The following is a 458,866-nucleotide window of genomic DNA, read 5'->3' as shown; positions in this document are numbered from 1 at the left end:
GCAACCCCGCAGGCAGAGAACAGCGCGGCACCCATCATCAGTGTTGTATCGCGCATCCGCGCTGTCAGAATATGACCGCCAAGCCTGCCCAGCCCCATCGTCAACCCCAATGTGGCGGGCCCCAGCGCACCCTCCCCCGGCCCGCCGCCCAGTGTCCGTTCCAGATGCAGGGCTGACCAGCCTTCGGTGGCGGCTTCGGTCAGAAACCCGATCAGGACAATCCCACCGGTCAGCAGCACCAGCGGGCGCGACACCGGCGCAACTCCAATTTGCCCGGATGGCTCATCTGCGGGTGCGACATCTCGTGCAGCCCATGCCAGTATCAGCAGCACAATCAGCAGCAAGGTAAAACTGGCTTCTGGTCCAACCCCGGCCTGACGCAATGCACCCGTGCACAGCGCGCCGGCGGCATAGGCAAAGGAATATAAGGCATGGTTGAGGTTCATCAGGGGACGGCGGCTGGTCTCTTCAATTTCAGACACCCGCGCATTGATCAGAACATCGACAACACCTGACCCGGTGGAGGCCAGCAACATTGCCCCAGTTAAAAGAACAAGCGTGTTTGATGTACCCGCCGCCAGCATCCCAATTGCGACAACGACAATCCCAAGCGAAACAGCAAACCCACCGGCAAGGCGACGGCACAAAGGCGCAAGCCACATCGCAGCAACAGCGCCGAAGGCCGCCAGCAACAAGGCCATGCCATATTGCGCGTCTGTGGCACCGACCTGTGCCTTGACCACCGGCATCTGCGCAAAATATGTGGCCCAGGCGGCCCCAATCGCCACGAATCCTGCCAGCGGTTTGCGCGACAGGTGAAGATCCTGTTTGAATGTCATATGCCCCTTTGTCACGGGTATGGGCAATTGCCAAGATCGGGGCGGATTTTTGCCCTTTCCCCGCAGGCAAAACCGTTCTATACGCGCGGCTTCACGCGGGGATACAGCCTTGGAGGATTCCCGCCCTTACATATTGGAGAATACAAATGGCCGGAGAGATTCCAGATCTTATCGCCCAGGAACGGACGGGGACAGGCAAGGGCGCCGCTCGTCAGGCACGCCGTGATGGCTTGGTACCGGGAATTGTTTTTGGTGGCGATGTTGACCCGCTGCCGATCAACCTTGATTTCAACAAGCTGCTGACCATGCTGCGCAAGGGCCGCTTTAAGGCGACATTGTTCAACTTGAAAGTTGAAGGCCACGACGACGTGCGTGTTATCTGCCGCGACGTACAGCGCCATGTTGTTAAAGACCTGCCAACGCACGTCGACTTCATGCGTCTGAAGCGCACAACCAAAATCAACCTGTTCATCAACGTCGAAGTGACCGGCGAAGAAGAATGTGTTGGTCTGAAAAAGGGCGGTACATTGAACGTGCTGCGCCCTGAGATCGAACTGGTTGTGACCGCTGCTGATATCCCAGAAAGCATCGAGATCGACATCAGCGCGCTTGAAATCGGCGACAACCTGACAATTTCCGATGTGAAATTGCCAGAAGGTGCCAAGCCGACAATCGATCGTGATTTCGTTATTGCTCAGGTTTCCGCACCTTCCGGTCTGGCCTCTTCCGACGACGATGAAGATGGTGAAGAAGCCGAAACAGAAGCGGCCGAAGGCGAAACCGCTGAATAAGAATACCTTCCCATCGGGATGGATAGGAACGGGGTCGCATTTGCGGCCCCGTTTTGCGTTTGAAGACAGTTTTATAGCAGGCATTTAGCTTGGCGCGCGGCCCTGCTAGTATCGTGAAAAAGCGAACGGAGCATTCACATGAAACTGATCGTCGGCCTTGGCAATCCGGGCGGGAAATACGCCCGCAATCGCCACAACATCGGCTTTATGGCGCTGGATAGGATTGCATCGGACCACGGGTTTGGCGCATGGAAAGGCAAACATCAGGGCAGCATCAGCGAAGGCCGGTTTGGATCAGCACGCGCCGTCTTGCTGAAACCCGAGACGTTTATGAACCTGTCGGGCCAATCGGTGCAGGCAGCGATGCGGTTTTACAAACTGGAACCGGCTGATGTGATTGTGTTGCACGATGAAATCGATCTGGCCCCGGCGAAGGTGAAGTGCAAAACCGGTGGCGGCCACGCGGGTCACAACGGGTTGCGCTCAATCCATGCTCATATCGGGCCGGATTATGACCGCGTCCGGCTGGGCGTTGGCCACCCCGGACATAAAGACGCCGTGCCGGGGTATGTGCTGCGTGACTTCCCCAAGGCTGATGAGGAATGGCTGGACGATGTGCTGCGCGGCATCAGCGATGGGGCCGCGGATCTGGCGGCAGGTGATACGTCCAAATTTCTGAATGCCGTTGCCATGCGGGTGAACCCGCCCCGTTCTGGCACCGGCACCAAGGGGCCGAAGCCAGCACAGAAACAAGCCACCCCTCCCCCCACCACCACGCAGCCAGAGACCGCCGAACCGGCAAAATCCCCCATGCAAAAATTGATGGAGCGCTTCAGATGAGCCTGCCTGATGCCTTCGCTGCTCAGGCCGATACCTGCACCCGCATGGGGTCGCCCTTCATGGGGCAACTGCTGTCGATCCTTGCTGCCGACTGGCCGACGGACAGCGCTCTGGGGCGCAAATTCGCAGGTTTCACTGGTGATATTGGTCCTGCCGGTCATTCCCTGCCCTTGCGTATTGCTGGTGGGTTGCATGCTCTGGTGCTAAGCGACGGCGCCCCTGAACTGGCAGCAGTTTATCCACCCCATAGCGCGACGGATGAGTCCTTGCGCGCCGAGGTACTGTCCGCATTGGAGAGACATCAGGCATTTCTGCTGGATTGGACTGACAGCCCGCCGCAAACCAATGAGGTGCGCCGATCCGCTGCGCTGATCGCAGGGGCTCATGTGGCCTTGAACCACTTCAACCTGCCGATCCACCTGTCGGAACTGGGGGCCAGTGGTGGGCTGAATCTGATGTGGGACCAATATGCGCTTGAAATAGACGGCGCACGTTTTGGCACCGATATGCCAGCCGTGCTGCTGTCGCCCGAATGGACAGGCGCGATGCCTCCCAAGGCCAATCCGGTCATCGCCGACCGCGCTGGTGTAGACTTGAACCCGCTTGACCCAACACGCGCTGACCACCTGTTGCGACTGACCGCCTATCTTTGGGCAGATCAGCCTGACCGCCTGAGCATGACCCGTGCCGCCGCATCGGTTGCCACCACCCAGCCCCAGCAGGGCGATGCGATCGACTGGCTTGGCCCGCGCCTAGCTGCCGCGCCGCAAGGCCGGTTGCACCTGATTCAGCATACCGTGGCCTGGCAGTACTTCCCGGATGCGGTGCAGGCCCGGGGCAAGGCGCTGATCGAAGCCGCTGGCGCACAGGCCACGGCAAACCGGCCGCTGGCATGGCTGTCGATGGAAACCGATGGCGATACAACCGGCAAGGTAGGTGCCGCACTGACATTGCGACTTTGGCCCGGTGATCTGACCCTTGATCTGGGCCGCGCCGATTTTCACGGACGTTGGGTAAAATGGGCCTATACTGGTTAAACAGCAGCGCCTGTGGTTGAGTGTCCCAAAGCGGTTAGGGAAGAGTAACATATGCGCAGGTTTGGAAAATGGCTGGGGCGGTTCCTGTTGGTTCTGGTGCTGGTCGCTTTGGCCGTTGGCCTGTGGAAACGCGAGGAGATCACCCGCCTGCTGGCGGTGAACTCCCTGTTCTCAGAAGATAAGATCGTTCACAATTTCAGCAATATGGACGCGGCCTTCCTGAACACCCCCGTTAATCGCGGTGCCGGCCCGACCAGTGAACTGACCTACGGGGATGAATACGCCCCCCCTGCCGCCGTTGAGACATGGATCAAGGAACGCAGTGTCACAGCCCTTGTGGTGCTGAAAGACGGCCAGATTGCCTATGAGAATTATTTTCTGGGCACCCAGCCCGATGATCTGCGGATCAGTTGGTCTGTCGCCAAAAGCTACCTCTCCGCCTTGGTGGGCATCCTGCTGGAAGAGGGTGCGATCGCCTCCATCGACGATCCGGTAACAAAATATGCGCCCCGCCTGAAAGGCACCGCCTATGACGGCACAACCCTGCGCAATGTGCTGAACATGGCCAGCGGCGTCACCTTCGACGAGGATTACCTGGACAAGAATTCAGACATCAACCGCATGGGCCGCATTCTGGCCTTGGGTGGCAAGATGGATGATTTCACCGCAGAATTGACCGAGACCTTTGCTGCCCCCGGCGCAGGATGGAAATATGTGTCCATCGACACCCATGTGGTCGGTATGGTGGTGCGCGGGGCAACGGGCAAACCCATCGCCGAATTGCTGAGTGAAAAAGTCGTGGCACCTTTGGGCCTGGAACATTCCCCCTATTATCTGACCGATGGCGTTGGCACCGCCTTTGTGCTGGGCGGGCTGAACCTCACGACCCGCGATTATGCGCGGTTTGGCCAGATGTTCCTGCAAGAGGGGATGTGGCAAGGTCAGCAAATCGTCCCCGCACAATGGGTGCGTGCCTCAACGATACCCAGCGCCCCGACAGCAGACGGAGAAATCGGCTATGGCTATCAATGGTGGATACCCGTGGGGGCCGCCCCCGGCGAATATATGGCCCGCGGAATCTACGGTCAGTACATCTATATCGACACAGCACGAAACGTGGTGATCGCAACCAATGCTGCGGATCGCAAATTCCGCGAGGCTGGCGTGTCACAGCAGAATATCAATATCTTCCGCGAAATTGCACAGGGGCTGTAAACCGCAATGACACCTGACGAAAGCATCAATGTCCTTGGCGGTCCGCTGCTCACCTGTGGCACCGATCCCCTGACCGGCTTCTTCCGTGACGGGCTTTGCAACACCTGCACCGCCGATCAGGGCAGCCATACGGTCTGCGCGGTGATGACCGCAGAATTCCTTGCCTATTCAAAATATGTCGGCAATGACCTCAGCACTCCGCGCCCGGAATTCGGCTTTGCCGGGTTAAAAGCCGGCGACCCTTGGTGCCTCTGCGCGGGGCGCTTCCTGCAAGCCGCTGATGAGGGCTGCGGCCCCGATGTCCATCTTGAAGCAACCCATCAGCGCGCATTGGATATCGTGCCATTGGACGTCCTTAAAAAACACGCCGTCCCCACCCGCTAAACAGAACAAAGGGCGCAGGTTTCCCCCACGCCCCTCCTCTTTTTGGCCTTATATACTGTAGTGCAACGCCCGCCGGAAAACCTGACAGACGTTTTTCACGCAGGCCGCCGTCAAACAGCCCGGCTACGCCTCAGGCAAATTCACCCATCTCGAACCCAAGCGCCTTGGCCACGGTAAAGATGTCCTTGTCACCGCGCCCACACATGTTCATGCAGATGATGTGATCCTTGGGCAGTTCCGGTGCGATCTTCATCACATGGGCCAAGGCGTGAGAAGGTTCCAAGGCTGGAATAATCCCCTCCAACTCACAGGACACCTGAAACGCCGCCAGCGCTTCCTTATCCGTGATCGAAACATATTTAGCACGGCCAATCTCGTGCAACCACGCATGTTCCGGCCCGATGCCCGGATAATCAAGGCCCGCTGAAATGCTGAACCCCTCCAGGATTTGCCCGTCATCATCCTGCAACAAATAGGTCCGGTTACCGTGCAAAACGCCGGGCCGCCCGCCGGTCAGGGAGGCGCAATGCTCCATCTTGGCATTCACACCCTTACCGCCTGCCTCCACACCGATGATGTTCACTTCCTTGTCATCAAGGAAGGGAAAGAAGAGGCCCATCGCGTTGGATCCGCCACCAATCGCGGCAATCACCGTATCAGGCAAACGCCCTTCTGCCGCATCCATCTGTTCGCGCACTTCCTTACCGATGATGCTTTGGAAATCACGCACCATCGCCGGATAGGGATGTGGCCCCGCAACGGTTCCGATGCAGTAAAACGTATCGCGAACATTGGTCACCCAATCGCGCAGCGCGTCGTTCATTGCGTCTTTCAATGTGCCACGGCCCGACGTGACAGGAACCACTTCGGCCCCCAGCAGACGCATGCGGAACACATTGGGGGCCTGCCGCTCCACATCATGTGCGCCCATATAGACCACACATTTCAAACCAAACTTGGCACAAACTGTGGCCGTTGCCACGCCGTGCTGTCCAGCACCGGTTTCTGCAATGATGCGTTTCTTGCCCATGCGCCGCGCCAGAATGATCTGGCCCAGAACATTGTTGATCTTATGCGCGCCTGTGTGGTTCAGCTCGTCGCGCTTCATATAAACCTTAGCACCACCCAGTTTTTCGGTCAGCCGCTCGGCAAAATAAAGCGGGCTGGGACGGCCGACATAATGCGTCCAAAGGTCATGCATTTCCGCCCAGAAACTCTCATCCGTCTTGGCGATCTCATATTGCTGTTCCAGTTCAAGGATCAGCGGCATCAGCGTTTCAGAGACAAAACGCCCCCCGAAGTCGCCAAAGCGGCCGTTTTCATCGGGGCCGGTCATGAAACTGTTGAAAAGATCGTTGGCCATGGGGCGTCTCCTGTCGCGCATTCAGGTGACACGTCTACCGCAGCCTTACCTCCTGCGAAACCCCAAGACTTTTGCAAAAGTCTGCCCCATATCCCTTCAGGGGAATGCCCTACACTATCAGCCGTAGATACTCATGATTGCAGAACACAACATACATCGTCCCATTCTGCACCGTACGAAACCCGCACCGGCGCAGGTCCGTTTCAAACGCCAGTCTCCCGACCATCCTGTACACCTCCGATACCTTGCGCAGTACCTCCCCGCCATTCAGTGCGGATTTGGAATCGGAAAGCTGGCGCAGCCGCAGCTTGGGCGTCATATGGGCGGGCATGAAACTCCTGCTGCAACTCCCAAACCAGCAAGGCAAGATGAATGGGTCCTGAGCTAACGCCTAGTCGAAAATCCTGAACAGCTCTTTCTTCAGCTTATCCTCAAGTTTGTCTTTCACAGCATCCTCAACCGACTGCCCCTCCTGTCGGGTCAGCCCCAGCTCTTCCTCCAGCTTTTGCTCAAGTTTCTGCTTTGCTTTCTGTTCCGCACGACCCACCTCTTCACGGAAATTCAGATCAATCACCGCCTTCACATCTGCGCTGATTTTCGGATCGCTCCATGGGCCGGATATCCGTACCGGCACCGCCAATCCGCGTTCCTTGTTCACCCGCAACGCTTTGGGCGTCACCGTGTAATCCAGTGTTCGCGCCCCAAGGTTCACCACCCCCGCGCCCGTTGCCTCAAAGTTCGGCAGCAGCATCTTGAGGTCCGTGTTGTTCACCACGCCTTTGTCGATCACATATGTCCCCGTCAGCGCATCAAATACCGTCGTGCCGCCTTTGACATCAAAGGACCCCAGCAAATCATCCAGATCAATCCCCTCGATAGAGCCGCGGCCCAGATTCACCGCTCCCTTCCCCGACAGGGACCGCATGATCGCATCCAGGTTTTGCCCCACCCCGAGGAAAGACACCTCTGCGTCGCCTTGCCCTGTGAACCGGGTCAACCCTGCCAGATCACTCAATAATTCACGGATCTGCACACCGCCGGCCCGCAGTTTGCCGCCCACCGACAGCCCGTTGCGGTTGTTCATCACAAATTCGCCGGTGAACAGCCCGCCATAGCCCCGCACTTCGCGTAATTCAAACACCATGCGCGACCGGTCATTGCTCAGTAGGCTGCGGGTTTTGCCCAGCTTCAGCGCGCCCAGATCAATATTGTCGGCGTTCAGCGCAATCGCCCCGTTGAAGGCGGACAAACCAGAGGCATCGATTGGTGCACGAGACCATCCAGTGGTGGCAGCATCGCCGCCCTCTCCGCTACCCGCTGTCAAACTGGCAAGGTTCAAGGCACCCGCTTGTAGCTGTGCGTTGATCTGGGGCGTACCGTTCAACTCAATATCTGCCCCGCCGCGCAGGGTATTCCCGCCCAGATCAGCCACCAGTTCGCGCAGGGACAATCGACGGTCCGGGGTCAAGGTGATGTCAGCACGGGTATGCATGCTTTGCCCCAGGCCTTTGGGCAGGTCTACCCCCCCCGCGCCCAAAGCTGCCAGAAGCGCCCCGGTATCCGAGGTTTTGAGATCAAGCGCCCCCGCAACCGCACCGGCAAGGGAGGCGCGCCCTTTGAGGGTCAAACCGCCACCGCTGGTGTTCACCGCAACATTGACCGGTTGCACCTGCCCGTCGAGAAAGCCGGAGAACTGGTCAATCGTTGCAGCCAGCTCCACCACCTGCCCCGCCGGGCGCAGCGCCGCCGTGATCTCTGCCGGTCCGTCCTGAACCGGCCAGTCCAGCGTCAAGTCAACACCGGCATATGACACCAGATCCGCCCCTTCCGCGTCATAGATCAAGGCAGCATCACGGATCACCAGCCGTTCGATGGTCAGGGGCGTGGCGGGTTTGGAGGGGGCATTCTCTGTCTCGATCTGTGCGGCCCCATCCGCATCGGTAAACACCCAGTTGGCCCGCCCGTCCTTGCGGCTTTGCAAGCGGATTGTCGGACTGGTGGCCTCGACATTGGTGATCCTGATCTCGCCACGCAGCAAGGCGCTGGCGTCCACACCAATCGCCGCCTGAGCGGTAGAGAACATCGCGCCTTCCTTGGCCCAGTCGGCATTGCCCACCTCAAGCCCGCCTGCGCTGACACCCAGCACCGGCCAGAAGGTCATCGAAACATCCCCGCTGATCGTCACCGACCGCCCAGTCAACCGCGTCAACTGGTCCGATGCGATCCGCGCAATCCTGTCTGCGGGCAACATCAACACACCCACCACCGCAATCACGGCGATCAGCAGCAGCACACCCAGCCCCCTGATGATCCATTTCATTGCACATACCTCTTACTACCTTGGGCTTTCCCAGCCGCTTTGCATCGACTATAGGCACATTCATGAGCACAAACCCACCCAATCTGCGCCCTGATCTGGCCCCCAAGGCCAAAATCAGCAATCCCTCCCGCCCCGGCCAGCCGACCATCGGCATGGTCTCCCTGGGCTGTCCCAAAGCATTGGTCGACAGTGAACGGATTTTGACACGCCTGCGCGCCGAAGGGTACGGCGTATCGCCAGACTATTCCGGCGCTGATGCGGTGATTGTGAACACCTGCGGGTTTCTGGACTCCGCCAAAGCCGAAAGCCTTGATGCCATCGGCGAGGCGCTGACTGAAAACGGTCGGGTGATCGTCACGGGATGCCTTGGCGCGGAACCCGATTACATCCGCGAACACCACCCAAAGATCCTCGCCGTGACCGGGCCGCACCAATATGAGCAGGTGCTGGACGCGGTACATGGTGCCGTGCCGCCCAGCCCCGATCCCTTCATCGACCTGCTGCCCGCGCAACAGGTGTCGCTGACCCCACGCCACTACAGCTATCTGAAAATCTCCGAAGGCTGTAATCACAAATGCAAGTTCTGCATCATCCCGGACATGCGCGGTCGGTTGCAATCGCGCCCCGCCCATGCGGTGATGCGCGAGGCCGAGCGTCTGGTGGACAATGGCGTCAAGGAACTGCTGGTGATCTCGCAAGATACCTCTGCCTATGGCGTCGACATCAAACATGCCGAGGATCGCGGGCATCGCGCCCATATCACCGACCTCGCACGTGATCTCGGCTCACTTGGCGCTTGGGTGCGGCTGCACTACGTCTACCCCTACCCGCATGTGCGCCAACTGATCCCGCTGATGGCGGAAGGGCTTGTGCTGCCCTATATGGATATCCCGTTCCAGCACGCCCACCCGGATGTGTTGAAACGCATGGCCCGCCCTGCCGCCGCTGCGAAAACGCTGGACGAAATCGCAGCATGGCGCGACGTCTGCCCCGACCTTACCCTGCGCTCGACCTTTATCGTCGGGTATCCGGGTGAAACAGAGGCGGAGTTTCAGACCCTGCTGGACTGGCTGGACGAGGCGCAATTGGATCGTGTCGGCTGTTTTCAATATGAAAACGTCGATGGTGCGCGCTCAAACGCCCTGCCCGACCATGTGGACGCGGATGTAAAACAAGACCGCTGGGACCGGTTTATGGCCAAAGCGCAGGCCATTTCAGAGGCCAAGCTGGAGGCGAAAGTTGGTCGTCGGATTGATGTGATCGTGGACGAGATCGACGAGGACGCGGCGACGTGCAGGACCAAGGCGGATGCGCCAGAGATCGACGGGAACCTGTTCATTGATGAAGATTTTGCAGGGTTGTCGGTGGGCGATATCGTGACTGTCGAGGTGGAGGAAGCGGGCGAGTATGATTTGTGGGGGCGGGTTGTTTAATCTCTATATTCTTTCAAGTAAGTGTAGCCAGCAGTTGTAATTTCGAAGCTGTCCGCTTGATCTTTAAATTCTGCGGGGTGGAACTCAAAAAGCAATTCATTTTGCATGTCTTTCATAACGTCAAACAGCAGTTTCTTGTCTTCGTGCGAATTTGACCAATCAGTAAGGCCAGTTTTTGACTCGGGATTAATTGCGATCCCACCACTCTCAACGAGCCATATCCTGCCATCTTCAGACTTCGCGGCCATTTCAAGCAGTTCCAATTCCCATATCTGTTGCAAATTAGGAGAAGGCATAGTTCCATTGGTTTTTTGCTCCCTGTCTTCTTTTAATTCTTCTTCTAGCTCGGGCTTTATTTCTCTAGCATCTTCAAGGCGCTTTGCTGCCTCAATCTTGGCACGTTCTGTTGCCTCTTCATAGCGAGCTCTCGCTTCAGCTTCAGCCGCATCTCCGTTTAGCTGATAAATTCGAAATTGCTGTGACTCATCGTGTTGCAGCCTCCGAAGTACACCTGACGGCCTTTTAGCTATCCATGCCCCAAGCAACTTGGACCAAGGCAGTATTAATGCAATTGCTATGCCCAGTACTGCTGGAGCGAAGACAAGGCTTCGAAGAGTTGTCATACCATCGAAAGTTAAAATTCTTAATTCAATAGACCCATTGGAGAAAAGCAGTATCGCCAACGCTTTCCAATTCAAGGTCAGAAATACTATAGCAATTGATCCAATAAACGGGCTGCGAATTCGAGCATTCGCGGCGTCTGTAAGCTCTTTGAAAAATTCAACCATCAGTCATCTCACTTTTGTTGAAAGATTTTGACAATAATTCGCACCGAATAAGATGACCACCGATATTCTATCATCAAGTCTGATTGCCCTAATCGCCCAGAATCCCACCCTGCACGGAATCAAGGCGTAGCCGCCGTGCAGCGCCAGACCGCCCAACCGGTCTGGCGCTTTGGCAACCACAAGCACACCCCCACAAAAGCACAGCGACCCCTCCACCATAAACTGCCATACGGATAGACCAGATGCGCCACCCCGCGGTCTGCCATTGCCCGGCGCGCGTTGTGCTTGGGGAGACGACACCACAAGCACAAATGGCGAACACTTGAATTTGTTCCACTTATGTTCTACATTCTTAATCATCGTTAAGAAAGGAGCATCCAATGTCCTTCCAACCCACATTCCCTGGTCTGTTCTCGCCTTCCCACGGGGCCACACCAGTCCAGCCTGACGCGCCGCAGCCCCTGCCAGCGACAGAGAAACAAATCGCTTATGCCAAGACCTTGGCAGCGAAATCCAAACAGCCGCTGCCGGAAAACATCACGGCGGATCGCGCCGCCCTGTCCAAATGGATCGACGCGCATAAAGCGCCCGCGCCGCAAGGGCGGTTCTCGGACTATCCGTCCTCCAAACAGGTCGGATTTGCCGAACGCATTGCGCGGCTGAAGCGTAGCGAAGTGCCGCCGGAGTGTTTTCGGGATCGCACCCTGATGTCGCGCTGGATCGACAGCAACAAGCCACGCTGACGGCCGGATAGGTCCCGGTTTCGGTTAAAAATTGCCACAGTATCAGCACCCTGACGCCATAAAATCTTTACAGCGCGGTGCTAGCCCTTTGGTATGGCGTATCCTTATTCAAAATACGAGACGCTCGCAGATGGGGCGGTACATGCAGCGGGGCTGCTGTTGGCCATACCGGCCTGTACAAGCCTGATCGGATATGCCGCAGGGAAATCACAGGCCGCACTGACGGCAACCGCACTTTACACCGCTTGCCTGATCCTCGCTTTCGGGGCCTCGGCGCTTTATCACATGTGCCCGCTGGATCGCATTCGTCCGATATTGCACCGCATCGACCACGCGGCGATTTACCTGAAAATTGCGGGGTCTTACACGCCGATTGTTGTCGTGATCGGGTCCAGTTTTGCCTATGGCATCCTGGGTTTGGTCTGGGCATTGGCGGTTCTGGGGGCGCTGGCGAAACTGTCATTCTGGCGCACCGATGCCAAAGGGTCGCTGGCGCTATACCTGATGATGGGATGGCTGTCGGCGCTGTTGATCTGGCCGATGTGGCAGCAGTTGAACGGCACGGTGGTGACGCTGGTGGTGATTGGCGGGCTGACCTATTCGGCAGGTACGCGGATCTATGCACATCCCGGCATGCCCTATCAGAACGCCATCTGGCATGGCTTTGTGCTGGTTGCGTCGACCTGCCTTTTTGGGGCCATCACCCTGAGCCTCTGACACCTTTCCCTGATTTTGCTGGTTTCATATGTGGTGCGTCAAGATAGGCGCTGACGCAGGTTTGCACATGGCGGAACCGGTCCCCGCCCAGATGTTTGCCGCCATACCACCGGGTTACAATGATGACATGCCCCTCCAGCCCTTCACGTTCCAGCATTCGCAGGATCACCATGCCAGCACCGGATTCTCCGTCATCACCTTTCAAAGGCACGCCATCGGGCAGCAAAACACCCCATGTATTATGGGTCGCCTTGGCGTAGGCTTTATCCCGTTTGAGGGATTTCAGGGCGGCATCCACGCCCGCGCGGTCCACAACATCCGCCCCCGACACCGCGTATTTTGAACCGCGGTCGGTCAGAATATTCCCCAGTTTGATCAGCTTGGTCATCAGGTGCAGCCTTCAACCGCAAGAGGCCGTCCGGCATCGCCGCCGGTCAAAGCCCTGCAGCGGTCCGCCGCACCACGTCAATCCGCGAGGCATTCGGCGGGTGTGTGCCAAGGAATTTGTCGCCGGGATCGGGAATGCGGGTAAAGAACTCTGCCCCGCGCAACGGGTCATACCCGGCGCGTTTGGTGATGATGGTGCCCAGCGCATCGGCCTCCAGCTCAAAGTCCTTTGAATAGCTGCGCGCGCCCACTTCAGCCCCCAGTTTCTGCGCACTGCGCACCGCCTCGGCACCGCCGCCGGAAAGGGTCGCAAGGCCCGCGAAAATCACCGCGCCAGCCACTGCGTTTTGCTGTTGTCGCGCGATATGGCCGCTGATGTGATGCGCCGCCTCATGCCCCAAAACAAAGGCCAGTTCGTCCTCGTTACGCGCATCGGCAATCAGCGCCAATGTGAATGCCACCACGGGGCGTCCGTTTTTATCCAATGTCTGAAAGGCATTGGCAGGTTGTCCCGGACGGTCATCCACTACGATGTTGAAGTCGCAATTCACCCCAGACGTACGCGCGCGGCACTCCCGTTCTGCGACAGGTTCAAGGGTTTGCACCACGCGCACAAAACTGCGTGCTGCCTGATTTGCCGACATGGCTGGCGCACTTGGTGCGGCAGGCACCGGGGCTGTCGGAGATTGCACGACCGGGGCGACATCACAAGCCGCAAGTGATCCTGCGGCGATAAGGGCCCAAAGGGTCTGTTTGATCATCGCTATGTCCTTTTCCTGTCGGGCCGTCCTGTATCTTAGCACGGCGTCAGCAGGGAGCCAGCCCGAACATATATCTTTGCAAAGCCACCTTGCAATGATCCGCCGAAAAGCACAGTTTCGCTCCATGTTTACCATTGAACACGAATTTGATGCATCAGTGATCACACTTGTCGACGAGGGCGCAACTGCCCTTCGCGAAGATGTGATCGTGCAGGCATTTGCAAGCCAGATCACCTTTGAACAATGGGATCCGCGCACCGATACAGTGTCCAAGATCACCCTCTCCCCTGAACAATTGCGCGATCTGACTGCGGCATTGAACCTGCCCGAAGGCATCTACCGCAGCGCGCCTGAATAACCAAACAAGGAACCCCCATGGCCACCGGCATCAATATCAAAACCTATTATGACGGCGCGTGGCATGACGGCGACCGTATGGTCATCAATGCGGCGGATCATGGTGCCTGGCTGGGCACCACCGTGTTTGACGGGGCACGGTTGTTTGACGGGCTGTCCCCCGATCTTGAAAAACACTGCGCGCGGGTCAACCGATCGGCCGAGGCACTGATGATCACCCCCACGGTCAGCACTGAAGACATGGTAGCGATGGTGCGTGAGGGGCTGGCCAGCTATGCCCGCAACCAACCGGTTTATATCCGTCCGATGTATTGGGCGCTGGCGGGGGATGAACTGGGCATTGTGCCGCGCGCAGGTGCCACGGGGTTTGCCATTTCACTGGAAGAAATTCCGATGGCCCCACCAGAGGCTGCAACCACCCTGACCCGCACGCGCTTTCGCCGCCCGGTGCTGGAGGACAATGTGGTCAACGCCAAGGCGGGCTGCCTCTATCCCAACAACGCGCGTATGCTGGCAGAGGCGCGGTCCAAGGGCTTTGGTAATGCGCTGGTCGCGGATGCGGTGGGCAATGTGGCGGAAACGGCATCCGCAAATGTCTTTATGGTCAAGGATGGCGAGGTATTCACCCCGGTGCCGAACGGCACGTTTCTGGCCGGCATCACCCGCGAACGCCATTTGATCAACATGCGGGCTGACGGCATCAAGGTCCATGAGGCCGTGTTGTCCTTTGACGATTTCCACGCTGCTGACGAGGTTTTCCTGTCGGGCAACATGATGAAGGTCACCCCGGTCGCTGCGTTTGATGATACCAGGTATGAAACCGGGGCGAATGCCAATCCGGTCACGCGACGGGTACGCGAAATGTATTGGGACTGGGCTGCGTCCGAACGTTAGGACAAGGTGACACAGGCAGCCGCATCAACGGCAGTTTACGATTGCGCGAAACCCGCGCAGCCGCCATGATCCACGTCCAAGGAGAAAGACAATGCGTAAGTTCCTCGTTGTGCTGGATGATAGCACCGAATGTCTGAATGCCATGCGCTTTGCCGCGCTCAGGGCCAATCACACCGGCGGCGGTGTAGAGGTGCTGTCGGTGATCCCGCCGGATGAGTTCAACCACTGGATCGGTGTGGGTGACATCATGCGCGAAGAGGCCCGCGAGCGGATCGAAGTGCATTTCGAAGTATTTGCCAAATGGATGCGCGACAAACAGGGTGTTGACCCGGAATTGGTCATCCGCGAAGGCGAACCGGTGGACGAGATCATCGCACAGATCGCAGAAGATAAGGAAATTGGTGTTCTGGTGCTTGGCGCTTCTTCCGATAAGAAAAAGGGGCCGGGGCCGCTGGTCACGCAATTGACCCGTTCGGCAGGCACCTTGCCGGTGCCGATCACAATTGTGCCCGGCGACCTCAGCAAGGAACGGCTTGAGGCCATTACCTGAGGTCTGGACCTGTCGGCCCAAGCAGTTTAGAATGATTCCAAGACTTGAAAAAGCGCGCTCTGATCCGCATATCAGCCTCAGACATCCAAAGGACGCCCAGCATGTTTATCCAAACCGAATCGACACCAAACCCTGCCACCCTGAAATTTCTGCCGGGACAGGCTGTGCTTGACATGGGGACCGCGGATTTCCCGACAGCTGATGCGGCGGACGGGTCCCCGCTGGCGCAGCGGCTATTTGCCGTTGATGGCGTAACAGGGGTGTTTTTCGGAACCGATTTTGTGACCGTGACCAAAGCGGATGCCATCGAGTGGGATCACATCAAACCCGCGCTGCTGGGCGCCATCATGGAACATTACCAATCCGGCCAGCCGGTGATGGGCGATGATCACAAGGCCACCTCTGGCCATGCGGAACACACCGGCGATGATGGTGAAATTGTCGGCCAGATCAAGGAATTGCTGGACAGCCGCGTGCGCCCTGCGGTGGCACAGGATGGTGGCGACATTACTTTCCACGGGTTTGAGCGCGGCGTGGTCTATCTGCACATGCAGGGCGCATGCGCCGGCTGCCCCTCCTCTACCCTGACGCTGAAAATGGGTATCGAGAACCTGTTGCGCCATTACATTCCGGAAGTGACGGAAGTGCGTCCTGTCGCATAAACGCCGCTTCGATGTCATATCCTGCAATCCTGTCTTTCGATACATCAGCCGCGCATTGCGCGGCTGCCGTTTTTGCACAGGACGCTTTGCAATACTCTGCAACCGAGGCGATGGCGAAAGGGCAAGCAGAACGTATTCTGGTCCTTTGCCAAGACGTGCTTGCGCGTGCCAGTCTGACCTTTGACGATCTCACGGCGATCGGCGTTGGCGTTGGCCCCGGCAATTTCACCGGCATCCGCATCTCCGTTTCTGCGGCCCGTGGTTTGGCCCTGGGGCTAGGCATTCCCGCAATTCCTGTTTCAACTTTCGAGATGCTGCGCGACCCATTTGGCGCGGAGGCGACAGCTTCCGAACTGGTTGTTGTGGCAGCACCACGCGGCGCGGCCTATGTCCAGCCGTTCCGGTATGGCCGCCCCTCCGCTGCGCCCGAACTTATAGACCCGGCCACCCCCCCCGATCACCTGCGCGCTGTGAACCTCTGCGTGACAGGGCATCTGGCGAACGAAATAGCGGGCAATCTGGGTGGCACCCCCAATCCAACAAGCGCCGACGACGATCCGGCAGCCCGCATTGCCCGCATTACGGAATGGAAACTGGCAAACGGCCATGATTTGGCGACCCGACCCGCACCGCTTTATGTACGCGCGCCAGATGCGGCACCGGCACGGGACAAACCACCCGTGATCCTCGCGTGACACCTGCACAGCTCGCAAAAATCCACCGCGCAGCTTTTCAACGTGAACGCCCGTGGTCTGCGGAGGAATTCCAAGGCCTGCTCGACAGTGCTTATGTCACGTTGTTTGATCAACCGCATGGTTTTGCCCTCACCCGCAACATTGCAGGCGAATCCGAAATGTTGACCCTTGCCGTCGATCCGGCACACCACCGCAAGGGCATCGGAAGTGGCCTTGTCGAACGTTGGATCAAGACACTTGAGGGCACCGCCGACACCGCCTTTCTGGAGGTCGCCGCCGATAACACCGCAGCGATCAAGCTTTACCGTGAATTCAGGTTTGTCGAAGTGGGGCGCCGCGCCGCCTATTATGCGCGCAAAAACGCGGCATCGGTAGATGCGATTGTCATGTCTCGCAAGGTTACCCAAGGTCCGACACCTGATTCCACGCGATAATCTTGAGGAATCGGTTGACCCTCCCCCCCCGCTGCGCCCTAAATTAACCCTGATCGTCTGATCTCGGGCAAGGGGCCACTGCTGGCCCTGCCCCAACATTGAAAAACTGGGAGACATAATATGACCCTTATGACCAAATTCATGGGCGCGGCTGCCGCAATGGCGCTGAGCGCCGGTGCAGCACTGGCCGAACCGGCGCTGATCTTTGACCTTGGCGGCAAGTTCGACAAATCCTTCAACGAAGCAGCATTTAACGGTGCCACACGCTGGGCCGAAGAGACCGGCGGCACCTTCCGTGAAATCGAAATGCAATCCGAAGCCCAGCGCGAGCAGGCCCTGCGCCGCTTTGCCGAGACCGGTGCCAATCCGATTATCACCATGGGTTTTGGCATGGCCGATCCGCTGTCCGCTGTGGCACCGGATTATCCCGACACAAAATTCGCTGTGATCGACGTAAGCTGGCTTGATTTCCCGAACGTCCGCCAGGTCGCCTTTGCTGAGCATGAAGGGTCTTACCTTGTTGGTATGATGGCTGCCATGGCCTCCAAAAGCGGCACAGTCGCTTTTGTCGGCGGCATGGACGTCCCGCTGATCCGCCACTTCGGCTGCGGCTTTGCCCAAGGCGTAAAAGCGGCGAACCCCGACGCCAAAGTCATTGCCAACATGACAGGCACCACGCCTGCCGCTTGGAATGACCCGGTGAAAGGTTCTGAAATCACCAAGGCGCAGATCAGCCAAGGCGCGGATGTTGTCTATGCTGCGGCAGGCGGCACCGGTGTGGGTGTTCTGCAAACGGCGGCTGATGAAGGCATTCTGTCCATCGGTGTGGACAGCAACCAGAACCACCTGCATCCGGGCAAGGTCCTGACGTCCATGCTGAAACGCGTGGATGTTGCGGTCTATGAAGCCATGAAAGCTGGCGAAGACCTTGAGACCGGCGTTGTGGTGACGATGGGTCTGGCAGAAGAAGGTGTGGGTGTCGCAATGGATGACAACAACGCCGCTCTGGTCACTGACGAAATGGAAGCCGCAGTAAACGCTGCACGCGATGATATCATCGCTGGCAAAGTCAACGTGGTGTCCTATTACGAGAACGACAGCTGCCCAGCGCTGGACTTCTAAGTGAGCGACGAGACAACAGCGAAGCGGCAGGCAACTGCCGCTTCCACTGCCCCCGCGATCGAGCTGAAAGGCATCTCGAAAGCCTTTGGTCCGGTTCAGGCCAACAAGGACATTTCCATTCGCGTCATGCCCGGCACGATCCACGGGATCATCGGGGAAAACGGCGCGGGAAAATCGACGCTGATGTCGATCCTTTATGGGTTTTACAAAGCCGATAAAGGCGAGGTTTGGATCAACGGGTCCAAGACCGAAATCCCTGACAGTCAGGCGGCCATTGCTGCGGGCATCGGGATGGTGTTCCAGCACTTCAAACTGGTTGAAAATTTCACGGTACTTGAGAATATCATTCTGGGTGCCGAAGACGGGCGGTTATTAAAACCCTCTTTGGCCAAGGCCCGGCGCTCGCTGGTGGAGCTGGCAAATGACTACGGGTTGAACGTTGATCCTGACGCTTTGATCCAAGACATCGGCGTGGGCATGCAGCAACGTGTCGAAATCCTCAAGGCGCTGTACCGGCAGGCCGATATTCTGATTCTGGATGAACCCACCGGCGTGCTGACCCCAGCCGAGGCCGACCAGTTGTTTCGCATTCTTGACCGGCTGAAATCCGAAGGTAAGACGATCATCCTGATCACCCATAAGCTGCGCGAAATCATGGAGACCACCGATACAGTTTCGGTGATGCGGCGCGGTGAAATGACCGCAACGGTCAAGACCGCCGATACCTCTCCGGCAGAGCTGGCCGAATTGATGGTAGGGCGTAAGGTATTGTTACGCGTCGATAAAAATCCACCGACACTGGGAGATGTGGTGCTAGACGTCAAGGGCCTGAAGGTGGTTGATGACAAGGGCGTGGAGCGTCTGCGCGGGATTGATTTGCAGGTGCGCGCCGGTGAGATTCTGGGCATCGCAGGGGTTGCGGGCAACGGGCAGTCCGAACTGCTTGAGGTGCTGGGCGGCTATGCCGATGGCACTGGTGAGGTCCGCCTGAACGGTGCGCCGCTTGATCTGACGGGACGCCTGTCTGATGGCCAGTCGCGCCGCCGCAGGGGCATTGCCCATGTGCCCGAAGATCGCCAGCGCGAGGGGCTGATCATGGAATATCAGGCCTGGGAAAACACGGCCTTCGGCTATCACCATGATCCTGAATACCGCGCCGGGGTGTTGATGAACAACGCCGCGATCCGCGACGATACCGCTGAAAAGATGGAACGGTTTGACGTGCGCCCGCCAAATCCGAAACTCGCTGCTAAGAACTTCTCCGGCGGCAACCAGCAGAAAATCGTGCTGGCCCGCGAGATAGAGCGCAACCCGGATCTGTTGCTGATCGGCCAGCCGACACGTGGTGTGGACATTGGTGCCATCGAATTTATCCACCAGCAAATTGTCGCCCTGCGCGATCAGGGCAAAGCGATTCTTCTGGTCTCGGTCGAGCTGGAGGAAATTCTGGCCCTCAGCGATCGGATTGCCGTGATGTTTGACGGTCAGGTCATGGGTGAGCGCCTGCCGGATCAGACAGATGAGAAAGAACTGGGCCTGCTGATGGCGGGCATCACAGATACGGATGCGGCGGCTGCCGCAAAGGGGACATAACATGGATGTGATGCCAAAATGGGCCGAAGTTGTCCTTGTGCCGCTGATTTCGCTGTTGCTGGCCGGCATTATTTCCGCGCTAGTGGTACTGGCAATCGGTGAAGATCCGGTTGCCGCGGCCAAGCTGATGGTGACAGGCGCGCTCGGCTCTACATACGGCTGGGGCTATACGCTGTATTACGCCACGAACTTTATGTTCACGGGTCTGGCCGTTGCCATCGCCTTCCATGCGCGGCTGTTTAACATTGGTGGCGAAGGTCAGGCGATGCTGGGCGGTTTGGGTGTGGCGTTGGCCTGCCTGTACATCCCTTGGCCACATTGGTCGCTGGCGCTGGTTGGGGCGGCGGTCATGGCGGGGCTGTTTGGTGCGGTCTGGGCCGCGATCCCTGCCTGGCTGCAAGCCAAGCGCGGCAGTCACATTGTGATCACCACCATCATGTTCAACTTTATAGCTGCCGCTTTGCTGAACTATACGCTGGTCAATATGCTGCGCCCCAAGGGCAGCATGGATCCGGCCACCGCACGGTTCCCAGAAGCCACAAACCTGCCCACCCTGCATGATCTTCTGTCCCCTCTGGGCATCGAGTTTTCCAAGGCCGCACCAGCCAATGTGTCACTATTGCTTGCCATCGCGGCCTGTATCGGGCTTTGGGTGCTGATCTGGCGCACGCGTCTGGGCTATGAAATCCGCGCCTATGGCCATTCGGAATCAGCGGCCAAATACGCGGGCATCTCGCCGTTTAAGATCACGATGATCGCGATGATCATTTCCGGCGCTTTGGCCGGGCTGATGGCGACCAATAATGTCATGGGCGAAGCCGAACGGCTGGTTCTGAACTCGACAGAGGGTGCCGGGTTTATCGGCATCGCGGTGGCGCTTATGGGGCGGTCACATCCTCTGGGTGTCTTTATCGCGGCGATTCTGTTTGGCTTCCTGTACCAAGGCGGTGCCGAGCTTGCACTGTGGACCTCAATCCCGCGTGAATTGATCGTGGTGATTCAGGCCCTCGTCATCCTGTTCACCGGTGCACTGGACAATATGGTGCGCATGCCCCTTGAAAAGCTGTTCCTCGCCCTGCGACGCGCACGAACCAGCAAAGCAGCGGGGGCAGCGGACTGATGGATTATCTCACGCTTATCCAATTGCTCGATTCATCCCTGCGCCTTGCCACACCGCTGCTGCTGGCCTGTCTGGCCGGGTTGTTCAGTGAACGCGCTGGCATCTTCGACATTGGGCTTGAGGGCAAAATGCTGGCGGCAGCGTTCTTTTCCGCTGCGGTCGCCTCTCTGACCGGCAGTGTCTGGATTGGCCTTCTAGCCGGTATCGGCGCGTCCCTGGCGCTTGCCGCGCTACATGGCATTGCCTCGATCACCTTTCGCGGCAACCAATTGATTTCCGGCGTGGCGATTAATTTTCTGGCGGCGGGCATGACCGTGTTGATTGCGCAAAGCTGGTTCAAACAAGGGGGGCGCACCCCATCACTGATGGGTGGTGCCCGTTTTGAAGGGATCACCCTGCCCGGTGCAGATGCAATTGCCGATGTGCCCTTCATCGGCCCGCTCTATTCGGAACTGATTTCAGGCCATTCTATCCTTGTCTATATGGCCTTGGCGGCTGTGCCGCTGACATGGTGGCTGCTCTATCGCACCCGCTTTGGACTGCGCTTGCGAGCCGTGGGCGAAAACCCCGCGTCGGTCGATACGGCAGGGGTTTCCGTTGTCGGCTTGCGCTATGCGGCGGTGGCGATTTGCGGCGTGTTGTGCGGCATTGCCGGTGCCTACCTCAGCACCGCCTTGCAAGCGGGCTTTGTCAAAGACATGTCGGCGGGGCGTGGGTTTATCGCACTTGCGGCGCTGATCTTTGCCAAATGGCGGCCTTGGTATGCGCTTTGGGCGACGTTGCTGTTTGGGCTGTTCGGCGCGCTTGAAACCCGTCCCGATGTGATCGAATCCATCATCGGCATGAAGGTTCAGGCCCAATTTTTGGGGGCTTTGCCTTATATCATGACAGTGGTTATTCTGGCCGGCTTTGTCGGCAAGGCCATCCCGCCCAGAGCAGGCGGAGAGCCTTATGTTAAAGAACGCTAGGCTGGCCACGATAAGGCCAGTTTACGCATCCCGTTGGTCCGATGTTGTAGCAGACTGCAAGGACCGTTGATTTGATACAACCATCGCGCTAAGGGACTTTATGCAAATCTACCTTCCTATTGCCGAAGTATCGGTCAATGCCTTCCTCCTGCTGGGGCTTGGTGGGCTGGTGGGCGTCCTTTCGGGGATGTTCGGTGTTGGCGGCGGCTTCTTGATGACGCCGCTGTTGTTCTTTATCGGCATCCCTCCGGCCGTGGCTGTTGCCACCGAAGCGAACCAGATTGTCGCCTCTTCTTTCTCGGGTGTATTGGCCCATTTCAAACGAAAGACGGTGGACCTCAGGATGGGCACCGTACTGCTGATCGGCGGTTTGATCGGGGCGGCGTTGGGTGTTTTGGTCTTTAACTATCTCAAGGCACAGGGTCAGGTCGATCTGCTGGTCAAACTGTGTTACGTGATTTTCCTTGGCGTTATTGGCGGGTTGATGTTTCTGGAATCGCTGAATGCGATCCGCAATACGAAAAAGGGCAAAGCCCCGCCGCGCAAGAAACACAACTGGATCCACGGCCTGCCGTTCAAAATGCGGTTCCGCGTTTCGGGGCTTTATATCTCTGTCATTCCACCGCTGCTTGTCGGTGTTGCCGTCGGCATTCTAGCGGCAATCATGGGTGTTGGCGGCGGGTTCATCATGGTGCCCGCAATGATCTATCTTCTGGGGATGCCGACCAAAGTGGTTGTTGGCACCTCGCTCTTTCAGATCATTTTCGTGACCGCCTTTACCACCATGTTACACGCCACAACCAACTATACCGTCGATATTGTTCTGGCGGTTCTCCTGCTGGTCGGTGGTGTGATTGGTGCGCAAATCGGGGCAAGGATCGGCGTTAAAATGAAGGCCGAACAACTGCGTATTCTGCTGGCGATGATGGTGCTGGGCGTCTGTGGCAAACTGGCGATGGACCTGTTGCTGCAACCTTCCGAGCTTTATTCACTTGGCGCGGCGGGGGGCCACTGATGCGCGCGCTGCTGTTTGCCCTCACCCTGCTTCTGGCCCAGCCCGCCTTGGCCGAAGAAATCGTGCTGGGTCTCAGCAGCGATCAGGTGTCGATCAACACCAATTTCGACGGTTCCGAAATCCTGATTTTCGGTGCCGTCAAACGCGAGGAACCGGCCCCCGATGAGCCACGTTTGCAAGTTATCGTCACCGTGGCGGGTCCGTCAGAGCCGGTGACAGTGCGGCGCAAGGAAAAGCGGTTTGGCATCTGGGTCAATGTCGATGCGGTAGAGGTGGATCATGCCCCCAGTTTCTATGCCGTCTCGACCAGCACCCTTCTGGGCCTGTCGCTGAGCGAAACCGAGGATCAGCGCCACAGCGTTTCAATCCCCCGCGCCATCCGTTCCGTTGGTGCCCCGATGAACATCACTGACAGCGAAAGTTTTTCCCAGGCGCTGATCCGCATCAAATCCGCATCAAACCAGTATCAGCTGAACGAAGGCACGGTCAGCGTCGACGAGCAGACTTTATTTCGCACCGCGATTGAACTGCCCGCCGCCCTGACCGAAGGGGATTATAAAACGCGGATTTTCCTGACGCGCGGCGGTGATGTGGTCGCGAAATACGAAACCAGCATCTTTGTACGCAAGGTCGGGATGGAACGCTGGTTGTTCCGCATGTCGCGCGAAAATGCGTTTTTCTATGGGCTGATGTCATTGGCGATTGCAATCGCTGCAGGTTGGGGCGCCTCAGCCGTGTTCACCGCACTGCGCCGCTGATCGGGCCCTTGTCGCAACCGGGTGGTTTACAGAAACTGATCTGGCTCTGGCGCATCAAGCGTCAGTGTGGCCGCTGGAACTGCCTTCAGATCATCCACCACCAAGGGACCGCTGGGCTTGGACAGACGGTTGCGCACAACCCAGATCAGCCGCTCCTGTGCACGGGTGATGGCAACATAGGCCAGACGCTTCCACAGTGGCTGCCCCGCCTCTACCCGGCCCATACGCGCCGCGGCATATAGATCAGGGGCAAAGACCTGCACATTCTCCCACTGGCTGCCCTGTGCCTTGTGAATCGTCACCGCCGCCCCATGCAAAAAAGTGGCACCCATCCGTGCCGCAAAGGGGATAAAGGGTTCTTCCTCATCCGGCTTTTCGATTTTCACAATAGAGGCGGCACTGACCTGCGGGTCCTCCGCCCCCATCACATGCAGGCGGCTGAACCCCGGTTTACGCCCGTCCCCCAGCCAGATCACCTGAGCGCCTTTGATCAACCCGCGCGCCTCGAGGTCCAGCCGTTTCTTGCGGTGTTTCAACGGCAGCTCTATGCCGTCACAGATCAGCGGTTCCCCCGCGAGCAGCGCATCTTCGGGCGCACCATGCACGGCGCGAAAGGCGTTGATCAGCCGGATGCGCGTGGCATTGCGCCAGACCAACACCGGCGAACGGGCCATCAGATCCACCTCAACCCGCTGGCCCCAGACAACGCGATCATCCTTTTTCGCCGCTTCTTCAATCATCCGTTCGAATTGCTCAAACCCCAGATCAGGATCAGCCAGCGCATGGGCCAGATCAAGGATCGGGTTGCCCGCGTCCTGCCGGAAAATACGGTTCAGGTTCATCACCCGTTTCTCGGGCAGCTTTTCAAACACCATCGTGCCGGATTGGTTGACCGGTGCCAGCTGCGCGGGATCACCGAACAGCAAAAGCGTTGGGAAAATTTCCTTAAGGTCCTCGAATTGCTTGTCATCCAACATGGAGGATTCATCGATAAACCCGATATCCAAAGGTTCTTCGCGTCGTTTCCAGCCGGTGATAAAGTCGGAACCCCGCAGCCCGGCGGCAGCCAAGGCACCGGGGATGGATTTGTTGTTGGCATAAAATGCGGCAGCGCGGTCCAGCGAAATCTCGGTCAGCCCTTCAATCTCCGGGCGCTCCCCGTTGCCCGCCAGCCATTCGGCGATACGTTCATATTCGGGGTCATAAACCGGTGTGTATAGAATGCGGTGAATGGTTGTTGCGGGCACGCCGCGCAGACGCAGAACCGAGGCCGCCTTATTGGTCGGCGCAAGGATCGCCAATGTGCGCTTGTCTTTGCGTTTTTTGCTTTCGTAATCGCCTGAAATTACCTCAACACCAGCGGCTTCCAGCGCTTTGTAGAGCTCGGCCAGCAACAGCGTCTTACCCGACCCCGCCTTGCCCGTCACCGCCATTACCTGATCCGCCCCGCCAGCGGGCGGCATCAGCAGGCTGTCGTCCAGATCAATGCCCGCGTGGCGTAACATCTCTGCCACCGCATCAAATGCGGCGGCCTGATCGTCGGAATAGGTAAGTTCAGTTGTCATGCGCCCTGTCTACGCAAGGCAGGTCAGCGGGACCAGCAAGATTGCAGCATTTCAGCCGTTTTTCCGAGCGTCCAAGCGCCGCGCATCTCGCAGGATCAAATCACAACAGCGCCGCAAACACCTGCGCTACACAACAATCAGTCCCTGACTCAAAACGCGGGCAACAGCATGTGTGGTGTTCGATGCCCCCAGTTTGAAACGGGCGCTTCCGATGTAGAGCCGCAAGGCATGTTCGGAAATCGACAGTGATACGGCAACCTGCACCCGGCTGTATCCGATGGCCAACAAGGTCATCGCATCCACTTCGCGCGGGCTCAGCGGCTGGGCAATCTCGCGGGTAGGCTTAGGCTCCAGCTCAAGCGCTTTTCGTTCAGGAAATGTGCAATCAGGATCAAATCGCGCCGATGCTCACGTGCAAAGGTTGCCCAAGCCGCATCACCACTGCTGGTGTTCCGGTTGGGTTCAGTCTTTGGACATAAAACGGCCGGCGAACCACAAAGGTGATCCGCCGGCCGGTGTTTCCAGATTGGAAGCAATCAGAGGTTATCCGCGTGCGTCCAAAGCGTCTTCCAAGGTGCGCAGGCCCGTTTTGGGGGATTGAACCAGCACCGACATATTGCCAGGCTTATGTTCATTGCGCAGCATTTTCATATGGGCTTCGGGCAGGTCATTCCAAGTAAAGACCTCCGACATGCAAGGGTCAAGTCGGCGTTCCAGCATCAGCTTGTTGGCCGATGACGCCTGTTTCAGATGGGCAAAGTGGCTGCCCTGCAAACGCTTCTGGTGCATCCACATATAGCGCACGTCGAACGTCAGGTTGAAACCCGAGGTGCCCGCACAAATCACAACCATGCCGCCCTTTTTCACAACAAAGGTGGAGACAGGGAAAGTCGCCTCGCCGGGGTGTTCAAACACCATATCGACGTTCACGCCTTTGCCGGTGATGTCCCAGATCGCCTTGCCGAACTTGCGGGCCTCTTTGAACCATTCGGCATATTCCGGTGTGTTCACCTTGGGCAACTGGCCCCAGCAATTGAAATCCTTGCGGTTCAACACGCCCTTGGCACCCAGATCCATAACAAAATCGCGTTTGCTTTCGTCAGAGATCACCCCGATGGCATTCGCGCCCGCAGTATTGATCAGCTGGATCGCATAAGATCCCAGACCGCCCGACGCGCCCCAAACCAGAACATTCTGGCCCGGCTTCAGGTCGTGCGGCTCGTGGCCGAACAACATCCGGTAAGCGGTCGCGAGTGTCAGCGTGTAACAGGCCGCCTCTTCCCATGTCAGGTGCTTGGGGCGTGGCATCAGCTGCTGCGCCTGCACATTGGTGAACTGGGCGAAAGACCCATCCGGTGTTTCATACCCCCAGATGCGCTGTGACGGTGAATACATTGGATCGCCACCGTTGCATTCCTCGTCGTCGCCATCATCCTGGTTACAGTGAATGACAACCTCATCACCGACTTTCCAGCGTTTGACCTTGTCACCAACGGCCCAGACGATGCCAGACGCATCGGAGCCTGCAATATGGAATGGCTGTTTGTGACCGTCAAACGGGCTGATCGGCTCCCCCAATGACGCCCAGACCCCGTTGTAGTTCACGCCCGCTGCCATCACGAGGACCAGCACGTCGTGGCTGTCCAGCTCTGGCACATCGACAACCTCTTGCAGCATCGCCGTGTTGGGTTCCCCGTGACGCTCACGACGGATGGTCCACGCATACATTTGTTTCGGGACATGACCCATCGGGGGCATTTCACCAACCTCATAGAGGTCCTTTTCAGGTGCGTCATACTGCGCAACGTTTGAATCGAGTGCCATGGGCGGCCTCCTATGGGTAAATCGTCTGAATTGCCGCGATGCAGAATCGCGTTGGTGTCCCCATGGAATAAGATTCACCGCGCAACAATGCAACACCAGAAGTCACTCTTTTGTAACTTTATGACCCAGCAGGTGCAGAAAATCCTTTTGCGCGCGCAGCATCCGCCTGAAAATAATGGGCAATCGAATTGGCATAAAAGCGCAGGATCGCCTGTTTGCCCTCGATCACATGCCAGCCGCCATCACGTTCTTCGATCAGTTTGCGATTGACCAACCCTTCAATCGCCCGCGAAATCTCAAGCGGACGGTCAGCGGCGTCTACAACACGGTAGTCTTCGGGCACAGCGTCGAACAATGCCGCTGCTTGCTTGCGCAGAGCGGTGTCCTCGATGCCCTGTTCCCCCAGCAGCACATGACAGACCGCTGGCACAGCGAGGATCGGCATCACGCCGGCAATCCGGCCCATCAAGTCATGAGACAGTGTTTCAACCTGCACCTGCGCCCCCGCCTCCCGCAGCGACAGGGGCGTGCCAAAGGTCACGGCGGCGGTCCCGAAACGGGTTTCCTGAAAGGTAACCTTTTGCCAAAGCTTGCGCAGTACAAAGCCCACAACAACAGAAATCCGCGCCCCGAACCGCCGGTCGCCGCGTTCATGGGCGGCGATTAAAACAATATCCTCCAGCACCCGATCATAGTTGATCGCCACAGGCACAAACACCACATCGCGCCCGCCCTCCGGGTCAAATCCCTCCACCAGATAGGACATCAACCCCATTTTGGGCTTTTGCAGCTTACCGGTCAGGCTCAGCCCGCCTTCCGGGTAAAACGCCTGATTGACCCCGCCGGCGGTTGCCATCTGCACATAACGCGCCAGAACCTTGCGATAGAGCGCGCCGCGCGCACGGCGCCGGATAAAATATGCCCCCAGCGATTTGATCAGCCAGCTAAGCGGCCAGACCTGCGCCCATTCGCCCACAGCGTAAGACAACGCAGAATCGCGTGCCGCCAGATAGGTCACCAGCACGTAATCCATATTGCTGCGGTGGTTCATTACGAAGACAACCGTGGCATCCTTTGGGATCCCGCTCAGAATGCGGTCATTCACATCTGAACGTTCAATCCGGTAGACAAAATTCGCAAGTAGCCGTGTCAGCCGGATGGCAAAGCTGAAATAGGCGAAGGCAGAAAAACTCGGCACGATCTCGCGCGCATAATCACGAGCCTTTTCAAACGCGACATTTTCCGGCACACCATTTTCCCGTGCGTAATTCACAATCTCACGGGTGACGTCAGGATCATAGATCAAACGCTGGATCATGTCATAGCGCCGCGCCAGCTTGAACGGTTCGATGGGGCGTTTCAGCCGCGTGTTCAGCCGTTTAACCGCTTTTTCCAACCGCCGCCGAAAGAACCAACGCACAGAGGGCAACAGAAAATGGCTAAGTGCCGTGACCGCTGCGAAGAGCATGATCAGCACAAAAAGCCACAGGGGAAGTTGCACGGTCTGTGTCATGGGCGCACCCTTGCAGTGTCAGAGGCCAAGAACAATATAGGAAGTGTCGGATAAAGGATGCAGCCAGTGGATTTCACCGTCACAAAAGGATTTTCAGACCATGAGCGTGCGCAGATTGCGGCGCTCTACTGGGAGGCATTTACCCAGAAGCTGCACCATGTCCTTGGGCCGGAAGACAAGGCGCTGCAGTTCATCGCCGCCCATCTGCACCCAGACTTCGCCTTGATCGCCCGTGATACAGAGGGGCAGATCCTTGGCGTCGCGGGTTTCAAGACACAGCAAGGTGCCCTGATCGGTGGCTCCCTGCGCGACATCGCCGAGACCTATGGCTGGTTATCCGCCTGCTGGCGTGCACCACTTCTGGCGCTGGTCGAAAGGGATCTGGCCGAAGGTGTCTTGTTGATGGACGGCATCTGCGTCTCTGCGCAGGCGCGTGGTATGGGGCTTGGCACCGCCCTGCTGGACGCGATCAAACAAGAAGCCGCGACACAGGGGCTGAATGCTGTCCGGCTGGATGTGATCAACACCAATCCACGTGCCCGCGCATTGTACCAGCGCGAGGGGTTCAGGGAGATTGGTCAGGAAAACCTTGGCCCGTTCAAATACGTTTTTGGCTTCGACAGCAGCACCCAAATGCTTTGTCCTATTGCACCGGTGCCTTGAACGACGCCAGCAGATCGGACATCGCACTTCGATCAACAGCGATGATGCCACGGCGCGGCCGGTCAAGATCGACGATGAGAAAGACCAAAAGCACAATCAGCGTCAGCATCAGATACACCGGGGTGGCCGGTTTCGTGCCATTCACGCCCGATGAGAACCCCAGCATCGCACCGGACAGGATAAAGGTCACAAACAACATGATCAGCACAACCTCTGGCACATGCCGGTCAAGAGCCGCATTGCGCGAGGCAAGCGCGTCGATCATATCGTTCAACGCATTGGTCAGGGAAACCGCCGCCGGCCCGCCGGGATCACGGGCATTGGCCGCCGCGATGGACCAGATCTGTGCAAAGGTCTCCTCGGCATTGGCGGTAAAGGCATCGCGCTTACGGTGCTGATCGGCCGAAACATCCCCAGCTTCAACGCGCAGCCGGGTATATTTCAACAGGCTGACCTTGGCTTGGGTTTTTGCCGCGCCTTCAAGAAACTCCAGGCGCAACCAGGCTGTTCCAATCGCATTTGCCTCTGCCACAACTGAGCTTGAGCGCGCATCGTGGCGCGACAGGGACAGCGAGAAGGTGAACCCCAGCAGCAAGGCCAACAGGCCCAGCAGGGACCCCTGAACCGCCGTCGATTGCGCGCGGGTCTGTTCGGTTTCTACGTTTTGCCGGCGGAATCCAATGTGATATCCCAACCAGGTGGCCAGCAGCATTGCAATCAACAGGCCACCGGCAATCAGTGGCGTAGGAATATCATACATCAGCTCTTTCGGTTCCATGAAAGCATCCAAGAACGGAAGTGTTGCAGTCCCCTATGCCGCCGCTTGCCTTGCGTCAATTATCATCGCACCATGCCGCAACGCAGCGAATTGACATTGGCATAAAATGTCCCGTACATAACAAAACACGCAAGATTATTGCCCAACCGATTCAGGGAGCCCCCCATGTCCGCGCAAAACAAAGACCGTCCATGGCTGATCCGCACCTACGCGGGCCACTCCACCGCAGAAGCGTCAAATGCGCTTTACCGATCCAATCTGGCGAAAGGGCAAACCGGTCTGTCGGTCGCTTTCGATTTGCCGACACAGACCGGATATGACAGCGACCACATCCTGTCGCGCGGCGAAGTCGGTAAGGTCGGTGTGCCGGTCAGCCATCTGGGCGATATGCGCATGCTATTCCGCGATATCCCGCTGGAGCAGATGAATACCTCCATGACGATTAATGCCACGGCACCTTGGTTGCTGGCCCTCTATATTGCTGTGGCCGAGGAACAGGGTGCGGATATTTCCGCCCTCAATGGCACCGTGCAAAATGATCTGATCAAGGAATACCTGTCGCGCGGCACCTATATTTGCCCGCCTGCCCCTTCGCTCAAAATGATCGCGGATGTGGCCGAATATTGTTACACGCATGTGCCGAAATGGAACCCGATGAATGTTTGTTCCTATCACCTGCAAGAGGCCGGTGCGACGCCGGAGCAGGAATTGGCTTTCGCCTTGGCAACGGCCACTGCGGTGCTGGACCAATTACGTCCGCGCGTAGATGAAAAGGACTTTCCTGCATTGGTGGGACGTATTTCATTTTTCGTAAATGCCGGTATCCGTTTTGTCACCGAAATGTGCAAAATGCGCGCCTTTGTCGATTTGTGGGATGAAATCTGCCTTGAACGCTACGATGTTGAGGACAGCAAATACCGCCGATTCCGCTACGGGGTGCAGGTCAATTCGCTGGGCCTGACCGAGCAACAGCCAGAAAACAACGTCTACCGTATTCTGATCGAGATGCTGGCCGTGACCCTGTCGAAGAAAGCCCGCGCCCGCGCCGTGCAATTGCCCGCATGGAACGAGGCGCTTGGACTGCCGCGTCCATGGGATCAGCAATGGTCGATGCGGATGCAGCAAATTCTGGCGTATGAAACCGACTTGCTGGAATTTGATGACCTGTTTGATGGCAATCCGGCGGTTGATAAAAAGGTCGAGGAATTAAAAGCCGGGGCGCGTGCCGAATTGGCATTACTGGATGGCATGGGCGGCGCAATTGATGCCATTGACTATATGAAGGGCCGTCTGGTCGAAAGTAATTCCGACCGTCTGGGCCGTATCGAAGCGGGTGAAACCGTGGTTGTCGGTGTGAATAAATGGCAGCAAGGGGAACCCTCCCCGTTGATGACAGGCGATGGCGGCATCATGGTTGTCGACCCGGCAGTCGAAGCGGAGCAGATTGGCCGTCTCAACGCGTGGCGCGCTGAACGCAACGAGGGAGAGGTCAACGCCGCCCTTGCGGACCTGCGCGCCGCTGCTGCGGAAGGGCGCAATGTGATGCCCGCCTCTGTGGCCGCTGCCAAGGCGGGCGTGACCACTGGCGAGTGGGCGGCACAAATGCGAGCTGTGCATGGTGAATACCGTGGGCCAACGGGTGTCGCAAAAGGACAATCCAACAAGACCGAAGGTCTGGACGATCTACGCGCTGCGGTAGATGCGGTGAGCGACAAGCTGGGTCGTCGCTTGAAATTCCTTGTCGGCAAACCAGGACTTGATGGTCATTCAAACGGCGCCGAACAGATTGCTGTGCGCGCGCGTGATTGCGGCATGGACATCGCCTATGAGGGTATTCGCCTGACCCCTTCGGAAATCATTCAGGCGGCCCGTGAGGACGCGGCGCATGTTGTCGGGCTGTCAATCTTATCCGGCTCTCATATCCCTTTGGTGGAAGATCTTATTACCCAGATGCGCAGCGCGGGGTTGGGTCATATTCCGGTTATCGTCGGCGGCATCATTCCTGACGACGATGCAGCGCGGTTGATCTCAATGGGAGTCGCGCGTGTCTATACGCCAAAGGATTTTGAATTGAACATGATAATGCAGGATATCATCACCCTGGCCGACCCTACGGCCGTCGCCGCGGAATAAATTGACACAAATCCTCTCTTTTCTTTGATTATGAATTGGTTAACTCCTTTTCACATAAGTTGTGAAAAAAGGGGTTTACCTGTGCATATCGAACTTAAATCAATGACCCGTAAAGAGCTGGAGAAACATCTTAAAGATGTGCAGAAGGCATTAAAGACCGCAAGGGCCCGCGACCAACGCGAGGCCTTAAAAGCCGCCGAAAAGGCCGCTGCTGAATTTGGTTTCTCGCTTGATCAATTGTCCAGCGACGCACCCAAGGCACGCAAAGCAACTAAAGGCAAAGCCCCGAAAAAAAAGGTTAAATCAAAACCGATGTATGCCAATCCGGCGGATAAAGGCCAGACCTGGACCGGCAAGGGACGCCAGCCCAATTGGTATCGTGAAGCCATGGCAAATGGGGTTTCACCAGAAACCCTGAAAATCTGAGATAAACCTGCCCGATATTGGAACCTTACCGGTGGTTGTTTTCGGTAAGGGGCCAATTCGGCGTTTTTCTCGCAAGGTATTGATTCGTATGATACCTTTTCCTTGAAAAATCACTCAACCTATTGCGCGCATTACTATCGCGCTGCGCACGTATTGCGGGTCGCATTGCATTTCTTATTGATGCCGCCGCGCACAAATGCACTTAGTTGGCAAACAAATTAGGAGCCTCCAATGACCGTCCATATCGGTGCCGCCCCCGGCGAAATTGCCCAGACCGTTCTGATGCCCGGCGATCCCTATCGCGCAAAATGGGCCGCCGAGACGTTTCTGAAAGACGCCAAACTGGTGAATGAAGTGCGTGGAATGCTGGGGTTCACCGGCACATGGAACGGCAATCCAGTGACCATTCAAGGCTCCGGTATGGGCATGCCTTCGCTGTCGATTTACGCCAATGAATTGATCAGCGAATACGATGTGCAGACGCTTATTCGCATCGGGTCCTGCGGTGGGATGCAGCCCCATGTGGGAATTCGCGATGTCATTGTCGCCATGACAGCCAGCACAATCACTTCACCCTCCTCTGGTATTTTCCGCGAACTTAACTTCGCGCCCACGGCGGATTGGTCGCTATTGCGCGCAGCTGTTGCAGCTGCTGAGGCGCGGGGCACTAAAACCCATGTCGGCGGCATCTATTCATCGGATGTATTTTACGCCGAACGCAAAGATCTGGACGAACAGATGGTGCGCCACGGTATTCTGGGCGTCGAAATGGAAGCGGCAGAACTTTACACGCTGGCGGCTCGCTATGGCCGGCGCGCATTGGCGGTGCTTACAGTATCGGACCATTTGCAAACCGGCGAGGCGCTGCCGTCAGAGGATCGCGAAAAGACCTTTGGCGATATGGTTGAAATCGCGCTTGAGGCTGCTTTTTCCTGAGGTTCAAAGCCCGTGCGTGCGATCATAGCCATTCACATGATTGTCTGCGCGGGCTTTTAAGACGTCCAATTCCGGGGCAAATACCTCTACCAGCAGCGGGTAACAGCGGGCCACATCCGATGAATGCTCTGCCGAGCAATCCCCACCGGGACAGGCGCTAAGCGCGCCCAGCAAATCAATCTCAGCAAAGAACTCAAGATAATCACCCGGGCGCACGGGGCTGGCTTTCATAAAGTATTGGCCGGTATCGCGGGTAAAGCCTGTGCACATAAAGACATTTAACACATCGTGCACATGTGGCTCCGCTTCTGCCAATGGCACATCCAGATGTGCCGCCAAGGCGCGGGTCAAATTGGAATGACAGCAATGGTGATATTGTCCGCCTTTCAACAAATGATGCGTATAGGGATCACAGCGGGTGCCGATCACATCATGCACAGAGCCGCCAAATGCGTCGATGCCATACCAATCCAGCGTATCACGGGTAATCGTGGTCATGGGGCGCAGATGCGGGAAGCTCGACCACATCTGCTGGCCCGTAGTGATATGGGTGCCATGCAGCGCACGGGTTTTGCCGGAATAGAACTTTTCGCTCAGATCCTTGGCGTTCCACAAGTTTAAGTCACCCACCTGCGCCGCCTCAACAGAGGATATCCGAAAGAAATGGCCCGCAGGTACGGTGAAGGTACTTGCATCCCGTGGCGGCACCAGCACCTCATCCGTTTTGCGTAATTCGGCGCGGGCTTGGGCATAAAGCGCCATGTCGGGCTGTGGCAATGTCTCTACCGGATAGCAGATCACCGGCTGGATAGCGCGGCGTGCCTCGGCGTCTGACGGGGTGTTTTCTGTCATGCGTTTTGTCCTGCAATGCGGCCCGAGAACAGGCAGCCGCCCAAAAATGTGCCTTCCAGCGCGTTATACCCGTGATACCCGCCACCACCGAAGCCACAGACCTCTCCCGCAGCATAAAGCCCGGGCATCACTGTCCCGTCAGGCGTTAAAACGCGGCCCTCGATATCCGTATGTAGCCCGCCAAGGGATTTGCGCGTCAGGATGTTCAGACGCACGGCAATCAGCGGACCATTTTCACCCTCAAGGATCGCATGCGGTTTGGCCGTGCGGATCAGCTTGTCCCCACGGTATGCACGGGCCCCGCGAATGGCGGTGATCTGGGCGTCTTTACTGAAAGGGTTGGCCAGCTGCGCATCGCGGCTGGCAATCTGTCGCCGCAACCCTTCCAGCTCAAGCGGGTGATCTGGTGTCAGCCGGTTCATCCCCGCGACAAGGGTCTCCAGATCATCAGCAACAACAAAATCCGCACCTTTGTTTTTGAAGGCCTCAACCGCCGGTGTCGCCCCGGCACCAACCCGCGCCTTCAGCACGTCCATCCAGCCGCCATCGGTCAGATCGGGGTTTTGTTCTGACCCGGACAGGGCAAATTCCTTTTCAATGATCTTTTGCGTCAGGATGAACCACGAATGCTCGCCCGCCTGCAGGATACGTTTAAGCGTGCCCAAAGTATCAAAGCCCGGCAGGAACGGGGCTTCCATGCGCTGGCCCTTGGCGTCAAACCACATCGAGGACGGACCGGGCAGGATGCGGATGCCGTGGTTCGGCCAGATCGGGTTCCAGTTCTGCACCCCTTCGCAATAATGCCACATGCGGTCTTCGTTGATCAGCCCCGCACCCGCCGCTTTGGCAATGCCATGCATCTTGCCATCCACGTAATCGGGCACACCGGCCACCATGACCTTGGGCGGTTTGCCCAGTCGGGCCTCTGGCCAGTGTTTGCGGACAAGCGCATGATCACCGCCAACGCCGCCGGTGGTCAGAACCACGGCATCGGCGTGATGTTCAAAACTGCCTGTTACCTCGCGCGAGGTGCTTTGCCCCCGGGCCGCTGTTGAGTTTTCCAATACGTCACCGCGCACACCCGTCACGGCACCATCTGTAGTGATCAATCCTGTGACCCGATGGCGAAAAGCCAGTTTCAGCTTTCCGGCGGCAGCATATTCGGTCATCCGTTTGAGAAAAGGGGCAACAACCCCGGTGCCGGTGCCCCATGTGATGTGAAACCGTGGCACCGAATTGCCGTGCCCATGCGCCTGCGCCCCGCCCCGTTCGGCCCAGCCGACAACGGGAAACCAGCGCATCCCCAAATCAAAACACCATTGACGCATCGGGCCTGCCGCCCATTCAACAAAGCGTTCGGCATAAAGGCGCGGATTGGCATCTTCAGGACGGTCAAACTGCGCCGACCCCATCCAGTCATTCAATGCCAGTTCAGGGCTGTCCTTGATCCCCATGCGCCGTTGTTCGGGGGTGTCGACCATGAACAAACCGCCCAAAGACCAAAACGCTTGTCCGCCAAGGGATTGCGGCGCTTCCTGATCCAGCATCAGAACGCTGCGCCCGCGCAAGATCGCCTCATGGGCCGCAACCATGCCGGCAAGGCCTGCGCCTACAATGATGACGTCCGTTTGAGTATTATCCATGCGCTCTCCCCGCTTTGGTCGAGGATAGTGCCGATCCGCGCCGCTTGTCGAGAAAGACGCGGTGTCACGCCTCGGGTTTGCCGGACTGGGCCAAACACTGACGGGGCACCCCATCACTGCGGGCGGTTTCCTGACCACAGGTGATACAGTTGTAACGGATCAAGCCACCGGAGCTTTCGCGAGTGGTCTGACGCCACCGACAGCGGCGGCGGTCCTTGTTACGGTTGGCGTATATCGCCACCGCAATTACGACAATTATCAGGAATGGAAGGAAAAACACCGGCAGCCTTACTGGCGGTTCCGGCAATCACCGCACAACTGCGGGGCTGCCGGACCCTTTGGTGTGGTCAGGTCAAACGGTGCGTTCAACCATCAGTTTCTTGATCTTGGAAATGGCCAATGCCGGGTTCAACCCCTTTGGACACGTCTTGGCGCAGTTCATGATCGTGTGGCATCGGTAGAGCTTGAACGGATCCTCAAGCTCGTCCAGCCGCTCGCCTGTTGCCTCATCCCGGCTGTCAATGATCCAGCGATAGGCGTGCAGCAACGCCGCTGGCCCAAGGTAGCGGTCGCCGTTCCACCAGTAGCTGGGGCAGGATGTCGAACAGCAGGCACACATGATGCACTCGTAAAGACCGTCCAGTTTGGCGCGGTCATCCACCGACTGCTTCCATTCTTTCACAGGTGCGGGTGTTTCGGTTTCAAGCCACGGCTGGATGCTGGCGTGCTGAGCATAGAAATGTGTCAGGTCGGGGATCAAATCCTTGACCACTGGCATATGCGGCAGCGGGTAAATCTTGACCGCGCCTTTCACTTCTTCAACGCCATAAGTACAGGCCAGCGTGTTGATGCCGTCAATATTCATTGCACAGGATCCGCAAATCCCCTCACGGCAGGAACGACGGAAGGTCAGGGTTGGGTCGATTTCGTTCTTGATCTTGATCAGCGCGTCCAAAATCATCGGGCCGCAGGTGTCCATATCGACGAAATATGTATCAACCGCCGGGTTTTTGCCGTCATCGGGGTTCCAACGATAGATGTGGAATTCCCTGACATTCGTCGCGCCGGACGGTTTGGGCCAAGTCTTGCCACTTGTCATCCGCGAGTTCTTGGGGAGTGTCAGCTGAACCATGTCGCGTCTCCATCTTTCTGGGCAGGCTTGCCCGTTTCATTCGTTTTGCCACCTGCGGCAGCGATTATTCAGGCCGCGTCCTTGCGGACAAACAGCGTATTCTGTTCGGCTTGAAGGGTGGCTTCAAAGCCAAGCCCCTTGATCTGCGCCACCAGATCAACATCCCATTCATCCGCATGGGCCGTCTCAACAAGCATCACATCCGGCAACCATCCGGCCGCATCCAGAAGCGGGCCAAGGGCCGCCACCTCTGCACCTTCAACATCGATCTTCAGCACGGAAACATCATAGTTTTCCGCACCATGGATGAAATCCAGCAAGGGGCGCACCGGCACCAATGTCGCCCCATCCTGCCCCGCCTTGATCGGCATCAGCGATGCCTGCCCAAAGTTGCGTTCGCGAAAGTTCAGCATTGCCTCGCCGTCCTCACTGCCCAGCGCGCAACCTTCAATCCGCACAACCGTGCCTAGGTTGTTCAACCGCACATTATGGCCCAAACGGCCAATCATCGTAGGGTTAGGTTCAAAGGCGATGACACGGCTGTCCGGCCCTGCGGCAAAGGCCAGCGGGATGGTATAAGCCCCAGAGTTCGCACCGATATCCAGCACAAAGGCGTTTCGCCCTTCGACAACTTCGGTCAGTGCCATCAACGATTTCACCTCTGGCGGGTGGCCGTCACGCCAGATCATCCTGTCGGTGAAATTGTCGCGCGGATCCACATACATGCGCATGCCGGCAAATTCGATTTCCTCGGGCGGCAGGATCGGCACCAGTTTTCGACGGGTGGGGCGGTCCGCCGCGCGGAATACAGAACGCAACCGCTCTGACAGCAGGGCCGCCTCTGTCGGGTTGGGGGTGGGATTGTGCTTTGTGCTCATGATCAAATGATACCGCTGCTGAGTGCGGAGGTTTGCAGGCATTGCACCGTTTCAGGGCGTGACAAGACCGTGCGCACCGTTGCAACCGTCTGGTCATCTACGCCCAGCACCGCCGCTCTGGCAAAATCGCGAATTTCCAAGGCAGAGGAATTGTCGATGATGCAATCGGTAAACGGTGTGATCAATTCCTTGGGGACCTGAGGAAAGCGGGTCGCAAGGGTTTCGGTCACCACCCCTTTGGCCCCCTGCCGCGCAGTTGTATCCACCGCCTGCTGCACAGGGGCACAGGCGGTCAGAAACAACAACACTATGGCTGCAAATGCCCTCATGTCACTGCACAACCATCAGTCGATTGGTCTGCCGTCGACACAGTAAAGCGTGCCACGGTACATGCCGTTGAACTTTGGCGGGCAGCCGGGCACGGTATACCGCACGGTGCTGCGCACCCGCTTGGGTTGGCTGCCGTTGCTGCGATCCTTTGGGTAATATTGCTTTGTCGGGCGCACCGCCACTTCGCCAACATAGCCTTTGGCCCCGACATAAGCGTCGCTATGACCGTCGGCCTGCACCGCCATTGGCAAAGCCGAAGCCAGTGCGACAACAGCCGCCAGCGTCTGTGTTTTCAACAGAATCCCCATCAATAGACCCTCGCTTTTGGCGCGATCTTTTTCAGGTCGATCCCGCCCTCTTTTTCCTGCGTCAATGGCTTGAGCTGTACACCGCGATAGCCCAGTGTCGCATCATTGCCGTCGAACCACGTCAGGGAATGCTTGCGCCAGTTCTTATCGTCGCGATCCGGGTAATCCTCATGGGCATGCGCCCCACGGCTTTCCTTACGTGCAGCAGCGGCGGTGATTGTCGCCGTTGCGTTCGGCATTAGATTGGTCAGCTCAAGCGTTTCCATCAGATCAGAATTCCAAACCAACGATTTGTCCGTGACATGCAGGTCGTTCAGCTTGGCTGCGACACCCTTCATCTTCTCTTCACCCTCGGCCAGCGTCTTGTCAGTACGGAAAACAGCGGCGTCGGCCTGCATGGTTTTCTGCATCTCAAGGCGCAGGTCTGCTGTCGGGATCTGACCCTTGGCGTAGCGCAGCCCGTCAAACCGATCAAACGCCGCTTCAACCGAGGCTTTGTTCGGCGTTGGCACCGCGGTTTTCAGGTCGACAATTTCCGCCGCGCGGATCGCAGCGGCACGGCCAAAGACCACAAGGTCGATCAAGCTGTTGGAGCCCAGACGGTTCGCCCCATGTACAGAGGCACAACCGGCCTCGCCCACGGCCATCAGGCCCGGTGACACCTTGTCCGGGTCATCATCCGTCGGGGCCAGAACTTCTCCCCAATAGTTGGTTGGGATGCCGCCCATGTTGTAGTGAACAGTCGGCAGTACAGGAATTGGTTCCTTGGTCAGGTCGACACCCGCAAAGATGCGCGCGCTTTCCGAAATGCCCGGCAGGCGCAGGTCAAGTGTTTCCGGCGGCAAGTGATTCAGGTGCAAGTGGATGTGGTCCTTGTTCTCGCCCACACCGCGCCCTTCGCGGATTTCCATTGTCATACAGCGGCTTACCACATCACGTGACGCCAGATCCTTATATGTCGGCGCATAGCGCTCCATGAACCTCTCACCTTCGGAGTTGGTGAGGTACCCGCCCTCGCCCCGTGCCCCTTCGGTGATCAGACAGCCGGCACCGTAAATCCCGGTAGGGTGGAATTGCACAAATTCCATATCCTGCAATGGCAGCCCCGCCCGTGCGGTCATGCCGCCGCCGTCGCCGGTGCAGGTATGCGCAGAAGTGGCCGAGAAATAAGCGCGACCATAGCCGCCCGTGGCCAGCACAACCATCTTGGCGCTGAACAGGTGCATGGTGCCGTCATCCAGTTTCCAGCACAGAACGCCCTGACAGACGCCATCGTCGGACATGATCAGATCAATGGCGAAATATTCGATGTAGAATTCCGCGTTGTTCTTCAACGACTGGCCGTAAAGCGTGTGCAGAATGGCGTGACCGGTGCGATCCGCCGCGGCACAGGTGCGCTGCACCGGCGGGCCTTCGCCAAATTCGGTGGTGTGACCACCAAAGGGGCGCTGGTAAATCTTGCCCTCCTCGGTGCGCGAAAATGGCACGCCGTAATGCTCAAGCTCGTAAACTGCCTTGGGGGCCTCGCGCGCCAGATACTCCATCGCATCCGTGTCACCCAACCAGTCCGACCCTTTGACCGTGTCATACATATGCCACTGCCAGTTATCGGGGCCCATGTTGGACAGCGAGGCGGCGATGCCACCCTGTGCCGCAACAGTGTGAGAGCGGGTCGGGAATACTTTGGACACACAGGCGGTACGCAACCCCTGCTCTGCCATCCCCAATGTTGCGCGCAGGCCAGCCCCGCCAGCGCCCACAACAACCACGTCATATTCGTGGGTTTCATACTCATATGCGGCCATATCGGTCTTCCTTCGGGAAATAGTTGGTCAGTGCGCCAGAATTACAATGCCAGTCGGGCAATGGCGAAGATGCCAACCGCCGCTGCGCCGTAACTGAGGCAGGTCACCAGAATAAGCGCGACTTTCTGTGCGGTCCCATGCACATAGTCTTCGATCATGGTCTGCGCACCGTCGTTGAAATGCTTGAATCCAACAGCCAGCGTCAGCGCCGCGATGATCGCGGGTGCCGGGCGGCTGTAATAGGCGATGATTTCCTCATAGGTGCCGCCAAGGGCCGCGCCAAAGGTAAAGACAAACAGCGGGATCAGGATCAGCAATGCCACCGCGCTGACCTTCATCGACCAGAAATGTGCGGTGCCGGTCTTTGCAGAACCAAGCCCCTGGGCGCGTTTACGATCTGTCAAATATGCCATGTGAATGCTCCCTTACACGATCAATGCGGTGAGGATGGTCAAGATGACCGATCCACCAAGACAGGCCCAGCCCAGCTTTTCCGCTGTTGGGATATCCATCGCATGACCGTTGTCCCAGATCAGGTGCCGGATCCCGGCCAACGTGTGATACCACAGGCCAAGCAGTGAAAAGAACATCACCAGATCGCCAAACCAGCTGGTCACAAAGCCGTTTGCGATTGCGAAATATTCGGGTGAACTGGCTGCGGCCAGAAACCACCAAACGATCATCAGGGCGGCGACCAGCATCGCGTTGCCCGTGATCCGCGTCAGGATCGACGTCATCGAAGTAAGTTGCGGACGGTAAATCGTCAGATGTGGCGACAGGGGACGATTGCCCCGGTTTACATCGGCCATGGCACAGGTCCTTTAAGGTGGCTACAGAAAGAGTGGCTGTATATTTTCATTCATTGCAATAACTCATAGCGGTTTTTGCGGCAGTGTCACGGGGGTCGATGCATTTGGCCCGGTGTTTCGCTGACAATTCTGCGCAAAATCAGGGCAATATCCGTTGGGAAGCGCGTTTGTGATCACAGCTGAAAGAAGTGTGATCACATTTACCGGGAGGGACCAACCGACTCAGTTGTTTCGTGGTTTCACGTTGCAGCTTGCGCCGAATTTGCGCCGGGTAGTCCATGAACCCATGGGCGCTGACGACAAAGGCCCCTTCACCTTCGATCAGGTTTTCAAAGAAATAGGCGGTCAGATCTCCCCCCTCCTCTTCAATCGCCAAGGCGTTGACGGTGATCCCGGCCCGGCGCAGGGCTAGGCGCATGTCTTGCGGCGGCGGACCTTCGTTTGATCGCCCATCACCGGAAACATCGATGACCCTGCGGTCACATTGCATTTTGGTATCCAGCGTCTCGAAACTGGCAAGCGCCAGCGCCAAAGCCTCACCAATCGCCGTCGAATAATTGCGCCACGGGCGCGGCACCGCCTCGATCACTTCCGCCAAACGGTACACGTCATCCACGGTTTTCACCGGTGTCCAGGGCACCGATTGTTCCTGACGTGATGCGCCTGACCACTGGATCAGACTGATCTGTGCCTGTTGGTCAATCAAGGCGTCCACCACAATGCCATCACGCAGGGCGGCGGCCAACCCATCCATCTGGATACGGTATTCCTGTTGGTCAACCGACCCCGACACATCCACAGCCAGCACCAATGCCAGCCCGCAGGCAAGCACGGGCGCGGGCATCATGGCCAGAAACAGGAACAACAGCAGAGGCATGGCGTAAGCTTAGGTCAGCTCGCCAGCCCGCGCACCTCTCTTTTCCGCGAGCGGGTGACGGGGGCGACCGTTCACAGCGCCCCGCCAAAAGAAAAACGCGCCCCGATGGGACGCGTTTGGCAGTCATACATTTGACTATTGTTTAGCTCAGGCTGTCGTCGATGCCTTTGCAAGCGTCAACCAAGCCTTTGACCGCGTTGACAGAATTGTCGAACATGGACTGTTCGTCCTTGTTCATTTCAATCTCGACCACACGCTCAACACCGCCAGCGCCAATCACCGTCGGCACACCAACATAGAAACCGTCCAGACCATAGGCACCATCCACATAGGCCGCACAAGGCAGGACGCGCTTTTGATCTTTCAAATAGCTTTCCGCCATTTCGATTGCGGATGTTGCAGGTGCATAAAACGCAGAACCGGTTTTCAGCAGGCCAACAATCTCGGCACCGCCATCACGGGTGCGCTGCACGATCGCGTCCAGTTTTTCCTGGCTTGTCCAACCCATTTTCACCAGATCCGGCAATGGGATACCCGCAACCGTGGAATAACGCACCAGCGGCACCATCGTGTCACCATGGCCACCCAGAACAAATGCGGTAACGTCTTTCATCGACACTTTGAATTCATCCGCAAGGAAGTGGCGGAAACGCGCGGAATCCAGAACACCCGCCATGCCGCAGACTTTTTCATGTGGCAGACCGGAGAATTCGCGCAGCGCCCAGACCATCGCGTCCAGCGGGTTGGTGATGCAGATCACAAATGCGTTTGGCGCATGGGCTGCGATGCCTTCACCAACAGATTTCATCACTTTCAGGTTGATGCCCAGCAGGTCGTCGCGGCTCATCCCCGGTTTACGAGCAACACCAGCGGTCACGATGCAAACATCTGCACCGGCGATATCCGCGTAATCCTGTGTGCCCGACATGTTGGCATCAAACTTGGCAGATGGGCCCGATTCGGCGATGTCCAGGGCCTTGCCCTGTGGCACACCGTCGGCGATGTCGAACATCACCACGTCGCCCAGTTCCTTGATGGCTGCAAGATGCGCAAGCGTGCCACCGATTTGCCCGGCGCCGATTAGCGCGATTTTGGCTCTGGCCATGATAAGTCTCCGTGAGGGTTAATTTGCCGCCGAGATAACGAAATGCGCAGCAGCCTGCAAGTTGCGTGGTTTTCCTACCGTGTAGGACAGCAGAGAGTTTACCGGATTTGATCCGCTCTCGAAACACCAAAGGCCACCGAAACCGGTGGCCTTTGACAGTAACTATCAAAATTTTGACGCTTATCCTTGGTATTCAGGCAGCGCTTCCAGTTTTTCCTCTGTGCTGTCGATGTAGAAACGATACTCGTCGCCATCAACACCTTTCAGGATCTGGATTTTCTCAAAGCTTACGGCAACCGGCTTTTCGCCAAGACCAAGGAAGCCACCGACGTTGATCACGGCCTCAGAAATTTTGCCATCGTCGTTCAGCAACAATTCGCCGATTTCACCGACGGTTTCGTCGTTGGCACCATAAACATATGCGCCCTGCAGTTTGTCCGCGGTCAGCTGTTCAACTTCCACCGCTTCGATCTCTGCATACCCTTCACGCTCCATCACCGGACGGACCAGCGCAAGATCACCGTGCATCTCTGGATCTGTGGCAACCTTTGCTTCGTCCATGTTTTTCTCCGCCATGGCTTTCTCATCATCCATGTCTGCTTCGAAAACCGGGGCGTTCTCCAACACTTCCTTGGATGTTGTCACAACCAGAAAACGGTCGTCGGCGTCGTCTTTTTCCTGTACGACCTTGATGGCGTCCATAGAGACGGTCACATCACGTTCGCCAAGTCCCAGGAAACCACCAACGCCAAGGACAACCGCACGGATTTCACCGTCTTTGCTGACGATGATGTCGTTGATCTCGCCGATGTCGTCCCATTCCGTTTCGCCGCCATCGTTGATCATGAAACCATCTTCGATTTGGGTCTCGCTGTTGTAGATGCGCATGCCGATCAGATCGGATGCAAAGAAGTCACCCTGCTCGAATTGTACCGTGCCGAAATTGGCGGCATGTGCGTCGGCAAATGCTGGGGTGGAAAAAGCCAAAAGGGCTGCTGTCGTGCTCAGAAAGCGTTTCATAACTGGTACTCCATTTTATCCTGGATGATTATCATCCGTCTGCCCTAACAACGCGGTGTCGTGGAATTCGTTCCAAGAATTTTCAACAAAATGTGTATGGTTTAATATTTGACATAAGCATCTATAAACTATGACATATCACCCTATAATCTATGACATGTTAGAGCTTGATTTATTCTTCTTCTGCGTCGCTGGCCCGGCTGTGATTTTTGCAGGTGTTTCCAAGGCGGGCTTTGGGTCGGGGGCCGCTTTTGCAGCGGCATCAGTCCTTGCGTTGGTGGTTCCCCCCGAGCTGGCCTTGGGAATCATGTTGCCCTTGCTGATGCTGATCGACGTTAGCTCTTTAAAACCGTACTGGGGCAAGTGGCATGCGCAGGATGCCAGATTGCTGATCCTCGGCGGATTGCCAGGCATTCTGGCCGGAATCCTGCTCTACCGTGTGGCCTCTGCTGATCTGCTGCGGCTGCTGATTGGTGTGGTGTCCGTGGCATTTGTCCTATGGCAGCTGGCGCTTGCGACGGGTGTGGTGCGGCTGGCAAAATCGCGGATGCCGGATGGGGCTGGCCTGTGGTTTGGTGCCATCACAGGGTTCACCACATTTATCAGCCACGCAGGTGGACCACCGGCGGCTTTCTTTCTGCTCAGCCGCGGCCTGAACAAGACGCAATTTCAGGCTACAACAGTGGTGGTTTTCTGGGCGCTGAACATCGTCAAATTTATTCCCTATGCGGTGCTTGGCATGTTCACAGCCCAGACATTTCTGGCCAATCTGCTACTGGCACCCTTTGCCCTTTTGGGCACATGGCTAGGGGTGCGGGCGCATGTTCTGGTCCCGGAACGCCTGTTTTTCGGGGCGACATATGTTTTGCTGCTGCTGACTGGGGGCAAGCTGATCTGGGACGGGCTGACCTGAGGTTGCAAAAAGGCGGGCACATTGGCCCGCCTGATTGATGTTATTTGTCCTGAAAACTCTCACCCTGATAGGGTCGCGTTAGCGGCGTCGCCTAGGCGTCATTGCCATTGGCAGGCAGAACGTCAGCTACTGTTTCAAAAGATTGCCCCGATGCCACCAGGCAGGTCAGCCCCCCGGGCGAGGTTACGGTGATCGTCCAGCTGCCCGTCTCCTGAGAGGCATATACCTCCACCATGGCGTTGTTGGACCCCAGACCAACCGATTGCCGCGTCTCGCCGTAGCCTTCTGCCAACCGGTCCATGACCGCGTCACGTGGTGCGCAATTGCGACCGTTCTGCGCGGCCACATCCGTTGTGGTTGCCAGATACAGGGCTGCCGCAATCGTCAATCCGCCCAGCTTGAGTAGTTTCCCAATTCTATTCATCCTATGTGCCTTCATTCGAAAGGCCGCACCCAAAGGTCCTCGGACCAACTCCGGATTTTTCCGGCGGGACCAGGGTGGCCCAGGTTATGATCTCTCCGCGCCCCCTAGCCGCATATGTCCGACGGTCTTGCCGGAACGGCTCTCCCCAATGGGTGCGATGGCTGTCACCTTGCTGTGGAGGGTTGAAGCATTGGTTAATGCAATGTCCCGCAGCACGAAAAAGATGCGCAAATTTTGATCATTGCTGCATTGCGGCGCGATTTCGGTTGAACTATTCCGAAAAAAATGGCCCCTTGCGCGCAACATTATGACCCAACCGGAGTTCACCCATGTCCAAAATCACCCGCCCGCTACGCTCTGTCCTCTATATACCCGGCTCCAAGGACCGCGCCCTCGAAAAGGCCCGAAGCCTTGCCTGTGATGCGATCATCTTTGATCTGGAAGATGCAGTCACCCCTGAGGAAAAGCCCGCCGCGCGCGCCACATTGGCTGCCGCGCTCACGACCGGTGGCTATGGCAACCGGCTCAAGGTGATCCGCATCAACGGGCTTGATACCCCTTGGGGGGCCGAAGATGCGGCTGCTGCGGCAAAAATGGGTGCGGATGCGATTCTTTTGCCCAAGGTCGGCAGCCCGGCAGATCTGGATGCGCTGGCCAAGATTGTTGGCGATATCCCGCTCTGGGCGATGATGGAAACCCCCGGCGCGATGCTGAACGCTGCGGCGATTGCAGCGCATGGGCAGTTGCAGGCCATGGTGATGGGCACCAATGATCTGGCCAAGGACCTGCAAATCCGGTTCCGCGCCGACCGCTTGCCGATGATGGCGGGGCTTGGCCTGTGTCTGCTGGCAGCCAAGGCGCATGAATGTGCGATCATTGATGGTGTCTATAACGCCTTCAAAGATGATGACGGTCTTAAGGTCGAATGTGATCAGGGCCGCGACATGGGGTTTGACGGTAAAACTCTGATCCATCCCGCACAGCTGGAAGTGGCCAATGCCGCTTTCTCTCCTTCAGACGAAGAGGTCGATCTGGCCCGCCGCCAGATTGCCGCCTTTGACGAAACCGAAGCTGCGGGCCAAGGGGTTGCAGTGGTGGATGGCAAGATCGTGGAGAACCTGCATGTTGCCACCGCACGGGAAACTCTGGCAAAGCTGGAGGCGATTGCAGCCCTGAACGCGGAGTGAATACATGTTATTATTGATCATCGGCCTGGTCCTTTGGATCGGCGCACATTGGTTCAAACGTCTGAAACCCGACGCCCGCAGCGCACTGGGTATGCCCGGTAAAGGGATTATTGCTGTGCTTATCCTGGCAGCATTGGCGCTGATGATCATCGGTTATCGGATGGCCGCCTTTGTGCCTGTATGGCAGCCGCCCCTGTTCCTCACACATATTAACAATCTGATGATGGTGCTGGCGCTTTGGGTCTATGGATCCTCCGCCGCGAAAGGGGCCAAAGCATGGCCCGCCTATAAAACACGCCACCCGCAGCTACTGGCGGTTAAGATCTGGGCCGCGGCCCATCTGCTGGTGAACGGTGATCTTGCCTCGATTATCCTGTTTGGTGGCCTGCTGGCATGGGCCGTGGGCAGTGTGATCCTGATCAACCGCGCCGAACCGGCATGGACCGCGCCCGCACCCGCAGGCCGCGCCACCTATATCCGCCTCGCGGTCATCAGTCTCGTGATGTTCGTCCTCATCACCGCCCTCCACTTCTGGCTCGGCGTTTCGCCGTCCCCCTCCTAAGGAAACCACAATGAAACTCTATCGCTTCCTGTCGGAAGAAGACACATCCGCCTTTTGCCACAAGGTTACAGAGGCATTGAACAAGGGATGGGAGCTTTACGGCTCGCCAACCCAGACATGGGACCACAAGGCCGGCGTCATGCGCTGTGGCCAGTCGGTCGTGAAAGAGGTCGAAGGCACCTATACGCCTGACACCAAACTGGGGGCGCATTGATGGCCAAGACAAATTCAGGTCGCTTTTTCGAAGACTATACCGTTGGCGAAACCCTGCATCATGCGGTACCGCGCACCGTTAAAATGGGCGAGCGCGCACTTTATCATATGCTCTACCCGGCGCGGCATGCGCTCTATTCCTCAGACCAGTTTGCCCAGACCTGTGGCCTGCCGTTCAGCCCGCTGGATGATCTGATCGCCTTTCATATCGTCTTTGGCAAAACCGTGCCGGATGTATCCCTGAACGCGGTGGCCAACCTTGGCTATGCGCAGGGCCGCTGGCTGGCCCCTGTCTGGCCCGGCGATACCCTGCGCAGCCAGTCCGAAGTGATTGGTTTGAAACAAAATTCAAACGGCAAGACCGGTGTGGTTTATGTGCGCACAACTGGATTGAACCAACATGATGAACCGGTGTTGGAATATGTCCGCTGGGTGATGGTGCGCAAACGTAATCTGGATGCGCCCGCGCCCGAAACCGTGGTGCCGGACCTGCCAAAGGCGCTGAGCGCGGATCAGCTGGTGATCCCGAAAGGGTTGGACTTCACCAACTACGATTTCACCCTTGCCGGTGAAACGCACCGCTGGGGCGACTACGAGATCGGTGAACAGATTGATCATGTTGACGGGGTGACCGTCGAAGAGGCCGAACATATGATGGCAACCCGCCTTTGGCAGAATACCGCCAAAGTGCATTTCGACACCTCTGCCCGCCCGGACGGTTCCCGCCTGATCTATGGCGGCCACGTGATTTCCATGGCGCGTGCCCTGTCGTTCAACGGGCTGGCAAATGCGCAGATGATTGTCGGTCTGAATGGCGGTGCCCATGCCAACCCCTGCCTGTCCGGCGACACCATCCGCGCCTGGTCAGAGGTGATTGACAAAGCCGAGACCGATGCACCCGGCGTTGGCGCAATCCGGCTGCGTTTGGTCGCAACCAAGGGCGGTGACGCCTTTGCCCTGCGCGGGGATGATGGCAAATATCTGCCAGAGGTTCTGCTCGATCTCGACTATTGGGCTTTGATGCCGCTTTAACGGCGTATTGTAGCCCGGCGTGGCGCGTTTCCATACCTGAAACGTCAGACGCGTTATTCCAAGGAGACGAGGCCGCGATTCCACTTTGCGGCCTCAACATGACCCAGCTTTCAGGCCATGTGGCGCAGGTATTTCCTTGCCACAATATTAATTTGACCGGTTTTGTGATCACACGTTTTTCCGCTGTGATCACAAATGTCGCTTTCTGCTGGCAATGCGACAAAAACTACACAAGGCTGATCCCGAACCATAAGACTCACCGGCGAGCCTGCCAGTGACTTGAACAAAACGGGACCGTTTTTCATGAACATCCACGAATATCAGGCGAAAGCCCTTCTGCGCAGCTATGGCGCACCTGTCTCTGATGGCCGCGTGGTCCTCAAGGCCGAGGACGCGAAAACCGCCGCTGGCGAAATGGACGGCCCGCTTTGGGTTGTCAAAGCGCAGATCCACGCAGGTGGCCGTGGCAAGGGCAAGTTCAAGGAAGCGGACGCAGGCGAAGCAGGCGGTGTGCGCCTTGCCAAATCGGTTGAAGAAGCGGCGCAGGAAGCCAAGAAAATGCTTGGCCGCACATTGGTTACGCATCAGACCGGCCCTGCCGGCAAGCAAGTGAACCGCATCTATATCGAAGACGGTTCTGGGATTGAAACCGAACTCTACCTCGCCCTGCTGGTGGATCGCCAAACCTCGCGCGTGTCTTTCGTCTGCTCCACCGAGGGCGGCATGGACATCGAAGAAGTCGCTGCCAACACACCTGACAAGATCCTGTCCTTCTCCGTTGATCCCGCCACTGGTTATCAGGCGTTCCACGGCCGCCGCATCGCCTTTGCGCTGGGTCTGGAAGGCAAGCAGGTTAAGCAATGTGTCGGCCTGATGGGTCTGCTGTACAAAGCATTCCTTGAGAAAGACATGGAGATGCTGGAAATCAACCCGCTGATCGTTTCTGACAGCGGTGACCTTAAGGTGCTCGACGCCAAGGTCGCATTTGACGGCAACGCCATCTATCGCCACGCCGACATTAACGAGCTGCGCGACGAGACCGAAGAAGACGCGAAAGAGCTCGAGGCGTCCAAATACGACCTCAACTACATCACCCTCGACGGCGAAATCGGCTGCATGGTGAATGGTGCGGGTCTGGCCATGGCGACCATGGACATTATCAAGCTCTATGGCTCCGAGCCTGCCAACTTCCTTGACGTTGGCGGCGGCGCGACCAAAGAGAAAGTGACCGAAGCCTTCAAGATCATCACCTCCGACCCCAAGGTCAAAGGCATTCTGGTCAACATCTTCGGCGGCATCATGCGCTGCGACGTCATCGCCGAGGGCGTTGTTGCCGCGGTGAAAGAAGTCGGCTTGAAAGTACCATTGGTTGTCCGTCTGGAAGGCACGAACGTGCAACAGGGCAAAGACATCATCAACAATTCCGGCCTCGATGTAATCGCTGCGGAAGACCTGAAAGACGGCGCACAAAAGATTGTGGCGGCGGTAAAGGGTTAGGCCCGAAACAAGGAACGCAGGGATGCCTTCGGCTCTGACAGTCGCTCATGCGCTTAGCCTTACCGCCCTGATCGGGGCGGCGGGCGGCGCTATGGCGGATCAGGCCCAACTGGCGATCACTGCTTTCAATAGCTGGTGTTTCAAGGCCGGCCAGACCGAAGCGGAGGCGCGCAAAAACATGAGCGCCGACACAGCCGCTTTTGATCTGACGTTTTGGGACGACAGCCTTGCACCACGCCCGGCCAGCGCACCACGCGGTGTCGAGCGACGTTGCGAGGTTGCTTTTGACGGGGCACATATTGACCAGGCGATCACGGCATTGCGCATGCAGATGCAAACACCGCCTGTGTTTGGCAGCAAGATACCCCTGCCCGACACGCACCTCCCTCAAGACGGCACAGCGCTGATCGAAGGGCGGGAACTTCTGCGCGGACGGGTTGCTGTGGTGCATGTGGGAACCCGCCAAAGCGCCGGTAAAGAAACAACATTTATGGCAGTGGACCGTCTTTATGACGGCCTAGGCCTTACAAATTAAGCAGACGAAGGGACGACAGAATGAAACCATTGCGCTTAACAGCAGGTGCCGCCCTGATCGCAACTTTGTCCGCCTGTGGCGGCGGTGAAACCGTGGTCCGCAACGGACCGCAAGCGGTACACCCCAGCCCCTCACAGCTGGCCCAGCGGCCCCACAAGCAGGCTGCCCCGCGAATTCAAAGCGTCCATCACATCATCATTGTGAAGACAGCAAATCCCTGCCACGAGACGCAGTCTTGCGGCCATCACACCGCGCGTTCACGCGCGAATGACGGGTCCACACCCATCATCGACTGATCCTAATCCGGCGCATTGCGCCACATTGAAACAAGACCGAATACCCAGCAAGGAAACACCATGGCCGTACTCGTCGACGAAAATACCAAAGTTATCTGTCAGGGCCTTACCGGCTCGCAAGGCACGTTCCACACCGAACAGGCCATTGCATATGGCACAAAAATGGTCGGCGGCGTGACCCCCGGCAAAGGCGGGCAATCCCATCTGGACCTGCCGGTTTTCAACTCGGTTCATGAGGCGATGCATGTCACCGAAGCAAATGCTTCCGTGATCTACGTCCCGCCTCCCTTTGCGGCGGATTCTATCCTTGAAGCCATTGACGCCGAAATGCCACTGATCGTCTGCATCACCGAAGGCATCCCGGTGCTGGACATGATGCGTGTACAACGTGCGCTGGAAGGGTCCAAATCCCGCCTGATCGGCCCCAACTGCCCCGGTGTCATCACGCCGGATGCCTGCAAAATCGGCATCATGCCCGGCCACATCCACAAACGCGGCTCTTGCGGCGTGGTGTCACGCTCCGGCACGCTGACCTATGAGGCGGTGAAACAAACATCTGATCTGGGCTATGGCCAGTCCTCTGCTGTGGGCATCGGTGGCGATCCGATTAAAGGCACAGAGCATATCGACGTGCTAGAAATGTTCCTGGCGGATGATGAGACACAGTCAATCATCATGATTGGTGAAATCGGTGGTTCTGCGGAAGAAGAAGCCGCGCAGTTCCTCGCTGACGAGAAAAAGAAAGGCCGCTGGAAACCCACCGCCGGTTTCATCGCAGGCCGCACAGCCCCTCCAGGGCGCCGCATGGGCCACGCCGGCGCGATTGTCGCAGGCGGCAAAGGTGGTGCAGAAGACAAGATCGAAGCGATGAAATCCGCGGGCATCATTGTGGCCGACAGCCCTGCCACATTGGGTGAAGCGGTTAAGGAAGCGATTGAAAAGGGCTAGATCCCCCGGGTCGGGCAGCCCTCTGTCCGACCCCTCAACATCTGAACGGGAGCGCAAAATGACCATGGACTTTCCCACCGCAGTACGCACCTGCCTGACGCAAAAATATGCGGCCTTTCAGGGGCGCGCGTCCCGATCCGAGTATTGGTGGTTTTTTCTCGCCGTGATGATCGGCTCTTTTCTTGCGCTGCTTCTGGGGCCACTTGCGTTCCTGTTCACGCTTGCCATCCTTTGTCCGGTCCTTGCCGTTGGTTTCCGCCGGCTTCAGGATACCGGACGCCCCGGCTGGTGGATCATCTTTCCCTTTGCCATTGGCGTGATCAACTCCCTGCTCATGCCCGATATGCCAACCGAGGCAGCCTATGCAGCGGGCGAGTTTCCAAGCACCGGACGGATCCTTATTTCCGGTATTCTTGGCCTCGTACAACTGGGCATCAGCCTTGTTTTCCTGTGGTGGCTTACCCGCCCATCACAACCCGAAACAAATGCATACGGCCCGCCGCCCGTTTCTCTGACCTAACCGACCTTTCCCCTGACAGCCCCGACCTTTTAATCGCTAGGTAACGCCATGACCGAACAACCTGCCAACGATCACTTCCATGCCTCCTCATTTATGGAAGGGGATAACGCCGCCTATCTGGAACAGCTTTATGCACGCTATGCGGCAGACCCTGCGTCGGTTGACGAGGCCTGGCATGTGTTTTTCGAAGCCATGGGTGACGAGCGCAAAGCAGTCGAGGCCGAAGCCGCCGGTCCCACATGGGCCCGCAACGACTGGCCGCCTGCCCCTGCCGGCGACACAATGGGCGCGTTGACAGGCATCTGGCCCGAACCCGCAGAGGCACAGGCCGCGGGCGACAAGATCAAGGCAAAGGCCGCAGAACAAGGCGTTGCAGTCAGTGACGATCAGATCAAACAGGCGGTGCTGGATTCCATCCGCGCACTGATGCTGATCCGTGCTTATCGTATCCGTGGACATCTGGCTGCTGACCTTGATCCTTTGAACATGCGCGACATGGGCGAACACCCGGAGCTGGACCCAAAGGCCTACGGCTTTAGCGATGCCGACATGGACCGCCCGATCTTCATCGACAATGTTCTGGGCCTTGAAGTGGCCACCATGAAACAGATCGTGGCCATTGTGAAATCCACCTACTGTGGCACTTTCGCGCTGCAATATATGCATATCTCGAACCCGGAAGAAGCCGGTTGGTTGAAAGAGCGGATCGAGGGTTATGGCAAGGAAATCGCTTTTACCAAAAACGGGCGCAAGGCGATCCTCAGCAAGCTGGTAGAGGCGGAAGGGTTCGAGAAGTTCCTGCATGTCAAATACATGGGCACCAAACGGTTTGGTCTGGACGGCGGCGAAAGCCTTGTTCCTGCGATGGAACAGATCATCAAACGCGGTGGCCAGTTGGGCGTCAAGGAAATCGTTATCGGCATGCCACACCGTGGCCGCCTTTCGGTCCTTGCCAATGTGATGCAAAAACCCTACCGCGCGATTTTCAACGAATTTCAGGGCGGCAGTTTCAAACCCGAGGATGTCGACGGTTCGGGTGACGTGAAGTACCACCTTGGTGCCTCCTCGGACCGCGAATTTGACGACAATACGGTGCATCTGTCACTGACAGCAAACCCATCGCATCTTGAGGCGGTGAACCCTGTGGTCATCGGTAAGGTCCGTGCCAAACAGGACCAGCGCAACGATCCTTCGCGCATCTCGGTGATGCCGGTCCTGCTCCATGGTGATGCCGCGTTCGCCGGTCAGGGCGTAGTGGCCGAATGTTTCGCCCTGTCTGGTCTGCGCGGCCATAAGACCGGCGGGACCATGCATATCGTGGTGAACAACCAGATCGGTTTCACCACTGCACCGCATTTCTCGCGCTCTTCGCCCTACCCCACCGACAATGCACTGGTGGTTGAAGCCCCGATTTTCCACGTCAACGGCGATGATCCAGAAGCGGTGGTGCATGCCGCCCGCGTCGCGACCGAGTTCCGCCAGAAGTTTCACAAGGATGTGGTGATCGACCTGATCTGCTACCGCCGCTTTGGTCACAACGAAGGCGACGAGCCGATGTTCACCAACCCGGTGATGTACAAGAAGATCAAAGGCCACAAGACCACGCTCAGCCTCTATGCTGATCGTCTGGTCAAGGACGGTCTGGTGCCCGAGGGCGAGATCGAGGACATGAAAGCCGACTTCCAGAAATTCATGAATGATGAATTTGAAGCCGGGAAAGAATACCGTCCGAACAAGGCGGATTGGCTGGATGGTAAATGGTCCCATCTGGACAAACGCGGCAAGAAATACCAGCGCGGCAAGACTGCGATCAAAAAGGAAACCCTTGCCGAGGTGGGCAAAGCGATTTGCGCAGCACCTGAGGGTTTCCCCCTGCACAAGACCGTTGGTCGTCTGCTGGACACCAAGGCCGAGATGTTCAAAACCGGCAAGGGGTTTGACTGGGCCACGGCAGAGGCATTGGCCTTCGGCTCACTTCTGACCGAAGGTTACAAGGTCCGCCTGTCGGGACAGGATTCCACCCGCGGCACGTTTAGCCAGCGTCATTCCGGTCTGGTCAATCAGGTGACCGAAGAACGCTACTATCCTTTGAACCACATCCGCGAAGGACAGGCCGATTACGAAGTCATCGACTCGATGTTGTCTGAATATGCGGTGCTGGGTTTTGAATATGGCTATTCGCTGGCCGAACCCAATGCGCTGACCCTGTGGGAGGCCCAGTTTGGCGATTTCGCCAATGGTGCCCAGATCATGTTTGACCAGTTCATCAGTTCCGGCGAAAGCAAATGGCTGCGCATGTCCGGCCTCGTCTGCCTGATGCCACATGGCTATGAGGGGCAAGGACCGGAACACTCCAGCGCGCGTCTGGAACGGTTCCTAACCATGTGTGGCGGCGACAACTGGATCGTTGCGAACTGCACCACCCCGGCCAACTATTTCCATATTCTGCGCCGCCAGTTGCACCGCAGCTATCGCAAGCCACTGATGTTGATGACACCGAAATCGCTTTTGCGGCATAAAACAGCGGTCAGCACGGCGGATGAATTCACCACCGGCTCCTCCTTCCACCGGGTATTGTGGGATGATGCCCAGCAGGGCAACTCCGACACCAAACTGGTGTCGGATGACAAGATCAAACGCGTGGTGATGTGTTCGGGCAAGGTTTACTACGACCTGCTGGAAGAACGCGATGCACGGGGCATCGACGACATCTATCTGCTGCGTTTCGAGCAGTTCTATCCGTTCCCTGCGCAATCTGCGGTCAAGGAGCTGGAACGGTTCAAAAACGCCGATATGGTCTGGTGTCAGGAAGAGCCCAAGAACCAGGGCGCTTGGTCGTTCATCGAACCAAACATTGAATGGGTCCTGACCCGTATCAACGCCAAAAAATCACGCCCGACCTACGCCGGTCGCGCCGCTGCTGCCTCGCCTGCCACAGGTCTGGCCAGCATGCATAAATCACAGCAAGCCGCCCTTATCGACGAGGCGCTGACACTTGAAGGATCAAAGAAATGACCGACGTACGCGTGCCCACATTGGGCGAATCCGTGACCGAAGCCACTGTGGCAACATGGTTCAAGAAACCTGGCGATACGGTTGCTGTTGACGAAATGCTCTGTGAGCTGGAAACCGACAAGGTGACCGTCGAAGTGCCTAGCCCGGTCGCTGGCACCCTGTCTGAAATCGTTGCGGCGGAGGGTGAAACCGTCGGCGTTGATGCGCTTTTGGCCAGTATCTCTGAAGGTGACGCCGGATCAGACGCCGCGCCGAAAGCAAAAGAGGCGGCCAAGGATGACGAAGCGGCCAGCCAGGCACCGCGCAACGAGAGCGGCGCATCTGTTGATGTGATGGTGCCGACCCTTGGCGAAAGCGTGACCGAAGCAACCGTCAGCACATGGTTCAAAAAGGTCGGTGACACGGTTGCACAGGACGAAATGCTCTGCGAGTTGGAAACCGATAAGGTCAGCGTCGAAGTGCCTGCCCCTGCGGCCGGCACGCTGACAGGAATTTTGGCCGAAGAAGGCAGCACCGTTGAAGCCTCCGCAAAACTTGCGGTGATTTCTTCCGGCGCTGGCGCGACAGCCGCTGCCCCGGCACAGGCTACGGCACCTGCTGCATCCGGTGCCGAAATATCCGGCGGCAAGGATGTTGAGGATGCGCCATCCGCCAAGAAAGCCATGGCCGAAGCCGGGTTGAACCGCGATGCGGTCACCGGCACAGGCCGCGATGGCCGGGTGATGAAAGAGGACGTTGCCAAGGCGATTGCCGCCGGTACCACCGCCGCGGCCCCGACGGCTGCTGCAAAGCCACGTGCGCCTTCTGCCCCTGATGATGCCGCGCGCGAGGAGCGCGTGAAGATGACCCGCCTGAAACAGACCATGGCGCGTCGTCTGAAAGAGGCCCAGAACACTGCCGCGATCCTGACCACCTTTAACGAGGTCGACATGACCGAGGTGATGGCGATCCGGAACGCCTATAAGGCAGACTTTGAAAAGAAACACGGCGTGCGCATGGGCTTCATGTCCTTCTTCACCAAGGCCTGCTGCCATGCGCTGAAAGAGATCCCGGAGGTCAACGCAGAGATTGACGGCACCGATGTGATCTACAAAAATTACGTTCACATGGGCGTTGCCGCAGGCACGCCCACGGGCCTTGTGGTGCCGGTGATCCGTGACGTGGATACAATGTCTTTTGCCGGTATCGAAAAGGCGATTGGCGACATGGGCAAGAAAGCCCGTGATGGTAAGCTGACCATGGCGGATATGACCGGCGGGACCTTCACCATCTCGAACGGCGGCGTCTATGGCTCCTTGATGACTGCGCCGATTCTGAACCCGCCGCAGTCCGGTATCCTTGGCATGGCCAAAATTCAGGACCGCCCGATGGTTGTCGGCGGAGAGATTGTGATCCGCCCGATGATGTATATCTCGCTGTCCTATGACCACCGGATCATCGACGGCAAAGGCGCGGTAACCTTCCTTGTGCGGGTTAAAGAGATGTTGGAAGACCCACGTCGCCTGTTGATGGATCTGTAAACCACAAGGCGGGGAGACCCCCGCCCTACGGGCCGACTGTAGGGCGGGGGTCTCCCCGCCGTTGTCGCATTGCCGCGTCACTGATTTCGTCCAAATACCAAAAGGGCATCACATGACAGCCGAACTCACCGTCCTTACCCTCGCCGCGCTTTTGCAAGTTGTGCAATTCGTGGCTTATGCGGTACCTGCCAACAAGGAAATCGGCATGGGCTATACCATGTCGCCGCGCGACCGTGAGCCCAGCCGCCAGATGTCAGAGCAAACCGCCCGTCTGGGACGCGCCTTTGACAATCATTTCCAGGGTCTGATCCTGTTCGCAATTGCCGTGGGTGTGATCCAGATGTCCGGTCAGAATTCCGGCTTTACCGCCCTATGCGCATGGGTCTACCTTGCTGCGCGTATCGCTTATGTACCTGCCTATGCCAAAGGCCTCGTTCCTGCCCGTTCCTACATCTGGTGCGCAGGCTTTCTCGCCACCGCTCTTATGCTGCTTGCAGCACTCATCTAACTCCCAAGGAGAACCCCCATGTCCAGCTATGATGTCATCGTGATCGGCTCCGGCCCCGGCGGCTATGTGGCCGCCATCCGCTGTGCCCAGCTTGGCCTGAAAACCGCCTGTGTCGAGGGCCGCGAAACCTTGGGCGGCACCTGCCTGAACGTCGGCTGCATCCCCTCCAAGGCGCTGCTGCACGCGTCACATATGCTTCATGAGGCGGAACATAACTTTGCTGAAATGGGTCTGAAGGGCAAAAGCCCCTCGGTCGATTGGAAGCAGATGCTTTCCTACAAACAATCCACCATCGACACCAACACAAAGGGCATCGAATTCCTGTTCAAGAAAAACAAGATCGACTGGCTGAAAGGCTGGGGATCAGTGCCGGAGGCAGGCAAGGTCAAGGTGGGTGACGAGGTTCACGAGGCCAAGAACATCATCATTGCCACAGGCTCTGAGCCGGCCTCCCTGCCCGGTGTCGAAGTAGACGAAAAAGTGGTTGTCACCTCTACCGGCGCGCTGGAACTGGGCAAGGTGCCGAAAAAGATGGTGGTCATTGGTGCCGGGGTGATCGGGCTAGAACTGGGCAGCGTCTATGCGCGTCTGGGCAGCGAAGTCACTGTGGTGGAGTTTCTGGATGCGATCACCCCGGGGATGGATCCCGAAGTGCAAAAGGTCTTTCAGCGGATGCTGAAGAAACAGGGGCTGAAGTTCGTCATGGGGGCGGCGGTGCAAAAGACCGAGGCGACCAAGACCAAGGCCAAGGTGCATTACAAGCTGCGTAAGGATGACAGCGAACATGTGCTGGACGCGGATGTTGTGTTGGTCGCCACCGGTCGCAAGCCGGTGCATGACGGGTTGGGCCTTGACGCGCTTGGCGTTGAACTGACCAAGCGCGGCCAGATTGCCGTCGATAAAAACTGGCAGACGGCGGCCAAGGGCATCTATGCCATCGGCGACGTGATCGAGGGGCCGATGCTGGCCCATAAGGCCGAGGACGAAGGCATGGCTGTTGCCGAGGTGATCGCGGGCAAACATGGCCATGTGAACTATGGTGTGATCCCCGGTGTGATTTATACCCATCCCGAGGTTGCTAATGTCGGCGAGACCGAGGCAACTTTGAAAGAAGCAGGGCGTGCCTATAAGGTGGGCAAGTTCAGCTTTATGGGCAATGCGCGGGCCAAGGCAGTGTTTGCCGGTGACGGCTTTGTGAAAATCCTTGCGGATAAGGAAACGGACCGCATTCTGGGTGCCCATATCATTGGCCCCGGTGCAGGTGATCTGATCCATGAGGTCTGTGTTGCAATGGAATTCGGCGCGTCAGCCCAAGACCTTGCCATGACCTGCCATGCGCATCCAACCTATTCCGAAGCCGTGCGCGAGGCTGCATTGGCCTGTGGGGACGGTGCGATCCACATGTAAGCAATGGGGGTGGGCAGAAATGCCCACCTGCCCCCGCAACAAGCATCGGCGGAATATTCCGCCAACCGCCGCTCTACCACATGGTTTCAACGGCCCTTGCGCCCCAAGAATCGTCATAGGGCGCGCCACCCTCTTCGCCGCTGGTCATCTCGGCCAGAATGTCCCCGACAGTCGGCAAGTCACCGCTTTCATCCTTACCCGACCATGTACCGGCCCGCATCAGGGCGCGGGCGCATTGGGTATAGATCTCTGCAATTTCTATGATGATCACCGTGGCCGGCTGGCGTCCCTGTTTTTCAAACCGTGCCCGCAGATCCGCATCATCCGTCAGAAACGCCGCTCCGTTCACCCGCACCACATTGGTTGACCCCGGCACGATGAACATCAGCGACACACGCCCGTCCTCAACGATGTTGCGCAAGGAATCCAATCGGTTGTTGCCACGCCAATCGGGCATCGCAAGCGTATGCACGTCCAGCTCTGTCACCACAGGGCCATCATCGCCCCTTGGGCTGCCGTCCGTGCCTGCCGCACCGACGGAACTCAGCACGCAAAGCCGCGATGCCATGATCCACTTGCGATAGAGAGGCGTCATCTGTGTGGCGACCTTGCGCAGGGAGGGGGCACCCGCTTTGCCATAGAGAGCTTCAAGGGCCGCGATGTCATTGATCTTACGCATTTTCACGCCAGCCTCCCTCGTGCAGCAGCGCATTAGAGGCGGTTTCAACCGTTTCCTCCAACTGCTTCATAAACACATCTTTGCGAAGACCGGGGGCAATGGCGGGCAAAAATTCAACAACAGCCACGCCGGGGCGCCGGTAAAGCCCGCGTCGCGGCCAGAAGTAACCGGCATTTGTCGAAACCGGAATGCAAGGCTGGTTCAGCTGCGTGTATAGAACCGCGGTGCCCACCTTATAGGGCACATGGGCACCGGGGGCGACGCGGGTGCCCTGAGAATAGATCACAATCTGACCGGGCTCGATCCGACCCGCGTTCACATCCTCCATCATTTTGGAAATCGCCTTGCCCCGTTTGCCACGGTCCACTGCGATCATCTCCATGCGTTTGGTGTATTGGCCAATCACCGGCGTCCAGAGAATTTCGCGTTTCATGATGAACTTGGCCCGTGGCAGGGCGTGAAAGATCATCAAGATATCCAGAAACGACTGGTGTTTTGCAGCGATCAGCACCTCACCATCCGGCACCTGCCCGCGTATTTCGCACCGCAAGCCAATCAGCCAACGCGCGGTCCACATGCACCATGCAGCATAGGTTTTGCAGGCGGTATAAGCCCCGGTTTTGGAAAACATCGCCCAGGGTGCAAACAGCAGACCAATCACTGGCATGGCGATGGTGGCCTGAATGATAAACACGAACGACCGGATCCATTGTAGCATCAGGCAAGCTCCCTCAAGGTACGGCGGGCCGCCGCGCGGGTGGCGGCAAAGGCGACAATGCCCGCCAAAATCGGTATGCAGATCGGCCAGAGCCAATGTGCGCCTTTGAACCCCAGCCCGGTCAGAAACCCGCCGGTTTCAGAGGCCGAAGGCAATAACAAAACCGCCAGCATGCCCAGCGCCGCACCGCCCGCAGCACCGGACAGGGCCCGCAGGGTAAAGCGGCGGATAAAGGCCAGCGCGATATATTCATCCGTTGCGCCCACCAGCCGCAGCACCGCGATCACCTGCGCATTCGCCGCAAGGGCAGCATTGGCCGCCAGTGTGATCATCGCCGCCACAGCCGTCGTGATCAGCGCAATCGACACCCACCCCAACAGCCGCAGCCGCGAGGCCGCCTGCACCAAAGGGGCCCGCCACCGGCTGTGATCATCCAGCACCGCCCCCGGCACTTCGGCGGCAAGGCGCAGGCGCAGGCCCGCAGGATCCATGCCGTCACTGTCTTCGATCACCTCGATCAGCCGTGGCACCGGTAAACTGTCCAGCGCCAGATCAGCACCGAACCAAGGGGCCAGCAGCGCCTGTTGTTCCGCATCACTCAGAGCCCGGGCAGAGGCCACACCTTTGGTGGTTTCCAGAATCCGCAGGGCGGCATCGGTTTGTGCAACGCGCTGGTCCAGTGGCGCAACGATGCGGATGGTCGCTGACCGGGCCAGCTCTTCCCCCCAACGCTCTGCCAAACGGCCCGCCGCGAGGGACAAAGCCAGTGCAAACACCGCCAGAAACGCCATCGCTGCGGCGGCAAAGACGGTCAGCTGCGCGGTGAACCCAGAGGGTGGCACCACACGGTCCGCATGATGATCCCCTGCAATAAGGGCGCGCAATGTGGCCAGATCAAACTTCACAGGTCCGCCCCCGCCAATTGGATACGCCGGTTGGCGATGCGCAGCACGCGGGCCTGCACATGGGCCTTGGTGGCGCGGATCAGGCTCAGATCATGGGTGGCGATCAGCACCGTCTTGCCCATCTTGTTCAACTCGATCAGCAGCCGCAGCAGGCGTTGTGACATTTCCCAATCGACGTTGCCGGTCGGCTCATCCGCCAGCACCACATCGGGCGAAACAATGACCGCCCGCGCAAGGGCCGCCCGCTGGCGTTCGCCGCCGGACAACTCCGGAGGCATCGCATCAGCGCGGTTGGTCAGTCCGACCCATGACATCAACTCGTCCAGATCGCCGCCCTTCGCTTCGCTGTGACGTCCTGAAACGGTCAGAGGCAAGGCAATGTTTTCAGTCACGCTCAAATGATTGAGGAATTGTACGTCCTGATGCACCACACCAACACGGCGGCGCACCACGGCGATGTCATCGCGGCTTAGCCCCCGCGCATCCGCCCCGAACAGACGTACATGTCCCGCCGTGGGCAACAACGCCCCGTAGCACAGCCGCATCAGGGTTGTCTTGCCCGCACCCGACGGTCCGGTCAAAAAATGAAACGATCCCGGCGCAAGTTTCAGCGAAATATCAGATAGCAATTCGCCACCACCATAGCTGTACGCCACATTTTCCAGCTCGATCACAGTATTATCCTTGCCACCCTCATCTGTTGTGCCTCAGCACCGCTGGGGATTCAATCCGTCCCTTCTGGACTTTGGGTACAGTTAACGCTTTTACTAAGGATTTGTAGATCTTATGGTGTGTGAAAACGCACAAGTGTAGTTATCAGTGAGTAGCGGAATACCAAATGAGGTTGACCTGTCCAAATTGCGACGCCCAGTATGAGGTGCCTGATGAGGTTATTCCAACCGCAGGCCGTGACGTGCAATGTTCCAATTGCGGCAAGACCTGGTTTCAGCATCACCCGGATCATTTGCCGGAAGAGGAAGATGGCACGGCCCCCCTTGGCGTAGAGGCACCGGCCCCGGATGAGGAGGTCTCACCACCGCCACCTCCCACCCCGCCCCCGTCAAAAGAACCAGTGCGCAAACAGCTTGATCCGGCTGTGGCGGATATTTTGCGCCAAGAGGCTGAAGCCGAATTTGAGGCCCGCAAACAACGCCAGTCGACCAACCTTGAGAGCCAGCCAGAGCTGGGTCTGGACACGGGCACCAATGAGGCACCAGCATCGCCTGCACCGCAGGAAGACAGCGATGAACGCCGTGCACAGGAAGCCAAGCGGCGGATGGCGCGGTTGCGCGGGGAAACCGAACCAGTGGCTGAAGCCGCAGCAACGGCCGCGGCCATTTCATCGCGACGCGGATTGTTACCGGACATCGAAGAGATCAACTCAACCCTGCGCCAAGACCAGACCCCCAGCGGCGTTGATGCGGATGCACGGCAAGAATTGGGGGCTGGCGGCTCGCACAAGCAATCGCGCGGTTTTCGCAATGGTTTCCTGAGCATGGTGGTTCTGTTTGTTCTGCTTGTCCTGCTTTACGTCTATGCAGCGCAGATTGCAGCGGCTGTGCCCTTCCTCGGTGACTTCCTGGCCAGCTATGTGGCAGGCTTGGACCACCTGCGCGTGATGCTGGATGCCCAGATCACCTCACTGCTCAGCTGGCTTGACACAATGGCCACTGAATCCGCCAATTGACCGTCACAGGGGCGAGATGCGCCCCTGTCGCTCAGAAACGTTCCAGCAAACGGTTAAGATAGTCGCGTTCAACATCTGGCCGGGCTGTTTCACCTGATCTGCGGCGGATCTCGTCCAGCAACTCCCGTGCGCGTGCTCCACCATCACCCTGCCCCAGATTGAGCGGCCCGTCCGAACTGCTTTCACCGGAATTGCTTTGATCGCGGCCCAATGGATCGCGGTTGTCTGCGCGGCGGTCGGCCTCGGCCTGCCCCTGCCCGGGCTGCTGGTTCTGCTGTTCCTGCGCCATGGCTTCCCCCAGTGACCGCATGCCCTCGCGCAGGGCTTCCATCGCCTGCGCCTGATTGTCGATGGCGTCAGCCAGATCGCGGTTGCGCAGCGCCTGTTCGGCCTCGTCCATCGCGCGGCCTGCACGGTCCAGCGCCTCGCGGGCCGCATTCCCTTCCGGTGTGCCCTGCCCCGGAAGTCGCCCCTGCTGGCGGTTCAACTCGTCGCGAAGCGCGCGCTGACGTTCGGCCAGCCCTTCTTCACTGCTGCGCGGTCCCTCGGAGCCGCCTTCACCCCGCTCACCGCGCTGTTCTCCACTGCCCTCCCCCTGACCGTTCTGTCCTTCATGGCTTTCTCCGCGGCCCTGACCACCATTGCGCCCCTCATTGCCGTCGCTTTCGCCCACCTGCGCATTTGGATTGAACTGTTCCTGCAGATCGCGGAACGCCTGGTCGCTTAACCCTTGCTGTTCGTTCAGGGTTTCCGCCAACCCCTCCATCGCCTGTTCGCCAGGGGATTTGCCACCCTGCCCGGGCTGGCCTTCGGTGACACGCATATTCTCCATCATCTCTTGCAGCTGCTGCAGCGCCTCAGCGGCTTCTGCCATACGCCCCTGTTCCATCAGCTCCTGAATGCGGTCCATCATGCGTTGCAGATCATCCTGCGTCATCTGCATGGAATCGCCCTGCTGCTGATCGCCGTCCTCTCCCTGCGCCCGCTCCTGGGCCTGTTGGCGTTGCAGCTGCTGCATGTATTCTTCTGTGGCGCGGCGCAGCTCATCCATCAGCTCCGCGATTTCCTCATCCGAGGCCCCGTTTTTCATCGCCTCTTGCAAACGCTCCTGTGCACGCCGCAAACGTTCCAATGCGTCCGCCAGCACCCCCTCTTCCAGCTCAAGCGCCAGCCCCCAAAGGTCTTCGGCCAATTCATCGGTGATGTCTTCATCCAAGCCGTAGCGTGTTCGCAGTTCCAGCTTTTCAATGATCCGCTTCAGGCGCAGCGCAGAGGTTGCGCTGCTGAACACATCTTCGGGACGATAAGATACTGCACGCAGAACCTGCGCAGCCCGTGGCGCATTGGTGGTCGCCCACAACAGATCCCGTCGCATTTCGATCAGCGCCGCCGCCGAGGGATTAAAGAAACGCCGCCCCGGCAGGATCATATCTTGCGGGGCGGTTTCACCCTGCTGTTCAGCTGCATCCAGCACGCTGAGCGTCAATTTCACCGGCAAGTTGGCCCAGGGGTGTTTGGAAAAGTCTTCAATCAGGTTTTCCTCAAAGGCAGCACGGTTGCCTGCTATCGGGGTTGGCAGGGCCACCACGATCTGTGCCCGGTCAGCCGGGTCAGCCTGCAACCCATAACGACGTTCGACCGCCGCAAGATCAAGGATGATCCGCGCCTCACCGGCCTCCACCCCATAGTCATCGCGCGCCGCAAACGGCAGGCGCATTTCCCCCAGCGCCGACACCTTGGCCGGCCCCAGCAGGTCAACCTGTGGCGGGTCATCCGGGCGTACGGTGACATTCCACGCCCGACCACCGGGACCTTCAATCCCGATGCGACCTTCCTGAACAACCGCAAAATCCTGTGCAGGCGCTGTTGCGGTGCTCACCTCTGCCGACCGCCCGGAAACGGTTTCGGCCAAAGCCAAAGCACCAACATCACCGTAAAACCTGAGTGTGATCAACGTACCCTTCGGCAGCTCCAGCTCCGCTTCGGTCAAATCGTTAAGATAGAGCGTCGGACGACCGGTATAGCGCGGTGGCTCTGCCCAGCCTTCCCAAACCGGGCCGTTTGCCAATCCTGCGCTGCTTGGGGCCATCCCAGCCACCGATCCGACACGCAAGATCGAACCGAACAACAGGGCGACGGCAAACGCCAGCACCGCCACATAGCGCAGCGCATAGGGATCACGATCCGCAACCCGCAAGTCTGCGGCCACCGGGTCGGCCGCAGCGGCCTTGGCCGCCATCCGCGCCTTATGGGCCCGCCAGACTGCCAAGGAAGCCGTGTCATCGCCGCCAATTGCAGCATCATCCAGCAATGCCTGAATTGGCCGTCCCGGCAGGCTGGCATCCAGTCGCTCAAGCGCAGCTGACCGTGAGGGGAAACGAAACCGACGCAAGGCGAAGACCAGCTCCCAGAGTGCAGCGAGTGCCGCAAGCACGGCGGCGGCCCAGACGACCTCAACCGCCACTGCATCCTGCAGCCCCAGCATCAGCGCCGCCAAAACCAACAACACCACTGTCATCAGCGGCCAAACCGCGCGCACCAGTGTTTCGGCCAGCATACCGGCCCGGGTCAAACGCAGCGGCCAGCGCAGCTTGGCCATGGCATCGCGCAGATCGTTGGGGGTGAAACTGCTCATTGCATCGGCTCCCTCAGGGCGCAGGGCAGAATTTCCCTACAGCCATTCGGGGATGGTATCGCGATTTATCATTTCGTCAAAGGTCGGACGTGCGCGAATAACCGCAAATTGATCACCATGCACCAAAACCTCCGGGATCAGCGGGCGCGAATTATATTCACTGCTCATCACCGCACCGTAGGCACCGGCAGAACGGAAGGCGACCAGATCACCCGCAGTCAAGGGCGGCATCAGGCGCTGTTTGGCAAAAGTGTCACCGGATTCACAGACTGGTCCAACGATATCAATCGGCTTTGGCTCAACCCCGACCGCCGGTTCAATCACCGGGATAATATCGTGATAGGCCTCATACATGGCAGGGCGGATCAAGTCGTTCATCGCCCCGTCAAGGATCAGGAACTCGCGCCCTTCCCCCTCTTTGACATAGATGACTTCACTGACCATCAGCCCTGCATTGCCAGCAATCAAACGCCCCGGTTCAATCTCGATCTCGCAGCCCAGATGCCCCAGTGTGCGTTTGACCAAAGCACCGTAATCCGAAGGCAAAGGCGGATCGGCATTGCTGCGCTCATAAGGGATACCAAGGCCGCCGCCCAGATCCAGACGGGTGATTTTATGACCATCCGCGCGCAGGGTCTCCGTCAGCTCTGCCACCTTCTGATAGGCCAGCTCGTAAGGGGTCAAATCGGTCAGCTGCGATCCGATATGCACATCAATCCCGATCACATCCAGACCGGGCATCGACGCCGCCATTGCATAGACATCACGGGCCTTGGCAATCGGAATGCCGAACTTGTTCTCGGATTTGCCTGTTGCGATTTTGGCATGGGTCTTGGCGTCCACATCCGGGTTCACCCGTATGGTGATCGGGGCAACCACACCCAACTCCTGGGCCACCGCATCCAGCACAACCATTTCCGGCTCGCTTTCGACATTGAACTGGCGAATGCCACCTTCCAGGGCAACACGGATTTCATCGCGGGTCTTGCCCACACCGGAAAACACAATCTTGTCCCCCGGCACGCCTGCGGCGCGCGCACGTCGGTATTCACCACCAGACACCACATCCATCCCGGCCCCTGCCTGCGCCAATGTTCGCAACACCGCCTGATTGGAATTGGCCTTCATGGCGTAGCACACCAGATGCTCCACCCCCTCCAAGGCTTCGTCAAACAGGCGGAAATGGCGCAACAGGGTTGCGGTTGAATACACATAGAAAGGCGTGCCAACAGCGGCTGCAATCTGTGAAATCGCAACATCCTCTGCGTAAAGCGCGCCGTCACGATATAGGAAATGGTCCATGCTTCATCTTGCCCTTAAACTCAACTCCGCCCTATTTTACAGGCGCAGTCCTCAAAAATAGATAGAGCGGCAAACCACAGCTCACCCCAATACAAAACGTCGCTGGGATGGCAATCAACGCCCCCCAGTTGCGCCGCACGGCCACTTCGGCCAGAATCCAGACGGTCAGAGTGATGGCGGCAATTGTCAGATCCCAGACCAAGCCGCTGGCAGCAGCATTCGCATGCCATGCACTCACCATTCCCATGATGTCAAAACCGTTTTCGCCAAACCATGTGATGAAATAATACATCGGATGCACAGTGCCCCAAAGGGCAAGGCCAAGGTAGATCATGCGCAGTGGCGACATGTTAAATCCCCTTTGTCACACCGATATTCACATGCCCCGACATATGCACGCCCGGGGTGTAATTGCTGTGCTGCTGGCGGGTGTCAGAGAGGTTGTTATGAACGTTGCGTGTGGGCTGCACCGGTTCTCCGTCCGCACCGCAGCCCGCAACCCATGTGCCAACCATCAGGACCAAGATCCATTTCATGACAATAGCTCCTGCCAACGCGCGACCTGTGCGCGCACCTGTGCCGGTGCTGTGCCGCCATAAGACATGCGCGAGTTTACCGAATTTTCCACGGTCAAGACGTCAAACACACCTTCGGTAATGCCCTCATGCACCGATTGCATTTGCGCCAAGGTTAGATCAGGCAGATCGCAGCCCTGTTTTTCCGCCATCCCGACCAGCGCGCCGGTGATGTGATGTGCGTCGCGAAATGGCAGGCCAAGGACGCGCACCAGCCAGTCGGCCAGATCCGTCGCCGTGGAAAATCCGCTGCCCGCCGCAGCCGCCAGTTCAGTCCGGTTGCCGGTCATATCGCGCACCATGCCCTCCATCGCGGCGAGCGCCAGCATCAGATTGTCAGCGGCATCAAAGACCTGTTCCTTATCTTCCTGCATGTCCTTGGAATAGGCCAGCGGTAGCCCTTTCATCACCATCATCAAGGCAGTATTCGCGCCAAAAATGCGGCCCACCTTGGCGCGGATCAATTCCGCCGCATCGGGGTTTTTCTTTTGTGGCATGATCGAGGAACCTGTCGAAAACCGGTCCGACAGGGTGACGAAACGAAACTGCGCCGAGGACCAGATCACCAGTTCTTCGGCAAAGCGGCTGAGATGCATGGCGCAAATGCTGGCCGAGCTCAGAAACTCCAGCGCGAAATCGCGATCAGAAACCGCATCCAGTGAATTTGCCGCCGCACGGTCAAAACCCAGCGCTTTTGCCGTCATATCGCGGTCAATCGGGAAAGAGGTGCCGGCCAATGCCGCCGCCCCCAAGGGGCTTTCGTTCATCCGCGCGCGTGCATCGCGCACGCGGGACAGATCGCGTCCGAACATCTCTACATAGGCCATCATGTGATGGCCCCAGGTCACCGGCTGTGCGGTCTGCAAATGGGTAAAGCCCGGCATCACCCAATCCGCACCGGCCTCTGCCTGTCCGAGAAGCGCTTGGATAAGGGCAACGAGGCCACCCTCAAATGCGTCCAGCTGATCGCGCACCCAGAGTTTGAAATCTGTTGCCACCTGATCATTGCGCGACCGCCCCGTGTGCAGACGCCCTGCCGGTTCGCCGATCACCTCTTTCAGACGTGCCTCCACATTCATGTGAATGTCTTCCAGAGCCGTGGAATATTCAAATGTCCCGCCCTCAATCTCTGACAAGATCGTGAGCAGCCCTTCCCGAATTGCCGCAGCATCGTTATCGGTAATGATACCTGTTGCGGCCAACATCGCGGCATGGGCCCGCGAGCCAGCGATATCCTGCGCCGCCATTCGCTTGTCAAAGCCGATGGAAGCGTTAATTGCCTCCATGATGGCATCGGGACCGGCGGCAAAGCGGCCGCCCCACATTTTGTTGGAGCTGTTATCAGTCATGGCAAAACCCTCGGAGGGACAAATGAGAAAATTAGTGTTCGGCCTCGTGTATACGGCCCTTTTGACAGGTGCAAATGCTGCATTGGCTGCGGGCCCCGACATTTTATCGATGCGCGCCGGTGACATGAAGAAACTGATGGTGCATGAAACCCCGCAGGCAACATCGGATGCGGCGTTTATTCTGGCCGATGACGAGGAGACAGGTTCGCTCTCGGATTACCGCGGTAAATATCTGCTGGTGAATTTCTGGGCCACCTGGTGCGCCCCATGCCGCAAGGAAATGCCGCAGCTGAACGCGCTGCAAAAAGAATTTGGCGGTGATTACTTCGAGGTGTTGACCATCGCGACAGGGCGCAATTCACCCGCAGGTATCACCAAGTTCTTTGAAGAGGCCGGCATCGACAGCCTGCCGCGCCATCAGGACCCGAAACAGGCGCTTGCCTCGCAAATGGGGGTGTTTGGCCTGCCGATCACGGTGCTGATCGATCCCGAGGGCCGCGAGATTGCCCGCCTGCGCGGTGATGCGGAATGGGACAGCGACAGCGCCAAGGAAATCGTCAAGGCGCTGATTGCCTCGCAAACGGAAGAGTAACGCAGATGCCGGGCCTTACAACAGCCCGGCAACTTTCTATTGGAAAACGATCAGGCCGCATGGGCCAGAATGGCCGCTTCAGAGGCTGACAGATTGCGGCGTGCAAAACTGCCGTAGGTATGGGGATCAAACTCCAGCTCCGGGTGGGTCGCCAAAAGCCGCGCCCGATCCCCCTCATCCAGCGTGCTGAGGGCAGCAGAGGCGGGATGAAAGCTTTCGGTTTCCACGCCATTGGCCCACATCACCTGATGACGGTCAAACAGCAGATGCACATAGGTCACTTCACGCAGCTTCAGATCAACGGTGATCGTCTCTCCGTTGATCAGATCCTTGGCCGCAACCAATACCTCGGGTGTATTGAACAGATCCTGCGCCACTGCGCCCTTGACCAAAATCCGGTGTTCCGGTGAGACAATCAAATCCTCATCCGGTACATCATCGCCAAAAACACCGGCGTTGATCCGCACTGGCCGCAGCTTTGGCATGGCAAAAAGCCGCGCCCCTGTCATGCGCCTGCTGCCGATCCAGCGGATGGATTGCGCGCCATTGTCCTTGGTCTGCACCTGATCACCCTCGCGCAGATCCTCAATGCGCATAAGACCTTGCGGGGTGGCAATCTTTGTTCCGAGGGTAAAACAGATGACACCGCCACTGCCCTGCCCGTCGGATTCATTTGGTGCAGAGCCCAGCGTGTGATGTACGATCCACAGCTCACAATCACGCGGCGGGATTTCATCCATGAACATCAGCAAGGGCTGGCTGCCGCCGCCAACTTCGATCAAGGTCACAGTGTAGCTTTTGCCGCCATCGGTCACAACAAAGCTGTTGTCCATCAAAGGCGTCGTTTCCAACGCCTCTTTCTCGCGCTCGGAAAGAGTTGGTACATCCTTTTTCTCAAGCGCTGCACCGACCAAACGATGCACCATGCGTGCAGCTCTTTTTCTTAATTTTTCTGCGCCGTCTGCCTGATCCAGTCGCAATACGTCATTCGGCCCATCCACCCGGATGGCATCCCCCCGCCACGCCCATGCGGCACCCACTGTCAGGGACTGCACCGGTGCGGCATCAAGGCCGTCGATTTCTGTTTGCGACCAGCTGATGACAAACGTGCCACGAAAGCCCGTTTTCATTACTCGTACTACCTGCCTCAGTTTTTTTATTAACAAAAGCTTAACAAAAACCGAATCATCTAGGAAGCTCGTTTTTTGTGTCACCTACAGCGGTGTTGCGAATATACGTTTTGATCGGTGCCCCCCGCCCCGTTCGAAACCTATGTAGTGGCCGAGGCACCGCGACCTACGACATACAGTGATCGCGATGCAGCAAGACTGACCCAACGTCATTAATCCGGGCGTCACTTTGTCTTGATGCATGTGATCAAAGGGGATCAACCAACGGTGAAATACCCTTGTTTAGCCATGAATTGCCCGTCACAAACCTCGCATCACACTTGCAACTTGCAGGTAAATTGTTAGCGTTTATCACCCCCGAACTAGCGAGGCCCCATGTCTGACACGTCCAAACCGCTGCCCCAAAGACGCATAGTTTCCTCACGACATCTTGCAGAGGGGGAAGGCTGGGAGGCGTCCGAACTTGAGTTCGGCATGATCATCGCCTTCAACGCCTTCACCCGCTGGACCACACGCTGCATGGCGGCGGCAGGTAATCCCGATCTGACGACCCTGGAAATTCTGGTGCTGCACAACGTCAACCATCGGGGCCGCGAAAAGCGGCTGACAGACATCTGTTTTCTGCTCAACATCGAAGACACACATACGGTCAATTATGCTCTGCGCAAACTTCTGAAATCAGAGCTGTTGAAAACGGAGAAACGCGGGAAAGAGGTGTTTTACAGCACCTCCGAAGCGGGAACCGCGCTTTGCGAGGCTTATCGCGCAGTCCGCAAAAGCTGTTTTCTTGACGGGTTGTCCCGTCTGGATACCGGTGGCGAAGACCTGCGCCTAATCGCAGCGCAGCTGCGCACTATGTCCGGGCAATATGATCAAGCCAGCCGTGCAGCAGCATCCCTCTGACAAACCAACACGCCCTTTTTGCGAGCCACATAGCGCGGGCTATAGGCATCGCCGCCTTCGGCGCTTTATAGTGAGAAGATGAACATGTCAGAACCCCAAGTTATCGTTGCGGCTGATGGTGGCGGCAGTGGATGCCGTGCGGCAGCGGGCACAGCGGCGCAAGGTATTCTTGGTCAGGCAAGCAATGGCCCCGGGAATATTCACAGCGACTTTGACACCGCCGTTGCCAATCTGACTGGTGCCATCGCACAAGCGCTTGAAAACGCAGGGCTCGCACAGACACCGCTTGATCAGATCACCGCGCATCTGGGTGTTGCAGGGGCGCATTCTGATGTTGAGGTGCAGGCGCTTTTGGCTGCCCTACCCTATGGCCGTTGCGGCGTATCAGGGGACCGCGAAACTTCGGTGCGTGGTGCCCTGGGGACAGCAGACGGTTATGTTGTGGCATTGGGCACCGGTACAATTGTGGCCCGGCAAAAAGATCTGAAAATGAAGACCGTTGGCGGCTGGGGGTTTGACCTGTCCGACCATGCGTCCGGTGCCTGGCTGGGGCGTCGACTGTTGGAAGAACTTGTTCTTGCCGAAGATGAGCTGCGCCCACACAGCGACTTTAGCCGGACAGTCTGTGCCGCGAAAGGCGGGCTGATGGGCATCGTACAATTCAGCAGCACCGCCAACCCCGCCGCATATGCGACGCTGGCCCGTGAGTTGATCAATGCTGCCGCCGCCGGTGACGCCATTGCTCTGACGCTTATGGCCGAAGGTGCGGTTTATCTTGAAACGGCTCTGAATACGCTTGGCTTCAAACCGGGTGACCACTTGGTTTTGACCGGCGGCGTTGGACCTCACTATGCCGCCTACCTGCCTGAGACGCTTGTTCGCAATGTCCACCCGCCCAAAGGATCAGCACTTGAAGGCGCATTTGCGATGGCGGCGCAGCTGTTGCTATAGGCGTCAAAGACCGTGATTGCCCTTTCTTTTGAGGGGGCGTTCCGGAAGCTACGGTGCTTAGAATGATGATACTGCCGCTGAAAAATTAGCGCGACCACTTGTCAGAAACGCTGGCGGGCCTCACTTGAGCTGACAGTATTTCCCGTTCATTCACTGCCTGTCAGCAGATCACACGTGTCAGCTAACGCCCTATTACTGCGTTATAAATCACCCTCATTCACCTCGTTATCACACGAGGCCAGCCACCCCTGCAGCCTTTATATACCTGAAATTTTTATTGACGAATGTGATTCATCTCTATTAGTTCGGTAACTAGACGAATAAAAGGAGTCGCCGTGGAGCATCAGTCAAGAATCTCAAGAAGAATGTCCCAGAGCGCCGTGATTCAAGCGATTGCGAACTACGGGCCCACTTCTCGAGCCAGCGTTGCAAAGCAGACAGGTCTGTCCAAACAAACCGTCTCCGAAATCGTTGCAAATCTGGAAGCTGAGGGCTGGGTTCGGGTGGTCGGGCAAACAGAAGGCAACATCGGGCGACGCGCGGTCGTCTATGAGATTTCACCCTCTGCCGCGACCATCGCCAGCGTCGATCTTGGTGGGACCAAGGTACGTGTCGCGCTCTGCGATCTGACTGGCAAGGTTCTCGCAGAGCGGGTGGAGCCGACAAGCCATGAAGGCGGCATCAGCATCGTTGATCAGATTGTTCGGCTGATCCGGGCGTCGACCGACGCACCGGACAGCAATTTTGGCGAACTTCGTATTGCAGTGGTGGGGGTTCCCGGCGTGCCCGAAGCAGAGACCGGTGCGGTCCTCATGGCACCAAACATCGCAGGCATCGATCAAATTGACCTTGCCGGATCACTGCAAGATCGGCTTGGGGTTGAGGTCTTTGTGGAAAATGACGTCAACCTCGCGGCTCTTGGCGAACATTGGTTGGGCAATCCGGGTGACACTGACGATCTGGTCTTCATCTCGGTCGGAACAGGCATTGGTGCAGGCATTGTTGTTGGCGGAAACCTGCTGCGCGGCAGCACCGGCGGGGCTGGCGAAATCGGCTTTCTGCCCTTCGGTGCCGACCCCTTTGAACAGGAAAGCCTGGAGGTGGGTGCCTTCGAACGGGTAAGCGCGACCAAGGCAATCATCGATCTATATGCCTCCAAGTCAGGACAAACCGCGGATGTGCCCAGCATTTTCGAAGCGGCAAACGCCGGTGACGCGGCGGCCCTGACAACGCTGGATGAGGTTGCCAAACAAATTTCCCGCGGGGCCGCCGCCTTGGTTGCGGTGGTTGACCCTTCTGCAATTGTTCTGGGCGGTTCAATCGGCATTCGCGAGGAGCTTCTCGAACGGGTCAGGCGATATATGGCGATGTGTTGCCCCAAGCCATTCGAGATCGAAAAATCCCGGTTGGGTGATCATGCCGCATTGGCCGGTGGGGCCTCGGTTGCCCTGACGCATCTGCATTTGTCCCTGTTTGCCGAAGGTCAGAAAGGTGCAGAAATTTCAGTTCCGCCACCTGACATTGCCTATTTCAAAGCAGGTGCATCATGAGCCCGCAGGAACTGAAAAGCGAACTTGAAGCAGCACAGGATGCAAGCGCGGACATTGCGCTGCTCAAAAGCGCACTCGCGGTTGAAAGTGTTACCGGAAACGAAACAGGTTTTGCCCGTTTTCTGGATCAAGAGCTAACCAAGCTCGGCCTCACGACAGGGCGGGAGGAATTTCTCGAAGGGCGTGAAAATGTTTGGGCTGAACAAGTAGGTGAGCCCGGTCAAAATCTCATGATTGTCGGCCATACCGATACGGTTCATGTACGCGGCTGGCCCGAACATTGGGGTGAGGATGCGCGCAGCAATCCCTTTGCCGGCACCGAACACGATGGTTTTATCTGGGGGCGTGGGGCCAGTGATCTGAAGGGGGGCATATGTGCCGCGATTGCCGGGCTTCGACTGTTGCAAGCCGCAGGTTACGCGCCAAAGCAAACGCTTACCTTTGCCTTTATCGGGGACGAGGAAAGTGGTGAACCCGGCACTGGCGTCAGCGCCGGGGCAAAGCACCTTGTCCAGCAGGTCACTGCCGGGGAAATCGCAAAACCTGATTTTGCCGTCTATGTCGAACCGACCAATCTTGACGTGTACACAGCGCAAATCGGGTTCTTCATTGCCGAGATTACCATCAAGGGCAAAACCGCCTATTTCGGTACACCTGAACATGGTGTTGACGCGCTAAAGGCCACGCACCAACTGCTTTCGCAGATTTGGCAGCACGAGGCAGACCTTGCTGCCAGCCCGGCGCATGATCTGGTTGGCCCCCCCTCCATTCTGGTAACGCATTTAGGCTGTGGCGGCTTCATTGCCGTCCCCGGTGAAGGCAACCTTTCCCTGATCCGCAAACTACGCCCCGGCGAGGATCTGGATGAAGCTGTGGCCGCTTTCGAGGCGTCACTGGATGTCGAGGCGCTGCCAGAAGGGATCTCGATCTCCATCGACTACCCCGCCGGGCGGGACCATCCCAAAGGTGGATCACCGGTCGAAATCGCGCGAGACAATCCACAGGCACTTCTTCTGCGGGAGTGCGTCCAGCAGTTTCGCCCGGAAGCCGGGAACATTGCCGGTGCGCCCTTCTGGTCGGAAATGCCTTTCCTGACCAATCAGATCGGATGCCCCGCCATCTATTTCGCGCCGGGCGACATTGCCGTGGCACATACCTTCGAAGAACGAATTGACATTGAAGACTACCTCGCCGCCGTACGTAGCTTCGCGCTGTTTATAGCGCGCTATTGCGGCGTGCGATCCAAAAACGAACACCCAACAAGGAGGACATCATGAAACATTTTGTAAGCAATTTTGCGGCCGCAGGGCTGTTCTGCCTCGCTGTATCAACCCTACATGCGCAAACCGTCGGACCCGGTGGCGAAACGGCGACACCAACCTCAGAAGTATTCGTGGCCGACGATCAGGTCGCGGCGGTTCAGGCTGCAAACTACACTGCCGCCCTCTTGTGGCACGACCAATCGGATTTTGTGAACGCTGTGACCGCCGGTGCCAGCGATGAATTTGCCCGGTTGGGCATCGAGGTTGTTGCGGTGACCAGCGCCGGATTTGACGCTGCCAAACAGCGCAGCGATATCGAAACCTCAATGGCAAAGCGGCCAAGCATCATCCTCTCCTTGCCTTTGGACCCGGTCACCTCTGCGGCGGCGTTTGAAGAAGCCAAGGAAGCCGGTGTTGCGCTAAGCTTTTTGTCAAACCTGCCTGCCGGCTACGAACATCCGGCTGACTATGCAGCAATTGTAACGGACGATCTTTTTCAGATGGGCAAGCAGGCGGCAGATGCGCTGGCCGCGGCCATGGACAATACCGGCACGGTTGGCTGGATCTATCACGATGCTTCCTACTATGTGACAAATCAACGCGACAATGCGTTCAAGGCAACGATCGAAAACGATTATCCGAACATCTCGATTGTCGCGGAACAAGGGATCAGCGATCCGGCACGGGCAGAGGAAATCGCCAATGCCATGTTGCTTAAAAATCCTGATCTGGGCGGTATTTACGTCACATGGGCAGGCCCGGCAGAGGGTGTTCTGGCCGCCCTTCGTGCCAATGGCAATGACAGCACAAAAATTGTGACGCTTGACCTGTCAGAGCCTGTCGCACTGGATATGGTCCGCGGCGGCAATGTTGCTGCAATCGTTGCGGACGAAGCCTATGAGCTTGGCCGTGCGATGGCCGCCTCTGCGGTTCTTGATCTGCTGGGCGAAGAGGTGCCGCCCTTTGTCGTGGCCCCCGCCATCACTGTGACGGCCGACAATGTGGCTGAGGCCTGGAACACTTCGTTGCACAGCGAAGCACCCAAAAGCCTGACGGAGAAATAAGTCATTTTCCGGGGGAGCGCGGATTGGTCTCTCCCCCACAGGCCCAGAGCAAAAAAGGAACCAATCAACTTAGGTAACGAGAACGCCCCTAACGGCGCACCCATAAACTTTCCACGTAATCTTCACAAAACAGGGAAAACCAAATGCTACGTACACTGAAATTACTGGCGCTCTCGTCAGCTATCGCAATACCTTCATTTGCCTTTGCGGACAACCACCCGCAGACCATGGGCCCAAATGGCGAGGCCCCGACACCCGTCGCATCCCTACAGCTTTCTGAGGCGGATGTCGCCAAGGTCGCCGAGGGTGGTTACACTGCTGCATTGGTCTGGCACGAACTTTATGACTGGTCCAATGCCGTCGCCCAAGGCGCAAAAGACGAGTTTTCGCGTCTGGGCATCGAGGTCATCGCAGAGACCAATGCGGGTTTTGATACCGCCCGTCAAAAGTCCGATGTCGAAACCGTGATGGCGAACAATCCGACAATCATTGTCTCACTGCCAATCGACCCGCCAACGGCCTCAGGCGTCTATGGCATTGCCCGCGACGCTGGTGTGAAGCTGGTCTTCATCGACAATGCGGTCAAAGGGTTCACCCATGGCACGGATTACGTCACCGTTGTTTCCGCTGATTTGTTCCAGATCGGCAATAAGGCGGCCCATACGCTTGCCACAGCAATGGGGAAGCAAGGGACCGTAGGCTACATGTTCCACGATGCGGATTTTCCCGTCACGAACCAACGTGACAACGCTTTCAAGTGGACCATCGAAAACGACTACCCGGATATGGAAATCGTTGTCGAAAGCGGCATGACGGATCCTGCCAATGCCGAAGATATTGCCCGCGCCATGCTTTCGCGCAACCCCGATTTGGGCGGCATCTATACACCCTGGGCCGAACCCGCCCTTGGGGTGTTATCCGTTCTGCGTCAGGACGGGAATGATCATACGAAGGTTGTCACCATCGACCTGAACGAACCGGTTGCACTTGATATGCTCAAGGGTGGCAACACGGCAGGTATCATTGCTGATGAAGCCTATAGCATCGGTGTCTATGCCGCCCGTTCGGCAGCACTCAGCTTGCTGGAGCGTTCGGTCGATCCGTTTCTGGTCGTCGATGCCTTGGCCATTGGTCGCGATAACATCGTCGAAGGCTGGAACAAATCCCTGAACATGGCCCCGCCCGAAACGGTCGTGAATGCGGCGAACTAAGAACGCGTTCCTGGGTGGGTCTTTATGGCGGCTCACCCGAATTCGAATTGAAGGTTATACCCGATGACACCAGCCCTTGAAAAACTTAAAGCATTCGATCTGCAAAAAAGCGTAATTTACTTTGGCTTTCTCGCAATCTTCCTGTTCTTCGCCATCACATTGCGTGACGATGGTTTTCTCACCTCGCGCAATCTGACTAACATCGTACTGCAAACCGCACCGGCAACAATCATGGCCATCGGGCTGGTCTTTGCCCTTTCCGCTGGTGAAATTGACCTTAGCTTTGGATCAATTGTCGCGGTTTCGGCGCTGGCGGCAGCCCTTGCACTGCAAGATTACCCGCTGATTGTTGGCGTCTTGGTTGGCCTTGGCGTTGGCCTTGCCATCGGGGCATTCAACGGGTTTCTCGTTGCCTATCTGCGCCTGCCTTCCTTTCTTGTAACGCTTGCCACGATGGGGCTTTTCGCGGGCATCGCACGATCGATGACCAACCTGCGTTCCATTCCGGTTCTGAACGATACCTTCACCAGCTTTTTTGGGTCAGGCCGGTTCCTGTCGGTTCACTCACTGGTGATCTGGACAGTCGCTGCAGTTGTCATTGGCCATATCGTCTACCGCAACACAAAGTTCGGGGCACATGTTCTTGCCGTTGGTGACAACGCCCGCGCAGCGCAGGTTTCAGGCATCAAAGTACCGCGCATCCGGCTTTATGTTCTGACCCTTTGCGGCGGGATGGCCGGGCTTGCCGGGCTGCTTTATGCGGGGCGTTTACAGGCCGCCAAATACACTTTGGGCGAAAGTGATTTGATGATTGTGATTGCCGCAGTGATCGTTGGCGGTACCGCGCTGAATGGCGGCAAGGGCTCCATCATTGGTGCGCTTCTCGGCTCGCTTCTGATGGGTATGCTTAACAACGGGTTGATCCTGATGGGGCTCAAAGTCTCTGATCAAATGATCGTCCGAGGTCTCATCATCCTTTTCGCTGTCGCAGTCTCGCTGCGCGACACCAGCCGGTAACCGGAGGTAATCACATGTTTCTTGATCTATTAATGCGGCGCAATCCGCGATTCATTGAAGCTGCCATGGCGCTTCACCAACAGGGCAAACTTCCGTCCAACGCCTATATCCTTGACCTGGATACTGTAGAGCAAAACGTGCGCGTCTTTCAGGCAGAGGCACACAAGCACGGGCTGAAGACATTTGCGATGACAAAGCAGGTCGGCAGGCATTCAGGGTTTTGCGAGGCTGTCCTGAAAGGCGGCATCGAACGCTCTGTGGCTGTTGACATGGCCTGTGCCATTGCCTGTGATCGTGCGGGGCTTAAAACCGGGCATCTGGGCCATTTGGTGCAAGTCCCCTCTGGCGAGGCGGCATTTGCAGCCGCTCAGTTGAAGCCGGACTATTGGACCGTGTTTTCAGACAGCAAAGCAGAAGAGGCCGCCGATGCCAGCGCCAAAGCAGGGCGGGTGCAAAACCTTCTTGCCCGCATTCAAACCGAGGGTGACACCTTCTATCGTGGTCACGAAGGCGGGTTTGATGCGGCGGATATCGTTGCCGTGGCAGATCGGCTTGATGCTTTGGAGGGCGGCAAATTCGCAGGTATCACAACCTTCCCTGCTCTGCTTTTTGATCAGGAAAACCGAAAGGTCACGCCGACCCACAACCTGTCAACGTTGAACAAAGCAGCCGAAGCTCTTGCAGCGGTAGGCAGAAACGACATTGAGATAAACGCGCCCGGTACGAATTCCGCTATCATGCTTGCCGCGCTCGCGGCAGCAGGTGCGACCCAATGTGAACCCGGCAATGCGCTTCATGGCACCACACCGCTTCACGCCGTTGAGGATCTGCCCGAAGACCCGGCGGTCCTCTATCTCTCCGAGGTGTCGCATCACCACGGTGACAAAGCCTATTGCTTTGGTGGTGGGCTTTATATCGATCCGGTTTTTCCGAAGTATCAGGTCAAGGCGCTCTGTGGTTCCTCCCCCACCTCTCGGGCTGAAGACCTGCACAAGGTTGAAATCCCTGACTATTCTGCAATCGACTACTACGCGATGATCGATGCCACCGGTGAAAATGCGCCCAAGCCGCGCGATACTGTGGTCTTTGGCTTTCGCGGGCAGGCCTTTGTGACCCGTGCCCTTGTTGTAGGGATCCGTGGCATTTCATCCGGGAACCCAGAAGTAACCACAATTGAAAACGGCTTTGGCGACCCTGTCGCATGGCCGGGGGCATATCAGTCATGACCGAACAACCGACAGTTTTGGAACTGAAGAACATCCATAAAACCTTTGGCGCGATTACCGCTATTCAGGATTTCTCGCTTGATCTCAAGGCCGGCGAAATCGTTGCGCTTGTGGGGGATAACGGTGCCGGCAAGTCGACGCTAATCAAGATGATCTCTGGCGTCTACAAGCCAACTTCGGGTGAAATACGTCTGGACAATGAACCGGTTGCCTTTGCCGACGCCAGTTCTGCCCGCAGCCGAGGCATTGAGGTGGTGTATCAGGATCTCGCACTTGCCGATGAACAACCTGTTTATATGAACATGTTCCTTGGTCGCGAATTGACAAAGAAACCCTTCGGGCTGCTCGACAAAGAAAAGATGCGCAGGGACAGCCAGGCCCTGGTTGACGAGTTGGACGTGCGCATCCCTTCTGCCAGCTCTACCATCCGCGACCTCAGCGGCGGCCAACGGCAAGGCATCGCCATCGCACGTGCAACCCATTGGGCCAGCAAGCTCATCCTGCTTGATGAACCCACCGCCGCCTTGGGCGTTGCCGAAACGGCTAGAGTAGAAGAGTTGATCGCCTCACTAAAGGCGCGCAACCTTGCCATTTTGATCATCAGCCACAGCCTTGATCAAGTGTTCACCCTGTCTGACCGGATCTGCGTGCTGCGGCGCGGAGAGCAGATCGGCATCAGAAACACTGCCGAGACCGACAAGAATGAGATCGTGTCCATGATCACAGGAGTGCATTAAGCCATGGCGTCGCATAAAACCTTTATGGCACGAGAGATTGCCGAGATTCCGACCATGTTCGAACGTCAGTTGCAGGACGGGCTGGACCAATATTGGGAGGCTGGCGCAAAGCTGGCTGCATCAAACATTCGTGGGTTTGTAACCTGTGCAAGGGGCACATCGGATCATGCCGCGACGTACTTTAAATATCTGATCGAAACGCAAACCGGGCTGCCCACCGCCTCGATTGGACCCTCTGTTGCATCGGTTTATGAGGCACAGCTGAAACTGGATGGCTTCGCCTCTATTGCCTTTTCCCAATCGGGCGGCAGCCCGGATCTGACAAAGCTACAGGCGGCGGCCAAGAAAGGTGGCGCAGAAACCATCTCTGTCCTGAATGTTGTGGATTCTTTGCTTGCCGAGGCATCAGACACCGTGCTGCCGGTATATGCCGGGCCGGAGAAAGCCGTGGCTGCGACGAAATCTTATGTAGGGATGCTGTTTGCCTCGCTTGGGATTCTCGCCGGGTTCACCAATAATAAAGAGTTAAAAACCGCACTTGCAGATCTCCCCCAACTGGCGCAGGCAACATTGCATGTTGATTGGGGCGCGGCCAGCGTGCCTGTCGCCCGCGCTGGCTCGCTTTTCTGCATCGGACGCGGCCCCGGATATGCGGTTGCCGCAGAAGCTGCGCTCAAGTTCAAGGAAACCTGTCGCCTGCACGCAGAAGCTTACTCCGCTGCTGAAATGCTGCACGGTCCTGTCGCCATCGCAGGCGATCAGTTTGCCGCAATGTTGTTTCGCACCAATGACGCCGCCGCTCAGTCGATTGACGCCGCTGCGATGAAACTACGACAACAAGGTGCAACAGTCTTTATGATTGGTGATGCCTCCGACAAACAAAGCCTTCCGGTACCAAGCTCGACCAACCCGCTGCTTGATCCAGTGCTGCAAGCCATCGCCTTTTATCGCTTCGTCGAGGATCTCTCACTTCGTTTGGGTCAAAACCCCGACGCCCCCGCAGGGCTCAAGAAAGTCACAGAGACCGTCTGAACCGCAATCCCAAAACACGGCTCTGTCTCAGATCACAAGGCTGCGCGGTGATCGATTGATAAATGATCACCGGGTTGCACCGCCGCTTCCCCTAGGCGCACCAAGCCGGTCCCCGCCTTCGGAACAAGTGGTTGCACCTTGCACCGCGCGGCGTTCATAGAACGCCAATAATCACAGATGCCAACCCAGATCCGGGAACAAGGTTTTCATGCCTCCAGCTCGCGATGTTTGCAACGCGCCTGACAGGTCAAACCATAGCCACAACATGGGTATGAAATTCGGCAGCGCCTATTTGGCAATCTATTGATCGGCCTTCGGTAGGTCTTTCATAATGTCGCGCAACGTGCCCAGATCTTCGACCTGACGTTCCATCAAATACAGGCGTGTCCTGTCCAGCGGTGTCACATCTCCTGCGATACGCTGCCATTCCTTGCCGTCAAATATGCTGGCCCCAAATCCGCCCGCAACCAGCATCACATTTTCATTTGCATCAAGGATCGGAAAATTGACGGGGGCATTCTCGTCTTCGACAAAAGGTGCAGGTTTCCAGACCAGTTCATTCGCGTCAAACACAAACAAACCCGCTTCGATTGCGCCATAGAGTTTCTCTTTGAACCAGCACAGGTTCATACCGGGCAGTGATCTCTCCTTGCGCGGGATCAGCGGGGCAAAACCTTCGATAGTGCCGACCAGAAGCTCGCCCTTTTTGCCAGACAGATAAACGCTGCCATCCGCAGCGCAGCACATATCCCACAAAAAGATCGGGTCCGGGTCAAGCTCGGAGGTGACAGCGTCGGGCAGCGCAATGGTGGTAAGCTTCTTGCCGTTCCAATGGTGGATCTCTGGTGCTGCGCCCTTTCGATTAAGCGCCAGATAAATGTTCTTATCGGATGTGCCTGCGATCGCGACATATTGGCCTGCGGCGCGCTCTTCTTTCAGGCTGCCGGTCACCCCGGACAGCACCGACCATTCGCCTGCCGCATCGCGCCGCAAAAAGCTGCGGCCCAGACCATAGGCATAAAAATGCTCTCCAATATGCGCCACACCGGTGGTGCCCCGCACCGGCATATCCGGCTCCATACCCCGTTGAGCGGTTTTGAAATCAAAGGTGGTCACATGGCCCGCCGCATCACTGAACAATGCCTGACCATTTCCACCCGCGGTGCGGGCAAAATCATACCCGTTTGAATTTCGCTTACCGCTCCAGCCTTCACTTAACTCGCAGGCCAAAAGCTTGGTCTGGCGGGGCGGATTGGGGCCGGTATAGGTTTCATCCCAATTTGCCCCGAAGACAAAAGTTTCATCATCAACAACCGCCGCTGAGACAATTACCATACCGGTTAGAACCTGATCCCACGTCTTTGCCACGCTCATTCGTCCTCTTGTGTATTGCCAGCCACCGGCCTGCCATTGCGGTCCACGGCGTTCGGTGTGCAGTTCATATCCCCATAGAATCTTTCAAGCTGGGCACGGATACAATCCTCGCGGCAATTGTCGCCCACCCCGCTGTCCTCCATAGAGGCAACCGCATTGTCCATCGCATCGTCCATGCTCATCGGTTCCCCGCCGCCGTGTCGGCGCAGGGTCAATGCATCCATTGCGGAATGAAGCTGGCCGTGACTCCCCATGGAATGGTTTGCACCTTCCGCGCACACTGTTGGGGCCTGATTATGTCTGGCATTGTTGTAACCGGGGCAATGATCCACCATCGCACGCGGTATCAGGTGGTGACCGGTCTGGCCCGGGCAACAGCCACGGCTGTCAGACAAATCCAACGGCCCTGTATCAAATAGACCCGAGGTTCCCCGCCCGCTTTGGTTCATGGATGCCGGGCCTTGCGGGTTATTGGTGCTTGGCGGATCGTAGGGTACCAGAAAACACTTGCGCGCACGCAGACAGTCGTCCGCCTCTGCGGCGGCGGCCATTGCCGCAGAAACATTGCGCTGCGCCTGTGCCAGTTCAGCAGGATTGTCGGCAGCGCGCAGAACCGCTTCTGCATTGCCGCGGATCAAAGTGAGGGATTCAACCATGTCGTTGATTCTGGCGGCGGTGCGACGCGCATCGAACACGCCAGCAAATACATTCCAAATCCCGCTCAGCACATTGACGACTGTTGCAGCCCCTGCACAAACCGCCGCACCCACACCCGCCGCGACCCCGCATAACGCGCTGGCTGCATACCGGCCACCTGACGCCAATGCCCAGCGTTCAAGCCGCTCTCCCGCAATCTGCACCCCCGCATCGATGGCGTATTGCTGAATATCTGCAAACATGTCGTCCGCAAGGCTGTTCAGCTCTTCCATACGCTCGCGCAGGTTACTGCTGTTGACCTGCATAAGCGCCGCGCCGCAATGCTGGTCTTTCCACGTCATGTTGCGTTCTTGAACCGAACGGCGGGTTCTGTTGCGCGGCACGCGGCGGTTGTTATACCGCTCCCGACCCTTTACGAACCGTCTGTTTTCACCGCGAGACGGGCCGCACTCGCGCTCGATGCGATTACGCTCGCGATTACAGTCAGGTGGCAGCTGTCCGGGGCAAGTTTCACAAAACCCAACCGCGGAATCTGCATCAAATCTGCCTCTTGCTGCCATCAGCGCTCACCATCGTTTGAATCTTCAGGCTCAACCCAGTCAATCACGGCCTGCACCACATGAGTTTTGAACTGCATTTCAACCTCGTCCATTACCTCGCTATCTGACTGACCGGATGTACCGCCCAATGCCGGCCACGCCCAGCCATGCAGAGGATCAGCATCAAAAGCATGACCCAGTAAGAAAGCGATGCGGCAGTATCTGACCCGCGCCGCATGGTCCGAGAGGCCCAAATCCGCAGCCCGTTTTCCCGCGCTCAAGACATGCAACCTTAGCGCCTCTTCCCCAATCAAATCGACTTTTTCAGGCCAGAACAGTCTGAAATCTTCGACAATTGGCTGAATGGTTCCATCGTCCGGCATTGGCGGAGGCAAGGCACAGTAAGCCTCAAATGCACGCCGTGGCACATAGGCTTCCTCATCTGGACCCATGACCGCTTCACAATAGTCAATGTAGCAATTCCAGACGTCAGTGATTTTTTCGTTCGCAAGATAGCTGTCGTCGGCCAGACGGTCGGCAGCCCAAGGCAGCGCCGGGTCACTATCGAAATATGCGCCCAATGTTACCGACAGGTTGGCATAAAGGAACAACGCCCGCTCGCTGTCCAAACCATAGCCCTCTGCCCGCTCAACCGCGAGCGAAGCGACCTGAAACAGATCAGAGCGGGATCGCCCTTCCACCAATGCACCGCGATAGCCAGGAAGCTCATCCACCACGCGCCCGATGAAGGTTTGCATGGCCTTATCCTGAAAGGCCAACATCTGTTCTGCCGAAATCCGGATCATTCAGCCACCACCTGAGGACGTGTCAACGTTTGAACATCGCCCCCTGCATTTTCAAAAATGAAGCTTTCGATAGCATCCTGGAATACTTCATCGATTTGATCTTCCATCAATACTTCCGCAATGCGATTAAGGACCCGTGGATCATGAAACCGCAAGATACACAGCTCGCCGCCGGGAACCTCAACGTAGAGGGTTTTGCGCAGATGCAAATGCAGCGTCTGAGGATCAGCACGCGAGGTCAGAATACTTGCAAAGCCGCGCGCCCAGAAACTGTGAAATCGCTCAAGCACCATTTGCGCATCTGAACATGGCACCAAGACTGGCGCGACTTCAAGCAAAGCAGGATCAGAGTCACCGGGGAAAAGCTGCAGGGTCTGAACACCAGCCGCAGCAAAATCGGCCAGCAATGCGCCCCCCAGCGGCGCGTCGATCAGCAAATAGATATTGTCTTTGGTCTGTTGCAGCCGCCACTCTAGCTCGGCAAATGCGCTTGCAAAGCTCTGCGATTTCCGGGGGCATAGGAACACAAGGGGCGTGCCAAGCGCAGAGGCCGCTGCAAGACTTTCCGCGATGGGATGGCCCGCGCCGGGATAAGATCGCCCCTCTGCCTGCGGTTCAGTCATTCTACGTTCCTCAAAGGTGCTTCGGCTTGCCTAGCTGAAGCGGTACGGCCCTGTAGATATGGCCCAGATACACAAAGGGCTCAAGTAGCTTTGAATTCATACTTCGGTTCACCGCAAACCATCGGCTGCGACCCGCTGAAAAGCGCTTGCTTGGACCCGAATTTAGCCCCTTGTCTAAGTGAACAAACCTGATCTACGGCCCCGCCGGTCTTTTCTGCCAGCGCGAGAACCGGCGGCCACTGATCAGGCTCATATCGCTGTCTTTAACAGACGCCCTGCAAAACCAGATGCCAATGGCGCGCCGCTCAATTGCCCCATATGCCATGCCAACACCTGATTGCTGCTAAGTACCGGAATGCCAAGTTCTGCTTCCAGTTCGTCGATGATATCCAATGTGCGCAGATTGGTGCACGATAAAAACACTGCCTGCGCGCCAACTCCGGCCTGTCGTGCTGCGGCTTTGATGGAATCTGGCGCGATGCGCGCAACCTGCGCTTCCACTTTTTCGCCAAAGGTCACACTTTCACCGACCGAAAACCCCGCCGCGATGAAGGCTGAGCGGACCGGGGCGGCAATGTCTTGGACATAGGGCGTTACAAGGCCCAGTTTCGCGATGTTAAGTGCGCGCAACGCTGCCAGCGCCGCCGTCAGCGGGTCCGTCACAGCCGGGGTTTCCACACCTTTCCTGATCATCGAGGCCACAGCCCCTGCGCCGATCAAGGTGGTGCCAGACGTACAGCCGTAGCCCACAACGTCAAAACGCGCAGCCCTTGGGAACAACTGCGCACTGCGCGATAGTTCGGCCTCCATTGCGGCAATCGTTTCGGTCGAAAGCGCCTCTCCCGAAGGGATGCGGCTGATGTAGATTGCACTCTCGCGATCAGGGAAAAGTCGCCGGAAATCCTGCTCGATCGTTTCATCGGCCTGTAAAACCACCAGCCCCAATGTGCCTTTTGATCCGATAGATCCGACCAGATCGAAACCAACTTGTTTCATTCTCTGATCTCCGGCATCTCGGCAGGTGCGCGAGGCGACAACAGCTCTGGCCCATCTGCGCGCAGGACAATATTTTCTTCATGCACCAGAATGCGATTGGGGGTAATTTGTACCCCCGGTTCAAGTGTCAGCACCATGCCTTCGCGCAGCTCGGTTGTGTCAAGCGGAGTCACCGATGGCCATTCCGTCAACGTGATCCCCAACCCATGACCCAACCGTCCGCCGCAGGAAACGGCACCTTGGCGCGTCAACTCATCCGTCATGATGCGGTGCAGATCACAGGCCAGCATACCAGGACGCAAGCTGCTTAACGCTGTGTCAGTGGCCACGTAGAGCGCAGCATGGGCGCGGTGCACATCATCCCCCACCCGCCCAATCGCAAAGTTACGGTCGAAATCGCAAAAATACCCGTCCCGCACAGCGCCTGTGTCCAACATCAACACATCGCCATCGCGCAAAGGGCGCTCATGCGCGGGTGAGATCACATCGCCGTAGCCCCCTTGGTCAGCCCCGCCGGCGACATAGCTGACCCAATCGGCCCCTTCCTGAAGCAAGGCGACCTGGAAATTGCGGAAAACCTGCGACAGGGGCACGCCTTGGCGCGCAAATTCGGGCACATTTGCAAAAGCGGCATCCGCAATCGCGCAAGTCGCGCGGATCTTATCGATCTCCGCCTCGGATTTGACCTCGCGACTGCGGTGGATTGCCGCCGTGCCATCGGTGATCTTGCGCGGGGCGATCCGGTCTTGCAGCCGCGTGAAATCTGCGAGGGGCATGCGCAGCTGGCTTTCCTGTCCCATCGGAACGCCGATCCTGCCTGTATTGGGCACAATCGATATCAGGGTATCCGCCAAAAGGCTGACCCCATCGTCAACAGGATCAGGCGCATCCCATGTGCGGATATCGCTGATCCAACACCGGCCCATCAATTCGGCCCCGATGTTCGGTATGACGGCCACCGGATCGCCATTTGAAGGCACCACCACAAACCAGGGCCGCGCCGGGCTTTCCCAGAAACGTGTCAAAAAACCTGTGGCGTAAAAAACATCCGCAGGTGTGGTCAGAAGAAGCGCATCAAGGTGGTGTTGCGACATCTCGCCCTGCAATGCCCGCACGCGGCGTTGGTATTCCGCCGCTGGAAAAATCAGCGATCCATCAGGCATCCTCTGGCCCTTCGCTCAGAATACATAGAACACGGCTTTGCGCATCAATACCGTTTAACCCGGCCAGCAAGGCAGCTATGCCCGCCGTCCCGGATGGCGTCGAAGGCAATCCCGCCTCCGCCATCGCTGCGGTACCTGCCGCCGCCTCTTCCTCGGTGATGGTCACAAATTGATCCGCGTCATAGGCCAGATCCGCCAGCGCAAGCATTGAAGGGGTCTTGCAATCCAGACGTCCCATTGCGGACACTGGCCCTTGTGTTTCGACCACACGGCCAGCGCGAATGCTCTCCCTCAACGCGGGTGCCGCTTCGGGTTCCACCACGATCATCTGCGGACCCTCCCCCCAGGCCAGCCGCAGCTGGGCCGCCAGTGCCGCCGCGAGACCACCAACACCCGCCTGCAACAGCACATGCGTCGGGACGTCGCTTGACTGGGCTATAATTTCGGTTGCGATCTGACGATAGCCTTCCATGACACGAAACGGCAGATCAACATATCCGGGCCATGATCCGTCCGACAAAAGCGTCCAATTGTTCTGGTCAGCGGCCTCGCTTGCAGCAGCCATGCTGGCCTCATAGTCGGCCCCTGCCCAAACCACCTTTGCCCCCAGACCTTCCAGCTTGGCGGCAAAGGGCTTTGGTACAGTATGCGATAGGTAAACCACCGCCGCCGCGCCGAAAATACGCGCACCGGCCGCGACAGACATCCCGTGATTGCCCGCGCTGGCGGTGACATAGGTACGCCCCTGTAACGCCTGATCCAATACACCACCAACGGCCGCAGCTTCGCGCGCAATAGCATATGCCGCGCCAAGCGCCTTGAAACTTCCAAGCCCCATCCGACCGCGTTCATCCTTGACCATCAGACGTGCAACACCTGCCAAGCTCGCGACCACGGGACATTCGATCAATGCCGTCGCCTGATGGACCGGGCATTGCGCCAAAAGGGCCGCAACCGCGCGCGCATCAGCCCCCTGCATCCGCGCCAGTTCGGGCAGGCCCTTGCCGCGAAATTGATTGTCCAACGCTGTTGCCATCTGATGGCTCCCTTTATGTGTCACGCGAAGTTATGCTGATACTCGCAGGTTTGTCATCTAATGCTTTGCCTTGTTTCGCCCCATTTTCCGCGGTTTCCGGATTTCCTTGTCATGCGACATGCGCGTGGCGGATGAACGGTCAGATCCGAAGGTTCGTCACCGACGCCCCAAAACGCATCTGCCATTCGTTACAAGTCCAAAACCGGTCACCGGTCGAACTCATCACCTGCGGAACAAAACTGGCTGCGCTTTAGCCACTTCGATGTCTGCTTTAAATTGTCGATTGGATGTCACAAAGCACCAGGTCAAATCGTCATATCTCTGAAACCTAAGAATTGGAGATATAATGCACAGATATATTTTGATCGGCGTCGGTGGCGTTTCACTTGGTACCGGGGCCTATATTTGGGGCGCGACGCAACATTGGTACGACAACGTACCGGGCGTTGCGCAGACCGGCCCTCTCAACCTTCATTTCGCGAAAGATGTCGCACTTGCCTATCTGGCAGGCGGCACTGCATTGCTATGGGCTGGTCTCAACTACGATAGATCAGCGGGAATTTTCGGGGCCTCGTGGTTCGTCCTGCATGCACTGTTGCATATCTGGATATGGGTGCATCGTGGGGGGCCAATAGACCTTATTGCCCTGACGAACCTGATCGGCATTCAGATACCTGCCTTTCTGGCACTCTATGCGGCAATCAAACTCCAGGCCGAAAGGGGGCGATCATGATCCGCTATTTCTTGAGAATGGGTATTGAGCAGTTCGCAAAGCGCTACAATTATGACGCGGATTATATGTCTCACGTGGTTGAGACATCGACCATGGCCGGCGTTCGCTTGTCATTGCTTCCCCTGTATAGCCAGTTCAGGGGCCCCAAGGAGGCGCAAGACGTCTGGGCGGGTGCCATGCTGGGATCAACGCAGGAGGGGGATTGTGGGCCCTGTGTGCAACTCATTGTCGATATGGCGCTCGAGGCCGGAGTTCCGGCAGAACAGCTTGCGCTATGCCTTCAAGGCGATGCTTCCGCTGCGGGCGATGTCGGGCTTGGCTTCCGGTTTTCGCAAGCCGCTATCGCGAACACCCCTGCGCTGGAAGAATTCCGCGCTGAAATCGACAAACGGTTCGGTTCGGCAGCTGTCACGGCGGCCTCCTTTGCTGCGTCCAGTGGGCGGATATATCCCGTCTTGAAACGTGGCTTGGGCTTTGGTCAAACCTGTAGCAATGTCCAAGTGAAGCAAAAGACAATACAGGTTCCACAGCACCGATGAACATGGTTGCAAACATATTCGAAGCCGAGCGGACAAAACTGATATCGCTTTGCTATCGCATGCTTGGCGAACGTGCAGAGGCGGAAGACGCTGTGCAGGATACCTGGTTGAAGTGGTCAGCCGCTGACATTGACAAGATCGACAACCCTTCAGCCTGGTTGCGCAGGGTCGCCACCAACATTGCGATCGACACTTTGCGTTCCGCGCACCGGAAGCGCGAAATATATGTCGGCCCTTGGTTGCCCGAACCCTTGATCCAACCGGATGCTCATGAACCTGTGTATCATTTTGAACTGGCTCAAGAATGCGGGCTGGCCCTGTTGTGGGCAATGGAACGCCTTACCGAGAAAGAGCGTGCGGCATTTATTCTTAGGGAGGTTTTCGACGCCAGCTATTCAGAACTCGCGACGACGCTAGGCACAACTGAAGCCGCCTGCCGCCAACTTGTCAGCCGGTCGCAAAAGAAACTGCAAGACACAGGTCCTCGATTTGATGCCACACCAGAACAGGTTGCTGAACTAAGTGCGCGCTTTTTTTCTGCAATCATGGCTGACGATTTTGATACGGCATTGTCACTTCTAACGCCCGACACCATCGCGCTCTCAGACGGGGGGGCCAAAAGACGTGCCGCACGACGACCATTACTTGGTGGCAATGAGATCATGCAGGTGTTCCGTGCATTGTACGAAAAAGCAAAAAGCGAAGAGGGTTGGACAAGCCAGATGTCGATGGTGAATGCCCTCCCTGCAATACTGTACTACCGTTTTGGACAGTTGGACTCCGTCACCACCCTTGTGCCCGATCAAAATGGCACAATTGCGTGGATATACATCATGAGAAATCCAGATAAGCTCGGTGTGTCGAACCAATCGGGTTACTAAGCCGTTGTTGAGTGTGGGACAGATAAGCTGTCCGGGAAGGGTTCAGGAGGTCCAGTGTCATCCGCACCTCCCAATTTATTTAGGCGTTTTCCGATGGGCGCTATTCTTGTGCCCCCAGAAGGTCCTCGACCAAATGATATGTTGTGCGGACCCTAGCTTCGTTTGGATAGTTCCGGTTTGCGAGGACAACGATACCAAGATCCTGAGCGGGTAAGAGGACCACATACCCACCAAAGCCATTGGTCGCCCCTGTCTTGTTTAGGATAACGTCCTGTTGCGGCGGCAAAGGGGGCATGATTGCTTCGGAGGGCTGGGGTGACAGGATGAAGTCATAGCCGTTTCCAGCCTCCATCGCTGCTAGATCGACGGGCCAGGGATATTGCTCCCAGATCATGTTCTGCGTGTAGTAAGCCGTCTTGGCATGGCCTTCGCGGGTCCGGTCGAGGGCGGCAGAGAGCGCTGGAGTCACATCGCCATGACCCAGTTGCAGATCCAGCAGGCGTACCATGTCACGGGCGGTGGATTTTACACCATAGGCCTCGTCAGCCAGCACGCCCGGATTCACGCGGATCGGGGCGTCAGTCTTTCGGTCGTAGCCGTAGGCATAACGATCCATCGCCGTGTCCGGGACATTGATGAAAGTGCTGTTCAGACCCATGGCAGGGAACAGGATTTCCTCTGCCGCTTGCGCATAGGGCATCCCCATGGCGCTCGCAGTGATGTGCCCCAGCAGGCCGATGCTGACATTCGAATAGCTGCGCGTCCTGGGGTGTGGCGGTTGCCAATCGGCCAGCCAGTTGATCAGTTCGGGAACATCCTGCACCTTGCGCGGAACTTGCAGCGGCAGACCACCGGTGACATGCGTGGCAAGATCGATAAGCCTGATGCCGCCAAAGGCGGAACCTTGCAGATCTGTCAGCTTGTCAGACACGGGAGCATTCAGGTCAATCTGGCCCTGTTGCTCGGCGAAGGTGGCGAGAGTTGCGTTGAAAATCTTGCTGATTGATCCCAGTTCAAAAATTGTCTCCGGCGATGCGGCGATTTCGCCTTCTCTGGCGGCAAGCCCGGTCGCATAGAAATGTTGTTTGCCGCGAAGGGTGATACCAACCACCAGCCCTGGGATGTCATATTCCTCTATCACCGGCGTGAAGGCGTCGCGCACCATGTCGGTGACCTGCCTGTCGGACAGGCCTTGAGCGGCCAGTGTTGTGGGGAGGGACAGCAACACAGCGGCTACAAGGGTCCAAGTCTTCATTTCTGCCTCATTATTTTTTGGTTTTTAGGTTTGCAGAACTAGTGTTCTACCGTCGGAGTCTCAAACAGGATATGACCGCTTCTGAGGGCCTGCGCGGAAAGGTGCTGATGTTCAAAACTGACGCCGCATACAGCAGTTCCCTAAAGCAGGCAGAGGCTGCTGGTTCGCCAAGGTTTGCTTTGCCCGGCCCGCTGCTGGATTGCAGCGCTCTGGTTCAAAGACGTAATGGCTGGCCATCGCTTTGAAGCAGGCGTTACCGGGGCAGTTCTCAGTGACTTTCGACAGTCATCGGTCTATACGCTGATTTTCCAGACTTTGCCGTGCCAAAGCGCTGATAAGGTCGGTGCGTGTGACGATGCCTACAAGTTGATCTTGTTCCAAGATGGGCACGGCGTCGACGGCACCGTCTGCCATCTGGGGAAGCAACGCGGATAAAGGCGTATCCGCTGTTGCGCACGGGCCGGCGACACTCATGATGTCAGCGGCTTGCACAGGTATGTCACGGCCGCGGTCAAGCAGCCGGCGCATTGTTTTGCCGAAGCCACGATTTAAGCGAAGACTGTCTTCACGCGCCCGGTCGATGAGGTGGATTTGAAAGATGACGCCCAAAAACCGGTTCACGTCCCCGACAACCGGCAAAGCCGTAAACCGGTGACGCCGGAACAATGCTGCGATCTCTGCTAATGGCGTGTTCGGCTCCACGGTAATCAGGTTGCGCGACATGATATCATCGGCAACTGTAGGTCCCGACCTGGCGGCCACCGCCTGCATTTCCGCCGCCCCGAGCAGTCGCGCCAGATCTTCGACACCAAGGTTAAAAGACTGTTTGTAGCGATCCAGAATATCGGTCAGCTCTGCCTCCGACAGGCCAAGACGTTCGATAGGTTCAGGATCTTGCGTGCCATGACTGTTCGGATCATTGAACTGGCGGAATGGGTAGTGTCGCCCGGTCATGCGCCCATAAACGATGGCGATGAACACCAACACGACAGTACCGATCCCAATCGGCATGAGGGCAAAATAGAACCCCAATTCCTGAACCGCCTCAGGGCTCATGGCGACGGTCATGGCAACGGCGCCTGCCGGTGGATGTAAGGCGCGGCACAGAATAATAGCGGTAATTGCCAGCCCGACAGCTAAGGCAATGCGCAGAACGGGATCCTGCACCACCAGAGATACAGCGACACTGACCAAGGCGGCGACCACATTGCCGACGATCGCCGACCACGGCTGTGCCAGAGGGCTGTTGGGGACAGCAAACAAAAGAACCGAGCTCACCCCGAATGGTGCCACTAAATACAGGCCAAGCGTCAGGTCAACCGCCGGTGCCAGAACAAATGCTCCGGCCAAGGCCAGGCCGATGAAGGCACCAAGCCCCGCACGCAGGGCTTCGATAGGCGAGCTTTTGGCGACGGCGGGACCAAATGAACTTAGATGGGACAGAGCAAGTCCTTCCAGATAACGGCAGGTGTGTTTTTTCAAAGTGCAAGCAAATTGGCAATGCCTGCTAATGTGCAATCTGGATCAACCCCGGCAGGACTTATTCCTGTTGTTTCTGCATCTTTTGGCACTGCCTTTTGACGAGCAGTTCACCAGATCGGGCATTCACGCGCATGCACCGAAAGTTAGAAAAACCCGCACCGCCGACATCCGCGTAAAGTGCTGCCAAGGGCCGCTATGGTCCCTTCTTCGACGTTGGTAACATGAATCTGGCTGCTAATTGAGGAATGGAACGAAAAGTGAATATATGTGCAGGCATAGCTTGGAAAACGATGGAGTTATCCTATCTTTCCTTGACGCTGGCGGTGGTGGCAAACCCTTGTTGGCGCCGCACGGCCATTGGATGGGGGCATCCGATTTCGCAGGGGTTGCAGAGGATCTTTCGCCCGAGTGGCGTGTGATCGCACTTGACCAGCGGGGTTTCGGAGAAACCGATCACGGGGCGACCCATAGTATCGCAGCCTATATTGGCGATGTGGTCGCGCTGTTGGACCGCGGCTTTCTGATCATTGTCATGGAGCTCAATCTGGAGCCCATGTCACCGATGTTTCGTAGTGTAACAAATGCAGTAATCAGACGGGCAAAAGGCCATCGTGGTGAATTCATAGAGCATGCGGAAACCGTCGTTCTGCTCGATGACCCCGGCACCGGCAAAACCGGCAATGACAGCTAACGATTCAAGTCTAAGCAAGAAAACGAGTTGGGGTTCAAACCCTAGTGAAAATCCCGGCTTGGAAATAGCCGCTTGGCCTGATCGCGCGGGTGCATGGCCCGGGCGGGGTAGCGGGATGTTTTGGGCGTATCGTCCGCCCGTGGCCCTTCGGTGGTCAGCGCCTCTGGCATGGGATGCCCCAGCTCAGAAAGCTTATAAGACATATCTTTGATGTCCTGCGCAATCAGATGCACAACGATGCCTTCGCGTTGCAGATACCCCCTGACCTGCAACAGCCGCCCGCCCATCACGATACGCCGGAACCGCTCATAGACTTTGGGCCAGACCACTACATTGCTGACCCCGGTTTCATCTTCAAGCGTCAGAAAAATCACCCCCGATGCGGTGCCCGGGCGTTGGCGGGTGATGACAAGCCCGCAGACCGTGCACCGCCCCAGAGGCACATCAATAAGCGCATTATGGGGTGTAAGACCCACAATACCGGGGCGTAACAATTCCATGGGGTGGGCACGCAGGGACAGGCGGGTTGAGACATAATCCTCAACCACCTCTTCGCCCAGATGCATGGCTGGCAGGGTGACCTGCGGCTCTTGGATGCTTTCCCCGTCGATCGGATCATTAAAGAGCGGCAGGGGCTTTTCGCTGCGGATGGCTTTGACCTGCCACAGCGCATCGCGGCGCGTGAGGCCCATGTTGGAAAATGTATCTGCCTCAGCCAACCGCGTCAGCACATCGGGGCGCAGCCCCGCCCGCAACCAGAGCGCCTCGGGGGTGGGATACCCATTGCCGCGCGCGGCCACGATCCAGCCCGCCTCTTCTTCCTTCAGACCCTTGATCTGGCGGAACCCCAATCGCAGCGCCAAGGCTCCATCCGGGCGGCGTTCCAGCCTGTTGTCCCATTCTGAATGATTCACGCATATGGGGCGCGTTTCAACGCCATGCTCGCGCGCATCGCGCACGATCTGGGCAGGCGCATAAAACCCCATCGGTTGGGAGTTCAACAAGGCGCAGGCAAAGATCGCCGGGTGATGGCATTTCAGCCAAGCAGAGACATAGGCCAGCATGGCAAAGGCGGCGGCGTGGCTTTCAGGAAAGCCGTAATCGGCAAAGCCCTCTATCTGGCCAAAACAGCGTTCGGCAACTTCAGGGCTATAGCCGTTCTTCAACATGCCCGCGATGAATTTGTCCCGATACATGCCGATGGTGCCCATGCGCCGGAACGATGCCAGCGAGCGGCGCAGGTGATCGGCCTCTTCGGCGGAAAACCCGGCACCGACCACAGCGATCTGCATGGCCTGCTCCTGAAACAGCGGCACGCCGAGCGTGCGCCTTGTGACCTCTTGCAGCGCGGGTCCAAAGGGCTCCGGCTGCTCCAGCCCCTGACGGCGCCTGATATAGGGTTGCACCATGCCGCCCTGAATCGGGCCGGGGCGCACAATGGCAACCTCAATCACCAGATCATAGAATGTTCGGGGCTTCATCCGCGGCAGGAAATTCATCTGCGCCCGGCTTTCGACCTGAAATACCCCCACCGCATCGGCGGCGCAAAGCATATCATAGGTGGCTTTGTCCTCTTGCCGGATGCTGGCAATGCTGAGGGTTGCGTGCTCGTGCTGCTGCATCAATGCAAACGCTTTTTGAATGCAGGTGAGCATCCCCAGCCCCAACACATCCACCTTGAGAATATTCAATGCATCGATGTCATCCTTGTCCCATTCGATCACCGTGCGGTCCTCCATCGCGGCGTTTGAAATGGGTGACAGTTCATCCAGACGCCCGCGGGTGATGACAAATCCGCCGACATGTTGCGACAGATGCCGGGGAAAGCCGATGATCTCTCCAATCAGCCGGATCGTCTGCATGAGGCGGCGATCCTCGGGGTTGAGGCCGATCTCGCGGATGCGGTCCAGATCAACGCCGCCATTGCTCATCCCCCAGATCTGACTGGAGAGGCCGGCCGTCACATCCTGACTCAGCCCCATGACCTTGCCCACCTCGCGGATGGCGGCACGGGTGCGGAAATGGATCACGGTGGCACAAAGCCCGGCACGATGGCGGCCGTATTTGCGGTAAATCCACTGGATCACCTCTTCGCGCCGCTCATGTTCGAAATCGACATCGATATCGGGCGGCTCGCACCGATATTTGGAGACGAACCGCTCAAACACCATCGAGATCATATCCGGGCTGACATCGGTGATCCCCAGAAGGTAGCACAGGATTGAATTCGCCGCCGATCCGCGCCCCTGACACAGGATGCCTTGTGACTTTGCAAATTGCACAATGTCATGCACGGTCAGGAAATAGGCTGGAAATTCCAGGTCCCTGACCACGGCCAGTTCCTTTTCCAGCAATCTGATGGCCTTTTCAGGTGGCCCATCAGGATAGCGGCGGGTCAGGCCCTCATGGGCCAGTCGTTCCAGACGCGCTTGCGGGGTTTCGTCTTCCGTCTCCTCATGTGGGTATTCATAAGACAATTCGCCCAGATCAAAGCTGCATTTATCGGCGATTTCCAATGTGCGGCGGATCGCGCCCAGATGATTGCGAAACAGCCGTGCCATATCCACACCTGCCTTGATCCGGCGCTCGGCATTGGGCAAGGCACGGGTGCCGATCTGGTCGATGGTGATGTGTTCGCGCATACAGGTCAGCACATCGGCCAATTGGCGGCGATTGGCCCGGTGCATCAGCACATCCCCCACCGCAACCATAGGGGCGCAGGCCTTTTGTGCAGCCTCAGCGCAGGCCGTCAGATAGGCCTGATCGCTGCCATCATAGCGTGGGGCGGCCCCCAAAAAAATGTTATTTGGAAAATGCCGCCGCAGCCTCTGTATCTCCGGGATGGCTTCTTTCACGCCCCTTTGCGGCAGCGCAATCAGGATCATCCCCTTGCAAGCGGGGATCATGTCTTTGGTGTAAAGAACGCAATCGCCTTTTTCAGCCCGGCGCTTGCCCAATGTCAGCAGACGGGTCAGCCGCTGATAGGCGGCCCGGTCGCAGGGCAAGGCGATCCATTCCACCGTACTGTCGCGCAGGAACAGACGGCAACCAACGATCAGCTTGGGCAATGTCGCGGGGGGTGGTTTTGTGATCCCCTCCCCCGGTCCCGTTTTTTGCCGGGAGGACGCGTCCAGACGTTGCTGAGAACGGATTTCCAAAGCCTCTTGGGTGTCTTGCCGCAACGCCTTGAGCGCCGTCCAGGCCCGCACCACACCGGCCAAGGAATTGCGATCCGTGATGGCAATCGCAGAGAGGCCCAGTTCGGCGGCGCGCACCACCAGTTCTTCGGGGTGTGAGGCCCCGGTCAGAAAGGTGAAATTGCTGGTGACGCAAAGCTCGGCATAGTCTTGCGCCTGCATGCGCGCATCCAGCAGATCCCTTTGAAAGGCCGCGACCGGACGATGCGTGCGGTTGACCTCGATCATGCGAACTCTCCCTGCACGAACCATCCGGGGTTCTGTGGCGTATAAAACAGCCAGAGCCGCCGCCCCTCTAGGGTCTCTATCCGCCAATAATCGCGCAGGCCCGAGCGCCAGTTGTCATCCTCAAGCCACCATTCAGGGGCGATGCGTTCCGGGCCGGTGGCGCGGCCTGTGGTCAGGGACATCCGCCGCCAGCGAAAACGTTCGGGCGGCTGCGGGCCTGTCCCTGCGATGGGTTCGGGGGGAATGAGGCAAAGCGGCCGTGGGTTTGCACTGGCCCAGCCGCTGGCGGGGTCAGAATAGGCCGCGGGTGCCACGATAAAACTGCGTTCCGGGATATGGCTGTCGGCGGGCAGGAACCGCTGGATATTTTCCAACCCGATTCGTGTGCCGATCCGGGTGATAAGATCATCCAGCTGCCCTTTATCCCTGGTTGACACATGGGTAATCTGCCGGGCGGGCAGCGGTTCAACCTGCGTCGCTTCAAGACGTAGCTGATCAATGCCAAATCCCGCATCCACCCCGGCCAGCCCCCGTTCAAACAAAGGCAGAATGCGATGGGGATCACGCAAAGGACGGGCGAGACGCAATTCGACAGTCTGAGTGTCCCGATCCACCCGGCGCAATGTGATTTCAAACACCCGCGCGCCCATTTCCTGCGCTGTCAGCGTGGCGCAAAGCCGCGTCAGCAAACGTTGGGCCCCCGCCATCACATCGCTGACAAGGCCAATGGGCTCGGGCAATGTCATGCGCACCCCGTAATGGGGCGGATCCGCCAGCGGCGTGATCTCTTCGGGGTGCCGCCCCAACGCCTGATCCAGTCGCATCATCACATCAGGCCCGAACCGCCGGGTCAGCGGCGCGCGCGGTGCGATGGCAAGATCACCAATCTGACGCAGCCCCAGCCGTGCCAAAGCCGTCGTCGTTTGTTCACCCAAGCGCAAAGCCGCCACGGGAAGGCTTTGCAGCGCGGGCAGCATCTCACCGGGGGGTGCCACCCCTTCACCATGATGCGCCAGAGCCCAAGCCGCGCCGCGCGTGTCCGCCAAACCGACCTGCGCCGACAGACCCGCACGCATCAGACGCTTGCGCATATCGTTTAGCATGCCCTCTTCCCCGCCAAAAAGATGTGCAGAGCCGCTGATATCCAGCATCAGCCCATCCCTCCCCTCCAGCCCAACCCAAGGACAGTACCGCGTGGCCCAGCGGCGCAGGATCTGCAAAAACCGCTGATCCTGCAAAAGGTCGGCAGGGGCCGTTTGCAAATCGGGACAAAAGGCGCGGGCATCGGAATGCGACATACCTTGGTGCAGCCCCTGATGTGCCGCCTCGGCGTTAAGACAATAAAGCCGGTTGGCATTGCTTTGTTTGAGGGTGAGGGCAAAGGGACCTTCCAGCGGACAGCCCCGTAGAACCCGGTCACTCGCCAGCCGGGGAAACCATAATGAGACGACGCGACGTTGGCTCCCATCGAACATGCCAGACACCCAATGTTCCTGATTTGTTCTTAATAAGCTCCCACTTTTGTAGAGTCGAGTCTTTGGGGGCAAACACAGGCGCACACCGCCACCGGGTTTCAGCGGCATTGCTACCCATGCCTTCGGGAATAATCGCCAGCCCGGTGGATTTTCCATCGCGCGCCGCAAGCTGCAAACGCCGCCCCTCGGTCAGCCCCAAGGGTTTGTTCAGGGTCATCACAACCAGCGGGACAGCCCCATCGCGCAATGCCTCTTCGGCGACAGCCAAGGTTTGCGTCTGGTCTTTGGTTTTACAGACGATCAGCTCCGAAGGGGCCATGAAGCCCGCGACCCCGTTCGGGTTGATTTGAATGGGCTCCCATTCCTCGCGCACCCACATGCATTGCCCTCCAAGCCGCGCGGCAAGCACAAAGGCAAATGTATATGCCCCGGGCCCGCAAACTTCATGCGTGCGGGTTATTGCAGGTGGAAAAAATCGCAGATCGGAAACTCGCATGCACGAACTCTAACAGTCAATGATGGCATTGGAAAACGCTCACGACAGCATAGCCGACGTGATCCAATTGGACGCCGTCGCCTTTATAGGCGAATGTGGAGTGCCAACCTATCACTGATCCCATCCATTCGGTCACTTGATTGCCGCCCATTTGCTCAAGGCAAGAGACAAACTTAAAAATCGTGTTGGGTCCAAGCGTAAAGTGACGATGAAACCAAAAGCCGTTGCGATCAGCCTGCATGCGAAAGATCACCTCGGTCTCGACGTCTTTGCGATGAACAGGAACAAGCGTTTTGGTCAGACGAATGAAAGGGGCGGCCAAGCGCATGGCTGCACTCTGTCGGATGTCCATTTTGTCAGTCACCCGAACCAAGTCATCTTTAGCGGCTGGTCAGGCCGGACTTTCATTGCAGCAGCATTCGGTGAAAAACGAACTCACATTTTGCTTTCTGGACTCAGGAATACCCTGCCGATCATCGCGTCGATTGAAAGAGCTATTCAAGCTCTCTTGCGTGAATGCCCAACACGATCAGCGCAGGCCATAGCAGATAGGCTTCAATCTCGATATTCTCACCAAACGATAGCAAGGTAAGCGTCATCATGATGCCCAGTGGCAAGCGCCCCCGAGGACCCATTGCCGCGTCCTTCAACGCCAGTGCGATCTGCCAGACAAACGGCACGAAAAACGCTAAGAACCCGACCAAGCCTTTGACAAATAACAACCCATACCACGTGTGATGACTGCCGATGGGCATGTATTCTACGGCATGACTGCCCGGTTGCACGGTGGCATGGCCGAACCAATAACCATCATTTTGCCAACGTTCTGTCGCAATGCGTTGCAGAGTTTCGCGCACGCGGGTGCTGTCAGCGCGTGCGCCCTTGAAGGCGGAGACTGCATCAGTTGCAGTGGTAGCCAGCGCCCCTCCCAGAACCGACATCGAGGCGGTAAAAGCGGCCAAGACCTGCCATGCCCATCCGCGCAGGATAAGTGGCAACAGGCGCGGGCCAATGGTGCAAGCGACCAACCCCACCAAACCCATGCGCGACTTGGACGCAAAGATCATTACGACCCCTGCGGCGATCCCGATGCTGCGCCACTTGATGTTCTTTTCTTCCAGCGCGAATAATACCATGACAGTACCAAGCAGTGCTGCGAACGGCGACCATGGTGCGTAAAATTGCCATCTGGGAGTCCAACTGGCAGGATCCCACGTAAAGAAGTAGACCGAGAAATATTCAGGGCCAGGACCGCCAACAGCTTTGAGGGGTGAGGTGAAGATACGTTCCGGCAGGCCGATGTAGGGAGCTGCCAGCAAAACTGGCGCAAGGATCAGCGTCCACAGACCGACGACACATTGTGCCCGGATCAGGGGCTCGCGGCGGATCGGCAGGACAGCTCCGGCCAGAGGGAACAACGCCAAAAGCGCCCAGCCTTTTGCCCAGCCGATGGAGGACTTGATCGTCTTGCCGGTGCCTAAACCCCAGTCAAAATGCCCGGCCCAGAGGGCGACCAGCATAACAAACATGCCGATTAACCAGCCCCAGATAACAGGGGGAATGCTGCCTGTTGCTTGCATGTCTTCACGTACAGCTGGGCCAAGGTAGAGAACCAGCACAACCAATCCGGCCAGCACCCATGCCAACACGGGTCCAACGATATAAAGTGCGCCCACGGCATAGAATGGCCAGGTCAGGACTAGGGTGCGGTAGACCAACCGCTCAATCGGGTTTTGCTCGATCATGAAGGCGCACCGGGTTTGTTCATCAAGCGGGAGATCAGCGCAATTCGGATCCAGCCCATCGCGAGACTCATCAGAAGCATAAACGTGGCAGCAATGCCCGCCATGATTGCCAGTTTGCGGTTAGGCGAAGACGGTTTGGCGGGCAAGGACGGGTTCTCCAACACCTGCACCAGCGGATAGGAGGCATAGACATCGGATTTGCTGGATTGCGCACGGGCTATGGCCGAAGCAAACAAGGCTTCAGCCACCGAAAAATCACGCTCAAGATCCTGCATCTTGGCCGCGGCGGGGGCAAAGCTGTTCAGCGCTTCCTGCCCTTCCGCCTTTTGTGCTTCCAGCGTTGCCAATTGCTCTGTCGCTCCAGACACCTCGACCTGCATGCGCACCAGTTCAGCCAATAAATTGGCCCGCGCCCCATCCGGCGCAAGATCCAGATCCTTCAGTGCGTCTGTATCAAGCCCAGAGAGGGACTGGGCCAGAGCCAAGGCAACCGACGCAGCCTGATCTCGAGCAGCCTGCGCTGCCTCTACTTTGGGGTGGCGCATACCATAACGGGCACTTGTTTCGGCCAGAGCCACCTCTGCACGGCCAATTTCATCCAGCAAGGCGATGTATGCAGCATTGGCAAAAAGTTTAAGCGTCGCGGCGGCAGTCGCAGCATTCAATCCCAATTGCGCCTCCAATGCGGCCGTCGCCGCAGTGCGGTCATTCAGGAATGCCCTTTGGGTCTGTATTTTTTCATCCAATGCCAGATGCCTGTCCAGAAGCACTGAATATTGATCAACCGACAGCAGGCCGGTCGACATTTGCAAGGCTTCAATCTGAGCACGGGTATCTGCAACCGACGCACGATAATCTGCGATGGCCTGAAGGCCGCTGTCTTCGCGGGTGTCGACTTCATCGGCGCGCAGGGCGTCCAATTCGGTGAAAAATGCAGCTAGAATAGCGTCGCCACGCGCTTGCGCAGCCTCCGGTGTTCGGCCTGTGGTTTCAAAATGGATCAGGCTGGTTTGGTCCACCAGACGCACACGCGGCTGACCCAGTTCGGACCGTTCGATACTCAAGGAGGCAGCGGCAGCGTCCACGATCCGGTCGGCCCCCAACAGGCGTTTATAGGTCTCTGTGGGGCTGACTGCATTGCTGGCAAAAGCGGAGTTTGCATAAGATGTCGCCTGACCAATCCCGTTCACATTCATCGAGGCAGATGCGCCGGAACCGGGCATGATCAGCGATGTAGTGGAACGGTAGCTGAGGGGAGCTGTCTTGAGATACCCCAACAGCGGTGCCCAGATCAATGTCGCACCCAGAACCCCCGTTGCCACATAACGCGGTAAACGCTTGAGATCGCTCAGCTTGCCGCCCATCACGACACGGCGCACGACGCCGCCTTTTTCGGGGCGGGCCTTGGGGGCGAATGGCAATGTAAGTGTGATCATCGGTTGGCTCCTTTACCAATGATCTATCTGTTTGCGCTGGATAGATCATTTGGGCAGAGGGCCAGTTGAGGGGCGCATTTGGCGCGTCGCCTATCCTTTTGGATAGATCAGAACAATCCTGCTTCGCGGGCGATCATGGCCGCTTGGGTCCGGTTGGCTGCACCCACTTTCCGGTAGAGCGTCTTAACATGCAGCTTGATCGTGGGCTCGGTGATGTCCAGATCGCGGGCGATCTCTTTGTTTGACTTGCCTTCGGTCAACCCCTTGAGCACTTGCAATTCGCGTGGCGTCAGTTTCTCGGCCAATGCGTTTGTCGGCACTTCTTCCACCGCAGTCATGAAATCAATGGGGGCGTATTGCTCTCCCATCGCCATGAACTTAACCGCGTTGACCAGCGATTTGGCGGGAAGTGATTTGGGTACAAAACCGGCAGCGCCTGCTTCCAGCGCGTCTTCGGCAATCTGGCGCGTCGCCTCCCCCGAAATAAGGGCAACCCGTTGACCGTCCTTCAAAGCGATGGCGGTGCGCAACCCCTCAAGACCATTCATTCCGGGCATGTTGTAGTCGAGCAGGATCAGATCGAAAGGTTCGTCACTCTCTATCCTTGCACAGGCTTCTTGAAACGTACCAGCGCTGGCCGTTTCCATGCGGCCTTCTCCCTCAAGGAACATGACAAGCGTGTCACGCAGCAGGTCGTGGTCGTCGGCTATCAATACTCTCATAACGGGTCCTTTGAACGTTAATACATGCTAACGCCAGATTGTGGTGCTTCAAAGGCGCAAATGGTGGGGAAATCGGGCTATCGCCTCCCCCAATGGGATAGGTTTTGTGCTGATGGGGCGGTGATGCGAAGCCATTATGGGTAGCGCACTGGCCATCCGCCCCGCAAACCTGTCCGCTCGCTCCGTTGCGCCAAGCAGTTGTTTTCGTTGATCACTAGGACAACAAATTTGATCAACGAGGACTGCTGCCATGACATATCTTCCAACCTTCGACGGCCCGCTCACACCTGTAGACACACTGCGCGAAACCTACTTACCCAGCCTGCGCACGACATTGGTTGACGCGACCACATCCGAAACCATCGCCACGCTTTTAGCGCCCGGACGTCGGCGCGTTAATTTTATGAATGCACATTGCTTTAACGTGATGGCACGGAACCGGCAGTATGCGGCGGCGGTTAACAGCTCTGATTTTCTGCTACCTGATGGCATTGGTGTCGCCCTTGCAGCCAAGATGACGTGCCACAACCTGACCGCCAATCTGAACGGCACCGACTTTATTCCCGCACTGCTGAAAGAGGCCGCCAAGATGGGTAAATCAGTCTATCTGTTCGGCGGCACGCCCGGAACGGCGATTAAAGCTGCTGACAACCTGATTCACGAAATCCCGGGTCTGCAAATTGCCGGAACACGCGACGGATTCGCTCAGGCGCAGAACGACGCTGAGATTATTGCTGACATCAATGCCAGCGGCGCGGACATTGTTTTGGTGGCACTTGGTGTGCCGATGCAGGAACTGTGGTTGCACCGCAACGCGCCCTACATTGACGCTGAGCTGACAATGGGTGTTGGCGCTGCTCTCGATTTTTTTGCAGGCAATGTGACGCGCGCACCAGCTTGGGTCCGCAAGGCAAAATGCGAATGGGTCTGGCGTCTGGCGCAAGAGCCACGCCGTCTGGCCAAGCGCTACCTGCAAGGCAACTTCAGCTTTCTGGCCCGCGCCGCCAAGCACACAGCAGGCACTTTGACTGCCGCATCTGTTGCAAACCGTATCCTCGACATAGCCGTATCCACTGCGGCACTTGTCCTGCTTTCACCAATCTTCGCGCTGACCGCCTTGGCGATCAAAGTTGAAAGCAAAGGTCCCGCGATCTTTACCCAAACCCGCGTTGGCAAGAACGGTCGCCCCTTCACGATGATCAAGTTCCGCTCAATGGTTACAAACGCAGAAGCGTTGCGCGATGATGTGCTGGCACAATCAGACCGCGAAGGCATCTGTTTCAAGTCAAAGTCCGACCCTCGCATTACTCGCGTTGGCCGTTTCATCCGGCGTACCTCCATTGATGAACTGCCGCAGATCCTGAATGTTCTGCGCGGACAAATGTCGATCGTTGGACCACGCCCGGCACTGCCATCCGAAGTTGACGTTTATCCCAAGCATGCCTTTGGACGCTTGACCGTCAAGCCCGGCATCACAGGTGTCTGGCAGGTTTCAGGACGTGCTGACGTGGGCTTTGACCAGATGATCGAAATGGATCTGGCCTATGCCTCCAGCCGCACAATTCTTCTCGATCTGATCCTCATCGGCATGACGTTCCGCGCGGTCCTGAGTGGCCGTGGCGCGCACTAACCCCCATTTTATTCAAGGAAACAAAGACATGACACATATTCGCACCGCTGTTTTCCCCGTCGCCGGCATGGGCACTCGTTTTCTCCCAGCAACCAAATCAATTCCCAAAGAGATGCTGCCGCTGGTCGATCGCCCGTTGATCCAATACGCCGTGGATGAGGCCCGCAAGGCCGGGATCGAAGAGTTCATCTTTGTCTCTGCTGCAGGCAAAGGCGCGTTGGAAGATTACTTTGACACTGCGGCCGCTTTGGAAATGCAGCTGAAGGCCAAAGGCAAAACTGAAGCCTTGGAAGCGCTGGTCCCCACACGTATGCCCGAGGGCGCATTAACCATTTTGCGCCAGGCCCAGCCGCTGGGTTTGGGCCATGCGGTACGCCAAGCCAAACGTCTGGTCGGGGACGCGCCCTTTGCCGTCCTGCTGCCAGATGATGTGATCCTGCATGAAGCAGGTGCGTTGGCCCAGATGGTTGAGGCGCATCGAACTGAAGGCGGTCATATGGTTGCCACGATGGAGGTATCCCGCGCCGCCGTTTCATCCTACGGTGCGCTGGACGTAAGCCAACAAAAAGGACGTATCGCGCAAGCCCGCGGTTTGGTTGAAAAGCCACGGCCAGAGGTTGCCCCTTCAACGCAAGCCATTGTGGGCCGCTACATCCTTGAGCCTTCGATCTTTGAACGTCTTGATGCCCTTGGTCCCGGTGCAGGCGGCGAATTGCAACTGACCGATGCGATCAACGCCGATGTGGAGACCGCTGGCGTGACCGGCTACCAGTTCGACGGTGAACGGTTCGATTGCGGGTCGGTTCAAGGATTCGTACAAGCCACAGCAGCCTTTGCAATGGCGCGTGGTGATCTGGGGGAGGATTTTATGGCATTTCTGAAGGCGAGGAAAAATCATTTGAAAATAGCAGCTTAACACCTTCACCTATCCTTAAGGATAGGTGCCTATCCCAATACCCCAATGCGACGAGGGGCGGTTCATGACATGAATAGCTCAACAGATTTTCAGGAGTATCCTCATGTTTACCCGCATCCAGACATTCATCGTCGCATTGGGCTTGGTTCTTGGCCTTGGCACATCCGCCCAAGCAACCGACACAGTTCTGACGCTGACATATAACGGCCAGACACAAACCTTTGACCGCCCTGCCCTTGAGGCGCTTGGCACCGAGACAGTTGAGACGACAACCATCTGGACCGAAGGCACTCAGGTCTTTGAAGGCGTATCACTCGCGCGTTTGGCGCAAGAGATCGGCGCGGAAGACGGCAGATTGCTGGCTACGGCGATCAACGATTATACTGTTGAAATCCCGGTATCGGATGCAGTGGAAAACGGCCCAATCCTGGCCATCACGATGAACGGAGAAGAAATGTCCGTGCGTGACAAAGGCCCACTTTGGGTGATCTACCCTTACGACGCAAATGCGGACTATCGCACGGAAGTCATTTATTCGCGCAGCATTTGGCAGCTGGATAGAATAGAAGTGGTTCAGTAACCCGTCAGGGAACCATCCACAAAGCAGGAGCTGACGTGACAAAACTCCGCTATATGCATAAGAAAGCCGGCCAGATCCTCGTTATCTTGGCCGGTCTTGTGATTGTGACAGCAATTGCGTTTCTCGCATGGAACGTGACCCGAAAAATCGAAGAGCTTAGCTCGGCCAGCTCTGACAATGTGCAATGGTCGCTGTCTCAGACCGAGGTCGAATTTCAGGAGTTTTCAAGCCGGATCAGGGTTGGTGCCGACCTGACCGGCATCCGGCGGCGGTTCGATATTTTCTATAGCAGGATCAACACGGTCTCGCAGGCACAGGTCTTTGAGGAATTGCGTGCGGATGACGATTTCCGCGCCACTTTGCAGAATATACAGGATTGGTTGGAAACAACGGTTCGCTATATAGATTCCACCGATGTGGAGCTAACCAGGAGTCTGCCAAGGGTGGCAGGCCTTGTGCAGGACATCCGCCCGGATGTGCGCAAGCTGTCCCTGTCCGGCCTCAAGATTTTTGCACAAAATGCGGACAGACAACGCGCCGATGTTGCCCTGACGATGACTGAGCTTGCATTGGCTTTGGCAGTACTGATTGGTGCCCTGGGTCTGTCTGTTTTGTATCTGGTACGTCTCAATAAACGAATTCGTCTGCAAGAACGCGCACAACGTCAAACTGGGACACGGATGAACACCGTCATCAATACCTCATTGGATGGTGTGATCGTCAGCGATGATCGTGGCAGGATTGTTGAATTTAGCCCAGCCGCAGAAGATATTTTTGGTCATCGTGCGGCAGACGTCATCGGGCATGAATTGGGAAAGATCATCGTGCCCGACCATCTGCGTGCCGGCCACGATAAGGGCATGGAACGGATGCGCCAAGGTGGTGAGAAACGTGTGGTCGGCAAAGGCCGTGTTCAGCTGGAGGCCAAACGCGCAGACGGGTCGATCTTTCCGGTAGAACTGGCCATTCAATCGGCAGTCACTGAAGATGGTGAAATCTACATTGCCTTCCTGCGCGACATCACCGAGCAAAAGGCAGGCGAGGCCGAACTTGTTGATGCCCGCGACAAAGCCATCGCCGGAGAGAAGAGCCGTTCAGAGTTTCTGGCCACAATGAGCCATGAAATCCGCACCCCTTTGAATGGATTGCTGGGCAACCTCAGCCTGTTGCGCGACACCACGCTGACCGGCAAGCAAGACACCTACATGCGCAATATGGAAACCTCTGGCCGCCTGTTGCTAAGCCATGTCTCTGACGTGCTGGATATTACACGCTACGATTCCGGCAAGGTCAGTGTGAACCTTGAACCGATGAACGTGTCCGACCTGTTGCAAGACATCATCGACAGCCAAAGTGGCATGGCCTCTACTCAGGAAACCACACTCGATTGGGGCTGGGACGGCCCCGCACAACATTGGATCACATCGGACAGTGACCGTTTACAGCATGTCCTGATGAACCTCATCGGCAATGCGGTGAAATTTACCAAACGCGGCCGTGTCTCTGTGACAGTTAGTTGGCATAGCGATGAAATGACGTTCGAAATTGAAGATACGGGCGCGGGTATACCCGAAGATTTACAGGACCGCATTTTCGATGACTTCGTGACCGGCAACGCCGCCTACGACCGCGAGGTCGGCGGTACCGGGCTAGGGCTAAGCATTGCCAGGCGGTTTGTTGATGTTCTGGGCGGTGAGATTTTGGTTGCAAGCGAGCTTGGCCTGGGCAGTACCTTTCGCGTCGTCGTGCCCGCAAAAGCTGCCGAAGCGACACCAAAACTGGACAATCTGGTAGAAAGACGCGCCGTGATCGCCCCCCTGCGCGTGCTGGTTGTCGAGGATAACGAAATCAACAGGTTTGTCGTGCGCGAGATGCTGCAAGCCGACGGGCATGAGGTGAAGGAAGCCCATGATGGTCAGCAAGGTGTCGATATGGCTGCTGCTGAAAGGTTTGATCTGATCTTGATGGATATCAGCATGCCGGTGCTGGATGGGCGCAGTGCCACGCGTCACATCAGACAAGGCAGCGGCGCGTCCCGCAATGCACGTATCGTGGCGCTGACCGCAAATGTGATGCCGTCAGAGCGGGAAGATTTTCTGGCCCAAGGGATGAACGGCGTTTTGACCAAACCGTTGAGAAAATCGGACCTTCGAACAGTGCTTGGGCATCAGGAGGCCACGGCTCCAACAGAAACATCTGTCTTGATCGACCATGCGCATAATGCGGAAACTTACGAAGTCATCGGCGCAGAAAATTATCCGAAGTTGCTGGCCCGTTATAGTGCGGAAGCCGAAACGTTTATTGAATGGCTCCAAGGCGATGCGCGTTTGGATCGTAACGACATTGCAGATGAAGCGCATAAGATCGCAGGCAACGCCGCCTTGTTCGGGGCGACCGCCTTCCGTGACACGCTGGTGTTGATCGAACGTTCCGCGAAAGCCGGGGAGGATGCCGCAGTGATGGCCGCAATTGCCACACTGCCCGACATCTGGAAGCGCAGCAAAAAGGCATTGGCGGAAGTGCCCCCTAAGGAATAAGGGAGACCACCCCCAAAACGCGGCCAATTTCAGCAATGTTTGTAACGGTGCTATCATAACAGGCCATCGCATCGCCTGGCAGCAGATAGGGGTCAAAATCATCGCGGTCTGCACGGCGCAGCAGGTCTTCGATCTCGCGTTCGATGACGACGGAAACGCCCGTCATCGGGTTGCGTGAAAACAGCACCGCCGAACGGTCCGCGCTGGTTGAGCGTGATCCGCCCACGCAGTTGGCGTCAATCACCGCTTGCATATAGCGCGATCCATACGGCACCTGACGGACGGTCTGGCCAACGGCGGAGGCGGCGTTATTTTGGGCTGGTTGTGTGAGGTTGGACAGGAACAGGCTGATACCCGGAGGGCTGATCGGACTGGGCCGCATCAGATCATCCTGAAAGCACTGACGGCTTGGCACACGAACTTCATCGCCCGTTAGCAGCATGATATCAAAGGTATTTTTTCCCTCAAATACTCCGCGCATGTCTAGGCGGTAGATCTTGCCGCCACGGCGAACTTCAACTGCTGAGATATCGGCGTCAGGACGCACACCACCTGCCGCACGCAAAGCTGCCGAAAGGTTGCGGCCTTCGGTAGAAGCACCAGAAGCCACCTGACGCAGGCTGTCCACCGTATCGCCGCGGACGCCGCCAATTTCGACCGCGTGGGGTTCAAACACCGCGCCGGACACACCAACAGAGACAGAAGCGAAATCAGCAGCGCGTACAGATATTCTGGGCGGGTCTTGGTAAAAATCGTTGGCGAGCAGCGCGCTTGCGATGTCCGCCTCAACCTGATCGGTACTGCGCCCTTGAGCGCGGATCGGTGGGAGAAATGGCAGTTTCAGCATCCCGTCCCGCGAGACAACATAACTGCCGTTGAAGGTGTCATCATCAACGATACGCACATCCAGAAGATCGTTGCGCGACAACCGCTCGCCGCGCAAAACACTGGCAGCAATGCTAGCCCCTTTGCCTGCTGTGCCGCCAAGAGGCAGACATTTTTGCGCATTCATGGTTTCAGATCGCAGCAAGTCGGCTTCTGCGCGGGTCACATCAGGTTGGCGGTATTGCGCCTGATATCCGTCTCCTTGCGCCACAGGCTCAAGATTGTCGGGCGAATCAAAGCCGGCGCAGGCGCTTGTCATTAACAAGGCTGCGAACGTGCCACTTAGTGTCGGTTTACCGGACATAACGCCTCCAGGAACGGGTTGTGCGTACCTTACCCGCATGAAGTGCAACGTGCCACGGTGCATACGGTCAGAACACTATCCTGATGGATAGGGTGTGTTCCATTTGCGCATGTGACCTGTCCAGTCACGTCCGAGACGGCAGAGATTGTACTGCGGTAGGGTTGGTTGAAATTAACGAAAGCCCAGCAGATGCCAATCTCGGATACAACCAAATCACTTGCAACCAACCTGATCGCTTATGGTGCGTCAGAAGTGGCGGCCAAGGCATCGCGCCTCTTGGTGGTGGTTGCCGTGGCTCGCACGCTAGATCTGACACAGATCGGCATTGCGGCATCCGCGATGGCAGCAGGCGACCTTCTGAAGGCGCTCACAGAAAACGGTGTGGGCCAACGTATCATAGCAGCCGACGACGACGCACTAGAGGCCACATGTACTGCAGCACATCGCATTTTTTGGGTCTGGTGCTCAGGTCTTTTCATGCTTCAGGCATTGATCGCAGGTGTGTTGTTCCTGTCAGGCGGCAGCGCGCTGCTTGCCGGGTTGATCCTGCTGATGGGCCTGGAATATCTCTTCATGCCAGCGGGTTTGGTGCAGGTCGCGTTGGCCATGCGAGCAGGCAAGCTGCGCCAGACGGCAGCCATTGGCGGTGCGCAAGTGGTCGGCGCAAATCTGCTCTCGATCTTGTTGGTACTGGTATACCCTTCCGCCATTGCCCTGATCCTGCCGCGTGTTTTGTCTGCACCGATCTGGTTGTTTGCTGTGCGGGCCTTGCACCCGTGGTCGCCCAAGGCAGGCACCGCCCCTGCCCCGCTGCGTCCATTCATCGACTATGGCTGGGCCGTTCTGGGCATCGAGGTGGTCAAAGTTCTGCGCTTGCAAGGGGACAAGATTGTGGTCGGCATGACGATGGGGCCGCAAGCACTTGGTCTCTACTTTATGGCATTCAATGCGGGCCTTAGTCTCTCCAACGCATTTGCCGCCGCCTTTTCCACCGTCTTATTCCCACACCTCAGCCGATCCGCCGATCCTGCTGCGGCCATGCGCCAAAGCGTGATTGTCGGGCTCGCCCTGATCGCGCCTGTTGTGATCCTGCAATCCCTACTTGCGCCCCTCTATGTGCCTGTGCTGCTGGGTGATGGCTGGGAGGCTGTGGCACCGCTTGTCTCCACCCTTTGCCTCGTTGCGATCCCCACCACCCTTTGGGCCACCGCCGCAGGCTGGCTGCGGGTGCAGGGCAAACCGCAGGTCGAACTCTGGATGACCGCCGCCATTGCACTTGCTGTCCTTGCCAGCACCGTTCTGCTTGCCCCCCTCGGGCTGTTCGCGATGGCTGTTGGTTACCTTGCTGTCACGGGTGGGCTTATGATCCTCGGTGCTTTTGCGACCCTCCACACTGATCTCTTTCCCTCCTACCAACAGGTGCAGCCATGACCGACTTCTCAATCATCATTCCGTGCTTCAACGCTGTCGAAACCCTCCAGGCGACGCTAAGCAGCATACAGGCCCAGACCTGTGATGATTGGGAAGTCATCTGTGTGGATGACGGATCAACCGACGCCACACTGGACATGCTGCATGCCGCAAGCGCCCAAGACCCCCGCATTCACGTGCATCACAATATCGGCAAAGGTCCGAGCTGCGCGCGTGACTGTGGCGCGTTGCTCTTTTCCAGTGGCGGCATCATCGCGTTTTGTGATGCTGATGACATCTGGGGCCCTGACAAGCTGAGCGAGCTTGCCGCCTGCTTTGCTGATCCAAAGGTTGACGCCGCATTTGGCAAGATTGCGTTCTTTCAAGACGATCCCACTTTGGCCACGACATTTTCAACCGTCCCGCCCGCTCCGCTGAGCATTCCTATGCTGCTGGGTGAGAATCCGGTTTGCACCATGTCCAATATCGCCGTGCGCCGCACCGCATTTATGCGCACCGGCGGATTTAACGAAACCATGGTGCACAACGAAGACCTTGAATGGCTGATCCGTCTGGTGGGCACCGGTGCGCATGTGGTCGGCATTGATACATGTCAGACATGGTACCGCACATCCCACTACGGCCTGTCCGCAGATCTTCGTGCCATGCAAAAGGGCCGAAACTGTGCGATCCAAACTGCCGCGAAATATGGACATACGCCCAGCAAACAATCGGATGCGATTTTCTTGCGATATCTCAGCCGCCGCGCTTTGCGGTTGGGTCAGGGGCGCGTGTTGCCTTTGAGCTTTGCCCTTAAAGGCGTTCTGCACAGTCCCGCCGGTTTCTTTGATGCGCCACGGCGCGGTTTGGCCACGCTTGCCGGTGCGCTTTTGGCCCCAGTTCTTCCCGCGCGCCTCTCCCAACACCTCTTCTCCCGTTAATCCATCATAAAGGAGGCTCTCATGCCCCTCGTTTCCATCATCGTCCCTGCCTTCAATGTAGCCAAAACTCTGCCTGCAACACTGAATGCCCTGCTGGCCCAGACGTTTACCGACTACGAAATCATCGTGGTTGACGATGGCTCTACCGATACAACGGCTGCCTTGTTGGAGGAATACGCTGGCATCCCCAACTTCAAAGTCATCAGCCAGCGCAATCGCGGTTTGGCAGGCGCACGTAACACCGGCATTGCTGCAGCACGTGGACTGTACATCGGTTTTTGCGATGCCGACGATCTGTGGGTGCCTGAAAAGCTGGGATGCCATGTAGCACACCTGCATTCCGCCCCCCATGTTGGCATCAGCTATTCCGGATCAGCGTTGATCGATGACGACGGTGCCCCGCTTGGCATGGCGCAAACCCCCCGCCTCAAAAACATCACGCCTGAGCATATCTTCAAACGCAACCCAATCGGCAACGGGTCCGCCCCTGTCATCCGCAAAGCCGTCTTTGCCGCCATCGCTCACCGCCCTGCATTCGAGAAGACACGCGACTGGTACTTTGACGAGACTTTTCGCCAATCCGAAGACATTGAGTGCTGGTTGCGTATTGCATTGACCACAGAGTGGCAGTTCGAAGGTATCGAGGGCGACCTGACGCAGTACCGTGTCAATGCGGGAGGCCTGTCTGCGGCCACGGATTTGCAACTTGCCGCATGGGAGCGGATGGTCGCCAAGCTCTCTCTGATTGCGCCTGAGTTCTTTGCCAAGACCGCCAAGACCGCACGGGCGTATCAACTGCGTTATCTTGCCCGCCGCGCGATCAGTGACAAAGACACGGGCCGTGCCGTTGATTTGTTGACGCAGTCTTTGGCCCAGTCCTGGAAGCCCCTGTGGGAAGAGCCCCGCAAATCGCTCACCACAATCGCTGCCGCGATGGTTTTGCGTTTGGCCGGCCCGCTGGCGCTGGATGTCATGATGGCACGCACAGGAGCAAAGGCATGAAACAGCTGCCCAAAGTTTTGCACCTGATTGACGACACGACTGCTGGTGGCGTGATGCGGGTTCTTGATTTTCTGCGCTCTGACCGCGATTTGGCGCAGACAGCGGATCACGAGGTGAAAACTGTGAAACGCGGCAAGATCATCGGCAATCTTGGCCATGCGGATGTTATCGTTTCGCATCTTGCCTTGTCGTGGCGCGGCCTGCCGTCGCTTGTCGCCCTGCGCGCCACCTATCCCCGCACGCCCTTGGTACATGTGGAGCACAGCTATACTGAAGGCTTTGTGACACATAACGTCCCCAGCATTCGCCGTTTCAAGGCATTGCTCAAGCTGGCTTTTTCGTTTTTTGACCGCATCGTGTGTGTCAGCGATGGGCAGGCGAACTGGATGGTATCCAGTCGTTTGGTACATACTGATAAGCTGTCCACGATCCAGTCCTGTGTTGATCTAAGCGCATTTCGTGCCTTGCCCGCGCCAACCGGCCCCACCCGTGTTTTTGGTGCCATCGGACGGCTGGATGATCAAAAAGGGTTCGATACATTAATTAGGGCATTTCGCCAGTGCCCTGATCCAGACATCCAGCTGCAAATCATTGGTGAAGGTGCAAAAGAACACGCACTGAAAGCACTGGCTGGAAACGATACGCGCATCGTTTTTCGGGGCTTTCAGTCTAATCCCGTAACAGCATTGGCTGATGTCGATGTGGTGCTGATGCCCTCACGCTGGGAGGCCTACGGTCTGGTTGCAGTTGAGGCCCTTGCCGCTGGCCGCAGGTTGCTGTGTCACAATATTGACGGCCTCAGCGATCATGCACGGCATGGCGGAGTGATGATGGAAACGGCAAACATCAAGGAATTGAGCGCCCTGATCGCAAGAGAAGCCAATGGGTATAGCAAGGTAATGGAGGCATCCATCGTGCGGACCACGCGGCAATTGGAGAACCGGTTTCGCGATTGCTGGCAGTTTATGTTGCGTGAGGTTGGCGTTTAGTGTCCGTCGTCAGAGTTTTGAACCCAAGAGCGGTGTAAGACAATGCGTCCTTTAGCTCGCTTTTGGAACGAGCCTTGAAGAAGACTCTATCTTTCTCCAAATCACAACGATAAGTGCCGTGGCAATGCTCTGCGCGACTGCGAAAACGATCATTGCGCTCAGAAGGCCAAGCCTGTCCGCCAAAACGCCGCTGGCGATAACTGGCATCGAAAATCCTAAGTAGGCATAGACGAGCAGACCTGCCGTTGCACGGGCGCGATCATCCGGCGCACGCGACGAGACTTCAGCGAGCGAAGCAACTCGATACCGATGGGCGCCGCGCGAAACGGTCCCGATGTCCAGTACTTCAATGACAATCTGCGCATTGGGCGTTTTAGTGCGAAATTGCATGTACTTCTTCATCTCATCACGATCGCAGGTCATCGAGAAAAAGAACCTGAGCGCAACGATGCGCGCATTGAATGTTGATGGCGTGACGTTCGTATCCGCCATGTGCAACTGATAGGCGCGCAAATCATCCGGCTCTGCGGTATCAGGTGAACGACCAAGGAACGTCGTGAAATCCTTTGGGGCCCGGATATGGGCCTTTTGCGACGTCTCCTGCATCCCGCGAATGCGCATATCTTCCATCATCCGCTCACGAAGCGGGCTTACTTTCTCCTGTGTCATGGGAACCTCCTGTTTGACGATTGTGAAGGTCTCAATCATCAGCCAAGATCCCAGAAACACGAAAACAACGTCAAATCAGGAAGTAGAACGACCGCAACAAGCGACATTGCCGCGCGAGCGGCTTAGTCCTCGAGCCCAAAAGTACCGGATGCTGCGTTGAGCAAGGACGTCCGGTGTTTAAGAGTTGGTGAGAGAAATCTGTCAAGTCTTATAGGAGCGTCACCAAGCGTTTGTGGCCAAGGATGTTACATGGTTCCGGGCGTCGCGCCTTAAGTGCCAAAAAAGCCCTTGCGGTGTATTTTCCAGACTTGGTGAATGACGGGCTTTGGTCTGAAGGAATAGATACTCTGGAAAAACCAATCAGCAGGCGCAAAGAGTAGCATAATATACACAAGAATATTCTTTCTAGCTTTCGGTGAGTGGTGCAATACTCTAGCGCTTATCGTATGATTTAACATGTACACAATTTCGAAATATGGACAGGTGGCGCATGTCTTTCAGATTATCGCGACGACAGATGCAAGGCCCGCCGATGTCGGATGTCGCCTTTGCGGAATGGTTTGTTGATGAAATTATGCCAGAAATGCATCCGATCCCACGCCGGGAACTGATGCGCGTAGAGTGTCTTCGCAATACAAAATCAGCTCGCGCCTATCTCAAGCATTTCGGTTTTGAGGTGACTTCAGATCAAGGCCAAGTCATGAGCCTTTTTTGGCTGTTGGGCCCCAACCTCTTTGAGATTGAGCCATTCAAGGCGATCTTTGAAGATCGTGAAACCCCTGCTGAAACTCGTGTAAACGCGCTGTGGGACGCCGATGATGCGGCATGGCACCGGGCCGAAGTCAATTGCGACGACCGCTATTGGCACCCCAGATTGGTGTCCGGTAACGTACTGGGTTTAAAGGCGTATTCTGATATGACCAAGGAGGAGCTGGACGCGCCTATCGATGAAGATGAGACCGATCCTTGGAGCCAGTTCCATGACAACGACTAACCCTTCGTGGCGCGGGGCGCGGAGATGACTGATATCCTTAACAACACCCAAGCACCTGACACGCCCGATGTGCGTGCGGCGCAGACACGGTTGGATGCAGCGCAGGCGGAATGGGTCGATGCAGGTGTTGAGGCGGGCCTGCTGGTTGCTTCGCTCAGTCCGGTTGGGGGGCAGGTCGCTGACGGTATCTCTTTGGCGCGCAACGTGGCTGGCGGCAATTACGGCGCAGCGATTGTGGACGGTATCGGCTTTGTTCCGGTGCTTGGCGACGTATTCAAAGGCTGGTTCCGAGGCGGTCGAGTCGCCCGTCGCGTGCAGCAGGCCGAAGAACTCCTGAGTGCCGGACGCCGGCAGTTTCAGCGCGTTTCAGAGATCGCTCGACGAAAGGCCGCGTCTGGTGTCTTGCGCCGAAGGATGCAGCAACGACGCGACAACATCATGCGCAAATACGAAGGCTGCCAAGATGAGGTGTGCCGTGCGGCGCGCGACGCAGAGTTGCGAGATATGTACTCTCAGCATGGACGAAATTTGCCCGCCGAAAGCACGGGGTCGTTTCGAAATCCGGACGGATCGCCTGCACCGCCGGGCGAAGGCACGTTCATCCCCAACCCAAACGACAGAACCGGAGGTGATCTGGCGGATGCGCTCGACGAACATGGGGCGAGCGGCATTCCTTATTCAAACGGCCAGCCTGACTTGTCCGGTTTTCCGCCGAGAGGATCTGCTGGACCGGATGGAAATGCCTGGTCGGTGGAAATCGAACAAAGTCTTACAGGAGAGCGTGGTGCGGATCGCAATGCGTCTTGGGGGACTTGGCGGGATCAGTACGGTGACACCCATCGCGACCCGAGCGGTGGGCATTGGCACCATTCCGGCGACGGGGCGACGATGCAGTACGTGGATGCAGACATTCACGGGGCGCTGTCGCATAGCGGCGACGCTTCGATTAACCAATCACCTGAATTCTAGAGATATTCGAGACGAGGGAACACATGTCTGAACTGGTATGGCGCGAAAACTGGCAGTTGAACGATCCTGCCGAACTTGATCTGAATACGGATGGTTCGTTCACCATCAAAGATCCGGTAGGTGATATCTTTTTGCCGGATGACTACATCGCCTTCATGCGTCGTTCCGAAGGAGCCGCGTTGCGGGATCGTGGGTCGTGTTTTCTCGGGCAATTCCACGACGGTGTCATTATTTTCGAAATCGAATGGCTTGGCAGTTTAAGAAATCTACGGCTTTCGACACGGCGCAACTATTATGACGACGAGGCCGAAGACTTGCTACCACGCTTCTTGGCGTTTATCGGCTACGCTGAACCAGGCCCCTCGGACGTCCTTATCAACGTCTCCAAAGGTGATCCCGACTATGGCAAGGTTTACGTCTGGACCCCGGCTAAAGACCCGTGGATGACGGGCGACAACACGCGTGGGTTAGGATGGGTTGCCGACAGCTTCGCCGACTTCATGAACAACCTTGCGCCCAAAGAGGCGCTATGAACGCAATGACTGGTTTTGGCCCGGTCGTCTGGGCGGCGGATATTGCCGCATATCCCGACGCCGTACGTGCCCTGATGGGGCCGATGGCCCAAGTCGAACTTGAGGAAGATGACTTTGCCTGCTTGACCGGTGAGGCCAAAGCCATCACCCCTGACAGCCAGGACAAATTAGACGAGGCCTTGGCAGATTTCCAGAGCACGGGCGCGTTTCTGCGACTGGGTCTGTGCAGCTTCAAGTTGGGACCTGGGCGGCTTTTGCCTATCTACACCGGGACACAAGCCGCACTGACGCTGGCACAGCGAAATGCGCGGGTGCAAACCGTTGCGAGGGCCATGGTATCAGCCAAGAAAAAACGCCTGTTGTACCTACGCCCGCACCTCAACATTCCGCGTTGGAGCGAGTTTCGCGTTTTCATCAAAAACCGCTCTGTCATTGGTGTAAGCCAGTATCATTGCGACCAACGCTATTTGCAAATTCACCACTATGCGGCTCAGATCGAGAATACCATTCAGGTGCTCTTACAGCACCTGTTGCCCGCCCTTCATGTAGACAACACTGTTGTCGATCTCAGCATCGATCCAGAACAGAAAACAGCGCTCTTGCTAGAATTGAACCCGTTTGTACGTCGCACGGGATCGGGGCTGTTTTCGTGGACTAAACCTGGTGATTTCGATGAACGGATGAGATTTCTTTGAACGCTAATACGCCTCATGGAAACCAGTATCATTGTGTCAAGCTGCAATGATCCGGTCTGGGATATCCTTGGCGACAGCCGCAAATATGATCGTTTTTAAATCTAATGTATTGTTCAGCAGTCATTGGCACAGCCGCAGCGAAAGTCGGTAAGGTTCCGCGTCTTTCGCGTTCAAACAACGCGCAGCGAACGGTCGGGATGCATTATGACACGATTTCGCCCCCAGCCACGCACGATCCAATTTACCGCGCTGGGCTGCTAGATCCGAATAGAACAAGGCTATTCCAAGCATCGAAACCGGTGCAACTACAAGCGGTGGAATTCCCGATTACCCGGCTGACTTCATAGCGGCGAGGCGCACGCTCCAAAGGCTGACGCAGGAGAACTTGGCGGATGCGGCCGGATTAACTGTCCGTACAATTCAGAAGGTAGAGAGTGAGCGGCATTCGCCGGACGTTCAGACTCTGCGCAGTATCGCACGCGCGATTGGCTTTGACGTGGCAGTATTCGATAAGCCGACGCCAGATCAGGAAAAACGGCAACAAGAGGAGATGAAACGTGCATTGAGGCAGACGGCCCTCGTGCCAACGTCACCTATTAGAAAGGCGAACGACTTCTATTCTCGCAACAAGGCGTGGCATGCAATCCTGATCAACACCGAAGCGATTGAGGCGGACGACGCGCTAGCTTTGGCGGCTTCGATATCCGAGTGGATGGACGATCTCGATGGGATATGGGAGATTAGCACGGCGAGCCAACGCTTAGATTATGCAAGTAGCATCGCAGCTTTGTGTCAGGAGCTGGAAGCCCTTGATTATCCCACCCATTTTTGCAGCTTTCGTCAGCAGCATATGCGGGACAAAGGAGCGCTCTGGGACGTGGGTTTGATCAGCTTCTTGCCGAAGGCAGAGCATGATGGAGACCGCTATGGTCTTGTGACCTTGGATGACCCCTGAGAGTTTCCGGAGCAAGATCGCCCGAAGTTGTGATCTCTTCTGGTAAAGTGCTGTGGGTCCATGGCAATGCCAGTATTTTAGGTCCGTTACCGTGATCTCACCCGGCGTTTATTGCAGTTCCTGACGGGTCTGGACGCTGGTTCCATACCAGGACGATGATCCCTGTCACAGTGATCTGGGCGATCGCAAATACCACCATCGCAGATAGAAGGCCGAGCATATCTGCAAGGGCGCCGCTGGCGATTACGGGAAGAGAGAAGCCGAAGTAGGCGTAGACAAATAACCCAGCTGTTGCGCGCGCCCGGTCATCTGGCGCACGCAAGGAAACCTCAGCCAATGAGGCGAGATAGGTGAAACCGTAGCTCGCTGCACTGGTGATGCAGCTGCCAATAAGAACAAATGCCAGTACCTTCAGCCAAACACCGGCCAGAAGAACCAGAAAACCAAGCGGGATCAGAATGAAACCTAGAGCGAGGGCACGCGCATTGGTTATACGTCGTGCAATCGGCTGGCACAGGAACCCCACAAAGATGGCCAGAAAAATGACGAGACCGGTCCACCCTCCGAGATTGTTTTCGGCCAGCTCTAATGGAACGACAGCGATGGTCATGCCGGTTGTAGACCACGCCAGTGCCATCGCCGCTCCGAAGACCCACGTTCCCGCAGAGAACACCGGGAAGCGCAAAAGCGATACTGGCCTTGGCTTGTCAATGCGCGGCAATGTCAGGGCAATCATTGCCAGAACTGGCACAGCTACGAATAGGGCAATGTAGCTGGCTGGTAAGAGCGTGTGGCCTTGCAGGCCGAGACTGATACCAGTTGCCAGTGCGCCGCCGCCAAACCCTAGAGATGTCGCCGAAGTTACAATAAGAGCCGCGTTCCTAGCGCGATCTGCGCCCAGGATTTCAGTCATATAGGCGCTTCCGGCTGTTGTTGCGAGGCCCGTGCCGATCCCGAGCATGAACCGTGCGATAACCAGACTGATCCAGCTTGGGATTTGCACGAGAAGCGCTGTCGCAAGGGCCCCAAGGATCAGCGCCAGTGCAATCGGTATCCGCCGCCCAATCCGGTCTGATAGGCCACCGAGCAGCAAGAGCGTTGGCATGAGCCCCCCGACATAGGCTGCAAATGCGACCGTTACGGCCGTCGCACCCACATTACTTTCCGCCGCGTAGGCTTCATAGAGAGGGGCCTGCAGATTCACGGCAAATGTCACCGTGAACAGACCAAGGGCGAGAATTGAAACCGGGATCACTTTGGGCATGGGTGGACCTCGAAGATTGACTTGAGATCGAAATGCCATGATGAAAGAAGTATGACAATTATTCTATTGTACTAGATACAGTGAGATTATGAAGAAACCCAAATACGTGCGTTTGGCCGACATGCTTTCTACCGCGATTCAGAATGGTAAACTGGCTCCGGGCACGAAGTTGCCAACGCATCGGAACTTTGCAGAACAGGCTGGTGTGGCTCTTGCAACCGCGACAAGCGCCTACAGAGAGCTTGAAAAGAGAGGTTTGATTATCGGTGAGGCCGGTCGTGGTACGTTCGTGCGCGACCTCGGATTGCCTCCAACGCTTGGCGTTCAGCAAACTGCTGCCGACGGCCTTGTCGATCTTATCTTCAACATGCCTGGCGGTGCGGGTGACGCGGAAATGCTGCGTGCAGGATTGCGGCAACTCGCAGTGGCGGGAGATCTGGAGGCCATGCTGCGCTATCAACCCCACGGTGGGCGAGCGCATGAACGCCGGATCATCGCCCGAAGTCTTACTTCAATTCTTGGTCCAATTGATCCGGAACGCCTTCTGATGACATCCGGCGGTCAGCATGGGCTGGCAACCATTGTACTGGGGCTGTTGCGGCGCGGGGAAGCGGTTGCAACGGATACGTTGACCTATCCGGGCTTCAAATCCATCGCTGCCCTACAGGGCCTCGAACTTGTTCCGGTAGAAGGGCAAGCCGGCATAATGGACCCTGACGAACTGGACCGGCAATGTCGCAATAAAAAGATACGTGCGGTCTATTTGATGCCGACAGCCCATAATCCCTTGGGGTCAGTTATAGATGAAATGACGCGCCTGCGTATCATCGTGACCGCACAAAAGCATGACCTTCTGATCATCGAGGATGCGGCATATGCTTTTCTGGAGCCGAACCCGCCACCAAGCCTGTTTTCACTCGCGCCTGAGCGAACGATCTATGTGGGCGGTTTCTCAAAAAGCATCGCGACGGGGTTACGATTGGGCTATGTGGTTTCCCCGGCAACACATATCGACCGATTGCTTGAAGCGATCCGAGCGACGACTTGGAATGTCCCGGCCATAATTTCCGGTTTGGTCGCAGGTTGGGTGGAGGACGGTACACTCGCCAGATTCGAAGAGGCGCGAAAGCAGGGTGGGGCGAAGCGTCAGCAAATTTGCAGGGCTGTTCTGGATGGGTCGGAGGTTCTCGGGCATCGCAACGCTGGTTTCGCCTGGTTGCCATTGGAAAAAGGGATTCGTGCCGAACCAGTGGTCACGCGCCTCAAGGAGCTTGGTGTTTCAGCCTCTGGGGCAGAGCCCTTTGCAACAACGCTTGCTGTACCGCAGGCATTGCGGCTCGCATTTGGCGGTGTTCCAATTGACGAACTTGACGGGGTGCTCCAGAAAGTCCGTGATGCTGTCAAAGAGGTTTCAGGGGCGTAGGTATCGCAATGGACAATATCGGTCCCTTTTGCGAGCGACAAAACCAAGGTCGAATATCTTTTCGTGTGTCGGCTGCAGATCAACGGAAGGAAATTTCGATCACAGATTTTGAAAAGAATATGCCTTTGCAGGCGACATACACGCGCAGTTTCAACTTATAAAAGACGCGTTTTATAGCGGAGATGAGCAAAAATTTTGAGCACGCTTGGCACCGTATGTGACGCGCGAGATAACCTTCGTCGCGGAATTCTCGACCTGGTAATAGACGCAGATTGAAGCGAACCGCCGCATGCGTCAAATAACTTCAGTACCCTCGTTAGCCATGACCTGCTTCCCTGAAAAGTCCGGTGTTTTGAGTTAGCCTTTTCTCCAAGAAGGAGACAGATGATGAAGAGAAGCCGTTTCAGCGAATGACTTGCTCCCTTCAATTGAATTATGAGGAAATGGTTGCGCTTGAGCAATTCTTGACTCGGTAGTCAGGTGTCCATCGTCAGGGTTTCAGGACCATCCAAAATTTCCGGTATTGCAAAGCCCCGATCTAAATTTTCGAGAAACTGGGTAACACGTGATGCGTTGATCTCTTCAAAATCAGAACACAAGACAATGCTCTCTGCTTCCAGAAATGCCGAATTACTTCGAATAGGCATCGGGATTTCTGCTAAGGCAAAACTGGGGGCAAGGCCAATCCAACATGAAGTGATGCAACGAAATATCATGCGCATTACATCGGGCAAAGTCATCCTTGTTTCAAGGGACCCCGTTCAATCGTAGAACGCTAAAAAAATACAGGTTACCCAAACAGCAACTGTCAAAGATCAACGGCATCTCCGTCCGCGATCTGTGAGTTCACCCAATCCCAAATTTTGCGCTTGCAGCGAATTACCGCAAAGCGGGCTACGACCGCAGCATCCGAGCAGGTGTCGAGAGTCCGCTAAGGGCCGGCCCGTCACTGGCTTCGCCGACATGTGATTCAATGCTGCGCCGCATCCGATGGCCGCGAAGAGCCCAACGCGGTCGTCGTGACTTTGTGCGGCGTGCGCACGCAGAGAGAAAATTGCTGCGTCTGCATAAATCTCTTTGCGGCCATGCGGTGGGACAACCAGTCATTCATGCCTCCCGCAGCGGAAACGGTAGGCCCAAGGATCGAGTCGCCCGTCTGTTTGAACATATCAGATGTTAGGCTTGTAGGTTGCCAGCTTCGCACCGAACCCAATAAAAACAACGCCAGTAACGCCTTTTAGCCACCGCTGAAAACTACCGCTTCTGGCGATCGAAGTTAGTCGAGACATCAGAAGAACCATCGCCCCGAACCAAATCGCATTAATCATCGAATGGATGAAGACCAACATGAATGAGGCGGTCGCGGTCGTCTCACCTAGGGTGATGAATTGCGGAAATGCAGCCAGATAAAACATCGACACCTTCGGATTGAGCGCATTGGTCAGTAAACCCTCAACGTATGCCTTCGACCATGTCCGCCTTCTGTCGCCAGGCGTCTCTTCGCCAGTAGTTTCAAAGCCTTGCCAAGCGGATACAAGGGCTTTGACACCGATCCAACAAAGATAGGTCGCGCCAAGGTATTTCACGATGGCAAACGCGGTTGCCGACTGGACTAGTATGATCGAGAGGCCAAGTATCGCCATCGCGCCGTGAAGGTAAAAGCCAGTGACGAACCCTGCAACATTGGCAAACCCTGCCGCTCGCCCAGATGTCGGCACGGTCTTAGCGATCAAAACCCCGTTCGGTCCGGGCGACATCACAAGCAGGCTTGCGACAAATGCAAATGCGATGATTTCGGACAACGCCATGAGTTAACCTCCTAAAATTTTGCCGTTAAGCATCACCGAATTTCTGCGGCCGTGCAATACGTTAATTGGGCTCGGTGCTGCCGAGTGCACATGCAGCACAGGCGCACTTGGTCGACTTCCCAAAGAGGCCCTTGCCAAGGACGATACAATCTTATTGCCAACATGATGCTGGTGACTGGGTTTGGAGGGAGGCATGGAGGGCAAATCATGCCAAGAGGCCAACTTCCCGCAACAACCCCGAAGCGCAGAGGTTGGAACAAGGGGCGGATAATCGGTCAAAACCGGCCTTTGCTGCCTAAGCAGGTGTGGGCGATCCGTGCAAGGCTCGAACTAGCGGGTTACCTGCGCGATCTGGCGTTGTTCAACGTTGCCATCGACAGCAAGCTCCGCGGCTGTGATCTCGTCAGATTGGCTGTGTCTGACCTGGTAAAGGATGATCGTGTGCGCGAACGTGTTTCGGTTGTCCAGAGCAAGACCAAGCGGCCAGTTTAGTTTGAACCGACGGAAAACACGCGTGAAACTGTGCTGGCTTGGGTTAAATCATCCGAGATGTTTGCTTGCCGTTTCATGTTCGTGAGCCGGTTCCACGACCGAACGCACATCTCCACCCGCCAGTATGGTCGGCTTGTCCGCGCTTGTCCTTGAACCAAGTGGTTATGGCAGTCATTTGTTACGCCGGACCAAAGCAGCGGAAATTTATCGAAAGACCGGCAATCTCCGCGCCGTTCAGCTATTGCTTGGTCACACCAAGGTCGACAGCACCGTGCGTTACCTCGGCGTCGAACTCGAAGATGCCTTGAGCATCGCTGAGCGCATCGATATCTGAGCTATTTTGGCGAGCGGTCCTGCCGTTCTCCATTTCAAAGCGGGTGTCCGTCCATCGTGCGGCGTTGGTTGGTACTGAGCCCAGTTCACCAAATGCTGCGCTTTGCACGAATGCCTGCACTTTGACAGGTTAGAAATGAAACGAAATGAAGGCGAGTTTCGCCCGGGAGCTGAGCCAAAGATGAAACGAGCGTTTTCGGCCAACGGCGAACCGCCGACATTTTCTTTCGCTAACCGTTTATTTCGTTTGAAACTTAAATCTGCATTTTCCGCCGCCACGAACGATGCACTCGCTATGATCAACACTGCATCCGGACAGGGAACCAAGGAGCGCGAGATCCATTGAGCAAACCTCCGGATGCTCTTCAGCTACATCATGAAAGATGCAATGGTGCGCAACGATCTGTGGCGGAGTTTCTGGCGTTTCCTGATCAGTTTCCAGGACTGTTTCATACCCCAGAGACTTCATAATTTCAGATATCCTGGAAACCCTGTCTGCGATGGGCATCGACGCGAGATCCTCTTTCACACCTTCGGCCAGAGAGTGGCCCAGATTCTCCAGCAGTGCCGTCAGCTTTCCTTCTCCGAGGTCCTGCTTCACGGCACCTATCAGCAACGTTGCAATGAGCGAGTATGATTGGGTAAAGGTCGCCTGTCCTTCGCGGGTCAGGCGATACGTCTGGCCGGGCCTGCCTTTTGTTTTCTCAACATCATGCCTCGCGATCAGACCATCGCGCTCAAGCGTTTTGACATGCTGGTATGTGGCGTTGCGCGAAATGCCCAACCTCTGAGACATTCCATCAATGTTCACTCCCTCCGGAGCATAAAGCAACGTTTTCAGAATTTCTGTCTGACTTGATCCAAGCATTTTCACCTACCTGTGTTCTTCCAATTGGACATAGGACGAACTTCTAGTTGACGCAACTTTGTAATGTTTATAATTAACAAAGTGTATGATTCGTGAGGTAAGAATGAACAAGCCGACAAACATCGCGCTGCCCCCAAGCAGAGAAGAGGCGATGCACGCCGTCAAAACACTGCTGGACTGGGCCGGTGACGATCACACCCGTCCGGGGCTACAGGATACGCCGCAGAGGGTGGTCGATGCCTATCGCGAATGGTTCTCCGGGTATCTTGAATCCCCGGAAGAATATTTGACCCGGACTTTCGATGATGTGGATGGGTATCAGGACGTCGTCCTGGTCAAAGACATTCCGTTCACAAGTTTTTGCGAACATCACCTGGCACCCATCATCGGCACTGCACATGTGGCTTACCTGCCTTCTGACCGGGTGGTCGGACTGTCCAAACTTGCCCGCCTCGTCAGAACTTTTGCGCGTCGTTTGCAAGTTCAGGAACGCATGACGGCCCAGATTGCATCAACCCTGCAGGATGTACTGAACCCGGAAGGCGTGGCCGTTCTGATCAAGGCGGAGCATCACTGCATGTCAACGCGTGGCGTTCATGTCCACGGTACTGAGACCATCACTACCGAGATGACGGGCGCGTTTCGTGACGATCCCGATACACGAAACCGCTTCTTCGAACTTCTCAAGCACTGACCAACAAGGAGAGACCGATATGAAACCTTTTAACCTGATTTGCTGCCTCGCCGCCGGCACCATCGCCACAAATGCTGCGGCCCAGGACGGCATGAATGACCTTGAAATAGCCCATTCAGCATATGTCGCGGGTGTGATCGACATCCGCTATGCTCATCTCGCGGCGGCGTGGACGGAAAACCCGACGGTGCTTGAATTCGCCACGACCATGTTGCGGGATCATACTGCAGTCAACGAAGCCGCGCTGAATCTGCTTGCCGACCTGGATGTTGCCCCTCAGGACAACGATCTTTCAAAGGCACTTCTTGAAGGTGCGGCCGCCAAACGGGAAGAGTTGGCCGGTTTGTCCGGACATGATTTCGACTGCGCCTATGCAACCAATGAGCTGGCCTACCATCAATTGGTGAATACCACGGTCAAGGACAGCTTTATCCCGGCGGTTACTGTCGAACCGCTCGGTGAATTGCTGAAGGATGCCCTAGCCACCTTCCGGCAGCATGAAAAACATGCCGAGATGATGGTGGAGACGCTGCAATGCGAAAGCTGACTGATACCATCAATCGGCGCGTGTTCGGCGCGTTGCTTGGCGCAAAGCTTGGAGTCCTTGCGACAGGTGCGAGCGCCTACACTCGATCTCTAAATCAACGTTCACAAGCCCATACCGTGACGATCAAGCGATTCAGGTTCGTTCCCGAACATCTTGAAATCAAAGTGGGTGATATCGTGGAATGGGTAAACGAAGACAACGCGCCTCACACCGCGACCGAAGACAACGTGGTTTGGGATACCGGCAATCTGGAAAAGTCCGAATGGGCACAGATAGAGTTCAAAGAGGCAGCCACCTATAACTACATCTGCGCTTATCACCCTCACATGAAGGGGACTTTGACCGTTCTGGCATAGTGTCTGTCGTCACGCTCTTTCAAACCAAACTAGGACTGAAGTCACGGTTAATCGCGGCCCCTAAAGGCCGTCGATCGACTCATTTTGCCAAAAACCAAGGAGACTTAACATGAAAACCGTTTCGCTTACCGCACTTTTCCTCGCCTTCGGGATAGCAACAGGTACAGCTCAGGCAGATGGACACGCCACCGCTCCCGTGTCTGAAGCCAATTGCATTCTCGTCGATAAGAATGACATGAGCCTTTACACATTTGACCCCGACACATCCACATCATCTGCCTGTAACGACGGCTGCGCTGAAGCTTGGCCTCCGCTGATCGCACCGGCAGATTCCGACGAACTGGACAAGTTCACGTCAATCACACGTGATGATGGCACCAGGCAGTGGGTTTATGATGGCAAGCCCCTGTACCTGTGGGTCAACGACCAGCAACCCGGTGATACTACCGGCGATGGCGTAAATGACGTTTGGCACCTCGCTCGCCCATAGTCGGCAGCAGAACAAAATCTTCGAGCCCGACTGCTGTCGGACTAATTCCACCACTCACGAAACCATCCAACAGGAATATCTAGATGACGTATGCACTTGCCACCTTTCTCGTGAGCGCTATTGGCGGTCTCGTTCTGGCCGCCTCTGTGCTTCGAGGAAAGCTCGCACCCTGGGCTCTCTCGTTGGTTCATGCCGCTCTCGGCGCTCTAGGCCTACTTCTGCTTGCCGGAGGCGCGTTGAATGGTGAAGCAAGCTGGCCGCCACGAGTAGCTCTCGCGCTGCTTATCGTCGCGGCCCTCGGCGGCTTCTATCTTGCAAATCTCCATCGCCAGAAAATCGTGGCTCCAGCACCGGCAGTTGTTGTTCACGCCGGTGCTGCGGTTGGCGGGGTTGCGCTCTTGCTGCTGTCAACTCTCGGTCTCTTGTAACGAGTAACACAATGCGAGTCCTTGGCCACCCAATTCACCCGATGCTGGTTCATTTTCCGATTGTGTTCTGGCTGACCGGATCAACATTGGATTTTTTGTTCTGGCTGAATTGGATGGCTGACCCCATCCTCGCGATATGGTGCCTGGGGCTGGGGGCGGCCATGGGAGCAATTGCGGTGGTTCCCGGGTTTGTTGATCTTCTGAAACTCGAAGAGCGGCACGTGAAGGTAGCGAACTGGCATGCCGCACTCATGTGTTCCGCTTGGCTCCTGTTCCTGGCCAGTTTCCTCTTGCGATTTCAAGATGGCACTATTCGAACTGAGTTGCCAATCTGGGTGCTCATATTGGACCTGATCGCAATCATCCTACTGGCCGCTGGCGGCGTGTTGAGTGGTGAACTGGTTCACAAACGCGGCGTAACCTTGACGGCAGACCGAACAGCGCCGAACCCTTCTAGACCAAGTTCTTCTGAAACTTCACGCAAACACAGCCAGAATGCAGGTCTCCGCTAGCGTTCCACCCTCCGCATCCAGATCCTGCTTTGAATCCCTACTGACCACAAACGCAATGCGAAGGTAACACCAATGAAAAATATCATGACAGCCACTGCGATTACTTCTCTTCTGACGCTCGCTTCATACACGAATGCGCACGTTACCTTGGCAGAAGTCGAGGCTGTACAAGGAGAACCCCCCGACTTTTGATTTCTCGGCGGTTTCACGGACATGCTGCTCCAGCAGTTGCCGCGCTTCGAAGACCGCCCCGGTCTCTTGCGCCCGGACGCTTGCGCGCGACCCGGCTGCCGGGATGAAGGCGTAGCCCGTCTTGACCTCGTAGCATTCCGCCGCTGCCTCGCTCATCACCTCGATGGCGCTAACAATCTCGCGCAGCTGCAGAAAGCGCGCCTGCGCCTCCTCAATGGCGGTCTCGGCGATCTCCGATCCGTCGTGAGATTTTGCCAGCGCGCCGATCTTGTCGGCGGTGCGGTCAACCTCCTTGCCGAGCGCCACCTTGCGGCGCTGCAGGATCGTGGCGAGTCCATGGGCCAGCGGCTCGATTTCTGCTTCAAGGCCGGTCCCGCGCAGCTGCCCGAGCAATGCCTCGAAGCTTTCGTGGATGATACGGTCGGTCAGGATGTGATCCTCCGGGATCGGTAGCTGTGCGTCCTTTTCCGTGAGCCCGAAAAGCTCGATAGTCTCGTAGGTGTTTGCGGTGTCGTAAGCCATGTCTGATCTCCAGTATTCGTTTCCAAGGCCACCACGTAGGTGTGGTAGCATGGCCGAATGCCTGGTTTCCATGTCTGACGTCAGCGCCTATGGGACCAAATAGGGCTATTTGCTAAGAGAGGGTTTGTTGCTCATCGTAACCACTGAGGAGTGGACGATGAGAAAGACAACGAAGAGCCCAAGCGAGAAGATCGTCAAAGACATCAAGCGCGCCACGCGCAAGCATTATTCCAGCGAAGAGAAGATCCGCATCGTGCTGGATGGATTGCGCGGTGAGGATAGCATCGCCGGACTGTGCCGCCGTGAAGGCATCTCACAGGGCATCTATTACAAATGTTCGAAGGATTTCATGGAAACCGGGAAGAAGCGGCTGGCTGGGGACACGGCGCGTGCCGCCAACACGGACGAAGTGAAGGAACTACGCCGCGAAGCAAAAGATCTCAAGGAGGTGGTTGCGGAACAGACGCTCGAACTGCGTCTTCTCAAAAAAAGCATGACAGGCGATGGGGGCGACCACGAATGAGATACCCCGCATCAGAGAAGTTGGAGATTATCCGGCTGGTCGAAGAAAGCCATCTGTCAGCGCGTCAGACACTGGCCAAGTTGGGCATTCCATATCGGTGGTACGATCGGTATCTGCAACGCGGTGAGGCTGGCCTTGCTGATCATTCTCCCCAGCCAAAACACGTCTGGAACCGCGTACCCGATGAGGTGAAGCGCAAAGTTGTCGACCTAGCGCTGCAAGAAACAGAGTTGTCGCCACGCGAGCTGGCTGTGACGTTCACGGATCAGGAACGCTACTTTGTGTCGGAATCCACAGTCTATCGCACACTCAAGGCACATGACCTAATCACCAGCCCAGCCTTCATCGTCCTAAAGGCTGCCAATGAGTTCCAGCACAAGACGACGGCCATCAATCAGCTTTGGGAAACAGACTTCACTTACATCAAAGTACTGGGGTGGGGTTGGTTCTACCTCAGTACGGTCCTCGACGATTACAGCCGCTATATTGTCTCTTGGAAGCTCTGCACCAATATGCGGGCTGAAGACGTGACGGACACGCCGGACCTCGCATTGCAGGCATCTGGCTGCGACCAAGTTCACGTCGTTCACAAGCCACGGCTACTCAGCGACAACGGCTCAAGCTACGTCTCCAGCGACTTGGCACAATGGTTGAAAGACAGGGGCATGAAGCACTCACGCGGTGCGCCGTATCATCCGCAAACCCAGGGCAAGATTGAGCGCTGGCACCAAACTCTCAAGAACCGCATCTTGTTGGAAAACTACTTCCTGCCGGGTGATCTTGAAGCCCAGATCGAAGCCTTCGTCGATCACTACAATCACCAGCGGTATCATGAGAGCATCAACAACGTCACACCCGCCGACGTCTACTTCGGACGCAACAAAGCCATTTTAAAGCAACGCGAAAGGATCAAGCAAAAGACACTCGAAGCGCGACGCTTGCATCACCGCCAGCACGCCGCATAACCAAACCAACAAGATGAGCCAAACTCTCTCTTAGTTTAGGCCGCCATTGGTTCCAAAAACCCTGACGATGGACAATCCGCACAATTCATGGTGTGGGCTTGCGGCTGGGAACATGTAAAGCGTGAAGGTTCCAGGCAAATGGCGTCCGTCCTTGGCACAATTGATCGCATCGGTTGTGGCAGTATTGATCATCCTGCCGTTCTTTGCCCTTGTGGCGGCACGGATCACCAGCAATCAGTTTGTCCGCGAGACGGAAGCATCCTTGCACGCGCAGGCCGCAATCTATGCCGCGCAGTTTGCCATTGCAGTTCAGGGCGCATCCGGCGCTGATCTGGATGGAGTGCGGATGAGCGCCCAGCAACGCGAAAGACTGTCGCAAGAGTGGCAGCCCGTTGAGGTAAAACTGACAACGCACAGCCGGTCTATCCTGCCACCGCGCCCTGATACGATGATACCTGAACATACCCCTAATGCGGTTTACCTGGAAGTTGGCACAGCATTGTCGGAACTTGCCGAACAGGCGCGCAAGACCACCTTGGTCGGAGTCATTGCCCTTGACCCCAATGGCACGATCATCGGCAAGTCAGGCAAGGAAACCGGCAGCCTTGGTCATGTCTCGGAAGTCCGGCGCGCCCTGCAGGGCGACATCGTTTCCGTCGCGCGCTGGCGCGAGGAAGAATATCGCAACCATTCGCTCAAATCGCTTAGCCGGGACACGCAGTTTCGGATTTACGTGGCGCATCCGGTTTTTGTTGCTGATCATATTGTGGGTGCCGTTTACCTGTCACGCACGCCCTCAAATTTGAATAAATACCTTTTTCAACAACGCCATACGTTCTTGTGGCTGACGATTGGCGTATTGGGTTCCGCCGCTTTGATTGGTGCGTTTCTCTGGCGGCTTCTGACCCGTCCAATACATCAGTTGCAGGCACAGGCGCATGACATTTCAACAGGAAAGGCCGAAACTCAACTACCTCAATATGGTGTAAGGGAATTGGCTGGATTGGGCCAAAGCCTGATCAACATGGGAGAAACGCTCAGCAAGAATGCCGCAGCGCTGCAAACCTACACCAAACATGCCACACACGAGCTAAAATCCCCCGTGACGTCGATCATGGGTGCGGCCGAGCTGTTAGAAGTTGACACCATCACAGATCAACGTCTGTACCGCGCTCGCCACGACTATCAAGTCCGACGCTGCGCGCATGAACCGGTTGTTGAACCGCATGCGCGAAATGGCCAAAGGGCAGAATGCGCCTGTTTCAACACCGACCACGCTGGAAACTCTGCAGCCCATTTTGGACGGAAAATTTGCGCATCTGACCATCGAGATAAGCGGCGATGTGTCTCAAACGTTGCCGCTCCCTCAAGACGCCGCCCTTATCTGCTTAGGTCACCTGCTAGAAAACGCCGCAGAACGTAACGCCAATCTGGTCAAAATCAATTTTGACGGCACAGGGCGCACGCTCCGTGTCCACGATAACGGCACCGGGATTTCCCCGGCAAATGCCCCCAAGGCCACAGTGCCATTTTTTACGACCAGACGGGAACAAGGGGGCACTGGGATGGGTTTGACAATCTGCACAGAGATCGTTGGGCAACACAGAGGGCACTTGGCAATTAGAGCTTGTGAAAAAGGTACTATGGTTCAGATGACCTTTTAACCGGAATGGAGCTTAGGGCCGAGTTGGTCAGGCCCTTGTTGTCCCATATTTCTGAAGAGAGAGTTTTCTTAAGAGATTGTAAGCAAGACACAAAAAGCACCCGCACTCAGCGTGCAACAACCTTGACCTTTGCGCGCGTTCTACGCAAACGGCCCATAAGAGACATTCATTGCAGTCAACGTCGCTGCGGCGCGGCTTCACCAGACCGGCCATTCGCTGCAAGCGCAAAAAATAGGGCCGTTCGAACTCACAGAATGCGGACGAAGTGTGAATTCGCTGCGATCGCCCCAAAGTCGGCAATCAGGTACACTTATTGGTGTCCTTAACTACACGTTTGAAAGCATTTGTAGTTAAGGTTGAAAACTGAAGACTGGAAGGCGAAAACTCTTAAGTTTTGACCAGCTAATAGGTCAGTCGCCATAAAGATAATCGGGAAGCCAAGTCGCCACGCCCGGTGCCACATACAAAATTGCGACGCCAAGACAGAGCAGAAAGAAAAACGGCATGGCGGCGAGCGCCACTTTGGGTAGGCTGTCTCCGGTTAAGCTTTGTAGCAGGAACAGGTTAAACCCAACAGGCGGCGTGATCTGGCTAAGCTCGATCATGATCACCAAGAAGATGCCAAACCAGATCGGATCTATACCTGCGGCAATGACAATCGGCATGGTGATTGGCAGGCTCATTACTGTAACCGACGTGCCATCCAGAAACAGGCCGAGAAAAATGTAAAACGCCATTAACAACATGATAAGTTGAAGTTCTGACGGGTTAAGCTGAACGATGATCTCGGCGATAGATTGAGGCAGGCGCACGTAGCTCATCGATGACGCAAGCACGGCGGCACAGACGACCAGACTGGTGATCATCGCAGAGACTTTTACAGCGCTGTTTAGCGATGTGTAAAACACATCCCAAGTCAGCTGACGTAGAGCCAGTGTGATAATCAAAGTTGCCGCCAGCCCGATTGCGGCCGCCTCGGATGGCGTTGCCAAACCCGAATAGATTGACCCGAGAATGATAAAGATCAGAACGATAACAGGTAGCAGCTTGAGGAATGCAGCCCCCATGTCACCCGCGGAATAGGTTTCGTGGCGTTTGGGCGCGATGTCCGGGTTAATGAGCGCACGAATGACGATATAGCTGCCGTAAAGAAACGCTATCATCAACCCCGGAAAGACGCCTGCCGCGAACAACCGTATAATCGAAACTTCAGCCATCACACCATAGATGATTAGGATGATTGAAGGCGGGATGAGCAGCCCCAATGTACCGGCACCGGCGAGTGATCCGATGGTTAAGGAACGGTCATAGCCGCGTCCGATTAGCTCGTTAACCGTGATCCGGCCCACTGTCGTTGTCGTCGCGGCGCTAGAGCCGGACACAGCAGCAAACATCGTCGAGCCCAGAACGCTGGTATGAAGCAAGCGGCCGGGAATGCGGTTGACGAATGGTGTCAAACCTTCAAACATCGCCACTGATAGTTTCGTTCTAAACAGCAACTCGCCCATCCAGATAAACAAAGGAATGGCCGAAAGCTCCCAAGACATCGAATTGCGCGCAATGATGGTTGCTGAAATCGTGCCCATTTTAAGCAGGCTAAAGTCGGAGATAACCCACTGGCTGACAAGTCCGACGATCAAAAGTGACGCCATGATCCAGATGCCGGATCCGAGGGTCACGATCACGAGGAACATGACAAATAAGCTGATTTGATAGGGATCCATGTGATGTATTCCTAGTCCAGATCTTCAGGAGCGTGGAGAGCTTTGGCCATCAACCCGGTGAGTTGAATGCAGAAAATCACTAGGCCAAAAACAAGAATGCTTTGCGGGATCCATAATGGTGTTTCCAAGATGGATAGAGATGTCGTTCCCCGCTCAAAGCTGCGAACGGTCTGGCGGATAAGATGAAATGTCAGAAAGCCGAAAACCAACAAAGTCGCCATCGCGTTGATGATCTCGACTGCAACGCGCAGCCAGCCTTTGAGCGGGAGTAACAGCAGGTTCACGCGCAAAAGAACTTTGTCATCAAGCGCGGCCCCAAGGCCAAGAAATGTCATCGCGGCGACTTCGTAGCCGACAAACTCATCAAGAATAAATGTGGAGGTTGACCAGAAGGCCCGCATGATGATTTCGACGAGAATATGCACGGCCATCAAGACGATTGCGACCATGCCTAATTGCGCTGCCAGATAAGAGAGACGGCTTGTAAAGGCGGTGTAGTTTGCTAGAAAACGGGTCAAGTCATGTCCTGTCAGCAAAGGTGGGGGGCGGGCCACATCAAAGACGCGGCCCACCAGATCGAGGGTTACTTGATTGCCGCTGCAAAGCTGTCAAGGATAGCTTCGCTGTTCTCGCCCATTTTGGCTTTCCATTGTTCCAACGCAACTGAGCTGGCTTTTGACAGGGCGTCCATCAGAGCCGGGTCTGCGTCCCGGTTCACGTTCACTTTCAACTCCGCCAGATCATCATATGTGTTGCTCAGGCGTTCTTCGAGCTTGGCCCAGATGAAAGTGGAAGTATCCGACGCGGCTTGCATCACAGCAGCTTGCTCGTCTTCGCTCAGGGCGTCGAATGCATCCTTGTTCATGTGAACGACATTCGCCGGGATCACATAGTCGACAGCTGTGTAATGAGGGAGGAACTCACCAAGTTTGATGTTTGTGCCACCCTCGGCCGATGAAACAACGGCATCAATTGCGCCTGCTGACAATTGCGGAACAACATCGCCCCAGCTGATTTCCAGCGGGTTCGCCCCGGCGTTTTTGAATGTCTGCATTGACGGCACATCGGCGACGCGGATTTTGAGGCCCTTCAAGTCTTCAGGTGAAGTTAGGGGCTCTTTCGTCCAGACGCCTGATGGTGGCCAAGGCGTGGTGAACAGGTAGATCTGGTTTGCCGCGCCGAACGCACGGTCATATTCTGGGCGCAGTACGGCCTCAAGTGTGAGGGCTTTGCTCTTGTCCGTCGCAAGGAACGGCATGGATGGCAAACTGAATACCGGATCAATACCGGCCAAACGGCCGATGAATGTATCGGCGATTTCGATCGCGCCATCTGCTGTAGCGTCAAAGTGATCTGCCGATTTGAACCCGAGCGAGCCGCCGGGGAAATAGTCGATCTTCACCGTGCCGCCGGTCAGCTCTTGAACCTTCTCAATAAAGTATTTGTCCGCAACAGCAGCAAACGTTGTGTCTTGATACTCATTGGCAAGGTTCAGCGTGGTTTCCGCAAAAGCTGGTGTCGTAAAGCTGGTTGCCGCAACAGCGGCAACAGCCGCCAGTTTGGTAAGTCGTACCATTATTTAGCTCCTAATTTCTGTTGGATTTTAGTTTTTGGTAGTGTTCGTAAGCAGCTACGGCGCGGATCTTTAGCAAGCTGGCTACGGTGTTCACACGCTCAGGCGTAAAGTGGCCCTGTTCGTGCAATATATTTATGGTTACCACCAATCTCCCGTTGATCAGGACAGGGTGGTTGACGATAGATGCGCAACCCAAGCTCTGGATTAGCGCGTGGTCGGCGAAGTCTTTTGTTATCGTAGCCATGTCATTGGCGACGTATGTTTGGTGATGGCGTATGACCGTGTCAAACCAATCGTTGTCTTGCAACATCACCCAACCAGACGCCGGATAGCTTTGCAGGTTGCTGGTGAACGAGCGACGGCCTTTCATGTCATCCTGCACGACATCCATGACGGTAAATAAACGCGCGCCAATGGTGTTTTCGACAAGTTCCTGCAAGGCTCCAAAGGCCTGTTCAGGCTTCACCGCTTTGGCCAGTGCCTTGTCAAACTCTGCTATGGCGTCAGGTTCGTTCATGCTTCCATGGCCACTTCGATTGTTTGCATTTCAGCCAGTGTTGCATGACAGCACTCGACAGTTTGTCTCACGATATCGTCCAACCACCTCGGGTCATCCGCGAACAGGGCATCGCGCAGGTTCGCTTTGATCTGACGGCCCTGAGGTGTGTGCAATTCGCCATGGTGACGCAGCCAGTTGTCGGCTCTCAAAGCGTTCAGCACTCGGTCAAAAGCATAGGTTCCAAACTCAAGGATTATCTTGATCGGAGGCAGCGGCGCTTCGGCACGGTCCAGAACATCACACACGAGGTTGCCGATCTTCTCCCATTCCGCCCCGGCAATGGCAGGTCGGTCCATCCGCATCACTTCCCCGAAACCATAGGGGCCGACGCCGGTATGGATATCAACGATGGCCAGTTGACTGGCTCCTTCGGACTGCGCTTTGATAATTCGCGTCAGGTTCTTGATTGTCCAGCTTTCTTCAAGCCCACCGTAAAACAAACCGTCCGGGTGGCTGTATTGTCCGCGCAAGACATCCTGGATCAGTGCCTGATCTCCTTTCTTGGTCACGTAGTCAGCGATGGTTCGCTCGGCTGCTGCTCGGCCACCTTCCCAATCATCAGGGCAAAGGGCGGCGTGCAGCGCGTTGTATTCGGGATTTTCCGGTAGGGTCGCAAAGCTCTTTGGCAGGTTGCGGTTAGGATCGACGTTGTTTTCATCTGTACGTGTCAGCCGAGCGCAGCCAACGGGGTTGACGGCATGTATCAGGACAACAGCAGTGTTCGTCGGCAAGTCTTCGGCGAAGATCTCCATCAGAGGCAGTTGGGCTCCTGATCCGGTTATCAACTCAGTGCCATGAACCCCGGAGGTAACGAAAAGAACTTTCGAGGCGGGCTTTGGCCCGATGCGCACCACATCAACAGCCGCTTCAGGCAAAAGCGGGTCCTGAAGGGGGTGAACGTAGGTTTGAATAGGCAAGCCAGCCGCATCAGCCGCACTGCGAAAGCGCTTACGGGCGATGTCATAAGTCGCGGAAAAGCTCTTAATGGATTCGGACATGGCAGCTCCTACTTTTCATTAAGATAGATAAGGGGAGCGCATATCATCAAATTATTTTATTTAATATAATATACGAAAATGTTATATTGAGATATGAAATTTCGCCAACTCGAAGCCTTCAGCCATATCATGATCACCGGCTCCATGGTGAGCGCCGCCGCCGAAATGAACGTCAGCCAACCTGCGGTGAGTCGACTGATTTCCGATCTTGAGGCCTACCTCAAGTTCAGCCTTTTCGAGCGCAAGCAGGGCGCTCTGATTCCCACTCCGGAAGGAACGCGTTTTTTTGAAAGTGTTGAGGAAAACTTCCTCGGGCTTGGGCGACTCGAAAAGGTTGCCGAGAATATTCGTGGAGACTCTGGTCAAATGTTGCGAGTGGCGGCAACCCATTCGTTGGCGGCAACGCTATTGCCCCCGGTGCTGGAACAGTTCAATCGGCGATTTCCGAAAACCCGGGTTGTGATCCACTCGCACCGCTTGTCACAACTTATCGTTCGGCTGCAAAACTCCTCTGTCGACATTGCTATCGCGGCGCAGTTGCCAAATCTGCGTGGCGCAGAACGAATTTCGCTTGGGAGCGCCCGTCAGGTTTGCGCCTTGCCGGCGGGACACCGTCTAGCGGAGCTGAAAACCATCAGTGCCCATGATCTGGCTGGCGAAACTATTCTCGGGATCATGCCCGACGGCCCGGCACGCTGGAGTGAGGCCTTCTCACAGATGCGTGCCGAGTCCATCGAGATCGTTGACAAATATGAGGTCGATACGGCCCACACGGCCTATTCGATTATCGCGCGCGGGTTGGCCGTCGGGATTCTTGAACCGTTCGGTGCGCGAATGTGGGAACAGTCCAATAAAGTGGTCTGCCGTCCCTATGTCCCCCAAATTGAAATGCAATACTATTACTCCGTAATGAAGCGCCGCCAGTACCGATCGGATCAGGCGAAGTTCCTTGAAATTCTCGAAACATACTGCGGTGCAACGCCCGAGTTCCAGAACGAACGCCACCTAACCTCTAGGTGAATCAGGAACTAACATGCAAAATGTCAAAACCGACAGCCGTCATTCGCCGCATCGCAAAGTATTGGCAAAAATGGGCTCTGAGCGGACATCTGACGCTTTCAATCAGGAGCACCTCACCGCTGATGGGATCAGAGGGCAGCTGTGCGGACATTGCCCCGTTTTTCGAATTTGAATATCCAAGCGGTTAGCCTATGGCTACAACCAAACCACCGAAAGGTAGTATGATCAAATTCTTTAGAGTGAGTGTGCTCCGACTGTCAGTTTTATACGTTGTGTTGGTACTCTTGAGCTTCGTGACATCTCTGTTGTTGCCTTCATTTCACGATGTGGCTCCAATAAGGAATGAGAGCTGTTACTGGACGAGTGCCATGGTAGGATTTGTCAAGTGCGGTCAGGATGTTATTGCTGGGTCGGTCAGAAGTTTCTTTTTTAACTTTTGGCTTTTTTTCATATATCTCCCAATGCTCTTGTCGTGGAAGACGATATTGGTTTATGCGCCTATTGTTGTCATCCTCAGCCGATTGAGATCAATTTTTCGAAATCGTTCAGCAAACGCAAGCTAAGTTGATTTCAAAGATCAGGTACTCGCGATTGTAAATCGGGCAAAATGGGCACCAAACGGTCATCCGACGATTTCAGTCAGGATGGATTGGCGTTCTTGAAACCTGAATGTCAGCTGTGCGGACGAAGTTGCCTTTCGCAATACTACGACGATAAAGTCACAGACTGCCAAAGCACCGTTGCATCTCGCCCCCCAGTTCGACGGCAATTTCTTTGGGTGACTTCCCAAACTCAGATTTAGTTGTCGGATTCGCCCCAGACTTCAAAAGCGCTTCCACAACTTTAATGTTTTCTTGGCTTACGGCGACATGAAGCGGCGTTTCTGACATGTCTCCAACGGCGTTCACGTCAGCGCCTGCCTCGATAAGTAACAGTGCTCCGTAGGTATTTCTCCGCCAAAGCATTACATGCAATGGGGTATCACCATCGCAGTCTCTGCTATCGATGCTAACGGAAGCTTCACCCATTTCGGCAGGGAACAAGGTGTCGGAACATGAAGAAAGGAGTTGATCCAAGGTCTCTCTGGATTTAAATTTTTTTGACATTTTTCTTCCCGAGAATATCTTCTTCTGTGCTCCAATAATACACCAGAATTCCGCATTTCTGACGAGAAACATCAAGTCAATTTGGGCTCGAAGCGGTCATCCGATGATTTTAGTCAGGATGGATTAGCGTTCTTGAAACCTCAATGTCGGCTGTGCGAGACAAAAACGACAATTCGCAGCGCTTACTCCAATGACCGCAATTGACGATTCATCTGTGCTGAGACCATCTTATGCGATGGCCTATTCTAAAGGTTCTTTGCAATAGCGGCAGTTTTGGCTTTCAAGCGTCAATCCGATGACGAAGCTTAGATGTTTCTAACCAATCCCCTCTGCCAGTAGATCAAAAACCACGCGAATTCTCAGATTTGTCTTAAGCTCGCGGTGGGCCACCAGCCATGTCCCGATACTGATCGGCTCAAACGCCGAAGAAGGGTTTTCGAGTTCTGGGTAATCAGCCCCGATTTCGACTGGAAGGATGCCGACCCCAAAACCTTGCCGGACAAGTTCGAGCGTTAGTGTGACACTCGACGTCGAAAAATTGAAATTTGCGGTCGTCAGATTCACGCCACGTGATGCCATCAAGCCAAGTCGCTGTTCTGGTTGGTCGAAACCGACAAACGTCAATTTCTCAAGATCAGCCAGCGACTCGGGGCGGCCAACTTCGTCAAGGTACTCCTTTGACGCAAAAAGATGTGCCTTCGTGTCGCGAAGCCGTTTTGCAAACAGGGTTTCGTCTTTGGGTCGACTGTGACGGATTGCAATGTCCGCTTCTCGACGGCGTAAATCGCTCAACTCATTTGATGCAATAATCTCAATCTGAAGGTCTGGCGCGGTTTTACGCAGTTTCTTGAGGATAGGCGGCAGATAAAACGTCGCCATCCCGTTTGTAGCCGAAATCAACACATGCCCAGTCACAGCTTGCGATTGGCCCGTCGCAGCAAGGGATATGCTGGTTGCTGCATCGCCCATCGTCCTAAAATGCGCCAGCAATTCTAAGCCTGGTTGTGTCAGCAAAAGTGCGCGCGATGTCCGCTCAAAAAGGACCACACCAAGCGCCTCTTCAAGGCTCGAGACCTGTCGGCTCAGCGTTGGTTGTGTCAACCCAAGCGCACGCGCAGCGGCGGACAGCGATCCTTCTTCAGCGGTGACGAGAAACGCCCGCGCTTGGTTCCAGTCGAAGGCTGATCGTTTCCACTCCATTATTCTCGTATACCAAACCAAGAGAGATACGCAATTTCGTATTGGCAAGCCGCGATCTATGTTCTGCCTGTGATGAACCTAAGGCAGCAAAAAATGACGACTCCAGAAAACAATAACCTCATTCCATCGCACACCCGTGCCATGGAAAAGGCAATTCCCATGACGACTCGTCGCATCGGCTCTTGGGAGGTTCTCATAAGCAGACGCCCGCTCTCTACAACGGACCTAGCCAGCCGCTACGACGCGGCTTCGGGTAAATGGGCGCGGACGGAGCGTCGTTTTCGGTTGAATACCGCATATTGCGAACCCCTTTTGACCTCTCAGGTTGTCATAGATCTTATGCAGGTTGCGCCACAGGCGCGGGTCCTTGATTGCGGCGTCGGAAATGGGAGCCTTTCGATTGCGCTTAGTAGCCTGATGAAGGGTCCGGTGGATTTCCATGCAATTGATACCTCTACTGAAATGCTTGCGCAGGCCAAGTCTGTGATGCAGCACGCCGGGCTGGACCCGCACCTTCAACAGGCCGATGTTTTGTCATTGCCCTATAAGGATCAGTCTTTTGACGTTGTTATGGCCGCGCATGTCCTTGAGCATCTACCGGATCCGCAACGTGCCCTCGCAGAGATGGTTCGAGTTCTAAAGCCAGGTGGGACGGTGTTCCTTTGCGTCACACGCCCCTCACTTTTCGGCGCACTCATCCAACTTTTGTGGCGCACTTGGGCGATCACTGAGCAAGAGGGCATCGCGTGGCTGCACGCATCCCAGCTTGTCGATGTCGGATACCAACCGGTTCGGCTCGGCTCAGCGGGCCTTGCGAGCACTGCCTTTTGGGCACGGCGGTCACGATGATTACCGCAAATCGAAAAGCCCAAAGACTTCGCTTAGGAAAATCCGAGTGGGTCGTCTTTGGCGTCATCTTTGTATATTCGTTCATTCCTGGCTTTGGTGGTTTGATCCGAGTTCTGGAACTTGCAGGCGGACCTCAAATTGCACCGGCAAACCCTCGGGCTTTGTTCACCCCAACGCCCATCATTCTCCACACCATGAGCGCTTTTCTGTTCTGTATCGTCGGTGCGGTTCAGTTCTTGCCAAGCATCCGACGCCAGCGTCCGGCCGCGCATCGCAGCATCGGGCGGGTGATCGTGGTAGCAGGATGTATGTCTGCCATCACAGGTTTGTGGATGACGCATTTTTATGTCTTTCCGGAGGCGCTTCAGGGAGCCGCGCTGTACTGGGTGCGGGTGGTTCTGGGCACGGCAATGATCGGGCTCATCATCTGGGCCGTGATCGCAATCAGATCCCGTAACGTTTTCCAACACAGCGCGTCTATCGTGCGGGCCTATGCCATCGGTCAGGGTGCCTCGACGCAAGCCGTTTTGGGCATTGCCTGGCTCATCGCTGTTGGCTCTGAAGCAATGGGACCCCTGCGTGACGGGCTGATGATTTTCGCATGGGTGATCAATCTGGTCGCTGCAGAAATCTTCATACACGCAATGCTGAGGCCGCCAAAGCGTCGGCAAAAGCACTCGCTACAACCTTCTATCCGGCGTTCCACACCAAGAAATGAGACTTGAAATGACGTACCAAAATGGCAATCCCTGTCTTCTTTTTGTCGATCCTTTGGGTCTTCATCATCCTGAATTTCTTTGTACGCGATATTCATGAATTGGGCCGTCCAGGCATGTTGGAACAGATGATGTCCGGTACAATTGACGGGGTCGCGATAACTGAAGTGTTGATGCTGTTAGGCGGGATCATGATTGAGATTCCGATCTTGGTGACGATCCTCGCGTTGCTTCTGCCACATGGGATGAATAGATGGGCGAACATTGGTTTTGGCCTTTTGACGATGGTCATGATCGTGGCGATGAACCTCAAACCCGACCTCGACAACGTCTTTTTCATGAGTGTTCAATTTATCGCCCTAATAGCCGCCGTTGGGATCGCATGGAAGTGGCGGGCGTCTGAAGGGATAGATGCAATACCAACATAAATGCGATTCGTTCGACAACATCTCTAAGAACTCTTAGCTGTCATGAATGCATAGTGCAGCATCAGTCGAAAAGGGCTCTCCCCCGCCATCGGAGGCGTCGCAGCATTCCCGACTAAGGCACCAATTTGCCGATCATGGACGGCCCATAGCCGACCTTTATAAAGGCTTTGGAATGCTGCGATTGCAGCCCGCATTGCCGACGTTCGCTACAATTGCGAGAATGCGCCGCGTGTTCCACTGACATCCGATGTGAGTTGCCTCTTGCCTTGTAGCACCCAATGCATACGATCAAAGCCATTGTATTAACGGCTATGGTAAGAAGTTTTGGAAGTATGGGTTGAGTTCACAGACAACAACCGGCGGATTTCACCGGATTCCGTGGAAGTGCACTCCGGAACTTTAGTTCAATGGCGCTTCAAGGCCGACTCGGTTGCAGCCAAGCACCTGCGTTGGACCGTTTACTTTGAAACCGGTAACCCCTTCAGATTTTCTCGTGATTCCGCACCTGACGCAATCGGACGACTTGAGTTTGCCAGCGAGACACTATCCAGTCCTGACGGGCAACACGTCGGGGTTTCCACTACTGTCACGGCCGACAAACCAGGCCACTATAAGTACGGAGTTCGGCTTGAGGCCGTTGATGACGAAGAAGAGCTTGGTGACGAAGATCCCACACTAATCGTTTTGGCGATAGCCAAATAGATGCCGTACAACATAGAAGTTACGTGCCTTGGGACAGACCAGTATGCACTTTTGGAAAGAGCAGCCGCTGGCTTAAATGGGCGATTGTATACTTGACAAACCCACGTGAGATTCCTATCTATAAGTCATAGAGTTAGAGGAAACCATCATGTCTGTTCTGTCCGCCCCCTACATGCACGACGAAGCCGCTGCATTTGAGCATGTTGAATCCATGCTTTGGTCTGATGGACCAGTCTGCCCTCACTGTGGCGTTGTTGACTGCGCATACAAGCTGGTTGGCGTCCGTACCAAGGCCAGCAAAAAGAACCCCGAAGGCAAAGAGCGCCACGGCCTGTGGAAGTGCCGCGAGTGCCGCAAGCAATTCACCGTGCGCAAAGGTACAATCTTCGAAGAAAGCCACCTGCCTCTGCACCTGTGGCTGCAAGCCATTCACCTGATGGTATCCAGCAAAAAGGGTATCAGCAGCCACCAACTGCACCGCGTTCTGGGCATCACCTACAAAAGCGCGTGGTTCCTGACGCATCGCATTCGCGAATGTATGCGCGGCAACGCTCTTGCTGGCTTTGGCGGCGGTGGCGGCATTGTTGAGGTAGACGAGACATTCATCGGCAACGAACCCGGCGTTAAAAAGCACCCCAAAGCGCGCGGCGGCTCTCACAAGATGAAGCTGCTGACCCTTGTGGACCGCGACACAAAGCAAGCCAAATCTATCGTTGTTGATGATCTGACAAAGGCAACGCTTATCCCGCTCCTGCAAGAGAACATCGCCAAGGAAGCCTACGTAATGACGGACGAAGCGCGCCAGTATCAGGATATCGGCGCTGGCCGCGTGTTTGATGCCCACGGCTGGACCACGCACAGCGAAGGAGAGTACGTGAACCCAGACGACAACGAGATGCACACCAACACGGTAGAGGGCTTCTACAGCGTGTTCAAGCGCGGCATGAAGGGTGACTACCAGCACTGTGGTAAGCAGCACTTGCACCGCTACGCCGCTGAGTTTGACTTCCGTTACAACAATCGCATTGCAAATGGCGTGGATGATGTCCAGCGCGGTCAGGTCGCGTTGAAGTCTGTAGTTGGCAAGCGCCTCACATATCGACGGACTAACGAAGCCATCCAACACTAAATCTTGATGAATTCACTTTTCTAGTGACAGATTCTACAAGATGTGCGAAGATTCATTGCGTGGGATACGTCGGGACCACCTCTTGCGGTTGCCTTAATTGAGCATGTTGCGGGCCATCAAACGGTTGTACAGTGGATTACAGCCTATCGTTGTTAGTCAAAGAGAGGCCGAGGCCCACGCGCCCTACAAATGGGTATATCCAAAATGTTTGAAGATGATCTTCTGATCGGCAGATAAGCTTAACTCGTTTGGATTGGTTGGTTGCAATGCCAGGCCAAAATCAGCAACGACATTTCTCTCCTTCGCCATGATAGGTGCCAGTGCTTTTGCGTGTCGGGTTTCCCACCTTCTGCCGCTGGTTTCTACAGACTGATAGAAAGCGCTGGCGACAATATCTGCCAGCTGTAAGCCCGCGTTCTGCTCATGAGGAACATCGCTGACTAGGTCATATCTGAGTACTTGGTGCCTAATCTCTCGCTTGTTAAGTAAGGTCGTCCCGCCAGCGGCTTGGCGTTTCAATAGCTCCCAATATGCTTTGGTTTGCCCATAACTATGCCTACCCCGTTGACTAAAAACGACCCGAAGTGGTCGAGCCTCATCGAAGTGTTTTAGCGAGTCTTTCAGACACAATTCAGTTGCTCTCTCCATCAGCAATCTGGTGCAGTAGTTGTAAAACCATTGCTTACCGCCCCTAATAGCGGCCCTGCTGTTTTGATGGCCCTTCATGTTGGCTTTGTGCGAACATAGAACGAAAGCTTTTACGGGAAGCCCTGCGAGGTAGGCGCAAGCCACGTCCTTTTTACTGGGGCTAAGCTTTCGATAGTGAAGTGCCGGACCCTGCGTTGCGTCAATGTTCTGGCGTAGCTCTCTAACCCAATCCACCACTTCCGCTTCATAGTTAGATCTTGTTAAAAAGCCGCCTATGCATAGCCACTCACTCGCGCCATTGGGGTCAATGGGCTTGACCTTCGTTAAGCCATCATCGCCAGCTTCATCTATATAGAGTATGTATTCATAAGGTTTTGACAAAATGGACATTCGATATGAAAACACCTGACGCCAAAAAGAGTCAACTAGAACGCTTTAAGGAAGCCGCGACACAACTAGAAGCGGACGACGACGAAGCGAAGTTCAACGAAAAGCTGGGCAAGCTGGTGAAGCAGAAGCCGGAAGATAAGGACAGCAAATGCGAGGACTAGCCCTTATTGCAATGGTTGGTGCGGTCTTTGCCGCATCCCCGTCAGATGCGCAAGAAATTGCCCAAGAGAAGTGCTGGTACAGCAGTTCTAGCTTCTCACCCGGATCGACGTTTCGTGCGTCTGACAAGGTTATGGTATGCACTAAGGAGTTTACCTGGGAACCCGTAGAGGGTGGCAAGTCATCAGGTTGCATCTGGGAGGATAAGATATTCGGCCCCGGCGCTGTTGCGGGCGGCAATCATGAAATTAAGGTTGTCTGCACAGAGGCAGGATCGTGGAAGCGCGTTTCAGACTAACGGGTTTGTCAAATATACAATCGCCTAATTTTGATACGCTTCATGGTCTGTTTCCATATCCGGCAAGGAAGGGAGGGAAACGGCGGCATACGAAGAGGGGCAGGAAAAATGAAATCGCATGTCTCTGGTGCCGCTCCCGATGGGGAGGCAGATCAGGAAGCCCGTATGAGGCGGATATGGCGATGTGTTTTCATGTCCAGAACAGACACCGTTTTTGAAGGTGGGGTCAAGGGTGCCTCCCTACTCGCACTGGTCAAAAAGAAACCGCCAACCCTCTCGGATCGGCGATTCTTGCATCTAGCAATTTCAATGCCTTAGCAGGCAGTGGAAGAAATAGACCTGATAAGTGGCAGACAATTTGGCCAAAGTGGCTCTCAATTGCCTGTCTTTTCACAACAACAGTCACATAAAACACATCACCCACATTTCGAATACCCACACGACCCGCAGGTCATGCAGCCTTCAACCATGCGCAGATCGAACTGGCCGCAGCTAGAACAGGCTTTGCCGCGTGGGGCGTCCATACCGACAACCTTGGCTTGAGGGTCGGCTTTCAACCCCATACCCTCGCCTGCGATGAACCCTGTTGCAATCAGATGCTGTTCGATCACGCCACCGATGGCCGCCAGAATAGAGGGGATATATTTGCCCCCCATCCAGGCCCCGCCGCGCGGATCGAAAACCGCTTTCAACTCTTCCACAACAAAGGACACATCCCCGCCCCGGCGGAAGACGGCGGAAATCATCCGCGTCAGGGCCACGGTCCAGGCGAAATGCTCCATGTTTTTGGAGTTGATGAACACCTCGAAAGGCCGACGGTGACCGTTCAGCACAATATCGTTAATGGTGATGTAAAGCGCATGCTCGCTGTCGGGCCATTTGACCTTATAGGTATTGCCTTCTAGCTCTTCAGGGCGGTCCAGCGGTTCGGACAAAAAGACAACCTCGCCCCCCTCGGGCACCGGCACGGGCTTGTCTGCTTTGGTGTCTTCAGAAACCGACAGAACCGATCCGGTCACATCATTGGGGCGGTAAGTGGTACAGCCTTTGCAGCCAGTATCCCATGCCTCCATATAGACCTCTTTGAAATCATCAAAGCTGATGTCTTCCGGGCAGTTTATTGTCTTGGAAATGCTTGAATCCACCCATTTTTGGGCGGCGGCCTGCATTTTGACATGTTCCAGCGGCGGCAGGGTCTGGGCATTGACGAAATAGTCGGGCAACGGCGCGTCCCCCTTCAATTCCCGCCACAGCTGCACAGCGTAATCCACCACTTCCTCTTCGGTGCGGGTGCCGTCCTTTTGCAGGACCTTGCGGGTGTAGGCATAGGCGAAGACCGGTTCGATGCCCGAGCTGACGTTGCCCGCATAGAGGCTGATCGTGCCGGTAGGCGCGATTGAGGTCAAAAGCGCGTTGCGGATGCCGTGTTCGCGGATGGCATCACGCACATCATCATCCATCTGCGCCATGGTGCCCGAGGCCAGATAGGCCTCTGCATCGAACAACGGGAATGCGCCCTTTTCCTTGGCAAGATCGACGGAGGCAAGATAGGCCGCCCGCGCAATGGCTTTCATCCAGGCTTCGGTTTGTGCCGCCGCCTCGTCTGAACCGTAACGCTGGCCAACCATCAGCAAGGCATCAGCCAGCCCGGTCACACCAAGGCCAATGCGGCGCTTGGCCTGTGCTTCGCGTTCCTGTTCCGGCAGCGGAAACTTTGACACATCCACCACATTATCCATCATCCGCACGGCGGTAGCGACCAGATCTTGCAGGGCCGCCTCATCCAGATGGGCATCAGCCTCAAATGGCTTTGCAACCATCCGCGCCATGTTGATCGACCCCAGCAGACAGGCACCATAGGGCGGCAGGGGCTGTTCCCCGCAGGGGTTCGTTGCAGCGATGGTTTCGCAATAGTTCAGATTGTTCGCCGCGTTGATCCGATCGATAAAAATCACCCCGGGCTCGGCGTAGCTATAGGTGGCCTGCATGATGGTATCCCACAGAACACGCGCCTCAACGGTGCGATAGACCTTGCCATCAAACACCAGATCCCAGGACCCATCCGCCTTGACCGCTTCCATAAACGGATCGGTGATCAGCACGGACATATTGAACATCCGCAACCGGGCCGGATCGGACTTGGCGGCGATAAAATCCTCAACGTCAGGGTGATCACAACGCATGGTCGCCATCATCGCCCCGCGGCGCGAACCGGCAGACATGATGGTGCGGCACATAGCGTCCCAGACATCCATAAACGACAGCGGGCCTGAGGCATCTGCCGACACGCCCAGAACATCCGCCCCCTTGGGCCGGATCGTGCTGAAATCATAGCCGATGCCGCCGCCCTGTTGCATGGTCAATGCCGCCTCTTTCAGCATGTCGAAAATCCCGCCCATGCTGTCGGGCACTGTGCCCATCACAAAACAATTGAACAGGGTCACGCGACGGGCGGTCCCTGCCCCTGCGGTGATGCGACCGGCGGGCAGATATTTGAAATCCTCCAGGGCTTCGAAGAATTTACCTTCCCAATGATCCGGCTTGTCCTCAACCTGTGCCAGGTCACGGGCGATGCGGCGCCATGTATCCTCGACCGTCATATCGCGCGGGGTACCATCGGCCTGTTTGAAACGGTATTTCATGTCCCAAATTTGTTCGGCGATGGGGGCGGCAAAGCGGGTCATGAGGCAGTCTTTCTAAGCTGGGAAGCGTGCTGAGATATTAGCATAGGCACGCGCAAGGGATTCGGAAACGGCAAAAGGGAAGGTCACTGGGGATGATGTTGAAGACGACACGCCCACCATATATTGTGGATGCGAGCCGATCAACAACAACATAGGGGAATTTACGATTTTCTAACACTTGTGGTCCGCTTCAGGAAATGCGACAGAAAGACATGCGTAAAACCGTTAACCTGATCAAACTCTCCGTCGGGACCGAAAGCGTCGAAGGTCTGGCCGATTGGCATGCCACCAAGCAGGCGCAGACCGCTGACGGGTTGCCCCGTCACGTGACACGAATGTGGCCAAAACGCGAGGCCGAAATTCTGAATGGCGGGTCGATTTATTGGGTGATCAAAGGGGCGATCCAATGCCGTCAGGTGATCAAACGGCTGGACGAGGTGATCGGGGATGACGGCATACGCCGCTGCGCCATTGTGCTGGAACCGAAATTGATCCGCACGCAATCCAGCCTGAAACGCCCGTTTCAGGGCTGGCGCTATCTGACACCGGAAGATGCACCAATGGACCTGCCCGACGGGCGTGAGGAAGAAGAAGCCCTGCCCGTCGAATTAAATCAGGCGCTGGCAGAGATTGGTGTGCTGTAAGCGCGACATTGTCCCATCAGGTCAATCGCGCCAGCATCTTCTCCATCACGGCAGCCTCATCATCATCCGTTTCCGCAGTCCGGCTGCGCCATAGCGTCGCTTGCGATTGCAGGACCAAGGCATCGCTAATCACCTTCAAATGATTGGCCCGCAGGGTCTCACCGCTTGACGTGATATCAGCGATCGCCTCTGCCGTTTCATTTGCAACCGTACCTTCGGTGGCACCCTGACTGTCGATCAGCGCATAATCTGCAACGCCATGGGCCTGTAGAAACTCGCGCACCAGTCGGTGATATTTTGTCGCGATCCGCATCCGGTGCCCATGGGTGGCACGAAACGCCGCTGCCGCCGCATCCAGATCGTCCAGTGTATCCACATCAACCCAACAATGCGGCACGGCAATAATCAGATCCGCATGGCCAAAGCCCAAAGGCTCGACCGGTTCGACCAGTTGCTCCCAAAGCGCCAGCTTTTCCTGAATCAAATCGGTACCAGTCACGCCAAGATGAATGCGCCCCGCCGCCAGTTCGCGCGGAATCTCACCCGCGGACAACAGGATCAGGTTCACGCCCTCGATCCCGTCAACACGTCCGGCATATTCACGTTCTGACCCCGTACGTTCCAACGTGATCCCGCGCGCGCCGAACCATTCAAACGTCTTTTCCATCAGCCGCCCCTTGGAGGGCACACCCAGTTTGAGCGTCATGTCGCGCCCTCCAGTTCCAGCATCAAATCGGGACGCATCACGCCACCCACCGCAGGGATTTCGCCACCCTGCCCCAGTTGGCGCGTCAAGGCATCATAGCGCCCGCCGCTGGCGATTGCCGGCAGATCAGGGCGACCATCCGCGCGGAACCCGAAGACGAACCCGTCGTAGTATTCCATCGACGCGCGGCCAAAGCTGGCCTGAAATTGCAGGTTTTGCGTATCGACACCCCGTGCCGCCAGCGCGGTTTCACGGGCAGCAACACGGTCTACCGCATCGGTGATCTGTGGCAAATCAACGCAAAGATCGTAGAGCCGCTCCAATGCGCCAGGCATGGTCCCTTTAAGATCAAGCAGCACCGCGATCAGGTCCACTTCCTGTGCGGAAACCGGGGCGGCTCTTGCATCGGCCCGAAGTGCGGCAATGCGCTGCTGAATCTCGGTTTCTGTGCGTTTGCCAATCGAGGGCGCATCTGTTTCGACCTTGCCTGCCAAAAGGGCCGCACGGCTTGCTGGCATCGGCGAACGCCCGGCGAAACGGTCCAGCAGTTGACGAAACCGCTTGGGCCGCCAGATGTGGCGCATCAGGGCATTCTTGCGCGCCTTGGTGGTTTTCAGCGCAGAGACCGCAGCCATCAGCACCCCGATGTCACCGGTCACCGGGGTCACAGGCAAGCCGCGCAGCGCCTCTGCGATCAGGGCAAACACCTCTGCATCCGCTGCCGCTGGCCCCTCGCGGTCAAACACCTCGTATCCGACCTGCACGAACTCATTGGCGCGGCTGGCATTGCTTTCCTGGCGGCGAAACACCTCACCGGCATAGGTATAGCGCGCCGGTTCCGCCCCATGCGCCATATGCATCTGCACCACAGGTACCGTAAAATCCGGTCGCAGCATCTGTTCGCCGCGCAGCGCATCCGAAGTGACATAAGCGCGTCCACGAATATCCTCGCCGTAAAGGTCCAGCAGGGTATCCGCCGGTTGCAGGATCGGCGGTTCGACCAAAGCGGCACCCTGCGCCTCGAACATGCCGCGCAATTCGGTGGCGCGGGCCAGCGTTTCAGAGCGTGTCGGCATCAGCTTTGCGAGTCCAGAATGTCGCGCACCTTAGCGACCAGTTGATCGCGCGGGACCTCGTATTGGCTGGGCAGTTCCTTGTATTCTTCCAGCGTCGCCCCCTCGGCCATCTGTGCCCCAAGGATCAGATCCTTGATCTGGATCACGCCTTTCTCATATTCATCCCCGCCTTCGATCACCGCCACGGGTGATCCGCGTTTGTCTGCGTATTTCAACTGGTTGCCAAAGTTCTTGGGGTTACCCAGATAGACTTCGGCGCGGATGCCTGCTTGACGCAGCTCCGCAACCATCGCCTGATAATCCGCCATCCGCGCCTTATCCATAACGGTGACGACAACAGGGCCGTCCGCCGTTTTGTCCAAACGTCCCTTGGCATCCAGCGCCGCCAGCAAGCGGTCGACGCCGATGGATACCCCCGTCGCGGGCACTTCCTGTCCGGTGAAGCGTTTGACCAGATCGTCATACCGCCCGCCGCCCGCCACAGAACCGAAGTTGCGGGTGCGGCCCTTGTCGTCCTTGATTTCGAAGGTGAGTTCCGCCTCGAAAACGGGACCGGTGTAATAGCCAAGGCCGCGCACAACGGAGGGATCAATTTCAATCCGGTCCGGCCCGTATCCGCCAGCTGACATCAGGTCTGAAATCAGCTCAAGCTCGTCAACGCCTTCCGCGCCCACCTTGGAGTCTGCAACCAATTCGCGCAGGCGTGCAACCGTTTCGGCACCGCTGTCGCGTTTGGCCTGCATGAACCCCATCACCACATCCGCCTGAGCCCCATTCAACCCGGCACCCTTGGTAAAGTCGCCACTCTCATCCTTACGGCCCTCACCCAGCAAGGCGCGTACACCGTCAGTCCCCAAGCGGTCCAGCTTGTCAATCGCACGCAGCACGATGCCGCGCTCGGCCTCTTTGTCGTCACCTGACAGGCCGGCAACTTCCATCACGCCGTTCAACACTTTGCGATTGTTCACCCGCACAATGTAATCGCCGCGCTCGATCCCGACCTCCTCGAGGCAATCCGCCAGCATCGCACAAATCTCGGCATCTGCCGCCACGCTCGACGCGCCAACCGTATCGGCGTCACACTGATAGAACTGGCGAAACCGCCCCGGGCCGGGCTTTTCATTGCGCCAGACCGGCCCCATCGCATAGCGGCGATAAGGTTTCGGCAGATCGTTCTGGTGCTGCGCATAGACCCGGGCCAAGGGGGCCGTCAGATCATAACGCAGGGCCAGCCAGTCACCGGGTTTGTCGCTGTCTGCATCCTCTTGCCACGCAAACACACCCTCGTTTGGGCGGTCCACATCAGGCAGAAACTTGCCCAGCGCCTGCACGGTTTCCACACCGGAGCTTTCCAGAGCATCAAAACCATAGCGATGATAGACAGCAGCGATTTTGCCCAGCATTTCGGTGCGATGGGTGACCTCTGCGCCGAAATAGTCGCGAAACCCCTTTGGGGTCTCTGCCTTGGGGCGGGGGGACTTTTTTTGCTTGGCCATGGGGCACCTCTGGGGCAATCAGGAGTTGCTGCGCGTCTAGCCGATGGGGCGGCGCGGGGCAAGGTACCCACCCGCCCCTGCCCCCTTCCGACGGCATAAAACCCGTGCTATAGCGCTTTCGGAAAGACCTGAAACACCCAACGCTGCCTGAAATCAGAGATTTCAACGCGTTAGATGATCCCACGTGCCTCAGGTATTTCAAGAAGTGCTTTAAAGGCCCCGATATGGAAAAGCTCGAAGAACAGATTGCCCATCTGACCCGCGCGGTCGACGACCTGAGCGATATCGTGACGCGTCAGGAAGGCGAAATCACGCATCTAAACCGGCGTGTGCATATGCTGATGCAGCGCGAGGGAGAGCGTGAAGCCTCCTCTGGCGGTGCGGTGGTGATGGGGGACGAGCGGCCGCCGCATTATTGAACGAAATACAGGCCAAGGGGTTCGGTTTCTTTAAAAGAAACCAGCCGGAATTTTCAAAAATTCCGGCCCCTTTTCAACCGTTGGATTTTATTTCGCTGGCAACCACTTCGCCGCCATGGATCAACTGCTCTGACCAACGGGTGTTGTCGTTCAGCCGCTCATAGGCGTTCACAAACAGGGTTTCCCGTTCAAGCTTTTTCATTTTTGATCCGCATGGTTTGCCCTTGCGCACGCCGCAGACCCGTCCCTTGACCTTTTCATAGGCTTTGTCAGTCGCCCCAAAGGCCAGATGCTGACCGGCGGGGCCATAATGCAGCTGTTCGTAAAACGACGGCTCCCCCAACAGTACATGTGCGGCGGTGATCTGTCGCGGACAGCCATCGTCAAATCCGGTGATATAGAATGTGCGCATTCCTGCGGCATTGGGTTGGGAATCATATAGGGCATAGCCACTGCTGCGAGCGGCATCCACCTTGCGGCCCAATGGCTGGCGTTTTGCTGCGCAATTGCGCGCAATCACACCGTAGGGCAGCACCGTACCATAATCGACTTCCGGCAGGTTGCTTTCAGCAGCTTGCGCGGATGCGCCACCTGCGGTCAGCCGCGAAAATAATCCGCGCCGTTCGGGGCGGGCAGGAAGTTCCTCTGGCTCTGGCGACAATGCTGCCAGCTCCACCGTCGCTTCTGGCGCGGCGGCTGCGGCTTCGGCAGATTTTGCGTTCTCAAACGCATCTGCCGAAAGGGTGCGCTTTGCGCCCCCCGTTGCGGGTTTTCGAGCAGGCACAGCGCGGCGCAACAGGCCAAACAATCCGCCTTGCGGGGCAGGTTCAGCCCCCACCGCTTCCTCAGCGGCTTGGCTGCTGGCACGTGTTGTATCGGACAGGGCTGCGCCCTCTACAGGCGTTTCGGAAGACGCGGCGGCATCAGTACCGAAAAACCCCTCGCGCGCAATTTCTTCATCACTGGGAAGAGCTTGGGCCGTTGCGTCCGTTTCGGCAAGATCCACATCAGAGATGCGCATGACACCAGCCAACGGATCGCCGCAAGCGGACAAAACCAGCAAAAGACCAAGTGATACACCAAATTTGCGCACGACTACCCCACACCCTGAACCGCTTACATCGTTAACAGATTATTCAGATTTTCCAACCAGTGTCACCCAGGTTTGCGTAACGCGCCAGCCGGATTGCACCTATATTTCCTCGACCTCCATCACGCCGCCCAAAGACCGGATCGCGCTTTTGACTTTGGGTGTGACCGGGAATTCCATGCCAAGATCAACCTCGACCTCACCGGGCAGGCCGGGATCCATCAGACGCAGCTTTACCGGCCCGCGACCTTTGGATTTAGCCGCCTTACGCGCCCCGTCAAGGACATCGGCAACTGCCGAAATCGCCTCTGGCCCGTCGATGAAAACACATAGACCCATACTGCCCACATCCTCAACGGCCAGTTCCACCGATGACACCGAACGCCCCAGCAGCTTCAGCTGGTCGCTTTCCATGGTTGCCTCAACCGTGACCACAACCTTTGATCCGGTTTCCAGATGATCGCGAGCCGCCTCAAGCGTGTCCGAGAACAGCGTCACCTCATATCCGCCGGTCGGATCGGATAGCTGAGCAAAAGCAAAACGGTTGCCGCGCGCAGATTTGCGCTCCTGCCGTCCCGCCACAATCCCGGCCAGCCGCGCGTTCATAGCGCCGCGATCGGTCACTTTCTCGGTCAGCTCGTCCAGCGTCAGGAAGGGCACCCCGGCGTCCTGCCCCCATTTGCGCTTCAGCGCGGTCATGTAATCATCCAGCGGATGACCCGAGAGATAGAAACCCACCGCCTTGAATTCCTCGGTCAGCCGCTCCGCCGCTTCCCAATCATCACAGGGCAGCATGCGTGGCTCTGGCAGGTCATCCCCCGCCTCGCCAAACAAGGACACTTGATTTGACGCCTTTTGTTCATGGATCGCTGCGGAATAGCTGACCAGAGGATCAAGCGAACGGAACACCCGCGCACGGTTATTGTCGAGCTGGTCAAACGCCCCGGAGCGCGCCAGCATTTCCAAGGGTCGTTTGCCGACCCGTTTCAGATCAACCCGCCGCGCCAGATCGAACAGCGTGGCAAAAGGCTTGTCCCCCCCCTCAACCTTGCGCCCCTCGGTGATCAGCTTCATCGCCTCGACGCCGACGTTTTTCAGCGCGCCCAGCGCGTAGACCAACGCCCCGTCCACCACTTTGAACGTCGCATCCGACCGGTTCACACAGGGCGGCACCCATGGCAGTTCCAGCCGCTTGCGCACCTCTTCGAAATATACCGACAGCTTGTCCGTCAGATGAATATCGCAATTCATCACACCGGCCATAAACTCAACCGGATGGTTCGCCTTCAGCCATGCGGTCTGATAGGAAACCACAGCATAGGCCGCCGCGTGGGATTTGTTGAAACCATAGTTGGCGAATTTTTCCAGAAGGTCGAAAACCTCGGCGGCTTTTTTCTTGTCGACCCCGTTTGCCATTGCGCCTTTTTCGAACTTCGGACGCTCCTTGGCCATTTCCTCGGCGATCTTCTTACCCATCGCGCGGCGCAACAGGTCAGCCCCACCAAGGCTGTAGCCCGCCATGACCTGCGCGATCTGCATCACCTGTTCCTGATAAACGATGATGCCCTGGGTTTCCGCCAACAGATAGTCGATCGAGGGGTGGACCGATTCAATCTCGCGCTGGCCGTTCTTGACCTCGCAATAGGTCGGAATATTCTCCATCGGCCCCGGACGATACAGCGCCACAAGGGCGACGATATCTTCGATACAGGTCGGCTTCATCCGCTTCAGCGCATCCATCATACCGCTGGATTCAACCTGAAACACCGCAACCGTCTTGGCGCTGGCATAAAGTTTATACGCCGCCTCATCATCCAGCGGGATGGTCGCAATATCGTCCATCAAGCCTTCGGGTGGCGTGAACAATTCCGTGCCATCCGCCGCAATATGCAGGTGACGGCCCGAGGCTTTGATCTGATCCACCGCGTTCTGGATCACGGTCAGGGTTTTCAGGCCCAGAAAGTCGAATTTCACCAGCCCCGCCTGTTCCACCCATTTCATATTGAACTGGGTGGCAGGCATGTCCGACCGCGGATCCTGATAGAGCGGCACCAGCGCATCCAGTGGCCTATCGCCGATCACCACACCCGCCGCATGGGTCGAGGCGTTGCGCAGCAGCCCTTCAACCTGCTGACCATAGTTCAACAGCCGCGCGACAACTTCTTCGTTCTTGGCCTCGTCGCGCAGGCGCGGTTCATCCGCCAGCGCCTTTTCAATCGATACCGGCTTCACCCCTTCAACAGGGATCATCTTGGACAGGCGATCCACCTGCCCATAGGGCATCTGCAAAACCCGCCCGATGTCGCGCACCGCCGCTTTCGACAATAGCGCACCAAAGGTGATGATCTGCCCAACCCGGTCCCGCCCGTATTTCTGTTGAACGTATTGGATAACTTCCTCGCGCCGGTCCATGCAAAAGTCGATGTCGAAATCGGGCATCGACACACGTTCCGGGTTCAGGAAGCGTTCAAACAGCAGTGAATAGCGCAGCGGATCAAGGTCGGTGATCAACAGCGCGTAGGCCACCAATGACCCCGCACCCGAACCCCGCCCCGGCCCCACCGGAATATTCTGATCCTTCGACCATTTGATAAAATCCGCAACAATCAGGAAGTAACCGGGAAACCCCATACCTTCGATGATGCCCAGCTCGAACTCCAGCCGCGCCTCATATTCCTCAATACTTGCCGCATGAGGGATGATCGCCAGCCGCGCCTTCAACCCCTCCTGCGCCTGACGGCGTAATTCGGCAATCTCGTCATCGGCGAACTTTGGCAGGATCGGATCGCGGCGATAGGTCATGAACGCACAGCGCCGTGCGATTTCGACGGTATTTTCAAGCGCCTCTGGCAAATCCGCAAACAGGGTGACCATCTCGGCCTCGGATTTGAAATAATGCTGCGCGGTCAGGCGCCGCCGGTCGGCCTGCTGATCCACATAGGCCCCTTCGGCAATGCAGATCAGCGCGTCATGCGCCTCATACATTTCGGATTTGGGGAAATAGACATCATTTGTCGCCACCAGGGGGATCTGCATGGCATAGGCCATTTCGACCAAGCCCTGCTCGGTCAGCCGCTCCGCCTCGGGTTGGCCATTTTCACCCGGATGCCGTTGCAATTCCACGTATAGCCGGTCGTTAAACGCCCCCTGCAATCGTGCCATCAGGGCTTCGGCAGCAGGGCGCTGGGCATTTTGCAACAGCCGTCCCACCGGCCCGTCCGGTCCGCCGGTCAGACAGATCAGATCACCCGACAAGGCCTCCAATTCCTCCAGCGTGACCGCAGGCAGCGCCCCCCCCTTGTCCAGATACAGACAGGAATTCAGCTTCATCAGGTTTTCATACCCGGTTTCCGTCTGCGCCAGCAAAACCACCGGTGCGGGGGCTTTCTCGCGCTCGCCGGGTTGCACGGACACATAGGCCAGATCAACCTGACAGCCCATGATCGGTTGCACACCGGCCCCTGCCATCGCCACGGAAAACTCCAGCGCGGCAAACATGTTGTTGGTATCGGTCAGCGCCATGGCCGGCATGCCGGCTGCGCGGCACATGTCAGGCAGTTTTTTCAGCCGCAGCGCCCCTTCAAGCAAAGAATACTCGGAATGGGTGCGCAGGTGAATGAATCGGGGGGACTGTGTCATGCCTAAAGACTAAGCGACCCGCCCCCCCGCTGCCAGTGTCCGCGCGCAGGCCAGCATCATTTTTCTTGCAAGACCCCACCTGACGCGCATAGCCTGCATTTAACAAAGCCTGCGCACCCCACGTTCTACGCCGCATCGAACGTTGCGCTTTTACAGGTAAATGGTACCGCGGCAGGTTGATCCCATGGACATCACGTTTTTCCTGAACGGAAATCCCGTGTCTCTCACAGACGTCTCCCCCACCACAACATTGCTCGACTGGCTGCGCGAGGAACGCCGGCTGACCGGCACCAAGGAAGGCTGCAATGAGGGTGACTGCGGCGCCTGCACCGTCATGGTCACCGAGGGAAATATCTCTCAGGCGCTCAACGGCTGTATATTGTTTCTGCCACAGGTGAATGGCAAACATGTCACCACCGTGGAAGGGCTGGCCGCGCCCGATGGTGCCCTGCACCCGGCCCAAACCGCCATGATCGACCATCACGGCAGCCAATGTGGTTTCTGCACCCCGGGCTTTGTGGTCTCCATGGCGACCGCCCACCTGAACGGGTCAACCGACCACGATACCCAACTGGCCGGCAACCTTTGCCGCTGCACCGGCTATGCCCCGATCATCCGCGCCGCAGAGGCGATCACAGATCAACCTGTCCCCGATCATCTCCTCTTTTTGGCTAAAAATACTGAAGCGCCACAGCCACTTCAAACGCCCGCTCTCGACGATCCGGTGGTCCAACCCCACTCCGCCGATGCGCTCGCCGCTTGGTACGCCGCCAATCCTGACGCGACCCTGATTGCCGGGGCCACGGACGTTGGCCTTTGGGTCACCAAACAATTCCGCGATCTGGGCAAGGTTGCATTCTTGAGCAAATGCGCCGACCTGCGCGGTATCACGCAAACCGCTGATGAAATCCGCATCGGTGCCATGACAACCCTGACCGAGCTTGAAACCGCCATCGCTCCGCATCACCCCAGCTTTGCCGCGATGATCCGCCGCTATGCGTCGGTACAGGTGCGCAATGCCGCAACCATCGGTGGCAATATCGCCAATGGTTCCCCCATTGGGGATGGCCCGCCCGCGCTGATCGCTCTTGGCGCAACATTGCACCTGCGCCACGGGGAGGCCCGCCGCAGCCTTGCGCTTGAAGATTTCTTCATCGATTACGGCAAGCAGGATCGCGCCCCCGGTGAATTTGTCGAGGCCATCACGTTTCCAAAACAGCCCGACACCCTGCGCTGTTACAAACTGTCAAAACGGTTTGATCAGGATATCTCTGCCGTCTGCGGCTGCCTGTCGATTACCCGCGAGGGCGACAGAATTAGCGCTGCACGTCTTGCCTATGGCGGCATGGCCGGCATCCCAAAACGCGCCAGCACTGCCGAGGCTGCGCTGATCGGCAAGCCTTTCACCGAAGCCACCATGCGCGCCGCAATGGCAGCGATGGCGCAGGATTTCCAACCGCTTTCCGACATGCGCGCCTCTGCCGAATACCGCCTGAAAACTGCACAAAACATGCTGCTACGCTATCTGCATGAGGCGCAGGGCAGTGCCACCAATGTGCTAGAGGTCGCGCCATGAGTATCGCCAAGCCCCTGCCCCATGACGCCGCCCGCCTGCATGTCACCGGCACCGCCCGCTATACCGATGACATTCCAACGCCGACTGGCACGCTGCATCTTGCCTTCGGTACCAGCAAAATCGCCGCGGGCACGATCACTGCGATGCAGCTGGAACAGGTGAAAAGCGCCCCCGGTGTGATCCGCGTCCTGACCGCAGCTGATCTGCCCAATGGCTGCGATGTGTCGCCCTCCAATCACGATGAACCGCTGCTCGCTGAAACAACTGTCCACTACGTCGGCCAGCCGTTGTTTCTCGTCATTGCAACCTCCCATCTCGCCGCCCGCCACGCCGCCGCCCTGGGCGAGGTCGAGATCACCCCGACCAAACCCATTCTCACAATTCAAGACGCCCTTGCCGCTAATTCCCGGTTTGAGGGCGGCCCGCGCATCTATCAAAAAGGTGACGCCGAAACCGCGCTTTCTACGGCAAAGAATTCCCTAAGTGGCCAGATCACCATGGGCGGGCAGGAGCATTTTTACCTTGAGGGGCAAGCCGCCCTTGTTCTGCCGCTTGAGGGCGGGGACATGCTGGTGCATTCCTCGACCCAGCATCCCACAGAAATACAGCACAAGGTGGCCCATGCGATTGGCAAACCGATGCATGCTGTCCGTGTCGAAACCCGCCGCATGGGCGGGGGGTTTGGCGGCAAGGAAAGTCAGGGCAACGCACTGGCCGTGGCCTGTGCTGTCGCCGCACAGCTGACGCAGCAGCCGTGTAAAATGCGATACGACCGTGACGACGACATGATCATCACCGGCAAGCGCCATGATTTCCAGATCGACTATACCGTGGGATTTGACCCCGATGGGCGCATCACGGCGCTTGATGTCACCCAGTACACCCGCTGTGGCTGGGCGCAGGATCTATCCCTGCCGGTGGCTGATCGCGCGATGCTGCATGCGGACAACGCCTATCACCTGAACGACATCCGCATCACCTCGCACCGGCTGAAAACCAATATGCAGTCCGCCACCGCCTTTCGTGGCTTTGGCGGGCCGCAGGGCGTGCTGGGCATGGAAAAAATCATCGACCATGTCGCGCAACATCTGGCGCTTGATCCGCTGACCGTGCGCCGCAGGAATTACTATGCCGACCTGATCGCGGATGTCGAAACACCCGCCACGGCCCCTGTCGCCCCCCCCTCAAACACCAATGCCGACAATGCGTCACGCGGTGCAGACAAGCCCCGCCCGACAAGCATTCCGGCGGCCCCCAAGGATGTGCAAACCACCCCTTATGATCAGCCTGTCACCGATTGCATCATCAATGCGCTGACCGACCAACTGGCCGATAGCTGTGATTATGACAGACGCCGCAAGTCCATTGCCGAATGGAACGCGGAAAACCCGATCCTGAAACGCGGTATCGCCATCACGCCGGTGAAATTCGGCATTTCCTTCACGCTGACCCATCTGAACCAGGCCGGTGCCTTGGTGCATGTCTATCAGGACGGATCGATCCACCTGAACCATGGCGGCACTGAGATGGGTCAGGGGTTGTTCCAGAAAATCGCTCAGGTGGCCGCCAGCCGTTTCGGCGTGCCAACGGAAACAGTTAAGATCACCGCCACCGATACCGCAAAAGTGCCCAATACTTCGGCCACTGCCGCCTCTTCCGGCACGGATCTGAACGGCATGGCAGTGCAAAACGCTTGCGATGAAATCCGCACAAGGATCGAGGCGCATCTTGCCGAGAAACATCAAACCGGTAACATCCGTTTTGACGATGGTCTGGTGAAGATCGGCAAGGATGTAATCACCTTTGCGCAAGCCGCCGCATCCGCTTATGAAAACCGCGTATCCCTTTCTGCCACCGGCTTTTACAAAACGCCCGACATCCAATGGGACCGCATCGCGGGCAAAGGCCGCCCGTTTTTCTATTTTGCCTATGGGGCCGCCTGCACGGAAGTTGTCATCGACACGCTGACCGGCGAAAACCGCATCCTGCGCACCGACATCCTGCATGACGCCGGCGCATCACTGAACCCCGCCATCGATATTGGCCAGATTGAAGGGGGCTATGTGCAAGGGGCCGGCTGGCTGACCACCGAGGAACTGGTCTGGGATGATCATGGCCGCCTCAAGACCCACGCGCCTTCGACCTATAAAATCCCCGCCTGTTCGGACCGTCCTGGTATTTTTAATGTCGCTTTGTGGGACAAGCCCAACCCGGCGCAGACGATTTACCGCTCCAAAGCGGTGGGGGAGCCGCCGTTTATGTTGGGCATTTCCGCCTTCATGGCCTTGGCGGATGCGGTTGCCGCCTGCGGTCCCGCTTACGGCGACCTGCAAGCCCCCGCCAATGCCGAGGCGGTGCTGTCAGCCGTGCAAAGGACCCGCGCATGACAGCACTTTGGGTTGAAATCACCGCCACCCGCGGTTCCGTTCCGCGCGATACAGGCACTGCAATGCAAGTTACCGCACAGGGCATCTCCGGCACCATCGGGGGTGGCACGCTGGAACATCAGGCCATTGCAACCGCCCGCAAAATGCTGGGCAAAGGACAGACGCGGCACAGTGAAACCCTGCCGCTGGGCCCCAACCTTGGCCAATGCTGTGGCGGGGTTGTAACCTTGCAATATACCGACGAGCCGCGACAAACGGATCAGATTCTGCCAGTGGCATGGCCGTCGGTTGCCATGCCGGACGAACCGCAGAAACTATGGCTTTGGGGCGCGGGCCATGTCGGGCGCGCCGTGGTGCGCGCCGCGCCGCCACGGGCCTTTGACATTCAATGGATTGACAGCGGGGCAGGCCGTTTTCCCCGACAGATCCCGCAACATGTCACCCCCCTGCCGACCAGCGATATGCCCCGTCTGGCGGCCCATGCGCCACAGGATGCACATCATCTGATCTTTACCTATGCCCATGACATCGACCTTGCGCTTTGCGCGGCCCTGCTCAAACGCGGGACGGCCAGCATTGGGTTAATCGGATCTGCCACAAAATGGGCCCGGTTTCGCAAACGGCTGATCGCAACAGGACTTGACCCCGCGCCTGTCACCTGCCCCATTGGGGACAAAGCCCTTGGCAAATCACCCGACCAGATTGCAAAAGGTGTGATCAAAGCTCTGCTTGTCTCGACCCAACCCAAGGCCCTTACATGACCGATACACCGCTTCTTGACCTTTCCGGCCTGACCAAAGCCTATCCCGGTGTGGTTGCAAATGACGATGTGTCGCTGACCATCGCACCGGGCGAAGTCCACGCGCTGCTTGGTGAAAACGGCGCGGGCAAATCGACATTGGTCAAGATGATTTACGGGCTGGTGAAACCCGATGCCGGCACAATGCAGATGTTCGGCACCCCCTTTGCCCCCAGCGAACCCCGCGCGGCGCGGGCCTCTGGTGTGGGGATGGTGTTTCAACATTTCTCTTTGTTCGATGCTTTGACGGTAGCCGAAAATATCGCTTTGGGGATGGAAAATGCCCCCAAGATGGGCGCGCTTAGCCAGCAGATCCGCGATGTATCCGATACCTATGGCCTGCCCTTGGCCCCTGATCGTGTGGTCGGTGATCTGTCTGCCGGTGAACGCCAGCGGGTCGAGATCATCCGCTGTCTGTTGCAGGAACCCAAGCTGTTGATCATGGATGAACCCACTTCGGTTCTGACCCCGCAAGAGGTTGAAATCCTGTTCAAAACCCTGCGCAAGCTCAGCGCGGAAGGCACCGCGATCCTCTATATCTCGCACAAGCTGGAGGAAATCCGATCGCTGTGTGACAGCGCCACCATCTTGCGACTGGGCAAGGTGGTGGGCCATTGCACGCCTGCCGAAACCTCTGCCCGTGACATGGCGGAAATGATGGTGGGTAAATTACTGCAAACACCGATGCGGGCGGGGAAAACCCCCGGCGAGGTGGTGTTGACCCTCAACAAGCTCTCCGCCAAATCACCCAGCGCCTTTGGCATGCCTCTGCGCGATATTTCAATCGAGGTGCGCCGCGGTGAGGTGCTGGGCATTGGCGGTGTGGCTGGTAACGGACAGGATGAATTGCTGGCCGCCCTATCGGGCGAGATGCTGACCACACCCGGCATGATCCAGTTTGACGGCAAAGAGGTTGGCCTGCTGGGGCCAACGCCCCGCCGCGCAATGGGCATCCTTAGCGCCCCCGAAGAGCGGCTGGGCCATGCCGCCGCCCCCGATATGTCGCTGACCGAAAATGCGATGCTGACCGCCGCCGCACGCGAAGAGCTGGACAGCGGCGGGATGCTGAACTGGGGCAAGGCGCGGGCCTTTGCCGAAAAGATTATCGAAACCTTTGATGTGCGTACCCCCGGTCCCGCAAATGCGGCGCGTTCGCTGTCGGGTGGGAACTTGCAGAAGTTTGTGATTGGCCGCGAGGTTTTGCAACGGCCCGACCTCTTGGTGGTCAACCAGCCGACATGGGGTGTTGATGCCTCTGCCGCAGCAGCGATCCGGCAGGCGCTGCTGGATCTGGCGGAACATGGCACCGCGTTGATTGTGATCTCGCAGGATCTGGATGAATTGATGGAGATATCGGACCGGTTTGCCGCCCTGAACGAGGGGCGGCTGTCAGAGCCGCGCCCGGCACAGGGGCTGAGCGTGGAAGAGATTGGATTGATGATGGGTGGGGCGCACGGCATGGAGGTTGCACATGTTTGATCTGTTGCGCCATGAGTTTAAGGGCAAGATGAAGTTGGGGGATGGCACGTGATCCGGTTGGAAAAGCGCCCGCAGGCCAGCCGCGCCTTTTCGCTTGCAACACCGGTTCTGGCAGTTGTGGCAACGATGTTTTTTGGCGGGCTGTTGTTCATGGCCTTGGGCAAGGAACCCTTGCTGGCCATCAAAACGATTTTCTGGGAGCCGCTGTTTGGTGAGTTTTCATTTTACTACCGTCCTCAGTTGCTGATCAAAGGCGCTCCTTTGGTGTTGATTGCAATTGGTCTTTCGCTGGGTTTCAAGGCGGGGATCTGGAACATCGGGGCGGAAGGACAATACATCATGGGGGCCCTGTTTGGTGCCGGTGTAGGGCTTGCCTTTTATCCGGTTGAAGGGTGGTACATTTTTCCTCTGATGGTTCTGGCAGGCGCATTGGGCGGTTGGCTCTGGGCGATGATCCCGGCGATTTTGAAGGTCCGGTTTGGCACCAATGAAATTCTGGTCTCGCTTATGCTGGTCTATGTGGCAGAGCAGTTTCTGGCCTCCATGTCATTGGGGTTATTGAAAAACCCCGAAGGCTTCGGGTTTCCGGGGTCGCGCAATTTGCAGCAATATGAAAGCGCGTTTAATGCGGATCTGATCGAAGGATCGGGCATGCATTGGGGTGTCGTCGCGGCGATGATTGCGGTGATATTTGCCTATGTGTTATTGACCAAACACCGGCTGGGCTTTGCCATTCGGGTGACGGGCGAGGCCCCGCGCGCCGCGAAATTCTCGGGTGTAAATCCAACGCGGCTGGTGTTGTTCTGTCTGGGCACCTCGGGGCTGTTGGCTGGTTTGGCGGGGATGTTTGAGGTCTCCGGCCCTGCCGGTCAGGTGACGATTGATTTCAACGTGGGCTATGGGTTCACCGCGATTATCGTGGCCTTTCTGGGCCGTTTGCATCCTATTGGCATTCTGCTGGCGGGGCTGTTGATGGCGCTGACCTATATCGGTGGTGACATCGCACAAAGCCAGCTGGGCCTGCCCGCCGCCGCCATTCAGGTGTTTCAGGGGATGCTTTTGTTTTTCCTTCTGGCACTGGATATGTTCACAAATTACCGGCTGCGCTTTGGCCGGACGGAGGTGGCGTGATGGACCTGTCCGCAATCAATCCTTTGCTCTTTGTTGCCGGTTTCCTTGTCGCGGCGACGCCCCTGATCTTTGCCGCCATTGGCGAGCTGGTGGTCGAAAAATCCGGCACGCTGAACCTTGGCGTTGAGGGCATGATGATCATCGGGGCAATCTGTGGTTTCGCCACCGCCGTGGAAACCGGATCCCCCCTGCTGGGCTTTGCTGCCGCAGCTGTCGGGGGCGCATTGCTCAGCCTGCTGTTTGCCTTTCTCACTCAGATTACGCTGGCGAACCAAGTGGCCTCCGGCCTTGCGCTGACGCTGTTTGGTCTGGGGCTCTCGGCGCTGTTGGGGCAATCCTATGTGGGCATCAAGCCGCCACGGCTGAATGACATCAACTTTGGCCCGCTTGCCGATATACCTGTGATCGGACCAATCCTGTTTACCCATGATATCATCCTTTATCTGGGTATCGCCCTTGTCGCGGCAACATGGGCGGTGTTGAAATACACCCGCGCGGGGCTGATCCTGCGGGCGGTGGGGGAAAGCCATGATGCGGCCCATGCGCTTGGCTATAAGGTGGTGCGCATCCGCACATTGGCGATCCTGTTTGGCGGGGCCTGTGCGGGCATCGGCGGGGCTTACATCAGCCTGATCCGGGTGCCGCAATGGACCGAAGGGATGACCGCCGGTGTTGGCTGGATTGCCCTTGCGCTGGTGGTCTTTGCCAGCTGGAAACCCTGGCGTTTGTTGCTGGGAGCCTATCTTTTTGGCGGCATCACGCAATTGCAGCTGAATCTACAGGGCGCAGGCGTTGCCATTCCGGTAGAGTATCTGGCAATGTCGCCCTATGTCATCACGATCATCGTTCTGGTGATCCTGTCACGTGACAAGTCGGCCGCTCCGGCCTGTCTTGGCCGTACTTTCCATGCCTCATCCTAGGGGCCAATCTGCAAACGCCCGACAAGGGCGAAACAACTGGGGAATGCTATGAAACTCACCACACTTTTGACAGGTGCCGCGATGGCACTGGGTCTGGCCACGACCGCAATGGCCGAAGATAAAACCAAAGTTGGCTTTGTCTATGTCGGGCCTATCGGCGACGGCGGCTGGACACATGAACATGACAAGGGCCGTCTGGCCGTTGAAGCGGAATTCGGCGATAAGGTTGAAACCGTTTACGTTGAATCCGTGGCCGAAGGCCCCGATTCAGAGCGGGTGATGACGCAGATGGCGTTGGACGGTGCCGACCTGATCTTCACCACATCCTTTGGCTACATGGACCCGACCATCAACGTGGCCAAGAAATTCCCGAATGTGAAATTCGAACATGCAACTGGCTATAAGCAGGCCGAGAACGTCGCAACCTATTCCGCCCGTTTCTACGAAGGCCGGGCCATTCAGGGCCACATCGCCGGCTCCATGACCAAGAGCAACATCATCGGTTATATCGGGTCCTATCCGATCCCCGAAGTGATCCGTGGCATCAACTCGGCCTTTATCCATGCCCGCAAAGTGAACCCTGATGTGCAGTTCAAAATCGTTTGGGCCTATACATGGTTTGACCCCGCGAAAGAAGCCGACGCCGCCAAGGTTCTGATCGAACAGGGCGCGGATGTTGTGTTGCAGCACACCGATTCCACTGCACCGCAGGCCGCCGCACAGGAAGCGGGCAATGTGATCACCTTTGGTCAGGCCTCTGACATGGCGCAATACGCGCCGATGCCGCGCGTGTCTTCAATCATCGACGATTGGGCCCCTTACTACATCGCCCGTACCAAGGCGGTGATGGACGGCACATGGACCTCCGGCAACACATGGGACGGCATTGGTGCCGGCATGGTTGGCATTGGCGAGATTTCCGACGCGGTGCCTGCCGACGTGAAAGAGCAGGCGCTCGCGTTGAAAGCGTCACTGGCCGACGGTTCCTACCACGCCTTCACCGGCCCGTTGAACAAGCAGGACGGCACGCCATTTCTGGCAGAAGGCGAAACAGCGGATGACGGCACACTGGCAGGCATGAACTTTTATGTTGAGGGTATCGAAGGCGATATCCCACAGTAAGCCTTGCATTGGTTTATACAGGAAAGGGCCAGCAATTTGCTGGCCCTTTTTTTTGCGCGGTTGTTACCCGCTTCCGCTCCCCCTTGCGTAGGCAAGCTGTGGCTTAGGGAAACTTCTTGCGTACGCTATCCGGGATCGGCCAGACCAATCCGGTTTTGTCATCAAAGTGATGGCATTTGATGCCTTCAGAATTGCCGTCTGTCTCGGCCAGATAGCGCATGCACATACCAAGAGCTTTAATGATCTTCTTGTCTGTCGAGGTCGAAATATCCACCGCCTGACCAGTCATATGACGCGAGACAGAACCCCATGGTGCCTTGTCCTTCATACATTTGACAAATCCCGCCTTGTTCTTGGCCGCGTGAAAATCATCCAGTTCCTTCCACAGATCCTGATATTTCGACTGGCGCACAAACCAATAAATATCGCCGTTCTTGCCGTATTTGTTCAGATGCTTGGCCCAGCCATTGTACATCGCACTGGCCTGCCCCGCCTTGTTGCGCAGGCCGGACACAACCTTGATGGTCGTGCCCTCGTAATGTGACGAGACTTCTGTCAGGATATCGATGATCTTTTTGTTGACGCCCGAAACCTTGCCTTCGACACGTCCCGGGTAGACAACCTCCTCCGGTTCGATCTTTTTCAGCTCTTTCTTGACGTCGTTCATCATCTCCTTGGTGCACATGTCGGAAATCTTCGGCGCGGCCTTGCTTGGGGCATCGCCTTTCTTTTCCGCCGAGGCGAGGTAGGTGTCATAGAAGCTATCGGCCTTCTTCTCGATGTCACCCCACAGGCTTTCCCACATGGACGGCGGCACCTTCTGGGCCTTGGCCTGTGCCTCCATTTGTTTCTTCACCGTGGTCTTCATCTTCTGCCGCTGCTCTTCCTTGACCTTCTCTTCCTTCTTTTCCTCGGCTTTCTTTTCCGACTTCGCCTTGGCGACACCGGCGTTCAGTTTCTTGATGGTGTTCTTACCCGGATCAACCCGACCATCCGCACGGAATTTACAGATACAGGTCTGAAACTCACTGATCGCCGCTTCCAGTTTCTTGGTATTTGCACCATCCGTCTTGAGTTTCGCAAAACCCACTTCTCCCGCGAACGGGTTAAGAAGCTTCTGCACAATTGTCACATCTGCTGCGTTGTTTTTTCCGCCTTTACCTACGGAACCACTAAGCTTTTCTGCCATGGCTGAATTCCCTGTGCGTTAAAATGATTTGTATACCGGCGTCAAAATACTCGCCTTCGTTGGATTTTGGCGGTTTTTGGGGATTCTGGCAAGCCAGCGTGGCCATTGCTGCCAGATCCGAACCAAACAACCGGCCACCCCTTTCTCTAAGCCCGCAGGCATTGCCAGCCACGGGCGGCCTTTCCTTTCGTCCGCCGATAGATAGAGTGAAGGTGAAACCCATAGGAAAATCCCCGTCATGATCCGCCTGCACCACCTCAACCGTTCCCGTTCGCATCGCATCTTCTGGTTGCTTGAAGAAATCGGGGAGCGTTATGAAATCATCGCCTACGAACGTGACGCCATCACAAATCTTGCCCCCGCGGAATTGCTCAAGGTGCATCCGCTGGGCAAGTCGCCCATGATCGAACTGGACGGAAGGTTGATCACCGAAAGTGGGGCGATTGTTGAAATCCTGTGCCAGAAATACGCCCCGCAGATGATCCCGCAGGCCGGAAGTGACGCCTATTTCAGCCATCTGGAAATGATGCATTTTGCCGAAGGCTCCGCCATGACGCCGATCCTGCTGAACCTCTACGTCAGTCGCCTGAAAGAGGCGGGTGCCCCGTTGCATCCTAGGATCAACGCAGAACTGGACAGCCATTTCCGCTATATGGCAGGGCTGTTGCGCCCCTCAGGGCATTTTGTGATGGATGAACTCTCTGCCGCTGACATCATGCTCAGCTTTCCGGCAGAGGTTGCCCTGCGGTTGGGGCGTGGGAATGATTTTCCTGCATTGGCTGGATTTGTCGACGGCATTCAGAACCGCCCCGCCTATAAACGCGCCATGGAAAAGGGCAATTCCTGAACAGGTGAAACCCGGCGCGCGCCTCGGATCAGGCTGCACCGGTCACCGGATTTTCCCCACATCCCCAATTGCGCCCTCGCCCCAGCCATGCGACCTGTTGGTTTATGAAACACACGCTCACCTCGCCTGATGGCACCCCCGCCAGCCGCCTTGCCTTTGGCACCATGCAATTTGGTGGCCGCGCGGATGCAACCCAATCGCGGCAGATGTTTGATGCCTGTATTGCGGCGGGCATCACCCATTTCGACACCGCACATGTCTATACGGATGGGGCGTCAGAAACGCTGCTTGGCAGCTTCATTCAGGAGCGGCGCGACAGGCTGATCATCGCAACCAAGGCAGCCTATACCGGGGGTGCCAGCCGCGACAATATCCTCGCCTCTGCGGAAACATCACGCCAGCGTTTACAGCTTGATACGCTGGACGTTCTCTATCTGCACCGTTTCGACCCTGACACCGACCTAAGCGAAAGCTTTGCCGCCTTCGCCGACCTCAAGGCGCGCGGCCATATCCGCCATATAGGCCTGTCCAACTTCGCTGCATGGCAGGTGGTCAAAGCCGCACATATCGCTGCGGGTTTTGACCTTGGCATCGCGGTGATCCAGCCGATGTATAACCTCGTCAAACGGCAGGCCGAAGTTGAGATCCTGCCGATGGCGGATGACCTTGGCATTCTTGTCGCACCCTATTCGCCACTGGGCGGCGGGTTGCTTACCGGGAAATATACAGCAGGCGGGGCGGGGCGTCTGACCGAAGATGACCGATATGCCGCACGCTATGGGCAGGATGTGATGCACAAGGCGGCGCAGGGTCTGAAAGCAATGGCAACCGCCCGCGACCTGCATCCCGCCACGCTGGCCGTGGCATGGGCCGCGCATCACCCCACTGGCCCCAGCCCGATCATATCAGCCCGCGACGTTGAACAATTGCAACCTTCGCTGGATGCCTTGACCTTTGACATGCCCGCCGGGCTTTACGCTGAAATCTCAGCCCTCTCGCCCACACCTCCCCCCGCGACCGACCGACTGGAAGAACAATCATGAGTGATATTATCGTAATCGGCGGCGGCATTGCCGGCCTGTCCGCAGCGGCACGTCTGTCGGCTGACGCCAAGGTGACCGTGCTGGAGCAAGAGACCAGCACCGGCTATCATGCCTCTGGCCGATCTGCGGCCCTCTATGAAGAAAACTACGGGCTGCCAAGCACCGTTGCGCTGAACACCGCAAGCAAATCCTACCACTACGAGGCCAATGGCGGCTACCTCAGCCCGCGCGGCTTTCTGATTGTGGCGCAGGCCGGCGAAAAAGAAGCCTATGAAAAGGACATAGCGACATTGGGACTGGATGCGGTTTCGATTGAGCGTGCCTGCGACTTCATCCCGATCCTGAACCGCGATCATCTGGCCTTTGCCGGATATCACGCTGATGCGCTGGACATCGATACGGACCGTTTGATGCAGGATTTCACCCGCATGCTGAAATCCAACGGCGGGCAGGTTGTAACCAAAGCGCCAGTATCGGCGATCAAACGCAGCAGCGATGGGTGGAGCGTGACGGCGGGCGGTACAGAGTATACCTGCGCCACGCTGGTTAACGCAGCGGGAGCATGGGCTGACCCGGTTGCTGAAATGGCAGGCATCGCACCTTTGGGCATCCTGCCACACCGCCGCTCCATGGCGCGCATCCCCGCCCCGGCCGGGCATGACGTCACACAATGGCCGATGTTCTTTGGCGTGGGCGAAACATGGTATGCCAAGCCTGACGCCGGTGCGCTGATTGTCTCTCCGGCAGAGGAAGATCCGGTTGAACCCCATGATGCCTGGGCTGATGATATGGTGCTCGCCGAAGGCATCGCGCGGTATGAACACATGGTGACGGAACCGGTCACGCGGTTGCTGGCCTCATGGGCAGGCTTGCGCAGTTTCTCGCCCGACCGCGCGCTGGTTCTGGGGCCTGATCCAAGTGATGCAAGTTTTGTCTGGTGCGCCGGTCAGGGCGGTTACGGGTTTCAGACCGCCCCGGCGGCCTCGCAACTGCTGGCTGATCTGGTGATGGGTCGCACGCCCCAACTTGCCCCAGATCTAATCGCCCAGCTTACCCCCAATCGGTTGCGCAGATGAGCCGTGCCCTGCCGCCCAGCGCAAGCATCGCCACACCACAAGAGGGCGCAAAACTGCATGCCCCGTCAGCAGAACGCAACGCGGTGCATATTGCGGCTTTCCTGCGTGAAAACGCCCCCGCCAGCGGGCAAGCGCTGGAGATCGCCAGCGGCACCGGCCAGCATGTCATCAGCTTTGCCGCGGCCCTGCCCGCCCTAACGTGGCAGCCCACCGACATCGCCCCCGACCGGTTGCGCAGCATCGACAGCTATGTGCACGACAATGGCCTCAGCAATGTCAAACCCGCCCAAATGCTGGACGCCACCATGGCCGGATGGTCCACGGTTCATGGCGGTCAGGATCTGATCGTTTTGGTCAATCTGCTGCACCTGATCTCTGTAGCCGAAACCCGCATCATCCTGGACGAAGCGGCACAAGCGCTGGCCCCCGATGGTGCGCTGATGATCTATGGCCCTTTCACGCGCGACGGCACGCTGGTCAGCGCCGCGGATCAGCGGTTTGACGCCGAACTGCGTGCTGCTGATCCGGCGATCGGCTATAAAGACACCCGCGACATGCAGCGCTGGTTCCTGGATGCCGGGCTGACCGCCCTGTCGCAGGAAATGCCTGCAAACAACCTCGGCTTTATCGCCAGAAAGACATCTTCATGATTGCCCGTATCCTGACGTTTCTGACCGTGCTGACCCTCGCCGCCTGTGGCACTGGCACGGCACCACCCGCCCCGCCCGGCGTTTTGTTCGCTCCAAATTTTCGCGATGCAAAACCAGTTGATTTTGCCAATCCTGCGCCCGCGCGTTTCGCCGTTCATGGCATTGATGCGGCGCGATTCCAGACCAGCATCGACTGGAACACTGCCCGCGCCAACGGCGTAAACTTCGCATTTCTCAAGGCTACCGAAGGCGGTGATCTGCTGGATATCGAGTTCAAAAACCACTGGCGCAACGCAGGTCGCGCCGGGGTGGTGCGCGGGGCATATCATTTCTACTATTTCTGCACGACGCCCGAGGTGCAGGCCCAATGGTTCATTCAAAACGTGCCGCGCAGTCGGGGTGCCTTGCCGCCAGTATTGGACATGGAGTGGAACCCGTTTTCCCCCACCTGTGCCAAGGTCCGCCCCCCCGCCGCAGAGGTTCAGCGCCAGATGCGTGTCTGGCTGCGGATCGTCGAGGCGCATTATGGCCAGCGCCCGATCATCTATACCACGCCACGGTTTTACGAAGAAAACAACCTGAAATCATTTCGCGGCTATGAATACTGGCTGCGCACCACCGCCAAAACCCCGCGCGAGGCCTTTCCCGGTCAGAGCTGGAAGTTCTGGCAATACAGCGCCACAGGGATCATTCCCGGCATCAAAGGTGATGTTGACCTGAACGCGTTTTCCGGCAGCCGCGAAGCCTGGAACGCATGGCTGGCCCGGCGCGCGCAATAAGCTGTGATACAATGGGGCAGCTAAAGCCGGATGGCGCGCAGCGTTTCAGTAACGTCACGCACCTCCGGCCAATCCCAAACCACATCGCGCAGGTGGAACAACCGGCTGTTGGTATGGGCCGATATGCGGGTGTTTTGCAGGACCAGATGATGCGGTACAATCGCTGCCCGGAAGACCCGGTAATCACTTGAAAACAGGACACCGGCCAGAAAATCAAAAGGCCGGTCCTTCAGGTTCCTCAGGGCCGATAATTGGCGCGAGCTGTTATGCTCGGTCAACCGGCGCGACTTGATCTGATAGCGGATACCCTGCCCGTCACGCGCGTCATAGCCTTTCACCGAAGGGCCGGCCATCTCCCAGCCAAACGCCTTGCAAAACAAGGTTTCGGCATAATCACCCGCCGGATTATTCGAAGACCGCACCGCCCCGCTGGATTTCAAAAGGCCTGAGACTTCTGCATGCAAAGCCAGCAGTTCGGAAACCGACCTTTCTTTCAGTAGTTCATCCATTGTCGCTCCGATTTTGAAAGGGTTTCTTTACCCTTCCAAAATCAGATTAACAAAATGTGAATCCCTTAGCCGTCGATGCGGATCGTGGTGTTCTTTGGATCATAGGGGCTGTCCTCGACAATCTCAGCGTCCCACAATTGATCAAACATCTTGACCTTCAGCTTGGTCCCCACAATCGCATGTTCTGGCTTTACATACCCCATGCCGATGGATTTTTCGAAGGCCACCGAATAGCCACCTGATGTCAGACGCCCCGTGCGTTCGCCCTCAACATAGAGAACCTCACGGCCCCATGGGTCGGCATCTTCCGGCCCGTCGATCAACAGGGTCACACATTTCGCGTTGATGCCATGGGCCTCCATCGCCGCCTTGCCGTGAAACTCTTTCGACAGGTCGACAAAGCGCGGCAGATCGGCCTCCAGCGGCGTCGCGTCGCGGCCCAACTCGGTGCCAAAGGCGCGATAGGATTTTTCCTGCCGCAACCAGTTCTGCGCCCGTGCGCCCACCAGTTTCATCCCGTGCTTTTCACCGGCTTTCTCAAGCTGATCAAACAGGTAGTTTTGCATTTCAATCGGGTGATGCAGCTCCCAACCCAACTCTCCGGTATAGGCCACGCGGATCGCCCTTACCGGACACATGCCCAGCTCGATATTACGCATGGTCAGCCAGGGGAACCGCTTGTTGGATAATACCGTTTCGGGATCGCCGTCCTTGACGATCTCGTTCAACACATCGCGCGATTTCGGACCAGCGATGGCGAAGACACCCCATTGCGTGGTCACATCATGGCATTCGATATAGCCAAATTCGGGTGCCTTATCCTCAATCGCCTTGCGCAGGTAATCACTGTCATAGGCCGTCCAAGCCCCGGCGCTTACAAGATAATATTCATCCTGTGCAATCCGCACGATGGTATATTCCGTGCGTGTGGTGCCCGCACCGGTCAGCGCATAGGTCAGGTTGATGCGGCCAACCGACGGCAGTTTGTTACAGGTGAACCAGTCAAGGAAAGCCGTGGCACCGGGTCCTTTAACCACATGTTTGGTGAACGCGGTCGCATCAATCAGGCCAACACCTTCGCGCACTGCCTTGGCTTCGTCCACCGCGTACTGCCACCAACCGCCCCGGCGGAAGGAGCGTGCATCGTGGTCGTTGAACCCCTCAGGCGCGAAATAGTTCGGACGTTCCCAGCCGTTGACCCAACCAAACTGTGCACCACGTGCGGCCTGACGGTCATAGGCGGGTGAGGTACGCAGGGGCCGGCAAGCGGGGCGTTCCTCATCCGGGTGGTGCAGGATATAGACGTGTTCGTAGCATTCTTCGTTTTTGCGGGCTGCAAATTCCGTGGTCATCCAATCGCCGTAGCGTTTGGGGTCAAGGGACGCCATGTCGATCTCGGCCTCCCCTTTCACCATCAGCTGCGCAAGGTAATAACCGGTGCCACCCGCCGCAGTGATGCCGAATGAAAACCCTTCGGCCAGCCACATATTGCGCAAACCCGGTGCCGGACCAACCAGCGGGTTGCCATCAGGCGTGTAACAAATCGGGCCGTTGAAATCATCCTTCAGGCCAGAGTCCTCGCAAGACGGAATCCGGTGGATCATCGCGGCGTATTGGTCTTCAATCCGCTCAAGATCCAGTTGGAACAGATCAGCGCGGAAACTGTCAGGCACCCCATATTCAAACCGCGCTGGCGCGTCTTTCTCATAGACACCCAGAATCCAGCCACCGCGTTCCTCGCGCACATAGGATTGCGCATCCGCGTCACGGATGACGGGGTGTTCGACATTGCCCTCACCGCGCCATTTCACCAGATCGGGGTCCTGATCCATCACGATAAACTGGTGTTCCACCGGAATCGCGGGCATCTTGATCCCCAGCATTTTCGCGGTGCGCTGTGCATGGTTGCCCGATGCGGTCACCACATGTTCGGCGGTAATCACCAGCTGTTCATCCGAGGGTACCAGATTGCCACCCTTTTCGACCATCTTGGTCACCGTGACTTCCCAGTGGGTACCGTTCCAGTGAAACGCATCCGCCTGCCATTTGCGCTCGATTGCGACACCACGCTGACGCGCGCCTTTGGCCATCGCCATGGTCACATCCGCAGGGTTAATATAGCCATCTGTCTGATGATACAGTGCGCCTTTCAGATCCTCCGTGCGGATCAGCGGCCATTTCGCTTTTACCTCGTCAGGGGTCATGAATTCATAAGGCACACCACAGGTTTCCGCAGTTGAGGCATAGAGCATGTATTCATCCATGCGTTCATCCGTCTGCGCCATGCGCAGGTTGCCCACCACGGCAAAACCGGCGTTCAATCCGGTCTCTTCCTCCAGCGTTTTGTAAAACCGGATCGAATAGTCATGAATATGTGTCGTGGCATAGGACATGTTGAAATAGGGCAGCAATCCCGCCGCATGCCATGTCGAGCCCGAGGTCAGCTCGTCGCGTTCAAGCAGCATGACATCGTCCCAGCCCGCCGCCGCCAGATGATAGGCAATCGAGGTCCCTACGGCACCACCGCCGACAACCAATGCTTTGACGTTCGTTTTCATAAGCCCCGAATCCTTCTGACAGAGTTGCCCCTGTTTTACGCCGCCTTGGCAAAATCACGGTGCACCAGCCGACCCAACATATCAAAAAACCGACCTTGCGCCTGGCACTGGGACGCTGGTGTTTGAACGACGGCATCCCTGGCGATAAAATCCCGGCAGAGCGTAACAGGGCACAGCCCAAATTGGCCCGAACCCCCATCATGGCCCGGGGCGCAGATTAGTCGCGCTTCTCTTTCCAGGTGATTCCGCTGCCTTGTCCAACATTTTCCTTGCTGCGCAAGGGTTTGATCGAACTGCGGTGGCGGTATTGTTCAAGGGTGCTCATCCGGTCAAATTCCTCCATCGATACATCTCTGACCTTCCCATCCGCCGGTGGCCGATTGTGGATATCACCAAGCCGCCCCTTTGCACCGGCTTTGTCATCAACCTTATGACGTACACGCGCCCATTTCGCATCCCGTTGACGGGCGTCCAAAAGATCAATGTATTCCTTAACATGGGGGTTATGCTTCGCAATCTCACGTAGCTCTTCTTCGCCTGTCATGCTTGAATAGTGCTTTTTGGAAGCCCCCTGCCCTGTTTTTTGCGGCAAGGCAGCGCGGCGCGGGTCTGCATTGTTGGTTTGATCATATGCCGTACGGGCCACCCGGTTTTCCCATCGCAACAACAGGTTCAGGCCCGGATCGTCGCTGGCAGCCCCCGGGGTATCATTCGCGATCGCAACAAGACCGGAACCCGCCATCATCGTCACCCCAAGTGCCAATGTCACATATTTGATCATCGCTTAGTCCTTATCGTTTGACGCGGGATCGCCCGTATCCTGTGGTTGCGGCCTGCCAACTCAGAAATCCTTGGACGTCGCGTTCATATTCTCAGCCGCCATCGCCGAAAAGCTGCGCGAAATCTCACCACGGTTGGCATAGATATCAGCCGCACTCATCCCCGACAGATCCGAGGGCTGCACCGTTGGTTTGTAAGTGCGCGCGGCGGTGCGGGCTTTGATGTCATTCAGACGGGTGCCTGCCGTTTTATCCTTGCCGCTGAATTTTTGGCGGATAGATGCCCAGAACCCTTGCCGCGTTGCTGCCTGCTCTGCGGCCACCATCTGACGCAACTGAGGGCTGTCGGCGGTGAAATTGGCAACTTGTTCAGCGCGGTTCATGTCCGACCAGCTTTTGCCGGTCCAAGTCTCGCGAATTTGTGGGATCACATTTGACGCCTTGGCCGCATTGACCTTTGCCATCGAGGTCAGCCGCGCAGGTAAATGCGCAGCGTAGCTTTCCAGCGTCAAAGCCCCCGGCGCAAATGCAGCGCTTTGTTTGACAAAGTCATATCCCGCGACACCGGAACCGGTTGTCATGATCAGCCCGAAGGTGAGAAAAAAGAAACGCATCTGGCCTGCCCCTGTTTGTTCAAGGGCAGAAAGCCAGAAGATTTTGATGTTTCTATGGCATCGTCCGGTCAATCAAAAGGCGCAGAAGCCCCCGCGCCTACCACCCTATTCAGGTAAAATCTTACCCGGATTCATGATGTTATCCGGGTCCAGAGCTTTCTTGATCATCCCCATCACGGCCAGCGTCTCCGCCCCCAATTCGCGCAGCAGATAGGGCCGCTTGCCCTGCCCGATGCCATGTTCGCCGGTACAGGTGCCCTCCATCCCGATGGCCATGTCATTGAGCCATGAAATAAACTCTTTGGCCTTTGCGACCTCTGCGGCATCTCCCATATCCACCAGCACCGTGGCATGAAAATTGCCATCGCCCGCATGGCTGACCGTGGGTGCCACCAACCCCATTTCGGCGGCTTTTGCCTCTGCCTGTGTCAGGGCCTCTGCCAGTCGCGAAATAGGCACGCAAACATCAGATGCCACCGCATCACAGCCGGGCCGGATCGCCAGCATCGCCCAATAGGCATCATGACGCGCCTGCCAAAGCTTGTTGCGCTCCTCCAGTGTCTTGGTGGCAGCGTACCCGGTCCCGCCTTCTTCCTCAGCCAACATGCCAAAGGTCTCCGCCTGTTCGGCCACCCCCGCATCCGATCCGTGAAATTCCAGCAACAGCATCGGTGACACCGGCAGGTCCAGCTTGGAATAGCTATTCACCGCCTCCACCATCACGCGGTCCAGCAACTCAATCCGCGCCACAGGCACCCCGTATTGGATCACCGCCATCACGGTTTTTGCCGCCGCTTCAACACTGGGGAAGGAACAGCGCGCCGCTGACATCGCCTCGGGAATGCCCTGTAAACGCAGTGTGATTTCCGTGATGATACCCAGCGTCCCTTCGGAGCCGACCATCAGCCGCGTCAGATCATAGCCGGCAGAAGTCTTTTTCGCCCGCCGCGCGGTGCGGATGATCGACCCATCGGCCATCACGGCCTCAACGTTGATCACATTGTCCTTCATCGTGCCATAGCGCACCGCGTTGGTGCCCGACGCCCGCGTCGCCGTCATTCCACCGATAGAGGCATTGGCCCCCGGATCAATCGGAAAGAACAATCCCTGATCGCGCAGATGGGTGTTCAGCGCCTCACGGGTAACGCCGGGTTGCACACGGCAATCCAGATCACCGGTGTTGACCTCCAAGACCTTGTCCATCTGGCTGACATCAACGGAAACCCCGCCAAGCGGCGCATTCACATGCCCCTCCAGCGAGGTGCCCGTGCCAAAGGCAATGATCGGCACATGATGGGCGGCGCAGATCTTTACGATCTGCGACACTTCGGCGGTAGATTGTGCAAAAACCACACCGTCCGGCATCTGGTTCTCAATCCATGTAGTGGTATGCCCATGCTGTTCACGCATCGCTTCACCGGTCTGGAACCGCTCGCCAAACTGCTGTTTCAAGATGCCCAAAGCTGCGGCGATCCCGTCGTCATTGCGCATCTGTGCGTCTCCATCCGCCATGTCGTCTCTCCTTATTGCCCGAAGGCGATCCCTTCGCGGCGCGGATCTGCCCCACCCTGCAAACCATCGCCAATCGCAATCACATGCAGACCACTGGTCAAACCCCGTGCGCCCACCTTATATCCCATTTCCATCAACCCGTCGCTCAGCGCCACCGATGCGGTTGCTTCCTCTAGGTCATAGGCGCCAAACCGGTTCACCGCATGGGGCACGCTGACCGCCTGTTGCACATCCATGCCCCAGTCGATCACCGCGACAATGGTCTGTGCCACATAGCCGATGATCCTTGATCCGCCGGGCGAACCTACAGCCATCACCGGCTTGCCGTCCTGCATCACAATGGTCGGTGCCATGGAGGACCGTGGCCGTTTGCCCGGTTCAATCCGGTTGGCAATCGGTACGCCGTCTTTATGCGAGCGGAACGAGAAATCCGTCAGCTCATTGTTCAACAGAAAGCCTCCGACCATCAGGCGACTGCCGAAACCGTTTTCGATGGTCGTGGTCATGCTGGCCACATTGCCAGCCTTATCGACAATGGAAATATGCGAGGTCGAGGGCAATTCGAGGCTCTCGTCATCCGCCCAGCGCAGCGCATGATCCCAGGCCGGCTCCTCTGCACTCACCTCTTCCAGCGCCATCTCGCTGTCCAGCAGCTTCGCACGCTCTGCCAGATAAGCTGGGTCCAGCAACCCTGTCACCGGCACCGGCACATAATCACTATCCGCCAGATAGCGCCCGCGATCCGCAAAGGCCAGGCGCGCCGCATCCCCCATCAACCGGCGCACGGTCAGATCCTGCGGTCCCGCGCTAAGGTCATGGCCTTCCAAGGCACCCAAAATCTGTCCCACGGCCACCGCACCAGAAGACGGCGGTCCCATGCCACAGACCTCATGAGCACGATAGGGGGCACAGACTGCTGGCCGTTCCTTGACCTGATAAATCGCCAGATCCACCTCGGCCAGAACACCCGGATTGCCCGGTGCGCCCTGTACCGTTGCCACAATATCGCGCCCGATCTGCCCACCGTAAAACGCCCCCGCCCCCTCAGCGGCAAAGCGGCGCAGGGTCTCGGCATAGGCTGCATTCGTCAAGGTATCCCCCGCCGCAATCGCCACACCCTCTGGCATAAAATAGGCTGATGTCACAGCGGAGCTTGCCAGTCTTTCCGCATCACCGGCAACCAGCTTGGCCAATCGGGGTGACACGGTAAATCCGTCCTCGGCCATATCAATGCCCGGCTGCAAAAGCGTGGCCCAATCCTGCGTGCCCCAACGCTGATGCACCTCGGCCAATAGCGCCGGCGTGCCTGGTGTCCCGACCGAACGCCCGCCCACAACCGCATCAAAAAACTTCAACGGCTCACCTGCCTCGTCCTGAAACAGACGTGGCGTGACGGCCAAAGGTGCGGTTTCGCGCCCGTCCAGCGTTGTCACCTCCCCCGTGGCCGCATCATACCAAACCAGAAACGCCCCGCCGCCAAGCCCTGAGGACTGCGGCTCTACCAACCCCAGGACAACCTGCACCGCGACCAAAGCATCCGCCGCCGTGCCTCCCGCGGCCAGAACATCCGCACCGGCCTTTACCGCATGTGGATTGGCCGCGGCCACCATCCAATCCGTTGCCACAACCGGCACACCGGCCTGTTTCGCGGCCAATGCCGCAGCAACCGCTTCGGGCAAGCCTTCAAACGCACCTGCACCGCCCGATTCAGGCTCCACCGCATCAGCGGCCTGCTGTGCCCCTGCCGCGCTCGCAAGAACAACCGATAAAACACTCAGAACTTTCCACATGGTACGTCTCCTTGTTTCTCTTTTTGGCCCTATATCCTGCGGGAGTATGAGGGCAGCGCCCTCATCAAATTTTCCCCTTGAGGAAAATTCATAAAATCAAATGCGGGCTTGCCCGCCCCTTTCAACAGCGGCCGCGCTCACAACATCGACGGCACCACCTGATCCGGTGGCCGGTGACCATCATCAAAAGTCTTGATGTTGATGATCACCTTCTCCCCCATCTCAAGCCGCCCTTCCAGGGTGGCCGAGCCCATATGCGGCAACAACACCACATTTTCCAATTCACGCAGGCGCGGATTAACCGCTGTGCCATGCTCGTAGACATCCAGCCCCGCACCCTTGATCTCACCGGCGCGCAGCATCCGGGTCAGCGCATTCTCGTCAATCACCTCTCCGCGCGAGGTGTTCACAATCACCGCCTCCGGCTTCATCAGCTTCAACCGCCGCGCATTCATCAAATGGAACGTGCTTGGCGTATGAGGGCAGTTCACACTGATCACATCCATCCGCGCCACCATCTGGTCAAGGCTCTCCCAATAGGTCGCCTCCAGACTGTTCTCGATGCTTTCATGCAGCCTGCGCCGGTTGTGATAATGCACCTGCATGCCAAAGGCCGCCGCGCGTTTCGCTACTGCCTGACCGATCCGGCCCATGCCTAAGATGCCCAGACGCCGCCCGCTGACCCGTCCGCCCAGCAATGCTGTCGGGGCCCAACCGGACCATTCACCCTTTTGCATCATCGCCATGCCTTCAGACATGCGCCGCGTCACCCCCAGAATCAGTGCCATGGTCATGTCAGCCGTGTCTTCGGTCAACACACCGGGGGTGTTGCTGACCAGAATACCACGCTGGCGGGCCGTGGCGACGTCAATATGATCCACCCCTGCGCCGTAATTCGCAATCAGCTTCAACTGCTCACCGGCCTGCGCAATCATCGCGGCGTCAATATCATCAGTAACCGTAGGCACCAGGACATCCGCGGTCTTTAAGGCCTGCGTCAGCTCGGCGCGGGTCATTGCCACATCCTCCTCGCGCAATGTTACGTCAAACAACTCTGACAGACGGGTCTCTACCGCATCCGGCAACCGTCGCGTGACTACAACACTCAAACGTTTCTTTGACATGTCTCTCTCCTGGGCCTTGGCGTTCACTGCTCTGATCGCCATGGTGTCCCATGCAAGCGCAAGGCACAAGAACCCCGCGCGGCAAAAGAGCAAACAAATCAAAGTGCAGGCAGCACCCATGTTCCGATCCATGCTGACGCGCGCCGTTCTGGCGCTGTTGCTGACGTTCCCGCTGGTCCCCTCCCTTGCATCCGCAGGCGAGGTTGGTGCCGTGACCAACCTGCCCTTGCCACGCTATGTTTCGATGAAGGCCGCGGAAGGCAATGTGCGCCGCGGCCCCTCCCTGTCCCACCGCATCGACTGGGTGTTCAAACGCCGCGACATGCCATTGTTGATCACCGCAGAGCATGGCCATTGGCGCCGTGTCGAGGATCGGGACGGCATGGGCGGTTGGGTGCATTACTCGCTGCTGTCGGGCACCCGTACCGTGTTGGTGGAACAGGATATGCTGCAGCTGCACGCGCGTCCTGATCCGGGCGCACCGGTTGCCGCCGCCCTTGAATTGGGTGTGGTGGCGCGATTGGGCGATTGCGATCTGGAGTGGTGCGAGCTGCGCTCAGGCGGCTATAAAGGCTGGGCTCCGAAATCACGGGTCTGGGGCGTTGGCGCGCGGGAAGTGCGCGACTAGCGCCTCTGAAATCACCCTAACACACTGTTAATTAATTATAATTCCATGATTCCACTACTTGAATCCTGAATTGCCCTTGGGCAATTGCATGCCTGCGCGCTTTGCGACAGGGTGGCATCAGCACTTCTCAACAGGATCCCCCCATGCGCGCCATCATCTATACCAAACTCGGCCCCGCCAAAGATGTACTGCAGTCGGGCACCCTGGACGACACGCCGCCGCAAGACGGTGAAGTCCGGGTTGCCCTCGCCTTTTCCGGGGTGAACCCTTCGGATGTGAAATCCCGCAATGGCCGTCCCGGCATGACAACGCCCGCCTTTGCACAGATCATCCCCCACAGTGACGGGTCCGGTGTGATCGAGGCGGTTGGCCCCGGTGTCGATCCCGCCCGCATCGGCCAGCGGGTCTGGATCTGGAACGGGCAATGGCAACGCCCTCACGGCACTGCCGCCAGCCATATCACCCTGCCCGCCGCCATGGCGGTGCCCCTGCCCGAGGATGTCAGCCTTGAAACCGGCGCAATCCTTGGCATTCCCGGCTTGACCGCTGCGCTGGCGGTTTTCGGCGGCAGCGACATCAAAGGGCAGACCATCCTAATTCAAGGCGGGGCCGGCACGGTTGGCCTGCTGGCTGTACAACTGGCCAAATGGGGTGGCGCACGGGTGATCACCACCTGCAGCCCCCGTGACAACGCCCGTGTGAAGACGGCCGGTGCTGATGTCATCCTTGATTACAACGCGCCTGATCTCGCCGCACAAATCCTTGCTGCCAATGAGGGTGCGCTGATCCCGACAGTGGTTGAGGTGGAATTCGGCCTGAACATCGCGCTGGACGCCGACGTCATCGCCCCCAATGGCCGCCTTGCCGCCTATGGCTCTGCCAAAAACATGGAACCGACGCTGCCTTTCCTGCCCCTGCTGTTCAAGGCAGTGACCATCGACATTCTGCTGATCTATCTGCTGCCCCTGCCCGAACGGGAAATCATGATCGGCAAGCTGCATGCCGCATTGTCCGCAGGTGCGCTAAACTGCCCGGTTGAGCAGATTTATCCGCTGGAAGAGACCATTGCGGCGCATCAGGCGGTCGAGGCCGGCGGGCGCAGCGGTGCGATTCTAGTTAAATGTGATGTCTGAGCTGAAGCGGGGACAGTTCTGACGCGGGGGGCCTGTCTGAAGCGGCGACAGCCCCCAATTGCCAAACCCCGGACGCCCCTCTAACCTTTTGGCATTCAAACCAATGGATTTGCCATGCGTATTCTTGCCCTGCTGCTTTGCCTGCTTTTGCCTTTTGCCACCCATGCCCAAACCGCCGATCAGCCCACCGGCACCATCACCCTGAATGATGATGCCAGCGCCGATGCCGCCATCGCCAACCGGATCCGCGATATTCTTGGCGAATTGCAAGGTTATGAAGACGTCAGCGTGACCGTTTCTTCCGGCATCGTGACCCTGCGCGGCACCACATTGGACCACGGCAAGGCCACCCGCCTGAACGAACTGGCCAGCCGGGTCGAAGGTGTTGTGGCCATCGAAAACACGGTTCAGGGAAGTTCGGATGTGGTGGAGCGGCTGAACCCCGCGATGGAGCGGTTCCGCGCCCGCACGGTTCAATTGATCGCCTTCCTGCCGCTTGCCCTTGTGGCCCTCTCGGTTTTTGCACTGGTGGTGGTCTTCGGCTTCTGGCTGGCGCGGCGCAAACAGCCCTGGGAACGCCTCTCGCCCAATGCCTTTATCGCGGATATCTACCGCCAGCTTACCCGGCTGGTGTTTGTCATCGGCGGGCTGGTCATTGCCCTTGATATTGTGAACGCCACCGCCCTACTGTCCGGTATTCTGGGGGCGGCGGGCATTGCTGGCCTCGCCATCGGTTTTGCGGTGCGTGACACGGTGGAAAACTTTATCGCCTCGATCATGCTGTCGATCCGCCAGCCCTTCCGCCCCAATGACACCGTTGAAATCGAAGGTGACACCGGCAAGGTGATCCGCCTGACATCACGCGCCACAATTTTGCTGAGCTTTGATGGCAATCACATTCGTATCCCCAATTCGACCGTCTTCAAAAGCCGCATCGTCAATTATTCACGCAACGCCGAACGGCGGTTCACCTTCATGCTCAGCGTGGCTTCCGATGCAGAGCTTGACCACGCCCGCACGCTTGCCCTCAAGGTCTTGAACGATCTGCCCTTTGTCCTGCCCGAACCCGAGGCCTCGGTCTGGGTGGAATCGGTGGATGATTTCTGGGTCACCCTGTCGATGGCGGCATGGATCAACCAGAACGAAACAAATATCACGCTTGCCCGCTCCGAAGCGATCCGCCTGACACAAGCGGCCTATGACGCAGAAGGCATTGCCGCCCCCCTGCCCAGCTACCGGATTGAAAACCTGCCAAGCGTCCTGCAACCCGCTGATAAAAAACCTGTTTCCACAAAACCTGCCGCACCCGCGTGCCCCGCGCCGGTGCAGGAAGTCAGCGCAACACAGGATCAGGAGTTGGAAAAAATCGTTGATCAGGAACGCGCCGAACTGTCACGCCACGACCTGTTGAGCGACACTGCATCAGAAGAATAGAGAATTTTGCAAATTGGGGTCTTGCGCGTCGTTTTCTCTCGGACTATCTAGCGGCACGGATGGGGTGTGGCCTAGTGGTAGGGCAACTGTTTTTGGTACAGGAGATCGTAGGTTCGAATCCTACCACCCCAGCCAAGTCTTTCAGATCATTGAAGTAAGAAGTCAGGACATTCCCGTCGGCGGGAATGCCCCAGTTTCCTAGCATTGGTCTGAGTATAGAAATCAGAGCTAGGGGGATAGGGATAAGTAATGGAAGAAGGGGGAAGAGGCACTAACCAGCTGCACTTCCCCACCCACCAGAATCCACCCTCCCAGAGACCCTAGATACGCTAACCTCTCGTTAAAGACCCGTTCACGCAGCCTGCGACCGGCATAGGGCACTCCTCAGGCCCATTGTCCTCCCTTAACCACTCAGGACCGGTTCAACAGTTTGTTATATTTCTTCACGAACAGGTCTTCGCCCTTCATTTTGCGCGTCAGGAAGTCTCCTACAGTGAATAGGCCGAGAAAAGAGTTGCCGCGCTTGGGGCCAAGCGGCAGGAGTATTGGTGCTTTAGGTCCCCATGGCTTGTAGGGCCTCATTTCCTCAAGTTTCTTGCCGACGATCAGCCCTTTCAGCGTCGCCTTGAGCCACGGCAGCTGTCGGCTTATGGCGACGATGGTCATGCCGTCGCCAGCATCGACCACGTCTCCGGCGGCAAAGACATTGGGCCGTGACGAAGGGCGCAGCCAGCCATCGACCTTGACCCGGTTCGCGGTGCTTTTCTCGGTATCGGACAAAGTCTCTAGCAGTTCTGCACTGGCGCGCGAGCCAAGGACTGGGAAGACGAGGTCAAAATCGTGCTCAGATCCGTCAGAGAGCGTCAGACTTCCGGCGTAAGGCGCGGTCATGCTTTGCAGGTTCTCGGCCCTTTTGCCGAGGATAAGCTTCACGCCAGCATCGCGTAGTTTTTTGGCCAGCCCTTGGCCAAGCTTGTCAGGCATGGTGGGAAATAGACAGTCCGTATCCGAAATCAGCGTGACTTTCTTATCCGGCATGGCGTGCGCAATCTCACCAGCCAGTTCTGTGCCAACGGCCCCTGCGCCGACGATGCCGATGGAGCGGGCAGCTTTCAATTGGTCATGAATACGGTGATTGGCCTGTCGCAGGCCTTCGATGTCGTCACCCACAGGTTTGAACGGCATTGCGTTGGATGATCCGGTGGCCACCACGAAGTAATCCGCCTCGACCCGCTGGCCATTGTCCAGCGTCACGCCGCCCTTGTCGATGCCAGTCGCGCGGGCGCGGACGACCCGACCGTTTCTTAGCAAGCTGTCATAGGGGATGAGGGATCGATCAAGGAGGGAAGGATCGACAACGGCGCGGATCATCGCGGGTGCGTGCACGAAATGGCTGCGTGGCTCGATCAGGGTAATGTCAGCAGTATCGTCAAGCGATTTTGCCAATTCGGCACCGAGGTAGCCACCTCCGATGATAGCGATGCGTTTGGTCATGATGGGCGTTCCTTTCAGGGCGCTTTTGGGCGGATGATCCGCCTCTAACGCCACGGGAGTTTGATAGCGGCGGCGATTATTTGGGTATCAGGCGACCTCTGGTGGATAGGTGATCTGGCCGTAATTGCCTGCACGGTATTCGCGGAAGGCCTCAGTCAATTCGGCCTCGGTGTTCATCACGAAAGGGCCACGGATCGCAACCGGGTCCGCAATCGGTTTGCCGCCAAACAGCAGGACGTCAAGCGGGTCCGCACTTGGGTTGAGGATTTCGATTTCGGTACCCTCTTCAGACAACACAAAAGACCGCTGTGCAGAAATTTGTGTGCCGCTTACAACGGCGTCTTGAACAGGCAGGAAGCCTGCGACGTGCAAGCCTTTTGGCAGGTCCACCTTTGCTGAACCCGTCGATTCAATGCGCACATGCCAGATGAATTCTTCCGCAAAAGTCGAGATTGGCGCGGTGTAGCCATCATATGTGCCCAGAAGTACCTTGAGGTGAGCCCGCCCGCTTGGCAGCGCGACAACGGGCAGGTCTTCCGCCGGGATAGGCAAATATTCTGCCGGTTCCGCCTTATTTTTGGCAGGCAGATTGATCCAGAACTGAAAGCTGTGCAGCGTGCCGCCATTCTTGCGAAGGTCGGCGGGGATCATCTCGTCATGCACGATGCCGTTCCCGGCTTTCATCCATTGCACACCGCCCGCATCGATTATGCCGTGGCCGCCCGTGCTGTCCGCATGGGCAAGAGCGCCTTCAAGAACATAGGTAAAGGTAACGATGCCCCGATGCGGGTGGGCGAAAGACCCGTCAGGATTGGGAATTTCACCCGGCGCTATGTCCCGCGGCGGCAGGTGATCCAGCAACATGATCGGCCCCACGAATTGCACCGCCGCATTTGGCACGGCGCGGGCAATCGTGAAAGGCCCGACCTGATCGGGCTGGACGTCATGTTGTGAAGTGATCTGTTTCATCAGATATTTCCTTTTGTTGATCCAGAATTAGACCTTCAAAAGATGAATTGATATTTATATATTTTGCAGCTCTATATAAGAAACACTAATATATGGACCATCCATGAAACTGGATCATCTGAAGGTGCTGCGTGCCGTGGTCGAAACGGGGACGGTGAAACTGGCAGCCGAGACTCTGAACCGCACGCAGCCTGCGATAAGTCAGGCGCTGAAGGCGCTGGAGTTCCAAACCGGAACCGAACTGTTCGACCGCTCGGGTTATCGGCTCGAACTCACTCCGGTTGGCAGGCGTGTCTATCTGCAATCCTTGCGGGTTCTATCCGAGGCCGACGATTTGGCGCATTTGATCAAGCACTTCGAGAAAGGACAGGAAGAGACGATTACAATCGCCGTCGATGCCGCTGCCAATCCGGACGTCCTGACGCCAGTATTGCTCGATCTGCAATCCCGCTTTCCCGACACGCGCGTGATCCTGCGGGCTGAGGTTCTGTCTGGTGCGATCGAGGCGGTGCAAACGGGGACCGCCGCGCTTGCTGTGGCTCCCGCAATCCAAGTTATGCTTGAGGAGGAAGGTTTCGATTACATTCCGGTGGACAGGTCCTTCATGCGCAATGTCGCGGCTCCTTCACTTATTGGGGCAATGGGCGCGCCCGCCACGCTGGCCGACCTGCGGGGGCTCCACCAGATCATCGCGCGTGACAGCGGACAAGCCACGGGTTTGTTTGACCGCGAGCTTGGCGTCCAAAAGGGACAGCGGCGGTGGTATGTCAGCGATCTGCATATGAAGAAACAATTGCTTGCAACCGGTCTTGGCTGGGGGCGCCTGCCAGAGCACTTGATTGCCGATGAGTTAGCGAAGGGCATATTGCAGGAAATCAAGTTACCCAATACTCATCTCAGCTTTGACATCGAGGTTTTCGCCTTCCGTATGCGCAAGTCGAGTTCTGGACCGGTTGCGTCTTACGTCTGGAACACATTTGAGGCAGCTTCAATGTCACTTGAAGCGCGCGAAAGAGCTGGGTCCTGATACAGGAGCGAGTCACGACCTAACTAGATCAATCGAGGAATGACTTGATGCAGGTCGAACACAAGGTTGGAGAAACCAAAGGCCGATATTCCATTTCCAGTTCATCGGGCGCGTTTCTTGCCGCGCTGTCCTAATCCATCGCAGGCAAGCCGATGATTATCATTCACCACATCAACGTATCAGAAAAATTGAAGGGACAGGTTGTTTACCACCTCCTATTCACGCGAATTGGCGGGAATGCCTCAGGTGTCGGGGGTGTGGTATACGATTGAGACATCAATATTTGCGCGCTCAAGATCAGCGGATCGAACATATGGCCGGATCAAACTACCGCCTTCTGGATCTGACTCTGTTACGGTTCCACCCGGAAATTCGACCTACGTCTCTTCAACTATCAACAGGTCCTGATAAAACTCATTTCCAGCCATGGGCAACGCTGTATTGCAAAGGCTGGGCCTGTGTAGCTGGGATCAGGGTGATGTGAATTACAGAGCACAGCCTGCCTATCTAGCTTCCCAAGTAGCTGAAGTCAGGCAGCCAAATTCCTGTTCCGATCACGTCAATGACGTTGCTTTGGTTTTCAGGGCTCTCTGAAAAATCGACCAAAGTCCTCTCGCGGCTATAGTTTCCGTCATCGAGAACACCTGTCCAAAAGTCATATCCGGCCTGGTCGGGATCTCGATGAAGCACGTTATTATACAGTAACTCGATGAAACGTTCGTCCGAAATTGAGCTTGCTGTGCCATATCGCTGTGCAAATTCTTCTGATTGCATGAAGAACTCGGCCGTTCCTTGCAAATCAACCGAACCTGCATCAAGCACGCCGATCCAGAATATCAGACCCGGAGTATCGGGTTCACGATCAAAGGCTGCTTGGTACAATCTATAGGCTTGCCCTGCGGTTTCATTGACATCGAGTGCAAGCACCCCATCGTCAAATTCAATGCGTTCAATGCTGGAAAGGCGATCAGGTATTCCGGGAAAGAAAGTATCTTCAACATAGACCGTTAAATCATCACTTTCTGTGATAACAAACTCATCGCGATTGCCAACAGCAAAGTAAACGTCCAGTTCGCCTGTTCCAGTTATACATTCAGCGATCAAAAAATCATTTACAAAATTTGAACCCGTAGCTGCCTGCCCATTGTCAAAGACGTTTTGTGGCGCAACACAATCGTAGTCTGCGGGAAGATCTGGAGGAGGTAAGTTGATGAGCCCAGGATCTGGTGCAACAGGAATAGGGGTGGGCTCTGGAGTGGGTGTCGGTTGGGGAGTAGGTGTCGGATCGGGCAGCTCACCTTCCGTTGGAAACAACCGGACACGGTACTCAGCTTCATCGAGAACGACATAGTCGAGATAGGAAATGGAGAGCAATTCGCCGTTTATCGTGTTCCTAGGTAAATCTTCCGGGTTCGCATCTGAAATATCTGTGTCGCCATTGAAGCCAAAGACCGCAAAGGTGACTGGATCACCGGTCAATGTCCAAGTCGCAGTTGCTTCTCCTCCAATTGGGTCAAGTGAGTAATGTTGAACGCGGTCTTCCACACCGTTTAGGTCTTCGCCAATTGAGTAGCCACTGACAAAAAGGTCTTCGCGCGCTTTGAAACTTGGATATGCATCGGGATCAAGCGCGGTCGCCTCATCACTTAGATCGTCCTCTGGAGCCGATGTGTTGTAGACAATTGCGCCTGCAGTATTGGATACCCCAGACACAGGTACGACAACCAAGCTGCTGAACCCATCCTGGTTCTCGAAAATTCGAAAGTTGACTTCCACTTTTTCAACACCATTCGGTGTGAACTGGAAGTAATCTATCGGATCAGCATTTGGGAGTGCCGTACTGCTGCGTTCAGGGCTATAGAAGAACAATGTAGTGTAACCAAAAGAACCGGTATCATCCGCAATATATACGCCCGGATTGCCCCAAACCTCGTCTTCGTCAAAACCAACAGAACCTTGTACATCAAACCCCTCAAAGGCACTTGGGAAGTTCGTATCATCGATGACGAGCTCGCCAAGGTTTTGAGCATCCGTGTATGTATTATCGCTATCGAAATCGGCCATTCAATTTCCTTGCGAGAAACCGTCTCATTGCGTCTAACCTAGACGGAATAATGCCATTAATTGTTAAAATATGCTATATTTTTTTCGTCACCCTCTGGCTGTAGGTGGCTCGCCGCAGCGCCATATTGCTCTAAAGTGTAGCTTTTGAGGTGATCATCTATGAAACCTCTTTCCTGGTGCAATAGTCGATCAATCAATTGAAATAATTACCTTTTTAAATTTCCATTTCATTTTCCAGGAAAGCTGAACGCTTCCGCTTTTGGTCACGCGTCGAATGACCGGAAAGCGGGCCGCAGACGCGACATATTGGACTATGTTTGAGTGACCGCTAGGGCCGAAAGCGAAACCATCACCCCCGACATCCACTGAAAAGCTTGAGGTCAGCTGGTACCCTAGTCCCGCGATACAACGAGCTATTCGCACCAATGCAATCCAGCGCGGCTTGGACCCTGCCGACCTTATGCCGGAAGAGAAAAGCGCACCCTAAAGTTACCAAGGCTGTCCATAAACTCGGAACAGTTCAAAGCACGTCATCTGGGCGTCCATGATACAGACAACGGTTCAATTTTCCAGAACACCAACTGACTTAAGTGAGTGCTGCAATGAAGCCAGTTGAGTCTCGTATCGCTTCCAGCCTTGGTTGCTGTTTGAATAAATCGGTTTGCGAACTTGGTCTGCGCTTGCCGTTAAGACTTGATTTGTAGCGCGTTCAGGTGCCAACCAATGCTCCGTCCACCGCAGATCGGTCGCAAGAGCGATACCTTTGGTTGTGGGCGCGGGGTGCGTGACTAAATCTTCGTATTTCACGTCGATCATCTGGTCGATATTGAGGCTTTTCCAAAAGGACAGATAGTTTGAATGAAGCACCATAAATCGAGATATGTCTTCATTCCTATGGACGAAATCGTTCCCTGCCCCTTGAAAAAAGTGTTTATACAAAGACCAAGCAACGGGCAGCGGATCGCGGGAAATATGTATGATACGCGCCTCTGGCAATGCGCCGCAAATATATCCTATCCACCGAAAGTTCAGAGGCATTTTGTCAATCAGGCGCGTGCCTTCGGTTGAATACCTGGCAAAGGAATTGAGCAACTCACCTCGCAGCTGTGCAATGTCTTCCGCATGCAACGCTTTGTCTGGTCGGTTCATAATGCGGCGCAACAAACGCGATACGGCGCGCGGAACAACCGACAGTTCACCACAAGCCTGTACACCCTGTGCCCGTGATAAAATCCCCTCCATCAACGAAGTGCCGGACCTCGGCAGCCCCGTAATAAAAATTGGTCGAAAGTTACTCTCTGTGGCGGGGGAAAACGCGCTTTTCGTTCCAAAAATCGCTTTTGTAAGCGCAAAAGGTATCATGTGTTTCTGAAAATCAAAATTGGCTTGCGACGCGGCCAGCCGGTTACCCTTCTCAAGGAATTCGAAGGCCTCTGCGCATCTATCTTTTTCATCCAAAGCCTTGAATAGGGCAAAGAAGAGCGGCGCGTTTTTAGGATCTTTCTGATCTACTGAATTCAGTAGACCAAGCATTTCTTCCAGATGGCCGTCCGCGACACTATAGTCGATTACCTGCGACATATTCTGATGCAAAATAACGTTATTTGGTTCGCGATCCAAAGCGCGCCGGTAGCACTTTGCCGCTTCCGTCCGTTTCCCTAGGGAGCGTTCAAGTATGCCCAGATTGTTAAGGGTTGTGGGATCTTCAGGAGAAAGTTCCAATGCCGCCAATAGATACGTTCGTGATTTTTCCGGTTGGCTCATTTCCCGGAGTGCGCGCGCATTGATGTTTAATAGCTTGATATCATTCGGATGCGACTCTAACAGCTTTGACGCGGTGTCCGATGCCGCCGGTGCCTGCCCCATGTCTAACTGACATTGAGCAAGCCGTTGCCCAAGGCTCAAGTCACTGGGTGACAAGAAAAAAGCTGCACCCAGATACCTTTCTGCCTCTGCCAACTGATTGGAAGCAAGATACTTATTGGCTTGGGATAGCAATTCAGGAAAGGCAGTGTTTCGCACCTCTTGGAGTGCTTTCTTAGCCCGGTTATTGCCCGGATATTGTTGCAGAAGTTGTTGTAGAAGCTCGCATGCTTTGGCCCAATCCCGCTCCTTGCTTGCCTTTTTAGCCTTGCCCAAGACTACATCAGCTTTAAGGGGCTTAGACATTTACAGTTATCCTTTTGAAGTTCGGCAAGGTGCTGCCACAAGGTTCCAACAAATTGCCGGCTTTTGGAAGTGCTCTCTGATCTGCATAGGGTTTATGTCGGCCGCTGATGCGCCCACGGAATACGGTCCGCACAAGACGCTTTATAACCGTTGGAAGCACTGGAGTGATAAGGGTATCTTCGCAAAGATGATGATGGGACTGGCAGCCGATCGCGGCGAGGAGAAGACCGTGATGATTGATGCGACATACCCATCGGGGAGATGCCAAAGGGCCGCTCGGCTTGTACTCTAAACAAGGGAATGCTCAGGTCACGGTTTGAAACATCGCGCAATATCCGGGGTTGCAATGTAATGGCATCAAGGGCGGCCCGATTGCGCGCCGCCCCCGTTTCACGTCCAGCCGCACCATCAATATAGTCAAAGACCATCCACGGCAGACGCCGTTTGGCGCGAAGCCGTGCGTCTTCGGCACTATGGATGGCATCGGCTGACGTCAGGCGCGGCTCCGCGCTGCGCCTATCATTCCGCGACGGCCTCCATAAAGCGGTGACGGATCACAACCGGGTCCATCGTGATCACTGGCAGCTTGATGTTACCGCTGTCACATTTGCACACGATGATAGTCATCTGATTGCTGTCCACCGCCTCTTGCAGGACGGGACCGAGATCTTTGTCCTGCACCTCGACGACGTTTTCGCAACCACAGGCCCGCGCCACATCGGTGAGGTTGGTTTTCATGCCGGCATATGTCGGCTGGTCACCGGTCGAGCCATAGGACCCGTTGTCGATGATCAACAGCGTGTAGTTGCCCGTCGCGTTGTTGGCGATGGTGGGCAGCGTGCCGAGGTTGGTCAGAACCGATCCGTCACCGTCGATCGAGATCACTGGCTTGTCTTGCGCCAATGCCAAACCAAAGCCGATTGATGAGCTAAGGCCCATCGTGCCAAGCATGTAGAAGTTGCGCGGGTTGTCATCGATCATATGCAGCTCTTGGCTGGGCAAACCGATATTGCAGACAACGAGATGCGGATTAAGGATCGGGGCGATTTCTTTGAGAATTTCAGAACGGATCATTGGTCGCCATAGCCTCCCCAGAAGTTGGCGTCGGTTAGGATCGCCACAGGTTTATTGCACATGAAGGTGTATTTCAGGATGTTGTCGAACTCTTTGACATCATCTTGCCAGTGGAAATGATAGGTGGGGATGTTTAACTGCGCCAGCAACGCTTTGGTATGCACCGCCATTTCGACCTGACAGGCCACGGGTTCGCGCAGTTCACCACGGTAGGAAATGATCATCGGCAGTGGCATCCGGTAGAATTGGGTGAGTGTCACCAACGTATTTATCGTCACACCGATGGCGGTGTTCTGCATGATGATCGCAGGGCGTTTGCCGCCCATAAATGCACCTGCGCATAGCCCCATGCCTTCGTCTTCCTTGTTCGAAGGGATATGGAAGATGTCGTCACGCGCGTCGACCTCCTTGATCACACCGGCGAGCTGTTTGCACGGCACGGTGGTCACAAAAGAGACGTCGTTTGCGACAAGATCATCTACGATCTTCTTGTCGATGTTCATAAGTGAAAAGCCTTTCTGGTTGGATGTACTGTTGGCGAATGTGCCTGCGTCATGTGCTGCGATAAACGTGCACGATGCCGGGGCGCGTGCCGCACAACACGTGCGGCTGTAGACCCCAGCAAATGGTCGCTGAAACCCGGTTTGTGCGCCCCCATCACGATGCAATCGATACCCTGCGTCGATGCGCAGTCAATGATGGAACGATGAGTATGCCCGATAACCATCTCGGCCTTCACGTCGGCCAAATGTTCGGTTCTTGCGCGCAATTCGGCGCGCGCCCTTGCAAGGCCCTCCTCTTTGGCAGCGTCATCAACATAGTTGCGAACCGCCCCTAGCGGCGCTTCAGAGACATGCAGGGCGCTTATTTCACCCGCGCTACCTGTCAGGGCTTTGGCAATTTCCAAAGTGCCTTTGGACACGCCGTGGTCGAGGGCGATGGGGACAAGAAATTTTTTGTACACAATTGATCTCCGATTGCCCGCCGTCGTTATGACCATGGGGCAAGTATGATTTTCGGGGCCGCAACCTTGCCCGCGCGCAGCTCTGCAAAAGCGGACGCGCCATCCGCCAAAGACCGGGTTTGCGTCCAGTTAAGCGGCCCCAGGCGTCCATCAAAAACGGCGGCGGCCGTATCGCGGAAATCGGTGGCGGTGTAGGTATAGGTGCCGATAAACGTGATCTCTTGTAAGGTGGCACGGCGCACATCAAATCCAGGGCCATCATCACCCAACCCCACATGCGCGATCACGCCGCCCGGCTGGACAAGCTTCGATGCAGAAGCGCGGGTGACACCAAATCCGACAGCATCTATCACAAGAGGAAAAGTCAAATCCGTTGCCGCGACCGCAGTCTGACCTGCGTGGTTAACGAGAAAAGAACATCTGGCGGAATCAGGTTCAACAATGGTCACGTCATTCAGGCCCATAGCCTTGAGTGAAAGGGCGGCAGCAAGACCGATTGCACCACCGCCAATGATCAATGCCCGGCGCGCCATCGCAGGATGCAGCGCCTCAAGCGCCAATCGGGCAGCATGCCAGCTGACAGCCAACGGTTCGGTGAGTGCGGCTTTTTCCAGCGGCACATCATCTGGCACTTCGACCAGATTGGACATGGGCATCGCCACATATTGCGCAAACGCCCCCTCGCGCGGGGCCATCGAGATGATCTGACGGTCTGGGCAGAGATTTTCGCGGCCTGCCACGCAGGCGGGGCAGGTTTTGCAATTCACCAAAGGATTCACGGTGACGCGCATGCCGTCAAATGTGCCACCCACTATTGTGCCAGCGGCCTCGTGCCCCAGAATAAGCGGGGCGGGTCGGCGCGCATCGTGGCCGAGATAGGCATGCATGTCCGACCCGCAAATCCCCACGGCCTCAACCTTGATCAGATGCTCTCCGGCCTGTGGAACAGCATCTGGTACATCGGTAAAATCCAATGTCTCAATTCCCTGATAAACCAGCGCTTTCATTTTGCGGTAAACCCTCCGTCAACCATCAGGACCTGACCTGTGACAAAGGCCGATGCCTCCGAGCATAGAAACAAGATCGGGCCGTCCATATCTTTTAGTGTACCGTTACGGCCCAGACAGGTCTGCGCCGCATTTCGGTCTGCCCGCGCGGGATCATCAAAAACCGCGGCTGTCAGCTCAGTTGGAAAGAACCCCGGTCCGATGGCATTTGCGGTGATCCCGTGAGGGGACCAAGCCTCTGCCATGGCGCGGGTCAATTGGCTGATGGCACCCTTGGTCGCACCATAGGCAATGCCACCTGGAAATGCGCGTGTGCTTTGCAAAGAGGCAAAGTTCACGATCCGTCCCCAGCCTTTTGCCTGCATGGCAGGCACAAATGCCTGTGACAAAAAGAAGGGCGCAGAGAGGTTGAGCGCAACTGTGCGATCCCAACCCTCTGGTGTCACCTCATCCGCCACCTCGCGGGTATTGATGCCTGCCGCGTGAACCAGAATATCTGGTGCCCCAAAGGGTGCGGAAACATCCTTGACCAATTGCGGTAAACGCTCCCGATCTGCCACATCGGCCACCACACGCGCGGCGGCGGGACCGATTTCTGCACAAAGGCTGTCCAAAGCCTCAGCGCGTCGGGCGACCCCCACAACCGATGCGCCTGCTGCAGCAAGCGTGATTGCCGCACGGCGTCCAAGGCCGGAACTTGCACCTGTAATGCAAGCAACCTTGCCGGTCAGATCAAATAGGGGCGCGGTGTCAGCCATGCGTTCAGCCTTCGGCCGTCAGGTCAAAATTCTCGCCGGGGAAATACTTGGCCAGACGCACGTCTGCGGCGCGCGCGTGCCCTTCCATCCCCTCAAGCCGCGAGATGCGGGCCGTTGCGATCGCCACATCTTTGGACGCCTCTTGTGTGGCGCGTTGCCAGGTGACGATCTTCATATACTTGTGCACTGACAAACCACCCGTATAGCCCGCCGCACCAGAGGTCGGAAGCACGTGGTTGGTGCCTGACGCTTTGTCGCCATAAGACACGGTTGTTTCCTCGCCCAAGAACAACGAGCCATAACAGGTCAGATTTTCCAGCCACCAATCCAGATCTTCTGCCATGACTGTCAGATGCTCTGGTGCGTATTCATCGCTGCATTTAGCCATCTCCACCCCGTCCGCGCAGACGATCACTTCGGCATAGTCGCGCCATGCGGCAAAGGCGTTGTCGCGGTTCAACTGCGGCAGATCTTCGATCAGGCTAGGCACACGCGCCATGACGTCTTTGGCCAATGCGTGGTCATCCGTCACCAGCCAGACGGGGGAGTTATAACCGTGCTCGGCTTGGCTGACCAAGTCAGTCGCCACAATGTGCGGATCTGCATTTTTATCCGCAAGGATCAGGCTGTCCGTAGGACCTGCGATCATGTCGATACCAACGCTGCCGAACAGGATCCGCTTGGCTTCGGCAACAAACTGGTTGCCGGGACCGACGAGGATATTGGCCTTTGGCAAGCCAAAGAGACCATAGGTCATGGCTGCAACACCCTGCACGCCGCCCATGGCCAAAATCTTGTCCGCGCCGCAGATGTGCGCGGCATAGATGATGGCCGGGGCCACACCAACCTCGGGACGCGGGGGTGAACAGGCTGTGATGTGCCTGCATCCGGCAACTTTTGCGGTGGTGACCGTCATGATTGCACTTGCGATGTGACTGTAGCGACCACCGGGAACATAGCAGCCAGCTGCATCAACCGGGATCGCCTTTTGGCCCGCCACATACCCCGGCTTAATTTCCATCTCGACGTCGGCAACGGTGCTCTTTTGCAATTCGGCAAAGCGTTTGACGTTGTCATGTGCGAACTGGATGTCGGCCTTGAGCTTGTCCGGGACCAAAGCGCTTGCAGCCTCGATTTCGGCCTGGGTCAATATGATATTGCCGGCGTAATTGTCGAACTTGGCGGCATATTCCATCGCTTTGGCGTCGCCGCCCGCTTTGATGTCATCCAGAATAGTGACCACGGTGTCATGGACGTCAGATGCTCCGGACGCCGAAGTCAGGGTCGCTTTCTTGAGGTATTCGCGTGTCATGTATGTAGTGTCCTACTTGTAGATATCTGGAAGCAAAGTTGTCGAAACGGCTGGCACATAGGCAATGAACAACACCACAACAAACATGCACAGTACAAAGGGCACAGCGCGCGCGACGATTTTCAGGGGCGCTTCACCCGTGATCCCCGAGGCCACAAAGAGACTAAGGCCTAGCGGTGACGTGATAAATCTGACGCCGAGGGCGGTGATCACCATAATGCAGCACCGGGTTTCGTTCATGCCGATGTTTTCGAGCAAGGGCTGAGGGATGGGTGCCAAGATCGCGATGTTGGGGGTGGCCTCCATCACACAGCCTGCGGCGATCAGAATGCCGATCATCAAAAGGATCAGGATCCACGGTTCGTGCGTAAGGCCAGTAGCGGATGCAACAAAGCCTTGAGGCACAGCCATGATCGACAAGGCTGTGGCAAGTGGGGCAGAAAATGCGATAATCGGAAGGATCACGCCGTTAACCTTGGCAGAGCTTGCAAGCATGGCAGGGAAGTCCGCAAAACTAAGCGTTCTGAGGATAGAATGCAGCATCGGCGAAAGCGCCCAGAGCTACGTTCGAAAAGAATATCGCAAACACAAAAACTGCACCGACGAGAAACATGACAAGCCTCCCTGCTGTCTGGTTCTGCAGCTAGTGTAAGCGCTTGCAGTTTATCTTTGCAAGCGCTTACACCTTTAAACTAACCAATTGTTATTTTACGCTGGACAGCATAAGAAATCGCCAAGGATCTGCCTGTAAATGCCAGTATCACCGCACATTCCTACGTTGGATGATGTCGCAAATGCTGCTGGTGTTTCGACGGCTACAGTGTCGCGTTGCCTGAATGAAAAGCAAAAAGTGTCGCCCAAGACGCTCGAAAAGGTGATGGAAGCTGTCGAATCGCTTGGCTACATACCGAACTTCAATGCACGTGCGATGGCGGCCAGGCAGTCCCATACAATTGGCGCGATTATCCCGACAATGGAGAATGCAATCTTCGCGCGTGGGCTGCAGGCTTTTCAGGAAGCACTTCTTGATCAGGGCTACAATTTACTGGTTTCAAGCAGCGCCTATCAGCCCGATCTGGAAGCGCAGCAAATTCGCGAACTTGTGGCACGGGGCGCAGATGGGCTGCTGTTGATCGGCTATGAACGGGACGAAGCGGTTTATGACTATCTTGCCCGCCGCGGCATTCCCACTTTGCTTGCATGGGCATCGCTGCCGGACACACGGCATGCCTCTGTCGGCTTTGATAATCGCGCGGCGATGCGGTGTTTGGCGGACCGTGTCATAGGCTTAGGCCACCGAAAGATAGCTGTCATTTCCGGCATTATTGATGGCAATGACCGTGCCGCAGAAAGATTGTCCGGTGTTAAAGACAGTTGGCAGGCGCATGGTTTTCACCTGGATGACCTTCCCATTATTCAAACGCCATACGAAATAGAAAACGGCGCTGCTGCCTTTGTCGAGCTGATGCAGGCCGATGTGAAACCAACCGTGATCATGTGCGGGAACGATGTTCTTGCGGCCGGGGTCATCTCCAAGGCACGCGATATTGGGATCAATGTCCCAGATGATGTTTCGGTCACCGGGTTCGATGATATTGAACTGGCCAAACATGTCTTCCCCGCCCTCACCACAGTGCATGTGCCGCACCGTGAAATGGGCCGCATCGCAGCCGAAAACCTGATCGCTCTGATCGAAAAACGAGCGGAAAAAGCGACGCATCGGCTTGATGTTTCCATCGTGATGCGTGCCTCCCTCAAGGGGCTGTAAGGAAGCAATCTGTAACGCCCAGAACGGAATGGCATGCAAGCTTATCTGAGCCAATTGTCCTGAGCATTGCGCGTTCAGCAACTACACGATCCAATTCTCGCCTGAACCTGATCTCACCCTGTTGCACCACAAACGAACGGCGCTGCGGCAAGCGAAACCTGAGAACGGGCCGCACGCACCGCTCTACTTGAAGTTCCGAATTTTATTGTCCGCACACAGGACGTCGCAACACTTCGTGTGTTTTGTCCAATCCCCCATAACCGAGTGGCCGGTCCAGATATCCACGTCAAGCATCGCCACAGGTTTCATCACGACCTTACCACCATCATTTTTAATTCTGTTCAGCCGAGCGTGAATATCCATGACATGCAATTTGGGCATTTTGGCAGACTTGACCCACATCTTTAATGGCGCAAACTCATAGGCATAGTCGAAGGGCGTTTCCGGCGGAAGCGGGTTCCTCTTTGATTGTTTGTCGTACTTCTTTGCGTACCAACTAACGACAAATGTTGCCTCATATATGCCTTCCGGTCGCTTGATCTTGATCTTGGGGGTTTGGGACATGCCGACCATACCATCGTAGTTCTTACCGGTAAGAACCTTATTTTTGTGCCTCAACCCTTTAAGTTCAAGTTTCTGAAAGCTGACCCCGAGCTTCATCAGGATAAAGTTCTTCTTTTCTTCTTTCCATGCGGCCATTGCATGTCTCCTCTAATTACTTTGGCTATTCTCGGTCTTGATGTTGAAACGGACTCTTGGTGTGGCTAATTTCATTCGCCGATGGAGTTATCGATGAGCTAGGTCTGTAAACAGTTGGGTGGTAAAATTTGACGCTGCCAGCATAAGCCCAAGACGGCTCAACTAGGATCAAAATAAATCCAATGAGCACGCGACAGCGTCTCTAAAAATTTCTGCTTAGAAAATGTGTTCGCCAACAATCAAAACCGTAAAACTCTGTCTTCAATTTTGCGTGCTCGCTTTCTCAGGTCAAACCCATAGCGCCGCCATGGTCTGCCAAAGGCATCCAATTTCAACTTTTTCCAGAGGTTAGAGCGCGCTATACCTCAAATTGGGTATATGCCCCGAAGAAACGCTTCAACCATAGCGATCAAGGTCTTGTCCAGATGCCCGACAGAGTAACGGAAACACCCATGGAAAATGACGACGAGACGGAAAGAAAGACGCTGGAACTCGTTGAAAGCATTTATAGAATTGCCCTGGAACCGCACACCTATGATTCCTTCATGGGGCGATGGGATGCGTTTGTCCAAGATCGCCTCAGCGCACTTGACCTGTTGCGCAGCGAAGCGGGCACCATGGAAACCTCTGAGATAGCCACGCATTTTGAAATTGCCGAGCGCCTGCTTGAACAGACCCGTACGGTGGGTGAGGCACAAGCGCCGGCACCCGAAACCAAGACCGCATCAGGCCCTGACCCGCAATTTCTGATCGACAGTTCTGGGGTGGTTGTGTGGTCCAATGCAGCCGCGGCCAGAACCTTTCAGTTGAAGCGGACAACCCGCTTTGACGATCTGGGGCTGCCAGACCGCTACCACACGGCGCTTGCACAACGCGTTGCGGCCCTTGGCACGGAAGCAGAACACGGCGATCCGCCACTCATCTTCCAAATGCCGGCTGTAGCTGCCTCTGACGGATTGGTTGTCGGGGATATGGTTCATCTTCAGGCGCAACGGCTCCACGAAAAACTGGGCAGTGATCTGCTGCTGGTCGGGCCATTGGTCGCGCATTGGCCACCCTCCATGCCCGGCCTTCTGATGAAGACCTACGGCCTTAGCCAGTCCGAGTGTGAGATTTGTGAACTGCTCAGCCGTGCACACCGTCCCAAGGATGTGGCTTCCTATCGAAAAAGTTCGATTGCGACGGTGCGTACCCAGATCAAGTCGTTGTTGGTAAAAACCGGATGCGGATCGCAAACCGAACTCGTGCGGTTGTTGCATCTGCTGATGCGCGTCGCAGAAAACCACGGCCCTTCCCGGCCTGCCGCGCCTATTTCCCAAGGGAAAATGACAACGATCCTTCTGGACAGTGGCATTTTGATGCCCGTGGAGGTGCATGGACCTGCCAATGGGAAACCCGTGATATTTCTGCACGGCATGCTGGACGGTGCCAACCTGACTTTGCAACTGCGAGAAACCCTCGCTCTTCGGGGGTTCCGTTTTATCTGCCCAACACGGCCCTGGTTTGGCGATGCAGAGCCTGATTACGGCCCCATGGACACTGCGCCTGCGCGCATTGGAACAGACCTGCGGGAAATGTGCGAAAAATTGGGAATACGAAATGCCATAGTTTTGGGCCATATGGCCGGGTCTGTTTATGCTTTTGCCAGCGCTGCAAAAGCACCGGAACATATCGATGCCATTGTGAGTGTTTCGGGCGGCGTACCCATCGTTTCCAGATCGCAGTTTGCAGATATGTCTCATCGCCAGCGTATCGTGGCTTATACCGCGCGCTATACGCCAAGCTTGCTGCCCTTTGTCGTGCGCGCCGGTATCAATCAGATCAACAGCGGTGGTACAGAGCGTTTTATGCAATCTCTTTATGCCGATGCACCAATTGACATGCAGGTATTGGCCGACCCTGAAGTGTCCCGTATTGTGCTGGAAGGGTACAAATTCGCAACTCGTCAGGGTCATTCCGCGTTTGAGATCGACAGTTATCAGGTAGTACGTGACTGGTCGCATCTGGTGGCCGGATCGGACGTTCCCGTCAAACTGATACATGGCGCACATGACCCTGTTGTAAGCGCGAAATCCGTACGGGATTTTGCAAGGCACTTGGGCAACCGGGCATCGTTGGAGATTTTCGAGGACGCAGGCCAATTGTTGCTGCACCAATTCCCCGAACGCGTTCTGGACGCACTTGCAGAGGTGAGCCCATAGCTATCTATTCTCAACGCGGTAGCGGCAAGTTTGACAAAGACGCCCGCCGCAGGCCGCAATTGACCTATCCGGCCAAAGGGAGCTTGCGCATTGAATTGACGGGCATGCATAAACAAGCAGGACCTGAGATGTGCCTGCCTTGGCGGCAACGCTAACCTGCCCTTCGGTTTCATCAGGCTGCTATTGCCCATGCCGCTTTCGCATGGTTGAGTACGCCCAAAGACGGGGCCGCGTTAATCCAATGGAGAGAAAAATGAGAACATTGAAATCAGCTGTACTCGGAGGCATGCTGAGCCTGACGGCGATGGGTGTATCCGCAGAGACATTTCGCTGGGCTTCGACAACCGATCCACAAACCATGGACCCACATGCGGTAAACTCGGCTCCTGTTCTGTCGTTTCTCAACAACGTGTACGAAGGGCTTGTGCGCCGTGGAAAGGACATGTCCATCGAAGCCTCACTGGCGACATCATGGGAACCGCTGGACGGCGAAAATGGTTGGCGCTTCACCCTGCGCGAAGGTGTGACATTCCAAGACGGCTCTGCATTCACATCTGAAGATGTGATGTTTTCTTACCAACGTGCGTCCAGCGAAGCCGCCGATGTCCGTTCATGGTTCGCGCCGGTCACAGAGGTGCGCGTTGTAGATGACTACACGATTGATTTTGTCACCTCTGCCCCCAACCCGCTGTTTCCCGATTCAATCGCGAACTTCATGATCCTCGACAAAAGCTGGTCCGAGGCAAATGATGCGGCCCTGCCGGCACGGGACGCAGAAAACTTTGCAACGATGAACGTCAACGGCACAGGGCCGTTCACCTTGGCCAGCCGCGATCCTGGCGTACGCACCACCCTGACCCCCAATGCAAACTGGTGGGATGAGGTGGATCACAATATCTCCGAAGCCGTCTTTACCCCTATCGGTAACTCCGCGACGGGTCTTGCGGCGCTCTTGTCAGGTGAGATTGATTTCATCCAGCCGATCCCTTTGCAGGATATCGCTCAGGTTGAAGGTCGTGATGGATTCAAGGTTCTTGAAGGTGAAGAGACACGCGTGATCATGTTTGGCTTTGGCCATGAACACGATGCGTTGCTTTACTCATCCGACGTGACTGACGCCAATCCCTTCACCGACCCGCGCGTACGTCTGGCCGCAGCCCATGCGCTTGACATGGCGTCGATTGACCGGGTGTTGTTCCGTGGCAAAATCGAAGCAGCAAGCCAACTGGTACCCGCCGGGATTTCTGGCTTCTCAGAAAGCAACGCAGATCGCCCGGCCTTTGACCCAGCGCGTGCGAAAGAGCTGCTGTCAGAAGCGGGCTATCCGGATGGGTTCTCCTTTGGTCTGAAGTGTACCAATGACCGCTATATCAACGATGAGGCCCTGTGCCGGGCGGCGGCATCCATGTTTGCGGCCGTTGGCCTGAACGCGGAGCTTAGCACCGGTCCTGTACGCGACTACTGGCCACAGCTGCGCGAAGACGACTTTGATATGTATCTGCTGGGCTGGTCACCGGGCACATTCGATATGGAGCACCCGATCCGGTTCCTGCTGCACAGCCAAGACGATGAGCGCAAATTGGGTTCATGGAACTTCGGGAACTACTCCAACGCGCGCGTTGATGAATTGCTGCCGCAAATCCAGCAAGAAATCGATCTTGCTGCACGTCAGTCCATGATCGATGAGGTTGTCGCGATCACGCAGGATGAGGTTGCCTATATTCCGCTCTATACACAGCCATTGATCTGGGCGGCCAAAGAAAACGTCGACCTGACACAACGTGCAGATAACTTCTTTCTGTTGCGCTGGGTAACAGTGAACTGATCCAAAAACAGGCAAAAAGGTAATGGTTTATTTTATCTTGAAACGGATGGTTCAATCCGTATTCGTGATGCTGGCCGTCGCCTTTTTGGCCTTTTCCCTGTTCCGCTTTGTGGGCGATCCGATCACCCAGATGACGGGGGTGGAAACCTCTGTCACGGATCAGGAGCGGTTGCGCGAAGAGTTGGGATTGAACGATCCTTTTGTTTATCAGTTCGCCCGTTTCACCGGCGATATGCTGAGGGGTGATTTCGGCTTTTCCTACCGCACCCGCCAACCGGTGGCTGAAATGATCGCCAGCCGGATTCCCGCGACCCTGGAATTGGGCTTGGTCGCGTTGATCATATCGCTTCTCGTTGGTGTCCCTACCGGCGTCTATACGGCGCTAAGGCCGCGCGGCGTGCTGACGCAAACCATTTTGATGACCACCCTCGTGGGGGTATCGATCCCGACTTTTGTGATTGGGATCATGCTTATCTTTATCTTTGGGGTGCAATTGGGATGGCTTCCCACTTTCGGGCGCGGTGGCACGGTACAGATCAGCGGTTGGGAAAGCTCTCTGTTCACAATCGACGGGTGGCGTGCATTGTTGCTGCCTGCAATCACGCTTGGTGTTTATCAACTGACCCTGACCATGCGACTGGTCCGCGCAGAGATGATGGAGGTCATGCGCTCCGATTATATACGCTTTGCCATGGCCCGCGGTGTGCCAATGCGCAGCCTTCACTACAAACATGCCCTCGCAAATACCATGGTACCTGTGATCACGATCATCGGGTTGCAGTTTGGTGGTGTCATCGCCTTTTCCATCGTCACGGAAAGCGTGTTCCAATGGCCGGGTATGGGGCTGTTATTCCTTGAATCTATCCGCTTCGTCGATATCCCCGTGATGGGTGTCTACCTTGTGGTGATCGCGTTTTTCTTTGTCTTGGTGAACCTTATCGTTGATCTGCTCTATGTGGCGATTGATCCGCGCCTGAGGATAAGGGACGTTTCATGACCGCCTTTCTGAAAAAATATGAAGGGCTTTGGCTGTTCGTTCACTCGCCCGCAGCCATGATCGCGGCGGTCGTAGCAGCCCTGATCATCATAGGTGCTGTCTTTGCGCCCTGGATTGCGCTGGTGAACCCTTATGATCTGGCGTCCTTCAGCCTGTTCGACGGGTTGTTACCCCCCGTCTGGCTAGAGGGCGCGAACCCCAAATACCTGTTGGGCACCGATGATCAGGGCCGCGACATGATCTCATCAATCTTGTACGGCGCGCGCCTGTCGCTCGTCATCGGCTTGTCTGCCTTGACCATTGCTGCGGTTCTTGGCGTGGGATTGGGTCTTGCTGCGGGATATTACGGCGGGCGCTTTGATGCCGTCGTCATGCGTATTGCTGATGTGCAATTGGCGTTGCCCGCGATCCTGACCGCGTTGCTGATCGACGGTATCGCGCGGGGAATTCTGCCTGCGGCCATTCAACAAGACCTGCGTGTTGCGGTGTTAACATTGGCCATCGCACTATCACTTTGGGTGAACTTTGCGCGCACCGCCCGTGCCTCCACCTTCGTGCAGATGAACAAGGAATATGTGCAGGCCGCGATCATGATGGGTCAACATCCATTGCGTGTCATGTTCATACATATCCTGCCCAATATTCTTGGGCCACTTCTGGTGATTATGACGGTTGATCTGGCTTCGGCCATTCTGCTCGAAGCGACGCTGTCGTTTCTGGGTATCGGCCTGCCCGCTGACAGCCCCAGCCTTGGGACATTGATCCGCATAGGTATGCAATTTCTACTGTCCGGCGAATGGTGGATCCTTTGGATTCCGACTTTGTTCTTGGTGGCCTTGGTGGTCTCGATCAACATCCTTGGCGATTTCCTGCGTGACATCTTTAACCCGAGGTTGCGCTAGATGCTGACGATCAAGGACCTAACCGTAAAATTCCCGTCCCGCTTTGGCGATTTCACTGCCATTCAAGATGTCGATATGACGATTAAGCCCGGTGAAATTCACGGGCTGGTGGGCGAAAGCGGCGCGGGTAAATCGACCGTTGGCGCAGCCGTGATCGGGTTGCTGCAAGCACCGGGCTATGTGGCGAACGGCCAGTTGACGCTGGGTGACACCAATTTGCGCGAATTGACACCAGCACAGGCACATGATCTGCGTGGCGACCGTATTTCGATGATCTTTCAAGATCCTCAAACCAGCCTGAACCCATTGATGACGGTTGAGGATCAATTGATCGAGACCATTCAGGCCCATGCGGATGTAAGCGAAAAGGCGGCACGCAAACGAGCCGTTGATTTGCTTGAAGAGATCGGGATCAAGAACGCAGCCCAACGGATCAAAGCCTACCCACATCAGTTTTCCGGTGGCATGCGGCAGCGCGTGGTCATTGCGCTGGCCATCAGCACAGACCCCGAATTGATCATCGCGGATGAGCCGACCACAGCATTGGACGTCGCTGTGCAATCGCAGGTGCTGGATCTGATCCAACGGCTGGCGAAAGAACGCCAAATCGCATTTATGTTGATCACGCATGATATTGGGGTCATCGCCCAAGTTGCCGACCGTGTTACTGTCATGCGCAAGGGGCAAGTGATAGAAACCGGCGATACGGCTCAGGTACTGGGTGCCCCTCAACATCCCTATACACAAGCCCTGATGGATGCGGTGCCGCCGCTGGATCGTAAGATCGACCGGTTTCGTGTTCCCGCAGAGGATGACACCGCGCCAAGCCAAGGTAACGCCGCAGAGCAATGGCTGCTTGAAGGACAACAACACGACCTGACAGGGCTTTCATTACAGAACCTGACTGTCCGGTTCGCAAGCCCGCGCACATCTCTGTTTCACAAGCCGCCCCCCTATGTGGCTTTGGACGACGTCACATTGAACATCAAACCCGGCTCAATCATGGGGCTGGTCGGTGAAAGCGGGTCGGGAAAATCCACCTTGGCCAAGGCAATCACGGGATTGGTGACCCCCAGCAGTGGCGCGATGATGCTGGGCGACACAGAGCTGCCTTTCGGGAAATCCCGCAGCCGTCATCACCCATCGCGACAGCTGGTTCAAATGGTGTTTCAGGACCCCTATTCAAGCCTGAATTCCCGTCACCGGATCGGGGCGATCCTGACCGAACCATTGTGGTTTTACGGTTTTGTTAAAGACGCGCGTGAACGCGAAAAACTGGCAGCGTCAATGCTGGCCCTTGTCGGCATGCAGCCTGACGCAATCACCAAATACCCACATCAGTTTTCTGGCGGTCAACGCCAACGTATTGCAGTGGCCCGCGCCTTGCTGGCGCGCCCACGGTTCCTGATCTGCGATGAACCTACTTCGGCTTTGGATGTATCCATTCAAGCGGAAATCCTGAATCTGTTGAAAGATCTCCAAGCCAAGTTCGGTCTGACAGTCCTTTTCATCAGCCACAACCTTGCCGTGGTACGCCAAATGGCAGATGAGACTGCGGTGCTACGCAATGGCAAGATTGAAGAAATCGGTGATACGCACACGCTCTACACCGCACCGCAGGCAGCCTATACCAAATCGCTGCTGGAATTGACGCCAGTGATGCCAACCTCCTGGACGCGCTGATCCTGCGATCAAACTCAAGGGGCAGATCGTGTTCCGGCGACTTTGAGGTGCACTACAATGCGCGTAAATGCAAACAAGCGCACCTGAGGACGGATCGTCGTCATCGATGCGCCTTACATCAGCTGCAAAAGCCGCCTGCCGCTCCATTTCGTGAAGTTGTCCTTTAGGCGCTGGGATCCGTTTACGTGAATGCATAAGCGGCTTATACATCGTTAAGAATTCAACAAGGGTTGGAACTGACTTGAACATTGTAAAAAGCAAGGCGCGTTGGGATCTTAAGAATGACAGAGCCATCGCCGAAGCCGTGCGGCACGCCCGTATCCCCCTGTGCGTTTCCGACCCCAATATTGCGGATAATCCGATTGTGTTTGCAAATGACGCATTCATGACACTGACCGGATACACCCCGGAAGAGGTGATCGGAAAAAACTGCCGTATCCTTCAAGGGGCCGGGACAACACCGGAAAGCGTCAACGCCATCCGCCGCGCCATTGAAGGACAGAAGGTCGAGACTGTTGAAATCCTGAACTATCGCAAGGATGGCTCCAGCTTTCTCAATGCGCTGCAACTTGGCCCGATTTTGGATGATGACGGGCGGTTGATTTACTTCTTCGGCTCGCAGCTTGATATCAGCGAGAAACGCGAGGCAGAGAGAAAAGCCAGAGAGCTTGCCGAGGCCGAGTTGATTCACAGGCTTCGCAATATCGTGAATGTGATGGCCGTGGTGATCGAGATGACGGCCCATGAGGAAGAAGACCCTCAGGCCCTGAGTACCACCATGGTTGAACGGCTGCGGGCCTTGAGTGATGCCCATCTGCGCACCATTGGGCAAGCGGATGAAAAGGCAATTGTCCAGACAGCAGAATTGATCACGACAATTGTAAGCGCCTATGCCCCCAAGGGTGCATCACAGTTTAAACTTGCCGGGGATGAAACGGCCATCCCACCGCATCTGCTATCCTGTATCGCGCTGACGTTGCATGAGCTCGCAACCAATTCCGTGAAACATGGTGCCTTGGGCGCGCGGGACGGCGTGATCGAGGTCGCATGGCAGACCACCATGACTGACGGTGATGCCTGTCTCTCACTCCAGTGGCAGGAAAGGAACGGCCCCAGCGTTGTGAAACCTGCCCAACAAAGCGGCTCAAGGATCATCAATGATCTGATTGAAGCAGCAGGTGGTTCGCTTGAACTTGAGTGGCACAAGGAGGGCCTGATCGCCCGCGCAGTCTTGCCGATCTGAGCGGGGGAAATCAGCTGTCAGAAAATCCGCCCCAGCTCCAAATCTATGCCACGCTTTTGCCGTTAGGACCCCGGAATGTCACCCAATAGTTCAAGCCGCCTGGCGGTCATAGGTTTTGGTCCGCGCGGTTTGGGGGCACTTGAGGCGCTTTATGCTGAAACCCGCGACCACGCTACACAAGTCACCGTGGATATCTTTGATCCTTTTGACTGGCCCGCCGCGGGACCGAATTTTGCGCCAGACCAAAGCGCCCATTGCATTCTGAACATTCCCATTCGGGCATTGGACATCGACCCGCCAAGCTATCTGGCGGATCTCATCCCCCCTTTCGCCGATTGGTCATCCACGCCCTATCAGCCAGATGATTTTCCCCCGCGCTCGGATCTGGGGGCATATCTTCATGCACGGTTCAAAGCGCTTTGTGCGGCGGTTGAGGGGCGGTTCGAAATCACCCATACGAAAACCGCGATCAACGGCCTGACCGACACCGCCACCGGTTGGTGGCTGGAAGCGGACGGTCAGCAATACGGACCCTATGATGAGATATTGTTGGCGCAGGGGCAGCCCGCGACCAGCCCGGATCCGCAACGCGCCCGCTGGGCGGCCTATGCAGCGGATCACAAGCTGACGCTGACCTCTGCCTATCCTGCAAATGGTCTGTTGCAAGCCGCCAGGGATTGGCAGGGGAAAACCGTCGCCATACGCGGTCTTGGCCTTTCGACGCTGGATGTGGTGCGCCTGTTGACATGGGGGCTTGGCGGGCAGTTTGAAGACGGCAAATACTCCCCCTCTGGTCGCGAACCACACAGGATCCTGCCCTTTTCGCTTGATGGCATGCCGCCTGCAGCCAAGCCGGCAACGGGGGCGGTTGATGGCCAGTATGACCCTACTGCCGAAGAAACCCGCGCCTTCGTGGCGGCGTTAAACGACACATTGTCCCAACAGCCGGACGCGGCGCTGCAAACGGTTTGCGCGGCGCTGGTCGCCCCTGCGGTCCGTATCCTTACCGCGCTGGGTGCGGCAAAAACCAAAGTGGATGTTCAACGATGGCTGGCGGCTGAACGGGACGCTCCCGGTACCCAGGAAGACCAACCCGCCACCGCCGCCCTGAAGGCGGCAATTGAGATGGCGCATGGTCGGGTGGCCCCGAATGTCGGCTATGTGATCGGGCAACTCTGGCGCAAGTGGCAGAACCCGCTGCGCAGCGGGGTGAACGCTGTTCGGCATACTCCGCTGACCGCTGCGGCTTTGACTGGGTTTGACGAAGGTTTGAAGCGCTACAGTTACGGGCCGCCCGTGTCAGCGGCGGAGGAGCTGCTTACCCTGATAGAATGCGGGCTTGTCAGCCTTTGCACAGCGGATGATCCTGCGGTGCTGCTGGAACCAACGGGTTGGCGGCTGATCGAAGGAGAGGATGGGCTGCTGGCACCGGTGATGATTGACGCGGTTCTGGCAAACCCGGACCTTGAGCAGATCAGCGACCCATTGATCGTGACCTGCATGTCTGAGGGGCGGATCCGGCATATCGCAGATGGATTGGGCGCACATACCCTGCCTGATGGTCAGTTGGCCAACCGCGAGGGCGTGGGGCAAATCGGCATTTCACTGCTGGGCCGGCTGGCTTTGGGCAGTGTCATTGCGCCGGACTCCCTGCATGATTGTTTCGGATCATCCACAATACGATGGGCCAAAGGGTTCGCCGAGAGGCGGTTTTAGGGCCAGCGCTTGCCGGGCGGGAGCGTCCGAATGCCCCCTGCTTCACCGTACCCAACACACCAGCAACACGACGGGACGTGATCACAGGAATGTGTGGAAATTCGCGCCACAGGACAGCGCTTGATCTTGGCACAACACAATCAAGAACATATAGTGAACACTATGGTTCAAAAAACGCTAAATCGAAAACTTGCGATCCTCAGCGACGCGGCAAAATATGACGCCTCCTGCGCCTCTTCCGGTTCCTCCAAACGAGATTCCCGCGATGGCAAAGGGTTGGGATCAAATGACGGTGCCGGCATCTGCCATGCCTATGCCCCGGACGGGCGCTGCATCAGTTTGCTGAAAATCCTGATGACCAATTTTTGCATCTACGATTGCAGCTATTGCATCAATCGGGTGTCCTCCAATGTGGAGCGCGCAAGATTTACGGTGGATGAGGTGGTGAAGCTGACCATCGAATTTTACCGGCGCAATTATATTGAAGGGCTGTTTTTATCCTCGGGTGTGATCCGCTCGCCTGATGACACGATGGCCGAAATGGTGCTGATCGCCAGAAAGCTGCGCGAAGAGGAGAATTTTCGCGGCTATATCCATCTGAAAACCATCCCGGATGCGGCACCGGAACTGATCGCACAGGCAGGGCTGTTGGCGGACCGTCTGTCGATCAATGTGGAACTGCCCACCGATGCCGCCGTGTCGCAATATGCGCCCGAAAAAAAGCCAGAACAGATCCGGCGCGCCATGGCCGATGTGCGGTTGCGCAAGGATGCAGCCAAGGAAAAATCCCATACTGGCAGGCGGCCACCACGTTTTGCCCCCGCCGGGCAGTCGACACAGATGATCATCGGCGCGGATGGGTCCAATGATGCGGCTGTTCTGGGGCAGTCAACGCGGCTTTATTCCAGTTACAAGCTGAAGCGGGTGTATTATTCCGCCTTCTCGCCGATCCCGGACAGTTCGGCCAAGCTGCCGCTGATCCGCCCGCCGCTTGAACGGGAGCATCGGTTGTATCAGGCGGATTGGTTGCTGCGGTTTTATGATTTTCGGCTGGATGAAATCACTTCAGTGACCAAAGACGGGAACCTTGATCTTGAGGTGGATCCGAAACTGGCATGGGCGCTGGTCCATCGCAGTGTTTTTCCGCTTGATGTAAACCGTGCCAGTAAAGAGATGTTGTTGCGCGTGCCCGGTTTCGGGGTCAAGACCGTGAACCGCATTCTGACCACGCGCCGCCACCGCGCGTTGCGTTATGAGGATATTGCCCGCATGGGCGGGTCAATGAAAAGGGCGCGGGCGTTTATCGTGGCGGACGGATGGTCGCCCGGTGCCCTGACCGACAGTGCAGACCTGCGTGCCCGGTTCACCCCGCCGCCAAAGCAGCTGACCCTGTTCTGATGCATCACGTCATCATCCCGGAGATCGACGCCGCCACCGTCTGGCGTGACAAGGCACGCGGGTTTCTGGCGGCCGGTGTTGCGCCAAGCCGGATCATCTGGGGCGACACGACCAGCGCGGCGGATCTTTTTGCCCTGGAACAGGACACCCCGCCGCAATCCGCCATCACCGTGCCACGCAGCTTTGTCGCCATGGCAAACACGGTGGTCTGGCACAATGATCCCGAACGCTTTGCCCGGCTCTATGCGTTCTTGTGGCGGTTGCGCGACGCGCCCCATTTGATGGCAGATCGCGGCGATGCGGATCTGGCGCACCTGCGGCAGATGGAAAAGAATGTGCGCCGCTGTCAGCACAAGATGAAAGCCTTTGTGCGGTTTCGTGAAATCAGCAGAGAGGGCGCAAACCGGCGTTCCTTTGCGGCATGGTTCGAACCGACACATCATACCGTAGAGCCGACCGCAGATTTTTTTGTCCGCCGGTTCGCTGATATGGACTGGCGTATTCTAACACCGCGCATCTCTGCCGTTTTTGAGGGCGGGCAGTTGACGATCCAGGCCGGACAGCCCAAGCCCGATCTGCCCAAAGACGCCAGTGAAGAGCTGTGGATCACCTATTTCCGTAATATCTTCAATCCGGCACGGGTAAAGCTGCAAGCGATGCAATCGGAGATGCCCAAGAAGTATTGGAAGAACATGCCGGAAGCGGCGGCGATCCCGGATATGATTGCCAATGCCCCGGCCCGTGCGCGCGCGATGGCTTTGGCCGCCCCCTCCCTGCCCCCCAGACATATGCCAAATGCGCAGGCACAGCTGGCGCAATGCCCATCGGCATGGGATGGTCCAGAGGCTACATTGCCCGCAGCAATTACCGCCTGCACCCGCTGCCCATTGCATCAAAGGGCCACCCAAGCGGTCCTTGGCGAAGGGCCGCTGGATGCTGATCTGATGATTGTGGGGGAGCAACCCGGCGATCAGGAGGATCTGGCCGGTCGCCCCTTTGTCGGCCCCGCAGGCCAACTGTTTGACAGGCTCGCAGCAGCGGTAGCACTGAACCGCAGTAAGGCCTATGTCACCAATGCAGTGAAACACTTCAAGTTTCAGCCCAAAGGCAGGCGGCGCATCCATCAACGTCCGAACACTGCCGAGATTGACCATTGCAAATGGTGGCTGGAGGCGGAGCTGGCGCAGGTCAAACCCAGACTGGTCGTCGCCATGGGCGCGACGGCGGCGCAGGCGCTGACCGGCAAGGGCACAGAAATCATGGCCCGGCGCGGCAGGATTGAAACCGGTTTGTCCGGCCTGCCCATCCTGATCACACTGCATCCATCCTATGTGCTGCGCCATCCCGATGCCGACGGGCGGATCGCGGCGGAAGCGCTGTTGCAGCAGGATTTGCAGGCGGCTGCGGCCTATCTTGGGTGATATACCTGAAGGGCGACCTGCCGGTTTGTGGCACGGAGGCCATGAGGTTTGCTGACGTCTTTGACCCGCGCCCCAGCACAAGCTGCCCGACTGCGGCGGCACACTTCCCAAGCGCCGCAGACCAATAGAAGCCTCTTACGTGGAAGGTGTAGCCGCATCCAAGAGGCCGGTCACACTACTGGTTCTGGCACGATTGCACGCTGGCTTCTGCGGCCTTCGCCCAGCATCAGCATGGCGGGTGTAACGATCAGCGTCAGAATCGTGGCAATCACCAATCCACCGGCAATGGCAGAGGACAGTTCTGTCCACCACTGGGTAGAGGGCGCGCCATAGACGATCTCACGGGTAAAGAAATTCAGGTTCACCCCAATAACCATCGGCATCAGCCCCAGCGCGGTTGTCACCGATGTCAGGATCACCGGACGCAGGCGTTGGGCACCGGTGCGCAGTGCCGCTTCCAGCGGGGCCTGCCCGGATTTCTTGAGGTCATTATAGGTGTCGATCAGAACAATATTGTTGTTCACCACGATACCCGCCAGGGCAATCACCCCAATCCCGCCCATGACCACACCAAAGGGGCGGCCCGTGATCAGCAGCCCCAGCAAGACACCAGCAATGGAGAACACGATGGCGCTCATCACGATAAAGGCCTGAAAGAAGTTGTTGAACTGGATCACAAGGATCACAAACATCATAAAGACCGCCGCGACAAAGGCGCTGGCAAGAAAGATCATGCTTTCGGCCTGATCCTCTGCCTCGCCCGCGAAGCTAAAGTTCACACCTTCCGGCAGTTCGGCGGCATTCAGCGCGGTGGTCAGCGCGATAACCTGATCATTGACCAGCAAGCCGGGGGCGACATTTGCCTCCACAGTCGTGACGCGTTTTTCGTCGATGCGGCGGATCACGCCGGTGCGCTCGGAAGGGGCGAAGGTCACGAAGTTGGAGATCGGCACCAGACCGGAGGTGGTCGGCACCCGCAGCCCGGCCAGTTCCGCCAGTGAACGCTCTTCACGCGGGAAGCGCACGCGAATATCCAGCGATCCATCAACGTCATCGGGGCGGTAGTCCGCCACCGTGATGCCTTGGGTCAGCAATTGCACCGCCTGCCCGAGAAGGCTGACATCTGCCCCAAAACGCGCCGCCTCTGCGCGGTTCACAAGGATCGACACCTCAACTCCCGGCACAGGGCGGGTATCAGTGATATCGGTGAACCCGCCCACACGGTCCATGATATCGCGGATCTGCTGAACGGCCTGCCCCTGCACCGCCGGATTGCGGGCGGTGATTTCAAGGTTAACCGGCTTGCCCGCGGTTGGCCCGCCACTTTCCGTCTGGACCTGCACGTCAATGCCCGCAATATCCGCGACGCTGGAGCGGATGTCCTCGCCGATTTCGGCGGCGGTGCGGCGGGTGTCCCAGGGGGTCAGCTCCAATTGCAGGGTGCCGATGGTTTCCTCATCCCCCTGCCCCGCGCTCATCATAGAACGGGCGTAGATGCTGGCGATTTCGTCATATCCAAGGATGCGCTCCTCGACCGCGCGCACCAATGCGTCCCGCTCGAAGATCGAAAAATTATCACGCGCCCGCACCTGAACCTGCATAAAGTCAGGCTCAACAGAGGGGAAAAAGCTGACGCCTTTGCCAAAGGCCCCATAGATGCTGAAGCCCCCCAACAGCAGCGCCACCGCCAGCAAAAGGGTGGCCCCGGGACGAAGGATCGCCCATTGCAACAGCCGCACATAGCCGCCGGTAAAACCGGTCATGTCGCGCGGATCACCAAATTCTGCCGCATGCAATTGCGCCTTGGCCTTGGCGGTCTGGGGCTGACGTTTGCCGATCAACCCACCAACAACGGGAATGAATATCAAGGCCATAAACAGCGAGGCAAACAGCGTCAGGATCACAGTGATGGGCAGGAACTTCATAAACTCCCCCACCATGCCGGTCCAGAACAACAACGGGAAAAAGACGCTGAGCGTGGTCGCCGTAGAGGCAATAATAGGCCACGCCATGCGTTTCGCCGCAAAGGCATAGGCCTCTTTCGGGGGCACCCCCTCTTGCAGTTTGCGGTCCGCCAGTTCGGTTGTGACAATGGCCCCGTCCACCAGCATGCCGACCACAAGGATCAGCGAGAACAGGACAACGATGTTCATCGTGTATCCCATGCTCCAGAGTGCGATCACACCAGCAAGAAAGGCACCGGGAATCGACAAACCCACAAGGATCGCAGAGCGGCTGCCAAGCGCGAGAACAATTACGATCATCACAAGGATCACGGCGGCGATCACATTTGCCTCCAGATCATTCAACATGTCTTTGACCTGTTTGCTTTGATCCTGAAGATAGGTGATCTGAACGCTTTCAGGCCAGTCAACACGCATCTCTTCAACCAAGGCTTTGACCTCCGCCACAGTATCAATGATGTTCGCACCGGAGCGTTTGGTAACCTCAAGTGCCAAGGCGGGCTGGCCGTTGATGCGGGCAAATGAATCTGGATCCTCAAAAGTGCGCCGGATCGTGGCCACATCGCCAAAGGTAACCACCGCATTGCCACGCACTTTGACGGGCATTGCCATGACATCCTCAAGATCCTCGATCAGGCCGGGCACCTTCAACACAATCCGCCCCGAGCCGGTCTCAATCGCCCCCGCCGCAATCAGGCGGTTGTTGCGCTGGATCTGGCCGATCAGCTCGTCAAAAGACAGGTTGTAGGTTTGGAACACCGTGGGGTCGATCAACACCTCCAGAAACTCGAACCGCTGACCGCCGATGTCAGCCTCCAGCACCCCCTCAAGGCCTTCGATTTCCTCCTGAAGCCGTTCGGCCAATGTGTTCAGCGTACGCTCTGGCACCGGGCCGGACAGAATGGCCGTGATGATCGGAAACAGGGCAGTGTTGATTTCGGTAATGTTGACGTCATGCGCATCTTCGGGCAGCTCGGATTCCACACGGTCCACCGCCTCGCGCACCTTATCCAGCGCCTCGTCATTGTCGCCACCGGGCATGAATTCAAGCTGGATACTGGCAAACCCTTCGGCAGCATCGGATTTCATACTGTCCAACCCTGCGATAGAGGCAAACTCCGTCTCCATCGGTTCAAGCAGCAATCGTTCTGCATCCGAAGGGCTGATGCCATCAAGCCCGGTTGAGACATAGAACAGCGGCAGCGGCACTTCGGGGTTGGCTTCTTTCGGGATCGATACATAGGCAAAAGCGCCAACGGTCAGCACCATCACAAGAGCCATGACCACAACACGCGAGCGGGAAAAAGCCGCGTTGATAATGGTGTCCATTATTTCTGCTCCTGCGCGGCGGGGGCCACAACTTCGCCCTCACTGACATAGCCCTGCCCCACGGTGATCACATCCACGCTTTCTGGCAGGCCGGTGACCCAGATGCCGTCAATCTGCGCGCGCACCACTTCGATCGGGAAAAATTCAACCTGATTATCGGCATCCACAGTTTTGATCCCCAGCGTGCCTTCAGTGTTCAATGAGACAATCGAAGCCGATAGAAAATGCGCGGTGGTTTCTCCGGTAGGGATCACAACCTCTGCCGAGATGCCCGCAGGGATGGCGCCGTCTTCATTGGGCACTTCAACCTCGGCCAGAAAGGTACGTGTTTCAGATGCCGCCGAGGTGCCGACAAAGGTAACCGCGCCTTCGCGCTCTTCTCCGGTGATGAATTTAACGGTCGCTGACTGACCAACGGCGATGCGCACCAGTGACTGCTGCGGCACCTGAATGGCAACCGTCAGCGGCGTGGTATCAACCAGACGTCCGACTTCTGTACCGGCTGAAACAAACTCCCCCGCATCCAGATCAAGGGTTTCAATCCGCCCCGCAAAAGGTGCGGTGATGGTCAGCGCCTTTGCATCCTGCTCTACCGCAGTGACCTGCGCCTGCGCAGAGGCCAGCGCAGCACGCGCCTGCGTCACGCGATCAACAGTTGCAACACCGCGTTCAAGCAATTGTTCCGCATTGTCGAATTCACGCTGGGCACGTGCCAGTTCCTCAGCCGCACGTCGGCTGTCTGCGACGTTATTCGCCGGATCAAACCGCGCGATCACAGCGCCGGCATCCACGTCTTGCCCTTTTGACACCAGAACCTCGGCAATATCGCCGGAAATCTCTGCACGCATTAAGGTGTCGCGATCCGGCAGGGCTTGCCCCTCCGCCTGATAAAATTGGGTTACCGATTCCGCCACGGATGTGCTTACCGCAACGGCCAAGGGTTCAAGCTCTTGACGCGTCGTTGCCGCAACTTTTTCTTGAGAGGGAAAGATAAAGCCACTGCCCATCCAGCCGACAATCGCAATCACCAATGCACCTGCCATCCAGGTTGAGCGGGACGCGCCCGCGTCATCCGCAAAGGTAAGCGCGCGCCGGGGGGTATCCGTCTGACCATTTTCTTCGGCAAGCTCTTGCACGGGTGCCCCGTTCTGCGCTTCGGCTGGCGTGTCTTGCGCAGTCTCTTTTGCAGTATCTTTTGTCATTGCTCTGATCCTCTGGGGCGTTTTCGGTACTAGCCTGTTTAACGGGTTGGCTTGGCGGTCACTTCATCAAGAGCGACCGCAACAGCCGCGTCCAGAGAGGCATAAAAGTCGGCATAGGCTGCCAACCGATTTACAGCATCTGCCGCCGGTGGCAGATTTTTGATGGTTTGGGCGATCTCGTCTCTGGTCGCCTGCGTGCGCTTCTGAATGCCCGTCAACATGGTTGCATAGGGGTTTTCGGCCAGTTGGAAAAAATCCTGCCGTTCGCCGGGCTTTGCCATACGCTTGACCAATCCGCGCTCTTCCAGAATACGAATGCTCGTGCTGATGCTGGCCCGGCTGACCTGAAGGCGCGTTGCAATCTCGGTGAATGAGACCATTTCGCCATCGAACATCAACATACCAAAGATCCGCCCCGCGATACGCGGCAGGCCCTCGGCCTGGGAAATCAGGCCGGTTTTCTCAATAAAATCGCTTCTGACTGAAGCAAATGTTGGCTCGACCGGCACATGGTACCCCTTTTTCCTTGGCGCCAGTACCTGCTCCGCATGGCACGTGTCAAATATATTCAGTTTTAACTGAACAAAACTCCACCCTGTCTGACGGGGCACGTGTAGCCCGAACCAATGCAGGCCATCCCGCCTTCGTCACAGCTAGATAAAGATTGAAACGAACTGCGCGAATTCAATGCTGTCTGGTGAAAAAACTACGCGTTTTTTGTCAGCGGATTAACAAAGCCAAAACCAATGGGAAATACAGTCGGGCGTTAGTCAATCAGTCTGGGATCAATTATGATGTTACGTTCACTTCTTACTGCGGGCCTTACGGCGACGATATTTTCCGGCACCTCTCTGGCTGCCGAACAAGGGGTCACAGAGACCACCGTCAGCTTTGTTCAGGTAGCGGCCCTTGAAGGTCCAGCGGCGGCACTGGGCCAAGGGATGCGGCAGGGGCTGATGGCAGCATTTGAGGAAGCCAACCGCGCGGGTGGCGTGCATGGGCGTACAATCAGCCTAGAGGCGATGGACGATAGTTATGAACCGAACAAATCAATTGATCAGGTCCGTGCCGCCATCGCCTCGGATGGCTATCTGGCATTGATCGGACCGGTCGGCACACCCACCACCAAAGCGACCCAACCTATAGCGACTGAAGCCGGGATGCCCATGGTTGCACCGTTTACCGGTGCGGGTTTCCTGAGGAATCCACAGTTGCGCAATGTGACAAACCTACGGGCCACCTATGATGCGGAAACCCAGGCTTGGATCGACCATCTGGTGGATGTTGAAGGGATCACAGACATTGCAATCCTGTATCAGGATGACGGGTTTGGCCGGGTTGGGCTGTCCGGTGTGAAAGAGGCTCTGGACGCCCGCGGCATGTCCCTGGTTGCCGAGGGTACCTATACCCGAAACACCGTTGCTGTGAAATCCGCCCTTCTGGAAATTCGCAAGGCCAAACCGCAGGCCGTGGTGATGGTCGGCGCATATAAGCCTTTGGCCGAATTTGTAAAACTGGCAAAGAAGATGAAGATGGATCCGACTTTCATGACGATTTCCTTTGTTGGTTCCAAGGCTTTCGCGGCGGAGCTGGGCGCGGATGGTGACGGCGTGATCGTCAGCCAGGTGGTCCCCCAACCCTGGGATAACTCCCTGCCGATTGTGGCCGAATATCAGGCGGCGCTTTCCGCATTTGATGCAAATGCCGAACCGGGGTTTGTCTCCTTGGAGGGGTATGTTGCCGGCCGTCTTGCCATTGCGGGATTAAATGCAGCCGGTGCAGATTTAACACGACAGGGGTTTATGGATGCGATGAACGGTCTGGGGAAGATCGACCTGGGAGGTATGACCCTGAATTTCGGACCGAATGACAATCAGGGATCAGATGATGTTTTCCTGACCCGTATCCGCTCTGACGGCAGCTTTGATCCCATCAGCGCGGGCAGCTGAGCACCAGAGGGACACCATTACAAGTGCCCCTGTCCTCTGCCGGCAAATCGCGGGTAATCCGTCGCTTAATGTTAAAACGGGCATTAAAATGATATCTCGACTTTCGCATACTTTGGGATCAGTCATCGTCCGGCTTGGACTGATCTTTGGCGCATTGGCCGCAATGACAACCGCCGCTATTGTCGTGGCCTGGATGGTCTTTCAATCCATCGCGAGCAATATGGCGGTTCTGTCCGATACCCACCTGCCGGAATTGCAGGAAAGTGCCAAGGTTGTCGCCACCACGGATGCGGTCAGGAATATTCTGTTGGAGGTTTTAATCGCCGAGTCCACCGCGGAATTGGACCAGCTCTCGGTCAGGATGCAGGCTACCCTCGCCGCACTACGACAGAACATCGGGACCGACGAACCCGCCGCAGATGAAGCGATGGCGACATTGGTGGAAGACGTTGAGAAAAGTCTGGGCGATCTGACCGCAGCCCGCAAAGAAGCATTGCTCAGCCGAACCTCCGTGGCGGAAAAAATCAAAGAGGCGCTGAACCTTGCAACAGGTGCCGCAGATCTTCTTGCCACGGCTTCTGACGAGGCTTTTGCGGAATTGGTCAAAGGCGGGGACAACACCATCGGGTCGGTGGACGCCAGCCTTACACAGCTGATCGAAAGTGACTTTGCGCTTTATCAATCCACCCTTGCCGTCCACTCTAAAATGAACCTGTTGTCCGGTCTTGCTCTCAGCCGGACCCAGACCACCGATGGTTCGATCCGCACGATTCTGGCAGACCTTGCAACCGCTGCGGACAAACACCTGCGGGACTTGCTGGGGCAATTGGCCGGGGCGGAACCAACCCGTAATCTGGCCGAAAGCCTCAAGATCACACAGGCCGAGCTGATGAAAACCTTTCGAAACACCGGTAGGTCCACGCGGCCCACTACCATTCTGGCATTGCGTCAGGCGGCTGATGCCGATCTCACTGCGGCGCTGGACGACATCTATTTTGAATTGGTCATCAAGAGTGAAGACACGAAAGCGGCCAATCAGGACGCGATTAAGGTTTTGCTGGATGAACAGGTCATGGGCATTCGACAGCAGGCTGCGTTGAACGCCTCGACGAAATCGCTTGTCTCAGCGATTTTGCAGGTGGCCCTGTCTCGCGACACCAACGAGCTTGACCTGAACGCCGCTGCATTGAAACGCTCCACCTCCCGGCTGGCAACAGCAATGGATGGCGCGGCACCGAACATCCAGAAAATCCTAAAAGAAATCATGGCGATGTCAGATCCTCAAAAGGGGATCCTGTTCACAAGAGCCGCTGCCATCGCGGCAAACCAACGGGCCTTTCAAGCCACGCAAAGGGCAACCCAAGCTGTTGGCCAGATTGCAACCGCCGTTTCAGATGGTGCCCTTAAGGCCCGTTCCCATATCGAGAGCAGTGCGGCCATCCTCAACAAGCAGGTTCACACCGCGCAGGAGAGGATCAAGATCATCAGCCTGATCAGCGGTATCATCGTGCTGATCGCGCCCTGCATGATCTGGTGGATGATCACTCGCCCGCTGAACCGTGTAACGAAAGTGACGGAACGTCTTGCCCGGGGCGACCTTTCGCAGATTACCGAGTTGCACCAACAACATGGCGAAATCGGCCGCTTGGCGCAGGCCTTGCATATCTTTCGACAAGGCGCGCTGGAGCGGATCCAGTTGCAGACAGATGAAAAACGAAATCAGGAAGAGAGACTGGCCGCAGAACGCAGCGCGGAACAAGCCAAACGCGACGCAGAACAGCAGGCACGTGATCTGGAAGCGGCGCGCGCAAAAGAGGATCGGGATCGCGAAGCCAGAACCTTTGCCCGCGAGGAGGAAGCCCGCCTTAAGGAAGAAAAGGAACGCGACCTGCGGGCGAAAGAACAGGCGCTTGTTGTGTCAGAACTTGCCGATGGTTTGAACCGCTTGTCCAAGGGCGATCTTTCCCTTGTCATCGAGACGGCGTTTCCACCAAGCTATGAAGGGCTGCGCAAGGATTACAACACGGCCATCCTGAGCCTGTCCGAGATTATTGAAAACATCGGTCTTTGCGCAGATACCATTGATCAAAGCAGCGCCGAAATCACCGCCGCCTCCTTGGATCTTGCCACCCGGACCGAAAAGGCCGCAACCACGCTTGAGCAAACCTCAACCGCGCTGAATGCGATTACCACCGGTGTTTCCGCTGCGGCGAAAGGGGCCTCAAGTGCTGCGCGAGATGCCAATGAAGTTAACGAAAAAACAGAGCAAAGCCGCAAGGTAATGACCGATGCCGTTCAGGCGATGCGCGAGATTGAAGGCTCCTCCAGCGAGATTGGCAAGATTGTTGGCGTTATCGATGCGATTGCATTCCAGACCAACCTGCTTGCCCTGAATGCCGGTGTTGAGGCGGCGCGTGCAGGTGAAGCCGGGGCAGGATTTGCGGTCGTGGCCTCTGAGGTACGCCAATTGGCCCATCGCAGTTCCGAGGCTGCGGATCAGATCAAATCACTGGTTTCGCTATCGACCACTCAGGTCGAAACCGGCGTGACCTTGTTGGCGGAGAACAGCAATTGGCTGGACTGGAATCTGAACGAGATATCGAAGATGGCCCAAATCATGACCGAAATCGCCTCGTCTTCCGATCAGCAATCACGCGGCCTGTCAGACATCAACCGCTCTGTCGAAGAGCTGGACGGCAACACGCAGAAAAACGCGGCAATGTTTGAGGAAACCACTGCGGCGAACCAATCACTGACGGAGCAGGCCAGGCAGCTGATCAGCATGGTTTCCGGATTTTCAACAGCAGCGCCGGCGAATGGAGAAAACCAATCTGATCAATCGAGGTTCTCTCCTGAACCGGAGGAAGAACGGGCCGCCTAGGGCCGTGTTTGAACGGCTAGTTGGTCACAGGTCAATGGATCTCCTGCTTTACCCTTCTACTGAAAATACGCTCAGAAGCCCCATTTCGTTCTTGTCCAAACGGGAAGCGATGGCGGCTTGTGGTCGTTGGTTGCCCCCAAGGATATCTGCGGGAACTGGCACGGCACGCAAAAGATCACGCCAAAAAGGAAACCAGAGCAAACTTGACTTGAGAGCGGATGCCGGGCTTAGTTGACCTAGCGGCAAATTACGGTCGCTGTTCAAATCCAGCTAGGAGACCCGGAGTGTCGGAATTTTCCGTTGAGGGCGCCGAATTAAAAAAACTTTTAAAACTTTCACGTGCGGCACCTATTTCATTTGCCTATTGCCCCGGATCCAAGGTCGAAACCGATCTTTTCGGGCTTCATCGTAGAAAACCAGCCGCCGTTATGGCGAAATCGTTGCGTGCATCCGGCGATGGTTCGAAAGTCGCCTTTGGCACCGCGCAGATGGATGGCAAGGTCGTTTCACTGCAATGCGAAAAGGCGATGCCGGCGCTGGCCAAAAAGGTCAAAAAATTCCTGAAGCTGAACAAGCTGTCCAAGAATATTCGTATTCTGGACATGGACGGGAACGTCACTGAAGAAGATATCGAGGATCTGCCGGACGATCCTGATGATGACGATATCGCCGCAACAGCCGCCCCAACGGAAGCCGAGCAGCCAGCGGTTGCCACACCAGACCCCGCACCCGCGGCGGAACCTGCGGCGGTGCCCTCTGATACAGATGACACCGGCGACGCGTTGAAACAACTTGCGGCCCGAGCAAAGGCCCTGCAACCGCGGATCACAGCCGTGCCCAGCCCCACGGGCGACAAGCTGCGGCAGGCTTTTGCAACGGCTGTTGTACACCTCAAGGAGGGAAAGCTCGACGCAGCCGGTAAAACGCTGGATACACTTGATCAAGTGCTTGCCCGCTTGTCCGGAACGGGCGATGCCAGCGCCGCAGCGGCACCGGCCGCCGATGCAGAAGCTGCGCAAAAGCCGAAAGGCGATCCCGCAACCCTGAAAAAGCTACAGGAAGCCGCAGCACAGCTTGCGCCAAAGGTCAAAGCTTTGCCAGCCGGTGAACACAGTGCAGATCTGACCAAGCAGTTGCGTGAGGTGATTGGCCATATTCGCGATGGTGCGGTGGATCCCGCCCTCGCCGGGTTGCGCGCCATCCAACAGGGGCTGAAGGCCGCGCCCGCCGAACCGGAAGGCACAGCGCCCGATGCGGATCCTCTGACCATCTGGAACGCAGCAAAAGAAGCGACGGATGGGGCAATTTCGGCGCTGCAAAGTAAAATCCGTCAAATCCCCGACCCCGATCTGGAACGGATTGCTGAAATGGGTCTGAACGGGATCACGCAAGGCAACCAGACCGCTTTGATGAAACATCTGATGGAGTTCCGGCAGGTTGATGCGGCCGGTCGCCCTAAAGCGGCGGCAGCCTTGCAAGCACAGTGCAAAGAGTATCGCGCCTTCTTGGCCGACAGCGAGCTGATCACCCTTTGCGAACAAAACCCGTTCGGCGTGACCGTCGATCTGCGCACACAACTGGGCAAGGCACTGGATGAAATTGACCGTGCTGCCGCCGCAGTCGCCGCCTGATCGGAGAGAACATCATGACAAAAACACCGAACCTTGTGCTGGACACGCCGGTTGACGACTGGGTTACCGCCTTCAACCGCGCGCGCGGTTGGAAAAGGCTGCGGGGCAGGAACGAGTCGCGTCCCGATGCAAAAAACCTGCGCGCTTCGCCCAAGCGGCAACTGCAAGAAGATCGCGCCTTTGCCCTGAACGGCGATCGCTCTTCCCTGTTGCGCGATGTCATTGCCAATCAGGAAGACAGGCTGCAAGCGCTTGACGCTGCGATTGCCAACCCGCAACCGGATGCCGACATCGACGCATTGACGCTTGAACGCGAGGCATTGGCCCAAGAGCATGGTAGAGACAAAGCCGACCTTGCCATCGTTGATCGGGTCGACGCCCATGTTGCGCAACTGCGCGCGGTGGAGGGGCATCTGCGGGGTGATCTGCGGGACGTTCGCACTGAAATCCGCAGGCTGGAGGAAGCTGCGCCTGTTGATCTGAACGTCCTGGACCAGGATCTGCTGGCCCAGTTCCGCCAACAACATGTCATGGTGCAGGGTAATGTAGAACGGGCGCGTGCAGAGATCATGAAGATCACCTCTGCAAGTGATGGAAAGACGCTTAGCTATGCCATTATCAACGGGACGGAATACAAAATTCTGTTCGGCATGCTGGAACAGGCAATCCTGCTGGCCGGGTCTGGCGATCTGGCCGCCGCAACACAGCGTGTCGCCGAAACCCAAACCCAGTTAATTGCCTTCCGCACAGCCAGAACAGGGGCCAGCACCCTGCCCACGCTGGTCAATGAATATGGGGATCTCGACGGCCCGATGAACGAGGTCGAAGGGCAGATTTCCCTATTGCGTGACAAGGGCATGCCCACGGCGGCAGATCAATTTGGTTTCCGACTGGAAGCCTTGTCGGTCGCCATCAAACAGGCGGTCGCTACCAATGCCCCCGACCTGCGGGATACCTTTTTGAAAGAGGTAACCGACCTGAGCCAAGAAACCATTGAGGCACGCAATATTGCCTTGCAGGTGCTGCAACTCTGGGCCGACATTCGAACCGACATCGCGACATTACGAGCCAACGGACATCGGGTGCGCCCGGAAAGATGTCAACGCAAGCTGGATGAAAGCATACGTTTGGCGGAGGTGCAGGCCCACATGCCGCTGGTGCTGGAAGACGTGCGCGAGGTGGCTGATTACGTTCGGACACGTCTGGATCGCGCAAAGGATCAAGATCTAAGACGGGCCAACCTTGACCCGGAAGAGTTGCAGAGCACGCTGGAAGCGCTTGATACCCGCTATGAAGACTTTTTCAAAAGGACCCGCAGCGGCGAAATCGCCACGCAGAGAGATACGAAATCCGGCCAGCAGAAGGGCAAGAAGAAGAACAGCAAGCTGCCCCGTGGCGCATTGGAGGAGATAGAGCTTCAGATGCTGGCCGCCAGACAGCTGATCGAAAGTGACTCTGTTGACGCGTTGAAAACCGCGGATGAATATCTTGAAGGTGTCGCAAACTTTATCGCAGCCATTGAGCAAGACCCAAACATCTATGTTCATCTGGAAAAGGGTTTCACCGATGTCGAAAAAAGTATCGCCAAGACCAAAAAACTCTATCCGCTGTATGAACCCGGCCGTTTGTTGGATTTTACGGCAGAGTTAGACGCATTGCGCGCCAGCCATCTGACCCGCCTTCAAGAAAAGGTAACGCGGGACACGGAGGAGCTGCATGAACGGGTCATGCAGTTCCGGGCGGAAATGCTTGAATTGCAGACGCTCAAGCGGGCTCTGGTGACGCAAGCCGATGGTGTTGACAAGATTATTAAGAAGATCGGCGAACGGCTGAAGAAAGATGAGACAGGTATCATTCAGTTTGATGGCTACTATGGGCCGGAAATTGCACGCATGGCTACGATCCGCGACCAGATCGCTGAACGTTCGCCCGCGTCTCTGCGACAGGCGGCAGCAGGGTTAGTTGAAATCAATGGCAACCTGGGCTGGCTTCTGTCCCTGCTTGAAAAGCGGAAGGCCGGCAACGATCTGGATGAGACCGAAAGTGAATATGTGCAGGGGCTGATCGGGGTCGCGCGATCCGGTCAGTTGGATCACGACGCGAATGAGGCGAAGAAAAGCGACTTCAATAGTGGTATCTCAGATCTGACGCGCAAGCTGAGTGAAACAAAACAGCTTCTGGAACACCTTAAGGGGGATCCCAGCGAGATCACCAGCCTTGAGGCAGAGCGCGATGGTCTGGAAGCAGAGACCAAGAAATCCGGCAGCTACATCGACGGCTTGGGCAAGTTGGAAGGGCTTAACAGCCGCGCGGCTCAAATTGCCGATGATGCGCGCAAGGCCAGCGAAATACTGGACGGTGATCTGGCGACAGCAGCCAGCAACTGCGCAAATGCAATCCAGTTGTTCACGCTTAAACTTGGAACATTTGTTGAAGATATTATTGAACCCGTAGGTGAAACAGATCAGGGCAACCAGCTTGCGATGCCCCCCTTTGACGCGGCCAGCATCAACGGCTTTTTCACCAAACTGCAAAGCTCACTGCAGAAAGTGAACGTTGCCGAAATGAGCACGCAATCTGGACATGTGGCTGACCGAAGCAGGAGCCTTTCAGATCGCAAGATTGCCCGGAAAACCGCCTTGCAGGAACTGCGTAAACTGATGGCACTGTTTGACAGTTTTGCGCCGATGCAACATTTCCGCAGCCACCCCTTTGCCAAGGCAGAAGCGTCTGAGCGGCTTGTGACAGCCCGCCAAGCCCTGCCCCGATTGGAAATGCGGCTTTTGACTGCAATCAAAGATTAACCGAGCGGAGTTAGACATGGCCTTTTCCAGTGCACAGACCGAATGGCTCGCCAAGACCCAGCAGAGCGCGATTGACTATAACGCGATCACAGCAAGGCAGGACGAGCGCAATCGGGTTCTCGCGTCGGTTACAGACGAAATTTCCGACCTTCAGGAAAACCTGATGGCCGCCTCTGAAGAACTGAAGGTGGAATGGAAGCGGAAGAAATTTCTTGGCCTGATTGAGCGGTCTAACCGCACGATGGATTGGAAGAACGGCGACCGCGATGATGAGGTTGATACCGTACATGATCTTGTTGACGAATATCAGGTCGATGACGAGGCGGTACGGGAACTGACCAAACTGCATGAAAAGCTGTTCGATCTGCAGACCGAAATGGAAGAGGCCAAAGACGCCGATGGCAACCTGCTGTTCACCGTGGCGGATATCACGCGCGAATTATGGACGCCCCTGGTGCGCGCTGAAGTGATCCCCTCCAATGCAGTGGCGGACAAATACAGTCAGGAAGCACAGGTATTTAACGGTGCCTGCGAGATTTATCAGGACAAGCTGGAAAGCTATTCCAAGACAGCGTCAAAATACACCAGCGCAAAACGGGCGATCAAAATCGGCGCTGATGTGGTATCCCTGATGGGGTCGCTGGCCGGTGATGCCATCAAGATCGACAGTTTTGACGCACAGACAATGACGCGTCAGGACACGCTGGATCTGGCAAGGGACAATGCGGCAAAAACTGCGGGGACGGCCACCCCTGAACAGTTGGAAAATATCGAACGGTTAAACGGATTAAAGCAACAGGGCCGCGAAGCCGCGTTGCAGATTGCCGCCGTGACCATGACCACCACGGTGCTGTCCGGCGGGTTAAGCATTCTTGATTCAACTTTGGACAAACCAGAGGATGGCCGGCGCAGAACCTTTGCGGCCGGGGTGGCGAAGGCCGCCTTCAACGCTTTGGGCAATGCAGCGGCGGCATCAATCTCCGTTTACTCTGCAAATGTTGTGGCAACGGATGCCTCAACAGCGTTTTCCTCCTCCTTCCAGACCCAGATGAACATCGCGTCAAAATCGGTGACGGCCTTGATCGCAGGGGGCAACACCGGTTTCAGCCTTTTCACCGCAACGATGAAGTTTGTAGATGGGGATTACGACGGCGGTGTGGGTGCCATCACCGAGGCATTGAATGGGATTGCCGGGGCGGTCGGGGCCAGCTTTGCCGCCGTTGATGTCAAACGCGGCACCGATGATCAGGGCAATATGGTGCTTGGCGATCAGGGCAAATGGCAACAGATCGGGCTTACCGTTCAGGCCGCCATCCTTGCTGGCTCCAACATTCCGGCCATTGCAAAGCATCTTGCGGATGTGGTCGCCAGCGATGGCGGTAAGGTGGATTTGAAGGTGATCCTTGCCAATGTCGGGTTCTCCGCGATCAGCGCCTCTTTGGCGGGAGCCATGCCGCAAATCGCGGGCGGCACCTATACCGTTAAAGGAGGTGAAGATATTGAAATGGGCTCGGCCAACGCCCTGTTTCAAAAGACGCAGGTTGAATACGACATCTTTAACAATGATGCCAATGCTGCCGGTGATGTTGCGGTCACAGCCAAACCCAGCCTTGGAATGGAGACCCCCACTGACAATTCCGAAGCCTTGATGGCGCAAAAGAAGTTTCTGGCCGAGCAGGAGAACGCCCGCAAGGCCCGCGCCATGTCGGATTTCAAGAGAGATCTGCAAGACCCGGCCCGGCGCGACGAGTTTTTCGCGCAGATTGAAGAGGCAAGCGCGCGCGAGTTGGAAGTTTTAAACGCGCTTCTTGATGACGCCGCGCAACCGCCGCAGGATCTCGACTCGGTTGAGAAAGAACAAAAGGCAATGGCGGCGATGGACAAGCTGCTTGCCGAAGCGCGGTCCTGCAACATGAAATGGCAAGCGCTTGAGGTGATCACCGGTGTTGGTGCCGCCGCCCTTGCTGCCGCTTTGCCCGGTGCGGGACTGGCGGTGGCGATCCAGAAACTTTTGATCGATGCCACGACGTTGGTGCGTAAATCCTACCAGTTGAACAAATGGATGGATAATATGGCGCTGACCGTGGGCAATAGCTCTGTTTACGGGCCGGCGATCAATGGGCGTCTTAATTCAGCCCGCGTTCAGGTCAGCCTTCAGGTGCTACGGGTTTTGTATGACAGTCTTGGTGTTGCTGCGGAATCAATCAAACTGGCCGACGCCTCGGGGGTCAGCATGGGCAGCGGGACAGCCGTTGGTGCCGGTATCCAAATCGGGACAAGCATGGCGCGCGCCCTGACCGAATTTGCCTATAAGATGCAGAAAGAAGCGGAAATCGAGGCCGGTTGGCAGCTGTATCTGATTGCCCTCAAATCGCCCGGAGACCGCAAAAGGGCACGCACCGCGATGAAGTGGAATTCCACCTTGTCAAAATGCGTCATCGCCTATGGCATCGTGATTGACGGAGATCCGATTGCCAAAGAGGTCGGGCGCAGCTGTGGCCTGACACCCGAGGTGCTTGCCGACCAAAAGAACGTCTGCCAGAAGGTCGTAAGCTATTTCGAGACGCTCTATACCGATGATCCGCAGATCATGAAGCGGGTTCCGATCAAAAAGGACTGGCACCCCGGCACGCCGGTGCCCACCCTTGTCAGCTGGTTACGCTTCAAGGCTGCAGCGGCGGAACGCGCCACGCCCCCCCTCGCCCCGGAGTCTGTAAAGACACCAGAAATTGACCGCCAACTGTCCCTGTTGGTTGCCTTATTGGGACCGGATGCGGATTATTCCGCCAAGCGCGACACGGATTTCCCGGAGTTTGATATCTCTAACCCAGCCCGCGAGACACCGGCATATGGCACATTTCTGGATGACGTGGACCGTGCAACATCAGGGCTGATCGCAGCCCTGCGTTCTTATGCGCCCAAGAACGCCGAACCGGCAGAGGCTGGCGACTGGACCGGCGGGGCCGCACATGCGGATTTTATTGGCGTTGTGGAAAGTCTGACCGCGCAAGCACAGATGATTGCCGGTGAAGCCGCCAACGACAAGAAGCGTCTGGAAGAATATCTGGAGCAACGTCAGGCCACTTTGAACGCTGCGGCACAGCTCGAAGAAGATGACGCTGAAGATGACGAAGCGGAGGATGATAATCAGGGCAGATAGGGCCACGCTGGCCCGCCCTGCGGCGCATCCGATCGTTGACAGATCCGGCTAGGGCAAACTCCGCTGGCCCGAGTTCCCGCGCGTTCATTGTTCTGTAATCCACACTGCCGTTGTGATCTCCGGGGACCAATCCCAAGGCGTCTTCTCTGCATTTCCTAGGCTGATGATGGCGAGTCCGTCAGTGCGACAAAGAGCTGGCTCCCCAGCTTCGCGACCCTTGGCCCCTGTGCGGCAATCCCCGGTGACATCTGTTTTATGATTCCCGGGCGTGAATGCTTGCCAATTCGGCAGAACCTCGCCAGAACGTCACCGGATACAACGCAGGGTATATTCCACATCGACCAACACGACCACACGCATCCATTGCACGTGATAAAAACGTGACCTGCATTGCTAATTCGTTCCTGCCTAGTCTAAATTTAGGACATCGGGCCGGTTTACACCATGTCAGCCACTCGTGCGGAGATAACCCTTTTCATGACGCGCCCTGCACCGCATATCTCGGAGTTTCTGGCCGGCATCGGCTTGCCTCAACTGCTTGATCTGTTTTCCGCAGAAGACATTGATATGTCGACCCTGATGCTGTTGGATAAGGACGACCTGAAAGAGCTTGGCTTGACCCTGGGCCAACGCAAGAAACTGCTGGCCGCGATGGATGCCTTGCCAGCGGCTGCGGGCGACGCAGCGCCTGCCGATGCCCCCCCCGAAGAGGCCCCGATCCAGCTGCGCCGTATCAGCGTGCTGTTCTGCGATATTGTTGGCTCCACAGAGTTGAGCCAGCAGCACAGTATCGAAGACATGCAGATCATCATGCAGCATTATTATCAGGTCGCTGATGACATCGCCCGACAGCATGATGGCTATCTTGTCGGCTCGCAAGGTGATGGTGTGGTCATCCTGTTCGGCTATCCGCGTGTCCTTGACGGATTTGCCGAACGCTGTGTTCAGGCGGCACAAAATCTACAACGCGCATTGGCGGAAAAGCTGGTGACCTTTGACGGACGGGCGTCGTTTCATATTCCCACACGGATTGGCATTGCCACCGGGCAGGCCGCCGTCGGACAGGCCAGCGGGGCCCTGCGCGGAGATGCGATGCAACTGGTTGGCCCCGTGGTCAATCGCGCCGCGCGGCTTCAGACCGTGGCCAACCCGCAATCCATTGTGGTGGACAGCAAGACCCAGCATCTGACCCGAAGTTCCGTACTTTATTCCGAGGTAGAGGCGCATGACCTCAAGGGGCTGCCCTCTGGCACTGAAGTGTTTCACGTTCTTGGGCTGCGCCGTGAGGTCGAAGGCCCGGTTGCACCCGCCACGCTGATCGGGCGTGACGGCGAGGCTGCCACCCTGCGCCGACTGTGGACGCAGGCACAGGCCGGCACGCCGGTTACCGTCACAATCACCGGCGATGCGGGCATTGGAAAATCGACCCTGATCCAAAGTTTCGTGTCGATGCAGACCAACCCTTCGATGCGCGTCGTGCACCTGCATTGCGCCGCAATGGGCGCCCGTTCGCCCCTGTTGCCGGTGGCCAAAACACTGGATGCGCTGACCGCTTCAGGGGCGACAAACCCATCGCTCGCCAGTCTTCTCGGTGACCCGGCCCCGGAACTGCTGCACCGTGCCGCCCAGTTCCTCGGGCTTGGTGCTACACCTGCGGAAGATGTGACACTTTCGCTGCGGGACCGTGACAGTATCCTTGATTTTCTTGGCCGCTGGATCATCCGGGGGGCATCCGGCCCGACCCTGCTGTTTGTGGAAAACGCCCAATGGGCTGATAACTCCACCCGCGAGCTTTTGAAACGTGCCGCAGAACGTGCCCGCCGCGAGGGGGCTGCGCTGATGATGATCGCCGCAACGCGCGCAGACAGCCCCGACATCTGGATCGAACAGAAAGGCCATGAAACCCTGATCCTGCCGCCGCTGGATCAGCGCCATTGTGAAAAGCTGTTGCAGGGGATTTTTGGGAACAAGCCAATCCCGCACCCCATCCGTAACAACATCCTGAGTCATTCCGGCGGCAATCCCCTGATGCTGGAAACACTGGGCCAGGCGCAGGCCACGCAGCAACAGACAATGGTCGCAGGTTCGGTGGAAATCCCGCATACGATTTATGAATCCGTCTCCAAACGTCTTGACGGGATCCGTATGGGGCGCAGCGTGATCGAAGCCCTTGCAGTCTTGGACAGCCCAGCCAGCCCTTCCCTGTTAGCGGCGGTCCTTGATCGTGATGCCGACAGCATGAAACCGGCGATAGATGCATTGGAGCAGGCCGGTCTGGTCTTGCGTGAGGGGACACAAGGACAGGAGGTGGCGACCATCCGCCATCAGGTGTACCGAGATGTGATCTATGAACAGATCGTCGGACAATCCCGAAGGCGGCTGCACACGGCGGCCTATTCGGCGCTGGGCGGATATTATACAGACACTGAGGCCCAGCGCCCTGATGTTCTGGCAACACATGCTCATGTCGCACGAGATTGGGAAAACACTGCCGCTCATGCGCTGGAGGCGGGTGAAAGCCTGCTGAAACGCTCTGCTCTGATCGAAGCGGGGCATTTCCTGGAAATGGCCAATGGCGCCATGCAACGGCTGCCGGGCAATGCTGCCAACAAGAAAAAACACCTGCGTACGATCACCGGTCTCGCCTCTGTTGAACGGTCACGCTTTGGGATCGCGACGGACGCCAGTGCGGATCTTGGCACACAGGCGGTGCAACTCGCCCGCGAGCTTGGCGACAGCAAGACAGAGCTTTTAGCGCTGAACGGGCTTTATGCGCATTCATTGGTGCGGGCCAACTATCCGCAGGCGCAGGAATACGCCGAAACCCTGTTGGAAACCGCCAGCCACAGTCAGGACAAGACCTTTGTGATGATTGGCACCCGCGCCATTGGGGCCGTGGCGTTTCACCGATCCGACCAGAAAACCGCCCAGCGTAACCTAAGTCTTGCCTTGTCCCAATATGACAAGGACACCCATCTGCCTCTGGCCCATGCCCATGGCTATGACCACGCGGAAATCTGCGCGGCCTTCCTGTGCATGTCAAACTGGCTGACTGGCGATCTACAGCAATCGCGCCATTTTGGTGCCTTCTCCATCAACCATTCCCGTGAAATCGGCCATGCCCATTCACTGGCGCAGGCAATGGCCTTTCGGGTCATGCTGGGGGCACTTGCCCGCCATGGAACCGAACTTTCGGTGATTGCCAGCGAAGCCATTGCATTGGGTGAAAAACACGACATCCGGGTGATGCGCGCCGCTGCCGTCCTGTTCCCTTTTGTCACCCAACTGTGCCTGCGGCCCGAACCGCCAAAACCTGCTGAGATGACCGACCTTGCCCTGCGCGTAAAAGAGTTTCGCGAGGTAAACCCCTTTAACTACGGGCCCTTGGTCGCCTCCTTGATCGCCGAGGCCTCTTTGCGGGCTGATGATGTTGACGGCGCAGAGGCCGCCCTGTCAGAAGGTTCAACGCTTGAGCTGCGCACCGGTGAGACCTGGACCGCGCCGGAGTTGTTGCGCCTGCGGGCCTGCGTTGCCGCAGCGCGGGGGAAGGTCGAGATTGCCGGCCAGCTGCGTCAGGAAGCCTTGAAAAGTGCAACCCGCGCCGGTGCCCTGACGCTGGCGCTGCGGATCCTCTGCGACATTGCCGTGGCGGATCCCGGCCCGACCACAATCCAGCCTCTGCGTGACGCCCTGCAACGAATGGCATCCGATGATCAGGGGTGGGATACGCAACGCGCCACCGCCCTTGTTCAGGCCGTTGGCCTGACCTGAACAAAAGCGCCGCCAAGGGTCAGGCGTTCCAGCAGTTTGAAAACAAGCGGCATGTCATGTTGACGGCCCAGCCGGTTCGCAATCTCTTGCAAGGATGCAGCAGGACGACAGGCCGCCGCAACATCCAGCGCGGTCACCGGCCCCAGCCCGGTCAGAAAATCATCCTGCACGCGAAGTTTAATTGCCGGTGCCCAATAAATGCGATCCTGTGACAGTACCGGGGCGCGGGTCAGTGGCGCGGCCAGCGTTACCGGACCTTGCAATACAAGCGCCGCTGGGGCGGATTGCACTTCGCGCGCGCTGCGGGCGGTCCAGAACGCGGTTTGAAACCGTGATTGATCCGCATAGGCACGATCCGTGGCAAGCTGCGCGGCAACCACCGCTGCCTGATGTTTGTGGCGCAAAAAACTCTGCGCCGCGTGGTCATCGCCAGTAGGATCAAGGATGGTCAAAGCGGCAATCGCCGTTTGAACCCCGCTGCGCAATGCATGGACCAACCCATGTGATGCAATCGGGTCCCGCGCCAATGCGGCATCCCCCACCAGCAAATGCCGCGCTGTGACAACAGGGTCCCCCACCGCAGACAGGCCCGCAGCAGCAGGTTTCCCCACAGTGATTGCAGATAGATAGGGGAAACAATCCGACTCCGCCAAACAAGCCGTCAGGTAAGCCGCGCGCGCCGCCGCCCCTTTTCCCGCAAGCGCTGCTGCGGGTTGGAACACCACACCTTGAACCTGACCTTCGGGCAATGAACAGGCCCAGAACCAGCCATCCGGCAAAGCCTCCAACCCCATCACAAAGGCGGGCGAATCCTCCCGCGCGGTAAATGGCAGGGCTGTGAGATCCGTGGCAGGGCGTTTGTTTGCATGACGTCCCCGGGCGTCAATCACCAGATCACACTGAACCTTGCCCGCATCCGTGTGCAATTGAACACCTTCGCCACACGGCCCAACGTCACGCACCCGCGCTTTTAACGCCCGTGCATATCGCAAGGCCTCCTCGCGCAGGCTTTCATGCAAAGCACCACGGTGCAGCAGCAATGGCCCGGCACCTTCAAACGCGCGTAGCTCCGGGGCCTCACGCCAGACCATCTGCATCGCTTCTGCCGGTCCATCGCTGACGGCGCAGAATGCCTGAAGCAAGCCGAGCTCTTCTGCCAATGGTGCGCCGGATGGTGGAAAGCTCTCGATACCCTGACCCTTGTGAGGCGTGAGCGGATCAATCAGCAGGACGTCGATACCCGCCAGCCCCAGCTGGCGTGCGGCAATTGCCCCCGCCGGTCCTGCCCCCAATACAGCAACCTGCGCCTTATGCCTGCGCATCAAACCAATCCGGCTGCGCAGCACTCAAGCGCCCGTAGGCGCGCAGCCCGTAGTCCAGCCAGCCCCGCACAAAGTCGCAGGCCGGTCGCCCCGCGTGCAGCACCTCCTGATGGCAGCCACCACCGCACAGCCGCCGGGCCCAACAGGTTTGGCACGGGGTTTGGCGTTCTACCGTGCGGGCATCTAGAAAGGCCGCGCGCGCGACATCATCCGGCCCGCTCTCCAGATCCCCCATCGCCCCCAGCGGATCTTTGACAAAGCGATGACAGGCGGAATAATCGCCAGCAGCATCCACTGCCAGATAATCACGCGCCGCACCACAGCCATGGCTGCGCGGGCTGCCGCGATGAAGCTCGCCCAGAACCGTGGCGAGATTGGCAAAAGGATGGCTGCGCCCCGCGAGTGTCGCGCGCATCCAGGCATCACCACAAGCCGTCATCGCCGCAAGCAATTGTGCAAAATCCTGCCCGATCAAGGCACCCTGCCCCGTGGGCGACGAAATCATCGGCGACACCCCAACCGAGGCAAAACCCAGCGCGGCAATATCATCAACCACCTGCAGCAGATCGAGATTTTGCGGCGTCACAGTCACCCGCGCGCCCAGCGAAATCCGGTCGCGATGCGCCAGCAGCGGTGCAAGGCGCTGTGCGACGCGGGCAAAGCTGCCCTTGCCCGCGCGATCAGGACGCAGGCGGTCGTTCACCGCCTTGCCACCATCAAGGCTTACCGTCACGGCAAACCGGTGGCGGGCGAAAAACGCAGCGTCCTCGGGGAAAATCAACGTGCCATTGGTGGTCAGGGAATAGCCCACCTGAATGGCCCGCGCAGCACCACGTTTATTTGCGTAAGTCACGGATTTTCGGATCAAATCCCGCGCCACCATGGGCTCCCCCCCCATAAAGGCAATCTTGACCCCGCCACCCGGAACGGTGGCATCAATCAACTGGTCAATCGCACCTTTGGCGACTGTCCAATCCATGCGCGTATCCGCTCCGCCAAAACTGCCACCCGCCGCGTAGCAATAGCCACAGGCCAGATTACAGGTTTGCGATACCGTCAGGGCCAGCGCCCGTACCGGATGGATTTCTGTATCAGGCGGCGTGCCAAGCGGCACAGCGTCGAGCCCCAAACGGGCCAGCTCAGGCGCGGCAGCTGCATCACCGGCCAGCAAGGCCGCACGCAGTTTCGTAGCCTGCGCATCCGACAGGCCAAAGATTGCAGCAGTTTCCGCCATCAGCACCAGATCATCCGCCACATGGGCCAGACCGCTGACCGGCTTCTGCATCAGATCAGGCAAAACCACCGTCATTTCAGGTTTGCAAAAAATGGTATGCCGATGTTTTTGCGGGCAAGCGCCAAGGCCATGTCGCTGAGGTCATGCATGGCATCACGGGCCTTTTTGATTTCGGTGTTGGCCTGGGGCATATCGCCCAGGTTTGCCTCGATCAGATACCCTTTGCCCAGGGCCTCAAGCGCAAGGTCAATCAAATGTAGCGCCGGTTGTACCTCTGCGGCGTCCGGCTTGGCCTCTTTGACGGGGCGCAGATACAGGGCTTCCTGCGCGGCATAAGGCTGCAGTATCCGCATCACATCGCGGAATTTTTGATAGTGCTGCATCCCGTCGCTGTCGATCCGAACGGCCAGCTGGTACAGGCCCTCGGGAAAGTGATCCATATACTCGCGCAAATAGGCCACCAGCTTGACGTATTCGGTATCCAGATCCCCGCCGGGGCGTTCAATATCAACAAAGTTCTGCAAGACAGCTTGTGTTGCAGGGCGCAATTCACCGGTCCCGCTATGCCCGGTCTTACTGTGCGGGTCCGCTTCGATCTTGGTCGGTGATAGGACGGGTTCATATGTGCCGACTTCCGGATAGGCGGCAAAAATCAACCACAACGTCTGGTTCACCCAGCGCAGATGGGTCATTTCACTCAGCGCTACAGATAGGATCAACTGCCGCGCGGCGCGCAGATCTTCTGTCAGGCCGGGCCATGCGGCCTCTTGATCCGGCGTCACCTCATCCGGTTCGCGCAGGCTGAAATAGGCGTAAAGATACTCCAACGCCAGAGTCAGCTCCATCCCTGCCAATTCGTGCAGGTCGTCGATCAATTCTTCCAGTTTTTCGTAAGGCTCCTGCGGTTGCAACTTTAGCAGATCCGTTGTCCCCTCGGTCTCCTGCCCTTGCAGAACAAAATCCAGCTCCTCCCAATGGAGGTTGATTTCATATGGATCGTACCGATCCGGGCGCGCCTTTTCCAAAGTGGTCTGCGCCGAGACATCCTTGAGCGGCAAATGCCGTCTGCGCATCCAGTCGATAAAGGTAACTGCCTGCGCCGGATCATCCTTATCGGTGCCATCAGGCAGCTGTTGTGGATCATCCACCTCGCCCAAGACAACATCGGGATGGTTTGACGCCCAGTAATGACAGGCGCAATCCCGAAAATCATGGGTCCAGGGGCTGCACATGGAGGAAGTAAGTTCACCGGGGTGATAGACCGGATCAATCATCCCCTCTTCGTTCAGAAACATGCGCCGCCGGCCGGTCAGCACCACAGGCGCGCCACTGGGTGATCCGTCAGGGCCGCGTTGCGTCAGGGCAATGGTCAGAGGTTTCTCTGCTTCAATCAGGCGAATAATCCACCATACAGTTTCACCCTCATAAGGGACCAGACCGACACCGTTCTGATACAGCGAATAGTCATACATCATGATCCGCTTGCCGTCCTGTTCGACAAAATGCAGATACCATGTGCCACTGCCCAGCGCCGTACCGGCGGGACCGGCAAATTGTTTCTTCAGGTCAGTGACCCAATCGGGACCGTCATCGGTATATTTATCCGCAATGATCGGATCACCCTTGGGGAAAGCATAGGTCAGCCGCGCACCCTGTGTGCCATCCGGCCCGGCAGGGGTGATGCCAAGGAATTCAAACACCAGCCCCGGAAAGAACCGCACGTCCAATTGGCGCAGGTCGAATTCCAACCCCGGAAAACAGTTACCGACACCGGATTCCATCAAGGTCGACACCGGATTGCCCAATACCGGTTCGCGGTAGGCCGGATTGCCGTCAGCATCAGCCTTGCGGGCCTTGTTCAATTGTCTGGGTCCGGCTGTCATATTTTTTCCTCCGCGGCGGGCGTTTCGACCTGTGGCTGCACGCTGTGCTTCCATTCTCCCTCCAGTTTTTCGAGGTACTTCATCAGCAGGTCATATTGCCGACGCGTGACTGACAGCGGCACCCCCATCGAATGGCGCATATAGGGCGGCATACGCATGTCGTAGGTTTGGGCAATGGTCACACGCGGATCGCGAAATTCAATATCATCCGGCCCGTTTGCGCCAAAATCAACCGATGGCCCTTTTTGCACACCGGGGATTTTCGCCAGCTCTCCCACGTGGGCAAACGGCGGACGTACGATGCGGCGCACACGGTCAGGATCGCGCAGCAGGAAGGCCCGCAGGATCGGGCTATCGCACATGCGGGCATGCACCTGTTGCACCACTTGGGTATAGGGCAGACGGTCATTCGCGCCGGAGCGTGGTTCGATCGTGTCGCCCTGCCCCGGTGTATATTCCGGCACCAGACTGGCATAGGGCGCATCACTTTCGCGCATGGATTTCGGCCCCAGATGCGGGGTGATACCGGAATCCCAGTTGGGATCGTTTTCATTGGGTTCACTCAGCAATTGGGCATTGCCATCCAGCGCCCAAGAGCGGCGTTGATCCAGATTGATCAGGCTGGCGGTTTCGAAAATTCGGCGGAACAAGTCCAGAATTTCAACCGGTGTTTCGTCAATATCAAGCGTTGCAGGCGGCAGATCGCGGTCTTCCAATTCGTCTTGTATCGAATACATCGGACGTTTGTCCGGTGCGAAATCGGGAGGGCCTGCCATGGCACGGGCCTGTGCCACATGCGCCTTGCCCTCCACTGCCATCTGCGCCGTCAGCACCAGATCGCAGGTATCGTCGATCAAGCCCCAGCCATTTCCCGACCCGACACGCGCGCCATCATAGCTGTCCATCGGGGTGGGCCATTTGGGTGTGTTGTCAGTGCGGAAATTATACCCTGACCACGGGGTGTCGGAACTCAGGATGCGGTTTTCCTTGCGGCTCATTTTGTGGATCGGGCCGTATTCCGTCATCGGTGGTTCAAACCCGCCCGCAGGCAGCGGGGACGCCGGTGCCTTGGCCGCTTCGGGTGGACCAAAGCTGTCGCCCTTGCCGGGAATAAAGCGGATGCGCACCTGATCCAGCCGGGTTTTACAGCTGATGTTTTCAAGGTTCTCCTTGAAGGTCCTGATCTTGCCCAGCGGCAGCGGCGCGTCCTCGCGCACCAGCGGCACCTGCCCTTCGGTATGCGGGCTGATCGCGTCCAGATGATGAGTCTTATAGTGATCCGCAGCAAACACCTTGCGGGCCACCGCCGCACAAGAGGCCAGTTTGGTGCGCGATTCCGCTTTGCGGTTGGCCGCCTCGACGGTGAATTGCAGATGTTTCAGGCTGGTGCCGCGTTTCTCAAGAAAATGACGTGTCACCGGCACCTGCACTACGGTGCCGTCAGGGTCCTGAAGCCGCGCCCAAAGTTCAAAGAAAGGGGCCACCGGTTTGATCTTGCCATGACGGTCCTTGAAAGTGACGCGCATTGGTGTCTGCACCTTCAGGGTAAACGGGTGGTGGCCGTTGCCCTTGACCGAGGTTTCGATCAGGCTGGGGGCGGGTTCGATCATGGTCTGTACCCCGCGTGCCGGATTTTCATCCAGTTTCCAGCGATAGGCGGGCATCGGTTCTTTCGAGCGCCCCACCCGTGCAATTGCCATCGGCGGGTCAAAGAAAATGCCCAACATCCGCCCCTGCGTCGGGTCACGTCCGCACCATGGTTCGCAAGTTTCAGGATCTGCATGGGTGCAGGGTTTTAATCTATCGGTCGTCATGGCGTTCATCCCCTGTCTTATCCTCTGGTGTGTCATGCACCGGTGGTTTCTGGTCGGGTTTCAGCCCCAGACTCTGTTCAAACCAGAACATATTGTGCGGATCAAACTTGGCCTTTGCCTTTTGCAAACGCGGCAGGTTGGTGCCGAAATAGGCCTCCAGAAACCCTTTGGTCCCGCGACGCGGATAATTTTGGTAACGGTGCCCGTTGCCCATGGGGGCAACGATACCGCCCAGCCCGTCAAGCCAGCCAATCGACGCTTCCTTATGGGTGTCGAACGTCCAGAAGGCCCAGCTGAACAGATCAACCGATGGTGTGCGGTGGAAAAAGGCCATCTCGTCTGGTTTCGGTTCAGCGATTGCGCCGCCGTAGAATTCCATCGCGATGAAACAGGTTTTGTCCGGCGCTTCGAGAAAATGATCAACGACATTGCGCCAACGGTCCGCACTGTGATGTTCTTCGATCAGCCACCCTTCGACCAGCGGTTTGGTGTTCATAGACACGGTTGGCATGTCATGTCCTGCCGGATTTGCGGTCTGCAACAACAGCTCGTTCAGGCGGGTGTAATGGTGTTTATGTGTCCAGATTTCCACATCTTTGCGCGGGTCTTCCAATGTGGCCAGCAGGGGGCCAAGGGCAGCCTCAGCTTCGGCGCGGGAACCATCATAAAGACCGCGGAGAGACAGGCAGGGGATTTGCCCGTCAGGGTGATCTGCATCCGGCAGATACATCAGCAAGGCCTGATGCCCCATCTTGGGCGGGCCGGAATTGGAGTATTCCGCCTGCAAGGTTTCCAGCACCCGGCAGATCCGCTGAATATCCGCCTCATGTCTGTGGCGCATGTTCCAGCGCAGGCCAAAACCAAAGAACTTGCGGTCCAGCGGCACAGGGTCATAGGTCACTTCCAGAAGGATACCAAACTGGTTGCCGGTCCCGCCACGGATCGCCCAAAACAGATCGGGGTTTTCTTCCGCATTGGCGCTCAGCACAGACCCATCCGCCAGTGCCACCTTCACACCGATCACACGGTCACAATTCATCCCAAACAGCCGCGAGGTGAAACCGTAGCCTCCGCCCATCATATATCCGGCCACATTCACAGTCTCGCACCCACCGCCGGGCAGATGCAGTTTGTGATGGTCCAGCATGCGGTTCAACTTGCGAAAGGTGACACCGGGCCCACAGCGCACGGTCGGCGTTTGCCTATCTACCTCCAGATGGTTCAAGCCAGAGGTGTCAATCACCACCTGATCGTTTACCGAATAGCCGGCGGTGCAATGCCCACCGGAACGGGCAGTCACCTGCAACCGTGATTTGCGCGCAAATTCCAGCGCGGCAAGCACATCCGTCTCGCATTCGCAAAACACAATGACCTGCGGGTATTGCTGGTAGGTATGCATGAAAATCATGCGGTCGTCATTGTATCCGGGAGCCCCTGCCAATTGAATACGGCCGCTGAGGCGTTGTTGTAATTTGTCTAAATGTTTTTGTTTGTAGTCAGGTAGGCCGGATTCTTTGGTCTTAAATGTTTTCCACTTCGCTTCGTGGCGATGATGGTGGTGGCGATGGTCACCATGCGTCATAAAATGTCTCCCCCAGCCAGAACGTTAACCAAACTTTAACAACCTGTCACCTGTTCTGGCTCTTTGCTTGGGGGCGCTGGATGGCTCCTTATCCTGCAGGGAGAAAAGCATTTCAGTCCAGCCTCCCTTGGCCTTTCAATCAGGGAGGCTGAATCCATCGGGGAAACACAGCTATGAGGAGCCCTTCATTCCGCAAAGTGATCCCTGCTTTTCTCTTGGAACAGGGTTGGCGGTTTTAATGCACGCATGTGATAGGTCTGAAAAGCAGCGCCAGGTCTTGGCCGATTACGCCGCATCAGGCGCTTTGCATAACCTCCAGAACTCTTGCAAAGTCTTAAGCACATCGGAGAGCTCTGACGCGCTGTCCGGTTTTACAATATAACCGTTCGCATTGTTCTGATACGCAAGCTCCACGTCTTTTTTGCTTGCTGATGTTGTAAAGACAAACACACGCGCCAGTTTGATTTCTTCGGTTTTTCTCAACTTCGCAAGAAATTCATGCCCGTTCATGCGCGGCATGTTGATGTCCAGCAAGATGACATAGGGACGGTCAAGCCGCTCGCTGAGCGCCTCGTCACACAGGATTTCAAGTGCTTCCACGCCATCCTTCGCGCGTAACAGGGATCCGGTCGACCCCAGTTTCCTCAACGACCGTCTGAGTATTTCCACGTCTACGTCATTGTCTTCGACCAGTAAGATGTTCATGTCATGTTTCATCTTATGCGGCCCTTTGTGACAGAAGAGATGTGGACTGCGACAGAGTACAAGGCCAGTCGAAATGGAAGGTCGCCCCGCTTCCAAGTTCAGACTGAACCGTGATCTTACCACCATGGCGTTCGACCGCTTTTTTGACAATCGCCAGACCAATACCGGTGCTTTCGGGCATATGAGCCAGTCGAAGCGTCTGAAATACCTTGAAAATTCGATCATGAAACTTCGGATCGATACCCGGACCGTTATCGGATACTGAAAAACAACAACGATCTCCTTCAAGTTTGGCCGATACAACAATCTGCAGCGGATCCGTACCATCGTAGTATTTCACGGCATTCCCGATAAGGTTTTCCAAGACACGGCGCAGATTCACGGTATCTATATCAACGGCTTCGACATCTCCGTTCAGCACCAGTTGGTCTTCCCTCAGGCCCAGATCCAGGATCAGATCAACAAGCGCCCCTTTCAGATCCAGATGCCCAGTTTCACCGGCATGCACATCAACCTTTGCATACTCCATGATGCCTTGCGTCAGTTGATTCATACGAACAACGCGGCTTTGGATCAGATGCAGGTTTTGGCGAACTTCCGGGTTTGCGTCTGCTGATGCAAAATACTCTTCAAGGTCCTCCTCGATCATCTCTGTCAGCCCGTTGATCCCGCGGATCGGCGTTTTCAGGTCATGGGACGCGATATAGGCAAATTCCTCAAGCGCCTCATTCTTCACCGACAATTCCTTGTTCATCGTGTTAAGCCTTGCGGTCTTGGCCTTTAGGGAAACGGTCACCTCATCAGCATAGGAAATCGCCCGTTTGTTCGCCCGCGCCATGAGGAACAGCAGCGCGATAATCAACGCCTCGATCACCAGACCGGCAATCAGAATATATGTTGATTGCGAATAGGTGTTTTGCCCGCGAAACGCGAGGTTGCTCCGAATGTCGACGGTCCAGGTGCGCCCGTAAAGATTGATCGCAACCAGATCCGAATGCATCGGGTCGGCGTCATGTAATTCATCTATTGCAGCATGTTCATCGTAAATCAGGCTGCCGTCATCATGGATGCTAAAACGCACATTACGCAGCTCTGTTGCCAGCAACCCTTGCATCAGCTTGTGAACAACAAATGGGGCATAGACCGCGCCGGCGGGCACACCGTTGTTTTCAAAGGGCGCATAGAACAGAAATCCCGGCGTGCTGCTTTCATCCTGAACAAGGGTGATGGGGCCGGTGATCTGTGACGTGCCTGTATCTCTGCTGGCCAGTGCGGCCGTGCGCCGGTTGGTTTCATGTGCGACGTCCAGCCCGATGGCCGCCGCATTACTGCTTTCCGGCTCGATATAGGTAATCGGCATATAAAATGACTGCTCATGTTCCGGGAAAATCCGGAATTCCGGTCGGCTGCCGCGTTGTTCGGCCAGATAGGCGTCCAATGTCTGTGCAGTTTGGAAATGGATCACACCGATCCCGTTAATACCCGGATATTTTTCATGAATATCCAATGTCTGTGCAAAGGCATGCCAATCCTCATAGGAGATATCCCCGCCATGTGACTCAATGGCGGCCACGCCCGCCCAAAGTGCATCCTCGTATTTTTCCATGCGGTCCACTATCAATGCCAAAGCGCGATCGCGCGCGGCCTCAAAACGCAGGCTGACCCGTGTTTCAATTTGCTGCCGCGAAAACTGCCAGGCGAACAGGGTCAAACACAGGGAAAGAGTAACCACAATAACATGGATCGCTTTGATCCGGCTTTCTGCATTTGCAGGTATTTCATGCATCTGAGTCAAACTTTGATCCTCCTGTTGGAATCTCTGCCTACTCAAAATGTATTGATATTCGATTTATCTTTTTTACCTGTTTGTATGACGCCCGATCGCTTGCCTGTCAGCGGATACCCACGCCAAAATCCATGGTGCGATCAGGGCGACAGTTCACTTTCCGCCAGAAGGGCCGCCCAAGAGGCCCCGTGAATATCGCGATCCATCCGCGCGCCCTGAATAAAGGGGCGCGGCAGGCTGAACTTGACGACGTTCAAATCAGCGATATCAAAACGTTTGATCTCTTGGGTCGCGACATCAAAGACCTGCGCGACCTGACGGGTGGATAGGGTATTAACAACCTGATCATAAACATCTGAATCACCACAGAAAATATCAATGGTCAGCCAAAACGGCCCGGCATTCTTGCTGCGGACTTTCTGTACAATGTCACCCAACCTAGCCAATTTCATGCACCTCCAATGTGAAAGCATCCATCGGATTCTCGAGCTGCAGAACATGGTTCAGCGTAAATTCAAACACCTCTCCGCGTGGCATTTCAGGCGGCGAGAAAAGAAAGGCGAAGGTCGGCACCTCTTCTTCCTGTGTCAAAGGATGATGCAGCAGGTAGGGGTTCAGCAGCTTGGCAATTTCCTGTGACAGGCCTTCGGATTTGGCCGTCACAATACCCATCGCGCAAATCTCTGTCGGGGTGATTTGTTTGGTTTCAAGCATCCCGAAACTTGCAGAGTGCCCAAGCAGCCGGATTTCAATCGAAAAGGCATCGGATTTCAGATGCAGACGGTCCACTACCTTGGCGCTGCATTTCCCGACAATGTCATCTGCCCAGATCTGGGCATTCTGCACATATCTTTCATCCCGCAACAGCGCCATGGTCACGGTTTGAAACCCCGCGCCGCGCGCGCCTTCCAGCTTGACGGTATAGCGCTCTGACGGCACCCATTCCGATCCGGTGACGCGCACGGATGTATCATTCAGCGGTTGATATTTCGCTTTGGAAACATCCAGATACCCGCCCGGTTCATGCAGAATAAAGGGGTCCGAATTTTCATAGAGCATATGTGCCGAAACTGTATGCGGGGTGGCCTTTGCCCCATCTGCAAGCGGCGTCACGGTGAAGCCTTCCGCATCAAAATCGATCAGGATCACACCTGATTGCGGATTGGTCGCACATAGCGCCCCACATTCGCCGATCTTGGCCCCATGCCAAGCGCCACCAGCATGGCAGCCTCTCTGTAGAGGCAGCGCTGCGATGATCGCCGTATCCGTTGTGCGCCCTGCAATGATGATATCCGCCCCGGTGTTAAGCGCCTCGGTAATCTGTTCCGCCCCGGCAAGGGCAACAATATTGCTACAGCTTTCGATCAGCGCGGCATCGACATCCGGCGCGTTTGGCAAGGGCGTCACGCGCCCCTGCGTAAAGGCTTGGGCCATTTCTGCGGGGTGTTGTGAACTGCGCAGAACGGCGACCTTAACCGGGCGGCCTTGCTCGGCTGCGATCTCGCGGGTGATGTCAAGCATCCAGTCCACGGCGCTGTCCGCCCCGCAGGTGCCTGCCGTGCCGATCACCAAGGGACAGCCGGCATCGGCCCGCGCCTGCATCAGCCCAGCCCATTCCACCTTGGTCGAGCTGCGGGCATATTTTGACATGCCCCGCCCCAGATAGGCAGGGCCGCTGTCGGTTGAACCACCGTCAATTGCAATGATATCGGGCTTCGCCGCGATACCCCGCTGCAAAGCCACGGCATCATAGTTCAGACCCAAGGCACCGGAAGGAACAAGCACACGTACCATCAATCCGTTACCGCCTGTGGCTTCTTGAGGATACCGCGCAGGAACATCGGTGCGACAAACCCCGCCACCGCCGCAATCCACAAGCCAATCGCAATCGGGCTGGAAAAGAGATAGGTCACATCACCATCCGACAGGGTCATCGCCCGGCGCAGCGCGTCTTCCATATTCCCGCCCAACAGGATGCCAAGGATCACCGGCACAGTTGGAATATCCAGTTTGCGCAGGAAATACCCAAGCACCCCAAAAGCCACCATCAACAGCAGATCGAAATAGCTGCCGGACAGTGAATAAATCCCGACGAAAGAAATCATCGTGACTCCGGGCAACAGAATCCACGCTGGCACCATCAGAATTTTCACAAAGATCTTCACCATCGGCACGTTCATCAGCAACAGGACCACATTGGCGATCAATAGGGAGGCGATCAGCCCCCAGACAACCTCTGGTCGGTCGGTGAACAAGGTCGGACCGGGCGTGATGTTAAGCGTCATCAATAGCGCCAGCAGCACCGCCGTTGTGCCTGAACCGGGCACACCCAAGGTCAGCATCGGCACCAGCGCCCCGCCTGCCGCCGCATTGTTCCCTGCTTCTGGCGCCGCAATCCCTTTGGGCACGCCGGTGCCAAAACCACCCTTTTCACCAGCAATGGATTTCTCTGTCATATAGGCAAGGAAAGATCCCAATGACGCCCCGGCCCCCGGCAGGATACCTGCAACAAACCCCACACCAGAGGCGCGCAGCATCGTCCATTTGCTATGCCAGATGTCCGTCCATGGGATGCGCACCTTATCAAGGATCACCCCGATCGACGATCCCTTGCCATGGGATTCGATAAAGAAAAACAATTCGGCTACGGCAAACAGCCCGACGATGGCCACTAGGAAATCAATACCGTCAAACAGATGCAGGTTGCCCCCCGTCAGACGCGGCAGTCCCGATGATTGGTCCACGCCAATCATCGCAATACCCAGCCCGATACAGGCAGCAAGTGCGGCCTTGGCCTGATTGTTCGACGCCATGCCACCCAACGTGCAGAAGGCAAGCAGGTAGAGGGCAAAATACTCCGCAGGCCCAAAAAGGAACGCCACACGGGCCAATGAGGGGGCCAGCAGCATCAACCCCACGGTGGCCAGCAAGGCACCGACAAAAGAGGCAACACCGGATAGCACCAAGGCATCCCCTGCCCGTCCCGCCTTGGCCATCGGATAGCCATCCAGCGTAGTCATCAAGGCAGGCTCATCTCCGGGAATGTTCAGCAGAATCGAACTGATCCGCCCGCCATACATCGCGCCGTAGTAGACCGATGTCATCAGCACCAATGCCGATGTGGCATCAAGCCCCAACGTAAAGGTGATTGGGATCAGGATCGCCACACCGTTGGACGGGCCAAGCCCTGGCAGCGCCCCGATGATGGTGCCAAGGAAACATCCACAGACCGCAAGGAATAATGTGTAGGGCGACAAGGCCACGGTAAACCCCAAGGCGAGGTTGGCTAGGATATCCATTTCAGTGCCCCACAAACGGAATAAGAACGGTCAGCGCATTCCACAGTTTTTCAACGGTCGGGATGCGATAGGCCACGATGTTGCCAAGGCCCAGCGCGTATTTGAACAGAACAAACAGCCCCAGGGACAGGCCGATGCCAGAAAACACCGACGGGCCTGGCCGGTCGGAAATCTGATAGCTGAGAATACCGGCGGCAATCATCGTTGGCAGGATGAAACCCAAGGGTGTCAGCATCACCGCGTAAATCGCCAGCACAAGAACCGCGATCCCCATCGAAAGAAAGGTGCGCGCGGCAGGCCAGTCAGGATCAGGGTCGGGTTTGAATACCATCACCAGCGAACTGATGGCCGCAACACAGCCGATCATAATCGGAAAGAGTTTCGGCAGGAATTCACCAGAAAAGAAATTTGTCTGGATCTGAGTGGCAGCCGCGATATACGCGACTGCCGTGATCAGTGTGACCAGACCGAACAGACGGTCTGATGCCATTACTGTGTCACTCCAAGCTCTTTGGACATGGCGGCAATATCGCTTACCAGACCATCAACATAGGATTGGAAATCACCGCCCACTTTGGTGAAAGGTGCCAAACCGTTGTCTGCCATTGCCTTGGCCCACTCCGGGCTGTCTGCAACCTGCTGCAGCTTGCCTGCCCATTCGTCAAACCGCTCATCCGAAATGCCCTTGGGCACATAGAGCCCACGCCAATTAACCGCCACGACATCGTAGCCTTGCTCTTTTGCTGTCGGGATATCGTCAAACCCCGGCACCCGTTCGTCGGTCAGTACGGCAATAACGCGAATGTCACCATTGGACAGAAAGCTGACAACCTCGGACATATCGCCGGTCATCGCTTGCGTGAACCCGCCAACCGTTTGAGTGATCGCATCCGCGCCACCATCAACACCAATGTATTTGACCTTTCTGATGTCGGTGAACCCGGCCTTTTGCAGGATCATCAACGGCTTCATGTGGTCAAAGCCCCCAACAGCCGAACCACCGGCAAAAGCGACAGAGCCGGGGTCGGCCTTGATCGCATCAACCATATCACCCAGCGTCTGGATCGGACTGTCTGCTGCAACCACGATGACACCGGGATCCGCACCAATCGCGCCGACAAAACGTACCTGATCTGCGGTCATACCTGCATAGGCATTCTGCGCCAGACGGGTGGTTGTGGCGGATGACGCCGCAACGATCAGATCCGCGTCGTCATTGCGTTCATTGACAACATTACCATAGGCGAGGCCACCACCCGCACCGGGCATATTGGTGACCTGCACGGGCTTATCCACTGCGCCGATATCAAACATGATCTTGCCGATCTGGCGGCAGGTAAAATCCCAGCCACCACCGGGGTTGGCAGGTGCAATACACTCAGCAGCGGATACAGAAGTCGCGGCAAAGCCGCTCGCTGAGGCGGCGACAACAGCAGTTGTCAAAAGTGCTTTGAAAAAGCGTTTGGTCATTGGTTCCTCCCATTTGGCAACCGCGATTCCATCCGCGGTTGTTGTCACCAAACGCTATCAACCTGTCATGAACCTGTCATTCAAAACTATTTAGGTGGGTATTTGTACTTTTCACCCGTCATGGCCGGCAGGCGAATGCCCTGCCCCGGATAGCGACCATCCCGGACTGCCCCGCTGTCTCGTTCCCGCAACGCCAGAAACAGAACGCCGATATGTAACATCCAGCGGCTCAGTCACGCCTGCGCAAGAACCTGTTTAGGCGCCCTCGCGCCAGCCGAAGGTCACCCCATCACTTGGCTGATGCCGAAGAAGATCGTCGCAGAGAGCACCGCCGCCGCCGGAACGGTGATCACCCAGGCCGCGAGGATCGTCATCACATGTGAACGGCGCACAAGTTTGCGGCGTCTGCGTTCCTCTGGCCCGTATGTGGTTTGGTCTGGCATCGCCAGCCGCGCCTTGCGGATCCGCCGCTCTGCATCCCATTCGCGGAAAAACCCGACACCGAAAACACCGCCCACCGCAATATGGGTGGAGCTGACCGGCAGGCCCAGCCAGCTGGCAAGGATTACCGTGATGGCCGCTGACAAGGCCACACAATAGGCCCGCATCGGGTTCAGCTTGGTAATCTGTCCGCCAACCATTCGGATAAGTTTCGGACCGAAGAGGAACAGACCAAACGAGATGCCCAATGCGCCGATCACCATCACCCAGAAGGGGATGCTGACCGTATTGATAAAGTCACCCGACTGCGACGCCTGCACAATTGCCGCCAGCGGACCAACCGCATTGGCCACATCATTTGCACCATGCGCAAAACACAGCAATGCGGCAGAAACGATCAACGGAATCCCGAAAAGCACCTTGAGTGATTTGTTGCGGTTCTCAAGCCCTTCAGACTGTTTGCGGATCAGCGGGATCATGACCAGCCAGACGGCCACCCCGATGGCAAGCCCGATCAGCAATGCGGATGACATATCAATCTTGATGATCTTTTTCAGCCCCTTCAACGCCAGATAGGACCCAAAGGCCCCCGCCATGATCCCGACCAGCACCGGCACCCATGTGCGCGCTGCCGCGATCTTGTCTTCGCGGTAGATGATGCGCGATTTGATGATCCACAAAAAGAAGGCCGCAATCACACCGCCCAACACCGGTGAGATTACCCAGCTGGCCGCGATCTTGCCCATGGTTGGCCAGTTCACAGCGGCAAACCCCGCTGCGGCGATACCTGCCCCCATAACGCCGCCCACAACAGAATGTGTGGTGGAAACCGGTGCGCCAACCCAGGTCGCCAGATTGACCCAGAGGGCCGCCGACAAAAGTGCTGCCATCATCGCCCAGATGAATACTGACGCCGTGCCCATGCTTTCCGGTGCGATAATGCCCTTGGCGATGGTCGAAACAACATCCCCCCCGGCAATCAACGCCCCGGCGCTTTCAAACACCACCGCGATTGCAATCGCGCCGCCCATCGACAGAGCGTTTGCCCCCACAGCAGGCCCAACATTGTTGGCAACATCATTGGCCCCGATGTTCAGCGCCATATAGGCCCCCAGACAGGCCGCGATCACAACAATGGCTGTATTGCTTTCCTGTCCAAAGAACAGCATCGCGGAAATACCGGCCATAACCACGAACACCAACGAGATGCCGGGGCCAACCAAGGGCCGCGAGGTATAGCTGCTCAGCCGGTCAAGGTTGGAATAGCGTTCAAGATCGCGGTCCAAGGTCTCAAGATGGCGTGGATCACCTAGTTGCTGGGTCATTCAGGTTACCTCATTGATTTCGCGAGTCCTCTAGCGTTGATTGGCCCGCAAAAGCAACTGTGCATCTGCCCAAGCCCGATGTTCGTTGACGGTTGCACGGATTTTACAACAATGTGCAGCAGGCCGAATGCATCGGGTGGCGGTTGTCCGCCCGGTGATTTCGGCACTGCGACTGGAAGCGCTGGCAGCAATGCTTCCCCGCCAAGCATTGCCCATTCCGGGAGTGCAGCCTACACATTGGACCGTGACCTGACGGAACGCATGACCTCTCTGCAAGCGGCGGCAAGGCGTCCTGTCATTCTGACCTGCCGAGCAACCTACTGGATTTCGTTTCATGACCCAAAACTCACCTGTCATCATCGCGGGGGGCGGTATTGGCGGCCTGACACTGGCACTGACCTTGCATCAGATCGGCGTGCCTTGCCTTGTATTGGAAAGCGCAGCGGAAATGCGCCCCATGGGGGTTGGTATCAATATCCAGCCGAATGCCATACGCGAGCTGTTTGACCTTGGCATCGAAGCAGATGCACTGGACCAGATCGGCGTGCCCGCACGGGAATGGGCGCTGGTGGGCCTGAATGGCAAAGAGGTTTATGCCGAACCGCGCGGGCGACTGGCCGGCTATAACTGGCCGCAGTACGCCGCACATCGCGGTGCCTTTCATATGTTACTGTACAAAACCGTATTGGACCGCATGGGCCCAGGTGCCGTGCAACTGGGCAGTCGCATTAAAAGTTACGAAAAATCCGACACGGGTGTCACTGTTTGCGTGTCGCGAAAGGATGGCGTTGAAGATCAGCTTTCCGCCCGCTTGTTGATTGGTTCAGATGGCATTCATTCAACCGTGCGGGCACAGATGCATCCCGACCAGCCACCAATCCACTGGGGCGGCGCGTTGATGTGGCGCGGCACGGTGCGGATGACACCACTGCGCAGCGGCTCCTCCTTTGTGGGTTTGGGCACCCATGAAAAGCGCATGGTGATCTATCCTATTTCGCCGCCAGATGAAGAGGGCAAAGCGCTGGTGAACTGGATTGCCGAAGTGACTGTGGACAACGCAGAGGGCTGGCAGCAGGAAGGATGGTTCCGCCCTGTGGAGGTTGACAGGTTTATCCATCACTTCGAGGATTTCCGCTATGACTGGCTGGATGTGCCGGACATGTTGCGCCGCGCGGATTGTGTGTTTGAAAATCCGATGATTGACCGTGATCCGGTTTCAACATGGGTTGATGGCCCGGTTGCCCTGATGGGGGACGCAGCGCATGCGATGTATCCCACGGGCTCAAACGGTGCCAGTCAGGCAATTGTCGACGCCCGTGTCATCGGTGCCCAGTTGCTGGCCCATGGGGTGGCTCCTTCCGCACTCGCCGCCTATGATGCACAGTTGTGCGACCCTATTTCGGCTCTTGTTCTGCGCAATCGGGGGGCCGGCCCCTTTGGCATGCTGAACCTGATCGATGAACGCTGTGGCGGCGTGTTCGAAGACATCGAAACCGTCTTGCCCGTGGCAGAGCGACAGGAGTTTATGGCCAATTATAAAGCCGCCGCCGGTTTCGCCATCGACAGCTTGAATGCGGCCCCCCCAACCTTGCCGCAGGGTGCGCGGCTGCGCGACGGGTAATCAGATGGATGGTGCGCCTGGACGACAAAATAATAAGCCAAGGAAAAGCGACATGATAATTTACGGATTAAGTACCTGTTCAGACTGCCAAAAGGCGCGCAAGGCCTTGGAAGCAGTGCGCAAGGATGTGACCTTTCGCGATGTGCGCGCCGATCCCTTGAACGAAGAGCAGCTGGAGACCTTGATTGCCGAATTTGGCGACCGTCTGGTGGATCGCAAATCAAACGATTACCGAGGCTTAAACGAGTGGTTGAAAAACTCTGAAGCAGTGGCGCAAATCGCCGCGCAGCCCAAGGTGATGGCCCGCCCGGTCCTGCATGACGGGGACAACTGGTATCTGGGTTGGGACGAGGCGGTGCAAAAAGCCGTACTGCCCGCGTGATCTAGCCAATACGGCGCAGGCCGGTATCCACATCAAACAGATGTGCCTTGCCCGGTTGAATGGAAAAGCGCAGCTCCTTATTGGCCTGCTCCATCAGATGCACACCTTGCAGGCTGGCCGTGAAATTGCCGCTTACCCCATCAACAACACCGTGCAACAACGTGTTTGCGCCAAGTGGCTCGGCCATCCTGACCTGAACACGGATCGCGCCCGCGTCTTGCACCTGCAAATGTTCCGGCCGCACGCCCAGTTTGACCGGCCCGTCCGGTCCGACGCCCTCGGCAACGGCATGCTCTCCCAGATAGACCTGACCATCCTTCATCACTGCATCAAGGATGTTCATCGCTGGGCTGCCGATAAACTGTGCGGCGAACAGGGTACGCGGGGTTTCGTAAACCTCCAAAGGCGTGCCGATCTGTTCCGCCACACCGGCATTCATCACAATCATCCGGTCGGCCATCGTCATCGCTTCGACCTGATCATGGGTGACGTAAAGCGCGGTAATCCCCAACTTTGACTGCAACTCCTTGATCTCAAGGCGCATCTGCACCCGAAGTTTAGCGTCGAGATTCGACAAAGGTTCGTCAAACAAAAACACTGCCGGTTCGCGCACAATCGCACGGCCCATCGCCACCCGCTGACGCTGTCCGCCAGACAGTTGTTTTGGTTTGCGATCCAGCAATGGCTCCAATTGCAACAGCTTGGCTGCGGCGACCACCTTGGCCTCGATCTGGTCCTTGGGCAGCTTTGCAATCTTCAGCCCGTAGCCCATATTCTGGCGCACGGACATATGCGGATAGAGCGCATAATTCTGGAACACCATCGCAATATCGCGATCCATCGGTTCCTTTTCATTGGCGCGCTGACCACCAATCTGCACCTCACCTGCCGAAACTGTTTCCAGCCCCGCAACCATGCGCAGCAAGGTGGATTTCCCACAGCCCGAAGGGCCGACAATGACGATGAATTCGCCATCCGCAATTTCCGCATCAATGCCGTGGATCACATCCGTGGGGCCAAAGCTTTTTTTGATGTCTTTCAGGGTAACGGTTGCCATTACTATTTCTCGCTATCGACGAGGCCGCGGATAAACAGCCGTTGCATACTGACGACGACAATCACCGGGGGGATCATCGCAAGGATTGAGGTGGCCATGATCACCGGCCAGTCCGCCACATCATCACCGGAGGGAAACATCTGTTTAATGCCCATGACGATGGTGTTCATTTCAGGATCGGTGGTGATCAGCAGCGGCCAGAGGTATTGGTTCCAGCCGTAAATAAACAGAATGACAAACAAGGCTGCGACATTTGTACGGCTCATCGGGACAACGATGTCCCAGAAAAACCGCATCGGCCGCGCCCCGTCCACCCGTGCGGCTTCGGCCAGTTCATCAGGGATGGTCAGGAAAAACTGGCGGAACAGAAACGTGGCCGTGGCCGAGGCGACCAGCGGAAAGATCAGCCCGCCATAGCTGTTGAGCATGCCAAAACTGGCCACAACCTCATAGGTCGGCACGATGCGCACCTCGACGGGCAGCATCAGCGTGAGGAAGATCATCCAGAAAAACACGTTGCGAAACGGGAACCGGAAATAGACGATGGCAAATGCCGACAATAGCGAGATCACAATTTTGCCCAAGGCAATGCCAATCGCCATTACCAGACTGTTCAGCAACATCGTCGCCACCGGTACATTCACACCGGAAAACAGCGCCTTAGTATAGTTTTCAACAAATTGATCCCCCGGCCAAAGCGGCATCGGCGGCCTTACAATTTCAGGCTGCGTCACGGTGGAGGCAACAAAAGCCAGCCAGATCGGAAAGAAGATCACCAGAACGCCAAGGATCATCACCACATGCGTCAGCCACAACCCCGCACCGCGTTTTTCCACCATGCCATGCACTTCTTTTGCCATCAGTAGTGCACCCTTTTCTCAACGAATTTGAACTGGATGATGGTCAGCAAACCAACCACAAACAACAAGATCACCGATTGTGCGGAGGAGGAGCCAAGGTCCTGCCCGACAAACCCATCGGCAAAAACCTTGTAGACCAGAATGGTGGTCGATTGCTGCGGCCCGCCGGAAGTAATTGTGTGGATCACGCCGAAGGTTTCAAAGAAGGAATAGACCACGTTCACAACCAGCAGGAAGAATGTGGTGGGCGACAGCAGCGGCAGCACAATTGTCCAGAACCGTTTCCAGAACCGCGCGCCGTCAATCGCCGCCGCTTCGATTACCGAACGCGGCACGGCCTGCAAAGCGGCAAAGAAAAACAGGAAGTTATAACTGATCCGCCCCCAAGCAGAGGCAACAACAACAAGGCCCATCGCCTCGCCCCCGTTCAACACATGGTTCCAGTCATAGCCAAGATTGCCCAGATACCATGACACCACCCCAACGCGGGTGTTGAACATGAACAGCCACAGAACACCGGCAATGGCCGGGGCCACAGCATAGGGCCAGATCAACAAGGTGCGATAAACACCGGAGCCTTTGATCAACCGGTCCGCCATAACAGCCAGAAACAGCGCCGGGATCATCGAACACAGGGTAACGAGGATCGAGAAAACCGCGGTGGTCAGGAAGGACGCGCGGTAAAACTTGTCCCCCAGCAGATATTCAAAATTGCCCAAGCCGACAAATTGCGACGACAGGCCAAAGGGATCGGGAATGAACAGGGATTGATAGACCGCCTGCCCTGCCGGATAGAAAAAGAAGATCGCGGAAATAAGCACCTGTGGTGCAATCAGCAACAGGGGCAATACCCAGCCACGAAATGTGACGCGTTTTTCCATGTCTTTGCCCTCTGCTCAAAAAGAAAGGCGGGCCCGCAAATACACGAACCCGCCTTGGAATGGTTCAGCGGTTGGCCGCTTCGAACCGGCGCAGCAATGCATCACCGCGCTCTTTGGCGCTGTCCATTGCTTCCTGTGCCGTTTTGTCACCGGACCAGATGCCCTCAAGCTCTTCGTCGATGATGCCACGGATCTGATCGAATGATCCCAGACGCAAACCTTTGGAATTGGCCGTCGGCTGATTGGTGGTCATCTGGATCACCGCCACATCGGTGCCGGGGTTTTCGTCATAGAAACCCGCCGTGCGTGTGGCTTCGCCTGCCTCGGTGGTGATTGGCAGATAGCCGGTGTCCTGATGCCACTTGGCCTGAACATCGGAAGACGACAGGTAGCTAAGGAAAGTACCTGCACCTTTGTATTCTTCCGCCTCATGACCTTCCATCACCCATAAGGATGCGCCGCCGATGATAGTATTTTGTGGTGCGTTTCCAACGCCTTCCCAATAGGGCAGCGGACGCACGTCAAAATCAAACTCGGCCTCAGCCTTGATCCCCGCATAGCCAGCGGAGCTTTCGGTGAACAGGGCACATTCACCTGCGCGGAAGTTCGCACCGCCCTCATTGCGACGACCGGTATAGATGAATTTACCATCTTTAGCCCATTGGCCCATCGCGCTCAAATGCGCGACCTGTGCTTCACCGTTCAGCATCAGTTCTGTGTCGACACCGGCGAAACCATTGTCTTTGCTGGCAAAGGGCACGTCGTGATATGCGGACAGGTTCTCAAGATGGATCCAGCTTTGCCATGCGGTGACCAGCGGGCAATCCTCGCCGCCAGCTTTCAGCGCGTCCAGCGTGGTGCCGACGTTCTGCCAGGTGGACAGATCCGTGTCAGGGTCCACACCTGCGGCTTCCATCGCATCGCGGTTCACCCAGAGAACAGGCGTGGAAGAGTTGAACGGCAACGACAGCATGTCACCATCCGTCGACGTATAGTACCCTTTGACCGCGCCGATATAGGCATCGGGATCAAAGGTTGCGCCGCTTTCGCCCATGACCTCATGCACTGGACGGATCGCGCCCTCGGCGGCCATCATCGTGGCTGTACCAACCTCAAACACCATCAGGATGTGCGGTTGCTCACCTGCGCGGAACGCGGCGATACCTGCGTTCAGCGTTTCGGAATAGTTGCCTTTGTGCGTCTGAACAACGGTGTAGTCGTCCTGACTTGCATTGAACTCTTCAACCTGTGCGGCGACCAACTCCCCCAGACGCCCGGTGAAGGCATGCCAGAACTGGATTTCGGTTTGGGCCATTGCTGCCACGGGTGTCAGCATCGTTGAAACGGCGAGTGCGCCGATAAAAGACTTTTTCATTGTTTCTCCCCTGCACCGCAGTGGTGCGTTGTCATTGTGGCCCTTCGGATTTGATCCCGAGCCGGTTGTCAGACCTGCGAACGATACACGCAAACCGATAGACTTCAAGCGAGGTGCGTGCAGATCACCATTCCCGCTCGCCGTGCATGTAGTAGAATTTCACAACATTTTCATGACACAAGAGAAATTTACCAAAACGGCATGGGGGAATCGCCCTAAATCACGCGAAACCCCCTATCCCATTGCTTTTAAATCTCTTAAAATATGTCAGAACATCGCAGAGATTTTGCCCATGATTGGTGCGACCGAAGAGAATCGAATCAAAAACATGCCTGCTGTGCCCCCGGATATCCTGCCCGCGTTTGAAAAGTTCGGTGCAAGGCAACGTGCCGTCTTACTGACCCTGCGCCAGATGATTTTTGACGTTGCGCAGTCAGATCCACGCATCGGCTCGCTGGAAGAGGCGCTGCGTTGGGGCGAACCCGCCTATCTGACCAGCCAGAATAAAACCGGCAGCACAATCCGCCTTGGCGTTGAAAAAACATCCGGCCTGCCCGCGTTATTTTTCAACTGCAACACCTCCCTTGTCGAAGGGTTTCGTCAACAATTTGGCAACGCGCTAAAATACTCAAAAAACCGGGCGGTTCTTGTGGACACAGCCGAGGGTCAGACCAACGACGCATTGCGCCTTTGTATCGCCGCCGCACTGACCTACCATCTGCGCAAAAAGACCTAGGGCACCCGCGCCCAGAACGAAGATTTATGTTTGTGCCGCGTGCGCAGATAGCTTTCGAAATCCGCATGTGCGGGAAAACGGCCATAGTCCGTCAGTTCAAGATCCGCAGCGATGCAATCCATCAGATGATCCGCCGCATGGCCGTATCGGGTCGTTCGCCCCTCTCCCAAAACATGATCAATCGTCGCCCGCCACAACAGCACCGCCGCACGGGGATGCCTGTCGCGCAGGGCCTCGGCGGCGGGGGTTAACAACTGGTAATGGTTGCCGTCCAGTTCCTCGGCACGGTCCTCAACCAGTTTGGCAGCAAAGATCAGGTCAGGCCAGTCGAGGAAAAACCGCAAGGACGTGGCCATGTCGTCAAACTGCAAGGCATGGGCCTTGGCCTCGTCTTCCACTTCGACATCTTCAAAATCAGGCAGCACTTTCAGGTAGTCGCGCAAAACACCGGCATCCAGCGTTGCACAGAACACCGACCATCGGTGCGTCTGCGCCTCCTCCAGTCGCTCCATCCCCAGCAGGCAGGCGATGTACGCAGTATCCCAACGCAAATCATCCTCCCGACGCTGGCTCAGATCGGCACCGGTCAACACCGCAAGCCCCGCCTCGGCCCGGCCTTCGCTCAGGTGCAGCTCTGCCACTTCTGCGGCGATATGCGGGCGGGTCAGTTCCGCCGCAGAATACTGCGCAACATAGGCATCCGTATCACCTTCAGCGGCAGCAATTTCCTGAAGGCTTTGTTTGATCAGGCGTGATTTCTGCTCTGCAGCATAGTTACCACCACTGCTGCGCAGATCGCGTAGAAACTGGATGGCGGCATGACCCTCCGGTTCTTCCACCGGGGTTTGCGCATGTGCCTGCACCAAATGTTTGAGCTGCTCCAGCCCCGCTGCGCCCAGTGTCGGTGCCATCAGGCCAATGATCCCATCAAAGGCACCATATGCGTTGTCACGCTGCGCATCCCAGACCCGCGCCGCAAGGGTTTGAGGGTTCAGACCGGCGCGCGGTGCGATCTCTTCAAGCTGCGCCAATGCCGCGCGAAACACATCACCCACATCTCCCCGGCTGTCGTCAACACGTTCATAAACCGAGGGGGCCAGATCGATAAATTCCCACAATAGATCAAAGGCCACATCAGGTGCCTCCGGCGCGATCTTATCGGTGATCATCTCTGATTGGGTCGCCAGATCCTTGATCAGCGCCTTGCGTCTGCGCCATCCGACAAAACTGGTGGACCGCCGGATTGAGGCCAGACGTTTGCGCACGTCGCGGGCCAATTCGCCGGGGCCAAGGTTATGGCTCAATTCCAGCCGCAAGCGCCGTTTGATCTCGGCGCTGCCGGTGCTGACCTCGATCAGCAGATCAGCCAGAGTTTGCGCGCCTAGGGCCGCCAGATTTTCCGCGTTCAGAGTTTTCTTCGACATGGCGATATCTTCGCATCCATGCAGCGATATAGAAAGGGCACTCAGCGTCTCTTGCGCCGTCCTTGCGGTTTCTTATTGCCGCGTGGCCCTGTGGTTGTGGGAGTATTGTCGCGGTTTTCCTCGGCCAGTTTACGCCAGCGTTCAAGCCGTTCCGGCGCAACATCACCCGCCGCAACCCCTGCCTGTACAGCGCACCCCGGTTCATGGGCATGGGTACAGTCGCGAAATTTACACTCGGGGGCCAGTTCGGTGATCTCGGCAAACAAGATATCCAGACCGACGGCAAGATCGCTGACGTGCAATGTACGGATGCCGGGTGTGTCAATCACACAGCCACCGGCCTGCGTGGTATGCAACGAGCGCGCGGTGGTGGTGTGACGACCCTTTGCATCATCCTCGCGAATGCCGCCCGTGGCCTGAACGTCTTCGCCCGTTTTATTCGCAAGCGTGTTCAGCAAGGTTGATTTACCAACACCGGAGGACCCAACCAGCGCCACCGTTTGCCCCGGACCACACCAGGGGGCCAGCGTATCCGCCGCCTGGGTCGCCTTGGCATTCAAGGTGACCACGGGCAGCCCCCGTTGCAGGGCCGCGGCCTGATCAACAAAGGGCGCGGTATCGTCTGCCTGATCTGCTTTCGTCAGGACGATCACCGGGTCAGTGCCCGCCTCATTTGCAAGCGCCAGATAGCGTTCCAGCCGCGCGGCATTGAAATCATCATTGCAAGAGGTCACGATAAACAGCGTATCAACATTGGCCGCAATCAGCTGCGGCAGATGTGCCCCTTCGGTCTTGCGCTGCAACAGCGCGCGCCGATCCAGACACCGGACAAACATTAGGGTCTTAGGATCGCTCAGCACCCAATCACCGACGGCAAAATCCGTGGTTTTCGACGCAGCAGGCAGGTTCACCTTTACCGGCCCCGAGGCCCCTTCAGCGGTCAGGCGCGAACGATGCACCGTCGCGATGCGCAAAGGGGTAAGCCCTGTTTCATCACGACCTACCTGATCGGCAAAGAAGCTGGACCAGCCAAGGGCGGTCAAGGGAGGGTGAGTATGATCTGATGGTTTTGACACAGGAACCTGAATGCGCATGAAGCGGCCATGATGCAAGTCTTTGATGATATTCCGCCGTTTTGCCCCTGCTGCGGACGACCCATTGTCACCGCGTTACAGCATCACCTCGATCAGATTGGGCCCACCGCTGGCCAGCCCATCCGCCAGTGCATTCTCCAGCCCGTCACACTCTGTGACCCGCACCGCATCCACCCCCATTGAACAGGACATCTGCACCCAATCCAGCGCCGGTCGGTCAAGGCTTAGCATGTCAATGGCGCGTGGACCGGGGTTGCCGACACCCACATTGGTCAACTCGCCCCGCAGGATCTGATAGCTGCGGTTGGCAAAGATCAGTACCGTTACATCAAGGTTTTCCCGCGCCATGGTCCACAGCGATTGCACCGTGTACATGGCCGAGCCATCGCCAGTCAGACATAGCACCTTGCGATCGGGACAGGCGACGGCAGCACCAATTGCCGCTGGAAGGCCATAGCCGATGGAACCGCCGCAGTTGTTCAGCCAAGTGTGTTTCGCAGCGCCCTTGGTAGCAGGTGAAAACGCGCGTCCCGTGGTCACGGATTCATCCACCACAATGGCATTTTCAGGAATGGCACGGGCGATCATCGCGGCCAGATTATCCAGATTAATCGGCCCCTCAGGGCGCTCTGGCGTAAAGGGCTCTGCAACATGGGCGGGCGGCGTTGTGGTTGCATCAGTCGCATCTGCCAGCGCCGCAAGCGCTGCGCTCAGGTCCGCGCCCGCACCGGCCAGGGTCAGTATTTCCGCACCATCACGGGTCAGGATGGCAGGTTTGCCGGGATAGGCGAAAAACCCGATGGGCGCACGCGCCCCGACCAGCACGATGCGTTTGAACGGCTTTAGCACCTCCAGCGCAATGTCGATGGGGTAAGGCACACGGCCCACAAACACACGTCCCGCGCCCCGTTCCAGCCGTGCGTTCGACCATTCCGACAGGATCTTGCAGCCGGTCTTGGCGGCAATGCGCCCTGCGGTTTCCAGATTGCTTTCGGTCAAGGCACCGCCCCCCAGCAGCAGCAGGGTCTCTGGGCCGTCAAGCGCGTCAACCGCCTGTGCAAGCTGGCTTTGATCAAAGGGGGCCGGTGCGAACAGTTCAATTGCATCCTGCGCCACCCCACCGCTGTTCCAGGCCGTGTCACTTGGCAAGATCAACGTGGCAATCTGGCCTGGCGCAATCATCGCGGCCTGTACCGCCTCGGCGGCGTCCGTGCCCACGGTTTCAGATGACGCCGAGCTACGCACCCAATGCGAGACGGGGCGGGCAATTCCTTCGATATCAGACGTCAGCGGCGCATCAAGTTCGATATGGGTCGAGGCATGTTCACCCACGATATTCACCACCCCCGAACCGGCCTTCTTTGCGTTATGCAGATTGGACAAGCCGTTTGCCAGACCGGGACCAAGGTGCAGCAGGGTCGAGGCGGGTTTGCCCACCATCCGGTAATAGCCATCCGCCGCCCCTGTCGCGACCCCCTCTTGCAGGGCCAGCACGGACCGCATGCCCGGAATGTGATCAAGCGCAGCCACAAAATGCATTTCCGAGGTACCAGGATTGGTAAAACAAACATCCACACCATTGGCCAACAGAGTATGCACCAGGCTTTCGGCACCGTTCATTTTTTGCGCTGACAGCGGCTTATCTTTCACAGGGTTTCCTTTTCCCAATAAGGGGCACGCAGATCTTTCTTGAGGATCTTGCCGATGGTACTGCGCGGCAAGGTGTCACGAATTTCGACCTGCGACAATCGTTGGCTTTTGCCCAACCGTGCATTGGCGCTGTCCAGAATATCCGCCGCGCTTCGCCCCGCAGAGGGCCGACAGACCACCAGCCCCAGCGGGGTCTCGCCCCATGCCTCGGAGGGCACACCAATCACGGCCGCATCAATCACATCTTCGTCTTGCAGCAGCACCAATTCCAGATCATTGGCATAGATATTCAGACCGCCCGATATGATCATGTCCTTCTTGCGGTCCGACAGGATCAGAAAACCATCCGCATCAAAATAGCCCATGTCGCCAGAGCGGAAATAAACCTGCCCTTCCGCGTTGCGCCAAATGTAGTCCGCGGTCAGATCGTCACGGCCAAAATACCCCGACATCATTGTCGGTCCGCGACCACAGATCTCACCCACCTCACCCTGTGGCACTTCCTGACCATCCACGTCGATCAGCCGGATGTCATTACCCGGGGTCGGCTTGCCCACTGTATGTAACTTGTCCGGGAACTCATCCGCCGCCAGCACAGTCACGCCGCCCCCTTCGGTCAAGCCGTAATACTCCAGTAGGCGACCCGGAAAGCGGGCCAGCACATCTTGCTTCACATCCGCACGCAAAGGTGCCGAGGTCGAGAATTTGACCCGCATTGAAGACAGATCAAAGCTGTCAAAATCGGGCACATCCATGATCCGTTTATATTGCACCGGCACCAGCATCGTATGGGTTATCCGGTCCCGTTCGACGATTTGCAAATACTCCCGCGCATCGAATTTGGGCATCAGATACACCGTTGATCCGCCAAACAAGGTGGGCAGAAAGGCGACAATGGTGGTGTTGGAATAAAGCGGCGTCGAAATCAGCGTGCGGGCGTTATCGTCATAGCCATTTGGCGAAACCCGCTCCATCTGGGCGGCGCGCATCCAGTGGTTGTGCAAAATCCCCTTGGGCGTGCCGGTGGTGCCAGAGGAATAGATCAGGTTGAACGGATCGGACAGGTCAACCGCGACCATCGGATCAGTGTCGGGGACGCTGTCTAAAGCGGTTTCATAATCGTCGAAACCTGCCTGTTCAAAATCGATTGCAAACCGCGCCAACGGCAGTTCACCGATGAACCCCGCCACCAGCTCCTGATATTGCGCCGCCACAAAAATCGCCTTGGCTCGGCTATCTGTCAGCATCTTGTGCAGCGCATCTGGCGACGCCATGGAGGACAGCGGTGTCACACAGCCCCCCGCCCGCAGAATGCCCATGAACAATTCTGCATAAGCGATGGAATTGGCCGAAATCACCGCCACATTGTCGCCCTTGCACAGCCCCTGTGCCAGCAGCAGGTTGGCAACCCTGTTGATGCGTCTGTCAAATGCCCCCCAGGTGACCGAAGTATCACCACAGACCAGCGCCAGCCGGTCAGGATGCGCCACCGCGTTGCTGCGCAGGCGGGCGACGATGGTTTCGGTGGGCGGTGTTTCGGTGACGGCAGGCGTGATCGGTATCATCTGTCTCAGGCTGGGTTCGGGCCAGCGGCATTGCTGCGCCAGGCGATGAGCATTGGCAGGGCACATAGGGCGACCCCAAGGAGGAAAGACGCGAGATAGCCCAGATTGACCAATGCGGTCTGCGGCATGGCAATCAACACGCCGCCACAGAACAACAGGATGCGCAACGGCATACCTGCACTGCCTTCCAGCGGACCAACAAGGCTGATGTACCCCTGTAACGCAGAAGAAATCATCGCAACGCCAATCAGGGCCGAGGTCAACGCCACAGCCACTTCCCACGCCGGGGCCTGCCCGATCAGCGCGGGGTTCAGCACAAAGAAGAACGGTGCGATATAGATGACGCCGCCAAGGCGCATCGCCTCAAACCCGGTTGCAATAGGGTTGGACCCGGCCATGGTCGACGCCGCAAAGGCCCCCAGTGCAACGGGCGGCGTGATATAGCTGACCATGCCCCAATAGAGAATGAACAGATGCACCGCGAGGGTGTTCAACCCGCCCGCCTCCAGCGCTGGTGCCAGCACCACAGCAAGGAAGATATAGCAGGCCGTCACCGTCATCCCCATGCCAAAGATAAACGCGGTCAGCGCGCCCATTGCCAACAGTACAAGCGTGTTGTCACCGGCCATAAAGACCAGCTCGTTCACCAGCGTTCCGGCAAGGCCGGTGGCGGAAAACGACCCAACGATCAGCCCCACACCCAGCAGGATTGCCGTCAACTCGGCCAGCCCCATGCCAACCCCGACAATCATATTGCCCAGCCGTTGTTTGTTCAGGCGGAACCGGGCGCGGAACTGGTTCACCACCAGCAGCAACGCTGTCGCATAAAATGGCGCGGAGGATTCTTGACGCAGGCCGATCATCATATAGAGCAGCAGGGCAAAGACAAAAATATAGGGCCAGCCCTCTGTCATCACTTCCTTGAGGCGCGGCAGATCTGGGCGCGGCAATCCGCGCAGCCCGCGTTTGGCGGCATAGGCATCGATGCCGGTGAACAGCCCCCAATAAAACAGGATGCTGGGAATGGCCGCGGCAAGGGCGATTTCGACGTAAGGACGCGAGAGGAAGGACGCCATGATGAAAGCGGTGGCCCCCATGATGGGTGGCATCAACACGCCGCCGGTAGAGGCACAGGCCTCTGTCGCAGCGGCGGTTTTTGCACTGAAACCGGTTTTGCGCATGGCGGGGATTGAAACCGCGCCAGTGGTCAGCACGTTCGAAATGACAGAACCGGACATTGATCCCATGAACCCGCTGGCAAAGATCGACACTTTGGCCGCACCACCACGATACCCGCCGACAAGACCAAGTGCCAGATCGTTAAAGAACTGCCCGCCGCCGGTGCGCTGCAACACTGCGCCAAACAGGATAAACCCGATCACCACGCCGCCAAAGGCCTTCATCGGGATGCCAAACGAACTTTCGGCAGAGAAGATGTGATAGGGTACGGTTTGCATGAAGGTGCTTTGAAACCCGGAAAACGGGTCAGGCACATGACCCGCGAATGTGGGGTAGAAGGCAAAGAAACACACGATCAGAAACAGGACCAAACCGCCTGCACGCCGTGTCGCTTCAAGGATCAGAAAGAAGAAAACGACCGAGACATATTGCGCCATTTGCGGCGCCGCATATTCCCAGCCTTGAGACAGATTCGCCTGCGCTGTTTGCGCCAGATATCCGGTGCAGGCCAGGGATAGGGCGAACAGAAGCCAGTCCAACAAGGAAGGCACACCGCCCTTGCCGCCACGCATCTGGAAAATCAGGAAACTCAGCGCCAGAAACAGGCCGCCAAGGATATAGAGGTACCGCCCTTCGATCAGGACAAGTCCCATAATTTGAAGGTTAAACAGCTGGTTAATCACCAAAACCAATGACAGCAACGTGCCGGTTACGACAACCCAGCGGGCGGGTCCGGCCAGACGCTCTGCGGGGGTTTCCCCATCAATGGCAACCTGTTCGGCCCCTGCGGGCAAGGGAGTTGGGGCGTTTGAATCTGACATTGGGGATACTCTTGTCTAAAACAATACAGGGCAAACCGGCCAGCATAAATGCCAGCCGGTTTCCGTTAGCTCTGTGGATCAAAAGACGACTTTAAATCCACCGTCAGCCAGTGCCTTGCGTCGGGCTTCGCTCCAGGCGGCTTCCCAATCTGCAGGTGCCGCTGCTTTGGTTGCTTCCCATGCGGCGGCCAAGGCCGCCTGACGTGCAACCAGATTGTCGTTATGCGCCTGCGCGGAGTCAGACCAGACACCCTGTTCTTTATAATAACGGATCGCCCCCTCATGGTAGGGAACAACCCATTCCATGTTCTGCTTGTCCATCGCCCAACCGCCGATGCCGGGTGAATTGCCATCATATTTCGGGAACAGCTCAACCATCGCTTTGGTCATGTTATAAACCAGGTCAGCTTCTGTTGCTTCCATTGCCGTCAGCACCGGATAGGCATAGCCCGCCCCCTGGTATCCATCTGTGCCATCAATGGTGGCACCCACTTTGGCTTTGTTCAGCTGGAAGAACGGTGCCACGCTCTGAAGTGCGGCAAACCCTTCGGTATTGGCCGGATCAACCGGCGGCCAGAACAGACCGCGCGGGCCCGCTTCTGCCTCATAGGCCTTGCCCGAGTTGGTAGAGGCAAATGCCGCATCTACCTGACCTTCGATCAGCCCGGTCCAGCTTGCGCCGAAACCGCCGAAATCAACACGCTCAACATCATCCCAGGTCAGACCACCATAGGCGAGATAGGCCTCTGTGTTGACGTTAAGCGCTGGTGCGCCAACGATATAGGCCACACGTTTGCCCTTGAGGTCGGCATAGGTTTCGATCCCCAGATCACCTGCAACCCCAACCGAAAGGTTGATCGCACCACCGTTGTTCGCCATCAGGACGCGCACCGGCTGTGGCCCCCAGTTCTCTGTGCCGAAATCAAACACGCCCTCTTGCGCCATAAAGCTGCCGCCAACACCTGTTGCAGAAAACTGCACACGGCCCTGCCGCAATGGCTCTGTCCGGGATACATCGTTTTTGCCCGGCAGCACACGTAGGTTCACACCAGCAGCATCTTGCAGCGCCGCACCAATTGCCACAGCTTGGTTATATCCAGCAGAGCCGGTGCCATAAGCTGTCCAGCTCATTTGCTTTGGCAATTCAAAGTCTGCCGCCATCGCCATCGAGCCTGAAAGACCCAGCACGGCAATCGCCGAAGTAAGATAGTTCATGATCATCCTCCCAAATATTTCCCGACCTGTCTGCGCAAGCATCGGGCATGGCGGCGATGCAATTCTTGAAACATCGTTCCGCTATGTGGATCACGATAGAGAGGTTGGCTTTGCCGAGTCAACACAACTTCGGGCGTGATGCGGGGCGTTTCTTGGTCTCTTCACCCTGTTGTTTTGCACAGAGAAATAAGGGGGATACGCCACGTTCGACCCTTGCAATTTTTGAGGGTCCGCCCTGCCATCCACTCAATTCTTGCGGGAGATTTCGTAAGCCCCCTATGGAATCTGATCCGAGAGGAGAATCTGCAAGTGATCATTAGTCACCACCGCCAGCAAGGGACCAGGCACCTCGCCGGTTCCACGTCAGATACTGCCCTAGCAACTCAACCACCCAAACCCAGCGGCATCTTCAACAGGCAGATTCACTCGGTGTTAATAAAGAATGTTTGAAAAGAAATTGACGCAGCGGGAATTGCGGGGCAGGCTATTTTCCGTAACGCCGGTTCAATAAATGAACCGCATAGGGGAGAGAACATGCATATTTGTAAGAAAGCCCTCACCGCTTTGGCGGTGGTCGCCAGTGGTTTCGCCGGGGCAGCAAACGCCGAGTATCCAGAGAAACCCGTCGAATTCATCGTCCCATGGCCCCCCGGTGATCTGGAGGACGTGTTGACCCGCATGATCGCCGAGGATTTTCAGGTCAAATATGGTGTTGCGGCGGCGGTGGTGAATAAACCCGGTGGCGGCGGGGGCCCTTTTCCCGGTGCTATAGAGGTCGCCAAGGCCCCAGCGGATGGGTACACAGTCGGATCCTTCCTGATTGCCATTCCGGTTGTTGGACCGCAGATCGGCATTCCCGAACTGGCACCAAACCCGTTTGAACCTTTGGGGAACTTCCTGACCTATCCCTTTGTGATCGCGGCCGGGGGCAATGCCCCTTATGAAGATATGGCCGGGCTTGCGGCACATGCCAAAGAGACCGACGTTGTGCTGGGCCATTTCGGTGCCCCGCTGGTACCGACCCGCGTGACATTGGCCTTGGCCAAGGAAATGGGGTTCACCTATGCCTCTGACGCAGCCTTTGACGCGCTGGATTGCAATACGCTGGCCTCCGGCGATGTTGACGTGATCAACACCACCTTGCAATTGATCCTGCCGTGCCTCGATGACGTCAAGGTGCTGGCCTCTATCGGGGCGGAGCGGATTTCGCTCACCCCGGACACGCCAACGGTGGCCGAGCTTGCACCGGATCTGAACGTGGTATTGTGGAACGGGTTATTCGTGCACAAGGACACACCAGAAGACGTGCGCACCAAGATCATTGATGTCGCCAAGGAAACGGTCATGTCAGAGCGCGCCCAGAAACTGGCAGCTGAAACCGGTGCATTGGTCTATTGGCAGAACGCCGACGAGGTCACCGCCCAGATCGAGGCGGACATCAAGACACTGGATCACATCGGCGAGATGCTGTCAGAATAATGCCTGAACACGGTCGGGCTACATCCCGTAGCCCGATCGATGCAGACAATGGGCAATCAGACAGGGGACAATGATGTCGCGAGTGCGGACATTACAGGCGCTGTTCAAACGTTACCGGCGGCCCGGCGATATCGTCTTTGCCTGCGTCATGCTTGCCGTTTCGGTATTTCTGCTGTCGCAGCTGGTTGAACAGACCACTTGGCGTGCCGGTGCAAAGCTGCCCGCGCAACCAAGGTTCTGGCCGGCCGTTTCGCTGATCGGGATGACCATGTTTGCCGCGTTGCATTTGCTGGGCTCTTTCCTGTCCGAGCGGATCGAAGGGCGCTGGCGGGAGGTGCGCGTTTGGTTTGCCTCGTTTGAATATGCCGGCTGGTTTGTCCTTTACGCCCTTGCGGTGCCTTATGGCGGGTATCTTCCAACAACCTTGTTGTTTGCCCTGCTTCTGGTTCTGCGCGCCGGGTATCGCAGCCGGCGCATCCTAATCTGGACCGCGCTTTGCGCCGTCGGAATTGTTTTGGTGTTCAAAACTTTCCTACAGGTCAAACTGCCCGCCGGGGCAGTCTATGAACGCCTGCCCGACGGGCTGCGCCTGATTATGCTGAATTATTTCTAGAGGGTCTTGATGGAAAACCTGATGGCAGGGGCCGAAATGCTGGCGCGCTGGGATGTGATCCTTGCGCTTCTTGTTGGCTCAATCGGTGGGGTGATCATCGGTGCAATTCCTGGGGTGGGCCCTGCGGTGGCCATTGCCATCCTGTTGCCCGCGACCTTTTCATTGGATCCTATTGTCGGGCTGACCATGCTGCTTGGCATCTATGGGTCTTCCATGTACGGCGGGGCCATTCCCGCGATCCTGATCAACACTCCGGGCACGGCGGTGAACGCGCTGACCTCTTATGATGGGTATCCGATGACACAACGCGGTGAAAGCAATCGCGCGCTGTCACTGGCCTATGCCGCGTCCTTCTGGGGTGGGATATTCGGCATCCTGTGCCTGATCCTGCTGTCACCAGTGCTTGCCCTGATTGCCCCGATGTTCGGCAGCCGCGAGATTTTCCTCGCGGCCTTACTGGGGATCATCCTTGTTGTGCTGGCCCATCGCGGCCAGATCTTTGCCGCCGGCATGCTGGCGATGTTCGGGATCTTCCTGAACACGGTTGGGCTGGATGCGGTGACCTATACACAGCGGTACACATTTGAATTGTCCTTCCTCAGTTCCGGCATCAATCTGATCGTTGTCGTCTTGGGGCTGTTCGCGCTTAGCCAAGCGTTCTTTTTGCTGACCGACAAGGACAACAGCCCCGATGCGCAACCGACCAAGGGCCGGTTGACCTCTGGGTTTCGCGAGATCGCACAACATAAGAGAGTGGCGAGCATGGCCTCGGGGTTTGGTGTGATGATGGGGATGATCCCCGGTGTCGGGGAGTTCACCGCACAATTCATGAGCTACACCTATGCGCAAAAAACGTCCAATGACCCTGCCCTATTTGGCAAGGGGTCGCCCGAAGGTCTGGTCGCATCAGAAGCAGCCAATAACGCGGTCCCCGCCGCCGCGATGATCCCGCTTCTTGCCCTAGGTATCCCCGGTGAGGCGCTGACTGCGATGATGCTATCAGTGTTTTATGTTCATAACGTCGTGCCCGGCCCGCAACTGTTCCAGAACAACATTGATCTGGTTTATGGGCTCTATCTGGCGCTGATCCTGCTCAACGTCATTGTGATCTGCTTTTTGATGGTCTCGACCAACCTTCTGACCAAAATCATCCGGGTGCCCACACGTCTGCTGGGGGTGATGATCCTGATACTCAGCTTTGTCGGTGTCTATTCGCTGCGCAACTCCCTGACCGATTGCATTCTGGCCGCAGGATTCGGGGTGCTGGGGCTGATCCTGAAACGGCTGAACCTGCCCTTGGTGCCGATCATCCTTGGAATGGTGCTGGGCGGGATCATGGAGGTGAAACTGCGCTCTGCCATGCCACGTCTCAAGACGCCGTTTGATATGATTGACCGGCCCATCTCCTTCATCCTGTTTGTCATGATCCTTTTGGTGATTGCGCTGCATCTGCGCACTCTGTTGCGCGAGCTTCGCAATCCTTCACCGCAAGTGGATCACGACCTGCACGACACCCAGCAACGTTAACCCGCCGCCACCCCGGTTTCACAAACCGGACAGACGGCCCCAACCCGGAGTCCCCATGCCTGATAAATCCATCCTTGTGATCGGCACCTACGACACCAAAGATGCCGAGCTGAGTTATATGGCAGAGGCGATCCGCAGACAGGGCGGCGCCGTAGTGACAATGGATGTGTCCGTTCTGGGAGACCCCTCACAGCCTGCAGATTACTCCAAACATCAGGTCGCAACGGCAGGGGGCAGTTCGATCGAAACCGCCATCGCCAGCGGCGATGAAAACTCAGCGATGCAGATCATGGCCAAAGCTGCCGCGACCCTGACGGCACAGTTGCATGATCAGGGCCGGTTTGAGGGGGTGATCATTCTGGGCGGCACAATGGGCACGGACCTTGCCCTAGATGTCTGCGCCGCGCTGCCCTTGGGGGTGCCGAAATACATCGTTTCGACCGTGGCGTTTTCGCCGCTGATCCCGGCAGAACGGCTGGCGGCAGACACCCAGATGATCCTTTGGGCTGGCGGGCTTTATGGTTTGAATTCTGTGTGCAAAGCCTCGCTTAGCCAAGCCGCGGGTGCGGTACTGGGCGCGGCGCGGGCAGTGCAATTGCCAGAGCGCAAGGCCCCGTTGATTGGCATGACCTCGCTAGGGAAATCCGCCCTGCGCTATATGGTTGATCTGAAACCGGCGCTGGAAGAGCGCGGTTTCGAGGTTGCGGTTTTCCATGCCACCGGCATGGGCGGGCGAGCGTTTGAAAATCTGGCAGCGCAAGGGGCCTTTGCCTGTGTTTTCGACTTTTGCACGCAAGAACTGGGCAATCATATCCATGGGTCCAACATTTCCGCCGGGGCGGACCGTCTGACCAACGCCGGAAAGAAAGGCACGCCGCAGCTGGTCGCGCCCGGCTGTTACGATCTGGTTGATATCGTAGGCTGGCAACCTGTGCCTGAGAAATGGGCGCAGCATCTGCGCCATGATCACAACCGGTTGCTTACCTCTATTGTCCTGAATCATGAGGAGCGCCGTGCGGTTGCCCGCGCCCATGCCCGCCAGCTTGAGACCGCCACAGCCCCAGTTGCGCTTTTCTTGCCAGAAGACGGCTTGGGCGAATGGGACCGGCGCGGGGCGGACCTTTGTGATCCAGAGGGGTTGCAGGTGTTTTATGATACGCTGGAACAAACCTGCCCCGACCACGTGGCACAACACCGGGTCAAGGGGCATATCAACGACGCCGTTTTCACCCGCAGCGCGCTTGCGGTGTTTGATGACTGGTGTGCAAAAGGCGTGGTCAAACCTGTCGTATGATCACGCCCGTCACTTTTGCATCTGCGTTACATGACACCGCACTACGCCTGCTGAAATCAGCGGGCCAGTTTGCTGGCCGCGCGGGCCAAGGCTTCGATCTCGTCCCATTTACCAGCTGCAACCAGATCATTTGGCGCGACCCAGCTGCCGCCGGCACAGATTACATTTGGCTGTGACAGGTAGCTTTCCGCATTGCCCGGGTTGATCCCGCCAGTCGGGCAGAATGTGATCTGGGGCAAAGGCCCGCCAATCCCTTTCAGGGCTGCAACGCCGCCGGAGGCTTCGGCGGGAAAGAACTTTTGCACATCATAGCCACGCGCCAGCAGCGCCATCGCCTCGGAGGCGGTTGCCGCACCGGGCAGCATCGGCAACCCTGCGGCCTCTGTCGCATCCAGCAGCGCACCGGTGGCCCCCGGTGATACGCCAAATCGCGCACCGGCCTTCACAGCGGCGGCAACATCTTCGGGTGTGACCAAAGTGCCCGCACCGGCATAGCCGCCTTCGACCTTGGCCATCTCTGAAATGACCTCAAGCGCGGCGGGCGTGCGCAGGGTTACCTCAAGAACAGGCAACCCGCCGCGCACCAAAGCTTCGGCCAAGGGGCGGGCGTGAGCCACATCATGCACAACCAACACCGGAATGATCGGGGCCAATGCACAAAGCTTACGGGCTTCTGTTGAACGTGAGTTTTCCATTTTCATATCCTTACCAACCAAAGACGCATGCGCCTGTTTCTGCCGCACCCACGGATGCACGAAACGGCGCAAACAGCTCGCGACCTGTGCCCGTGTGGCCGCCGGTCAGATCCGCTGTTGCGATAGGACGTCCGGCGGCTTCTGTGCTCAGGTTTTCCAATGTCCCGTTCACCGCATCCAGCCGCAGCATATCGCCATCCTGTACCTGCGCAATCGGTCCGCCGTCCACCGCTTCGGGGCAGACGTGGATGGCCGCGGGCACCTTGCCGGATGCACCCGACATGCGCCCGTCCGTCACCAACGCCACCTTTTGGCCGCGCCCCTGAAGGATCGCCAACATGGGTGTCAGGCTGTGCAGTTCCGGCATGCCATTGGCCTTGGGCCCCTGAAAGCGGACAACAACAATCACGTCGCCCGTGAACTCTCCTGCTTTGAATGCCGCCTTTGCATCCTCTTGTGAATGGAACACACGGGCGGGGGCCTCAACAATGTGGAATTCCGGTTTCACGGCAGAGACCTTGATCACGCCGGTGCCCAAAGACCCCTTAAGCCGTTTCAACCCGCCGGTTTCGGCAAAAGGTGTTTCGATTGTACCGACGATCTTGTCGTTCAGGGTGGTTTCTGTGCCCTCCCGCCAGATCAATTCACCATCCTGCAAGAACGGTTCCTCTGTGTAGTGCGCAAGCCCCCTGCCCGCGACTGTCATCGTGTCAGGGTGCAGCAATCCACCCTTGAGCAGTTCGCGGATCACCAGCCCCAGACCGCCAGCCGCGTGGAAGTGGTTCACATCCGCCAGGCCGTTGGGGTAGACCCGCGCCAGCAGCGGCACGATTTCAGATATGTCAGAGAAGTCCTCCGGTGTCAGCACAATGCCACCCGCCCGCGCCATTGCGACCAGATGGATCAGCAGGTTCGTTGACCCGCCTGTCGCCATCAGGCCAACCATACCGTTTACAAACGCCTTTTCGTCCAGAATATCGCAGACCGGCGTATAGTTTTCGCCCAGTGCCGACAGCGACAAGGCACGCCGCGCACCTTCAGCGGTCAGCGCCATGCGCATACCGGTGTTGGGGGTGACAAAACTCGATCCCGGCAGGTGCAGCCCCATGAACTCCATCAACATCTGGTTGGTGTTGGCAGTGCCGTAAAAGGTGCAGGTGCCAGGCCCGTGGTAGGCGGCCATTTCGGCGGCCATCAGCTCTTCGCGGCCGCATTCCCCTGCGGCAAATTTCTGGCGCACCATCGCCTTGTCATCATTGGCCAGACCGCTGGTCATTGGCCCTGCTGGCACAAACACTGCTGGCAGATGACCAAAAGCCTGCGCACCGATCACCAGCCCCGGAACAATCTTGTCGCAGACTCCGAGGAACACCGCAGCGTCAAATACATTATGGCTAAGTGCCACGCCAGTCGCCATGGCAATCACGTCACGCGAAAACAGGCTCAGCTCCATGCCCGCCTCACCTTGGGTCACGCCATCACACATCGCCGGAACGCCACCAGCAACCTGCGCTGTGCCACCGACGCTGCGGGCTGCATCACGCAGGATATCGGGGAAAACCTCAAAAGGCTGATGCGCGGACAGCATATCATTATAGGCTGTGACAATCCCAAGGTTGCCACCAATACCTGTCGCCAACGCGCCCTGATCCTCGCCCGCAGCGGCAAAAGCATGTGCCTGCCCGCTGCACGACAGATGTGCGCGAGAGGGGCCCTTGCTGGCAGCTGCCCGCATGCGGGACAAATAGGCATCACGCGAGGCTGCGCTGCGTTGAATTATCCGATCGGTAATTTCCTGAATCTTTGCATGAACGGCCATGAATCACCCACTGTTAGCGTTAACATCGCCACTCCTACGGGCAAATTGACGTTTAGGCAACCGTTTCCATCCGAATAGATGCGCACAGTCACCTCTTTTAGATATGACAGGCACGCCGCGCTCATCCGTGCTGCTAGGAAGCAACGCAAACGCCAGTGTCGCGGGCAGATGAAATACCCGCGACAGAAATCACAACTGTGATCAATTCAATCTTGTTTTACGTAACTAAAGAGACCGCCATCTAGGTCGCGCACACGCTCTACCTTGCGTCAGCACGATGATTACCCGCCCCTCGCCTAAGTCGCCTGATCTTAGGCCAGGCTGCTGATATGGGCCGCAGTATCCAGCATCCGGTTTGAGAAACCCCATTCATTGTCATACCAGCTGACCACCCGCACCATGCCCGCAGATGTGACACTGGTTTGCGCCGGGGCAAAGATCGATGACATCGGGTTGTGATTGAAATCGGATGAGACCAGCGGCGCTTCCTCATACCCCAAGACACCTTTCAGCGCCCCGTTGGCCGCATTCTGAATCGCGGCGTTTACCGCTTCAACGGTCGCCGTACGCTCGGGCATAAAGCTGAGATCAACCAGTGACACATTTGCCGTCGGCACGCGGATGGCAGATCCTTCAAGACGCCCCTCAAGATGCGGCAGCACCAATGAGATGGCCCGCGCGGCCCCCGTAGATGTCGGGATCATCGACAGTGCACAGGCGCGTGCACGGTACAGATCGGAATGATCGCGGTCATGGGAGGGCTGATCGCCGGTATAGGCATGGATCGTGGTCATATACCCGGTGGACAGGCCAAAGGCATCATCCAGAACCTTGGCCACAGGGGCCAGGCAGTTGGTGGTGCAGGAAGCATTGGAAACGATCACGTCTTCCGCCGTCAGCTCTTGATGGTTCACGCCATAAACCACCGTGCGATCCACCTTGGATGCAGGGGCGGAAACCAATACGCGTTTTGATCCATTTTCAAGATGTGCCGCGGCCTGATCACGGCTGTTGAAGCGCCCGGTACATTCAAGCGCGACATCAACGTCACCCCATGGCAGCTCTGCCGGTTTGGGCGAGGCTGTGAGGCGGATCGCATGACCATCGACGTGCAATGTGTCACCGTCAACAGAAACATCACGCTGGAACGTGCCATGTACCGAGTCGTATTTCAGCAAATGCGCGAGGTGGTCTGCCGGGGCCAGATCGTTGATCGCGACAACTTCGATGTCATCCCGCCCGCTTTCGAAAACGGCCCGCAGGGCGCATCGGCCAATACGCCCAAATCCATTGATTGCAATCTTGGTGGTCATGACAAACGCTCCTATAGGGGTTCCGCATTAATTTGCGGCATGGTTAGCGCTAACAAATGAGATTATCAAGCCTTAGCTTCCAAAGTTGTTTTGTTTGTGCTGACGGGCTGCTGTTCCTTGCGCGTGACCAGTGCGGGCCAATGGTATCGATCAGCGGCGCATTTCTGACTATTTTGATAAAGAATGTTGCAGCCCCTCAACATCTCCGTTAATTGAGTAAATCAGTAAACTACTTGCACCAAGGATTCCCATGTCGTTCTTCAAACATACCGCCACCGCCGTTCTGGCCACCTCAACACTGATGGCCAATGCCGCTTTCGCTGAGGGTGAGCTGAACCTTTATTCCTCACGTCACTATGACACAGACGAGCGGCTTTACTCCGATTTCACCGAAGCTACCGGCATCACCATCAACCGGATTGAAGGCAAGGCGGACGAGCTGCTGGCCCGTATGCAGGCCGAAGGTGCGAACTCTCCTGCTGATGTATTGCTGACCGTTGATACATCACGCCTGTCACGCGCCAAGGAGATGGGCGTTTTGCAATCCATTGACAATGCTGTTCTGGAAGAGCGTATTCCGGCGAACCTGCAAGACAGCGACAACCAGTGGTTTGCTTTCTCGCAGCGTGCGCGCATCATCTTTTACGACAAGGCCGATGTACAAGACCCGCCAATGGATTACGTATCCTTGGCCGATCCAAAGTATAAGGGTATGGTCTGCCACCGTTCCTCTACCAACGTCTACAGCCAGACCCTGCTGGCCTCCATCATCGAAAACCACGGCATCGAAGCGGCAACAGACTGGGCGACCGGCATGGTGGCCAACTTCGCTCGTGATCCAGAAGGCGGTGACACAGACCAGCTGCGCGGTATCGTTTCAGGCCAGTGTGACATCTCCGTTGCCAACACCTATTACTTTGCCCGCGCCCTGCGCAAAGACGTCAAAGGCCTGAGCGCAGATATCGAACAAATCGGCTGGATCTTCCCAGCACAGGACGCAGAAGGCGCGCATATGAACCTGTCCGGTGGTGGTGTTGCGGCGCATGCCCCCAACAAGGCCAACGCCATTGCCTTCCTTGAATACCTCGCCTCCGATCAGGCACAGCAGTATTTCTCTGCGGGTAACGACGAATTCCCTGCCGTCCCAAGTGTGACCCGCAGCGAAAGCGTTGCAAAACTGGGTGAGTTCAAAGCGGACGACGTGAACCTGTCGGATGTAGCGAAAAATCTGCCCGAAGCACAGAAAATCTTTGACGCGGTTGGTTGGAAGTAAGCCCACCCGCAGAAGCAAAGAACGGGGCGTGCCATCTGGCGCGCCCCTTTTTTGTGTCGGCTGATTCAGACCGGGTTTGGCACCGGCTTGCCGTCAAAGAAGGCAATCAGGTTCTCCACCGCCATCAGCCCCATCTGTTCGCGCACCTCTTGGGCCGAAGTGCCCAGATGCGGCAGCAAGGTCACATTTTCCAAGGCAATCAGCGCGGCGGGAACTTTGGGTTCGAATTCATAAACATCCAACCCCGCCCCCGCGATCCGTTTCTCTTGCAAGGCGGTGATCAGGGCCACCTCATCCATCACGTCGCCCCGTGCGATATTGATCAGATAGCTGTCCGGCGTCATCACCGCCAAAGCTGCCGCGTCAATCATGTGATGCGTCTGCGGCGTGGCAGGCACGGCCAGCACCACCACATCCGCGGCCTGCATCACCGCGTGCAGGCTCTCAAGCTGGGTTGCCTCGAATGGCAGATCGTTAACTTCGGAGCGATTGTAAAACACCACCTTCATCCCGAACCCGGCTGCGGCACGTTTGGCAATCGCCTTGCCGATCCGGCCCATGCCCACCACGCCCAGCGTCTTGCCGCTGACATGCATTCCCAACAATTGGGTCGGATGCCAGCCGGGCCAGTTTCCGGCGCGCACCATCCGCTCGCCCTCGCCCGCGCGCCGACAGGTCATCAGCATCAGTGTCATGGCAATATCCGCCGTCGCATCGGTGACAGCACCGGGGGTATTTGTCACCTCCAGCCCTGCTGCACGGGCCGCATCTGCATCAATATGATTAAACCCCACACCAAAGTTGGCCAGAATACGTGCGCGGGGCTTTTCCACAAAAGCCTTTGCGGGAAACTGATCACCCAAGGTTGGCAGCACCGCATCAAAATCGCGCAGCGCGGTGGTGCGTTCTGCAACAGTAAGGGGTGTGGTTTCAGTGCGGACGGTGACGTCAAATGCCCCCTTCGCCGCATCCTGCACCAGTTGTGGCAGCGGGCGGGTGATCAGCAGTTTGGTCATGTCAGTCTCTCTATTTGCAAAAGTCGTCAAGGGTAGGCCACAAGCTTATCCTCACGTTTCAAAGATATCGACCCTGTCCTTTCTGCGGACCCGAGAATTGCAGCCCCACCATTGACGCATCAAGTCGAATAAGCGATGGATTGGGGGTTATATTCAAATGCATGCAACTCGGGGGACGGCGCAAATGACCATTTCAACCGCTACCATTCAAACGGCAGAACTCGTTCTGCCTGTCACCGACCTGAAAACCGAGATGCCGTTCTTTTTGAACACCCTTGGTTTCCGCCTTGATCAGATCTTTCCCGCTGATGACCCTTCGGTTGCGGTGATCTCGGGCCACGGGCTGCGCCTGCGGCTGGAACGCGACGCGGGTGTCGCACCGGGGCTGCTGCGGCTTTATGCGGATGACCCTGCGGCGCTGACGGACAAGGGCGCATCCCTGACCAGCCCCAATGGCAACCGTATCGAGATCCACGACGCCAACCCACCGCTGGTGATCCCGGAAACGCGTCACTCCTTTATGGTGCGCCGCTTGGCTGACAGTGATTCATGGGTGATTGGCCGTGCCGGCATGCGCTATCGTGACCTGATCACCGACCGGCTGGGCGGCTCGATCATCGCCTCCCACATCCGCATCCCCGATGGCGGCCCGGTGCCGGATATGGTGCATTACCACACTGTCGGATTTCAGCTGATCTTTTGTTATCGCGGCTGGGTGCGGCTGGTCTATGAGGATCAGGGGGACCCGTTTATCCTGAATGCCGGTGATTGCGTGATCCAGCCACCGCAGATCCGCCATCGGGTGCTGGAAGCCTCTGACAACGTCGAAGTGCTGGAGCTCGGCGTGCCAGCCGAACATGTCACCACTATCGATCACGAGATGGAATTGCCCAATGGCACCATCAACCCTGACCGTGACTGGGACGGCAGCAAATTTGTGCATCACAAAGAGGCAGAGGCGACATGGGCCCCTTGGCGCATCCCCGGTTGGGACGCTCGCGATACCGGCATTGGCGCAGGCACCGCCGGGGTTGCCGGTGTATGCGTTGCGCGGCCCGACGGATCCGGCGCCGCACCGTGGTGCAGCCATGATACGGATATCCTGTTCACCTTCGTTAAAGAGGGCAACCTGACCCTTGAGGTCGACGCAGAAGACGCAGAGCCGCAAGCATTGGTGGCGGGCGACGCCTTTGTGTTGCCGCCGTTCCTGAAAACCCGCTATGTCAATGCATCTGCAGATTGCGAATTGATTGAGGCGACATTGCCCTCCTCCTTCAACACACAGGTGCACGGGTAACCCTCAGGCGAAATCGATTGCAACCGATCCGAAGGGGCCATAGTCCGCCAAGATCTTGGCCCCTGCCGGGCATTCCACCGGCCGCACGAAGCTGCCGGAAAGGATCACCTGCCCCGCTTCAATCTGTTGTCCATATTGCGCCATACGCCGGGCCAGCCACACCACGCTTTCCACCGGGTCATTCAGCACGCCAGCACCCAGCCCGGTTTCTTCGATCTCGCCGCCCCGAAACACCATGGCACCGACCCAGCGCAGATCAAAGGCATCCACCGCGTGTTTCTCTGCCCCCAGTACAATCCCCGCATTCGCCGCATTGTCGCTGATGGTGTCAAAGACAACCCGCGCCTTGCCGGTCACGGGGTCCGCCCGCAGGATACGCGTGTCAAGGATCTCAATCGCAGGTGCGACGTAATCCGTGGCCGCGATCACCGCATCGCGGGTCACATCAGCACCGCCAATCGCCTGTTTCATCACAAATGCAATCTCCGCCTCGATCCGCGGCTGGATAAATCGCCCCTTAGGCACCACAGCGCCGGTTTGGAAAACCATGTCGTCAAACAGGATGCCACTGTCGGGAATATCAATGCCCAACGCGGATTGCATTGCCTTTGACGTCAACCCGATCTTCCAGCCGATGACCCGACGCCCCTCGGCCAGTTTAGCCTGATAAATCGCGTTCTGAATGGCATAGGCGTCATCCATGTTCATTCCGGGATGGCGCAGGGAGAGCAGGCCGATCTGCTCGCCGGTCTTTTCTGCAATGATCAATTCAGCAGCAGCGGCAGCATGTGCTTCCGGTGTCATGTTTCGTCCTTTACCGGGTTGCGCAGGGTGCCGATGGTGTTCACCTCAACCTCAACCACATCCCCCGGCGCAAGGAATACCGGCGGATCAAACCGCGCACCCGCACCTGTTGGCGTGCCGGTGACGATGATATCGCCGGGCTGTAGGGTCATGAAGGTCGAGATATAGGCGATCTGTTCGCGGATCGGGAACATCATCCGTGACAACACATCATCCTGACGGACCTCCCCGTTCACCCGCGTAATGATACGGGCGTCATCCAGCTGCGCGGCATCTGTAAAAGGGACAATCCATGGTCCCATTGCCCCCGAATTGTCCCAGTTCTTGCCTTGGGTGACATTGAATTTTGCATGGCGCACCCAATCGCGGATCGTGCCCTCGTTACAAATGGTAAGCGCCGCAATGTGGCCATAGGCATCAGCCGCCTGAATGCGCCGGCCTGCTTTGCCGATGACAATCGCCACCTCACCTTCGTAGTCCAGCTGGGGGCTTTCGGGCGGACGGACCAGCGGCTGGTCATGTCCGGTAAAGCCGCTGGCGAAACGTGGGAACAGCGACATATGTTTGGGCAAATCGCTGCCGTCTTTATACTCGGCATTGCGGTCGGGGAAGTTGACGCCGACGCATAGAATGCGCGTCGTGTCGGGCAGCACCATGTCAAAGCTCACATCCCCATGGGCGACCTCGCGCGCTGCTGCTGCATCGCTCAGCGTATCAAGCCCGCCAGCAACCAGTGCATCGCGCAGGCTTGGCCATTGTGGGAACTCCGGCGAAAGGGGGATCATTCCGGTCTCGGTGACAGCACCGTAGTACCCCTGTCCATCGACACTGTAGCTCGCAAATTTCATAAGATTTCCTTAAGGCGCAATGATGGGGGTGGCTTTCAACATGGCCTCAACCGGTTTGGTGCCGACAAATTCCGTACCATGTTCAAACCAGCTTTGAGGTGCCGCCGCCCCCCATAATGTCTGGCGCTGCGGGTCTTTCAGATCCCAGTGGATCGGTTCGTGATCGGGGTCCAGAGTTTGATAATCGGAACAGTAAATTTCGATCCGGTGACCATCAGGGTCCAGAATATACAGGAAAAAGGCATTGGAAATGCCATGCCGCCCGGGACCACGTTCAATGTTGCTGACATAGCCGGTGGTGGACATCAGGTCGAGCAGATCAATGATGTTCAGCGGTGTCGGCACCCAAAAAGCCACATGGTGCATCCGTGGACCCGTGCCATTGGTAAAGGCCATATCGTGCACGCCACCCTTGCGATGCATCCATGCCGCCCAGAGTTTTTTACTGTCGGCATCCTCGGTATATTCGGTCACGCGAAACCCCATGTCGTTGTAAAACGCAACCGAGGCATCAACCTCCGGCGAGAAACAGTTGAAATGGTCGATCCGCAAGGGCTTCACACCGCGATAGAGGGCATATTGCTGATGTATCGGATCAAGGCGGTCCATCTTGTGATGGAACTCCAGCGGGATGCCGATGTTGTCAGAGGTCAGCAAGGTACGCCCTTGATAGGGGCGCTGCACCCATTCCGTCGGGCGGCCTTTGGAGCGAAAGAACGCTTCGGCGCGATCCAGATCCCCTTCGTCATAGGTTTTGAACCCCATCACCTCAACCGTACCGGGCCGATCTGATTTTTGTAAAATGATGCAGTGATGCCCGCGCTCTTCCATCGCTCTTAGATAGATATGCGTGTCTGTTTCATCGGTCACCTGCAGGCCCAGAATTTCAGTATAGAATTTCCGCGAGGCCGTCAGATCGGCAACATTCAGACAGGTATGGCTTAGCCGGATGACATTAAAGTCGGGATATAGATTTGGGTCAGGAACAGGCATCAGGCTCTCCTTTGTTACACGCCAAGGCGCGAAATTTTATGCTGGCCGGTGGCGAACCCCACATGTTTTTGCTCCATGTAGAACTCGAAACTCCAGTCGCCGCCATCGCGGCCAATGCCGCTGGCTTTGACGCCGCCGAACGGGGTTGGCAGGTGGCGCACGTTCTCTGAGTTGACCCAGATCATCCCTGCCTCCAGCTGGTCGGTGAACCTCAAGGCGCGGGTCAGATCATTGGTCCAGACATAGCCCGTCAGACCATAATCCGTGTCATTTGCGATCTCCAGCGCCTCCTCTTCCGTGGCAAAGGGGATAGAGGTGAGGACAGGGCCAAAAATCTCTTCCCGCGCGATGCGCATCTGGTTCGTCGCATTGGTGAAAAGCGTCGGGCGGACGAAGTAGCCCTCCTCGCCAATCGTGACGCCCCCTGCAGCCGTGGTTGCGCCATCCTCCTTCGCAATATCAAAATAGGAGGTCACCTTGGCGAAATGTTCATCCGAGATCAGCGGCCCAATTTCCGTGTCAGGGTCCAGCGGATGACCCACTTTGATCTTGTTCACACGCGCGATCAGTTTTGCCTCGAACTCAGCGCGGATATTTTCCTGTATCAGCAGCCGCGAGGAGGAGGTGCAGCGTTCGCCATTGATTGAATAGATCATGAATATTACCGCATCCAAGGCACGATCCAGATCCGCATCGTCAAAGACGATCACCGGATTCTTGCCGCCCAGTTCCAGATGCACCCGCTTCAGCGTATCCGCCCCCTGTTTGGTGATCAGGCTGCCAGTGCGGCTTTCACCGACAAAAGCGATGGCTTTGATGTCTTTATGCTCTGTCAAGGCTTTGCCCGCATCCTCCCCAAAGCCGTTGACGACATTCAGAACCCCGGGAGGCAGACCCGCCTCCTCTGCTATTTCGACCAACAGACGCGCGGTCAAGGGCGAGGCTTCGGCAGGTTTATGAACCACGGTACAACCGGCAGCGAGGGCGGGGGCGATCTTCCATGTGGACAGCATGAAAGGCGTGTTCCAGGGCGTGATCACCCCGACAGGGCCAATGGGTGTGCGGGTGGTGATGTTCATCAGCGTGGGCGATTGCAGATGTTTGCCGTCGCGCGCCGCACTGACCTGATCCGCGAAATAACGAAAGTTCTCGGCACCGCGCAGGGCGGCCTTTGACATGAACCGCCATGCCTGTCCGGTGTCCCAGCATTCGCACAGGGCAATTTCCTCGGCGCGCGCCTCAATACCCTCCGCAACGCGGATCAGGATTTTCTTGCGCTCCGCCGCCGCCATATCGCGCCAGCCAGGAAAGGCCGCTTTGGCCGCTTTCGCTGCGGCATCAATATCCGCGGCGGTGCCATGTGCCACGTTGCAGATGTGGCTTTTATCGACGGGCGAAGTGGCTTCAAACACGCCCCCACTGCCTGCAACGTCCTGCCCTGCTACACGGTTCAGAACGCCCCCGTTACGGAAGCGGGCCAGATGGGTGTCCAGCTTGGCAATGTTTTCGGTAAGCTTATTCATGGCGTGTCCTTCAGATGGTCGCGGATGGTACCGACCTTGGGAGAAAATGTTGGATCAATGTCGCGCATTTCAAATGACAGGGCGATGGGATGTTTGGCCATCACCGGCGCGATGAAATCCTTGGCGGCAGCGAATAATGCGCTGGTTGCCGCCTCTTTGACCGATTGATCGCGCCCCCCACGCAGGCGCACCGAAATGTCGATATAGCCATGCGCTGGATTGCCGTCGGCAATGCTGTAATGCGGGGCGGGCGTGGCCCGCACGCGCACACCGGCAGCGGGGAAGGCCGCTAGCCCCGTGGCACAAACCCGCAGAGCATCGCAAAGCCCCGCCATATCCACGGCTTCCTCAAGATTGGACGAATAATCGATGATCAAATGGGGCATTTTTAATTACCATGTTAAGTTATTACTTGAAATCACTCCGACCGCCCAAAGTCAAGAATTTTCCTTCACATGTGAACAAACACGCCTATAAACAGGCATGACCAAAGACAGCAAACAGGGGCAATTGCCCGATACAGAACGCTCGCTTCCGATTGCGCTGATCCGTGCGCGGGAGAAGGTGATGGCCCCAATCCGCGAGATGCTGTCAGAGACCGGAATCACCGAACAGCAATGGCGGGTGCTACGGGTGCTATCGGAACACGACAGCCTTGATGCGACAGAGGTGGCGGACCGCGCCAGCCTGCATCAACCCAGCCTGACGCGGATTCTTAAAACCTTGGGTGAAAAGGGGTTTATCACCCGCAGTCAGGACGCGCAGGACAGGCGCAGACAAGTTGTGATGCTGACAAAACAGGGGCATGGGGTGATTGAAAGCAACATGGATCATGCCACCCGGATTGCAGAGGCATTGCGCGCAGCATTGGGAAGTAAATCTTTCGACCAACTACTGAACCTGCTGGCCCAGCTGGATGATTTTAGTTTCGAAGCCCCGGCCAAGGCCAAAGATCAATCACCACCTTCGGTATAGGTCTGGCGCAGGGCACCGCGATAGGTTTGCGTCAATTCTTCCGGCACCTCGCTGCCATCGTATAGGAAGGGCAACACACCTTTGCGACCAGAGGCACCGCGCATGGCAATGATCTCCTGTTCGGAGCGTGTCACCCGCTGTGACATGCGCCTGCCCCATTGCGCCAACATGCCATACATCCACTCCAGCACATCCGCATGAGAATCCGTTTTGGCAAGGTCGTCAAATTCGTCAGGATCGTTTTGCAGATCAAACAGCATCGGGCGAAACCCACCTTCGGCATGCATCATCTTGTAGCGTCCGTCAAAGACCATAAACAGCCGGGCATCTCGGGGGTTCAGCCCGAGTTTGACCGCTTGCGGCGTGGCGGAATAATCGTACTCGCTGATTGCAAACTCCCGCCATTCCGGCCTTTCACCGCGTAGCCATGGCAACAAGGATCGCCCTTCGATGATATGATCCGGCACCACGCCGCCTGCGGCCTCGACAAATGTTGCAGCCAGATCAATGCTTTCCACCAAGGCATCGCAGCTGATGCCACGGGTGCTGTCCGCTGTGTCACGCGGATCAAAGATGATCATCGGCACCTTTACGGATTGCTCGTGAAACAGATCCTTTTCCCCCAACCAGTGATCCCCAAGATAATCTCCGTGATCCGCCGTCAGGACAATCATCGTGTCCTTCAGCGTGTCGGTCTCTTCCATATAAGCCAGCAGGCGCCCCAGTTGATCGTCACATTGTTTGATCAGCCCCATATAGGCAGGGATCACCTTTTCGCGCACCTCGTCGCGTTGAAAGGCCTGTGCGATCCTGTTTTCCATATAGGCCCCGAACACCGGGTGCGGATTGTCGCGTTCAAGATCGTGGCGTTTGGCCTGTGGCACGTGGTTCTTGCCGAACATATCGTGATAGGGGGCCGGCACGATATAGGGCCAATGCGGTTTGATATAGCTGACATGGGCGCACCACGGGCCCTTTGCCTGCTCTATAAACGCGATGGTTTCAGAAGTGAGCCAGGGCGTTTCGCTGTCTTCCTCACAGATATTGGCGGGTTTATCTGCATTGCGAAACATCCACCCCGACGCAATCTGATCATCGCTGATGCCCGCATTGGCATAGTCCGCCCAAGGGTTTTCCCCGTCATACCCTTTGGACTTCAGATATTCGTTATAGGGTGATCGTTTCTCGTCATAATAGCCATCAGGCCCATAGGCCCACAGGCCGTCATCCCTGATCCAGCTGTCAAAACCGCATTCCGCCTGCCGGGCACCGATCATACTGTCAGGCGCAAGGCCCAGCCGCGCCATGCCTGCCGCATCGGCTTTCATATGGGTCTTGCCGATCAACCAACAATCCATGCCAGTGTTGCGCAGATGATCCCCCAGGGTCTGCTCGCCCACGCGCAGGGGAAACCCATTCCACTGCGCCCCGTGGCTGGACGCATAGCGACCTGTATAAAAACACATGCGGCTAGCCCCGCAAATCGGTGACTGCACATAGGCATTGGTAAAGCGCACACCCATTTCCGCCACCCGATCAAAATGCGGTGTCTTGAGATGCGGATGACCCGCACAGCCCAGATAGTCGAACCGCAACTGGTCATACATGATGAATAGAATGTTCAAAACCGCCCCTCCCATCGGTTGCCGCATGTGCCGCCTCTGCGACAATCGTCAGATGCAGGCCACCCCCTGCCTATCCCTGCCATGGCAGCGCTGCACCACCTATTGTGCCCTGCGCGGGACGGATATTGCCAGCCTGTTGTGAATATGACAGGTGTTGCCATCAAAATAGGGCTGAGCAGCTTATGAAAATTGCAGTATTTGGTATCGGATACGTTGGACTTTCCAATGCGGTTCTTTTGGCCCAGCACAATACGGTCGTCGCGGTGGATGTCTCTGCGGAACGGGTTGCGATGATCAACGCGCGCACCTCACCGATTGAGGAAAGCGCCCTGTCGGATTGGCTGGCGCAACGCACATTGCATCTTAGCGCCACAACCGACGGTGCGGCGGCATGTGCTGATGCCGATTACATTCTGGTCGCCACACCCACTGATTACGACCCCAAGACGGATTTCTTTGACACCACTTCCGTCGAACAGGTTCTGGAGATGGCGCATAAGGAAAATCCAAGTGCTGCATTGATCGTAAAATCCACCGTGCCTGTCGGGTTCGTCCGCCGGATGCGCGAGGCTATCGGCAGTGAAAACATCTTTTTCTGCCCCGAGTTCCTGCGCGAGGGACAGGCCCTTCATGACAACCTCAACCCCTCGCGGATCGTTGTTGGCGCGGATACGCCCGCCGCGCAGGGTTTTGCCCAGCTGATGGCAGATGGGGCGCAGGCAAGCAATATTCCGATGCTCTTCACCGGGCCGGAAGAAGCGGAATCGATCAAACTGTTTGCCAATACATACCTTGCCCTGCGGGTTGCGTTTTTCAATGAGTTGGACAGCTATGCGCTGAGTGCCGACATGAATGCCCGCCAGATCATTGAGGGCATCGGCCTCGATCCACGGATCGGCACACATTACAACAACCCATCGTTCGGCTACGGCGGCTATTGCCTGCCCAAAGATACCAAACAGCTGCTGGCCAATTTTTCAGATGTCCCTCAAAACCTGATGCGGGCGGTGGTGCAGGCCAATAAAACCCGCAAGGAATATATCGCCTCCAAAGTCATTGAAATGGGTCCGCAGACCGTTGGCATCCACCGGTTGGTGATGAAAGCAGGCTCTGACAATTTCCGCCAGACCTCGATCAAAGGCGTGATCCGCGACATCCGCGATGCGGGGATCAAGGTGCTGGTCTATGAACCTTCGCTGGGCAAGAAAAAATTCATGGGCTGCGAAGTGGTCAGCGATCTTGAGGCGTTCAAGGGGACCTGTGATGTGATCGTGGCCAACCGCGCCTCGCATGATCTGAGCGATGTGGAAGACAAGGTATTTACCCGCGATATTTTCGGGGTCAGCTGACCCGCAGGAGTTCTGATGAGTGACACGCAGCGCGCGTTTCTAAGCCATTTGTTTGACTGCGCCGTTGCGGCGGCGGATCCGCTCAAGGCGCTGCAAGGGCTGCTGCCTGCCAAACCCAAAGGGCGCACTGTGGTGATTGGTGCGGGCAAAGGTGCCGCGCAATTGGCGCAGGCTTTTGAGGCTTTGTGGGACGGGCCTTTCTCTGGGGTGGTTGTGACCCGCTATGGCTATGCGGCACCCTGCAAGGTGATCAAGGTGATGGAAGCGGCGCATCCCGTGCCCGATGCCGCTGGATTGGAAGCTGCGCAGGCGTTGAAGGCGGCAGTCAGTGATCTTGGACCTGACGATCTGATGATTGCCTTGATCTGCGGTGGTGGTTCGTCGCTTCTGCCGGACCCGCCGACAGGGCTGGGGCTGAACGACCTGCAAGCGTTGAACCAGGCGCTCCTCGCCTCTGGTGCACCGATTTCAGTGATGAATGACATTCGCAAATGTTTCAGCGGGATCAATGGCGGGCGACTGGCCGAACTGGCCTCCCCGGCACGGGTGTGCAGCCTGATCGTGTCGGATGTGCCCGGCGATGCAGCGGGGGAGGTCGCCTCGGGGCCGACGGTGGCGGGACGACCGATGCCAAGTGATGTGGCCGCGATGATCAACGCACGCGGCATCGCCCTGCCCGAAGGTTTGATCGCCCATCTGAAAGCACAGGATGACAGCCCCCTGCCGCCCCCTGATGCCCGCAATGAAACACAGATCGTCGCCTCTGCCGCAATTTCGCTGGAGGCTGCCGCACAGGCTGCCCGTGCGAAAGGCGTCAACGCATGGGTGCTTTCGGATCGGATCGAAGGGGAGGCAGAGGATGTTGCGCTTGTACATGCCGCCCTCGCCCGACAGGTCGCAGACAGCGGATTTCCCCATCCTGCACCCGTGGTCCTTTTGTCAGGCGGCGAAACCACTGTGACCCTGCGCCACAAGGGGCGCGGCGGGCGCAACAGTGCGTTTCAGCTGTCCTTGGCACTGGCCTTGGAAGGAGTGGATGGTATTTACGCCTTGGCTGCCGATACAGACGGGATTGACGGGTCAGAGGATAACGCCGGTGCCTTCGTCGATGGCACCACGGCAGATCGGATGCGCGCGGCAGGTGTCGACCCGCAAACCCATCTGCAACACAATGACTCCTATACCGCCTTTGCCGCTACCAATGATCTGCTTGTCACCGGCCCTACCGGCACCAATGTTAACGACTTCCGCGCCATCCTGATTGGGGATCTGCCCTAGGATTGCGCTGCCACATGGTCGCGGATCAGTTCCTTGTAGAGGGCCTGAATGCGGGCTGTCACCGGACGTTCACCCGTGCCAATCGGTTTGCCGTCAATCTCGGCCACCGGCGTCTGTGCACCAAAGGTTCCGGTCAAAAACGCCTCATCCGCGCCATAGGTTTCATAAAGCGAAAAGTTCTTTTCAAACACCGGAATCCCATTCTCCCGGCACAGATCAATCACCTTTTGCCGCGTTACCCCGTTCATGCAGTAATCCCCGGTCGAGGTCCAAACCTCGCCCCGGCGCACGATGAAAAAGTTGCAGGCGTTGGTGGTGTTCACAAACCCCTGCGGGTCCAGCATCAGCCCCTCATCCGCACCGGCCGCCTCTGCTTGCAGGCAGGCGATGATGCAGTTCAGCTTGGAATGCGAATTCAATTTGGGGTCCTGCGCCATCGGCATCCCGCGCACCTGCGGCACAGTGGCCAGCCGGATGCCCGCAGATTGCAACCGGTCCACCGGCTTGGAATGTTCCATGATGATGACCAATGTCGGCCCCGAGGTACTAAGCTGCGGATGCTGGAACGGCTTGTCCTTGATGCCGCGCGTCAGCATCAGCCGGCAATGCACATCGCCAGTCATGTCATTGGCCGCCGCCGTGTCTTTCATCGCTTGGGCGATGCCCGCCTTGTCCATCCCCACATCCATTGAAATGGTTTTGCAGGAATTGAAAAACCGATCCATATGTTCATCGAAAAACGCCCATACGCCGTCGTACAGGCGCATGCCTTCCCAGATCCCGTCGCCCAGCATAAAACCACTGTCGTAAACCGAAACCTTAGCAGCATCGCGGTGCACAATGTCACCGTTGACATAGATCTTTATGTCGCGATTGCGGATGTCTTCATCTGCCTCATGGGTGGTGCTCATCGGCGGGCCTTTCCTTGCTCTGCTTCTTGATAACAGGTTTGCCTGCGCAGACCAGCACTGGCCGCTCTGGTTTTTTTGCGCGTGATATGGCAGGCCATAATAATGAAGATTTTCTCCTCCAAGAACCGCCCTTTGCATTTGGGGGGTTACCCCCTTGAACGGCTGCACCGGCGCGCCGGGCTGCCCGCACAGATGCCTGATATTCCCTTCGCACAATTGCGGTTCGAGCGCCCCGAAGCGCCGCAGAGCATCGCCAATGCAATGGCCCCCTATCAGGCGATGATGGATGTGCTGCGCGCCGGCAAAGCCAATCCGGTGCGGGCGGAAATCCCCGACAACCCCAGCGAAAGAGTAAATCATATCAAGGCCTTCGGGTACTACAACGATGCCTCGATGATGGGCATCTGCACCCTGCCCGATGCCGCCCGCCTGCGCGAGCCACGGCAAAGCACCGGAACCGAAGCGCTGGCCGAAGACCTGCGCAGCCGCCAGACCAAGACCCTTGCAGCAGGTGTTGACGTGATCATGGCGAACCTGCGCGAGGCGGCGAATACACCGGTGCCGCCCCTGCCCGATCACAGCCATGCGGTGGTGATCCTCTTCGCCTATGGCCGTGATCCGCGTCCAGATGAACCCGGCAGCGATTGGATCCGCGACATTCAGGCCGAACGCGCAGCCCTGCGCGCAACGGAAAACGCAACTGTGATCGCGGATTACATCCGCCAGCTTGGCTTTGACGCGCGGGTGCATTCGGCAACAACCTCGGACATCAATCTCGGTGCCTGTGCGCTGGCCTCCGGGTTGGCCGTCTGGCAGGAGGGTGCGCTGCATAACCCCTGGCTTGGCACCCGCTTCGGCTTGGCCGTGGTGACCACCGAAATGGTACTGACCCCCGATTTGCCGCTTGCCCCTTTGGCCGAACAGCCAAGTGGTATCCTGAACGGGTTGCCCTGGAAGCTCGGCACCCATGGCGGTTTGCGCGCAGGCATCAGCGATCCCTATGCCAAACGCGATTACGTCGATGGTGCACATCCTTTTGAAACACTGAAACGGGTTGCCGATCCGACAACCTATATCGACGCACCCAATGTACCGCGTGTGCCCAAGCGCAGCGATCTGTTCGCCCGTGGCCAATTTGGTGACATGGGGCCGAAGGTGCAAAACGCCATGAAGGGCGGCCATCACGTGGTCAAATCCGCCCCCGCCGCCGCCCAACGCCGTCTGCTGGGCGCACTGATCCTGTTGCAGGATGGTGCGGTTTCGCCGGAACAAGCGGGTATGGACCCTGCCCGCAACGCCGCGAACCTCAAGGCGGCAAGTTATTTTCTGGGCAGCGATGCATCGGGTCTGTCGGCCTGTCCTGACTGGACATGGTACAGCCATGATGCCACTGGCACCCCCATCACCCCGCCCCATGATCAAGCCCTGTCACTGATTATCGATCAGGGGTTTGAAACAACTGATGGTTCCTCCGGCGACGACTGGATCAGCGTGTCGCAAAGCATGCGGGCCTACCTGCGGTTTTCCATCATTGGTGGCATCATCGCGCAGCATATGCGCAACCTTGGCTATGCCTCCAAATCCCATACGGTGATGGATGGTGACGTGTTGCAACCACCGCTTTTACTGCTCGCTGGTCTGGGCGAGGTCAGCCGTATCGGTGAGGTGATCCTGAACCCCTTCCTCGGCCCACGTCTGAAATCCGGCATCGTCACAACGACCATGCCTGTTGAGCATGATCTGCCGATCGACTTTGGTCTGCAAAAGTTCTGCGAGGCCTGCAACAAATGTGCCCGCGAATGCCCCTCAGGGGCAATCACAGCCGGACCGAAAAAGATGTTCAACGGCTACGAAATCTGGAAATCAGACAGCCAGAAATGCGCCACCTACCGGATCACAAATCAGGGCGGTGGCATGTGTGGCCGCTGCATGAAAACCTGCCCGTGGAATCTGGAAGGGCTGTTCGCAGAAGCGCCGTTTCGCTGGGCGGCAATGCACATCCCCAAGGCGGCCCCGATACTGGCCAAGCTGGATGACAAGCTGGGCAACGGTGGCCTGAACCCGGTCAAGAAATGGTGGTGGGACATTGAGGTTAAGGCCGATGGCGGTTTTGCCGCCCCTGAAGCCGAAGTGAACGCTCGTGATTTGCAAAGAGATCTGGACCTGAAATTCGAGGATCAGACACTGGCCGTTTATCCCGCTCCATTGGCGCCGCACCCCTGGCCCTATCCCGATCCAATGAACCGAGAGGCGGGGATCAAAGCACATGCCGCATTGTTAAGTGCCGATGAACATCGCGCCAAGACTGCGGCGGGCGACAGGGATCATCTGCATCTTTATGACGGAGCAGGTGATGCACCGGTGCTGGATCTGCGCGTCACCGGTGTGGAGCCCCTGACCGATGCGGTGACGCTTTATACTTTCACCGATCCGCAGGGACATGATCTGCCGCAATGGACTGCGGGTGGCCACCTTGATCTGGTTGTCGCCCCCGAGTTCCTGCGCCCTTACTCGCTTCTGAGTGATCCTGCGGATCGCTCCAAATACCAGATTGCGGTACTGCGCGAGGAAAAGGGACGCGGCGGTTCGGCGCTGTTGCACCGGGTGTTTACGCCAAACAGGCGGGTGTTTGTCTCCAAACCGGTGAACCATTTTGAACTGGTCGAGGATGCCCCGCATTCCCTGCTGATGGGTGGCGGCATCGGGGTAACCCCAATGATCGCATTTGCCCATCGTTTACATGCGCTTGGCCGACCCTTCGACCTGCATTATTCCGCCAGCACGCGTGAAAGTGCTGCCTTCTGTGATAAGCTTGCGGCGATGCCATGGGCCGCGCATGTTCACCTGCATATGTCGGATGAGGGCAGCCGCGCCGATCTGCCCGCGATCATGTCTGCGTTACCACGGGGCAGCCATGTTTACACCTGCGGGCCCGATACCTACATGCAAGCCGTTATGGACAGTGCAATCGCCTCAGACATCCCCGACGCGCAGCGGCATCTTGAGTATTTCTCGACGCCCGAGTTGCCGGAATATGTGAACCATCCCTTCACTTTGCGCCTGAAGTCAGGCCGTGAAATTCCCGTGCCTGTGGATCAATCCGCCGCGGATGCACTGATTGCGGCGGGGCTGCCCGTTGACATCAAATGCAGCGATGGCATCTGCGGCGTGTGCAAATGCGGTGTCCTGAAGGGTGCCGTTGAACACCGCGATTTTGTGCTTTCGGCGGCGCAACGCGAAGAGGCGATGATCCTGTGCCAGTCCCGCGCTGCCACGCCGAACGCCACCTTGGAGATTGATCTGTGAAAACCGCCCTTGTGACAGGATCTTCCGGCTTTGTCGGCTATTTCACTTCGCTTGCCCTGCTTGATGCCGGTTGGCGCGTGGTCGGCATCGACAGCATGTCAGATTATTACGATGTGACGCTCAAATTACGCCGTCAGGAAATGCTGCTGAAGCACCCGCAATTTCAGGTGGTCAACGATAAAATCGAAACACCCGGCGTGCTGCTGACCCTGTTTGAACAGCACCGCCCGGACATCGTGATTCACCTTGCCGCTCAGGCCGGCGTGCGCCATTCGATCCAGATGCCCCGCGCCTATGTGGAGGCGAACCTGAACGGCACTTTCGAATTGCTTGAGGCCGCGCGCACCTTCCCGCCCACACATATGCTGCTGGCTTCCAGCTCTTCTGTCTATGGTGCCAATACCAAACTGCCCTATGCTGAAGCTGATAAGGTCGACACGCAAATGTCATTCTATGCGGCGACGAAAAAGGCGACTGAAAACCTCGCCCACAGCTATGCGCATCTCTACAAGCTGCCCACCACCATGTATCGTTTCTTTACGGTCTATGGGCCGTGGGGGCGCCCGGACATGGCGCATTTCAAATTCACCCGCGCAATCCTGAACGGCGATCCCATCGATGTGTATAACCACGGTAAGATGCAGCGTGATTTCACCTATGTGGATGATTTGGTCGCCTCGATCCTCGCCCTTGCGGAAGCGGTGCCGGACCCTGAGAACCCCGTTGAAGGCGACAGTATTTCACCCAATGCGCCGTTCCGCGTGGTGAACATTGGCAATGACAGCCCGGTTAAACTGCTTGATTTCATTGCCGCCATCGAAACCGCCTGCGGGCGCGAGGCGATCAAAACCTACCACGACATCCAACCCGGTGATGTCCCTGCCACCTGGGCCGATGCAACGCTGCTGCACACCTTGACCGGTCAACGCCCGGTCACCCCGATTGCCACAGGTATCCAGCATTTTGTCGATTGGTACCGCGACTACTACAATGTGTAAGGTGCGGGCTTCATCTTGCCCTTAAACCCTGCGGCACTTCCCTCGCGCGCCAAGCCCGGCTAAGAAGCGCAAAACAGGAGCCCCCCTTATGACCTTCGACCGCAGCATCAAAATCGCCCCGTCCATCCTTGCCGCCGACTTTGCCAACTTCGGGGCTGAATGCGCCGCCGTAGAGGCACAGGGGGCCGATTGGGTCCACGTCGATGTGATGGACGGGCATTTTGTGCCGAACATTACCTTTGGCCCCGCCACCTGCGCGGCGATCCGCCCGCATATCAAGGGCGTGATGGATGTACATCTGATGATCGCGCCGGTTGACCCTTATATCGACGCCTTTGCCCAGGCCGGTGCCGATTTCATCACCGCCCATATCGAAGCTGGCCCGCATATCCACCGCACCCTGCAAGCGATCCGTGCCAGCGGGGCCAAGGCAGGTGTTGCACTGAACCCCGGCACCCCGGCAGAGAGTGTTGCACATCTGCTGGACTTGACGGATCTGGTTTGCGTAATGACCGTGAACCCCGGTTTCGGCGGGCAAAAGTTCATCGACATGAGTGACAAGATCAAGACCCTGCGCCAGATGATTGGTGACCGTCCGGTTCACATCGAAATCGACGGCGGTGTTGATGTGAACACCGCCCCTGTCGTGGCACAGGCCGGTGCGGATGTATTGGTTGCAGGCTCGGCTGTATTCAAAGGTGGATCAGTTAGCGACCCCGCGCCTTATGGGACCAACATCAAGGCCATCCGCGAAGCGGCCAATGGTGTCTATATTTAACTTGAAGACAGCCAAAGACTGGAGAAGCGGCGCTACTCCAGCTGATCGGCAAAGGCCTCAAGCAATTTATGCTTGAGGATTTTACCGGTTGGTGCCGCAGGCAATGTGCTGGCCAGCACAATCTGTTTTGGCCGCTTGTATCCAGTCAACCGTTCGGCAACAAAACCACGCAGATCCGCCGCTTCCAAAGGGTCACCTTCTGCGATCTGCACAAAGGCCAGCACCTCTTCGTCACCATCCTTCATCCGTCCGATCACGGCAGATTGGATTACCTGCGGATGATCGTTCAACGCCGCCTCTACTTCGGGGGGATAAACGTTGAAACCACCATGAATGATCAACTCTTTCGAGCGACCCAGAATATGGATGTGGCCAATTTCATCAATCTTGCCCAAGTCACCCGTGCGCAACCAGCCGTCAGGGTCCAGTGATTTGGCGGTCTCGACGGGATTGCGGTAATAGCCTTTCATCACATGCGGGCCCCGTACCAGCAATTCGCCGATCCCCTCACCATTACCACCGGGAGCCTGATCATCGATCCTGACCTCGGTTCCCGGCGTCTTGGGCCCAACGGAAATATCTGGTGATCCCAAGGCATTATTCGTCGCCGAGGCCCCCGAACAGGTTTCCGTCATGCCAAACCCGTTCTGCAAGGGCAGCCCGTAAAAGGCTTCCGCCTTGCGTTTCCACGCAGGATCCAGCGGTGCCCCCCCGGAGGAAACATAACGCAGGCTGGGCGAGCCGAGCCGCGTCAGACCCTGCTCCTTGGTATATTGCATCACCAGCGCATGCATCTGCGGGACGGCAGGCAGGATCGTCACACCGTTCATCACCGCTTCATAAAGCCCTTTTGCAGAAAACCGCGCCTCTTGCTGGACTGTCGCCCCCGAATAACACGCCCCAGTGATGACAGAGACCAGCCCAAACACATGGGTCAGGGGCAGCGCCCCATAAACCACATCATCAGCGGTCATATTGCGCAGGTTTGACGACGCGATACCCCCGAAACGCATGTTTTCATGGGTCAGCATCACGCCCTTGGGGTCACCCGTCGTCCCCGTGGTATAAAGCAGCGTTGCCACATCATGCAGATCCGCATCCGGGTTGGAGGGCCGTTTGGCCATATGCAACGTCCCAAATGCACCGGACTGTTCCGTGGCCCCCATGCCCTTGGCGTGGCTCAGTGCATCCTTGGACACGCCTGTGGTCATCAGCACCGCCGCAGGTGTGGCATGATCTATGATGCGTGTAACTTCCGCTTCGGTCTGACGCGCGTTCACGGGGATGATCACCGCGTCCAGTTTCCAGCTTGCAAACAGGGCGGCCACCGCAGCGGTGCAGTTTTCGGACAGCATCAGGACCCGGTCATTGGCCACAACTCCAGCCTCGCGCAGCACATCAGCCAGCGCATCACTGGCCCGGTCCAGATCGCCAAAGCTCCACACAGCGCCGGTGCTGTCGGTCAGCGCCAGCGCCTCTGCGCGCACGGAAACCTGCTCGGCCAAAAATGCCTCTACTCTCGCCATCCCAATTCCTCCCCTATCAAGTGACCGTCAGTAAACAGCCGGACGTTTTTCGAGAAACGCCGCGATCCCCTCGGCGGCCTCATCCCGGCCTGCGGCCGCTGCCATCGCATCACGCTCTGCATCCAGCTGGTCAGCTTCGGAGGTTTCATAAGCCTGCGCAACCAGCCCTCTGATCACCCCCTGTGCCACGCGCGATCCCGCGGCCAGATGATCGGCCAGCACCATAGCTTCTTCCATCACCTTACCCGGTGCCGCCAGCCGGTTCACCGCCCCCAATTCGGCAAAACGTGTGGCCATAACCGGACGGCCCATCAGGCACATCTCCATCGCCAAAGGACGGGGCAACAACCGCGCCATTGCCGAGGTCAGCCCACCATCAGGCACCAGCCCCGCCTTTACATAAGCCGCTGTAAATTTGGCATCTTTCGCCGCAACAATCAGATCACAGGCCAAGGCAAGGCTAAGCCCTGCCCCCGCCGCGCCGCCTTCTACTGCCGCAATCACCGGCACCGGACAGGCACGAATACCACGCAGCAGGTCATGCAGCTCGTCGACTTTTCCACGGCGCTGCGTTTCGGAAAGTTGACGGCGTTCAATCAGCACATTCAAGTTACCACCGGCACAGAAGAACCCACCTTCCGAGGTCAGGATCACCGACCGGATGCGCGGTTCCTGCGCCTGCTCCATGGCTTGATTGATAGCCTCGTATAGTTCCGGCGACAGCGCACCGCGTTTGGCGGTATTACCATTCCAGATGATCAGACGGTCACCTGCATCCTCAATCCGTGCGCTCATGTCAGTCTCTCCTGTGGCACCCGTTTGAACACCCCTGTCGAGGTGGCAATCACCGTGCCATCTTCATGGCTCAGCACAGCGTTGATATAAAGCAGGCTGCGCCCGCCACCGGTCACTGTGCCTGCCGCCTTGACCCAACCCTGACGGCCGGGTGCGATATATTGCGTGGTCATAGAAATGGTCAGAAACGGTGCAGTGCCCGTGGCATCCACGGTCAGTGAACCGGCGGTGCCGCTGGCATTGTCCAACAGACACGCCGCGATGCCACCGTGCAGCACACCATGGCGGTTGGTATGTTGTGGTCCGACGTCAAGCCAACAATGCGCACGCGGCGGGTCGGATATGTCAACGACATATCCGATCAGCGTTTGTGTGCCCGTCTCGTCGCGGATCAGGTAGACCTCATCAGGCAGGGGGCTCACAGCGGACCCTCCGCTCATGCGGCAGCAAGCGCGATAAATCGCTCAAGGTGGTGATCCGTATCCCCGAAGCGATGATCCGCCATGACAATCCGCTTTGCGATATGGGCCAGTTCGTATTCCTGCGTCATGGCGATGCCACCGTGCATCTGGATGCTGTCCTCTGCCACCAGACGGCCCGCACGGCCCATGAGGTTTTTCGTTGCCGAAACATTCACCTCGCGGGTTTTGCGGTCTCCTTCCAGATGCCCTGCGGCATTGATCACCGCGGAACGTGCCTGCTCCATCTCAATCAACAGATCGGACATCCGGTGTGCCAGCGCCTGAAACGTCCCAATCGGGCGGCCAAACTGCTTGCGCGTCATCAGATATTCCTTGGTCAGCGCGGTTGCGGTTTCCATCGCGCCCAATGTTTCAGCACATTGCGCAACTGCGGCAGCTGCGGTGCGCGCCTCAATGGCGGCAAATGCCTCGCCCGCTTTACCAAGCCGTGCAGAGGCGGGAATACTCACATCATCCAGCATGACCTCAGCAGCACGGCCACCGGCCAACAGGGCGTAACCCTGAATGGTGATGCCTTTGGTATCGGCAGGAACAAGGAACAGCGACAGGCCCGCATCATCCCCCGGTTCGCCGCTTTCACGTGCCGAAATGACCAGATGATCCGCCGCCTCGGCATTCACCACAACCGCCTTATGCCCGTTCAGCACAATGTTATCACCATCCGCTTTCGCGCTGGTTTGTACGCGGTTCAGATCATAGCGGCTGGTGGGTTCGCCATGGGCAAAGGCCAATTGGCAGCCACCATCGATGATTTCTTCAACCAATGCAGCTTGGGTGTCATCCCCCAGATCAGCCACCAATCCACCGGCAAGCACCGCCGTATCAAGAAAGGGCTCAACCACACCGGCACGGCCCAACTCCTCAAACACCACCGCGATGTCAAACCCCTTGCCGCCGAATCCGCCCTGTTCTTCGGTAAACAGGGCACCGATGACACCCAGCTCGGCCAGTTCGGTCCAAATCTCGCTCGACATGCCGGTTGCACTGTCGAGGATCGTGTTGCGTGTCGCTGTGTCGTAGCGATCCCGCAGAAAGCGGCGCAACGTGTCTTGCAGCATCTGCCGTTCTTCTGTCAGCTCGAAATTCATGGCTTAGCCTCCCATGCTTACTTTGGCGATGATACCGCGCTGGATTTCATTCGATCCGCCAAAGATCGACAGTTTACGGTTGTTGAAATATTTGGCTGCTACCGGCCCTGCACCCAAGGGATCGGGCAGGCCCGCATTGGACCCTTCGATCGCCTCTGAGGCGAAGGGCATTGCGTAAACCCCCGCTGTACGGCGGGCCAGATCATTGATTTCCTGCCGGATAATCGTGCCTTTCACCTTGAGCATCGAGGCCTCGATCCCCGGTGTGCCACCACCGGCCGCCTTGGCGATAATGCGCATGTTGGTGGTTGCCATCGCTCGCAGGTCAATTTCCACCTGCGCCACACGGGCAGCGAAATGCGGGTTTTGGATCAAAGGCTTGCCGCCTGCCATCTCGGATTTTGCCAGCCGTTTCACCGTGTTCAGGCCTGCCTGAGAGAAGCCGACACCCGCGATATTTGTACGTTCGTGGGTCAGCAAATACTTGGCATAGGTCCAGCCTTTGTTCTCTTCACCCACCAGATTTTCAACCGGCACTTCGACGTCCGTGAACCAAACCTCGTTCACCTCAGGTGCCCCGTCCAACAGAATGATCGGGCGCACTTCGATGCCCGGCGTGTTCATGTCGATCAGCAGAAATGAAATGCCTTCCTGCTGCTTCACATCCTTGTCCGTGCGCACCAGACAGAAGATCATATTCGCGTGCTGGCCCAACGTGGTCCATGTTTTCTGGCCGTTCACGATGTAATGCGTGCCTGCCTCATTCTTCACCGCCGTGGTTTTCAGCGAGGCAAGATCAGAACCGGCCCCCGGTTCGGAATAGCCCTGACACCACCAGTCATCGCCGTTCAACATGCGTGGCAGCCAATAATCATTCTGCTCTTGTGATCCGAATTTATGCAGCACAGGTGCCAGCATGGAAAAACCAAAGGGCACAATGCGTGGCGCATCCGCTGCAGCGGCCTCTTCTTCGAAGATGTGTTTTTGCACTGCGTTCCATTCGGCACCGCCGAATTTCTTGGGCCAGTTCGGCACCAGCCAGCCCTGTTCGTTCAGGATCGCGTGCCAGCGTTCCATATCGGCCTTGGTCAGCCCATCACCGTCACTGCCTGCAACCTTGTCGCGCAGCTCTTTGGGTAATTTTTCTGCCAGAAAACTGCGCACCTCCTCGCGGAATGCCTTTTCCTCGTCTGAATAGCTCAGGTCCATATTGTCACTCCCTTAAAGATGGCCGGTTTCAGGTTCTGATGTCTGGCAAGGCGGTATTTTCCCGAAGGGTGCTTACGCCTTGCCGGATGGGTTTCAGATGGTCCCCAAAACGGCTTAGAAAATTTCGAACAATCCAGCAGCCCCCATGCCGCCGCCGATACACATGGTCACAACACCCAGTTTCGCGCCCCGCCGTTTGCCCTCAAGCAGCAGATGGCCTGTGCAGCGGGCACCGGTCATGCCAAAGGGGTGGCCAATCGCGATAGAGCCGCCGTTGACGTTGTACTTCTCAGGGTCGATACTCAGCGTGTCACGGGAATATAGGCATTGTGAGGCGAAAGCTTCGTTCAGCTCCCACAGGTCAATGTCGTCGATTTTCAACCCATGACGTTCCAGCAAGCGCGGCACCGCATAGATCGGACCGATGCCCATCTCATCAGGTTCACAGCCTGCAACCGCAAAGCCCTTGAACGCGCCCAGCGGCTCAAGCCCTTGCTTTTCGGCCTCTTTACTATCCATGACCACCACAGCCGCGGCACCATCCGACAGCTGGCTGGCGTTGCCCGCGGTCACGAACCCGCCTTCGCGCACCGGGCTTAGCCCGGCCAGCCCTTCCAGCGTTGTGTTCGGGCGATTGCATTCGTCCTTGTCCACCGTGACCTCATGATAGGAGATTTCCTTGGTCTCTTTATCCTGCACACCCATGGTGGTTTTCATCGGCACAATTTCATGATCAAACTTGCCCGCCGCTTGCGCCGCAGCGATCAACTGCTGGCTGCGCAGGCCGAATTCATCCTGATATTCCCGGCTAAGGCCATAACGTTTGGCCACGATATCCGCAGTTTCAATCATGGTCATGTAGATGGCCGGTTTATGTTCTTCCAGCCATGCGTCTTTCACTGATTTGGCATGGGGCTGCACCATTGAAATGCTCTCAACACCGCCTGCCACCATCGGGCCTGCGCCCTCCTGAGTGATGGCGTTGGCTGCCATGGCGATGGTCTGCAAGCCGGAAGAGCAGAAGCGGTTTACCGTGACGCCCGCTGCCGTGATCGGCAGACCGGCACGCAGGGCAATCTGGCGTGCAATATTACCACCGGTCGCCCCTTCGGGTGTAGCGCAGCCCATGACAACATCTTCGATCTGGGAAGGGTCAAGGCCTGCGCGTTCGACCGCGTGTTGTACAACGTGCCCCCCCATTGCGGCCCCGTGTGTCATGTTGAACGAACCGCGAAAGGACTTCGCAAGGCCCGTGCGGGCGGTGGAGACAATAACAGCTTGTTTCATTTTGCGGCGTCCTTATTCAGATCATCAAATGTGCGGCCCTCGGCCACCAGAGTTTTCAATAATGGCGCGGGTTGCCAGAACCACGCATCCTCTGACGCGTAGTGCTCGATATCGGCCAGCACGGTGTCCAGCCCCACAATATCGGCCCATTTCATGGGTCCCCCCCAATAGCGCGGAAATCCGTAGCCAAAGAGCAGCGTCATATCGACGTCCAGCGGACGGCGCGCGATGCCTTCACCCACGACCTTTGCCGCCTCATTCACCATGGCACACATGTAGCGACGCACAATCTCTTCATCGGTGAAGGGACGTGGCGTAATTCCAAGGCTTGCCTGCTCGGCGGCGACCAACTCGGCAATCTTGGGGTTCGGCACGCCCGCACGTTTCCCCGCTTCATAGAGATAATATCCTTCACCGGTTTTCTGGCCAAAATGCCCCTCTTCACACAGGTGGTCGATATAGGTCGGCACACGTTCCGCCGGATGGCGATGTGGCGCTTTGCGTTTGCGGGTCATCCAGCCAATGTCGAGACCGGCAAGGTCAGCCACAGCGAACGGCCCCATGGCAAATCCGAAGTCCACCAGCGCCTTGTCGATCTGATAGGGCGTTGCACCATCCAGCACCATGTGATCTGCCGCCGTGCGGTAGGTGGCCAAGATCCGGTTGCCGATAAACCCGTCACAAACGCCTGCACGGACAGAGATTTTGCCCAGCGCCTTGCCCAACGCAAAACCGGTGGCAACAACATCGGGGGCGGTTTTCTCGGCGACAACCACCTCAAGCAGTTTCATGATATGTGCCGGTGAGAAGAAATGCAGCCCGATCACATCCGCAGGGCGCGCGGTTGAGGCGGCAATTTCGTCGACATCAAGGTAAGAAGTGTTGGAGGCCAGAATGCAGCCCGGTTTGCAGACAGCGTCAAGTTTGCCAAAGACCTCTTTCTTGACGTCCATATTTTCAAATACAGCTTCGACCACCAGATCGACGTCTTTCAATGCGTCATAATCGGTGGAGACCGTAAGCGCCCTTTGCGTCAGCGTATCGAATTTTTCCTGACTGATTTTGCCACGTTTCAACGCACCGGACAGGTTGCCACTGATCCGGCCATGCGCAGCTTCGGCAGCTTCGGCTTTCATCTCGATCAGGACAACATCAAAGCCCGAGAGCAATGCCGCGGTGGCAATACCGGCACCCATCGTGCCGCCCCCGATCACGCCAATGGCCTTGAGTTCACGAGGTGCCACACCTTTCAGCTCTGGCAGATTCCCAACCGCGCGTTCCGAGAAAAACGCATGGATCATGCCTTGGCGTTGATCTGTCTCCATCAATTCCATGAACAGATTACGCTCCTTTGCCATCCCTTCGGCAAAGGGCAGCTCGCTGGCCGCTTGCACCGCGCGCACAGCTTTGGCCGGGCTGATCTGACCACGGCCTTTTTTCAGCACGGCGTCATAAGTGGCATCCCAGTCGATTGCAGGTGCCGCGGGCAGTTCGCTCACCGGACGTGGCTTGGCCCCTTCGGCAAGCAGGTCGCGGGTAAAGGCCAGGCCAACCGCCTCTGGGTCACCTTCGCTGACGCGATCCACCACGCCCATATCCAGTGCCTCGGCGGCTTTGACCTGACGGCCGCTGGTGATCATATCAAGCGATTTCTCCACCCCGGCGAGACGCGGCAAACGCTGGGTGCCGCCAGCACCGGGGATCAGGCCCAGATGCACTTCGGGCAGCCCCACACGGGCGCTGGGTTGCGCAATGCGGTAATGGGCGCTGAGCGCGATTTCCAAACCGCCGCCCAGCGAAACCCCATGCATGGAAGCAACAACCAACAGCGGGGATGCTTCGATCCGCGTACAGAGAACCGGCAGATAGGGTTCCATCGGCGGCTTGCCAAATTCGGTAATGTCAGCCCCGGCGATAAAGGCACGGCCCTCACCGACGATCAGTACAGCGCGCACGCCTTCATCCGCTTCGGCGCGGTCCATCGCACCCCACAAGCCCTGACGCACCGCCTGCGACAGCGCATTCACTGGCGGGTTCTGGATGCGCAGCACAGCAATGTCATCCTGTCGGGTATAGGCGATTTTATCGGTCATCATAGTCTCCTGAAGGTTCATCCACGCCGGGCCAATGCAGGCGCATGGCCGGTTCGGTGTTCTAGGCGGCGCACGGCGTCTCTAAGGGCGGGCCCGACTTCCGCGAACATCCGAGAGTCCGGCAAATCGCGCGGCAGGGCCCCGCAGGTAAAGGCGACGCTTTCGCCAAATTCTGTTGCATAATAGGGCACGCTGACCGCATTCACGGTGCTGGCATAACGGGTGGGCGCAGGTGCCACGGCAAAGCCCTGACCGATCAACTGATCATAGCCTTCCTGCCGGAACTGGGTCATCTCACCACCATCGTCCAGCGGCGCAAACTTGTCCTTGTCCAAAGAGGCCAGCACGGCCAGACCGGAAGAGGATCCATAAACCGGAATGCGCTGCCCCGGATCAAGCCAGATCGTCGCAGCACCGCTGGGCCGCCATGTCTTGACCAACAACATCCGCGCCCCGTCGCGTACCGCGATCAATGCCAGCGTGCCGGTTTCATCTGCCAGCTGTTGCATCGTGTCAGAGGCCAGATCGACAAAGCTGTTGGACAAAGAGGCCACCGACCCCAGCGCAACCGCTGCCGGTCCCAACCTGAAACGTTCATTGCGCCCACCATGTGCCAGATAGCCCAGCTCGCAAAGCGTATAGGTTAAACGCGATATGGTCGGTTTGGGCAGACCGGTACGGGCGGCGATTTCAGCATGGGTCAACCCGTTATCACTTGCGTGGAAAACACGCAGAATCCCAAGGCCCCGCCCCAGCGTATTGGCAAATTTACGATCCGTGGTTTCGGCGCTCATCGCACCGCACCTTCTGCGCAATTTAATCTGGTTTGCCCGGTCTTCTGCAATGGCACGCCCCACTTGTTTCACATAGTAAAACTGAATTTCAGTTCTTACGCCAAGACGTAAAGACCCCTTGCGATTCCTGCAAGGGGCCTTGGCCGATAAGGGAGTTACGTAACGTCGCCGCGGGTGTGTTACCCGTAAATGAAGCAGCTGTTTGCTACAGCATCCGCAGGCAATTCCTGCTCTGTCAGCTTGTCGAAATACATCCGGTCGCTGGCCACCATCAGACCGCCAGCGGCCAGCAGCGGTTCAACCAGAGGAGAGATCGCCCGGGCAAATGCGTCGTTCTTTTCCGGGTTATGCCCACCCAGATCCGCATGGATCAAAGTCGCAGTGGGGCCGAACCGTTCCAGCGCCTGCACAAGCGTGTCATGCACATCGCCAAGGATCAGCATATCATCCGGTGGCGTGCTCTTAGGGTGCGAAGCCACAGCGCGCTCAAATACATAGACAGCGCGCTGTGGCATTTTCTCGACCATATGGTGATAGGTGCGTCCATTGCCCAAACCCAGCTCGAACACCGGCCCTTCCATTGTGGCGGTCAGCGCAATCGCGTGATCAAGACAGGCGCGCTGCGACACCATTCGGTTGATAAAGTGATCAAGGCGGCTCATGGCGTTTTCCTTTTGCTGGGGAGAGGCACAATGTGCACCTTTTCAGCCCTTGTGTAACCTGAATGCACCGTCAGGGGCCAGTGCAGGCCCGGGCACAACCGCGTGAGGTTTCCCTGCTGGACGGGTCGGCCCAAATCGGCTTCACTCCGAATCCAAAGGCTGAAACCATTGTTAGGACCTAAATGACCTCTTTGCTGGACGTAGAAGGGCTTACAATCGGCTTTGGTGACGCGCCTGCGGTGGTACAGGACGTGAGCTTTTCCGTTTCCGCCGGGGAAACGCTGGCACTGGTCGGTGAAAGCGGGTCAGGCAAAACGCTGACTTGCCGCACCGCCTTGCGGATCTTGCCCGGGGCGGCGCAGATCCGGGGCGGGTCGGTAACCTTGGCCGGCAGCGCAGGATCGGTGGACTTGCTGACCTGCCCGGAACGGCAGCTGCGGTCCATTCGCGGCAACCGGATTGCGATGATTTTTCAGGAACCGATGCGCTCCCTGTCACCCCTGCACCGGTTGGGTGATCAGGTGGGCGAGGTGTTGCGTATTCACCGCGACATGGGTGCCCGCGAGGCGAAGCGACGGGTGCTGGAACAATTCGACAAGGTCGGTTTTGTTGATCCCGCGCGGGCCTTTTCCAGCTATCCTTTTGAGATGTCGGGCGGCATGCGTCAACGGGCGATGATTGCCATGGCCATGGTGGCGCAACCGGAATTGCTGATCGCGGATGAACCGACCACGGCGCTGGATGTGACTACACAGGCACAGGTTCTGGGCTTGATCAACACCCTGCAGAAGGACACCGGCATGGCGGTGATCCTTGTGACCCATGATCTGGGCGTGGTCGCCAATATGGCGCAGCAGGTGGTGGTAATGAACAAGGGTCGGGTGATGGAAGCCGGACGTGCCGAACATATTCTTGCCGCACCCGCCCATGGGTATACCGCCAAGCTGTTTGCGGCCGCACCGATGATCCCGACGGTTGCCACCCCGGCGCCTGAACTGGCCTATGATGATGTGATCCTTGATCTGAAGAAGGTAACCAAGACCTATACGATGCGGGCCAGCGGCTGGCGGGCACCTGTTGCGATCACCGCCTGTCGCGATGTGAACCTGCAAGTGCCGCGCGGCAAAACGCTGGCCGTGGTGGGGGAAAGCGGGTCTGGCAAGACCACGTGTGCGCGGGTCGCTTTGGGTGCAGAGCGGCCAGATCCCGGGGGCGAAGTTCTGTTTTGCCCCGTAGCCGATGAACCCGCCCTGCCCGTGCACGATATGAGCGCAGCCCAGCGCACGGCCTTTCAACGTCAGGCGCAGATGGTGTTTCAGGATCCCTATTCCTCGCTTAGTCCGCGCATGCGTGTGCTTGAGGCGCTGGTGGAGCCGATGGAAATCCACGCGATAGGCAACCGCAAGGAACGCGTCGAAAAAGCCGCCGAGATGTTGCGGCTGGTCGGGCTGAACCCCGATATGCTGCGCCGGTACCCGCACGCATTTTCCGGTGGGCAGCGGCAGCGGTTGTCGATTGCGCGCGCACTGACACTGGATCCCAAGCTGTTGATCTGTGATGAGCCGACCAGCGCCCTCGACGTCTCTGTGCAGGACCAGATCCTGACCCTGCTTGAGGATATCCGCGATCAGGCCAAGCTGAGCTATCTGTTCATCAGTCACGATCTGGCGGTGGTGGCGCGTATCGCAGATGAGGTTGCGGTGATGCGGGCCGGTGTCATCGTCGAACAGGCCCCGCCCGACACCCTGTTCTACAACCCGCAACATCCCTATACCAAAGCACTGATCGCCGCCCAACCGGAACCGGATGTGACCCGCCCGATCGACCTTGATCTCGTCGCCAAAGGTGCTGGCGCGCCGACCAGCTGGCCAGAGATGTTCCGCTTTGACGGCACATCTGCGCCGGACTTGCGCGAACTGGAGCCGGGCCATAAGGTGCGCTGCCATGCGTAAGCTTCTTGCCCTTTTTGCGGTTCTTGCCGCCCCGGCCCTTGCCCAAACACCCTTGCAGGAAACCACGTTTTGGGCGCAGGAGGTAGCGGTCGGCAATCTGCCCCCGATTGGAGAGCGCCTGCCCGACACGCCGCTGGTGGTCGATCTGGAGGCGAAGGGCCGTACCTTTGGCACACAAGGCGGCACGTTGCGCACTTTGGTCACCCGCTCGAAAGACGTGCGACAGATGGTTGTTTACGGCTATGCGCGGCTGGTGGGATACGGCCCTGATTACGAACTTTACCCCGACATCCTGCGCGACATCGAAGTGATCGAGGACCGCAAGTACATCCTGCATCTGCGCCCCGGCCATCGTTGGTCTGATGGAGCGCCCTTCACCTCCGGTGATTTTCGCTATTGGTGGGAAAAAGTGGTGAACAACGCCGAGATCACCCCCTCCGGCCCGCCAGAGTTCATGATCGTCGATGACAAGCTGGGCCGTGTCACCTTTCCCGATGATCACACCGTGATCTTTGAATGGGACACGCCGAACTCCAACTTCCTGCCGCTGCTGGCACAGGCCGCACCGCCGTTCATATACCGCCCTGCACATTACCTACGCCAGTTCCATGTAGATTTCGCCGAGACCGAGGCGCTGGCCGAAGAAGTTCGACGCGCACGGGTCAAAAGCTGGGCTGCGTTGCACAACAAACGCGACAGTATGTACAAATACGACAACCCGGACCAGCCGACGTTGCAGCCTTGGATCAATGCCAGCGGACGCAGTTCGCGCAAATTGTTTGTGCGCAATCCCTACTACCACCGGATTGATACGCGTGGCCTGCAATTGCCCTATATCGATGTGGTGAACATGACGATTGTTGGGGGCGGACTGGTCGCGGCCAAGGCCAATGCAGGCGAGGTTGACTTGCAGGCGCGCGGCCTTGATTTCCCGGATGTGTCGATCCTGAAGAAAGGGGAAACCGATGGCGGCAACTATCGCACCTTGTTGTGGGCCAGTGGTGTGGCCAGCCAGATTGCGATCTACCCGAATTTGAATTTCAACGACCCCGTCTGGCGCGAGGTGATGCGCGACGTGCGGTTCCGCCGTGCGCTCAGCATGGGTATCGATCGGCGGATGATCAACCGTGCCTTGTATTTTGGCCTTGGCAATGAGGGCGGGATGACGGCCCTTTCGTCCAGCCCGCTATTCAACTCCGACGACCTGCTGGCATGGTCGGGCATGGATATTGCCGCCGCCAATACCCTGCTGGATGATATGGGGTTGATCAACCGCAATGACGCGGGCATCCGCCTGCTGCCCGATGGCCGCCCGATGGAGTTTGTGATCGAAACCGCGGGCGAACGGCAGGAGGTGGAAAACGCGCTTGCCATTGTCACCGACACATGGCGCGAAATCGGTGTGAAACTGGTGATGCGCCCGCTGGACCGCGACATCCTGCGCAACCGGGTTTATGCTGGCGTCAGCATGGCCGCGATCTGGTTCGGCTGGGACAATGGCCTGCCCACTGCGGCGACCTCTCCCAAATATCTGGCCCCGACCAATCAGGAATTTTTCGCTTGGCCCAAATGGGGACAGCATTACGCCACCGCCGGAAACGCAGGCGAACCACCAGATATGGAAGCTGCCAAACGGCTGATGCAACTGGCTGATGACTGGTCTCACACCACCGTACCTACAGAGCGCAAGACCATCTGGCGCGAGATGCTGGACATCCACGCAGATCAGCAATTCGCCATCGGCATCCTGTCCGAGGCCCCGCAACCTGTTGTGGTCTCCAAACATCTGCGCAATGTGCCGGAAAAGGCGATCTGGGCCTATGATCCGGGCGCGCATTTCGGGGTGCACCGTGTGGATGAATTCTATTTTGACGATGCATTCGAGCAGGTGACGCAATGATCTTGCTGCGCTACGCTGCCTATCGTTTTCTGACGATGTTGCTGACCCTTTGGGTTGTGTCGATCATGGTGTGGATCATCATCAACCTGCCACCCGGTGATTATCTCTCCAACCAGATTGCAGAATTGCGGGCCACTGGCCAGGCCGAAGGTGTGGCCAAGGCCGAATTCCTGCGCACCGAATACGCGCTGGATCGCCCAATTTGGGAGCAATATTTCATCTGGGTCGGCATGATGCCCGGCCCCAACGGATTTTCCGGGCTGATACAGGGTGACTTTGGCTGGTCCTTTGAATTTGACCGTCCTGTCGGAGACATTGTGGGCGACGCCCTGTGGCTGACAGTGCTGGTAAACCTTGCTGCTGTCCTTTTTGTCTATGCCGTGGCCCTGCCCCTTGGGGTATTGGCCGCCGCGAAATCCGAAACATGGGTGGATTACACCGCTGGTTTTGTCGGCTATCTGGGGCTGGCGACCCCGAACTTCCTGTTGGCGCTGATCCTGTTCTACTATGGCAATAAATATTTCGATCTGCCCATCGGCGGGCTGATGCATCCCGCATTCGAGGGGGAGCCGATGACATGGGCCAAGGTCAAATCCATCCTGCTGCACTTAATCGTGCCTACCTTTGTGATCGGCACCTCCGGGGCGGCCGCGATGATGCAACGTTTGCGCGCGAATATGTTGGACGAGCTGAGCAAACCCTATGTGGAAACCGCACAGGCCAAGGGGCTTGGGCCCGCCAAGATGCTTACCAAATACCCTCTGCGGGTGGCGTTTAACCCCTTTGTCGCCGACATTGGCAACCTGTTGCCTGCAATGGTGTCCGGCTCTGTGCTGGTGTCGGTTGTGCTGGGGCTGCAAACCATTGGGCCTTCCCTGCTGACAGCGCTGAAATCACAGGATCAGTTCCTTGCCGCCTTTGTGTTGATGTTCGTGGCATTGCTGACCCTGATCGGCACAATGATCTCTGACCTGCTGCTGGTTCTTCTGGACCCGCGCATCCGCTACGGAGAGCGCGGCAAATGACAGACAATCCCGACAACCGCTACGTCGACCCGGCACCATGGCAGGACGAAACCGACATCAGCGCACCAGAACGCTCGGACATGGATGCGCCTGCATGGCTGCTGGTCTGGCGCAAATTCAAGCGGCACAAGCTGGCGCTGGTCTCGGGCATCTTTCTGCTGACCTGTTATCTGATCCTGCCGATTGCCGGGTTCATCGCCCCCTATACCCCGAACGAGCGCAGCGCGGATTACCTCTATGCCCCGCCTCAAAGCGTGAATCTATGGCACGAGGGCCGTTTTGTCGGGCCGTTTGTCTATCCCACAACGGCAGAGGCCGATCTTGAGCAGTTCCAATGGCACTATACCACAGATGAAACCACACCGATGCAGCTGGAGTATTTCTGCAAAGGTGAGACCTATCGCCTGTTCGGTCTGATCCCCTCTGACACCCATCTGTTCTGCGCCCCTGAAGGGGCCACGGTTTTCCTTTGGGGCTCTGACCGGCTTGGGCGCGATGTCTTCAGTCGCATCCTGTATGGCGCGCAATTGTCCCTGACCGTTGGCCTGATTGGCATCACCGTGTCATTCCTGTTGGGCATCACCTTTGGTGCCATGGCCGGATACTTTGGCGGGAAAACCGACTGGATTGTAAACCGCGCCATTGAAATCCTGCGCTCCCTGCCTGAGTTGCCCCTGTGGCTGGCCCTCTCTGCCGCGGTACCGTCGAACTGGGGGCCGGTTGCGGTGTTCTTTATCATCTCGATCATTCTGGGCATTCTCGACTGGCCTGGTCTTGCCCGCGCAGTGCGCTCTAAATTTCTGTCCCTGCGGGAAGAGGAATACGTCAAGGCGGCTGAAATGATGGGCGCAAAACCGTCGCGCGTGATCCGCCGCCATCTTCTGCCCAACTTCATGTCACATCTGATCGCAAGCGCCACCCTGTCGATCCCCGCGATGATCCTTGGCGAAACCGCGCTCAGCTTTCTGGGCCTCGGCCTGCGCGCCCCCGCGGTCAGCTGGGGTGTCATGTTGAACGATGCCCAAAACCTGGCCAGCATCGAAATCTACTGGTGGACAGCCATTCCCATGCTGCCGATCATCGTTGTCGTGCTGGCGTTCAACTTCCTTGGCGACGGGCTGCGGGCCTCGCTGGATCCCTATAAAAACTAAGGGCGCTGGCAAAACGCCAACGCCCCGTCTTCATCCTGTCCTTAAGCTCTGAAAGCGGAGCCTCCGAAACTGCGCGGGTGCCACAGGACACCCCGAAGCGGTTAGCCGTACCAGTTTCCAAATTTCACTTCTGTTTCCCCGCTTACCATCTTGGCAAAGCTCTGTGGGTCCTGGGTGCCGCCGTCGCGCCCGCGGTAGTGATAGGGGTAGACATATGAAGGTGCAAATTCGGAAACAGCCGAGGCCGCCGCATTGGAATCCATCGTAAACGGCAGGTTCATACAGACAAAGGCCAGATCAATATCTTTCAGGCTGCGCATCTCGGGGATGTCTTCGGTATCACCCGAGATATACATCCGAAAACCTTCGAAGTTTAGAACATAGCCGTTGTCCCGCCCCTCGGGGTGGAAATTTTTGCGCTCTTCCGTGGTATTATAGGCCGGTATCGCCTCTATCACCATATCGGCGAAGTCAGCAGTACCACCATTGGCAACCTCGCTGGCGCGGGCCTTCAGCCCTTCAGATAGTTTACCCATCACCGCAGGGTTGGTGATGAGCTGTGTGTTCTCTGCGACAATCGCCTGCAGAGTCTCTTCCTGATAGTGATCACCATGTTCATGGGTGATCAGGATCAGATCGGGAGCGGGCATGCCCTCATATTGCGCCGCCTCGCCCACGGGATCGACATAGATCGTACCTTTCGGTGTCTCCAATACAATCGAGGCATGTGCCACCGGATGCACCGTGATGTCACCGGCGGGTGTTTCGAAGCGATCCGCGCCATGCCCGTCCGCATGGGCCAGGAAAGGCAAGAAGGTGACGGTTGCAGCGGTGGTAGCAAGGAAATGTCGACGTGTCTGGGTCATGGGACGCTCCTGTGATGGCTTCCCAAAAAGCTAGCGCGGGATCATCACAAGTCAACGTGGGTGCATGCTCAACACTGCGTGATCGGCCAGATCCCGCTATCTGTCATCACCTTTCGCCTCCTCCGCATCTCCCAGCATTTCCTCTTCGATTGAGGATTGTGCGGCAGCGGTGATGGTGTTTTTCTCTTCCTCGCTCAGGTCGTCGACCTTACCATCGGCCAACCGTACCGTAACTTCACGATGGGCAAACTTGATACCTTCGCGCTCGAACAACGCGCGGATGTCCTGGTAAATCCGTTTACGGATCACCCATTGATCGCCGGGTTTGGTCATGAACTTGACGCGGATGATCATCGCGCTGTCCTGCATTTCAATCACCCCTTGGGATTTCAACGGCTGAATGAAATCGGGGCCAATCACCGGATCTTCAAGCAACTCTTGCCCCAGCTTCTTGATCAGTTTGCGCACCCGTTCAACATCCGTGTCATAGGTCACCCGCAGCGGCAGTTTCATGATCACCCAATCACGTGAGTAATTGGTCATCACCTGCAATTCGCCAAACGGGATGGTGTGCAAGGCACCCAGATGGTGACGCAGTTGGAACGAGCGGACAGAGATTTTCTCAACCGTGCCTTTGACACCGCCAACATCGAGATATTCGCCCTTGCGAAAGGCATCATCAAACAGGAAAAACGCGCCTGCAAAGATGTCGCGCACCAGTGCTTGCGAGCCAAAACCAACTGCCACACCAACGATACCGGCACCGGCAAATAGCGGCCCCACATTGATGCCCACCTGCATCAGCACGATCAGCAAAATCGTAACAACAACCACAATCAGTATGAAGTTACGAAACAGGGGCAGCAGAGTTGCCAACCGGCTGGCCGAGGAGCCGCCGCCCTCGTCGCCCAATTCCCCCTCTTCCTGATCACCAGTTTCTTCCTGAATCTTGGTGTCAATCCAGATCCGAAAGGCGTGATAGATGATATAGCCGAAAAACAGGATGACCATGATATCCAGCATCCGGTCGGCAACGCTTTCGACCATCTCGGCACTGTCGTTGTCCCAAATGTAGAAAAACGCATAAATCCCCGCGACAAAAGCCAGAATACCGGCAACGCGGCGGGCCAGCTCTTCGAAGGTATTCATCTGGTGGCGCGGCCCGATGACCGCACAGGCGGCCTTTTCCTCGGCTCGGGTCTCTTCCAATTCACGGGTCAGGCGCGCCTTTTCCGCAGCGCTTGCTGCCTGACTTTCTGCCGTGGCCAAAGCCTGTTCCTGCGCCTCTTCCTCAACCATAATTTCATTCATGCGACGCAGTGCACGGGCGCGCGAAAAGTTACGTTCGATCAGGTAGTTAATCACCCCATAGACCACTACAATCGAGATCAGAATGCCGTAGGCACCGGCAATCAGTGGGACAGGGTTCGGGCTGTTGAGGACAAGGTCATAGGTCAACTGGAACCAGGCGAATAATACGTAGAGGATAACCACCGGGGCCCAGATCTGGCTAAGCAGACGGGTCGCCATACCCACCTCTTCCGGTGCTTTCCCACGACGCAACGCCCCTGAAATCGCGCGGCGGTTGACCAGAACCATTACGATATTGACCAGCACAATGACCGCCGACAGGATCGAGGACAAAAACGCATAAACATCGTAGTTCAGCCCCAGTTCGGCAATCCAGACACCAAACAGGATTGCACAAATGTCAAACACCGCCAGCACCCAAAGCCAACGATGCAGGCGTTTGGCGTCACGATCACTGAGGACGGGAATGCGATATTGCGCAAGAAACGGCGACAAGATCATCCGCCACAGACCAGCAACAAACCGACAGGCGAAATAGCCAATGTTGATCAGCGTGGCGGTGAATTGCAATGCGGTGTCTTCAAGCGGGCCAAAGATCGCGAAGCCGATGAAATAGGCCACGATCATCGACACCAGAATCCCGCTTACACCAGCTGCAAACCGCAGGACAAGAAACGGCATTTTCTCGGCAAAGCCGACGGGGTTGTCCCGCACCCGCGACACAATGACGTTGCGCATGATCCTTTTGCCATAGATTTCCCGTTCAAACAGCACCCCGGCGGCAAAGAACAGCAGGCTGTAACCCAGCACCTTGCCAAATGCCGTCAAACTACCATCAGGACTGGCCGCGCGCAGAATATACAGCACCTCGTTGAAGGCGGTTGGCAGTTGCACCAGACGTTCAATCAACGCGGTGCGAAACCGCACCGTGTTGTCCTGCAAGGCCATCAGCGCAGAACCGTCAAATCCTTCCGATACCGCTGCCGGCGCAGCTTCAGGGACGGATTGAAGCAGATTTCCTTCGCGGTCGATCACCACAACGCCCACGCCGTTTTCCGCCGCCTGACGCATGATGTCTTCGATCTTTGCTTCGGAGTCTGTTTCCGCAACCTGTTTATTGGTCAAAAACGAGATGCCCTGAGCAAAGCTGCTGCTGCCAAACGGGCCCAGTAAAATCCCGATCAGCAGCAAAAAGAAGATGGTCAGACGCATGGCAGCCCCAGTATTCAACGACAGTTGAAACACGCTAGGCCAGTGGCCATATCATTGCAATTCCCGCGATGAAGGGCTGCCGCACGGAACCGTGATCCATGATGTTTTACAAAGCCCTGCAGTTTATGCCATAGCGGAAGGGGGCTGGCGCATGGGCAGCCGAAAATTCACAGACGAATCCTGCGGGGGTCTGTTCACAGGCTAAGCCACAGTACAAATGTGGTGGAAAAGGTGACACTTATGGGGCCAACACCCTCGCACGCCAATCGCGGCACGTCCCGCGCGCGGCGGATCATGTTTTACAGCCACGATACGTTTGGTCTGGGACATCTGCGCCGTTCGCGGGCCTTGGCAACTGCGTTGACGCAGGCAGACCCCGAAGCCTCTGCGATCATCCTGACCGGATCTCCGATGGCGGGCCGGTTCACCTTTCCAGAGCGGGTCGACCATATCCGCCTGCCCGGCGTGACCAAGACACCCGATGGCAGTTACATCAGCCAGACGTTGGGGCTGGATATCGACGATATAACCTCCCTGCGGGCCGGGCTGATCCAAAGTGCGGTTGAACGGTTCGAACCTGATCTGATGATTGTCGACAAGGAACCAACCGGGTTTCGCGGGGAGTTATTACCAACATTGGAATACCTGCGGATGCGCGGCCGGTCACGTGTGGTGCTGGGCCTGCGGGATGTGCTGGACGAACCCGAAGTTCTGGCCGCTGAATGGACCCGCAAGGGGGCTCTGGCCGCGGCAGAGAACCTCTATGATGAAATCTGGGTCTACGGTGTGCGCGCGGTCTATGACCCGACAGAGGGGCTGGCCCTTTCCACCGAGACCCGCGCCAAAATGCATTGGACCGGCTATTTGCGCCGCGCGATTACGGATTCATCTGATGTGCCTGACAGCCCTTATGTCCTGATCACACCGGGTGGTGGTGGTGACGGGGCCGCGATGGTGTCGCTGGTGCTGTCTGCCTATGAGCAAGATCCCGATCTTGGGCCCAATGCGATGTTGATCTATGGCCCTTTCCTGTCAGGGGAAGTGCGCGATGCCTTTGATGCACGTGTGGCGAAGTTGAACGGGCGCGTCACCGCCGTGGGCTTTGACAGCCGGATCGAGGCATTGTTTGCCGGTGCGGTCGGGGTGGTCTGCATGGGCGGCTACAACACCTTTTGCGAGGTGCTGTCGTTCGATCGGCCTGCGGTGATCGTGCCACGCACCAAGCCGCGGCTTGAGCAATGGCTCAGGGCCAGCCGTGCCGAAGAGCTGGGGCTGGTGCGTATGTTGGACGAATTCCGCGACGGCATGACAACGCAGGCCATGATTGGTGCAATCCGTGCCCTGCCTGATCAGGCCAAACCTTCTGCCGCAGGTGCAGACGGGCTGCTGGACGGGCTGGACGTGGTTGTGGGTCGGGCGCAGGCCCTGATGAACAAAGGACCAAACCGATGAGTAAGCCCCCCCGCCTCGCCGTTGTTGTCAAAGGCTGGCCGCGCCTATCCGAAACATTTATCGCGCAAGAGCTGGTGGCGCTGGAAGAGGCCGGTCTGGATTTCGACATCTGGTCACTGCGCCACCCCACCGATACGAAGACCCACCCGCTGCATGACCGCCTGCACGCCCCCGTTCGTTATCTGCCGGAATATCTGCGCGACGATCCTGCGCGTGTCGCACGCGCCATGGGGGCTGCTGCAGAGATGCCGGGGTTTGACGCAGCCGCTGCCGCCTTTGTTGCGGATCTGGAGCGCGACGATACCGCCAACCGACGTCGCCGCTGGGGGCAGGCCTGTGTGATGGCGCATGAATTGCCCGCTGATGTCAGCGGCATTTACGCCCATTTCCTGCATACCCCGTCTTCGGTTGCACGCTACGCCGCGATCCTGCACGGCATGCCGTGGTCATTTTCCGCCCATGCCAAGGACATCTGGACGTCTCCCGAATGGGAGTTGCAGGAAAAGCTTTCAGGCACGACCCATGGCGCGGCATTCGGGGCGACCTGCACAAGGTTCGGGGCAGAGCATTTGCAAGCCATGGCCGACTCGCCGTCACGCGTGGATCTGGTGTATCATGGTCTTGATCTGGGGCGTTTTCCCGCCCCACCGCAGCGTAACCTGCGCCAGCCTGATGCACCTTTTGCCCTAATGTCCGTGGGACGTCTGGTCGAGAAAAAAGGCTATGACAATCTGCTGGATGCGCTGGCCCTGCTGCCCGACAGACTGGACTGGCATTTCACCCATATCGGCGGCGGTGCCCTGGACGCGGATATGCGGGCAAGGGCAGAGCGGCTTGGCATTGCCAGCCGCATCACATGGCGCGGTGCCTGTGACCAGCCAGAGGTGATCGCCGCCATGCGCAAGGCCGATCTGTTTGTGCTGCCCTCGCGCATCGCCGCGGACGGTGACCGGGACGGGCTGCCCAATGTCCTGATGGAAGCGGCCAGCCAGAAACTGCCCATTCTCAGCACCCCTGTTTCGGCCATCCCCGAATTTATCGATACCGGTGTGCATGGCGTTCTAAGCGATGATGCCCCCACTGCACTGGCCCATGCCATGGAAAGCTTCGCCACGGATCCTGCCCGCGCCCATGCGATGGCCGATGCTGCCTTTGACCGCCTTACCGCGCATTTCCTGATGCATCCGGGCATTGAACATCTGACCAAGCGGCTGACCGCGATGTTGACGGCGCAGGGCTGATGCAGCTGGCCTTTTATGCGCCCATGAAATCGCCGGACCATCCGGTGCCTTCTGGTGACCGCAGCATTGCGCGGTCTTTGGTTGCTGCATTGGGCCACATGGGCGCAAAAGTGACAGTCCCCAGCAGATTGCGCTGCCGTGATGGCAAGGGAGACACCAAGGTGCAGGCCGCGTTGCAACTTGCAGCACAGGGCGAGGTTGACCGCCTGATCCCGCTTGGCCAGCGCGCCGGATGGCAGGCATGGATCACCTATCATAACTACTACAAGGCCCCCGACCTGATTGGCCCGACCGTCAGCAGGGCCTTGGGCATTCCTTATCTTCAGGTTGAATCCACCCGCGCCCGCAAACGCCTGAACGGCCCTTGGGCGGAATTTGCCCGGATCGCAGAGGCGGCGACCGATGCCGCGGATTTGGTTTTCTACTTCTCCACCCGCGATGCCATCGGCTTGCAGGAAAACGCCCGCCCCGCGCAGCAGCTGATCCACCTGCGCCCGTTTTTACCCCGTAGTGACATCCCTTCAAACGCGGTGGGCGATGGTCCGATGCTAAGTGTCGGCATGATGCGCCCGGGGGACAAGCTCGCCTCATTTCAGATTATTGCCGATACGCTTTCTTTGTTGGCAGACCCGGAGTGGCAGTTGGATATCGCCGGGGACGGCCCCGCCCGCGCCGAGGTGGAAAACCTGATGTCGCCCTTTGGGTCACGTATAAGGTTCCTTGGACAGCTTGAGACACAGACCCTGCAAGCGGCCTATCGAAACGCCAGCCTGATGTTCTGGCCCGGCGTGAACGAAGCCCTTGGCATGGTCTATCTGGAGGCACAGGCTGCGGGTCTGCCCGTGGTCGCCCAAGACCGCCCCGGCATGCGCGAAGTATTGGTGCCCGCCCCTTATCCTGCGCCAGATCAAGGGCCCGCTGGATTGGCGGCTGTTATCGATGACCTGTTGGCACACCCCTCAACGCGCCGGGAGCTGGGCCAAACTGCGCAGCGCCATGTCACGCTGAACCACCTGATGCCAACCGCCGCTGAAACATTATGCAGCGGGCTGGCCCAAACCGGAGTAACCCTATGATCCGTCTGGCTCTTTTACGTCATGGCCACACCGAGTGGAACCGCGCTGGTCGCATTCAGGGGCGGACCGATATCCCGTTGGAAGACGCGGCGCGGCAGGATCTGTCCAAGCTGATGCTTCCCCCACCGTGGCAAGACGCCGATCTGTTTTCCAGCCCTTTGGCGCGCGCCGCAGACACAGCACGGATTGTCGCGGATCGGGACCCCGTCACTGACCCAGCTCTGATCGAGATGAACTGGGGTGCTTGGGAAGGGAAATTCGGGGTGCAAATGCGGGCAGATCCGAATAGCGGTTATCGGGATATCGAAACTTGGGGTTGGAACTATACGCCACCCGATGGCGAAGCGCCCGCCGCGCTGCGGGACAGGCTGATCCCCTGGGCGGCAGGGTTGCAACGCGACAGTATCGCGGTCTGCCACATTGGTGTCATGCGGGTGCTGATGGCCCATGCAACGGGCTGGCAGTTTGACGGCCCTGCCCCGTTTCGGATCAAACGCAACCGGCTTTTTGTCATCGAGATCGATGGCGATACATGGCACCTGCAAACAGAGCCAGTGCGGCTTTTGGAGCGGCCAAAATGAAGGTGATGATTGTCGTCACCCATCTGCTTGGAACTGGCCATCTGACCCGTGCGGTCACCTTGGCACAGGCGTTTCAAGAGGCGGGGCATCGACCTATCGTGATCTCGGGGGGGGTGCCGGTGGCGCGGCTTTCCGACATCGGGATAGAGGTTGTGCAACTGGACCCCTTGCGCTCTGACGGAGTGGATTTCAGCAGGTTACTGGATGCGGGCGGCGCTGTTGCAACCGACGATCTGATGCGGGGTCGCAGGGTGCAGATCGCTAGGACACTAGATGAATTTCAGCCGGATGTGGTCATCACGGAGCTGTTTCCATTTGGCCGTCGCAATTTGAAAGATGAATTCCTTGATCTGCTGGCAAAGATGCGCACATTGCCCCGCCGTCCGGCAGTATTCGCATCCATTCGTGACATTCTGGCCCCCCCCAGCAAGCCCAAAAAAGTGCAATTCGCCGATGATACCATTGCAGCCCACTACAATGGCGTCCTTGTGCATTCCGATCCGGATGTCGCCCCTCTTGAGCTAAGCTGGCCTGTGTCCGACCAATTGCGGGACAAGTTGCGGTATACCGGATTTGTCGCCATGCCCCCTACCCCGCCGCATCCCGAACAGGCCGGTGCAGGTGAGGTGATTGTCAGTGCGGGCGGCGGATCTGTGGGCGACAATCTGTTTCATTGTGCGCGTAAGGCTGCGGCACTGGACAGCGGACGCATCTGGCGGTTGCTGGTGGGCGGTCAGGCTGCACAGGCGCGGATCACAGATTTGCAAGCCGGGGCCCCTGCCAATCTGACCGTCGAAACCACCCGCCCCGACTTTCGCCAAATGCTGCATCACGCGGCAGTGTCAGTTTCCTTTTGCGGCTATAATACCGCACTTGATCTGCTTCAAACCACATGTCCGTCGGTATTGGTGCCCTTCGACGATGGCGATGAGGTTGAGCAGGGCATTCGCGCCACGGCCCTTGCCCGCACGCCCGGTTTTGAGATGCTCACCTCAAGCAAGCTGACGGCACACACCTTGTTATCAGCAGTCAGTAAGGCGATTGCAGACGGACACCAACGCCAAATACATACGCAGATGTATGGCGCGCAGAACAGCGTTGATATTGTGCTGCAATCGGTGAAGGAACAACGTCTTGGCTGACTGGAGCGCCCTGCAAGACGAGCTGCGCATCTGGCGCAGTGAAGGCCTTACCCTGCCCCTCTGGTGGCGGGATGACGACGCGGTTTCGCATACACCCGCCCTTGACCAGATGCTAGCACGGGCCAGACATTTGAACATGCCGGTCCATATCGCGGTGATCCCGAAACATGCAGACCAAAGCCTTGTTGATCTTGTGTTGAACGAACCAAAACTGGTGCCGCTTGTGCATGGCTGGGCACATGAGAACCACGCGACACAGGGCCGCAAGAAGGCCGAATTTGGTGAACAACGTGCCAGTCTGTTGGGGGACGCCAGCGCCGCCATCGAACAGATGAAAGCCCTGTTCGGCACGGCCTTTGCCGAAGTCTTTGTGCCGCCGTGGAACCGCATTGATCCTGATCTGATCCCGCACCTGCCTGCGCTGGGGTATCATGCACTCTCGACCTTTACGCCTCGCACGACCCGCCTGCCCGTGGCGGGGCTGGCTCAGATCAACACACATGTTGATCCAATCAACTGGCGGGGCGGGGCTGGGTTACTCGCACCTGATACCTTGGTGTTCAGGCTGATCCAGCACTTGCAGGACCGACGGCAAGGGCGTGCCGATGCAGCGGAGCCTTTGGGGATGTTAACCCATCATCTGGTGCAGGATGCGGAGACCTGGGCATTCACACAGGATTGCCTGTCCTGTCTGTTGGACGCGGGGGCGGTGCCGTTGAATTTGTACGGCGCGAAAGACGCCCTTCCCTAGGTCACGACCCGGTCAATTTGCGCGCCACCAGATAGGCAACTGGCATGGCCAGCACCGCACCTGCAGCAGCGGCGGCAAGGATTGGGGTCAGGGAAACATACCCTGCGGTCAGGACGGCAATCACCCCGGCCCCGGCCAAAGCAGTTGCAATGATGGAATAGAGCATTGAGGCAAGGCGAAACATCCGGTGTCCTCTCAAATAGGTTCACATTGCCAGAGGACTAGCATGCACCCGGGCGCATTGTGTTGATTTGGGTCAATCCGCGCAAACCCCTGATCGCCCAGAAACAGAACTGGTTTCGACACGCCTCCCACAGCCCCTACAGGACAAGCCGAGCGACCTGAAAAACCCTGCCCGCACCTAGCCGCGCTTTTTCACAAACTCTGTCAGGATGACAATGCGCTGGCCCTCAACGCGCCCTTCGATATGCGCGGGGTTGTCGGCAACCAGCGAGATCCGATGCACCGCGGTGCCGCGTTTGGCGGTGAATCCGGCTCCTTTGACATTCAGATCCTTGATCAGAACCACGGTATCCCCGGCCGCAAGCGCCACGCCGTTGCTGTCCTTATGCGCCGTTTCCTGTGGGGCGCTGTCCACCCAGAGCTGTGTTTCTTCGTCAAGATAAAGCTGCTCGGAAAGGTCACGCGCCCAATCGACATCAAGACGCTTGAGCGTACGGGCCGCGAGGACTTGCAGAGCTCTATCCTCTGTCCACATGGTTGAGGCTATGGCGCGGAAATGCGCCGGCGCTGTTTCGGGATCTGCGCAGGCCGCACAGATGTGCACAGTGGCTTCCGCCGCCCCCCCGGGAACCGGTGTTTCGATCAGCGGGGTGTCGGCGGTGGTGCAAAGCGGGCAATTCATGTGACGGGTTTAGGAGCAGTGCCTCCTCTGCGCAATCAATTGTTGCAGCGCCGGGTCTTTGGCTGGCAAGTGATTGTCCCCGCAGGCTTCCACAAAAGAAACGGCCCCAATATGCAATCACGCACCGGATATGCGCGGACACCAGCCACCTTCGCGCTCAACAATTGTGCAACATTCGAAATTTGATATACTTTGTAAAGTTTTGGCCGCATTCCCACCTTTTTTGAAACATATTCAGGTGTTGTAAGGCCCAAAAGATAGGATTGCCTGATGCCCACGTACAACCTTACTGAAAACGACGACAATTTCACCGGCAGCAATGAGGCGGATATCATCCGCGGGCTGGGCGGGAATGACATGATCGATGCACTATTCGGCAACGATCTGGTCCGGGGTGGTAACGGCAATGATACCATCTATGGCCGCGACCAAGAGGACACGATTTATGGGGATGCCGGCGATGATTCCCTGATCGGTGGGCTCGGCGATGACACCTTGTTTGGCGGAGAGGGGAATGACCTGTTGGCTGGCAGCCAGGGGGATGACGAGATCCACGCTGGCAATGGGGATGACCTTGTCTTCCTTGGTGTTTTCGAAGGCTCCGACCGGATCTTCATGGACGCGGGCAATGATGTATTGGACGGGGCAGCCGCCGATTCAACCTTTTACGCCGAAGGGGGCAGCGGCGATGATGAAATGCGCAGTGGCCATGCCAACGACACGCTGGACGGCGGCACGGGCGATGACTGGGTCATGCTGAGCAGCTCCATGGAGAGCTACACGCTGACACTACAGGCCGGTGATCTGTCGCTCACGGACCGCAGCGCTGGTGGGACCGCCACCGATACCCTGCGCAGCATCGAAAACCTGGAGTTTGCAACCGGCGGCGACGACACCCCAAACGAGGTGTTTGCCCTTGGGACCTATGGCGGCATGGCAACCTTAAGTGCGGCCCAGATCGAGAGCTTTGTTGAATTCTACATCGCCTATTTCAACCGCGCCCCCGATGCGGTGGGGTTAAACTTCTGGGGCACGGCATTCGCCAATGGCACCACGTTGGAAGAGATGGCAAGCCTGTTCATTGACCAGCCAGAGACCCGCGCGGCCTACCCCGCCTCTATGAGCAATTCCGATTTTGCCACAACGGTTTACAACAATGTGCTGGGCCGGGTTGCGGATCAGGAAGGTTTTGATTTCTGGGTCGGTGTCCTTGATGACGGATCGGTCGGGCGCGACCAGTTCATCCGCGAAATCCTCGCCGGTGTGCGCGCCGACCCGCCACAGGGCGCATCGCCTGCATTCATCGCACAGCAACAAGCGGATGAGGATTATCTGGAAGCCAAGGTCGATATCGGTGCCTATTTTGCCATCCACAAGGGCATATCAGATGTTGGTGAGGCCTCTGCCGCGATGGCGCTGTTTGACGGCAGCGCCGCCAGCCTGAACCGCGCTGTGGATGCGATTGATGATTATCATCAGGACGCATTGAGCGCGGACGGTGGGTTCTTGCTGCCACTGATTGGTGTGCTGGACGATCCGTTTTCGGGGTAGGATCGGGTTTGTGGGGGAAGGTGCGAACAAAGGTTTACTGGGCGTGTTGCGATAGTCGTCGGGAATGGTAGGTTGCTACAACCCTTAAGCGCCTCCAATCCCTTCAAATTTATGAGAGAACCTGTGTATCAAATCTGCACAACCTTCGGCTCGTAACTGCGGGCTGCCTCGTTGTATCTTCCCTTGGTGAGGTGTTTGCCGCATCATACAAGTACTCTTCAGCTTTCCAGCAATGAACTCGCTTCTTTCCTCCGAGACGCCGTATGTCGTACCCAGCAGGCTTGGGATCTCAAATGGGCCCTCGTCAAAAAGAAACTCATCATTGACACTAATGAACCCATAACCAAGAAATACAGCGTTCTCAGCATTCGTAAAAGCCCTACTAATCTTTACCCTTACATCTGATTCCATCCCTTCTGTGAAAGTACGAATATTTCGGGATGCCGATATTAAAAATTGACGATCTTTATGTCTCCCAAAAGTACCATGTTCCCCGTCAATAGGGTTCAAGTCACCTAACGAGCCATAAGGATGAATAATATTCAGTGCATCTGACAGTTTCTCAACATCAAAGGCTTCAACGGGATAAATAAGCGATGCCGCGCCAAAAAGGTATCGTTCAATACAACGGTCATAGTTGAAGCAAACAAAGTCTATTGATGAGATGGCCTCACAGAAAGTGTCGAAATCGCGCCCTGCGGAAAGGGCCTTGGTCAGTAAGCCTATCCACGTGTTGTGTGGCTCAATATCCACCCCACTATGTCGGCGCCCATGAAATCCAGCTCCCTTACCACTATATGCAAGCGAGCTTTCGAATTCAGCCTCTAGAATACATGCTGCGATGGCAAGCTTTCCAATTGCAACGGTTTCAGTGTCGGTACGATGAGCATCCAAATAGTTATCTATTGAAGCGGCGTGCTCCACACCATTTGAAATATGGTTAGCTTTCTTGGCGAGCCTAACCGTGTCATTTACTGTATAGTGGCTTTGCATGGCGACGTCCGGCAAAATATCATGAAAAAACAGATTGCTAGAGAAGGGCCGTATGCCACCACTGCTGACGTCCATCTTCGTAATTTTTCGTATTTCACTTTGAAGGGTAGTCCCGACGGGTAATCCAAACTCGTGACTTGCACCAGCGCCCACTACAATTACAGTACGTAAAGGCTTGTCACCCATCCATCTAAATCCTGTACTCGGCGCTCCAACAAAGGTACGTGGGCCAAGCACTTGGCTATGCCAACCCCCTTCGCCCACCCGCAATCAAACGGGCCATCTTTTACCCATCCATTTTCAGTGCGCTGATGAAAGCTTCCTGCGGAATATCCACTTTACCGAACTGGCGCATCTTCTTCTTACCGGCCTTCTGCTTCTCCAGCAGTTTCTTCTTACGCGTGGCGTCGCCACCGTAACATTTGGCCGTCACGTCTTTGCGCATTGCGGACAGGGTCTCGCGGGCGATCACCTTGCCGCCAATCGCCGCCTGAATTGGAATTTTGAACATGTGGCGGGGGATCAGGTCTTTCAGCTTTTCCACCATCGCCCTGCCCCGCGCCTCGGCACGGTCGCGGTGTACCATGGTTGACAGCGCATCCACGGGTTCATCGTTCACAAGGATCGACATTTTGACCAGAGAATCCGTGCGATACCCAATCATGACATAGTCAAAGGAGGCATAGCCCTTGGTCACCGATTTCAGCCGGTCGTAGAAATCAAACACCACTTCGTTCAGCGGCAGGTCATAGACAACCATGGCGCGGGAACCGGCATAGGTCAAGTCTTCCTGAATGCCACGGCGGTCCTGACAGAGTTTCAGCACATCGCCGAGGTATTCATCCGGCACCAGAATCGTCGCCTTGATGCGCGGCTCTTCGATGTGATCCACAAAGGTCAGGTCGGGCATGTCAGCGGGGTTGTGCAGCTGATCCACCGAACCGTCCTTCATGTGGATGTCATAGATAACCGAAGGTGCGGTGGTGATCAGGTCGATGTTATATTCGCGTTCGATCCGGTCGCGGATCACTTCAAGGTGCAACAGGCCAAGGAAACCACAGCGGAAGCCAAAGCCCAGCGCGGCGGATGTTTCCATCTCGAAACTGAATGACGCATCGTTCAACGCCAGCTTTTCAATACTGTCGCGCAGGTCTTCGAACTCGGCGGCATCAACGGGGAACAATCCACAGAAAACAACTGGTTGCGCGGGTTTGAAACCCGGCAGCGCCTCGGTGGTTCCCTTTTTCTCATGGGTGATCGTGTCCCCCACACGGGTGTCACGGACCTGTTTGATCGACGCGGTGAGAAAGCCCAGCTCGCCCGGTCCCAATTCGTCAATCTCTGTCATCGCGGGGCGGAACACGCCAATGCGGTCCACGTGATGGGTAGAGTTGTTAGAGAGCATGCGGATCCGTTCGCCCTTTTTCAACACACCATCCATGATGCGCACCAGAACGATCACACCGAGATAACTGTCATACCATGAATCCACCAGCATCGCCTTCAGCGGCGCATCACGGGTGCCCTTGGGCGGCGGCAGATGTTCAACAATGGCTTCCAGCGTTTCGGCGATGCCGATGCCGGTCTTGGCGGAAACACGGATGGCGCCCGATGCGTCAATGCCGATCACATCTTCGATCTGTTCGGCAACGCGGTCACAATCTGCCGCCGGCAGATCAATCTTGTTCAACACCGGCACGATTTCATGGTCTGCATCAATGGCATGGTACACATTGGCCAGAGTTTGCGCTTCGACGCCCTGCGTGGAATCGACAACCAGCAACGACCCTTCGACCGCACGCATGGAGCGGGACACCTCATAGGCAAAATCCACATGGCCGGGGGTGTCGATCAGATTGAGGACATACTCCTCACCGTTGTTCGCCGTGTAGTTGATCCGAACGGTCTGCGCCTTGATCGTGATGCCGCGCTCGCGCTCGATGTCCATGCTGTCAAGCATCTGCTCTTTCATATCGCGATCCGCCACGGTGTGCGTGGACTGGATCAAGCGATCAGCCAGAGTGGATTTACCGTGGTCAATATGCGCCACGATGGAGAAATTGCGGATGTGTGAAAGCGGTGTCATAACGTTGATATGTAGGGGTTTGACGGGGCGGTCAAGGTGGATTGAAAGCGGCCAGAGCGTGGTTGGTTTGACCATGGATGATTTTGGGCTGTCTGACGCTTTGAAACGAGGCGATCGCGGCGTTTTCGGCGCTGACCGCAGGTGAGGATCCGGGGATCACGGAGGCCCCGTGGAACCACATGCAATATCCCTCCCCCATTTCGTGATTTGCCCCCTTGCTCCAAATCCGTCATACTTCGTCAAAGGCAAAACAGGACCATCAAGGGGCAAACCCCATCGGTTCAGGGCAAAGGCAAAATTTATGGTACGTATCAGTGTGGCGCTTGTAGCGCTTTTGGCGTTGGTGGCTTGTGGCGGCGGTCGCTCCGCGGGCCAACGGGGATATGCCCCGGCTGTGCAATTCGCCAGCGGACCGATCCAAAAGGCCTGTCAGGCGCAGGGGCGCAAAGCGGCGTCGCGGGCCAGATGTGGCTGTGTTCAGGCGGTGGCGAACCGAGAATTATCCGCCTCGGATCAGCGGCGGGGAGTGAAGTATTTCAAAAACCCGCATGCCTTGCAGCAGGTCCGGCAGAATCAGGATAACAATGCCAGCAACAGACGGTTCTGGGCGGCGTGGAAGGCCTATGGCCAGCGCGCGGCGCAGGTATGTTCAGGTGTTTAGGTCATATTTTCGGAAACAGCCAAGCCGAAAATATCTAAATATTCCGATAGTTTGGCCGGTTACGGCATCTTGATCGGAGGGCCGAAACGGGCAATCAACCGCTCTGCGATCTGATCACGGGCAGCGCGGAATTGTACCAGTTTCGCCTCTCGGGTCTCCCCAAGACCGGTGGGGTCAAGGATCGGCCAATATTCAACCTCAAGATGGAAATACCGCGTCAGTTCCAGCGCACGGCGTTGGCTGGCCGGTGACAATGCGATCACCAGATCAAAGGAGGACAGGTCGTCGCCCCATTGCTCCATTTCGTCAAAACTGCGCGAACGGTGGCGTGATAGCTCTACCTCCAGTTCGGCGCAAACGGCGATGGAAAACCCGTCGATTTCCAGATCGTTCTTCACGCCGACGGACTGCACATAGGTATCGGTGCCGTAGTACTTCTTCATGATCCCCTCTGCCATCGGGGAGCGTACCGCGTTGTGGTCGCAGCAGAATAATACGGACTGGGGGAGTGTTTCTTTCACTCAGCCTCCGAAATGCAGAACACAGATCAGGGTAAAGAGACGGCGCGCTGTGTCGCTGTCGATTTCCGCCTTGCCTTCAAGGCGTTCCTGCAACACGCGGCTGCCCTCGTTGTGAATGCCACGCCGCGCCATGTCGATGGTTTCGATCTGGCTGGGTGGCAGCTTTTTCACCGCGTCAAAGTAGGATTCGCAAATCTGGAAGTAATCCTTGACCACTTGCCGGAACGGCCCCAGCGAAAGGTGAAACTCCGCCGCCTTTTCCTCGGATTCGGTTTCCACATCAAACACCAGCCGCTTGTCGCGGATCGAAAGGCCAAGGTGATACGGCCCCTGGGCCACGGGACGTTCACCCCGTGCGGGCAGGACAAAGGTATTGTCTTCAAGCAGGTCAAAGACAGCAACCTTGCGTTCCTGCTCGATCTCCGGTGTGGGCGGGGGCAAGTTGGCATCATCAAGGTTGATCTGAACGAGACGGGACATGCGCGGGCGCATCCTTTTATAGGCAGGGTTACGCCATGGATACGCCAGCAATTCGCAAGTGGCAATGTCACCCGATCCTTGGTGGTGAATAGCCCGGTTGGGGAGGTCAGCGGTTCAGCTTGTCCAGACGGGCGGTGACGCTCAGACCATGAGCTTCAAGGCTTTCAGATGTGGCAAGCCGTTCGGCGGCGGGGCCGATGGCGCGCAGGGCATCCGGCGTCATCCGGGCCAGCGTTGTACGCTTCATAAAATCAAGCACCGAAAGCCCTGAAGAGAATCGCGCAGAGCGGGCGGTGGGCAAGACGTGATTGGGCCCGCCGATGTAATCGCCAATGGCTTCGGGGGTCCATTGCCCCAGAAATATCGCGCCCGCATGGGTGATCTGCGCGCTTAAGGTGTCGGGATCTGCCACACAAAGCTCAAGGTGTTCCGGCGCAATGCGGTTGGACAGCTTGGCCGCCGTAGCCAGGTCAGGCACGGTGATGATCGCCCCGAAGTCGCGCCAGCTGGCACCGGCAATGGCGCGGCGCTCAAGGGTTTCAAGCCGCTTCTCGACAGCCTGCGCAACAGCTTGGCCAAAGGCCGCATCGGTGCTGATCAGGAGCGATTGCGCACTTTCGTCATGTTCGGCCTGCGACAGCAGATCAAGCGCAATCCAGTCGGGATCATTGTCGCCATCCGCAATCACAAGGATTTCAGACGGACCAGCAATCATATCGATGCCGACCTTGCCAAAAACCCGGCGTTTGGCAGCCGCGACAAAGGCATTGCCGGGACCGGTGATTTTATCAACCGGGGCGATGGTATTGGTACCATAGGCCAGTGCCGCCACGGCCTGCGCCCCGCCAATGCGGTAGATTTCATCAACGCCAGCGATATGCGCCGCCATCAGCACCAAGGGGTTCAGCACTCCATCCGGGGTGGGCACAACCATCGCCAACCGGTTTACCCCTGCCACCTTGGCGGGAATGGCGTTCATCAAGACAGAGCTGGGATAGCTGGCAAGACCACCGGGCACATATAGACCAGCAGCAGATACCGCCGTCCAGCGCCAACCAAGTGTGGCCCCCGCCGCATCGGTCCATTCAGCATCTTCGGGAAGCTGTCGTTCATGATAGGCGCGGATACGGCTGGCCGCGAGATCCAGCGCCGTCTTGTCATCATCGCTGACCTGCTGCATCGCTTGCGCAATCTCATCAGGGGTGATGCGCAGGGTTTCCGGTGTCAGCGTGATGCGGTCAAATCTGGCGGTAAGGTCGATCACCGCTGCGTCACCACGGGCGCGGACATCCGCAATGATGTCAGCCACCACGGCATCCACATCCGGGCTGTCTTCGCGTTTGGCGTTCAGCAGGGTTTGAAAGGCGGCTTCGAATTCGGGTGCCGAGGCATTCAGGAAAACGGGCATTTTGAAATCGCTCCAGAAGAGTTTTGATCTGTCCGCCATTCCATCGGGGAACACCGCGATTTACGGGTAAAGCGGCAGCAGTATTTAGGGCCAAAAAGAGGGGGCTGTCGGAAAAAAATTATTCGGGATGCTCCGGCCGTTTTCTGGAAGGCGCGACATAAGGGCGTGTGACATCCTTAAGCGTTACTTCAATCGTCTCCACGCTGAGGCGGATGGCACCATCCCCAGCAAGGGTCAGCGTCAGATGGCCAGAAGGGGCGTCGGTTTCGTCAAAATCCAGCGAAAGCAGCGACAGGATGGTATCCGCGTCGCCTTTTGGCACGTCCTGACTGGCAACACCCTGCACCGTCTTGAACATCAGCACTGACTGAACACGTTCGGGGGCATGACGGTCTTGCCCGTTATCCTCCCAACGCATGCGGTTCAGCAGAAGGGCAAAGCGCCCCGCCCTGCGTTCCCAGCGCATTTCCGAGGCCGGAAATACGGCGTCCTGCACCAATGACGAAATAACCTTAAGGTCATCCACATCCATCGCGCCAAGATTTAGCGGCGCTTCTGCACCATCCTCAAAACGGGCGTCCTGGGTCATGTTTCCTTGATCCGTTCAATATCGGCACCAACACCGCGGAGTTTGGCAACCACATGTTCATACCCCCGGTCAAGGTGATAGACGCGTGCAACCTTGGTTTCCCCTTCGGCGGCAAGACCGGCAAGGATCAGGGAAACCGATGCACGCAGGTCGGTGGCCATGACAGGCGCGCCTTTCAATTTGCTTACCCCTTTGACCGTTGCAGTACCGCCGTGCACTTCAATATCCGCCCCCATGCGCTCAAGCTCAGGCGCATGCATGAACCGGTTTTCAAAGATCTTCTCTTCCAGCACAGAAGTCCCTTCAGCGGTACACAACAGCGCCATCATCTGGGCTTGCAGGTCGGTTGGAAAGCCGGGGAAGGGCTCGGTTGTGACATCAACCGCACGGATACGGCCGTTTTTACGCGCCACCGTCAGCCCGGTCGCGGTTTCAGTCACGGAAATCCCCGCCGCATCAAGTTTTTCGCAGAAGGCCGACAGCAGGTCGATGCGCCCATCCAGCAGTTCAACCTCACCACCGCAAATTGCCGGGGCCAGCATATAGGTTCCAAGTTCAATTCGGTCGGTCACCACCTTGTGCGTTGCCCCATGCAGGCTATCGACACCCTGAATGGTGATCGATGGGGTGCCGTCGCCGTCGATCTGTGCGCCCATGGCGCGCAGGCAATCAGCCAGATCGACGATTTCAGGTTCTCGCGCGGCGTTGTTGATCACCGTGGTGCCTTTGGCCAAAGTCGCGGCCATCATGATATTTTCGGTCGCCCCGACAGAGGCAAAGGGGAAGTCGATGACCGCCCCTTTCAACCGCCCGCCCTGCGCCTTCGCGTGCAGATATCCATCGCGCAACTCGATATCCGCGCCCATCTGCGTCAGCCCATCGGTGTGAATATCCATTGGCCGCGCCCCGATGGCACAACCGCCGGGCAGCGAGACCTCCGCATGGCCCTCACGCGCCAGCAGCGGCCCCAGCACAAGGTTGGAAGCCCGCATTTTACGCACGATGTCATAATCGGCATGGGTGTTGATCGGCCCCTGACTGGACATCGCCAACACTTTGCCGTCTTGCAGCGCGGAAACTTCGGTGCCCAAGGAGCCCAGCAATTGCGTCATGGTGCGAATGTCACTCAGACGGGGCGCATTGGTCAGCGTCAGCGGTTCTTCGCTCAGCAACGTGGCCGGCATCAAGGTGAGGCAGGCGTTTTTCGCCCCCGCGATCGGTATTGCGCCCTGCAGCTCTTTGCCGCCTCTGACCAGAATCGAATCCATGCTACTCGCTTTCCTCGGTTGCCCCTTTGGGGTCTATGTTTTCCGCGGCCCTGCCACGTGCCTGTGCCTTACGCCGCCCCATATTCGCCTTGAGCGCGGCTTTAAGCCGTTCTTCGCGCGCCTGCGCTTTGGTTTTAGATGTCGGGGGCGTCTTGCCTTGTGTCATGGGGCCTGTCTAACGCAGCGTTGCGCAAGGGTCCAGATTTCGGTTGCAGTGTTTTTGGTTTGCGGCTAATCAGCGCCCACATCAGCGCTGTAGTAGCTCAGTGGTAGAGCGCGTCATTGGTAATGACGAGGTCGGGAGTTCAATCCTCCCCTACAGCACCATTTGTTTTTTCACCCCCTGAAAACATACCTAACACCTTGAATGGTAACGATATTTGGGGAGTTCTATGCCCCTCAATTCGATGGTACGCAAACCCTTCTGTAAACGCCAATCTGAGCAGTGTTCTGCGCAATATGACATCCTCACTTTCCCATAGTTTCCAAGGGTTTGAGAGGAACTTGAGGGAGAGTTCTATTATTTCCTCAAACCTACCCGCTGGCGGGACTTGATTCACAAGATTTTCACTCAATCGCGCCTTGGTTTTTTCGAGTGTACCGATCTTTTCTTCATACGCACTCACAACTCCGTCGTTGGTCGCGTTCATGATACGACCCAACAACGTCTCAATTTGTTTTTCGACGTCAGTGATTTGGCGTTTAACTGACAAAGTCATATCTTTGGCCTGCCCTAAACGAGCAGCCCATGCGTCCTTAATCATCAACTTAGCCAACGCAAACAGCTTAGGGCTGGGTTTCAATGTTTTGACGACCTCGTCAAACGCACTTTCCAGACGATCACGGGGGATCGACTTGCCGTAACTGTCGCAACTCTTCGTATGACACGCATAGTATGGATAGCTCTTGTATTTGCCTTTGGACCAAGAGGACCGCAACGGTGCACTACAATCACCGCAGGTCGCAAATCCACGCAGCGCGAAATCTTCGCCAATGTCTGCGCGTGCTGGCGCATAAGCAGACCCAAGTCGACGCGTTTGAATCTTTTCGTAAGTTTCCATTGAGATAATCGGCGCGTGCTGGCCTTTCAGCCATTTCAGCCCGTAGACCTCGCTACAGATATAACCCGCATAAAGCGGCTGTATCAGCATATCAACAACGCGCTTTGGCCTAACCTTGCCATCCTTGTTGTAGGGAAATTCTGGACGGGTCTCTAAAAATCTATTCACCTCAGACTGAGTTTGAAACCTCCCCATCGCGTAACCTTCCAAAGCCTCCCGCACGATGCTGGCATGTGGTTCATCAATCATCAGTAGCTTACCATGGCCTTTCACGGTCTTGTAGCGATACCCTACAGGCGCGTTATGCACCCAATAGCCTGACTGCATGCGGGCTTTCATTTTCTGCGCCACTTGCCGTCCGTTTTGCTTGCGTTCCAACGCACCTTGAGCGGCCATAATGGTCTCGATAAACTCACCCTCTGGCGTTTCATCAAATTTGAAGTTCAGACATTCAATCGTGGCACCGCGAGCGCGGAAGGCCTCACGTAAATCTAGGTGAAACCGCGTATCCCGAGCAAAGCGCTTGAGATCATCAAAGATCACGACAAAATCTGTATCGGGTTGCGCATCGAGAAAGGATAGCAATGCCACCATGCCGGGGCGTTTCATGAAGTCCCCCCCGCCCGTAATCGTATCAGGAAACACGGCCATGACCTCATGGCCGTTAGCAGTGGCAAACTCACGGCAACGCGTTTCTTGGCTTTGTAGCCCATTGCCATCTGCTTCTTGCGCCCGTGACGAGACGCGGCAATAGATCAATGCCTGTCTTGGTGGTTGTGCAACCATGGCGTCTGCTTGTGTGGATTTACTCTGGTACATGAGGACTCCTTTCGCCCTGCCCGTCTTGTTGTGGGGTTGGCGCTTGTTCAAATCTTGATGTGCTATTCTTCGAGGATATCACATCACCAGCAGGCAATTCAGCCAAAGAAATGTCTTTTCCACAAACTTGCTGGAGGGGATGAACACCAAAGCCAAGATCGACAAAGTTAACCATGATGGACCACAACGCTTCGATCAACTCACGCTTGTCATCTCCCGATATATCCTCATCCTCAAAGAATGGCAGATAGGCATCCCAATCAATACTCAGGCTTGGTGGTGCCGTCTCAGGGTTAAAGTTTGGAGGTACATCAGTCATTGTCTTTTCTTTCCGCCTCTTGGCATTTTATGTTTTGGGGTCTCCTTTTTTGCCTCTCACCAGGAGAGAACATAAATGGAACAATATAGGACATTATTCCCAAAACCCAAAGCAGATTTTTCTAGCTTCGAGACTTGGATATCGTAAAATACTCACACCGTGGCCGTAGGTTGCGGGTAAATTCGGGTAGTTTTGAGGCGGACAATTAGTTGTGGATATAAATTGGAAGGCCGCAACCAAGGCAGATCGCGCCGCGCTTTATCACGTCGCCCGCACTATCGCTGATACCAGCAGTCTTAGCGTGGAAGCCATCATGGAGCACGCCTTCGGGCACACGTTGGTAGCCGGAACGGACTATCTATCCAACTTCAGAAGCGGTGCCATTGGGCGTAACAAAGCCAAACTCATTCATGATTGGATCGCAGAACATCATGTTGAGACGGCGCATACTGTTGATCCCAGAATATTTCCAAAACTACATACAGACGCATGGGGTCGCTATATTGAGGAGCACGGCATTCGCGGACAGCTACAGATCAAGCGCTTTACCAAGGATGAATTGAACCTCATCAAAAAGGTCAAAGATCGTGATCTACCCGATGCGACACTTAAATTGGGTGAGAAATTTTGCTTCTTCTTACGAACCGACGCCAATGTCCACGCAATCAGGTTTGAGCGCTATAAGGGTGAATGGCACGTGATGCCGTTGGGGATCAATGGATCGCCAACCTTCCAGTTACGACACAACGAACCGCACTTCCCAATTGATGCTAGCGGTGCAATTGAACGGCTAACTGAAGAAAGCGATTTGAACATGCATCGCTTTGCCTTCGTTGTCTCACAAGATACAAATGACTTACCCTGCTCACCCGATATCAAGGATATCGGCCAAGCTGCAAACCTGCATTATATCGACGTGTTATTCTCAGCCTGAAATTTATAAACCAACGGCAAAATCTGCTCATTGGCGTCTTTCAGTACCGCCCATTCCTTTGCGCCAACCGTTTGCAACTGATCCCAATTGCCAAGCTTGGCGTGCGCGGTATCGGCAAAGAAGATTTTGGGGTCACCGAGATCATCGATGAAACTTGTGGCCTCGGCAGACTTCGCCATCTCAACCGCGTCAAAATAGGCAGGCAATATCACCTCTTTTGCAAACGCCTGAATACGCCCAGCGTCAGGCAGATCATCAGCGTTCAACGCCGCACCAATCGACCACATATCATTCACATGCCCAAGCAGCTGAAATATCCGCGTCGCGGCCTTGGGGTGGGTCTCACTTGGGTTTGGGTTGCCTGCGTCAGCCCTCTCAATAAACACCATCACAGAAGCGATGCTGGCAATCGTGAGGCGCAATTCGGCCCAATCGACCGCCTCCATAACACCTAGCATTTCTTCCAAGGCCTCATGATCGGCCTGCAACTCCAAACACCGCTCCACCTTGTCCCAAAGATCCCGCGGCAGATCAGTCTCTTGAACTTGAGATTTGCCCGACTTCGAAATTAGATTGAACGTCGGAACGCCTTCAAGGATCGCGAAATGCCCAAGTTCGACGTGCGCACGTTCGTGCAGAGCGACCCATTTTGTTGAGTATTTGGTATTTATCATATAATTCAATTACTTACATTTTCTTAAACCGTGCAACTTTACTGTTGGCATTAGGTTGATTTCTACCAGTAGCTTGGGCTTGGCGCTTTGAATGCAGGTCGCCAGTGGACCTAGCTGTCTCCACCCTATTTGAACGCCTGAAATCACGAAGTGCACTTTAAGTTCGGGTATTTGAGGTTGACCATGGCATGTGTATCTTTTTGCGAAAATTGTTGAACAAACTACAATCACTGGTAGAGTCTCTATATGCAACAAAAAGCCCATTTTCTAGTCAATCCACGCCTTACTCGCATTTTAGGAGAGACTTATCGCTCAAGCGAGGCCGCACTTAAGGAATTGGTGGACAATGCTTGGGACGCCGACGCTCTAAATGTTTGGATTGATATCCCATCACCTCTGATGCCTGCCCCAATTGTAGTAAGAGACGATGGTGTTGGAATGGGTGAAGCACAAATTAGGCAGAACTACTTAGATATTGCTAGTGACAAACGGCAAAGGTCAGGAAAAATTACTGCAAAGTACAAAAGGAAAGTTAAAGGACGCAAAGGTATAGGGAAATTCGCCGGATTAACCTTGGCTTCTTCTATGAAGATGATCTCGATCAACGGAAAAAATAGATGCTCATTGACGATTGATAAACAGGTTCTCCTCGAGGCGAACGATGATTTGGAAAAAATCCCATTGGACTTCATCATTGAAAATTTCCTGAGTGAAGAAACAGGTTCGATTGTCGAGTTAAGTTCTCTGGATCAAAGTTTGAACTTCCCGACACCAGATAAACTAAAAGAGCTTCTATTTCGAGAGTACGGACAAGAGCGGCTTTTTCAAATTCATGTTAACGGTGATGTCTTAGGTATTGCCGACTTACCAGGGCACAATGTTAAAAAACAACATGCTTTGGACGCGGTTGGCCAAGTAGACTTACATTACACAATTTCACATTCGAAATCCAAACCCAAGACAGCTGGAATTAGCTTAAGAGTCGATGGCAAGATTGTTGGGAATCCTTCGTTTTTTGGATTGGAAGATGACGAAGAAATTCCACTCAAACTTCTAAAGAATTTGACAGGCGAAATCTCTGTCCCTGAAACCAGCGGCATGGTTACGGCCGATTGGGGAGGGGTGAATGAAAGTAGCAAGGCATTCGAAAAGTTAGGCGAATTTGTTCGAGAAGAAGTGAAATCTAAACTTCAAACTACTCACAACAAGCAATTAAACCTCCAAAAAGCTCGACTCCAAAAACAGATAAATAGGCGACTCGAAAACCTGCCCGAACACCGAAGAGGGTTTGCCGAAAAAGCTGTGCACAAGATTCTTACAAAATACTACGAAGAAAGCGACGCGCGTGCTCAGGTGATCGCGGACGTCGCCTTGGACGCCATGGAGCTAGATGGCTATTGGGAGGTATTGGACAAGATTAATGAGGCCAGTAAGGGTGAGGTGTTACATTTTGCCGAAGCGTTAGGTGATTTCGGGTTGTTAGAAATCTCCAATATCCATTCACAGGCTAAACGCAGAATTGAATTTTTGGACTATTTGAGTGAATTGGTACTCAAACCCAATACTCGCGAAGACACAATGCATAGAGCGCTAGACACTAATCTGTGGCTGTTTGGAACACGATATTCCTTGATGGCCTCCAACGAGTCATTGAAAACCATAGTTCGTAGATTTTGCGACAAGCGATATTCTGGAAACCGAGCGAGTAATCGACCAGACCTATTGCTCACACAAGGATTTGATGGACGATACCTATTGGTCGAGTTTAAACGACCAAATAAGACGATAGGGCGTGAAGAAGTAGCCCAAGCTGAGGGGTATCGCGATGAATTGGCAAACCAGCTTGATTCATCATCAGCGTTCGAAATTATGGTCATTGGAAAAGGGAAAGCAGCGAATTTATCACCTGACAACTTGGCTAGCAATATTTCGATCCACTCATACGGTAGCATTATTTCAGCTGCTCGAAATGAAATAGAATGGCTTGTTAAAGCATTAAAATAGAAGAGACCCATATGACTGACGACGCGATTGATATTGCAGAACAATTTGAAAAAGCCCTTAATATTCCGAAGCAAACTTGGCTCCTGAGTGCAGGAGCAAGTTTCCAGTCGAATGTTCCATTGATGTATCCCCTCACAAGGCGTGTTTTGAACGTTGCGAGATCAGAACGCTTTATTGGTAACGCAGCTATCCTTCAGGCCATTGATGATATCGTAGCTGATATTGACGAAGGTGCGCATATCGAAGTTTTTCTTACACATTTGGCCGACCTAATTTCAATGTGCAGTCGAGCGCGTGATAACACCACTCAGTTAGGAGGGCAGAAAGTATCAATAGCCACACTAGGTGAGCTTCATTTAGGGATTCTTGAGATCATCTCTAAAACCGTTAGGTGGGGATATAGCGAAGAACAAAAAGACGGGGAAGATGTCATACGTGAAGAAATTATTGGCGACGTGGCAAATCCGAAAGTGACTATAGATGCGCATCTAAAGTTCACGGATGCGGTATTTTCTAGAAGTCAGGCCGGCATGGACGCACTTAGAGGCCCCGTCGAATTTTTCACAACTAACTATGATACACTAATTGAAGATGCACTGTCCTTACGTGGGATCAGCGTGAATGACGGCTTTACAGGTGGTGGTGTTGCTTATTGGGACGGGTACAACCACCCAAGTGGTGAAGGTGCGAAGGCGATAATCATCAAACTTCATGGGTCAATTGACTGGATTTCTCCAAAAGAAGATGCGTCAAAATTGCTGCGTGTAAGGCACAGCGATTTATATCCGACGCCTCAAAACCAAGTCGTGATTTATCCGCAATCTACTAAATACGTGAACACGCAACTGGACCCCTTCGCCCAGCTTTTCTCTCGTTTTAGATCAGTTCTTTCAGATAGCTCTGAGCGAGTATTGCTAGTCTGCGGTTACTCATTCGGTGACGAACATATCAATCAGGATATTGAGGTCGCTATGTCCAATCCAGATAGTCAACTTACATTGATTGCCTTCTCATATGAAGGCGATGCTCTTCCAGAAACACTGCGACATTGGATGGGGTTACCTTGGGGTAATAGAATTTACGTGGCTTCAAACAAGGGCTTGTATAATGGATCGCGTGGACCGCATTGGGGTACACCCAATGATCGTTCTTGGTGGACTTTCGAAGGTGTCACAAACCTGCTCGCCAACGGGTTGCCCAAAGATATTCAAGGAGCGTTTGCATGAACGACTTCGCAGTTGAAAAAGGCTTGGGGATTGGAACCGTATTTGAGGTTTCGGGGAACTCGATCAAGATTGCTCTTGATCGGCGAATTACGGAACTTACGAGAGGATACCAAGGCCGCAGTTACTCAGTGGGTCAACTAGGAAGCGTCATCAAGTTGCATCTAGGACGGAAACTGATTTTTGCTACTGTCAGTTTGTTAAGACTTCAGTCGGATGAAGAGTCTGTAGCAATTGCCGCGTCAACAGGTAATCCACTTTCCACGATGGACAAGAGAGTCATTGAAGCCGATCTTTTGGGGGAAGCATGGTGGGACTCACAAGACAATCAGTTAGACTTCAAACGAGGCATAAGCACCTATCCTCTACCCCTACAATCTGTGTACTTGATGACAAAATCAGAAGTAGAGTTGCTGTATGCCAGTGTCGAAAGTTCGCGCGATGATGATATCGATTGCCATGTCACAATCGGCCATTATGTCGGAGCTACCCGTGTTTCCTGCCGCGCAAACATTGACAAACTTTTCAGCCAGCATAGTGCAATTTTGGGATCAACTGGCGCGGGAAAATCAGGTACGGTCGCATCAATCCTTCATTCGGTACTAGCTCACGAGGCAGTAGTAGGATCACCTACTAATCCTCGCATTGTGCTCATCGATCCCCATGGAGAATATGGGGCGGCATTCGGTGACGATGCCTCGATCTATCGGGCCTACGACGCCCCAAACGATGCGGGTTTTGAACAGTCAAATCTAAAACTTCCTTTCTGGCTAATGTCTAGCGATGAATTTCGTTCATTGATTGTTGGAAAGACAGAAAACGAAGCAACCTCCCAATCGAATATTGTCTACAAAGCGCTTGCACATGCACGGATGGTTGAGGCAGGATTGATTTTGTCCGCAGCTGAGGTCGATTTGGCTACTCTCGACGCTGCAACGCACCCTCAGGAACCCATTGTGCGGCCATCAGAGAACGATGATGAAGTGGCAGATAGGCAAGACGCAATAGGGAAGTTTGACCGAGACAAACCAAGGCCATTTCGATTGAGTGAGTTTGTAGCGCATATTGAGCTGTTGCAAACAAAGCGACGTACAAATGCAGGCTGGGTGGACGAAACAGCCACAGCTTTACAAAAGTTCTCCTCCATTTTGGACAAGATACGTGTTTTACAATCGGATGCGCGAATTTCATTTCTAATGAAAGACTATCTAAACGATGACCCTCGCCTTCAACTTTCAGATGTACTCTCCCAATTCGTTACAAACGGAGGGGGAGAGCAAACAAAAATCAAGATTGTAGACATTTCAGGGCTTCCAAATGAAGTCGCAGGCCCCTTGGCTGGCGCTATAGCGCGACTTCTGTTTCAGTATAAGTTGAATCAAAACAGAGCGGCTAGGGAACGTGATCCGATCCTGCTGGTTTGTGAAGAAGCACATCGATACGTTCCAAACAGAGGTGAGGCCCAGTACGCGGTGGCCCAAGAAGCGGTCCGCAGAATCGCTAGAGAGGGCCGCAAATATGGTCTAGGTTTGATGCTGGTCTCTCAAAGACCGTCTGATGTAGAAGGGACTGTTATATCACAGTGCAATTCGTGGGTGGTTCTAAGGTTATCAAATAGTCAAGATCAACAGCACGTTTCTCGTTTCTTACCTGACAGCTTGTCCAATATGACATCTACCCTTTCGTCATTGCCGAGGCAGGAAGCGCTATTTGTCGGTGAAGCAGCAGCGCTGCCTGCAAGGATTAAAATACTGTCACTCCCAAAAGGAAAACTTCCAGACTCGAACGATATTTCTTTTGCGAAAGGTTGGTCAGAAGGAGTACCTGACGCCAAATTCTTGAATGATACGGCTGATCGAATGCAGTCATAGTTACTTGATAAAGTGGGAGAGATTTTTGTCAGGCGTGGCAAGGAATTGCTATGTTTTTCTTTACCAAACTGGCCGTTTCTAATCTGACGGCACAGACGGGCAAGAACCGAATTTGAACTGATAACGTAGCAATCCATACTACCACCTACCGATCTAAGTATGATCGCGAGATGTGGGCCATGCTGACCCGATAACGCTGCGCCCCTGTGGGACAGCTTCCGATCTAAGAGTGATCGCAAGCTGTGTGTGGTAGTACCACACGCTTGCCAAGGGGGCTGCTGCGCTCCCCCGTTGTATCCCCCAAAGCCAATGGCCATTCATCTGCATTCAACAGATTTTGGCCATGCAAACATATCGATGTTTGATCCCTCGTCGGGGAGCATGCAAACATATCGATGTTTGATCCCTCGTCGGGGAGATTGCATCTCTCCCCAACACCCCATTGCCTCAAGGGCGTTCCTGCCCCTGAGAACCCAGACCATCTATGGAGGCCAACCGTTCGCCGATTGGATGCCGTCAGCGCATTGGTGCTGAACCCAAACAAAGGGCGCGTCGTCGCCCCTTGTAACCCCCTCGCAGGGTTTGGAGACATGACCTCTCCACCTGCAACCAATCCATGCACAATCACATGGCTGATTGATCACCACCAACAGTTCAGCCCGTTGGATCACTGCTTGGGGCGACTGCCCCGAGCGCAGATCAAAGGGTGGGTCCTCGCCATGCTCGCTTCACATGCGTTGCAGCTTGCGCGTGGCTCTGGTCCCGCGAGACCGCGCCCTTGATCCTTACACCCCCGTTCCTCGGCAGAGGCCAGACGGTTGCATGCACAACCCGTCAGATCAAAGAAGAGGAACAAACAGATGACACAACTACACGCACAACCATACGACATTTCAGCCAACGGATTTTACTTTGAAAGCTCGGAGGAATTTAGCAACAAGGCCGGTAAGAACCGAAACGACTACGGCGATCTAGTCGAAGAATATGAGATACAGTTCATTGATGGCGATGCCATCGACTGCGCCGTAGCGGACGCTGTGGCGATCAATCAGGCCAATATCGGTCAGTATTTCGATATCGCCGATGCATGGAGCCATGACGACAAACTGCGCTACATTATTGCCGTTGGCGAATGTGGCTATACGTTCGATTTAAACAAGGACGATCCCAACGAGCTAGACGTTGATATCTATCACTTGAACAGCCTGCGCGAACTGGCGGAAGAATTTGTCGCGGACGGCATTATGGGCGATATCCCCGACGCTCTTCTGACGTATTTCGATCACGATGCCTTGGCGCGTGATTTGGCGGTGGATTACTCAGAAACCGAGATTGCGGGGCAAACTTGCATTTATAGATGTTCATAGAAAAGAAAAAGATGACGACACAGTTCTATGTCCGCGCGTACTGAGTGCACGTCCTATCCAGCAGCCCAAACCAAAGCGCAGAGAAGTCCACAGATAGCGGAGACGACGCCAAGAAACACACCAAACGCGTTACTCATACCTTCATGAACTCGGTCTTCTTTACGTTCATCCCAGTTTTTGTATTCGCGCACACCGTGAGAGTTTCTACGCTCGAAATCCATGCGTTCCCGATCATCCGAGATTTTGAACGCTAGGTAACCGCTGCCGATGCAGGCGACCAATAGAATGAAAACTAACATTTTCTTAGGGCCTCTTTCTGTTTGGCAGGCCTGAAAGGGGTCCCTTGTTGATAGGGCTACCACATCCACGCAGGCGGAGTCCGTTTTCCTTGTTTTCCACAGGTTTTTGAGCGGAGTTTGACTGATCAAACCCAAGTGCAGCGCCGTTGTGAAAGGGACCCCTTTTGACAAGGAGAAAAACGCCATGATTACCGCTTGCTCCACGCTCTCAGCCTGCCAAACTGCCTCCATGAAAGGGGTGAAATCGAAAAAATTTGAGTCTGATCAAGAAGATAGCCAAATAGGGTGCAATGGAAAAATTCTGGGCAGAAAGATTGGCTATGTGCGTGTTTCAGACGCGGATCAATCCGAAGCACTACAGATTGACGCGCTAAAACAGGCCGGATGCATAAAACTCTACCACGATCACGGTATCTCAGGAGCGAAGACCAAACGCCCCGCTCTTGATAGGATGATGGAAGCGTTAGTGACTGGTGATACGTTGACAGTATGGAAACTGGACCGTTTGGGCCGTTCCACCATTCATTTACTGTCAATCTTGGAAAAGCTGCAATCGAGAGGTATCCACTTCCACGCACTAACACAGGGGATCGATACATCAACGGCGGTGGGGCGGATGATATTCGGGCAATTAGCTGTGTTTGCGGAATATGAGCGCAGTCTGATTAGCGAACGAACTAAGGCAGGCATGAAGGCAGCCAAGGCTAGAGGAGCGCGCATTGGGAGGCCTTGCAAGCGACAAAGTAGATGATAAAATCTGTTGCCCAAAATTGCTTCGATGGCCAAACCCGATCCGCCTCAAAGTCAGATTATTTCAATGGTGACGTCAAATTTGTCATAAAGTTTTGACGCGGAAGCTTCGTTGTAGTATCGTTCTTGTTCAGGAAGCAATCAAAGACAGCGGTCAAGAGAGGAGCGCTTGGATGCATACAAACAAAAAAGTTGACAGCTTAAGCGCGCAGTTAATCCGTGAGATCAACTTTCACAAGCGTAGTTGCCGTGAAGCTACTAAGCGCCTGGAAACAGACTATGTATATGGGGCTCTTAGACTTCATTATAGTGAATACGTCTATGAAAAGTCGAAGAACCGTTTGGTGGCACTTGAGTTTAATTCTTGGATTGAAGACCTTGAAAAAAACAACCACTCGAATTTGACACGGATTGCCAAAGGGGCCGTCGATTCAGCGGCAAAGAACGTAATGTTAATTCGGCGCGATCTGGATGAACCGAACAAAGAGTTCGAGAAACTTCCCGCTACGACTGGAGAAACGACCAACATAATTAATCTACCAGATACTGGTCAGAACGGCTTTCCGTCGTGGAGAGTTGCTCTTGCCATATCAGTGATCGTCTTCGGAACCGGCTTCGGTGCAGCAACCGCACTTGGATTTGTAGACTACGATACTTTATCCTTTGTGTTGAATGGACTAAAAGAGTATTTACCGCAGAAAGCCAACTAGCGAAGCTTCAAGGCAATATTTCTTCGAACCTCAGGCAGAATAACCTCTTGAAGCACACTCTCTGCTTTTTCGCTGAGCGCTTGGTCAAGTTGCTCCGAAAGACTAAGCTGTTTGCCCTGTCGCACTGGAAATGCAGATTTGTATCCATTGATGTGGACAATATTGTCAGTGCTTTCATCGGCCATTCTTTTCTCCTTGCAAGGTTGATAATGCAGGAGTTTTGGTTCATTGTCAAATCTTGACGACATCTGTCGTTTTTTTGTGACATAGAGGCAAGACTCTGATTTGATTATAAGAAATAGGCTGGAGCTGTTAGCAAGCCATATTGGCGTTAGCATACACGACTTTCAAAGACGATGTGCTCGCGAAGCGAGGCAACAGCCAGAACGCTTTGGAAAACACTCGCGTGTTTATAACTTGTTCAAAGATGTACGTACTAGTGGATCGGGCGCATTGGGAAGCAAGAGACGTGCCGCCCCAGAACACGTTGCACTGGTCAGTTTCGTAACAAGCCAGATACTCGAGGAAAATGGGGCGTCTAGCGAAGCACCAATTCGCCTGGACGATGAGTTGTTTGATTTCTTGCATGCATTGGAACTACAACCTGTTGATGTTATGAGTCTACTAACACCAGAAACAAGAAGCGCCGTCGAGTTCTTCATAGACTATAGCATTCAAAAACATGATCTATTCCCAAGTTCGGAAGTTACTCCGAACTCTCAGCTTCATGATAAGGTGTTAAAATACCCACCATACTTTAGTCTATTGCGCTATCGGTCTACTTCGTTGGATCATCATCCCTTGGTTGAAGAAAAAATTGAGATTGAAGGCTCGCCACCACATTCGCTTCGCTACACGGACCATCGAGGTGCTATCTACGAGGGCATCCCGTTCGTTTGCGACACGCACCTGTCTGCTTCTCTTTACCAAAAAGAAAGCGATGGTAAGATTGAAGCCTGCCATCTAGCAGTCTTTTTGCCAAAGTTATTTGACGACGATTACTTGGTGTCCCTCCAGCGAGTGAATTCAAACCGTGGCAAGGTTCACACCTACAAGTGCGTTGGCATCGGGCATCAAAAGGACTTCGAAGTTGGTAAGAAAATAGGCCCAACCGATGGTCGTCAAATTTTGTACTACTTTAATTTGGACAACTCAAACCCGCCTTCAAACGCCTCGAGACGTAGCTTTGAAATGTCTGTTGATGTTGCTCGCGCCAATCAAGAGTTAGGGCATAAGTTATTCCGGGTATTCATAGATGACCCTGAGAGGTTTTCGAGCCATGTGGACGCTGAAGCTCTAATAGTCGCTCTTGAGCGTCACGCTGGTGATGCGTAATGCGTTTCTTAATGGCAATATCCGCGCCCAAGATTTGTAAGATCATTGAGGGCTAAGTGTGGGGTGGCACACCGCTTACGTTTTTCCAGAGCTTCGCAATTTCATGATCATCACACGGGCAAATGTCAGATCCATGTTGCCTTTCGGTCGGCTAGTATCCGCGTTCTTTAACAACTGGACCATGTCCGCAGTCTTATCATTTGTATCAGCGCGTTCCCTTTTGGGTCACCGTTTTCCTTTTACAGAAGTGGCACGAGCATAGCCCCGAGGCGAAATGAACAAGGGAATGTCAGCTTTTTTGAGATATTGGGCGCGCTCAAAACGTCGGAGGCTTGCCATCATCTCCGCGCTTAGGTCATTTTTTGCCCGTGTCTGGTGCCGAGCCATGTCGGCATCGATAACCCATTTGTCCATGTCACCACCCTGTTCAACGAGATAATCAAAAAGGTCCCAGTATTTACGCTGCATGACAACAGCTTCTTCGGCCCCCAAGGCACCTTTTAAGTTTCGCCCCAACCATTCGTTGGCATCGCCGCTATCTGCCTTTGCGTCTAGTCGTTCGACAAAATCGACGTAACCAATGGGTGGACCACCCGGCGGACATGGGAAGCCATGATAGTAACGAATGCACCAATGTTCCCATAGGCAAGTCCAAAGCCAATCACCCAAAGATGTTTCCTCAGTGCGGATATCATCTATATCTTGAACCCAGCTAACCATTTCCAAACCAAGTTCGACACACCAGTCATAGTATTCCCAGCAGCCTTTAGGCGCTACGGCGACTTCATCAACGCCAAGTGAATTTTTCACCATGCGTCCGATAAGTTCATTGCCATCTCTTGCTGTGAGTACCTGCATAACCACACATGATTATAGCACAAATACTGACCTATTTTCAATCTTAACGATCAATATCTTTGTCTTGCTCGGGATTCTTATCTCTAAATGAAATGAATTTTTCCGAGTGCAGCTTTCCGAACTTTTCCTCAAGTTCATCCACGGCCTCCTGCTGCCGATCTGTTTCTATTTGATTCTCCCAACCGTTTTCGAAATGGACGCTCCCCTTTCCATCCTCAATCAACGTCATTCGTGTCATGCGACTTTCGCCAGCTTCGACTCCCGATGGGTATTCGGATTTTACGAGAAATTTTGTTCCATCTTCAAACTCACCTTCGATTAAGGAGCCATCGTTTGTCAGGTCGATATCTGGTTCTTCCTTGTAGCCCTCGGGAGTAAATTCGATGATCATCTTTTCAGATATTGGAGGAGTAGATGCCCTACTACCCCTGTTCCCCATGGTCCCCATTGGAGATAGGTTTAAAGCTGGCTTCTCATTTTTGTTTGGTGGGTCAAAACGAAAGCCAGTATTGTCTTTATCTGTCTTGCTCGGTGCAATCTCTTCATCTTCCCTCTCCAGTGACTTGTCTGGATTTGCACGAAAATTAAACGGCCCTTTGGGAGATTTGGGATGATCGCTCACGGACTAACCTCCGACGTACCCTCAGGCTGCTTGGCGGCATTGTTCAGATTTACACCAATTGCCTTGAGGTCATTATCTTTGAACCATGGCGTTTTCCTCGCCATCAACGGGGGCATATTGCCAATCAGGACAAGCTGTTGATCATCTTGCAAGCGCATCAACTCATCAGGATAGATCAACTTTCTTTGGGTCGCAGCGCGAGTGTCTGAACTGGTCTGTGTGTCAGACGATGATCCCCCGCCTTGACCAGATGATGTCCCAAATGCGCGTGAGAGCGCTGAACTGAAATTCCAAACAGTTGTTTCACCGCAGATGGAAGAAAAATACTCAGACGTCATTTTGTCCGTTGAGCCAAAATAGTTGATGACCCCCGCATTCGCGATGAATGACTGCCACCCTTTGTCGTAGATACGTTCCAGTTGGTTGAGGTCTTGAACAATGCCCCAAAGCTGCATGCCAAAGCCCGCCATCAAGCCATAGGCTTGCTCAATCATGGTTAACCGCCCAAGGGATGCAAATTCGTCCAAAATGAACAGGACAGGACGCTTTGGCTTTTGCTCGATATTGCGCGCATTCACGGTGACAGCTTGTTGCACAAGCAGTCGCAACCACCGACTAAAAGCATTCAAACGGTCCGCTGGTAACACCAGATAGATCGTCATTGGTTTGGATTTCAGATCATCAAATTTGAAGTCCGACATCCGAAGGCTGTCTTGCAAGCGGATACTGTCCAAGAAGTGTGTTTGAGCTTGCGCTGAGGCCATCACATTGGCTATCAACTTGGGTTCCTTTTGCAAGCATCGTGCTCCCGTGCTCGCCACAACATGATGATGCGAGTTGAGCATATGGCGGAAGAATTCTTGCTGTTGTTCCCCATCCAACAAAAGTAGGTCACGAACGCGGCCCAAGTGCCGTTGCCCATCTTCCTGATCATCAGTCGCCACATATAGGATGACACCTTGCAGCAAAGCTTTGGCTTCTTCAGTCCAAAAGCTATCGGCGTGGTTGTCTCCAACAACCAAAGCATCAGCAAGAAGCATTGCATTTTCCGTCACATCCAGATCGGCTTTATCTAACCAATCCAACGGATTAAACCGTGATACTTCAAATCCAGATGAATTCGTGATGCCCCATGGATCAACAATGTGAACGTCTTGGCCCATATCCATTCTGCGTTGCGCCGTGATCAGGGCGTTCTCTCCTTTGGGATCAATCACCAACATGGACCCTTCATAGGTCAACAGGTTGGGGATGATCTGCGTTGTGCCCTTCCCAGAGCGCGTCGGTGCCACAGTCAACAAATGGCGATCCCCGCGATAAGAAATCGGTTGATCCATGGTTTCGCCTTTGACTTTACCCAACCGAATGCCGCCCAGCCCAGCAACATTGTGAGCGACTAAATCGCGATCATTCGCCCATCGACTTGATCCAAAAGTTGTTGGCGTTTCAGATAACTTTGAAACACTGGTTTTAAACCAATAGCCGAATGCGATGAAAAACCCGCAAATCCCCGCAAACATTGCAAGGCTCCATCCCAGAGCATTATTATTGAAGACAAGAAGAAACAGCGTCAGTGCGGCAACAATGATAAGCAGCAATTGCCGCAGTTGCTTGTTATGGCTGGCCATCAACCATCCTATGAAAAATCCAAGTCCAGATGGAATGACGACCAACAGCAATCTGAGCCAGCCATGTTGGTAAAAGAGAAATTCCAGCATGAATGCTGTCTCCGATATTGTTTGTTACAATGATAAATCGTGCCCAAACCGACGAGACATTGTCTTGCTCGGCTGAGGTGAAACGTTCTTGCGTCTAAGGGAGGATGAGATGTTTCGCGCCAAGAGAACGCGATCTTGTTTTTGCTTAGAACGTAGCTTTTGAACACGTACCTGTAATTCTTGACGCTCTTTCATCTGCGCCTTGATCATGAAATCGCGTTGTTCTTGGTCACGCTTGGCACATTGCCGTGCTTCAAACTCATTGGCGGATCGAATGGTTTTGACTTTCCCTGACAGGCGATCAAACAAACCACGCAGGCCCTTGTTGAGGCGATCACAGCGCATATTGTTCTCTGATGACCAACGCTGCTCTTGCCCCTTTTTCAGACGCTCACGCTCAGAGCCATGCGCACGTTTCATTGTCCGCTGTTCCAATCGAAGTGGTTCAGCGTCTTCACAATGGCGGGTTTTGATTTGAGCGATATAGTCACGCATTTGCTGTGAGATTTTGGAGCGAATTCTTAAACGTGTGTCATCCACCGATGGAAGGTCGTTAGGTGAACCAAGCTTAGCCGAAACATCTTTGGCTTTAAGGCCTGTCCACTTAGCCAACGAATAGACTTGGCCCTCAACATCCAATGCCACGAACCCTCGACGATCACCCTTTGCTAAGAAATAGCCGCGTTCTTCGAGCGCATTGCACAAACCAATGACACCGTCCGAGCGCTGCCATGCCTGTTGGAAAGCTTGTTTGATTTCCCTTGGATCAACGCCTTGACGTTTAGCCTGTTGCCATTCTTCCAATGTGAAATTTAGAGGGCTTTTGTTGCCGTAGGTGGCAAGGCCGTCAGGCAACACCCAACCATAATCCAAAAACAGATCACGCGACAAATCACGCAGCTTGTTTTTGAAGTGCGAAAGATTGATCGCCTTCATCTCATCAGCATCTATGCGCGACCATACAACATGCGCATGACGGCGGCCTTCTTTTTCGTGAATGACTATGGCGCGTGGTTGACCATCCAATCCCAGTGCTTGCTCCGCACGATCAGCGGCCTGAAGAAATTCTTCCTCAGTAGCAGTATGATCTTTGGGAGGATTCAAACTCAGAGAAAACATAAATTGCTTACAACGCGTGGCCTTTGAAATTGCGTGAGCTTCAGACAAAGCCCCAGATAAAGTATCTGACACAAATCCGCGCAATTCAACCATTGATAGATGATCATTATCGCGATCATTCATAAGGTGAGTTGCCAATGCATTTGCACCGCCGCGTTCTGAACCTTTGAGGATCATGACTTTACGCCCAAGGCCTGTATCAATGTCGCGCGCATCCATGCAACTTCAGCAACAGCGCGTTTCAAATCGTCTTCCAAATCAGGATCAACAATCAGCGTCCCTTGATTGAGATGCTTGGCAATCTGGTTGAGATTGCTGGCTTGCCGCGTTTGACCAAGTCGGGCGAGCACCTCGGCAAGCAACTGTTGCTCTGCAACAGGTGGTTTACGCTGTCTTCGATATTTGGGGGCTTCGTCAGCGAAAACCACGGACTTAATATAGGACGCCAGCGGCATCGACCCAGCTTGGGCTTCAAGTTGGGTCCGCTCTTCTGGCGTCAATCGTAATGAAAATGGTGCGAGGCGGGTCATGGGCGCGGCCCTCGCAAATTTCGTGCTTTCTTATCGAGTTTGCCCGAAACCTCCGTTCTTGAAGCCTCTCTGGCTAGCAAACGCAGCTTGTACTCAAGCTCTGGATCAGATCGGAGATAACGTTCCCATTCCTCCAAATTTTCTAGCAAATCGTTTTTATCAAAGTGTTCTAGGTAATTTTCGCTGAGTGCACCATGATCCCCCAATTCAGCAAAATGTCAGAATTGCACCCCAGCAGGCCGCTGCATGACCGTATGTGGGCGAGTACTTAATATGCCCGGATCGCTAGACATTCCTGCGCGCAAAACCTTTACAATTACGGGTCAAATGAAAAAGGACCCGTCGACAATGCGCGGGTCCCTTCCTATTGCGGCAACTCGTTAAGAACTTCTGCTTATATCCGGCCGGTCAGCGCGAGGATAAGGATGATGACAAGCACCAGACCCAAACCACCCGAGGGTGCATAGCCCCAAGATTTGCTGTGATTCCAGCTGGGCAAGGCCCCGACAAGAAGCAGAATTAAAACGATGATCAGAATCGTACTCATAAGTTTGGTCCTTTCTAATCACCCTTGGGCAGTTCAATGGAGACATCGATATCTTTGCCCCCACCGGACAGATCGCCGCCCAAGAAAAAGTAACCGCCGACAGCGACAATCACGAGCAACGCGCCGACAAGGAACCAGCTTCCGCCGCCACCGCCTGTCGTCACTACTGTTGTATCTTTTTCGGCCATTTTTCGCTCCTTGGTGTTTGTTAGTTGAAGTGACAACGTGGCAGTCAGAAATTGGTTCCGATAAAACTTCCGTGACGTGAGAAATGGCGTCGATGTCTTTGCAGGTGCAGCGCCCTTAGTTACAGCTACCGCTGTTGCACCCCTGAAATTGACGCGATGCTATGCGATCCGACAGCCATAACCTGTCCGAAATCGGGGTGCGCTTCAGCAACCTGCAAAACCCAACTCTAAGACACAAAAAAGGCCAGCGCTAAGGCTGGCCTCCTTCGTCGAATGTCACAGCTTTTACTGTTCCATACGCTGCAGGTTGATCTCGCCCACACCAAGGGCAAAGTTGATCCCGTTCTGGGTGTTCACACTAAGGGGTTGAAGGGCCAGCGTGTTTTCGGAGCCGCCCGTCATCACATTTGCGCCCAGACCGACAACAAGGGTCGCCTCGGCGGAAACGCCTTTATAAGAGCCGTTCAAGCCACCTTCGCTGTATTCAGATTCTGTAGGCGCGAATACGAGCCAGGACATCTGCCCGTTTGTCGTTTCGCCAATATCAAGGCCCCAGCGGTTGATTTCACCCACGTAGATCTCATCCTCCAAACCCTCTTCGACAGGGTTGAAGGTACAGACGATGTCGCGGGTGGAGCCGACGATAAAGCCACTGCCGTCGCCAACATCACAGCTCAGCGATCCCAATTCAATGTGATCAACCGTTTCGTTATCCGCAGCCATTGCTGATCCGCCAAATACAGTGCCCGCGATCACGGCAGCACCTGTGGTAAGCTTCATAAAACGTTTCATCTTTTCATTCCTTTACGCTTTGCGCGCGTTCAGGCGGACACGGCCGCCGTCCTTCGCATTGCGGGGACAACGCGCAACTGCCAAGTCCGTTCCGATGAAATGTAAATTGATTGAGAAACGCAGCTGGCCGTTGCTTTCTCAGCGCCATCTCTGTTCCCGCATCCCTGCCAGTTTGTGCAACGCCGTCCTTGCGTCCCGCGCGGTTGTTGATAGCGTCACACCATGCATCACGCGATCCCACATCAAACCTGTTTGCCCGGCATCGACGCCGTTTCAATCTCCTCAGATCGGAGCTTTCCACGACACAGCCATGATGAATTTGGCATCGGCATTATGGAGCACGGCGGGCAATTTAGCTGGAGTGGTCGCGGCACCGTCGAAGCGGCTGCAGGTGATGTCATGACGGTCAATCCAAATGAACTGCACGACGGGCTGGGCCGGAAAGGTCAGGCAAGACGCTGGCGAATGTTGTTTTTCAAACCGGATGCGATCAGCACGCTTCTTGAGCGGCCCGCAGGGGCAATCGCGATTGAGAATCCGGTCATCCAATCGGCCTATGTCAGTCAAACGGTACGGGCGGCTGTGAATGCCGTGACGGACCCGCTTTGCGATCAGGCAGAGGCGGAGGAACGCCTGTTGGTAGCGGTCAGGGCAACCCTGCGCGCTGTACCGCCTGACGTGCCTACAGTGCATCTGCGACCATCCATAGCTGTGCAACGGGTGATCGCCAAGATCGAAGCTGAATTCGACCTTCCCCTTTCCCTGCATGATTTTTCTACGGCGACGGGGCTTAGCCGTTTTCAGGTGCTGCGCCGGTTTTCCAAGGAGGTTGGCATCACGCCGCATGGCTTCCTAACGCAGTTGCGGGTCAAACGTGCAAAAAATGCAATCCTGTCAGGGCACAGCCTTGCCGAGGCCGCCATCGCGGTGGGTTTCGCTGATCAAAGCCATATGACGCGCGCCTTCGCCCGCCAGTTTGGCACCACACCGGGGCGCTATCTTGCGGCCTGCGGATGGCGAGACTGCAATATCCTTCAATCCTGATGTCGCCCTGCACGATAGGCTGCCAGAAAAAGGGAGCCTCATGTCGCTGAAATTTCTCATTACCGCATTCATCGTTGTCATCGTGCCCGGCACGGGTGTGATCTATACGCTTGCCGTCGGGCTGGCCCGTGGGGGCACTGCAAGTATTGCCGCCGCCGCCGGCTGCACCTTCGGGGGTGTGCCGCATGTGCTGACGGCCATCCTGGGGCTGGCCGCCCTGCTTCATACCAGCGCGGTGGCCTTTCAGATCGTCAAATACGCAGGGGCGGCCTATCTGCTCTACATGGCGTGGATGATACTGAAACAGAAAGGCGCGATGGAGGTGACGCCGGAAAAGACGGAAAAATCCTTGTTTCGCATCGCCTTGACCGGCGCGCTGATCAACATCCTGAACCCGAAACTTTCAATCTTCTTTCTGGCTTTCCTGCCGCAGTTCATCCCCGCCGATAGCAATAATCCGATCCCCCATATGTTGTTTCTCAGCAGCATTTTCCTTGCCATGACATTTGGCGTCTTTGTCTGCTATGGCCTTTTCGCCGCTGGCATCCGACACCGGCTGTTGGGCGCACCTGCGGCAATGAAGTGGATGCGCCGCGCCTTTGCCACCGTCTTCATCGGGCTGGGTGTCAAACTTGCCAGTGAAACCATCTGAAACCAAGGACGAGACGTGATGCAAACCAAAGCCCCTCAAGACTGCAACACCATGGCAGAGCTGCGCGTTCAAATTGATGCCCTTGATGACAAGCTGATTGAAATGCTGGTCACACGCAGCAGCTATATTGACCGCGCGGTGGAACTTAAACGGATAGAGGGACTGCCCGCCCGCATCACCGACAGGGTGCAGGAGGTCCTGCGCAAGGTTACGGATAACGCCAGAACAAGGGGGTTGGACCCCGAACTGGTCGCTGAGATCTGGACCACCCTGATCGAATGGTCGATCGCGAGAGAAGCCAAACACCTTGATGTGGACCAACACCAATGACCTTTGAAATATGGATGTCTTTTGTACTGGCCAGCTGCGCAGTTGTGCTTATTCCCGGACCGAATGTGGTGATCACGGTGACCGCCGCGCTGAAAGACGGCAAGCGCAGCGGGCTGGCCACTATTCCGGGCGTGGTGGCCGGTGCATTTTTCGCCATGTCGCTCTCGCTGGCGGGTGCCGGTGCAATCCTCGCCGCCTCCGCAAGCCTGTTTACGGTTCTTAAGCTTTGCGGCGCTGCTTATCTTTTCTGGATGGCATACCAGCTTTGGACCGCACCGATAGAAAACATGCCTTTGGAAAAATCAGCGAATCCAGAAACCCTCTGGCCCCTGTTTAAACAGAGTTTCCTGATCAGTGCGTTGAATCCAAAGGGGCCGATTTTCTATATCGCCTTTGTGCCCCAGTTTGTCACAACAACCGCCCCGATGTTCGAACAGTTTGCCATTTTGATCCTGACATTCCTTTGCGTCGCCGCGATCAACAGCTTGATGTGGCTCTATGGTGCCAATGGCCTGCGCCAGATCCTGAAAAGCGCCAGCGCCCTGCGCATCCTGAACCGCGTGGGGGCATCATGTTTGGGTCTTGCTGGGCTGTTTACGCTAAAGGCCGCGCGCTGAACCCGGTATAAAGGCCAGGCAATTGCGCCCGGCCTCTTCTTGCCACCTTACCCCAAGGAACGCAGCAGTTCCTGTGACGGATCACCGGTTGGCTGTTGGCCGATACTGCTTTGATAAGCGCTGATAGCCTTGCGGCTGTTGGGACCGATCACCCCGTCAGACCCCTCTGTGTCAAAGCCGCGCGCCGTCAGCCGTTGTTGCAGGCGCACACGGTCGTCTTTGGTTAACCCGTATTTATCCGGTGGGAAGCTGGCGCGGATTGGGCCGCCACCGGCGATACGGTCGGCCAGATGGCCCACCCCAATCGCGTAACTGTCGGAATTATTATAGCGTTTGATGACGTTGAAATTGCTTGTCACGGCAAAACGCGGCCCGCCGGCCTGCGGTTGCAGGGTGCGACCCTGCGGTGCGCCATTGCCAATCTCGCCGCCCCATTTGCGCCCCTTGGTCCAGCCGTTACGCGACAGGTAAGCAGCAGTAGAGGCCAACGAATCCGCCGGATTGTCAGACCAGATGTCGCGCCGCCCATCACCATTAAAGTCAACCGCAAAGGCTTGATAGGAGGTCGGGATAAACTGGGTGTGGCCCATGGCACCGGCCCATGATCCTTTGAGCATGGCAGGTGTTGTATCGCCACTTTGCAGGATTTTCAGCGCGGCAATCAATTGTTTTTCAAAAAACGCGCCGCGCCGCCCGTCAAAGGCCAAAGTTGACGTCGCCGAAATAACCGGCACATCGCCGCGCCGCTCGCCATAAAAGCTCTCCAGCCCCCAAACGGCTGTGACGATTTCAGCGTCAACACCATAACGCGCCTCAACCGCGGCCAGGGTGCTGCGGTGGCGGGCAAAGGCCGCGCGCCCCTTTGCAACCCGTTCGTCAGATGCGGCAATGGCCAGATAATCCTCAAGGGTACGGGAAAACTCAGTCTGGTTGCGATCGCGTTTGACCACACCAGGAAGATAGCCGGTACCCCGGAAAGCCGCGGATAGGGTACCCGCTGAAATGCCTTGGTTGATCGCACGGCTGCGAAAGTTAGCAACCCATGCGTCATAGGCCGCATTGCTGACCGGGCGCAGGTCAGCTGGCAACCCGCCAGAGGGCGCGCCGCTGCGCGGGCCAAGGGTACCGCCGGTTGCACAGGCGCTCAGCCCAAATGCACCAAGGCCCAAAAGGATCGATCTGCGTGAAAGGGTCATCTGCTCTGTTCCGATTTGTTTTTTCGCAGCCTAGCGGATGAAAATCGCTACGGAAAGCAGGGTTTGTCTTGTCAAACAGGGATCGGCGGAATTCCGACAGATCAGAGGTTTGGACTGAAACCCGCGATCAACTGGCGCAACCCGATGGCCGCCCCTGTCATGATCGCGGCCAGTGTCACGGGCGCGCTGAAGGACAGGACGGAAAATGCCGACAGCCCCTGCCCCACACTGCACCCCACGGCCACGACCGCCCCCATCCCCATCAGTGCCGCACCCAACATCTGACGGCGCAATTCACGCGGGTCCTCGCAGGCCTCCCACCGGAAATGCCCTTTGATCAGACTGCCCAGCAACGCACCCAGCAAAACCCCCAAAACAGAGCCAGTGCCAAAGCCGATGGTATTGCCCGAAGAGGTCATCACATAAAGCAGCGTTTCCCCAATCGGCGCAGAGAAAGTGTGGCTGACCACCGGCGTCGCTTCAAAGCCGGTATTGGCAACCCATTGTGTCCCCGCCCAGCCAGACACAATCGCCAAACCCGCAATTGCACCCCAGAAAATATGGGGAAAGGAATGGCGCAGGCTGTGGTGAGACAGGGTAAAACCTAGGATGGCAACACCCAGAGTGATGCCCGCGCTACTTACCGGGACGCCCGTGATGTACGAAAGGCTATGGGCAAATGTCTGGCTGCCTTGGGCAATTTCGGGTCCGCCGAACAGCCAGATGCGCAGATCCGACAAGGGGCCACCCAAAGTGGCATAGGCGGATATGCCCATGATCAGGACAATCAGAAGTGACCGCAGATCCCCGCCGCCAACCCGCGCCAAAGCGCCGTAGCCGCAGTTGCCCGCCAGGGCCATGCCATAGCCAAAGATCAATCCACCGATGATGCTTTCCGCCGGGTTCCAGGCGCGCGACAGATAGAGTGTCTGGCTCAGTTCCAACAAACCAAGGGCGTTCAGGCCAAAGGTTCCGATTACCGCAACACCAATCGCGATCCCCCACATGCGCAACCGCAAGGTGTTTTCACCATAGTACAGATCTTCGATGGCACCCAAGGTGCAAAACCGCCCGATCCGCGCTGCCAGACCCAGCAATATACCGCCAACCAACCCGACAAGGGCGACAAGCACGGGTTCTGACAGGGTGTCACCCACCGGTCAGACCCGCCATGTTACCTGCATGCCGGACACGCCCTGTCATTTCTCGCGGCAGAACAGATCGTAGACAACTTCCATGATCTGTTTGGGCCGATCGTCAGTTAGGCTGTAGTAGATCGTCTTGCCCTCACGACGGGGTGTGACCAGCCCCTCCAGACGCAGCCGCGACAGTTGCTGGGAGACGGCAGCTTGGCGGGCAGACAACAGGGTTTCCAGCTCGGTCACGGATTTTTCACCAGACGCCAGATGGCACAGGATCATCAACCGCCCCTCATGGCTGATCGCCTTCAGGAAATTGGACGCCTCCATGGCATTTTCGGCCATTTTATCCATGTCGTCAGCACACATGTTTACATCAAATACCGGCAAGCCCATCAATTTCTCACTTCTTGTCTTGTCGTCTTTATTCGTATTTTTGCCACTGTGGCCATCAGCCCCAGCGTCAGCCTGTTATATCAATTCTGGCGTCCGCCAGCATCTTCTCCAGAATACCCCAAAAGAAATCTTCGCCCGGGTATCCCTCAAGTCGCGATACCTCTTGACCGTCAACCATCAGAACAAATGTCGGCGTGAACACAAGTTTGCGTTCGAATTTCAGGTCGTCCGGCGCGGCAGTGTGAATATCAAAACGGCGCAGCGGCGCGGCCTTGCCGGCATCGGTCTTGGGGTAGATATGCGAGATCTCGTCATTCCAGCGGGCGCACCAGATACAACCCTGCTCCTCGACCATCACCAATTGCGTCTCTGCCGCCGCAGACAGGGCGGAAGTGACAAACAGCAGGATGCCAAAAAGGAACGACCGAAAAGACATGCGAAATTGACCTTTGTTAGTCAGATAACGTAATATGAATATATGAATTAGACAAGAGCGGGACAATCACATGCTAGAGATCACCTTTGCCGGTGCCGCTTTTGCGGGCATTCTGTCATTTCTGTCTCCCTGTATCCTACCTATCGTGCCCTTTTACCTCAGCTATCTGGCCGGGGTCGGGATGAACCAGATCACTGTAGATGCCAAGATCGACGCGGCGACACGCAACCGCGCGGTGTTGGCCGCCTGTTTCTTTGCCGCCGGTGTGATCACTATTTTCATGGGGCTCGGTGCGGCGGCCACCCTGTTTGGTCAGGTGGTGCGTGAATATTTCGACATCCTACGCTGGATCGCGGCAGCAATCATCATCGCAATGGGTCTGCATTTCTTGGGGGTGATCCGCATCGGCATCCTGTATCGTCAACTGCGGGCCGATGGGGGCAATACCTCAAACGTCAGCCTCCTGGGGGCCTATGTGATCGGCCTCGCCTTCGCTTTTGGCTGGACCCCCTGCGTGGGTCCGGTGCTGGCCGCGATCCTGTTTACCGCTGCGGGGGCTGATACGGCATCCACTGGCGCCTGGCTGTTGTTTGTCTACGGGCTGGGCATGACCGCTCCCTTCGTGATGGCCGCGTTTTTCATCGGGCCGTTTATGCGTTGGATGACGCGGTTTCGCCGTCACCTTGGCACAATCGAAAAAATCATGGGCGGCATGCTGATCGTCTTTGGCTTGCTGATTGCGACCAATTCAATGAATTATATCGCTCAATGGATGCTGGCCGTCGGGCCGGACATCGGCGTGCTGCGTTAGGAGAATACCAAATGAGACTGTTGATTGCCGCCTGCGTCACCTTCGTTATGACCGCCACCGCCTTTGCCGCCGAACTGGGCGACGATGGTCTGCACAAAACCCCATGGATGCGCGACACCTTCAAAGACCTGTCCGAGGATCTGGCAGAGGCAACCGACGAGGGCAAACGCCTGATGGTAATGATCGAACAGCGCGGCTGTATCTATTGTACCAAGATGCATGAAGAAGTGTTTGTTGTGCCCGAAATCGCTGCCTTCATCGAAGAAAACTACTTTGTTGTGCAGATCAACATGTTTGGCGACATCGAGGTGACAGATTTTGACGGCACTGCCCTGCCGGAAAAGGAAATGGTCAAGAAATGGGGTGCGCTGTTCACCCCGATGATTCTGTTTTTCCCCGAGGAGGTCGATGCAGACGCCACTGCAACACAGGCGGCGGTGGCCACGATGCCGGGGGCTTTTGGGCGGCACACGACGTTCAACATGCTGAACTGGATCGTCGAAAAAGGATATGAAGGCGAGGAGACTTTCCAGAAATATCATGCACGTAAGTTTGCAGAGCAAAGCAACTAGGCCGACGAAACACGGCCCCGCGCAGCAACCTTAAAAAATTCAAGTAGTTGAATTTGTTGTTGCGTCATCCGGTTTCCCTGCGTTACGGTAGCTGAAATAAAAAAACGTTTGGGAGGACGCATGAGGATTTCTGTCATTTCTGCCGCCGTCATCGGACTAACGGCTTCTGTGGCCTTCGCAAGTGAGGTGCTGCCGACTGCTGTCAGCTTTACCGAGGATGGTGCGGTTGCGCAGTCCCTGTCTGGTACAGCCGGTGACGCTGCCAATGGGCGCATCATTGTAGGGGACAAAAAACAGGGCAACTGTGTGGCCTGTCATCAGGTCAGCGATCTGGCCGATGTCCCGTTTCAGGGCGAGATTGGCCCGATGCTGGATGGCGCAGGCGAGCGTTGGTCCGAAGCGGAACTGCGCGGGATCGTGGCCAATGCCAAGATCATGTTCGAGGACAGCATGATGCCGTCTTTCTACAAAACCGAAGGGTTCATCCGCCCTGGCAATGCCTATACCGGTAAAGCAGCGGACGATACATTCGGCCCCATTTTGACCGCACAGCAAATCGAAGATGTTGTGGCCTATCTGGTCACCCTCAAGGAATAGACGGTCCCGCAGCGTAACAGCGCCCTTGTTGGGATGGCTGGCCCTTCGAGACATCCCGTTCATGCGGGAAAATCAGGAGTAAAAAACATGGAATTCACAAGACGGAATGCAATTGCAATGGGTGCCGGTGCGCTGCTGGTCGCGGGCCTGCCGCTACGCGCCTCCGCTGCAACAAGCGACGAGGCGATTGCCGCCTTCACCGGGGGCGCAGAGGTGGGCACAGGCGACATCAAACTGACTGCACCTGAAATTGCCGAGAACGGCAATACAGTGCCAATCGAGGTTTCCTCCGGCTCCGCGACCGAAATCATGGTTCTGGCTCTGGGCAACCCCACACCCGCCGTTGCAACCTTCAAATTCGGCAAACTGGCCGCTTCGCGCGCTGCCTCCACACGCATCCGGCTGGCCGGCACACAAGACCTGGTGGCGATTGCAAAACTGGAAGACGGATCATTCGTTCAGGCTTCCAGCACGGTCAAAGTCACAATCGGCGGCTGCGGCGGCTAAATCAGATACGAAGGAGAATTATCATGGCATCTGGTGTAAAACCCCGCGTCAAAGTTCCGAAGAAAGCAACAGCTGGTGAGGCGATCACCATTAAGACGCTGATCAGCCACAAAATGGAGTCCGGTCAGCGCAAGGATGATGACGGCAAAGCCATCCCCCGCTCGATTATCAACCGTTTCACCTGTGATTTTAACGGCGAGAATGTCGTTGACGTAAAGATGGAACCGGCGATCTCGACCAACCCATACTTCGAATTCGAAGCCTTGGTGCCCGAGGCCGGCGAATTCAAGTTCACGTGGTACGACGATGACGGCTCGGTCTATGAAGAAACAAAATCAATCGCGATCGGCTGAATGAATATTCTTGGGAGGGAAACCATGCGGAAATTGACAGGTGCCTTTTTGGCGACGCTGATGGCCACGTCCATCGCATCGGCAGACCCGGTTGATGACAATCTGATACTGAATGAAGAAACCGAAATCGTAACCCGCACTACGGCCCCTGCGCATCTGTCGGATGCTCTGGACGAGGTGATGTCAGGCTGGTTATTCCGCGGCACAGAAACCCGCGCAATGCAGGCCGATGATTTTGACAATCCCGGCATGATCTTTGTCGAAAAAGCATTGGAAGCATGGGACACCGCAGAAGGTTCCGAAGGCAAATCCTGTTCCTCCTGTCACAACGAGATGGACAGCATGGCGGGGGTCAAGGCGACCTACCCCAAGTGGAACGAGGCCGCCGGCGAGGTGCGTACCCTACAAATGCAGGTCAACGATTGCCGCGTAAACCGCATGGGTGCGGAGGCCTGGAAATATGACAAGGGTGACGCCATCAACATGGAAGCGGCACTGTCTTCGGTCTCGCGCGGTTTGCCGGTGAATGTGGCCATTGACGGTCCCGCACAGTCAACGTGGGAGTTGGGCAAGGAATTGTACTATACCCGCACCGGCCAGCTGGAATTATCCTGCGCCAATTGCCATGAAGACAACTATGGCAACATGATCCGCGCTGACCATCTGAGTCAGGGACAGATCAACGGCTTTCCGGTCTATCGTCTGAAGAATACCAAACTGAACGGCGCGCATTCGCGTTTCAAAGGCTGTATTCGCGACACCCGCGCGGAAACCTACAGCCCCGGCAGTGCAGAATTCATCGCGCTGGAGCTTTACGTCGCATCACGTGGCAACGGGTTGAGCGTCGAAGGTCCGTCCGTCCGCAACTAATCCAAAAGCCCCGCCCGAGGTATCGGTGTGGGGCTTTTTTACCCCCAACCAATTCACAAATGCGCATATGTATGTGCCATCAGGAGCCCCGCCATGATTTCTCGCCGTGATTTTTTGCAAACCAGCATGGCCGCCGCCGCTCTTTATGGCGGGTCCGGTTTTGGCAATTGGGCACGGCTGGCGGCACAGCAGTCGCTGACGCAGGACAAGCTGTTGGAGTTTGATACCTTCGGCAATGTCTCCCTGATCCACGTCACCGACATTCATGCGCAGCTTAAACCACTTTATTTTCGCGAACCCTCGGTCAACATCGGCGTTGGCGGCAACAAGGGCGCGGTGCCCCATATCACCGGCGCGGATTTCCGCAAGCTTTACGGTATCGAGGATGGCAGCCCCACTGCCTATGCACTGACCCATGATGATTTCGCTTCGCTGGCCAAGGGCTACGGCAAGGTCGGCGGGCTTGACCGCGTTTCAACCGTGATCAATGCCATCCGTGCGGATCGCCCCGATGCCCTGTTGCTGGACGGCGGCGACACATGGCACGGCAGCTACACCTGCTATCACACCGAAGGTCAGGACATGGTCAACGTGATGAATGCGTTAAAGCCGGATGCCATGACTTTCCATTGGGAATTCACGCTGGGATCTGACCGCGTGGCCGAGATCGTAGAGGGCCTGCCCTTCGCTGCCCTTGGCCAGAATATCTTTGACGCGGAATGGGACGAACCGACAGATTTGTTTCCACCCTACAAGTTCTTTGAGCGCGGCGGCGTCAAGATCGCTGTCATCGGTCAGGCTTTTCCCTATATGCCGATCGCCAATCCGGGCTGGATGTTCCCCGAATACTCATTTGGTATCCGCGATGAACGGATGCAGGAAATGGTGGATGAGGTCCGCGCCGCCGGTGCCGGGCTGGTGGTCTGCCTGTCTCACAATGGCTTTGATGTGGACAAACAGATGGCAGGCAAGGTTACTGGCATTGACGTGATCCTGTCGGGCCACACCCATGACGCCCTGCCCGAACCTGTGCTGGTGGGGGATACGATCATCGTCGCCTCAGGTTCCAACGGTAAATTTGTCAGCCGTGTTGATCTGGACGTGCGCGAGGGCCGGATGCTCGGCTTCCGTCACAAGCTGATCCCGATTTTCTCTGACGTGATTACACCTGATCCTGACGTTACCAAAGTCATCGACGCCCAGCGCGCCCCGTTTGAAAGCGCCTTGTCCGAAGTAATTGGCCAGACGGCAGACGACCAGCTGCTCTACCGCCGCGGCAATTTCAACGGGACATGGGATGATCTGATCTGTGACGCGCTGATTTCCGAGCGCGAGGCGGATATCGCCCTGTCCCCCGGCGTGCGCTGGGGGCCATCGATCCTGCCCGGTCAGGACATCACCCGCGAGGACATCTGGAACGTCACCTCCATGACCTATGGCGAGGCTTATCGCACGGAAATGACCGGCGAATTCCTGCATGTGGTGCTGGAAGATGTCGCCGATAACCTGTTCAACCCCGATCCCTATTACCAACAAGGTGGTGACATGGTGCGGGTCGGCGGCCTTGGCTACCGCATCGATGTCAGCAAGCCACAAGGCGAGCGGATCACCGAAATGACCCTGCTGAAATCCGGCGAAGCAATTGACCCTGCCAAGACCTATCAGGTCGCGGGATGGGCCTCTGTCAACCAAGGCACCGAAGGCCCTGCGATCTGGGATGTGGTCGAGGCGCATATCGCCAAACAGGGTGTCGTGTCGCTGGATCCCAACAATAGCGTGCAAGTTGTAGGTGTCTGATATGTCAAAGAAAACACATCCAAATCCACCATCGCGCCGCGCGTTTCTGCGCGGTGCGACAGCCACCGGTGCTGGCGCATTGGTTGCCGGGACAGCCGCCGCGCAATCCCCCGATCCACTGATCACCGAGGTGCAGCCTTGGGCGCAGGGATTTGGCGATGGCGTTGACGCCACCCCTTACGGTCTGCCCATCGAATACGAAGGTGACGTGATCCGCCGCAATGTCGAATGGCTGACCGCAGATACCGTCAGTTCGATCAACTTCACCCCGATTCACGCGCTGGATGGCACAATCACCCCGCAGGGCTGCGCCTTTGAACGACATCACTCTGGCGCAATCGAGCTGCGCAAGGAAGATTACCGCCTGATGCTGAACGGTCTGGTCGACACGCCCTTGGTGTTCACCTACGCCGATCTGGAGCGCTTCCCGCGTGAAAACCACGTCTATTTCTGCGAATGCGCCGCGAACACCGGCATGGAATGGGCTGGTGCCCAGCTGAATGGCGCGCAATTCACCCACGGCATGATCCACAATATGGAATACACGGGTGTCCCGCTGCGGACATTACTGGAGGAAGCGGGACTGAATACAGCGGGCGAGCTGAGCGATAAATGGGTTTATGTCGAAGGGGCCGATGCCTCATCTAACGGGCGCTCCATCCCGATGGAAAAGGCGCTGGATGACTGCCTGATCGCGTTCAAGGCCAATGGAGAGGCATTGCGCAAGGAACACGGATACCCTGTGCGTCTGGTCGTGCCGGGGTGGGAAGGCAACATGTGGGTCAAATGGATCCGTCGGATCGAGGTGACAGACGCCCCTGTCGAAAGCCGTGAAGAGACCAGCAAATACACCGATGTTCTGGAAAACGGCATTGCGCGCAAATGGACATGGTCGATGGATGCAAAATCTGTCGTGACCAGCCCCAGCCCGCAAGCTCCGATCACTCATGGCACCGGACCTTTGGTCATCACGGGGCTCGCGTGGTCGGGACGTGGGGCAATCACCCGCGTCGATGTCTCCAAAGATGGCGGCATGACATGGGAAACCGCAAGGCTGGCCAAACCCGGTGAAAAAATGGCCCTGACCCGCTTTTATTTGGATACAGATTGGGACGGCAGCGAAATGATGCTGCAAAGCCGTGCGATGGACGACACCGGTTACATTCAGCCAACCAAGACACAGCTGCGCGCGGTGCGCGGGTTAAACTCGATTTATCACAACAACTGTATCCAGACATGGTTGGTGCGCAGCAATGGCGAGGCGGAAAATGTCGAAGTTTCTTAAATCAACCGCATTGCTGGCAGCCCTGTCCCTACCAGCCTCCCCCGTACTGGCCGAGAAATTTGGCCTAGGCCGCCCTGCCCTGCCCGAAGAAATCGCCGCTTGGGATGGGGATATTATGCCCGATGGCACCGGCCTGCCTGTCGGCTCCGGTGATGCGCTGATCGGGGAAGAGATCTTTGCCACCCAATGTGCCGCCTGCCACGGTGACTTTGCCGAGGGGATCGACAACTGGCCCAAACTGGCCGGTGGGGCCGATACATTGGACCACGAGGACCCGCTGAAAACCGTAGGCTCCTACTGGCCCTACCTGTCGACCGCTTTTGATTACATCAAACGGTCCATGCCCTATGGCAATGCCGGAACGCTCAGCGATGATGATGTTTATGCAATTGTCGCCTATATTCTCTACTCAAACGATCTGATTGAGGATGATTTTGTGCTTTCAAACGAAAGCTTCTTTGATGTCGAGATGCCGAATGCCGATGGGTTTATCCTCGATAACCGTGCTGAAACAGAATATGCGCGGTGGACCGGCGAACCCTGCATGCAGAATTGCAAATCCGAGGTCAAAGTGACCATGCGGGCGATGGTTCTGGATGTGACCCCCACGGAACAGGAGGAGTCAGCACCAGTTGACGCAACGCCCGCCCCCGTGGTCGCCGCATTTGACGCGGAACTGGCAGCGCAGGGTGAAAAGGTTTTCAAGAAGTGCAAAGCCTGCCACCAGATCGGTGAAGGGGCCAAGAACCGGTCCGGCCCGATTTTGACGGGCATTGTCGGGAATAATGCCGGTGCAGTGGAAGGGTTCAAATACTCACGGGCGCTCAAACAAGCCGCTGAGGGTGGGCTGGTCTGGAGCGAAATCGAACTGGCCGCCTTTCTGGCCAAGCCCAAGTCCTATATGAAGGGCACAAAGATGTCTTTTGCCGGTTTGAAAAAAGAAACCGATCAGGCGGCGGTGATTGAATACCTGAAATCCTTTAAGGAGTGATCATGCACCATAGTTTGCGCGCCTTTCTGCCTCTCGCCGGAATCCTTGCGGCAGGGGTGGTTTGGGCAAACGAATTTGGTGACCCTGAGGCAGGGGCGTTAGTGTTTAAACACTGCAAATCCTGCCATCAGATTGGTGAAGGTGCGAAAAACCGTGTCGGCCCGCAGTTAAACGGCATTTTCGGGCGACCCGCGGCGGGCATTGAGGGGTTCAAATATTCCAAAAGCATGATGCGCGCAGGGGACGACGGGCTGATCTGGACCGAAGAAACACTGGATGCCTATATCGAGAACCCCAAGGCATTGATCTCCAAAACACGGATGAATTTTCGCGGGCTGTTGGATGCGACCGAACGCGGGCATCTGCTGGCCTATTTGCGGATCTTTTCGGACAATCCCGCAAACATCCCAGAGGCCGAACCAACAGCCACCGCCACGGATCATGATCTGGATCCTGCAATCCTCGCCCTTGAGGGGGATCCGGAGTATGGTGAATACTTGGCCAGCGAATGCCTGACCTGTCACCAAAGCAGTGGTACCGATGAGGGCATTCCCGCCATCATCGGCTGGCCGACGCAGGACTTTGTCATCGCCATGCACGCCTATAAACGTAAACTCAGGCCCCATCCGGTGATGCAAATGATGGCGGGCCGTTTATCGGATGAAGAGATCGCGGCAATTGCTGCGTATTTTAAGGACCTCGAATAGGGGCCGTTTTCTGGGAGGAAAGAACATGAAACTGAACAGACGTGTCTTTATCGGCAGCAGTGCTGCGGCGGCTACGACACTTGCCGCGCCTACTGTCTTTGCAGACGGCCACGGCAAACCACGTGTTGTTGTTGTCGGCGGCGGGGCCGGCGGGGCCACTGCTGCGCGCTACATTGCCAAGGACAGCAAAGGCGCGATTGACGTCACGCTGATCGAGCCAACGCGGATGTATTACACCTGTTTCTTCTCCAACCTCTATCTGGGCGGTTTCAAGGAGATCGACGATCTGGGTCACAGTTATGGCGGTCTGGCCGCCGGGGGCGTGAACGTTGTGCATGACTGGGCCACGGGTGTGGACCGCGAGGCCAAAACCGTGGCGCTGGCTGGTGGTGGTTCCCTGCCCTATGATAAACTTATCCTGTCGCCCGGTATCGATTTTGTCGACGGTGCGGTTGAGGGCTGGGACCTGTCAGCGCAGAACGCGATGCCCCACGCCTATAAAGGTGGATCACAAACCGAACTGTTAAAGGCACAGCTGATGGCGATGCCAGAGGGCGGCACCTTTGCAATGGTTGCGCCCCCCAATCCCTACCGTTGCCCCCCCGGCCCTTACGAACGCGTGTCGATGGTGGCCCACTACCTCAAGGCCAACAATCCAACGGCCAAGATCATTGTCGCGGACCCCAAGGAAAAATTCTCAAAGCAGAGCCTGTTTCAGGAAGGCTGGGCGAACCACTACGAAGGGATGATCGACTGGATCGGCGCCGATTTCGGCGGCGGCAATGTCTCTGTTGATCCAAACGCCATGACCGTGACCATTGACGGAGAGGTCACCAATGTCGACGTCTGCAACGTTATCCCTGCAATGAAGGCGGGACGGATTGCCGAACTGGCCGGTGTGACAGATGGCAACTGGGCCCCGGTAAATGCGGCGGATATGTCCAGCAAGGCGGATGGCGACATTCATGTGTTGGGCGATGCGGCACATCAGGGTGACATGCCCAAATCCGGTTACTCTGCCAATTCTCAGGCCAAGGTATGCGCCAATGCGGTGCGCGGTGCGCTGACGGGTTCCAAGATATTCCCGGCCAAGTTCTCCAACACCTGCTGGTCGCTGATCGACACAAACGACGGTGTGAAAGTCGGTGCAACCTATGAGGCGACAGAGGAAAAGATTGCCAAGGTTGACGGGTTTATCTCGGCCACCGGCGAAGCTGCCGACCTGCGCCGCGCGACCTATGAGGAATCCGAAGGCTGGTACGCAGGCATCACCGCCGATATGTTCGGATAAGAAAAATCACTGCGGGATTGACTGGGTTCAATCCCGCAGGACAGCCGCCGCGCGATACTGCTCACACATAAGGAGACGCTACCATGAAATCACTTCTACTGGGTGGCGCGCTGGCCCTGATCAGCGCGGGCTTTGCGGCAGCGCAAGACAGCTCAACCGTCTATGATTTTGACGGCAGTTTTGATGATGCAACCTTCAGCGTCGAAAGCGCGATTGTCGGCAAGGGGCTGGTCATCGACTATGTCAGCCACGCGGGTGAAATGCTGGACCGCACGGCAGGTGACGTGGGCAGTGATGTGAAACTGTTTGAAGCGGCGGATATCTTTGTGTTCTGCTCAGCCGTTTTATCGCGCAAAGTGATGGAGGCGGACCCGATGAACATCGCCCACTGCCCCTACGGCGTTTTTGTCGCCGAACGTGAAGGCAAGGTCATGGTGGGATATCGCAACTATCCCGAAGGGGCGATGCAGGAAGTGCAGGCCTTGCTGGATGAGATCGTGAGAGAAGCCATCGGGGGCTAAGGATCACGATTGTTGGCAGGTGCCTGCGGGTCTTACCCGCGGACCGCCCTCTGTCAGACGTTGGGTCACAACCGCACCGATCCACATCGACAACAGCGCCAGCCATGCGGTCAAAGCGAAAATCGCACCGCCCGACATACCTGCCCCCACTGCACAGCCCCCGGCCAGCATGCTGCCAAACCCCATCATAACGCCCCCCAACAGATACCGTTCCATCGGCATCTGTGGCTCAAACCGTTGTATGCGGGCTTCCTTTGTGATCACGGCCATCAAGAGCGCCCCCAGAAAGACCCCCGGCACAAGGCCGGAGCCAAAGCTCATCGGTAATTCGCGCTCATTGACGAAGCCCATCAGAGTGTCCGCTGAGGGCCCGGTAAAGGTAATGGAAGAAATCGCAACCATCTCGAACGCGTTTTGCGCAACGGCGTAGGTCGCGATCCAGCCAGCAGCGATTGACGCACCCACGATTACAGCTGCTCCCGTCCGGCTTTTCGCGTTGCCACGGTAAAGCGCAAATACAACCGACAACAATAAGCATCCCCCCGCAACCAGCGCGGCGGTGCGTGGCAGGATCCCGATATGCGCAAGCAAGTCGCGCGACCGGCCACCGCTGATCGTCCAGATCCCGCCAAGGCTTTCGCGCAATGGCGACAATACTCCACGCAAGGACGCCTGCGCCGTCAAGGTCAGCACAAGCCCTGTGACGATGGCCCGAAGATTGCCAGTGGCCGAGAGAACCAACAAGCGGCTGGCGCAACCGCGGGCCAGGATCATACCCGACCCGAACAATAGCCCACCAAGGATCGCACCAGACAAACTGCCCTGTGCTGCGATCTGGCGTGCATTTGAAACATCCAGATGCCCCGTGGCGATGGCAAGCTGCACCGTACACACGGCCGCACTGAAAGCGACAAACCAGATGGCAAGGCGCGGGCCCCAGATATTATGGGAAAACTCAATTGTCGCGGCCCGCAGACAGAACCGTGAATGCTGGGCCGCAGCACCAAAGACCATACCGATACACAGGGCCAAACCAAACAGAATTGGGCCTTCGCCGAAAGTGTCGATCAGGTTTTCCATGGGCCAAACGCTCCGCTGGGTATGCGGGGTTTATAGTGACGCGTCAGGTTAAACATCTTGACGCAGATCAACACGACACCCTGACACGAACCGGTAGAATCAGCTGTTTTTACACGTATTCACCCCAATGATGCGATACAGCGGGCAGAACCTCAGAAACGCCGTGCCAAGCAGGATAACCCCGATCCAGCCCCAGATCCCGATGGTCCCGGTCAAAGTAAGGATGATCAGCGCTGCACCGATAACGATGCGCAAAATGCGGTCAAATGATCCTACATTCGTAGTCAGTTCCATAGTGTGTCCTTTCAAGACTGTGGTCGATATGTAGACTGGCCGCGCTATTCAAACTCCATCTGTTCATAGACACGGCCCGCGTTTTTGGTTGCCAGTTCTTCGAATGTATCCAGATGTGCATAGGGTGTCTGATCAACATAAAACGCCTCTGCCAGCCCCCCGCCCGCTTCCAGATGGGCCCCGACTTTTTCGCGCAGATAGACCAGATAATCGTGAGTATAGCGGCGGACCTGATCCATGTTGGTGGGATGACCGTGACCGGGAACAACATAGGTGGCCCCCAGCGGTTCAAATGCAGCCTCCCAGGTCTCGATCCAATCCGCCGTCATTGTGTGTTCAAAGATCGGCAACATCCGTTCGTGAAACGCCATATCCCCCGAAATCACGAGGCTTTGCTGCGGCAGCCAGACTACAATGTCACCGGGGCTATGGGCCGGGCCAAGATATCGTGCTTCGATTTCTGTGCCCCCCATCACAACAACATATGCATCCTCAAAGGTCTGGGTTGGCAGGGTCACGGTTGTCTGATCCGCGCGTTCTTTCACACGGGCCTGTGTCGCACGCAGCGATTGGCCGCCATATGCTTCAAACTCAGCCGCTGCATCCACATGGGCGACAATCTCCACCCCTTGCTCCGCCCAGTATGAATTACCCAGCATAGCGTGGCCCTGGCCGTTTTCGTTCAATACCAGTTTGACCGGCTGATCCGTCACCACCTTGATTTCATCGTGCAGCGCCTTGGCCAACAGATAGGATCCGCCGCCATTCACCACGACCACACCGTCATCTGTGATGATAAAGCTCAGGTTGTTGTTATGGCCCGCATTTTCATAGGTCGGCGGCGCGGTGGCCCCGATGGCGGAGAAAACGTTTGGGATAACCTCAACCGGTTTGGAATAAAGCAATGAGGCGGGATATTGATCCGCAATATCCTCACTTGCCAAGGCAGGCAGGGCGACCAGAGCACTGACCAAGGCCAAGTCCAGCGGAAGCAAGCGCATGTTCATCCCTCCTTCACAAAAGCATAACCGGCAGATGTTTTATCAACATAACCCACGCCGTTTCCGGTCAGGTGGTAGCCGATGACGCGGGTCTTTTCATGGGACAGTTGATCCATCAATGACAGCCGTGTCGCTGCTGCGGTTTCGGGGTCTTGGTCGGATCCCGAATGCCATTCAGGTCTGGCAAAAGCGATGTGGTCATTGCCAATGCAGTCACCCAATATCATCACCGCCTCGCCCCCCCGCCGGACCTCAAATGCCATATGGCCGGGCGTATGGCCAAAGCTGGCGCGGGCTGCAACGCCGGGCAGGATCTCGTCCCCATCATTGAAAAAGGTGGTGCCGTCTTCGATCATCTCAAGCCGACGTTTGGCACCAACCGCAAAAGACGCCCGTGCCTCGCCAATCTCGTCCACCGTGTTGGGGTTGATCCAATAGTCCCATTCGGCCTGCCCAATCATATAGCTGGCCCGTGTGAACAGCGGATCACCAAAGTCATCCAGCAGCCCCCAAAGGTGGTCAGGGTGGGCATGGGTGAATACCACATCCGTCACATCATCGGGCGTGACAGTCAGCGCCTCAAGCGAGGCCAACAAGTCACCGGCGGTAGGGGTGAAATCCGGCCCTGACCCAACATCAAACAGCACCACCCGATCGCCATGGCGCATCAGCGTTACGTTGCAGGGCGGGGTCAACACATCGGCGGATTGACCCAGATCCTTGAGGATCGGCAGCAGTTCGGTTTGCGGCATGGGATCAAAGATAAACCCACCCGGCAAGTTAAGCGAACCATCGCTGACCACGTCAAGCTGGATGTCGCCCAAGGCAATCTGCGCGTGGGCCAGACCCGGCAGCATCATAAGACCTTGACTGGCCGCTATCCCTGCGAGGAATTTCCGCCTTGAAACCGCCATCCTGCACCCCTCCAATAATTCTATTATTTGAATATGAAGGAGATTGAAGGCCGGAGCAAGAGATATGCTTGCCCCGCCATCGTAGTGGTCAGATCATGCTCACACGGCTTGGCGCGCGGGCATCAGAACCGCGCCCAATGCGATCACCAGAATGATCAAGGCAACCACGGCAAGCACCGTCCAGCCATATCCCGCGACAATGGCCCCCGCAGCAAAGGCACAGATCGTCGAGGCCAGCGCAATCACTGTGTCATTCGCCCCCTGCACCACGGGCTTTTCTGCTTCCGACACCACATTTGCCAACATGTTTGTCGCGCCGATAAAGCCAAAGTTCCACCCCAGCCCCAACAGGATCAGCGAGGCATAGAAATGCACACCCGACAGACCGCTGAGCGCAACAAGCGCAGACAGGATCAACAGGACCAGCCCACCAATCGCGATGCGCTGTGTTCCATAACGTTTGATCAGAAAGCCGGTGAAAAAACTGGGCGCGAACATGGCGACCACATGCCAGCGGATCACATCACCCGACGTGGCCTCGCTGAAGCCACAGCCCACCATGGCAAGCGGCGTGGGGATCATCAGGAACACCATGATGCCCTGCGATACCGCACCAATGGCCACGGCTTTGCGCACTGGCCCGCGTCGCAGCACTGAAAGGGAGGCCAGCCGCTTGCCAAAGCTCTGCTTCGCGGGGGCTATAGGTTTCGCCATACGCACGAAGGCAAGCGGCAACAGCCCGATCAGGGAGATAACCGCAATCGCGCCGTAAGCCCCCGCAAGCGGCACGGGCGCAAGAGCGTCTTTGGCCATGATAAACACCTGCGGCCCGCCAAAGGCCGCCACCAACCCCGATGTCAACATCAGCGAAATCGCCACCGGCTGCCATTCCGGGCTGACCACCTCTGCCGCTGCAAAGCGGAAAAACTGAAAACAGGCAAGCGCGGCCCCAAGGAACAGATGCGCGATGCACAGCAGGATGAAACTGCCGCTGATCATCGCCCAGCCCCCCAACAACGCACCAGCCATCGCCGCAGCAACACCAAGGGCAAACCCCGCCCTGCGGCCACGCCGCCCCATCAGCAGGGAAAAAGGTGCTGCTGCAAACAAGCCCGCCAGTGTTTGAAGCGAGGCAGGCAAGGTCGCAAGCGCCGTGGACGGGGCCAGCATCAGCCCGGCAAGCCCGCCAAGGATGATCAACATCGGCATCGCCGCGCCGAGGATGGTATTGGCCGCAAGCAGCCCCAGAAAGTTTCCGTTGCGGGCAAAGGTCAGGGAGGACATGGGCAAATCTCTTTTGGAAATGGTTGACACCCCGGTTTGTAAATCGGATGCACGATGTCTGATATGTCAAATAGGCGTCAAAAATGGACAAACAGCTTTCTCCGCGCAGCATTGATGTTCTGGTGTTTGATGACGTGAATTTGCTGGACGTCGCCGGCCCTGTTCAGGTGTTCAAGACCGCAAGGATCAACAACCGCAGAAAATATGAAATGCGCTATGTCTCGCTGGATGGCGCAGCGGTGCGCAGCTGTTGCGGGCTGCGGCTGGACGCGGATGCGCGGCTGTGTGACACGTCCAGCAGCGATGACTTATTGATCCCCGGAGGGGTTGGCGTGGATGCCCTGATCCCTGATGAATCCTTGCGCCGGATCATTCACGACCGCGCCGCAAGGGCTGGCAATGGGCGGCTGATCTCCATCTGTTCTGGTGCCTTGGTGTTGGCGGCGGCGGGTGTTCTGGACGGGCATGCGGCCACAACCCATTGGTCGCGTGCGGCAGATGTGCGCAATTTCGCAAAGGTTGCCTGGGATCTGGACCGGATCAGCACCACGCAGGACCGGTTGTTCACCTCTGCTGGCGTGGCCACGGGGATTGATCTGGCGCTGGCGATCATCCGCGCTGATTGCGGACCAGCCGTTGCGCTAGAAGTGGCCCGCGAGCTGGTGGTGCAGCTGCGCCGCACTGGCGGGCAAAGCCAATATGCCATCCATCTGGCCGGTCAATTTTCACAGGATGATGCCCTGACCCGGCTGATCGAACAGGTGGTGACAAACCCGCAATCAGATTGGTCATTGGAGGTGTTGGCGGATACGGCAGGCATGAACCCACGCACACTGTCGCGGCATTTCAAACGGGATTTACAGGACACGCCAGCGCAGTTTGTCGAACGGGTGCGGGTCGATCATGCACGGGGACTGTTGCAGGAAAATCTGCCGCTGAAACAAGTCGCAAAGGACAGTGGTTTTGGGGATCTGCAACGGATGCGCCGCGCGTTCCAACGTCGCTTTGGTGTGCGGGTCAGTGAATATCTGACAGCCTTTGGCGATATATAGATCTGCGACAGAAAAGGTATCCGGGGCCGGCGAACCGGCCCCGGATCAATGGCTTACTGCCAGGACTTGATCAGCTCGTCATAAGCGATCGTTACCGGCTCTTCGTCTTCGTTTGCCAGTTTTGCTTTGGGCGAACCGGGCTGTGACAGCCAGTAATCAGCATCTTTCTCCTCGTTCATCTTCGGGCCAATGTCGCCCTGAACACCGGCACGCTCCAGACGGATCAGAACCTTTTCCTGATCTGCGCAAAGTGAATCCAGTGCTTCCTGAGGTGTTTTTGCACCAGACATCGCATCACCAATGTTCTGCCACCACAGCTGTGCGAGCTTTGGATAATCAGGCACGTTGGTGCCGGTTGGTGACCACTGAACGCGCGCAGGCGAACGGTAGAACTCAACCAGACCACCCAGTTTCGGCGCGCGCTCGGTAAAGCTGTCGTGCTGGATCGTGGATTCACGGATGAATGTCAGACCAACATGGCTTTTCTTCACGTCAACGGTTTTGGAGGTCACGAACTGGGCATAGAGCCAAGCCGCCTGAGCGCGATCAACAGGTGTTGATTTCATCAAGGTCCAGGAACCGGCATCTTGGTATCCGATCTTGGTGCCTTCAGTCCAATATGCACCATGCGGCGAAGGTGCCATGCGCCATTTTGGCGTGCCATCTTCGTTCATCACGGGCAGATCAGGCTCTACCGATGCGGCTGTAAATGCCGTGTACCAGAACATCTGCTGTGCAACATTGCCCTGCGCCGGGATTGGGCCCGCCTCGGAGAATGTCATACCGGCAGCCGCTGGTGGAGAGTATTTCTCCAGCCATTCAATTGCTTTGGTCACAGCATAGACTGCGGCAGGTCCGTTGGTGGCACCACCGCGCGCGACGCAGGAACCAACCGGCTGTGAATTCTCGTTCACACGGATGCCCCATTCGTCAACCGGCAAGCCGTTCGGCTCGCCTACGTCACCGGCACCAGCCATGGACAGCCACGCGTCAGTATAACGCCAACCCAAAGACGGGTCTTTCTTGCCGTAGTCCATGTTACCAAAGACTTCGCCTTCGACACCCAGACGCGACAGGTCACGACCAGTGAAGAATTCAGCGATGTCCTCGTAAGCGGTCCAGTTGACCGGCACACCCAGATCATAACCGTATTTCGCTTTGAAATCCGTCTTGTTCTGTTCGTCGTTGAACCAATCATAGCGGAACCAATAAAGGTTCGCGAACTGCTGGTCGGGCAATTGATAAACTTTGCCATCCGGTCCGGTGGTGAAGGACAGGCCGATGAAATCTTCCAGATCGAGGTTCGGGTTGGTAACAGCCGCCCCTTCGCCGGACATCCAGTCGGTCAGGTTACGCGCCTGCTGATAGCGCCAGTGCGTGCCGATCAGATCAGAGTCGTTGATATAGGCGTCATAGATGTTTTCGCCCGACTGCATCTGTGTTTGCAGCTTTTCAACAACATCGCCCTCGCCGATCAGGTCATGGGTGACCTTGATGCCGGTAATGGCTTCAAACGCCGGGGCCAGCACAGTGGATTCATAGGTGTGTGTGCCAATGGTTTCGGAGACAACGTTGATCTCCATGCCCTCGAACGGTTTGGCCGCATCGACAAAAAACTGTAGCTCAGCTTCCTGCTCTGCGCGTGACAGCACCGACATATCGCCGATTTCACTGTCGAGGAATGCCTTGGCGGCATCCATATCAGCAAAGGCGGGGGCGGCGAACATACATGTCGCCAGCGCAATCGCTGTGGTTCCCTTAAGTCGCAAGTTCATTTTGGTTCCTCCCTAAAATGATGGTAATGAAGGCGATCCGGTTCTTGCCTGCCGGACTGCCTTTTCGATTACACCCAGCGGAACACCGCTACGGCGTAGAACAGGCAAACAATCAACGCGCCCCATTGCGGCGCATCCAGTAGGCCAAGCCATGCCAGATTGATAAAGGCAGAGCCCAAAAGCGTGATGAAAAGCCGATCACCACGGGTCGTTTCGATCCGCAAGATACCGGCGCGCGGTGCCTCGGGATATTTGATCGCCAGCACCGTGAAAGTGACCAGCGTGGCCGCGATGATGCCGAAGAATGCGGCGGTCGGCCAAGTCCATGCCATCCAGTCCATTATGGTTCTCCTTTGCTTAAACGCGGCCCAGGGCAAAGCCCTTGGCGATGTAGTTGCGGACAAAATAGATCACCAAAGCACCCGGCACGATTGTCAGAACACCGGCAGCAGCCAGCACTCCCCAATCGATACCGGCAGCGCCCACAGTACGGGTCATGGTGGCGGCAATGGGTTTCGCGTTTACCGATGTCAGCGTGCGGCTCAGCAGCAGTTCAACCCATGAAAACATAAACAGGAAGAACGCGGTGACGCCGATGCCGGAGGCGACCAAAGGCGTGAAAATCTTGATAAAAAACCGCGGAAAGGAATAGCCGTCGATATAGGCGGTCTCGTCGATTTCCTTGGGCACGCCGCGCATGAACCCTTCCAAGATCCACACCGCCAATGGCACGTTGAACAGGCAATGCGCCAAGGCGACAGCGATATGCGTATCAAACAGCCCAACCGAGCTGTAAAGCTGGAAAAACGGCAGGGCAAACACCGCCGGCGGGGCCATCCGGTTGGTCAGCAGCCAGAAGAACAGGTGTTTGTCACCCATAAACGTATAGCGACTAAACGCATAAGCCGCAGGCAAAGCCACCAGCAGCGAGATGACCATATTCATCACCACATATGCCATGGAGTTCAGATAACCGGTGTACCACGACGCATCCGTCAGGATCGTCAGATAGTTGTCAAACGTCAGATCACGCGGCCACAGGGTAAAGGTGTTCAGGATCTCTGAATTGGTTTTCAGGCTCATCATCACCAGCCAGTAAATCGGCAGGAGCAAGAACAAGAGGTATAACCCCATAACCACAACATTGCCTTTGATGCGGGGCAGACGGCGGGTTTGGGTTTGGGCGACATCGGACATCAGTGGCCATCCCTTTTATCAAGGTTCGTCATCACGGTGTAGAACACGTAGGACACCAGCAAGATCACCAGATAATACATGATCGAGAACGCGGCGGCGGGGCCAAGGTCGAACTGTCCCAGCGCCATTTTGACCAGATCAATCGACAGGAAGGTCGTCGAATTGCCTGGCCCGCCCCCGGTGACCACAAACGGCTCTGTGTAGATCATAAAGCTGTCCATGAACCGCAGCAGGATCGCGATCATCAGCACACCCATGATCTTGGGTAGTTCGATGAAACGGAACACTTTCCAGCGGCTGGCCTGATCAATCTTGGCCGCTTGGTAATAGGCGTCAGGAATGGACTGCAAGCCAGCATAGGCCAAAAGCGCAACCAGCGACGTCCAGTGCCAGACATCCATCACAATGACGGTGATCCACGCTGCATAGAAATCTTGGGTATAGTTGTAATCAATGCCCAAAGCCGCCAGCGTATAGCCCAACAGGCCGATATCGACGCGCCCGAAAATCTGCCAGATCGTGCCAACCACGTTCCACGGGATCAACAGCGGCAGCGACATCAGCACCAGACAGAGCGAGGCCCAGAAGCCTGATTTTGGCATGTTCAGCGCCACGAAAATCCCAAGTGGTATTTCGATGGCAAGGATGATCGCCGAAAATGTAATCTGACGCCCCAACGCGTTCCACATCCGTTCGGATGCCAGCATTTCCTCGAACCACTCCAGCCCGGCCCAAAAAAACTGATTGTTGCCGAAGGTGTCCTGCACCGAATAATTCACCACTGTCATCAAGGGGATAACAGCCGAAAAGGCGACCAGCACGAGAACCGGCAGGATCAGAAACCACGCCTTTTGATTGACGGTCTTGTTCATATCAAGCCCCCTTTGGCGCGACGCGCCAGCTGTCGGAATAAACGTTCACACCCGCCGGATCAAAAACCACACGGTTCATATCGGGCGAAATTTCGGCACCTTCCGGCGCAAGGACATTCACCTCTGTGCCGTTGAAATCAGCGCGCACAATCTTATGGCGGCCCACGTCTTCCACCCGTTTGATCGTGACCGGTAACCCCTGATCACCGGATGCAAGTGTCGTAAATTCAGGGCGCACGCCCAGCTCAACCTTGCCTGTAAGCGGACCAAAACCTTTGCCCAGATCAATCTGAGTGCCCGCCAGTACCGCCTTGTCACCGGTCACTTCTGCGTCCAGCACGTTCATGCCCGGCGAGCCAATGAAATAGCCGACAAAAGTATGTTCCGGCGTCTCGAACAATTCCTGCGGTGTGCCCATTTGCACCACACGGCCATCATACATCACCACCACCTTATCGGCAAAAGTCAGCGCCTCGGTCTGGTCATGGGTCACATAGATCATCGTGTGACCAAATTCGTGATGCAGGGATTTCAGCTGTGTGCGCAGCTCCCATTTCATATGCGGGTCGATCACCGTCAGCGGCTCATCAAACAGCAGCGCGTTCACATCTTCGCGCACCATACCACGGCCCAGCGAGATTTTCTGTTTCGCATCCGCCGTCAGCCCCCGCGCCTTGTGGTTCAGGGTGTCTTCCATGCCGATCATCGCTGCGATCTGCTGCACGCGCTCTTTGATATAGGCCGGATCAGCGCCGCGATTGCGCAGCGGAAAGGCCAGATTGTCGCGCACCGTCATCGTGTCATAGACCACCGGAAACTGGAAAACCTGCGCGATGTTGCGCTCGGTTGTCGGGGCCATCGTCACGTCGCGATCGTTAAACAGGATACGGCCCTGCGACGGGTGCAGCAGACCGGAAATGATGTTCAGCAGCGTGGATTTTCCACAGCCTGACGCCCCAAGCAACGCATAGGCTTCGCCATCCACCCAATCATGATTCAGCTCTTTCAGCGCAAAATCGTCTTCGCCTTTAGGGTTGGGCAGATAGGAATGCGCCAGGTTTTCGAGGGTGATTTTTGCCATGACCGTTCTCCCTCAGGCCGCCGTCGCATAAGACGCAGGCGCAACCGATGTGCCGTCTTGTGCAAAAATGTAGATATGTTTCGGGTCCAGATAGACCTGTAGCGGTGCCCCGATTTTCAGGTTCTTCACCCCGTGGATCAGCCCCACCCAAGTGTCACCATGGTGATCAAGATGTACAAAGGTTTCCGAACCGGTGATTTCCGTCACCTGCAAGGTTGCGTTGAACGTCATCGCGTCGGCACCGGGCCGGTCCAGTTCAAGGTGGTTCGGCCGGAACCCCGCAAGGAAAACGCCGTCGGCCAGACCTGCAAAAGCACCCAAAGCGGGGGCGCTTTGCCCATCCCCAAATGACAGGGATTCGCCAGATTTGCGCACTTCCAGAAAATTCATCGGCGGGTCGGAAAACACCCGCGCGGTGGTCGCATCAACCGGCTGTCGATAAACAACCGGTGTTTTGTCAAACTGGGTGATGCGCCCCTCCCACATGGTGGCAGTGTTACCGCCCAACAGCAGCGCCTCTTCCGGCTCTGTGGTGGCGTAAACAAAGATTGAACCGGCTTCCTCGAAAATCTTGGGAATTTCGGCACGCAATTCTTCACGCAGCTTGTAATCGAGGTTCGCCAACGGTTCATCCAGCAACACCAGCCCCGCATCCTTGACCAACGCCCGCGCCAGCGCACAGCGCTGTTGCTGCCCACCAGAAAGCTCCAGCGGTTTGCGATCCAGAAACGGGGTAAGTTTCATCAGGTCAGCCGCGCTGCGCACTGCCTTGTCAATTTCATCCGCCGTCTTGCCCAGCAGGCGCATCGGGCTGGCGATGTTATCATAGACGTTCATCGACGGGTAATTGATGAATTGCTGATACACCATCGCCACGCCCCGGTCCTGCACCCGCATGCCGGTCACATCCTTGCCGTCCCAGAAAATGCGCCCGCTGTTTGGCACATCCAGCCCCGCCATCAGACGCATCAGTGATGTTTTCCCGGCGGATGTCGGCCCAAGCAGCACGTTCATCGTGCCCGAAGACAGATCCAGATCCGTAGGATAGATCAGGGTCTGCCCGTTCATAACCGTGGATACGTTTTCAAGGACAAGTGACATTACGCACCCCCATTTTCTGTTTGACGGGCGGCACCCAATGCCTGCGCCATCCAGTCATCCAGCAGTTTAATTTCCTGTGCACTCATCCGAAGACCCAGTTTCGAACGCCGCCAAACGATGTCTTCGGCGCTCCGCGCGAATTCATTTTCGATCAGCCATAGCACTTCGAATTCTGTCAGGTTGGCACCAAAGTTCTGCCCCAGATCCTCGGCGGTTTTCGCCTCGCCCAGCACATCGTAAGCGTCTTTGCCATAGGCTTTGATCAACCTGCTGGCCCAACGGTCGTCCAGAAACGGATATTGCGCCCTAAGCTGCGCAATCAGTGCCGCAACACCATCCACAGGGAAATCCCCACCGGGCAAAGGCACACCCGCGGTCCAGGGCTGAACGTCCTTTTCAAAGAACGGTGTGATCTTTTCCAAGGCACTTTCGGCCAAGCGGCGATAGGTGGTGATCTTGCCACCAAACACATTCAGAATTGGCGCGCCTGCTGACTGATCCAATGTCAGCACATAATCACGCGTCGCTGCCGTGGCCGAAGTTGCGCCATCATCATAGAGCGGGCGCACACCGGAATAGGTCCAGACAATGTCATCCTTACTGACTGCCGTCTTCAAATATTTCGATGCAAAATCAATCAGGTAATCCTGTTCCTCTGGCGTGCAAACTGGTTTGGTTGCGACATCCGTGTGCTCTGCATCAGTGGTGCCGATCAGGGTAAAGTCAGTCTCGTAAGGGATTGTGAAAATGATCCGCCCGTCAGTGCCCTGAAAGAAATAGCATTTGTCGTGATCATAAAGCTTGCGGGTCACAATATGGCTGCCCCGCACCAAACGCACGCCTTCGGATGAATTGATGCGCACAGCGTTGCGGATCACATCTTCAACCCATGGGCCACCTGCATTGACCAGCATACGGGCCGTGACGATCCGCTGTTCGCCAGTATCCTTCCCCTCAAGCGTGATCTGCCAGAGGCCATCGACTTGCTCAGCCGAGACAACTTTGGTGCGCACGTTGATCCGTGCACCACGGGCCTGTGCATCACGCGCGTTCAGCACCACCAAACGGCTGTCTTCAATCCAGCAGTCGGAGTACTCATAGGCTTTTTCAAAGCGGTCTTGCAGCGGCGCACCTTCGGGTATGCCCGCCAGGTTGATCGAGGTTGTTCCTTTGAGGATTTTGCGCCCGCCCAGATTGTCGTACATGAACAGCCCAAGCCGCACCAACCACGCGGGACGACGTCCGCGCATCCAGGGCATGACAAAGCTCAGGACTTTCGAGGTTGGCGTGTCGCCCTCAAAGCGCATGTCCTTGTGGTAGGGTAGAACAAAACGCATCGGCCATGAAATATGCGGCATCGCCCGCAACAGGGTTTCACGTTCAATCAGCGCCTCGCGCACAAGGCGGACTTCCCAATACTCAAGATAGCGCAGCCCGCCATGAAACAGCTTGGTCGAGGCCGAGGAGGTGGCAGAAGCCAGATCGTTCATTTCGGCCAGCTCAACACTGAACCCACGACCAACCGCATCACGCGCAATGCCACATCCGTTGATGCCGCCGCCGATGACAAACAGGTCTACAGTATCGTGATTTTCACGCTGGTCCAATGAAGCCCCCCGCATTCATCTCGCGCTGTTCACTCGCTGCCAGCGCATGGGGCCAAAGAACACCACATCAAGCCACATGGCAATAACGAATGTTCGTTTATGTTCCTTTTTGCGCAATCCCTTGAAAATGGTACTATATTTTCTTCGCAAATCGAACGCTCTGCCGCGTTTTGGTTCAGTTTGCGAATCGCGGCCTTGACGATTTGGACGGACTGTTGATTGATACCCGTCACAGAATTCCGCATCGCACCTTGCCAAAAGGCGCGTGAAGCCGAGGGTTAGAAAGCACACAATGGTCGCAAATTTCAGGCAGAAAGAGATCCTTGATCTGGCTCGCAAGGAAGGCAAGGTCACCGTGGACGGGCTGGCTGAATTTTACGATGTGACGGTGCAAACCATCCGGCGCGACCTATCCGATCTGGCACAAAGCGGGCGGCTTGAGCGGGTCCATGGCGGCGCGGTGATCCCTTCGGGCGTGGTCAATATCGTCTATGAGGAACGCCGCCGCTTGAACGAAGTGGGCAAGAAATCCATCGCATTGGCCTGTGCGCGGGCGATACCGGACGGGGCATCTGTTTTCATGAACATCGGCACCACCACCGAAGCGGTGGCGCGCGAATTACTGGACCATGAAAACCTTTTGGTGGTGACCAACAACCTGAACATTGCAAACATCCTTGCACAGAACCACAGCTGCGAAATCATTCTGGCGGGCGGCGTTTTACGCCGTGCCGATGGCGGTATCGTGGGCGGACTGACTGTCGATATGGTCAAGCAATTCAAGTTTGACTACTCGGTTCTGGGGTGTTCCGCCATTGATGCAGACGGTGATCTGCTGGATTTTGACGGGCAGGAAGTCATGGTCAGCGGCACCGCCATCGGGCGGTCACGCAAGGTGATGATCGTGGCGGACCAGCATAAATTTACCCGCAAGGCACCGCTGACCATCTGCTCGCTGCGCGATGTGGATATTTTGTTCACCGATGGCAAACTCTCCCCGACCCTGACCGCGAATTGCGACAGCTGGGGCACACAGGTGGTGACCTCTTGAACGCCCTCTTCGGCTTTCAGACCGACGTCGGTTTGATGATGGCTGTTACAGTTGTATCCATACTGCCCGGTGCGGTTTTGCGGTTTGCCATGCGCAACCACCTGTCGCGCGGCTTTCGCATCAGCGGATAAAGCCGGTTCGTCCCAGACTTAATCGTAGCCGACTTTGGCCTTTTTCATATGCAGCTCAAAACGCGCATCTTTGGCTTGGGCCTCGTCGTCAAACCAATCTGTCCGCGTCTGCCCCGCGCTGCCAACGCGACCCCATTCCCGCACCAACGCCCAGTCGCCAAACAGACCGGGAAGCAAGTCAATACGGTAAAACCGGCAGTTGGTCGAGGTTTTGTCCATTTGAGTCAGATACATACAGTCGCGCCGTCACAAGATAGAGTTGGACCCCAGAGATACCAAGCAGCGCCAATGATGTCTTTAACAACCTGCGGATTTGGGAAAAAAATCTGGTTCTGCGAGGCGACGGCGCAGAAAGAGGGGTAACTTCGTTGTCAAACCCTTAACCGGATGAAGCAGAAGGCCCAACCTTATCCCTTCAAGGCGCACCGCCGGATTGACCGCTCAGATGGGCAAACCGTCGATCTGTTCAAGGGTGGAAAGGTCGTTGTCCCAGTCCGCGCGGCTTGACATGCAAATATGCGCATCGGGCTTAATGCTGATCGCGCTATCGAGAGACCCTGCCGGCACAACGAGCAGACCTTCATTCGCGTGGGAGAATGGCAGCGCGGAACCGCAGTCCGTGCAAAAGCACTTCACATGCCGTGACCCGGAAAGCTGAAACTTCCTGATACTCTCCGCGCCGGACACCCAGGTGATCTGAGCGGTCGACGAAAACAGGTTTGCTGAATGGGCGGAGCCACTATCCTTGCGGCAGCGCGTACAATGACAGAAAAAGAAGCTCTCGAACTCTCCTGATATGCGGAATTTCACAACGCCACACAGGCACTGCCCAGTCGCCAGATTACCCATTTGCTTACCCCCCATAAAAACGAACCGCTATGTTGTCAGGCAAGCATGGATTTATCAACGACCCGTACCCATGTATAAATCCAAGATCAAATAGGGTTTCAAGAGGGCAGCCGCCACGGGTGGGGAACACCCTCCTCCCCTTGCCGTACTCCTCCATACATCGCGTAAGGGGCGCAGCCTTGCGACTACGCCCCTTCAAAGAACTCACATCAAGCCCCAAAGGGCTGCGCGGCTTATGCCAGCTGGATGTTTGTTGCGCTCTCGCGGCCATCGCGGCCCGCTTCGATGTCGAAAGTTACTTTCTGATCATCGGACAGACCTGTCAGGCCTGCTTGCTCTACGGCAGAGATATGTACGAAGACATCTTTGCTGCCGCCATCGGGCGCGATGAAGCCGAAGCCTTTAGTTGTGTTGAACCATTTGACTGTACCAGTGGCCATGTCATTTTTCCTTAATATGCTGCCCGCAGGATGCGGCAGGTCGGCTAAGTCCGCAAAAGATCGAATGACTGAGCCGTAAGGAGCAGTGATGCCGATAGATATAGTAACGTCGCAGGGACCACATGCGCCTTTTGCCTGAGCTTAGCAAGCAGTTTAATGCCACCGCCATCCTACGAGAAGAACCAGCGGGCGGGCGAACGGCACACGCATCTACTTAATCCACTGCCCCTGCCAGTTCTCGGGGCGCCAATCAGGCGTTTCAACCCAGTGTTTCATGGCGATCGGCGCCTCGGTTGTCCCGTTCATCTCAAACCTGCGGGCGTCGCGCAGGGCGGTGATCTCTTCGCTCAGAGCTGTGTTATCAATGTTGAAACTCACCCGCATGACAAACCGGTCCGACGCGTCATGGTCTTGCGGCTGGGTTGGACGGGTCGGCGGCACCGAGACCCCGGATGGAGCAGAGTTGAGATGGCGCACTTCGGCTGTCGCCTCGACATAAGGCAGGTCGCAGGGGTGCCAGACGCCAATGCGCACGGTTTTGGTGCCATAGGTCTTTTTGTTCAACTGTGCGGGCGTGATGCTGCGGCGTATTTCTGTGGGCGGCCCGAAACGTGGTTTCGACTTCACCGGCCATCCAGCCTGTTCAAAGATGTCAGTGGTCTGCGCCACCATCTCCTGCATGGCATCCCAGTCCATCGGCTCCATCGGGTAGATCAGATAAGCGCTGTCCACCACCGGCCCCTCAAAGGAAATCTGCATCTGTCGCCCTGCCGGCAGGTAGAGAGGGCATCCGGGTGCGTCATAGGCTAATGAGATCGACGCAGGATCATCCGTGGCATCCGGGTTGGCGCGTGCCACAGGCAGGAAGCGACCACTGTCTCCGGTTTCAGGGTCCTGTACTGTCGCCACAAAGGATGGAACATTGTTGCGGGCCAAAAGGCTTGCCACGGGTTCCAGCAGCTGCAGGCCCACCTGCATCGGTGCGCGTTTGGTGACCGGTGTCTCGTCCATCGCGTTTCTCCAGATTATCGTCGTTGCAGCGGCGGCAATTGCAAAAACTGCCGCAATTCTTTTTGGACTGGTCACAGCCCTTCCAGTGCCTTCATCCGTCTTATCAAACGGCCATAGTAGGTAACGCGGTCCTGCGGGTTGGCGATATCCAGATCCCCCAGTGAGACCAGATTGTCGCGGGTGCAGTGATCCGCAATCGGAATACTGGTCTGATCGCCGGGCATAATTGCTTCTGCAGTACCCAAATCATCAAACACATCTGCATGCCGATTATAGACTTGTTGCACCACATCAACCTGTTCATGTTCGGCCAGAATATCGGCGCCGGCCTGCAAGTTGCCTTGATCAATCTGCTCCAGCCCGCGCATGATGTCCTCATCAACATCAATCTCACCGCTTTCCACACATTCCTTCAGCCGCGCATACCCGCATTCGTGCATGAACTTATTGGGCGGATAGACGCTTTCGAAAATTGTGATGTTGGCATCGCCCAACGCAGCCAGCGCCTGTTCGGGGTTTACCACGGCGCGACCCAATGTCTGCGCATCCCATGCCTGTGTGCGGCGCATCGCACAGCCGCCCTGAACCGAGACATATCCCGCCAGCCGTACCCACCAATTGTCCGGCATCGCCGCGCCCAACTGCTGATAAGACCGCGTGATGCCAACGTTGCGCTGGATCGGGTTCGAGATCCGGCGCATCAGATCTACCTCTGAATTGGCCATCGCCATGGCCTCGGCACAATTATTGGGGCAGCGCGAATATACCTCACCAGCGGCATCTTGCGGCATCAGAAGTCTCCTGTCTCGTCGGCGCCGTTCACCCAGGCTGGATGCGGCCAGACCCAGCGGCGCAACATTTCGCCAGCCTTGGTCTCTGCACGCATCAGCGGCTTCTGCATCAGGGCGACAAATTCCGGATCGTGGCGGATAGCATTCTTGCTCAACAGGCAGGCTTCGGTGAAATCAGCAATCTGGCGATCTGTTTCAAAACCAACTGCCAGCCCCGCCTCCCGACAGTCCGCCACAAAATCACGCAAGCGGGTATCCAGAGCCATTTCATAGCGCTGCGCCAGCTCACCCGAGAGGTTTTCAACAAACCGTTGGCGCAGACCAGCCTGACCTGCGGACATCTGCCCTGCCGTCATCACCAACACGTCCGGGTTTCCTCCTGCTTTGCTGGATAAGGGTTAATGCCTTGTCCGGCACGATGCAACCGAGGGCGAAGTGCAACCGTGCAGGAGGCGCGCCCGGCAACGCAAAAGGCCCCCCGTTTGCACGGAGGGCCTTCAAAAATTTCAATCGCGTCAGGCTTACAGGCCTGTGGACACGTCGATTGTGTTGCCTTCTTCAAGCGTCACATAGGCCTTTTTCACGTCTTTACGCTTACCAATCTGGCCGCGGAAACGTTTGACCTTGCCTTTGGTGATGGTCGTGTTCACGGCCTTCACCTTGACACCAAAGAGCGCTTCTACAGCTTCTTTGATCATCGGCTTGTTGCTGTCGATTGCCACTTCAAAAACAACAGCATTGGCTTCGGAAGCCATGGTTGCTTTTTCAGTGATGATCGGCTTGCGGATCACGTCATAGTGGTTGTGCTTGGCGCTCATTTCAAACGGGCCTCCAATGCTTCGATGCCCGCCTTCGTGATCACCAGAGTGTCACGCTTGAGGATATCATATACGTTAGCGCCCATTGTCGGCAGGATGTCCAAACCTTCAATATTGCGCGCGGCTTGCAGGAAGTTCTCGTTGACGGTTGCGCCGTCAATGATCAATGCCCGCTTCCAACCAAGGTTGGAGACCTGCTTGGCCAATGCTGCTGTCTTACCTTCGGAATTTGCATCCTCGATAATGACCAGCTCACCCGCTTTTGCCTTTGCAGACAATGCGTGACGCAGACCCAGCTTGCGGAACTTCTTGGTCAGCTCATGACCATGAGAACGCACAACCGGCCCCTTGTAAACACCACCCCCGCGGAAGATCGGTGCAGAACGTGCACCGTGACGAGCGCCGCCGGTACCTTTCTGACGATAGATCTTCTTGGTAGAGTAGCTCACTTCAGAGCGCGTCTTGACCTTATGTGTACCGGCCTGCGCGTTGTTGCGCTGCCAGCGGACGACGCGGTGCAGGATGTCGGCGCGTGGCTCAAGACCAAACAGGGCCTCGTCCAGGTCTACCGATCCGGCTTTGCCGCCGTCGAGTTTGATGACATCGAGTTTCATGCGTCACCTTCTTTCTTGGTATCATCCAAAGCTTCGCTTTGGTCACCAGCTTCTGCTTTATCCGACGCGATTTCCGCTTCGGCTGCTTTCAACGCTTCGGCTTCGGCTGCGGCCTGCTCTTCAGCAAGACGTGCGGCTTCTGCTTCGGCTTCAGCGGCGGCGGCTGCGGCGGCTTCTTCAGCTGCTTTCGCGGCTTCACGAGCGGCGGATGCCAATGCGGCTGGAACAATAGCGTTCTCAGGGAACGGCTTTTTCACCGCGTCCTTGACAGTCACCCATCCACCTTTGGAACCGGGAACCGCGCCCTTGACCATGATCAGACCGCGCTCTGTGTCGGTTTTCACGATCTCGAGGTTCTGCGTTGTCACGCGGGCTGCACCCATGTGACCGGCCATTTTCTTGCCTTTGAAAACCTTACCGGGATCCTGACACTGACCTGTAGAACCATGCGAACGGTGTGAAATCGAAACACCGTGTGTCGCACGCAGACCGCCAAAGTTGTGACGCTTCATCGCACCGGCAAAACCTTTACCGATCGATGTGCCTGCAACATCAACGTACTGACCTGCGAAATAGTGGTCCGCAATGATCTCTTCGCCAACTGGCAGCATCGCATCCGCGTCAACGCGGAATTCTGCAACCTTGCGCTTTGGTTCAACCTTTGCTGCTGCAAAGTGACCGCGCATCGCCTGTGACGTGCGTTTGGCCTTCGCTGTACCGGCACCAAGCTGAACAGCAACATAGCCGTCCTTTTCGATGGTACGCTGTGCAACAACCTGAAGGTTATCGAGGTGAAGAACGGTTACAGGAATCTGCTTGCCATCTTCCATGAACAGTCGGGTCATGCCCAACTTCTTTGCAATAACGCCTGAGCGCAACATGAACGTGCCCTCCTTACGACTGCAACTTGATCTCGACGTCCACACCAGCGGCGAGGTCGAGCTTCATCAGCGCGTCAACGGTCTGGGGAGTCGGATCAACGATATCCAGCAGACGCTTGTGCGTGCGGATCTCGAATTGGTCACGGGATTTCTTGTCTACGTGTGGACCACGCAAAACGGTGAATTTTTCAATCTTGTTCGGCAGAGGAATCGGACCGCGAACAGATGCGCCGGTACGCTTGGCGGTGTTGACGATTTCCTGTGTGGAGCTGTCCAGCACACGATAGTCAAACGCCTTGAGCCGGATGCGGATATTTTGGCTTTGTGCCATGTATATATCATCCCTAAATCAGGGCTTTAGCGGATTGGAAGATGTCGGCTCATCCGGCACCCTCTTCGCGCATAGTACAACTCAAACGGGGCACGCATTGGCGCACCCCGTCTGGTTAAGGCTCCTATAGGGGGAGTCGCATGAGAGGTAAAGAGGCAATTCCGGTCACAGACGGGTTTTACGGCCATTAACGCCGCTGTCACCACAGCGCATATTTGGCGGGCTCTGCCCTCCTGCCAGATCTCTGAAAGCTCACGTCGCTTAAGGTGCTACCGCCTCTAGCGCAGCCACATTACCGGCCATGATCAAACCCTCATGCTGCAGAATATCGTCTATCGGCCAATCCCACCATGCGATCCGGTTCAGCCGCGTGACCTCTGCACGGGAAAACCGCTGCCTAATCTGCTGCGCTGGGTTGCCCGCGACAATCGTATAATCCGCAACGCTGCCCGCGACCACGGCACCGGCACCGATGATCACCCCGTTCCCGATACGCGCACCGGGGAGGACCTTCGCCCCCTGCCCGATCCAGACATCATGCCCGATCACCGTATCTTTGCCCGGCTCAGGCAGCGAGGGCCGCCCCTCCATTCCGCCCCCACCGAAGATGGCAAAGGGAAAGCTGGAGATGCCGTCATAGCGATGGTTGGCAGAAGCTGTGATGAAAGTGACCCCATCAGCAATCTGACAGAATTTGCCGATGCTCAGCCGTTCAGGGCTGAAATCAAACAGATACGGTGCCAGACGCGCCGCCCAATCCTCGGGCGGGTCAAAGGCACTGGCATAGGTGTATTCCCCCACCGTCATCCTGGGATGTCGGGTCGCTGGTTTCAGAAAGACAGTCCCCTTCAGTGGAGAGCCATCTGCATTGGAAATAGGGTAGATTGTGTCGGGTGCCGCAAAGGGCCGCGTGTCGGAAACAGGCATGAAAAATCCTTTGATCGAGAGGTTTTAAATTACTCAGATCGCAGTCTTGTTCATGTCGCCCTCCATCATTAGTGCTTGGCTTATACGAAGTGAAAGGGGGATGGACAAGCCTACCGCCGGGCAGCCATACGCGCGACCCGACCCCATTACAGTCCACATACCCAAAGGCAACACCGATACCCGGATGAGATGTGTTCAGCTTGCCCGTTCTGGGCGGCTCGACTAACGTTAAAAGTGTACCGCGTCATCAATAAGGACGAGAAAATGATAAAATCCATGCTGGGCAGTATTTTACTGGCCGCGGTATGCGCTGCCCCCGTTTCAGCCCAGGATATCCGATGGCAGCCGCAAACGATGACACCCGGCGACTATCTCAGCATCGATCAGAGCATGGGCGGACCGATCCATCATGTTTTTGCAGGCCGAAGCGGCAAGGCTTACGTACTCAAAAGTTACCGTGGCCCCTCCCCCGACGGCACGCCGGTTTTCACAACCTTTCTTGACCGGCACGGGAATTACCTCCGCTGGGTTCGCGCCGATGGCATGATGATTGACTACCGGCCCCATGATTGCAAAAGAACTGCTGGCGAATGCCAATACCGCCGTGTGTTTTCCGATGGACGACACGAGATCCGAACACGGGTTACGACACCAACGGCGAACGGCTTCACCTTCAAGGAATATGACGCAAGCGGCAATTTCATTTTTGGCGGATCAATTGAACTGGATGAACGCGGCAATGCCGGCGATGGGCACATGAACGGCAATCAGGGCGAACAGGTCTATCGCGTGATGAAACGCTTTTACCAATAGATAGGCGGCAAGGCCGCACCCTCCCCCCAACGCAAAAGGCCGCCCCGGTAAGGAGCGGCCTTTTGTTCTTAGTAGCACCTGTGTGCCGACACCTTGCTCTCGTGATCCTTTCCTCAAGGGGAAAGGACACTGCCACAAGGCGTCGCACCGTCAACAACGCTTTGGCGTCGTTGCTTACTCAGTGATCTTGGACACAACGCCCGCGCCAACAGTACGGCCACCTTCGCGGATCGCGAAACGCAGGCCCTGCTCCATCGCGATAGGTGCGATCAGCTCAACGTCGAACTTCAGGTTGTCACCCGGCATTACCATTTCAGTGCCTTCTGGCAGCGCGACGGTACCGGTCACATCCGTGGTACGGAAGTAGAACTGTGGACGGTAGTTCGCAAAGAATGGCGTGTGACGGCCACCTTCTTCTTTGGTCAGAATATAGGCTTCTGCCTCGAACTTGGTGTGTGGGTTCACAGACTTGGGCGCGCAGAGAACCTGACCGCGCTCAACGCCGTCACGGTCGATACCGCGCAGCAGAACACCAACGTTATCACCGGCCTCACCACGATCCAGCAGCTTGCGGAACATTTCAACGCCCGTGCAAGTTGTTGTTTTCGTGTCGCGAATACCAACGATCTCGATGCTGTCGCCCACGTTGATCACGCCGCGCTCAACACGACCGGTCACAACTGTACCACGGCCAGAGATCGAGAAGACGTCTTCCACAGGCATCAGGAACGGCTGGTCAACAGCACGTGCTGGTGTCGGGATATATTCGTCAACCGCTTCCATCAGTTTCTTGATGGAATCTTCGCCGATGGCGTTGTCACGGCCTTCCATCGCCGCCAGAGCGGAACCAGGGATCACAGGAATGTCGTCGCCAGGGTATTCGTAGGAAGACAGCAGCTCGCGGATTTCCATTTCCACCAGTTCCAGCAGCTCTTCGTCGTCAACCTGATCCACTTTGTTCATGTAAACAACCATGTACGGGATACCAACCTGACGGCCGAGCAGGATGTGCTCGCGGGTCTGTGGCATTGGGCCGTCAGCGGCGTTCACAACCAGAATCGCGCCGTCCATCTGGGCGGCACCGGTGATCATGTTCTTGACGTAGTCCGCGTGGCCGGGGCAGTCGACGTGCGCGTAGTGGCGTGTCTCTGTCTCATATTCCACGTGGGCAGTGGAGATGGTGATGCCGCGTGCTTTTTCTTCGGGCGCGCCGTCGATCTGATCATAGGCTTTGAAGTCACCGAAATATTTGGTGATCGCAGCGGTCAGCGTGGTCTTGCCGTGGTCAACGTGGCCGATTGTGCCGATGTTGACGTGCGGTTTCGTGCGTTCAAACTTTTCCTTTGCCATGGTGTTGGCTCCTTTTGGTTGGTTGGGTGGCGGGGTGAACCCCGCCCTACGGTGTGGGTAGGGCGGGGTTCACCCCGCCGCCCCGATTGTTAAGTTACCGGTTATGCAAACTTTGCCTGGATCTCGTCAGAGATGGCCTGTGGCACAGCTTCGTAGTGGTCGAACTGCATGGAGAAGTTCGCACGACCCGAAGACATCGACCGCAGGGTGTTGATGTAGCCGAACATATTCGCCAGTGGCACAAAGGCGTCAATGGCAATCGCGTTACCGCGGGTGTCCTGACCCTGTACCTGACCACGACGTGATGTCAGATCGCCGATGATGCCGCCGGTGTATTCTTCCGGTGTGATCACTTCGACTTTCATCACAGGCTCAAGCAGTTTCGCGCCGGCTTTCTTCATGCCTTCGCGCATACCCATACGGGCCGCGATTTCAAACGCCAGAACCGATGAGTCGACGTCGTGGAATTTACCTTCGATCAGCGCCACTTTGAAGTCGATCACAGGGAAGCCCGCCAGCGGACCGGAGTCCATGACAGATTTGATACCCTTTTCAACACCCGGGATATATTCCTTGGGCACCGAACCACCAACAACGCGGGACTCAAACGAGTAACCTTCGCCCGGCTCTGTTGGTGTGATGATCATTTTCACTTCCGCGAACTGACCCGAACCACCCGACTGTTTCTTGTGGGTGTAGACGATTTCAGCTTCACGAGAGATGGTCTCACGATAGGCAACCTGTGGCGCACCGATGTTGGCTTCCACTTTGAATTCGCGCTTCAGACGGTCAACCAGAATGTCGAGGTGCAGTTCGCCCATGCCTTTCATGATGGTCTGACCCGACTCAAGGTCGGTCTCAACACGGAAGGAAGGATCTTCTGCTGCCAGACGGGCAAGGCCGGCTGACATTTTTTCTTGGTCGGCTTTGGTCTTTGGCTCAACCGCAATCTCGATCACCGGATCAGGGAAGGTCATTGTTTCCAGAACCACAGGATCGTTAACCGCACAAAGCGTATCACCGGTTGTGGTGTCTTTCAGACCGGCCAGGGCGATGATGTCACCTGCAAATGCTTCGGTGATTTCTTCACGCTCGATGGAGTGCATCATCATCATACGACCGACGCGCTCTTTCTTGCCCTTGGTGGAGTTCAAGAGCGTGTCGCCCTTGTTCAGCACGCCAGAGTAGATGCGTGTGAAGGTCAAGGAACCAACAAAGGGGTCGTTCATGATTTTGAACGCAAGACCGGAGAAGGCCATGTTGTCATCGGCACGGCGTGCGATGTCACGAACTTCTTCTTCGTCGCCCGGCTTAAAGCCCATGTAATCAACAACGTCCAGCGGGCTGGGCAGATAGTCGATCACAGCGTTCAGCAGCGGCTGAACGCCTTTGTTCTTGAACGCGGAACCACAGAGAACGGGGATGAATTTGATCGCCAGCGTGCCTTTGCGGATCAACTTGCGCAGGGTTTCTTCATCAGGCTCCGCACCATCCATCAGATAGTTTTCCATGGCGTCGTCATCCATCTCAACCGCAGTTTCGATCAGATGTGCACGCCACTTGTCGGCAGTCTCTTTCAGGCTGTCGCGGATCGGCTTTTTAACCCAGCTCGCGCCAAGGTCTTCACCTTCCCAGACCCACTCCTGCATGGTGACAAGGTCAACCATGCCTTCAAGTTCGTTTTCAGCACCGATTGGGATCTGGATCGGCGCAGGTGTTGCCCCTGTACGGTCCTGGATCATGTGAACGCAGTTAAAGAAGTCCGCGCCGATTTTGTCCATTTTGTTAACGAACACAATGCGCGGCACTTTATACCGGTCGGCCTGACGCCAAACGGTTTCTGTCTGCGGCTCAACACCGGCGTTGGCGTCCAGAACAGCAACCGCGCCGTCAAGAACGGCCAGCGAACGCTCAACTTCGATGGTGAAGTCAACGTGGCCGGGGGTGTCGATGATGTTCATCCGGAACTTGGTGTCGGATGTTGCATCGGCTGTCGGCTCTTCCTGGCGCTGCCAGAACGTGGTCGTCGCAGCAGAGGTAATGGTGATACCGCGTTCTTGCTCCTGCTCCATCCAGTCCATTGTGGCCGCACCATCGTGCACCTCACCAATGTTGTGGGATTTGCCTGTATAATACAGGATGCGTTCGGAACATGTGGTTTTACCGGCATCAATGTGGGCCATGATGCCAAAGTTGCGATAGCGGTCTAGCGGATAGTCGCGTGCCATTTTGGTGCTTCCTCAGAAGAATGCATGAAAAGGGTCAGGGGCCCAGCGGATCTGAGCCCCGATCTTGTAGGTTTTACCAGCGGTAGTGGCTGAATGCTTTGTTCGCATCGGCCATCTTGTGGGTATCTTCGCGCTTTTTCACCGCGGTACCGCGGGACTGAACAGCGTCCAGAAGCTCGCCTGCAAGGCGCTCTTCCATGGTGTTCTCATTGCGCGAACGGGCCGCTTTGATCAACCAACGGATGGCCAGCGCCTGACGGCGCTCGGGGCGCACTTCGACAGGTACCTGATACGTGGCACCACCAACGCGGCGTGAACGCACTTCGACGGAAGGCTGGATGTTCTCCAGCGCTTCGTGAAACACTTCGATGGGTGCGCGTTTGATTTTGTCTTCAACGCGGGTCATGGCGTTGTAAACGATGCTTTCGGCGACAGATTTTTTGCCGTCGATCATCAGGTTGTTCATGAATTTGGTCAGGACCAGATCACCATATTTGGCGTCTGGCAATACTTCGCGTTTTTCAGCGGCGTGGCGGCGTGACATGTCGTTGTCTTCCTCGGATATTGGGGCGGCGGGGTAAACCCCGCCCTACAGTTGACGGTCAGGCGGGGCATTCCCCGCCACTGCGAATACTTACTTAGGACGCTTCGCACCGTATTTAGAACGGCGCTGCTTACGGTCTTTAACGCCCTGAGTATCCAGAACACCGCGCAGGATGTGGTAACGCACACCGGGAAGGTCTTTTACACGACCGCCACGGATCAGAACCACAGAGTGCTCCTGAAGGTTGTGGCTTTCACCCGGAATGTAGGAAATCACTTCGAAACCGTTGGTCAGGCGCACCTTCGCAACTTTCCGCATCGCGGAGTTCGGTTTCTTTGGTGTGGTTGTATATACACGTGTGCATACGCCGCGCTTTTGCGGGCACTGCTCAAGGTGCATGGATTTAGAAGTCTTGCGTTTCGGCTGGCGCGGCTTGCGGATCAGCTGTTGGATCGTTGGCATTCCGGTTTATCCCCGTACTGTCTTCGTTTCAGGTGCGATGGGCGAGGCCCAAAGCGGTTTCAAATTCTGCACCTTGCCTTGCGACAAAGCGAAAACACCGCAACGCATCCGTACCGAGGAAAGCGAGGCGGTGGGGCACCAGAGGATCGGGTCAGCATTAGACCGGATCTTGACCACTTAAGTTATGATTTCGATTGGCAGAGAAATCCCTGCGACCGAGATAGCGGGCGTATAGGCGATGGCTTGAGGGGTGTCAACAGCCTGCCGCCGCTTGCGTGGATGCAGGGCGGCTGCAATGGTGTGCGCAGATAAACAAGGTTACACATCCTATGCAAACCATCGGCATCTGTCGCTTTTCCTACCCCGGTGATGGCGGATTTCAAGTGGAACATTCCAGCCTTCAGGAGCGTATGGATTACCTCTATGCCCCGGCCCGTATGGCAGAACGTTTTGCCACCTTCGAAACAATGACCCTGCCGCCGCTTCTGGCGCAATCGGATGATGATTTCACCTTTCTGATCGTCATTGGTGAAAGCCTGCCCACGCCTTACCTTGACCGCCTGCACGCCGCCGTCGAACATATGCCCCAGGCCGTGATCCGCGCCTATCCCCCCGGCCCGCATCGCAAAATCATGCAGGATGCAATCAACAAGGTCCGCCGGTTTGACGGTGATGCCTGTTTGCAGTTTCGCATGGATGATGATGACGCCGTTGCCTGCACCTATATCGAACGCCTGCGAGAGGCGGCGCATGATGTGCTGCCCATGGCTGCCAAACACCGCCACATCGCCATCGACTTTAATCAGGGGTTTATCGCCCGCCCCTCTGCACGGGGCCTTGATGTTGCACCAACCAATGCCCCCTATACCACTGCCGCGCTGGCGCTGATGTTCCAACCGGATCTGCGCCTTAGTGTGATGAACTTTGCCCATATGAAGGTCGGGCAAAAGATGCCGACGGTTACCTTTTCAGGGCAGGACATGTTGATCCGGGGCCATAACGATCACAATGATTCCCGCCAGAAACCCGGCGTCAAATCACCACGGCTGACCCCGCTGGATGCCGCCGGCAAGGCCCATTTCAAAGCAACCTATGCCATTGATGCCGATGTGGTTGCCGATGCCTTTGCCGCGTTAGCCGGCACCTGAAACCTTGCGCTCGCGGTAAAAGCTGAACACCCCGGTTGCGACAACAATTGCGGCCCCGATCAGCGTCAGTACATGCGGCCATTCGCCAAAAACCAGCCAACCAAGGATCAGCGCCCAGACCAGCCCCGAATAACGGAAGGGCGCGGTGAAGGATACATCCCCGCTGCGCATCACCTGTATCGAAAAGAAATAGCCGCCAAGGATGCAAACCGCCGAGGCCACGATCAGCCCCCATGACTGTGCTGTGATTTCAACCCATGGCGTGGACAGCGACGCCAGACCCGCCGCCACCATGACAGAGGCCGCGGTCACGAGGGTCACCGTCATCGACGGCACCTCTGGCGAGAGTTGGCGTGTCACCAGATCGCGCAGCGTGACCCCCAGCATCGCGATCAGCGCATAGATCGACCAAATGTTAAAGCCTTCCGGCCCCGGCCGCACGATCAACAAGACGCCGCAGAAACCAACCGCAATCGCCAGACTACGCCGCCATCCCACCGCCTCACGCAGGATCACCGCACTGGCCAGGGTCACGGCCAGCGGCACCACCTGCAAAATCGCCGTCAGATTGGCCAGCGGCATGTTGAACAACGCGGTGAGAAAGAAATAGGAGATGGTGACCTCGGTCGCGGCGCGTATCAGAATAATCACCCAGTCGCGCCGCGCGATCCTGAAATGCAACGCCCCCAGCCGCCCTCTTGCCGCAAGGATCAACCCGCAGGTGATCACGCTGCGCACAAACAGCAACTGGAACAGCGGCACCGCCCCGCCGGTCAGCTTCAGCATCGTGTCATTCAGCACAAAGCAAGCCATAGAAGCCATCATCAGCAGGGCCCCTGCAAGGTTAACCGACATCCTGAAATCCTGTCATCTTACAAATCGTCCAACATTTCCGGCGTCAGTCCAAAACCATCCGCCAAGACTCGCCGCACGCCGCGCGGGCGCAACGCCCCCGCCCTGCCCTGTGGCTGTGCCGTTGAATCATTGTCGGCATGCACCGATCTGATCCACATCGGGCGGGAAACCTCGGTGTAACAGTCGTAATATTCAACTAGATTTCTGTGGTTGCGTCGGAAAACCGTTGCGTGATCTCCCTTGGGAGTGACCATCGCCAAACCGATCCCCAAAGGCGCACGTTCATACCATTCGGTGATGGGGGTTTCACTTTGCGGGTCCAGATACAGGCCCCGATTGAACGCAATCACAAAAGGTTTCTTATCTTCGCGGACCGCCAGCATATTGTCTGCCACCGCCCGGATCCGTGCTGTGGTCGAGCGGTGCATCGCATCATCATCATCCTGTCGGAAAGTCGCGATATGGGTTGCCTCGGGATCATCCGGTAGCGCGTTGAACGCTGTTTTCACCGCCTGAATATGCACCATCGGCGGCAGGGACACGATCTGCATCGGTTTGAAATCTTTGATGATGTCCTCAAGTCGGGCGCGCGCCTTGTCGGGAAAGCTGTCCCCGATCAGCACCGCACAGGAAAAATCCGTGTCTTCCTGCAAAGCCATCGTGTGAAACGCCAGCTTTTCAAACAGATTGAAGCGCCGCTCAAGCCGCGCCGGATCATAAAGCATCGCGCGCATGGCATCCAAACCCTGAGTGGATTTGGCAAAGCCGTTTTCAGACAGGTAGGAGAACCGCATCAGCCCTTTGATTTGCGCTTTGAGTGTCACTGCTGCCCTGCGGTTGAGTGTGTTTCCGACAGCGTAAGGGATCACACCGCAGGGAGAAAGAGGGCGCGCAACCCTTTCGCTAGAATTAAAGTTACTTGTTTCAATGAGTGGCGAAAATCACTGAAAAACTGCGTAAAATTGCGGACTCAAAGTGAAAAAGTACAGATTTTGCCATGATCCAACGGGCAAGATAATCCTTAAAATTCGCAAAGCCATCAGATTGCTCAGCTTCTCGCGCTTACCCACCCAATCGCAAAAAATCCGGAGATCCAGTGCGGTCGTCAAAGTAATGACGCAACGGTCGGCTAGCCTGTCAGCAGTATTCGTCAAGCGTCAATGGCCCCTGCCATAGCTGACAAATAATTCCGTAATAAGCGAGGTTTTTAAGATGAAAGCGGCCAAACAAATCACACTGACTATGATTGTTTTCACAGGGTTTGCATCCAGCGCCCTTGCCCTTGATGTGGGGTTGAGCGGAGGCGCAGAGGGGAACGATACAAGCGTCAGTGTCAGCAATGAAGGCCAAGATGTTGGCGTAAACGCAGGTGTGGGCAGTAGCACCGGCGCGACCGGCGGTCTTGGTGTGTCGATATCCGGGAATGGCGTTGGCGGCGGTTCTGGGAGCGGGGGCACTGGCGGTTCGGGCGGCACCGGAGGTGGTGCTAATGGTTCGGGCAGTGGGTCGGGTGGATCAGGTACTGGCGGCTCTGGCTCTGGCTCTGGCTCTGGCTCTGGCTCTGGCTCTGGCTCTGGCTCTGGCTCTGGCTCTGGCTCTGGAAGTGGGGGAGCAGGCAATGGAGGATCTGGCAACAGCGGCGGCACCGGCGCTTCGGGCAACGGCGCTGCCAGCCCGGGCAGCAACAGCGGCCCCCAAGCCGGCAACACAGATGGGCGCGGGGCCGGTGGACCAAATCAGCGCAGCCCGGCGGACGCAAACAGGGTGACGCGCAGGTCCAGTTCGTTTGCCACACAGATGATCACACAGGCACTAGGGACAACGGTCTGGTCTTCGGACCGCGATTTCATAGGTGAAATCACATCAGCAAAACCCGGGCCTGACGGTTATCTGGATGTCAGCATCCGCCTGAGCAGGAAAGTGGGCAACGGGCGGATTGCGCGGCTTCGGCTAAAACCGGAATGGATCCGCAACGGACAAGTCAAAATGCGCCTGTCAACAGCCGCCTTCATCAACCGTATGAGGCGCTAGGCCCCTCGCTGCCTCAGATAGACGCGCAAACAGATACAACATCCCTGTCACCAGTCTGCATAAAAAAAGCCCCCGCAGTAGCGCTACTGCGGGGGCTTTTATCACTTAGAGATCAGCGCGATATCAATCGCGGCTTTCCTCGTCAAAGTCCGGCGTGCTGAACACATCACCACCGACGATGTCATTGTTCTCGACCACTGGTGCTGCCAGTGCCGCCGCTGCTTCCGCTTCTTCGCGGCGCGCTTCGATGACAACATTGTCACGATCACTTGCCACTTTACGCATCTGCATGGTTGCACCACCGGTCCCGGCAGGGATCAGACGGCCCACGATGACGTTCTCTTTCAGACCAACCAGCTTGTCACGTTTGCCCTGAACCGATGCCTCGGTCAGAACCCGCGTGGTTTCCTGGAACGATGCCGCAGAGATAAACGAACGTGTCTGCAAGGAGGCTTTGGTGATCCCCAGCAGAATTGGCTCGCCTTTCGCCAGACGCCCACCTTTGGAGGCCGCCTTTTCGTTGGCCAGATCAAACTCCTGCTTGTCGACGTGTTCGCCTTTCAGCAGCGTGGTATCGCCAGATTCCTGAACTTCCCACTTCTGCAACATCTGACGCACGATCACTTCGATATGCTTGTCGTTGATCTTAACGCCCTGCAAACGATACACGTCCTGCACTTCGTCGATCATATAGTCGGCAAGGGCCTCAACACCCATAATCGCAAGGATGTCATGCGGTGCCGGGTTGCCGTCCATGATGTAGTCACCCTTCTGGACAAAATCACCTTCCGCAACCGGGATGTGCTTGCCCTTGGGCACCATGTACTCGACCTTGTAATCCGGGTCATCGGCAGACTCGATCGCGATACGACGCTTGTTCTTATAGTCCTTACCAAAGCGGACATAACCGTCGATCTCTGCAATGATCGCGTGGTCCTTGGGGCGACGTGCCTCAAAGAGTTCCGCAACCCGTGGCAGACCACCGGTAATGTCCTTGGTCTTGGCACCTTCACGCGGGATACGCGCAACGATGTCACCAGCTTTGATTTCGGTCTGATCCTCAACAGACAGAACCGCATCCACAGACATCGGATAGGTGACCGGATTGCCCGCATCATTGCGCAATGGCTCACCATCTTCACCCACCAGCAGGATCTCGGGCTTCAACTCGTTACCCTTGGTCGCTGCACGCCAGTCGATCACGATCTTCTGAGTCATACCGGTTGCATCATCGGTCTCATCCTTGACCGCGATCCCTGACACAAGGTCAACGAACTTGGTAGTACCGGATTTTTCCGCGATGATCGGCAGTGTGTAGGGATCCCATTCAAACAGCTTGTCGCCGCGCGCAACCGTGTCACCGTCTTTGACAAACAGGGTGGTACCATAGCCGATCTTGTGGCTGGCCCGCTCTGCCCCGTCTTCGCCGGTGATCAGCATCTTCATGTTCCGGCCCATAACCATGATCTGCCCTGCGGCATTCTCAAGGGTCTGTGCGTTCTCGAACACGATTTTACCTTCTTGGCTGGCCTCAAGGAAGGACTGCTGCCCACCCTGTGCAACACCACCAATGTGGAAGGTCCGCATGGTCAGCTGTGTACCCGGTTCACCAATTGACTGCGCCGCGATGATGCCCACCGCTTCGCCTTGGTTCACCAATGTACCACGCGCAAGGTCACGCCCGTAGCATGTGGCGCAAACGCCCTCTTCGGCTTCACAGGTCAGCGGCGAACGGATGCGTGCAACCTGCACCGCATATTCGTCGATCAGATCCGCCATACGTTCGTCGATCAGCGCACCCGCAGGCACAATCACCTCATCCGTACCCGGCTTAAGGATATCATCCGCTGCAACACGGCCCAGCAGACGCTCGGCCAGTGACGATACAACCTCACCATCATTCACCGCCGCTTCTGCGGTGATGGCAGCGTCAGTGCCACAGTCGTGCATGCGCACGATGCAGTCCTGTGCCACATCCACCAGACGACGTGTCAGGTAACCGGAGTTCGCAGTCTTCAAAGCTGTATCCGACAGACCCTTACGGGCACCGTGGGTAGAGTTGAAGTATTCAAGAACGGTCAGACCTTCCTTAAAGTTCGAGATGATCGGTGTCTCGATGATGTCGCCGTTCGGCTTGGCCATCAGACCACGCATCCCGCCCAGCTGTTTCATCTGGGTCACAGAACCACGCGCACCGGAGTGGGCCATCATGTAAACCGAGTTCGGTTCATTCTCGGACCCGTTTTCGCCATAGGTGGTGTCGGAAATCGACCCCATCATCGCATCGGTGACCTTGTCGTTACACTTTGACCAAGCATCGACAACTTTGTTGTATTTTTCGCCCTGAGTGATCAGGCCGTCCATATACTGCTGTTCAAAGTCGCGTACCTGCTCGCGGGTTTCTTCAACCAGCGGCCACTTGCTGTCCGGGATCAGCATGTCGTCTTTACCAAACGAAATACCGGCCTTGAAGGCTTCGCGGAAACCCATCGTCATGATGTGGTCACAGAAGATAACAGACTCTTTCTGACCGCAATAACGATAAACCGTGTCAATGACCTGCTGCACTTCTTTCTTACGCAGCAAACGGTTGACCAGTTCAAACGGCGCCTTGGCGTTCAGCGGCAACAAGGCCCCCAGACGAACACGGCCCGGCGTCGTATCAAAGCGCACCAGCACTTCGTTACCTTCGTTGTCGATCTGTTTGATCCGCGCCTTGATCTTGGTGTGCAAGTGTACCTCGCCCGCGTCCAGTGCGTGCTGCACCTCATCCACGGTGCCAAATACCTTGCCTTCACCCTTCATACCTTCACGCTCAAGCGTGGTGTAATACAGGCCCAAAATCATATCCTGTGACGGAACAATGATCGGCGCACCGTTTGCAGGTGACAGAACGTTGTTCGTGGACATCATCAGAACACGCGCTTCAAGCTGTGCCTCAAGCGACAACGGCACGTGAACCGCCATCTGGTCACCGTCAAAGTCCGCGTTAAAGGCGGAACAGACCAGCGGGTGCAGCTGGATCGCTTTACCTTCGATCAGAACCGGCTCAAACGCCTGAATGCCAAGACGGTGCAGCGTAGGCGCACGGTTCAGCATGACAGGGTGCTCGCGGATGACCTCGTCGAGGATATCCCAAACTTCGGGACGTTCTTTTTCCACCAACTTCTTGGCCTGCTTCACCGTGGAGGACAGACCTTTTGCCTCAAGCCGCGAATAAATGAACGGCTTGAACAGCTCCAGCGCCATCTTTTTCGGCAAGCCACATTGATGCAGCTTCAGCTCAGGCCCCGTCACAATGACCGAACGGCCAGAGAAGTCGACGCGCTTACCCAAAAGGTTCTGACGGAAACGGCCCTGCTTACCTTTCAGCATGTCGGACAGTGATTTCAACGGACGCTTGTTGGCACCGGTGATCACGCGGCCACGACGGCCATTGTCAAACAGCGCATCAACAGATTCCTGCAACATCCGCTTTTCGTTGCGAACGATGATGTCAGGCGCGCGCAGTTCGATCAGACGTTTCAAACGGTTGTTCCGGTTGATCACACGCCGGTAAAGGTCGTTGAGGTCAGACGTCGCGAAACGACCACCGTCCAGTGGCACCAGCGGGCGCAGCTCTGGCGGGATCACAGGGATCACGGTCAGAACCATCCACTCAGGGCGGTTACCGGATTCAAGGAAGCTTTCGACAACCTTCAAACGCTTGATGATCTTCTTGGGCTTCAATTCGCCTGTGGCTTCTTTCAGCTCTTCGCGCAGCTGGTCGGCCTCTGCTTCAAGGTCGATCGCGGCCAGCATTTCGCGGATCGCTTCGGCACCGATGTTGGCGGTGAACGCGTCCATGCCATAGGCATCCTGCGCGTCCATGTACTCTTCCTCGGTCATCATCTGACCATAGGTAAGGTCCGTCAGACCGGGTTCGATCACCACGTAGTTTTCGAAATACAGCACACGTTCCAGATCGCGCAGCGTCATGTCCAGCATCAGGCCGATGCGGGAGGGCAGCGATTTCAGGAACCAGATGTGCGCAACGGGCGACGCCAGTTCGATGTGGCCCATGCGCTCGCGGCGGACCTTTTGCAGCGTGACTTCCACACCGCATTTTTCGCAGACAACGCCGCGATATTTCATGCGCTTATATTTGCCGCACAGACATTCATAGTCTTTGATCGGCCCAAAGATACGCGCACAGAACAAACCGTCACGCTCTGGCTTGAACGTACGATAGTTGATGGTTTCGGGCTTTTTGATCTCACCGAAAGACCACGACAGGATACGCTCTGGCGAGGCCAGCGATACCTTGATCTCGTCAAACGTCTTCATCGGCGTGACGGGGTTAAACGGGTTGTTTGTCAGTTCCTGGTTCATTTTCAATTCCTTGAATTGGGAGCATTGGGAGAGACGGAACCGTTTTCTTTTGAAGAAAACGGACCGGAATTTTTATAAAATTCCGGTCGTTGGCTCACTCATCTTCCTCCGCGTCCAGGAGTTCCATATTCAGGCCAAGGCCACGGACTTCTTTCACGAGAACGTTAAAGCTCTCTGGAATGCCCGCTTCAAAGTTGTCCTCGCCCTTGACGATGCTTTCATAGACCTTGGTCCGGCCAGCCACGTCATCCGATTTCACAGTCAGCATTTCCTGCAGAGTGTATGCAGCGCCGTAGGCTTCCAATGCCCAGACCTCCATCTCACCAAAGCGCTGACCACCGAACTGCGCTTTACCGCCCAATGGTTGCTGGGTGACCAGCGAGTATGGACCGGTAGAACGCGCGTGGATTTTGTCATCCACAAGGTGGTGCAGTTTCAGCAGGTATTTGACACCCACGGTCACAGGGCGGGCAAACTGCTCGCCTGTGCGGCCGTCAAACAGCACCGACTGACCAGAAGAAGAGAACCCGGCACGAACCAGCGCGTCATTCACGTCTGCCTCTTTGGCACCGTCAAAGACCGGTGTGGCAATTGGCACACCGCGTGTGACGTTTGACGCCGCATCAACCAGCGCCTCTTCGTCCAAGCCTTCGATACCTTCGGCATAGACATCATCGCCATAGGCCAGGCTCATCGCCTCACGCACAGGTGTCAGATCGCCGGAACGCTTATACTCTTGCAGCGCCTCGTCAACATTCACACCCAGACCACGTGCGGCCCAACCCATATGGGTTTCCAAGATCTGACCGACGTTCATCCGCGACGGAACACCCAGCGGGTTCAAACAGAAGTCGACCGGCGTCCCATCTTCGAGGAACGGCATATCTTCCATCGGTACAACCTTGGAAATAACACCTTTGTTCCCGTGACGGCCCGCCATTTTGTCGCCCGGTTGCAGCTTGCGCTTCACCGCGACAAAGACTTTGACCATCTTCATCACACCCGGAGGCAGATCGTCGCCACGGCGCACCTTCTCGACCTTATCCTCGAAACGCGCATCCAAGGTCCGCTTCTGGATCTCGTACTGCTCGTTCAGGGCTTCGACGATTTTCGCGTCATCCTCGTCTTCCAGTGCCAGCTGCCACCACTGACCACGGGTCAGAACATCGTCCAGCATAGATTCTGTGATCTGGCTGTTAGGTGCGACGCCTTTTGGCCCCTTCACTGCAACTTTACCCAGGATCATGCCGCGCAGACGGGCATAGATGTTGCGATCCAGAATGCCCAGTTCGTCATCCCGGTCACGTGCCAGACGCTCGACTTCTTCACGCTCAATCTGAAGCGCACGTTCGTCTTTTTCCACACCATGACGGTTAAAGACACGTACCTCAACAACCGTGCCAAAATCACCCGGCTTCACCCGCAGGGAAGTGTCACGCACGTCAGAGGCTTTTTCGCCAAAGATCGCCCGCAGCAGTTTCTCTTCCGGTGTCATCGGGCTTTCGCCTTTTGGCGTGATCTTACCAACCAGAATATCGCCCGGTTCAACATCCGCACCAATGTAAACGATGCCCGCCTCGTCGAGGTTACGCAGCGCTTCTTCACCAACGTTTGGAATGTCGCGGGTAATTTCTTCTGGTCCAAGTTTGGTGTCGCGTGCGGCGACTTCAAACTCTTCGATGTGGATCGAGGTAAAGACGTCGTCTCGTGAAATCCGCTCAGAAATCAGGATGGAGTCCTCATAGTTGTAACCATTCCAAGGCATAAACGCGACAACCACGTTTTTACCAAGGGCCAGTTCACCCATGTCCGTAGACGGACCATCGGCAATCACCTGACCTTTGGTCACCACTTCACCCACCTTCACCAGCGGACGCTGGTTGATACAGGTGTTCTGGTTTGACCGCTGGAATTTGCGCATGCGGTAGATGTCCACACCCGCATCGCCCAGCTCAAGATCTTCGGTGGCGCGCAGAACGATACGGGATGCATCGACCTGGTCGATGATACCACCACGTTTCGCCATGTAAGCCGCACCGGAATCGCGTGCCACAACTTCCTCGATGCCTGTCCCAACAAGCGGCGCTTCCGCTTGCAGCAAGGGCACCGCTTGGCGTTGCATGTTCGAACCCATCAAGGCGCGGTTGGCGTCATCGTTTTCAAGGAACGGGATCAGGGAGGCCGCAACAGAAACCAGCTGCTTTGGCGAAACGTCAATCAAATCAACGCTTTCCGTAGGGGCCAGTGTATAATCACCGGAACGGCGTGTGTTCACCATTTCATTGGTGAATTTACCGTCGCCATCCAAAGACGCGTTCGCCTGCGCCACGGTGTGACGCATTTCCTCGGTTGCAGACATATAGTGCACTTCGTCTGTGACCTTGCTGTCTTTCACAACGCGGTAAGGCGTTTCGATAAAGCCGTATTTGTTCACACGGGCGAAGGTCGCCAGCGAGTTGATCAGACCGATGTTCGGGCCTTCCGGCGTTTCAATCGGACACATCCGGCCATAGTGGGTCGGGTGAACGTCACGGACTTCAAAACCGGCACGCTCACGGGTCAGACCGCCAGGCCCAAGCGCGGAAAGGCGACGCTTATGCGTGACCTCGGACAGCGGGTTGGTTTGGTCCATGAACTGCGACAGCTGCGAAGAGCCAAAGAACTCACGTACCGCAGCCGCGGCGGGTTTCGCGTTGATCAGATCCTGCGGCATCACCGTGTCAATCTCGACAGAAGACATCCGCTCCTTGATCGCACGTTCCATGCGCAGCAGACCCACACGGTACTGGTTTTCCATCAGCTCACCGACAGAGCGCACACGACGGTTGCCCAAGTGGTCAATATCGTCGATGTCGCCACGCCCGTCGCGCAGATCAACCAGTGCCTTGATACAGGCAACGATGTCTTCACGGCGCAGGGTGCGCTGTGTGTCATCCGCATCCAGATCCAGACGCATGTTCATTTTCACACGACCAACGGCCGACAGGTCATAACGCTCACTGTCAAAGAACAGGGTGTCGAACAGGTTCGATGCTGCTTCAACGGTGGGCGGCTCGCCCGGACGCATGACGCGATAGATATCCATGAGCGCGGTGTCGCGGTTCATGTTCTTGTCGTTCGCCATGGTGTTGCGCATGTAGGGGCCGACATTGACGTTATCGATGTCCAGCAACGGAATCTCGGTGATGCCAGCATCGATCAGTTCTTTGGCCGTGCCGCCGATCAGATCGCCATCTTTGTCATACTCAAGCGTCAGCTCGTCACCCGCTTCGACATAAATCGCACCGGTTTCTTCGTTGATGATATCCTTGGCAACAAACTTGCCCTGAATGTGATCGAAGGGCAGCAACAGCTCTGTCACCTCACCGGCGTCGATCAATTGCTTGACCGCACGTGGTGTGACCTTCTTGCCCTGCTCAAACAGGATCTCACCGGATTTGGCGTCGATGATGTCATAGGATGGACGTGTGCCCCGCACACGGTCCGGGAAGAACGGCGCAACCCAGCCCTTTTTGGCCTGAAGCGTATAAGTCACAGTGTTGTAATAGGCATCCATGATGGATTCCTGATCCAGCCCCAGCGCGTAAAGCAGCGTGGTGACAGGCAGCTTGCGGCGGCGGTCAATGCGCGCAAACACGATGTCTTTGGCGTCAAATTCGAAATCCAGCCATGAACCGCGGTAGGGGATGATGCGGCAGGCGAACAGAAGTTTACCGGAGCTGTGGGTCTTGCCCTTGTCGTGGTCAAAGAACACACCGGGGGAACGGTGCATCTGGGACACGATCACACGCTCGGTACCGTTCACAATGAAGGTCCCGTTTGGCGTCATCAGGGGCATGTCGCCCATGAACACGTCCTGTTCCTTGATGTCTTTAACGGACTTCGCACCAGTGTCTTCGTCGATTTCAAACACGATCAGACGCAGGGTTACCTTCAGCGGCGCTGAATAGGTCATGTCGCGCTGCTGACATTCCTCAACGTCGTACTTCGGCTTTTCCAGCTCGTACTTGACGTATTCAAGCACGGAGGTTTCGTTGAAGTCCTTGATCGGGAAAACCGACTGGAACACGCCCTGAATGCCATCACCATCGGTGGGCGTTTCGGCATCGCCGGAATTCAGGAACAGGTCGTAAGATGATTTCTGAACCTCGATGAGGTTCGGCATATCCAGCACTTCGCGGATTTTGCCATAATATTTACGGAGACGCTTCTGGCCAAGGAAGGATTGTGCCATGTGTCGTAATACCTTTCGTATCTCTTGCCTGAACGCCGCCACCGGGGCCGTGACGCGTCCATCAGAGCGGATCAATCCGGTCTATGCTGGCATGCGTCCCACCGCACACCTTCCGACCTATGGACCTTTCCAGAAGGAGGCTTTGTCTAGCAAAGCACCCTTCAAGACAGGTTTGGCTGGACAGAGAAATCTCTCCATCCAGCCAATGTTTGCTACGGGCACTGCGGACTTTTTTGAAAAGTCCGGTCTGTTTTCTTCAAAAGAAAACCTGTCCCTGATCGTCCGGCTTAGGCCAGCTCGACTTCTGCGCCAGCTGCTTCCAGCTTGGCTTTCACTTCTTCGGCTTCGGCTTTGTCGACGCCTTCTTTGATTTTGCCACCGGCTTCAACCAGATCTTTGGCTTCTTTCAGGCCCAGACCGGTGATGCCGCGGACTTCCTTGATCACGTTGATCTTGGAAGCGCCGGCGTTCTTCAGAACGACGTCAAATTCAGATTTCTCTTCTGCGGCGCCGCCAGCATCTGCTGGGCCAGCCATCATTACAGCGCCACCGGCAGCTGGTTCGATGCCATACTCGTCTTTGAGGATGGTTTTCAGTTCTTGTGCTTCAAGCAGTGTCAGACCAACGATCTCTTCTGCCAGTTTTTTCAGATCAGCCATGTTTTAGCTCTTTCCGTTAACAATATGTGTGTTCCAACGTGTTGTTTCAACACGCCAGCTTGACGATATGCTTTACGCAGCTTTGTCCTCGATGGTGGACAAAATGGATGCGATGTTGCTTGCAGGTGCGCCAATGGCCCCCGCGATGTTGGAAGCAGGTGCGCCCAGCATGCCGGCGATGGTAGCAATAAGCTCATCACGCGAAGGCATTTTGGACACGGCTTCAACACCGGCGACGTCCAGAGCGTTCTCACCCATTGCACCACCAAGGATAACGAACTTTTGGTTCTCCTTGGCAAAGTCCTGAGCAACCTTGGCCGCAGCCACAGGATCCTCAGAGAAGGTCAGAACGGTCATGCCCGTCAGAAGGTCAGAAATGCTTTCGCATGGCTTTCCCTCAAGGGCAATTTTGGCGAGCCTGTTCTTGGCAACACGCACAGATGCATCAGCCGCACGTGCGCGCGCCCGAAGATCCTGCATTTCAGCAACTGTCAAACCGACGTAGTGAGATACCACAACGACGCCAGAGCTTTCAAAGATTTGGCCAAGTTCGTCGACCAACTGTTCTTTTAGTGCTCTATCCACAGTTTCACTCCAGTAAGGGAGGGTTGCCCCTCCGGCTCAGTTTTGCCGGAACCTAGCTGGTCCCGACATTCGGGTCCTTACGGGGGCCGGGTGCGTCACTGCGGAGAGCCTGTTCGGGCGATCCGAAGAAATTACCTTTTCCCGTCTCAGGCAGGAATTATGTTGACAGACTGCCAACACCCACCGTCTCGGACGAAAAGCACAAAAGCGCGACGAATCGCGCTTTGGTACTTGCAGGTTGAGTTATCCTCTTGGCTCGAGGTTTCCAACCCCTGAAACAGACCCCTTGGCCGGATTCGCAAGATTTTTTGTCCATCATGGCGTTTTGTTACAATCACAGGCCCACGCCTTCCGGGCGCAAGGTCGGCAAGCACGCTTCAGACAGGAGACGGTGCCATGGTCGCTCCGATGGCATCGAGTATCGCTTGCGCGACAACATCACACTCCGCCAGCCCCAGCCGTGCTGGAAGCCGCACGTCGCAGGCGCGATCCAACATGGCACGGGTCATCGGCTGATCGGGATTAACTTCCAGAAACTGCCAGTTCCAGAACGCACGAGCGTTATCATCAGACCGGCCAAACACCTGCACCTTCAAACCGCGCGCCCCCGCTTCGCGGACAAATTCATCCACCTGTGCATCCGACAGGTCCACAAGGTTAAATTGTATCGAATCCGGTGCGCGTTCTTCCGCAGGTAATGAGGATGGTACGGAAATCCACGCACAGCCCTCAAGCGCCTGTGCCACATGGTCATGGTTGCGTCGCCCCGCCTTGACCCGTTCAGACAGGGCCGAAAGCTGGGGCCGGATCAACGCGGCAGACAGGGTGTTCAGCCGCAGATTATACAACGGCAACTGGTTCTGCCATTTCGCAAATGCCGCATGCAAAACCGGATGTTTTTCCCAATTGTGCTCATAGGCACCGGACATCACAATCGCCTGCGCAATCAGGTCTGCATCATCTGTGATCATGATGCCCCCCTCGCCCGCGTTCAGCATTTTATAGGACTGAAAGCTGAAACAGCCGATCTTGCCGATTGTCCCGATGTTGCGCCCTGCCCATGTGGTGCCAAGGCTATGCGCCGCATCTTCGATGACGGGAATTCCGGCGGCATCGCACAGCTCCATGATGACATCCATGTCGGAGGTATGACCACGCATGTGGCTGATGATAACCGCATCACAACCGGGCAGCTTGCGTCTGAAATCGGTCAGGTCGATGCGGTAATCGCTGCCGCATTCGCACAGTACCGGAACGCAATTTGCATGCACCACGGCGGATGGCACAGCAGCAAAGGTAAAGGCCGGTATCAACACTTTGGCATCGCGTGGCAAACCCAGCGCCTTGAGCGATAAAAAGAGTGCCGCAGAACATGAGGAAACGGCCAGCGCATAGGTACTGCCAAGAGCTTGCGCAAATTCGGCCTCTAGCAAGGCAACCGGCGAGTGATCAGAGGTGTATCGAAAAAGATCACCCGACTGTAAAATGCGCTCCACCTCGGCTCTGGCCGCGTCGGGGATCGCTTCGGCGTCTGTTAGGTTTGGCATTTTTGGCATCGTGTTACCTGTTCTGTACTCTTGTCGAAGCGACTGCGGGCGCACAATGACACGCTATGCCCGATCCACCCCGGCGAACCGCTCCGGCAATTCGTAGATCTCTTCGTATTTCGCATGGGTAAAATGCCACAGCGTCTCGTTGCGTTTGCGCCAGGTGTCATGCATCCCCTGACGCACATGGCTGAGGTCCAGCCCCTGCACAATCGGGCGCTGGGTGAATTTGGCGAAAACCGCATCGTCATCCCGGTTTTTGGCAAACCATTGCGGGTTCGAACGTACCTTGCCATCGCCATGCTGGGCCTGTTCGGCGACAAAAGCGCTGCGCCGGTTCAGCGTGTCCTGAAATACCCCGAAATCGCAGTACTTCATATGAAACAGATAAAGGAAATCCGGCATGTTCAACTTGCGATAGGCCGCGTAATGCCCACCCCGCGCCAGTTTGCCACCGCGTGACACAATGCAGGGCTTGGCATAATGCAGATCAATCTGCGCAAACATACGCGGCCCGATGATGCCATTCTCAACCCCCTCCGGCTCTCGGTCGCGCATATGCACGATCTCCATACCCATGGCGGTATAGATCGTATTGCCCTGAGCCTGGTCCAGCCATTCGCGCAGGTTCATGCCCGCCGCCGGGTCAACCACCAGAAACTCATCCACATCCACCACGATCACATGTTTGAACCACTGGCGCAGCCCGTCCTTGATGTGGTTCATCGTGCGTGATTTCAGAATGGTAAAATTATTCGCCTGTGTGTCCGGGATCGGGATCACATTACAACCCTGTGCGAGGGCGCGCACTTCCGGCTCATCACCGTGGCTGACGATGTAAAGGTTCTCGCGCCCAAACAGCCCGCCATAATAGGCGACAAACCGTTTCAGATAGAAATGGTCGTCCCGGCAAATCGTTACAATCGCTGTCAGCCTATCTGTCACGTCACCCTCTCCCTTGCCCGCCTTGCTCGGCGGGGTGATTTCCTTGTTAGGAGGGATGGTTGCGCCGGGCAAGTCAATGACCGGTTGAAGCCGTCCTTTTGCCGGTGAGCGTGGCGAGACCCACACCCAAAAAGAGGTATCAAACGAAAAAGGGCGGTGATTGCCTCACCGCCCCTTCCCTATCAAATGTCGCTTAGCGCTTAGTCAGCAACAGCATTGTCCACGGAAACAGAAATGCCCGGGCCCATGGTAGAGCTAAGGTTGATCTGCTTCATATAGGTGCCTTTGGTGCCTGTGGGCTTGGCTTTGGCAACCGCACCAACAAAGGCACGGATGTTTTCGACCAGCTTGCCTTCGTCGAAGGACAATTTGCCAACACCAGCATGCACAACGCCGCCTTTTTCAGCTTTGAACTGAACTTCGCCGCCTTTGGCCGCTTTCACAGCGTCCGCCACATCCATGGTCACCGTACCCACTTTCGGGTTTGGCATCAGGTTGCGGGGGCCAAGCACTTTACCCAAACGGCCAACGATTGGCATCATGTCTGGTGTCGCGATGCAACGATCGAATTCGATCTTACCGGACTGCACGATTTCCATCAGGTCCTCTGCGCCCACGATATCGGCACCCGCCGCTGTCGCTTCTTCGGCCTTTGGGCCACGTGCAAAGACAGCAACGCGCATGGTTTTACCAGTGCCGTTTGGCAGGCCAACCACGCCGCGAACCATCTGGTCTGCGTGACGTGGGTCAACACCAAGGTTCATGGCGATTTCGATGGTCTCGTCAAACTTGACCTTCGAGTTGCCTTTGATCAGCGCCACAGCTTCTTCAACTGTCACGTTCTCTTTGCCGGCAAATGCTTCGCGGGCCGCGCGTGTGCGTTTTCCAAATTTTGCCATCTTACTTCACCTCAATGCCCATAGACCGGGCAGAGCCCAGAATGATCTTCATCGCCTGATCCACGTCGTTTGCGGACAGGTCAGCCATTTTTGCTTCGGCGATTTCACGCACCTGCTTTGCTGTCACTGTGCCAACGGTTTCGCGGCTTGGCAGCTTGGCGCCAGAGTTAATCTTGGCGGCTTTTTTCAGGTAGTAGGACGCAGGAGGCGTCTTGATGTCCATGGTAAAGGACTTGTCCTGAAAATAGCTGATCACGGTCGGGCAAGGGGCACCGGGCTCCAGGTCCGCTGTCTTGGCGTTGAACGCTTTACAGAATTCCATGATGTTGATGCCGCGCTGACCCAGCGCTGGACCCACAGGTGGGGACGGGTTTGCTTGACCCGCTTTAACTTGCAACTTCATCGTACCGACGAGTTTCTTGGCCATTGGCCTTCTCCTTTGCAACGCCCCTTGGTCGCGACCTTGGGGCTATGTGTTGTGTGGTCCGGTTTGCGCGCCGCGACGCCCTAGCCTCCCACAGTGGTGAATCGCCTGATATGGGCGATTGCTGCGGGTTATAGATGTCTGAAAGATATTGCAAGGCACGCCTGCGGAATCCGCCAAATGTCTGGCCAAAACCCGGTTTGAGCAGCAGCGCCTTGAATCCTGCCCCTAGGTCAATGCAACACGGCTATGGATATATTTTGCAAAGTCAAAGTTTGGCCGTTCAAGGTGCGACAATGGCCCCGGCTCTGACATGTCGGCACAAAGCCCGCGATAGACCTTTTCGGTACAGCCCCGGTCCTCTTCATTCACCAGATCCAGCGTCGATTTCAACATCGCAAAATGCGCATCCGCCTCGGGGTCGGCCACAAACTCCGGGGCCAGACCGCCACCATAAAGAATGTTCACATGATCCGGCCCATCAGGGCTGAGCGACAGATACCAAAAATAACCGGGGGTCAGCGTGATCAACAACGCCGGGTAGATCGAAAGCAGATAGGTCTTGCGCCGGTCCTCGCCCTCCAAATGTGTATTGTCAGGATGCGCCAGCGTCAGCTTGAAACTCTCGTTCTTCAAAATCCAATGATGGTTAAACGCCGCCTCGCCCGCTGGGCAGGTCATCTCGGCCAGATCCACTGTGCCACCAATGGTCACCTCATGGCAAACCGGCAAGTGATAGCTCTCCATGAAATTTTCGGCCAGGACCTTCCAGTTTGTGTTCCAATGATGGTTCTCACGAAAGGTCTCGACATAGTCGCTCATCCGGTAATGCCCAACCAGATCAGTCACCCCTTGCAAGGCGGTAGCCACATCCGGCGCATCCGGGTTCAACGTGACCATGATCCAGCCCTCCCACTCGGTACAGCGGATCTGCGGCAGGCGGATGTCGGATTTGCAGAAGGCTTCATTATGCATCATGGCCGGCGCGCCGCGCAGCTGACCGTCCAACCCGTAGGTCCAGGCGTGATAGGGGCAGACAATGCTGCGGGTGTTACCCCGCCCGGTCAACAGCGTCGACATGCGGTGGCGGCACACATTGGACTGCGCCCGCAACCGCCCATCTCCATCGCGCAGGACCATGATCGGTTCGCCACCAATCTCAAGCGTGGTATAATCGCCGGGTTTGCTGAGCGATGAGGCCCGCCCGGCACAAACCCACTCCTTGCGGAAAATATTCTCCACCTCGATCTCATTGAAATCTGTCGAGGTATAAACCGACTTGGGCATCGCGCGGGCCTGCTCAAACGGCACGGAAACGGATGCGGCAAGTTCTGCAACCGGGCCATTGGCCAAGTCGAATTTGGGATTGGTATTCATGGCGCAGCCCCCCGGTCTGAGATACCCAAGTTGTAGCGCCGGTTCGCTAATGCGTCTACACAAGTGATGCACAGCGCTGATTGCCTCTCGCTGGCTAACTGGGTAGCTTGGCCGAACACCCGCAAGCCACTGTTAAGGAACAGCAATGAGGATCAGAGACGCCGTTGCTACGGATGCCCCGGAAATCAGCACTTTCCTGAAAGAGCTCACCGCCGCCGGAAAACGCAAAAGCCCTGATGACGTGGGTTTTGTGCTGGCGCATTATATTGAAAGCACGCAAAAGATTAAGTGTTCGGTGGCTGAGGATCAGGGCGTTGTACTGGGGTTTCAGTCCTTGCAGCACGCAGCGGGCGACACAACTTCGGGTAACGGGTCGGGTTGGGCCGTCATCGGCACGCACATCCGGCCATCCGCTGCCCGGCGCGGCGTGGGGCGCGCCCTGTTTGCAGCCAGCCAATCAGCCGCTGAAAGCGCGGATGTCACAGATATTGAGGCAACAATCGCAGCCGATAACCCGGAGGCATTGGCCTATTATGATGCTATGGGGTTCAAGACCTACAAAACGACGGAAAACCAAGTGTGCAAACGGTTTTCTGTGCCCTAGGGCGGGATTCACTCCGCCACGTCGATATTCCGTGACACGATAACTCTGGATCAAACGCCGCATATGGCGGGGATGCCCCCGCCCTACGGCACATCGCAAATCAGGATTGTTTGATAACCTGCGTGAATTCCAGTTCGACCGGTGTTTCGCGGCCAAAGATCGAGACAGAAACCTTCAAACGCTGGTTCTCGTCATCCACCTCTTCGATCATCCCGTCAAAGTCTTCAAACGGACCATCACCGACCTTAACCTTCTCACCCACTTCAAAGTGGATCAGGGTGCGTGGCGCATCTTCGCCCTCTTGGACGCGGCCAAGGATCGCCTGAACCTCGGCATCGCGCATCGGCATCGGACGGCCCTGTGGCCCCAGAAAACCGGTGACGCGGTTGATCGAGTTGATCAGGTGATAGCCCTGATCAGACATCTCCATATGCACCAGCACATAGCCGGGCATAAAGCGGCGCTCGGTCGTGACCTTCTTGCCACGGCGCACTTCGATTACTTCTTCGGTCGGAACCAATACTTCGTCGATCTGCTCTTCAAGACCCTGCTCTTCCGCTGTGGTGCGGATCTGCTCTGCGATCTTTTTCTCGAAGTTGGACAGGACACTGACCGAATACCAACGTTTTGCCATCTGAACTTATGTCCCTGTCTTTGAGATACCCAAGCCCGAGGCCCAAACATCTGATCCGTGAATACCTGAATAAAAAAGGGCGCGCGGGCTCGAATCGCCGCACGCCGCATCAGGTCTGACCTGCGCAATACCCTTTGCCGGATTGGGTTTCAAGCCTGTGCATGGTATTTTTGAGCAAGGCACAGCCGAGAGGTCCGCTTAGCCGAATATCCCAAGCACGCTGTTCAGCCCACCACGGATAAGGATATCAACGATGGCAAAGAAAACTGCGGTCAGCGCCGCCAGAATAAACACCATCACCGTGGTCAGCATCACCTCGCGGCGGGTCGGCCATACAACCTTGCCAACCTCGGCACGGGCCTGCTGGATGAACTGAAGTGGATTGGTCATCGCCATGGGACTGTCCTTGAAAAACGCGCTTATGGGCATCTAGCGACTGTGGCGCAGGGTTTCAAGCCTGCATGAGGGGATGACGCTTTGCGGGCCTTGGGTCCTTACCCTAGCCTTCGTTTTCCGACAGATTGGCAAATCGCCTGTCAAGCGCTGCATCATGGCGGGCGTCAGCATTGGCCATATTGCCAAAATCCGGGAGGTACAGACCGTCCACAGATCCTTCGGGAAAATGATCCAGCACAGAATCCCATTTCAGGGCAAAGGCATCCAGCTTGCGATGCATTTCTGCGGCGCGGTCTGGGCGGCGGGCCGCATACCAACGGGCCAGCCCCATCGCGCCCTTCCAAAATCTGTCATATCCGACCACAAGGAAGACCCCGATCATGATCAACAGCCCAAGCAGCGACAGGCCAATGATCAACACGGGCCGCATGAATACCAAAATGGCGAAACAGGCCCAGATCACCACCTTGACCGAAGGTCGGTAGCCGAAAACCGAGGTTTTCAAACGTCCGATAATACCCCTGCGCTTCGCTGTGCCCTTGGCCGCTTGCGGCTTCGGTCTGGCGGCGGCGGATACAGGTTCTGCGAAAGGCACCTCAGCAGGCTGTTGCGGTCTCGGCGCTTGGGCAGATTTCTCAACACGCTGCGGAGCAACAGGTTCAGCGCGGGCGGGCGGCTGCGTATCCAGCAGATTGCGAATCGCGGCTAGGGCCTTGGGATCCAACTCGGCGGCATCTTCCTGCGCCCTACCATCACCCGCAGCCACATCGCTGGTGGCATCATCCTGCGGAGTGCTGTGCATTTCTTTCATCATGACCGTTACCTTGCCTTTGCCCGCATGAGGTAACAGCCGTTCTTGACTCTTGATAGGCAGGATTGTGGCAAAACAATGGCACGCTTGGTGGGTGGTTAATGCCCTTTTCCCCGTGTCTGCGACCAGACCACCGCGATCAGGATAATGGCCCCGCCGGTGATCACCTGCGCAGATGCCCGTTCTGCCAGAATGACATAGGCCAGTAGCGGGGCCAGCGGCATCTCCAGAATCGACAGCAAGGCGGTTTCGGCTGGCGGCAAACGCCGCGCCCCTTCCGACAGGGTGACTGAAGCCACAGCAAATATCAGACCAAACAAGATCAGCCATGGCAATTGATCCCCGGGCACAGCAAAGGGATCACCCTGCCAATAGGCCAAAGGCAATAAAACAACTGAAGAAAGCGCCGCCGGCAAAGCTGCGGTTGTTTGCGGGTAGGCGCGGTAAACCACCATGGTCCCGGCCATCATCAAGGTCATGAACAGCGCCAGTAAATCCCCGCGCAGCGCCACGCCGCCAAGCCCGCTGGTAAAGATCAACAGCACACCTCCAAATGCCACAACACTGGCAAGGACCACCGTCCTGCTGGGCAACTCTCTCAGCCAGAACCACGCCAGTGCAGCGGCGAAAAACGGTGCCGCCCCATAGATCAGCGCGACATTGGCCACATGGGTTAACTTAAAGGCCGGAATGAAGGCTGCCGTCCCCGCCCCCATCATCAGTGTCACAGTCAGGGCAACCCCGCCAAACTGCCGTACTTCCTGCACCAGCGTCCCGCGCACGGCCAGATAGGCCAAAGTGAACCCAGCCGCGGAAACTCCGCGCCAAAAAATAATATCCCACGCCGCAACCGCGATTCCCTTGGTGAAAATACCTGCGGTGCTGAACACAAAGGCAGACACCACCACCAAAAGTACACCCACGCGTCTGCTGCCCATCGTCGTCTCCTGTTCGGTTTTCACTTCCCCGATACGACAACGCTGCTGACAACTGAGTGTCAGCAGCGTTAGGCTATGACTGCTAAAACTCGAATACCTCCGACCAACACGCAAAGCTTCCGATCATGTCAAAATCCTCCCGCTTGTTTGAGATCATCCAACTGCTGCGCGCGGCCAAGGCCCCCCTGCTCGCGCAGCAAATGGCCGACAGTCTTGAGGTCTCCAAACGCACGATCTATCGCGATATCGCCACGCTTCAGGCCATGCAGACCCCAATCTATGGCGAGGCCGGCATCGGCTATGTCATGCGCAAAGGGTATGACCTGCCGCCGCTTAATCTGGATGTCGAAGAGGCAGAGGCGATTGCCGTCGGGCTCAGCCTGATTGCCCGCACCGGCGATGTCGGCCTGTGGCGCGCTGCTGGCCGTGCGGCACGCAAGTTGAACGAGGTCGCACCCGGCACCCGCCGTCTGGTCGCTTCCAGCTGGGGCGTGGCGGATATCGAAACCATCAATCTTGGCACCCTGCGCCGGGCGATCCGCGAGGAACAGAAGGTAACGCTCAGCTATCAGGATGCCTCTGGTCGGCCCTCCAACCGCACCATCTGGCCACTGGCGCTGATCTATTATGTGGATGCGGTGACCATCGCCGCTTGGTGTGAACTGCGTGCTGCCCTGCGTCATTTCCGTCTGGATCGCGTGCAGGGCTGGTCCCTTGCAGAGGAACACTTCACAGGCCGAGGTGCCGCGCTGCTGGCGGAATGGGAAGCCACGCAAAAACCAGAAACCGTACTGACCAGAGATTTCTGACATCCCCGATCTCCGCCCTTGAGAGGGCACCGCAACTTTGGTGGAAAATGGCAGGGGCTGAGGGACTCGAACCCACGACCCTCGGTTTTGGAGACCGATGCTCTACCAACTGAGCTAAACCCCTATGCCGATCGATTGGGTAGTCCCAATTCGGGTGACGATCAAGAGCAGATCGCAGAAACCTTGCTGATTTTAGACCAGTTTCGACGTTTCTCGCCGGATTGGGTCCCTCACGTCAGGCGCGCTCTGTGGCGGCTGCTCTGCTGGCGGCCCCAATCAGTGTAAAATCAGGCGCGCGCGGCCTTGGGGTCGGGCTCCTACTCCTGACGCTGCAACAGGGTTTCAATCTCCCGATCCAGCGTCCCATTGCGGAACCGGCGGAACAGCAGGTCCAGCCCACCCTCCACCAATGTCCGGTGGAACTCCTGCACCTCGTAATCGCCGCTCTCGTTGATAAACAGGGAGAATACCGAAAACATATCCCCCTCAAACCGCGCCCAGACAAAAGGTTCTCCCTGTAGCGGGTCCAGCGGTGTGGCCTTGCCAAAAAGGTTCTTCTTCATCGCGGATTGAAAGATGTTTTCCCGCGCAGAGGGTACGAATTGGATGGTATAGGTTGCCTCCTTGGTGCGCCCGTCACTGCGATAGGTCACCGAGGTCCAGCTCAACAGAAAGCCGTCGTCCTGCGCTTTGATGGTCGTGCTCATATCCCGTTTTTGCACCTCACCGTTCAGGGTGAACTCGGCCTTGCCGGTGAATGTCCCCTCAAAGCGGTCAATTTCCGCGGCCATCCCCCAAAGCGGAAAGAAGGTCATCAGCATGGCAAAAAGCGGCAACAGGATGTGTTTTCTAAATCTCATAGGGAAACCCTAGCGTGTCATGTCAGGGTTGTCAGATTTCTTTGCTCACATTTTCGTCGGTGGCCCCGACCGCGGCCCCCATTCCGATGTCTGACTGCGCCCCCATCCCCGTAGAGCGGGGATCACCTCGCCACTGCCCCCTGCCCCCCTGTCCCGCAACGCAAAAGGCCGCCCCATTTGGAGCGGCCTTCTGTTTTCTTCGGCACCGGCGTGCCGGCACCGTCAACAACGCTTTGGCGTCGTTGCTTACTCAGTGATCTTGGACACAACGCCCGCGCCAACAGTACGGCCACCTTCGCGGATCGCGAAACGCAGGCCCTGCTCCATCGCGATAGGTGCGATCAGCTCAACGTCGAACTTCAGGTTGTCGCCCGGCATTACCATTTCAGTGCCTTCTGGCAGCGCAACGGTACCGGTCACATCCGTGGTACGGAAGTAGAACTGTGGACGGTAGTTCGCAAAGAACGGCGTGTGACGGCCACCTTCTTCTTTGGTCAGAATATAGGCTTCTGCCTCGAACTTGGTGTGTGGGTTCACAGACTTAGGCGCGCAGAGAACCTGACCGCGCTCAACGCCGTCACGGTCGATACCGCGCAGCAGAACACCAACGTTATCACCGGCCTCACCACGATCCAGCAGCTTGCGGAACATTTCAACGCCCGTGCAAGTTGTTGTTTTTGTGTCGCGAATACCAACAATCTCGATACTGTCGCCCACGTTGATCACGCCGCGCTCAACACGACCGGTCACAACTGTACCACGGCCAGAGATCGAGAAGACGTCTTCCACAGGCATCAGGAACGGCTGGTCAACAGCACGTGCTGGTGTCGGGATATATTCGTCAACCGCTTCCATCAGTTTCTTGATGGAATCTTCGCCGATGGCGTTGTCACGGCCTTCCATCGCCGCCAGAGCGGAACCAGGGATCACAGGAATGTCGTCGCCAGGGTATTCGTAGGAAGACAGCAGCTCGCGGATTTCCATTTCCACCAGTTCCAGCAGCTCTTCGTCGTCAACCTGATCCACTTTGTTCATGTAAACAACCATGTACGGGATACCAACCTGACGGCCGAGCAGGATGTGCTCGCGGGTCTGTGGCATTGGGCCGTCAGCGGCGTTCACAACCAGGATCGCGCCGTCCATCTGCGCCGCACCGGTGATCATGTTCTTGACGTAGTCCGCGTGGCCGGGGCAGTCGACGTGCGCGTAGTGGCGTGTCTCTGTCTCGTATTCCACGTGGGCGGTGGAGATGGTGATGCCGCGTGCTTTTTCTTCGGGCGCGCCGTCGATCTGATCATAGGCTTTGAAGTCACCGAAATATTTGGTGATCGCAGCGGTCAGCGTGGTCTTGCCGTGGTCAACGTGGCCGATTGTGCCGATGTTGACGTGCGGTTTCGTGCGTTCAAACTTTTCCTTTGCCATGGTGGTAGCACCCTTTGTTTATTGAGGGGCCACACGGGCCCGGTATGGAATCTGCCAGAGAATATCTGACAAGCGTTATGGCGGGCGATGTATTGGGTCTGGACAGTAAAATCAAGCGTGTTTCAACGCGGGCGCTATTCCGTGGCTGCGACTGTTTCGCCACCGCCATTGAACCAGCCTTTTTCCTTGTTTTGCTTCACAAGATAGGTCTCGATCTGTTTGGCTGCATTCTGGCTGAGGTTCTTCAGCTGTTCTTGTGCAGATTTGGTATAGCCCGATCCGACAATCGGCCCCTGATCCAGCGATTCCAGCACTGTGATCTGATGCGGTTTTGGCGTGAGTTTCAGGTTTTTCGCATCATCCCAAACCGTCAGGTTGATCACCAGAATCGATTTTGGCGCAAACACCAGCGGGATGCCGGGCTGGGCCAGCACATACCCCTCGATGCTCATCCCGAAATGATAGTCCCGCGCACCTGCGTAGCGGCCAAACCGTTCAGCCGTGGCATCCGTCAGCGCCTTGGTCAGCTCCTCTTCGCTGACTTCCCGGCTTAGCGGCCCTTTGAAAGCCTTGGGAGCGACAGCGATGTTATGCACCAGATTGAAATCCCCCAGCGGCACCGGAGCATTCTGTAAATCACGCGCGCCGTTGCAGGCCACAAGCATGGTCATGCTGATCAGAATCGCAAAGAGACGTGTCATAAGTTGGTAATCCCCGTTTGGCAGCTTTCCCTGCGATAGCGCAGCGCCTGCTCTGGCGCAATCCATTGCCGTTTGTGGTCCTGATGCAGGATCGCATCGTGCCAAGAGGACAGCGCCCCATTCTCAGACATCAAAATGCCAATAAACCAAATACTTACTTGCAGATATTCTGCACCGCAGCCCAATCCGCCGCAGACATCGACGGGGTATACTCCGCCCCCGTTTCAACCGCGTCACGCGCAGCAGTGATCCGCTTGTCCAATGCGGGGTGGCTTAGGAAATGCGCGGTCACCGCATCTGCATCCCCGTGCTTTTCACGGAAGGTCGCAAACATATCGCCCAGCGCGCCCGGGTTGATGCCGGCCTCTGCCAGCGCCCGATGGGCAAAGGCATCAGCGCCGGTTTCCGCTGCCTGACTGTACTGTGCAGAGATCAGCCGTTCGGTCAGGAACAGCACCGCTGCACCACCGGCGAAATCCCCAAACACCAGCCCCAATATCCCGATCGACCCGGCAGAGCGCAGCGCGTGGCGCGTCGGGTCGCTGCTGACCACATGGCCAATCTCATGGGCCAATACAGCGGCCAGTTCGTCTGGCCCGTCTGCCGCCTCAATCAGGCCGCGAAACAGCACCACAAAACCACCAGGCAGCGCAAAAGCATTCACCATATCGTGATCCAGCACCGACAGGGAAATCTCCTGACGCAGGTCATTGTCGCCGCCAAGGCGCTGCACCAAGGTCTCCAGCGCGGCAACCCCCTCTGCCCCTTCGCAAATGTTTAGCGGGTTCAGGCCGGTTTCATCCAGCGCCTCGCGGATCTGGCCAAAGGTTGCCTCGCCCAGCGCGCGCTCCCCTTCGGGTGGAATGAACCCCGCCAGATTATCCGCCAGTAACGGCACCAGCACAAAAATCTGCACCCCGACCGCAGCCACTGCGGCAATGGCCCAAGCCGCCAATCGCCCGCGCCCTTTTGGCGGCGCGCGGCGGGTCAACTGCGGCAGATGCTTCAGCAGGCTTTGATCTCTCACATGAAGCCGCGCCAAAGGGTCGGTTGTGCGGCGCAGGATCACCGTGTTCCTGTCCGCCAGATCCGGCAGTCGCCGCACCTCTTCCACCGGCCAGCGCAGGATCATGCCATCGTCCAACCCGATCTGCAAAATCCCCGCCGCAACATGCAGAGAGACCTCTTGCGGTTCCGGGCTGTCACCGTCGAAGTAAGCCGCCCCCAGACCGTCAAAGCCAACACTCATATTGCGGCCCCCAGATCCAGCGCTTCGGCAAAGCCTTCGGCCTCGGCAAATTCATCCCGCGCGCGTTGGCTGATCAGGGGCAAGCCGACAACCACCGGCAGGCTGGTGGTGCGTGCCATATGGCGCATCAGGGGAAAGGTGACGAAAGTATTATACAACACACCCCAGAGCAGGAAAAACGACAGGTATAAGGCCGCCAAAAGAACCAGCGACACCCAGCGCGGCAGACCGGCCATCAGCGCCGCCCCCGGTATTTCCTCGAAAACCGGGAAGCCGCCCGAGAACAGCGCCGCCGCCAGTAGCACCAGCGCGACAATGCCCAGCAGCAGCATCAGATAGGCGATGAAATTGCCCAAAACATAGATCAAGGTGACACGCAGCCCACTAAGAGCCGAAGCAAACTGAATGCCATTGGCGGATTTGTGGTTGGCCATCATCCGTTTGCTGGCCCAGTTGTAATAGATCATGCCAAACAGAACGCCCGCCAGCGCCAATGGCAATAACAGCAAGCGTTCAGGCCGGTTCAGATCAAATCCAGACCAATCTCCGGCGGCAAGTTCCTCGATCTCGTTCGCCAGCGCCCTGCCGTCGATCTCCATACCGTCAAAAACCGGATCAAACTGAATGGTCCAGAGCGCCGCCCCCGCCATCACCACCAGACTGGCCAGCAAAGGCACGGCTGCGCGGCAAAGCATCTGCCAACGTCCGCCCTGAACCAGTCTGGCCGACCCGAAAAACGTCCGGTCGGTTTTGTATTTCTCTAACAGAAAGGTCATGCGCGGCCACAGGATGCCCGCTGTGATGATCGTCAGGAACCAGTACCACAGGGCGCGGATGGCATAGCCCCATGCGCCTTTCTCCAACCCGAAGCGCACCCCGCGCCAACGGGTCCGGGCCAGCACGTAACGACGGGCGCGATAGCGGGCATAGAACCAGATCGGGATCACCCCGGCAAAGCTCAGCAGATAGCCGATGACAGAGGAATTAAAGACCGAGAAGCTGATGAACATCAGCAAGAGGTTCACGATGCCAATGTAGAAGGTGAGGATCACCACCGCGATAAAAAAACCCAACAGCTTTTCCATCGGATCGCCGGTATATTCCATCGCATGGCCGCCGGGGCGGATCGCGGACCAATACCAGCGCCGCAGCCGGGTTTTCATCCAGAAGCGGTAAAATCCAAGTGTTAAGATTGTGAAGAAACCGGTTTTCAAAGCCAGCCAGAACAGCGCACCACGTTTGCCGCTAAACTCAACAGTCATCCCGATTTTCGCAGATGTCCCCACGGGGACATCCTCAGGTTGTGGCGCGGCGTGCCAAGGGCTGTTAAGAGGTTGGGTGTCGCTCATCAGCGCAGCGATCAGGTAAACTTGTTATCACGCGGGAAACCACGCGGGGCCATCCGTCCGGCGCTGGCGCGTTTGCCGGTCCATTCACTTAGATCCACTTCAGTGCGCGTGCGCCCGGCAGGATCCAGCCAGCTTAGCCCGTCCTCAAGGACAAAACTGGTGGCATCCGACAACCCACCGTCCTTGTATTTCTGCAAACGTACCCCTTTGCCGCGGGCCATTTCGGGCAGCTCGTCCAGAGCGAAAACCAGAACCTTGCGGTTTTCACCCACCGTCGCCACCGCATCCCCCGACGTCGGCTTACAGATCAGCGCCGTGGTATCACCGCGCACGTTCAACACCTGTTTGCCCGACCGTGTCTGCGCCACCACGTCGTTTTCCGGCACCACGAACCCGTCCCCCGCAGAAGAGGCCACCAAAAGTTTGCGATCCGGCTGGTGGATGAACAGCGCCACGATCTGTGCCTCATTGGGCAGATCCACCATCAGGCGCACCGGTTCACCCATGCCGCGCCCGCCGGGCAGGGTTGAGGCGGAAAGGGTATAAAACCGGCCGTTCGAACCAAAGACCAGCAAACGGTCAGTGGTTTCAGCGTGAAAGATATATCCCGGCCCGTCGCCGTCCTTGAACTTCAGCTCGCGGTTCAGGTCGATATGGCCGGTCATTGCGCGAATCCAGCCCATTTCGGAACAGACAACCGTGATCGGTTCGCGGTCGATCATCGCCTCAAGCGGCACCTCTTCGATCACACCCGCCTCGGCAAATGTCGTGCGGCGATTGCCACAGGGAACCCCGTCGATGATCCAATCTTTGCCAAACTGCTTTTTCGTCGCGCGCAACTGATCTGTAATGCTTTGCCATTGCAGGTCTTCGCTTTCCAGCAAATCCTCAAGCCCTGCGCGTTCTTCCATCAGTGCGGATTGCTCGCGCAGCAGCTCCAGCTCTTCCAGACGGCGCAACGACCGCAGACGCATGTTCAGGATCGCATCGGCCTGCACTTCTGACAGCTCGCCCTCCCCGGCAGGGGGAGATACATAATCCGATTCATTCATGGCGCGCACATGATCGCGGCCCCAATCCTCGCGCATCAGTGCGGCCTTGGGGTCATCGTCATAACGGATGATGTCGATCACACGGTCAAGGTTGAGGAAGGCAATGATAAAGCCTTCCAGCACCTCAAGGCGGTGGTCAATCTTTTCCATCCGGTGGGTCGAGCGGCGCTGCAAGACCTCGCGGCGGTGATCAAGGAAAGCGCGCAGCACTTCCTTCATCGAACAGACCTTGGGTGTTACCCCGTCGATCAAAACGTTCATGTTCAGCGAAAACCGCACCTCAAGGTCACAGTTGCGGAACAACATGCCCATCAGCACTTCGGGATCAACGTTTTTGGAACGCGGTTCGATCACCATACGCAAATCTTCGGCAGATTCGTCGCGCACATCAGCCAGAATCGGGATCTTCTTGATCTGGATAAGTTCTGCGATCTTTTCGATCAGCTTGGACTTTTGCACCTGATAGGGAATTTCAGTGACCACAATCTGCCACTGCCCGCGCCCCAGATCCTCCACCTCCCAACGGCAGCGCAGCCGGAAGCCGCCCTTGCCGGTGGCATAGGCGGTTGCGATGTTTTCCTTGGGTTCGACAATGACACCGCCGGTCGGGAAATCGGGGCCGGGAACATAGTTCAACAGGGTTTCATCGCGGCAATCGGGCACTTTGATCATGTGGATACAGGCTTCACACAATTCGGAAATGTTATGCGGCGGGATATTGGTCGCCATGCCCACGGCGATACCGGTCGACCCATTGGCCAGCAGATTCGGGAACTGTGCCGGCAGCACGACAGGCTCGGTCAGCGTCCCGTCATAGTTTTCGCGAAAATCAACCGCGTTCTCGTTGAGCCCTTCCAGCATGGCCTCGGCCACGGCGGTCATCCGCGCCTCGGTATAGCGGCTGGCGGCGGGGTTATCGCCGTCGATGTTGCCAAAGTTGCCCTGCCCGTCGACCAGCGGATAGCGAACGTTGAAATCCTGTGCCAGACGCGCCATCGCATCATAGATCGCGGCGTCACCATGCGGGTGATAGTTCCCCATCACATCGCCGGAGATCTTGGCAGACTTACGGAACCCGCCGTTTGAGGCCAGACGCAGCTCGCGCATCGCATAGAGAATCCGGCGGTGGACGGGTTTCAACCCGTCGCGGGCATCCGGCAGCGCACGGTGCATGATCGTCGATAATGCATAGGTCAGATAGCGTTCGCCCAGCGCAAGGCGCAGCGGTTCAGAGACGTTTTTCGGGTCGGTCTCGGGGGGGGTGGTTACATCTGACATGGCAGGTTTTGTAGCGGCGCCTTCGAGCCACAGCAAGCGGTCGTTTGGCCAAAGTTCACCGCAGCGCGGCACAGATGCCACGGGGGAGAAGTTTTTGTCGTTTCCCCCGCGCACTCAGGAATTTTACGCGGTATTGAACCATTTAGCTGCAATACGTGTTATGCTTGTGACACGAAGATTCTCGGGGATGTAACGATGGTAAGGTTTATTTTGGTTTCGTTCGGCTTTTTGGGCTGGACCTTTTATGAAATGAGTGGCGGGTCTGATTTTGATGCGAGCGCGATCAAACAGGCGCGGCTTGAAGCGGCTGAACCGGCCCCCGTCGTTACCCAGAAAAAGATCTACACCCAGCCTGAACCAGTTGTGGTTGCCGCCGCCCCAAAACCTGTGGTGGACACAGACCCGCCTCTGGACAATGGCGTGACGCGGGTGTCGCTGAACCTGACATCCTTGGGTGATGTTGCGACAGAGAGCGATAGCGGCTTTGCCGCAACTGACGCTGAACGCGTGCCGCAGAATGCCAGCCTTGTGACCTCTTCCGCTGATACACCGGCGATCATCCCCAGCCTGATTGACCCGACAGACGGCGTATCCGATCTGCGCGGCACAGACGCGGGCAGCTCTGAGGATATTCGCACCGTAACCGGCAACCGCGTGAATGTGCGCGGCGGACCGGGCACGGATTTTGGCGTGGTCTCGCGGCTGGTGCAGGGTGATCAGGTGAAGATCATTCAGGACGACGGCAATGGCTGGGTCCGGTTTCAGCCACTTGATGGCGGCACCGGCGGTTGGATGGCGGATTTCCTGCTGACCAGCAGCTGAACTTGCCATCCAGAGCATTGCACGCGATGAAAGCCTTCCCAACCGGAGGCTTTTTTTCATGTCTGATGTCCCCCCTGCAAAGTCGATCCTGATCACTGGCTGCTCCAGCGGCATCGGTTATGACGCGGCCCATGGCATGCGCACACAGGGCTGGCGGGTGTTTGCCGCCTGTCGCAAACCCGAAGATTGCGCAAGATTGAAAGAAGAAGGGTTCGAGGCCCCGCTTCTGGATTACACGGATGAAGCGACAATTCAGAGCGCATTGGCCGAGGTATTGAAAGCGACCGGTGGCACTTTGGATGCGTTGTTCAACAACGGCGCACATGGTTTGCCCGGCGCGGTTGAGGATTTGCCGACAGATGCCCTGCGCGCGATTTTCGAGAGCAACTTTTTCGGCTGGCACAGCCTGACCCGCGCGGTGATTCCGGTGATGCGGGCACAGGGCGGTGGGCGCATTGTGCAATGTTCCTCCGTTTTGGGGTTTGTCACCATGCCGTGGCGTGGTGCCTATAACGCCACCAAATTTGCGCTTGAGGGGCTGACCGACACGTTGCGCATCGAAATGCGCGGGACTGGTGTGCATATCTGTCTGATTGAACCCGGACCGGTGACCTCAAAGATCAGGGTCAATTCGATTCCGCATTTTGAACGCTGGGTGGATTGGAAAAACTCTGCCCGCTCAGAGCAATATCAGCGCTCCCTGTTGAAACGGCTCTACGAATCATCCGGGCCGGACCGCTTCGAGCTGCCCCCTGACGCCGTTACCAAACGGCTGATCCACGCGGTTGAAAGCCCCCGGCCCCGCCCGCGCTATTACGTCACACTGCCGACCTATCTGTCTGGTATGCTGCGCCGTATCCTGCCCACCCGTGCCCTGGATTGGGTATTGAGCCGCTGACAAGCCTTGCGTTGTGCGCTTCACCGGCTACATCTTTCAGGACAAGCCGAAGGGATGCCCGATGACTGATGATCCGCTGTTTATTATTCTGCTACTGGCGGTCTGTGCCGTTGCCATCATTTTGATGATCGGTCTGGGTGGATTTGCCGGTGGCGGGGCCTTTAACAAAAAGAACGCCAACAAGTTGATGCGCTATCGGATCGGTGCCCAGTTTGTTGCCGTGTTGTTGATTGTCGGCTTTGTCTGGCTGCGCGGAGGATTTGGCTGATGGTTGTCCTGAACAAGATCTACACGCGCACAGGTGACAGCGGCACAACCGCGCTTGGCAACGGGGACCGCGTGGCGAAATATAATGCGCGGGTAGAAGCCTATGGCACCTCGGATGAATTGAACTGCTTTGTCGGGGTGGCCCGATTGGAAGCAACCGGGGAAACCGATGCCGCCCTTTCGCGCATTCAAAATGATCTGTTTGATCTGGGCGCGGACCTGTGCCGCCCTGATATGGCCGCGGACAAGGATGCGGAGTATCCGCCCCTGCGATTGGCAAGCGCACAGGTTGACCGGCTGGAAGCCGAGATTGACGTGATGAACACCAGCCTTGATCCGCTGCGCAGCTTTATCCTGCCCGGCGGCACCGCGCTGGCTGCCCATCTGCATGTCTGCCGCACCGTGGCACGGCGCGCGGAACGGCTGGCCGTGCTTTTGGCAGAACAGGAAGAAATCAACCCGGCGGCTGTGAAATACCTGAATCGGCTGAGTGATTGGTTCTTTGTCGCGGCCCGGATGTCGAACAATGGCGGCAAGGATGATGTGCTTTGGGTGCCGGGGGCGAACCGCTGAGAGGTTGACAGCGCTAACACCCGGAAACGCGGCGTTCTTAGGTCGATAAAGGACGATTTTTCCCTGTTTCGCCGCAAGTGCTTTCGCTAAACCTGCTCAAGAGAATTGAATCGCGCGGCCAAACAGGGCGCGCAGTAACCAAGGAGAGAACGCTCATGAAGGTGCTTGTACCTGTCAAACGCGTGATTGATTACAACGTGAAAGTGCGCGTCAAAGCGGACGGATCGGGTGTTGATCTTGCCAACGTAAAAATGTCGATGAACCCGTTTGACGAAATTTCCGTCGAACAGGCGATCCGTCTGAAAGAGGCCGGGCAGGTTGATGAAATCGTCGTGGTTTCCATCGGTGTCAAACAGTCGCAGGAAACCCTGCGGACCGCTTTGGCGATGGGTGCGGATCGTGCGATCCTTGTTGTCGCCACTGACGATGTGCATAATGACATCGAACCCCTGGCTGTGGCCAAGATCCTCAAGGCGATTGTTGACGAAGAGCAACCCGGTCTGGTTCTGACCGGCAAGCAGGCGATCGACAACGACATGAACGCCACCGGCCAGATGCTGTCGGCATTGATGGGCTGGTCACAGGCGACATTCGCCTCCGAGATCGAGATTGCAGGCGACAAAGCCAAGGTCACACGCGAAGTCGATGGTGGTTTGCAAACCATCGAGGTTTCCATGCCAACGGTGATCACCGTTGATCTGCGTCTGAACGAGCCACGTTACGCCTCTTTGCCCAACATCATGAAGGCCAAGAAAAAGCCGATGGATGAGAAGACACCGGCAGATTACGGCGTTGATATCGCAAACCGTCTGGAGATCGTGAAAACGGTTGAGCCAGCAGAACGTGCCGCCGGCATCATGGTTGCATCCGTGGACGAGCTGGTTGCGAAACTTAAAGAAGCGGGGGCTGTGTAATGGCTGTTCTACTCCTTGCAGAAGTAACCGACGGCGAATTGTCCATGGACGCAACGGCCAAGGCCGTAACAGCGGCCAAGACATTGGGCGATGTGACTGTTCTTGCGGCGGGCGGCTCTGCCGCAGCGGCAGGTGAAGCGGCGGCCAAGATTGATGGCGTGTCCAAGGTGCTGGTTGCCGAAGATGCAACGCTGGGTCACCGTCTGGCCGAATCAACGGCGGCACTGATTGTTTCGCTGGCGGATGATTACGAACATATCGTGGCCCCTGCGACCACAGATGCCAAGAACGTGATGCCACGGGTTGCGGCATTGTTGGATGTGATGATCATTTCCGACGCGTCCGGCGTTGTGGATGGCGACACGTTTGAGCGTCCGATCTATGCGGGCAACGCGGTTCAGACTGTGAAATCCACCGATGCCAAAAAGGTCATCACCTTCCGTACATCGACATTCGATGCGGCTGGTGAAGGCGGTTCTGCCTCGGTTGAAACCGTTGGTGCGGCGGCTGATCCCGGCCTGTCCACCTGGGTGGAAGACAAGGTTGCGGCATCCGATCGCCCTGAACTCACCTCTGCGGGTGTGGTTGTTTCCGGTGGTCGCGGTGTTGGCTCCGAAGAAGACTTTGCCCTGATTGAAAAACTGGCGGACAAGCTGGGCGCGGCGGTTGGTGCTTCGCGTGCGGCGGTTGATTCGGGTTATGCCCCGAACGACTGGCAGGTTGGTCAGACAGGCAAGGTTGTTGCGCCTGATCTTTACGTCGCGGTTGGCATCTCCGGTGCGATCCAGCACCTTGCCGGCATGAAAGACAGTAAAGTCATCGTGGCCATCAACAAAGACGAAGAGGCCCCGATTTTCCAGGTTGCCGATTTTGGTCTGGTTGCGGATCTGTTCGAGGCGGTGCCCGAGCTGATGGACAAGCTGTAAAGCTCTCTGTCTGATCCAGAGAATAGAAAGGCCCGCCCAACCGGCGGGCCTTTTGCGTTATCGCATGGTTTTGATCACTTCGCTTAAAACATCGGCTGCTTCCTGATGGGCCATCGGCCCCAGCAGTTCCGAGGCGGCCATCACTTCCATTTCGTCAAACAGCATGTCCTGTGTGCCCTGCGCCAGCGCCGCCTCAGAGGCGACAACCTCTACCACATGGGTGGCAAGTGGTGTGATTTCCGCCATCATCTCGCGGGTGACAAACAAGGGGTCACGCCCGATCTGGGCTGCGTTCATCGCGTTATCCTCGGGGCCATGGTCGGAAAACCACAAAAGAATCGACTTGCCGTTGATCCGTTTCAGCATCAGGCGCATTCGCGCCAGCCAGGCCTCCTGAAGCTCATCCCGCACGGTTTTAAACCGCTCTGGCGACACTTCCATCAGCCGTTTCAACATATGTTTGGTAAAGTGGAAATCCGCAAAATCCACCTCGCGGTAGATCGTGCGCAGCAAGGTCGAGGTGCTGACAAAGCGGTCGTTGCGGCGCGGATGCACCGCATAAAACCGATTGGTCATGTTTTGCGCCCCCATGACCTGTATCACGGCAATCTCTGCACCACATGCTGCATCCATCACAAAGGGATCCGTAGAAAACGCATCGATCCCGGCGTTGATCTGACCAAAATTCGCACAGGTCACCCCAAGGGCATCCTCTACAAGCGCGGGAAAGGGTTTCCCTACGAATTTGCCGTAGGTTTCAGTTGCACCAACAAAAGCCAGATAGGGTTTTGTCAAATCCCGCCGTGGCCCTCGGAACAAAAGTTTGGACGCTCCATAGCGGCACGGCAGATAGTCGAGAGGCGCGGCCCCCAATACATCATAGGTCATTTCACCCACCTTTTTATTTCACCCGGGGCATAGAGTGGAGGCGGCGGCTTGAGATAATGTTAAGGGGTGATTTTGCTTTTAATTCTCTGCAATTCGCGCCCTTGCGGCCTGCCCTCTCCACCCCCTATTGTGGCGTAACACTTGAAAGGACTTCTGATGGACATTCAGACAATCGGAATTGTTGGCGCAGGACAGATGGGCAACGGGATTGCCCATGTGATGGCGCTGGCGGGCTATGACGTAAAGATGACCGACATCAGCGAGGATGCCCTGAAGGCGGCGGTTGAGACCATTCAAGGCAACCTGTCGCGGCAGGTCGGACGCGGCAAGATCTCCGAGGCCGATATGACCGGGGCAATGGGGCGGATCACCACCACCACCACCCTGCAAGAGCTGGGGCCCAGTGATCTGATCATCGAGGCCGCGACAGAGCGTGAGACCATCAAACAGGCGATTTTCGAAGACCTGTTGCCACATCTCAAGCCAGAGACAATTCTGACTTCGAACACCTCTTCGATTTCGATCACCCGCCTGGCAAGCCGCACAGACCGGCCGGAGAAATTCATGGGGTTTCATTTCATGAACCCGGTGCCGGTGATGCAGCTGGTCGAATTGATCCGTGGTATTGCCACGGATGCACCGACCTTTGATGCCTGCAAGGCTGTTGTGGACCGGCTGGGCAAGACCTCTGCCTCTGCCGAGGATTTCCCGGCGTTTATCGTAAACCGCATCCTGATGCCGATGATCAATGAGGCGGTTTATACGCTTTATGAAGGTGTGGGGAGCGTACAGTCGATTGACAGTTCTTTGAAACTGGGCGCGAACCACCCGATGGGACCGCTGGAGCTGGCGGATTTCATCGGATTGGATACCTGTCTGGCGATTATGAACGTATTGCACGATGGGTTGGCGGATACCAAATACCGGCCCTGCCCGCTGCTGACCAAATATGTCGAGGCCGGATGGCTGGGGCGTAAATCGCAGCGCGGGTTTTATGATTATCGCGGTGATGTCCCTGTGCCGACGCGGTAAGGGATGTGGCCCCCGCAGGCGGGCGGTGGGTGCAGAGAGTGCGGACAGTATATAAGGCCAAAAAGAGGAGAGGTGCCTTGGAACCCTTAGTCCTTTAACGCCAGCGTATGCGCGCGCAGCCAGGCCATAAAGCCGCGCGGATCATCCGCGCGGGCCTGAATTTCGGATTGCGCAATCGGATGACCGACAATCGGTCCCTGAGGTTTGTTGCAGGCATGTACGATTTCATGCAGCAAAAGGCCCTGACGGAGCATCGGACTGATTTTATTGGCGATTTGATAGGCGCGGCTGTTTTGGCCAGGGAACTTCATTGGCACCACCGCAGCACCGGAGCGGCGGATCATCTTGGCGGTGAAGACGTTCCATTCTGCCTCTACCGCAGGACCCCACCATGTTTCGGAGGCCGCGACAACGCCGGAGGGAAACAGGGCAACCACACCGCCTTCCTTGAGGTGTTTCATGGCGCTGGCCCGCATTTCGACACCTTTGCGCTGCGCATCTGGGTCATGGGGAAAGGGCACCGGGATCATGAAGCTGCCCGCAACCTCGTCGATGGAGGTCAGCAGGGAGCGGGTCAGGATGCGGTAATCGGGGCGTACCCGGCCAATCAGATCGGCAAAGATCATCCCGTCGACCATGCCATGCGGATGGTTGGCAACCACCACAACCGGCCCCTCTTTGGGAATCCGGTCCAGCTGTGATTGGGGGGTGGTAAGGTCAATCCCCATAGTATCAAGAGCACCCCGCCAGAAGGCCTGTCCGGTGGGGGCACCGCTGCGTTCAAATTTGCGCACCAGACGCAGGATCGTCAGCTTGCCGGTCAGCAATTCGATGGCGCTGATCATGCGCGCCTTGAGCGGATCATCGAAGGTTGAGGCGTAAGACAGGCTGCTGCGGTCGTATTTGACCGGCGCGGCATCGGCATTGTCACCAGCGGTGCCCTGTCCCTCTGTCATCGAGTGTATATCGTTTGCCAAGACAGGTTACCTTTTACAGGTCCACATGCGGGCGTCAGTCACCCTCGCCGAACTTATCCGCCACCAGCGCTGTCAGAGCCTCGGCCAGAGGCTCTTCGTCGGGGCCGGACGTGACAACCTCAATAGTGCTTCCGCAGGCGGCTGCCAACATCAAAAGCCCCATGATACTGTCACCTGATGCAGACATGCCATCCTTGCTGACCTCGGCACGGGCATCAAATGCTTCGACCACTTCGACCAGTTTGGCCGAGGCGCGGGCATGCAGGCCCTTGATATTCACGATCTTGAGGGAAATCTGGGTCATTCATTCGGGCCTTTAGGAGGTGCTGACATTCTGGCTGTCGATGTATTTCTTACCTGCCTCAAGGGCGGCGCGCACGGCGTCGGGTACATCCATCTGGCGCGATTTTGCCAGTTTGATCAGCATCGGCAGGTTCGCGCCGTAGATGATGCGGCGGTTTTCCGGCCGGCAGGCGCGCAATGACAGGTTGGAGGGCGAACCGCCGAACAGATCGGTGACAATCACCACGCCGGCATCCTGATCAACCTCATCCGCGGCAAGGCAGATCTCGTCCTGCTTTGCCCCCCGGTCATGATCGGCATGGATGGAAATGGCGCGGATACCTTTTTGCGATCCCACAACATGCTCTATCGCCGCAAGGTATTCCTGCGCCAAACCGCCATGTGCAACAATCACAATACCAATCACGTCTGTGCCTTAACTTCATTCTGTCGATCAAGCTCTCGATGCCTTATTGACACCTGCCAGCCCAACTGTGCAAGCCGCTTTGCATGTTCTTCCGCAAGGGTCACGGAACGATGTTGCCCGCCGGTGCAGCCGAAAGCGATGGAAATGTTGGATTTACCTTCCTGTTTATAGGCAGGCAGCAACAGTTCGCTCAGCCCAAAAACCTGATCCGCAAAGGCGGTGAACCGCGAGTCCTGTCCGACATAGGCGGCCACGCGGGGGTCCAGACCATTGGCGCTGCGCAGGCTTGGCTCCCAATAGGGGTTACGCAGAAAGCGGCAGTCATAGACCATATCCACAGAACGCGGCAGGCCGCGTTTATAGGAGAATGACTGCACCGAGACGGTTAAATAATGTTGTCCGTCGGGCGAAAACCACCCTTCCACTTCGGTACGCAATTCATGAACATTCAGGTTGCTTGTGTCGATCAGCACATCCGCACGCGCCCGCACCGGGTGCAACAGCTGCTGTTCACGTTCGATACCTGCCAGAGGTGGCCCACCACTGGCCAAAGGATGTCTGCGGCGGGTTTCGGAGAACCGGCGCAACAGGACATCCGGGGCGCAGTCGAGATAAAGCAGATCCACCGTCAGATCGTCACGCGCGGAGAGCTGACTCAAGAGGTCAAGCACCGCGTCGGTCGAGAAATCCCTTGTCCGCGCGTCAATTCCCAGGGCAACCGAGCGTTCCCATCCGGCCCCATCCAGCAAGGCTGGCAGCAGGCCGATTGGCAGATTGTCGATGGCCTCAAACCCCGCGTCCTCAAGCACCTTGAGGGCAGAGGAGCGGCCCGCACCCGAGGGGCCGGTCACCAGCACAATACGGCGTTTGGACGGAGCGGGTGAGGGTTCGGATAAAGGCAGGGATTGGCTCATGAGTCGTGACTTATCCCATGGCGCAGGCAATGCAAGACGGCAGCGGCAAAATGTGATCCGGGGGTGTGCCACAGGCAGGGCCGCACGATGCCCAGAAAACTGGCGGTATGAGGCTGGGGCAACCGTGTGGTTTCGGTTTTGTTCAGGTCCACGATCAAGGTTACCGGGGCCGGCTCTGCCGCTGGCAGGTGTAATATCCCAACACCCCGCGCTTCGATCAATCCGGCAATCGAAGCGGGGCAGCTGGCCTGCAGGGTTCCGTCCATGGCCTGCAAGCTGGTGCGATCATCGGCGATCAGCCCGGCCCCGAGGGCGATCAACTGCAAAGCAAGTGATGATTTGCCGCTGCCGCTGTCACCGCAGATCAGCAGGGCACGTCCGTCCAGACTGACACAGCTGGCATGGATGGTGGTTAAAGGGGCACCGCGCGACATGCCTTAAGTGGGCAGACCTACCACAAACCGCGCGCCAAGCGGGTCAGAGGTGATGTCCGCTTCGGTGGGGCGAATGTTTTCGGCCCAGATCACGCCGCCATGCGCCTCGACAATCTGCTTGGAGATCGCAAGACCAAGGCCGGAGTTATTGCCGAAATGTTCATCCGGGCGCTGTGAGTAGAACCGTTTGAACACTTTGGACAGGGATTGTTCGGGGATGCCCGGACCGGTGTCTTCAACCACGACAAGAACACGGTTTTCACGTTTGCGCGCCCAGACCCGGATCGCGTCACCGTCTTCACAGAAGGAAATCGCATTGGTGATCAGGTTAACAAATACCTGCGCCAACCGGGCCTCAAGCCCCATCACATTGATTGGCTCCTCAGGCAGGTCGGTGATGAAATCGATGCCTTTTTTGCGGGCGTCTTCACCCAGATACTGGCCAAGATTGCCGACCATTTTCAGCAGATCGAATTCTTCTTCTTCTTCCTTGACCAATTCGGCATCAAGCCGCGAGGCATTGGAAATATCGCTGACCAGACGATCAAGGCGGCGCACATCATGGTCGATGACATCCAGCAGTTTCTCGCGCTGGTCCTCGCGTTTGATCATCCGCAATGTCCCCACCGCAGAGCGCAGAGACGCCAGTGGGTTCTTGATTTCATGCGCCACGTCAGCGGCAAATTGTTCGTTGCCGTCGATCCGGTTGTAAAGTGCCGACACCATGCCGCGCAGAGCACCGGACAGGCGTCCAATTTCGTCCGGGCGGGCGGTCAGGTCGGGGATGCGGATGCGTCCGGGGTTCACTTTGCGGGCATTCTTATCGCGGCCCAGCTCGGCCGCCGTGGCAAGATCAGCCAGCGGGTTCGCGATGGTCGAGGCAAGCACAAGGCTAAGGCCAATGGAGACCAGCGTTGCGACAACAAACATCTGCAGCACACGTTCCCGTTCGCCGCGCACCAGTTTGTCGATTTCCCCGGCGGCCGAGGCGATTGCGACCACACCGATGCTGGTGCCATTCTGCGTGATCGGGGTCATGACGGTGAACAAGGTGCCGCCTTCGCCATCAAGCGTATCTTCGATGCGGGTGCCACTCTCCAAACTGCTGGTGACCAATGGTTTGAACTGTTCGGTCAGTGGCACCACTTCTGCGGGATCTGCCGCCCCCAGCACGCCGGTGAGCTTTTCCCATACCCAGCTCAGCCCATCGGTCAATACGGTCCGGCTTTCAGGATTGGAGCCATAAAGAGGGCCAAGCGCCAGTTTGCCCTTGGACTGGGCCAGCAGGGTCTCAGTGGTATCATAGACAAAGACATCAATGCCACTGCGTAGATCGATGGCCTCAAGGGTGAGCGCGATGTCCACATCTGTTGCCAGATCGACAATCCCCTCCTGAGGCAGCTTGGCTTCGATCACATCGGCAATCAGCTCCGCTTCCGAGACCAGCCCGGCGGCCCGCTGTACCGCAAGGGAGTCACGGGAGGAATTGAGGTACAGGATGCCCGCAACAAGGATGTTCAATGCGATCAGGTTGAAGGTGATGATCTTGCGCGTCAACGGCGAACCGCGCAAAGAAAACAACCCCCGCCGTTCCCGGCGGACGCGCATTTCATCAGAACCGGTGTTGTCCGGCGCGACCCAATCGTCGCCCAGAACAACATCCCCATCCCGCGCAGGTGTGCTTAAATCGCGCACAAAGTTCCTTTCGGCAATCGCCACGAGGTCAGATCACTCTTCGTTATATCTGTAGCCGATACCATAAAGCGTCTCAATCGCCGAGAATTCATCATCAGCGGTGCGCATCTTCTTGCGCAGACGTTTGATGTGACTGTCGATGGTGCGGTCATCCACATAAACCTGGTCATCATAGGCCACATCCATCAGCTGATCGCGCGATTTCACGAAACCGGGACGCTGGGCCAAGGCCTGCAACAACAGGAATTCGGTGACGGTCAGGGACACATCCTTGCCCTTCCATGTCACCGCATGGCGCAGCGGATCCATCTTCAGATCGCCACGGTCCATCACTTTGGTTTCTTCGGTATCACCGACCTCGCCGGTCTCTACCGCGTCCTGACGGCGCAGCAATGCGCGGATACGTTCCACCAACAAACGCTGGCTAAAGGGTTTTTTGACGTAATCATCCGCCCCCATGCGCAGGCCGAGCACCTCGTCGATCTCATCATCCTTGGAAGTCAGGAAAATCACCGGCATCGCGGTTTTCTGGCGCAGACGCTGCAACAGATCCATCCCGTCCATGCGGGGCATCTTGATGTCCAGCACAGCCATATCAGGGAGCTTTTTGTTAAACGCATCCAACGCGGCCTGACCGTCGTTGTAGGTTTCCACCTCGAAACCTTCGGCTTCAAGAGTCATCGACACAGACGTCAGGATGTTCCTGTCGTCGTCCACCAATGCAATTTTTGACATTGCCCGTTTCCTTGTACTGCTCAATATTATGTTTTTTGTTTTGACACATTGATCGCCATTTTTGCCCCCCGAATCAATCTCTAACTGCGAATCGCACGGCGCCGCGGTCATATCTCCGCCATAATTTGGTTAGGAATGGCTAAATTGCCGCACTTTTGCGCTGTTGGAATAGATAGAGTTGCCCAGAGTTAGCGCTGCACAACCAAAGTTGGCCATGATGGCGCTAACTACCCTCTGCCTATCTGTTCATTGCGCAAAACCTCGTGTTAAGAGGCCCATTATGACCCGCAGGGGTCGCGGCCGGATCGGTCGCTTACGTCAGTTCCGCGCCATTTCATAGTGCGCTTACAGGAGAATTTACATGACATTTGGACGGGTAAACCCGCAGTTCCGCCTTGAAGATCAACAGATCACCGGGCTGGGCGATGTCTATTATAACCTGATGGAACCCGCATTGGTCGAAACCGCGCTGAAGCGCGGCGAGGGGACCCTGGGCAACGGTGGGGCTTTCCTTGTCACCACAGGCAAGTTCACTGGCCGCTCCCCCAAAGACAAGCATGTGGTCAAGACCCCCAGCGTGACCGACACGATCTGGTGGGAAAACAACGCGGAAATGTCGACCGCCGGTTTCGACGCGCTGTATGATGACATGATCGCCCATATGCAGGGCAAAGAGTATTTTGTGCAGGATCTGGTTGGTGGCGCGGATCCGCGCCATGCCATCAACGTACGCATGGTGACCGAACTGGCATGGCACGGGTTGTTCATCCGCACCATGTTGCGCCGCCCAGATCGTGAAGACCTTGATGATTTCACCGCAGATTTCACGGTCATCAACTGCCCCAGCTTTCAGGCTGACCCCAAGAAGCATGATTGCCGGTCCGAAACCGTGATCGCGATGAACTTTGACCGCAAGCTGATCCTGATCGGCGGCACGGAATACGCGGGTGAGAACAAGAAGTCGGTCTTTAGCCTGCTGAACTACCTGCTGCCCGAGAAAGGCATCATGCCGATGCATTGCTCTGCCAACCACGCCACGGGCAATCCGGTGGATACGGCAGTATTCTTTGGCCTGTCGGGTACGGGGAAAACGACCCTGTCGGCGGACCCTAAACGCACCTTGATCGGGGATGATGAACACGGCTGGTCCGACAACGGCACGTTTAACTTCGAAGGCGGCTGTTACGCCAAGACGATCAACCTGAGCCGCGAGGCGGAGCCTGAAATCTACGACACCACCAGCAAATTCGGCACTGTGATCGAAAACATGGTGTTCGATCCTGACACCAAAGAGCTGGATTTCGACGACGACAGCCTGACAGCCAACATGCGCTGTGCCTACCCGCTGCACTATATCTCCAACGCTTCTGCCAAGGCGACCGGCGGGCACCCCAAGAACATCATCATGCTGACCTGCGATGCCTTTGGCGTGTTGCCCCCCATCGCGCGGCTGACACCGGCACAGGCGATGTATCACTTCCTTTCCGGCTTTACCTCTAAGGTTGCAGGCACGGAACGCGGCGTGACCGAGCCGGAGCCAACCTTTTCCACCTGCTTTGGTGCGCCATTCATGCCGCGCCGCCCTGAGGTCTACGGCAACCTGCTGCGCGAAAAGATTGCCCAGCATGGCGCAACCTGCTGGCTGGTAAACACCGGCTGGACCGGCGGGGCCTATGGCACCGGATCACGGATGCCGATCAAAGCCACCCGCGCGCTGCTGACCGCCGCCCTTGAAGGGGATCTGGCCGATGTGACCTATCGCAAGGACGCGAACTTCGGATTTGAAGTGCCTGTATCGGTGGACGGTGTGGCTGACATTCTGCTGGACCCGCGCCGCACATGGGATGATGCGGAAGCCTATAACCGTCAGGCCGTCAAGCTGGTCAATATGTTCTCGGAGAATTTCGCTCAGTACATGCCGTTTATTGACGACGATGTGAAATCAGCCGCTATCGGCTAACGCTTTGCTCAGGCTGCATGTCTGACAAGATTATGAAAAAGGGGCCGTTGATATCTCAACGGCCCCTTTTTTACCTGCTGTGTCGCGGATGCTATGCAGCTTGTACCATCAGATCCTCGACCGGAATATCCAGAAGGAAACGCGCCTCTTCCTGGCTGAGATAGGTCAGGAATGCCTCAAGCGGATGATCACGCCCGGCGATGTGCCACTTCAACGCGCCCGGTTCATTGTGCATGTACCCCATGCGTTCGGCGAACCCCTTGAAGGCCACCTGCCGCAACATGAAACCGTAAATGTAATCCGCGTTCCAGCGGCGCATGACCTCGAACAACCCTGTACGCGCCAGAACTGTCGAGAGGCCAGAGCCACGATACCGGCCCTCTTCCGGCGCCATCCAGACCTCGCCGTGATAAACGACATTGCCCATAATCCGGTGCGACCCGGGGGTGGCGCGGAACCGCGAGCGGTCAAAATCCACGCCTGGGATTGGCGGTGGAAAGTCACGGAAACGGGTCAGCAGATGCCCCGCCAAAGTCTTGCCCTTCAACGGCACTTTTTTGGCCGCTTGTGTGTGAATTAAGTCACCATCCGCGTTGCGACCGATCAACCAGAAGGCCTGATTCTCTTTCAGGTTGAACTTTTCATAGTCGAAGGGCGCCCCAAGGTTCTGCACCTTGCGCTCTGATTTGATGATGGCGCTGTAGTCCTCAAAATTACTACCTATGGTTACTTCAACACCATGTGCACGCAATATATCGCGGCTAGTTGCGATGAATGGAGCGGCATCCCGGGGAAATTGAAGCGTCATGTTTTGTTCCTTTCACAAATGTTAGTGAAAGGTTAATTCAATTGCCGGACAAATACCCGACATTTGACATCATTTTGACAAATTTAGGACAGCGATGGTTTATTGATCATCCAGTAACTTTTCAAAAATCGCCTCTTCGGCAGGGAAATCAAAGGGCTCTACCGCATCCAAAACGATGCTGTCTTTTGCTGCCAAATCGGTGATGTTGACCTCGTCCACAGGCAATACCAAAGACATTACTGCAGGCGATCCATCGGGAAATGACCCGCTTAAGATCAGGCGCTGATATGCAACTGGTGCCAATCCGTCCAAACCGGCGCGCGGCATTCGGGTAAAGACATGATCCAATCGCGGCATCTGCGCGGCCTGAACCTCGTCAAATGCTTCATAAATTAAATGCGAAAACTCTACACCGGCTGGCATCTTGCTAATTGGGCGGCCAATACTGGAGCGCGCATAGTCCTGACCAAACCATTTTACATACACTGATTTCTGGCCAAATTCGACGCAGATCCAGCCAATATCGGACTGACGATAGATGATGAGGTAGGGCCGCACATGGGAAAACCATTTACTTTCAATTTCTCCGCTGGCCATCGTCCAAGCACGCAAAGTCTCTCTGAGAACCAGTGACGAATCACTCCAGACTTTCCCAAGTGGTTGTTGTTGCTGATAGAAATCCCAATCCCCGACATTTGCCTGAAGGCGTTGCAACATCCCGACAGCGCGGGTTTGCCCGCGCATCCATAGGGTGCCACGCGCCAATATGTCCTTGGCATCAGGTAGAACGCTCTCTCCCAGCCCTGACAGGTGGTACCGCCGGTCCTCGACGAGGAACAGCGGTGCCCCCATCGCGGTTTCCAGCTGAGAAATATGCCGGCGGACCGTCTGGCGGGTGCTGTCCAGCTCTTTCACCGCATGGCTCAGGTTTAGCGTGGCGGCGAGCGTTACAAAAGAACGGATCATTTCGAACAGCAATGCGGGTGGCACTTCTGGCGTAGAGTCCGTAGCGGTCTTTTTAATTGGAGCAGTCTGGTTCATTGAAATATTTGGTAAAGAAATCACCCATTATAGCAACAAAAATAATCCATAAGGGTTCTATTTATTTTCTAAAGTTGAAAATATCTATGCAATTGAATGTAGCAGCAGTTCAGGGGAATACAGGTTCAGATTGTACAACCAGAGGTTCTTTTATGTCACACCCCGTCGATATTCACGTCGGTCGTAAACTCAAACAAATACGCACGCTTCGCAGGCTGTCCCAAACTGACGTCGCGCGGAAATTGGATCTATCGTTTCAACAAATTCAAAAATACGAAATCGGGTCCAATCGCGTTGCCGCAAGCCGGCTGTTTGAATTGGCACAAATTCTGGATGTGCCGCCGTCGTTCTTCTTTGACGGTCTGCATGACAACCAGAACGAAGCGCCGGTAAAAGACGCTGGAATGGAGATTGTGACCGCCTTGGCCGCGATCAAGGACGAGGAAATCAAGTCCCGTATCGTGACCTTTATTGAAGATGTCTCTGGCGTGACTGTTGCCCGCCGAGGCTAATCAATTAGATCACTGCCCGCCTGATAAGGTTGGCACCGGCAAGAAGCAGGACAAATAAGGTCGCCCGTTTGAAAGCAACTTGATCAATACGGTCGACCACTTTTCCCCCTGCCCACATGCCAAGGACAGCAGGCAGAATCAGTAAGATCGAAAAGGGAATCGTTTCGGCACGCAGGACGCCAGAGGTCAGATGCGCACCAAACAGGGCCACCGCCCCTGCACCATAGATCACCCCCTGCACCCGTAACTGATCCGCTTTGGGGGTGCCAAGCGCCGTCAGGTACATCACTGTCGGCGGCCCCCAGACGCCAGACAGCCCACCAAACACACCAGCAATGGCCCCCACCACAGCCTCCACCGCCGCACTGCGACGGGTGAGCGAGAACCCGACGCCCCCCAATTGCAATGCGGCATAGGCCAGCGCCGGTAAGCCAATGGCCAAAAGCAGCACCGCTTCGGACACCACCCGCACCATTTGGGCCGCAATGACCAAGGTGACACCGCCAAAGATCAGAAAAACACGAAACTGCTGTACCGTAACCCAGGCCGCCCTTGGTCCATGCCGCAGCGCCTGCATGGCATTTGTCACCAGCGTCGGAATGATCAGCCCCGCCAATGCCAGCTCCGGCGAGAGGAACAAGGTCAGCCCCGAGATGAGAATCAGCGGCTGTGCAAACCCGACCACGCCTTTGACGAACCCCGCTACGAAGGCGATACCAAGCGACAAAAACAGCACGAATATGCTAAGAGAGGGGAAAAGTTCTTCCATGGCTCTCCTTAACACTTCAAAATTTCGCTGCACGGACAAAGTGAGCGCGTAATTTTCGAACAAAATGACGCATCGAAACGTATCTTTGTTGTGCTGCAGTTGCGAAGGCGTTATTTGCAATGCAGCAAAAGGGGAATGATACTATGGCACATGACGGTCAGGACATGGCAATGGAGCAGGCAAATATCCTGCTGAATGATCTGCTTGGGTTGAGCGCGGCGGCAGTGCCCACGGTCGAGGCCCTGCTTGAGAAGGCCAAGACAAGCGTGCGTGCGCTGGTCAGTAAGGACGGTCGGGTTTCCGCCGGTCTGATTGAGGCCCATCAAACCGCAGCCCATGGTCTTGCCTGGCTCGCCACCTATGCTCAGGCCCTGCGTCAGATGCACGAATGGGCCGACGCCCTGAACAAGGACGGCAAGTTTGGCGAGATCGAACAGCTGATCCACCAGATCGCCTTTGGCGAATACCTTTGGCAGATCTACGGCGGCATCCAGATGAACCAGGGCGAGGTTCTGCGGTTGCAGGACTTGGGCCTGTCTCAGGAGGATATGCGTGGGATGATGGAGCCTGCGATCCAGACCCTGACCCAAAAAGGCAATACTCAGGCCGCCCGGACGCGGCTGGTTGATTTGATGCAGGAACAGGCGGCCAATATCACCGTCGGGGCGACCGGCCTTGATGAAGAGCTGGAAATGATCCGTGAACAGTTCCGCCGCTATGCGGTGGAGAAGGTCGAACCCTTTGCCCATGAATGGCACCTCAAGGACGAATTGATCCCGATTGAGGTGATCAACGAACTGGCGGAAATGGGCGTGTTCGGCCTGACCATCCCCGAAGAGTTCGGCGGATTCGGCCTGTCCAAAGCGTCGATGTGTGTGGTTTCGGAAGAGCTGTCGCGCGGCTATATCGGTGTCGGATCGCTGGGCACGCGTTCTGAAATCGCCGCAGAGTTGATTATTGCCGGTGGTACGGATGAACAAAAAGAAAAATGGCTGCCGCGCATTGCCAGCGCTGAGACTTTGCCAACGGCCGTTTTCACCGAGCCAAACACCGGTTCGGACCTTGGGTCCCTGCGTACACGGGCAGTCAAGGACGGTGAGGATTATAAAATCACCGGAAATAAAACATGGATCACCCATGCCGCGCGCACCCATGTGATGACCCTGCTGGCGCGCACAGACCCTGACACATCCGATTACAAGGGCCTGTCGATGTTTCTGGCCGAAAAGACACCCGGTGATGATGCCGATCCCTTCCCAACTGAGGGCATGACCGGTGGCGAGATCGAGGTGCTGGGTTATCGTGGCATGAAAGAATACGAGCTGGCCTTTGATGGTTTCCACGTCAAAGGTGAAAACCTGTTGGGCGGGGAAGAGGGCAAAGGCTTCAAACAGCTGATGGAGACCTTTGAATCCGCCCGCATCCAGACCGCAGCCCGTGCCATCGGGGTTGCGCAATCCGCGCTGGACCTGTCGATGCAATATGCTCAGGACCGCAAACAATTCGGCAAGGCGTTGATCAACTTCCCACGCGTGTCCTCCAAAATCGCGATGATGGCGGTTGAACTGATGGTGGCCCGTCAGCTGACCTATTTCTCGGCCTTCGAGAAAGACGAGGGCCGCCGCTGTGACGTTGAGGCGGGCATGGCAAAACTGCTGGGCGCACGTGTGGCATGGGCGGCGGCTGACAACGGCTTGCAAATTCATGGCGGCAACGGCTTTGCGCTGGAGTATAAAATCAGCCGCGTGTTGTGTGATGCCCGTATTCTCAACATCTTTGAAGGGGCGGCAGAAATTCAGGCTCAGGTGATCGCGCGCCGCCTTCTTGGCTAGGCTGATCTAAGTACAGGAGAGGCATGTCTTGCCTCTTCTACCTGCGCGGCGTTATGGATGCATATGACCAAACCGCGCCTTTCCCCTGACGCATGGCTTGCTGCCGGATTTGACGCCCTTGTGGCAGATGGCCCCGGTGCTCTGGCCGCCGAACCGCTGGCGCGTGCCATCGGCAGCACCAAGGGTTCCTTCTATTGGCATTTCAAAGACGTGCCTGCGTTTCAGGACGCCTTGCTTGCGGCGTGGCAGACACAGGCGCTGCAACAGGTGATGGAGGCTGTCAGCACCTCTGGTGAAGCGGAAACACGGCTGCGCGGTTTTGGGCGTGCCGTGCTGGGTGACAGGGTAGAGCCAAAGCTGCGGGCATGGGCGCAAAGTGATGTACGCACCGCCCGCGTCCTGGCGGATGTGGATGCCGAACGGTTGCATCTGCTGGGGCGGCTTTTGACCACGCTTGGCCTTGGCAACCCCGATTTCGCCCGCGCCCTGCAGGCCACGCTGATCGGGTTGCCCCTGCTTGCTGACCCCTGTGATGCAAACCCCTTTGACACGCTTGTCGATACAATCTTGGCTTTGGATTAGAGTTTATGCCCAGTCACATCATCCTGTTACTCATCCTGTCACTCACCATCTTTCAGCCTGATGAAACCCTGCGCAGCTATGGCGGCGCGGATCGCACATGGCATCTGGTCACCCTGAAGGGAGCGGATTTTGACGCCACCGCCACGCTGACCTTTCCCAGCAGGAACCGGATCGCCGGACAGGCCCCTTGCAACCGCTATTTCAGCCGCAATGCCGCACCCTATCCCTGGATCGAGATTGGCCCCATCGGAGCCACCCGCCGCGCCTGCCCTGACTTGCAAGCCGAGCAGGCATATTTCGAGGCGCTGGAGGCGGTGAATGTGGCGGTGATCGAAGGCGACACCCTGACCCTTTCGGACGAAGAAACCCCGTTGCTGGTGTTTACAGCCCGCGATTAAACATATCGACGAAACGCGCGCGCGCCTCCGGCAGGGGCCGGTTCCCAAGGCCCGCCGCCAAATGGGAACTTAAAAAATATCCTGTTGTTGCAAAACCTTGCGCGATTTCAGCATCTGATGCCTCGCCCTCACCGCGCAGCACATCGGGCAGCGGCAGCAGCTTGTCCGCCCAGTCGCCCGCCCCTTTGGCCGACACCGCCCGGCCCGATTTTGGCGAGACATAGATCAACCCATCCACCGCCCCCGTTACCGCACAGCTGCTCAGGTCAAGCCCATGGCCCATCTCTTCCAGCAGCGCCAATTCCCATTGTAAATAAGCAAGCGGCCAGACCTCCCACCTGCCCAGCAGATCCAGCAACGCTTCACTGCGGGCATAAAGCGGGCCATGCGGGACACGCTCAGGCAGGCAAAAACCAAGCAGCGCCGTGACCGTGTTCAACGCCGCCAAACTTTGCCGGCTGGCCATCGCTATCGCTGCGCGACTGCGAAGGGGTTCCACCGTAAAACTGCCGATATGCTCTTCCAGCCGGGCACGCCAGACCAGATCCAGCTGCGCGCCGGGTTGCAGGATCGGTGCAATCTTGCGGCTGACCCCGCCACGCACAATGCCCGCATGCCGCCCGTGTTCGGGGGTAAACACCTCAATGATCACAGAAGTTTCGCCATGACGGCGCGTCTCAAGCAGAATGCCCTGATCGCGCCACTCGATCACGCCAGACCGTCCTGATCCAATAAATGCCGCCCCTGCCGATCCTCGACTTCAATCACCCAGAGGTCAGGATCAAACCCTCGTTGGCGGGTGATCGCCGCATCCACGTCGCGCTCCTCTCCCTTGCTCAATTCAACCCATTGGCGTTCGCCGCTCATCAGGTCAAAGGAGCGTTGGAACACGACCGCCTGACCGTCCAACGTGGCCAGTTTAACCAGAACCGCGCCGCCCGTGTCATCACCATGAGCCACTACAAAAGCCGGGATGTCATACACTGAAAGCCGCGCCAGATAGGCGTCAACCCAGAACCGCGCGGTCAACCGTGGCACAACGCCCCCCTCTTCATCTTGCCTTTAAACTCATCTCAGGGCCTTCAGCAAACGCGCCGCCCGATCAGACATTGCCGTCTTTGAAGTCCAGTCCCATTTCGGTGTAACGCTCGGCCTCTTCCAACCAGTTGGTGCGCACTTTCACCTGCAAAAACAAATGGATGCGCCGGCCCAGAAATTCTTCCAATTCCTCCCGCGCCGCCTTGCCCACGGCCTTGATCGTCTCGCCCTTATTGCCCAACACAATCCCCTTGTGACCATCGCGCACCACATAGACCAATTGATCCACACGGGCCGACCCATCGGGACGTTCTTCCCAATTCTCGGTTTCGACGGTCAACTGATAGGGCAGTTCCTGATGCAAGCGCAGGGTCAGTTTCTCACGGGTCATCTCAGCGGCAATCATCCGCATCGGCAAATCGGCAATCTGGTCTTCAGGATACAGCCATGGCCCCTCTGGCAATTCACCCGCCAGCCATTTGCGCAACACGTCAACGCCATGACCTTTTTCGGCAGAGATCATGAATGTCTCGGCGAAAGGATAAAGCGCGTTCAGCTTTTCCGTCAGCCCCAACAACACTGGTGCCTCAACGCGGTCGATCTTGTTGATCGCGAGAGCCACCTTACGGCCCTGCCCGACCTCGGCCAGCCCTTCAAGGATGCGCTCCACCCCTTCGGTCACACCGCGATGGGCCTCGACCAGCAGAACAACAATATCCGCATCCGAGGCCCCGCCCCAGGCGGCGGCCACCATGGCACGGTCCAGACGGCGGCGCGGCTGGAACAGACCGGGCGTGTCGACAAAAACCAGCTGTGCATTGCCCTCCATCGCGACGCCGCGAATGCGGGCACGGGTGGTCTGCACCTTATGGGTGACAATCGACACTTTGGCCCCCACCATGCGGTTCAGCAGGGTGGATTTGCCAGCATTGGGTTCACCGATGAGGGCGATAAATCCGGCGCTTTGTCCTGCGGCCTCGGGGCTGCTCATTTACTCTTCTCCAGTTGCGCCAAAAGCGTCGTTGCCGCAGCCTGTTCGGCGCTGCGTTTCGAGGGGGCGGTGGCCTGTGCCTCGGCCCCGTTTTCAAGCCGCGCGGCAATGGTAAACACCGGCGCGTGATCGGGGCCGGAACGGGCCACCTCCAGATATTTCGGTGGTGGCAGTTTGCGGGCCTGTGCCCATTCCTGCAATGCGGTTTTTGCATCCCGCGCGTCGTCTTTTACAGTGTCGATCCGGTTTCCCCAGAGGCGCAGGATCAAAGCACGAGAGGCCTCGAACCCTGCATCCTGATAGACCGCAGCAATCACCGCCTCAATCGCATCCCCCAAGAGGGCCTGCTTGCGCCGCCCGCCTGATATCATCTCTGAGCGGCCCAGTTTCAACACCTGACCCAGATCGATTTCGCGGGCGACATCTGCACAGGTTTCCTTGCGCACCAGCGCGTTGAAACGCGGGGCCAGCTGCCCCTCGCTGGCCTGACGGTCACTGGCCAGCAGCGCCTCTGCCATCACCAGACCCAGAACGCGGTCACCCAGAAATTCCAGCCGCTGGTTGTCGTCGCGGTTGGCCGATGACATTGAGGCGTGAGTCACCGCACGGACCAGCAGCGCGGGGTCGCTGAATTCGTGACCGATACGCCCCTGAAAGGCCCGAAGATCGCCGCTCAGCTTCATTCAACCCCTTTGAAGAAACGATCACCACGCCATGTCCAGAAAAACAGCATCGACCGCCCGGCCGAGCTGAACATGATCCGGTCGGCCCTGCCGATCAGGTTTTCGTAAGGCACAAAGCCGACGCCGCCCACCTGCTGTGCCAGACGGCTGTCCGCAGAGTTGTCACGGTTGTCGCCCATAAAGAAGTAATGACCAGCAGGTACAGAATAGACGCCGGTATTGTCAGATTGCTGGTTTGCGATGTTAAGAATTGGATAGGAAACCCCGTTGGGCAGGGTTTCAGTCTGGCGGGACTTTTCACAAGAGCCGCCTTCGCCAACAGGACCGTTTTCGCAGCGCGGGCGCAGACGTTGGGGGCCTTGGGCGGTCATCTTTTCGGTAAAGGTCCCCGCGTCCTCGACCTTGACCGGTTCACCGTTCAAATACACCAGACCCTGTTTCACCTGGACCGTGTCACCGGGCAGACCAATCAGACGTTTGATATAGTCGCGGCCCGAAACCGGGTGGCGAAAGACCACGACATCACCGCGTTTTGGCTCCCCGCCCCAGAGGCGGGTGTTGTCCCCGTCAAAGCTGCCGCAGACATCGCGGGCATCCACCTCGATGCCATAGCTGGGCAACATCAGCGACGGACAGGAGGCATAGGAATAGCCATAGGCCATTTTGTTCACAAAGAGGAAATCACCGATCAGCAGGGTTTCCTTCATCGACCCCGAGGGAATCCAGAAAGGTTGGAAAAACAGGGTACGAAAGACACCTGCGATCACCAATGCATAGACGATGGTTTTGACGGTTTCGACAAAGGCGTTGCCGGATTTTTCCTTGTCGGCCATGCGGCGTCCCTTTTTTACGATTTGGGGTTACATGAGGGTGGGCGGCGGCACTGTCAAGGCGCGGTCGCAACAGGCATGCGCCCGTGGCTGCGCCTAATCGTCACCTGACAGCGGGCGGGCCTCGATCACGACAAAAGCCTGTGCCCATGGATGATCATCGGTCAGGGTCACATGGATCACCGCCGCGTGGCCCTTAGGTGTCATGCTGGCAAGGCGTTCGGCGGCCCAACCGGTGACTTCCATCACCGGCTGTCCTGTCCTGAGGTTGCTGACGGCCATGTCGCGCCATGAGATCCCCATGCGCAGCCCGGTACCCAGCGCCTTGGAACAGGCCTCTTTGGCGGCCCAGCGTTTGGCATAGGTGCCAGCGACATCCTTGCGCCGCTCGGCTTTGGCCTGTTCCACCGGTGTGAAAACGCGGTTACGGAACCGATCCCCGAAACGATCAAGCGTGCCCTGGATACGTTCGATGTTTGCCAGATCGGTGCCTATACCAAGGATCATCAGCTTGTCGCATCCGCCCGTGCGGCGTCCATCATCTCGCGCATTTCACGGATCGCAGGTTCAAGTCCCAGAAAGATCGCCTCGCCAATCAGAAAATGCCCGATGTTCAGCTCGCGCACCTCGGGGAAGGCGGCGATAGGCGACACTGTGTCATAGGTCAGCCCGTGACCGGCATGCACCTCAAGGCCCAGTGAATGGGCAAATGCAGACATCTCTTCGAGCTTTTTCAACTCTTCTTGTGCAGCGGGCCAGTTTCCCTCGGCGAAGGCGTCGCAATAGGCACCGGTATGCAGTTCGATCACTTCGGCACCGATGCGGTTGGCGGCTTCGATCTGGCGGGCGTCTGCGGCGATAAAGATCGACACGCGGCTGCCGGCCTCGCGCAGGGGCGCGATGAAATGGGCCAGTTTGTTTTCCTCGCGCGCAACTTCAAGCCCGCCTTCGGTGGTGCGTTCCTCGCGCTTTTCGGGCACGATGCAGACGGCGTGGGGTTTGTGGCGCAGCGCGATTTTCTGCATCTCTTCAGTTGCGGCCATTTCGAAATTCAACGGAACGCTCAGGACGTCCATCAATCCTTCGATATCGGCATCCGAGATGTGGCGGCGGTCTTCGCGCAGATGCGCGGTGATGCCGTCAGCGCCCGCGGCTTCGGCAATCTTGGCCGCACGCAATGGATCAGGATAGGCCCCGCCGCGCGCATTGCGCACGGTTGCGACATGGTCAATGTTGACGCCAAGGCGCAGTTTTTCGTTCGATCCCATTTATCTGTATCTCCTACTTGGCCTCGTCGACCTTGCGCTTGGCATCCGCTTTTGCCGCGGCTTTCTGCTTGAGCGCTTCAAACTTGGCCTTAATCAACCCCCGTCGACGTTTTTGATACGCCTGAAGCAGCGGAACTGCCAGATAATAAGCGATGGTTGCGCAGGTGACGCCCGGAATGATCGAACCGATCAGATAGGGATAGAAGACATCACGGGAAAAAATCGACAGGCTGGACCAATCCATTTCAGCAGCGGTGAAGATCGACACGAAGTTATGCCAAAGGTCACTGCCCGCCCCGGCGAACTTACGGCTAAGTGCGCGCAACTCGCCATCGGGCAGTTCGGTGCCCAGCAACAGGTGCCCGGTCTTGAGCGATGACAGGGCGATAAACACAAAGGTAAACGGGTTGCCGACAAATGTGGCCATCAAAGAGGCAAGGATATTGCCCTTCATCAGTTTGGCCAGCAAGGCGGCAACAAGAAAGTGAAACCCGAATAGCGGGGTAAAGGTCACAAACACACCGGCCCAAACGCCACGTGCAATCCGCTCCGGGCTGTCGGGCAGACGGCGCATGCGGTGTTTGACATAGTGAAATGCACGCGTCCAACCGCCACGGGGCCATAAAAATTCGGCCACCGCACGTAACGTCGGTTTTGGGTCGCGGCGTTTGAATATCAACTCAGCTGTCCTGCATCGGTCTTTCGTTGGCCTCTATAGGCATGGTGTTTGCACGCGTCACCGGCTGGGCGAAATGGCGTCAACTTTGCGATATCGTGAAATCGCAGCGATGTCACTTTCCGCCTCCAGTGTCAGCATCAGACTGTGCAGATGTGCCACGTCCCTAAGATCAAGATTAATCAGAAGGCGGTAAAAATCGGGTTTGCGTTCCAGAAACTCCAAGTCTGAGATATTGGCAGATGCTTCGCCAATCAAGGTGCAGATGCGTCCTAAAACGCCCGCACCGTTGCCCATCGTCAGATCAAGCACCGTGCCATAGACGGCAGGGTGATTCCCCTCGTGCCAGCGCAGGTCGATCCAGCGTTCGGGCTGGTCCTCATATTCGGCCAGCCTTTCGCAATCAATGGCATGTACCGTCACCCCTTCGCCTTTGAAGGTGATGCCGATAATACGTTCCCCCGGCAGCGGGGTACAACAAGAGGCACGGGCGAAACTTTGACCGGGTTCAAGACCCACAACCGACCGGGTGGCGTCCACCTCGGCGCCCTGTTTCGGAGCAAGATCCGCATAGACCGATTGCACGACCTGCCGTCCGGTGATCTCTGAACTGCCAAGGCGGGCGAGCAGGTCATCCGCCCCAACAAACCGCAGACTTTTTGCCGCAGTGCGCAATGCCTTTTCCGTTGCCCGCTTACCCACCTGCGCAAAAGCAGAACGCGCCAATTCCCGGCCAAGTTTGACAAAGCGCGCGCGGTCTTCTTCCCGCAAGGACCGGCGGATGGCGGATTTCGCCTTGCCGGTGGTGGCAATGTCCAGCCATGTCGCCTGTGGCGTCTGGCCCTGCGCACGGATGATTTCAATCGACTGGCCGTTTTTCACACGGGTCCAAAGCGGCACCCGCATCCCATCCACCTTGGCCCCGACACAGGAGTTCCCAATGCGGGTGTGGATTGCATAGGCAAAATCAATTGGCGTCGCCCCGCGGGGCAGTTTGACCACATCACCCTTGGGCGTGAAGCAAAACACCTGATCCGCGTACATTTCCAGTTTGACGGCCTCGAGAAAATCCTCGTGGTTTTCTTCGGCGTCAAATTGTTCGTTCAGCTGCGATATCCATTTCGCCGGATCAACCGCAAACGGGTTTTTGGACCGTTTTCCATCACGATAGGACCAATGCGCCGCAACGCCGGTTTCGGCAACGTCATGCATCTGGCGGGTTCTGATCTGGACCTCGACACGTTTGCCGTCGCGCCCTGACACGGTGGTGTGGATCGAACGGTATCCGTTGGATTTCGGCTGGCTGATGTAATCCTTGAAACGGCCTGGCACCGCCCGCCAGCGGCCGTGGATCACACCCAGGGCACGGTAACAATCTTCCTCGCTCGCCGTCAGGATGCGAAAGCCATAGATGTCGGACAGTCGGGAAAAACTCAGTTCTTTTTCCTGCATCTTACGCCAGACGGAATAGGGTTTTTTGGCACGTCCGAACAGCTCGGCTTCGATGCCCGCTTCTTCAAGCTCGTGGCGCATGTCACCGGTAATCCGCTGGATCACATCACCCGCTTCGCGTTGCAGGGTGATAAACCGGCGGATAATGCTGGCGCGCCCTTCCGGGTTCAGGACACGGAACGACAGATCCTCCAACTCCTCGCGCATCCATTGCATCCCCATGCGACCGGCAAGCGGCGCATAGATGTCCATGGTTTCGCGGGCCTTTTGCGCCTGTTTTTCAGGGCGCATTGCCTTGATCGTGCGCATATTGTGCAGACGATCCGCCAGTTTGACCAGAATGACCCGCAAGTCCTTGGACATCGCCATGAACAGTTTGCGAAAGTTTTCGGCCTGTTTTGTTTCGGTGGAATTGAGTTGCAGGTTGGTAAGTTTGGTCACCCCGTCAACCAGTTCGGCAACCTCTGCACCGAACAGCTTTTCCACCTCTGTATAGGAAGCTGGCGTGTCCTCGATGGTGTCGTGCAGCAAGGCGGTGATGATTGTCGCATCATCCAGTTGCTGTTCGGTCAGGATCGCGGCGACAGCAACGGGATGGGTGAAATAGGCTTCACCCGAATGGCGAAACTGCCCATCGTGCATTTCCGCGCCGTAGTCATAGGCGGCGCGAATCTGTTTTTCATTGGTCTTTGGGTTGTAGCGCCGGACAAGCGCGACAAGATCATCGGCAGTGATTTCGGTGGTGTCCATCAAACTGCCTCTTGACCCGCATGCGGCGGGCGGGGGTTAGCCCTGCCCTTGTGCCGCCATCAATTGCCGCAGCAGCATCTCTTCGGACATGCTGTCTTCTTCGGGCTTGTCCTGTTCGGCACCCATTAGAAGCGCCATTGCGTCCTCTTCGGGTTCATCAACCTCGATCTGGTTCTGGTTGCTTTCGATCAGACGCTCACGCAGGTCATCTGCTGACTGTGTCTCATCCGCAATCTCGCGCAGCGATACAACCGGGTTCTTGTCATTGTCGCGGTCGACAGTAACGGCAGAACCGGCAGAGATTTCACGCGCACGGTGGGCCGCCAGCATGACAAGCTCGAAACGGTTCGGAACTTTATCAACGCAATCTTCTACGGTAACGCGGGCCATGGAAGCCTCCAATATCACAAGGGTCAGTCAGAAGTGGGGTATTTAGGCTGCTTTGGCCAGATTTACAAGCCGTTATTCTGCACATCTTCTGACAGCACACGCACCGCCGCAAGGTCAGCGGGATCCAGCGCATCGCGCATTTCTGTGACACTCAATTTCAATACCGGATGCACCCAATCGGGGGCGACATCAGCCAAGGGAACAAGGACAAAGGCGCGGTCCTGAAGACGCGGATGCGGCAGGATCAATTCCTGCGGAACCGTTGTTCGTTGGGCATCCGCAGGTAAATCGCGCCATTCCTTAAATGTTTGCCTGTCCGGCAGCACCTGATCACCAAAGGCAATCAGATCCAGATCAAGTGTGCGCTGGCCCCAGCGGGTTTCACGGGTGCGGCCAAATTCGGCTTCGATATCGTGCAAAACCGCCAGAGCCTGTGCCGCATCCCAGGGCGCGCTGATTCTGGCAGCAGCATTGACATAATCAGGACCATTGCCCGCAGGAAATGCAGGTGTACTATATAACGCACTCTTAGCGCGAATCGTCGCGCCGTTTAGTTTAAGCAGATTCAGCGCCGCCCGGAGGGTAATTTCAGGCGCCCCCACATTTGACGTCAGGTTAGCGCCAAGCGCCAAAAGCATACAGGGATGGGATATGAGCGAGGAACCGCTCTTTTCCCCGTGATCTTGGGCTTGCGGCATGGTCAAAAATCCTTAGTTAGGCGGCCCAGAGTTGTTGGGCAGTATTTTAAGTTCGGCGCTACTTCTTTTCAGGCGCATGACTACATTACGTTCTGACACGGTTGTTACGTGATAGTTCAGAGTTTGGCGACGCTGTCGCCGGAAGGGCACAAATGTTTTATAAAGACGAGCGACTAGCGCTCTTTATTGATGGCTCTAACCTCTATGCGGCTGCAAAGACGCTTGGGTTTGACATCGATTATAAGTTGCTGCGCCACGAGTTCATGCGCCGGGGCAAGTTGCTACGCGCGTTCTATTACACTGCCCTTTTGGAAAACGATGAATATTCCCCGATCCGCCCGCTGGTGGACTGGTTGAACTACAATGGTTTCTCGATGGTGACCAAACCGGCCAAGGAATATACCGACAGCATGGGTCGCCGGAAAGTCAAAGGGAACATGGACATCGAGCTGGCCGTTGACGCGATGGAACTGGCACCGCATGTGGATCACATTGTGATTTTCTCTGGCGACGGTGATTTCCGCCCGCTGGTAGAAAGCCTGCAACGGCAGGGTGTGCGCGTGTCCTGTGTCTCTACGATTCGCAGCCAGCCGCCCATGATCTCAGACGAGTTGCGCCGTCAGGTTGATAACTTCATCGAACTTGAAGACCTGAAAGATGTGATCGGCCGCCCCCCCCGCGAGAATGATTTCACCCCGCGTCCGGAGTGAGTAAAAACGGTCTGCGCCCAAACGCAGACCGTTTTTCAATCCCTTAACAAAATCGCCAATACCTCTGGCCAATCGCCCCGGTTCAGGCCTCTTGCAGGCTTTCCTCTGCAACGTGGATGATGTGCAGCGGGTCGGTCCCATGGGGCACATCAGAACCGCGTGCCTGTCCGGTACGAAACGCGGTCTTTGGTGATCCGGGTTTGAATATCCGCTTATCGGTTTTGCGCGCGGCCTTTTTGACCAGCTTATCCAGCCGCGTGATATCGATATTATCTACCGCATAGGACAAAGCCAGAAACCGCCCATTTCCCCGATAGGTCACAATCGCTTGTTGAGGGGCCAGAACGCCACTGAGTTGCAGCGCCATTTCAGCGGGATAAGACGCCTGCGTCTCTGCATTCAGGTCACATAGCTTGCTGTTAAAGCGATCCAGTTCGATGGCAAATATCCGCAGATCCGACCCCGCCTGGCTGATGATACGCTGCACACAGTTTTCAAATGCATCCTCCAGAACCAGGCCGCGTTTGGTAACCTCTTCACCTTCCTGTGCACAGGGTAACGCAATCTGCTTTTTTGCGGCAATCTCCAGCTGTGCCGGTGCATTTTCAGGCCGTGCGAAAAAGCGCTCGGTTTCGGCGATCCTCAGTTCTGCTGCATGCAGCCGGCTTTCCAGTTCAAACAGTTCAAAGGGTTTCGCCACGTAGTCCCAGGCACCTACCGCAAAGGCCTGCGCGATCCAGTTGCGGTCTACCATCGCGGTCAGCATGATAATCGGGGTGAACGCATAGGCGTCAATTGCGCGCACCAACGGTATCAGTTGGATACCGGTCATGCCGGGCATTTGAATATCCAGGAGGATGCAATCAAAAGGTGTCTTTGCTTCGTTGATCGCCCTCAGCGCTTCTGCACCAGAAGTAACATACTCAACATCGTCATATCCTATTGTGCCAAGGAATACCTCAACCAGCTCTAGGATCAGCTCGTCATCGTCTACTGCTAATAGTCGCATTGCCTGTACTTTCAGTTCTGTACAATCAACCGTGCGTTTGCGGGCTTTTGCTCCATCTATCAGGTTTCTTCCTTAACACAGTCAGACTGCCTACGAATGATACAAATGGTCTCGTTTTGACCTCCTCTGCTGCATTTTCGCAGTTATGTTGACATAATCCACCAAAAAATCCAACCCTTAGTTGAGGTCCGTTAACCTTTCTGATTTCTGGCACCCTCATGACCTCAATTCGCGGGCTGATTACGCACGGGCTGGACCTGTCCGCCGCAAGCCATTAGGTCTGGTCGCAACGAAGGAAGCCCCGATGACCAAGCCCCCATTGACCCTATATCTTGCCGCTCCGCGCGGGTTTTGTGCAGGCGTTGACCGTGCGATCAAGATCGTCGAAATGGCCTTGGAAAAATGGGGCGCGCCGGTGTTTGTGCGCCATGAAATTGTGCACAATAAGTTTGTTGTCGACGGGTTGCGCGACAAAGGCGCGGTGTTTGTGGAAGAGCTGGACGAATGCCCGGACGACCGCCCGGTGATTTTCTCTGCCCATGGTGTGCCGAAATCCGTCCCCTCCGCCGCAGCGGCGCGTCAGATGGTCTATGTCGACGCCACCTGCCCGCTGGTCAGCAAAGTCCATATCGAGGCACAGCGCCATGCGGACGCCGGATTGCAGATGATTATGATCGGCCATGCGGGCCACCCTGAAACCGTAGGCACCATGGGGCAGCTGCCCGATGGTGAGGTTCTGTTGGTCGAAACCCCTGCCGATGTTGCCAATGTGACAGTGCGCGACCCGGCCAAACTGGCCTATGTGACACAAACCACCCTAAGCGTGGATGACACAGCAGAGATTGTCGCAGCACTTAATGCACGTTTTCCCGCCATCGTCGGACCCCATAAAGAAGACATCTGTTACGCCACCACCAACCGTCAGGAAGCGGTCAAAGCGATGGCCCCGAAATGTGACGCCATGCTGGTGGTGGGGGCGCCAAACTCCAGCAACTCCAAACGTCTGGTCGAGGTTGGTGCGCGCGCGGGCTGCGCCTATGCGCAGCTGGTGCAACGTGCAGATGACATCGACTGGCGCAGCCTTGACGGCATCCGCAGCATTGGGATCACCGCCGGTGCCTCTGCCCCCGAGGTGTTGATCAACGAGGTGATCGCCGCCTTTGAGGAGAGATACGCGGTGACGCAAGAACTGGTCGAAACCGCGCAGGAAAACGTCGAATTCAAAGTGCCGCGCATTTTGCGCGCCACCGCGTGATGCAGATGCTGGGCCGCATCCCCGCTGCCGCTCTATTGCTTGGGCTGGCCGGGCTGATCCCGTTCATCTGGGCGGCCCTGCTGGTGGTTGATCTGTTTGCCGTGCCCGATTGGCCTATTCCAAAGCTGTTGTTGGGCGAGGGACGTTTGATCATGATCCGCTATGGGGGCATCATCCTGCCGTTTATGTCCGGTGTGCTGTTTGGTTTTGCCACCAATGCCCGCGGAATGCAGGCGCTTGCTGCCTATACGCTTTCGGTCCTGCCCGCCCTCTGGTGGTTCTTTATGCCGGGTGTTGGTGTGACATCCGCTTTGGTCAACCTCGCCACAGGGTTTGTCGGCCTGTTGCTGCTGGATTACGCTTTTTACCGATGGGGTCTGACTCCAAGCTGGTGGATGACCCTGCGTGTGCAGTTGACAGTGGTTGTTCTGATCTGCCTCGGCATCGGTATATTCCTGTGAGCGATGACGAGACCTTAAGAACCTATGCCGCCAAGGCGGCGACCTATGCCGAGCTGGTCAGTGCCTCTGTCGACAAGGATGCCATGCTGCCCGCCTTTCTCTCGGCACTGCCGCAGAATGCACATGTGCTGGATCTGGGCTGTGGTCCGGGCCATTTTGCCGCCGCCATTGCCGCCAAAGGGCATCAGGTCACCGCCACAGATGCAGTACAAGAGATGGTCGATCTGGCGGATCAGCACAAAGGGGTGACGGCGCAGCTTGCCCGATTTGATCAGATCACCGGCACCGATATCTACGATGGCATCTGGGCCAACTTCAGCCTGCTGCATGCGGCGCGGGCGGAGATGCCAACCCATCTGGCCGCCCTGCACCGCGCCCTGAAACCACGCGGCGTCTTCCACATTGCGCTGAAATCCGGTGAAGGCAGCAAACGTGACAGGCTCGGCCGCCTTTATACCTATTACACTGAAAAGGAACTGACAGCTTTGTTGAATAAAGCAGGATTCACCGTGACCGGCAGTCGCAGAGGCCGTGACACAGGGTTGGACGGCGCCGTTGCCGACTGGATCGGACTGGCCGCCCATGGCTAAGCTATACGCCTATACTGACGGTGCCTGTTCAGGCAATCCCGGCCCCGGCGGCTGGGGGGCTTTGATGCAGGCCAAGGATGGCGAAACCGTTGTGAAAGAACGTGAATTAAAAGGTGGTGAGGCACAGACCACCAATAACCGGATGGAGCTTCTGGCGGCAATCCACGCGCTTGAGACGCTGGACCGCGACACGGAGATCACCATTGTGACCGACAGCAACTATGTCAAAAATGGCATCACCTCGTGGATTTTCGGCTGGAAGAAAAATGGCTGGAAGAACGCCGCGAAAAAGCCGGTGAAAAACGTGGAACTCTGGCAACGGCTGGACGCGGCAAACGCCCGCCATCGGGTCACATGGGAATGGGTCAAGGGCCACGCAGGCCACCCTGAGAACGAACGCGCCGACGCTCTGGCCCGCGCGGGCATGGCTCCATTCAAACCATGACGCTTGTCACCCTTCTGGATTATAGTTCCGTTCTTGTCTTTGCGGTGACCGGTGCACTGGTCGCCAGCCGCGCCCAGCTTGATCTGGTCGGCTTTGCCTTTATCGCCTGTCTCACGGCCTTGGGGGGTGGGACGATCCGCGATCTGCTGCTGGACCGCAACCCGATTTTTTGGATCGCCAATCCAACCTATCTGGGGGTTGCCGGTGCTGCGGCGTTGGTCATCTTCTTCACCGCCCATATCTTTGAAAGCCGTCTGCGCGCCTTGATCTGGCTGGACAGTTTTGCGCTGGCCTTTGCGGTTGCGGCGGGTGTTGGCGTGGCGCTTGGCCTTGGTCACTCGCCCACCATTGTGATCCTGATGGGCATGATCACTGGCTGCATGGGCGGCCTGATGCGCGACGTGGTGGTGGGCGAAGTTCCCCTGGTCCTGAAACAGGGGGAGCTTTACATCACCGCCGCTTTCGCCGGTGCGGCCACGGCCAACATAGCAAAATTCTACCTTGTCGAGACACCATTTGCCCTGCTTGCCTGTGCCGCCGTGACCTGGGTGCTGCGCGCCGGGTCACTGACCTTCGGCTGGCACCTGCCGGTCTACAAAAGCACGCCGCCCAAAAGCTGAACGCGCCGTTTCGCCTTCATCTTTCCTTAAACTCATTTCCGCCAGTGAAACGGCACAATGATCAGCGCCCCGATTGAGGACAAGATGGCATTCATCCCCGGTGAGGCAAAGCCAAAGCCGAACATGATGCGGATAAAATAGAACAGAAACGCCCCGCCCACGCAGATGATGATCGACTGAAGATAACCGTTATGGGTCCAGCCGGTCCGTTCCGCCGTATAGCCGACGATACCGGCAATCACGACAGTGCCAAACAGAACCAGAAACATAGTGCTACTCTCCGTTTAACAAGGTGCCCACGGCGATCTGAGCACCGCTTTGAAAACTTGCCACATCCTGCGCTGCCTTTCCGGCCCGTTGCAAGCGGGTCAATTGCACCGCCCCTGTACCACAGGCGACGCGCATGCCAGAATCCAGCACCTCGCCCGCCTGCCCCACCCCATCAGCAAGCGATGAGCCCAACGCTTTCACCCGTGTTCCCCCCTGTTCAAACCAGGCCCCCGGAAAGGGAGACAGGCCACGGATCAGCCGATCGATTTCCACTGCAGGGCGGGTCCAGTCGATCCGCGCCTCGGCCTTGTCGATCTTGGCGGCATAGGTGACGCCCTCGTCAGGCTGTGGTTCGGGCGTCAGCGCATCAAGCCTGTCCAGCGCTTCGACAATTGCGCCCGCCCCCATCTCGCTGAGGCGGTCATGCAGTTGCGCGGTGGTTTCCGCTGCGCCAATCGCGGTTTCGCGGCGCAGCAGCACCGGCCCTGTGTCCAGCCCCGCTTCCATCTGCATGATGCAGACCCCAGTCATCGCATCACCAGCCATGATGGCCCGGTGAATCGGTGCAGCCCCACGCCAACGCGGCAACAGGCTGGCATGGATGTTGAGACATCCCTTTCTCGGTGCGTCCAGAATGACCTGCGGCAGGATCAGCCCGTAGGCCACCACCACGGCGATATCCGCGTTTAATGCGGC

The 458,866-nt window shown here is 56.7% G+C and carries 436 protein-coding genes, 3 tRNA genes and 6 pseudogenes (2 of these 445 only partly in view); 201 read left to right on the top strand and 244 right to left on the bottom strand.

Going from position 1 to position 458,866, the window contains the following annotated elements; translation table 11 throughout:
• Positions 1-839 carry the 5' portion of an MFS transporter gene (locus tag QQL78_RS02845; RefSeq protein ID WP_284370363.1) on the bottom strand. Its footprint begins 307 nt before the window's first position, so only the first 839 of its 1,146 coding nucleotides appear in the window; the start codon lies at positions 837-839; its stop codon lies off the left edge, out of view.
• 146 nt (positions 840-985) lie between these two features.
• Here QQL78_RS02845 and QQL78_RS02840 point away from each other — a divergent pair, with 146 nt between their 5' ends.
• The 5 genes from QQL78_RS02840 to QQL78_RS02820 all read left to right on the top strand — a co-directional run bounded on the left by QQL78_RS02840 (position 986) and on the right by QQL78_RS02820 (position 5,106).
• On the top strand, positions 986-1,630 hold the full coding sequence (locus QQL78_RS02840) for a 50S ribosomal protein L25/general stress protein Ctc (RefSeq protein ID WP_284370361.1): 645 nt from the start codon (positions 986-988) through the stop codon (positions 1,628-1,630).
• 138 nt (positions 1,631-1,768) lie between these two features.
• On the top strand, positions 1,769-2,470 hold the full coding sequence (gene pth / locus QQL78_RS02835; RefSeq protein WP_284370359.1) for an aminoacyl-tRNA hydrolase: 702 nt from the start codon (positions 1,769-1,771) through the stop codon (positions 2,468-2,470).
• Positions 2,467-3,507: a DUF2332 domain-containing protein gene (locus QQL78_RS02830; protein WP_284370357.1), complete on the top strand. Its 1,041-nt coding sequence runs from the start codon at positions 2,467-2,469 to the stop codon at positions 3,505-3,507. The genes pth and QQL78_RS02830 overlap by 4 nt, the downstream gene beginning before the upstream one ends.
• Positions 3,508-3,558: 51 nt before the next feature.
• Complete coding sequence (locus QQL78_RS02825; RefSeq protein WP_284370355.1) at positions 3,559-4,722, top strand: serine hydrolase domain-containing protein; 1,164 nt, start codon at positions 3,559-3,561, stop codon at positions 4,720-4,722.
• A 6-nt stretch (positions 4,723-4,728) separates the two neighbouring features.
• Entirely contained in the window at positions 4,729-5,106 is a 378-nt protein-coding gene (locus tag QQL78_RS02820; protein WP_284370354.1) for a DUF2237 family protein, read from the top strand.
• Positions 5,107-5,236: 130 nt separating this feature from the next.
• Here the strand turns inward: QQL78_RS02820 and trpB are convergent, their stop codons facing one another.
• From trpB to QQL78_RS02805, 3 genes are all read right to left on the bottom strand, one after another.
• The gene (gene trpB / locus QQL78_RS02815; RefSeq protein ID WP_284370352.1) at positions 5,237-6,469 is read right to left on the bottom strand and encodes a tryptophan synthase subunit beta; all 1,233 of its coding nucleotides are present in this window, start codon (positions 6,467-6,469) and stop codon (positions 5,237-5,239) included.
• Positions 6,470-6,578: 109 nt separating this feature from the next.
• The gene (locus QQL78_RS02810) at positions 6,579-6,800 is read right to left on the bottom strand and encodes an N-(5'-phosphoribosyl)anthranilate isomerase (RefSeq protein ID WP_284370350.1); all 222 of its coding nucleotides are present in this window, start codon (positions 6,798-6,800) and stop codon (positions 6,579-6,581) included.
• 60 nt (positions 6,801-6,860) lie between these two features.
• Positions 6,861-8,789 (bottom strand): AsmA family protein, encoded by a 1,929-nt coding sequence (locus tag QQL78_RS02805; protein WP_284370348.1) that lies wholly within the window; start codon positions 8,787-8,789, stop codon positions 6,861-6,863.
• Between the two features lie 62 nt (positions 8,790-8,851).
• On the opposite strand from QQL78_RS02805, the gene rimO reads away from it, so the two are divergent.
• Positions 8,852-10,222 carry a 30S ribosomal protein S12 methylthiotransferase RimO gene (rimO, locus tag QQL78_RS02800; RefSeq protein ID WP_284370346.1) on the top strand — a complete coding sequence of 457 codons (1,371 nt, stop codon included), beginning with the start codon at positions 8,852-8,854 and terminating at the stop codon, positions 10,220-10,222.
• Here the strand turns inward: rimO and QQL78_RS02795 are convergent.
• Entirely contained in the window at positions 10,219-11,010 is a 792-nt protein-coding gene (locus QQL78_RS02795) for a hypothetical protein (protein ID WP_284370344.1), read from the bottom strand. The two genes, rimO and QQL78_RS02795, sit on opposite strands and share 4 nt — an antisense overlap.
• A gap of 380 nt (positions 11,011-11,390) precedes the next feature.
• Here QQL78_RS02795 and QQL78_RS02790 point away from each other — a divergent pair, with 380 nt between their 5' ends.
• Positions 11,391-11,753: a hypothetical protein gene (locus tag QQL78_RS02790; RefSeq protein WP_284370342.1), complete on the top strand. Its 363-nt coding sequence runs from the start codon at positions 11,391-11,393 to the stop codon at positions 11,751-11,753.
• A 93-nt stretch (positions 11,754-11,846) separates the two neighbouring features.
• Positions 11,847-12,470, top strand: a complete 624-nt coding sequence (trhA, locus tag QQL78_RS02785; protein ID WP_284370340.1) for a PAQR family membrane homeostasis protein TrhA — start codon at positions 11,847-11,849, stop codon at positions 12,468-12,470.
• Here the strand turns inward: trhA and QQL78_RS02780 are convergent.
• Both QQL78_RS02780 and QQL78_RS02775 read right to left on the bottom strand, forming a co-directional pair.
• Positions 12,454-12,858: a YigZ family protein gene (locus tag QQL78_RS02780; protein WP_386258873.1), complete on the bottom strand. Its 405-nt coding sequence runs from the start codon at positions 12,856-12,858 to the stop codon at positions 12,454-12,456. The two genes, trhA and QQL78_RS02780, sit on opposite strands and share 17 nt — an antisense overlap.
• Positions 12,859-12,904: 46 nt before the next feature.
• On the bottom strand, positions 12,905-13,618 hold the full coding sequence (locus QQL78_RS02775; protein ID WP_284370338.1) for a M48 family metallopeptidase: 714 nt from the start codon (positions 13,616-13,618) through the stop codon (positions 12,905-12,907).
• A gap of 124 nt (positions 13,619-13,742) precedes the next feature.
• Between QQL78_RS02775 and QQL78_RS02770 the strand changes: the two genes are divergently transcribed.
• The 12 genes from QQL78_RS02770 (at position 13,743) to QQL78_RS02715 (ending at position 23,786) form a co-directional block, all read left to right on the top strand.
• Positions 13,743-13,976, top strand: coding sequence for a DUF8831 family protein (locus tag QQL78_RS02770; protein ID WP_284375411.1), 234 nt, complete (start codon positions 13,743-13,745; stop codon positions 13,974-13,976).
• 17 nt (positions 13,977-13,993) lie between these two features.
• Positions 13,994-14,869 (top strand): branched-chain amino acid aminotransferase, encoded by an 876-nt coding sequence (locus tag QQL78_RS02765; RefSeq protein WP_284370336.1) that lies wholly within the window; start codon positions 13,994-13,996, stop codon positions 14,867-14,869.
• Positions 14,870-14,960: 91 nt separating this feature from the next.
• Complete coding sequence (locus QQL78_RS02760) at positions 14,961-15,419, top strand: universal stress protein (RefSeq protein WP_284370334.1); 459 nt, start codon at positions 14,961-14,963, stop codon at positions 15,417-15,419.
• A 101-nt stretch (positions 15,420-15,520) separates the two neighbouring features.
• Complete coding sequence (locus QQL78_RS02755; RefSeq protein ID WP_284370332.1) at positions 15,521-16,081, top strand: NifU family protein; 561 nt, start codon at positions 15,521-15,523, stop codon at positions 16,079-16,081.
• Positions 16,082-16,092: 11 nt separating this feature from the next.
• Complete coding sequence (gene tsaB, locus QQL78_RS02750) at positions 16,093-16,776, top strand: tRNA (adenosine(37)-N6)-threonylcarbamoyltransferase complex dimerization subunit type 1 TsaB (RefSeq protein WP_284370330.1); 684 nt, start codon at positions 16,093-16,095, stop codon at positions 16,774-16,776.
• Complete coding sequence (locus QQL78_RS02745) at positions 16,773-17,210, top strand: GNAT family N-acetyltransferase (protein ID WP_284370328.1); 438 nt, start codon at positions 16,773-16,775, stop codon at positions 17,208-17,210. The genes tsaB and QQL78_RS02745 overlap by 4 nt, the downstream gene beginning before the upstream one ends.
• Before the next feature lie 120 nt (positions 17,211-17,330).
• Complete coding sequence (locus tag QQL78_RS02740) at positions 17,331-18,332, top strand: BMP family lipoprotein (RefSeq protein WP_284370326.1); 1,002 nt, start codon at positions 17,331-17,333, stop codon at positions 18,330-18,332.
• Entirely contained in the window at positions 18,333-19,925 is a 1,593-nt protein-coding gene (locus tag QQL78_RS02735) for an ABC transporter ATP-binding protein (RefSeq protein ID WP_284370324.1), read from the top strand. It abuts the gene before it with no gap.
• Position 19,926: 1 nt separating this feature from the next.
• Positions 19,927-21,045, top strand: coding sequence for an ABC transporter permease (locus QQL78_RS02730; protein WP_284370322.1), 1,119 nt, complete (start codon positions 19,927-19,929; stop codon positions 21,043-21,045).
• A complete protein-coding gene (locus QQL78_RS02725) occupies positions 21,045-22,013 on the top strand; it encodes an ABC transporter permease (RefSeq protein ID WP_284370320.1) in 969 nt (322 codons plus the stop codon). Before QQL78_RS02730 ends, QQL78_RS02725 begins: the two co-directional genes overlap by 1 nt.
• 100 nt (positions 22,014-22,113) lie before the next feature.
• Positions 22,114-23,028, top strand: coding sequence for a sulfite exporter TauE/SafE family protein (locus tag QQL78_RS02720; RefSeq protein ID WP_284370318.1), 915 nt, complete (start codon positions 22,114-22,116; stop codon positions 23,026-23,028).
• Entirely contained in the window at positions 23,028-23,786 is a 759-nt protein-coding gene (locus tag QQL78_RS02715; protein ID WP_284370317.1) for a TIGR02186 family protein, read from the top strand. Before QQL78_RS02720 ends, QQL78_RS02715 begins: the two co-directional genes overlap by 1 nt.
• Before the next feature lie 26 nt (positions 23,787-23,812).
• Here the strand turns inward: QQL78_RS02715 and QQL78_RS02710 are convergent, their stop codons facing one another.
• From QQL78_RS02710 to QQL78_RS02695, 4 genes and pseudogenes are all read right to left on the bottom strand, one after another.
• Entirely contained in the window at positions 23,813-25,351 is a 1,539-nt protein-coding gene (locus QQL78_RS02710) for an ATP-dependent DNA helicase (protein ID WP_284370315.1), read from the bottom strand.
• Between the two features lie 126 nt (positions 25,352-25,477).
• Positions 25,478-25,788, bottom strand: a pseudogene (locus QQL78_RS02705) (response regulator transcription factor); the annotation flags it as partial.
• Between the two features lie 106 nt (positions 25,789-25,894).
• Positions 25,895-27,175: a crotonyl-CoA carboxylase/reductase gene (gene ccrA / locus QQL78_RS02700; RefSeq protein WP_284370313.1), complete on the bottom strand. Its 1,281-nt coding sequence runs from the start codon at positions 27,173-27,175 to the stop codon at positions 25,895-25,897.
• Positions 27,176-27,293: 118 nt separating this feature from the next.
• Complete coding sequence (locus tag QQL78_RS02695; RefSeq protein ID WP_284370311.1) at positions 27,294-28,688, bottom strand: 1-acyl-sn-glycerol-3-phosphate acyltransferase; 1,395 nt, start codon at positions 28,686-28,688, stop codon at positions 27,294-27,296.
• A gap of 57 nt (positions 28,689-28,745) precedes the next feature.
• On the opposite strand from QQL78_RS02695, the gene QQL78_RS02690 reads away from it, so the two are divergent.
• Positions 28,746-29,351, top strand: a complete 606-nt coding sequence (locus QQL78_RS02690; RefSeq protein WP_386258871.1) for a GNAT family N-acetyltransferase — start codon at positions 28,746-28,748, stop codon at positions 29,349-29,351.
• On the opposite strand, the gene QQL78_RS02685 is transcribed toward QQL78_RS02690, so the two are convergent.
• Positions 29,332-30,129 (bottom strand): bestrophin-like domain, encoded by a 798-nt coding sequence (locus QQL78_RS02685; protein ID WP_284370307.1) that lies wholly within the window; start codon positions 30,127-30,129, stop codon positions 29,332-29,334. The genes QQL78_RS02690 and QQL78_RS02685 overlap by 20 nt on opposite strands.
• A gap of 165 nt (positions 30,130-30,294) precedes the next feature.
• Here QQL78_RS02685 and QQL78_RS02680 point away from each other — a divergent pair, with 165 nt between their 5' ends.
• The 3 genes from QQL78_RS02680 to deoD all read left to right on the top strand — a co-directional run bounded on the left by QQL78_RS02680 (position 30,295) and on the right by deoD (position 33,624).
• Positions 30,295-32,262 (top strand): protein meaA, encoded by a 1,968-nt coding sequence (locus QQL78_RS02680; RefSeq protein WP_284370306.1) that lies wholly within the window; start codon positions 30,295-30,297, stop codon positions 32,260-32,262.
• A gap of 81 nt (positions 32,263-32,343) precedes the next feature.
• On the top strand, positions 32,344-32,688 hold the full coding sequence (locus QQL78_RS02675) for an H-NS histone family protein (protein WP_284370305.1): 345 nt from the start codon (positions 32,344-32,346) through the stop codon (positions 32,686-32,688).
• Positions 32,689-32,919: 231 nt separating this feature from the next.
• The gene (deoD, locus tag QQL78_RS02670) at positions 32,920-33,624 is read left to right on the top strand and encodes a purine-nucleoside phosphorylase (protein WP_284370303.1); all 705 of its coding nucleotides are present in this window, start codon (positions 32,920-32,922) and stop codon (positions 33,622-33,624) included.
• A 3-nt stretch (positions 33,625-33,627) separates the two neighbouring features.
• Here the strand turns inward: deoD and QQL78_RS02665 are convergent, their stop codons facing one another.
• The 13 genes from QQL78_RS02665 to QQL78_RS02605 form a co-directional block, all read right to left on the bottom strand.
• Positions 33,628-34,476, bottom strand: coding sequence for an urea carboxylase-associated family protein (locus tag QQL78_RS02665; protein ID WP_284370301.1), 849 nt, complete (start codon positions 34,474-34,476; stop codon positions 33,628-33,630).
• The gene (locus QQL78_RS02660) at positions 34,473-36,119 is read right to left on the bottom strand and encodes an FAD-binding dehydrogenase (RefSeq protein WP_284370299.1); all 1,647 of its coding nucleotides are present in this window, start codon (positions 36,117-36,119) and stop codon (positions 34,473-34,475) included. The genes QQL78_RS02665 and QQL78_RS02660 overlap by 4 nt, the downstream gene beginning before the upstream one ends.
• A gap of 64 nt (positions 36,120-36,183) precedes the next feature.
• Positions 36,184-36,399: a hypothetical protein gene (locus tag QQL78_RS02655; RefSeq protein WP_284370297.1), complete on the bottom strand. Its 216-nt coding sequence runs from the start codon at positions 36,397-36,399 to the stop codon at positions 36,184-36,186.
• A 72-nt stretch (positions 36,400-36,471) separates the two neighbouring features.
• Positions 36,472-37,251: a succinate dehydrogenase iron-sulfur subunit gene (locus QQL78_RS02650; protein ID WP_284370295.1), complete on the bottom strand. Its 780-nt coding sequence runs from the start codon at positions 37,249-37,251 to the stop codon at positions 36,472-36,474.
• 68 nt (positions 37,252-37,319) lie between these two features.
• Complete coding sequence (locus QQL78_RS02645) at positions 37,320-38,129, bottom strand: FkbM family methyltransferase (RefSeq protein ID WP_284370293.1); 810 nt, start codon at positions 38,127-38,129, stop codon at positions 37,320-37,322.
• 2 nt (positions 38,130-38,131) lie between these two features.
• On the bottom strand, positions 38,132-38,458 hold the full coding sequence (locus QQL78_RS02640; protein WP_284370290.1) for a hypothetical protein: 327 nt from the start codon (positions 38,456-38,458) through the stop codon (positions 38,132-38,134).
• Between the two features lie 15 nt (positions 38,459-38,473).
• Positions 38,474-38,767 carry a hypothetical protein gene (locus QQL78_RS02635; protein ID WP_284370288.1) on the bottom strand — a complete coding sequence of 98 codons (294 nt, stop codon included), beginning with the start codon at positions 38,765-38,767 and terminating at the stop codon, positions 38,474-38,476.
• Positions 38,767-40,572 (bottom strand): succinate dehydrogenase flavoprotein subunit, encoded by a 1,806-nt coding sequence (gene sdhA / locus QQL78_RS02630; RefSeq protein WP_284370287.1) that lies wholly within the window; start codon positions 40,570-40,572, stop codon positions 38,767-38,769. Before sdhA ends, QQL78_RS02635 begins: the two co-directional genes overlap by 1 nt.
• 41 nt (positions 40,573-40,613) lie before the next feature.
• Complete coding sequence (sdhD, locus tag QQL78_RS02625) at positions 40,614-40,985, bottom strand: succinate dehydrogenase, hydrophobic membrane anchor protein (RefSeq protein WP_284370285.1); 372 nt, start codon at positions 40,983-40,985, stop codon at positions 40,614-40,616.
• 12 nt (positions 40,986-40,997) lie between these two features.
• The gene (gene sdhC, locus QQL78_RS02620) at positions 40,998-41,381 is read right to left on the bottom strand and encodes a succinate dehydrogenase, cytochrome b556 subunit (protein ID WP_284370283.1); all 384 of its coding nucleotides are present in this window, start codon (positions 41,379-41,381) and stop codon (positions 40,998-41,000) included.
• 139 nt (positions 41,382-41,520) lie between these two features.
• On the bottom strand, positions 41,521-42,258 hold the full coding sequence (locus QQL78_RS02615; RefSeq protein WP_284370282.1) for a DUF1194 domain-containing protein: 738 nt from the start codon (positions 42,256-42,258) through the stop codon (positions 41,521-41,523).
• Positions 42,259-42,400: 142 nt separating this feature from the next.
• Positions 42,401-43,363 (bottom strand): malate dehydrogenase, encoded by a 963-nt coding sequence (gene mdh / locus QQL78_RS02610; protein ID WP_025043906.1) that lies wholly within the window; start codon positions 43,361-43,363, stop codon positions 42,401-42,403.
• Positions 43,364-43,543: 180 nt separating this feature from the next.
• Entirely contained in the window at positions 43,544-44,383 is an 840-nt protein-coding gene (locus tag QQL78_RS02605) for a PRC-barrel domain-containing protein (RefSeq protein ID WP_284370280.1), read from the bottom strand.
• 157 nt (positions 44,384-44,540) lie between these two features.
• Here QQL78_RS02605 and QQL78_RS02600 point away from each other — a divergent pair, with 157 nt between their 5' ends.
• Positions 44,541-45,296 carry a sulfite exporter TauE/SafE family protein gene (locus QQL78_RS02600; RefSeq protein WP_284375409.1) on the top strand — a complete coding sequence of 252 codons (756 nt, stop codon included), beginning with the start codon at positions 44,541-44,543 and terminating at the stop codon, positions 45,294-45,296.
• A 91-nt stretch (positions 45,297-45,387) separates the two neighbouring features.
• On the opposite strand, the gene QQL78_RS02595 is transcribed toward QQL78_RS02600, so the two are convergent.
• Positions 45,388-45,720: a hypothetical protein gene (locus QQL78_RS02595; RefSeq protein WP_284370278.1), complete on the bottom strand. Its 333-nt coding sequence runs from the start codon at positions 45,718-45,720 to the stop codon at positions 45,388-45,390.
• Between the two features lie 329 nt (positions 45,721-46,049).
• On the opposite strand from QQL78_RS02595, the gene QQL78_RS02590 reads away from it, so the two are divergent.
• From QQL78_RS02590 to lpdA, 13 genes are all read left to right on the top strand, one after another.
• Positions 46,050-46,907, top strand: a complete 858-nt coding sequence (locus tag QQL78_RS02590) for an HpcH/HpaI aldolase/citrate lyase family protein (protein WP_284370276.1) — start codon at positions 46,050-46,052, stop codon at positions 46,905-46,907.
• 4 nt (positions 46,908-46,911) lie between these two features.
• On the top strand, positions 46,912-47,469 hold the full coding sequence (locus tag QQL78_RS02585) for an NnrU family protein (RefSeq protein ID WP_284370275.1): 558 nt from the start codon (positions 46,912-46,914) through the stop codon (positions 47,467-47,469).
• 10 nt (positions 47,470-47,479) lie between these two features.
• Positions 47,480-47,683 carry a DUF1737 domain-containing protein gene (locus QQL78_RS02580; protein ID WP_064222527.1) on the top strand — a complete coding sequence of 68 codons (204 nt, stop codon included), beginning with the start codon at positions 47,480-47,482 and terminating at the stop codon, positions 47,681-47,683.
• Entirely contained in the window at positions 47,683-48,714 is a 1,032-nt protein-coding gene (locus QQL78_RS02575) for a MaoC family dehydratase (RefSeq protein ID WP_284370271.1), read from the top strand. Before QQL78_RS02580 ends, QQL78_RS02575 begins: the two co-directional genes overlap by 1 nt.
• A gap of 303 nt (positions 48,715-49,017) precedes the next feature.
• A complete protein-coding gene (sucC, locus tag QQL78_RS02570; RefSeq protein ID WP_284370269.1) occupies positions 49,018-50,211 on the top strand; it encodes an ADP-forming succinate--CoA ligase subunit beta in 1,194 nt (397 codons plus the stop codon).
• Positions 50,212-50,233: 22 nt separating this feature from the next.
• Positions 50,234-50,746 (top strand): hypothetical protein, encoded by a 513-nt coding sequence (locus QQL78_RS02565; RefSeq protein WP_284370267.1) that lies wholly within the window; start codon positions 50,234-50,236, stop codon positions 50,744-50,746.
• 20 nt (positions 50,747-50,766) lie between these two features.
• Positions 50,767-51,042 carry a hypothetical protein gene (locus QQL78_RS02560; RefSeq protein ID WP_284370265.1) on the top strand — a complete coding sequence of 92 codons (276 nt, stop codon included), beginning with the start codon at positions 50,767-50,769 and terminating at the stop codon, positions 51,040-51,042.
• A gap of 60 nt (positions 51,043-51,102) precedes the next feature.
• Entirely contained in the window at positions 51,103-51,990 is an 888-nt protein-coding gene (sucD, locus tag QQL78_RS02555) for a succinate--CoA ligase subunit alpha (protein WP_284370263.1), read from the top strand.
• A gap of 58 nt (positions 51,991-52,048) precedes the next feature.
• The gene (locus tag QQL78_RS02550; RefSeq protein WP_284370261.1) at positions 52,049-52,510 is read left to right on the top strand and encodes a DUF805 domain-containing protein; all 462 of its coding nucleotides are present in this window, start codon (positions 52,049-52,051) and stop codon (positions 52,508-52,510) included.
• 48 nt (positions 52,511-52,558) lie between these two features.
• A complete protein-coding gene (locus tag QQL78_RS02545; RefSeq protein ID WP_284370259.1) occupies positions 52,559-55,525 on the top strand; it encodes a 2-oxoglutarate dehydrogenase E1 component in 2,967 nt (988 codons plus the stop codon).
• Positions 55,522-57,045 (top strand): 2-oxoglutarate dehydrogenase complex dihydrolipoyllysine-residue succinyltransferase, encoded by a 1,524-nt coding sequence (gene odhB / locus QQL78_RS02540; RefSeq protein WP_284370257.1) that lies wholly within the window; start codon positions 55,522-55,524, stop codon positions 57,043-57,045. The genes QQL78_RS02545 and odhB overlap by 4 nt, the downstream gene beginning before the upstream one ends.
• Before the next feature lie 112 nt (positions 57,046-57,157).
• The gene (locus tag QQL78_RS02535) at positions 57,158-57,553 is read left to right on the top strand and encodes an MAPEG family protein (protein ID WP_284370255.1); all 396 of its coding nucleotides are present in this window, start codon (positions 57,158-57,160) and stop codon (positions 57,551-57,553) included.
• Between the two features lie 18 nt (positions 57,554-57,571).
• Entirely contained in the window at positions 57,572-58,960 is a 1,389-nt protein-coding gene (gene lpdA / locus QQL78_RS02530; protein WP_284370253.1) for a dihydrolipoyl dehydrogenase, read from the top strand.
• Positions 58,961-59,033: 73 nt separating this feature from the next.
• Here the strand turns inward: lpdA and QQL78_RS02525 are convergent, their stop codons facing one another.
• From QQL78_RS02525 to QQL78_RS02510, 4 genes are read right to left on the bottom strand one after another with little or no spacing between them, the layout of a single operon-like run.
• Positions 59,034-59,639, bottom strand: a complete 606-nt coding sequence (locus QQL78_RS02525) for a pyridoxamine 5'-phosphate oxidase family protein (protein WP_284375408.1) — start codon at positions 59,637-59,639, stop codon at positions 59,034-59,036.
• On the bottom strand, positions 59,632-60,357 hold the full coding sequence (locus QQL78_RS02520) for a lysophospholipid acyltransferase family protein (protein ID WP_284370252.1): 726 nt from the start codon (positions 60,355-60,357) through the stop codon (positions 59,632-59,634). Before QQL78_RS02520 ends, QQL78_RS02525 begins: the two co-directional genes overlap by 8 nt.
• Positions 60,357-61,262, bottom strand: a complete 906-nt coding sequence (locus tag QQL78_RS02515; RefSeq protein WP_284370250.1) for a cell division protein FtsX — start codon at positions 61,260-61,262, stop codon at positions 60,357-60,359. Before QQL78_RS02515 ends, QQL78_RS02520 begins: the two co-directional genes overlap by 1 nt.
• Entirely contained in the window at positions 61,259-61,936 is a 678-nt protein-coding gene (locus QQL78_RS02510; RefSeq protein WP_284370248.1) for a cell division ATP-binding protein FtsE, read from the bottom strand. Before QQL78_RS02510 ends, QQL78_RS02515 begins: the two co-directional genes overlap by 4 nt.
• A gap of 164 nt (positions 61,937-62,100) precedes the next feature.
• Here QQL78_RS02510 and QQL78_RS02505 point away from each other — a divergent pair, with 164 nt between their 5' ends.
• Complete coding sequence (locus tag QQL78_RS02505) at positions 62,101-62,949, top strand: zinc-ribbon domain-containing protein (protein WP_284370246.1); 849 nt, start codon at positions 62,101-62,103, stop codon at positions 62,947-62,949.
• 31 nt (positions 62,950-62,980) lie between these two features.
• Here QQL78_RS02505 and QQL78_RS02500 read toward each other — a convergent pair whose 3' ends face one another.
• The 5 genes from QQL78_RS02500 to argH are packed head-to-tail and all read right to left on the bottom strand — an operon-like array spanning position 62,981 to position 68,810.
• Positions 62,981-65,584 carry a TIGR02302 family protein gene (locus QQL78_RS02500; protein ID WP_284370244.1) on the bottom strand — a complete coding sequence of 868 codons (2,604 nt, stop codon included), beginning with the start codon at positions 65,582-65,584 and terminating at the stop codon, positions 62,981-62,983.
• 36 nt (positions 65,585-65,620) lie between these two features.
• Entirely contained in the window at positions 65,621-66,886 is a 1,266-nt protein-coding gene (gene lysA / locus QQL78_RS02495) for a diaminopimelate decarboxylase (protein ID WP_284370242.1), read from the bottom strand.
• Between the two features lie 31 nt (positions 66,887-66,917).
• A complete protein-coding gene (locus QQL78_RS02490; protein WP_284370241.1) occupies positions 66,918-67,235 on the bottom strand; it encodes a DUF2834 domain-containing protein in 318 nt (105 codons plus the stop codon).
• A gap of 1 nt (position 67,236) precedes the next feature.
• Entirely contained in the window at positions 67,237-67,422 is a 186-nt protein-coding gene (locus QQL78_RS02485; RefSeq protein WP_284370239.1) for a hypothetical protein, read from the bottom strand.
• A complete protein-coding gene (argH, locus tag QQL78_RS02480) occupies positions 67,419-68,810 on the bottom strand; it encodes an argininosuccinate lyase (protein ID WP_284370237.1) in 1,392 nt (463 codons plus the stop codon). The genes QQL78_RS02485 and argH overlap by 4 nt, the downstream gene beginning before the upstream one ends.
• Before the next feature lie 22 nt (positions 68,811-68,832).
• Here argH and QQL78_RS02475 point away from each other — a divergent pair, with 22 nt between their 5' ends.
• Complete coding sequence (locus QQL78_RS02475; RefSeq protein WP_284370235.1) at positions 68,833-69,402, top strand: TlpA disulfide reductase family protein; 570 nt, start codon at positions 68,833-68,835, stop codon at positions 69,400-69,402.
• A 50-nt stretch (positions 69,403-69,452) separates the two neighbouring features.
• Here QQL78_RS02475 and QQL78_RS02470 read toward each other — a convergent pair whose 3' ends face one another.
• Entirely contained in the window at positions 69,453-70,532 is a 1,080-nt protein-coding gene (locus QQL78_RS02470) for a Hint domain-containing protein (RefSeq protein WP_284370233.1), read from the bottom strand.
• A 375-nt stretch (positions 70,533-70,907) separates the two neighbouring features.
• Here QQL78_RS02470 and QQL78_RS02465 point away from each other — a divergent pair, with 375 nt between their 5' ends.
• The 10 genes from QQL78_RS02465 to QQL78_RS02420 all read left to right on the top strand — a co-directional run bounded on the left by QQL78_RS02465 (position 70,908) and on the right by QQL78_RS02420 (position 81,485).
• Positions 70,908-71,435, top strand: coding sequence for a winged helix DNA-binding protein (locus QQL78_RS02465; protein WP_284370231.1), 528 nt, complete (start codon positions 70,908-70,910; stop codon positions 71,433-71,435).
• A gap of 84 nt (positions 71,436-71,519) precedes the next feature.
• On the top strand, positions 71,520-72,386 hold the full coding sequence (locus tag QQL78_RS02460; protein WP_284370229.1) for a glucosamine kinase nucleotide-binding domain-containing protein: 867 nt from the start codon (positions 71,520-71,522) through the stop codon (positions 72,384-72,386).
• A 365-nt stretch (positions 72,387-72,751) separates the two neighbouring features.
• On the top strand, positions 72,752-73,936 hold the full coding sequence (locus QQL78_RS02455) for an ROK family transcriptional regulator (protein WP_284370227.1): 1,185 nt from the start codon (positions 72,752-72,754) through the stop codon (positions 73,934-73,936).
• Positions 73,933-75,213 carry a M20 family metallopeptidase gene (locus QQL78_RS02450; RefSeq protein ID WP_284370225.1) on the top strand — a complete coding sequence of 427 codons (1,281 nt, stop codon included), beginning with the start codon at positions 73,933-73,935 and terminating at the stop codon, positions 75,211-75,213. Before QQL78_RS02455 ends, QQL78_RS02450 begins: the two co-directional genes overlap by 4 nt.
• The gene (locus QQL78_RS02445) at positions 75,210-76,262 is read left to right on the top strand and encodes a substrate-binding domain-containing protein (protein ID WP_284370223.1); all 1,053 of its coding nucleotides are present in this window, start codon (positions 75,210-75,212) and stop codon (positions 76,260-76,262) included. Before QQL78_RS02450 ends, QQL78_RS02445 begins: the two co-directional genes overlap by 4 nt.
• A gap of 143 nt (positions 76,263-76,405) precedes the next feature.
• The gene (locus QQL78_RS02440; RefSeq protein WP_284370221.1) at positions 76,406-77,473 is read left to right on the top strand and encodes a substrate-binding domain-containing protein; all 1,068 of its coding nucleotides are present in this window, start codon (positions 76,406-76,408) and stop codon (positions 77,471-77,473) included.
• Positions 77,474-77,536: 63 nt separating this feature from the next.
• Positions 77,537-78,490 carry an ABC transporter permease gene (locus QQL78_RS02435; RefSeq protein WP_284370219.1) on the top strand — a complete coding sequence of 318 codons (954 nt, stop codon included), beginning with the start codon at positions 77,537-77,539 and terminating at the stop codon, positions 78,488-78,490.
• Positions 78,491-78,504: 14 nt separating this feature from the next.
• Complete coding sequence (locus tag QQL78_RS02430; RefSeq protein WP_284370217.1) at positions 78,505-79,716, top strand: alanine racemase; 1,212 nt, start codon at positions 78,505-78,507, stop codon at positions 79,714-79,716.
• Positions 79,713-80,453, top strand: a complete 741-nt coding sequence (locus tag QQL78_RS02425) for an ATP-binding cassette domain-containing protein (protein WP_284370215.1) — start codon at positions 79,713-79,715, stop codon at positions 80,451-80,453. The genes QQL78_RS02430 and QQL78_RS02425 overlap by 4 nt, the downstream gene beginning before the upstream one ends.
• Positions 80,454-80,456: 3 nt before the next feature.
• Positions 80,457-81,485 carry an SIS domain-containing protein gene (locus tag QQL78_RS02420; protein WP_284370213.1) on the top strand — a complete coding sequence of 343 codons (1,029 nt, stop codon included), beginning with the start codon at positions 80,457-80,459 and terminating at the stop codon, positions 81,483-81,485.
• Positions 81,486-81,785: 300 nt separating this feature from the next.
• Here QQL78_RS02420 and QQL78_RS02415 read toward each other — a convergent pair whose 3' ends face one another.
• The 7 genes from QQL78_RS02415 to QQL78_RS02385 form a co-directional block, all read right to left on the bottom strand.
• Positions 81,786-82,859 carry a hypothetical protein gene (locus QQL78_RS02415; protein WP_284370211.1) on the bottom strand — a complete coding sequence of 358 codons (1,074 nt, stop codon included), beginning with the start codon at positions 82,857-82,859 and terminating at the stop codon, positions 81,786-81,788.
• The gene (locus tag QQL78_RS02410) at positions 82,856-83,857 is read right to left on the bottom strand and encodes an HNH/endonuclease VII fold toxin-2 domain-containing protein (RefSeq protein WP_284370210.1); all 1,002 of its coding nucleotides are present in this window, start codon (positions 83,855-83,857) and stop codon (positions 82,856-82,858) included. Before QQL78_RS02410 ends, QQL78_RS02415 begins: the two co-directional genes overlap by 4 nt.
• A 218-nt stretch (positions 83,858-84,075) precedes the next feature.
• A complete protein-coding gene (locus QQL78_RS02405) occupies positions 84,076-84,861 on the bottom strand; it encodes a hypothetical protein (RefSeq protein WP_284370208.1) in 786 nt (261 codons plus the stop codon).
• The gene (locus tag QQL78_RS02400; RefSeq protein ID WP_284370206.1) at positions 84,858-85,484 is read right to left on the bottom strand and encodes a DUF4123 domain-containing protein; all 627 of its coding nucleotides are present in this window, start codon (positions 85,482-85,484) and stop codon (positions 84,858-84,860) included. Before QQL78_RS02400 ends, QQL78_RS02405 begins: the two co-directional genes overlap by 4 nt.
• 249 nt (positions 85,485-85,733) lie before the next feature.
• The gene (locus tag QQL78_RS02395; RefSeq protein WP_284370204.1) at positions 85,734-86,480 is read right to left on the bottom strand and encodes a maleate cis-trans isomerase family protein; all 747 of its coding nucleotides are present in this window, start codon (positions 86,478-86,480) and stop codon (positions 85,734-85,736) included.
• Positions 86,477-87,643, bottom strand: a complete 1,167-nt coding sequence (locus QQL78_RS02390) for a M24 family metallopeptidase (RefSeq protein ID WP_284370202.1) — start codon at positions 87,641-87,643, stop codon at positions 86,477-86,479. Before QQL78_RS02390 ends, QQL78_RS02395 begins: the two co-directional genes overlap by 4 nt.
• On the bottom strand, positions 87,636-88,679 hold the full coding sequence (locus QQL78_RS02385) for a pyridoxal-phosphate dependent enzyme (RefSeq protein ID WP_284370200.1): 1,044 nt from the start codon (positions 88,677-88,679) through the stop codon (positions 87,636-87,638). Before QQL78_RS02385 ends, QQL78_RS02390 begins: the two co-directional genes overlap by 8 nt.
• 346 nt (positions 88,680-89,025) lie before the next feature.
• Here QQL78_RS02385 and QQL78_RS02380 point away from each other — a divergent pair, with 346 nt between their 5' ends.
• The 3 genes from QQL78_RS02380 to sigJ are packed head-to-tail and all read left to right on the top strand — an operon-like array spanning position 89,026 to position 90,832.
• The gene (locus QQL78_RS02380) at positions 89,026-89,412 is read left to right on the top strand and encodes a hypothetical protein (RefSeq protein WP_284370198.1); all 387 of its coding nucleotides are present in this window, start codon (positions 89,026-89,028) and stop codon (positions 89,410-89,412) included.
• Entirely contained in the window at positions 89,409-89,951 is a 543-nt protein-coding gene (locus tag QQL78_RS02375) for a hypothetical protein (RefSeq protein ID WP_284370186.1), read from the top strand. The genes QQL78_RS02380 and QQL78_RS02375 overlap by 4 nt, the downstream gene beginning before the upstream one ends.
• Positions 89,948-90,832 carry an RNA polymerase sigma factor SigJ gene (sigJ, locus tag QQL78_RS02370; RefSeq protein ID WP_284370184.1) on the top strand — a complete coding sequence of 295 codons (885 nt, stop codon included), beginning with the start codon at positions 89,948-89,950 and terminating at the stop codon, positions 90,830-90,832. The genes QQL78_RS02375 and sigJ overlap by 4 nt, the downstream gene beginning before the upstream one ends.
• Before the next feature lie 100 nt (positions 90,833-90,932).
• Here the strand turns inward: sigJ and ampC are convergent, their stop codons facing one another.
• Together ampC and QQL78_RS02360 are read right to left on the bottom strand one after the other, a co-directional pair.
• A complete protein-coding gene (gene ampC / locus QQL78_RS02365; RefSeq protein WP_284370182.1) occupies positions 90,933-92,087 on the bottom strand; it encodes a class C beta-lactamase in 1,155 nt (384 codons plus the stop codon).
• A gap of 285 nt (positions 92,088-92,372) precedes the next feature.
• A complete protein-coding gene (locus QQL78_RS02360; protein ID WP_284370180.1) occupies positions 92,373-93,569 on the bottom strand; it encodes an HPP family protein in 1,197 nt (398 codons plus the stop codon).
• Between the two features lie 280 nt (positions 93,570-93,849).
• Between QQL78_RS02360 and QQL78_RS02355 the strand changes: the two genes are divergently transcribed.
• A complete protein-coding gene (locus QQL78_RS02355) occupies positions 93,850-94,260 on the top strand; it encodes an alpha/beta fold hydrolase (protein WP_284370178.1) in 411 nt (136 codons plus the stop codon).
• A gap of 41 nt (positions 94,261-94,301) precedes the next feature.
• Here the strand turns inward: QQL78_RS02355 and QQL78_RS02350 are convergent, their stop codons facing one another.
• The 7 genes from QQL78_RS02350 to QQL78_RS02320 form a co-directional block, all read right to left on the bottom strand.
• Positions 94,302-97,685: an error-prone DNA polymerase gene (locus tag QQL78_RS02350; RefSeq protein WP_284370176.1), complete on the bottom strand. Its 3,384-nt coding sequence runs from the start codon at positions 97,683-97,685 to the stop codon at positions 94,302-94,304.
• Positions 97,682-99,160 (bottom strand): Y-family DNA polymerase, encoded by a 1,479-nt coding sequence (locus QQL78_RS02345; protein WP_284370174.1) that lies wholly within the window; start codon positions 99,158-99,160, stop codon positions 97,682-97,684. Before QQL78_RS02345 ends, QQL78_RS02350 begins: the two co-directional genes overlap by 4 nt.
• Positions 99,102-99,656, bottom strand: a complete 555-nt coding sequence (locus QQL78_RS02340; RefSeq protein ID WP_284370172.1) for an ImuA family protein — start codon at positions 99,654-99,656, stop codon at positions 99,102-99,104. The genes QQL78_RS02345 and QQL78_RS02340 overlap by 59 nt, the downstream gene beginning before the upstream one ends.
• Before the next feature lie 16 nt (positions 99,657-99,672).
• Positions 99,673-99,984, bottom strand: a complete 312-nt coding sequence (locus tag QQL78_RS02335; protein ID WP_284370170.1) for a hypothetical protein — start codon at positions 99,982-99,984, stop codon at positions 99,673-99,675.
• A gap of 166 nt (positions 99,985-100,150) precedes the next feature.
• Entirely contained in the window at positions 100,151-101,401 is a 1,251-nt protein-coding gene (locus tag QQL78_RS02330; protein ID WP_284370169.1) for an O-antigen ligase domain-containing protein, read from the bottom strand.
• Positions 101,398-102,837: a GumC family protein gene (locus QQL78_RS02325; RefSeq protein WP_284370167.1), complete on the bottom strand. Its 1,440-nt coding sequence runs from the start codon at positions 102,835-102,837 to the stop codon at positions 101,398-101,400. Before QQL78_RS02325 ends, QQL78_RS02330 begins: the two co-directional genes overlap by 4 nt.
• 107 nt (positions 102,838-102,944) lie before the next feature.
• Complete coding sequence (locus QQL78_RS02320; RefSeq protein ID WP_284370166.1) at positions 102,945-103,559, bottom strand: response regulator transcription factor; 615 nt, start codon at positions 103,557-103,559, stop codon at positions 102,945-102,947.
• Between the two features lie 250 nt (positions 103,560-103,809).
• Between QQL78_RS02320 and QQL78_RS02315 the strand changes: the two genes are divergently transcribed.
• The 4 genes from QQL78_RS02315 to QQL78_RS02300 all read left to right on the top strand — a co-directional run bounded on the left by QQL78_RS02315 (position 103,810) and on the right by QQL78_RS02300 (position 109,222).
• Positions 103,810-105,189, top strand: coding sequence for a WecB/TagA/CpsF family glycosyltransferase (locus QQL78_RS02315; protein WP_284370164.1), 1,380 nt, complete (start codon positions 103,810-103,812; stop codon positions 105,187-105,189).
• Between the two features lie 28 nt (positions 105,190-105,217).
• Positions 105,218-106,105 (top strand): UTP--glucose-1-phosphate uridylyltransferase, encoded by an 888-nt coding sequence (locus QQL78_RS02310; RefSeq protein WP_284370162.1) that lies wholly within the window; start codon positions 105,218-105,220, stop codon positions 106,103-106,105.
• Between the two features lie 103 nt (positions 106,106-106,208).
• The gene (locus tag QQL78_RS02305) at positions 106,209-106,685 is read left to right on the top strand and encodes a putative pterin-binding protein (protein ID WP_284370160.1); all 477 of its coding nucleotides are present in this window, start codon (positions 106,209-106,211) and stop codon (positions 106,683-106,685) included.
• A 35-nt stretch (positions 106,686-106,720) separates the two neighbouring features.
• A complete protein-coding gene (locus QQL78_RS02300; RefSeq protein ID WP_284370158.1) occupies positions 106,721-109,222 on the top strand; it encodes an ATP-binding protein in 2,502 nt (833 codons plus the stop codon).
• On the opposite strand, the gene QQL78_RS02295 is transcribed toward QQL78_RS02300, so the two are convergent.
• Positions 109,212-110,411: a polysaccharide biosynthesis/export family protein gene (locus tag QQL78_RS02295; RefSeq protein WP_284370156.1), complete on the bottom strand. Its 1,200-nt coding sequence runs from the start codon at positions 110,409-110,411 to the stop codon at positions 109,212-109,214. The genes QQL78_RS02300 and QQL78_RS02295 overlap by 11 nt on opposite strands.
• A gap of 189 nt (positions 110,412-110,600) precedes the next feature.
• On the opposite strand from QQL78_RS02295, the gene QQL78_RS02290 reads away from it, so the two are divergent.
• Genes QQL78_RS02290 through QQL78_RS02275 form a run of 4 tightly spaced genes read left to right on the top strand, consistent with a single transcriptional unit; the run spans position 110,601 to position 114,753 of the window.
• Positions 110,601-111,842, top strand: coding sequence for an oligosaccharide flippase family protein (locus QQL78_RS02290; RefSeq protein WP_284370154.1), 1,242 nt, complete (start codon positions 110,601-110,603; stop codon positions 111,840-111,842).
• The gene (locus QQL78_RS02285) at positions 111,839-112,762 is read left to right on the top strand and encodes a glycosyltransferase family 2 protein (RefSeq protein WP_284370152.1); all 924 of its coding nucleotides are present in this window, start codon (positions 111,839-111,841) and stop codon (positions 112,760-112,762) included. Before QQL78_RS02290 ends, QQL78_RS02285 begins: the two co-directional genes overlap by 4 nt.
• 21 nt (positions 112,763-112,783) lie before the next feature.
• Positions 112,784-113,764, top strand: coding sequence for a glycosyltransferase family 2 protein (locus tag QQL78_RS02280; RefSeq protein ID WP_284370150.1), 981 nt, complete (start codon positions 112,784-112,786; stop codon positions 113,762-113,764).
• Complete coding sequence (locus tag QQL78_RS02275) at positions 113,761-114,753, top strand: glycosyltransferase (protein ID WP_284370148.1); 993 nt, start codon at positions 113,761-113,763, stop codon at positions 114,751-114,753. The genes QQL78_RS02280 and QQL78_RS02275 overlap by 4 nt, the downstream gene beginning before the upstream one ends.
• A gap of 51 nt (positions 114,754-114,804) precedes the next feature.
• Here QQL78_RS02275 and QQL78_RS02270 read toward each other — a convergent pair whose 3' ends face one another.
• Positions 114,805-115,461 carry a site-specific integrase gene (locus QQL78_RS02270; RefSeq protein WP_284370146.1) on the bottom strand — a complete coding sequence of 219 codons (657 nt, stop codon included), beginning with the start codon at positions 115,459-115,461 and terminating at the stop codon, positions 114,805-114,807.
• A 493-nt stretch (positions 115,462-115,954) separates the two neighbouring features.
• On the opposite strand from QQL78_RS02270, the gene QQL78_RS02265 reads away from it, so the two are divergent.
• The 5 genes from QQL78_RS02265 to QQL78_RS02245 all read left to right on the top strand — a co-directional run bounded on the left by QQL78_RS02265 (position 115,955) and on the right by QQL78_RS02245 (position 119,568).
• Positions 115,955-116,416, top strand: a complete 462-nt coding sequence (locus QQL78_RS02265) for a hypothetical protein (RefSeq protein WP_284370144.1) — start codon at positions 115,955-115,957, stop codon at positions 116,414-116,416.
• A 24-nt stretch (positions 116,417-116,440) separates the two neighbouring features.
• Positions 116,441-117,385 (top strand): HNH endonuclease, encoded by a 945-nt coding sequence (locus QQL78_RS02260; RefSeq protein ID WP_284370141.1) that lies wholly within the window; start codon positions 116,441-116,443, stop codon positions 117,383-117,385.
• A 23-nt stretch (positions 117,386-117,408) separates the two neighbouring features.
• On the top strand, positions 117,409-117,918 hold the full coding sequence (locus QQL78_RS02255; RefSeq protein ID WP_276151921.1) for an SMI1/KNR4 family protein: 510 nt from the start codon (positions 117,409-117,411) through the stop codon (positions 117,916-117,918).
• Between the two features lie 5 nt (positions 117,919-117,923).
• A complete protein-coding gene (locus QQL78_RS02250) occupies positions 117,924-118,613 on the top strand; it encodes a cell division cycle protein 123 family protein (protein WP_284370135.1) in 690 nt (229 codons plus the stop codon).
• Between the two features lie 280 nt (positions 118,614-118,893).
• The gene (locus QQL78_RS02245) at positions 118,894-119,568 is read left to right on the top strand and encodes a helix-turn-helix domain-containing protein (RefSeq protein ID WP_348540756.1); all 675 of its coding nucleotides are present in this window, start codon (positions 118,894-118,896) and stop codon (positions 119,566-119,568) included.
• A 97-nt stretch (positions 119,569-119,665) separates the two neighbouring features.
• Here QQL78_RS02245 and QQL78_RS02240 read toward each other — a convergent pair whose 3' ends face one another.
• Complete coding sequence (locus QQL78_RS02240) at positions 119,666-120,832, bottom strand: MFS transporter (protein ID WP_284370133.1); 1,167 nt, start codon at positions 120,830-120,832, stop codon at positions 119,666-119,668.
• 88 nt (positions 120,833-120,920) lie between these two features.
• Between QQL78_RS02240 and QQL78_RS02235 the strand changes: the two genes are divergently transcribed.
• On the top strand, positions 120,921-122,255 hold the full coding sequence (locus QQL78_RS02235) for an aminotransferase-like domain-containing protein (protein ID WP_284370131.1): 1,335 nt from the start codon (positions 120,921-120,923) through the stop codon (positions 122,253-122,255).
• Between the two features lie 476 nt (positions 122,256-122,731).
• On the opposite strand, the gene QQL78_RS02230 is transcribed toward QQL78_RS02235, so the two are convergent.
• Complete coding sequence (locus QQL78_RS02230; RefSeq protein ID WP_284370129.1) at positions 122,732-122,989, bottom strand: hypothetical protein; 258 nt, start codon at positions 122,987-122,989, stop codon at positions 122,732-122,734.
• A 435-nt stretch (positions 122,990-123,424) separates the two neighbouring features.
• Positions 123,425-124,063: a LysE family translocator gene (locus tag QQL78_RS02225; RefSeq protein ID WP_284370127.1), complete on the bottom strand. Its 639-nt coding sequence runs from the start codon at positions 124,061-124,063 to the stop codon at positions 123,425-123,427.
• 207 nt (positions 124,064-124,270) lie between these two features.
• Here QQL78_RS02225 and QQL78_RS02220 point away from each other — a divergent pair.
• Positions 124,271-124,889 (top strand): annotated as a pseudogene (locus QQL78_RS02220) (tyrosine-type recombinase/integrase).
• Between the two features lie 237 nt (positions 124,890-125,126).
• On the opposite strand, the gene QQL78_RS02215 reads toward QQL78_RS02220, so the two are convergent.
• A complete protein-coding gene (locus tag QQL78_RS02215; protein WP_284375404.1) occupies positions 125,127-125,756 on the bottom strand; it encodes a helix-turn-helix transcriptional regulator in 630 nt (209 codons plus the stop codon).
• 103 nt (positions 125,757-125,859) lie between these two features.
• Here QQL78_RS02215 and folE point away from each other — a divergent pair, with 103 nt between their 5' ends.
• The 6 genes from folE to QQL78_RS02185 all read left to right on the top strand — a co-directional run bounded on the left by folE (position 125,860) and on the right by QQL78_RS02185 (position 128,783).
• Positions 125,860-126,450, top strand: a complete 591-nt coding sequence (folE, locus tag QQL78_RS02210) for a GTP cyclohydrolase I FolE (RefSeq protein WP_284370125.1) — start codon at positions 125,860-125,862, stop codon at positions 126,448-126,450.
• A gap of 19 nt (positions 126,451-126,469) precedes the next feature.
• Positions 126,470-126,997 carry a DUF4142 domain-containing protein gene (locus QQL78_RS02205; RefSeq protein WP_284370123.1) on the top strand — a complete coding sequence of 176 codons (528 nt, stop codon included), beginning with the start codon at positions 126,470-126,472 and terminating at the stop codon, positions 126,995-126,997.
• Positions 126,985-127,353, top strand: coding sequence for a cupredoxin domain-containing protein (locus tag QQL78_RS02200; RefSeq protein WP_284370121.1), 369 nt, complete (start codon positions 126,985-126,987; stop codon positions 127,351-127,353). The genes QQL78_RS02205 and QQL78_RS02200 overlap by 13 nt, the downstream gene beginning before the upstream one ends.
• Before the next feature lie 109 nt (positions 127,354-127,462).
• Complete coding sequence (locus QQL78_RS02195) at positions 127,463-127,843, top strand: COG4315 family predicted lipoprotein (RefSeq protein WP_284370119.1); 381 nt, start codon at positions 127,463-127,465, stop codon at positions 127,841-127,843.
• A gap of 83 nt (positions 127,844-127,926) precedes the next feature.
• Entirely contained in the window at positions 127,927-128,271 is a 345-nt protein-coding gene (locus tag QQL78_RS02190; protein ID WP_284370117.1) for a hypothetical protein, read from the top strand.
• 11 nt (positions 128,272-128,282) lie between these two features.
• Positions 128,283-128,783, top strand: a complete 501-nt coding sequence (locus QQL78_RS02185) for a DUF2231 domain-containing protein (RefSeq protein ID WP_284370115.1) — start codon at positions 128,283-128,285, stop codon at positions 128,781-128,783.
• Positions 128,784-128,951: 168 nt separating this feature from the next.
• Here the strand turns inward: QQL78_RS02185 and QQL78_RS02180 are convergent.
• Positions 128,952-129,497 (bottom strand): annotated as a pseudogene (locus QQL78_RS02180) (DUF2493 domain-containing protein); the annotation flags it as partial.
• 157 nt (positions 129,498-129,654) lie between these two features.
• Between QQL78_RS02180 and QQL78_RS02175 the strand changes: the two are divergent.
• The 3 genes from QQL78_RS02175 to QQL78_RS21660 all read left to right on the top strand — a co-directional run bounded on the left by QQL78_RS02175 (position 129,655) and on the right by QQL78_RS21660 (position 132,649).
• A protein-coding gene (locus QQL78_RS02175) for an IS3 family transposase (RefSeq protein WP_386258853.1) occupies positions 129,655-130,985 on the top strand; the annotation gives its coding sequence in 2 pieces (ribosomal slippage) (positions 129,655-129,982 and positions 129,982-130,985; 1,332 coding nt in all).
• 151 nt (positions 130,986-131,136) lie between these two features.
• Positions 131,137-132,408: a HAMP domain-containing protein gene (locus QQL78_RS02170; protein WP_284370111.1), complete on the top strand. Its 1,272-nt coding sequence runs from the start codon at positions 131,137-131,139 to the stop codon at positions 132,406-132,408.
• Positions 132,329-132,649: an ATP-binding protein gene (locus tag QQL78_RS21660; protein WP_386258852.1), complete on the top strand. Its 321-nt coding sequence runs from the start codon at positions 132,329-132,331 to the stop codon at positions 132,647-132,649. The genes QQL78_RS02170 and QQL78_RS21660 overlap by 80 nt, the downstream gene beginning before the upstream one ends.
• A 410-nt stretch (positions 132,650-133,059) precedes the next feature.
• Here the strand turns inward: QQL78_RS21660 and QQL78_RS02165 are convergent, their stop codons facing one another.
• From QQL78_RS02165 to QQL78_RS02145, 5 genes are all read right to left on the bottom strand, one after another.
• Positions 133,060-134,373, bottom strand: coding sequence for a TRAP transporter large permease (locus QQL78_RS02165; protein ID WP_284370109.1), 1,314 nt, complete (start codon positions 134,371-134,373; stop codon positions 133,060-133,062).
• Positions 134,374-134,384: 11 nt separating this feature from the next.
• Positions 134,385-134,891: a TRAP transporter small permease subunit gene (locus QQL78_RS02160; RefSeq protein WP_284370107.1), complete on the bottom strand. Its 507-nt coding sequence runs from the start codon at positions 134,889-134,891 to the stop codon at positions 134,385-134,387.
• Between the two features lie 65 nt (positions 134,892-134,956).
• A complete protein-coding gene (locus QQL78_RS02155; RefSeq protein WP_284370105.1) occupies positions 134,957-135,949 on the bottom strand; it encodes a TRAP transporter substrate-binding protein in 993 nt (330 codons plus the stop codon).
• Positions 135,950-135,959: 10 nt separating this feature from the next.
• A complete protein-coding gene (locus tag QQL78_RS02150; protein WP_284370103.1) occupies positions 135,960-136,466 on the bottom strand; it encodes a GAF domain-containing protein in 507 nt (168 codons plus the stop codon).
• Positions 136,463-137,506: a DUF2817 domain-containing protein gene (locus QQL78_RS02145; protein WP_284370101.1), complete on the bottom strand. Its 1,044-nt coding sequence runs from the start codon at positions 137,504-137,506 to the stop codon at positions 136,463-136,465. Before QQL78_RS02145 ends, QQL78_RS02150 begins: the two co-directional genes overlap by 4 nt.
• Positions 137,507-137,599: 93 nt before the next feature.
• On the opposite strand from QQL78_RS02145, the gene QQL78_RS02140 reads away from it, so the two are divergent.
• Positions 137,600-138,526 carry a LysR family transcriptional regulator gene (locus QQL78_RS02140; protein WP_284370099.1) on the top strand — a complete coding sequence of 309 codons (927 nt, stop codon included), beginning with the start codon at positions 137,600-137,602 and terminating at the stop codon, positions 138,524-138,526.
• 20 nt (positions 138,527-138,546) lie between these two features.
• Entirely contained in the window at positions 138,547-138,714 is a 168-nt protein-coding gene (locus QQL78_RS02135; RefSeq protein ID WP_284370097.1) for a hypothetical protein, read from the top strand.
• A 531-nt stretch (positions 138,715-139,245) separates the two neighbouring features.
• Here QQL78_RS02135 and QQL78_RS02130 read toward each other — a convergent pair.
• A complete protein-coding gene (locus tag QQL78_RS02130) occupies positions 139,246-139,704 on the bottom strand; it encodes an ankyrin repeat domain-containing protein (protein WP_284370095.1) in 459 nt (152 codons plus the stop codon).
• A 243-nt stretch (positions 139,705-139,947) separates the two neighbouring features.
• A complete protein-coding gene (locus QQL78_RS02125; protein ID WP_284370093.1) occupies positions 139,948-140,832 on the bottom strand; it encodes a LysR family transcriptional regulator in 885 nt (294 codons plus the stop codon).
• Positions 140,833-140,925: 93 nt separating this feature from the next.
• Here QQL78_RS02125 and QQL78_RS02120 point away from each other — a divergent pair, with 93 nt between their 5' ends.
• The 5 genes from QQL78_RS02120 to QQL78_RS02100 all read left to right on the top strand — a co-directional run bounded on the left by QQL78_RS02120 (position 140,926) and on the right by QQL78_RS02100 (position 144,656).
• The gene (locus QQL78_RS02120; RefSeq protein WP_284370091.1) at positions 140,926-141,681 is read left to right on the top strand and encodes a class I SAM-dependent methyltransferase; all 756 of its coding nucleotides are present in this window, start codon (positions 140,926-140,928) and stop codon (positions 141,679-141,681) included.
• Positions 141,678-142,406 carry a DUF2306 domain-containing protein gene (locus QQL78_RS02115; RefSeq protein WP_284370090.1) on the top strand — a complete coding sequence of 243 codons (729 nt, stop codon included), beginning with the start codon at positions 141,678-141,680 and terminating at the stop codon, positions 142,404-142,406. Before QQL78_RS02120 ends, QQL78_RS02115 begins: the two co-directional genes overlap by 4 nt.
• Positions 142,407-142,420: 14 nt before the next feature.
• Positions 142,421-142,825 carry a DUF6326 family protein gene (locus tag QQL78_RS02110; RefSeq protein ID WP_284370088.1) on the top strand — a complete coding sequence of 135 codons (405 nt, stop codon included), beginning with the start codon at positions 142,421-142,423 and terminating at the stop codon, positions 142,823-142,825.
• 324 nt (positions 142,826-143,149) lie between these two features.
• Positions 143,150-143,527 (top strand): hypothetical protein, encoded by a 378-nt coding sequence (locus QQL78_RS02105; RefSeq protein ID WP_284370086.1) that lies wholly within the window; start codon positions 143,150-143,152, stop codon positions 143,525-143,527.
• 148 nt (positions 143,528-143,675) lie between these two features.
• Positions 143,676-144,656, top strand: coding sequence for an IS1595 family transposase (locus QQL78_RS02100; protein WP_284370084.1), 981 nt, complete (start codon positions 143,676-143,678; stop codon positions 144,654-144,656).
• Between the two features lie 183 nt (positions 144,657-144,839).
• Here the strand turns inward: QQL78_RS02100 and QQL78_RS02095 are convergent, their stop codons facing one another.
• Entirely contained in the window at positions 144,840-145,694 is an 855-nt protein-coding gene (locus QQL78_RS02095; protein ID WP_284370082.1) for a DUF3800 domain-containing protein, read from the bottom strand.
• Between the two features lie 5 nt (positions 145,695-145,699).
• Between QQL78_RS02095 and QQL78_RS02090 the strand changes: the two genes are divergently transcribed.
• Positions 145,700-145,855, top strand: coding sequence for a hypothetical protein (locus tag QQL78_RS02090; RefSeq protein WP_284370080.1), 156 nt, complete (start codon positions 145,700-145,702; stop codon positions 145,853-145,855).
• Between the two features lie 712 nt (positions 145,856-146,567).
• On the opposite strand, the gene QQL78_RS02085 is transcribed toward QQL78_RS02090, so the two are convergent.
• Positions 146,568-148,835: an adenosylcobalamin-dependent ribonucleoside-diphosphate reductase gene (locus QQL78_RS02085; RefSeq protein ID WP_284370078.1), complete on the bottom strand. Its 2,268-nt coding sequence runs from the start codon at positions 148,833-148,835 to the stop codon at positions 146,568-146,570.
• A 212-nt stretch (positions 148,836-149,047) separates the two neighbouring features.
• Between QQL78_RS02085 and QQL78_RS02080 the strand changes: the two genes are divergently transcribed.
• On the top strand, positions 149,048-149,479 hold the full coding sequence (locus QQL78_RS02080; RefSeq protein WP_284370076.1) for a DUF1489 family protein: 432 nt from the start codon (positions 149,048-149,050) through the stop codon (positions 149,477-149,479).
• Positions 149,480-149,495: 16 nt separating this feature from the next.
• Here QQL78_RS02080 and hisG read toward each other — a convergent pair whose 3' ends face one another.
• From hisG to hisS, 3 genes are read right to left on the bottom strand one after another with little or no spacing between them, the layout of a single operon-like run.
• A complete protein-coding gene (hisG, locus tag QQL78_RS02075; protein ID WP_284370074.1) occupies positions 149,496-150,185 on the bottom strand; it encodes an ATP phosphoribosyltransferase in 690 nt (229 codons plus the stop codon).
• Positions 150,182-151,261, bottom strand: a complete 1,080-nt coding sequence (locus QQL78_RS02070; protein ID WP_284370072.1) for an ATP phosphoribosyltransferase regulatory subunit — start codon at positions 151,259-151,261, stop codon at positions 150,182-150,184. Before QQL78_RS02070 ends, hisG begins: the two co-directional genes overlap by 4 nt.
• Positions 151,261-152,757 (bottom strand): histidine--tRNA ligase, encoded by a 1,497-nt coding sequence (hisS, locus tag QQL78_RS02065; RefSeq protein ID WP_284370070.1) that lies wholly within the window; start codon positions 152,755-152,757, stop codon positions 151,261-151,263. The genes QQL78_RS02070 and hisS overlap by 1 nt, the downstream gene beginning before the upstream one ends.
• Positions 152,758-152,981: 224 nt before the next feature.
• Here hisS and QQL78_RS02060 point away from each other — a divergent pair, with 224 nt between their 5' ends.
• Complete coding sequence (locus QQL78_RS02060) at positions 152,982-153,176, top strand: SlyX family protein (RefSeq protein WP_284370068.1); 195 nt, start codon at positions 152,982-152,984, stop codon at positions 153,174-153,176.
• A 73-nt stretch (positions 153,177-153,249) separates the two neighbouring features.
• On the opposite strand, the gene QQL78_RS02055 is transcribed toward QQL78_RS02060, so the two are convergent.
• Entirely contained in the window at positions 153,250-154,269 is a 1,020-nt protein-coding gene (locus QQL78_RS02055; RefSeq protein WP_284370066.1) for a hypothetical protein, read from the bottom strand.
• 99 nt (positions 154,270-154,368) lie between these two features.
• The gene (gene dnaE, locus QQL78_RS02050) at positions 154,369-157,905 is read right to left on the bottom strand and encodes a DNA polymerase III subunit alpha (RefSeq protein ID WP_284370064.1); all 3,537 of its coding nucleotides are present in this window, start codon (positions 157,903-157,905) and stop codon (positions 154,369-154,371) included.
• A 184-nt stretch (positions 157,906-158,089) separates the two neighbouring features.
• On the opposite strand from dnaE, the gene xdhA reads away from it, so the two are divergent.
• The 7 genes from xdhA to QQL78_RS02015 are packed head-to-tail and all read left to right on the top strand — an operon-like array spanning position 158,090 to position 167,319.
• Positions 158,090-159,481: a xanthine dehydrogenase small subunit gene (xdhA, locus tag QQL78_RS02045; protein ID WP_284370062.1), complete on the top strand. Its 1,392-nt coding sequence runs from the start codon at positions 158,090-158,092 to the stop codon at positions 159,479-159,481.
• Positions 159,478-161,868, top strand: a complete 2,391-nt coding sequence (gene xdhB / locus QQL78_RS02040) for a xanthine dehydrogenase molybdopterin binding subunit (protein ID WP_284370060.1) — start codon at positions 159,478-159,480, stop codon at positions 161,866-161,868. The genes xdhA and xdhB overlap by 4 nt, the downstream gene beginning before the upstream one ends.
• Positions 161,865-162,629: a xanthine dehydrogenase accessory protein XdhC gene (gene xdhC / locus QQL78_RS02035; RefSeq protein WP_284370058.1), complete on the top strand. Its 765-nt coding sequence runs from the start codon at positions 161,865-161,867 to the stop codon at positions 162,627-162,629. The genes xdhB and xdhC overlap by 4 nt, the downstream gene beginning before the upstream one ends.
• On the top strand, positions 162,626-164,146 hold the full coding sequence (locus QQL78_RS02030) for an ABC transporter ATP-binding protein (protein WP_284370057.1): 1,521 nt from the start codon (positions 162,626-162,628) through the stop codon (positions 164,144-164,146). The genes xdhC and QQL78_RS02030 overlap by 4 nt, the downstream gene beginning before the upstream one ends.
• A 48-nt stretch (positions 164,147-164,194) precedes the next feature.
• On the top strand, positions 164,195-165,277 hold the full coding sequence (locus QQL78_RS02025) for an ABC transporter permease (protein ID WP_284370055.1): 1,083 nt from the start codon (positions 164,195-164,197) through the stop codon (positions 165,275-165,277).
• Positions 165,277-166,197: an ABC transporter permease gene (locus tag QQL78_RS02020; RefSeq protein ID WP_284370053.1), complete on the top strand. Its 921-nt coding sequence runs from the start codon at positions 165,277-165,279 to the stop codon at positions 166,195-166,197. Before QQL78_RS02025 ends, QQL78_RS02020 begins: the two co-directional genes overlap by 1 nt.
• A 48-nt stretch (positions 166,198-166,245) precedes the next feature.
• Complete coding sequence (locus QQL78_RS02015; protein ID WP_284370051.1) at positions 166,246-167,319, top strand: BMP family ABC transporter substrate-binding protein; 1,074 nt, start codon at positions 166,246-166,248, stop codon at positions 167,317-167,319.
• Positions 167,320-167,422: 103 nt separating this feature from the next.
• On the opposite strand, the gene QQL78_RS02010 is transcribed toward QQL78_RS02015, so the two are convergent.
• Together QQL78_RS02010 and QQL78_RS02005 are read right to left on the bottom strand one after the other, a co-directional pair.
• Positions 167,423-168,508 (bottom strand): peptidoglycan-binding domain-containing protein, encoded by a 1,086-nt coding sequence (locus QQL78_RS02010; protein ID WP_284370049.1) that lies wholly within the window; start codon positions 168,506-168,508, stop codon positions 167,423-167,425.
• Positions 168,492-168,731 carry a hypothetical protein gene (locus tag QQL78_RS02005; protein WP_284370047.1) on the bottom strand — a complete coding sequence of 80 codons (240 nt, stop codon included), beginning with the start codon at positions 168,729-168,731 and terminating at the stop codon, positions 168,492-168,494. The genes QQL78_RS02010 and QQL78_RS02005 overlap by 17 nt, the downstream gene beginning before the upstream one ends.
• A 15-nt stretch (positions 168,732-168,746) precedes the next feature.
• Between QQL78_RS02005 and QQL78_RS02000 the strand changes: the two genes are divergently transcribed.
• The 5 genes from QQL78_RS02000 (at position 168,747) to QQL78_RS01980 (ending at position 172,903) form a co-directional block, all read left to right on the top strand.
• On the top strand, positions 168,747-169,355 hold the full coding sequence (locus QQL78_RS02000; RefSeq protein ID WP_284370045.1) for a glutathione S-transferase family protein: 609 nt from the start codon (positions 168,747-168,749) through the stop codon (positions 169,353-169,355).
• A gap of 104 nt (positions 169,356-169,459) precedes the next feature.
• Positions 169,460-170,398: an aldo/keto reductase gene (locus QQL78_RS01995; RefSeq protein ID WP_284370043.1), complete on the top strand. Its 939-nt coding sequence runs from the start codon at positions 169,460-169,462 to the stop codon at positions 170,396-170,398.
• A complete protein-coding gene (locus QQL78_RS01990; RefSeq protein ID WP_284370041.1) occupies positions 170,395-171,474 on the top strand; it encodes an NAD(P)/FAD-dependent oxidoreductase in 1,080 nt (359 codons plus the stop codon). Before QQL78_RS01995 ends, QQL78_RS01990 begins: the two co-directional genes overlap by 4 nt.
• Positions 171,471-172,124, top strand: a complete 654-nt coding sequence (locus tag QQL78_RS01985) for a DUF938 domain-containing protein (protein WP_284370039.1) — start codon at positions 171,471-171,473, stop codon at positions 172,122-172,124. Before QQL78_RS01990 ends, QQL78_RS01985 begins: the two co-directional genes overlap by 4 nt.
• Positions 172,121-172,903, top strand: a complete 783-nt coding sequence (locus tag QQL78_RS01980; protein ID WP_284370037.1) for a glycoside hydrolase family 25 protein — start codon at positions 172,121-172,123, stop codon at positions 172,901-172,903. Before QQL78_RS01985 ends, QQL78_RS01980 begins: the two co-directional genes overlap by 4 nt.
• A 20-nt stretch (positions 172,904-172,923) precedes the next feature.
• Here the strand turns inward: QQL78_RS01980 and QQL78_RS01975 are convergent, their stop codons facing one another.
• The 7 genes from QQL78_RS01975 to QQL78_RS01945 form a co-directional block, all read right to left on the bottom strand.
• Positions 172,924-173,412 carry a hypothetical protein gene (locus QQL78_RS01975; protein ID WP_284370035.1) on the bottom strand — a complete coding sequence of 163 codons (489 nt, stop codon included), beginning with the start codon at positions 173,410-173,412 and terminating at the stop codon, positions 172,924-172,926.
• Positions 173,413-173,477: 65 nt separating this feature from the next.
• Entirely contained in the window at positions 173,478-175,970 is a 2,493-nt protein-coding gene (locus tag QQL78_RS01970; protein WP_284370033.1) for a GcvT family protein, read from the bottom strand.
• 217 nt (positions 175,971-176,187) lie between these two features.
• On the bottom strand, positions 176,188-176,751 hold the full coding sequence (locus tag QQL78_RS01965; RefSeq protein WP_284370031.1) for a hypothetical protein: 564 nt from the start codon (positions 176,749-176,751) through the stop codon (positions 176,188-176,190).
• Between the two features lie 60 nt (positions 176,752-176,811).
• Positions 176,812-177,363 (bottom strand): hypothetical protein, encoded by a 552-nt coding sequence (locus QQL78_RS01960; RefSeq protein WP_284370029.1) that lies wholly within the window; start codon positions 177,361-177,363, stop codon positions 176,812-176,814.
• Between the two features lie 105 nt (positions 177,364-177,468).
• Positions 177,469-178,875, bottom strand: coding sequence for an FAD-binding oxidoreductase (locus QQL78_RS01955; RefSeq protein ID WP_284370028.1), 1,407 nt, complete (start codon positions 178,873-178,875; stop codon positions 177,469-177,471).
• A gap of 11 nt (positions 178,876-178,886) precedes the next feature.
• Positions 178,887-180,665: a gamma-glutamyltransferase gene (ggt, locus tag QQL78_RS01950; protein ID WP_284370026.1), complete on the bottom strand. Its 1,779-nt coding sequence runs from the start codon at positions 180,663-180,665 to the stop codon at positions 178,887-178,889.
• 137 nt (positions 180,666-180,802) lie between these two features.
• A complete protein-coding gene (locus QQL78_RS01945) occupies positions 180,803-181,789 on the bottom strand; it encodes a 2-hydroxyacid dehydrogenase (RefSeq protein ID WP_284370024.1) in 987 nt (328 codons plus the stop codon).
• Between the two features lie 118 nt (positions 181,790-181,907).
• Between QQL78_RS01945 and QQL78_RS01940 the strand changes: the two genes are divergently transcribed.
• The 4 genes from QQL78_RS01940 (at position 181,908) to QQL78_RS01925 (ending at position 185,119) form a co-directional block, all read left to right on the top strand.
• A complete protein-coding gene (locus tag QQL78_RS01940) occupies positions 181,908-182,417 on the top strand; it encodes an SH3 domain-containing protein (protein WP_284370022.1) in 510 nt (169 codons plus the stop codon).
• A gap of 143 nt (positions 182,418-182,560) precedes the next feature.
• A complete protein-coding gene (locus QQL78_RS01935) occupies positions 182,561-183,550 on the top strand; it encodes an NADPH:quinone reductase (RefSeq protein ID WP_284370020.1) in 990 nt (329 codons plus the stop codon).
• A gap of 114 nt (positions 183,551-183,664) precedes the next feature.
• The gene (locus QQL78_RS01930) at positions 183,665-184,984 is read left to right on the top strand and encodes a mechanosensitive ion channel family protein (protein ID WP_284370018.1); all 1,320 of its coding nucleotides are present in this window, start codon (positions 183,665-183,667) and stop codon (positions 184,982-184,984) included.
• A 60-nt stretch (positions 184,985-185,044) separates the two neighbouring features.
• Positions 185,045-185,119, top strand: a tRNA-Gln gene (locus tag QQL78_RS01925).
• Between the two features lie 276 nt (positions 185,120-185,395).
• Here QQL78_RS01925 and QQL78_RS01920 read toward each other — a convergent pair.
• Both QQL78_RS01920 and QQL78_RS01915 read right to left on the bottom strand, forming a co-directional pair.
• A complete protein-coding gene (locus tag QQL78_RS01920) occupies positions 185,396-186,478 on the bottom strand; it encodes an NAD(P)/FAD-dependent oxidoreductase (protein ID WP_284370016.1) in 1,083 nt (360 codons plus the stop codon).
• A gap of 87 nt (positions 186,479-186,565) precedes the next feature.
• On the bottom strand, positions 186,566-187,447 hold the full coding sequence (locus QQL78_RS01915; protein WP_284370014.1) for a pirin family protein: 882 nt from the start codon (positions 187,445-187,447) through the stop codon (positions 186,566-186,568).
• A 103-nt stretch (positions 187,448-187,550) separates the two neighbouring features.
• On the opposite strand from QQL78_RS01915, the gene QQL78_RS01910 reads away from it, so the two are divergent.
• Entirely contained in the window at positions 187,551-188,474 is a 924-nt protein-coding gene (locus QQL78_RS01910) for a LysR family transcriptional regulator (protein ID WP_284370012.1), read from the top strand.
• Positions 188,475-188,981: 507 nt separating this feature from the next.
• On the opposite strand, the gene QQL78_RS01905 is transcribed toward QQL78_RS01910, so the two are convergent.
• Positions 188,982-190,538 carry a DUF4214 domain-containing protein gene (locus QQL78_RS01905; RefSeq protein ID WP_284370010.1) on the bottom strand — a complete coding sequence of 519 codons (1,557 nt, stop codon included), beginning with the start codon at positions 190,536-190,538 and terminating at the stop codon, positions 188,982-188,984.
• 561 nt (positions 190,539-191,099) lie between these two features.
• Positions 191,100-192,707, bottom strand: a complete 1,608-nt coding sequence (locus QQL78_RS01900; RefSeq protein WP_284370008.1) for a tetratricopeptide repeat-containing sulfotransferase family protein — start codon at positions 192,705-192,707, stop codon at positions 191,100-191,102.
• Positions 192,708-192,813: 106 nt separating this feature from the next.
• Here QQL78_RS01900 and QQL78_RS01895 point away from each other — a divergent pair.
• A pseudogene (locus tag QQL78_RS01895) lies at positions 192,814-192,957 on the top strand (IS5/IS1182 family transposase); the annotation flags it as partial.
• Here the strand turns inward: QQL78_RS01895 and QQL78_RS01890 are convergent.
• From QQL78_RS01890 to QQL78_RS01855, 8 genes and pseudogenes are all read right to left on the bottom strand, one after another.
• Positions 192,938-193,204, bottom strand: a pseudogene (locus tag QQL78_RS01890) (alpha-hydroxy-acid oxidizing protein); the annotation flags it as partial. The pseudogenes QQL78_RS01895 and QQL78_RS01890 sit on opposite strands and share 20 nt — an antisense overlap.
• Before the next feature lie 22 nt (positions 193,205-193,226).
• Entirely contained in the window at positions 193,227-193,781 is a 555-nt protein-coding gene (gene comE, locus QQL78_RS01885; protein WP_284370006.1) for a sulfopyruvate decarboxylase subunit beta, read from the bottom strand.
• Positions 193,778-194,284 carry a sulfopyruvate decarboxylase subunit alpha gene (gene comD, locus QQL78_RS01880; protein WP_284370004.1) on the bottom strand — a complete coding sequence of 169 codons (507 nt, stop codon included), beginning with the start codon at positions 194,282-194,284 and terminating at the stop codon, positions 193,778-193,780. The genes comE and comD overlap by 4 nt, the downstream gene beginning before the upstream one ends.
• Positions 194,281-194,745: a universal stress protein gene (locus QQL78_RS01875; protein WP_284370002.1), complete on the bottom strand. Its 465-nt coding sequence runs from the start codon at positions 194,743-194,745 to the stop codon at positions 194,281-194,283. Before QQL78_RS01875 ends, comD begins: the two co-directional genes overlap by 4 nt.
• Before the next feature lie 26 nt (positions 194,746-194,771).
• A complete protein-coding gene (locus tag QQL78_RS01870; RefSeq protein ID WP_284370000.1) occupies positions 194,772-195,752 on the bottom strand; it encodes an alcohol dehydrogenase catalytic domain-containing protein in 981 nt (326 codons plus the stop codon).
• Entirely contained in the window at positions 195,749-196,510 is a 762-nt protein-coding gene (locus QQL78_RS01865) for an SDR family NAD(P)-dependent oxidoreductase (protein ID WP_284369998.1), read from the bottom strand. Before QQL78_RS01865 ends, QQL78_RS01870 begins: the two co-directional genes overlap by 4 nt.
• 4 nt (positions 196,511-196,514) lie before the next feature.
• Complete coding sequence (gene hisD, locus QQL78_RS01860; RefSeq protein WP_284369996.1) at positions 196,515-197,822, bottom strand: histidinol dehydrogenase; 1,308 nt, start codon at positions 197,820-197,822, stop codon at positions 196,515-196,517.
• A gap of 12 nt (positions 197,823-197,834) precedes the next feature.
• Positions 197,835-198,353 (bottom strand): annotated as a pseudogene (locus QQL78_RS01855) (TRAP transporter large permease subunit); the annotation flags it as partial.
• A 220-nt stretch (positions 198,354-198,573) separates the two neighbouring features.
• Between QQL78_RS01855 and QQL78_RS01850 the strand changes: the two are divergent.
• Positions 198,574-199,590 (top strand): LacI family DNA-binding transcriptional regulator, encoded by a 1,017-nt coding sequence (locus QQL78_RS01850; RefSeq protein ID WP_284369994.1) that lies wholly within the window; start codon positions 198,574-198,576, stop codon positions 199,588-199,590.
• A 183-nt stretch (positions 199,591-199,773) separates the two neighbouring features.
• Here the strand turns inward: QQL78_RS01850 and QQL78_RS01845 are convergent, their stop codons facing one another.
• The gene (locus tag QQL78_RS01845; protein WP_284369992.1) at positions 199,774-200,289 is read right to left on the bottom strand and encodes a hypothetical protein; all 516 of its coding nucleotides are present in this window, start codon (positions 200,287-200,289) and stop codon (positions 199,774-199,776) included.
• 452 nt (positions 200,290-200,741) lie between these two features.
• Between QQL78_RS01845 and QQL78_RS01840 the strand changes: the two genes are divergently transcribed.
• The 9 genes from QQL78_RS01840 (at position 200,742) to QQL78_RS01800 (ending at position 213,675) form a co-directional block, all read left to right on the top strand.
• Positions 200,742-202,490 carry a bifunctional helix-turn-helix transcriptional regulator/alpha/beta hydrolase gene (locus tag QQL78_RS01840; RefSeq protein WP_284369990.1) on the top strand — a complete coding sequence of 583 codons (1,749 nt, stop codon included), beginning with the start codon at positions 200,742-200,744 and terminating at the stop codon, positions 202,488-202,490.
• 253 nt (positions 202,491-202,743) lie between these two features.
• Positions 202,744-204,315, top strand: coding sequence for an ABC transporter substrate-binding protein (locus tag QQL78_RS01835; protein WP_284369988.1), 1,572 nt, complete (start codon positions 202,744-202,746; stop codon positions 204,313-204,315).
• Between the two features lie 22 nt (positions 204,316-204,337).
• Complete coding sequence (locus QQL78_RS01830; protein WP_284369986.1) at positions 204,338-205,312, top strand: ABC transporter permease; 975 nt, start codon at positions 204,338-204,340, stop codon at positions 205,310-205,312.
• Complete coding sequence (locus tag QQL78_RS01825; RefSeq protein ID WP_284369984.1) at positions 205,309-206,214, top strand: ABC transporter permease; 906 nt, start codon at positions 205,309-205,311, stop codon at positions 206,212-206,214. The genes QQL78_RS01830 and QQL78_RS01825 overlap by 4 nt, the downstream gene beginning before the upstream one ends.
• The gene (locus QQL78_RS01820) at positions 206,215-207,897 is read left to right on the top strand and encodes a dipeptide ABC transporter ATP-binding protein (RefSeq protein WP_284369982.1); all 1,683 of its coding nucleotides are present in this window, start codon (positions 206,215-206,217) and stop codon (positions 207,895-207,897) included.
• Positions 207,898-208,138: 241 nt separating this feature from the next.
• Positions 208,139-209,140 (top strand): PAS domain-containing protein, encoded by a 1,002-nt coding sequence (locus QQL78_RS01815; RefSeq protein ID WP_284369981.1) that lies wholly within the window; start codon positions 208,139-208,141, stop codon positions 209,138-209,140.
• Positions 209,141-209,215: 75 nt separating this feature from the next.
• Entirely contained in the window at positions 209,216-210,856 is a 1,641-nt protein-coding gene (locus QQL78_RS01810) for an FAD/NAD(P)-binding protein (RefSeq protein WP_284369978.1), read from the top strand.
• Between the two features lie 162 nt (positions 210,857-211,018).
• Positions 211,019-212,254, top strand: a complete 1,236-nt coding sequence (locus QQL78_RS01805) for a putative DNA modification/repair radical SAM protein (protein WP_284369976.1) — start codon at positions 211,019-211,021, stop codon at positions 212,252-212,254.
• Positions 212,254-213,675 carry a UdgX family uracil-DNA binding protein gene (locus QQL78_RS01800; RefSeq protein WP_284369974.1) on the top strand — a complete coding sequence of 474 codons (1,422 nt, stop codon included), beginning with the start codon at positions 212,254-212,256 and terminating at the stop codon, positions 213,673-213,675. The genes QQL78_RS01805 and QQL78_RS01800 overlap by 1 nt, the downstream gene beginning before the upstream one ends.
• 170 nt (positions 213,676-213,845) lie before the next feature.
• Here QQL78_RS01800 and QQL78_RS01795 read toward each other — a convergent pair whose 3' ends face one another.
• Genes QQL78_RS01795 through QQL78_RS01785 form a run of 3 tightly spaced genes read right to left on the bottom strand, consistent with a single transcriptional unit; the run spans position 213,846 to position 218,679 of the window.
• Positions 213,846-216,968, bottom strand: a complete 3,123-nt coding sequence (locus QQL78_RS01795; RefSeq protein ID WP_284369972.1) for an efflux RND transporter permease subunit — start codon at positions 216,966-216,968, stop codon at positions 213,846-213,848.
• A complete protein-coding gene (locus tag QQL78_RS01790) occupies positions 216,968-218,170 on the bottom strand; it encodes an efflux RND transporter periplasmic adaptor subunit (protein WP_284369970.1) in 1,203 nt (400 codons plus the stop codon). The genes QQL78_RS01795 and QQL78_RS01790 overlap by 1 nt, the downstream gene beginning before the upstream one ends.
• A 38-nt stretch (positions 218,171-218,208) precedes the next feature.
• Positions 218,209-218,679 carry a GbsR/MarR family transcriptional regulator gene (locus tag QQL78_RS01785; protein ID WP_284369968.1) on the bottom strand — a complete coding sequence of 157 codons (471 nt, stop codon included), beginning with the start codon at positions 218,677-218,679 and terminating at the stop codon, positions 218,209-218,211.
• Between the two features lie 285 nt (positions 218,680-218,964).
• Between QQL78_RS01785 and QQL78_RS01780 the strand changes: the two genes are divergently transcribed.
• The 6 genes from QQL78_RS01780 (at position 218,965) to QQL78_RS01755 (ending at position 234,366) form a co-directional block, all read left to right on the top strand.
• Positions 218,965-220,119: an ABC transporter substrate-binding protein gene (locus QQL78_RS01780; RefSeq protein WP_348540744.1), complete on the top strand. Its 1,155-nt coding sequence runs from the start codon at positions 218,965-218,967 to the stop codon at positions 220,117-220,119.
• Between the two features lie 88 nt (positions 220,120-220,207).
• Complete coding sequence (locus tag QQL78_RS01775; protein ID WP_284369964.1) at positions 220,208-223,000, top strand: methyl-accepting chemotaxis protein; 2,793 nt, start codon at positions 220,208-220,210, stop codon at positions 222,998-223,000.
• A 428-nt stretch (positions 223,001-223,428) separates the two neighbouring features.
• Positions 223,429-224,631, top strand: coding sequence for a hypothetical protein (locus QQL78_RS01770; RefSeq protein ID WP_284369962.1), 1,203 nt, complete (start codon positions 223,429-223,431; stop codon positions 224,629-224,631).
• A gap of 14 nt (positions 224,632-224,645) precedes the next feature.
• Positions 224,646-227,435: a hypothetical protein gene (locus tag QQL78_RS01765; protein ID WP_284369960.1), complete on the top strand. Its 2,790-nt coding sequence runs from the start codon at positions 224,646-224,648 to the stop codon at positions 227,433-227,435.
• A 16-nt stretch (positions 227,436-227,451) separates the two neighbouring features.
• The gene (locus QQL78_RS01760; protein WP_284369959.1) at positions 227,452-230,595 is read left to right on the top strand and encodes a hypothetical protein; all 3,144 of its coding nucleotides are present in this window, start codon (positions 227,452-227,454) and stop codon (positions 230,593-230,595) included.
• A gap of 477 nt (positions 230,596-231,072) precedes the next feature.
• A complete protein-coding gene (locus tag QQL78_RS01755; protein ID WP_284369957.1) occupies positions 231,073-234,366 on the top strand; it encodes an AAA family ATPase in 3,294 nt (1,097 codons plus the stop codon).
• Here the strand turns inward: QQL78_RS01755 and QQL78_RS01750 are convergent.
• The 13 genes from QQL78_RS01750 to QQL78_RS01690 form a co-directional block, all read right to left on the bottom strand.
• Positions 234,345-235,688: an NAD(P)/FAD-dependent oxidoreductase gene (locus QQL78_RS01750; protein ID WP_284369955.1), complete on the bottom strand. Its 1,344-nt coding sequence runs from the start codon at positions 235,686-235,688 to the stop codon at positions 234,345-234,347. The two genes, QQL78_RS01755 and QQL78_RS01750, sit on opposite strands and share 22 nt — an antisense overlap.
• Entirely contained in the window at positions 235,675-236,997 is a 1,323-nt protein-coding gene (locus tag QQL78_RS01745; protein WP_284369953.1) for a radical SAM/SPASM domain-containing protein, read from the bottom strand. The genes QQL78_RS01750 and QQL78_RS01745 overlap by 14 nt, the downstream gene beginning before the upstream one ends.
• Positions 236,994-238,805 carry a ferritin-like domain-containing protein gene (locus tag QQL78_RS01740; protein ID WP_284369951.1) on the bottom strand — a complete coding sequence of 604 codons (1,812 nt, stop codon included), beginning with the start codon at positions 238,803-238,805 and terminating at the stop codon, positions 236,994-236,996. The genes QQL78_RS01745 and QQL78_RS01740 overlap by 4 nt, the downstream gene beginning before the upstream one ends.
• On the bottom strand, positions 238,802-240,619 hold the full coding sequence (locus tag QQL78_RS01735) for a hypothetical protein (protein WP_284369949.1): 1,818 nt from the start codon (positions 240,617-240,619) through the stop codon (positions 238,802-238,804). The genes QQL78_RS01740 and QQL78_RS01735 overlap by 4 nt, the downstream gene beginning before the upstream one ends.
• Positions 240,606-242,027: an FAD-binding oxidoreductase gene (locus QQL78_RS01730; protein ID WP_284369947.1), complete on the bottom strand. Its 1,422-nt coding sequence runs from the start codon at positions 242,025-242,027 to the stop codon at positions 240,606-240,608. The genes QQL78_RS01735 and QQL78_RS01730 overlap by 14 nt, the downstream gene beginning before the upstream one ends.
• A gap of 459 nt (positions 242,028-242,486) precedes the next feature.
• Positions 242,487-242,918, bottom strand: a complete 432-nt coding sequence (locus QQL78_RS01725; RefSeq protein ID WP_284369945.1) for a response regulator — start codon at positions 242,916-242,918, stop codon at positions 242,487-242,489.
• 1 nt (position 242,919) lies between these two features.
• Positions 242,920-244,692 (bottom strand): CHASE domain-containing protein, encoded by a 1,773-nt coding sequence (locus QQL78_RS01720; RefSeq protein ID WP_284375402.1) that lies wholly within the window; start codon positions 244,690-244,692, stop codon positions 242,920-242,922.
• Between the two features lie 140 nt (positions 244,693-244,832).
• Entirely contained in the window at positions 244,833-245,144 is a 312-nt protein-coding gene (locus QQL78_RS01715) for a DUF4387 family protein (protein ID WP_284369943.1), read from the bottom strand.
• A complete protein-coding gene (locus tag QQL78_RS01710) occupies positions 245,131-246,486 on the bottom strand; it encodes an acyclic terpene utilization AtuA family protein (RefSeq protein WP_284369941.1) in 1,356 nt (451 codons plus the stop codon). The genes QQL78_RS01715 and QQL78_RS01710 overlap by 14 nt, the downstream gene beginning before the upstream one ends.
• On the bottom strand, positions 246,486-247,991 hold the full coding sequence (locus QQL78_RS01705; protein WP_284369939.1) for a tripartite tricarboxylate transporter permease: 1,506 nt from the start codon (positions 247,989-247,991) through the stop codon (positions 246,486-246,488). The genes QQL78_RS01710 and QQL78_RS01705 overlap by 1 nt, the downstream gene beginning before the upstream one ends.
• 1 nt (position 247,992) lies before the next feature.
• The gene (locus tag QQL78_RS01700; RefSeq protein ID WP_284369937.1) at positions 247,993-248,481 is read right to left on the bottom strand and encodes a tripartite tricarboxylate transporter TctB family protein; all 489 of its coding nucleotides are present in this window, start codon (positions 248,479-248,481) and stop codon (positions 247,993-247,995) included.
• Positions 248,481-249,461 (bottom strand): Bug family tripartite tricarboxylate transporter substrate binding protein, encoded by a 981-nt coding sequence (locus QQL78_RS01695; protein ID WP_284369935.1) that lies wholly within the window; start codon positions 249,459-249,461, stop codon positions 248,481-248,483. The genes QQL78_RS01700 and QQL78_RS01695 overlap by 1 nt, the downstream gene beginning before the upstream one ends.
• A gap of 281 nt (positions 249,462-249,742) precedes the next feature.
• A complete protein-coding gene (locus QQL78_RS01690; RefSeq protein WP_284369933.1) occupies positions 249,743-251,227 on the bottom strand; it encodes an inorganic phosphate transporter in 1,485 nt (494 codons plus the stop codon).
• Between the two features lie 334 nt (positions 251,228-251,561).
• Between QQL78_RS01690 and QQL78_RS01685 the strand changes: the two genes are divergently transcribed.
• Entirely contained in the window at positions 251,562-252,848 is a 1,287-nt protein-coding gene (locus QQL78_RS01685; protein ID WP_284369932.1) for a flavin-dependent oxidoreductase, read from the top strand.
• Positions 252,849-252,900: 52 nt separating this feature from the next.
• Positions 252,901-253,230, top strand: a complete 330-nt coding sequence (locus QQL78_RS01680) for an arsenate reductase family protein (RefSeq protein ID WP_284369930.1) — start codon at positions 252,901-252,903, stop codon at positions 253,228-253,230.
• Between the two features lies 1 nt (position 253,231).
• On the opposite strand, the gene ugpC is transcribed toward QQL78_RS01680, so the two are convergent.
• The 4 genes from ugpC to ugpB all read right to left on the bottom strand — a co-directional run bounded on the left by ugpC (position 253,232) and on the right by ugpB (position 257,403).
• Positions 253,232-254,287, bottom strand: a complete 1,056-nt coding sequence (gene ugpC, locus QQL78_RS01675; RefSeq protein WP_284369928.1) for a sn-glycerol-3-phosphate ABC transporter ATP-binding protein UgpC — start codon at positions 254,285-254,287, stop codon at positions 253,232-253,234.
• Between the two features lie 2 nt (positions 254,288-254,289).
• A complete protein-coding gene (gene ugpE, locus QQL78_RS01670) occupies positions 254,290-255,126 on the bottom strand; it encodes a sn-glycerol-3-phosphate ABC transporter permease UgpE (protein ID WP_284375401.1) in 837 nt (278 codons plus the stop codon).
• Between the two features lie 20 nt (positions 255,127-255,146).
• Complete coding sequence (gene ugpA, locus QQL78_RS01665) at positions 255,147-256,028, bottom strand: sn-glycerol-3-phosphate ABC transporter permease UgpA (protein ID WP_284369926.1); 882 nt, start codon at positions 256,026-256,028, stop codon at positions 255,147-255,149.
• A gap of 64 nt (positions 256,029-256,092) precedes the next feature.
• Positions 256,093-257,403: a sn-glycerol-3-phosphate ABC transporter substrate-binding protein UgpB gene (gene ugpB, locus QQL78_RS01660; protein ID WP_284369924.1), complete on the bottom strand. Its 1,311-nt coding sequence runs from the start codon at positions 257,401-257,403 to the stop codon at positions 256,093-256,095.
• Positions 257,404-257,437: 34 nt separating this feature from the next.
• Here ugpB and QQL78_RS01655 point away from each other — a divergent pair, with 34 nt between their 5' ends.
• A complete protein-coding gene (locus tag QQL78_RS01655) occupies positions 257,438-258,139 on the top strand; it encodes a hypothetical protein (RefSeq protein WP_284369922.1) in 702 nt (233 codons plus the stop codon).
• Here the strand turns inward: QQL78_RS01655 and QQL78_RS01650 are convergent.
• From QQL78_RS01650 to QQL78_RS01625, 6 genes are all read right to left on the bottom strand, one after another.
• Positions 258,136-259,563, bottom strand: coding sequence for a DUF6880 family protein (locus tag QQL78_RS01650; protein WP_284369920.1), 1,428 nt, complete (start codon positions 259,561-259,563; stop codon positions 258,136-258,138). The two genes, QQL78_RS01655 and QQL78_RS01650, sit on opposite strands and share 4 nt — an antisense overlap.
• A 41-nt stretch (positions 259,564-259,604) precedes the next feature.
• A complete protein-coding gene (gene rsgA, locus QQL78_RS01645; protein ID WP_284369916.1) occupies positions 259,605-260,657 on the bottom strand; it encodes a ribosome small subunit-dependent GTPase A in 1,053 nt (350 codons plus the stop codon).
• A gap of 75 nt (positions 260,658-260,732) precedes the next feature.
• On the bottom strand, positions 260,733-262,277 hold the full coding sequence (locus tag QQL78_RS01640; protein WP_431358332.1) for an acetolactate synthase large subunit: 1,545 nt from the start codon (positions 262,275-262,277) through the stop codon (positions 260,733-260,735).
• Between the two features lie 26 nt (positions 262,278-262,303).
• Positions 262,304-263,872: a class I adenylate-forming enzyme family protein gene (locus QQL78_RS01635; protein WP_284369912.1), complete on the bottom strand. Its 1,569-nt coding sequence runs from the start codon at positions 263,870-263,872 to the stop codon at positions 262,304-262,306.
• Positions 263,873-263,877: 5 nt separating this feature from the next.
• On the bottom strand, positions 263,878-265,872 hold the full coding sequence (locus QQL78_RS01630) for a TRAP transporter permease (RefSeq protein WP_284369910.1): 1,995 nt from the start codon (positions 265,870-265,872) through the stop codon (positions 263,878-263,880).
• 78 nt (positions 265,873-265,950) lie between these two features.
• Complete coding sequence (locus QQL78_RS01625; protein WP_284369908.1) at positions 265,951-267,087, bottom strand: TAXI family TRAP transporter solute-binding subunit; 1,137 nt, start codon at positions 267,085-267,087, stop codon at positions 265,951-265,953.
• Positions 267,088-267,621: 534 nt separating this feature from the next.
• On the opposite strand from QQL78_RS01625, the gene QQL78_RS01620 reads away from it, so the two are divergent.
• The 4 genes from QQL78_RS01620 to QQL78_RS01605 all read left to right on the top strand — a co-directional run bounded on the left by QQL78_RS01620 (position 267,622) and on the right by QQL78_RS01605 (position 272,000).
• The gene (locus QQL78_RS01620) at positions 267,622-268,566 is read left to right on the top strand and encodes a tripartite tricarboxylate transporter substrate-binding protein (protein WP_284369906.1); all 945 of its coding nucleotides are present in this window, start codon (positions 267,622-267,624) and stop codon (positions 268,564-268,566) included.
• Positions 268,567-268,639: 73 nt separating this feature from the next.
• Positions 268,640-269,179 carry a tripartite tricarboxylate transporter TctB family protein gene (locus tag QQL78_RS01615; RefSeq protein ID WP_284369904.1) on the top strand — a complete coding sequence of 180 codons (540 nt, stop codon included), beginning with the start codon at positions 268,640-268,642 and terminating at the stop codon, positions 269,177-269,179.
• 9 nt (positions 269,180-269,188) lie between these two features.
• Positions 269,189-270,706, top strand: coding sequence for a tripartite tricarboxylate transporter permease (locus QQL78_RS01610; protein WP_284369902.1), 1,518 nt, complete (start codon positions 269,189-269,191; stop codon positions 270,704-270,706).
• 55 nt (positions 270,707-270,761) lie between these two features.
• The gene (locus QQL78_RS01605; protein ID WP_284369900.1) at positions 270,762-272,000 is read left to right on the top strand and encodes a Tm-1-like ATP-binding domain-containing protein; all 1,239 of its coding nucleotides are present in this window, start codon (positions 270,762-270,764) and stop codon (positions 271,998-272,000) included.
• A gap of 56 nt (positions 272,001-272,056) precedes the next feature.
• Here the strand turns inward: QQL78_RS01605 and eda are convergent, their stop codons facing one another.
• From eda to gap, 3 genes are all read right to left on the bottom strand, one after another.
• Positions 272,057-272,695 carry a bifunctional 4-hydroxy-2-oxoglutarate aldolase/2-dehydro-3-deoxy-phosphogluconate aldolase gene (gene eda / locus QQL78_RS01600; protein WP_284369898.1) on the bottom strand — a complete coding sequence of 213 codons (639 nt, stop codon included), beginning with the start codon at positions 272,693-272,695 and terminating at the stop codon, positions 272,057-272,059.
• Between the two features lie 10 nt (positions 272,696-272,705).
• A complete protein-coding gene (gene edd, locus QQL78_RS01595; RefSeq protein WP_284369896.1) occupies positions 272,706-274,514 on the bottom strand; it encodes a phosphogluconate dehydratase in 1,809 nt (602 codons plus the stop codon).
• Positions 274,515-274,825: 311 nt separating this feature from the next.
• Positions 274,826-275,827 carry a type I glyceraldehyde-3-phosphate dehydrogenase gene (gap, locus tag QQL78_RS01590; RefSeq protein WP_284369894.1) on the bottom strand — a complete coding sequence of 334 codons (1,002 nt, stop codon included), beginning with the start codon at positions 275,825-275,827 and terminating at the stop codon, positions 274,826-274,828.
• A gap of 250 nt (positions 275,828-276,077) precedes the next feature.
• On the opposite strand from gap, the gene QQL78_RS01585 reads away from it, so the two are divergent.
• Entirely contained in the window at positions 276,078-277,100 is a 1,023-nt protein-coding gene (locus QQL78_RS01585) for an extracellular solute-binding protein (RefSeq protein WP_284369892.1), read from the top strand.
• Positions 277,101-277,165: 65 nt separating this feature from the next.
• Here QQL78_RS01585 and QQL78_RS01580 read toward each other — a convergent pair whose 3' ends face one another.
• Positions 277,166-278,116 carry a 2-hydroxyacid dehydrogenase gene (locus tag QQL78_RS01580; RefSeq protein ID WP_284369890.1) on the bottom strand — a complete coding sequence of 317 codons (951 nt, stop codon included), beginning with the start codon at positions 278,114-278,116 and terminating at the stop codon, positions 277,166-277,168.
• A gap of 184 nt (positions 278,117-278,300) precedes the next feature.
• Between QQL78_RS01580 and QQL78_RS01575 the strand changes: the two genes are divergently transcribed.
• The gene (locus QQL78_RS01575; protein ID WP_284369888.1) at positions 278,301-279,413 is read left to right on the top strand and encodes a cupin; all 1,113 of its coding nucleotides are present in this window, start codon (positions 278,301-278,303) and stop codon (positions 279,411-279,413) included.
• Between the two features lie 3 nt (positions 279,414-279,416).
• Here the strand turns inward: QQL78_RS01575 and hpaH are convergent, their stop codons facing one another.
• From hpaH to QQL78_RS01550, 5 genes are read right to left on the bottom strand one after another with little or no spacing between them, the layout of a single operon-like run.
• Positions 279,417-280,217, bottom strand: a complete 801-nt coding sequence (gene hpaH / locus QQL78_RS01570; RefSeq protein WP_284369886.1) for a 2-oxo-hept-4-ene-1,7-dioate hydratase — start codon at positions 280,215-280,217, stop codon at positions 279,417-279,419.
• A complete protein-coding gene (locus tag QQL78_RS01565; RefSeq protein ID WP_284369884.1) occupies positions 280,214-281,065 on the bottom strand; it encodes a fumarylacetoacetate hydrolase family protein in 852 nt (283 codons plus the stop codon). The genes hpaH and QQL78_RS01565 overlap by 4 nt, the downstream gene beginning before the upstream one ends.
• A gap of 9 nt (positions 281,066-281,074) precedes the next feature.
• Positions 281,075-282,058 (bottom strand): 3,4-dihydroxyphenylacetate 2,3-dioxygenase, encoded by a 984-nt coding sequence (gene hpaD, locus QQL78_RS01560; RefSeq protein ID WP_284369882.1) that lies wholly within the window; start codon positions 282,056-282,058, stop codon positions 281,075-281,077.
• Between the two features lie 14 nt (positions 282,059-282,072).
• Positions 282,073-283,581 carry a 5-carboxymethyl-2-hydroxymuconate semialdehyde dehydrogenase gene (gene hpaE / locus QQL78_RS01555; protein WP_284369880.1) on the bottom strand — a complete coding sequence of 503 codons (1,509 nt, stop codon included), beginning with the start codon at positions 283,579-283,581 and terminating at the stop codon, positions 282,073-282,075.
• Positions 283,578-283,967, bottom strand: coding sequence for a 5-carboxymethyl-2-hydroxymuconate isomerase (locus QQL78_RS01550; RefSeq protein ID WP_284369878.1), 390 nt, complete (start codon positions 283,965-283,967; stop codon positions 283,578-283,580). Before QQL78_RS01550 ends, hpaE begins: the two co-directional genes overlap by 4 nt.
• Positions 283,968-284,064: 97 nt before the next feature.
• Between QQL78_RS01550 and hpaR the strand changes: the two genes are divergently transcribed.
• A complete protein-coding gene (gene hpaR / locus QQL78_RS01545; protein WP_284369876.1) occupies positions 284,065-284,556 on the top strand; it encodes a homoprotocatechuate degradation operon regulator HpaR in 492 nt (163 codons plus the stop codon).
• Here hpaR and QQL78_RS01540 read toward each other — a convergent pair.
• Positions 284,535-286,181: a sulfatase-like hydrolase/transferase gene (locus QQL78_RS01540; protein WP_284369874.1), complete on the bottom strand. Its 1,647-nt coding sequence runs from the start codon at positions 286,179-286,181 to the stop codon at positions 284,535-284,537. The two genes, hpaR and QQL78_RS01540, sit on opposite strands and share 22 nt — an antisense overlap.
• On the opposite strand from QQL78_RS01540, the gene QQL78_RS01535 reads away from it, so the two are divergent.
• Genes QQL78_RS01535 through QQL78_RS01525 form a run of 3 tightly spaced genes read left to right on the top strand, consistent with a single transcriptional unit; the run spans position 286,174 to position 288,808 of the window.
• Positions 286,174-286,323 carry a hypothetical protein gene (locus QQL78_RS01535; RefSeq protein WP_284369872.1) on the top strand — a complete coding sequence of 50 codons (150 nt, stop codon included), beginning with the start codon at positions 286,174-286,176 and terminating at the stop codon, positions 286,321-286,323. The genes QQL78_RS01540 and QQL78_RS01535 overlap by 8 nt on opposite strands.
• A gap of 40 nt (positions 286,324-286,363) precedes the next feature.
• On the top strand, positions 286,364-287,530 hold the full coding sequence (locus tag QQL78_RS01530; protein ID WP_284369870.1) for a nucleotide sugar dehydrogenase: 1,167 nt from the start codon (positions 286,364-286,366) through the stop codon (positions 287,528-287,530).
• Positions 287,531-287,545: 15 nt separating this feature from the next.
• Positions 287,546-288,808 (top strand): glycerate kinase type-2 family protein, encoded by a 1,263-nt coding sequence (locus tag QQL78_RS01525; RefSeq protein WP_284369868.1) that lies wholly within the window; start codon positions 287,546-287,548, stop codon positions 288,806-288,808.
• Here QQL78_RS01525 and QQL78_RS01520 read toward each other — a convergent pair.
• Positions 288,805-289,719 (bottom strand): aminotransferase class IV, encoded by a 915-nt coding sequence (locus QQL78_RS01520; protein ID WP_284369866.1) that lies wholly within the window; start codon positions 289,717-289,719, stop codon positions 288,805-288,807. The genes QQL78_RS01525 and QQL78_RS01520 overlap by 4 nt on opposite strands.
• A 102-nt stretch (positions 289,720-289,821) precedes the next feature.
• Between QQL78_RS01520 and QQL78_RS01515 the strand changes: the two genes are divergently transcribed.
• The 3 genes from QQL78_RS01515 to rpe all read left to right on the top strand — a co-directional run bounded on the left by QQL78_RS01515 (position 289,822) and on the right by rpe (position 294,801).
• Positions 289,822-293,025 (top strand): 2Fe-2S iron-sulfur cluster-binding protein, encoded by a 3,204-nt coding sequence (locus QQL78_RS01515; RefSeq protein WP_284369865.1) that lies wholly within the window; start codon positions 289,822-289,824, stop codon positions 293,023-293,025.
• Positions 293,022-294,023, top strand: a complete 1,002-nt coding sequence (locus tag QQL78_RS01510; RefSeq protein ID WP_284369863.1) for an NAD-dependent epimerase/dehydratase family protein — start codon at positions 293,022-293,024, stop codon at positions 294,021-294,023. Before QQL78_RS01515 ends, QQL78_RS01510 begins: the two co-directional genes overlap by 4 nt.
• Before the next feature lie 88 nt (positions 294,024-294,111).
• On the top strand, positions 294,112-294,801 hold the full coding sequence (gene rpe, locus QQL78_RS01505) for a ribulose-phosphate 3-epimerase (protein ID WP_284369861.1): 690 nt from the start codon (positions 294,112-294,114) through the stop codon (positions 294,799-294,801).
• Positions 294,802-294,833: 32 nt separating this feature from the next.
• On the opposite strand, the gene QQL78_RS01500 is transcribed toward rpe, so the two are convergent.
• The 9 genes from QQL78_RS01500 to QQL78_RS01460 all read right to left on the bottom strand — a co-directional run bounded on the left by QQL78_RS01500 (position 294,834) and on the right by QQL78_RS01460 (position 304,737).
• The gene (locus tag QQL78_RS01500) at positions 294,834-296,327 is read right to left on the bottom strand and encodes a class I adenylate-forming enzyme family protein (protein WP_284369858.1); all 1,494 of its coding nucleotides are present in this window, start codon (positions 296,325-296,327) and stop codon (positions 294,834-294,836) included.
• Between the two features lie 27 nt (positions 296,328-296,354).
• Positions 296,355-297,122, bottom strand: a complete 768-nt coding sequence (locus QQL78_RS01495; RefSeq protein ID WP_284369856.1) for an oxepin-CoA hydrolase, alternative type — start codon at positions 297,120-297,122, stop codon at positions 296,355-296,357.
• Positions 297,119-297,544, bottom strand: a complete 426-nt coding sequence (locus tag QQL78_RS01490) for a PaaI family thioesterase (RefSeq protein WP_284369854.1) — start codon at positions 297,542-297,544, stop codon at positions 297,119-297,121. Before QQL78_RS01490 ends, QQL78_RS01495 begins: the two co-directional genes overlap by 4 nt.
• A gap of 14 nt (positions 297,545-297,558) precedes the next feature.
• On the bottom strand, positions 297,559-298,692 hold the full coding sequence (locus QQL78_RS01485; RefSeq protein WP_284369851.1) for an acyl-CoA dehydrogenase family protein: 1,134 nt from the start codon (positions 298,690-298,692) through the stop codon (positions 297,559-297,561).
• 3 nt (positions 298,693-298,695) lie between these two features.
• On the bottom strand, positions 298,696-299,901 hold the full coding sequence (locus tag QQL78_RS01480; RefSeq protein WP_284369849.1) for an acyl-CoA dehydrogenase family protein: 1,206 nt from the start codon (positions 299,899-299,901) through the stop codon (positions 298,696-298,698).
• 114 nt (positions 299,902-300,015) lie between these two features.
• Positions 300,016-301,188, bottom strand: a complete 1,173-nt coding sequence (locus QQL78_RS01475) for an acetyl-CoA C-acyltransferase (RefSeq protein WP_284369847.1) — start codon at positions 301,186-301,188, stop codon at positions 300,016-300,018.
• Positions 301,185-303,281: an FAD-dependent oxidoreductase gene (locus QQL78_RS01470; RefSeq protein WP_284369845.1), complete on the bottom strand. Its 2,097-nt coding sequence runs from the start codon at positions 303,279-303,281 to the stop codon at positions 301,185-301,187. Before QQL78_RS01470 ends, QQL78_RS01475 begins: the two co-directional genes overlap by 4 nt.
• A 17-nt stretch (positions 303,282-303,298) precedes the next feature.
• Positions 303,299-304,075: an IclR family transcriptional regulator gene (locus QQL78_RS01465; protein WP_284369843.1), complete on the bottom strand. Its 777-nt coding sequence runs from the start codon at positions 304,073-304,075 to the stop codon at positions 303,299-303,301.
• A 179-nt stretch (positions 304,076-304,254) separates the two neighbouring features.
• Entirely contained in the window at positions 304,255-304,737 is a 483-nt protein-coding gene (locus QQL78_RS01460) for a class I SAM-dependent methyltransferase (RefSeq protein WP_284369841.1), read from the bottom strand.
• Positions 304,738-304,919: 182 nt separating this feature from the next.
• Between QQL78_RS01460 and QQL78_RS01455 the strand changes: the two genes are divergently transcribed.
• The 4 genes from QQL78_RS01455 to QQL78_RS01440 are packed head-to-tail and all read left to right on the top strand — an operon-like array spanning position 304,920 to position 310,765.
• Entirely contained in the window at positions 304,920-306,689 is a 1,770-nt protein-coding gene (locus QQL78_RS01455; RefSeq protein WP_284369839.1) for an ABC transporter ATP-binding protein, read from the top strand.
• A complete protein-coding gene (locus QQL78_RS01450; protein ID WP_284369837.1) occupies positions 306,682-308,589 on the top strand; it encodes an ABC transporter substrate-binding protein in 1,908 nt (635 codons plus the stop codon). The genes QQL78_RS01455 and QQL78_RS01450 overlap by 8 nt, the downstream gene beginning before the upstream one ends.
• Positions 308,586-309,614 carry an ABC transporter permease gene (locus QQL78_RS01445; protein ID WP_284369835.1) on the top strand — a complete coding sequence of 343 codons (1,029 nt, stop codon included), beginning with the start codon at positions 308,586-308,588 and terminating at the stop codon, positions 309,612-309,614. The genes QQL78_RS01450 and QQL78_RS01445 overlap by 4 nt, the downstream gene beginning before the upstream one ends.
• Positions 309,611-310,765: an ABC transporter permease gene (locus QQL78_RS01440; protein WP_284369833.1), complete on the top strand. Its 1,155-nt coding sequence runs from the start codon at positions 309,611-309,613 to the stop codon at positions 310,763-310,765. The genes QQL78_RS01445 and QQL78_RS01440 overlap by 4 nt, the downstream gene beginning before the upstream one ends.
• 101 nt (positions 310,766-310,866) lie before the next feature.
• Here QQL78_RS01440 and QQL78_RS01435 read toward each other — a convergent pair whose 3' ends face one another.
• A complete protein-coding gene (locus tag QQL78_RS01435; protein ID WP_284369831.1) occupies positions 310,867-311,631 on the bottom strand; it encodes an MBL fold metallo-hydrolase in 765 nt (254 codons plus the stop codon).
• 96 nt (positions 311,632-311,727) lie between these two features.
• Positions 311,728-314,154 (bottom strand): mechanosensitive ion channel family protein, encoded by a 2,427-nt coding sequence (locus QQL78_RS01430; RefSeq protein WP_284369829.1) that lies wholly within the window; start codon positions 314,152-314,154, stop codon positions 311,728-311,730.
• A gap of 240 nt (positions 314,155-314,394) precedes the next feature.
• Here QQL78_RS01430 and QQL78_RS01425 point away from each other — a divergent pair, with 240 nt between their 5' ends.
• From QQL78_RS01425 to QQL78_RS01400, 6 genes are read left to right on the top strand one after another with little or no spacing between them, the layout of a single operon-like run.
• Positions 314,395-315,606, top strand: a complete 1,212-nt coding sequence (locus QQL78_RS01425; RefSeq protein ID WP_284369827.1) for a glycosyltransferase family protein — start codon at positions 314,395-314,397, stop codon at positions 315,604-315,606.
• A complete protein-coding gene (locus QQL78_RS01420; protein WP_284369824.1) occupies positions 315,603-316,847 on the top strand; it encodes a glycosyltransferase family 4 protein in 1,245 nt (414 codons plus the stop codon). Before QQL78_RS01425 ends, QQL78_RS01420 begins: the two co-directional genes overlap by 4 nt.
• On the top strand, positions 316,847-317,923 hold the full coding sequence (locus QQL78_RS01415; protein ID WP_284369822.1) for a glycosyltransferase family 4 protein: 1,077 nt from the start codon (positions 316,847-316,849) through the stop codon (positions 317,921-317,923). Before QQL78_RS01420 ends, QQL78_RS01415 begins: the two co-directional genes overlap by 1 nt.
• Positions 317,920-318,504, top strand: coding sequence for a histidine phosphatase family protein (locus tag QQL78_RS01410; RefSeq protein WP_284369820.1), 585 nt, complete (start codon positions 317,920-317,922; stop codon positions 318,502-318,504). The genes QQL78_RS01415 and QQL78_RS01410 overlap by 4 nt, the downstream gene beginning before the upstream one ends.
• On the top strand, positions 318,501-319,646 hold the full coding sequence (locus QQL78_RS01405) for a glycosyltransferase family protein (protein WP_284369818.1): 1,146 nt from the start codon (positions 318,501-318,503) through the stop codon (positions 319,644-319,646). The genes QQL78_RS01410 and QQL78_RS01405 overlap by 4 nt, the downstream gene beginning before the upstream one ends.
• On the top strand, positions 319,639-320,397 hold the full coding sequence (locus QQL78_RS01400; RefSeq protein ID WP_284369816.1) for a polysaccharide deacetylase family protein: 759 nt from the start codon (positions 319,639-319,641) through the stop codon (positions 320,395-320,397). The genes QQL78_RS01405 and QQL78_RS01400 overlap by 8 nt, the downstream gene beginning before the upstream one ends.
• Before the next feature lies 1 nt (position 320,398).
• On the opposite strand, the gene QQL78_RS01395 is transcribed toward QQL78_RS01400, so the two are convergent.
• Both QQL78_RS01395 and QQL78_RS01390 read right to left on the bottom strand, forming a co-directional pair.
• Positions 320,399-320,581 (bottom strand): hypothetical protein, encoded by a 183-nt coding sequence (locus tag QQL78_RS01395; protein ID WP_284369815.1) that lies wholly within the window; start codon positions 320,579-320,581, stop codon positions 320,399-320,401.
• Between the two features lie 177 nt (positions 320,582-320,758).
• Positions 320,759-321,262 (bottom strand): alkylphosphonate utilization protein, encoded by a 504-nt coding sequence (locus QQL78_RS01390; RefSeq protein WP_284369813.1) that lies wholly within the window; start codon positions 321,260-321,262, stop codon positions 320,759-320,761.
• A gap of 270 nt (positions 321,263-321,532) precedes the next feature.
• Here QQL78_RS01390 and QQL78_RS01385 point away from each other — a divergent pair, with 270 nt between their 5' ends.
• On the top strand, positions 321,533-322,813 hold the full coding sequence (locus tag QQL78_RS01385) for a DUF4214 domain-containing protein (protein ID WP_284369811.1): 1,281 nt from the start codon (positions 321,533-321,535) through the stop codon (positions 322,811-322,813).
• A gap of 84 nt (positions 322,814-322,897) precedes the next feature.
• Here QQL78_RS01385 and QQL78_RS01380 read toward each other — a convergent pair whose 3' ends face one another.
• Both QQL78_RS01380 and lepA read right to left on the bottom strand, forming a co-directional pair.
• Positions 322,898-323,992, bottom strand: coding sequence for a hypothetical protein (locus QQL78_RS01380; RefSeq protein ID WP_284369809.1), 1,095 nt, complete (start codon positions 323,990-323,992; stop codon positions 322,898-322,900).
• A gap of 100 nt (positions 323,993-324,092) precedes the next feature.
• Positions 324,093-325,892, bottom strand: coding sequence for a translation elongation factor 4 (gene lepA, locus QQL78_RS01375; RefSeq protein ID WP_284375399.1), 1,800 nt, complete (start codon positions 325,890-325,892; stop codon positions 324,093-324,095).
• A 301-nt stretch (positions 325,893-326,193) separates the two neighbouring features.
• Between lepA and QQL78_RS01370 the strand changes: the two genes are divergently transcribed.
• A complete protein-coding gene (locus tag QQL78_RS01370; protein WP_284369807.1) occupies positions 326,194-326,553 on the top strand; it encodes a hypothetical protein in 360 nt (119 codons plus the stop codon).
• Positions 326,554-326,612: 59 nt separating this feature from the next.
• On the opposite strand, the gene QQL78_RS01365 is transcribed toward QQL78_RS01370, so the two are convergent.
• From QQL78_RS01365 to QQL78_RS01340, 6 genes are all read right to left on the bottom strand, one after another.
• A complete protein-coding gene (locus QQL78_RS01365; protein WP_284369805.1) occupies positions 326,613-327,074 on the bottom strand; it encodes an arsenate-mycothiol transferase ArsC in 462 nt (153 codons plus the stop codon).
• Positions 327,075-327,554, bottom strand: a complete 480-nt coding sequence (locus QQL78_RS01360) for a UPF0262 family protein (protein WP_284369804.1) — start codon at positions 327,552-327,554, stop codon at positions 327,075-327,077.
• 106 nt (positions 327,555-327,660) lie between these two features.
• Complete coding sequence (hisD, locus tag QQL78_RS01355; protein ID WP_284369803.1) at positions 327,661-328,962, bottom strand: histidinol dehydrogenase; 1,302 nt, start codon at positions 328,960-328,962, stop codon at positions 327,661-327,663.
• 118 nt (positions 328,963-329,080) lie between these two features.
• The gene (locus QQL78_RS01350) at positions 329,081-329,551 is read right to left on the bottom strand and encodes a DUF2948 family protein (protein WP_284369802.1); all 471 of its coding nucleotides are present in this window, start codon (positions 329,549-329,551) and stop codon (positions 329,081-329,083) included.
• Positions 329,548-330,819 (bottom strand): UDP-N-acetylglucosamine 1-carboxyvinyltransferase, encoded by a 1,272-nt coding sequence (gene murA, locus QQL78_RS01345; RefSeq protein WP_284369801.1) that lies wholly within the window; start codon positions 330,817-330,819, stop codon positions 329,548-329,550. The genes QQL78_RS01350 and murA overlap by 4 nt, the downstream gene beginning before the upstream one ends.
• 1 nt (position 330,820) lies before the next feature.
• A complete protein-coding gene (locus tag QQL78_RS01340; protein ID WP_284369799.1) occupies positions 330,821-330,985 on the bottom strand; it encodes a hypothetical protein in 165 nt (54 codons plus the stop codon).
• A gap of 86 nt (positions 330,986-331,071) precedes the next feature.
• On the opposite strand from QQL78_RS01340, the gene QQL78_RS01335 reads away from it, so the two are divergent.
• A tRNA-Thr gene (locus tag QQL78_RS01335) sits at positions 331,072-331,146 on the top strand.
• Here the strand turns inward: QQL78_RS01335 and QQL78_RS01330 are convergent.
• Together QQL78_RS01330 and QQL78_RS01325 are read right to left on the bottom strand one after the other, a co-directional pair.
• Entirely contained in the window at positions 331,125-332,699 is a 1,575-nt protein-coding gene (locus QQL78_RS01330) for a recombinase family protein (RefSeq protein ID WP_284369798.1), read from the bottom strand. The genes QQL78_RS01335 and QQL78_RS01330 overlap by 22 nt on opposite strands.
• Positions 332,686-333,018, bottom strand: a complete 333-nt coding sequence (locus QQL78_RS01325) for a hypothetical protein (RefSeq protein ID WP_284369797.1) — start codon at positions 333,016-333,018, stop codon at positions 332,686-332,688. The genes QQL78_RS01330 and QQL78_RS01325 overlap by 14 nt, the downstream gene beginning before the upstream one ends.
• A 211-nt stretch (positions 333,019-333,229) precedes the next feature.
• Between QQL78_RS01325 and QQL78_RS01320 the strand changes: the two genes are divergently transcribed.
• Positions 333,230-333,952 carry a hypothetical protein gene (locus QQL78_RS01320; protein WP_284369796.1) on the top strand — a complete coding sequence of 241 codons (723 nt, stop codon included), beginning with the start codon at positions 333,230-333,232 and terminating at the stop codon, positions 333,950-333,952.
• Here the strand turns inward: QQL78_RS01320 and QQL78_RS01315 are convergent.
• On the bottom strand, positions 333,925-334,626 hold the full coding sequence (locus QQL78_RS01315) for a phage exclusion protein Lit family protein (protein WP_284369795.1): 702 nt from the start codon (positions 334,624-334,626) through the stop codon (positions 333,925-333,927). The two genes, QQL78_RS01320 and QQL78_RS01315, sit on opposite strands and share 28 nt — an antisense overlap.
• A gap of 246 nt (positions 334,627-334,872) precedes the next feature.
• Between QQL78_RS01315 and QQL78_RS01310 the strand changes: the two genes are divergently transcribed.
• The 4 genes from QQL78_RS01310 to QQL78_RS01295 all read left to right on the top strand — a co-directional run bounded on the left by QQL78_RS01310 (position 334,873) and on the right by QQL78_RS01295 (position 341,091).
• A complete protein-coding gene (locus QQL78_RS01310) occupies positions 334,873-336,630 on the top strand; it encodes an ATP-binding protein (protein WP_284369794.1) in 1,758 nt (585 codons plus the stop codon).
• Between the two features lie 11 nt (positions 336,631-336,641).
• Positions 336,642-337,856 (top strand): SIR2 family protein, encoded by a 1,215-nt coding sequence (locus QQL78_RS01305; protein WP_284369793.1) that lies wholly within the window; start codon positions 336,642-336,644, stop codon positions 337,854-337,856.
• Positions 337,853-339,724: an ATP-binding protein gene (locus tag QQL78_RS01300; RefSeq protein WP_284369792.1), complete on the top strand. Its 1,872-nt coding sequence runs from the start codon at positions 337,853-337,855 to the stop codon at positions 339,722-339,724. The genes QQL78_RS01305 and QQL78_RS01300 overlap by 4 nt, the downstream gene beginning before the upstream one ends.
• Before the next feature lie 860 nt (positions 339,725-340,584).
• Positions 340,585-341,091: an antirestriction protein ArdA gene (locus QQL78_RS01295; protein ID WP_284369791.1), complete on the top strand. Its 507-nt coding sequence runs from the start codon at positions 340,585-340,587 to the stop codon at positions 341,089-341,091.
• Between the two features lie 53 nt (positions 341,092-341,144).
• Here the strand turns inward: QQL78_RS01295 and QQL78_RS01290 are convergent, their stop codons facing one another.
• The gene (locus QQL78_RS01290; protein ID WP_284369790.1) at positions 341,145-341,576 is read right to left on the bottom strand and encodes a hypothetical protein; all 432 of its coding nucleotides are present in this window, start codon (positions 341,574-341,576) and stop codon (positions 341,145-341,147) included.
• Here QQL78_RS01290 and QQL78_RS01285 point away from each other — a divergent pair.
• Both QQL78_RS01285 and QQL78_RS01280 read left to right on the top strand, forming a co-directional pair.
• Positions 341,575-342,141, top strand: a complete 567-nt coding sequence (locus QQL78_RS01285; RefSeq protein WP_284369789.1) for a recombinase family protein — start codon at positions 341,575-341,577, stop codon at positions 342,139-342,141. The two genes, QQL78_RS01290 and QQL78_RS01285, sit on opposite strands and share 2 nt — an antisense overlap.
• Before the next feature lie 172 nt (positions 342,142-342,313).
• On the top strand, positions 342,314-342,850 hold the full coding sequence (locus tag QQL78_RS01280) for a hypothetical protein (protein ID WP_284369788.1): 537 nt from the start codon (positions 342,314-342,316) through the stop codon (positions 342,848-342,850).
• Here the strand turns inward: QQL78_RS01280 and QQL78_RS01275 are convergent.
• A complete protein-coding gene (locus QQL78_RS01275; RefSeq protein WP_284369787.1) occupies positions 342,847-343,035 on the bottom strand; it encodes a hypothetical protein in 189 nt (62 codons plus the stop codon). The genes QQL78_RS01280 and QQL78_RS01275 overlap by 4 nt on opposite strands.
• Positions 343,036-343,267: 232 nt before the next feature.
• Between QQL78_RS01275 and QQL78_RS01270 the strand changes: the two genes are divergently transcribed.
• Positions 343,268-344,185: a hypothetical protein gene (locus QQL78_RS01270; RefSeq protein ID WP_284369786.1), complete on the top strand. Its 918-nt coding sequence runs from the start codon at positions 343,268-343,270 to the stop codon at positions 344,183-344,185.
• Between the two features lie 225 nt (positions 344,186-344,410).
• Here the strand turns inward: QQL78_RS01270 and QQL78_RS01265 are convergent, their stop codons facing one another.
• The 8 genes from QQL78_RS01265 to QQL78_RS01230 all read right to left on the bottom strand — a co-directional run bounded on the left by QQL78_RS01265 (position 344,411) and on the right by QQL78_RS01230 (position 350,559).
• Positions 344,411-345,043, bottom strand: a complete 633-nt coding sequence (locus tag QQL78_RS01265) for a hypothetical protein (protein WP_284369785.1) — start codon at positions 345,041-345,043, stop codon at positions 344,411-344,413.
• 43 nt (positions 345,044-345,086) lie between these two features.
• Positions 345,087-345,665, bottom strand: coding sequence for a hypothetical protein (locus tag QQL78_RS01260; protein ID WP_284369782.1), 579 nt, complete (start codon positions 345,663-345,665; stop codon positions 345,087-345,089).
• On the bottom strand, positions 345,662-347,383 hold the full coding sequence (locus tag QQL78_RS01255; RefSeq protein WP_284369780.1) for a type IV secretory system conjugative DNA transfer family protein: 1,722 nt from the start codon (positions 347,381-347,383) through the stop codon (positions 345,662-345,664). Before QQL78_RS01255 ends, QQL78_RS01260 begins: the two co-directional genes overlap by 4 nt.
• 24 nt (positions 347,384-347,407) lie before the next feature.
• The gene (locus QQL78_RS01250; RefSeq protein WP_284369778.1) at positions 347,408-348,721 is read right to left on the bottom strand and encodes a relaxase/mobilization nuclease domain-containing protein; all 1,314 of its coding nucleotides are present in this window, start codon (positions 348,719-348,721) and stop codon (positions 347,408-347,410) included.
• Complete coding sequence (locus QQL78_RS01245; RefSeq protein WP_284369776.1) at positions 348,676-349,032, bottom strand: hypothetical protein; 357 nt, start codon at positions 349,030-349,032, stop codon at positions 348,676-348,678. The genes QQL78_RS01250 and QQL78_RS01245 overlap by 46 nt, the downstream gene beginning before the upstream one ends.
• A 394-nt stretch (positions 349,033-349,426) precedes the next feature.
• Complete coding sequence (locus tag QQL78_RS01240) at positions 349,427-349,579, bottom strand: DUF3309 domain-containing protein (protein ID WP_284369774.1); 153 nt, start codon at positions 349,577-349,579, stop codon at positions 349,427-349,429.
• Between the two features lie 14 nt (positions 349,580-349,593).
• Positions 349,594-349,767, bottom strand: a complete 174-nt coding sequence (locus tag QQL78_RS01235) for a hypothetical protein (RefSeq protein ID WP_284369773.1) — start codon at positions 349,765-349,767, stop codon at positions 349,594-349,596.
• Between the two features lie 285 nt (positions 349,768-350,052).
• Entirely contained in the window at positions 350,053-350,559 is a 507-nt protein-coding gene (locus QQL78_RS01230) for a DUF992 domain-containing protein (RefSeq protein WP_284369771.1), read from the bottom strand.
• Between the two features lie 222 nt (positions 350,560-350,781).
• Here QQL78_RS01230 and QQL78_RS01225 point away from each other — a divergent pair, with 222 nt between their 5' ends.
• From QQL78_RS01225 to QQL78_RS01210, 4 genes are read left to right on the top strand one after another with little or no spacing between them, the layout of a single operon-like run.
• On the top strand, positions 350,782-351,603 hold the full coding sequence (locus tag QQL78_RS01225) for an AraC family transcriptional regulator (protein ID WP_284369770.1): 822 nt from the start codon (positions 350,782-350,784) through the stop codon (positions 351,601-351,603).
• Between the two features lie 40 nt (positions 351,604-351,643).
• A complete protein-coding gene (locus QQL78_RS01220; RefSeq protein WP_284369769.1) occupies positions 351,644-352,255 on the top strand; it encodes a LysE family translocator in 612 nt (203 codons plus the stop codon).
• Between the two features lie 18 nt (positions 352,256-352,273).
• Positions 352,274-352,585 (top strand): chorismate mutase, encoded by a 312-nt coding sequence (locus tag QQL78_RS01215; RefSeq protein WP_284369768.1) that lies wholly within the window; start codon positions 352,274-352,276, stop codon positions 352,583-352,585.
• Complete coding sequence (locus QQL78_RS01210) at positions 352,582-353,202, top strand: LysE family translocator (protein ID WP_284369767.1); 621 nt, start codon at positions 352,582-352,584, stop codon at positions 353,200-353,202. The genes QQL78_RS01215 and QQL78_RS01210 overlap by 4 nt, the downstream gene beginning before the upstream one ends.
• A gap of 47 nt (positions 353,203-353,249) precedes the next feature.
• Here the strand turns inward: QQL78_RS01210 and QQL78_RS01205 are convergent, their stop codons facing one another.
• The 4 genes from QQL78_RS01205 to QQL78_RS01190 all read right to left on the bottom strand — a co-directional run bounded on the left by QQL78_RS01205 (position 353,250) and on the right by QQL78_RS01190 (position 356,369).
• Positions 353,250-354,398 (bottom strand): lytic murein transglycosylase, encoded by a 1,149-nt coding sequence (locus tag QQL78_RS01205; RefSeq protein WP_284369765.1) that lies wholly within the window; start codon positions 354,396-354,398, stop codon positions 353,250-353,252.
• A gap of 101 nt (positions 354,399-354,499) precedes the next feature.
• On the bottom strand, positions 354,500-355,555 hold the full coding sequence (locus QQL78_RS01200) for a YeeE/YedE family protein (RefSeq protein ID WP_284369763.1): 1,056 nt from the start codon (positions 355,553-355,555) through the stop codon (positions 354,500-354,502).
• A 42-nt stretch (positions 355,556-355,597) separates the two neighbouring features.
• On the bottom strand, positions 355,598-355,933 hold the full coding sequence (locus tag QQL78_RS01195; RefSeq protein WP_284369761.1) for an ArsR/SmtB family transcription factor: 336 nt from the start codon (positions 355,931-355,933) through the stop codon (positions 355,598-355,600).
• A gap of 67 nt (positions 355,934-356,000) precedes the next feature.
• A complete protein-coding gene (locus tag QQL78_RS01190; protein ID WP_284369759.1) occupies positions 356,001-356,369 on the bottom strand; it encodes a thioredoxin domain-containing protein in 369 nt (122 codons plus the stop codon).
• Between the two features lie 70 nt (positions 356,370-356,439).
• Between QQL78_RS01190 and QQL78_RS01185 the strand changes: the two genes are divergently transcribed.
• From QQL78_RS01185 to QQL78_RS01130, 12 genes are all read left to right on the top strand, one after another.
• Entirely contained in the window at positions 356,440-357,180 is a 741-nt protein-coding gene (locus tag QQL78_RS01185) for a cytochrome c biogenesis CcdA family protein (protein WP_284369757.1), read from the top strand.
• 11 nt (positions 357,181-357,191) lie between these two features.
• The gene (locus QQL78_RS01180) at positions 357,192-357,752 is read left to right on the top strand and encodes a thioredoxin family protein (RefSeq protein WP_284369755.1); all 561 of its coding nucleotides are present in this window, start codon (positions 357,192-357,194) and stop codon (positions 357,750-357,752) included.
• A 120-nt stretch (positions 357,753-357,872) separates the two neighbouring features.
• Complete coding sequence (gene soxX / locus QQL78_RS01175) at positions 357,873-358,349, top strand: sulfur oxidation c-type cytochrome SoxX (RefSeq protein WP_284369753.1); 477 nt, start codon at positions 357,873-357,875, stop codon at positions 358,347-358,349.
• 87 nt (positions 358,350-358,436) lie between these two features.
• Positions 358,437-358,856: a thiosulfate oxidation carrier protein SoxY gene (gene soxY / locus QQL78_RS01170; RefSeq protein ID WP_284369751.1), complete on the top strand. Its 420-nt coding sequence runs from the start codon at positions 358,437-358,439 to the stop codon at positions 358,854-358,856.
• A gap of 23 nt (positions 358,857-358,879) precedes the next feature.
• Positions 358,880-359,209 carry a thiosulfate oxidation carrier complex protein SoxZ gene (gene soxZ, locus QQL78_RS01165; RefSeq protein ID WP_284369749.1) on the top strand — a complete coding sequence of 110 codons (330 nt, stop codon included), beginning with the start codon at positions 358,880-358,882 and terminating at the stop codon, positions 359,207-359,209.
• Positions 359,210-359,233: 24 nt separating this feature from the next.
• Entirely contained in the window at positions 359,234-360,079 is an 846-nt protein-coding gene (gene soxA, locus QQL78_RS01160; protein WP_284369747.1) for a sulfur oxidation c-type cytochrome SoxA, read from the top strand.
• A gap of 93 nt (positions 360,080-360,172) precedes the next feature.
• Positions 360,173-361,876 (top strand): thiosulfohydrolase SoxB, encoded by a 1,704-nt coding sequence (gene soxB, locus QQL78_RS01155; protein WP_284369745.1) that lies wholly within the window; start codon positions 360,173-360,175, stop codon positions 361,874-361,876.
• 1 nt (position 361,877) lies between these two features.
• Positions 361,878-363,161: a sulfite dehydrogenase gene (gene soxC / locus QQL78_RS01150; protein ID WP_284369743.1), complete on the top strand. Its 1,284-nt coding sequence runs from the start codon at positions 361,878-361,880 to the stop codon at positions 363,159-363,161.
• On the top strand, positions 363,145-364,152 hold the full coding sequence (locus QQL78_RS01145) for a c-type cytochrome (RefSeq protein ID WP_284369740.1): 1,008 nt from the start codon (positions 363,145-363,147) through the stop codon (positions 364,150-364,152). Before soxC ends, QQL78_RS01145 begins: the two co-directional genes overlap by 17 nt.
• Positions 364,153-364,154: 2 nt before the next feature.
• Positions 364,155-364,859: a c-type cytochrome gene (locus QQL78_RS01140; protein ID WP_284369738.1), complete on the top strand. Its 705-nt coding sequence runs from the start codon at positions 364,155-364,157 to the stop codon at positions 364,857-364,859.
• 25 nt (positions 364,860-364,884) lie between these two features.
• Positions 364,885-366,150 (top strand): NAD(P)/FAD-dependent oxidoreductase, encoded by a 1,266-nt coding sequence (locus QQL78_RS01135; RefSeq protein WP_284369736.1) that lies wholly within the window; start codon positions 364,885-364,887, stop codon positions 366,148-366,150.
• Positions 366,151-366,233: 83 nt separating this feature from the next.
• Entirely contained in the window at positions 366,234-366,671 is a 438-nt protein-coding gene (locus QQL78_RS01130) for a DUF302 domain-containing protein (RefSeq protein WP_284369734.1), read from the top strand.
• Positions 366,672-366,674: 3 nt separating this feature from the next.
• On the opposite strand, the gene QQL78_RS01125 is transcribed toward QQL78_RS01130, so the two are convergent.
• From QQL78_RS01125 to QQL78_RS01105, 5 genes are all read right to left on the bottom strand, one after another.
• Positions 366,675-367,751, bottom strand: a complete 1,077-nt coding sequence (locus QQL78_RS01125) for a YeeE/YedE family protein (protein ID WP_284369731.1) — start codon at positions 367,749-367,751, stop codon at positions 366,675-366,677.
• A gap of 99 nt (positions 367,752-367,850) precedes the next feature.
• The gene (locus QQL78_RS01120) at positions 367,851-368,045 is read right to left on the bottom strand and encodes a YgaP family membrane protein (RefSeq protein WP_348540743.1); all 195 of its coding nucleotides are present in this window, start codon (positions 368,043-368,045) and stop codon (positions 367,851-367,853) included.
• Positions 368,046-368,089: 44 nt separating this feature from the next.
• Positions 368,090-369,046, bottom strand: a complete 957-nt coding sequence (locus QQL78_RS01115; RefSeq protein WP_284369729.1) for an MBL fold metallo-hydrolase — start codon at positions 369,044-369,046, stop codon at positions 368,090-368,092.
• Positions 369,047-369,048: 2 nt separating this feature from the next.
• Positions 369,049-369,960 carry an MBL fold metallo-hydrolase gene (locus tag QQL78_RS01110; protein ID WP_284369727.1) on the bottom strand — a complete coding sequence of 304 codons (912 nt, stop codon included), beginning with the start codon at positions 369,958-369,960 and terminating at the stop codon, positions 369,049-369,051.
• A gap of 99 nt (positions 369,961-370,059) precedes the next feature.
• Positions 370,060-371,244, bottom strand: a complete 1,185-nt coding sequence (locus tag QQL78_RS01105; protein ID WP_284369725.1) for an MFS transporter — start codon at positions 371,242-371,244, stop codon at positions 370,060-370,062.
• 83 nt (positions 371,245-371,327) lie between these two features.
• Here QQL78_RS01105 and QQL78_RS01100 point away from each other — a divergent pair, with 83 nt between their 5' ends.
• A complete protein-coding gene (locus QQL78_RS01100; protein ID WP_284369723.1) occupies positions 371,328-372,296 on the top strand; it encodes a GlxA family transcriptional regulator in 969 nt (322 codons plus the stop codon).
• Between the two features lie 53 nt (positions 372,297-372,349).
• On the opposite strand, the gene QQL78_RS01095 is transcribed toward QQL78_RS01100, so the two are convergent.
• The 7 genes from QQL78_RS01095 to glpD all read right to left on the bottom strand — a co-directional run bounded on the left by QQL78_RS01095 (position 372,350) and on the right by glpD (position 379,944).
• The gene (locus tag QQL78_RS01095; RefSeq protein WP_284369721.1) at positions 372,350-374,071 is read right to left on the bottom strand and encodes an ABC transporter substrate-binding protein; all 1,722 of its coding nucleotides are present in this window, start codon (positions 374,069-374,071) and stop codon (positions 372,350-372,352) included.
• A gap of 68 nt (positions 374,072-374,139) precedes the next feature.
• Positions 374,140-374,412 carry a DUF2160 domain-containing protein gene (locus QQL78_RS01090; RefSeq protein ID WP_284369719.1) on the bottom strand — a complete coding sequence of 91 codons (273 nt, stop codon included), beginning with the start codon at positions 374,410-374,412 and terminating at the stop codon, positions 374,140-374,142.
• A gap of 16 nt (positions 374,413-374,428) precedes the next feature.
• Positions 374,429-375,268: a carbohydrate ABC transporter permease gene (locus tag QQL78_RS01085; protein WP_284369718.1), complete on the bottom strand. Its 840-nt coding sequence runs from the start codon at positions 375,266-375,268 to the stop codon at positions 374,429-374,431.
• On the bottom strand, positions 375,268-376,140 hold the full coding sequence (locus QQL78_RS01080; protein WP_025043576.1) for a carbohydrate ABC transporter permease: 873 nt from the start codon (positions 376,138-376,140) through the stop codon (positions 375,268-375,270). Before QQL78_RS01080 ends, QQL78_RS01085 begins: the two co-directional genes overlap by 1 nt.
• Position 376,141: 1 nt before the next feature.
• On the bottom strand, positions 376,142-377,221 hold the full coding sequence (locus tag QQL78_RS01075; RefSeq protein ID WP_284369713.1) for an ABC transporter ATP-binding protein: 1,080 nt from the start codon (positions 377,219-377,221) through the stop codon (positions 376,142-376,144).
• A gap of 12 nt (positions 377,222-377,233) precedes the next feature.
• Entirely contained in the window at positions 377,234-378,322 is a 1,089-nt protein-coding gene (locus QQL78_RS01070; RefSeq protein WP_284369711.1) for an ABC transporter ATP-binding protein, read from the bottom strand.
• Entirely contained in the window at positions 378,322-379,944 is a 1,623-nt protein-coding gene (gene glpD / locus QQL78_RS01065; RefSeq protein ID WP_431358326.1) for a glycerol-3-phosphate dehydrogenase, read from the bottom strand. Before glpD ends, QQL78_RS01070 begins: the two co-directional genes overlap by 1 nt.
• A 277-nt stretch (positions 379,945-380,221) precedes the next feature.
• Here glpD and QQL78_RS01060 point away from each other — a divergent pair, with 277 nt between their 5' ends.
• Both QQL78_RS01060 and QQL78_RS01055 read left to right on the top strand, forming a co-directional pair.
• Positions 380,222-380,980: a DeoR/GlpR family DNA-binding transcription regulator gene (locus QQL78_RS01060; protein WP_284369708.1), complete on the top strand. Its 759-nt coding sequence runs from the start codon at positions 380,222-380,224 to the stop codon at positions 380,978-380,980.
• Entirely contained in the window at positions 380,977-381,111 is a 135-nt protein-coding gene (locus tag QQL78_RS01055; RefSeq protein ID WP_284369706.1) for a hypothetical protein, read from the top strand. Before QQL78_RS01060 ends, QQL78_RS01055 begins: the two co-directional genes overlap by 4 nt.
• Positions 381,112-381,129: 18 nt before the next feature.
• On the opposite strand, the gene QQL78_RS01050 is transcribed toward QQL78_RS01055, so the two are convergent.
• From QQL78_RS01050 to QQL78_RS01000, 11 genes are all read right to left on the bottom strand, one after another.
• Positions 381,130-381,345 (bottom strand): WGR domain-containing protein, encoded by a 216-nt coding sequence (locus tag QQL78_RS01050; protein WP_284369704.1) that lies wholly within the window; start codon positions 381,343-381,345, stop codon positions 381,130-381,132.
• Between the two features lie 207 nt (positions 381,346-381,552).
• Positions 381,553-381,960: a GFA family protein gene (locus tag QQL78_RS01045; RefSeq protein WP_284369702.1), complete on the bottom strand. Its 408-nt coding sequence runs from the start codon at positions 381,958-381,960 to the stop codon at positions 381,553-381,555.
• A 233-nt stretch (positions 381,961-382,193) separates the two neighbouring features.
• Positions 382,194-382,400, bottom strand: a complete 207-nt coding sequence (locus QQL78_RS01040) for a cold-shock protein (protein WP_025048099.1) — start codon at positions 382,398-382,400, stop codon at positions 382,194-382,196.
• A gap of 210 nt (positions 382,401-382,610) precedes the next feature.
• Positions 382,611-383,411: a hypothetical protein gene (locus QQL78_RS01035; protein WP_284369692.1), complete on the bottom strand. Its 801-nt coding sequence runs from the start codon at positions 383,409-383,411 to the stop codon at positions 382,611-382,613.
• Positions 383,412-383,482: 71 nt separating this feature from the next.
• Positions 383,483-384,202: a DUF2515 family protein gene (locus QQL78_RS01030; RefSeq protein WP_284369690.1), complete on the bottom strand. Its 720-nt coding sequence runs from the start codon at positions 384,200-384,202 to the stop codon at positions 383,483-383,485.
• Positions 384,202-384,567 carry a hypothetical protein gene (locus tag QQL78_RS01025; protein WP_284369688.1) on the bottom strand — a complete coding sequence of 122 codons (366 nt, stop codon included), beginning with the start codon at positions 384,565-384,567 and terminating at the stop codon, positions 384,202-384,204. Before QQL78_RS01025 ends, QQL78_RS01030 begins: the two co-directional genes overlap by 1 nt.
• A 156-nt stretch (positions 384,568-384,723) precedes the next feature.
• Positions 384,724-385,020, bottom strand: a complete 297-nt coding sequence (locus QQL78_RS01020) for a 50S ribosomal protein L23 (protein ID WP_284369686.1) — start codon at positions 385,018-385,020, stop codon at positions 384,724-384,726.
• Entirely contained in the window at positions 385,017-385,634 is a 618-nt protein-coding gene (rplD, locus tag QQL78_RS01015) for a 50S ribosomal protein L4 (RefSeq protein WP_284369685.1), read from the bottom strand. Before rplD ends, QQL78_RS01020 begins: the two co-directional genes overlap by 4 nt.
• Positions 385,631-386,515 carry a 50S ribosomal protein L3 gene (gene rplC / locus QQL78_RS01010; protein ID WP_284369683.1) on the bottom strand — a complete coding sequence of 295 codons (885 nt, stop codon included), beginning with the start codon at positions 386,513-386,515 and terminating at the stop codon, positions 385,631-385,633. The genes rplD and rplC overlap by 4 nt, the downstream gene beginning before the upstream one ends.
• 13 nt (positions 386,516-386,528) lie before the next feature.
• The gene (rpsJ, locus tag QQL78_RS01005; protein ID WP_025050499.1) at positions 386,529-386,846 is read right to left on the bottom strand and encodes a 30S ribosomal protein S10; all 318 of its coding nucleotides are present in this window, start codon (positions 386,844-386,846) and stop codon (positions 386,529-386,531) included.
• A gap of 261 nt (positions 386,847-387,107) precedes the next feature.
• Positions 387,108-387,773 (bottom strand): CatB-related O-acetyltransferase, encoded by a 666-nt coding sequence (locus QQL78_RS01000; RefSeq protein ID WP_284369676.1) that lies wholly within the window; start codon positions 387,771-387,773, stop codon positions 387,108-387,110.
• Positions 387,774-388,049: 276 nt separating this feature from the next.
• Between QQL78_RS01000 and QQL78_RS00995 the strand changes: the two genes are divergently transcribed.
• Positions 388,050-388,586 carry a hypothetical protein gene (locus QQL78_RS00995; protein ID WP_284369674.1) on the top strand — a complete coding sequence of 179 codons (537 nt, stop codon included), beginning with the start codon at positions 388,050-388,052 and terminating at the stop codon, positions 388,584-388,586.
• Between the two features lie 174 nt (positions 388,587-388,760).
• Here QQL78_RS00995 and tuf (QQL78_RS00990) read toward each other — a convergent pair whose 3' ends face one another.
• The 4 genes from tuf (QQL78_RS00990) to rpsL all read right to left on the bottom strand — a co-directional run bounded on the left by tuf (QQL78_RS00990) (position 388,761) and on the right by rpsL (position 393,170).
• The gene (tuf, locus tag QQL78_RS00990; protein WP_284369623.1) at positions 388,761-389,936 is read right to left on the bottom strand and encodes an elongation factor Tu; all 1,176 of its coding nucleotides are present in this window, start codon (positions 389,934-389,936) and stop codon (positions 388,761-388,763) included.
• A 101-nt stretch (positions 389,937-390,037) separates the two neighbouring features.
• Positions 390,038-392,164, bottom strand: a complete 2,127-nt coding sequence (gene fusA / locus QQL78_RS00985) for an elongation factor G (protein WP_284369672.1) — start codon at positions 392,162-392,164, stop codon at positions 390,038-390,040.
• A gap of 73 nt (positions 392,165-392,237) precedes the next feature.
• Positions 392,238-392,708 (bottom strand): 30S ribosomal protein S7, encoded by a 471-nt coding sequence (rpsG, locus tag QQL78_RS00980; RefSeq protein WP_284369670.1) that lies wholly within the window; start codon positions 392,706-392,708, stop codon positions 392,238-392,240.
• Between the two features lie 90 nt (positions 392,709-392,798).
• The gene (gene rpsL / locus QQL78_RS00975; protein WP_025043561.1) at positions 392,799-393,170 is read right to left on the bottom strand and encodes a 30S ribosomal protein S12; all 372 of its coding nucleotides are present in this window, start codon (positions 393,168-393,170) and stop codon (positions 392,799-392,801) included.
• A gap of 329 nt (positions 393,171-393,499) precedes the next feature.
• Here rpsL and QQL78_RS00970 point away from each other — a divergent pair, with 329 nt between their 5' ends.
• Positions 393,500-394,318, top strand: a complete 819-nt coding sequence (locus tag QQL78_RS00970) for a putative rhamnosyl transferase (protein ID WP_284369664.1) — start codon at positions 393,500-393,502, stop codon at positions 394,316-394,318.
• On the opposite strand, the gene QQL78_RS00965 is transcribed toward QQL78_RS00970, so the two are convergent.
• Both QQL78_RS00965 and QQL78_RS00960 read right to left on the bottom strand, forming a co-directional pair.
• On the bottom strand, positions 394,304-395,173 hold the full coding sequence (locus tag QQL78_RS00965; RefSeq protein ID WP_284369662.1) for a DMT family transporter: 870 nt from the start codon (positions 395,171-395,173) through the stop codon (positions 394,304-394,306). The two genes, QQL78_RS00970 and QQL78_RS00965, sit on opposite strands and share 15 nt — an antisense overlap.
• 17 nt (positions 395,174-395,190) lie before the next feature.
• A complete protein-coding gene (locus QQL78_RS00960) occupies positions 395,191-395,997 on the bottom strand; it encodes a glycosyltransferase (RefSeq protein ID WP_284369660.1) in 807 nt (268 codons plus the stop codon).
• Positions 395,998-396,602: 605 nt separating this feature from the next.
• Between QQL78_RS00960 and QQL78_RS00955 the strand changes: the two genes are divergently transcribed.
• A complete protein-coding gene (locus QQL78_RS00955) occupies positions 396,603-396,941 on the top strand; it encodes a hypothetical protein (RefSeq protein WP_284369658.1) in 339 nt (112 codons plus the stop codon).
• A gap of 386 nt (positions 396,942-397,327) precedes the next feature.
• Here the strand turns inward: QQL78_RS00955 and rpoC are convergent, their stop codons facing one another.
• The 9 genes from rpoC to QQL78_RS00910 form a co-directional block, all read right to left on the bottom strand.
• Positions 397,328-401,575: a DNA-directed RNA polymerase subunit beta' gene (gene rpoC / locus QQL78_RS00950; protein ID WP_284369656.1), complete on the bottom strand. Its 4,248-nt coding sequence runs from the start codon at positions 401,573-401,575 to the stop codon at positions 397,328-397,330.
• Positions 401,576-401,669: 94 nt separating this feature from the next.
• Positions 401,670-405,809, bottom strand: coding sequence for a DNA-directed RNA polymerase subunit beta (rpoB, locus tag QQL78_RS00945; RefSeq protein ID WP_284369654.1), 4,140 nt, complete (start codon positions 405,807-405,809; stop codon positions 401,670-401,672).
• A gap of 287 nt (positions 405,810-406,096) precedes the next feature.
• Entirely contained in the window at positions 406,097-406,468 is a 372-nt protein-coding gene (gene rplL / locus QQL78_RS00940; protein ID WP_284369652.1) for a 50S ribosomal protein L7/L12, read from the bottom strand.
• A gap of 72 nt (positions 406,469-406,540) precedes the next feature.
• The gene (gene rplJ, locus QQL78_RS00935; protein WP_284369650.1) at positions 406,541-407,053 is read right to left on the bottom strand and encodes a 50S ribosomal protein L10; all 513 of its coding nucleotides are present in this window, start codon (positions 407,051-407,053) and stop codon (positions 406,541-406,543) included.
• A gap of 377 nt (positions 407,054-407,430) precedes the next feature.
• A complete protein-coding gene (locus QQL78_RS00930; protein ID WP_284369648.1) occupies positions 407,431-408,609 on the bottom strand; it encodes a DegT/DnrJ/EryC1/StrS family aminotransferase in 1,179 nt (392 codons plus the stop codon).
• 54 nt (positions 408,610-408,663) lie between these two features.
• On the bottom strand, positions 408,664-409,545 hold the full coding sequence (locus tag QQL78_RS00925; protein WP_284369646.1) for a glycosyltransferase family 2 protein: 882 nt from the start codon (positions 409,543-409,545) through the stop codon (positions 408,664-408,666).
• Positions 409,546-409,745: 200 nt separating this feature from the next.
• Positions 409,746-410,444 (bottom strand): 50S ribosomal protein L1, encoded by a 699-nt coding sequence (gene rplA / locus QQL78_RS00920; protein ID WP_284369644.1) that lies wholly within the window; start codon positions 410,442-410,444, stop codon positions 409,746-409,748.
• Between the two features lies 1 nt (position 410,445).
• Positions 410,446-410,871 carry a 50S ribosomal protein L11 gene (gene rplK / locus QQL78_RS00915; RefSeq protein WP_284369642.1) on the bottom strand — a complete coding sequence of 142 codons (426 nt, stop codon included), beginning with the start codon at positions 410,869-410,871 and terminating at the stop codon, positions 410,446-410,448.
• A 225-nt stretch (positions 410,872-411,096) separates the two neighbouring features.
• Positions 411,097-412,245, bottom strand: a complete 1,149-nt coding sequence (locus QQL78_RS00910) for an aromatic ring-hydroxylating oxygenase subunit alpha (RefSeq protein ID WP_284369640.1) — start codon at positions 412,243-412,245, stop codon at positions 411,097-411,099.
• 145 nt (positions 412,246-412,390) lie between these two features.
• Between QQL78_RS00910 and QQL78_RS00905 the strand changes: the two genes are divergently transcribed.
• Positions 412,391-412,849 (top strand): GNAT family N-acetyltransferase, encoded by a 459-nt coding sequence (locus QQL78_RS00905; RefSeq protein ID WP_284369638.1) that lies wholly within the window; start codon positions 412,391-412,393, stop codon positions 412,847-412,849.
• Positions 412,850-412,949: 100 nt separating this feature from the next.
• Here the strand turns inward: QQL78_RS00905 and nusG are convergent, their stop codons facing one another.
• The 4 genes from nusG to QQL78_RS00885 form a co-directional block, all read right to left on the bottom strand.
• A complete protein-coding gene (gene nusG / locus QQL78_RS00900; RefSeq protein ID WP_284369635.1) occupies positions 412,950-413,483 on the bottom strand; it encodes a transcription termination/antitermination protein NusG in 534 nt (177 codons plus the stop codon).
• A gap of 198 nt (positions 413,484-413,681) precedes the next feature.
• Positions 413,682-413,879: a preprotein translocase subunit SecE gene (gene secE / locus QQL78_RS00895; protein ID WP_284369633.1), complete on the bottom strand. Its 198-nt coding sequence runs from the start codon at positions 413,877-413,879 to the stop codon at positions 413,682-413,684.
• 103 nt (positions 413,880-413,982) lie between these two features.
• On the bottom strand, positions 413,983-414,693 hold the full coding sequence (locus QQL78_RS00890; protein WP_284369631.1) for a hypothetical protein: 711 nt from the start codon (positions 414,691-414,693) through the stop codon (positions 413,983-413,985).
• Positions 414,694-414,788: 95 nt separating this feature from the next.
• Positions 414,789-415,628: a DMT family transporter gene (locus QQL78_RS00885; RefSeq protein WP_284369629.1), complete on the bottom strand. Its 840-nt coding sequence runs from the start codon at positions 415,626-415,628 to the stop codon at positions 414,789-414,791.
• Between the two features lie 125 nt (positions 415,629-415,753).
• Between QQL78_RS00885 and QQL78_RS00880 the strand changes: the two genes are divergently transcribed.
• Entirely contained in the window at positions 415,754-416,437 is a 684-nt protein-coding gene (locus QQL78_RS00880) for a helix-turn-helix transcriptional regulator (RefSeq protein WP_284369627.1), read from the top strand.
• Positions 416,438-416,485: 48 nt separating this feature from the next.
• Here the strand turns inward: QQL78_RS00880 and QQL78_RS00875 are convergent.
• From QQL78_RS00875 to QQL78_RS00845, 7 genes are all read right to left on the bottom strand, one after another.
• Positions 416,486-416,561 (bottom strand) — tRNA-Trp (locus QQL78_RS00875).
• Positions 416,562-416,754: 193 nt separating this feature from the next.
• Positions 416,755-417,297 carry a hypothetical protein gene (locus QQL78_RS00870; RefSeq protein ID WP_284369625.1) on the bottom strand — a complete coding sequence of 181 codons (543 nt, stop codon included), beginning with the start codon at positions 417,295-417,297 and terminating at the stop codon, positions 416,755-416,757.
• A 246-nt stretch (positions 417,298-417,543) separates the two neighbouring features.
• A complete protein-coding gene (gene tuf / locus QQL78_RS00865; RefSeq protein WP_284369623.1) occupies positions 417,544-418,719 on the bottom strand; it encodes an elongation factor Tu in 1,176 nt (391 codons plus the stop codon).
• Between the two features lie 134 nt (positions 418,720-418,853).
• Positions 418,854-419,420 (bottom strand): hypothetical protein, encoded by a 567-nt coding sequence (locus tag QQL78_RS00860; RefSeq protein ID WP_284369622.1) that lies wholly within the window; start codon positions 419,418-419,420, stop codon positions 418,854-418,856.
• A 154-nt stretch (positions 419,421-419,574) separates the two neighbouring features.
• Complete coding sequence (locus QQL78_RS00855; RefSeq protein WP_284369621.1) at positions 419,575-420,669, bottom strand: M48 family metallopeptidase; 1,095 nt, start codon at positions 420,667-420,669, stop codon at positions 419,575-419,577.
• Complete coding sequence (locus QQL78_RS00850) at positions 420,666-421,955, bottom strand: DUF898 family protein (RefSeq protein WP_284369618.1); 1,290 nt, start codon at positions 421,953-421,955, stop codon at positions 420,666-420,668. Before QQL78_RS00850 ends, QQL78_RS00855 begins: the two co-directional genes overlap by 4 nt.
• Positions 421,956-422,029: 74 nt before the next feature.
• Positions 422,030-424,348 carry a DNA topoisomerase IV subunit A gene (locus QQL78_RS00845; RefSeq protein WP_284369616.1) on the bottom strand — a complete coding sequence of 773 codons (2,319 nt, stop codon included), beginning with the start codon at positions 424,346-424,348 and terminating at the stop codon, positions 422,030-422,032.
• Between the two features lie 195 nt (positions 424,349-424,543).
• Between QQL78_RS00845 and QQL78_RS00840 the strand changes: the two genes are divergently transcribed.
• The 6 genes from QQL78_RS00840 (at position 424,544) to QQL78_RS00815 (ending at position 428,748) form a co-directional block, all read left to right on the top strand.
• Complete coding sequence (locus QQL78_RS00840) at positions 424,544-425,170, top strand: SH3 domain-containing protein (protein WP_284369614.1); 627 nt, start codon at positions 424,544-424,546, stop codon at positions 425,168-425,170.
• A 58-nt stretch (positions 425,171-425,228) separates the two neighbouring features.
• On the top strand, positions 425,229-426,068 hold the full coding sequence (locus QQL78_RS00835; RefSeq protein ID WP_284369612.1) for an SDR family oxidoreductase: 840 nt from the start codon (positions 425,229-425,231) through the stop codon (positions 426,066-426,068).
• A gap of 61 nt (positions 426,069-426,129) precedes the next feature.
• The gene (locus tag QQL78_RS00830) at positions 426,130-426,336 is read left to right on the top strand and encodes a twin transmembrane helix small protein (RefSeq protein WP_284369610.1); all 207 of its coding nucleotides are present in this window, start codon (positions 426,130-426,132) and stop codon (positions 426,334-426,336) included.
• On the top strand, positions 426,336-426,908 hold the full coding sequence (locus QQL78_RS00825; RefSeq protein ID WP_284369608.1) for a cob(I)yrinic acid a,c-diamide adenosyltransferase: 573 nt from the start codon (positions 426,336-426,338) through the stop codon (positions 426,906-426,908). Before QQL78_RS00830 ends, QQL78_RS00825 begins: the two co-directional genes overlap by 1 nt.
• A 155-nt stretch (positions 426,909-427,063) precedes the next feature.
• Positions 427,064-427,822: an electron transfer flavoprotein subunit beta/FixA family protein gene (locus QQL78_RS00820; protein ID WP_284369606.1), complete on the top strand. Its 759-nt coding sequence runs from the start codon at positions 427,064-427,066 to the stop codon at positions 427,820-427,822.
• Positions 427,822-428,748, top strand: a complete 927-nt coding sequence (locus tag QQL78_RS00815) for an electron transfer flavoprotein subunit alpha/FixB family protein (protein WP_284369604.1) — start codon at positions 427,822-427,824, stop codon at positions 428,746-428,748. The genes QQL78_RS00820 and QQL78_RS00815 overlap by 1 nt, the downstream gene beginning before the upstream one ends.
• Before the next feature lie 57 nt (positions 428,749-428,805).
• Here the strand turns inward: QQL78_RS00815 and QQL78_RS00810 are convergent, their stop codons facing one another.
• On the bottom strand, positions 428,806-429,636 hold the full coding sequence (locus tag QQL78_RS00810) for a DUF6473 family protein (protein ID WP_284369602.1): 831 nt from the start codon (positions 429,634-429,636) through the stop codon (positions 428,806-428,808).
• A gap of 156 nt (positions 429,637-429,792) precedes the next feature.
• Here QQL78_RS00810 and QQL78_RS00805 point away from each other — a divergent pair, with 156 nt between their 5' ends.
• The gene (locus tag QQL78_RS00805; RefSeq protein WP_284369600.1) at positions 429,793-430,668 is read left to right on the top strand and encodes a 3-hydroxybutyryl-CoA dehydrogenase; all 876 of its coding nucleotides are present in this window, start codon (positions 429,793-429,795) and stop codon (positions 430,666-430,668) included.
• Positions 430,669-430,754: 86 nt separating this feature from the next.
• Here the strand turns inward: QQL78_RS00805 and QQL78_RS00800 are convergent, their stop codons facing one another.
• Genes QQL78_RS00800 through QQL78_RS00770 form a run of 7 tightly spaced genes read right to left on the bottom strand, consistent with a single transcriptional unit; the run spans position 430,755 to position 436,132 of the window.
• Positions 430,755-431,624 (bottom strand): lysophospholipid acyltransferase family protein, encoded by an 870-nt coding sequence (locus QQL78_RS00800; protein WP_284375396.1) that lies wholly within the window; start codon positions 431,622-431,624, stop codon positions 430,755-430,757.
• 55 nt (positions 431,625-431,679) lie between these two features.
• On the bottom strand, positions 431,680-431,949 hold the full coding sequence (locus QQL78_RS00795) for an HPr family phosphocarrier protein (protein ID WP_284369598.1): 270 nt from the start codon (positions 431,947-431,949) through the stop codon (positions 431,680-431,682).
• Positions 431,950-431,961: 12 nt separating this feature from the next.
• Entirely contained in the window at positions 431,962-432,354 is a 393-nt protein-coding gene (locus QQL78_RS00790) for a PTS sugar transporter subunit IIA (RefSeq protein ID WP_284369595.1), read from the bottom strand.
• Complete coding sequence (gene rapZ / locus QQL78_RS00785; protein ID WP_284369593.1) at positions 432,351-433,268, bottom strand: RNase adapter RapZ; 918 nt, start codon at positions 433,266-433,268, stop codon at positions 432,351-432,353. The genes QQL78_RS00790 and rapZ overlap by 4 nt, the downstream gene beginning before the upstream one ends.
• Positions 433,265-433,702 (bottom strand): HPr kinase/phosphorylase, encoded by a 438-nt coding sequence (locus QQL78_RS00780; RefSeq protein ID WP_284369591.1) that lies wholly within the window; start codon positions 433,700-433,702, stop codon positions 433,265-433,267. The genes rapZ and QQL78_RS00780 overlap by 4 nt, the downstream gene beginning before the upstream one ends.
• A 3-nt stretch (positions 433,703-433,705) precedes the next feature.
• Positions 433,706-435,397 carry a sensor histidine kinase gene (locus QQL78_RS00775; RefSeq protein ID WP_284369589.1) on the bottom strand — a complete coding sequence of 564 codons (1,692 nt, stop codon included), beginning with the start codon at positions 435,395-435,397 and terminating at the stop codon, positions 433,706-433,708.
• A 33-nt stretch (positions 435,398-435,430) separates the two neighbouring features.
• Positions 435,431-436,132, bottom strand: a complete 702-nt coding sequence (locus QQL78_RS00770; RefSeq protein ID WP_025043520.1) for a response regulator transcription factor — start codon at positions 436,130-436,132, stop codon at positions 435,431-435,433.
• Between the two features lie 361 nt (positions 436,133-436,493).
• Here QQL78_RS00770 and QQL78_RS00765 point away from each other — a divergent pair, with 361 nt between their 5' ends.
• The gene (locus QQL78_RS00765) at positions 436,494-438,092 is read left to right on the top strand and encodes a phosphoenolpyruvate carboxykinase (RefSeq protein WP_284369587.1); all 1,599 of its coding nucleotides are present in this window, start codon (positions 436,494-436,496) and stop codon (positions 438,090-438,092) included.
• 91 nt (positions 438,093-438,183) lie between these two features.
• Here QQL78_RS00765 and QQL78_RS00760 read toward each other — a convergent pair whose 3' ends face one another.
• Both QQL78_RS00760 and QQL78_RS00755 read right to left on the bottom strand, forming a co-directional pair.
• Positions 438,184-438,900, bottom strand: a complete 717-nt coding sequence (locus QQL78_RS00760) for a hypothetical protein (RefSeq protein WP_284369585.1) — start codon at positions 438,898-438,900, stop codon at positions 438,184-438,186.
• Positions 438,901-438,999: 99 nt separating this feature from the next.
• On the bottom strand, positions 439,000-439,866 hold the full coding sequence (locus QQL78_RS00755; protein ID WP_284369583.1) for a LysR family transcriptional regulator: 867 nt from the start codon (positions 439,864-439,866) through the stop codon (positions 439,000-439,002).
• A 161-nt stretch (positions 439,867-440,027) separates the two neighbouring features.
• Between QQL78_RS00755 and QQL78_RS00750 the strand changes: the two genes are divergently transcribed.
• Positions 440,028-440,453, top strand: coding sequence for a helix-turn-helix domain-containing protein (locus QQL78_RS00750; RefSeq protein WP_431358325.1), 426 nt, complete (start codon positions 440,028-440,030; stop codon positions 440,451-440,453).
• A gap of 4 nt (positions 440,454-440,457) precedes the next feature.
• Here QQL78_RS00750 and QQL78_RS00745 read toward each other — a convergent pair whose 3' ends face one another.
• Positions 440,458-441,222, bottom strand: coding sequence for a sulfite exporter TauE/SafE family protein (locus QQL78_RS00745; protein WP_284369580.1), 765 nt, complete (start codon positions 441,220-441,222; stop codon positions 440,458-440,460).
• A 143-nt stretch (positions 441,223-441,365) separates the two neighbouring features.
• On the opposite strand from QQL78_RS00745, the gene QQL78_RS00740 reads away from it, so the two are divergent.
• From QQL78_RS00740 to QQL78_RS00730, 3 genes are all read left to right on the top strand, one after another.
• A complete protein-coding gene (locus QQL78_RS00740; RefSeq protein WP_284369578.1) occupies positions 441,366-443,054 on the top strand; it encodes an acyl-CoA dehydrogenase family protein in 1,689 nt (562 codons plus the stop codon).
• Between the two features lie 63 nt (positions 443,055-443,117).
• Positions 443,118-443,636, top strand: a complete 519-nt coding sequence (locus QQL78_RS00735; RefSeq protein WP_284369576.1) for a TetR/AcrR family transcriptional regulator — start codon at positions 443,118-443,120, stop codon at positions 443,634-443,636.
• Positions 443,637-443,641: 5 nt separating this feature from the next.
• Positions 443,642-444,034 carry an META domain-containing protein gene (locus QQL78_RS00730; protein ID WP_284369574.1) on the top strand — a complete coding sequence of 131 codons (393 nt, stop codon included), beginning with the start codon at positions 443,642-443,644 and terminating at the stop codon, positions 444,032-444,034.
• Here the strand turns inward: QQL78_RS00730 and recO are convergent.
• The 11 genes from recO to folK form a co-directional block, all read right to left on the bottom strand.
• A complete protein-coding gene (gene recO / locus QQL78_RS00725; RefSeq protein ID WP_284375392.1) occupies positions 444,018-444,743 on the bottom strand; it encodes a DNA repair protein RecO in 726 nt (241 codons plus the stop codon). The genes QQL78_RS00730 and recO overlap by 17 nt on opposite strands.
• Positions 444,743-445,072 (bottom strand): DUF1491 family protein, encoded by a 330-nt coding sequence (locus QQL78_RS00720; RefSeq protein WP_284369572.1) that lies wholly within the window; start codon positions 445,070-445,072, stop codon positions 444,743-444,745. Before QQL78_RS00720 ends, recO begins: the two co-directional genes overlap by 1 nt.
• Before the next feature lie 64 nt (positions 445,073-445,136).
• Entirely contained in the window at positions 445,137-446,063 is a 927-nt protein-coding gene (gene era, locus QQL78_RS00715) for a GTPase Era (RefSeq protein ID WP_284369570.1), read from the bottom strand.
• Entirely contained in the window at positions 446,060-446,746 is a 687-nt protein-coding gene (gene rnc / locus QQL78_RS00710) for a ribonuclease III (RefSeq protein WP_284369568.1), read from the bottom strand. The genes era and rnc overlap by 4 nt, the downstream gene beginning before the upstream one ends.
• Positions 446,743-447,579, bottom strand: a complete 837-nt coding sequence (gene lepB, locus QQL78_RS00705) for a signal peptidase I (protein ID WP_284369567.1) — start codon at positions 447,577-447,579, stop codon at positions 446,743-446,745. The genes rnc and lepB overlap by 4 nt, the downstream gene beginning before the upstream one ends.
• 93 nt (positions 447,580-447,672) lie before the next feature.
• Positions 447,673-448,083, bottom strand: a complete 411-nt coding sequence (gene acpS / locus QQL78_RS00700) for a holo-ACP synthase (protein ID WP_284369566.1) — start codon at positions 448,081-448,083, stop codon at positions 447,673-447,675.
• Positions 448,083-448,844, bottom strand: coding sequence for a pyridoxine 5'-phosphate synthase (locus QQL78_RS00695; RefSeq protein ID WP_284369565.1), 762 nt, complete (start codon positions 448,842-448,844; stop codon positions 448,083-448,085). Before QQL78_RS00695 ends, acpS begins: the two co-directional genes overlap by 1 nt.
• 13 nt (positions 448,845-448,857) lie before the next feature.
• A complete protein-coding gene (locus QQL78_RS00690) occupies positions 448,858-449,523 on the bottom strand; it encodes a DUF2062 domain-containing protein (RefSeq protein WP_284369564.1) in 666 nt (221 codons plus the stop codon).
• Positions 449,524-449,580: 57 nt separating this feature from the next.
• Entirely contained in the window at positions 449,581-451,722 is a 2,142-nt protein-coding gene (locus QQL78_RS00685) for a RelA/SpoT family protein (protein WP_284369562.1), read from the bottom strand.
• Between the two features lie 36 nt (positions 451,723-451,758).
• Positions 451,759-452,112, bottom strand: a complete 354-nt coding sequence (gene rpoZ / locus QQL78_RS00680; protein WP_025043502.1) for a DNA-directed RNA polymerase subunit omega — start codon at positions 452,110-452,112, stop codon at positions 451,759-451,761.
• A 62-nt stretch (positions 452,113-452,174) separates the two neighbouring features.
• The gene (folK, locus tag QQL78_RS00675) at positions 452,175-452,810 is read right to left on the bottom strand and encodes a 2-amino-4-hydroxy-6-hydroxymethyldihydropteridine diphosphokinase (RefSeq protein ID WP_284369557.1); all 636 of its coding nucleotides are present in this window, start codon (positions 452,808-452,810) and stop codon (positions 452,175-452,177) included.
• Positions 452,811-452,962: 152 nt separating this feature from the next.
• Here folK and QQL78_RS00670 point away from each other — a divergent pair, with 152 nt between their 5' ends.
• A complete protein-coding gene (locus QQL78_RS00670; protein ID WP_284369555.1) occupies positions 452,963-453,520 on the top strand; it encodes a LabA-like NYN domain-containing protein in 558 nt (185 codons plus the stop codon).
• Between the two features lie 82 nt (positions 453,521-453,602).
• Here QQL78_RS00670 and QQL78_RS00665 read toward each other — a convergent pair whose 3' ends face one another.
• Entirely contained in the window at positions 453,603-454,529 is a 927-nt protein-coding gene (locus tag QQL78_RS00665; protein WP_284369554.1) for a response regulator, read from the bottom strand.
• Positions 454,530-454,833: 304 nt separating this feature from the next.
• Here QQL78_RS00665 and ispH point away from each other — a divergent pair, with 304 nt between their 5' ends.
• From ispH to QQL78_RS00640, 5 genes are read left to right on the top strand one after another with little or no spacing between them, the layout of a single operon-like run.
• Complete coding sequence (ispH, locus tag QQL78_RS00660; protein ID WP_284369552.1) at positions 454,834-455,784, top strand: 4-hydroxy-3-methylbut-2-enyl diphosphate reductase; 951 nt, start codon at positions 454,834-454,836, stop codon at positions 455,782-455,784.
• An 8-nt stretch (positions 455,785-455,792) separates the two neighbouring features.
• On the top strand, positions 455,793-456,245 hold the full coding sequence (locus tag QQL78_RS00655) for a DUF3429 domain-containing protein (protein ID WP_284375389.1): 453 nt from the start codon (positions 455,793-455,795) through the stop codon (positions 456,243-456,245).
• The gene (locus tag QQL78_RS00650; RefSeq protein ID WP_284369550.1) at positions 456,242-456,835 is read left to right on the top strand and encodes a class I SAM-dependent DNA methyltransferase; all 594 of its coding nucleotides are present in this window, start codon (positions 456,242-456,244) and stop codon (positions 456,833-456,835) included. The genes QQL78_RS00655 and QQL78_RS00650 overlap by 4 nt, the downstream gene beginning before the upstream one ends.
• Positions 456,828-457,280, top strand: a complete 453-nt coding sequence (gene rnhA / locus QQL78_RS00645) for a ribonuclease HI (RefSeq protein ID WP_284369548.1) — start codon at positions 456,828-456,830, stop codon at positions 457,278-457,280. The genes QQL78_RS00650 and rnhA overlap by 8 nt, the downstream gene beginning before the upstream one ends.
• Positions 457,277-457,900, top strand: coding sequence for a trimeric intracellular cation channel family protein (locus tag QQL78_RS00640; RefSeq protein ID WP_284369546.1), 624 nt, complete (start codon positions 457,277-457,279; stop codon positions 457,898-457,900). The genes rnhA and QQL78_RS00640 overlap by 4 nt, the downstream gene beginning before the upstream one ends.
• Before the next feature lie 32 nt (positions 457,901-457,932).
• Here QQL78_RS00640 and QQL78_RS00635 read toward each other — a convergent pair whose 3' ends face one another.
• Positions 457,933-458,169: a hypothetical protein gene (locus QQL78_RS00635; protein WP_284369544.1), complete on the bottom strand. Its 237-nt coding sequence runs from the start codon at positions 458,167-458,169 to the stop codon at positions 457,933-457,935.
• Between the two features lie 4 nt (positions 458,170-458,173).
• Positions 458,174-458,866: the 3' portion of a methionyl-tRNA formyltransferase gene (gene fmt / locus QQL78_RS00630; protein WP_284369542.1), read on the bottom strand. The gene runs 222 nt beyond the window's last position; only the last 693 of its 915 coding nucleotides appear in the window; its start codon lies beyond the right edge, outside the window; it ends in the stop codon at positions 458,174-458,176.

The sequence above is a fragment of the Sulfitobacter pacificus genome, assembly GCF_030159975.1.
Taxonomy (GTDB): domain Bacteria; phylum Pseudomonadota; class Alphaproteobacteria; order Rhodobacterales; family Rhodobacteraceae; genus Sulfitobacter; species Sulfitobacter pacificus.
This window is presented reverse-complemented; position numbering and strand designations above follow the sequence as displayed.

Excerpts from the sequence above, each read along its gene's own strand:
- QQL78_RS01000 (WP_284369676.1), bottom strand. The coding sequence starts at position 387,773 with ATGCCTGTTTCCGACACGCGGCCCTTTGCGGCACCCGACACAATCTAC.
- QQL78_RS01080 (WP_025043576.1), bottom strand. The coding sequence starts at position 376,140 with ATGAACAAGACCGTCAATCAAAAGGCGTGGTTTCTGATCCTGCCGGTT.
- QQL78_RS02195 (WP_284370119.1), top strand. The coding sequence starts at position 127,463 with ATGAAAACCGTTTCGCTTACCGCACTTTTCCTCGCCTTCGGGATAGCA.
- rpsL (WP_025043561.1), bottom strand. The coding sequence starts at position 393,170 with ATGCCAACGATCCAACAGCTGATCCGCAAGCCGCGCCAGCCGAAACGC.
- QQL78_RS01195 (WP_284369761.1), bottom strand. The coding sequence starts at position 355,933 with ATGGGCTTGCCGGTATTTGATGTAAACATGTGTGCTGACGACATGGAT.
- QQL78_RS02505 (WP_284370246.1), top strand. The coding sequence starts at position 62,101 with ATGAGGTTGACCTGTCCAAATTGCGACGCCCAGTATGAGGTGCCTGAT.
- dnaE (WP_284370064.1), bottom strand. The coding sequence starts at position 157,905 with ATGACACAGTCCCCCCGATTCATTCACCTGCGCACCCATTCCGAGTAT.
- QQL78_RS01425 (WP_284369827.1), top strand. The coding sequence starts at position 314,395 with ATGGGGCCAACACCCTCGCACGCCAATCGCGGCACGTCCCGCGCGCGG.
- rplK (WP_284369642.1), bottom strand. The coding sequence starts at position 410,871 with ATGGCCAAGAAACTCGTCGGTACGATGAAGTTGCAAGTTAAAGCGGGT.
- QQL78_RS01585 (WP_284369892.1), top strand. The coding sequence starts at position 276,078 with ATGTCGTTCTTCAAACATACCGCCACCGCCGTTCTGGCCACCTCAACA.
- QQL78_RS02790 (WP_284370342.1), top strand. The coding sequence starts at position 11,391 with ATGTCCTTCCAACCCACATTCCCTGGTCTGTTCTCGCCTTCCCACGGG.
- QQL78_RS02585 (WP_284370275.1), top strand. The coding sequence starts at position 46,912 with ATGTTATTATTGATCATCGGCCTGGTCCTTTGGATCGGCGCACATTGG.
- QQL78_RS01495 (WP_284369856.1), bottom strand. The coding sequence starts at position 297,122 with ATGAGCGCACGGATTGAGGATGCAGGTGACCGTCTGATCATCTGGAAT.
- QQL78_RS01245 (WP_284369776.1), bottom strand. The coding sequence starts at position 349,032 with ATGACCCGCCTCGCACCATTTTCATTACGATTGACGCCAGAAGAGCGG.
- QQL78_RS02820 (WP_284370354.1), top strand. The coding sequence starts at position 4,729 with ATGACACCTGACGAAAGCATCAATGTCCTTGGCGGTCCGCTGCTCACC.
- fusA (WP_284369672.1), bottom strand. The coding sequence starts at position 392,164 with ATGGCACGCGACTATCCGCTAGACCGCTATCGCAACTTTGGCATCATG.
- lepB (WP_284369567.1), bottom strand. The coding sequence starts at position 447,579 with ATGGCCGACAAGGAAAAATCCGGCAACGCCTTTGTCGAAACCGTCAAA.
- QQL78_RS01730 (WP_284369947.1), bottom strand. The coding sequence starts at position 242,027 with ATGATTTTCATGCATACCTACCAGCAATACCCGCAGGTCATTGTGTTT.
- QQL78_RS02320 (WP_284370166.1), bottom strand. The coding sequence starts at position 103,559 with ATGAGAGTATTGATAGCCGACGACCACGACCTGCTGCGTGACACGCTT.
- QQL78_RS01090 (WP_284369719.1), bottom strand. The coding sequence starts at position 374,412 with ATGGACTGGATGGCATGGACTTGGCCGACCGCCGCATTCTTCGGCATC.
- QQL78_RS01805 (WP_284369976.1), top strand. The coding sequence starts at position 211,019 with ATGGTTCAAAAAACGCTAAATCGAAAACTTGCGATCCTCAGCGACGCG.
- QQL78_RS01965 (WP_284370031.1), bottom strand. The coding sequence starts at position 176,751 with ATGATCAAATATGTGACATTGGCACTTGGGGTGACGATGATGGCGGGT.
- QQL78_RS02375 (WP_284370186.1), top strand. The coding sequence starts at position 89,409 with ATGATCCGCTATTTCTTGAGAATGGGTATTGAGCAGTTCGCAAAGCGC.
- QQL78_RS01790 (WP_284369970.1), bottom strand. The coding sequence starts at position 218,170 with ATGACAAAAGATACTGCAAAAGAGACTGCGCAAGACACGCCAGCCGAA.
- QQL78_RS01900 (WP_284370008.1), bottom strand. The coding sequence starts at position 192,707 with ATGTCTAAGCCCCTTAAAGCTGATGTAGTCTTGGGCAAGGCTAAAAAG.
- QQL78_RS02725 (WP_284370320.1), top strand. The coding sequence starts at position 21,045 with ATGGATTATCTCACGCTTATCCAATTGCTCGATTCATCCCTGCGCCTT.
- QQL78_RS01225 (WP_284369770.1), top strand. The coding sequence starts at position 350,782 with ATGCATCACGCGATCCCACATCAAACCTGTTTGCCCGGCATCGACGCC.
- QQL78_RS01035 (WP_284369692.1), bottom strand. The coding sequence starts at position 383,411 with ATGGACGAGACACCGGTCACCAAACGCGCACCGATGCAGGTGGGCCTG.
- secE (WP_284369633.1), bottom strand. The coding sequence starts at position 413,879 with ATGGCGATGACCAATCCACTTCAGTTCATCCAGCAGGCCCGTGCCGAG.
- QQL78_RS01935 (WP_284370020.1), top strand. The coding sequence starts at position 182,561 with ATGCGCGCCATCATCTATACCAAACTCGGCCCCGCCAAAGATGTACTG.
- QQL78_RS01525 (WP_284369868.1), top strand. The coding sequence starts at position 287,546 with ATGAGTGACACGCAGCGCGCGTTTCTAAGCCATTTGTTTGACTGCGCC.
- QQL78_RS02275 (WP_284370148.1), top strand. The coding sequence starts at position 113,761 with ATGAAACAGCTGCCCAAAGTTTTGCACCTGATTGACGACACGACTGCT.
- QQL78_RS01905 (WP_284370010.1), bottom strand. The coding sequence starts at position 190,538 with ATGGCCGATTTCGATAGCGATAATACATACACGGATGCTCAAAACCTT.
- comE (WP_284370006.1), bottom strand. The coding sequence starts at position 193,781 with ATGATCCGTTCTGAAATTCTCAAAGAAATCGCCCCGATCCTTAATCCG.
- QQL78_RS01300 (WP_284369792.1), top strand. The coding sequence starts at position 337,853 with ATGAACGACTTCGCAGTTGAAAAAGGCTTGGGGATTGGAACCGTATTT.
- QQL78_RS00910 (WP_284369640.1), bottom strand. The coding sequence starts at position 412,245 with ATGAATACCAATCCCAAATTCGACTTGGCCAATGGCCCGGTTGCAGAA.
- QQL78_RS01975 (WP_284370035.1), bottom strand. The coding sequence starts at position 173,412 with ATGGATGAACTACTGAAAGAAAGGTCGGTTTCCGAACTGCTGGCTTTG.
- QQL78_RS01085 (WP_284369718.1), bottom strand. The coding sequence starts at position 375,268 with ATGTCCGATGTCGCCCAAACCCAAACCCGCCGTCTGCCCCGCATCAAA.
- hisD (WP_284369803.1), bottom strand. The coding sequence starts at position 328,962 with ATGCCCGTTTTCCTGAATGCCTCGGCACCCGAATTCGAAGCCGCCTTT.
- QQL78_RS00885 (WP_284369629.1), bottom strand. The coding sequence starts at position 415,628 with ATGGGCAGCAGACGCGTGGGTGTACTTTTGGTGGTGGTGTCTGCCTTT.
- QQL78_RS02435 (WP_284370219.1), top strand. The coding sequence starts at position 77,537 with ATGACACCAGCCCTTGAAAAACTTAAAGCATTCGATCTGCAAAAAAGC.
- QQL78_RS02100 (WP_284370084.1), top strand. The coding sequence starts at position 143,676 with ATGTCTGTTCTGTCCGCCCCCTACATGCACGACGAAGCCGCTGCATTT.
- QQL78_RS00840 (WP_284369614.1), top strand. The coding sequence starts at position 424,544 with ATGGTAAGGTTTATTTTGGTTTCGTTCGGCTTTTTGGGCTGGACCTTT.
- QQL78_RS00930 (WP_284369648.1), bottom strand. The coding sequence starts at position 408,609 with ATGCCAAAAATGCCAAACCTAACAGACGCCGAAGCGATCCCCGACGCG.
- QQL78_RS01755 (WP_284369957.1), top strand. The coding sequence starts at position 231,073 with ATGACGCGCCCTGCACCGCATATCTCGGAGTTTCTGGCCGGCATCGGC.
- QQL78_RS01255 (WP_284369780.1), bottom strand. The coding sequence starts at position 347,383 with ATGCTGGAATTTCTCTTTTACCAACATGGCTGGCTCAGATTGCTGTTG.
- ampC (WP_284370182.1), bottom strand. The coding sequence starts at position 92,087 with ATGAAGACTTGGACCCTTGTAGCCGCTGTGTTGCTGTCCCTCCCCACA.
- QQL78_RS01800 (WP_284369974.1), top strand. The coding sequence starts at position 212,254 with ATGCATCACGTCATCATCCCGGAGATCGACGCCGCCACCGTCTGGCGT.
- QQL78_RS02775 (WP_284370338.1), bottom strand. The coding sequence starts at position 13,618 with ATGATCAAACAGACCCTTTGGGCCCTTATCGCCGCAGGATCACTTGCG.
- hisG (WP_284370074.1), bottom strand. The coding sequence starts at position 150,185 with ATGACGCTCAAACTGGGTGTGCCCTCCAAGGGGCGGCTGATGGAAAAG.
- QQL78_RS01940 (WP_284370022.1), top strand. The coding sequence starts at position 181,908 with ATGTTCCGATCCATGCTGACGCGCGCCGTTCTGGCGCTGTTGCTGACG.
- QQL78_RS02015 (WP_284370051.1), top strand. The coding sequence starts at position 166,246 with ATGAAACTCACCACACTTTTGACAGGTGCCGCGATGGCACTGGGTCTG.
- QQL78_RS02385 (WP_284370200.1), bottom strand. The coding sequence starts at position 88,679 with ATGGCAACAGCGTTGGACAATCAATTTCGCGGCAAGGGCCTGCCCGAA.
- QQL78_RS02305 (WP_284370160.1), top strand. The coding sequence starts at position 106,209 with ATGTTTACCCGCATCCAGACATTCATCGTCGCATTGGGCTTGGTTCTT.
- QQL78_RS01715 (WP_284369943.1), bottom strand. The coding sequence starts at position 245,144 with ATGAAATTGGCTAGGTTGGGTGACATTGTACAGAAAGTCCGCAGCAAG.
- QQL78_RS00835 (WP_284369612.1), top strand. The coding sequence starts at position 425,229 with ATGTCTGATGTCCCCCCTGCAAAGTCGATCCTGATCACTGGCTGCTCC.
- rpe (WP_284369861.1), top strand. The coding sequence starts at position 294,112 with ATGACCTTCGACCGCAGCATCAAAATCGCCCCGTCCATCCTTGCCGCC.
- QQL78_RS00815 (WP_284369604.1), top strand. The coding sequence starts at position 427,822 with ATGGCTGTTCTACTCCTTGCAGAAGTAACCGACGGCGAATTGTCCATG.
- QQL78_RS01435 (WP_284369831.1), bottom strand. The coding sequence starts at position 311,631 with ATGACCCAGACACGTCGACATTTCCTTGCTACCACCGCTGCAACCGTC.
- tuf (WP_284369623.1), bottom strand. The coding sequence starts at position 418,719 with ATGGCAAAGGAAAAGTTTGAACGCACGAAACCGCACGTCAACATCGGC.
- rpoB (WP_284369654.1), bottom strand. The coding sequence starts at position 405,809 with ATGGCACAATCCTTCCTTGGCCAGAAGCGTCTCCGTAAATATTATGGC.
- ccrA (WP_284370313.1), bottom strand. The coding sequence starts at position 27,175 with ATGGCACTCGATTCAAACGTTGCGCAGTATGACGCACCTGAAAAGGAC.
- QQL78_RS01960 (WP_284370029.1), bottom strand. The coding sequence starts at position 177,363 with ATGCGTTTCTTTTTTCTCACCTTCGGGCTGATCATGACAACCGGTTCC.
- QQL78_RS01315 (WP_284369795.1), bottom strand. The coding sequence starts at position 334,626 with ATGATAAATACCAAATACTCAACAAAATGGGTCGCTCTGCACGAACGT.
- QQL78_RS02525 (WP_284375408.1), bottom strand. The coding sequence starts at position 59,639 with ATGCGTAAGATCAATGACATCGCGGCCCTTGAAGCTCTCTATGGCAAA.
- QQL78_RS01190 (WP_284369759.1), bottom strand. The coding sequence starts at position 356,369 with ATGTCTTTTCGGTCGTTCCTTTTTGGCATCCTGCTGTTTGTCACTTCC.
- QQL78_RS01840 (WP_284369990.1), top strand. The coding sequence starts at position 200,742 with ATGGAAAATGACGACGAGACGGAAAGAAAGACGCTGGAACTCGTTGAA.
- QQL78_RS02005 (WP_284370047.1), bottom strand. The coding sequence starts at position 168,731 with ATGGGTTTCACCTTCACTCTATCTATCGGCGGACGAAAGGAAAGGCCG.
- QQL78_RS02240 (WP_284370133.1), bottom strand. The coding sequence starts at position 120,832 with ATGCCCAAAGTGATCCCGGTTTCAATTCTCGCCCTTGGTCTGTTCACG.
- rplA (WP_284369644.1), bottom strand. The coding sequence starts at position 410,444 with ATGGCAAAATTTGGAAAACGCACACGCGCGGCCCGCGAAGCATTTGCC.
- QQL78_RS02315 (WP_284370164.1), top strand. The coding sequence starts at position 103,810 with ATGACATATCTTCCAACCTTCGACGGCCCGCTCACACCTGTAGACACA.
- xdhC (WP_284370058.1), top strand. The coding sequence starts at position 161,865 with ATGACAGCACTTTGGGTTGAAATCACCGCCACCCGCGGTTCCGTTCCG.
- QQL78_RS01550 (WP_284369878.1), bottom strand. The coding sequence starts at position 283,967 with ATGCCCCATTTGATCATCGATTATTCGTCCAATCTTGAGGAAGCCGTG.
- QQL78_RS01735 (WP_284369949.1), bottom strand. The coding sequence starts at position 240,619 with ATGACGACCGATAGATTAAAACCCTGCACCCATGCAGATCCTGAAACT.
- QQL78_RS01835 (WP_284369988.1), top strand. The coding sequence starts at position 202,744 with ATGAGAACATTGAAATCAGCTGTACTCGGAGGCATGCTGAGCCTGACG.
- QQL78_RS02165 (WP_284370109.1), bottom strand. The coding sequence starts at position 134,373 with ATGGATCCCTATCAAATCAGCTTATTTGTCATGTTCCTCGTGATCGTG.
- QQL78_RS02640 (WP_284370290.1), bottom strand. The coding sequence starts at position 38,458 with ATGAGGGCATTTGCAGCCATAGTGTTGTTGTTTCTGACCGCCTGTGCC.
- sigJ (WP_284370184.1), top strand. The coding sequence starts at position 89,948 with ATGAACATGGTTGCAAACATATTCGAAGCCGAGCGGACAAAACTGATA.
- QQL78_RS01040 (WP_025048099.1), bottom strand. The coding sequence starts at position 382,400 with ATGGCCACTGGTACAGTCAAATGGTTCAACACAACTAAAGGCTTCGGC.
- QQL78_RS02575 (WP_284370271.1), top strand. The coding sequence starts at position 47,683 with ATGGCCAAGACAAATTCAGGTCGCTTTTTCGAAGACTATACCGTTGGC.
- QQL78_RS01050 (WP_284369704.1), bottom strand. The coding sequence starts at position 381,345 with ATGTATCTGACTCAAATGGACAAAACCTCGACCAACTGCCGGTTTTAC.
- QQL78_RS02135 (WP_284370097.1), top strand. The coding sequence starts at position 138,547 with ATGTCAAAACCGACAGCCGTCATTCGCCGCATCGCAAAGTATTGGCAA.
- QQL78_RS01075 (WP_284369713.1), bottom strand. The coding sequence starts at position 377,221 with ATGGCAAAAATCACCCTCGAAAACCTGGCGCATTCCTATCTGCCCAAC.
- QQL78_RS02830 (WP_284370357.1), top strand. The coding sequence starts at position 2,467 with ATGAGCCTGCCTGATGCCTTCGCTGCTCAGGCCGATACCTGCACCCGC.
- QQL78_RS01695 (WP_284369935.1), bottom strand. The coding sequence starts at position 249,461 with ATGACCAAACGCTTTTTCAAAGCACTTTTGACAACTGCTGTTGTCGCC.
- QQL78_RS02710 (WP_284370315.1), bottom strand. The coding sequence starts at position 25,351 with ATGACAACTGAACTTACCTATTCCGACGATCAGGCCGCCGCATTTGAT.
- QQL78_RS01020 (WP_284369686.1), bottom strand. The coding sequence starts at position 385,020 with ATGAGCGCCAAGCACAACCACTATGACGTGATCCGCAAGCCGATCATC.
- QQL78_RS02650 (WP_284370295.1), bottom strand. The coding sequence starts at position 37,251 with ATGGTTCAGCTGACACTCCCCAAGAACTCGCGGATGACAAGTGGCAAG.
- QQL78_RS01280 (WP_284369788.1), top strand. The coding sequence starts at position 342,314 with ATGCATACAAACAAAAAAGTTGACAGCTTAAGCGCGCAGTTAATCCGT.
- QQL78_RS02415 (WP_284370211.1), bottom strand. The coding sequence starts at position 82,859 with ATGAGCGTGGCAAAGACGTGGGATCAGGTTCTAACCGGTATGGTAATT.
- QQL78_RS02215 (WP_284375404.1), bottom strand. The coding sequence starts at position 125,756 with ATGCTTGGATCAAGTCAGACAGAAATTCTGAAAACGTTGCTTTATGCT.
- QQL78_RS02490 (WP_284370241.1), bottom strand. The coding sequence starts at position 67,235 with ATGTCGCCACTGCGCATGATCTACCTTGGCCTTGCCCTTTGGGGCACT.
- QQL78_RS02425 (WP_284370215.1), top strand. The coding sequence starts at position 79,713 with ATGACCGAACAACCGACAGTTTTGGAACTGAAGAACATCCATAAAACC.
- hpaR (WP_284369876.1), top strand. The coding sequence starts at position 284,065 with ATGACCAAAGACAGCAAACAGGGGCAATTGCCCGATACAGAACGCTCG.
- QQL78_RS02450 (WP_284370225.1), top strand. The coding sequence starts at position 73,933 with ATGAGCCCGCAGGAACTGAAAAGCGAACTTGAAGCAGCACAGGATGCA.
- rpoC (WP_284369656.1), bottom strand. The coding sequence starts at position 401,575 with ATGAACCAGGAACTGACAAACAACCCGTTTAACCCCGTCACGCCGATG.
- QQL78_RS00635 (WP_284369544.1), bottom strand. The coding sequence starts at position 458,169 with ATGTTTCTGGTTCTGTTTGGCACTGTCGTGATTGCCGGTATCGTCGGC.
- QQL78_RS01725 (WP_284369945.1), bottom strand. The coding sequence starts at position 242,918 with ATGAAACATGACATGAACATCTTACTGGTCGAAGACAATGACGTAGAC.
- QQL78_RS01390 (WP_284369813.1), bottom strand. The coding sequence starts at position 321,262 with ATGAATTGCCCGCTTTGCACCACCGCCGACACCCCGCTGATCGAAACA.
- QQL78_RS02130 (WP_284370095.1), bottom strand. The coding sequence starts at position 139,704 with ATGTTTCTCGTCAGAAATGCGGAATTCTGGTGTATTATTGGAGCACAG.
- hisD (WP_284369996.1), bottom strand. The coding sequence starts at position 197,822 with ATGACACGCGAATACCTCAAGAAAGCGACCCTGACTTCGGCGTCCGGA.
- QQL78_RS01710 (WP_284369941.1), bottom strand. The coding sequence starts at position 246,486 with ATGGTACGTGTGCTTGTTCCTTCCGGTGCCTTGGGTCTGAACTATGAT.
- QQL78_RS01775 (WP_284369964.1), top strand. The coding sequence starts at position 220,208 with ATGATATCTCGACTTTCGCATACTTTGGGATCAGTCATCGTCCGGCTT.
- QQL78_RS02110 (WP_284370088.1), top strand. The coding sequence starts at position 142,421 with ATGGCAATCCCTGTCTTCTTTTTGTCGATCCTTTGGGTCTTCATCATC.
- QQL78_RS02145 (WP_284370101.1), bottom strand. The coding sequence starts at position 137,506 with ATGTCCGAATCCATTAAGAGCTTTTCCGCGACTTATGACATCGCCCGT.
- QQL78_RS01045 (WP_284369702.1), bottom strand. The coding sequence starts at position 381,960 with ATGGGTAATCTGGCGACTGGGCAGTGCCTGTGTGGCGTTGTGAAATTC.
- QQL78_RS01520 (WP_284369866.1), bottom strand. The coding sequence starts at position 289,719 with ATGAGCACCACCCATGAGGCAGATGAAGACATCCGCAATCGCGACATA.
- QQL78_RS01995 (WP_284370043.1), top strand. The coding sequence starts at position 169,460 with ATGAAACACACGCTCACCTCGCCTGATGGCACCCCCGCCAGCCGCCTT.
- QQL78_RS01610 (WP_284369902.1), top strand. The coding sequence starts at position 269,189 with ATGGAAAACCTGATGGCAGGGGCCGAAATGCTGGCGCGCTGGGATGTG.
- QQL78_RS01625 (WP_284369908.1), bottom strand. The coding sequence starts at position 267,087 with ATGAACTATCTTACTTCGGCGATTGCCGTGCTGGGTCTTTCAGGCTCG.
- QQL78_RS01795 (WP_284369972.1), bottom strand. The coding sequence starts at position 216,968 with ATGGACACCATTATCAACGCGGCTTTTTCCCGCTCGCGTGTTGTGGTC.
- QQL78_RS01240 (WP_284369774.1), bottom strand. The coding sequence starts at position 349,579 with ATGAGTACGATTCTGATCATCGTTTTAATTCTGCTTCTTGTCGGGGCC.
- QQL78_RS01185 (WP_284369757.1), top strand. The coding sequence starts at position 356,440 with ATGCTAGAGATCACCTTTGCCGGTGCCGCTTTTGCGGGCATTCTGTCA.
- QQL78_RS01850 (WP_284369994.1), top strand. The coding sequence starts at position 198,574 with ATGCCAGTATCACCGCACATTCCTACGTTGGATGATGTCGCAAATGCT.
- QQL78_RS01640 (WP_431358332.1), bottom strand. The coding sequence starts at position 262,277 with ATGAACGGTGCCGAAAGCCTGGTGCATACTCTGTTGGCCAATGGTGTG.
- QQL78_RS02185 (WP_284370115.1), top strand. The coding sequence starts at position 128,283 with ATGCGAGTCCTTGGCCACCCAATTCACCCGATGCTGGTTCATTTTCCG.
- QQL78_RS01970 (WP_284370033.1), bottom strand. The coding sequence starts at position 175,970 with ATGAAAACGAACGTCAAAGCATTGGTTGTCGGCGGTGGTGCCGTAGGG.
- rplC (WP_284369683.1), bottom strand. The coding sequence starts at position 386,515 with ATGTTGCGCTCAGGCGTTATTGCAAAGAAGTTGGGCATGACCCGACTG.
- rplL (WP_284369652.1), bottom strand. The coding sequence starts at position 406,468 with ATGGCTGATCTGAAAAAACTGGCAGAAGAGATCGTTGGTCTGACACTG.
- QQL78_RS02080 (WP_284370076.1), top strand. The coding sequence starts at position 149,048 with ATGCGTAAAACCGTTAACCTGATCAAACTCTCCGTCGGGACCGAAAGC.
- trhA (WP_284370340.1), top strand. The coding sequence starts at position 11,847 with ATGGCGTATCCTTATTCAAAATACGAGACGCTCGCAGATGGGGCGGTA.
- QQL78_RS02125 (WP_284370093.1), bottom strand. The coding sequence starts at position 140,832 with ATGGAGTGGAAACGATCAGCCTTCGACTGGAACCAAGCGCGGGCGTTT.
- QQL78_RS00970 (WP_284369664.1), top strand. The coding sequence starts at position 393,500 with ATGCAAACCATCGGCATCTGTCGCTTTTCCTACCCCGGTGATGGCGGA.
- QQL78_RS01265 (WP_284369785.1), bottom strand. The coding sequence starts at position 345,043 with ATGCAGGTACTCACAGCAAGAGATGGCAATGAACTTATCGGACGCATG.
- gap (WP_284369894.1), bottom strand. The coding sequence starts at position 275,827 with ATGACCACCAAGATTGCAATCAATGGATTTGGGCGTATTGGCCGATGC.
- QQL78_RS01235 (WP_284369773.1), bottom strand. The coding sequence starts at position 349,767 with ATGGCCGAAAAAGATACAACAGTAGTGACGACAGGCGGTGGCGGCGGA.
- QQL78_RS01945 (WP_284370024.1), bottom strand. The coding sequence starts at position 181,789 with ATGTCAAAGAAACGTTTGAGTGTTGTAGTCACGCGACGGTTGCCGGAT.
- rimO (WP_284370346.1), top strand. The coding sequence starts at position 8,852 with ATGAGCACAAACCCACCCAATCTGCGCCCTGATCTGGCCCCCAAGGCC.
- QQL78_RS02060 (WP_284370068.1), top strand. The coding sequence starts at position 152,982 with ATGGAAAAGCTCGAAGAACAGATTGCCCATCTGACCCGCGCGGTCGAC.
- QQL78_RS01385 (WP_284369811.1), top strand. The coding sequence starts at position 321,533 with ATGCCCACGTACAACCTTACTGAAAACGACGACAATTTCACCGGCAGC.
- QQL78_RS02840 (WP_284370361.1), top strand. The coding sequence starts at position 986 with ATGGCCGGAGAGATTCCAGATCTTATCGCCCAGGAACGGACGGGGACA.
- QQL78_RS01620 (WP_284369906.1), top strand. The coding sequence starts at position 267,622 with ATGCATATTTGTAAGAAAGCCCTCACCGCTTTGGCGGTGGTCGCCAGT.
- QQL78_RS02695 (WP_284370311.1), bottom strand. The coding sequence starts at position 28,688 with ATGACACAGACCGTGCAACTTCCCCTGTGGCTTTTTGTGCTGATCATG.
- QQL78_RS00755 (WP_284369583.1), bottom strand. The coding sequence starts at position 439,866 with ATGATCCGTTCTTTTGTAACGCTCGCCGCCACGCTAAACCTGAGCCAT.
- pth (WP_284370359.1), top strand. The coding sequence starts at position 1,769 with ATGAAACTGATCGTCGGCCTTGGCAATCCGGGCGGGAAATACGCCCGC.
- QQL78_RS00890 (WP_284369631.1), bottom strand. The coding sequence starts at position 414,693 with ATGATGAAAGAAATGCACAGCACTCCGCAGGATGATGCCACCAGCGAT.
- QQL78_RS00695 (WP_284369565.1), bottom strand. The coding sequence starts at position 448,844 with ATGGGATCGAACGAAAAACTGCGCCTTGGCGTCAACATTGACCATGTC.
- QQL78_RS01705 (WP_284369939.1), bottom strand. The coding sequence starts at position 247,991 with ATGGATATCCTAGCCAACCTCGCCTTGGGGTTTACCGTGGCCTTGTCG.
- QQL78_RS02765 (WP_284370336.1), top strand. The coding sequence starts at position 13,994 with ATGGCCACCGGCATCAATATCAAAACCTATTATGACGGCGCGTGGCAT.
- QQL78_RS01445 (WP_284369835.1), top strand. The coding sequence starts at position 308,586 with ATGATCTTGCTGCGCTACGCTGCCTATCGTTTTCTGACGATGTTGCTG.
- QQL78_RS01830 (WP_284369986.1), top strand. The coding sequence starts at position 204,338 with ATGGTTTATTTTATCTTGAAACGGATGGTTCAATCCGTATTCGTGATG.
- QQL78_RS02635 (WP_284370288.1), bottom strand. The coding sequence starts at position 38,767 with ATGGGGATTCTGTTGAAAACACAGACGCTGGCGGCTGTTGTCGCACTG.
- QQL78_RS01415 (WP_284369822.1), top strand. The coding sequence starts at position 316,847 with ATGCAGCTGGCCTTTTATGCGCCCATGAAATCGCCGGACCATCCGGTG.
- QQL78_RS01135 (WP_284369736.1), top strand. The coding sequence starts at position 364,885 with ATGAAACTGAACAGACGTGTCTTTATCGGCAGCAGTGCTGCGGCGGCT.
- folK (WP_284369557.1), bottom strand. The coding sequence starts at position 452,810 with ATGCCGCAAGCCCAAGATCACGGGGAAAAGAGCGGTTCCTCGCTCATA.
- QQL78_RS02500 (WP_284370244.1), bottom strand. The coding sequence starts at position 65,584 with ATGAGCAGTTTCACCCCCAACGATCTGCGCGATGCCATGGCCAAGCTG.
- nusG (WP_284369635.1), bottom strand. The coding sequence starts at position 413,483 with ATGGCAAAACGTTGGTATTCGGTCAGTGTCCTGTCCAACTTCGAGAAA.
- QQL78_RS01290 (WP_284369790.1), bottom strand. The coding sequence starts at position 341,576 with ATGGCGTTTTTCTCCTTGTCAAAAGGGGTCCCTTTCACAACGGCGCTG.
- QQL78_RS01535 (WP_284369872.1), top strand. The coding sequence starts at position 286,174 with ATGTTCAAAACCGCCCCTCCCATCGGTTGCCGCATGTGCCGCCTCTGC.
- rnc (WP_284369568.1), bottom strand. The coding sequence starts at position 446,746 with ATGAAGCTGAGCGGCGATCTTCGGGCCTTTCAGGGGCGTATCGGTCAC.
- QQL78_RS01810 (WP_284369978.1), top strand. The coding sequence starts at position 209,216 with ATGTCACCCAATAGTTCAAGCCGCCTGGCGGTCATAGGTTTTGGTCCG.
- QQL78_RS00685 (WP_284369562.1), bottom strand. The coding sequence starts at position 451,722 with ATGGACACCACCGAAATCACTGCCGATGATCTTGTCGCGCTTGTCCGG.
- QQL78_RS02535 (WP_284370255.1), top strand. The coding sequence starts at position 57,158 with ATGACAGCCGAACTCACCGTCCTTACCCTCGCCGCGCTTTTGCAAGTT.
- QQL78_RS02595 (WP_284370278.1), bottom strand. The coding sequence starts at position 45,720 with ATGAATAGAATTGGGAAACTACTCAAGCTGGGCGGATTGACGATTGCG.
- QQL78_RS01990 (WP_284370041.1), top strand. The coding sequence starts at position 170,395 with ATGAGTGATATTATCGTAATCGGCGGCGGCATTGCCGGCCTGTCCGCA.
- QQL78_RS02690 (WP_386258871.1), top strand. The coding sequence starts at position 28,746 with ATGCAGCCAGTGGATTTCACCGTCACAAAAGGATTTTCAGACCATGAG.
- QQL78_RS02280 (WP_284370150.1), top strand. The coding sequence starts at position 112,784 with ATGCCCCTCGTTTCCATCATCGTCCCTGCCTTCAATGTAGCCAAAACT.
- QQL78_RS02285 (WP_284370152.1), top strand. The coding sequence starts at position 111,839 with ATGACCGACTTCTCAATCATCATTCCGTGCTTCAACGCTGTCGAAACC.
- hisS (WP_284370070.1), bottom strand. The coding sequence starts at position 152,757 with ATGGCCAAGCAAAAAAAGTCCCCCCGCCCCAAGGCAGAGACCCCAAAG.
- soxA (WP_284369747.1), top strand. The coding sequence starts at position 359,234 with ATGCGGAAATTGACAGGTGCCTTTTTGGCGACGCTGATGGCCACGTCC.
- QQL78_RS02605 (WP_284370280.1), bottom strand. The coding sequence starts at position 44,383 with ATGAAACGCTTTCTGAGCACGACAGCAGCCCTTTTGGCTTTTTCCACC.
- QQL78_RS02260 (WP_284370141.1), top strand. The coding sequence starts at position 116,441 with ATGACTGATATCCTTAACAACACCCAAGCACCTGACACGCCCGATGTG.
- soxX (WP_284369753.1), top strand. The coding sequence starts at position 357,873 with ATGAGGATTTCTGTCATTTCTGCCGCCGTCATCGGACTAACGGCTTCT.
- QQL78_RS01285 (WP_284369789.1), top strand. The coding sequence starts at position 341,575 with ATGATTACCGCTTGCTCCACGCTCTCAGCCTGCCAAACTGCCTCCATG.
- QQL78_RS01110 (WP_284369727.1), bottom strand. The coding sequence starts at position 369,960 with ATGGCGGTTTCAAGGCGGAAATTCCTCGCAGGGATAGCGGCCAGTCAA.
- QQL78_RS02780 (WP_386258873.1), bottom strand. The coding sequence starts at position 12,858 with ATGACCAAGCTGATCAAACTGGGGAATATTCTGACCGACCGCGGTTCA.
- QQL78_RS01325 (WP_284369797.1), bottom strand. The coding sequence starts at position 333,018 with ATGACTGATGTACCTCCAAACTTTAACCCTGAGACGGCACCACCAAGC.
- QQL78_RS01440 (WP_284369833.1), top strand. The coding sequence starts at position 309,611 with ATGACAGACAATCCCGACAACCGCTACGTCGACCCGGCACCATGGCAG.
- argH (WP_284370237.1), bottom strand. The coding sequence starts at position 68,810 with ATGACTGATAACAGCTCCAACAAAATGTGGGGCGGCCGCTTTGCCGCC.
- QQL78_RS01955 (WP_284370028.1), bottom strand. The coding sequence starts at position 178,875 with ATGGCGGATGGAGACGCACAGATGCGCAATGACGACGGGATCGCCGCA.
- QQL78_RS00730 (WP_284369574.1), top strand. The coding sequence starts at position 443,642 with ATGCCCAGTCACATCATCCTGTTACTCATCCTGTCACTCACCATCTTT.
- lepA (WP_284375399.1), bottom strand. The coding sequence starts at position 325,892 with ATGACACCGCTTTCACACATCCGCAATTTCTCCATCGTGGCGCATATT.
- rapZ (WP_284369593.1), bottom strand. The coding sequence starts at position 433,268 with ATGAGCCAATCCCTGCCTTTATCCGAACCCTCACCCGCTCCGTCCAAA.
- QQL78_RS00870 (WP_284369625.1), bottom strand. The coding sequence starts at position 417,297 with ATGAGATTTAGAAAACACATCCTGTTGCCGCTTTTTGCCATGCTGATG.
- QQL78_RS01205 (WP_284369765.1), bottom strand. The coding sequence starts at position 354,398 with ATGACCCTTTCACGCAGATCGATCCTTTTGGGCCTTGGTGCATTTGGG.
- soxZ (WP_284369749.1), top strand. The coding sequence starts at position 358,880 with ATGGCATCTGGTGTAAAACCCCGCGTCAAAGTTCCGAAGAAAGCAACA.
- QQL78_RS02470 (WP_284370233.1), bottom strand. The coding sequence starts at position 70,532 with ATGAAAACGGGCTTTCGTGGCACGTTTGTCATCAGCTGGTCGCAAACA.
- QQL78_RS01765 (WP_284369960.1), top strand. The coding sequence starts at position 224,646 with ATGACAAAAACACCGAACCTTGTGCTGGACACGCCGGTTGACGACTGG.
- QQL78_RS01295 (WP_284369791.1), top strand. The coding sequence starts at position 340,585 with ATGACACAACTACACGCACAACCATACGACATTTCAGCCAACGGATTT.
- QQL78_RS02465 (WP_284370231.1), top strand. The coding sequence starts at position 70,908 with ATGTCTGACACGTCCAAACCGCTGCCCCAAAGACGCATAGTTTCCTCA.
- QQL78_RS01915 (WP_284370014.1), bottom strand. The coding sequence starts at position 187,447 with ATGAAACAGATCACTTCACAACATGACGTCCAGCCCGATCAGGTCGGG.
- QQL78_RS02255 (WP_276151921.1), top strand. The coding sequence starts at position 117,409 with ATGTCTGAACTGGTATGGCGCGAAAACTGGCAGTTGAACGATCCTGCC.
- QQL78_RS02600 (WP_284375409.1), top strand. The coding sequence starts at position 44,541 with ATGTTAGAGCTTGATTTATTCTTCTTCTGCGTCGCTGGCCCGGCTGTG.
- QQL78_RS01865 (WP_284369998.1), bottom strand. The coding sequence starts at position 196,510 with ATGGCTGACACCGCGCCCCTATTTGATCTGACCGGCAAGGTTGCTTGC.
- QQL78_RS02730 (WP_284370322.1), top strand. The coding sequence starts at position 19,927 with ATGGATGTGATGCCAAAATGGGCCGAAGTTGTCCTTGTGCCGCTGATT.
- QQL78_RS00880 (WP_284369627.1), top strand. The coding sequence starts at position 415,754 with ATGTCAAAATCCTCCCGCTTGTTTGAGATCATCCAACTGCTGCGCGCG.
- QQL78_RS01120 (WP_348540743.1), bottom strand. The coding sequence starts at position 368,045 with ATGGAACTGACTACGAATGTAGGATCATTTGACCGCATTTTGCGCATC.
- QQL78_RS02090 (WP_284370080.1), top strand. The coding sequence starts at position 145,700 with ATGAAAACACCTGACGCCAAAAAGAGTCAACTAGAACGCTTTAAGGAA.
- QQL78_RS01430 (WP_284369829.1), bottom strand. The coding sequence starts at position 314,154 with ATGCGTCTGACCATCTTCTTTTTGCTGCTGATCGGGATTTTACTGGGC.
- QQL78_RS01125 (WP_284369731.1), bottom strand. The coding sequence starts at position 367,751 with ATGGAAAACCTGATCGACACTTTCGGCGAAGGCCCAATTCTGTTTGGT.
- QQL78_RS02455 (WP_284370227.1), top strand. The coding sequence starts at position 72,752 with ATGTCCCAGAGCGCCGTGATTCAAGCGATTGCGAACTACGGGCCCACT.
- QQL78_RS02460 (WP_284370229.1), top strand. The coding sequence starts at position 71,520 with ATGTCAGAACCCCAAGTTATCGTTGCGGCTGATGGTGGCGGCAGTGGA.
- QQL78_RS02380 (WP_284370198.1), top strand. The coding sequence starts at position 89,026 with ATGCACAGATATATTTTGATCGGCGTCGGTGGCGTTTCACTTGGTACC.
- QQL78_RS02140 (WP_284370099.1), top strand. The coding sequence starts at position 137,600 with ATGAAATTTCGCCAACTCGAAGCCTTCAGCCATATCATGATCACCGGC.
- QQL78_RS01630 (WP_284369910.1), bottom strand. The coding sequence starts at position 265,872 with ATGTCAGATTCAAACGCCCCAACTCCCTTGCCCGCAGGGGCCGAACAG.
- comD (WP_284370004.1), bottom strand. The coding sequence starts at position 194,284 with ATGAACATCGACAAGAAGATCGTAGATGATCTTGTCGCAAACGACGTC.
- QQL78_RS00860 (WP_284369622.1), bottom strand. The coding sequence starts at position 419,420 with ATGACACGTCTCTTTGCGATTCTGATCAGCATGACCATGCTTGTGGCC.
- QQL78_RS01095 (WP_284369721.1), bottom strand. The coding sequence starts at position 374,071 with ATGAACTTGCGACTTAAGGGAACCACAGCGATTGCGCTGGCGACATGT.
- QQL78_RS01690 (WP_284369933.1), bottom strand. The coding sequence starts at position 251,227 with ATGACCCAGCAACTAGGTGATCCACGCCATCTTGAGACCTTGGACCGC.
- QQL78_RS02615 (WP_284370282.1), bottom strand. The coding sequence starts at position 42,258 with ATGCCTCTGCTGTTGTTCCTGTTTCTGGCCATGATGCCCGCGCCCGTG.
- QQL78_RS01635 (WP_284369912.1), bottom strand. The coding sequence starts at position 263,872 with ATGATACCGATCACGCCTGCCGTCACCGAAACACCGCCCACCGAAACC.
- QQL78_RS02795 (WP_284370344.1), bottom strand. The coding sequence starts at position 11,010 with ATGGTTGAATTTTTCAAAGAGCTTACAGACGCCGCGAATGCTCGAATT.
- QQL78_RS00665 (WP_284369554.1), bottom strand. The coding sequence starts at position 454,529 with ATGCGACTATTAGCAGTAGACGATGACGAGCTGATCCTAGAGCTGGTT.
- QQL78_RS02560 (WP_284370265.1), top strand. The coding sequence starts at position 50,767 with ATGAAACCATTGCGCTTAACAGCAGGTGCCGCCCTGATCGCAACTTTG.
- QQL78_RS01820 (WP_284369982.1), top strand. The coding sequence starts at position 206,215 with ATGCTGACGATCAAGGACCTAACCGTAAAATTCCCGTCCCGCTTTGGC.
- QQL78_RS01450 (WP_284369837.1), top strand. The coding sequence starts at position 306,682 with ATGCGTAAGCTTCTTGCCCTTTTTGCGGTTCTTGCCGCCCCGGCCCTT.
- QQL78_RS02270 (WP_284370146.1), bottom strand. The coding sequence starts at position 115,461 with ATGATTGAGACCTTCACAATCGTCAAACAGGAGGTTCCCATGACACAG.
- QQL78_RS02405 (WP_284370208.1), bottom strand. The coding sequence starts at position 84,861 with ATGATCCGGATTTCGGCAGAACAGATGTTGGCCTTTCAGGATAAGGCC.
- QQL78_RS01470 (WP_284369845.1), bottom strand. The coding sequence starts at position 303,281 with ATGACCGATAAAATCGCCTATACCCGACAGGATGACATTGCTGTGCTG.
- QQL78_RS01680 (WP_284369930.1), top strand. The coding sequence starts at position 252,901 with ATGATAATTTACGGATTAAGTACCTGTTCAGACTGCCAAAAGGCGCGC.
- QQL78_RS02550 (WP_284370261.1), top strand. The coding sequence starts at position 52,049 with ATGACCATGGACTTTCCCACCGCAGTACGCACCTGCCTGACGCAAAAA.
- QQL78_RS01395 (WP_284369815.1), bottom strand. The coding sequence starts at position 320,581 with ATGTTTCGCCTTGCCTCAATGCTCTATTCCATCATTGCAACTGCTTTG.
- QQL78_RS02420 (WP_284370213.1), top strand. The coding sequence starts at position 80,457 with ATGGCGTCGCATAAAACCTTTATGGCACGAGAGATTGCCGAGATTCCG.
- QQL78_RS01180 (WP_284369755.1), top strand. The coding sequence starts at position 357,192 with ATGAGACTGTTGATTGCCGCCTGCGTCACCTTCGTTATGACCGCCACC.
- QQL78_RS01130 (WP_284369734.1), top strand. The coding sequence starts at position 366,234 with ATGAAATCACTTCTACTGGGTGGCGCGCTGGCCCTGATCAGCGCGGGC.
- ugpE (WP_284375401.1), bottom strand. The coding sequence starts at position 255,126 with ATGGTGGAAAAACGCGGTGCGGGGTTGTGGCTGACGCATGTGGTGATG.
- QQL78_RS02645 (WP_284370293.1), bottom strand. The coding sequence starts at position 38,129 with ATGAGCACAAAGCACAATCCCACCCCCAACCCGACAGAGGCGGCCCTG.
- QQL78_RS01405 (WP_284369818.1), top strand. The coding sequence starts at position 318,501 with ATGAAGGTGATGATTGTCGTCACCCATCTGCTTGGAACTGGCCATCTG.
- QQL78_RS02475 (WP_284370235.1), top strand. The coding sequence starts at position 68,833 with ATGAGAAAATTAGTGTTCGGCCTCGTGTATACGGCCCTTTTGACAGGT.
- QQL78_RS01070 (WP_284369711.1), bottom strand. The coding sequence starts at position 378,322 with ATGTCACTTGTCCTTGAAAACGTATCCACGGTTATGAACGGGCAGACC.
- QQL78_RS02565 (WP_284370267.1), top strand. The coding sequence starts at position 50,234 with ATGCCTTCGGCTCTGACAGTCGCTCATGCGCTTAGCCTTACCGCCCTG.
- rpsG (WP_284369670.1), bottom strand. The coding sequence starts at position 392,708 with ATGTCACGCCGCCACGCCGCTGAAAAACGCGAAGTATTGCCAGACGCC.
- QQL78_RS00845 (WP_284369616.1), bottom strand. The coding sequence starts at position 424,348 with ATGTCAGATGTAACCACCCCCCCCGAGACCGACCCGAAAAACGTCTCT.
- mdh (WP_025043906.1), bottom strand. The coding sequence starts at position 43,363 with ATGGCCAGAGCCAAAATCGCGCTAATCGGCGCCGGGCAAATCGGTGGC.
- soxC (WP_284369743.1), top strand. The coding sequence starts at position 361,878 with ATGTCAAAGAAAACACATCCAAATCCACCATCGCGCCGCGCGTTTCTG.
- QQL78_RS02715 (WP_284370317.1), top strand. The coding sequence starts at position 23,028 with ATGCGCGCGCTGCTGTTTGCCCTCACCCTGCTTCTGGCCCAGCCCGCC.
- QQL78_RS02325 (WP_284370167.1), bottom strand. The coding sequence starts at position 102,837 with ATGATCACACTTACATTGCCATTCGCCCCCAAGGCCCGCCCCGAAAAA.
- deoD (WP_284370303.1), top strand. The coding sequence starts at position 32,920 with ATGACCGTCCATATCGGTGCCGCCCCCGGCGAAATTGCCCAGACCGTT.
- QQL78_RS02430 (WP_284370217.1), top strand. The coding sequence starts at position 78,505 with ATGTTTCTTGATCTATTAATGCGGCGCAATCCGCGATTCATTGAAGCT.
- soxY (WP_284369751.1), top strand. The coding sequence starts at position 358,437 with ATGGAATTCACAAGACGGAATGCAATTGCAATGGGTGCCGGTGCGCTG.
- murA (WP_284369801.1), bottom strand. The coding sequence starts at position 330,819 with ATGGATTCGATTCTGGTCAGAGGCGGCAAAGAGCTGCAGGGCGCAATA.
- QQL78_RS00805 (WP_284369600.1), top strand. The coding sequence starts at position 429,793 with ATGGACATTCAGACAATCGGAATTGTTGGCGCAGGACAGATGGGCAAC.
- QQL78_RS02390 (WP_284370202.1), bottom strand. The coding sequence starts at position 87,643 with ATGCCTGATGGATCGCTGATTTTTCCAGCGGCGGAATACCAACGCCGC.
- QQL78_RS01370 (WP_284369807.1), top strand. The coding sequence starts at position 326,194 with ATGGTACGTATCAGTGTGGCGCTTGTAGCGCTTTTGGCGTTGGTGGCT.
- QQL78_RS01500 (WP_284369858.1), bottom strand. The coding sequence starts at position 296,327 with ATGGCGAGAGTAGAGGCATTTTTGGCCGAGCAGGTTTCCGTGCGCGCA.
- rsgA (WP_284369916.1), bottom strand. The coding sequence starts at position 260,657 with ATGCGCATTCAGGTTCCTGTGTCAAAACCATCAGATCATACTCACCCT.
- era (WP_284369570.1), bottom strand. The coding sequence starts at position 446,063 with ATGAGCAGCCCCGAGGCCGCAGGACAAAGCGCCGGATTTATCGCCCTC.
- rpsJ (WP_025050499.1), bottom strand. The coding sequence starts at position 386,846 with ATGGCACAAAGCCAAAATATCCGCATCCGGCTCAAGGCGTTTGACTAT.
- QQL78_RS01825 (WP_284369984.1), top strand. The coding sequence starts at position 205,309 with ATGACCGCCTTTCTGAAAAAATATGAAGGGCTTTGGCTGTTCGTTCAC.
- QQL78_RS02115 (WP_284370090.1), top strand. The coding sequence starts at position 141,678 with ATGATTACCGCAAATCGAAAAGCCCAAAGACTTCGCTTAGGAAAATCC.
- QQL78_RS02350 (WP_284370176.1), bottom strand. The coding sequence starts at position 97,685 with ATGATCGAGGTCAACCGCACGCATCGTCCGGTCGCGGCCTTTCAAAGG.
- ggt (WP_284370026.1), bottom strand. The coding sequence starts at position 180,665 with ATGTGGAAAGTTCTGAGTGTTTTATCGGTTGTTCTTGCGAGCGCGGCA.
- QQL78_RS02335 (WP_284370170.1), bottom strand. The coding sequence starts at position 99,984 with ATGCGCTTGGCCGCCCCTTTCATTCGTCTGACCAAAACGCTTGTTCCT.
- tsaB (WP_284370330.1), top strand. The coding sequence starts at position 16,093 with ATGTCATATCCTGCAATCCTGTCTTTCGATACATCAGCCGCGCATTGC.
- QQL78_RS00640 (WP_284369546.1), top strand. The coding sequence starts at position 457,277 with ATGACGCTTGTCACCCTTCTGGATTATAGTTCCGTTCTTGTCTTTGCG.
- QQL78_RS02310 (WP_284370162.1), top strand. The coding sequence starts at position 105,218 with ATGACACATATTCGCACCGCTGTTTTCCCCGTCGCCGGCATGGGCACT.
- QQL78_RS01465 (WP_284369843.1), bottom strand. The coding sequence starts at position 304,075 with ATGAGCGCCGAAACCACGGATCGTAAATTTGCCAATACGCTGGGGCGG.
- QQL78_RS02440 (WP_284370221.1), top strand. The coding sequence starts at position 76,406 with ATGCTACGTACACTGAAATTACTGGCGCTCTCGTCAGCTATCGCAATA.
- QQL78_RS01305 (WP_284369793.1), top strand. The coding sequence starts at position 336,642 with ATGACTGACGACGCGATTGATATTGCAGAACAATTTGAAAAAGCCCTT.
- sdhD (WP_284370285.1), bottom strand. The coding sequence starts at position 40,985 with ATGGCATATTTGACAGATCGTAAACGCGCCCAGGGGCTTGGTTCTGCA.
- edd (WP_284369896.1), bottom strand. The coding sequence starts at position 274,514 with ATGGCCGTTCATGCAAAGATTCAGGAAATTACCGATCGGATAATTCAA.
- QQL78_RS00760 (WP_284369585.1), bottom strand. The coding sequence starts at position 438,900 with ATGACGCTTCAATTTCCCCGGGATGCCGCTCCATTCATCGCAACTAGC.
- QQL78_RS02410 (WP_284370210.1), bottom strand. The coding sequence starts at position 83,857 with ATGACGTGGAAAGACCAGCATTGCGGCGCGGCGCTTATGCAGGTCAAC.
- lpdA (WP_284370253.1), top strand. The coding sequence starts at position 57,572 with ATGTCCAGCTATGATGTCATCGTGATCGGCTCCGGCCCCGGCGGCTAT.
- QQL78_RS00830 (WP_284369610.1), top strand. The coding sequence starts at position 426,130 with ATGACTGATGATCCGCTGTTTATTATTCTGCTACTGGCGGTCTGTGCC.
- QQL78_RS02085 (WP_284370078.1), bottom strand. The coding sequence starts at position 148,835 with ATGACCCGCTTTGCCGCCCCCATCGCCGAACAAATTTGGGACATGAAA.
- acpS (WP_284369566.1), bottom strand. The coding sequence starts at position 448,083 with ATGATCCTTGGTATAGGCACCGATCTGGCAAACATCGAACGTATCCAG.
- eda (WP_284369898.1), bottom strand. The coding sequence starts at position 272,695 with ATGGAAAACTCACGTTCAACAGAAGCCCGTAAGCTTTGTGCATTGGCC.
- QQL78_RS02580 (WP_064222527.1), top strand. The coding sequence starts at position 47,480 with ATGAAACTCTATCGCTTCCTGTCGGAAGAAGACACATCCGCCTTTTGC.
- QQL78_RS00820 (WP_284369606.1), top strand. The coding sequence starts at position 427,064 with ATGAAGGTGCTTGTACCTGTCAAACGCGTGATTGATTACAACGTGAAA.
- QQL78_RS01275 (WP_284369787.1), bottom strand. The coding sequence starts at position 343,035 with ATGGCCGATGAAAGCACTGACAATATTGTCCACATCAATGGATACAAA.
- ugpA (WP_284369926.1), bottom strand. The coding sequence starts at position 256,028 with ATGGAAAAACGCGTCACATTTCGTGGCTGGGTATTGCCCCTGTTGCTG.
- glpD (WP_431358326.1), bottom strand. The coding sequence starts at position 379,944 with ATGCGGGGGGCTTCATTGGACCAGCGTGAAAATCACGATACTGTAGAC.
- QQL78_RS02825 (WP_284370355.1), top strand. The coding sequence starts at position 3,559 with ATGCGCAGGTTTGGAAAATGGCTGGGGCGGTTCCTGTTGGTTCTGGTG.
- QQL78_RS02680 (WP_284370306.1), top strand. The coding sequence starts at position 30,295 with ATGTCCGCGCAAAACAAAGACCGTCCATGGCTGATCCGCACCTACGCG.
- QQL78_RS01030 (WP_284369690.1), bottom strand. The coding sequence starts at position 384,202 with ATGCCGCAAGATGCCGCTGGTGAGGTATATTCGCGCTGCCCCAATAAT.
- sucD (WP_284370263.1), top strand. The coding sequence starts at position 51,103 with ATGGCCGTACTCGTCGACGAAAATACCAAAGTTATCTGTCAGGGCCTT.
- QQL78_RS01250 (WP_284369778.1), bottom strand. The coding sequence starts at position 348,721 with ATGGATGCGCGCGACATTGATACAGGCCTTGGGCGTAAAGTCATGATC.
- QQL78_RS01575 (WP_284369888.1), top strand. The coding sequence starts at position 278,301 with ATGACCATTTCAACCGCTACCATTCAAACGGCAGAACTCGTTCTGCCT.
- QQL78_RS01220 (WP_284369769.1), top strand. The coding sequence starts at position 351,644 with ATGTCGCTGAAATTTCTCATTACCGCATTCATCGTTGTCATCGTGCCC.
- QQL78_RS01910 (WP_284370012.1), top strand. The coding sequence starts at position 187,551 with ATGAAACTGGATCATCTGAAGGTGCTGCGTGCCGTGGTCGAAACGGGG.
- QQL78_RS01720 (WP_284375402.1), bottom strand. The coding sequence starts at position 244,692 with ATGCATGAAATACCTGCAAATGCAGAAAGCCGGATCAAAGCGATCCAT.
- QQL78_RS01420 (WP_284369824.1), top strand. The coding sequence starts at position 315,603 with ATGAGTAAGCCCCCCCGCCTCGCCGTTGTTGTCAAAGGCTGGCCGCGC.
- ugpB (WP_284369924.1), bottom strand. The coding sequence starts at position 257,403 with ATGAAAAAGTCTTTTATCGGCGCACTCGCCGTTTCAACGATGCTGACA.
- QQL78_RS02545 (WP_284370259.1), top strand. The coding sequence starts at position 52,559 with ATGACCGAACAACCTGCCAACGATCACTTCCATGCCTCCTCATTTATG.
- QQL78_RS02295 (WP_284370156.1), bottom strand. The coding sequence starts at position 110,411 with ATGTCCGGTAAACCGACACTAAGTGGCACGTTCGCAGCCTTGTTAATG.
- QQL78_RS02010 (WP_284370049.1), bottom strand. The coding sequence starts at position 168,508 with ATGGCAGAAAAGCTTAGTGGTTCCGTAGGTAAAGGCGGAAAAAACAAC.
- QQL78_RS01105 (WP_284369725.1), bottom strand. The coding sequence starts at position 371,244 with ATGTCCTCCCTGACCTTTGCCCGCAACGGAAACTTTCTGGGGCTGCTT.
- QQL78_RS02520 (WP_284370252.1), bottom strand. The coding sequence starts at position 60,357 with ATGCTACAATGGATCCGGTCGTTCGTGTTTATCATTCAGGCCACCATC.
- QQL78_RS02740 (WP_284370326.1), top strand. The coding sequence starts at position 17,331 with ATGACCCTTATGACCAAATTCATGGGCGCGGCTGCCGCAATGGCGCTG.
- QQL78_RS02400 (WP_284370206.1), bottom strand. The coding sequence starts at position 85,484 with ATGACTGAACCGCAGGCAGAGGGGCGATCTTATCCCGGCGCGGGCCAT.
- QQL78_RS01530 (WP_284369870.1), top strand. The coding sequence starts at position 286,364 with ATGAAAATTGCAGTATTTGGTATCGGATACGTTGGACTTTCCAATGCG.
- QQL78_RS02720 (WP_284370318.1), top strand. The coding sequence starts at position 22,114 with ATGCAAATCTACCTTCCTATTGCCGAAGTATCGGTCAATGCCTTCCTC.
- QQL78_RS02235 (WP_284370131.1), top strand. The coding sequence starts at position 120,921 with ATGAAGAAACCCAAATACGTGCGTTTGGCCGACATGCTTTCTACCGCG.
- QQL78_RS01770 (WP_284369962.1), top strand. The coding sequence starts at position 223,429 with ATGGCGAAATCGTTGCGTGCATCCGGCGATGGTTCGAAAGTCGCCTTT.
- QQL78_RS01060 (WP_284369708.1), top strand. The coding sequence starts at position 380,222 with ATGGTCGCAAATTTCAGGCAGAAAGAGATCCTTGATCTGGCTCGCAAG.
- hpaE (WP_284369880.1), bottom strand. The coding sequence starts at position 283,581 with ATGAATAAGCTTACCGAAAACATTGCCAAGCTGGACACCCATCTGGCC.
- QQL78_RS01870 (WP_284370000.1), bottom strand. The coding sequence starts at position 195,752 with ATGAAAGCGCTGGTTTATCAGGGAATTGAGACATTGGATTTTACCGAT.
- QQL78_RS02685 (WP_284370307.1), bottom strand. The coding sequence starts at position 30,129 with ATGGAACCGAAAGAGCTGATGTATGATATTCCTACGCCACTGATTGCC.
- QQL78_RS01685 (WP_284369932.1), top strand. The coding sequence starts at position 251,562 with ATGACCCAAAACTCACCTGTCATCATCGCGGGGGGCGGTATTGGCGGC.
- hpaH (WP_284369886.1), bottom strand. The coding sequence starts at position 280,217 with ATGACACCGGAAGCACATGCTGCCGCTGCTGCTGAATTGATCATTGCA.
- QQL78_RS00795 (WP_284369598.1), bottom strand. The coding sequence starts at position 431,949 with ATGACCCAGATTTCCCTCAAGATCGTGAATATCAAGGGCCTGCATGCC.
- QQL78_RS01480 (WP_284369849.1), bottom strand. The coding sequence starts at position 299,901 with ATGGACCTGAGCTATTCAGACGAGGAAAAGGCATTCCGCGAGGAGGTG.
- QQL78_RS01740 (WP_284369951.1), bottom strand. The coding sequence starts at position 238,805 with ATGACAGCCGGACCCAGACAATTGAACAAGGCCCGCAAGGCTGATGCT.
- rpoZ (WP_025043502.1), bottom strand. The coding sequence starts at position 452,112 with ATGGCCCGCGTTACCGTAGAAGATTGCGTTGATAAAGTTCCGAACCGT.
- QQL78_RS01455 (WP_284369839.1), top strand. The coding sequence starts at position 304,920 with ATGACCTCTTTGCTGGACGTAGAAGGGCTTACAATCGGCTTTGGTGAC.
- QQL78_RS01760 (WP_284369959.1), top strand. The coding sequence starts at position 227,452 with ATGGCCTTTTCCAGTGCACAGACCGAATGGCTCGCCAAGACCCAGCAG.
- QQL78_RS02250 (WP_284370135.1), top strand. The coding sequence starts at position 117,924 with ATGACTGGTTTTGGCCCGGTCGTCTGGGCGGCGGATATTGCCGCATAT.
- QQL78_RS00740 (WP_284369578.1), top strand. The coding sequence starts at position 441,366 with ATGGCACATGACGGTCAGGACATGGCAATGGAGCAGGCAAATATCCTG.
- QQL78_RS00905 (WP_284369638.1), top strand. The coding sequence starts at position 412,391 with ATGAGGATCAGAGACGCCGTTGCTACGGATGCCCCGGAAATCAGCACT.
- soxB (WP_284369745.1), top strand. The coding sequence starts at position 360,173 with ATGATTTCTCGCCGTGATTTTTTGCAAACCAGCATGGCCGCCGCCGCT.
- QQL78_RS02590 (WP_284370276.1), top strand. The coding sequence starts at position 46,050 with ATGTCCAAAATCACCCGCCCGCTACGCTCTGTCCTCTATATACCCGGC.
- QQL78_RS00750 (WP_431358325.1), top strand. The coding sequence starts at position 440,028 with ATGCAATTGAATGTAGCAGCAGTTCAGGGGAATACAGGTTCAGATTGT.
- QQL78_RS01330 (WP_284369798.1), bottom strand. The coding sequence starts at position 332,699 with ATGTACCAGAGTAAATCCACACAAGCAGACGCCATGGTTGCACAACCA.
- QQL78_RS01580 (WP_284369890.1), bottom strand. The coding sequence starts at position 278,116 with ATGACCAAACTGCTGATCACCCGCCCGCTGCCACAACTGGTGCAGGAT.
- QQL78_RS01845 (WP_284369992.1), bottom strand. The coding sequence starts at position 200,289 with ATGGCCGCATGGAAAGAAGAAAAGAAGAACTTTATCCTGATGAAGCTC.
- QQL78_RS00965 (WP_284369662.1), bottom strand. The coding sequence starts at position 395,173 with ATGTCGGTTAACCTTGCAGGGGCCCTGCTGATGATGGCTTCTATGGCT.
- QQL78_RS01310 (WP_284369794.1), top strand. The coding sequence starts at position 334,873 with ATGCAACAAAAAGCCCATTTTCTAGTCAATCCACGCCTTACTCGCATT.
- QQL78_RS00995 (WP_284369674.1), top strand. The coding sequence starts at position 388,050 with ATGCTGGGCAGTATTTTACTGGCCGCGGTATGCGCTGCCCCCGTTTCA.
- QQL78_RS00735 (WP_284369576.1), top strand. The coding sequence starts at position 443,118 with ATGACCAAACCGCGCCTTTCCCCTGACGCATGGCTTGCTGCCGGATTT.
- QQL78_RS01410 (WP_284369820.1), top strand. The coding sequence starts at position 317,920 with ATGATCCGTCTGGCTCTTTTACGTCATGGCCACACCGAGTGGAACCGC.
- trpB (WP_284370352.1), bottom strand. The coding sequence starts at position 6,469 with ATGGCCAACGATCTTTTCAACAGTTTCATGACCGGCCCCGATGAAAAC.
- QQL78_RS02395 (WP_284370204.1), bottom strand. The coding sequence starts at position 86,480 with ATGAAACAAGTTGGTTTCGATCTGGTCGGATCTATCGGATCAAAAGGC.
- QQL78_RS02120 (WP_284370091.1), top strand. The coding sequence starts at position 140,926 with ATGACGACTCCAGAAAACAATAACCTCATTCCATCGCACACCCGTGCC.
- QQL78_RS01140 (WP_284369738.1), top strand. The coding sequence starts at position 364,155 with ATGCACCATAGTTTGCGCGCCTTTCTGCCTCTCGCCGGAATCCTTGCG.
- lysA (WP_284370242.1), bottom strand. The coding sequence starts at position 66,886 with ATGGACCATTTCCTATATCGTGACGGCGCGCTTTACGCAGAGGATGTT.
- QQL78_RS02070 (WP_284370072.1), bottom strand. The coding sequence starts at position 151,261 with ATGCCGACACGCTCTGAAACGCTGGCCCGCGCCACCGAATTGCGCGGC.
- QQL78_RS01475 (WP_284369847.1), bottom strand. The coding sequence starts at position 301,188 with ATGAAACAAGCTGTTATTGTCTCCACCGCCCGCACGGGCCTTGCGAAG.
- QQL78_RS00855 (WP_284369621.1), bottom strand. The coding sequence starts at position 420,669 with ATGAGTGTTGGCTTTGACGGTCTGGGGGCGGCTTACTTCGACGGTGAC.
- QQL78_RS00780 (WP_284369591.1), bottom strand. The coding sequence starts at position 433,702 with ATGTCGCGCGGTGCCCCTTTAACCACCATCCATGCCAGCTGTGTCAGT.
- QQL78_RS01360 (WP_284369804.1), bottom strand. The coding sequence starts at position 327,554 with ATGTCCCGTCTCGTTCAGATCAACCTTGATGATGCCAACTTGCCCCCG.
- QQL78_RS02225 (WP_284370127.1), bottom strand. The coding sequence starts at position 124,063 with ATGGCGTTGTCCGAAATCATCGCATTTGCATTTGTCGCAAGCCTGCTT.
- QQL78_RS02205 (WP_284370123.1), top strand. The coding sequence starts at position 126,470 with ATGAAACCTTTTAACCTGATTTGCTGCCTCGCCGCCGGCACCATCGCC.
- QQL78_RS01930 (WP_284370018.1), top strand. The coding sequence starts at position 183,665 with ATGCGTATTCTTGCCCTGCTGCTTTGCCTGCTTTTGCCTTTTGCCACC.
- QQL78_RS02665 (WP_284370301.1), bottom strand. The coding sequence starts at position 34,476 with ATGACAGAAAACACCCCGTCAGACGCCGAGGCACGCCGCGCTATCCAG.
- QQL78_RS02190 (WP_284370117.1), top strand. The coding sequence starts at position 127,927 with ATGACGTATGCACTTGCCACCTTTCTCGTGAGCGCTATTGGCGGTCTC.
- QQL78_RS00810 (WP_284369602.1), bottom strand. The coding sequence starts at position 429,636 with ATGACCTATGATGTATTGGGGGCCGCGCCTCTCGACTATCTGCCGTGC.
- QQL78_RS02330 (WP_284370169.1), bottom strand. The coding sequence starts at position 101,401 with ATGATCGAGCAAAACCCGATTGAGCGGTTGGTCTACCGCACCCTAGTC.
- QQL78_RS02155 (WP_284370105.1), bottom strand. The coding sequence starts at position 135,949 with ATGGTACGACTTACCAAACTGGCGGCTGTTGCCGCTGTTGCGGCAACC.
- QQL78_RS02265 (WP_284370144.1), top strand. The coding sequence starts at position 115,955 with ATGTCGGATGTCGCCTTTGCGGAATGGTTTGTTGATGAAATTATGCCA.
- QQL78_RS02340 (WP_284370172.1), bottom strand. The coding sequence starts at position 99,656 with ATGCGAGTTTCCGATCTGCGATTTTTTCCACCTGCAATAACCCGCACG.
- QQL78_RS00670 (WP_284369555.1), top strand. The coding sequence starts at position 452,963 with ATGTTTTATAAAGACGAGCGACTAGCGCTCTTTATTGATGGCTCTAAC.
- QQL78_RS02770 (WP_284375411.1), top strand. The coding sequence starts at position 13,743 with ATGTTTACCATTGAACACGAATTTGATGCATCAGTGATCACACTTGTC.
- QQL78_RS02805 (WP_284370348.1), bottom strand. The coding sequence starts at position 8,789 with ATGAAATGGATCATCAGGGGGCTGGGTGTGCTGCTGCTGATCGCCGTG.
- QQL78_RS02345 (WP_284370174.1), bottom strand. The coding sequence starts at position 99,160 with ATGTTCGATGGGAGCCAACGTCGCGTCGTCTCATTATGGTTTCCCCGG.
- QQL78_RS02000 (WP_284370045.1), top strand. The coding sequence starts at position 168,747 with ATGATCCGCCTGCACCACCTCAACCGTTCCCGTTCGCATCGCATCTTC.
- rplD (WP_284369685.1), bottom strand. The coding sequence starts at position 385,634 with ATGAAACTCGATGTCATCAAACTCGACGGCGGCAAAGCCGGATCGGTA.
- QQL78_RS00745 (WP_284369580.1), bottom strand. The coding sequence starts at position 441,222 with ATGGAAGAACTTTTCCCCTCTCTTAGCATATTCGTGCTGTTTTTGTCG.
- QQL78_RS02485 (WP_284370239.1), bottom strand. The coding sequence starts at position 67,422 with ATGAAATGGATCTTGGTCCTGATGGTTGGCACATGGGTTGCGGGCTGC.
- QQL78_RS01650 (WP_284369920.1), bottom strand. The coding sequence starts at position 259,563 with ATGTCGAAGAAAACTCTGAACGCGGAAAATCTGGCGGCCCTAGGCGCG.
- QQL78_RS01145 (WP_284369740.1), top strand. The coding sequence starts at position 363,145 with ATGTCGAAGTTTCTTAAATCAACCGCATTGCTGGCAGCCCTGTCCCTA.
- QQL78_RS02760 (WP_284370334.1), top strand. The coding sequence starts at position 14,961 with ATGCGTAAGTTCCTCGTTGTGCTGGATGATAGCACCGAATGTCTGAAT.
- QQL78_RS01565 (WP_284369884.1), bottom strand. The coding sequence starts at position 281,065 with ATGAAATTTGCGAGCTACAGTGTCGATGGACAGGGGTACTACGGTGCT.
- QQL78_RS02200 (WP_284370121.1), top strand. The coding sequence starts at position 126,985 with ATGCGAAAGCTGACTGATACCATCAATCGGCGCGTGTTCGGCGCGTTG.
- QQL78_RS01980 (WP_284370037.1), top strand. The coding sequence starts at position 172,121 with ATGATTGCCCGTATCCTGACGTTTCTGACCGTGCTGACCCTCGCCGCC.
- QQL78_RS01985 (WP_284370039.1), top strand. The coding sequence starts at position 171,471 with ATGAGCCGTGCCCTGCCGCCCAGCGCAAGCATCGCCACACCACAAGAG.
- QQL78_RS01780 (WP_348540744.1), top strand. The coding sequence starts at position 218,965 with ATGTTACGTTCACTTCTTACTGCGGGCCTTACGGCGACGATATTTTCC.
- QQL78_RS00825 (WP_284369608.1), top strand. The coding sequence starts at position 426,336 with ATGGTTGTCCTGAACAAGATCTACACGCGCACAGGTGACAGCGGCACA.
- folE (WP_284370125.1), top strand. The coding sequence starts at position 125,860 with ATGAACAAGCCGACAAACATCGCGCTGCCCCCAAGCAGAGAAGAGGCG.
- odhB (WP_284370257.1), top strand. The coding sequence starts at position 55,522 with ATGACCGACGTACGCGTGCCCACATTGGGCGAATCCGTGACCGAAGCC.
- QQL78_RS02660 (WP_284370299.1), bottom strand. The coding sequence starts at position 36,119 with ATGGATAATACTCAAACGGACGTCATCATTGTAGGCGCAGGCCTTGCC.
- QQL78_RS02290 (WP_284370154.1), top strand. The coding sequence starts at position 110,601 with ATGCCAATCTCGGATACAACCAAATCACTTGCAACCAACCTGATCGCT.
- tuf (WP_284369623.1), bottom strand. The coding sequence starts at position 389,936 with ATGGCAAAGGAAAAGTTTGAACGCACGAAACCGCACGTCAACATCGGC.
- QQL78_RS00800 (WP_284375396.1), bottom strand. The coding sequence starts at position 431,624 with ATGACAGAGGGACAGGGCACCGCTGGTGACAATGCCGATGCCGCGCCG.
- QQL78_RS02150 (WP_284370103.1), bottom strand. The coding sequence starts at position 136,466 with ATGAACGAACCTGACGCCATAGCAGAGTTTGACAAGGCACTGGCCAAA.
- ugpC (WP_284369928.1), bottom strand. The coding sequence starts at position 254,287 with ATGGCAACCGTTACCCTGAAAGACATCAAAAAAAGCTTTGGCCCCACG.
- QQL78_RS01115 (WP_284369729.1), bottom strand. The coding sequence starts at position 369,046 with ATGCGCTTGCTTCCGCTGGACTTGGCCTTGGTCAGTGCTCTGGTCGCC.
- xdhB (WP_284370060.1), top strand. The coding sequence starts at position 159,478 with ATGAGTATCGCCAAGCCCCTGCCCCATGACGCCGCCCGCCTGCATGTC.
- QQL78_RS02810 (WP_284370350.1), bottom strand. The coding sequence starts at position 6,800 with ATGCCCGCCCATATGACGCCCAAGCTGCGGCTGCGCCAGCTTTCCGAT.
- ispH (WP_284369552.1), top strand. The coding sequence starts at position 454,834 with ATGACCAAGCCCCCATTGACCCTATATCTTGCCGCTCCGCGCGGGTTT.
- QQL78_RS01700 (WP_284369937.1), bottom strand. The coding sequence starts at position 248,481 with ATGGCATCAGACCGTCTGTTCGGTCTGGTCACACTGATCACGGCAGTC.
- QQL78_RS01100 (WP_284369723.1), top strand. The coding sequence starts at position 371,328 with ATGGACAAACAGCTTTCTCCGCGCAGCATTGATGTTCTGGTGTTTGAT.
- QQL78_RS02030 (WP_284370057.1), top strand. The coding sequence starts at position 162,626 with ATGACCGATACACCGCTTCTTGACCTTTCCGGCCTGACCAAAGCCTAT.
- sdhA (WP_284370287.1), bottom strand. The coding sequence starts at position 40,572 with ATGGCCGCATATGAGTATGAAACCCACGAATATGACGTGGTTGTTGTG.
- QQL78_RS01615 (WP_284369904.1), top strand. The coding sequence starts at position 268,640 with ATGTCGCGAGTGCGGACATTACAGGCGCTGTTCAAACGTTACCGGCGG.
- QQL78_RS01605 (WP_284369900.1), top strand. The coding sequence starts at position 270,762 with ATGCCTGATAAATCCATCCTTGTGATCGGCACCTACGACACCAAAGAT.
- QQL78_RS01485 (WP_284369851.1), bottom strand. The coding sequence starts at position 298,692 with ATGAATTTCGAGCTGACAGAAGAACGGCAGATGCTGCAAGACACGTTG.
- hpaD (WP_284369882.1), bottom strand. The coding sequence starts at position 282,058 with ATGCCTGTTCCTGACCCAAATCTATATCCCGACTTTAATGTCATCCGG.
- QQL78_RS01750 (WP_284369955.1), bottom strand. The coding sequence starts at position 235,688 with ATGCGCAGGCATAAGGCGCAGGTTGCTGTATTGGGGGCAGGACCGGCG.
- QQL78_RS01230 (WP_284369771.1), bottom strand. The coding sequence starts at position 350,559 with ATGAAACGTTTTATGAAGCTTACCACAGGTGCTGCCGTGATCGCGGGC.
- QQL78_RS01380 (WP_284369809.1), bottom strand. The coding sequence starts at position 323,992 with ATGGGTGACAAGCCTTTACGTACTGTAATTGTAGTGGGCGCTGGTGCA.
- QQL78_RS01340 (WP_284369799.1), bottom strand. The coding sequence starts at position 330,985 with ATGACACAAGGCAAGACGCCCCCGACATCTAAAACCAAAGCGCAGGCG.
- QQL78_RS01460 (WP_284369841.1), bottom strand. The coding sequence starts at position 304,737 with ATGAGCCGCCTTGATCACTTTATCAACCGAATGGTGTCGCAGCGCGCC.
- sucC (WP_284370269.1), top strand. The coding sequence starts at position 49,018 with ATGAACATCCACGAATATCAGGCGAAAGCCCTTCTGCGCAGCTATGGC.
- QQL78_RS02445 (WP_284370223.1), top strand. The coding sequence starts at position 75,210 with ATGAAACATTTTGTAAGCAATTTTGCGGCCGCAGGGCTGTTCTGCCTC.
- QQL78_RS01515 (WP_284369865.1), top strand. The coding sequence starts at position 289,822 with ATGAAGATTTTCTCCTCCAAGAACCGCCCTTTGCATTTGGGGGGTTAC.
- sdhC (WP_284370283.1), bottom strand. The coding sequence starts at position 41,381 with ATGGCCGATGTAAACCGGGGCAATCGTCCCCTGTCGCCACATCTGACG.
- QQL78_RS02020 (WP_284370053.1), top strand. The coding sequence starts at position 165,277 with ATGGACCTGTCCGCAATCAATCCTTTGCTCTTTGTTGCCGGTTTCCTT.
- xdhA (WP_284370062.1), top strand. The coding sequence starts at position 158,090 with ATGGACATCACGTTTTTCCTGAACGGAAATCCCGTGTCTCTCACAGAC.
- QQL78_RS00770 (WP_025043520.1), bottom strand. The coding sequence starts at position 436,132 with ATGTCAAAAATTGCATTGGTGGACGACGACAGGAACATCCTGACGTCT.
- QQL78_RS02755 (WP_284370332.1), top strand. The coding sequence starts at position 15,521 with ATGTTTATCCAAACCGAATCGACACCAAACCCTGCCACCCTGAAATTT.
- QQL78_RS01215 (WP_284369768.1), top strand. The coding sequence starts at position 352,274 with ATGCAAACCAAAGCCCCTCAAGACTGCAACACCATGGCAGAGCTGCGC.
- QQL78_RS01920 (WP_284370016.1), bottom strand. The coding sequence starts at position 186,478 with ATGACCAAACGCATCGCTATCATCGGAGGTGGCTACCTCGGTGCCGAA.
- QQL78_RS02095 (WP_284370082.1), bottom strand. The coding sequence starts at position 145,694 with ATGTCCATTTTGTCAAAACCTTATGAATACATACTCTATATAGATGAA.
- QQL78_RS01210 (WP_284369767.1), top strand. The coding sequence starts at position 352,582 with ATGACCTTTGAAATATGGATGTCTTTTGTACTGGCCAGCTGCGCAGTT.
- QQL78_RS01745 (WP_284369953.1), bottom strand. The coding sequence starts at position 236,997 with ATGACGGTGGTTTTGCCTGATCTGATGCAGAAGCCGGTCAGCGGTCTG.
- QQL78_RS00765 (WP_284369587.1), top strand. The coding sequence starts at position 436,494 with ATGACATTTGGACGGGTAAACCCGCAGTTCCGCCTTGAAGATCAACAG.
- rnhA (WP_284369548.1), top strand. The coding sequence starts at position 456,828 with ATGGCTAAGCTATACGCCTATACTGACGGTGCCTGTTCAGGCAATCCC.
- QQL78_RS01350 (WP_284369802.1), bottom strand. The coding sequence starts at position 329,551 with ATGACCCAGGACGCCCGTTTTGAGGATGGTGCAGAAGCGCCGCTAAAT.